At 71.8% G+C, this 454,825-nt stretch carries 413 protein-coding genes, 1 rRNA gene and 5 pseudogenes (1 of these 419 cut by a window edge); 180 read left to right on the top strand and 239 right to left on the bottom strand.

Annotated elements, in window-relative coordinates; translation table 11 throughout:
* The 9 genes from ABGB01_RS08485 to ABGB01_RS08445 form a co-directional block, all read right to left on the bottom strand.
* On the bottom strand, window positions 1-654 hold the beginning of the coding sequence (locus ABGB01_RS08485) for an extracellular solute-binding protein (RefSeq protein WP_347771989.1). Its footprint begins 981 nt before the window's first position; the window shows 654 of its 1,635 coding nt (coding positions 1-654); its start codon is at window positions 652-654; its stop codon lies beyond the left edge, outside the window.
* A 49-nt stretch (window positions 655-703) separates the two neighbouring features.
* A complete protein-coding gene (locus ABGB01_RS08480) occupies window positions 704-1,579 on the bottom strand; it encodes a carbohydrate ABC transporter permease (protein WP_347771987.1) in 876 nt (291 codons plus the stop codon).
* Window positions 1,576-2,568 carry an ABC transporter permease subunit gene (locus ABGB01_RS08475; protein WP_347771985.1) on the bottom strand — a complete coding sequence of 331 codons (993 nt, stop codon included), beginning with the start codon at window positions 2,566-2,568 and terminating at the stop codon, window positions 1,576-1,578. Before ABGB01_RS08475 ends, ABGB01_RS08480 begins: the two co-directional genes overlap by 4 nt.
* A complete protein-coding gene (locus ABGB01_RS08470; protein ID WP_347771983.1) occupies window positions 2,565-4,928 on the bottom strand; it encodes a glycoside hydrolase family 3 N-terminal domain-containing protein in 2,364 nt (787 codons plus the stop codon). Before ABGB01_RS08470 ends, ABGB01_RS08475 begins: the two co-directional genes overlap by 4 nt.
* 418 nt (window positions 4,929-5,346) lie before the next feature.
* Window positions 5,347-6,129 (bottom strand): SigB/SigF/SigG family RNA polymerase sigma factor, encoded by a 783-nt coding sequence (locus ABGB01_RS08465; protein WP_347771981.1) that lies wholly within the window; start codon window positions 6,127-6,129, stop codon window positions 5,347-5,349.
* Window positions 6,130-6,299: 170 nt separating this feature from the next.
* Complete coding sequence (locus tag ABGB01_RS08460; RefSeq protein WP_347771979.1) at window positions 6,300-7,934, bottom strand: heparinase II/III family protein; 1,635 nt, start codon at window positions 7,932-7,934, stop codon at window positions 6,300-6,302.
* Between the two features lie 49 nt (window positions 7,935-7,983).
* Entirely contained in the window at window positions 7,984-8,979 is a 996-nt protein-coding gene (locus ABGB01_RS08455; RefSeq protein ID WP_347771978.1) for a hydroxyacid dehydrogenase, read from the bottom strand.
* A complete protein-coding gene (locus ABGB01_RS08450; protein ID WP_347771976.1) occupies window positions 8,976-10,022 on the bottom strand; it encodes a LacI family DNA-binding transcriptional regulator in 1,047 nt (348 codons plus the stop codon). Before ABGB01_RS08450 ends, ABGB01_RS08455 begins: the two co-directional genes overlap by 4 nt.
* On the bottom strand, window positions 10,019-10,153 hold the full coding sequence (locus ABGB01_RS08445) for a hypothetical protein (protein ID WP_347771974.1): 135 nt from the start codon (window positions 10,151-10,153) through the stop codon (window positions 10,019-10,021). The genes ABGB01_RS08450 and ABGB01_RS08445 overlap by 4 nt, the downstream gene beginning before the upstream one ends.
* A 220-nt stretch (window positions 10,154-10,373) precedes the next feature.
* Here ABGB01_RS08445 and ABGB01_RS08440 point away from each other — a divergent pair, with 220 nt between their 5' ends.
* From ABGB01_RS08440 to ABGB01_RS08395, 10 genes are all read left to right on the top strand, one after another.
* A complete protein-coding gene (locus tag ABGB01_RS08440) occupies window positions 10,374-11,657 on the top strand; it encodes an extracellular solute-binding protein (protein ID WP_347771972.1) in 1,284 nt (427 codons plus the stop codon).
* The gene (locus ABGB01_RS08435; RefSeq protein ID WP_347771970.1) at window positions 11,654-12,634 is read left to right on the top strand and encodes a sugar ABC transporter permease; all 981 of its coding nucleotides are present in this window, start codon (window positions 11,654-11,656) and stop codon (window positions 12,632-12,634) included. The genes ABGB01_RS08440 and ABGB01_RS08435 overlap by 4 nt, the downstream gene beginning before the upstream one ends.
* Window positions 12,631-13,452 (top strand): carbohydrate ABC transporter permease, encoded by an 822-nt coding sequence (locus ABGB01_RS08430; protein ID WP_347771968.1) that lies wholly within the window; start codon window positions 12,631-12,633, stop codon window positions 13,450-13,452. The genes ABGB01_RS08435 and ABGB01_RS08430 overlap by 4 nt, the downstream gene beginning before the upstream one ends.
* 94 nt (window positions 13,453-13,546) lie before the next feature.
* Window positions 13,547-14,539 (top strand): hypothetical protein, encoded by a 993-nt coding sequence (locus ABGB01_RS08425; protein WP_347771966.1) that lies wholly within the window; start codon window positions 13,547-13,549, stop codon window positions 14,537-14,539.
* A 72-nt stretch (window positions 14,540-14,611) separates the two neighbouring features.
* Complete coding sequence (locus tag ABGB01_RS08420; protein WP_347771964.1) at window positions 14,612-15,538, top strand: hypothetical protein; 927 nt, start codon at window positions 14,612-14,614, stop codon at window positions 15,536-15,538.
* On the top strand, window positions 15,535-16,629 hold the full coding sequence (locus ABGB01_RS08415) for an FAD-dependent oxidoreductase (protein WP_347771962.1): 1,095 nt from the start codon (window positions 15,535-15,537) through the stop codon (window positions 16,627-16,629). The genes ABGB01_RS08420 and ABGB01_RS08415 overlap by 4 nt, the downstream gene beginning before the upstream one ends.
* Entirely contained in the window at window positions 16,626-17,852 is a 1,227-nt protein-coding gene (locus ABGB01_RS08410; RefSeq protein ID WP_347771960.1) for a cytochrome P450, read from the top strand. Before ABGB01_RS08415 ends, ABGB01_RS08410 begins: the two co-directional genes overlap by 4 nt.
* 678 nt (window positions 17,853-18,530) lie before the next feature.
* Window positions 18,531-18,923, top strand: coding sequence for a MerR family transcriptional regulator (locus ABGB01_RS08405; protein WP_347771958.1), 393 nt, complete (start codon window positions 18,531-18,533; stop codon window positions 18,921-18,923).
* 159 nt (window positions 18,924-19,082) lie between these two features.
* A complete protein-coding gene (gene manA / locus ABGB01_RS08400) occupies window positions 19,083-20,285 on the top strand; it encodes a mannose-6-phosphate isomerase, class I (RefSeq protein ID WP_347771956.1) in 1,203 nt (400 codons plus the stop codon).
* A 68-nt stretch (window positions 20,286-20,353) separates the two neighbouring features.
* Window positions 20,354-22,642, top strand: coding sequence for a LuxR C-terminal-related transcriptional regulator (locus ABGB01_RS08395; RefSeq protein ID WP_347771954.1), 2,289 nt, complete (start codon window positions 20,354-20,356; stop codon window positions 22,640-22,642).
* A gap of 387 nt (window positions 22,643-23,029) precedes the next feature.
* Here the strand turns inward: ABGB01_RS08395 and ABGB01_RS08390 are convergent, their stop codons facing one another.
* The gene (locus ABGB01_RS08390; RefSeq protein ID WP_347771952.1) at window positions 23,030-24,607 is read right to left on the bottom strand and encodes a methyltransferase domain-containing protein; all 1,578 of its coding nucleotides are present in this window, start codon (window positions 24,605-24,607) and stop codon (window positions 23,030-23,032) included.
* 90 nt (window positions 24,608-24,697) lie between these two features.
* Between ABGB01_RS08390 and ABGB01_RS08385 the strand changes: the two genes are divergently transcribed.
* Window positions 24,698-25,279, top strand: coding sequence for a helix-turn-helix transcriptional regulator (locus tag ABGB01_RS08385; protein ID WP_347771950.1), 582 nt, complete (start codon window positions 24,698-24,700; stop codon window positions 25,277-25,279).
* A gap of 46 nt (window positions 25,280-25,325) precedes the next feature.
* On the opposite strand, the gene ABGB01_RS08380 is transcribed toward ABGB01_RS08385, so the two are convergent.
* Together ABGB01_RS08380 and ABGB01_RS08375 are read right to left on the bottom strand one after the other, a co-directional pair.
* Window positions 25,326-26,810: a hypothetical protein gene (locus tag ABGB01_RS08380; RefSeq protein WP_347771949.1), complete on the bottom strand. Its 1,485-nt coding sequence runs from the start codon at window positions 26,808-26,810 to the stop codon at window positions 25,326-25,328.
* Between the two features lie 228 nt (window positions 26,811-27,038).
* Window positions 27,039-27,674, bottom strand: a complete 636-nt coding sequence (locus tag ABGB01_RS08375; protein WP_347771948.1) for a hypothetical protein — start codon at window positions 27,672-27,674, stop codon at window positions 27,039-27,041.
* A 279-nt stretch (window positions 27,675-27,953) separates the two neighbouring features.
* On the opposite strand from ABGB01_RS08375, the gene ABGB01_RS08370 reads away from it, so the two are divergent.
* On the top strand, window positions 27,954-29,018 hold the full coding sequence (locus ABGB01_RS08370) for a TIGR04222 domain-containing membrane protein (RefSeq protein WP_347771947.1): 1,065 nt from the start codon (window positions 27,954-27,956) through the stop codon (window positions 29,016-29,018).
* A 193-nt stretch (window positions 29,019-29,211) separates the two neighbouring features.
* Window positions 29,212-30,129, top strand: a complete 918-nt coding sequence (locus ABGB01_RS08365; protein ID WP_347771945.1) for an LLM class F420-dependent oxidoreductase — start codon at window positions 29,212-29,214, stop codon at window positions 30,127-30,129.
* Between the two features lie 65 nt (window positions 30,130-30,194).
* Here the strand turns inward: ABGB01_RS08365 and ABGB01_RS08360 are convergent, their stop codons facing one another.
* The 3 genes from ABGB01_RS08360 to ABGB01_RS08350 form a co-directional block, all read right to left on the bottom strand.
* Window positions 30,195-31,064, bottom strand: a complete 870-nt coding sequence (locus ABGB01_RS08360; protein ID WP_347771943.1) for an LLM class F420-dependent oxidoreductase — start codon at window positions 31,062-31,064, stop codon at window positions 30,195-30,197.
* Between the two features lie 111 nt (window positions 31,065-31,175).
* Complete coding sequence (locus ABGB01_RS08355) at window positions 31,176-35,009, bottom strand: S8 family serine peptidase (protein ID WP_347771941.1); 3,834 nt, start codon at window positions 35,007-35,009, stop codon at window positions 31,176-31,178.
* Between the two features lie 140 nt (window positions 35,010-35,149).
* Window positions 35,150-35,737, bottom strand: a complete 588-nt coding sequence (locus tag ABGB01_RS08350) for a TetR/AcrR family transcriptional regulator (protein WP_347771939.1) — start codon at window positions 35,735-35,737, stop codon at window positions 35,150-35,152.
* Between the two features lie 136 nt (window positions 35,738-35,873).
* On the opposite strand from ABGB01_RS08350, the gene ABGB01_RS08345 reads away from it, so the two are divergent.
* Entirely contained in the window at window positions 35,874-36,251 is a 378-nt protein-coding gene (locus ABGB01_RS08345) for a MerR family transcriptional regulator (RefSeq protein WP_347771937.1), read from the top strand.
* Window positions 36,252-36,335: 84 nt separating this feature from the next.
* Here the strand turns inward: ABGB01_RS08345 and ABGB01_RS08340 are convergent, their stop codons facing one another.
* Window positions 36,336-37,163, bottom strand: coding sequence for a hypothetical protein (locus ABGB01_RS08340; RefSeq protein ID WP_347771935.1), 828 nt, complete (start codon window positions 37,161-37,163; stop codon window positions 36,336-36,338).
* 169 nt (window positions 37,164-37,332) lie between these two features.
* Here ABGB01_RS08340 and ABGB01_RS08335 point away from each other — a divergent pair, with 169 nt between their 5' ends.
* A complete protein-coding gene (locus ABGB01_RS08335) occupies window positions 37,333-38,085 on the top strand; it encodes an HAD-IA family hydrolase (protein ID WP_347771933.1) in 753 nt (250 codons plus the stop codon).
* Entirely contained in the window at window positions 38,082-40,988 is a 2,907-nt protein-coding gene (locus ABGB01_RS08330; protein WP_347771931.1) for a pyridoxamine 5'-phosphate oxidase family protein, read from the top strand. Before ABGB01_RS08335 ends, ABGB01_RS08330 begins: the two co-directional genes overlap by 4 nt.
* Before the next feature lie 7 nt (window positions 40,989-40,995).
* Here the strand turns inward: ABGB01_RS08330 and ABGB01_RS08325 are convergent, their stop codons facing one another.
* From ABGB01_RS08325 to ABGB01_RS08310, 4 genes are all read right to left on the bottom strand, one after another.
* A complete protein-coding gene (locus ABGB01_RS08325; RefSeq protein ID WP_347771929.1) occupies window positions 40,996-41,835 on the bottom strand; it encodes a universal stress protein in 840 nt (279 codons plus the stop codon).
* Between the two features lie 60 nt (window positions 41,836-41,895).
* Window positions 41,896-43,020, bottom strand: coding sequence for an esterase-like activity of phytase family protein (locus tag ABGB01_RS08320; protein ID WP_347771926.1), 1,125 nt, complete (start codon window positions 43,018-43,020; stop codon window positions 41,896-41,898).
* A gap of 179 nt (window positions 43,021-43,199) precedes the next feature.
* Window positions 43,200-44,846 carry a hypothetical protein gene (locus ABGB01_RS08315; protein ID WP_347771924.1) on the bottom strand — a complete coding sequence of 549 codons (1,647 nt, stop codon included), beginning with the start codon at window positions 44,844-44,846 and terminating at the stop codon, window positions 43,200-43,202.
* A 117-nt stretch (window positions 44,847-44,963) separates the two neighbouring features.
* Window positions 44,964-45,770: a putative protein N(5)-glutamine methyltransferase gene (locus ABGB01_RS08310; protein ID WP_347771922.1), complete on the bottom strand. Its 807-nt coding sequence runs from the start codon at window positions 45,768-45,770 to the stop codon at window positions 44,964-44,966.
* Window positions 45,771-45,994: 224 nt separating this feature from the next.
* Between ABGB01_RS08310 and ABGB01_RS08305 the strand changes: the two genes are divergently transcribed.
* Window positions 45,995-46,765 carry an NAD(P)-dependent oxidoreductase gene (locus ABGB01_RS08305; protein ID WP_347771920.1) on the top strand — a complete coding sequence of 257 codons (771 nt, stop codon included), beginning with the start codon at window positions 45,995-45,997 and terminating at the stop codon, window positions 46,763-46,765.
* Window positions 46,766-46,807: 42 nt separating this feature from the next.
* Here ABGB01_RS08305 and ABGB01_RS08300 read toward each other — a convergent pair whose 3' ends face one another.
* The 7 genes from ABGB01_RS08300 to ABGB01_RS08270 all read right to left on the bottom strand — a co-directional run bounded on the left by ABGB01_RS08300 (window position 46,808) and on the right by ABGB01_RS08270 (window position 51,646).
* On the bottom strand, window positions 46,808-48,046 hold the full coding sequence (locus tag ABGB01_RS08300; RefSeq protein ID WP_347771918.1) for a cytochrome P450: 1,239 nt from the start codon (window positions 48,044-48,046) through the stop codon (window positions 46,808-46,810).
* A 289-nt stretch (window positions 48,047-48,335) separates the two neighbouring features.
* On the bottom strand, window positions 48,336-48,482 hold the full coding sequence (locus ABGB01_RS08295) for a hypothetical protein (protein ID WP_347771916.1): 147 nt from the start codon (window positions 48,480-48,482) through the stop codon (window positions 48,336-48,338).
* Window positions 48,483-48,508: 26 nt separating this feature from the next.
* Window positions 48,509-49,081, bottom strand: a complete 573-nt coding sequence (locus tag ABGB01_RS08290; RefSeq protein WP_347771914.1) for a WHG domain-containing protein — start codon at window positions 49,079-49,081, stop codon at window positions 48,509-48,511.
* Between the two features lie 74 nt (window positions 49,082-49,155).
* Window positions 49,156-50,019 (bottom strand): SMP-30/gluconolactonase/LRE family protein, encoded by an 864-nt coding sequence (locus tag ABGB01_RS08285; protein ID WP_347771912.1) that lies wholly within the window; start codon window positions 50,017-50,019, stop codon window positions 49,156-49,158.
* A gap of 72 nt (window positions 50,020-50,091) precedes the next feature.
* Window positions 50,092-50,403 (bottom strand): hypothetical protein, encoded by a 312-nt coding sequence (locus ABGB01_RS08280; protein WP_347771910.1) that lies wholly within the window; start codon window positions 50,401-50,403, stop codon window positions 50,092-50,094.
* Between the two features lie 2 nt (window positions 50,404-50,405).
* Window positions 50,406-50,744, bottom strand: a complete 339-nt coding sequence (locus tag ABGB01_RS08275) for an NAD(P)H-binding protein (protein WP_347771908.1) — start codon at window positions 50,742-50,744, stop codon at window positions 50,406-50,408.
* A gap of 5 nt (window positions 50,745-50,749) precedes the next feature.
* Window positions 50,750-51,646, bottom strand: a complete 897-nt coding sequence (locus ABGB01_RS08270; RefSeq protein WP_347771906.1) for an EamA family transporter — start codon at window positions 51,644-51,646, stop codon at window positions 50,750-50,752.
* Between the two features lie 77 nt (window positions 51,647-51,723).
* Here ABGB01_RS08270 and ABGB01_RS08265 point away from each other — a divergent pair, with 77 nt between their 5' ends.
* Complete coding sequence (locus tag ABGB01_RS08265) at window positions 51,724-52,227, top strand: MarR family transcriptional regulator (protein WP_347771904.1); 504 nt, start codon at window positions 51,724-51,726, stop codon at window positions 52,225-52,227.
* A gap of 59 nt (window positions 52,228-52,286) precedes the next feature.
* Here the strand turns inward: ABGB01_RS08265 and ABGB01_RS08260 are convergent, their stop codons facing one another.
* The 5 genes from ABGB01_RS08260 to ABGB01_RS08240 all read right to left on the bottom strand — a co-directional run bounded on the left by ABGB01_RS08260 (window position 52,287) and on the right by ABGB01_RS08240 (window position 56,207).
* Entirely contained in the window at window positions 52,287-53,171 is an 885-nt protein-coding gene (locus ABGB01_RS08260) for a pentapeptide repeat-containing protein (RefSeq protein ID WP_347771902.1), read from the bottom strand.
* A 46-nt stretch (window positions 53,172-53,217) separates the two neighbouring features.
* Window positions 53,218-54,000, bottom strand: coding sequence for a GNAT family N-acetyltransferase (locus ABGB01_RS08255; RefSeq protein ID WP_347771900.1), 783 nt, complete (start codon window positions 53,998-54,000; stop codon window positions 53,218-53,220).
* A gap of 41 nt (window positions 54,001-54,041) precedes the next feature.
* Window positions 54,042-54,761, bottom strand: a complete 720-nt coding sequence (gene uppS / locus ABGB01_RS08250; RefSeq protein WP_347623808.1) for a polyprenyl diphosphate synthase — start codon at window positions 54,759-54,761, stop codon at window positions 54,042-54,044.
* A gap of 43 nt (window positions 54,762-54,804) precedes the next feature.
* Window positions 54,805-55,761 (bottom strand): RNA polymerase sigma factor SigJ, encoded by a 957-nt coding sequence (gene sigJ, locus ABGB01_RS08245; RefSeq protein WP_347771898.1) that lies wholly within the window; start codon window positions 55,759-55,761, stop codon window positions 54,805-54,807.
* Between the two features lie 152 nt (window positions 55,762-55,913).
* Complete coding sequence (locus ABGB01_RS08240; RefSeq protein ID WP_347771896.1) at window positions 55,914-56,207, bottom strand: small ribosomal subunit Rsm22 family protein; 294 nt, start codon at window positions 56,205-56,207, stop codon at window positions 55,914-55,916.
* A 402-nt stretch (window positions 56,208-56,609) separates the two neighbouring features.
* Between ABGB01_RS08240 and ABGB01_RS08235 the strand changes: the two genes are divergently transcribed.
* Window positions 56,610-56,804: a hypothetical protein gene (locus tag ABGB01_RS08235; protein WP_347771894.1), complete on the top strand. Its 195-nt coding sequence runs from the start codon at window positions 56,610-56,612 to the stop codon at window positions 56,802-56,804.
* A 64-nt stretch (window positions 56,805-56,868) separates the two neighbouring features.
* On the opposite strand, the gene ABGB01_RS08230 is transcribed toward ABGB01_RS08235, so the two are convergent.
* The 4 genes from ABGB01_RS08230 to ABGB01_RS08215 are packed head-to-tail and all read right to left on the bottom strand — an operon-like array spanning window position 56,869 to window position 61,303.
* Window positions 56,869-57,489 (bottom strand): response regulator transcription factor, encoded by a 621-nt coding sequence (locus tag ABGB01_RS08230; protein ID WP_347771892.1) that lies wholly within the window; start codon window positions 57,487-57,489, stop codon window positions 56,869-56,871.
* Window positions 57,486-58,694, bottom strand: a complete 1,209-nt coding sequence (locus ABGB01_RS08225; protein WP_347771890.1) for a sensor histidine kinase — start codon at window positions 58,692-58,694, stop codon at window positions 57,486-57,488. Before ABGB01_RS08225 ends, ABGB01_RS08230 begins: the two co-directional genes overlap by 4 nt.
* Window positions 58,695-58,730: 36 nt before the next feature.
* A complete protein-coding gene (locus ABGB01_RS08220; RefSeq protein ID WP_347771888.1) occupies window positions 58,731-60,551 on the bottom strand; it encodes a hypothetical protein in 1,821 nt (606 codons plus the stop codon).
* Window positions 60,536-61,303 (bottom strand): ABC transporter ATP-binding protein, encoded by a 768-nt coding sequence (locus ABGB01_RS08215; protein ID WP_347771886.1) that lies wholly within the window; start codon window positions 61,301-61,303, stop codon window positions 60,536-60,538. The genes ABGB01_RS08220 and ABGB01_RS08215 overlap by 16 nt, the downstream gene beginning before the upstream one ends.
* A gap of 317 nt (window positions 61,304-61,620) precedes the next feature.
* Here ABGB01_RS08215 and ABGB01_RS08210 point away from each other — a divergent pair, with 317 nt between their 5' ends.
* A complete protein-coding gene (locus ABGB01_RS08210) occupies window positions 61,621-61,950 on the top strand; it encodes a hypothetical protein (protein WP_347771884.1) in 330 nt (109 codons plus the stop codon).
* Here the strand turns inward: ABGB01_RS08210 and ABGB01_RS08205 are convergent.
* Both ABGB01_RS08205 and ABGB01_RS08200 read right to left on the bottom strand, forming a co-directional pair.
* Window positions 61,865-63,097 carry an MFS transporter gene (locus ABGB01_RS08205; RefSeq protein ID WP_347771882.1) on the bottom strand — a complete coding sequence of 411 codons (1,233 nt, stop codon included), beginning with the start codon at window positions 63,095-63,097 and terminating at the stop codon, window positions 61,865-61,867. The genes ABGB01_RS08210 and ABGB01_RS08205 overlap by 86 nt on opposite strands.
* 236 nt (window positions 63,098-63,333) lie before the next feature.
* Window positions 63,334-63,834: a hypothetical protein gene (locus tag ABGB01_RS08200; protein ID WP_347771880.1), complete on the bottom strand. Its 501-nt coding sequence runs from the start codon at window positions 63,832-63,834 to the stop codon at window positions 63,334-63,336.
* Between the two features lie 163 nt (window positions 63,835-63,997).
* On the opposite strand from ABGB01_RS08200, the gene ABGB01_RS08195 reads away from it, so the two are divergent.
* A complete protein-coding gene (locus ABGB01_RS08195; RefSeq protein ID WP_347771878.1) occupies window positions 63,998-64,858 on the top strand; it encodes an alpha/beta fold hydrolase in 861 nt (286 codons plus the stop codon).
* Between the two features lie 57 nt (window positions 64,859-64,915).
* Here ABGB01_RS08195 and ABGB01_RS08190 read toward each other — a convergent pair whose 3' ends face one another.
* Complete coding sequence (locus ABGB01_RS08190; RefSeq protein ID WP_347771876.1) at window positions 64,916-66,160, bottom strand: MFS transporter; 1,245 nt, start codon at window positions 66,158-66,160, stop codon at window positions 64,916-64,918.
* A 61-nt stretch (window positions 66,161-66,221) separates the two neighbouring features.
* Between ABGB01_RS08190 and ABGB01_RS08185 the strand changes: the two genes are divergently transcribed.
* The 5 genes from ABGB01_RS08185 to ABGB01_RS08165 all read left to right on the top strand — a co-directional run bounded on the left by ABGB01_RS08185 (window position 66,222) and on the right by ABGB01_RS08165 (window position 69,590).
* Complete coding sequence (locus tag ABGB01_RS08185) at window positions 66,222-66,593, top strand: MerR family transcriptional regulator (RefSeq protein ID WP_347771874.1); 372 nt, start codon at window positions 66,222-66,224, stop codon at window positions 66,591-66,593.
* A gap of 159 nt (window positions 66,594-66,752) precedes the next feature.
* Window positions 66,753-67,448, top strand: coding sequence for a class I SAM-dependent methyltransferase (locus ABGB01_RS08180; protein ID WP_347771872.1), 696 nt, complete (start codon window positions 66,753-66,755; stop codon window positions 67,446-67,448).
* A gap of 87 nt (window positions 67,449-67,535) precedes the next feature.
* Window positions 67,536-67,820 (top strand): hypothetical protein, encoded by a 285-nt coding sequence (locus ABGB01_RS08175; RefSeq protein ID WP_347771870.1) that lies wholly within the window; start codon window positions 67,536-67,538, stop codon window positions 67,818-67,820.
* 101 nt (window positions 67,821-67,921) lie between these two features.
* The gene (locus ABGB01_RS08170) at window positions 67,922-68,764 is read left to right on the top strand and encodes an LLM class flavin-dependent oxidoreductase (protein ID WP_347771868.1); all 843 of its coding nucleotides are present in this window, start codon (window positions 67,922-67,924) and stop codon (window positions 68,762-68,764) included.
* Window positions 68,765-68,810: 46 nt separating this feature from the next.
* Window positions 68,811-69,590, top strand: a complete 780-nt coding sequence (locus tag ABGB01_RS08165) for a TetR/AcrR family transcriptional regulator C-terminal domain-containing protein (protein ID WP_347772115.1) — start codon at window positions 68,811-68,813, stop codon at window positions 69,588-69,590.
* Window positions 69,591-69,613: 23 nt separating this feature from the next.
* Here ABGB01_RS08165 and ABGB01_RS08160 read toward each other — a convergent pair whose 3' ends face one another.
* Together ABGB01_RS08160 and ABGB01_RS08155 are read right to left on the bottom strand one after the other, a co-directional pair.
* Window positions 69,614-69,976 carry a DUF4180 domain-containing protein gene (locus ABGB01_RS08160; protein WP_347771866.1) on the bottom strand — a complete coding sequence of 121 codons (363 nt, stop codon included), beginning with the start codon at window positions 69,974-69,976 and terminating at the stop codon, window positions 69,614-69,616.
* Window positions 69,977-70,012: 36 nt separating this feature from the next.
* Window positions 70,013-70,414 carry a helix-turn-helix domain-containing protein gene (locus tag ABGB01_RS08155; RefSeq protein WP_347771864.1) on the bottom strand — a complete coding sequence of 134 codons (402 nt, stop codon included), beginning with the start codon at window positions 70,412-70,414 and terminating at the stop codon, window positions 70,013-70,015.
* A 187-nt stretch (window positions 70,415-70,601) separates the two neighbouring features.
* Between ABGB01_RS08155 and ABGB01_RS08150 the strand changes: the two genes are divergently transcribed.
* Window positions 70,602-71,390 (top strand): hypothetical protein, encoded by a 789-nt coding sequence (locus ABGB01_RS08150; protein ID WP_347771862.1) that lies wholly within the window; start codon window positions 70,602-70,604, stop codon window positions 71,388-71,390.
* A 64-nt stretch (window positions 71,391-71,454) separates the two neighbouring features.
* Here the strand turns inward: ABGB01_RS08150 and ABGB01_RS08145 are convergent, their stop codons facing one another.
* Both ABGB01_RS08145 and ABGB01_RS08140 read right to left on the bottom strand, forming a co-directional pair.
* On the bottom strand, window positions 71,455-72,798 hold the full coding sequence (locus ABGB01_RS08145; protein WP_347771860.1) for a 6-phospho-beta-glucosidase: 1,344 nt from the start codon (window positions 72,796-72,798) through the stop codon (window positions 71,455-71,457).
* A 10-nt stretch (window positions 72,799-72,808) separates the two neighbouring features.
* Complete coding sequence (locus tag ABGB01_RS08140) at window positions 72,809-73,561, bottom strand: DeoR/GlpR family DNA-binding transcription regulator (protein WP_347771858.1); 753 nt, start codon at window positions 73,559-73,561, stop codon at window positions 72,809-72,811.
* Window positions 73,562-73,692: 131 nt separating this feature from the next.
* Here ABGB01_RS08140 and ABGB01_RS08135 point away from each other — a divergent pair, with 131 nt between their 5' ends.
* From ABGB01_RS08135 to ABGB01_RS08115, 5 genes are read left to right on the top strand one after another with little or no spacing between them, the layout of a single operon-like run.
* Window positions 73,693-74,919, top strand: a complete 1,227-nt coding sequence (locus ABGB01_RS08135) for a PfkB family carbohydrate kinase (RefSeq protein ID WP_347644425.1) — start codon at window positions 73,693-73,695, stop codon at window positions 74,917-74,919.
* Window positions 74,920-74,923: 4 nt separating this feature from the next.
* On the top strand, window positions 74,924-76,321 hold the full coding sequence (locus tag ABGB01_RS08130; protein WP_347771856.1) for an extracellular solute-binding protein: 1,398 nt from the start codon (window positions 74,924-74,926) through the stop codon (window positions 76,319-76,321).
* The gene (locus tag ABGB01_RS08125; protein WP_347771854.1) at window positions 76,318-77,214 is read left to right on the top strand and encodes a sugar ABC transporter permease; all 897 of its coding nucleotides are present in this window, start codon (window positions 76,318-76,320) and stop codon (window positions 77,212-77,214) included. The genes ABGB01_RS08130 and ABGB01_RS08125 overlap by 4 nt, the downstream gene beginning before the upstream one ends.
* Window positions 77,211-78,011, top strand: a complete 801-nt coding sequence (locus ABGB01_RS08120) for a carbohydrate ABC transporter permease (RefSeq protein ID WP_347771852.1) — start codon at window positions 77,211-77,213, stop codon at window positions 78,009-78,011. Before ABGB01_RS08125 ends, ABGB01_RS08120 begins: the two co-directional genes overlap by 4 nt.
* A gap of 15 nt (window positions 78,012-78,026) precedes the next feature.
* The gene (locus tag ABGB01_RS08115; protein ID WP_347771850.1) at window positions 78,027-80,783 is read left to right on the top strand and encodes a sugar-binding protein; all 2,757 of its coding nucleotides are present in this window, start codon (window positions 78,027-78,029) and stop codon (window positions 80,781-80,783) included.
* Between the two features lie 52 nt (window positions 80,784-80,835).
* On the opposite strand, the gene ABGB01_RS08110 is transcribed toward ABGB01_RS08115, so the two are convergent.
* The 3 genes from ABGB01_RS08110 to ABGB01_RS08100 form a co-directional block, all read right to left on the bottom strand.
* Window positions 80,836-81,642, bottom strand: a complete 807-nt coding sequence (locus tag ABGB01_RS08110; RefSeq protein ID WP_347771848.1) for a dihydrofolate reductase family protein — start codon at window positions 81,640-81,642, stop codon at window positions 80,836-80,838.
* 97 nt (window positions 81,643-81,739) lie between these two features.
* A complete protein-coding gene (locus tag ABGB01_RS08105) occupies window positions 81,740-82,468 on the bottom strand; it encodes a Clp protease N-terminal domain-containing protein (RefSeq protein ID WP_347771846.1) in 729 nt (242 codons plus the stop codon).
* A gap of 246 nt (window positions 82,469-82,714) precedes the next feature.
* Window positions 82,715-83,677 (bottom strand): pyridoxal-phosphate dependent enzyme, encoded by a 963-nt coding sequence (locus ABGB01_RS08100; RefSeq protein WP_347771844.1) that lies wholly within the window; start codon window positions 83,675-83,677, stop codon window positions 82,715-82,717.
* A 201-nt stretch (window positions 83,678-83,878) separates the two neighbouring features.
* Here ABGB01_RS08100 and ABGB01_RS08095 point away from each other — a divergent pair, with 201 nt between their 5' ends.
* Window positions 83,879-84,352: a carboxymuconolactone decarboxylase family protein gene (locus ABGB01_RS08095; protein WP_347771842.1), complete on the top strand. Its 474-nt coding sequence runs from the start codon at window positions 83,879-83,881 to the stop codon at window positions 84,350-84,352.
* Window positions 84,353-84,464: 112 nt separating this feature from the next.
* On the opposite strand, the gene ABGB01_RS08090 is transcribed toward ABGB01_RS08095, so the two are convergent.
* A complete protein-coding gene (locus tag ABGB01_RS08090; protein ID WP_347771840.1) occupies window positions 84,465-85,499 on the bottom strand; it encodes a helix-turn-helix domain-containing protein in 1,035 nt (344 codons plus the stop codon).
* Window positions 85,500-85,596: 97 nt separating this feature from the next.
* Here ABGB01_RS08090 and ABGB01_RS08085 point away from each other — a divergent pair, with 97 nt between their 5' ends.
* The 4 genes from ABGB01_RS08085 to ABGB01_RS08070 all read left to right on the top strand — a co-directional run bounded on the left by ABGB01_RS08085 (window position 85,597) and on the right by ABGB01_RS08070 (window position 91,425).
* Window positions 85,597-86,496 carry an alpha/beta hydrolase gene (locus ABGB01_RS08085; protein WP_347771838.1) on the top strand — a complete coding sequence of 300 codons (900 nt, stop codon included), beginning with the start codon at window positions 85,597-85,599 and terminating at the stop codon, window positions 86,494-86,496.
* 73 nt (window positions 86,497-86,569) lie between these two features.
* Window positions 86,570-88,408 (top strand): ABC transporter ATP-binding protein, encoded by a 1,839-nt coding sequence (locus ABGB01_RS08080; protein WP_347771836.1) that lies wholly within the window; start codon window positions 86,570-86,572, stop codon window positions 88,406-88,408.
* Window positions 88,405-90,114: an ABC transporter ATP-binding protein gene (locus ABGB01_RS08075; protein WP_347771834.1), complete on the top strand. Its 1,710-nt coding sequence runs from the start codon at window positions 88,405-88,407 to the stop codon at window positions 90,112-90,114. The genes ABGB01_RS08080 and ABGB01_RS08075 overlap by 4 nt, the downstream gene beginning before the upstream one ends.
* A 453-nt stretch (window positions 90,115-90,567) precedes the next feature.
* The gene (locus tag ABGB01_RS08070) at window positions 90,568-91,425 is read left to right on the top strand and encodes a hypothetical protein (RefSeq protein WP_347771832.1); all 858 of its coding nucleotides are present in this window, start codon (window positions 90,568-90,570) and stop codon (window positions 91,423-91,425) included.
* Between the two features lie 5 nt (window positions 91,426-91,430).
* On the opposite strand, the gene ABGB01_RS08065 is transcribed toward ABGB01_RS08070, so the two are convergent.
* From ABGB01_RS08065 to ABGB01_RS08050, 4 genes are all read right to left on the bottom strand, one after another.
* Window positions 91,431-91,940 (bottom strand): hypothetical protein, encoded by a 510-nt coding sequence (locus ABGB01_RS08065; RefSeq protein ID WP_347771830.1) that lies wholly within the window; start codon window positions 91,938-91,940, stop codon window positions 91,431-91,433.
* Window positions 91,937-92,518, bottom strand: a complete 582-nt coding sequence (locus ABGB01_RS08060; protein ID WP_347771828.1) for a TetR/AcrR family transcriptional regulator — start codon at window positions 92,516-92,518, stop codon at window positions 91,937-91,939. Before ABGB01_RS08060 ends, ABGB01_RS08065 begins: the two co-directional genes overlap by 4 nt.
* Before the next feature lie 21 nt (window positions 92,519-92,539).
* Window positions 92,540-94,327, bottom strand: a complete 1,788-nt coding sequence (locus ABGB01_RS08055) for an alpha/beta fold hydrolase (protein ID WP_347771826.1) — start codon at window positions 94,325-94,327, stop codon at window positions 92,540-92,542.
* Window positions 94,328-94,431: 104 nt separating this feature from the next.
* Window positions 94,432-95,004 carry a TetR/AcrR family transcriptional regulator gene (locus tag ABGB01_RS08050; RefSeq protein WP_347771824.1) on the bottom strand — a complete coding sequence of 191 codons (573 nt, stop codon included), beginning with the start codon at window positions 95,002-95,004 and terminating at the stop codon, window positions 94,432-94,434.
* Between the two features lie 169 nt (window positions 95,005-95,173).
* On the opposite strand from ABGB01_RS08050, the gene ABGB01_RS08045 reads away from it, so the two are divergent.
* From ABGB01_RS08045 to ABGB01_RS08035, 3 genes are all read left to right on the top strand, one after another.
* The gene (locus ABGB01_RS08045) at window positions 95,174-96,070 is read left to right on the top strand and encodes a diacylglycerol kinase family protein (RefSeq protein WP_347771822.1); all 897 of its coding nucleotides are present in this window, start codon (window positions 95,174-95,176) and stop codon (window positions 96,068-96,070) included.
* 150 nt (window positions 96,071-96,220) lie between these two features.
* Window positions 96,221-97,528, top strand: coding sequence for a family 43 glycosylhydrolase (locus tag ABGB01_RS08040; protein ID WP_347771820.1), 1,308 nt, complete (start codon window positions 96,221-96,223; stop codon window positions 97,526-97,528).
* A 231-nt stretch (window positions 97,529-97,759) separates the two neighbouring features.
* Window positions 97,760-98,908: a serine hydrolase domain-containing protein gene (locus tag ABGB01_RS08035; protein ID WP_347771818.1), complete on the top strand. Its 1,149-nt coding sequence runs from the start codon at window positions 97,760-97,762 to the stop codon at window positions 98,906-98,908.
* Here the strand turns inward: ABGB01_RS08035 and ABGB01_RS08030 are convergent.
* The 3 genes from ABGB01_RS08030 to ABGB01_RS08020 form a co-directional block, all read right to left on the bottom strand.
* Window positions 98,862-99,128, bottom strand: a complete 267-nt coding sequence (locus tag ABGB01_RS08030) for a hypothetical protein (protein WP_347771816.1) — start codon at window positions 99,126-99,128, stop codon at window positions 98,862-98,864. The genes ABGB01_RS08035 and ABGB01_RS08030 overlap by 47 nt on opposite strands.
* A gap of 487 nt (window positions 99,129-99,615) precedes the next feature.
* Complete coding sequence (locus ABGB01_RS08025; protein WP_347771814.1) at window positions 99,616-102,900, bottom strand: hypothetical protein; 3,285 nt, start codon at window positions 102,898-102,900, stop codon at window positions 99,616-99,618.
* An 18-nt stretch (window positions 102,901-102,918) separates the two neighbouring features.
* Window positions 102,919-103,743, bottom strand: coding sequence for a nucleotidyltransferase domain-containing protein (locus tag ABGB01_RS08020; RefSeq protein WP_347771812.1), 825 nt, complete (start codon window positions 103,741-103,743; stop codon window positions 102,919-102,921).
* 66 nt (window positions 103,744-103,809) lie between these two features.
* Here ABGB01_RS08020 and ABGB01_RS08015 point away from each other — a divergent pair, with 66 nt between their 5' ends.
* From ABGB01_RS08015 to ABGB01_RS08005, 3 genes are read left to right on the top strand one after another with little or no spacing between them, the layout of a single operon-like run.
* Window positions 103,810-104,394 carry a helix-turn-helix domain-containing protein gene (locus ABGB01_RS08015; RefSeq protein ID WP_347771810.1) on the top strand — a complete coding sequence of 195 codons (585 nt, stop codon included), beginning with the start codon at window positions 103,810-103,812 and terminating at the stop codon, window positions 104,392-104,394.
* A 1-nt stretch (window position 104,395) separates the two neighbouring features.
* On the top strand, window positions 104,396-105,118 hold the full coding sequence (locus ABGB01_RS08010) for an SRPBCC domain-containing protein (protein WP_347771808.1): 723 nt from the start codon (window positions 104,396-104,398) through the stop codon (window positions 105,116-105,118).
* Between the two features lie 31 nt (window positions 105,119-105,149).
* Window positions 105,150-105,632: a metallophosphoesterase family protein gene (locus ABGB01_RS08005; RefSeq protein ID WP_347771806.1), complete on the top strand. Its 483-nt coding sequence runs from the start codon at window positions 105,150-105,152 to the stop codon at window positions 105,630-105,632.
* On the opposite strand, the gene ABGB01_RS08000 is transcribed toward ABGB01_RS08005, so the two are convergent.
* A complete protein-coding gene (locus ABGB01_RS08000; protein WP_347771804.1) occupies window positions 105,625-106,257 on the bottom strand; it encodes an ABC transporter substrate-binding protein in 633 nt (210 codons plus the stop codon). The genes ABGB01_RS08005 and ABGB01_RS08000 overlap by 8 nt on opposite strands.
* Window positions 106,254-109,571, bottom strand: coding sequence for a BTAD domain-containing putative transcriptional regulator (locus tag ABGB01_RS07995; protein ID WP_347771802.1), 3,318 nt, complete (start codon window positions 109,569-109,571; stop codon window positions 106,254-106,256). Before ABGB01_RS07995 ends, ABGB01_RS08000 begins: the two co-directional genes overlap by 4 nt.
* Window positions 109,572-109,658: 87 nt before the next feature.
* Between ABGB01_RS07995 and ABGB01_RS07990 the strand changes: the two genes are divergently transcribed.
* Together ABGB01_RS07990 and ABGB01_RS07985 are read left to right on the top strand one after the other, a co-directional pair.
* Window positions 109,659-110,756, top strand: a complete 1,098-nt coding sequence (locus tag ABGB01_RS07990; protein WP_347771801.1) for a ThiF family adenylyltransferase — start codon at window positions 109,659-109,661, stop codon at window positions 110,754-110,756.
* A gap of 492 nt (window positions 110,757-111,248) precedes the next feature.
* A complete protein-coding gene (locus ABGB01_RS07985; protein WP_347771799.1) occupies window positions 111,249-112,445 on the top strand; it encodes a hypothetical protein in 1,197 nt (398 codons plus the stop codon).
* A gap of 178 nt (window positions 112,446-112,623) precedes the next feature.
* On the opposite strand, the gene ABGB01_RS07980 is transcribed toward ABGB01_RS07985, so the two are convergent.
* Window positions 112,624-112,884, bottom strand: coding sequence for a WGxxGxxG family protein (locus ABGB01_RS07980; protein WP_132636554.1), 261 nt, complete (start codon window positions 112,882-112,884; stop codon window positions 112,624-112,626).
* A gap of 606 nt (window positions 112,885-113,490) precedes the next feature.
* On the opposite strand from ABGB01_RS07980, the gene fusA reads away from it, so the two are divergent.
* Window positions 113,491-115,506 (top strand): elongation factor G, encoded by a 2,016-nt coding sequence (fusA, locus tag ABGB01_RS07975; RefSeq protein WP_347771797.1) that lies wholly within the window; start codon window positions 113,491-113,493, stop codon window positions 115,504-115,506.
* 81 nt (window positions 115,507-115,587) lie between these two features.
* On the opposite strand, the gene ABGB01_RS07970 is transcribed toward fusA, so the two are convergent.
* Window positions 115,588-116,388, bottom strand: a complete 801-nt coding sequence (locus ABGB01_RS07970; protein WP_347771795.1) for an IclR family transcriptional regulator C-terminal domain-containing protein — start codon at window positions 116,386-116,388, stop codon at window positions 115,588-115,590.
* Between the two features lie 75 nt (window positions 116,389-116,463).
* Window positions 116,464-117,897 carry an amidohydrolase family protein gene (locus ABGB01_RS07965; protein WP_347771793.1) on the bottom strand — a complete coding sequence of 478 codons (1,434 nt, stop codon included), beginning with the start codon at window positions 117,895-117,897 and terminating at the stop codon, window positions 116,464-116,466.
* Window positions 117,898-118,055: 158 nt separating this feature from the next.
* Here ABGB01_RS07965 and ABGB01_RS07960 point away from each other — a divergent pair, with 158 nt between their 5' ends.
* The 5 genes from ABGB01_RS07960 to ABGB01_RS07940 are packed head-to-tail and all read left to right on the top strand — an operon-like array spanning window position 118,056 to window position 122,213.
* Window positions 118,056-119,219: a CoA transferase gene (locus tag ABGB01_RS07960; protein WP_347771791.1), complete on the top strand. Its 1,164-nt coding sequence runs from the start codon at window positions 118,056-118,058 to the stop codon at window positions 119,217-119,219.
* Complete coding sequence (locus tag ABGB01_RS07955) at window positions 119,216-120,022, top strand: citryl-CoA lyase (protein WP_347771789.1); 807 nt, start codon at window positions 119,216-119,218, stop codon at window positions 120,020-120,022. Before ABGB01_RS07960 ends, ABGB01_RS07955 begins: the two co-directional genes overlap by 4 nt.
* Complete coding sequence (locus ABGB01_RS07950) at window positions 120,015-120,881, top strand: extradiol ring-cleavage dioxygenase (protein WP_347771787.1); 867 nt, start codon at window positions 120,015-120,017, stop codon at window positions 120,879-120,881. The genes ABGB01_RS07955 and ABGB01_RS07950 overlap by 8 nt, the downstream gene beginning before the upstream one ends.
* Entirely contained in the window at window positions 120,878-121,237 is a 360-nt protein-coding gene (locus tag ABGB01_RS07945; protein ID WP_132331584.1) for a hypothetical protein, read from the top strand. Before ABGB01_RS07950 ends, ABGB01_RS07945 begins: the two co-directional genes overlap by 4 nt.
* A 22-nt stretch (window positions 121,238-121,259) precedes the next feature.
* A complete protein-coding gene (locus ABGB01_RS07940) occupies window positions 121,260-122,213 on the top strand; it encodes a zinc-binding dehydrogenase (protein WP_347771785.1) in 954 nt (317 codons plus the stop codon).
* A 118-nt stretch (window positions 122,214-122,331) separates the two neighbouring features.
* Here the strand turns inward: ABGB01_RS07940 and ABGB01_RS07935 are convergent, their stop codons facing one another.
* Genes ABGB01_RS07935 through ABGB01_RS07925 form a run of 3 tightly spaced genes read right to left on the bottom strand, consistent with a single transcriptional unit; the run spans window position 122,332 to window position 125,425 of the window.
* Window positions 122,332-123,009, bottom strand: a complete 678-nt coding sequence (locus ABGB01_RS07935) for an aspartate/glutamate racemase family protein (protein ID WP_347771783.1) — start codon at window positions 123,007-123,009, stop codon at window positions 122,332-122,334.
* A complete protein-coding gene (locus ABGB01_RS07930) occupies window positions 123,006-123,905 on the bottom strand; it encodes a hypothetical protein (protein WP_347771781.1) in 900 nt (299 codons plus the stop codon). The genes ABGB01_RS07935 and ABGB01_RS07930 overlap by 4 nt, the downstream gene beginning before the upstream one ends.
* A gap of 29 nt (window positions 123,906-123,934) precedes the next feature.
* On the bottom strand, window positions 123,935-125,425 hold the full coding sequence (locus tag ABGB01_RS07925) for an FGGY family carbohydrate kinase (protein ID WP_347771779.1): 1,491 nt from the start codon (window positions 125,423-125,425) through the stop codon (window positions 123,935-123,937).
* A 61-nt stretch (window positions 125,426-125,486) separates the two neighbouring features.
* Between ABGB01_RS07925 and ABGB01_RS07920 the strand changes: the two genes are divergently transcribed.
* Both ABGB01_RS07920 and ABGB01_RS07915 read left to right on the top strand, forming a co-directional pair.
* Complete coding sequence (locus ABGB01_RS07920) at window positions 125,487-126,263, top strand: DeoR/GlpR family DNA-binding transcription regulator (protein WP_347771777.1); 777 nt, start codon at window positions 125,487-125,489, stop codon at window positions 126,261-126,263.
* Between the two features lie 104 nt (window positions 126,264-126,367).
* Window positions 126,368-126,558: pseudogene (locus ABGB01_RS07915) on the top strand (hypothetical protein); the annotation flags it as partial.
* A 227-nt stretch (window positions 126,559-126,785) separates the two neighbouring features.
* On the opposite strand, the gene ABGB01_RS07910 reads toward ABGB01_RS07915, so the two are convergent.
* The 3 genes from ABGB01_RS07910 to ABGB01_RS07900 all read right to left on the bottom strand — a co-directional run bounded on the left by ABGB01_RS07910 (window position 126,786) and on the right by ABGB01_RS07900 (window position 129,037).
* Window positions 126,786-127,349: a hypothetical protein gene (locus ABGB01_RS07910; protein ID WP_347771775.1), complete on the bottom strand. Its 564-nt coding sequence runs from the start codon at window positions 127,347-127,349 to the stop codon at window positions 126,786-126,788.
* 240 nt (window positions 127,350-127,589) lie between these two features.
* Window positions 127,590-128,327 (bottom strand): ABC transporter permease, encoded by a 738-nt coding sequence (locus ABGB01_RS07905; protein ID WP_347771773.1) that lies wholly within the window; start codon window positions 128,325-128,327, stop codon window positions 127,590-127,592.
* Complete coding sequence (locus ABGB01_RS07900; protein ID WP_347771771.1) at window positions 128,324-129,037, bottom strand: ATP-binding cassette domain-containing protein; 714 nt, start codon at window positions 129,035-129,037, stop codon at window positions 128,324-128,326. Before ABGB01_RS07900 ends, ABGB01_RS07905 begins: the two co-directional genes overlap by 4 nt.
* Before the next feature lie 161 nt (window positions 129,038-129,198).
* Between ABGB01_RS07900 and ABGB01_RS07895 the strand changes: the two genes are divergently transcribed.
* From ABGB01_RS07895 to ABGB01_RS07885, 3 genes are read left to right on the top strand one after another with little or no spacing between them, the layout of a single operon-like run.
* Entirely contained in the window at window positions 129,199-130,389 is a 1,191-nt protein-coding gene (locus tag ABGB01_RS07895) for a histidine kinase (RefSeq protein ID WP_347771769.1), read from the top strand.
* Window positions 130,390-130,393: 4 nt separating this feature from the next.
* The gene (locus ABGB01_RS07890) at window positions 130,394-131,047 is read left to right on the top strand and encodes a response regulator transcription factor (protein WP_347771767.1); all 654 of its coding nucleotides are present in this window, start codon (window positions 130,394-130,396) and stop codon (window positions 131,045-131,047) included.
* On the top strand, window positions 131,048-131,947 hold the full coding sequence (locus tag ABGB01_RS07885; protein WP_347771765.1) for a phosphotransferase: 900 nt from the start codon (window positions 131,048-131,050) through the stop codon (window positions 131,945-131,947).
* A gap of 9 nt (window positions 131,948-131,956) precedes the next feature.
* On the opposite strand, the gene ABGB01_RS07880 is transcribed toward ABGB01_RS07885, so the two are convergent.
* Window positions 131,957-132,922, bottom strand: coding sequence for a nucleoside hydrolase (locus tag ABGB01_RS07880; protein WP_347771763.1), 966 nt, complete (start codon window positions 132,920-132,922; stop codon window positions 131,957-131,959).
* Window positions 132,923-133,026: 104 nt separating this feature from the next.
* On the opposite strand from ABGB01_RS07880, the gene ABGB01_RS07875 reads away from it, so the two are divergent.
* The 3 genes from ABGB01_RS07875 to ABGB01_RS07865 are packed head-to-tail and all read left to right on the top strand — an operon-like array spanning window position 133,027 to window position 136,665.
* On the top strand, window positions 133,027-134,352 hold the full coding sequence (locus ABGB01_RS07875; RefSeq protein ID WP_347771761.1) for an MFS transporter: 1,326 nt from the start codon (window positions 133,027-133,029) through the stop codon (window positions 134,350-134,352).
* Complete coding sequence (locus ABGB01_RS07870; RefSeq protein ID WP_347771759.1) at window positions 134,349-135,881, top strand: sulfatase-like hydrolase/transferase; 1,533 nt, start codon at window positions 134,349-134,351, stop codon at window positions 135,879-135,881. The genes ABGB01_RS07875 and ABGB01_RS07870 overlap by 4 nt, the downstream gene beginning before the upstream one ends.
* 34 nt (window positions 135,882-135,915) lie before the next feature.
* Window positions 135,916-136,665 (top strand): GntR family transcriptional regulator, encoded by a 750-nt coding sequence (locus ABGB01_RS07865; protein WP_347772113.1) that lies wholly within the window; start codon window positions 135,916-135,918, stop codon window positions 136,663-136,665.
* Here ABGB01_RS07865 and ABGB01_RS07860 read toward each other — a convergent pair.
* Complete coding sequence (locus ABGB01_RS07860; RefSeq protein ID WP_347771757.1) at window positions 136,659-137,420, bottom strand: cupin domain-containing protein; 762 nt, start codon at window positions 137,418-137,420, stop codon at window positions 136,659-136,661. The two genes, ABGB01_RS07865 and ABGB01_RS07860, sit on opposite strands and share 7 nt — an antisense overlap.
* Window positions 137,420-138,448 carry a substrate-binding domain-containing protein gene (locus ABGB01_RS07855; protein ID WP_347771755.1) on the bottom strand — a complete coding sequence of 343 codons (1,029 nt, stop codon included), beginning with the start codon at window positions 138,446-138,448 and terminating at the stop codon, window positions 137,420-137,422. The genes ABGB01_RS07860 and ABGB01_RS07855 overlap by 1 nt, the downstream gene beginning before the upstream one ends.
* 314 nt (window positions 138,449-138,762) lie before the next feature.
* On the opposite strand from ABGB01_RS07855, the gene ABGB01_RS07850 reads away from it, so the two are divergent.
* The 5 genes from ABGB01_RS07850 (at window position 138,763) to ABGB01_RS07830 (ending at window position 145,917) form a co-directional block, all read left to right on the top strand.
* Window positions 138,763-141,072, top strand: coding sequence for a glycoside hydrolase family 3 N-terminal domain-containing protein (locus tag ABGB01_RS07850; RefSeq protein WP_347771753.1), 2,310 nt, complete (start codon window positions 138,763-138,765; stop codon window positions 141,070-141,072).
* Window positions 141,069-142,160, top strand: a complete 1,092-nt coding sequence (locus ABGB01_RS07845; RefSeq protein WP_347771751.1) for a Gfo/Idh/MocA family oxidoreductase — start codon at window positions 141,069-141,071, stop codon at window positions 142,158-142,160. The genes ABGB01_RS07850 and ABGB01_RS07845 overlap by 4 nt, the downstream gene beginning before the upstream one ends.
* Entirely contained in the window at window positions 142,157-143,164 is a 1,008-nt protein-coding gene (locus tag ABGB01_RS07840; protein ID WP_347771749.1) for a PmoA family protein, read from the top strand. The genes ABGB01_RS07845 and ABGB01_RS07840 overlap by 4 nt, the downstream gene beginning before the upstream one ends.
* 23 nt (window positions 143,165-143,187) lie before the next feature.
* Entirely contained in the window at window positions 143,188-145,200 is a 2,013-nt protein-coding gene (locus ABGB01_RS07835) for a beta-galactosidase (protein WP_347771748.1), read from the top strand.
* Window positions 145,201-145,461: 261 nt separating this feature from the next.
* Complete coding sequence (locus tag ABGB01_RS07830; RefSeq protein ID WP_347772111.1) at window positions 145,462-145,917, top strand: NUDIX hydrolase; 456 nt, start codon at window positions 145,462-145,464, stop codon at window positions 145,915-145,917.
* Window positions 145,918-145,927: 10 nt separating this feature from the next.
* On the opposite strand, the gene ABGB01_RS07825 is transcribed toward ABGB01_RS07830, so the two are convergent.
* The 5 genes and pseudogenes from ABGB01_RS07825 to ABGB01_RS07805 form a co-directional block, all read right to left on the bottom strand.
* Window positions 145,928-146,338 carry a VOC family protein gene (locus ABGB01_RS07825; protein WP_347771746.1) on the bottom strand — a complete coding sequence of 137 codons (411 nt, stop codon included), beginning with the start codon at window positions 146,336-146,338 and terminating at the stop codon, window positions 145,928-145,930.
* Between the two features lie 10 nt (window positions 146,339-146,348).
* On the bottom strand, window positions 146,349-146,609 hold the full coding sequence (locus ABGB01_RS07820; protein ID WP_347771744.1) for a hypothetical protein: 261 nt from the start codon (window positions 146,607-146,609) through the stop codon (window positions 146,349-146,351).
* 315 nt (window positions 146,610-146,924) lie between these two features.
* Window positions 146,925-147,872 (bottom strand): adenosine deaminase, encoded by a 948-nt coding sequence (add, locus tag ABGB01_RS07815; RefSeq protein WP_347771742.1) that lies wholly within the window; start codon window positions 147,870-147,872, stop codon window positions 146,925-146,927.
* A gap of 57 nt (window positions 147,873-147,929) precedes the next feature.
* On the bottom strand, window positions 147,930-148,700 hold the full coding sequence (locus tag ABGB01_RS07810; protein WP_347771740.1) for a class I SAM-dependent methyltransferase: 771 nt from the start codon (window positions 148,698-148,700) through the stop codon (window positions 147,930-147,932).
* Between the two features lie 109 nt (window positions 148,701-148,809).
* Window positions 148,810-149,745: pseudogene (locus ABGB01_RS07805) on the bottom strand (RNA polymerase sigma factor); the annotation flags it as partial.
* Window positions 149,746-149,911: 166 nt separating this feature from the next.
* Here ABGB01_RS07805 and ABGB01_RS07800 point away from each other — a divergent pair.
* Together ABGB01_RS07800 and ABGB01_RS07795 are read left to right on the top strand one after the other, a co-directional pair.
* Window positions 149,912-150,595 carry a TetR family transcriptional regulator gene (locus tag ABGB01_RS07800; protein WP_347771738.1) on the top strand — a complete coding sequence of 228 codons (684 nt, stop codon included), beginning with the start codon at window positions 149,912-149,914 and terminating at the stop codon, window positions 150,593-150,595.
* A 74-nt stretch (window positions 150,596-150,669) separates the two neighbouring features.
* The gene (locus tag ABGB01_RS07795) at window positions 150,670-151,170 is read left to right on the top strand and encodes a GNAT family N-acetyltransferase (RefSeq protein WP_347771736.1); all 501 of its coding nucleotides are present in this window, start codon (window positions 150,670-150,672) and stop codon (window positions 151,168-151,170) included.
* Between the two features lie 128 nt (window positions 151,171-151,298).
* Here ABGB01_RS07795 and ABGB01_RS07790 read toward each other — a convergent pair whose 3' ends face one another.
* On the bottom strand, window positions 151,299-152,729 hold the full coding sequence (locus ABGB01_RS07790) for a wax ester/triacylglycerol synthase family O-acyltransferase (protein ID WP_347771734.1): 1,431 nt from the start codon (window positions 152,727-152,729) through the stop codon (window positions 151,299-151,301).
* A gap of 218 nt (window positions 152,730-152,947) precedes the next feature.
* Here ABGB01_RS07790 and ABGB01_RS07785 point away from each other — a divergent pair, with 218 nt between their 5' ends.
* From ABGB01_RS07785 to ABGB01_RS07775, 3 genes are all read left to right on the top strand, one after another.
* A complete protein-coding gene (locus ABGB01_RS07785; RefSeq protein ID WP_347771732.1) occupies window positions 152,948-154,126 on the top strand; it encodes a cysteine desulfurase-like protein in 1,179 nt (392 codons plus the stop codon).
* Window positions 154,127-154,184: 58 nt separating this feature from the next.
* Complete coding sequence (locus ABGB01_RS07780; RefSeq protein ID WP_347771730.1) at window positions 154,185-155,840, top strand: acetolactate synthase large subunit; 1,656 nt, start codon at window positions 154,185-154,187, stop codon at window positions 155,838-155,840.
* Window positions 155,841-155,921: 81 nt separating this feature from the next.
* Window positions 155,922-156,893: a tyrosine-type recombinase/integrase gene (locus ABGB01_RS07775; protein ID WP_347771728.1), complete on the top strand. Its 972-nt coding sequence runs from the start codon at window positions 155,922-155,924 to the stop codon at window positions 156,891-156,893.
* A 25-nt stretch (window positions 156,894-156,918) separates the two neighbouring features.
* Here ABGB01_RS07775 and ABGB01_RS07770 read toward each other — a convergent pair whose 3' ends face one another.
* Entirely contained in the window at window positions 156,919-157,773 is an 855-nt protein-coding gene (locus tag ABGB01_RS07770; RefSeq protein ID WP_347771726.1) for an AraC family transcriptional regulator, read from the bottom strand.
* Between the two features lie 44 nt (window positions 157,774-157,817).
* Here ABGB01_RS07770 and ABGB01_RS07765 point away from each other — a divergent pair.
* A pseudogene (locus ABGB01_RS07765) lies at window positions 157,818-158,630 on the top strand (NAD(P)H-binding protein); the annotation flags it as partial.
* Complete coding sequence (locus tag ABGB01_RS07760) at window positions 158,627-159,049, top strand: nuclear transport factor 2 family protein (RefSeq protein WP_347771724.1); 423 nt, start codon at window positions 158,627-158,629, stop codon at window positions 159,047-159,049. The pseudogene ABGB01_RS07765 and the gene ABGB01_RS07760, both read left to right, overlap by 4 nt.
* A gap of 13 nt (window positions 159,050-159,062) precedes the next feature.
* On the opposite strand, the gene ABGB01_RS07755 is transcribed toward ABGB01_RS07760, so the two are convergent.
* Window positions 159,063-159,665 (bottom strand): TetR family transcriptional regulator, encoded by a 603-nt coding sequence (locus ABGB01_RS07755; RefSeq protein ID WP_347622059.1) that lies wholly within the window; start codon window positions 159,663-159,665, stop codon window positions 159,063-159,065.
* 64 nt (window positions 159,666-159,729) lie between these two features.
* On the opposite strand from ABGB01_RS07755, the gene ABGB01_RS07750 reads away from it, so the two are divergent.
* The 5 genes from ABGB01_RS07750 (at window position 159,730) to ABGB01_RS07730 (ending at window position 165,333) form a co-directional block, all read left to right on the top strand.
* Window positions 159,730-161,709 carry an ATP-binding domain-containing protein gene (locus ABGB01_RS07750; RefSeq protein ID WP_347771722.1) on the top strand — a complete coding sequence of 660 codons (1,980 nt, stop codon included), beginning with the start codon at window positions 159,730-159,732 and terminating at the stop codon, window positions 161,707-161,709.
* A 91-nt stretch (window positions 161,710-161,800) separates the two neighbouring features.
* Window positions 161,801-162,109 (top strand): hypothetical protein, encoded by a 309-nt coding sequence (locus ABGB01_RS07745; RefSeq protein WP_347771720.1) that lies wholly within the window; start codon window positions 161,801-161,803, stop codon window positions 162,107-162,109.
* 71 nt (window positions 162,110-162,180) lie between these two features.
* The gene (locus ABGB01_RS07740) at window positions 162,181-162,777 is read left to right on the top strand and encodes a CoA pyrophosphatase (protein ID WP_347771718.1); all 597 of its coding nucleotides are present in this window, start codon (window positions 162,181-162,183) and stop codon (window positions 162,775-162,777) included.
* A gap of 253 nt (window positions 162,778-163,030) precedes the next feature.
* Window positions 163,031-163,693 (top strand): lysophospholipid acyltransferase family protein, encoded by a 663-nt coding sequence (locus tag ABGB01_RS07735; protein WP_347771716.1) that lies wholly within the window; start codon window positions 163,031-163,033, stop codon window positions 163,691-163,693.
* Window positions 163,694-163,758: 65 nt separating this feature from the next.
* Window positions 163,759-165,333 (top strand): penicillin-binding transpeptidase domain-containing protein, encoded by a 1,575-nt coding sequence (locus ABGB01_RS07730; protein WP_347771714.1) that lies wholly within the window; start codon window positions 163,759-163,761, stop codon window positions 165,331-165,333.
* Between the two features lie 7 nt (window positions 165,334-165,340).
* Here the strand turns inward: ABGB01_RS07730 and ABGB01_RS07725 are convergent, their stop codons facing one another.
* The 4 genes from ABGB01_RS07725 to ABGB01_RS07710 all read right to left on the bottom strand — a co-directional run bounded on the left by ABGB01_RS07725 (window position 165,341) and on the right by ABGB01_RS07710 (window position 168,478).
* Window positions 165,341-166,207, bottom strand: a complete 867-nt coding sequence (locus ABGB01_RS07725) for an alpha/beta hydrolase (RefSeq protein ID WP_347771712.1) — start codon at window positions 166,205-166,207, stop codon at window positions 165,341-165,343.
* 289 nt (window positions 166,208-166,496) lie between these two features.
* Entirely contained in the window at window positions 166,497-167,141 is a 645-nt protein-coding gene (locus ABGB01_RS07720) for a PadR family transcriptional regulator (RefSeq protein WP_347771710.1), read from the bottom strand.
* A gap of 59 nt (window positions 167,142-167,200) precedes the next feature.
* On the bottom strand, window positions 167,201-167,926 hold the full coding sequence (locus ABGB01_RS07715) for a TetR/AcrR family transcriptional regulator (RefSeq protein ID WP_347771708.1): 726 nt from the start codon (window positions 167,924-167,926) through the stop codon (window positions 167,201-167,203).
* A 270-nt stretch (window positions 167,927-168,196) separates the two neighbouring features.
* Window positions 168,197-168,478 carry a DUF3040 domain-containing protein gene (locus ABGB01_RS07710; protein ID WP_347771706.1) on the bottom strand — a complete coding sequence of 94 codons (282 nt, stop codon included), beginning with the start codon at window positions 168,476-168,478 and terminating at the stop codon, window positions 168,197-168,199.
* Window positions 168,479-168,612: 134 nt separating this feature from the next.
* On the opposite strand from ABGB01_RS07710, the gene ABGB01_RS07705 reads away from it, so the two are divergent.
* From ABGB01_RS07705 to ABGB01_RS07695, 3 genes are all read left to right on the top strand, one after another.
* On the top strand, window positions 168,613-169,644 hold the full coding sequence (locus ABGB01_RS07705) for an Rv2578c family radical SAM protein (RefSeq protein ID WP_347771704.1): 1,032 nt from the start codon (window positions 168,613-168,615) through the stop codon (window positions 169,642-169,644).
* A 188-nt stretch (window positions 169,645-169,832) separates the two neighbouring features.
* Window positions 169,833-169,955, top strand: coding sequence for a hypothetical protein (locus ABGB01_RS07700; protein WP_347622073.1), 123 nt, complete (start codon window positions 169,833-169,835; stop codon window positions 169,953-169,955).
* Between the two features lie 357 nt (window positions 169,956-170,312).
* Window positions 170,313-171,629, top strand: a complete 1,317-nt coding sequence (locus ABGB01_RS07695; protein WP_347771702.1) for a glycosyltransferase family 4 protein — start codon at window positions 170,313-170,315, stop codon at window positions 171,627-171,629.
* On the opposite strand, the gene crcB is transcribed toward ABGB01_RS07695, so the two are convergent.
* A complete protein-coding gene (gene crcB, locus ABGB01_RS07690) occupies window positions 171,593-171,952 on the bottom strand; it encodes a fluoride efflux transporter CrcB (RefSeq protein WP_347771700.1) in 360 nt (119 codons plus the stop codon). The genes ABGB01_RS07695 and crcB overlap by 37 nt on opposite strands.
* Before the next feature lie 94 nt (window positions 171,953-172,046).
* Window positions 172,047-172,511, bottom strand: a complete 465-nt coding sequence (locus ABGB01_RS07685) for a CrcB family protein (RefSeq protein ID WP_347771698.1) — start codon at window positions 172,509-172,511, stop codon at window positions 172,047-172,049.
* A gap of 75 nt (window positions 172,512-172,586) precedes the next feature.
* Between ABGB01_RS07685 and ABGB01_RS07680 the strand changes: the two genes are divergently transcribed.
* Window positions 172,587-173,300 (top strand): HNH endonuclease family protein, encoded by a 714-nt coding sequence (locus ABGB01_RS07680; RefSeq protein ID WP_347771696.1) that lies wholly within the window; start codon window positions 172,587-172,589, stop codon window positions 173,298-173,300.
* Between the two features lie 3 nt (window positions 173,301-173,303).
* Here the strand turns inward: ABGB01_RS07680 and ABGB01_RS07675 are convergent, their stop codons facing one another.
* Entirely contained in the window at window positions 173,304-174,140 is an 837-nt protein-coding gene (locus ABGB01_RS07675; RefSeq protein WP_347771694.1) for an SGNH/GDSL hydrolase family protein, read from the bottom strand.
* Window positions 174,141-174,357: 217 nt separating this feature from the next.
* On the opposite strand from ABGB01_RS07675, the gene ABGB01_RS07670 reads away from it, so the two are divergent.
* Complete coding sequence (locus tag ABGB01_RS07670) at window positions 174,358-175,587, top strand: isochorismate synthase (RefSeq protein WP_347771692.1); 1,230 nt, start codon at window positions 174,358-174,360, stop codon at window positions 175,585-175,587.
* Here the strand turns inward: ABGB01_RS07670 and ABGB01_RS07665 are convergent, their stop codons facing one another.
* The 4 genes from ABGB01_RS07665 to ABGB01_RS07650 form a co-directional block, all read right to left on the bottom strand.
* On the bottom strand, window positions 175,588-176,208 hold the full coding sequence (locus ABGB01_RS07665) for a YigZ family protein (RefSeq protein ID WP_347771690.1): 621 nt from the start codon (window positions 176,206-176,208) through the stop codon (window positions 175,588-175,590).
* Between the two features lie 254 nt (window positions 176,209-176,462).
* Window positions 176,463-177,218 (bottom strand): ATP-binding cassette domain-containing protein, encoded by a 756-nt coding sequence (locus tag ABGB01_RS07660; RefSeq protein ID WP_347771688.1) that lies wholly within the window; start codon window positions 177,216-177,218, stop codon window positions 176,463-176,465.
* Window positions 177,215-178,222 carry an ABC transporter permease gene (locus tag ABGB01_RS07655; RefSeq protein WP_347772109.1) on the bottom strand — a complete coding sequence of 336 codons (1,008 nt, stop codon included), beginning with the start codon at window positions 178,220-178,222 and terminating at the stop codon, window positions 177,215-177,217. Before ABGB01_RS07655 ends, ABGB01_RS07660 begins: the two co-directional genes overlap by 4 nt.
* A gap of 55 nt (window positions 178,223-178,277) precedes the next feature.
* A complete protein-coding gene (locus ABGB01_RS07650) occupies window positions 178,278-179,258 on the bottom strand; it encodes a sugar ABC transporter substrate-binding protein (protein WP_347771686.1) in 981 nt (326 codons plus the stop codon).
* Between the two features lie 205 nt (window positions 179,259-179,463).
* Between ABGB01_RS07650 and ABGB01_RS07645 the strand changes: the two genes are divergently transcribed.
* Window positions 179,464-180,102, top strand: coding sequence for a TetR/AcrR family transcriptional regulator (locus ABGB01_RS07645; protein WP_347622087.1), 639 nt, complete (start codon window positions 179,464-179,466; stop codon window positions 180,100-180,102).
* On the opposite strand, the gene ABGB01_RS07640 is transcribed toward ABGB01_RS07645, so the two are convergent.
* The 4 genes from ABGB01_RS07640 to ABGB01_RS07625 all read right to left on the bottom strand — a co-directional run bounded on the left by ABGB01_RS07640 (window position 180,099) and on the right by ABGB01_RS07625 (window position 183,790).
* Entirely contained in the window at window positions 180,099-180,335 is a 237-nt protein-coding gene (locus ABGB01_RS07640) for a hypothetical protein (RefSeq protein ID WP_347771684.1), read from the bottom strand. The genes ABGB01_RS07645 and ABGB01_RS07640 overlap by 4 nt on opposite strands.
* 14 nt (window positions 180,336-180,349) lie before the next feature.
* Window positions 180,350-181,687, bottom strand: coding sequence for a TRAP transporter large permease subunit (locus tag ABGB01_RS07635; RefSeq protein WP_347771682.1), 1,338 nt, complete (start codon window positions 181,685-181,687; stop codon window positions 180,350-180,352).
* Between the two features lie 70 nt (window positions 181,688-181,757).
* Window positions 181,758-182,606 carry a CoA ester lyase gene (locus tag ABGB01_RS07630; RefSeq protein WP_347771680.1) on the bottom strand — a complete coding sequence of 283 codons (849 nt, stop codon included), beginning with the start codon at window positions 182,604-182,606 and terminating at the stop codon, window positions 181,758-181,760.
* A complete protein-coding gene (locus tag ABGB01_RS07625) occupies window positions 182,603-183,790 on the bottom strand; it encodes a CoA transferase (protein WP_347771678.1) in 1,188 nt (395 codons plus the stop codon). Before ABGB01_RS07625 ends, ABGB01_RS07630 begins: the two co-directional genes overlap by 4 nt.
* Window positions 183,791-183,869: 79 nt before the next feature.
* Here ABGB01_RS07625 and ABGB01_RS07620 point away from each other — a divergent pair, with 79 nt between their 5' ends.
* From ABGB01_RS07620 to ABGB01_RS07610, 3 genes are read left to right on the top strand one after another with little or no spacing between them, the layout of a single operon-like run.
* Window positions 183,870-184,544: a GntR family transcriptional regulator gene (locus ABGB01_RS07620; protein WP_347771676.1), complete on the top strand. Its 675-nt coding sequence runs from the start codon at window positions 183,870-183,872 to the stop codon at window positions 184,542-184,544.
* On the top strand, window positions 184,541-184,945 hold the full coding sequence (locus tag ABGB01_RS07615; protein WP_347771674.1) for a hypothetical protein: 405 nt from the start codon (window positions 184,541-184,543) through the stop codon (window positions 184,943-184,945). The genes ABGB01_RS07620 and ABGB01_RS07615 overlap by 4 nt, the downstream gene beginning before the upstream one ends.
* Entirely contained in the window at window positions 184,932-185,255 is a 324-nt protein-coding gene (locus tag ABGB01_RS07610) for an HAD family hydrolase (protein WP_347771672.1), read from the top strand. Before ABGB01_RS07615 ends, ABGB01_RS07610 begins: the two co-directional genes overlap by 14 nt.
* Here the strand turns inward: ABGB01_RS07610 and ABGB01_RS07605 are convergent.
* Entirely contained in the window at window positions 185,199-185,990 is a 792-nt protein-coding gene (locus ABGB01_RS07605; protein WP_347771670.1) for an inositol monophosphatase family protein, read from the bottom strand. The two genes, ABGB01_RS07610 and ABGB01_RS07605, sit on opposite strands and share 57 nt — an antisense overlap.
* A 121-nt stretch (window positions 185,991-186,111) precedes the next feature.
* Here ABGB01_RS07605 and ABGB01_RS07600 point away from each other — a divergent pair, with 121 nt between their 5' ends.
* The 8 genes from ABGB01_RS07600 to ABGB01_RS07565 all read left to right on the top strand — a co-directional run bounded on the left by ABGB01_RS07600 (window position 186,112) and on the right by ABGB01_RS07565 (window position 191,978).
* Window positions 186,112-186,852, top strand: coding sequence for a GntR family transcriptional regulator (locus ABGB01_RS07600; RefSeq protein WP_347771668.1), 741 nt, complete (start codon window positions 186,112-186,114; stop codon window positions 186,850-186,852).
* A gap of 147 nt (window positions 186,853-186,999) precedes the next feature.
* Window positions 187,000-187,287: a hypothetical protein gene (locus ABGB01_RS07595; protein WP_347771666.1), complete on the top strand. Its 288-nt coding sequence runs from the start codon at window positions 187,000-187,002 to the stop codon at window positions 187,285-187,287.
* A 66-nt stretch (window positions 187,288-187,353) separates the two neighbouring features.
* Window positions 187,354-187,656, top strand: a complete 303-nt coding sequence (locus tag ABGB01_RS07590; protein WP_347771664.1) for a hypothetical protein — start codon at window positions 187,354-187,356, stop codon at window positions 187,654-187,656.
* A 168-nt stretch (window positions 187,657-187,824) separates the two neighbouring features.
* Complete coding sequence (locus tag ABGB01_RS07585; RefSeq protein WP_347771662.1) at window positions 187,825-188,346, top strand: hypothetical protein; 522 nt, start codon at window positions 187,825-187,827, stop codon at window positions 188,344-188,346.
* A 238-nt stretch (window positions 188,347-188,584) separates the two neighbouring features.
* Window positions 188,585-189,034, top strand: a complete 450-nt coding sequence (locus tag ABGB01_RS07580) for a beta-L-arabinofuranosidase domain-containing protein (RefSeq protein ID WP_347771660.1) — start codon at window positions 188,585-188,587, stop codon at window positions 189,032-189,034.
* 243 nt (window positions 189,035-189,277) lie between these two features.
* A complete protein-coding gene (locus tag ABGB01_RS07575; RefSeq protein WP_347771658.1) occupies window positions 189,278-189,463 on the top strand; it encodes a hypothetical protein in 186 nt (61 codons plus the stop codon).
* Window positions 189,460-190,350: a dihydrodipicolinate synthase family protein gene (locus ABGB01_RS07570; protein ID WP_347771656.1), complete on the top strand. Its 891-nt coding sequence runs from the start codon at window positions 189,460-189,462 to the stop codon at window positions 190,348-190,350. The genes ABGB01_RS07575 and ABGB01_RS07570 overlap by 4 nt, the downstream gene beginning before the upstream one ends.
* 266 nt (window positions 190,351-190,616) lie before the next feature.
* Window positions 190,617-191,978, top strand: coding sequence for a DUF2254 domain-containing protein (locus ABGB01_RS07565; protein ID WP_347771654.1), 1,362 nt, complete (start codon window positions 190,617-190,619; stop codon window positions 191,976-191,978).
* A gap of 130 nt (window positions 191,979-192,108) precedes the next feature.
* On the opposite strand, the gene ABGB01_RS07560 is transcribed toward ABGB01_RS07565, so the two are convergent.
* The gene (locus ABGB01_RS07560) at window positions 192,109-194,181 is read right to left on the bottom strand and encodes an alpha-galactosidase (protein ID WP_347771652.1); all 2,073 of its coding nucleotides are present in this window, start codon (window positions 194,179-194,181) and stop codon (window positions 192,109-192,111) included.
* A 236-nt stretch (window positions 194,182-194,417) separates the two neighbouring features.
* Here ABGB01_RS07560 and ABGB01_RS07555 point away from each other — a divergent pair, with 236 nt between their 5' ends.
* Entirely contained in the window at window positions 194,418-195,320 is a 903-nt protein-coding gene (locus tag ABGB01_RS07555) for a siderophore-interacting protein (protein ID WP_347771650.1), read from the top strand.
* Window positions 195,321-195,428: 108 nt separating this feature from the next.
* On the opposite strand, the gene ABGB01_RS07550 is transcribed toward ABGB01_RS07555, so the two are convergent.
* On the bottom strand, window positions 195,429-196,397 hold the full coding sequence (locus tag ABGB01_RS07550; protein ID WP_347771648.1) for a hypothetical protein: 969 nt from the start codon (window positions 196,395-196,397) through the stop codon (window positions 195,429-195,431).
* A 598-nt stretch (window positions 196,398-196,995) separates the two neighbouring features.
* On the opposite strand from ABGB01_RS07550, the gene ABGB01_RS07545 reads away from it, so the two are divergent.
* A complete protein-coding gene (locus ABGB01_RS07545) occupies window positions 196,996-197,325 on the top strand; it encodes an STAS domain-containing protein (protein ID WP_347771646.1) in 330 nt (109 codons plus the stop codon).
* Window positions 197,326-197,344: 19 nt separating this feature from the next.
* Here the strand turns inward: ABGB01_RS07545 and ABGB01_RS07540 are convergent, their stop codons facing one another.
* Complete coding sequence (locus tag ABGB01_RS07540; RefSeq protein ID WP_347771644.1) at window positions 197,345-197,923, bottom strand: TetR/AcrR family transcriptional regulator; 579 nt, start codon at window positions 197,921-197,923, stop codon at window positions 197,345-197,347.
* A 327-nt stretch (window positions 197,924-198,250) separates the two neighbouring features.
* The gene (locus ABGB01_RS07535; protein WP_347771642.1) at window positions 198,251-199,918 is read right to left on the bottom strand and encodes an ABC transporter ATP-binding protein; all 1,668 of its coding nucleotides are present in this window, start codon (window positions 199,916-199,918) and stop codon (window positions 198,251-198,253) included.
* A gap of 514 nt (window positions 199,919-200,432) precedes the next feature.
* Between ABGB01_RS07535 and ABGB01_RS07530 the strand changes: the two genes are divergently transcribed.
* Window positions 200,433-200,618, top strand: coding sequence for a hypothetical protein (locus tag ABGB01_RS07530; protein WP_347771640.1), 186 nt, complete (start codon window positions 200,433-200,435; stop codon window positions 200,616-200,618).
* A 127-nt stretch (window positions 200,619-200,745) separates the two neighbouring features.
* Here ABGB01_RS07530 and ABGB01_RS07525 read toward each other — a convergent pair whose 3' ends face one another.
* The 7 genes from ABGB01_RS07525 to ABGB01_RS07495 all read right to left on the bottom strand — a co-directional run bounded on the left by ABGB01_RS07525 (window position 200,746) and on the right by ABGB01_RS07495 (window position 207,884).
* Window positions 200,746-203,481, bottom strand: coding sequence for a DEAD/DEAH box helicase (locus ABGB01_RS07525; protein ID WP_347771638.1), 2,736 nt, complete (start codon window positions 203,479-203,481; stop codon window positions 200,746-200,748).
* Window positions 203,482-203,576: 95 nt separating this feature from the next.
* The gene (locus tag ABGB01_RS07520) at window positions 203,577-204,464 is read right to left on the bottom strand and encodes a YegS/Rv2252/BmrU family lipid kinase (protein WP_347771636.1); all 888 of its coding nucleotides are present in this window, start codon (window positions 204,462-204,464) and stop codon (window positions 203,577-203,579) included.
* A gap of 16 nt (window positions 204,465-204,480) precedes the next feature.
* Window positions 204,481-205,380: a twin-arginine translocase subunit TatC gene (gene tatC, locus ABGB01_RS07515; protein WP_347771634.1), complete on the bottom strand. Its 900-nt coding sequence runs from the start codon at window positions 205,378-205,380 to the stop codon at window positions 204,481-204,483.
* 30 nt (window positions 205,381-205,410) lie between these two features.
* On the bottom strand, window positions 205,411-205,734 hold the full coding sequence (gene tatA, locus ABGB01_RS07510; protein ID WP_347771632.1) for a Sec-independent protein translocase subunit TatA: 324 nt from the start codon (window positions 205,732-205,734) through the stop codon (window positions 205,411-205,413).
* Window positions 205,735-205,801: 67 nt separating this feature from the next.
* On the bottom strand, window positions 205,802-205,957 hold the full coding sequence (locus tag ABGB01_RS07505; RefSeq protein WP_347622110.1) for a hypothetical protein: 156 nt from the start codon (window positions 205,955-205,957) through the stop codon (window positions 205,802-205,804).
* Window positions 205,954-206,925, bottom strand: a complete 972-nt coding sequence (locus ABGB01_RS07500; protein ID WP_347771630.1) for a WYL domain-containing protein — start codon at window positions 206,923-206,925, stop codon at window positions 205,954-205,956. The genes ABGB01_RS07505 and ABGB01_RS07500 overlap by 4 nt, the downstream gene beginning before the upstream one ends.
* On the bottom strand, window positions 206,922-207,884 hold the full coding sequence (locus ABGB01_RS07495) for a WYL domain-containing protein (protein WP_347771628.1): 963 nt from the start codon (window positions 207,882-207,884) through the stop codon (window positions 206,922-206,924). Before ABGB01_RS07495 ends, ABGB01_RS07500 begins: the two co-directional genes overlap by 4 nt.
* Before the next feature lie 39 nt (window positions 207,885-207,923).
* Here ABGB01_RS07495 and ABGB01_RS07490 point away from each other — a divergent pair, with 39 nt between their 5' ends.
* Window positions 207,924-208,997 (top strand): DUF3866 family protein, encoded by a 1,074-nt coding sequence (locus ABGB01_RS07490; RefSeq protein ID WP_347771626.1) that lies wholly within the window; start codon window positions 207,924-207,926, stop codon window positions 208,995-208,997.
* Here ABGB01_RS07490 and ABGB01_RS07485 read toward each other — a convergent pair.
* The 3 genes from ABGB01_RS07485 to ABGB01_RS07475 all read right to left on the bottom strand — a co-directional run bounded on the left by ABGB01_RS07485 (window position 208,943) and on the right by ABGB01_RS07475 (window position 211,087).
* Window positions 208,943-209,422: a DUF3291 domain-containing protein gene (locus ABGB01_RS07485; protein ID WP_347771624.1), complete on the bottom strand. Its 480-nt coding sequence runs from the start codon at window positions 209,420-209,422 to the stop codon at window positions 208,943-208,945. The genes ABGB01_RS07490 and ABGB01_RS07485 overlap by 55 nt on opposite strands.
* 33 nt (window positions 209,423-209,455) lie before the next feature.
* Window positions 209,456-210,106 carry a transcriptional regulator gene (locus tag ABGB01_RS07480; RefSeq protein ID WP_347771622.1) on the bottom strand — a complete coding sequence of 217 codons (651 nt, stop codon included), beginning with the start codon at window positions 210,104-210,106 and terminating at the stop codon, window positions 209,456-209,458.
* Between the two features lie 69 nt (window positions 210,107-210,175).
* Window positions 210,176-211,087, bottom strand: coding sequence for an FKBP-type peptidyl-prolyl cis-trans isomerase (locus tag ABGB01_RS07475; protein ID WP_347771620.1), 912 nt, complete (start codon window positions 211,085-211,087; stop codon window positions 210,176-210,178).
* A gap of 107 nt (window positions 211,088-211,194) precedes the next feature.
* Here ABGB01_RS07475 and ABGB01_RS07470 point away from each other — a divergent pair, with 107 nt between their 5' ends.
* The 3 genes from ABGB01_RS07470 (at window position 211,195) to ABGB01_RS07460 (ending at window position 213,418) form a co-directional block, all read left to right on the top strand.
* Entirely contained in the window at window positions 211,195-211,734 is a 540-nt protein-coding gene (locus ABGB01_RS07470; RefSeq protein WP_347771618.1) for a MarR family transcriptional regulator, read from the top strand.
* 134 nt (window positions 211,735-211,868) lie between these two features.
* Window positions 211,869-212,276 carry a YciI family protein gene (locus ABGB01_RS07465; protein WP_347771616.1) on the top strand — a complete coding sequence of 136 codons (408 nt, stop codon included), beginning with the start codon at window positions 211,869-211,871 and terminating at the stop codon, window positions 212,274-212,276.
* Window positions 212,273-213,418 (top strand): DUF6596 domain-containing protein, encoded by a 1,146-nt coding sequence (locus tag ABGB01_RS07460; RefSeq protein ID WP_347771614.1) that lies wholly within the window; start codon window positions 212,273-212,275, stop codon window positions 213,416-213,418. Before ABGB01_RS07465 ends, ABGB01_RS07460 begins: the two co-directional genes overlap by 4 nt.
* Before the next feature lie 51 nt (window positions 213,419-213,469).
* Here ABGB01_RS07460 and ABGB01_RS07455 read toward each other — a convergent pair whose 3' ends face one another.
* The 5 genes from ABGB01_RS07455 to ABGB01_RS07435 all read right to left on the bottom strand — a co-directional run bounded on the left by ABGB01_RS07455 (window position 213,470) and on the right by ABGB01_RS07435 (window position 222,185).
* Window positions 213,470-217,474 (bottom strand): glycoside hydrolase family 2 TIM barrel-domain containing protein, encoded by a 4,005-nt coding sequence (locus ABGB01_RS07455; protein WP_347771613.1) that lies wholly within the window; start codon window positions 217,472-217,474, stop codon window positions 213,470-213,472.
* A 73-nt stretch (window positions 217,475-217,547) separates the two neighbouring features.
* Complete coding sequence (locus ABGB01_RS07450) at window positions 217,548-219,374, bottom strand: sugar-binding domain-containing protein (protein ID WP_347771612.1); 1,827 nt, start codon at window positions 219,372-219,374, stop codon at window positions 217,548-217,550.
* Between the two features lie 32 nt (window positions 219,375-219,406).
* The gene (locus tag ABGB01_RS07445) at window positions 219,407-220,249 is read right to left on the bottom strand and encodes a carbohydrate ABC transporter permease (RefSeq protein WP_347771610.1); all 843 of its coding nucleotides are present in this window, start codon (window positions 220,247-220,249) and stop codon (window positions 219,407-219,409) included.
* On the bottom strand, window positions 220,246-221,181 hold the full coding sequence (locus ABGB01_RS07440) for a sugar ABC transporter permease (protein WP_347771608.1): 936 nt from the start codon (window positions 221,179-221,181) through the stop codon (window positions 220,246-220,248). Before ABGB01_RS07440 ends, ABGB01_RS07445 begins: the two co-directional genes overlap by 4 nt.
* Window positions 221,178-222,185, bottom strand: coding sequence for a LacI family DNA-binding transcriptional regulator (locus ABGB01_RS07435; RefSeq protein WP_347771606.1), 1,008 nt, complete (start codon window positions 222,183-222,185; stop codon window positions 221,178-221,180). The genes ABGB01_RS07440 and ABGB01_RS07435 overlap by 4 nt, the downstream gene beginning before the upstream one ends.
* A 140-nt stretch (window positions 222,186-222,325) precedes the next feature.
* Here ABGB01_RS07435 and ABGB01_RS07430 point away from each other — a divergent pair, with 140 nt between their 5' ends.
* Both ABGB01_RS07430 and ABGB01_RS07425 read left to right on the top strand, forming a co-directional pair.
* Window positions 222,326-223,777 (top strand): extracellular solute-binding protein, encoded by a 1,452-nt coding sequence (locus ABGB01_RS07430; RefSeq protein ID WP_347771604.1) that lies wholly within the window; start codon window positions 222,326-222,328, stop codon window positions 223,775-223,777.
* Between the two features lie 17 nt (window positions 223,778-223,794).
* Window positions 223,795-225,261, top strand: coding sequence for a sulfatase-like hydrolase/transferase (locus ABGB01_RS07425; RefSeq protein WP_347771602.1), 1,467 nt, complete (start codon window positions 223,795-223,797; stop codon window positions 225,259-225,261).
* 168 nt (window positions 225,262-225,429) lie between these two features.
* Here the strand turns inward: ABGB01_RS07425 and ABGB01_RS07420 are convergent, their stop codons facing one another.
* The 5 genes from ABGB01_RS07420 to prcB all read right to left on the bottom strand — a co-directional run bounded on the left by ABGB01_RS07420 (window position 225,430) and on the right by prcB (window position 230,419).
* The gene (locus tag ABGB01_RS07420) at window positions 225,430-226,359 is read right to left on the bottom strand and encodes an FKBP-type peptidyl-prolyl cis-trans isomerase (protein ID WP_347771600.1); all 930 of its coding nucleotides are present in this window, start codon (window positions 226,357-226,359) and stop codon (window positions 225,430-225,432) included.
* Window positions 226,360-226,481: 122 nt separating this feature from the next.
* Window positions 226,482-227,840 carry a Pup--protein ligase gene (gene pafA, locus ABGB01_RS07415; protein ID WP_103962987.1) on the bottom strand — a complete coding sequence of 453 codons (1,359 nt, stop codon included), beginning with the start codon at window positions 227,838-227,840 and terminating at the stop codon, window positions 226,482-226,484.
* A 149-nt stretch (window positions 227,841-227,989) separates the two neighbouring features.
* Complete coding sequence (locus ABGB01_RS07410) at window positions 227,990-228,511, bottom strand: hypothetical protein (RefSeq protein WP_347771598.1); 522 nt, start codon at window positions 228,509-228,511, stop codon at window positions 227,990-227,992.
* Between the two features lie 351 nt (window positions 228,512-228,862).
* Window positions 228,863-229,651, bottom strand: coding sequence for a proteasome subunit alpha (gene prcA / locus ABGB01_RS07405; RefSeq protein ID WP_347771596.1), 789 nt, complete (start codon window positions 229,649-229,651; stop codon window positions 228,863-228,865).
* A gap of 21 nt (window positions 229,652-229,672) precedes the next feature.
* Window positions 229,673-230,419 (bottom strand): proteasome subunit beta, encoded by a 747-nt coding sequence (prcB, locus tag ABGB01_RS07400; protein WP_347771594.1) that lies wholly within the window; start codon window positions 230,417-230,419, stop codon window positions 229,673-229,675.
* Window positions 230,420-230,727: 308 nt separating this feature from the next.
* Between prcB and ABGB01_RS07395 the strand changes: the two genes are divergently transcribed.
* Window positions 230,728-231,801: a DNA polymerase IV gene (locus tag ABGB01_RS07395; protein WP_347771592.1), complete on the top strand. Its 1,074-nt coding sequence runs from the start codon at window positions 230,728-230,730 to the stop codon at window positions 231,799-231,801.
* Between the two features lie 284 nt (window positions 231,802-232,085).
* Here the strand turns inward: ABGB01_RS07395 and ABGB01_RS07390 are convergent, their stop codons facing one another.
* Entirely contained in the window at window positions 232,086-232,295 is a 210-nt protein-coding gene (locus ABGB01_RS07390; protein ID WP_347622130.1) for a ubiquitin-like protein Pup, read from the bottom strand.
* Between the two features lie 147 nt (window positions 232,296-232,442).
* Between ABGB01_RS07390 and ABGB01_RS07385 the strand changes: the two genes are divergently transcribed.
* The gene (locus ABGB01_RS07385; RefSeq protein ID WP_347622131.1) at window positions 232,443-232,847 is read left to right on the top strand and encodes a hypothetical protein; all 405 of its coding nucleotides are present in this window, start codon (window positions 232,443-232,445) and stop codon (window positions 232,845-232,847) included.
* A gap of 95 nt (window positions 232,848-232,942) precedes the next feature.
* On the opposite strand, the gene dop is transcribed toward ABGB01_RS07385, so the two are convergent.
* The 5 genes from dop to ABGB01_RS07360 all read right to left on the bottom strand — a co-directional run bounded on the left by dop (window position 232,943) and on the right by ABGB01_RS07360 (window position 239,965).
* A complete protein-coding gene (dop, locus tag ABGB01_RS07380) occupies window positions 232,943-234,457 on the bottom strand; it encodes a depupylase/deamidase Dop (protein ID WP_347771589.1) in 1,515 nt (504 codons plus the stop codon).
* An 86-nt stretch (window positions 234,458-234,543) separates the two neighbouring features.
* Window positions 234,544-235,623 carry an acyltransferase gene (locus tag ABGB01_RS07375; protein WP_347771587.1) on the bottom strand — a complete coding sequence of 360 codons (1,080 nt, stop codon included), beginning with the start codon at window positions 235,621-235,623 and terminating at the stop codon, window positions 234,544-234,546.
* Window positions 235,624-235,690: 67 nt separating this feature from the next.
* Window positions 235,691-236,770: a pyridoxal-phosphate dependent enzyme gene (locus ABGB01_RS07370; protein ID WP_347771585.1), complete on the bottom strand. Its 1,080-nt coding sequence runs from the start codon at window positions 236,768-236,770 to the stop codon at window positions 235,691-235,693.
* A 375-nt stretch (window positions 236,771-237,145) separates the two neighbouring features.
* On the bottom strand, window positions 237,146-238,909 hold the full coding sequence (gene arc / locus ABGB01_RS07365) for a proteasome ATPase (protein WP_132628552.1): 1,764 nt from the start codon (window positions 238,907-238,909) through the stop codon (window positions 237,146-237,148).
* A 204-nt stretch (window positions 238,910-239,113) separates the two neighbouring features.
* A complete protein-coding gene (locus ABGB01_RS07360; RefSeq protein WP_347771583.1) occupies window positions 239,114-239,965 on the bottom strand; it encodes a tRNA (adenine-N1)-methyltransferase in 852 nt (283 codons plus the stop codon).
* A gap of 55 nt (window positions 239,966-240,020) precedes the next feature.
* On the opposite strand from ABGB01_RS07360, the gene ABGB01_RS07355 reads away from it, so the two are divergent.
* Both ABGB01_RS07355 and ABGB01_RS07350 read left to right on the top strand, forming a co-directional pair.
* Window positions 240,021-241,133 carry a GNAT family protein gene (locus ABGB01_RS07355; protein ID WP_347771581.1) on the top strand — a complete coding sequence of 371 codons (1,113 nt, stop codon included), beginning with the start codon at window positions 240,021-240,023 and terminating at the stop codon, window positions 241,131-241,133.
* 117 nt (window positions 241,134-241,250) lie between these two features.
* Entirely contained in the window at window positions 241,251-241,748 is a 498-nt protein-coding gene (locus ABGB01_RS07350; RefSeq protein WP_347771579.1) for a hypothetical protein, read from the top strand.
* 361 nt (window positions 241,749-242,109) lie between these two features.
* On the opposite strand, the gene ABGB01_RS07345 is transcribed toward ABGB01_RS07350, so the two are convergent.
* Together ABGB01_RS07345 and ABGB01_RS07340 are read right to left on the bottom strand one after the other, a co-directional pair.
* Window positions 242,110-243,624 carry an FHA domain-containing protein gene (locus ABGB01_RS07345; RefSeq protein WP_347771577.1) on the bottom strand — a complete coding sequence of 505 codons (1,515 nt, stop codon included), beginning with the start codon at window positions 243,622-243,624 and terminating at the stop codon, window positions 242,110-242,112.
* Between the two features lie 340 nt (window positions 243,625-243,964).
* Window positions 243,965-245,101 (bottom strand): site-2 protease family protein, encoded by a 1,137-nt coding sequence (locus tag ABGB01_RS07340; protein ID WP_347771575.1) that lies wholly within the window; start codon window positions 245,099-245,101, stop codon window positions 243,965-243,967.
* Between the two features lie 185 nt (window positions 245,102-245,286).
* Between ABGB01_RS07340 and ABGB01_RS07335 the strand changes: the two genes are divergently transcribed.
* The 3 genes from ABGB01_RS07335 to ABGB01_RS07325 all read left to right on the top strand — a co-directional run bounded on the left by ABGB01_RS07335 (window position 245,287) and on the right by ABGB01_RS07325 (window position 248,098).
* Window positions 245,287-246,147 (top strand): RecB family exonuclease, encoded by an 861-nt coding sequence (locus ABGB01_RS07335; RefSeq protein ID WP_347771573.1) that lies wholly within the window; start codon window positions 245,287-245,289, stop codon window positions 246,145-246,147.
* 95 nt (window positions 246,148-246,242) lie between these two features.
* Window positions 246,243-247,418 (top strand): sensor histidine kinase, encoded by a 1,176-nt coding sequence (locus tag ABGB01_RS07330; RefSeq protein ID WP_347771571.1) that lies wholly within the window; start codon window positions 246,243-246,245, stop codon window positions 247,416-247,418.
* Window positions 247,415-248,098: a response regulator transcription factor gene (locus ABGB01_RS07325; RefSeq protein WP_132340456.1), complete on the top strand. Its 684-nt coding sequence runs from the start codon at window positions 247,415-247,417 to the stop codon at window positions 248,096-248,098. Before ABGB01_RS07330 ends, ABGB01_RS07325 begins: the two co-directional genes overlap by 4 nt.
* A 73-nt stretch (window positions 248,099-248,171) precedes the next feature.
* Here the strand turns inward: ABGB01_RS07325 and ABGB01_RS07320 are convergent, their stop codons facing one another.
* The 10 genes from ABGB01_RS07320 to metH form a co-directional block, all read right to left on the bottom strand.
* Window positions 248,172-254,231, bottom strand: coding sequence for an RHS repeat-associated core domain-containing protein (locus tag ABGB01_RS07320; RefSeq protein WP_347771569.1), 6,060 nt, complete (start codon window positions 254,229-254,231; stop codon window positions 248,172-248,174).
* A complete protein-coding gene (locus ABGB01_RS07315) occupies window positions 254,228-258,358 on the bottom strand; it encodes a LamG-like jellyroll fold domain-containing protein (protein ID WP_347771567.1) in 4,131 nt (1,376 codons plus the stop codon). The genes ABGB01_RS07320 and ABGB01_RS07315 overlap by 4 nt, the downstream gene beginning before the upstream one ends.
* Before the next feature lie 890 nt (window positions 258,359-259,248).
* Complete coding sequence (locus ABGB01_RS07310) at window positions 259,249-260,286, bottom strand: dipeptide ABC transporter ATP-binding protein (RefSeq protein WP_347771565.1); 1,038 nt, start codon at window positions 260,284-260,286, stop codon at window positions 259,249-259,251.
* A 253-nt stretch (window positions 260,287-260,539) separates the two neighbouring features.
* Window positions 260,540-261,565, bottom strand: a complete 1,026-nt coding sequence (locus ABGB01_RS07305; protein ID WP_347771563.1) for an ABC transporter ATP-binding protein — start codon at window positions 261,563-261,565, stop codon at window positions 260,540-260,542.
* Window positions 261,562-262,575, bottom strand: a complete 1,014-nt coding sequence (locus ABGB01_RS07300) for an ABC transporter permease (protein ID WP_347771561.1) — start codon at window positions 262,573-262,575, stop codon at window positions 261,562-261,564. The genes ABGB01_RS07305 and ABGB01_RS07300 overlap by 4 nt, the downstream gene beginning before the upstream one ends.
* An 84-nt stretch (window positions 262,576-262,659) precedes the next feature.
* Window positions 262,660-264,420, bottom strand: a complete 1,761-nt coding sequence (locus ABGB01_RS07295; protein ID WP_347771559.1) for an ABC transporter substrate-binding protein — start codon at window positions 264,418-264,420, stop codon at window positions 262,660-262,662.
* Window positions 264,421-264,469: 49 nt separating this feature from the next.
* Window positions 264,470-265,462 carry an ABC transporter permease gene (locus tag ABGB01_RS07290; RefSeq protein WP_132604663.1) on the bottom strand — a complete coding sequence of 331 codons (993 nt, stop codon included), beginning with the start codon at window positions 265,460-265,462 and terminating at the stop codon, window positions 264,470-264,472.
* A gap of 228 nt (window positions 265,463-265,690) precedes the next feature.
* Window positions 265,691-266,182 carry a cellulose synthase gene (locus ABGB01_RS07285; protein WP_347771557.1) on the bottom strand — a complete coding sequence of 164 codons (492 nt, stop codon included), beginning with the start codon at window positions 266,180-266,182 and terminating at the stop codon, window positions 265,691-265,693.
* A gap of 105 nt (window positions 266,183-266,287) precedes the next feature.
* Window positions 266,288-266,974, bottom strand: a complete 687-nt coding sequence (locus tag ABGB01_RS07280; RefSeq protein ID WP_347771556.1) for an HAD family phosphatase — start codon at window positions 266,972-266,974, stop codon at window positions 266,288-266,290.
* 96 nt (window positions 266,975-267,070) lie between these two features.
* Window positions 267,071-270,535: a methionine synthase gene (gene metH / locus ABGB01_RS07275; RefSeq protein ID WP_347771554.1), complete on the bottom strand. Its 3,465-nt coding sequence runs from the start codon at window positions 270,533-270,535 to the stop codon at window positions 267,071-267,073.
* Between the two features lie 403 nt (window positions 270,536-270,938).
* Here metH and ABGB01_RS07270 point away from each other — a divergent pair, with 403 nt between their 5' ends.
* Window positions 270,939-271,793, top strand: a complete 855-nt coding sequence (locus ABGB01_RS07270) for a PAC2 family protein (protein ID WP_132604671.1) — start codon at window positions 270,939-270,941, stop codon at window positions 271,791-271,793.
* A gap of 157 nt (window positions 271,794-271,950) precedes the next feature.
* Window positions 271,951-272,505, top strand: a complete 555-nt coding sequence (locus ABGB01_RS07265) for a hypothetical protein (protein ID WP_347771552.1) — start codon at window positions 271,951-271,953, stop codon at window positions 272,503-272,505.
* A gap of 170 nt (window positions 272,506-272,675) precedes the next feature.
* Here the strand turns inward: ABGB01_RS07265 and ABGB01_RS07260 are convergent, their stop codons facing one another.
* Together ABGB01_RS07260 and ABGB01_RS07255 are read right to left on the bottom strand one after the other, a co-directional pair.
* The gene (locus ABGB01_RS07260) at window positions 272,676-273,413 is read right to left on the bottom strand and encodes a CbiX/SirB N-terminal domain-containing protein (RefSeq protein WP_347771550.1); all 738 of its coding nucleotides are present in this window, start codon (window positions 273,411-273,413) and stop codon (window positions 272,676-272,678) included.
* The gene (locus ABGB01_RS07255) at window positions 273,410-274,561 is read right to left on the bottom strand and encodes a uroporphyrinogen-III synthase (RefSeq protein WP_347771548.1); all 1,152 of its coding nucleotides are present in this window, start codon (window positions 274,559-274,561) and stop codon (window positions 273,410-273,412) included. Before ABGB01_RS07255 ends, ABGB01_RS07260 begins: the two co-directional genes overlap by 4 nt.
* 238 nt (window positions 274,562-274,799) lie before the next feature.
* On the opposite strand from ABGB01_RS07255, the gene def reads away from it, so the two are divergent.
* Window positions 274,800-275,285, top strand: a complete 486-nt coding sequence (def, locus tag ABGB01_RS07250; RefSeq protein WP_347771546.1) for a peptide deformylase — start codon at window positions 274,800-274,802, stop codon at window positions 275,283-275,285.
* On the opposite strand, the gene ABGB01_RS07245 is transcribed toward def, so the two are convergent.
* Genes ABGB01_RS07245 through ABGB01_RS07235 form a run of 3 tightly spaced genes read right to left on the bottom strand, consistent with a single transcriptional unit; the run spans window position 275,221 to window position 277,068 of the window.
* Window positions 275,221-275,523, bottom strand: coding sequence for a WhiB family transcriptional regulator (locus tag ABGB01_RS07245; RefSeq protein ID WP_347772107.1), 303 nt, complete (start codon window positions 275,521-275,523; stop codon window positions 275,221-275,223). The two genes, def and ABGB01_RS07245, sit on opposite strands and share 65 nt — an antisense overlap.
* Before the next feature lie 34 nt (window positions 275,524-275,557).
* Window positions 275,558-276,478, bottom strand: coding sequence for a glycosyltransferase (locus ABGB01_RS07240; RefSeq protein WP_347771544.1), 921 nt, complete (start codon window positions 276,476-276,478; stop codon window positions 275,558-275,560).
* Entirely contained in the window at window positions 276,475-277,068 is a 594-nt protein-coding gene (locus ABGB01_RS07235; protein ID WP_347771542.1) for an HAD-IIIA family hydrolase, read from the bottom strand. The genes ABGB01_RS07240 and ABGB01_RS07235 overlap by 4 nt, the downstream gene beginning before the upstream one ends.
* 170 nt (window positions 277,069-277,238) lie before the next feature.
* Between ABGB01_RS07235 and ABGB01_RS07230 the strand changes: the two genes are divergently transcribed.
* From ABGB01_RS07230 to ABGB01_RS07185, 10 genes are all read left to right on the top strand, one after another.
* Entirely contained in the window at window positions 277,239-278,882 is a 1,644-nt protein-coding gene (locus ABGB01_RS07230) for a carbamoyltransferase C-terminal domain-containing protein (protein ID WP_347771540.1), read from the top strand.
* The gene (locus ABGB01_RS07225; protein ID WP_347771538.1) at window positions 278,879-279,898 is read left to right on the top strand and encodes a glycosyltransferase; all 1,020 of its coding nucleotides are present in this window, start codon (window positions 278,879-278,881) and stop codon (window positions 279,896-279,898) included. Before ABGB01_RS07230 ends, ABGB01_RS07225 begins: the two co-directional genes overlap by 4 nt.
* A 233-nt stretch (window positions 279,899-280,131) precedes the next feature.
* The gene (locus tag ABGB01_RS07220; RefSeq protein ID WP_347772105.1) at window positions 280,132-281,154 is read left to right on the top strand and encodes a glycosyltransferase family 9 protein; all 1,023 of its coding nucleotides are present in this window, start codon (window positions 280,132-280,134) and stop codon (window positions 281,152-281,154) included.
* Complete coding sequence (locus ABGB01_RS07215) at window positions 281,151-282,338, top strand: glycosyltransferase (RefSeq protein WP_347771536.1); 1,188 nt, start codon at window positions 281,151-281,153, stop codon at window positions 282,336-282,338. The genes ABGB01_RS07220 and ABGB01_RS07215 overlap by 4 nt, the downstream gene beginning before the upstream one ends.
* A gap of 2 nt (window positions 282,339-282,340) precedes the next feature.
* Entirely contained in the window at window positions 282,341-282,889 is a 549-nt protein-coding gene (locus ABGB01_RS07210; protein WP_347622160.1) for an SIS domain-containing protein, read from the top strand.
* Entirely contained in the window at window positions 282,886-284,220 is a 1,335-nt protein-coding gene (locus ABGB01_RS07205) for a PfkB family carbohydrate kinase (protein WP_347771534.1), read from the top strand. The genes ABGB01_RS07210 and ABGB01_RS07205 overlap by 4 nt, the downstream gene beginning before the upstream one ends.
* On the top strand, window positions 284,217-284,891 hold the full coding sequence (locus ABGB01_RS07200) for an SDR family oxidoreductase (RefSeq protein WP_347771532.1): 675 nt from the start codon (window positions 284,217-284,219) through the stop codon (window positions 284,889-284,891). The genes ABGB01_RS07205 and ABGB01_RS07200 overlap by 4 nt, the downstream gene beginning before the upstream one ends.
* Window positions 284,882-285,769 carry a glycosyltransferase family 9 protein gene (locus ABGB01_RS07195; RefSeq protein ID WP_347771530.1) on the top strand — a complete coding sequence of 296 codons (888 nt, stop codon included), beginning with the start codon at window positions 284,882-284,884 and terminating at the stop codon, window positions 285,767-285,769. Before ABGB01_RS07200 ends, ABGB01_RS07195 begins: the two co-directional genes overlap by 10 nt.
* Window positions 285,766-286,728 carry a UDP-glucuronic acid decarboxylase family protein gene (locus tag ABGB01_RS07190; protein ID WP_347771528.1) on the top strand — a complete coding sequence of 321 codons (963 nt, stop codon included), beginning with the start codon at window positions 285,766-285,768 and terminating at the stop codon, window positions 286,726-286,728. The genes ABGB01_RS07195 and ABGB01_RS07190 overlap by 4 nt, the downstream gene beginning before the upstream one ends.
* Window positions 286,729-286,730: 2 nt before the next feature.
* Window positions 286,731-287,270 carry an isochorismatase family cysteine hydrolase gene (locus ABGB01_RS07185; protein WP_347771526.1) on the top strand — a complete coding sequence of 180 codons (540 nt, stop codon included), beginning with the start codon at window positions 286,731-286,733 and terminating at the stop codon, window positions 287,268-287,270.
* A gap of 29 nt (window positions 287,271-287,299) precedes the next feature.
* On the opposite strand, the gene mshC is transcribed toward ABGB01_RS07185, so the two are convergent.
* From mshC to ABGB01_RS07160, 5 genes are read right to left on the bottom strand one after another with little or no spacing between them, the layout of a single operon-like run.
* The gene (gene mshC / locus ABGB01_RS07180; RefSeq protein ID WP_347771524.1) at window positions 287,300-288,523 is read right to left on the bottom strand and encodes a cysteine--1-D-myo-inosityl 2-amino-2-deoxy-alpha-D-glucopyranoside ligase; all 1,224 of its coding nucleotides are present in this window, start codon (window positions 288,521-288,523) and stop codon (window positions 287,300-287,302) included.
* A gap of 10 nt (window positions 288,524-288,533) precedes the next feature.
* A complete protein-coding gene (locus tag ABGB01_RS07175) occupies window positions 288,534-289,184 on the bottom strand; it encodes an NRDE family protein (RefSeq protein WP_347771522.1) in 651 nt (216 codons plus the stop codon).
* Window positions 289,185-289,232: 48 nt separating this feature from the next.
* The gene (locus ABGB01_RS07170) at window positions 289,233-289,997 is read right to left on the bottom strand and encodes an SCO1664 family protein (RefSeq protein WP_347771520.1); all 765 of its coding nucleotides are present in this window, start codon (window positions 289,995-289,997) and stop codon (window positions 289,233-289,235) included.
* On the bottom strand, window positions 289,994-290,542 hold the full coding sequence (locus ABGB01_RS07165; RefSeq protein WP_347771518.1) for a DUF3090 domain-containing protein: 549 nt from the start codon (window positions 290,540-290,542) through the stop codon (window positions 289,994-289,996). The genes ABGB01_RS07170 and ABGB01_RS07165 overlap by 4 nt, the downstream gene beginning before the upstream one ends.
* 9 nt (window positions 290,543-290,551) lie before the next feature.
* Entirely contained in the window at window positions 290,552-291,238 is a 687-nt protein-coding gene (locus ABGB01_RS07160) for an MSMEG_4193 family putative phosphomutase (protein ID WP_347771516.1), read from the bottom strand.
* 250 nt (window positions 291,239-291,488) lie between these two features.
* Between ABGB01_RS07160 and ABGB01_RS07155 the strand changes: the two genes are divergently transcribed.
* Together ABGB01_RS07155 and ABGB01_RS07150 are read left to right on the top strand one after the other, a co-directional pair.
* Window positions 291,489-292,436 (top strand): aldo/keto reductase, encoded by a 948-nt coding sequence (locus ABGB01_RS07155; RefSeq protein WP_347771514.1) that lies wholly within the window; start codon window positions 291,489-291,491, stop codon window positions 292,434-292,436.
* 127 nt (window positions 292,437-292,563) lie between these two features.
* Window positions 292,564-293,388: a hypothetical protein gene (locus tag ABGB01_RS07150; RefSeq protein ID WP_347771512.1), complete on the top strand. Its 825-nt coding sequence runs from the start codon at window positions 292,564-292,566 to the stop codon at window positions 293,386-293,388.
* Window positions 293,389-293,704: 316 nt separating this feature from the next.
* Here the strand turns inward: ABGB01_RS07150 and fabI are convergent, their stop codons facing one another.
* The gene (fabI, locus tag ABGB01_RS07145) at window positions 293,705-294,469 is read right to left on the bottom strand and encodes an enoyl-ACP reductase FabI (RefSeq protein WP_347771510.1); all 765 of its coding nucleotides are present in this window, start codon (window positions 294,467-294,469) and stop codon (window positions 293,705-293,707) included.
* A gap of 1 nt (window position 294,470) precedes the next feature.
* Window positions 294,471-295,166 carry a beta-ketoacyl-ACP reductase gene (locus ABGB01_RS07140; protein WP_347622172.1) on the bottom strand — a complete coding sequence of 232 codons (696 nt, stop codon included), beginning with the start codon at window positions 295,164-295,166 and terminating at the stop codon, window positions 294,471-294,473.
* A gap of 77 nt (window positions 295,167-295,243) precedes the next feature.
* On the opposite strand from ABGB01_RS07140, the gene ABGB01_RS07135 reads away from it, so the two are divergent.
* Complete coding sequence (locus ABGB01_RS07135; RefSeq protein ID WP_347771508.1) at window positions 295,244-296,737, top strand: TldD/PmbA family protein; 1,494 nt, start codon at window positions 295,244-295,246, stop codon at window positions 296,735-296,737.
* Between the two features lie 62 nt (window positions 296,738-296,799).
* Window positions 296,800-298,155 carry a metallopeptidase TldD-related protein gene (locus ABGB01_RS07130; protein WP_347772103.1) on the top strand — a complete coding sequence of 452 codons (1,356 nt, stop codon included), beginning with the start codon at window positions 296,800-296,802 and terminating at the stop codon, window positions 298,153-298,155.
* 98 nt (window positions 298,156-298,253) lie between these two features.
* On the opposite strand, the gene ABGB01_RS07125 is transcribed toward ABGB01_RS07130, so the two are convergent.
* Window positions 298,254-298,811 carry a hypothetical protein gene (locus ABGB01_RS07125; RefSeq protein WP_347771506.1) on the bottom strand — a complete coding sequence of 186 codons (558 nt, stop codon included), beginning with the start codon at window positions 298,809-298,811 and terminating at the stop codon, window positions 298,254-298,256.
* A 31-nt stretch (window positions 298,812-298,842) separates the two neighbouring features.
* Window positions 298,843-299,055 carry a dodecin gene (locus ABGB01_RS07120; RefSeq protein ID WP_347771504.1) on the bottom strand — a complete coding sequence of 71 codons (213 nt, stop codon included), beginning with the start codon at window positions 299,053-299,055 and terminating at the stop codon, window positions 298,843-298,845.
* Window positions 299,056-299,154: 99 nt separating this feature from the next.
* On the opposite strand from ABGB01_RS07120, the gene ABGB01_RS07115 reads away from it, so the two are divergent.
* The gene (locus ABGB01_RS07115; protein ID WP_347771502.1) at window positions 299,155-299,469 is read left to right on the top strand and encodes a DUF3099 domain-containing protein; all 315 of its coding nucleotides are present in this window, start codon (window positions 299,155-299,157) and stop codon (window positions 299,467-299,469) included.
* Window positions 299,470-299,769: 300 nt separating this feature from the next.
* On the opposite strand, the gene ABGB01_RS07110 is transcribed toward ABGB01_RS07115, so the two are convergent.
* The 3 genes from ABGB01_RS07110 to ABGB01_RS07100 form a co-directional block, all read right to left on the bottom strand.
* Entirely contained in the window at window positions 299,770-300,561 is a 792-nt protein-coding gene (locus tag ABGB01_RS07110; RefSeq protein WP_347771500.1) for an NTP transferase domain-containing protein, read from the bottom strand.
* Between the two features lie 320 nt (window positions 300,562-300,881).
* Window positions 300,882-301,871 (bottom strand): GTP 3',8-cyclase MoaA, encoded by a 990-nt coding sequence (gene moaA, locus ABGB01_RS07105; protein WP_347771498.1) that lies wholly within the window; start codon window positions 301,869-301,871, stop codon window positions 300,882-300,884.
* Between the two features lie 213 nt (window positions 301,872-302,084).
* Complete coding sequence (locus tag ABGB01_RS07100; protein ID WP_347771496.1) at window positions 302,085-302,453, bottom strand: helix-turn-helix domain-containing protein; 369 nt, start codon at window positions 302,451-302,453, stop codon at window positions 302,085-302,087.
* A gap of 104 nt (window positions 302,454-302,557) precedes the next feature.
* On the opposite strand from ABGB01_RS07100, the gene ABGB01_RS07095 reads away from it, so the two are divergent.
* Entirely contained in the window at window positions 302,558-303,205 is a 648-nt protein-coding gene (locus ABGB01_RS07095; protein ID WP_347771494.1) for an NAD(P)H-binding protein, read from the top strand.
* 75 nt (window positions 303,206-303,280) lie between these two features.
* On the opposite strand, the gene ABGB01_RS07090 is transcribed toward ABGB01_RS07095, so the two are convergent.
* From ABGB01_RS07090 to ABGB01_RS07080, 3 genes are all read right to left on the bottom strand, one after another.
* Window positions 303,281-303,778: a hypothetical protein gene (locus ABGB01_RS07090; protein WP_347771492.1), complete on the bottom strand. Its 498-nt coding sequence runs from the start codon at window positions 303,776-303,778 to the stop codon at window positions 303,281-303,283.
* A 152-nt stretch (window positions 303,779-303,930) separates the two neighbouring features.
* Entirely contained in the window at window positions 303,931-304,788 is an 858-nt protein-coding gene (locus ABGB01_RS07085) for a hypothetical protein (protein WP_347771490.1), read from the bottom strand.
* 119 nt (window positions 304,789-304,907) lie between these two features.
* A complete protein-coding gene (locus ABGB01_RS07080) occupies window positions 304,908-306,749 on the bottom strand; it encodes an AMP-dependent synthetase/ligase (protein ID WP_347771488.1) in 1,842 nt (613 codons plus the stop codon).
* Window positions 306,750-306,900: 151 nt separating this feature from the next.
* Between ABGB01_RS07080 and ABGB01_RS07075 the strand changes: the two genes are divergently transcribed.
* Together ABGB01_RS07075 and ABGB01_RS07070 are read left to right on the top strand one after the other, a co-directional pair.
* A complete protein-coding gene (locus ABGB01_RS07075) occupies window positions 306,901-308,379 on the top strand; it encodes an oligopeptide:H+ symporter (RefSeq protein ID WP_347771486.1) in 1,479 nt (492 codons plus the stop codon).
* An 11-nt stretch (window positions 308,380-308,390) separates the two neighbouring features.
* Complete coding sequence (locus ABGB01_RS07070; RefSeq protein ID WP_347771484.1) at window positions 308,391-308,999, top strand: trimeric intracellular cation channel family protein; 609 nt, start codon at window positions 308,391-308,393, stop codon at window positions 308,997-308,999.
* Window positions 309,000-309,006: 7 nt separating this feature from the next.
* Here ABGB01_RS07070 and ABGB01_RS07065 read toward each other — a convergent pair whose 3' ends face one another.
* Window positions 309,007-310,437, bottom strand: a complete 1,431-nt coding sequence (locus ABGB01_RS07065) for a PLP-dependent aminotransferase family protein (RefSeq protein ID WP_347771482.1) — start codon at window positions 310,435-310,437, stop codon at window positions 309,007-309,009.
* 63 nt (window positions 310,438-310,500) lie between these two features.
* Between ABGB01_RS07065 and ABGB01_RS07060 the strand changes: the two genes are divergently transcribed.
* Both ABGB01_RS07060 and ABGB01_RS07055 read left to right on the top strand, forming a co-directional pair.
* Window positions 310,501-311,103 (top strand): hypothetical protein, encoded by a 603-nt coding sequence (locus ABGB01_RS07060; RefSeq protein WP_347771480.1) that lies wholly within the window; start codon window positions 310,501-310,503, stop codon window positions 311,101-311,103.
* Window positions 311,104-311,209: 106 nt separating this feature from the next.
* Window positions 311,210-312,964 carry a glycoside hydrolase family 15 protein gene (locus tag ABGB01_RS07055; RefSeq protein ID WP_347771478.1) on the top strand — a complete coding sequence of 585 codons (1,755 nt, stop codon included), beginning with the start codon at window positions 311,210-311,212 and terminating at the stop codon, window positions 312,962-312,964.
* Window positions 312,965-313,033: 69 nt separating this feature from the next.
* Here ABGB01_RS07055 and ABGB01_RS07050 read toward each other — a convergent pair whose 3' ends face one another.
* Complete coding sequence (locus tag ABGB01_RS07050; RefSeq protein WP_347771476.1) at window positions 313,034-313,963, bottom strand: lytic transglycosylase domain-containing protein; 930 nt, start codon at window positions 313,961-313,963, stop codon at window positions 313,034-313,036.
* Between the two features lie 207 nt (window positions 313,964-314,170).
* Here ABGB01_RS07050 and ABGB01_RS07045 point away from each other — a divergent pair, with 207 nt between their 5' ends.
* The 15 genes from ABGB01_RS07045 to ABGB01_RS06975 all read left to right on the top strand — a co-directional run bounded on the left by ABGB01_RS07045 (window position 314,171) and on the right by ABGB01_RS06975 (window position 334,167).
* Window positions 314,171-316,417: a protein kinase gene (locus tag ABGB01_RS07045; RefSeq protein WP_347771474.1), complete on the top strand. Its 2,247-nt coding sequence runs from the start codon at window positions 314,171-314,173 to the stop codon at window positions 316,415-316,417.
* Between the two features lie 180 nt (window positions 316,418-316,597).
* A complete protein-coding gene (locus tag ABGB01_RS07040) occupies window positions 316,598-318,385 on the top strand; it encodes an aldehyde ferredoxin oxidoreductase C-terminal domain-containing protein (protein WP_347771472.1) in 1,788 nt (595 codons plus the stop codon).
* A gap of 87 nt (window positions 318,386-318,472) precedes the next feature.
* The gene (locus ABGB01_RS07035) at window positions 318,473-319,231 is read left to right on the top strand and encodes an SDR family NAD(P)-dependent oxidoreductase (RefSeq protein WP_347622193.1); all 759 of its coding nucleotides are present in this window, start codon (window positions 318,473-318,475) and stop codon (window positions 319,229-319,231) included.
* Between the two features lie 2 nt (window positions 319,232-319,233).
* Window positions 319,234-320,589, top strand: coding sequence for an adenylosuccinate lyase family protein (locus ABGB01_RS07030; protein ID WP_347771470.1), 1,356 nt, complete (start codon window positions 319,234-319,236; stop codon window positions 320,587-320,589).
* Entirely contained in the window at window positions 320,582-321,529 is a 948-nt protein-coding gene (locus ABGB01_RS07025) for a thiamine pyrophosphate-dependent dehydrogenase E1 component subunit alpha (RefSeq protein WP_347771468.1), read from the top strand. The genes ABGB01_RS07030 and ABGB01_RS07025 overlap by 8 nt, the downstream gene beginning before the upstream one ends.
* Window positions 321,522-322,514: a transketolase C-terminal domain-containing protein gene (locus tag ABGB01_RS07020; RefSeq protein ID WP_347771466.1), complete on the top strand. Its 993-nt coding sequence runs from the start codon at window positions 321,522-321,524 to the stop codon at window positions 322,512-322,514. The genes ABGB01_RS07025 and ABGB01_RS07020 overlap by 8 nt, the downstream gene beginning before the upstream one ends.
* Window positions 322,511-323,011 carry a VOC family protein gene (locus tag ABGB01_RS07015; protein WP_347771464.1) on the top strand — a complete coding sequence of 167 codons (501 nt, stop codon included), beginning with the start codon at window positions 322,511-322,513 and terminating at the stop codon, window positions 323,009-323,011. Before ABGB01_RS07020 ends, ABGB01_RS07015 begins: the two co-directional genes overlap by 4 nt.
* Complete coding sequence (locus ABGB01_RS07010) at window positions 323,008-323,856, top strand: amidohydrolase family protein (RefSeq protein ID WP_347771462.1); 849 nt, start codon at window positions 323,008-323,010, stop codon at window positions 323,854-323,856. Before ABGB01_RS07015 ends, ABGB01_RS07010 begins: the two co-directional genes overlap by 4 nt.
* Window positions 323,853-324,941, top strand: coding sequence for a Gfo/Idh/MocA family oxidoreductase (locus tag ABGB01_RS07005; protein ID WP_347771460.1), 1,089 nt, complete (start codon window positions 323,853-323,855; stop codon window positions 324,939-324,941). The genes ABGB01_RS07010 and ABGB01_RS07005 overlap by 4 nt, the downstream gene beginning before the upstream one ends.
* Entirely contained in the window at window positions 324,938-325,942 is a 1,005-nt protein-coding gene (locus ABGB01_RS07000; RefSeq protein ID WP_347771458.1) for a LacI family DNA-binding transcriptional regulator, read from the top strand. The genes ABGB01_RS07005 and ABGB01_RS07000 overlap by 4 nt, the downstream gene beginning before the upstream one ends.
* A 267-nt stretch (window positions 325,943-326,209) precedes the next feature.
* Entirely contained in the window at window positions 326,210-327,172 is a 963-nt protein-coding gene (locus ABGB01_RS06995) for an arabinan endo-1,5-alpha-L-arabinosidase (protein ID WP_347771456.1), read from the top strand.
* Window positions 327,173-327,339: 167 nt separating this feature from the next.
* Window positions 327,340-328,380 (top strand): LacI family DNA-binding transcriptional regulator, encoded by a 1,041-nt coding sequence (locus tag ABGB01_RS06990; protein ID WP_347771454.1) that lies wholly within the window; start codon window positions 327,340-327,342, stop codon window positions 328,378-328,380.
* Window positions 328,377-330,386, top strand: coding sequence for a beta-galactosidase (locus tag ABGB01_RS06985; protein WP_347771452.1), 2,010 nt, complete (start codon window positions 328,377-328,379; stop codon window positions 330,384-330,386). The genes ABGB01_RS06990 and ABGB01_RS06985 overlap by 4 nt, the downstream gene beginning before the upstream one ends.
* Before the next feature lie 77 nt (window positions 330,387-330,463).
* On the top strand, window positions 330,464-332,779 hold the full coding sequence (gene yicI / locus ABGB01_RS06980; protein ID WP_347771450.1) for an alpha-xylosidase: 2,316 nt from the start codon (window positions 330,464-330,466) through the stop codon (window positions 332,777-332,779).
* Complete coding sequence (locus ABGB01_RS06975; RefSeq protein WP_347771448.1) at window positions 332,776-334,167, top strand: GH1 family beta-glucosidase; 1,392 nt, start codon at window positions 332,776-332,778, stop codon at window positions 334,165-334,167. Before yicI ends, ABGB01_RS06975 begins: the two co-directional genes overlap by 4 nt.
* On the opposite strand, the gene ABGB01_RS06970 is transcribed toward ABGB01_RS06975, so the two are convergent.
* From ABGB01_RS06970 to ABGB01_RS06945, 6 genes are all read right to left on the bottom strand, one after another.
* Window positions 334,164-334,994, bottom strand: a complete 831-nt coding sequence (locus ABGB01_RS06970) for an SAM-dependent methyltransferase (protein WP_347771446.1) — start codon at window positions 334,992-334,994, stop codon at window positions 334,164-334,166. The genes ABGB01_RS06975 and ABGB01_RS06970 overlap by 4 nt on opposite strands.
* 73 nt (window positions 334,995-335,067) lie before the next feature.
* Window positions 335,068-336,054: an acetylxylan esterase gene (locus tag ABGB01_RS06965; protein ID WP_347771444.1), complete on the bottom strand. Its 987-nt coding sequence runs from the start codon at window positions 336,052-336,054 to the stop codon at window positions 335,068-335,070.
* A gap of 43 nt (window positions 336,055-336,097) precedes the next feature.
* Window positions 336,098-337,138 carry a hypothetical protein gene (locus ABGB01_RS06960; protein ID WP_347771442.1) on the bottom strand — a complete coding sequence of 347 codons (1,041 nt, stop codon included), beginning with the start codon at window positions 337,136-337,138 and terminating at the stop codon, window positions 336,098-336,100.
* Between the two features lie 54 nt (window positions 337,139-337,192).
* The gene (locus ABGB01_RS06955) at window positions 337,193-337,840 is read right to left on the bottom strand and encodes a nitroreductase family protein (RefSeq protein ID WP_347771440.1); all 648 of its coding nucleotides are present in this window, start codon (window positions 337,838-337,840) and stop codon (window positions 337,193-337,195) included.
* 61 nt (window positions 337,841-337,901) lie between these two features.
* Window positions 337,902-339,020 carry an arabinogalactan endo-1,4-beta-galactosidase gene (locus ABGB01_RS06950; protein ID WP_347771438.1) on the bottom strand — a complete coding sequence of 373 codons (1,119 nt, stop codon included), beginning with the start codon at window positions 339,018-339,020 and terminating at the stop codon, window positions 337,902-337,904.
* A gap of 9 nt (window positions 339,021-339,029) precedes the next feature.
* Entirely contained in the window at window positions 339,030-341,021 is a 1,992-nt protein-coding gene (locus tag ABGB01_RS06945) for a beta-galactosidase (protein ID WP_347771436.1), read from the bottom strand.
* Between the two features lie 178 nt (window positions 341,022-341,199).
* Here ABGB01_RS06945 and ABGB01_RS06940 point away from each other — a divergent pair, with 178 nt between their 5' ends.
* The 5 genes from ABGB01_RS06940 to ABGB01_RS06920 all read left to right on the top strand — a co-directional run bounded on the left by ABGB01_RS06940 (window position 341,200) and on the right by ABGB01_RS06920 (window position 346,221).
* A complete protein-coding gene (locus ABGB01_RS06940) occupies window positions 341,200-342,513 on the top strand; it encodes an extracellular solute-binding protein (RefSeq protein WP_347771434.1) in 1,314 nt (437 codons plus the stop codon).
* Window positions 342,510-343,394 (top strand): sugar ABC transporter permease, encoded by an 885-nt coding sequence (locus ABGB01_RS06935; RefSeq protein ID WP_347771432.1) that lies wholly within the window; start codon window positions 342,510-342,512, stop codon window positions 343,392-343,394. The genes ABGB01_RS06940 and ABGB01_RS06935 overlap by 4 nt, the downstream gene beginning before the upstream one ends.
* On the top strand, window positions 343,394-344,278 hold the full coding sequence (locus ABGB01_RS06930; RefSeq protein WP_347622213.1) for a carbohydrate ABC transporter permease: 885 nt from the start codon (window positions 343,394-343,396) through the stop codon (window positions 344,276-344,278). Before ABGB01_RS06935 ends, ABGB01_RS06930 begins: the two co-directional genes overlap by 1 nt.
* Window positions 344,275-345,270 (top strand): LacI family DNA-binding transcriptional regulator, encoded by a 996-nt coding sequence (locus ABGB01_RS06925; protein ID WP_347771430.1) that lies wholly within the window; start codon window positions 344,275-344,277, stop codon window positions 345,268-345,270. The genes ABGB01_RS06930 and ABGB01_RS06925 overlap by 4 nt, the downstream gene beginning before the upstream one ends.
* 120 nt (window positions 345,271-345,390) lie before the next feature.
* A complete protein-coding gene (locus tag ABGB01_RS06920) occupies window positions 345,391-346,221 on the top strand; it encodes an SAM-dependent methyltransferase (protein WP_347771428.1) in 831 nt (276 codons plus the stop codon).
* A gap of 4 nt (window positions 346,222-346,225) precedes the next feature.
* On the opposite strand, the gene ABGB01_RS06915 is transcribed toward ABGB01_RS06920, so the two are convergent.
* The 3 genes from ABGB01_RS06915 to ABGB01_RS06905 form a co-directional block, all read right to left on the bottom strand.
* Window positions 346,226-346,687, bottom strand: a complete 462-nt coding sequence (locus ABGB01_RS06915) for an NUDIX domain-containing protein (protein WP_347771426.1) — start codon at window positions 346,685-346,687, stop codon at window positions 346,226-346,228.
* A 158-nt stretch (window positions 346,688-346,845) separates the two neighbouring features.
* The gene (locus ABGB01_RS06910; protein ID WP_347771424.1) at window positions 346,846-347,223 is read right to left on the bottom strand and encodes a YchJ family metal-binding protein; all 378 of its coding nucleotides are present in this window, start codon (window positions 347,221-347,223) and stop codon (window positions 346,846-346,848) included.
* A gap of 68 nt (window positions 347,224-347,291) precedes the next feature.
* Window positions 347,292-348,137 carry an NAD-dependent protein deacetylase gene (locus tag ABGB01_RS06905; protein WP_347771422.1) on the bottom strand — a complete coding sequence of 282 codons (846 nt, stop codon included), beginning with the start codon at window positions 348,135-348,137 and terminating at the stop codon, window positions 347,292-347,294.
* A 285-nt stretch (window positions 348,138-348,422) separates the two neighbouring features.
* Here ABGB01_RS06905 and ABGB01_RS06900 point away from each other — a divergent pair, with 285 nt between their 5' ends.
* The 3 genes from ABGB01_RS06900 (at window position 348,423) to ABGB01_RS06890 (ending at window position 352,624) form a co-directional block, all read left to right on the top strand.
* Window positions 348,423-349,532, top strand: coding sequence for a PP2C family protein-serine/threonine phosphatase (locus ABGB01_RS06900; RefSeq protein WP_347771420.1), 1,110 nt, complete (start codon window positions 348,423-348,425; stop codon window positions 349,530-349,532).
* Window positions 349,533-349,640: 108 nt separating this feature from the next.
* Window positions 349,641-351,944, top strand: a complete 2,304-nt coding sequence (locus ABGB01_RS06895; RefSeq protein ID WP_347771418.1) for an excinuclease ABC subunit UvrA — start codon at window positions 349,641-349,643, stop codon at window positions 351,942-351,944.
* 17 nt (window positions 351,945-351,961) lie between these two features.
* Window positions 351,962-352,624, top strand: coding sequence for a hypothetical protein (locus ABGB01_RS06890; protein ID WP_347771416.1), 663 nt, complete (start codon window positions 351,962-351,964; stop codon window positions 352,622-352,624).
* Window positions 352,625-352,668: 44 nt separating this feature from the next.
* Here ABGB01_RS06890 and ABGB01_RS06885 read toward each other — a convergent pair whose 3' ends face one another.
* Together ABGB01_RS06885 and ABGB01_RS06880 are read right to left on the bottom strand one after the other, a co-directional pair.
* Window positions 352,669-353,550 (bottom strand): hypothetical protein, encoded by an 882-nt coding sequence (locus ABGB01_RS06885; RefSeq protein WP_347771414.1) that lies wholly within the window; start codon window positions 353,548-353,550, stop codon window positions 352,669-352,671.
* 32 nt (window positions 353,551-353,582) lie between these two features.
* Window positions 353,583-354,491: an LD-carboxypeptidase gene (locus tag ABGB01_RS06880; RefSeq protein WP_347771412.1), complete on the bottom strand. Its 909-nt coding sequence runs from the start codon at window positions 354,489-354,491 to the stop codon at window positions 353,583-353,585.
* A gap of 88 nt (window positions 354,492-354,579) precedes the next feature.
* On the opposite strand from ABGB01_RS06880, the gene ABGB01_RS06875 reads away from it, so the two are divergent.
* On the top strand, window positions 354,580-355,467 hold the full coding sequence (locus tag ABGB01_RS06875; RefSeq protein WP_347771410.1) for a sulfotransferase: 888 nt from the start codon (window positions 354,580-354,582) through the stop codon (window positions 355,465-355,467).
* On the opposite strand, the gene ABGB01_RS06870 is transcribed toward ABGB01_RS06875, so the two are convergent.
* The 13 genes from ABGB01_RS06870 to ABGB01_RS06810 all read right to left on the bottom strand — a co-directional run bounded on the left by ABGB01_RS06870 (window position 355,436) and on the right by ABGB01_RS06810 (window position 370,766).
* Window positions 355,436-357,325, bottom strand: coding sequence for an ABC transporter ATP-binding protein (locus ABGB01_RS06870; protein ID WP_347771408.1), 1,890 nt, complete (start codon window positions 357,323-357,325; stop codon window positions 355,436-355,438). The genes ABGB01_RS06875 and ABGB01_RS06870 overlap by 32 nt on opposite strands.
* A 119-nt stretch (window positions 357,326-357,444) precedes the next feature.
* Complete coding sequence (locus ABGB01_RS06865) at window positions 357,445-358,266, bottom strand: enoyl-CoA hydratase/isomerase family protein (RefSeq protein WP_347771406.1); 822 nt, start codon at window positions 358,264-358,266, stop codon at window positions 357,445-357,447.
* 147 nt (window positions 358,267-358,413) lie between these two features.
* On the bottom strand, window positions 358,414-358,629 hold the full coding sequence (locus tag ABGB01_RS06860) for a helix-turn-helix domain-containing protein (protein WP_125642298.1): 216 nt from the start codon (window positions 358,627-358,629) through the stop codon (window positions 358,414-358,416).
* 113 nt (window positions 358,630-358,742) lie between these two features.
* Window positions 358,743-360,341, bottom strand: coding sequence for an ABC-F family ATP-binding cassette domain-containing protein (locus ABGB01_RS06855; RefSeq protein WP_347771403.1), 1,599 nt, complete (start codon window positions 360,339-360,341; stop codon window positions 358,743-358,745).
* Window positions 360,342-360,452: 111 nt separating this feature from the next.
* Complete coding sequence (locus ABGB01_RS06850) at window positions 360,453-363,032, bottom strand: Tat pathway signal sequence domain protein (RefSeq protein WP_347771401.1); 2,580 nt, start codon at window positions 363,030-363,032, stop codon at window positions 360,453-360,455.
* 35 nt (window positions 363,033-363,067) lie between these two features.
* Window positions 363,068-363,976, bottom strand: a complete 909-nt coding sequence (locus ABGB01_RS06845) for a carbohydrate ABC transporter permease (protein ID WP_347644702.1) — start codon at window positions 363,974-363,976, stop codon at window positions 363,068-363,070.
* A gap of 11 nt (window positions 363,977-363,987) precedes the next feature.
* Window positions 363,988-364,965, bottom strand: coding sequence for an ABC transporter permease subunit (locus ABGB01_RS06840; RefSeq protein WP_347771399.1), 978 nt, complete (start codon window positions 364,963-364,965; stop codon window positions 363,988-363,990).
* A 62-nt stretch (window positions 364,966-365,027) separates the two neighbouring features.
* Entirely contained in the window at window positions 365,028-366,545 is a 1,518-nt protein-coding gene (locus tag ABGB01_RS06835) for an extracellular solute-binding protein (RefSeq protein WP_347771397.1), read from the bottom strand.
* A gap of 32 nt (window positions 366,546-366,577) precedes the next feature.
* A complete protein-coding gene (locus ABGB01_RS06830; RefSeq protein ID WP_347771395.1) occupies window positions 366,578-367,204 on the bottom strand; it encodes a DUF624 domain-containing protein in 627 nt (208 codons plus the stop codon).
* A gap of 125 nt (window positions 367,205-367,329) precedes the next feature.
* Window positions 367,330-367,986 carry a DUF1961 family protein gene (locus ABGB01_RS06825; protein WP_347771393.1) on the bottom strand — a complete coding sequence of 219 codons (657 nt, stop codon included), beginning with the start codon at window positions 367,984-367,986 and terminating at the stop codon, window positions 367,330-367,332.
* Window positions 367,987-368,077: 91 nt separating this feature from the next.
* Window positions 368,078-369,100, bottom strand: a complete 1,023-nt coding sequence (locus ABGB01_RS06820) for a substrate-binding domain-containing protein (RefSeq protein ID WP_347771391.1) — start codon at window positions 369,098-369,100, stop codon at window positions 368,078-368,080.
* 273 nt (window positions 369,101-369,373) lie between these two features.
* Entirely contained in the window at window positions 369,374-369,985 is a 612-nt protein-coding gene (locus tag ABGB01_RS06815) for a Uma2 family endonuclease (protein WP_347771389.1), read from the bottom strand.
* Between the two features lie 85 nt (window positions 369,986-370,070).
* Window positions 370,071-370,766, bottom strand: a complete 696-nt coding sequence (locus ABGB01_RS06810; protein ID WP_347771387.1) for an acVLRF1 family peptidyl-tRNA hydrolase — start codon at window positions 370,764-370,766, stop codon at window positions 370,071-370,073.
* A 213-nt stretch (window positions 370,767-370,979) separates the two neighbouring features.
* Here ABGB01_RS06810 and ABGB01_RS06805 point away from each other — a divergent pair, with 213 nt between their 5' ends.
* Window positions 370,980-372,005 (top strand): EAL domain-containing protein, encoded by a 1,026-nt coding sequence (locus ABGB01_RS06805; protein ID WP_347771385.1) that lies wholly within the window; start codon window positions 370,980-370,982, stop codon window positions 372,003-372,005.
* An 86-nt stretch (window positions 372,006-372,091) separates the two neighbouring features.
* Here the strand turns inward: ABGB01_RS06805 and hisG are convergent, their stop codons facing one another.
* The 12 genes from hisG to ABGB01_RS06745 form a co-directional block, all read right to left on the bottom strand.
* Window positions 372,092-372,937, bottom strand: coding sequence for an ATP phosphoribosyltransferase (gene hisG / locus ABGB01_RS06800; protein ID WP_347622242.1), 846 nt, complete (start codon window positions 372,935-372,937; stop codon window positions 372,092-372,094).
* Between the two features lie 62 nt (window positions 372,938-372,999).
* The gene (locus ABGB01_RS06795; RefSeq protein ID WP_132593280.1) at window positions 373,000-373,263 is read right to left on the bottom strand and encodes a phosphoribosyl-ATP diphosphatase; all 264 of its coding nucleotides are present in this window, start codon (window positions 373,261-373,263) and stop codon (window positions 373,000-373,002) included.
* A 286-nt stretch (window positions 373,264-373,549) separates the two neighbouring features.
* Window positions 373,550-375,328, bottom strand: coding sequence for a DEAD/DEAH box helicase (locus ABGB01_RS06790; protein WP_347771382.1), 1,779 nt, complete (start codon window positions 375,326-375,328; stop codon window positions 373,550-373,552).
* Window positions 375,329-375,633: 305 nt separating this feature from the next.
* A complete protein-coding gene (locus ABGB01_RS06785) occupies window positions 375,634-375,993 on the bottom strand; it encodes a metal-sulfur cluster assembly factor (protein ID WP_347771380.1) in 360 nt (119 codons plus the stop codon).
* 61 nt (window positions 375,994-376,054) lie between these two features.
* Window positions 376,055-376,495, bottom strand: a complete 441-nt coding sequence (sufU, locus tag ABGB01_RS06780) for a Fe-S cluster assembly sulfur transfer protein SufU (protein WP_132333233.1) — start codon at window positions 376,493-376,495, stop codon at window positions 376,055-376,057.
* A 2-nt stretch (window positions 376,496-376,497) separates the two neighbouring features.
* Window positions 376,498-377,754, bottom strand: a complete 1,257-nt coding sequence (locus ABGB01_RS06775; protein WP_347771378.1) for a cysteine desulfurase — start codon at window positions 377,752-377,754, stop codon at window positions 376,498-376,500.
* Window positions 377,751-378,497: a Fe-S cluster assembly ATPase SufC gene (sufC, locus tag ABGB01_RS06770; protein ID WP_347771376.1), complete on the bottom strand. Its 747-nt coding sequence runs from the start codon at window positions 378,495-378,497 to the stop codon at window positions 377,751-377,753. Before sufC ends, ABGB01_RS06775 begins: the two co-directional genes overlap by 4 nt.
* 5 nt (window positions 378,498-378,502) lie before the next feature.
* The gene (locus ABGB01_RS06765; RefSeq protein ID WP_347622247.1) at window positions 378,503-378,823 is read right to left on the bottom strand and encodes a non-heme iron oxygenase ferredoxin subunit; all 321 of its coding nucleotides are present in this window, start codon (window positions 378,821-378,823) and stop codon (window positions 378,503-378,505) included.
* Window positions 378,820-379,944 (bottom strand): Fe-S cluster assembly protein SufD, encoded by a 1,125-nt coding sequence (gene sufD / locus ABGB01_RS06760; protein WP_347771373.1) that lies wholly within the window; start codon window positions 379,942-379,944, stop codon window positions 378,820-378,822. Before sufD ends, ABGB01_RS06765 begins: the two co-directional genes overlap by 4 nt.
* Window positions 379,944-381,356, bottom strand: coding sequence for a Fe-S cluster assembly protein SufB (gene sufB, locus ABGB01_RS06755; RefSeq protein WP_347644717.1), 1,413 nt, complete (start codon window positions 381,354-381,356; stop codon window positions 379,944-379,946). The genes sufD and sufB overlap by 1 nt, the downstream gene beginning before the upstream one ends.
* The gene (locus ABGB01_RS06750; RefSeq protein ID WP_347772101.1) at window positions 381,353-382,051 is read right to left on the bottom strand and encodes a metalloregulator ArsR/SmtB family transcription factor; all 699 of its coding nucleotides are present in this window, start codon (window positions 382,049-382,051) and stop codon (window positions 381,353-381,355) included. The genes sufB and ABGB01_RS06750 overlap by 4 nt, the downstream gene beginning before the upstream one ends.
* A 91-nt stretch (window positions 382,052-382,142) precedes the next feature.
* Entirely contained in the window at window positions 382,143-383,369 is a 1,227-nt protein-coding gene (locus ABGB01_RS06745; protein ID WP_347771370.1) for a multidrug effflux MFS transporter, read from the bottom strand.
* A 183-nt stretch (window positions 383,370-383,552) separates the two neighbouring features.
* Here ABGB01_RS06745 and ABGB01_RS06740 point away from each other — a divergent pair, with 183 nt between their 5' ends.
* Window positions 383,553-384,461 (top strand): ABC transporter ATP-binding protein, encoded by a 909-nt coding sequence (locus tag ABGB01_RS06740; RefSeq protein WP_347771368.1) that lies wholly within the window; start codon window positions 383,553-383,555, stop codon window positions 384,459-384,461.
* Window positions 384,458-385,255, top strand: a complete 798-nt coding sequence (locus tag ABGB01_RS06735; protein ID WP_347771366.1) for an ABC transporter permease — start codon at window positions 384,458-384,460, stop codon at window positions 385,253-385,255. The genes ABGB01_RS06740 and ABGB01_RS06735 overlap by 4 nt, the downstream gene beginning before the upstream one ends.
* A 52-nt stretch (window positions 385,256-385,307) precedes the next feature.
* Here the strand turns inward: ABGB01_RS06735 and ABGB01_RS06730 are convergent, their stop codons facing one another.
* Window positions 385,308-386,516, bottom strand: coding sequence for an MFS transporter (locus ABGB01_RS06730; RefSeq protein ID WP_347771364.1), 1,209 nt, complete (start codon window positions 386,514-386,516; stop codon window positions 385,308-385,310).
* 114 nt (window positions 386,517-386,630) lie between these two features.
* On the opposite strand from ABGB01_RS06730, the gene ABGB01_RS06725 reads away from it, so the two are divergent.
* Window positions 386,631-387,551 carry an EamA family transporter gene (locus ABGB01_RS06725; RefSeq protein WP_347771362.1) on the top strand — a complete coding sequence of 307 codons (921 nt, stop codon included), beginning with the start codon at window positions 386,631-386,633 and terminating at the stop codon, window positions 387,549-387,551.
* Between the two features lie 380 nt (window positions 387,552-387,931).
* Here ABGB01_RS06725 and ABGB01_RS06720 read toward each other — a convergent pair whose 3' ends face one another.
* From ABGB01_RS06720 to ABGB01_RS06690, 7 genes are read right to left on the bottom strand one after another with little or no spacing between them, the layout of a single operon-like run.
* Entirely contained in the window at window positions 387,932-388,600 is a 669-nt protein-coding gene (locus ABGB01_RS06720) for a GntR family transcriptional regulator (protein WP_347644723.1), read from the bottom strand.
* Between the two features lie 14 nt (window positions 388,601-388,614).
* Window positions 388,615-389,559: an ornithine cyclodeaminase family protein gene (locus tag ABGB01_RS06715; protein ID WP_347771360.1), complete on the bottom strand. Its 945-nt coding sequence runs from the start codon at window positions 389,557-389,559 to the stop codon at window positions 388,615-388,617.
* Window positions 389,556-390,533, bottom strand: coding sequence for a proline racemase family protein (locus ABGB01_RS06710; RefSeq protein WP_347771358.1), 978 nt, complete (start codon window positions 390,531-390,533; stop codon window positions 389,556-389,558). Before ABGB01_RS06710 ends, ABGB01_RS06715 begins: the two co-directional genes overlap by 4 nt.
* Entirely contained in the window at window positions 390,530-391,531 is a 1,002-nt protein-coding gene (locus tag ABGB01_RS06705) for a proline racemase family protein (RefSeq protein WP_347771356.1), read from the bottom strand. The genes ABGB01_RS06710 and ABGB01_RS06705 overlap by 4 nt, the downstream gene beginning before the upstream one ends.
* A 13-nt stretch (window positions 391,532-391,544) precedes the next feature.
* Window positions 391,545-392,978 carry an FAD-dependent oxidoreductase gene (locus ABGB01_RS06700; RefSeq protein WP_347771354.1) on the bottom strand — a complete coding sequence of 478 codons (1,434 nt, stop codon included), beginning with the start codon at window positions 392,976-392,978 and terminating at the stop codon, window positions 391,545-391,547.
* A complete protein-coding gene (locus ABGB01_RS06695; protein WP_165974426.1) occupies window positions 392,975-393,217 on the bottom strand; it encodes a (2Fe-2S)-binding protein in 243 nt (80 codons plus the stop codon). The genes ABGB01_RS06700 and ABGB01_RS06695 overlap by 4 nt, the downstream gene beginning before the upstream one ends.
* A complete protein-coding gene (locus ABGB01_RS06690) occupies window positions 393,214-394,371 on the bottom strand; it encodes an FAD-binding oxidoreductase (protein ID WP_347772099.1) in 1,158 nt (385 codons plus the stop codon). Before ABGB01_RS06690 ends, ABGB01_RS06695 begins: the two co-directional genes overlap by 4 nt.
* 104 nt (window positions 394,372-394,475) lie before the next feature.
* On the opposite strand from ABGB01_RS06690, the gene ABGB01_RS06685 reads away from it, so the two are divergent.
* Window positions 394,476-395,462: a COX15/CtaA family protein gene (locus ABGB01_RS06685; RefSeq protein ID WP_347771352.1), complete on the top strand. Its 987-nt coding sequence runs from the start codon at window positions 394,476-394,478 to the stop codon at window positions 395,460-395,462.
* Between the two features lie 190 nt (window positions 395,463-395,652).
* Here ABGB01_RS06685 and ABGB01_RS06680 read toward each other — a convergent pair whose 3' ends face one another.
* From ABGB01_RS06680 to ABGB01_RS06665, 4 genes are read right to left on the bottom strand one after another with little or no spacing between them, the layout of a single operon-like run.
* Window positions 395,653-396,846, bottom strand: a complete 1,194-nt coding sequence (locus tag ABGB01_RS06680; protein WP_347771350.1) for a PrsW family intramembrane metalloprotease — start codon at window positions 396,844-396,846, stop codon at window positions 395,653-395,655.
* A complete protein-coding gene (locus tag ABGB01_RS06675; RefSeq protein WP_347771348.1) occupies window positions 396,833-397,813 on the bottom strand; it encodes a cation diffusion facilitator family transporter in 981 nt (326 codons plus the stop codon). The genes ABGB01_RS06680 and ABGB01_RS06675 overlap by 14 nt, the downstream gene beginning before the upstream one ends.
* A complete protein-coding gene (locus ABGB01_RS06670) occupies window positions 397,810-398,193 on the bottom strand; it encodes a metalloregulator ArsR/SmtB family transcription factor (protein ID WP_132333267.1) in 384 nt (127 codons plus the stop codon). The genes ABGB01_RS06675 and ABGB01_RS06670 overlap by 4 nt, the downstream gene beginning before the upstream one ends.
* A 52-nt stretch (window positions 398,194-398,245) precedes the next feature.
* Window positions 398,246-399,190, bottom strand: a complete 945-nt coding sequence (locus ABGB01_RS06665) for a heme o synthase (protein WP_347771346.1) — start codon at window positions 399,188-399,190, stop codon at window positions 398,246-398,248.
* Between the two features lie 256 nt (window positions 399,191-399,446).
* Here ABGB01_RS06665 and tkt point away from each other — a divergent pair, with 256 nt between their 5' ends.
* The 6 genes from tkt to pgl all read left to right on the top strand — a co-directional run bounded on the left by tkt (window position 399,447) and on the right by pgl (window position 407,698).
* Complete coding sequence (gene tkt, locus ABGB01_RS06660) at window positions 399,447-401,555, top strand: transketolase (RefSeq protein WP_347771344.1); 2,109 nt, start codon at window positions 399,447-399,449, stop codon at window positions 401,553-401,555.
* Window positions 401,556-401,561: 6 nt separating this feature from the next.
* The gene (gene tal / locus ABGB01_RS06655) at window positions 401,562-402,653 is read left to right on the top strand and encodes a transaldolase (protein WP_347771342.1); all 1,092 of its coding nucleotides are present in this window, start codon (window positions 401,562-401,564) and stop codon (window positions 402,651-402,653) included.
* Window positions 402,653-404,278, top strand: a complete 1,626-nt coding sequence (locus ABGB01_RS06650; RefSeq protein ID WP_347772097.1) for a glucose-6-phosphate isomerase — start codon at window positions 402,653-402,655, stop codon at window positions 404,276-404,278. Before tal ends, ABGB01_RS06650 begins: the two co-directional genes overlap by 1 nt.
* Window positions 404,279-404,351: 73 nt before the next feature.
* Window positions 404,352-405,881, top strand: a complete 1,530-nt coding sequence (gene zwf, locus ABGB01_RS06645; RefSeq protein ID WP_347772095.1) for a glucose-6-phosphate dehydrogenase — start codon at window positions 404,352-404,354, stop codon at window positions 405,879-405,881.
* A gap of 61 nt (window positions 405,882-405,942) precedes the next feature.
* A complete protein-coding gene (locus ABGB01_RS06640; RefSeq protein WP_347771340.1) occupies window positions 405,943-406,857 on the top strand; it encodes a glucose-6-phosphate dehydrogenase assembly protein OpcA in 915 nt (304 codons plus the stop codon).
* 67 nt (window positions 406,858-406,924) lie between these two features.
* Window positions 406,925-407,698 (top strand): 6-phosphogluconolactonase, encoded by a 774-nt coding sequence (pgl, locus tag ABGB01_RS06635; RefSeq protein ID WP_347771338.1) that lies wholly within the window; start codon window positions 406,925-406,927, stop codon window positions 407,696-407,698.
* 104 nt (window positions 407,699-407,802) lie between these two features.
* Here the strand turns inward: pgl and add (ABGB01_RS06630) are convergent, their stop codons facing one another.
* The 3 genes from add (ABGB01_RS06630) to ABGB01_RS06620 all read right to left on the bottom strand — a co-directional run bounded on the left by add (ABGB01_RS06630) (window position 407,803) and on the right by ABGB01_RS06620 (window position 410,054).
* A complete protein-coding gene (gene add, locus ABGB01_RS06630) occupies window positions 407,803-408,822 on the bottom strand; it encodes an adenosine deaminase (RefSeq protein ID WP_347771336.1) in 1,020 nt (339 codons plus the stop codon).
* Window positions 408,823-408,987: 165 nt separating this feature from the next.
* Window positions 408,988-409,188, bottom strand: coding sequence for a hypothetical protein (locus ABGB01_RS06625; RefSeq protein WP_347771334.1), 201 nt, complete (start codon window positions 409,186-409,188; stop codon window positions 408,988-408,990).
* 101 nt (window positions 409,189-409,289) lie between these two features.
* Window positions 409,290-410,054 carry a hypothetical protein gene (locus ABGB01_RS06620; protein WP_347771332.1) on the bottom strand — a complete coding sequence of 255 codons (765 nt, stop codon included), beginning with the start codon at window positions 410,052-410,054 and terminating at the stop codon, window positions 409,290-409,292.
* 74 nt (window positions 410,055-410,128) lie between these two features.
* Between ABGB01_RS06620 and ABGB01_RS06615 the strand changes: the two are divergent.
* A pseudogene (locus tag ABGB01_RS06615) lies at window positions 410,129-410,545 on the top strand (Clp protease N-terminal domain-containing protein); the annotation flags it as partial.
* Between the two features lie 162 nt (window positions 410,546-410,707).
* Here the strand turns inward: ABGB01_RS06615 and ABGB01_RS06610 are convergent.
* Window positions 410,708-411,730: a GNAT family N-acetyltransferase gene (locus ABGB01_RS06610; protein ID WP_347771330.1), complete on the bottom strand. Its 1,023-nt coding sequence runs from the start codon at window positions 411,728-411,730 to the stop codon at window positions 410,708-410,710.
* 158 nt (window positions 411,731-411,888) lie between these two features.
* Here ABGB01_RS06610 and ABGB01_RS06605 point away from each other — a divergent pair, with 158 nt between their 5' ends.
* The gene (locus ABGB01_RS06605) at window positions 411,889-413,490 is read left to right on the top strand and encodes an amidohydrolase (RefSeq protein ID WP_347771328.1); all 1,602 of its coding nucleotides are present in this window, start codon (window positions 411,889-411,891) and stop codon (window positions 413,488-413,490) included.
* Between the two features lie 73 nt (window positions 413,491-413,563).
* Here the strand turns inward: ABGB01_RS06605 and ABGB01_RS06600 are convergent, their stop codons facing one another.
* From ABGB01_RS06600 to gap, 5 genes are all read right to left on the bottom strand, one after another.
* Window positions 413,564-413,908: an RNA polymerase-binding protein RbpA gene (locus tag ABGB01_RS06600; protein ID WP_132632554.1), complete on the bottom strand. Its 345-nt coding sequence runs from the start codon at window positions 413,906-413,908 to the stop codon at window positions 413,564-413,566.
* A gap of 74 nt (window positions 413,909-413,982) precedes the next feature.
* Window positions 413,983-414,213 (bottom strand): preprotein translocase subunit SecG, encoded by a 231-nt coding sequence (gene secG, locus ABGB01_RS06595; RefSeq protein ID WP_347622275.1) that lies wholly within the window; start codon window positions 414,211-414,213, stop codon window positions 413,983-413,985.
* A 99-nt stretch (window positions 414,214-414,312) separates the two neighbouring features.
* Window positions 414,313-415,095 (bottom strand): triose-phosphate isomerase, encoded by a 783-nt coding sequence (gene tpiA, locus ABGB01_RS06590; RefSeq protein WP_347771325.1) that lies wholly within the window; start codon window positions 415,093-415,095, stop codon window positions 414,313-414,315.
* Window position 415,096: 1 nt separating this feature from the next.
* Window positions 415,097-416,296 (bottom strand): phosphoglycerate kinase, encoded by a 1,200-nt coding sequence (locus ABGB01_RS06585; protein WP_347772093.1) that lies wholly within the window; start codon window positions 416,294-416,296, stop codon window positions 415,097-415,099.
* A gap of 112 nt (window positions 416,297-416,408) precedes the next feature.
* The gene (gap, locus tag ABGB01_RS06580; protein ID WP_347622277.1) at window positions 416,409-417,413 is read right to left on the bottom strand and encodes a type I glyceraldehyde-3-phosphate dehydrogenase; all 1,005 of its coding nucleotides are present in this window, start codon (window positions 417,411-417,413) and stop codon (window positions 416,409-416,411) included.
* A 186-nt stretch (window positions 417,414-417,599) separates the two neighbouring features.
* Between gap and ABGB01_RS06575 the strand changes: the two genes are divergently transcribed.
* Window positions 417,600-418,244 (top strand): hypothetical protein, encoded by a 645-nt coding sequence (locus tag ABGB01_RS06575; RefSeq protein ID WP_347771323.1) that lies wholly within the window; start codon window positions 417,600-417,602, stop codon window positions 418,242-418,244.
* 250 nt (window positions 418,245-418,494) lie between these two features.
* Here ABGB01_RS06575 and whiA read toward each other — a convergent pair whose 3' ends face one another.
* The 7 genes from whiA to ABGB01_RS06540 all read right to left on the bottom strand — a co-directional run bounded on the left by whiA (window position 418,495) and on the right by ABGB01_RS06540 (window position 425,394).
* Entirely contained in the window at window positions 418,495-419,475 is a 981-nt protein-coding gene (whiA, locus tag ABGB01_RS06570; protein WP_026214667.1) for a DNA-binding protein WhiA, read from the bottom strand.
* A gap of 71 nt (window positions 419,476-419,546) precedes the next feature.
* Window positions 419,547-420,464: a uridine diphosphate-N-acetylglucosamine-binding protein YvcK gene (yvcK, locus tag ABGB01_RS06565; RefSeq protein ID WP_347772091.1), complete on the bottom strand. Its 918-nt coding sequence runs from the start codon at window positions 420,462-420,464 to the stop codon at window positions 419,547-419,549.
* 338 nt (window positions 420,465-420,802) lie between these two features.
* Window positions 420,803-421,669, bottom strand: a complete 867-nt coding sequence (rapZ, locus tag ABGB01_RS06560) for an RNase adapter RapZ (protein WP_347622279.1) — start codon at window positions 421,667-421,669, stop codon at window positions 420,803-420,805.
* Between the two features lie 127 nt (window positions 421,670-421,796).
* Complete coding sequence (gene uvrC / locus ABGB01_RS06555) at window positions 421,797-423,701, bottom strand: excinuclease ABC subunit UvrC (protein WP_347772089.1); 1,905 nt, start codon at window positions 423,699-423,701, stop codon at window positions 421,797-421,799.
* Between the two features lie 111 nt (window positions 423,702-423,812).
* On the bottom strand, window positions 423,813-424,274 hold the full coding sequence (locus ABGB01_RS06550) for a Rieske (2Fe-2S) protein (RefSeq protein WP_347771320.1): 462 nt from the start codon (window positions 424,272-424,274) through the stop codon (window positions 423,813-423,815).
* A gap of 46 nt (window positions 424,275-424,320) precedes the next feature.
* The gene (locus ABGB01_RS06545) at window positions 424,321-424,794 is read right to left on the bottom strand and encodes a Rieske (2Fe-2S) protein (protein WP_347771318.1); all 474 of its coding nucleotides are present in this window, start codon (window positions 424,792-424,794) and stop codon (window positions 424,321-424,323) included.
* A 126-nt stretch (window positions 424,795-424,920) separates the two neighbouring features.
* Window positions 424,921-425,394 (bottom strand): Rieske (2Fe-2S) protein, encoded by a 474-nt coding sequence (locus ABGB01_RS06540; RefSeq protein ID WP_347771316.1) that lies wholly within the window; start codon window positions 425,392-425,394, stop codon window positions 424,921-424,923.
* A 164-nt stretch (window positions 425,395-425,558) separates the two neighbouring features.
* Between ABGB01_RS06540 and ABGB01_RS06535 the strand changes: the two genes are divergently transcribed.
* Window positions 425,559-426,320 (top strand): DUF2306 domain-containing protein, encoded by a 762-nt coding sequence (locus ABGB01_RS06535; RefSeq protein WP_347771314.1) that lies wholly within the window; start codon window positions 425,559-425,561, stop codon window positions 426,318-426,320.
* Window positions 426,321-426,555: 235 nt separating this feature from the next.
* Here ABGB01_RS06535 and uvrA read toward each other — a convergent pair whose 3' ends face one another.
* On the bottom strand, window positions 426,556-429,396 hold the full coding sequence (gene uvrA / locus ABGB01_RS06530; protein WP_347771312.1) for an excinuclease ABC subunit UvrA: 2,841 nt from the start codon (window positions 429,394-429,396) through the stop codon (window positions 426,556-426,558).
* A 229-nt stretch (window positions 429,397-429,625) separates the two neighbouring features.
* Between uvrA and ABGB01_RS06525 the strand changes: the two genes are divergently transcribed.
* Both ABGB01_RS06525 and ABGB01_RS06520 read left to right on the top strand, forming a co-directional pair.
* Entirely contained in the window at window positions 429,626-430,420 is a 795-nt protein-coding gene (locus ABGB01_RS06525) for a maleylpyruvate isomerase family mycothiol-dependent enzyme (RefSeq protein ID WP_347771310.1), read from the top strand.
* The gene (locus ABGB01_RS06520; protein ID WP_347771308.1) at window positions 430,417-431,073 is read left to right on the top strand and encodes an MBL fold metallo-hydrolase; all 657 of its coding nucleotides are present in this window, start codon (window positions 430,417-430,419) and stop codon (window positions 431,071-431,073) included. Before ABGB01_RS06525 ends, ABGB01_RS06520 begins: the two co-directional genes overlap by 4 nt.
* A 19-nt stretch (window positions 431,074-431,092) precedes the next feature.
* Here ABGB01_RS06520 and ABGB01_RS06515 read toward each other — a convergent pair whose 3' ends face one another.
* The 13 genes from ABGB01_RS06515 to ABGB01_RS06455 all read right to left on the bottom strand — a co-directional run bounded on the left by ABGB01_RS06515 (window position 431,093) and on the right by ABGB01_RS06455 (window position 444,128).
* Window positions 431,093-431,368 carry a hypothetical protein gene (locus ABGB01_RS06515; protein WP_347771306.1) on the bottom strand — a complete coding sequence of 92 codons (276 nt, stop codon included), beginning with the start codon at window positions 431,366-431,368 and terminating at the stop codon, window positions 431,093-431,095.
* 36 nt (window positions 431,369-431,404) lie between these two features.
* A complete protein-coding gene (gene pssA, locus ABGB01_RS06510; RefSeq protein WP_347622288.1) occupies window positions 431,405-432,229 on the bottom strand; it encodes a CDP-diacylglycerol--serine O-phosphatidyltransferase in 825 nt (274 codons plus the stop codon).
* Window positions 432,216-432,869 carry a phosphatidylserine decarboxylase gene (locus tag ABGB01_RS06505; protein WP_347771304.1) on the bottom strand — a complete coding sequence of 218 codons (654 nt, stop codon included), beginning with the start codon at window positions 432,867-432,869 and terminating at the stop codon, window positions 432,216-432,218. Before ABGB01_RS06505 ends, pssA begins: the two co-directional genes overlap by 14 nt.
* 102 nt (window positions 432,870-432,971) lie before the next feature.
* Window positions 432,972-433,955, bottom strand: a complete 984-nt coding sequence (locus tag ABGB01_RS06500) for a TerC family protein (protein ID WP_347771302.1) — start codon at window positions 433,953-433,955, stop codon at window positions 432,972-432,974.
* Between the two features lie 175 nt (window positions 433,956-434,130).
* Window positions 434,131-435,471, bottom strand: a complete 1,341-nt coding sequence (locus ABGB01_RS06495) for a glycosyltransferase family 4 protein (protein ID WP_347771300.1) — start codon at window positions 435,469-435,471, stop codon at window positions 434,131-434,133.
* Window positions 435,472-435,552: 81 nt separating this feature from the next.
* The gene (locus ABGB01_RS06490; RefSeq protein WP_347771298.1) at window positions 435,553-437,181 is read right to left on the bottom strand and encodes a lipid II flippase MurJ; all 1,629 of its coding nucleotides are present in this window, start codon (window positions 437,179-437,181) and stop codon (window positions 435,553-435,555) included.
* 66 nt (window positions 437,182-437,247) lie between these two features.
* Window positions 437,248-438,111, bottom strand: a complete 864-nt coding sequence (locus tag ABGB01_RS06485; protein ID WP_347771296.1) for a hypothetical protein — start codon at window positions 438,109-438,111, stop codon at window positions 437,248-437,250.
* A gap of 1 nt (window position 438,112) precedes the next feature.
* Window positions 438,113-439,093 (bottom strand): copper transporter, encoded by a 981-nt coding sequence (locus tag ABGB01_RS06480; protein ID WP_347771294.1) that lies wholly within the window; start codon window positions 439,091-439,093, stop codon window positions 438,113-438,115.
* On the bottom strand, window positions 439,090-440,286 hold the full coding sequence (gene steA, locus ABGB01_RS06475) for a putative cytokinetic ring protein SteA (RefSeq protein WP_347772087.1): 1,197 nt from the start codon (window positions 440,284-440,286) through the stop codon (window positions 439,090-439,092). The genes ABGB01_RS06480 and steA overlap by 4 nt, the downstream gene beginning before the upstream one ends.
* A gap of 73 nt (window positions 440,287-440,359) precedes the next feature.
* Window positions 440,360-442,069: a DNA repair protein RecN gene (gene recN, locus ABGB01_RS06470; protein WP_347771292.1), complete on the bottom strand. Its 1,710-nt coding sequence runs from the start codon at window positions 442,067-442,069 to the stop codon at window positions 440,360-440,362.
* A gap of 156 nt (window positions 442,070-442,225) precedes the next feature.
* Window positions 442,226-443,125 carry an NAD kinase gene (locus ABGB01_RS06465; RefSeq protein WP_347771290.1) on the bottom strand — a complete coding sequence of 300 codons (900 nt, stop codon included), beginning with the start codon at window positions 443,123-443,125 and terminating at the stop codon, window positions 442,226-442,228.
* Window positions 443,122-443,934 carry a TlyA family RNA methyltransferase gene (locus tag ABGB01_RS06460; protein ID WP_347771288.1) on the bottom strand — a complete coding sequence of 271 codons (813 nt, stop codon included), beginning with the start codon at window positions 443,932-443,934 and terminating at the stop codon, window positions 443,122-443,124. Before ABGB01_RS06460 ends, ABGB01_RS06465 begins: the two co-directional genes overlap by 4 nt.
* Window positions 443,931-444,128 carry a hypothetical protein gene (locus ABGB01_RS06455; protein ID WP_347771286.1) on the bottom strand — a complete coding sequence of 66 codons (198 nt, stop codon included), beginning with the start codon at window positions 444,126-444,128 and terminating at the stop codon, window positions 443,931-443,933. Before ABGB01_RS06455 ends, ABGB01_RS06460 begins: the two co-directional genes overlap by 4 nt.
* 125 nt (window positions 444,129-444,253) lie before the next feature.
* Between ABGB01_RS06455 and ABGB01_RS06450 the strand changes: the two genes are divergently transcribed.
* The 3 genes from ABGB01_RS06450 (at window position 444,254) to ABGB01_RS06440 (ending at window position 446,198) form a co-directional block, all read left to right on the top strand.
* Entirely contained in the window at window positions 444,254-444,601 is a 348-nt protein-coding gene (locus ABGB01_RS06450) for an SCP2 sterol-binding domain-containing protein (RefSeq protein ID WP_347771284.1), read from the top strand.
* Window positions 444,602-444,672: 71 nt separating this feature from the next.
* Window positions 444,673-445,425 (top strand): ATP-binding cassette domain-containing protein, encoded by a 753-nt coding sequence (locus tag ABGB01_RS06445; protein ID WP_347771282.1) that lies wholly within the window; start codon window positions 444,673-444,675, stop codon window positions 445,423-445,425.
* Window positions 445,422-446,198: an ABC transporter permease gene (locus ABGB01_RS06440; protein ID WP_347771280.1), complete on the top strand. Its 777-nt coding sequence runs from the start codon at window positions 445,422-445,424 to the stop codon at window positions 446,196-446,198. Before ABGB01_RS06445 ends, ABGB01_RS06440 begins: the two co-directional genes overlap by 4 nt.
* Before the next feature lie 13 nt (window positions 446,199-446,211).
* Here the strand turns inward: ABGB01_RS06440 and ABGB01_RS06435 are convergent, their stop codons facing one another.
* Window positions 446,212-447,183 carry an HAD-IIA family hydrolase gene (locus ABGB01_RS06435; RefSeq protein WP_347771278.1) on the bottom strand — a complete coding sequence of 324 codons (972 nt, stop codon included), beginning with the start codon at window positions 447,181-447,183 and terminating at the stop codon, window positions 446,212-446,214.
* Window positions 447,184-447,394: 211 nt separating this feature from the next.
* Window positions 447,395-447,817 carry a tetratricopeptide repeat protein gene (locus ABGB01_RS06430; RefSeq protein ID WP_347771276.1) on the bottom strand — a complete coding sequence of 141 codons (423 nt, stop codon included), beginning with the start codon at window positions 447,815-447,817 and terminating at the stop codon, window positions 447,395-447,397.
* 110 nt (window positions 447,818-447,927) lie between these two features.
* Here ABGB01_RS06430 and ABGB01_RS06425 point away from each other — a divergent pair.
* Window positions 447,928-448,113 (top strand): annotated as a pseudogene (locus tag ABGB01_RS06425) (DUF1015 family protein); the annotation flags it as partial.
* Between the two features lie 297 nt (window positions 448,114-448,410).
* The gene (locus ABGB01_RS06420) at window positions 448,411-449,847 is read left to right on the top strand and encodes a DUF1015 domain-containing protein (protein WP_347772085.1); all 1,437 of its coding nucleotides are present in this window, start codon (window positions 448,411-448,413) and stop codon (window positions 449,845-449,847) included.
* Between the two features lie 250 nt (window positions 449,848-450,097).
* Here ABGB01_RS06420 and ABGB01_RS06415 read toward each other — a convergent pair whose 3' ends face one another.
* The gene (locus ABGB01_RS06415; protein ID WP_347771274.1) at window positions 450,098-450,508 is read right to left on the bottom strand and encodes a single-stranded DNA-binding protein; all 411 of its coding nucleotides are present in this window, start codon (window positions 450,506-450,508) and stop codon (window positions 450,098-450,100) included.
* Window positions 450,509-450,620: 112 nt separating this feature from the next.
* On the opposite strand from ABGB01_RS06415, the gene ABGB01_RS06410 reads away from it, so the two are divergent.
* The gene (locus ABGB01_RS06410; protein ID WP_347771272.1) at window positions 450,621-451,547 is read left to right on the top strand and encodes an MBL fold metallo-hydrolase; all 927 of its coding nucleotides are present in this window, start codon (window positions 450,621-450,623) and stop codon (window positions 451,545-451,547) included.
* Between the two features lie 93 nt (window positions 451,548-451,640).
* Here the strand turns inward: ABGB01_RS06410 and ABGB01_RS06405 are convergent, their stop codons facing one another.
* Complete coding sequence (locus ABGB01_RS06405; protein ID WP_347771270.1) at window positions 451,641-452,885, bottom strand: hypothetical protein; 1,245 nt, start codon at window positions 452,883-452,885, stop codon at window positions 451,641-451,643.
* A 1,014-nt stretch (window positions 452,886-453,899) separates the two neighbouring features.
* Here ABGB01_RS06405 and ABGB01_RS06400 point away from each other — a divergent pair.
* Window positions 453,900-454,646, top strand: coding sequence for a methyltransferase domain-containing protein (locus ABGB01_RS06400; RefSeq protein WP_347771268.1), 747 nt, complete (start codon window positions 453,900-453,902; stop codon window positions 454,644-454,646).
* 59 nt (window positions 454,647-454,705) lie between these two features.
* On the opposite strand, the gene rrf is transcribed toward ABGB01_RS06400, so the two are convergent.
* A 5S ribosomal RNA gene (gene rrf, locus ABGB01_RS06395) occupies window positions 454,706-454,822 on the bottom strand.
* Window positions 454,823-454,825: the final 3 nt, after the last annotated feature.

Genomic DNA, 454,825 nt, shown 5'->3' with positions numbered 1-454,825 from the left:
GGGATATTTGGCCTTCATGGCCTTGAGCACGGTGTAGAGCTCTTCCCAGGTCTTCGGGACCTCCAGGTCGAGCTCCTCCATGACGTCCATGCGCACCGCGAGGGTGTAGTCGACCCAGACGTTCTCGTGCAGGCCGGGCAGCAGGTAGATGCGGCCGTCGGCCTGCCGGAGCGTGTCGAGCTCCGGCTCCATCTTCCACTTGGCGACCTTGTCCTTGAAGTTCGGCATCAGGTCGAAGTACTCGCTGACCGGCAGGACCGCGCCCGAGGCCACGAAGGCCTCCTCCTGCGGGTGGTACGTCTTCGGGATGATGAGCGGGGCGTCCCCTGCGCCGATCATCAGGCTGCGCTTCTTCTCGTAGTCGCTCAGCGGCACCGCGACCGGCTTGAGCGTCACGTTCGTGCGCTTGGTCAGCTCTTCCCAGAACAGCCAGTCGTTCTTCAGCGGGTAGAACGGGTGGTTGTTGTAGAGCACGTCGAACGACAGCGGCTCGGTGGCCTTGAACTGCTGGGCGACACCGTAGTTGGCCATCGCGCCCGCCTTGTTCGCGGACTGAGCGCTCTGCTTCGGGGCTTCGTCCTCGCCGCAGCCGGCGAGGACGAGGGTGAACGCACCCAAGCCGATGATCGCCTGACGCCGTGATAGTTCGCGCATTGGGGTTCCTTTGCCGGGTCCGGGGGGTTGTAGAGGCGTGAGGAGGAGGCTAACCCTTGACCGCGCCGAGCATGACTCCGGAGACGAAGTACCGCTGGACGAAGGGGTAGACCGCGAGGATGGGCAGCACCGTGAGCATGATCGTCACCGACTGGATGTTGGCCGCGACCTGCGTGAGGTCCGCCGCGCCCGCGCCGGCGTTCTCGGCGCCGGTGGCGCCCGCGATGATGTTGCGCAGATAGACGGTGACCGGGAACAACTCCGTCCTGTTGAGGTAGAGGAACGCCGAGAACCACGAGTTCCAGAACGAGACCGCGTAGAACAGCACCATCGTGGCGATGACCGCCTTCGACAGCGGCAGCACGATCCGCCCCAGGATGCCGTAGGTGTTGAGCCCGTCGATGGCGGCGGCCTCTTCCAGGTCGCCCGGCAGGTTCTCGAAGAACGCCTTCATGACCAGCAGGTTGAAGACGCTGATCGCGTTGGGCAACACGATGGCCCAGATGGAGTTCGTCAGCCCGAGGCTGTTGACCAGCACGTAGTTGGGGATGAGGCCGCCGTTGAAGAACATCGTGAAGACGGCGACCCAGATGAGGAACGTCCTGCCCTTGAGGTGCCGCTTGGACAGCACGTACGCGTAGCAGGTGGTCAGCACCATCGCGATGGCGGTGGCGACGACGGTGTAGACCACGGTGTTGCGGTAGTTCGTCCAGAACATCGGGTCCGCGACCACGATCTGGTAGGTCGTGAGGTTGAACCCGCGCGGAATGAGGTTGACCTCGCCCGACAGGATGTACCGTTCCTCGCTGAAGGAGCGGGCGACGATGTTGACGAACGGATAGAGGGTCACGATCACCACGCCGGTCAGGACGACGGCGTTGACCACCTGGAAGGCCCGGTAGCCCCGGCTTCTGTCGAGTGTCACCACAGGCTCGTCCCCACTGCTCGACGGGAGATCAGGTTCGCCGACAGGATCAGGGTCAGCCCGATGAGGGCCTCGAACAGGCCGATCGCGGCGGCGTAGCTGAAGTTGCTGGACTCGACACCCATCCGGTAGAGGTACGTGGAGATCACGTCGGCGGTCGGATAGGTCAGGGGATTGTAGAGCAGGAGCACCTTCTCGAAGCCGACGGCCATGAACGTGCCGATGTTGAGGATCAGCAGGGTGACCGCCGTCGGCCGGATGCCGGGCAGGGTGACGTGCCAGATCTGCCGCCACCGGCCGGCGCCGTCGATCCTGGCCGCCTCGTAGAGCTGTTCGTCGATGGTGGTGAGGGCGGCGAGGTAGAGGATCGTGCCCCAGCCGACGGTCTGCCAGATCTCCGACGAGATGTAGATCGTCCGGAACCACTCGGGTTTCTGCATGAACGTGATGGGATCGTCGCCGAACGCCCGCACCAGTTGGTTGACCGGCCCGTCGATGGCCAGCGTCTGCATGACGATGCCGGCCACGACCACGATCGACAGGAAGTGCGGCAGGTAGGACACCGACTGCAGGAACCTCTTCAGCCCGCGGTTGCGGACCTCGTTGAGCAGCAGCGCCAGCACGATGGGCAGCGGGAAGCAGAACAGCAGGGTCAGCCCGCCGAGGATCGCGGTGTTGGTGAAGACGTTCCAGAACGTGGGGTCGTTCAGGAACAGGTTCACGTAGCGCAGGCCCACCCATTCCTCGCCCAGCACGCTGCCGCCGGGCTCGTACTTCCGGAACGCGATCACGTTGCCGATCATGGGGGCGTACCGGAAGATCGCGAAGAACAGCAGCGGGAGGATGGCCAGCGAGTACAACTGCCAGTTGCGGCGGAACGCCCCGCTCCAGGAGGTGGAGGTGCCGGCGGGCCGCCTGCGGCGGCGGATGGGGGGCCGGGTCTCGCCGGTGTCCGGCGGCGGGTTCACGGTCGTGGGGGTGCTGCTCATCCTCTGTCCTCCGGTGCGATGCGCTCGATCCGCGCCCGTGGCCGCATCCGCCGCTCGTGGCCGACCTCGCGCACGTCGCCGGTCAGGCGCAGCGGCACGGCCGCGACCACGTCGGCGCTCGACCGCGCGAAGCGCAACTCGACCTCGCCCGGCTCGACGATGCGCCGCCCGCGCACGCCGGTGAACGAGGTGACGTCCGCCGGCACGTCGAACGTCACGCGGGCGGCCTCGCCCGGCTCCAGCGGCACGCGGGCGTGGCCGACCAGGCGGACCACGGGCCGCGTGGTCTGCGCGACCGGGTCGTGCAGGTAGAGCTGGACGACCTCGGTGCCGGGCCGCGGACCGGCGTTGCGGACGGTGACCGCGACGCTCACCTCGCCGTCGACCGGCCAGGCGGCCGGCTCGCCAGGCTCCGTCACGTCGCTCCACTCGAACGTGGTGTAGCCCAGCCCGTGGCCGAACGGGAAGGCCGGGGTGGGGTCGACGGACGACACCTGGGAGCGCCGGCCCAGCCACGGCGACAGGTAGGTGGCCGGCAGACCGCCCGCGTCGCGCGGCACGCTGACGGGCAGCCGCCCCGACGGGTTCACCGCGCCGGTGAGCACCTCGGCCAGCGCCTGGCCGCCGCGCTGGCCGGGGAAGAACGCGTACACGACGGCGGCGGCGCCGTCCACCTCCTCGCCCAGCGCGTACGGCCGACCGGCCAGCAGCACGAGGACCACGGGGGTGCCGGTGGCGAGCACGGCCCTGACGAGCTCGGACTGGACGCCCGGCAGGCGCAGGTCGGTGGCGTCGCAGCCCTCGCCGGAGGTGCCGCGGCCGAACAGCCCGGCCCGGTCGCCGACGGCCAGCACGCACACGTCGCTGGCGGCGGCGACCGTGGCGGCGGCCGCGATGCCGGAGGTGTCGTCGCCGGTGATGTCGCAGCCGGGCGCGTAGGCGAGGCGGGGCACCAGCGCGCCCAGGGCCTCGCGCAGGGAGGGGATCTCCAGCCCGAGCCCGTGCTCGGGGTGGGCGCCCACGTGCGCGGGGAAGGCGTAGCAGCCGAGCATCGCCATCGGGTCGTCGGCGACCGGCCCCACGAGGGCCACGCGCCGGCCGGGCGCCAGCGGCAGGATTGCCGCGGTGTTGCGCAGCAGCACGGCCGACTCGCGGGCCAGGCGCAGGGCGATGTCCTGGCTCTCGGGGTCGTCGAGGCGGAGCCGGTCGGCGCCGTCGGGCAGGCACTGCCAGCCCTCGTCGAGCAGGCCGAGCTCGGCCTTCTGCGTCAGCACCCTGCGCAGCGCGCGGTCGACGAGCTTCTCGTCGACCGCGCCCGCCTTCACCGCCTCGATCAGCGGCTCGCCGAACGTGTCGACGGTGGGCAGTTCGACGTCGATGCCGGCGTGCAGGGCGAGCCCGGCCGCCTCGGCGGCGTCGGCGGCCACGCCGTGCAGCTTCTGCAGGAACCGGATCGCGAAGTAGTCGGCGACGACCGTGCCGGTGAAGCCCCACTCGTCGCGCAGCAGCCCGGTCAGCAGGCCGTCGTCGGCCGCCACGGGAACGCCGTCGATCTCGGCGTAGGAGTTCATCACCGACCGGGCGCCGCCCAGGCGCAGCGCCATCTCGAACGGCGGCAGGACGACGTCGGCCAGTTCCCTGCGGCCCATCGGCACGGGGGCGAGGTTGCGCCCGCCGCGCGAGGCGGAGTAGCCGGCGAAGTGCTTGAGCGTGGCGACGACGCCGGCGCCCTCCACTCCGCGCACGTAGGCCGCGCCGATGGTGCCGACCAGGTAGGGGTCCTCGCTGATGGTCTCCTCGGTACGGCCCCAGCGGTAGTCGCGGGTCACGTCGAGCACCGGCGCCAGGCCCTGGTGCACGCCGGCCGCCCGCAGGGAGCGTCCGATCCGCCCCGCCATCTCCTCGATCAGCCCGGGGTCGAACGTCGCGCCCCAGCTCAGCGGCGCCGGGTAGACGGTCGCCCGCCAGGCGGCGAACCCGGTCAGGCACTCCTCGTGCACCTGGGCCGGGATGCCGAACCGGCTGGTCGCGACGATCTCGGCCTGGGAGGCGGCCAGCGACCGGGCGCCGGCGACGGGGTCGACGGGCGCGGTGCCGTACGGCCTGGTGAGCTGGCCGAGCCCGTGGCGGATGACGGTGCTCCACTCGGCGCCGCCCGCCATCTCGGTCTGGTGGGGGGCGACACCCTCCCCCGAGGCGTCGGCGCCGACCCACACCCCGACCAGCTGGGCGACCTTCTCCTCCAGCGTCATGAGCGGGACGAGGGCCTCGGCTCGCTCGCCGGGGGACAGCCCGGGGTCCCGCCATCGCGTGTCGTCGTCCGGCGTGGGGCTCGTGTCGATCGCTCCTTGGCCCGTCATGCCATCCCTTCGGGCTCCTCACGGCAACATGCCACGCGCATTGCGGTATGTGAAGCCGAAACTTTCAAGGAAAAGTGCTTAATATTGCGGCAACATAAGGGGCCTCGCGGAAAACTGTCAAGAGCGTCTCCAACTGCTCCGTTGCACATCTGACCGGCGTACGAGGCCCGAGCCCACCGGCTTTGCCGGTCGTCGTGCGGCAACAACTTTCCTGAAACTTTCGGAGCAACATGAGGGTGTCGTGGCAGTGACGGACGACTCGATCAGGAAGACCGTACTGCGAATGCCGCGATCATCGTCACCCTGGAAGGCGTTCCGCTGCCGGATCGGGATGTGGCCGCCGTTCTCGCGCGCGACATGACTCCGCCCACCGGCGCGGGCATGGGCACGGGCGGCCGGTGGGCGGAAGCAGGGGCGGTCAGTCCTGCAGGGCGGTGCGCAGCTTCGTGAGCACGGCGCGCAGGATGCGGGAGACGTGCATCTGCGAGATGCCGAACTCCGTGGCGATCTCGGACTGCGTCATGTTGCCGTAGAACCGCATCAGCAGGATGTTGCGCTCACGGTCGGGGAGCGCGTCGATGAGCGGCTTGATCGCGTGCTTGCCGAGCAGGTTGTCGAGCGAGTCGTCCTGCGCGGGCAGGAAGTCCCCCAGGTCGGCCGCGTCGTCCTCGCCGCCGACCGGCGCGTCCAGCGACAGGGTGCTGTACGCGGCGGACGCGTCGAGGGCCAGCAGCACGTCCTCCTCCGAGATGCCCATCTTGCCGGCCAGCTCGGCGACCGTGGGGGCGCGGCCGAAGGTCTGGGTGAGCTCGCTGGTCACCTTGTTCAGCTCCAGGCGGCGCTCCTGGTAGACCCGCGGCACCCGGATGGCCCAGGTGCGGTCGCGGAAGTGCCGCTTCACCTCGCCGACCATCGTGATCATCGCGTAGCCGCGGAAGTCGTGCCCCAGGGTGGGGTCGAATCCGTTGATGGCCTTCATCAGGCCCACGTACGCGGCCTGGCGCAGGTCCTCCATCGGCTCGCCGCGGTAGCGGTAGCGGCGGGTGACCTCGCCCACCAGAGCGTCGTACATGGCCACGACCCGCTCACGGATCCGTACCTTGCGCAGCTCCGGCGTCTCGGGCCGGTGCATCTCGGTGAGCAGCTGCTCGGCGGTCATCTCTTCGAGTGCGATCTCCAGGACGGCCATCTGATGCTCCAAAGGTCAGATCATGGCGGCCCCTGCAGACGCGAAAAAGCCCAGGCAGAGGCACGCCACATATAACGCGTGGGTCGAAGCCCTCTGCTGGACTTCTGGATCAGAGTATTCCCCATCCGGGGGCATTAATCAACATATGGAGTTACAGATTCGCTCCGTTGCCCCAGCGACCGTCAACGCACGGTGAAGACGAAGGTATGCGGGCCGGACGGGACGGCGGCGGTCAGGCGTACGCGGTGGACGGTCTCCGGCACGCCGTCGTGGCCGCGTACCTCCAGCTCCTCCGCCCGGGCCCGCCACGGGGGCGGGATCTCCAGCACGACCGGCCCCCAGCCGACGGAGCCGCGGCCCACCTCGGGGCGCAGGCGGGAGACGAACAGCTCCGCCACCGGGCAGTCGCCGCCCGCGAAGGCGAAGGTGTCGGTGAGCTCCAGCCGGGCCGGCCGCCAGGCGAAGGCGCGGGTGAAGCGGATGAGCCGGGGCGCGTCGTAGGCCGCCGTCAGGTCCAGCGTCCACTCCATGGTGTCGTGGCCGGCCGCGTACCGGACGGTCCCGGCGCGGCGGTCACGGCCTGGACGCTGCGCGGCGCCGTCGATCAGCGGGATCGAGTGCCACTCCGCCGAGGCCTGCGGCACCGCGTAGCGGCCCGCGCCGAAGTAGTCGCGCGTGTACTCGGGAGCGCCCAGGTCGTCCAGCACCGTCCTGCCGTGGGCGTGGAGGACGAAGTGGCCCAGATCGAGATGGTTGTGCGGCTCGTCGTTGTGGCCGCCCTTGGCGGCGAAGGCTGTGCCGCCCGCCCTGGCGACCACGATCGCGGCGTCCGGCAGTCGGTCGTACGGCGCCGGCGGGGTGCGCGGCGCCCGTGCTGTCCCCGCCGTCCACCACAGGGTGCGGCTCAGGTGGGCCCAGCGGTAGCAGTGGTCGTCGTGGAACGACGGCTCCCGCCCCTGCGGCACGGGCACGCCCAGGCGTTCGGCCAGGCGGGCCAGCAGGCCGGCCGGGTAGGCGGCCGTGCCGGAGGAGTCGGCGAAGGCCGGGCGCGCGCCGCCTCCGAGGTCGATCCTGGCGGGGTAGGCGGCCATCTCGCGTACGTGGGGGTCGTCCAGCAGGTCCCTGCCCGTGCGCTCGCGCAGCGCCTCGGCGAAATAGACGAAATAGCCGAAACCGTAGGACCAGTAGTCGGGCCCCTCCAGGCAGGCGCCGTCCGGGCCCGCGCCCGCCAGGAACGACTCCAGGGCCCGCTCCAGGCGGGGCAGGAGGGCCGGCAGGTGCCCGGAGTCCAGCGCCAGCGCCGCCATCCCGGCCGCGCCCGCGCAGACGGCCGCCCAGTTGTGGCCGGCCGACTCCCACCACAGGGGAGGCGCTCCCGCCTGGAGCGGGCGCAGGACCCTGCGCTCCACCTCCTCGCGCACCCGGGCCCGCACCCGGGGGTCGAGGTGCTCGCCGAGCAGGCCCACCACCTCCGCCAGGGCATGGCCGGTCTCGGCGGCGAACAGGTCGACGAACGCGTTGACCGGGCGGTCTCGCGGCTCGTGCGCCGGCAGCACCCAGGTGAACTCGTCGCACACCGACCACAGCAGGTCGTCGAGCGCCGGGTCGGGGCGATCGTCCAGGTGCGCGGCCAGCATGAGGGCGGCCAGGCGGCGACGGCGCTCGAAGTAGACACGCTCGTAGGCCTGGCGGTCGCCGGTGTCCGCGTAGCGGCGCCACAGGGCGAAGGTCAGCGCGGGCAGGGGCTCCGTACGCGCCCTGGCGGCCTCCTCCCGCGCCTGCCGTACCAGCAGATCCCGTCCTCCGCCCCGGCTCATCGGCCCCTCCCCTGCGTCCGCCGTACCAGCGAGTCCCGGCTCATCGGCCTCAGGCGATGCGGTGCAGGTCGGCAGGGCGCACGGCGCCCCGGAGCGGGCGGCCGCGGGTGAGGCGTTCCACCTCCGCCACCGCGAACTCCCCCAGCCGCCGCAGCTCCCGGCCCCTCGCCCCGCTGATGTGCGGGGTCACCAGGACGTTGGGCAGGGCGAGCAGCGGGTGGCCCGGGGGCAGCGGCTCGGGATCGGTCACGTCGAGGACGGCGCCGATGCGGCCGCCCACGCAGTGGCGTACCAGGGCGTCGGTGTCCACGAGGGCGCCGCGGGCGGTGTTGACGAGCACCGCCCCGTCGGGCATGAGCGACAGCCGCCGGTCGTCGAGCAGGCCGCGCGTCTGCGGCAGCTCGGGCGCGTGCACGGTGAGGAACTCGGCGCGCCGGCACAGCTCGTCGAGAGGGACGAGGCCCGCGCCCAGCGCGGCGGCCTCCTCAGGGCTCGCGTACGGGTCGCTGAGCAGGATGTCCGCGCCGTGGGCGCGCAGCCGTGCGATGACCAGCCGGCCCACCCGCGAGGCGCCGACGACCCCGACCACCGCGCCGGCCAGCCCGTCGCGCTCCCCCGGCGTGGCCACGCCCGGCAGCGCGTCGCCCGACCAGCCGCCGGCGGCGTACGCGCGGGCGCGGACGAACGCCTGCTTGGCCGCCAGCACCAGCATCGCCAGCGTGAAGTCGGCCACGGGCACCGCGTTGGCCTGCGCCGCCGAGGAGACGACGATGCCCCGGTCGAACACCTCCGCCGTCAGATGGCCCTTGACGCTGCCCGCCGCGTGGACGACCGCGCGCAGCCGGGGCGCGGCGGCCAGCACGCCGGCGTCGATGCGCGGGCAGCCCCAGCCGGTGATCAGGATGTCGGCGTCGAGGGGCCCGTCGAAACGGTCGATGACGCGGTCGTGCACCCGGGCCACCAGCGACAACCGGCGCCGCAGGTCCGGCGGGAACAGCTCGGGCAGCAGCGGGGGCCGCAGGGCGAAGGCCGCGAGCGGGCTCATCGGGAAGGTCGCCGCGGGCCGAGCGGCCGGACCGAGCCGCGTACCACGATGTGGGTGCCGAGGATCAGCGGGCCGGCGCTCACCCGGCCGAGCGCGAGCCGCACGGCGGCCCGGCCGAGCTCGTCGTGCGGCAGGTGCACGGTCGTCAGGCGCAGGTCCTGCGCCGGCGGGACGTCGTCGTAGCCGACGATCGAGATGTCCTCGGGGACGCGCAGCCCGTGCTCGTCCAGCGCCTGGATGGCCCCGGAGGCGATCAGGTCGTTGCCGGCGAAGACGGCGGTGAAGCCGGGCGGCCCCTCGGCCAGGCGGCGTCTCATCGCGTCGTACCCGGCCTCCCGCGAGAACTCCGCCTCGACCTCCAGCGCCGGGTCGGCGGGCACGCCGTGCTCGGCCAGCGCGCTGCGGTAGCCGGCCACCCTGCTGTCGGAGGTGGTGTGGCCGGGCCGCTGCCCCAGGTAGAGGATCCTGCGGTGACCGGCCGAGAGCAGGTGGGCGGTCACGGCGTGGGCGCCGCCGGTGTTGTCGTAGCCGACGACCAGGGCCGGCACCCCCTCCCCCAGCGGCGGGCGGCCGCACAACACCAGGCGCGAGCCCGCGGCCGCCAGCGCGTGCGCGTACTCCGTCATCCGCTTGCGGTAGTCGTCGTCCAGGATCACGCTGCCGACCAGGATGACGGCCTCGGCCCGCTGCTCGCGCAGGAGCCGCACGATCGACAGTTCGCGGCCGGGGTCGCCGCCGGTGGTGCAGATCAGCGACAGCCGGCCCTCGAGCGCCGCCTGCTCCTCCACGCCCTGGGCGATGTAGGCGTAGTAGGGCATGGCCACGCTGTCGACGACGATCGCGATGGCGCCGGGGCGGGCCGCCGACAGGGCCCTGGCGTGGGCGTTGGGGACGTAGTCGAGCTCGCGCACCGCACGGACGACCTTGTTGCGGGTGGCGGCCAGCACGGGGTAGTCGCCCGCGAGCACCCGGGAGACGGTGGCCACGGACACCCCGGCCCGCCTGGCCACGTCACGGATGGTGACCCGGCCGGACGGGGTCACGTGGCATCCCCGGTGACGACGGCCCCGGTGATGACGGCCCCGGTGACGACGGCCCCGGGCGCGCGCGGCGCCACCTGCTGCCGGGCCTGGCCGGTGCACGCGCGGGCGGCCCGATCGGGCGGCAGTCTCACGGCGGACCTCCAGGCAGGTAACCGGTTACTTGGCTGATGCCCGCGACGCTAAGAGATCTGTCACGGCCCGTCAAGGCCGATTCCAGCAGCTTTGTAACGAAAAGTTAACAGCGCATTGACGCCACCTATCGGACACGTCTAACGTCCGCCTCACGACGTCAGAAGTAACCGGTTACCTCGCATCGGCACCGATCTCACTCCCCCACGAGAGGTGGCCCCGATGGACAGACCACTCACCCGCCGCGGACTGCTCAAAGGATCCGTGCTCTTCGTCGCCGGCGCCGCCGTCTCCGCGTGCGGCGGCGACCCGCTGGCCAAGACCAAGACCCCGCCCGCCACCGGCAGCGCCAAGATCACCCTCAACCACTGGTACCACGAGTACGGCGAGGAGGGCACGCAGCAGGCGGCCATGCGCTACGCCGCCGACTTCACCAAGGCCAACCCGGACATCGCGGTCAAGGTGTCCTGGATCCCCGGTGACTACGGCACCAAATGGACGGCCGCCGTCCTGACCCCGGACGGCCCCGACGTCTACGAGGTGAACGACGTCGGCCCCAACATGGTCAAGGCCGAGCAGGTCACGCCGCTCGACGACGTGCTCGGCGCGGAGAAGGCCGACTTCGACCCCAAGGTGCTGGAACCGTACACGTGGGGCGGCAAGGTCTACGCCGTGCCCATGGTCGTGGACCCGATGCTGGTGTTCTACCGCAAGTCGCTGTTCCAGAAGGCCGGCGTGGCCGTGCCGGCGAGCTTCGCCGAGTTCGCCGCGGCGGCCAGGAAGCTGACCACGGGCAGGCAGAAGGGCCTGTTCGTGGGCAACGACGGCATCGGCGACCTGGGGATGCTGGTGCCCTGGTCGAACGGCAACCTGCTGGTCGACGACCGGAAGATCACCTACGACGACCCGAAGGTGGTCGAGGCGCTGACCGCGCTCAAGGGCCTGCACGACAGCAAGGTCACCCTGCAGGGCTACTCGACCGACTGGTGGGACCCCGGCGCGCTGATCACCGGCGCGGCGGCCATGCAGTGGGTCGGCATGTGGGCCGTCCCCGGCATGACCGCCGAACTGGGCGACGACTTCGCCGCCTTCCCGCTGCCGGCCTTCGGCCCCGGCGGCCGCCAGGTGGTCAACATGGGCGGCTGGGTGCAGGTCGTCAACGGCAAGAGCGCCAACCTGGAGGCGGCCACGAAGTACGTGCGCTGGTTGTGGGTGGAGAACACCGCCGCGCAGACCGACTGGAACCTGGGCTACGGCTTCCACATCCCGCCCCGCACCAGCGCCGCGAACGCGGCGGACAAGCTCAGGACCGGCCCGGCCCAGGAGGTGATGGAGGCCGCGAACGCGCACGGCGTCAAGCAGCCCGCGCTGTGGACCCCCGAGGTGCGCCAGCCCTACGACGACGCCGTCACCGCCATCGTCAAGAAGGGCGCCGACCCGGCCAAGACCCTGGCGGAGGCGGCCAAGCGGTCCCAGGACATCCTGGACAAGGTGCCCACGCTATGACGACGGCCGCGCCCGCCCGCCCCCGCGCCGGCGGGCCCCACCGCGCCCCCGCGCGGTGGGCCTCCAGGTGGCCGGCCTGGCGCGCGTTCGCGCTGCTCACGCTGCCGATGGTGGCCGGGCTCTTCCTGTTCAAGTACGTGGCGATCGGCTGGGGCCTGCTGCTCAGCTTCAACGACGCGCGCGGCACGATCAGCCTCGGCTCGTGGAACGGCCTGGACAACTACCAGCGGCTGCTCGGCGACCCCGCCTTCACCAGGTCGCTGGTCACCATCCTGGTGTTCACGCTGTTCATCGTCCCGGTGACGTTCGCGCTGGCGCTGGGCCTGGCGGTGCTGGTCAACCGGCTGCGCGGCGGCCGGGCGTTCTTCAGGACCACCTTCTTCATCCCGGCGGCCGTCTCTTACGTGGTCGGCGCGCTCGTGTGGAAGATGAGCCTGTTCAGCGGCACGCCGTCGGGCGTGGCCAACAGCCTGGCCTACCTGCTCGGCCACGAGGACTCGATCGGCTGGGTGGCGACCGTGGACCCGCCGCTGTACTGGATCGTGCTGGTCACGGTCCGGCTGTGGCTGCAGACGGGCTTCTACATGATCCTGTTCCTGGCCGGCATCCAGCAGATCCCCGCCCAGCTGTACGAAGCGGCGCGGGTGGACGGCGCGCACACCGAGGGGCAGCTGTTCCGGCACATCACCTGGCCGATGCTGCGCAACACTTCGGTCGCGGTGACGCTGCTGCTGATCATCAACGCGTTCCAGGCGTTCGACGAGTTCTACAACATCCTGGCCTCCAACCTGTCGGGGCTGGGCGGCGCCGACGGCAGGACACCGCTGATCTACCTGTTCCAGACGGCGCTCGGCGAGCAGAACTACGGCGCCGGATCCGCGGGGGCGTTCGTCGTCACCGCGCTGATCGTGGTGTTCACGCTGCTGCAGGGCCGCTTCGCCGGCTTCGGCAGGACCGAGGAGGAGGAAGGGCGATGAGGAGACGGCATCTGGGCTCCTACGCGGCGGCGATCGTCTTCGCGGTGCCGTTCCTGCTGCCGTTCTACCTGCTGATCCGCAACGCGCTCATGACCAGGCGGGAGCTGGGCTCGCTCGACTGGCGCTGGTGGCCTGAGGAGATCAGCTTCCAGGGCTTCGCCGACGCCTTCGGCAACGAGGCGGTGCCGCTGGCGCACGCCCTGTGGAACTCCACGCTCATCGCGACGATCTCCGCGCCGCTGTCGACGCTGCTGGCGTCGATGGCCGGATATGCGCTGGCCCGCATCCCCGTGGCGGCGTCCAGGCCGGTGTTCTTCTTCATCATCGCCACGATGATGGTGCCGGGCGCGGCCACGTTCATCCCGACGTTCGTCGTGGTCGGCTCGATGGGCGGGGTCAACACCATGTGGGGCCTGATCGTCCCCGGCCTGTTCAGCGCGTTCGCCGTGCTGCTGTTCCGCGGCTTCTACCTGCGTTTCCCGCGCGAGCTGGAGGACGCGGGCCGGGTGGACGGCCTGGGCTTCCTCGGCCTGTACGCCCGGCTGGCGCTGCCGAACTCCGGCGCCCTGTTCGCCTCGCTCGGCATCCTGTCCTTCATCGAACACTGGAACGCCTTCCTGTGGCCGCTGGTCATCGGCCAGGACCCGGAGTACTGGACCGTGCAGGTGGCGCTGTCCACCAACCTCAACCAGCAGGCGGTCAACCTGCCCGCGCTGTTCGCCGGCGCGCTCGTGGCCATCCTGCCCCTGGTCGCCCTCTTCCTCATCGCCCAGCGGTGGATCGTCAGGGGCGTCCTGCTCACCGGCATCAAGGGCTGAACCGGCGCTTCACCAGGACGCCCCTGGGGAGCGCGCCGCGGCCCCGCCCGAAATGGCCTCGCGGGCGGGGCGCGGCCTTGGTTACATTGCGTACGTGTCGGAACCTCTTGAAGTGGTGTGCGACGAGTCCGGCGCGGAGGGTGAGAAGCTCGTCGGCGGCAACACCGACGTGTTCGCCCACGCCGCCGTCCTGATGAGCCGGCGGGCGGCGGAAGAGTGCATCGGCGAGCTGCGCGAGAGGGCGCCCACCCCGGCCAGCCAGTACGCGGCCGCCCACGTCCTGCGCGACAAGCACCGGGCCACGCTCAGGTGGCTGCTCGGCCCGTCGGGGCCGCTGCTCGGCCGCGCGCACGTCTTCCTGGCCGACAAACCCTTCCTCGCCGTACGCAAGATCGTCGCCCTGCTCGACGCCGGCCACCAGCCGGGCATCGACCTCGACCTCGGCCCGCTCTCCGCGGCCAGGGCGGTCACGCTCTACCGCGAGGGGCCGCGCGCGTTCGGGCCCGCCCGGTGGACGTCCTTCCTCGACTCCTTCAACTACCTGCTGCGCGCCAAGAACGGGCAGGGCGTCACCATGTCCGTCGACGACGCCTTCCTCCTGGTGGACGAGCTGCGCGCCCCCGGGCCCGGGGGCGAGATCATGGAGCTGCTGTGGCAGGCGAGGCCGCGGGTGGCCGCCTTCAGGGAGCGGCTGCTGGAGGCCCCGCACGTCTTCCCCGCGCTCGACCCGCTGATCCCGGCCATCGTGCGGGCGGTGGAGTTCTGGCACCGCGGCGGCGAACCGGTCCGGGTGGTGCACGACCGGCAGACCACCCTCACCGACGAGCGCATCGCCCAGCTGCGAGAGATCCTCGACGGCCGGCTCGCCGGGCTGCGGCTGGCCGAGTCGTTCCTCGACGTCCGGGTCCAGGTCGCCGACGTCATCGTGGGCGTGGCCCGCAGGATCGCCGAAGACGAGCTGGCGGGGCGGGGCGATCCGGGGCTCACCGCGCTGCTGCGGCCGTACGTCGACGAGCGCTCGATCTGGAGCGACGCCCGGATCTGGGCGCCGCTGGGGCAGCACCCAGATGCGGTCATGTCCGGGTAAATACCCCGACCACGCCCTGTTTCGCCACAAAATGCGACGATACAGTGACGTACTGTGAACGAGACTAAGCGTGTGGAAATAACCTGGCCCAGCCTCGGCATCACCGTGGCGGCCCAACTCGACGAGCGCAACCCCGCCCTGGCCCAATGCCTGTGGGACGCGCTCCCCTACCGCAGCCTGCAAGGACACGCCCTGGTCGCGGGATACCACCTCTACCACGTGGCCCCGGTCCACTCGCTGCTGCACGCCCCCGCGGAATACCGCGTGGACCGCCGCACCGTGCCCGACGGCACCCTGTTCTGCTCGCGCCTGCAGCACCTGGGCATCAAGTACGGCGAGCTCACCGAGCCCATGGCCGCCACCCCCGTCGGCCAGGTCGCCGAAGAGGACCTCGACGCCCTCATCCAGGCCGGCCGCGAGGTCTGGAACGCCGTCTACACCACCAAGGAACCCGTCATCGCCGAAGTGCGCCGCGCCGGCGGGGACGGCGGCCACGTCCTGCCCCGCCTGCCCATCGGCGACCCGCAGCTCAACGAACTCGTCAAGGACGTCCACGCCGAGACCCAGCGCATCTGGCTCGACCCGCCCCGCGAGCTCGTCGACCTGCACGAGGGCCGCATCCCCTCCGGCGCCGGCAGCTACGAGACGGTCCTGACCACACTCCTGTTCGTCAACGGCGAGACCCGCCCGCTCGGCTACAGCTGCTACGGCGGCCTCGTCCGCGCCGCCCTCGACGGCATGCCCATGCCGTGGCTGCGCCAGATGACCCGCCAGCTCGCCGCCACACCCGCCGAGTTCCTCGGCTACTGCGGCCTCGACACCCTGTGGGACTTCACCCAGCGCCTCCTGTCGGGCCTGGAGCGCCTCGACAGCCACGAGGACTTCATCTCCGTCATGTCCCACATGGCGCTCTACTGCAACTGCCTGGGCGGCTGGAACCTGCACCTGTTCCCCTGGCAGGCCGGTGAGAGCCTGCGCGCCGTACGGGAGCTGGTGTGAACGGCGGCTCCCGGGTGGTGGTGGTCGGCGGCGGCGTCATCGGCCTGTCGATCGCCTACCACCTGGCCGAAACCGGCGTCGACGTCACCCTGCTCGAACGCGGCACGCTCGGCTCCGGCGCCTCCCGCGCCACCGCCGACGTGGTCCGCTCCTACTTCGCCGGCAACCCGGTCAGCTCCGCGCTGGCCGTACGGAGCCTGCAGGCCTACCACGCCTTCCCGGACCGGCCCGGCACCGACCTGCCCCTGCGCCAGGTCGGCTACCTGATCCTGTTCACCGGGCCCGAGCAGCTGTCCGCCTTCCAGGCCGACCTGCCCGCCCAGCACGCCGCCGGCGTCGACGTCCGCCTCATCACCGCCGAGGAGGCACGAGAGCTCAACCCCCTCGTCGGCGACGACACGCCGCTGCTGGCCGCCGCGTACTCGCCGCAGGCCTACATCTCCGACACCACGGCCATCGTCACCGCCTACGCGCAGGCGGCCGAGAAGGCCGGCGCCGTCCTGCGTACCGGCTGCCCGGTCACCGGCATCGACGCGCAGGCCGGCCGCATCCGCACGGCCAGCGGCGAGATCGGCGCCGACGCGATCATCTGTGCCGCCGGCGCCTGGTCGGCCTCGCTCGTCCGCTGCGCGGGCGTCGACCTGCCGCTCACCGAGCCCATCGAGCAGGAGCTGCTCACCACCGACCCGCTGCCGCCCGGCACGCCCGACGTCCCGGTCACCCTGCACGCCGCCACCGGCCTGCTCATCAGGGTCCGCGACGACCGCATGCTGATCGGCATGGGCTACCCGGGGCCCGACCGGGAGGCCTGGCGGCGCGAGGTCGCCGACCGGGTCGCCGACGTCTACCCGAGCCTCGCGGATCTCGCGCTGCACACCGCCGTCACCGGCCTGCGCGACGCCAGCCCCGACCGCACCGCCTTCATCGGCCACCAGCCGGGCCCTCCGGCGTTCCTGTACGCCACCGGCTTCTCCGGCCACGGCCTGTGCAACGCGCCCGCCGCCGGCGAGCTGGTCCGCGACCTCTACCTCGACCGGGACCCCGGCTTCGACGTGACCGCGCTGGCGATCAGCCCACGACGAACGGGATGACCATGACAGACGACCACCGCTTCATCCTCGACCCGGCCACCCCCGACCTGCACGGCGACGACGACCGGCTGCGCGCGGCCGGACCGCTCGTCCCGGTGACCGCGGAAGGCGTGCGCACCTGGGCCGCCACCCGCTACTCCACGCTGCTGGCCGTGCTGACCCACCCGGACCTGTCCAGGGAGCTGCGCTACTGGAAAGGCCGCGACAGCGCCCCGCCGGGCACGGCCATCACCCGCATCGTCACCGACACCTCGATGCTCAACGCCGAAGGCGACGAACACCGCAGGCTGCGAGCCCCGCTGACCGCCGCGTTCACGCCCCGCCGGCTGAAAGGTCTGCGCCCGAGAATCGAGGAACTCACCGCCGGACTCATCGACCGGCTCGCCGCGATGCCGCCCGACCAGCCGGTCGACATGCGCAAGGAGTTCGCCTACCCGCTGCCCCGCGACGTCATCTCCGACATGATCGGCATCCCGGCCGGGCACCAGGAGAGACTGCACGAGCTCACCGACGCCGTCGCGCAGGTCGGCGGCAGCCTCGACGACACACCCGACCTGCGCCAGGCCCTGCACGTGCTGCTCGGCCAGATCATCGACGAGCGCCGCGACAGCCCCGGCGAGGACCTCATCACCGACCTGATCACGCTGCGCGAGCAGGACGGCGGCCGGCTCTCCAACGAAGAGCTGTTCGCCACCATCGAGCTGCTGTTCATCGCCGGCCACGTCACCACGGTCAACCTCATCACCAACGCCATCGGCGCCCTGCTCCACGTGCCCGACCAGGTCGAGCTGCTGCGCGCGGGCAAATGCCCCTACAGCGCGGCCGTCGAGGAGACGCTGCGCTGGGACTCGCCGATCGCCTACTTCCCCATGCGCTACGCCCGGCGCGACGTCGAGATCGACGGCGTACGCGTGCGCGCCGGGGAGCCCGTGCTGGCCTGCTTCGCCTCCGCGGGACGCGACCCTGACCAGTACGGCGAGGACGCCCACCTGTTCGACCTCACCGACCCGCCGGCCACCCACCTGTCCTTCGGACACGGCCCGCACTTCTGCCTCGGCGCGCCACTGGCCCGCCTCGAGGCCGAGGTGGCGCTGTCCGCGCTCTTCGACGCGTTCCCGGAGATCGCGCCCGCCGTACCGGCCGAGGAGCTGCGCCCGCTGGACACCCTGCTCGGCAACAGCACCCGCACCATGCCCGTCCTGCTGGGCCCGCGCGCACAGTGACCAGCCGCGGGCCCGGCGCTCTTCGCAGTCTCGTGCTACTCCTGCTGACGCGCCACCCAGCGATCCGCGACGGCGTTCCTGGCGCCGCCCTCGGCCTGGGCTTCTGCCCCGTTCTGGCGTCGATCATGTCGGGGTGAGGTCCGGTTCCCCTCCTTCGCGAGCAGAAAATCTGTTGTCGTCACGGTAGACATTCGCGCCTGCAGGGGATAGTGTTTCTGACATCGCAAGGGACGGATCCACGAGGGCAGCGCAGAACGAGCACCATGACGAACTGCCCGGACGGACGTGGACAAGCAGTGCGGAAACATGAGGAAAGGCAGGAAGGCAGAAGGTCGGACTGCCGCGGCCAGTGCGGTTGGTAGAGGGCCGGGGCGGTGGACGCGCTGCCGTTGCACAACGTCGACGCAGGCTGTCGACACAGGAAAAACCGGAAAGGAGTGTTGAACGCCATCAGGATCGCCCGTTGCCGGCTGGATGTCATCGCCGCACGGGTACCGCAGCTCCACGAACAGGACGGTGGTCTACGGTCACGATTACGCGATCCCCGCACCCCGCCTCAGCTGGCGGGCATCTGCGGAAGAAGTGAACCGGCCGGATGGCCGGTCGATGGTGTTAAACCTCATTCGGGCCCCGGCGCATCCATGCGCCGGGGCCCCTGTTCGCATTCGGGAAGGTTAGATGGATCAAACACACCAGGTGTCACCCTCCGGGCGAAACCCGCACTACCGCGCACAAGACACGGCGGCCGGCAAGGCGGACGCCGCCTCCGGCGGTCCCGAGCAACGGCTCGATGACGACGACTACCCGGCCTACAGCATGGGCCGGGCCGCCGAGATCCTCGGCGTCAGCCCGGCGTTCCTGCGCAGTCTGGGAGCCGCCAAGCTGATCGAGCCGCTGCGCTCCGAAGGCGGCCACCGTCGTTTCTCCCGCTACCAGCTCCGCCTGGCCGCCCGTGCCCGCGAACTTGTCGATGCGGGCACTGCCTTGGAGGCGGCCTGCCGCATCATCATCTTGGAAGACCAGCTCGCCGAGGCGCTGCGCATCAACGAAGAACTGCGCCAACGTAACTGACCACCGCATTCGGGCCCCGGCGGAGCCGGGGTCACCGCGACCCACACCGAGAGACGGCTTGCCGGAGCCGTGGGAGTACCGGGCCGCAACACGGCACCTGAGTGCTCACGCCCGCCGACCGCGTTCTACGCTCCATGGACGACGATTGGAGCCGACGCCGTGCCACAGACCGACCTGCCACCGACCGGCGCCCCCATGCGCCTGGCCACCACCATCCGCCCCTACGACTGGGGCTCGGTCACCGCCCTGCCCGAGCTCTTCGGGACGGAACCCACCGGCCGGCCGCAGGCCGAACTCTGGATGGGCGCCCACCCCGGCGCCCCGTCGACCGTCGACGGCATCCCCCTCAACGACCTCATCGCCCGCGACCCCGCCGCCACCCTCGGCGAGCGCTCCACCGCCCGATTCGGGCCCGCGCTCCCCTACCTGCTGAAGGTCCTCGCCATCGAGCGGCCGCTCTCCCTCCAGGTCCACCCCACCACCGCGCAGGCCGAAGCCGGCTTCGCCGACGAGAACGCCCGCGGCATCCCCCTCGACGACGCCACCCGCACCTACAAGGACGCCTCGCACAAGCCCGAGATGGTCTGCGCCGTCACCCCCTTCCACGGCCTGTGCGGGTTCCGCGACCCCGCCGCCACCGCCGACCTGCTCGACCGCCTGCGCCTGCCGGACCTGCGGCCCTGGATCGACACGCTCCGCTCCGGCGAGCCGGAGACCGCCCTGCGCACGGTCTTCGCCCAGATGCTCGACGACGCGTCCCGGCCGCTGCGCGCCCAGGTCGAGCGCGCCCTGCTGAACATCGGGCCCGGCGCCGGCGGCGACGACCTCGCCCCCTACGCCGGCATCGCCCGCGCATGCCCCGGCGACCCCGGCATCGTGGCCGCCCTCCTCCTCCACCACGTCGACCTGCTCCCCGGCCAGGCGCTCTACCTCGGCGCCGGGGTGCCCCACGCCTACCTCGGCGGCATCGGCGTGGAGATCATGGCCAACTCCGACAACGTGCTGCGCTGCGGACTCACCACCAAGCACGTCGACGTCCCCGAACTCATGCGCGTCGTCGACTTCACGCCGGCCGCCCCGCACGTCGTCCCTCCCGGGCACGACACCGCCGGCGAGCACCGCTACCGGCCGCCCGCCCCCGAGTTCGCGCTCACCCGCTACGACCTGACCGGCCAGGCCGCCCACACCCTGCCCGGCGGCGTACCGCGGATCGTGCTCTGCATCGACGGCGAGAGCCACCTCGGCGACGGCCTCACGTTGTACCCCGGGCAGTCGGCCTTCGTGCCGGCCGCCGCGCCGCCGGTGCGGCTTTGCGGCAAGGGCACCGTGTACGGTGCCGAACCCGGCGCCTTTACAATGTAGATTTCTGTGCGCCGAGCTCGGGCTCCGGGCGGCCGAAGCCCGCTTGACCTGGCACGTTACTGTGAGACATGGTCACGAAACGGCCCGACGGCAACCTGCCGCTCGAACTGACCAGCTTTGTCGGACGCCGCCACGAGCTCGCCCGGGCCCGGCGGCTCATGACCCAGACCCGCATGCTGACGCTGACCGGCGCCGGCGGTGTGGGCAAGACGAGGCTCGCGCTTCGCATCGCGGCCGACGCGCGCCGGGCGTTCCGTGACGGTGTGTGGCTCGTCGACGTCGCCCCCCTGAACGACGGCGAGTCACTCGCGCCCGCCATCCTCGACACCCTGGGATTCCGCGACGAATCGCCGCGACGGCCCGACTCCGGCCTGGCGGAACTGCTGGAGTCCAGGAAACTGCTCCTGGTGCTGGACAACTGCGAGCACATGCCCCTGGCGGTGGCCGTACTGGCCGGCAAGCTGCTGGGCGCGGCCCCTGAGCTACGGATCCTCGCGACCAGCCGCGAGACCCTCGGCGTGGAGGGCGAGGCCGTGTTCACGGTGCCACCGCTCGCCCTGCCCGAGCGCGGAAGGTCCCCGGCCGCCAATGAGGCGGTGACCCTGTTCGCCGAGCGGGCGGCGGCCGTCCAGCCGGACTTCACCCTCGGGGACGACAGCGAGCAGGTGGCCGAGCTGTGCCGGCGGCTGGACGGCGTTCCGCTGGCCATCGAGCTCGCCGCGGCGCGGCTGCGGATGCTGCCCGTGGCCCAGATCCTCGATCGGATGGACGACCGGTTCCGGCTCCTGGCGGACCGCCGGCAGACCGCCGTCCCCCGGCACCGGACGCTGCGCGCGGCGATCGACTGGAGCTACGACCTGTGCGACCCCGCCGAGCGCATCCTGTGGGCCCGGTTGTCGGTGTTTCCCGGCGAGTTCGGCCTGGAAGCCGCCGAGCAGATCTGCTCCGGCGACGGGATCGCCGCGGACGAGGTGTTCGACCTGCTCGTCGGGCTGCTCGACAAGTCGATCCTGACGCGCGCCGAGCGCGCCGGCCGCGCCCGCTACCGCTTCCTCGACACCATCCGGGAGTACGGCCACGGCATCCTGGCGGACTCCGGCGAGGAGCCGGCGCTGCGCCGGAGGCACCGCGACCACTACCTGAGCCTGGCGCGACGGGCACGGCACGAGTGGTTCGGCCCCGACCAGGCGGAGTGGGTCACCAGGCTCCAGCACGAGAAGGACGGCATCAGGTCGGCGCTGGAGTTCAGCCTCGACGAGCCCGGCGAGGCGCACGCGGCGCTGGAGATCGTCAGCTCGCTGTGGCACTACTGGCTCTTCGCCGCGGGTTCGTTCGGCGAGGGCCGCCGCCTGCTGTCCCGGGCCCTGGAGTCGGCCCTCGAGGCCACCCCGGTCCGCGCCGACGCGCTGTGGGTGGCCGCCTGGTTCGCGCTCAGGCAGGGCGACCTGGACACGGCCATGCCCCTGCTCAGCGAGTGCCGCGACCTCGCGCTGCGACTGGACCATCCGGCCGCGCTGACGAGTGCCGCCCACTTCTCGGGGCTGGCCGCCCACCTGAGGGGCGAGCACCGCGAGGCGCTCGCGCTGCTGCTGGAGGCGCGCGAGCGCTACCTGGCCGACGGCGATCAGGCGGGCGTGTGGATGGCCCTGTTCCACCTGGTCATCGTTTACTCGGCGCTGGGCGACGGTGACCGGGCCGCGTCCTCGGCGGCCGAGTGCCTGGCGATGTGCGAGGGCCGCAGCGCCTACCTGTCCAGGTCCAACGCGCTGTGGGTGGCCGGCCTGGCGCACTGGTTCCAGGGGGCGCAGGACCAGGCGGCGGCGCTGGTCAAGAAGGGGCTCGACGTCATGCGCCGCCACGACGACCGGTGGGGCGTCGCCGAGAGCCTGGAGGTGCTGGCCTGGATCGGGGCGGCGAACGGCCAGGAGGAGCGGGCGGCCACCCTGTTCGGCGCCGCCGGCACGGCGTGGGCGTCGGTCGGCACGGCGACGCCCGGGCTGCGGCCTTTCACCGACTTCCACAACATCTGCCAGACGCGGGTGCGGAGCGCCCTGGGCGGCGGCGCGTACATGAGCGCCTTCCAGCGGGGCGCCGGCCTGTCCCCCGACCAGGCCGTCGACTACGCGCTCGACGTCGACCGCAGCTCCTCGGCCGAACGCCCGCAGCCCTCCGTCCTCACTCCCCGCGAGCAGGAGGTGGCCGAGCTGGTCGCCCAGGGGCTGAGCAACAAGGAGATCGCCGCCAGGCTGGTCATCGCGCAGCGCACCGCCGAAGGGCACGTCGAGCACATCATGACCAAGCTGTCCCTCTCCTCCCGGGTGCGGATCGCGACGTGGTTCACCACCCACGGCCGCTAGGACCACGGTGATCTCGTGGGCGAGCGGGGAGATCTCGGGGGTCCCGCCGGCCCGCTGGAAGATCGCCGTCGAGGTCATGGTGACGTCGCGCAGCTCGGACCCGTCGGGCTGAGGGCTGCGGTCCACGCGTACGCAGGTGATGCCGTGGCCGTCGGGGTGGCGCCGACGCTCCCGGCTCACGCGGGCGCCACGAGCGAGACGACCGTCAGGACCAGCCCGGCCATGACACGGGACAACCGTCGCATGGGACACCACCTCCGCACGGACGGGCCCCAGGGGACGGAGCCGGGGGGACGGAGCCGGGGGGACGGGGCCGGGGGGACGGAGCCGGGGGACGGGGCCGCGTGATCAGAAGACCAGGGATCAGCGGCCCCGTCAACGACGGCCCTAGGGCAGGCGGCGGATCTTCAGCACGTTGTCGGTGCGGGTGCCCGGCCGGCCTTCCGGGTCGTGCTGGCTGCGCTCGTACTCCTCGCTGCGCAGCACCTCCCACTCCCCCTCCGGCAGGTCGAGCGCGTCGAGCACGTCCTGCGTCGTCGGGAAGTGCACGTCGGGCATCGGGTCGTGCTCCCAGCTCGGCCAGCCGCCGTGCCCGAGGACGAGCAGCACCCCGCCGGGCGCGACGGCCGCCGCCGCGGAGCGCAGGATCTTCTCGCGCGGCAGCTCGCTCTTCGAGTGCAGGAACGAGGCCGAGACCAGGTCGTAGTGCCCGTCGGGGAACGTGCTGCCCAGGTCGTGCCGCTGCCAGTCGATGCGGTCGGCCACCTCCGCGGCCTTGGCGTGCTCGGCGGCCCGGTCGAGCGCGACGCGGGAGATGTCGGTGGCGGTCACCCGCCAGCCCCGCTCCGCGAGCCAGATCGCGTCGGCGCCCTCGCCGCATCCCAGGTCGAGCGCCCGGCCCGGCTCCAGGTCCGTGGCCTCGCGCACGAGCATGACGTTGGGCCTCCCGCTCCAGATCTGCGGGCGCTCGGTGTAGAAGGCGTCCCAGAACTCCTCCGGGGAGATCTGGCCGCCCGCGTGCGCCCGGCGGACCGCGACGGCCTGGCGGGTCTCCTCGGCGATCAGGTCGGCGTTGATGGCCGCGCCCGCGCGCACGCCCGCCGCCGCCGCGCCGATCACCTGCTCGACCAGGTTCGTCACGTTCCCTGCCACCCAGACGCCGGGCACGCCGGTCGCACCCGCCGGATCGGCGGGGACGTAGGTGCCGACCACGTGCCCGGCCATCTCCTGCTCGGCCGTCTCCAGCCCCAGCCCGGCGAGCAGGCCCGAACGCGCGGTCAGCCGGGTGGCGACGGCGAGGGCCCGTCGCGGCACGACCGTGCCGTTCACCCGCACGCCGCTGAGCCGGCCGCCGGTCAGCTGCAGCCCGGTGACACGTCCTTCCACCACCGTGACGTCCCTGGCGACGAGCTGCTCGATCTCCTCCTCGCCGAACTCCGGCGCGGTGTGGCGGAAGAGGGTCACGTCGTCGCTCCACTGCCGCCACAGCAGGGCCTGGTGCACGGCGAGCGGGCTGGTGGCGATGACGCCGATCGTCTGGTCGCGTACCTCCCAGCCGTGGCAGTACGGGCAGTGCAGCACGTCGCGGCCCCACCGCTCGGCCAGCCCCGGCACGTCAGGCAGCTCGTCGACCAGTCCGGTGGTCACCAGCAGCCGGGCGGCCTCGACCTGCGACCCGTCGGCGAGCACGAGCCGGAACCCCTTGCCGGTACGCTCGGCGGTCTCGACCGTGCCCGTGACGATCTCGCCTCCGTACCCGGTCACCTCCTCGCGGCCCGCCGCCAGCAGCTCGTGCGGCGGCACGCCCTCGCGCCCCAGGTAGACGTGCACGCCATCGGCGGGCGCGTTGCGCGGCTCCCCCGCGTCGATCACCAGCACCCTGCGCCGCGCCCTGGCCAGCGTGAGCGCCCCGCTCAGCCCGGCGGCGCCGCCACCGACGACGATCACGTCATATCTCGTGTCCATAGCCGCTCCTCTTGTCCGTGTGGTGCGGCCACTGTCCGCGACGAGGCGCAAGTTTGACAAATATCATTGCCGAAATGGCAAGCTGGATCCATGGAACTCGACGAAGTGCTGCAGGCGGTGGGGCCGCGGCTGCGGGCGTTGCGACAGGAGCGCGGCGTGACGCTGGCGCAGCTGTCCACGAGCACGGGCATCTCCGTCAGCACGCTGTCGCGCCTGGAGGCCGGGCAGCGCAAGCCGACACTGGAGCTGCTGCTCCTGCTGGCCACGGCCCACCAGGTGCAGCTCGACGAGCTGATCGACGCGCCCGTCACCGGCGACCCGCGGGTGCACATGCGGCCGGTCAAGCTCAAAGGAGGCAGGACGTACATCCCGCTGACCCGCCGGCCGGGCGGGTTACAGGCGTTCAAGCAGATCTACCCGCCGCACTGGCCGGGCTGCGAGCCGGAACAGCAGGTCCATGAGGGTTACGAGTGGCTGTACGTCCTGTCGGGGCGGCTGCGCCTGCTGCTCGGGCGGCACGACGTGATCCTCACCCCGGGCGAGGCGGCCGAGTTCGACACGCGCACACCGCACGGCTTCGCCAACCCCGACTCCGAGCCCGCCGAGGTGCTGGCTCTGTTCGGCCCGCAGGGTGAGCGCATGCACGTCAGAGCGAAGCCCGCCCCCAAATGAGGGCGGGCCGGTCTCTCAACCGCCAGGAGGCGGCGTTCACCTACGATCAGCGAACGACGTGGATCCTGAAGTACGCGACGGTGCCGCGCGGGTCCGGGTTGAGGTGGGTGCGCTCGACGGCCGCACGGAACCGGTACCTGCCGGGGGCGACGTCGTCGGCCGCGATCCGCAGGTTGAGCTCCACCGTCTGCCCCGGGTAGATGGCGTCGATCGTGCAGGTCACCTCACCGCTCGTCCCCTCACAGTCGGACTCGGAGTCGGGCACCAGGCGGAACCCGCGCGGCAGCCGGACGCTGACGGGCACGTCCGCCGCACCGCTCAGCCCGTTCATGGCGACCGTCAGCGTGGCTATGGTGCTCTCGCCCTGCTCGATCGTCCCGTCCGCCACGTCCGCGCTGATCGACAGCTGGTCGTAGACGCCCTCCGGGTCGGCCGCCTTGACGATGGCGCCGTACGAGTCGATGCCCAGCGCCGTGGCAGTGGTGCTGCCGTTGTCGCCGTTGTGCGACCGCCCGGTGGAGGTCACGCCGACGAGGCCGCTGCCCGGGGCGCGCAACATCCACGGGCCGCCGTTGTCGCCGTCGACCAACTGGCAGTTGTGGGTGGTCAGCCCGCCGAACCGCACGTCGTGGCGGCGCGGCTCGTAGGGGCGGGCCGGGCGGGTGCGACCCTCGCACCACATCTGGTCCTTGCCCTGGTAGGCGCGGTTCTTGTGCACGGCGGGGTAGCCGATCGTGTTGACCTTGAAGTAGCCTCCCTGGTTGCGCAGCACGGTGTAGCCGCCCACCCGGTCCTGCAACGTCTGGTCGGTGTAGATGTTCTCGACCTCCACCAGCGCGACGTCGTACGGGGAGTTGGCGTCCCCGCCCTCGTGGCCGGTGTAGGCGCTCGGCTTCCACGCGCGCACCGCCCCCCAGCGGCTGTACGGCTCCCGCTCCTTCCGCCCGTCGTAGGCGGGCACGAACAGCAGGTAGCGATGCCAGCCGTGGTGCCGTGGATCCTGGCGGTATCCCCCTTCGTGGTGGTCGCCGGGCTCGCCGTACACGCACTGCGCGGCGGTGACGATCAGCGACTCGTCGCGCGAGCGCACCACGGCCGCGGTGCAGGACCTGAGCTTGTCGTGGGCGTCGACGAAGAACAGCCTGCCCGCCGCGCTGGTGTGCGGGAGCTTGCTGTAGGGGCGCCGGACCTTGCCGTAGCCGTTGCTGTCACCGCCGGGCGTCAGCCGCTGGGACGACGGGACGCCGGTGACCCGCGCCGCGCCCTCACCGTGGTACGGCGCCAGCTCGGTCTCCGGCAGGGGCGCACCGAGCGCGGCCGCCATGCGGGCGGGCGTCCAGAAGTCGCTCGACTCATGTGCGTCCATCTCCGGCGACTTGTCCGCGCCGTGCGGCCACCGCGGGCGCGTGTCCGCCGGCCCCGCCGCGGGTGCAGCGGCCCGACCGGCCCCCGACGCGGCGGCCACCGGCACCATGAGGCCGGCCATGGCCAGGGCGGCGGCCGTCGTGATCGGGATGGTCCGTGATCTCATCTGTCCCCCTGAACAGGCGATGACTGAATGACGGGGAAACTGTAAGTCATCGACCTGGCACTCTCCGTGCATGTCGGCGGGCGTCGACCACACTCGCGCCGGTTACGGGGGTTGCGCGCTGCCGGGCGTGTCGGCACCCGACGGCCATATCAGGAAATATCATCATGCGCACCGACCGCGCGGAATTATCCGTTACGGGCGATGTCACCTTGGACGATGGGGATGCGCCTATGAGCGGCGGCGCCGCCGCTCGTCGACCAGGGACCAGGCCTCCTCCCAGGCGCGATACCGGCCGCGGTTCACCAGCCACCGGAAACCCGCCAGGGCCGTCAGCACCGCCGCCACCGCGGCCAGCATGACGAGCGTCCCCGTCACCACGCCGGTGACGCGGATCTCCACCGCGGTCGGCGGCGGGAGCGTCGGCCGGCCGGTCTCGTCGACCCAGATCCGCACCGTCGTACCCGCCTTGGCCAGGGCGGGCGCGCGTACCTGACCGGTGTGCTCCTGCCCGGAGGGCATCGTCCACCGCGCCTTGACCGGGCCGCCCCGGGGCACCGAGCCGAACGACGTCGGGCTGACGGGCACGTCCGCCAGCAGCGTCGCGTCCACCTGCAGCCGCCCGCCGGCGCCCGCGCTCGCCGCGCTCTGGTACGCCTGCCGCCCGGCCGTCACCGCGGGCCACACGCTGAGCAGCACCAGCAGCACGGCGACCAGCAGCGCGAGACTTTCCAGGCGGTCGGATCGGCGGCGCAGCGGGTTGCGGTCGAACCGGTATCTCCGCACTTGTCGCATCACCGAGTCGCGCATCACGAACACCCCCTGACGGCACTCTCCGGGTGGCGCCATCATGTCCGGCAGAGGCATGGATCCCTTATAGGTCCCTGCCCGCCTGAGCCCCGCCGTATCAGGATATTTCCTGGTTAAACCCCCCATGGGACGCGCGCTGCCCGCAAGCCCCGCGTTCCACGCCGAGACGGTCGCGGCCGGGGCGGCACCGCACGGTGATCACCGGATCGCGGCCCCGCTCGCGGCACTTCTGCTCGTTCTGCTCATCCGCCGGGGAACCGCCGGCCGGACGGGGAACGTCTTTCAAGCACAGGGGGCCGCCTGCGTTTCATCATTTCTCTGCTCAAGGGGAGACACATGGACGGGGTTTCCTACGCGATCGCCATCTCGCTGGTCGCACTCATCGCCCTCGCCGCGACACTTACACACCTGGCGTTGTCCGCCGCCCGATCCCGGACGGCGCCCGCCACAGGCTCTCCACTCGACCTCTACCAGGCGGCCTATCTCGCGGGCGGGCCGCGCCGGGTGATCAACACGGCGCTGGTGTCGCTGGTCGCCCAGGGCGGGGTGCGGGTGTCCAGCGAGGGGGTCGTCACGCCGGTGCAGGGGTTCCGGCCGAGCAAGCGGGTCCGGATCGAGCGAGCGGTCCACCGGCAGGTCAAGGGCGGCGTGGGCGGATCCACCGCGGCCGAGGTGCGCCACGGCGTCGGCGACGCGGAAGCGATGCGATGGTTGTCCACGCCCCTGCTGCGGCGGGGCTACCTGATGCCGCCGGCCGCCCGGGTGAGGGCCCGGCGGCGTACCAGCCTGCTGGTCGTCCTCGCCGCGCTGGCGGTGCTCGCGGCCGCGGTGGGGACGGCTCTGCACGGCCCCGTGGGCGCGGTCGCGATCGCGGTCGTGGCCGCCGTGGCCGGGCTCGGCTGCTCGTTCCTGCTCCGCCGCCGGCTGGCCGACCCGCTCACCAAGGCCGGGCGGGCGGCGCTGGAGCGGGCGGACGTCCGGGCCCTCGCGGACGGCACGTGGCAGAGTTCCGACGACATCAGCGAGGTGGCGTTGCACGGGTTGACGAAGCTGCCCGACCGGCGGCTCGCCGACACGCTGCGCCGCGACACCCGGGCCAGAGCCCGGTCGCGCGCCGCGTGCTGCGCTCCGGGGCACTGCGGGTCGTACGGCAGGACGAGCATCCCGGTCCACGACGCCGCCGTCGTCTCCGGCGGAGGGTCGTGCGGTGGCGGCTTCTTCGACTTCGGCAGCCTGTTCGGCTCCGACCGCTCGGGGTCGCACTCGGGCGGCGGCCATGGCGGCGGCGGGGACAGCGGCGGCTACGGCGGTGGCGACTTCAGCGGCGGCAGTAGCAGCGGCGGCGGAGACGGCGGCGGCGGGGGCTGCGGTGGGGGCGGCTGCGGCGGGGGCGGCATGTGACAGAAGCGGCGCGTGCCGAAGGCTGCGCGTCACGAAGGCTGCGCGTCACGAAGGCGGCGCGTCACGAAGGCGGCGCGTGCCGGGCGGGTGACAAAGACGACGGCAAGTCATGAAGCGGGCCTTGCGCTACGCCGACGTTACGCCACATATCGTGGTGGCCTGGGTGACACGTGACGACTAGGTGGTGACTGCGATGCCGGAGGCGAGCATCGACGTGGCGGCGCTGAAGCGGCGCATGGGGCGGGTGGGCGTCTGGAACGCCACGCTGACCGGCGAGTCCGCGGTAGTCGAGCGGGACGCGGCGGGCGAGATCGAGAGCCTGGGCTTCGGCACGCTGTGGTTCGGTGAGACCCCGGCGGGCAAGGAGTCGCTGGTCCATGCGGGGCTGCTGCTCGACGCGACGCAGAGCATGATGATCGCCACCGGGATCGCCAGCATCTGGGCCCGCGACGCCACCGCCGCCGCGAACGGCGCGAGCGCGCTCGCCGAGGCGTACGGCGGGCGGTTCGTGCTCGGCCTGGGCGTGAGCCACGCGCCCGCCGTGGAGATACGCGGCCATGACTACAGCAAGCCGGTGTCGGCGATGCGCGACTACCTCGACGCCATGGACGCGGCGAAATACGGCGGCCCGCTGCCCGCGCCGGCGCCGCGGCTGCTGGCCGCGCTCCGCCCCCGGATGCTGGAGCTGTCCGCCCAGCGCACGCAGGGGGCGCACCCGTATTTCGTCCCCGTGGAGCACACCACGCGCGCTCGTGCCGTCCTCGGCCCCGATCCCGTGCTGGCGCCGGAGCAGACGGTCGTGCTGGACACCGATCCGGTACGGGCGCGGCAGACCGCCCGCCGCTTCATGTCGCTCTACCTCGGCCTGCCGAACTACGTGAACAACCTGCTCGACCTGGGCTGGAGTGAGGACGACGTCACCGGTGGCGGCAGCGACGCGCTGGTCGACGCCATCGTGGCCTGGGGCGACCCGGAAGCGATCATCGAGAGGGTGCGCGACCACCTCGACGCGGGCGCCGACCACGTCTGCGTCCAGCCGCTCGCCGCCACGACCGAGGACCTGCTGGAGCACCTGCGCGTCCTGGTCGGCGCCGGCCTCGCCTCGATCTGACCCGGTCCGTTCGACCCGGCCCGTTCGACCGGTGGGGCTCCGGCCCCGCCTCGATCTGACCCGGCTCAGCTCTCGCGCAGTCCGAGTGTGACGGAGGCGGTCGACAGGGCGGCGATGTGCTCGTCGACGGAGCTGAGCCCCGCTTTCATCGTGTTGACGGCCAGGTGCGTGGCCCCGGCCTCCCGCCACCGGCCGGCCAGCGCGCCCAGTTCGCCGGCGTCGCCCGTCCAGCGGACGCGCCCCTCCATGCCGATGGCGGAGGGGTCACGTCCGGCCTGCGAGGCGGCCTCCTCGACGATGGCCTTCGCCTCGTCCAGCTTCGGTCCGGGAGACATCTGCGGGAACCACCCGTCGGCCAGCCGGCCGGCGCGGCGGTAGGCCGGAGGCGACTGCGCGCCGAACCAGACGGGGATCGGCCTGCGCACCGGCAGCGGCGCGAGGCCCGCCCCGGTCACCCGGTCGAAGGCGCCCTCGAACGTGACCGACTCCTCGCTCCACAACCGGCGCATCAACCCGACCTGCTCCTCGATGCGCCTGCCCCGGGTGGCGAAGTCCTGGCCCAGGGCTTCGTACTCGACCTGGTTCCAGCCGAGCCCCACGCCGAACCGGAAGCGGCCGCCGGTGAGCAGGTCGACCTCCGCCGCCTGCTTGGCCGCCAGGACCGTCTGCCGCTGGGGCAGGATGACGATGCCGGTGACCAGTTCCAGCCTGGTCAGCGCGGCGAGATAGCCGAACAGGACCAAGGGTTCATGGAACGTGCTCCGCACGTCGTAGGGCCCTTCCCAGCCCTGGTGGACCGCCGGGTCGGCGCCGACCACGTGGTCGAAGGCCATCACGTGCCGGAATCCGAGCTCCTCGGCCGCCTGCACGTAGGCGCGCACCGCGCCCGCGTCCGCGCCGATCTCGTTCTGCGGAAATACGACACCGATTCGCATCCATGGCTCCCGTTCGACATCAGACGTCTTCTGACCATCATCGCGTGGGCGGTGCCGCCGCCCGCGGCCGGCGCCTCCCGCGGGCGTTTCGGGAGGCGCCGGCCGCGTGGCTCACTTCAGCGCGTACGCCCGCTCGATGGTCTGCGTGACCGTGGCTCCCGCCTCGTTCGACGCGGTGACCCGCAGCGAGACGTACCCGCTGGTGGCGCGGAGCGGCGGATGCGCCACGAGCACCTGGTAGCGGTCCTGGCCCCGCTTCCCGGTGAGCGCCGGCAACCAGGTGGCGCCGTCGTCGACCGAGTACTCGGCCTTGAGCCGCTTGACCGCGTGCTGCTTCGGGACCGATCCGTGCGGGCCCGCCCCGATCTCGAACGTGAACGGCAGTCCGGCCCGCGCCCGGTTCAGCAGGTCGAGCGGGAGGTCGTAGCTGAGCAGGATCGCCGGCTGGACGGCGCACGACGGCCCGTACGAGCAGGTCTGCCCATCAGGCGTGCCGGACGGCGGTGAGGAGGCGAAGGACCACTCGGTGCTCACCTGCGGCGACAGTGTCCGCTTGGTGGTGTCGACGCTCTCCAGCCGGTACGCCGCGCTCCCCTCGGGGACGGTGAACGAGCGGGGCGCGCGCCCCTGCACCGGGATCTCCCGGTCGCCCGCGAACAACCGTGGCGCGGACTTGACCTCGGCCGTGCTCAGGTCGGTGAGGTGGCGCGGGTCGGAGTCCGACCACCGGTCGAGCGGCACGAACCGGTCGCCGTCGCGGCACATCACGCACGGCACGCCGGCCGGGTAACCCTTGGGCTGCTCTGCGGCGCCCGGCGCCAGGGGCGCCTTGAACCAGTGCTCGCTCTGCCGGCGGTCGTGCCGGGTGAAGCGGTCGCTGGAGTGCAGGCGCAGGCTCTGGTTGCTGATCTCGCGGCTCCAGGTGACCTTGTCGTCGACCGGGCCGAAGTACTCGGTGCGGGCCAGCGGCATGGTGAGGGGCTGCCCGTACGTGATCTCGCCAGGCTCCTCGCCCGTGGTGGACGACCCGAACTCCCTGCCGGCGGTGCCCGGCTGGTCGGCGTGGTACCGGGCGTCGATGCGCACGAGGTCCCGGGTGTCCACCTTGGGGGCCTTGCTGGGGATCCGGTCGCGCTCGTCGTAGCGCAGGCGGTACACCGGTCCCCCGTCGTCCGGCACCAGGCGCATGGAGACCGGCCGCGCGTCCACGGCGGCGCGCAGCGCGCGGCCCTGTTCGGCGCTCAGCCCCAGCCCCAGGAACGTCCCCGTGGAGTGGGGCGCCCTGGCCCTGCCTCCGTCGACGTCGAGGTAGCCGGCGAAGCCGGCGGCGCCGCGCGCGGCGGCGAGTTTGGCGGCCTGGTCCATCGCGCCGGCCGCGTCCCGGTACGAAGCGTCCCCGACCGGCACTCCGGCCAGGACCAGCTTGCCCGCCACGTCGACGCCCTGGAAGTCCGCCTCCCCGCCCTGTCCCACGGACACGACGGGAAGGGTGCGGTCCTCGGTCAGGGCGGCGTGCGTGTCGGCGACGTCGTAGACGGGGTCGAGCCGGAGCCGGCCCGCGGTCGCGGAGGTCAGCGCGGCGGGGTCGAGCCGCCACCCATGGGAGAGCCGCATCTCGCCGACCGGGACCCTGCCGACGGGCGTGACGTAGAGGTCCTGGCCGGGGCCGCTGCCCGCGTACACGGAGACGGGGTTGTTGCGGTCGGTGAACGTGCGGACGTACCAGACCTTTCCGTCGCCTTCCGTCTTCTCCCCGGTGACCGGCCTGATCGGCGCGGTGTCGCGGGCGTCCAGGGTGACGGTCCTGTCGCCGTCGAGCGTGACGGTTGCGATGACCATGCTGGTCCGGTTCGCGGTCGTCGCGTCGTGGATCACCGTGACGACCTCGTAGTCGCCCGCGGGCAGCGGCACCTGCCTGTCGCCCTGGGCGTCGGTGCGGGCGGTGTAGTAACCGGCCGGGTAGAACGGGTCCTCGGGACTGACCTTCCGTTTCGTCGGGATGTAGTAGACGAGCGGCTCGGTGCCCGCGCGCCCGCTGCCGAACTCCTTGACGCCGTAGGAGTTGATCAGCGAGACGGTCAGCTGGTGGGTGGGCAGGCCGGTGTAGTAGCTGAACGGCGTGACCAGTTCGGCGCCGCCGCCGCTCGCGGTGATCCAGCCGCCGTACGCGCCGATCTCCCCCTTGGCGGGATCGACGGTGACGTCGACGGTGGCGGAGCCGTTCGCGGGCACGGTGACGCTCCCGGCGCTGAGGCTCACCGCCCCTTCGGGCGCGGGCCTGCCGCTCCAGCCGCGGGTCGCGGGCGCGACGGCCAGGGTGACGTCCTCGCTCCCGGTGTTGCGGTACGTGACCTGCCGCGTGACCGGCTCGCCGGCGAGCACGCGGAAGTCGACGGCCCAGGTCGCGAACACCTGCTGGGTGACCGCGCGGGCCACGTCGACGCGGCCGCTGCCCTGCTCGAACCAGCTGTGGCCGCCGTCGCGCGCGGCCGTGGAGGTCAGCGCGTCGCGTAGCTCGCCGGCGTCCCAGCCGGGGTGCTGCTGGGCCAGGATCGCCGCGGCGCCGGCCACGTGCGGGGTGGCCATGGAGGTGCCCGAGCCGGCGGTGTAACGCTCGTTGCCCGGGTACGGCTTGCCGGACGAGGCGGAGGAGAGGGCGGCCACGACGCCGTCGCCGGGGGCGACGATGTTCGGCTTGACGGCCGCGTCGTACAACCGGGGTCCCCTGCTGGAGAAGCCGCTCAGCGAGGTGCCGGTGTCCTTGTCCACCGAGCCGACGGCGACGGCCTCGCCGGCGGCGGCGGGGGTGTCCACCGTGAGCGTGTCCCCGGCGTTGCCGGCGGCGGCGACGAACAGCGTGCCGTGCTTCCTGGTGAGCTCGTCGACGGCCTGGCTCATCGGGTCGGTGCCGTCGCCGCAGCAACTGCCCAGGCTCAGGTTGACCACGTCGGCGCCCTGCTCGGCGGCCCATTCCATGCCGGCGATGGCCCACGACCAGTCGCCTCTGCCGTCGTCGCCGAGCACCTTGCCGATCAGCAGGGAGGCGCCGGGCGCGACGCCCTTGTACGCCCCTCCCGACGCGCTGCCGGAGCCGGCGATGGTGGAGGCGACGTGGGTGCCGTGGCCCTTCCTGTCGGTGATGCTCGGGGACGTGGAGAAGTTCTCGCTGGCGGCGATCTTCCCGGCGAGGTCGGGGTGCTCGGCGTCGATGCCCGTGTCGAGCACGGCGACCTTGGTCCCGGTGCCGTCGAAGCCCTTCTCCCAGCCGGCGGGCGCGCCGATGAGCGGCACGCTCTTGTCGAGCGACGCGGTGACCTGCCGGTCCAGCCAGAGCTTGGCGATGCCACCCGCCGTCCTCTCGAGCGCGGGCCGCTCGCCGCGGAAGCCGTTCCAGAAGCGGCCCGCGTCGGCCGGCTTCACGGTGAGCGCGGCCCCGTCGATGCTGGGCAGCGGGCGCACGTCCGCGGCGCCGGCCAGGGCTCTCGCGGTCGCGGGCAGCGCGGACGCGGCGGGCTCGCCCCGGTAGGTGACCAGCAGCGGGATGCGGTCGGTACGCCCTTCGCGGGCCAGCGTGACGACGTCGAACAGCGTCTCGTCCAGGGTTCCTGACGAGACCAGCGGCGCGGCGTCGGACGGCAGGACCAGCCGGCCGCCGTTCCCGGCCGGGAGGGTCGCGAAGGTGACCGGCGTGCCGTCGGGGCGCGGGGCCTCCTGGATGGAGATCTTGGGTACGCCGTCCTTGACCGGCGTGTACGTGACGACGTCGCCGGTGATCAGCGTGATGGTCTGCGGCACGCCGGCTTCGGCGGCGACCTGGCCGGCCGCGGCGGGGACCGCGGTGGTGGACCGGCCGGGAGGGCCGGCGTGGCCGGGGCTCGCGCCGAGGGCGAGGACGAGTGCGGCGCCGGCTAAGAGCGCCGGGAGCCTGAGGTGCTGGTGGTGCACGAGGGTTCTCTCTTCAGCTACCGGTGGGAACGCTCCCACGCTGGAAGATCGGGTTCGCCTCCCTTGTACCAGCGCCACGAGGGCCCGCAGCCGGCGCGGGCCAATTTTCGGTATACCGAATCGGGCGCCCCGGCGAAGGGTCAGACGTTCCTGTAGGGGCGCAGCGTCTCGTCGAGGGCGTCGCGCATCGCGTCGGCGAGGGCGCCCTCGCCGGTCAGCGCCCAGAGGATGAGCACGCCGTTGTAGGTCACCTGCGCCGCGTGGGCCAGCCGCGCGACGTCCGTCTCGCCCGCGAGCTCCCCGGCCGCCACCGCCTCGGCCAGCAGCGCGGCCATCTCGTCGCGCGTACGCCGGGCGTGCTCGGCGGCGTGCGCGCGGAACCCGGGGTCAGTCAGGTCGAGTTGCAGGAAGCCGAGGCTGTTGGCCAGCCCTTCCGGGGTGGCCACGCCCGCCGACAGGTTCGCCACGGCGGCCCGCAGCGCCTCCAGCGGCGACCCGTGCTCCTGCCTGGCCCGCAGGAACGGCTGCGCCACGCTCTCCTTGGCCTGCTCGGCCACCGCGAGGAGCAGGCCGCGCTTGGAGCCGAACCGCTGCACCAGGGTGGCCGGGGACAGCCCGGCCTCCTGGGCGACCGCGGCCAGGGTGAGGCTCTGCGGCCCGTGCCGGCCGATCGCGCGGGCGGCGGCTTGGAGGATCGCCTCGTCGCTGGTCGTCCGGGGCCTGCCCATGATGCCTCCGCTGGTCAACGAACGGTCATTCATGTTATCCGCCGGGGCCGGGCGATCGCGGTACGGCGAGTAGGCTGAAAGCTCACATGAATGTCAGAGGAAAGCCTTGTGCCGGAGATCACACGGGGAGGACGATGTGCGCATCGGTGAGCTCGCGTCACGCACGGGAGTCAGTGTCCGGTCGTTGCGCTACTACGAGGAGCAGGGGTTGCTCGTCAGCACCCGCAGCGCGAGCGGGCAACGGCACTACACGGACGACGCGGTCGAACGGGTCACGCTCATCCAGCGCCTGTACGCCGCGGGCCTGTCCAGCCGCACCGTCGCCGAAGTGCTCCCGTGCGTCGATTCGCCCAGCGAGGACACCTCCGACGCCGCCCTGGAACGGATGGCGCAGGAGCGCGACCGGCTCTCCGCGCACATCGCCGACCTCGTCCGCACCCGCGACGCGCTCGACGAGCTGATGGCGGTGAACCGCGCACATCGTGAGAAGCTGCGGGCGTCGCCGGTCGGCTGAGCCAGGTTCGCGCCGCCGGCACCGCCGGCGGCAAGGCCCCGGGACGCTCTCACCGGCCTGCCGATGCCGCGTCCGCACGGGCCTTCAGGACGTGACGCTGACGCCCGTCACCGCGAAGCGCTCGACCGTCGCCACGTGACCGCCCGTGGAGACCACGACGGTGAGGGTCTTCCCCGGCTGGGCCGTGAAGTCGACCGCGGCCGACCAGGCTGCCTTCCGGCCGCCGGCGGGCACGCAGCACCGCTCGCCCAGCGGGGCGTCCGAACCCGGCCGGCGCACGTGGACGGTGATGCTCTCGTCCACGCCCGAGATGCGCCCTCCCACGGTGAGCGGCGAGCTCACGGCGGCGCCGTACGCCGGCTTCGTCAGCGTGAACGAGGTGTCGTCGGTGCCGACGACCTCCCACGGGGCGTCCTCGCCCGGCCCGTACCGCATGAGGTGCACCACGGCCGCGACCGCCGGCCGGTCGCCCTCCTGGCTGCGGTAGCCGACGTGCACGCGCGCGTGCGCGCCTTCCTCCTCGGTCCTGACGGCCCGGTCGATCTCGGTGAAGCCGAGGTAGTCGCGGGTGAAGGCGAGCGCGGTGCGGGCGGCGTCGAGGTGCCATGCCTGGTCGCCGTCCGCGCCCTGGGCGTCCCGCCAGCGCGCCGCCTCCTCCTGGGTGGAGAACGGCCACAGCGGCTGGTAGCGGCCGGCGATGAGCGACTCGCCCGGTGCGGGCGTGCCGGCGTCCGCGGTGGTCGAGGGCGAGCCGGACGGGCTGGGCGGGCCGGTGGGCGCGGCCGAGGAGGAAGGCGCGGTCGTGGGCGGCGCGGTGGCCGTCGCCTCCGGGTCCGTCCCGCCGCCGCAGCCGGCGACGGCGACCGCGAGCGCGAGCGCCGCCGGCAGGGGCAGCGCGCGGAACACCTTCATGCGGACCTCCTGCGACAGAGCTCACGGTGGCGAACCCAACGTACCCCCGATGGTCCAGGGCCGCGGGAAGCCCGCGCGCTCGCCGTCCCGGCTTCCCGTCCGGGAGCCGGGCGGGAAGCCGGGTCGTACGGTCAGGGCTGGCAGGCCCCTACGCGGGTAGCGTCCTGACATGTCCACCTTTGACCTGAGCAGGCTCCGCGCGGTGGTCTTCGACACCGACGGGGTGGTCACCGACACGGCCCGGGTGCACGCGGCCGCGTGGAAGCACGTGTTCGACGCCTTCCTGCGGGGCCGGGGGGCGGCGCCGTTCAACATCCGCGCCGACTACCTGGCGTACGTGGACGGCCGGCCGCGGCTCGACGGGGTGCGGACGTTCCTGGCCTCGCGCGGCGTCTCGCTGCCGGAAGGCGGCCCGCGCGACGAGCCGGGGGCGCCGACCGTTCACGGGCTCGGGCTGGCCAAGGACGCGTTGTTCCAGGAGCAGATCGACAAGCACGGTGTGGCCGCGTTCCCCTCGACCGTCGCGCTGCTGCACGAGTTGCGGCGCCGCGGTGCCCGTACGGCGGTGGTCTCGGCCAGCAGGCACTGCCGCGCGGTGGTGGCGTCCGCGGGCCTGCTGCACCTGTTCGACGCGGTGGTCGACGGCAACGACGCGGCCGGGCTGGGGCTGCCGGGCAAGCCGGATCCCGCGCTGTTCCTGGAGGCGGCCCGCCGCCTGCAGGTGTCCGCGGCCGAGGTGGCGGTCGTCGAGGACGCGTTGCCCGGTGTCGAGGCCGGCCGCAGGGGCGGGTTCGGGCTGATCGTCGCGGTGGACAGAAGCGGCTCGCAGGAGGCGGCGATGCGCGCGGCCGGAGCCGACGCGGTGGTGGCCGACCTGGCCGACGCGAGCGTGACCGGGCGGGTGCCCGTGGGGCGGCGATGAACGCCTGGACGCTCGTCTACGAGGGGTTCGATCCCGCCGGCGAGGGGCTGCGCGAGGCGCTGTGCACGCTCGGCAACGGCCGGTTCGCGACGCGGGGGGCCACCCCCGACGGGCGGGCGCGCACCCCGGGCACGTACCTGGCGGGCTGCTACGACCGGCTCGACTCGGTCGTGGCCGGCCGTACGGTGACGAACGAGGACATCGTCAACCTGCCCGACTGGCTGCCGCTGGCGTTCGCCACGCCGGAGTCCGGCTGGTTCCGGCCTGAGGAGGACGGCCTGCTGCGCTACCGGCACGAGCTGGACCTGCGGCACGGCGTGCTGACGCGGGAGCTGCGCTGGCGCGACGGCGCGGGCCGGGTAACGCACGTACGCCAGCGCCGCCTGGTGTCCATGGCCGACCCCGCGCTGGCCGCGCTGGAGACCACGTTCACCGCGGAGAACTGGTCGGGGCCGATGCGGGTGCGCTGCACGCTGGAGGGCCGGGTGGCGAACTGCGGCGTGGCCCGCTACCGCGACCTGCGCGGCGACCATCTCACCGGGCACGAGACGGGCGCGGACAACGGCATGGCCTGGCTGACGGTGACCACGCGCAACGCGCACGTCATGGTGGCGCTGGCCTCCAGGATCGACGGGGACACGCCGTCCGCGCGGCCCACGCTGGGCGGCGACCACATCACCTCCGACCACGTGCTCGACCTGGCCGAGGGCGAGCCGGCCCGGATCACGAAGACCGTGGCGCTGACGAGCTCGCGCGACCCCGCCGGCCACGACCCGCGCTCGTCGGCCCTGCGTCACGTACGCCGCGCGCCGCGCTTCGACGAGCTGCTGGCCCGCCACACGTCGGCGTGGGAGTGCCTGTGGCGGCGGGCCCGGCTCGACGTGGACGGCCCTGAGCTGTCGCAGCTCGTCCACCTGTACGTCTTCCACCTGCTCCAGACGCTCTCCCCGCACACCGCCGACCTCGACGCCGGGGTGCCCGCCAGAGGGCTGCACGGCGAGGCGTACCGGGGGCACGTGTTCTGGGACGAGCTGTTCGTGGAGCCGTGGCTGAACCTGCGTTTTCCCGAGATCTCGCTCGGCCTGCTGCGCTACCGCTGGCGGCGCCTGCCCGAGGCCAGGGACGCGGCCGCGGAGGCCGGGTACGAGGGCGCGATGTTCCCGTGGCAGAGCGGCAGCGACGGGCGCGAGGAGACGCAGAGGCTGCACCTCAATCCCCTCTCCGGCCGCTGGCTGCCGGACAACTCCCACCGCCAGCGCCACGTCGGCCTGGCCATCGCCTACAACGTGTGGCACCACTACCTGGCCACCGGCTCGATGCCGCCGTGGTGCGCGGAGCTGGTGCTCGACATCGCCAGGTTCTTCGCCTCGCTGGCCGAGCTGCGCGACGGCCGCTACGAGATCCGCGGCGTCATGGGCCCCGACGAGTATCACGACGCCTACCCGGGCTCCGACGAACCCGGCGTGGCGAACAACGCCTACACCAACGTCATGACCGTGTGGCTGATGACGCTCGCCCGCGAGACCGCCGTGCTGGCGCCGCAGCTGGCGCCACCGGCCGCCGAGCTGGCCCTCTGGGACGACGTCAGCCGCCGCATGCGGGTCGACTTCCACCACGGCGTCATCAGCCAGTTCACGGGGTACGGCGACCTGCTGGAGCTCGACTGGGAGCGTTATCGCGGCGTGCGCCGCCTGGACCGGGCGCTGGAGGCGGAGGGCGACGACGTCAACCGCTACCAGGCCTCCAAGCAGGCCGACACGCTCATGCTCTGTTACCTGCTGGGCGACGAGCAGCTGACCGCCATCCTGGAACGGCTCGGCTACGCGCCCGACCCCGGCCTGATCTCCAGGACGATCTCCTACTACCTGCGGCGCACCAGCCACGGCTCCACGCTCAGCGCCGTCGTGCACGCCTGGATCCTGGCCCGCCGCAACCGGGAGCGGTCCTGGGAGTTCTTCATCGAGGCCCTCACCGGCGACGTCAGGGACGTGCAGGGCGGCACGACAGCGGAGGGCATCCACCTGGGAGCCATGGGCGGCACGCTCGACCTGCTGCAGAGCTGTTACCTGGGCCTGGAGCTCGAACGGGGCGGGCGGCTGCGGCTGGACCCGCTGGTGCCCGACCGGCTCGGCCTGGTGTGCATGCCGCTGCGTTACCACGGGCGCCAGATCTTCGTCGACGCCGACCATCGCGAGGCGCGCATCAACGGCACCGTGCGCCGCACCTATACGCGAGGAGATGTGATCATGACTGGTACCGGCGATTTCGGACGCCGCATCATTCACCACCGCGAACGTCTCGGCTTGACCCGGGAGCAGGTCGCCGACAAAGCCGACATGTCGCCCGGTTACGTGAAATATCTGGAAGAGAACGCCGACACGCCCGACACCGGCGCCCTCTACCGCCTGGCGGACGCCCTGCAGACCACGGTCGAGGAGCTGCTCGGCGGCGGCCGGGACCGTCCGCCCGGACGCGGCCCCGCCATGGCCCATCCCACCCTGGAGGTGCTGGACCGGGAGGAGTGCCTGCGGCTGATCGAGTCCGGCGGGATCGGGCGGGTGGCCTTCAACGGCTCGCACGGGCCGACGGTGCTGCCCGTCAACTACAAGCTGCACAACGGCGACATCGTCTTCCGCACCGCGGCCGGCGGCGCCATGGACGACGACCTGCGCAGCGGGGTGAAGGGGGTCGACATCATGATCGCCTTCGAGATCGACCGGATCGACGAGGTCAACCGCGAGGGCTGGAGCGTCCTGGTGCAGGGTCCCGCCCACCACGTGCCGGCCGAGGAGGTGGCGGACGCGGCGGGCTCCGGCGTCACCCCGTGGGCGGGCGGCGAGCGGCTCCTCTACGTCCGCATCTCCCCGCGGCAGATCACGGGCCGCCGCATCCACGGCGTGTGACCGCAACTCACGGGGCGCGTACCACGGCGACCGGGCAGTGGGCCCGCTGGAGCACGCCGTGGCTCACCGTGCCGAGCACCGTCGCGGTGAGCCTGCTCAGCCCGCGCGACCCGACCACCGCCAGGTCGGCGTCGCTGGACGCGCGTACCAGCGCGGGAACCGGGTGCCGGTCGACGAAGGAGTCCTCGATCGGCACGTCCGGATACATCTCCCGCCACGGCTCCATCGCCGCCTCCAGTTCCTGGCCGAACCCGGCTCCCGGCAGCGGCCCGTACCCCACGGGGTGGGGCGCCAGCACGGACACCTGGCGGCCGTACACGACCCGGACCCGCGCTCTGCGCGCGTTCGCCTGCTCCAGCGCGTACGCCATGGCCGCGTCGGCGTCGGCGGACCCGTCGTACCCCACCACGACCTCGCCACGTTCCGGCCCGGGCGGCTCGTGCACGATGACCGCGGGGCAGCGTACGTGCCCGGCCAGCGCGAACCCGGTGGAGCCCAGCATCAGGCCGGCGATCGCGCCCCGTCCCCTGCTGCCCAGCACCAGGCTGTCGGCGTCGGCGCCCTCGGTCCGCAGCCGCTCGACCACCGCGCCGGTGATCAGCACGGCCGTCGTCTCCACCTCGGGCGCGATGGCGCGTACCCTCTCGACGGCGTCCGACAGCAGCGCCTCGCAGCGCTCGCTCAGTGTCAGGCGCGTGCCCGCCAGCGGCCGCTCCGGCTGCCACGGCTCGCGTACGTGCACGATCCGCAGCGGCCGCCCGCGCCGCGCGGCGTCGTCCACGGCCCACGTCAGCGCGGTCCAGGCCCGGTCCGTCCCGTCGATCCCGACCACGATCGGTCCGCTCATCGCCGCCCTCCCGTCCGGCCTGTCCCTGTCCCGCACAGCTACCCCGGAGCGGGGAGTCATTCAGCGGCAGCCTGTCGCGCCGAACACCAGGAAGTTGGTCGACTCGTGCTCGTCGAAGTTGTCATCGGAGCCGATCACGAGCGTGCACTCGCCGTCGGCCAGGCGCGGTCCCCAGGCGAGGCTCTCCCAGTTCTGTACCGGGGGCCGGAAGGTGCCCAGGTCGAAGACCAGGCGCTTGGTCACCGCGCGGTACGGCCCGCTCGCCAGTGCGGCCGTCTGCAGCACATTGGTGGCGTCTCGCAGGTTGATCTCGTAGAGCTTCGCGCGGTAGCCGGTGCCCTCGACCCAGGAACGCTCCAGCGCCAGGTAGCGGGACTCGTCGATGGCCAGCAACTCGGACACGCCGGTGTCCGATTGCCCCGTGGGCGGGACGGGCGCGGCGGGCAGCGGGTCGAGCGGGTAGGCGTACTGGCCTTTCAGGGTGCCCTGGCGGCTCCACACGGTCAGCCGCGCGGGCGCGCCGCGTTCGGCCGTCGGCGGCTGCCCGTCCTCGTAGCGCGGGCCCTCGGTCACGGCGGTGATCGTATTCCTGGACACGGCCAGGCCTTCGAACCCGAAATTGCGCCGCGGCCCGGTCTCGCCGGTCGTGAGCTGCAGGTTGTCCGGGAGGGGCAGAGCGCTCGTGTGCCGGCCGCGGTGGTCCATCGAGCGCACCGCCGGGGACGACACCGGAATATCCGGATTTCGGGTGTCCGGTCGATCCCCTTCGTCGCCCCAGAACAGCCGCCGGCTCCACCGGTCGTACCTGATGGACTCCGGATCGGCCGACCCCTGCTTGCCGTAGGCCGGGTACGGTGTCCCGTCGGCCCTGAGCATCGTCGTGACCCCCGTCAGGCGTATTCCGGAGAACGCCCCCGACCGGCGGTCGATGTCGAGCCGCCCGGTGTAGAAGCGGGCCGGGTTGTAGCGCCAGCGGTCGTCGGAGACGAAATACCACGTGTCGGTGCGGGGGTCGCGGTCGATGCCGGACAGACCGCCCACGGTGGTCCCCGCGAACTGCACCAGGTGCGGCACCCGCTGCTCGCCCAGGAAGCGTGTGATCCGGACGGACTCCGGCGGCGCGCTTTCGGCCGCCGCAGGCGGTGCGGCGCTCACCACCATCGTGAACGCGATGGTTATTTCCATTGTTTTCCGCGAACGACCCATATGATCCCCCGTAATTCCACCGGCCGTCGAGCGAAATCGACGGAGGACATGAAATCGCGGATCACCAGGGAAGTCCACGGACGCCAAACTCGCACGTCACCATAGAAATCAGGCAAATTCCCATTTTTCCGGCGCCCGTGCCGCATATCTTCCGGACATTAAGAAATGTCAGGAAGCGTGAGGAGGTGCAGGGTGCCGTCGCGGAGCACCACGGCCGAGACGTCCAGCACGCCGGCGTCGCCGTCGGCCTTCACCGCCGCGCCGGCCCAGGCCCCGGCCGCGCTGCGCGCCCGGTTCCACACCCCGGACCCGGGCACCACGGTCTGCACCTCCAGCCCGCCGTCCGGCAGAGCGGCGCTCGACAGGGCGGTCACCGACCCGTTGGCGTCGATCTTCACCGAGCTCGCCCACACCCCGCCCGTACCGCGCGAGCGGTTCCACACTCCCGCGCCCGGCACCGCGGTCTGCACCTGGAGCGTGCCGTCGGGCAGCCCGGCGGCCGAGAGCGCGTGCACGGCGCCGTTCTCGTCGATCTTGACGGAGCTCTCCCACTCACCGCCGGCGCTCCGCGTGCGGTCCCAGACCCCCGCCCCCGGCACCAGCGTCTGCACGTGCAGGCTGCCGTCCGGCAGGGCCGCCGCCGACACGTCGGAAACGGAACCGTTGCCGTCGATCCTGACCGAGCTCTCCCACTCACCGCGGGCACCCCGCGTGCGGTCCCAGACCCCCGCCATCGGCACCAGCGTCTGCACGTGCAGGGTCCCGTCCGGCAGGGCCGCCGCCGAGATGCGGGAGATCGAGCCGTTGTCGTCGATCCTGACGGCCCGCTCGTCCCACTTCCCGGACGGGCTGCGCCCGCGGTCCCAGACCCCGCTGCCCGGCACGAGGGTGAGCACGTGCAGGCTGCCGTCCGGCAACGCCGCCACGGCCACGTCGGAGATGCCGCCGTTCGCGTCGATCTCGGTCGCGCCGGAAGCCCAGGCGCCCGAGGGGCTGCGGGTGCGCTCCCACACCGTGCCGCGCAGGCTCTGGTCGGCGACGCCGTAGTACGGGCTCCACACGCGCGCCTTGTAGAAGGCCGCGCCCGTGCGCCTGCGCGTCATGGCGGGCGCGAAGAAGTCGACGGTGTCGGTGCACCAGGTGCTGTCGAGGACGGCCCTGCGCTGGATGTCCTCGCGCAGCGTCGGCCGGGCGGGGGTGCCCTCCACGGCGAGCGCCGTCAGGATGTGCTGTCCGGACGCGGGGTCCTGGCCGATGACCCACAGCCGCCTGATCGCCGGGTCCCACAGAGCGGCGTGCGCGTCGGTCAGCTCGAACTCGGCGTACGTGGCCGCGTTCGGCCCCTGCGAGGACGCGTACACCCTGACATAGCCTCCGGTGGAGGCGGCGACCGCGATGTTGCCGTCGGGCAGCAGCTCGGCGGCGTGCAGGTTGCCCGGCAGGATCCGTGCCCACTGGCGGACCCCCTCCGGATAGGACACGATGGCCGCGATGCCCCGGCTGCCTCCGGCCGCGACGACGACGCTCTGCGCGCCGGACGGCCTCGTGCGCAGCTTGAAGCCGGCGATGAGCCCGAACGCCGACACCTCGTCGCCGGAGAACCGGCCGGGCGTGATGCTCGGCTCCCACGACCACTTCACGGCCGCCGGACTGTTCCAGTCGGTGACGGCGGGATCGAAGGCCAGCAGTCTCCTGCCCCTCTGGTCTCCTCCGGCGACCCAGTAGTCGCCCGGCGCCGCGGGGGCGCCCCGGGCGGGGACGGCCAGGCCGGCCAGCATGACGGCGACCATCGATAACACCCGCACGCGCTTCCTCCTTCGACGACGACCCACCGATTATCCGTGGACCGGCCCCGGCGCCCAATGCCGTCGACGCTGCTTCCACGCCGCCTCCCGCACGCGTCGGCGGTCAGTCGTGCGGGGCTAGGGACGGGTGCCGATGACGGCGGTGGCGTCCAGTTTCTCCGAACGCTCGACACGGGCGCGCAGCCCGGCGCCCGCCACGGCCACGGCGGTGGCCTCCGCCTGGCGTTCGCTCGTCTCGACCAGCAGGTGGCCGCCCGGCGCCAGCCACCGCGGCGCCCCGGCGATCACCCGCCGGGCGACGTCGAGGCCGTCGCCTCCTCCGTCGAGCGCCGTCAGCGGCTCGTGCAGCCTGGCCTCGGACGGCAGCAGGCCGATCGACCCCGACGGCACGTACGGCGGGCTGGCGATGAGGAGGCCGACCCGGCCGCGCAACGACGAGGGCAGCGGCTCGAACAGGTCGCCCTCGTGGACGTGCGCGCCCGGGAGGTTGCGCCGGGCACAGCGCACGGCGGCCGGGTCGAGGTCGGCGGCGTGCACCTCGGCCCCGCCTCCCCCGGCGCCGGCGAGCTCGGCGATCACTGCGGCGCCCATCGCGCCCGTGCCGCAGCACAGGTCGAGGATCACGGGTGGGCCCGCGGTCGCGCGGGCCAGTGCGACGGCCCGGCGGACGAGGAACTCCGTGCGCGGCCGGGGCACGAACACCCCCGGCTCGACGACGACGCGCAGGCCGCAGAACTCCGCCCAGCCCAGCACGTGTTCGAGCGGCTCGCCGGCGACCCTCCTGGCGACCATGGCGGCCAGGACCTCGGGGGTCGGTGCGGTGGAGACGAGCAGTGCCGCCTCGTCCTCGGCGAACACGCAGCCTGCGGCGCGCAGCCTCGTGACGATCTCAGCGGTCTGGACGGGTGACGAGAAAACAGACATGGAAGCCTTCCGGGATGCCGATGGGCGCTCCCGCGGTCACCTGATCCCGGTGGTCCGCCTGGCCGGGAAGGGGAGCACCCAGCCTGTCACAGCGGTAATGGGTCTCACCTCCCTGGCCGGTCCGTTCGGGGATGGTCACGCTAGCAGATCCCTGTCGCAAAGGTCCTGTCCGTCCCCCGATCACCGGCCTACATTCATGGTGGAGAGCGGAACGGGGGCACGGCATGGGTCCTGTGGTGATCACTGGCGGTTTCGGGCGGGTGGGCAGCCTGGTGCGGCCCGCGCTGCTGGCGGAGCACCGGCTGCGCGTCGTCGACCGGGTGGCCGGGGCGACTCTGCCCGGCGAGGAGTCCATGGTGGCCGACCTGGCCGAACCAGGGGTGGCCGAGCGGGCGCTGGCCGGGGCGTCCGGGCTGGTCCACCTCGCGGGCGACCCCAGGCCGCACGCGACGTGGGAGGAGGTCTACCGCGCCAACGTGGCGCTCACCCGCCGCGTGCTCGACGCCGCCGCCGGACAGGGCGTGCCACGGGTGGTGCTGGCCAGCACGGTGCACGCCATGGGCGAGTACAACCGGCCGGAGCACCGTCCGGTGGACCCGGCGTGGGAACCCCGGCCCTGCTGCGCGTACGGGCTCAGCAAGGTCATCACGGAGAACCTCGGCCGGCTGCACGCGGAGCTGACCGGCGCTTCCGTGGTCTGCCTGCGGCTCGGCTCGACCGGCTACGCGCTGGACGAGGCGAGGTACCTGGGCATGTGGCTGTCCGGCCGGGACGCGGGCGCGCTGCTGCTGGCGGCGCTGACGGCCGGTCCTGGGTGGAGCGTGCACTTCGGCATGTCGGCCAACACCCGGCGGCACTGGGATCTCGCCTCGGCCGGGAAGCTCGGCTACGAGCCGCGCGACGACAGCGAGCCGTACGCCGGGACCGCCGGGCCGCCCACGGTGATGATCTGCCGCATCTTCGACGGTGCGGACAACCCACCCGCGCAGGCCTGAACGGGGGTCAGGCACCGTCGTGGTGACCGCGCGGCGCGGGGGTCAGGCGGACTTCCCGCGCCGTTCACCGTCGTGGCGGCCGCGCGGCACGAGGGTCGGGCGCAGCGTCACGGGCAGGGAGGCCAGGCGCAGCGTGCCCGGGTCGGGGGTGTACGCGGCGTCACCGGCGAGCGCCAGGCCGGGGAAGCGGCGCAGCAGCGCGCCGAGCGCGGCGCCCGTCTGCACCCGGGCCAGCGAGGCTCCGACGCAGAAGTGCGGGCCGTGCGCGAACCCGAGGTGACCGGACGCCTCCCGCCGGATGTCGAACGTGCCGGGATCGTCGAACACGCGGGGGTCCCGGTTGGCGGCGGCGATCGCGGCGGTGACGGGCTCTCCCTTGGGGATGAGCACGCCGCCGATCTCGACGTCCTCGGCGGGGAAGCGCGGGATCGTCAGCAGCTGGGGGCCGCACCAGCGCATCAGCTCCTCGACGGCGCGCGGCATGAGCTCCGGGCCGGCGCGCAGGGCGGCGAGCTGCTCGGGGTGGCCGAGCAGGGTGACCACGGCGTTGGCGATGAGGTTGACAGGCGTCTGGCCGGCCAGGACCAGCTGCCAGACCATGGTGACCAGCTCGGCCTCGCTGAGCCGGTCGCCGTCCTCCTCCATGACGCGGACGAGGTCGGAGACCAGGTCGTCGCCGGGCTCGGCGATGCCGCGGGCGACGGCCGCCGTGGCGCCCTCCATGATGGCCGGGATGGCCTCCCGCAGGCCCTGGCCGTGCCCGGCGGCGACGGCGGCGCCGTACTCACGCCAGCGGGGGCGGTCGGCGGCGGGGATGCCGACCAGCTCGCAGATCACCTCGATCGGCAGGGGCCGCGCGAAGTGGGCCAGCAGGTCGACGGCGCCGTCCCCGGCGGCGTGCCCGGGCAGCTCGTCGAGGAGGCGGTCGGCGATCCGCTCCATGCGCGGCCCGAACGCGGCGGCCTTGCGCGGCGTGAACGCGGGAGCGACCAGCCGGCGCAGCCGGGAGTGCTCGGAGCCGTTCAGCACGGACATGGTGCGCATGTATCGCCGACAGTGCTCGGGCACGTCGAACTGCAGGTAGCTGTCCACGCTGGTCTTCAGGCGCGGGTCGCTGAGCATCGCCCTGGCCTCCGCGTGCCGCGTCACGGCCCAGAAGGGGCCGAACCCGGGCGCGGCCAGCCGCACCACGGGCGACTGCTCGCGCACCTGGGAGAACGCGGTGAGCGGGTTCCCGAGAACCGCGGGGTCGCTCAGGTCGATCTGGGGCACCTCGGTCATCGCCGCTCCTCACCAATTCACATGATGATGACATCTGGATGGTGAGAGTATCTCGATATGAGGGCGTGCGGCAACCTGAGGACGATGCGGATGCGAACCCGGGAAAATCGTTCGCCGAGGGAACCGGAAGGCGCGGACGTGCGGTCCAAGCCATGGGCGACGTTCACGCCGGCACCCCATCGCGCACCGCCCGCTCAGGTGGCGACGGTGGCCGCGATGGGAAGCCGGCCGAGGCCGCGGGCGGCCCTTCCCGTCCGCCGGCGAGAGCTGGACGCCGCCCCCGCCAACGTCACGACACGCTGCCGTCCAGCACCTTGGCGAGGAAGGCGTCCAGGTTGGCGACGGCCCGCGCGATGCGCTCGTCCACCGTCAGCGACTCGAACCGGGAGCAGTTGACGAAGCAGGCGCGCAGGTCGGGCTCGGCAATCGGTTTCATGCTCTTTCCTTGCGTACGGGATGGCGCTAGGAGGACACGCGCCAGTGGGTGAGCGCGTTGTCGAGCGCGTCGAGGATCTTCTCCCACGAGGCCTGCAGGTCGCGCGGATGGCCGAACCCGCTGCTCGCCTCGATGGCGAAGAACCCCTGGTACGTGCTGCGCAACAGGCGGATGGCATCGGTCAGGTCGGGCTCGGGCAGCCCGTAGCCGCTCAGGTGGGCGTACGTGATGGCCATGATCCGCTGGTGGCCCGAGGAGCCGGCGACGACCTCGGGTTCCACGGGCATCTGGGTGGCCTGGTAGCGGCCGGGACAGTGGCGCGCGAAGTCGCGCCAGGCATTGGCGAACCCCGCCAGCGACTCCTTGCCCGCCCGGCCCGCCGTCGCCGTGGCGAGGCGGTCGGCGAGCTCGCCCGCGGCGCGCACCGCCACCCGGGTGCGCAGGTCGCGCATGTTCTTGACGTGGGAGTAGAGGCTCGCGTCGGCGACGCCGAAGCCGCGCGCCAGCGCGGACAGCGTGATGTTGTCGAACCCGACCACGTCGGCCAGGTCGGCCGCCGCCTCCGTCACCCGGTCAGCGGTCAGTCCGGCACGCGCCATGGGCCACCTCCACTCCGCAAACCTATGCCTCCTAGGTTTTAGCCTAGAGAGGGACGGTCACGCAAGCCGGAGGATCAGAGAGCGGCGGGCAGGACCGGGCGGCCGCGCACCCCCGGGTCGGCGGCGAAGAGGGCGCCGGCGGCGGGCTGCTCGCCCCTGTCGACGTCGAGCGCGGAGGTCGTGATGAACAGCCGGTCAAGGCCGTCGCCGCCGAACGCCACCGCCGTGACCTTGCGTACGGGCAGGGTGACGACCGCGTCGAGCCGGCCGCTCGCGTCGTACCTGTGCACGGCCCCGCCCTGCCAGAGCGCCACCCACACCCCGCCCTCGGCGTCCACGGTCAGCCCGTCGGGCGCCCCCTGGGCCGGGTCGACGACCGCGAACGGCCGCCGCCCGCTCAGCCCGCCGTCCGGGGTGTAGTCGAGCACGTCCACGCGGCCGGTCCCGGTGTCGGCGTAGTAGGCCAGGCTCCCGTCGGGGCTGAAGTCGAACCCGTTGGAGATCGTCACTCCTGGCAGCACCACGCGCAGCTCCCCGCCCGGCCCGGCCACGTAGAACGAGCCGCGCCCCGGGGTGGCGTCGTAGGCCATGCTGCCGATGTAGAAGCGGCCGTCGGGGTCGCAACCGCCCTCGTTCATCCGGATGGCGGGGTCGGTCCACGCCTCGCCCAGGGAACGCAGCGGGGCGTCGAGGTCGTCGGAGTCGGACAGGAGCAGCTCGCGCTCGGCAGCGACGACGTAGCCGCCGGAGACGCGGGGCCGTACGACGGCGGCGAGCGCCCCGGCGTGCCGGCGGCGTACCCCTCCGCCGGCGTCCAGCGCGAGCACGTCACCGGCGAGCATGTCGACCCAGCGCAGCCCGCCCCAGCGGCTCGACCACACGGGCCCCTCGCCGTGCTCGGCGATGGGGTCGGTCACGGTGTACGCGGCGATGGTCATGCGGCTCTCCTCGGCGGGATCACGGGGGCGTGGTCCACGACTCTAACGGCGGCCCGCCGCCAGGCCACGGCGTCAGTACGCCACCGTGAACCTGCACCGGCGATGCCGGGGTCGCTCGGCCTCGTCGAGAAGCGCCACGGCGAGGTCCTCCATGGAGATCACCGAGCGGCCGTCGGCGCCGACCAGCAGCTCGTCGGCGCCGAGCCGGTAGCGGCCGGTGCGCTCGCCCGGCTCCAGCAGCGCCGGCGGGCTCAGGTAGGTCCAGTCGGCGCGCGGGGCCGCGCGGCAGGCGGCGAGCTGGGCTTCGCAGGCCAGCGCGATGGGGCGCCAGGAGGGCGGGAAGTCCGGCGTGTCGACGACGGTGAGCCCGCCCGTGCCGGGCACGGTCAGCCGGGCACGGTCAGCCCGGCCGCGCCGCCGACGAGCAGCAGCCGCACGCCGGTGGCCGAGACCCCGGCCAGCAGGGACTCGGCGGTGCCCACCAGGTCGTGCTCGTGGCCGGGCGCGGGACGGGTGGCGCTGATGACCAGATCCTGCCCGGCGCTGAGCGCGGTGACGTCGCCGATGTCCGACGCGTCGCCGCGGCGGACCTTCGCGCCTGGGTGCGGCAGCGGACGGCGGGCGGGGTCGCGGACGACGGCGGTGACGTCGTGGCCGCGCGACAGCGCCTCGGCCAGCGTCCTGCTGCCGACGGCTCCGGCGGCGCCGAAGAGGGTGATGCGCATGACGGTCAGGATTCCTTTCCCGCGAGTACGGCCTGCGCCGGCCGCGGCCGGGCCGGGCGGAGCTGGGCGGCGACGAGCGCGGCCAGGACGACGACCGCGCCGAACGCCTGGGCGGCGGTGAGGCGCTGGCCGAGCACCAGCCAGCCGAGCGCGGTGGCGACCACGGGGCTGAGCAGGCCGAGGAACGTCACCTGGGTCGCCGACAGCCGTCCCAGTCCCCAGAACCACAGCGCGTAGGCGAAGGCGGAGCCGATGACGGCGAGATAGGCGTACCCGGCGAGGTTGGCGGTCGTGAGGACGGCGGGCGGCGGCCCTTCGACGAGCAGGGCCACGGGGAGCAGCAGCAGGCCGCCGGCGACGAGCTGCCAGCCGGTGGTGGCCAGCAGCGGCGCGGGCGAGCGCCACCGCTTGCTCAGCACGACCCCGGTGGCCATGACGGCGGCGCCGCCGAGGGCCGCGGCGACGCCGAGCGCGTCGAGGCGCGCGTCGGCGCGCAGCACGAGCAGGCCGACCCCCGCCACGCCCGCCACGGCCGCCAGCGCGGTGCGCAGGGACAGGCGCTCGGCGAGCAGCCCGGCCGACAGCAGCGCGACGAGCAGGGGCTGTACGGCCCCGACGGTCGCGGCCACCCCGCCGGGCAGCCGGTAGGCGCCCACGAACAGCAGCGCGAAGAACACCCCGATGTTCAGCGCCCCCAGCACCAGCGAGCGCCACCACCAGATCCCCTCCGGCAGGCGCCTGGTGATCGCCAGGAGGAGCAACCCGGCGGGCAGGGCGCGGATCAGCGCCGCGAGCAGGGGCCGGCCAGGCGGCAGCAACTCGGTGGTGACCAGGTAGGTCGTCCCCCAGATGGAGGGGGTCAACGCGGTCAGCAACACGATTCCCGTTCGATTTCTTAGCACTAAGACAAAGTAGCTCACTACTAAGATACTTGCCTACGTGATGTACCTCACCGCTAAGACATCGCTAGGCTGGAGGAGTGGCAGATCACGTCGACCTCGTGCTTGAACAGTGGGCCGCCCAGCGCCCTGACCTGGACGTCTCCCCGATGGCGGTCATCGGCCGGCTGTCGCGGCTGTCGCGGCTGATCACCGCGGAGCTGCGCCGCACCTTCGACGCCCACGGGCTCGACGCGGCCTCGTTCGACGTGCTGGCCACGCTGCGCCGCAGCGATCCCCCGCACCGGCTGACGCCCGCCGAGCTGATGCGCGCGTCCATGGTCACCTCGGGGGCCATCACGCAGCGGCTCGACCGCCTGGAGGCGCGCGGCCTGGTGACGCGCGCCCCGAGCGACCTGGACGGGCGCGGCGTCCACGTGACCCTCACGGACGAGGGACACACCTTGATCGACGAGGTGCTGCCGCACCACCTCGCGACGGAGCAGCGCGTGCTCGCCGCGCTGCCGGCGGAGCGGCGCGACGACCTCGCCGACACGCTGCGCGCCCTGCTGGAATCCCTCGGCGACACGACCGGCCCCGCCTGAGCCCCGGCGCACCCCGGCCATGCGCGGCGCCCGCTGGTGGACCGCCGCTGGTCGCGGGGTCAGCGGCGGCGGCCGGCGCCGCGCGCTCTTCCTCCGCCCCTGGCGCGGGGCCGGGACGGCCGGTCCTGCGGAGCGGACCAGTGCGCCGGGCGGGTGAGCGCGGCGGGCAGGCGCGTCGCCCGGTCGCCCTTGGCGGAGTCGAGCTGGGGCTGGGTGAGGAAGAGGGCGCCGTCGAGATCGGCTCCCGACAGGTCGGCCCCGCGCAGGTCGGCCCCGATGAGGTCGGCCTGGCGCAGGTCGGCTCCCCTCAGGTCGGCCCCGATCAAGTAAGCCCCGCGCAGGCTGGCCGCGCGCAGGTCGGCGCCGCTCAGGCGGGCGCCGATCAGATCGGCCCCCCGGTGATCCCTGCCGGCACGCCCCGCCCTCACGAGCTCGCTGACCCGCAGCAGCAGCGTGTTGACGCGCACCCGCTCCGCCTCCACGTCGACCTTCTCCAGCTCGCCGGCGCTGCGCAGGGTGAGGCGCTCGGTCGCGGCGAGGGCCTCGGCCAGCTCCGCGTGCACGGGCCGGGCGGCGTCGAGCGCCAGCGCCTCCGCCAGATACCACAGCAGCTCGTGCAACTGCCGCATGACCGGGAACACGGAGTACATCAGCCGGGCCGTGCCGGGCGCCTCCCGCCAGCTCGTGCCCTCGAACGTGACCTGCGAGACCTTCTGCCCCGCCCCGAAGCAGTCGAAGACCGTGCAGCCGCCGAAGCCGCTCTGCCTGAGCCGGTCGTGGATGGAGCAGCGGAAGTCGTCGCGCAGATTGCGGCAGGGCTGGCCGGCGTCCTTGTCGGCGGCGAAGTCGGCCGAGGCCGAGAACGGCAGCGCCACGCAGCACAGCCCGAAGCAGCTCTCACAGTCGGCCAGCAGGCCGAGCTCGCGCGGGTTCGTTCCGGGCAAGTGCAGGTCTCCTCACAGGTGACGGGGTGCGGCCCATCCACCCTAGTCAAGGATGCGTGTACGGCGTCGTGGTGGTGAGCGTGGCGAACCCCAGCCGCTCCAGGATGGGACGACTCTGGCTGGACGCGTCCACCTGCAGGTAGGGGTGGCCGAGCGCGACCGCCTCGCGGGCACGCCAGGCGACCAGCGCGCGGTAGACGCCCCGCCCGCGCCATCCGGGCACGGTGCCGCCGCCCCACAGCCCGGCGAAGCCGGTGCCGGGATACAGGTCCAGCCGGGCGGCGCTGACGGGCTCGTCGCCGGCCAGGGCGAGCACGGCGTTGAGCGTGCCGGCCGCGAGCTGGTCGAGGAGCTGCCTCCTGAGGTGGTCGCCGTGGCGCTCCCCGACGTGGCCGAACGCGCGGTCGTGCACGCCGGCCATCAGCTCCACGCCGTCCGCGCCGGTCACCGGGACCAGGCGTACGCCCTCCGGCTCGGCGGGCGGGCCCGCGGCAATCGCGGCGGACTCGGCCACCATGACCGTCTCCTGCGGCTCGGCGGTGAACCCGGCTGCCAGCAGCCGGTCGCCGAGGTCGGCGGGGCGGTCGTGGGCGTACAGCTTCCACTCGAACGTCAGCCCCAGCGACCCGAAGTGCCGCACCTGCCCGGCGATCGCCGCGTCCGCGTCCCGCTCGTCGAGGCCGGACCACAACACGCCGTTCCAGCCGTGCGCGGGGCCGGTCTGGCGCACCACGCCGTCCACCCGCTCGACCCGCATTCCCGGCCCGTCGGGGCGGGCCTCCCGCCGCAGTTGCCGGTCGAACAGGGCCAGCACGTCGTCATGGTTCACCCGGACACCTCAGCATCCCCTGGACGTGCCGGGCAACCGGTTTACCCGCCGTAACGCCGCTGCCGCGCCGCGAAGCTCCGCAGCGCGCGCAGGAAGTCGATCTCGCGGAAGGCGGGCCAGTACGCCTCGCAGAAGTACAGCTCGGAGTAGGCCGACTGCCAGAGCAGGAAGTTCGACATGCGCTGCTCGCCGCTGGTGCGGATCACCAGGTCGGGGTCGGGCTGCCCGGCGGTGTACAGGTGCGGGGCGATGTCGTCGACGGTCAGCGTCGAGGCCAGCTCCACCATGGACTGCCCCGACTCGGCCCGCTCGTACAGCAGCTCGCGCAGGGCGTCGACGACCTCCTGGCGGCCGCCGTACCCGATGGCCAGGGTGAGGTGGAAGCCGGTGGCGCACGTGCGGGTCGCCTCCACGGCGCTCTTGAGGGCGCGGGCCGTGGTGTCGGGCAACATGTCGAGCATTCCGGCGACGTGGACCTGCCACCGGGCGTCGGGCCGGTCGAGCTGCTCGGCGACCATGCGTTCGATGACACCCAGCAGGGAGGCGACCTCCTCGTCGCCGCGGCGCTGGAGGTTCTCCGTCGAGCAGAGGAACACGGTCAGATGGTTGATGCCCAGCCCTTCGCACCACGCCATGACGTCGGCGATGTGCTCGGCGCCGGCTTTGTGGCCGAGGCCCGGATGCGCCAGGCCCTTCTGCTTGGCCCAGCGCCGGTTGCCGTCGATGATCAGGCCGACGTGGCCCGGGAGCGGGCCCGCCATGACCTGCCGGCGCAGGCGCCGGGCGTAAAAGGCGTGAAGGAGGTCAGTCGTCTGCACCCTCACAGGATGGCGTGCCCGGACGGTCGGTATCGGATCTTTCCGGATTTCCGTCGCTGATCCGTACCAGCTTGTCGGGGTTGGTGACGGCGTAGATGCCGGCCACCTGCTCGCCGTCGGGGGTCAGGTCCAGCACCATCATGCCGAACGGCGCGTCGCCGTCGAACAGCACGGCCGACGGGTCGCCGTTGATCTCCCGGTAGCGCACGTCCAGCCCTTCCGGTACGCGCCCGGGGCCCGCGGCCAGGAGCCTGGCCACCTTGTCACGGCCGTGGACGGGACGCAGGCGGGCGGGCGCGGGGGCCTTGCCTCCGCCGTCCGACCACAACGTCACGTCGGGTGCCAGCAGCCGCAGCAGCGCCGCCAGGTCGCCGCCGAACACCGCCGCCAGGAACTTCTCCGTGGCCTTGCGCCGCACCCCGGGGTCGACGTCGTAGCGGGGGCGCCGGGCGTGGACGTGCTCGCGGGCGCGGTGGGCGAGCTGGCGTACGGCCGCCGGCGTACGGCCGAGGATCCCGGCGATCTCGGTGTGGGCGTAGCCGAACACCTCGTGCAGCAGGAACACGACGCGTTCGAGCGGGGTGAGCGACTGGAGGACCACGAACAGGCCCATCGACACCGACTCGGCCCGCACCGCGGGGTCGGCCGCGTCCTCGCCCTCGGTGACGAACGGCTCGGGCAGCCACGGGCCGACGTACTCCTCGCGCCGCCTGCTGATGCTCGCCTGGCGGGCCAGCGCCGCGTTGACCGCGATCCGCACCAGGTAGGCGCGCGGGCTGGCGACCTGCTCACCGGCGGACGGCGCGCTCCGCCTGGCCCAGGACAACCACGTCTCCTGCAGCACGTCCTCCGCGTCGGCGACGCTGCCGAGCATGTTGTAGACGATGGAGAACAGCAGCTCACGGTGGTCGATGAAGACCTGCGTGGCCTGCTCGTCGGACATCGCGGCGTTCCTCCCTGCGCGGCTTGCGGCTGTCACGGGACATAGAGCCCGTACGCCCCGCGAGTGTGACATCGGCGCGCGAATGTGACGGGGCTCTCCTCCGGCACGCGGGCGGGGAGCGGCGGTTCCAGCGCTCGCCACTCCCCCACCTCCTAACACGTTTCACCTCCATACTCACCGGTACGCGGCCAGGCGTCGCCCCAGCCGGTGTCCCTGGCCAGCCGGTAGAGCCCGCCGTGCCGTCTGGACACCGTCACGCCGCGGACCCCGTCCTCGTCCGTGCACACCCGCAGGGACACCAGGCCCTTGCGCCCGCGCGGATGGCGCAGGACCCTGCCGCCGGCCCGCGGCCACCTCGACGTCGCGGCGGCCACGTAGGAGAACCTCTCGTCCTCGAAGCCGAGGGTGCCCGCCTTGACCCCGCGGTGCAGCGCGCTCCTCGGCAACCGTACGGAGAAGTGGCACCAGTCCTCGCTCTGCCGGATCGGGGACCGTCGTGGGGGCAGGGGGCGACGATGGTCATGCCGCGTCCGGCCAGGATCTCCCGGGCGGTGGCGACGGTGGCGTACCCGGCCGGACGGACGCCCGCCTCCACGTGGTCCCGCTCAGCGCCGGCGAGGCGCGGGCCAGGCGGCGGCCCAGGCCGATGGCGTGCGGGTCGCGTTCGACGACGGTGACCTCCTCGATGGACGGCCAGGTCGTGGCCGCCGCCCAGATGGCCGCCCGGCGAGCGAGGGCGTCAGAGCACCGCTCAAGCTGGAAGGCGTCCGCTTCGAGAAGTCGCCGTGTCCCGGTCGCTGCGCCGCTCGAAAGGCCGCTAGAGGCGACGTTGAGCGCTTGTCCAGCTCATGTTCGTCACCGGCCCGCACGGAGCCCCGGATGGGACCCTGGAGGGGCGCGAACTGGAGGGGCCGTTCGTGCTGCCGCGGCGCGGGCTGGTGCGGGAGGCGGCCGACCGGTGGTTGCGGGCGCGGCTGCCGTGGCGGCCTGAGGTGGTGGCCGAGCCGGAGGGGCACGAGGCGCTGCCGTTCTTGATCATTTGACGCTAAGGGCGGGCGGTTACCGGCGTCGGGCGTGCTTGGCCATGGCGTCCCGGTCGTTGGTCGCCTAACTGAGCAAACCGCGTCGATACCCCTCGCCGACGGCGGCGGCGCGGTCGCGGACGCCGAGTTTGTCGTAGATGTGCAGCAGGTGGGTTTTGATGCTGGCCTCGCTGATGAAAAGTTTGGCGGCCGCCTGGCGATTGGAGGCGCCGTCAGCGACGAGGGCGAGGACCTGCAGTTCGCGGTCGGTGAGGGCCGCCTTGACGGGTCGGCGTACCTGGCCCATCAGGCGGCCGGCGACCGAGGGGGACAGGACCGGCTCGCCGGCGGCGGCGGCGCGGACAGCGCGCAGGAGTTCGTCGGTGGGGGCGTCTTTGAGGAGGTAGCCAGTGGCGCCGGCTTCGATGGCGGGCAGGACGTCGGAGTCGCCGTCGAAGGTGGTCAGGACGAGGACCTTGATGTGAGGGTGGAAGTGGCGCAGGGCGGTGATGGCGGCGACACCGTCCATTTCAGGCATGCGCAGGTCCATGAGGACGATGTCGACCTCGAGTGCGGCAGCGCGGTCGATGCCTTCGCGGCCGTTGGCGGCTTCGCCGGCGACGTAAATGCCGGGTTCGGCTTCGAAGGCGGCGCGCAGGCCGTCGCGGACGATGGGGTGGTCGTCGACGATGAGGAGGCGGATCACCGGGGGGTTCCTTGGAGCGCGGGGACGGTGGCGCTGACGGCGGTGCCTTCGCCGGGCGTGCTCTCAATTTCGAGGGAGCCGCCGACGCCGCGTAGGCGTTGTCTCATGCTGCTGAGGCCGAATCCTTTGCCGTTGGGGTTGTGGTTGCCGGTGCCGTTGTCGCGGATGTCGAGCAGGACGACGGTGCCGGTGTAGGAGAGGGTGAGGCCGGCGCGGGTGGCGCCCGCGTGTTTGGCGACGTTGGCGAGGGCTTCCTGGGCGACGCGGAAGAGGGTGACCTCGATGGCGGGGCTGAGGGGGACGCGGTCGCCGGTCACTTCGACGTGGAGGTTGACGCCGGTGCTCTGGCTCCAGTTGCGGGCCAGGGTGGTCATGGCTTCGGGGAGGTGGGCGTCTTCGAGCTGCTGGGGCTGGAGGGCGGCGACGGAGCGGCGGGCTTCGGTGAGGCTGTCCTGGGCGAGGGTGAGCGCGAGTTTGACGTGGGTGTCGGAGTCCTCGACGCGTTGGGCGGCACGTAGCTGGGTGATGATGCCGGTGAGGCCTTGGGCGAGGGTGTCGTGGATCTCGCGTGCCATGCGCTGGCGTTCGTCGAGGATGCCGGCCTCGTGGGCTTGGGTGAGGAGCTGGGCGTGGAGGTCGGCGTTCTCCTCCAGGGCGGTCTGGAGGTCGTTGACTGCTTTGCGGTATCTGCGCTGCCGGTCCTCGATCTTGATGCCTGCGATGGAGCCGCCGCCGATGGCGACGGTCTGCACAGCGATGATCGCCAGGTAGAAGACGATGAGCTGGATGGTGGCCTGGGTCCAGTCGAGCGATGAGCCGTACAGGACGAAGGAAGTGGCGGCGACGGCGGCGAAGGTCCACTTGGAGGGAGCGAAGTGGGCGGCGAGGAAGAAGCCGGAGATGCAGTAGATGATGAAGCTTGGGTGGTGGAGGGTCAGCAGTGCGGCGGTGGCCAGGACGCCGGCGAAGTGAACGGTGATGACGACCCGGCGCCGGCGCACGGAGGCGGGGATGAGGGTGTGGGCGCCGAGAATCCAGGCGAGGGCCAGGGCGGTGAGCGCGAGGGTACGGGGGATCCCGCCGTTGGCCTGCTCGCGTGAGACCAGGCTGATGACCAGGGAAACAGCGAGGGTGATGTAGGGGACGATCTCGGCGACACGCTCGAAGCGTCGTTCCCAGGCGGAGAGCGGGAAGGGATCGTTCATCCGGGGCGCGCCCTCCTTACGGCGTATGGATGGGTTTCACCTGGTGGTGGCAGGTGAGGGCGAGTTTAGGCGCATGGGGATGAGGATGGCGTAGCCGTACATGAGCAGCCCCAGAGCGATCATGAAGATGATGGTGGGCCATTGCCAGATCGGCGGGAGATGCAGGGCGAGGAACCAGGAACGGTCCCCGATGCCGAAGATCTTCATGACCATCGGCACGAGGCCCTGGGGGAACAGGGGAAGCCAGGCGATGGTGTAGCTGATCGTGACGCCGATGCGGTGCTGGACGGGGAGGTCGGCGGTGGTGGGCTTGTCGGCCTGGGGCGCCGGGCCGTGCTTCATGAGGTTGAGCAGATCGATTCCATGGTTCTCGAGTCTGCGGTACGCGATCCTGCCGAGACCCCAGGCGCTGAGGGCGCCGGTCAGCACACCGGTGGCGATGCCGGCCCAGGGGTGAAGGAGGATGGCGCCGGCCGTGGGCAGGGCGGTGGCTGGGACCGCGACAAGCACGAGGTAGGCGAGGCTGGTTTCGGCGGTTTCGTCGGCGCCGGTGCTGAGCGGGTTGCCGCCGCGCTTGTGGGGGTCGGTGCCGGGGACGAGCGAGGTGACGGCGAGCAGGACGATGAGTCCGGCGCCGCCGCCGAGGAGGGCGGGGAGCAGGCCGAGTACCCACGGCCAGGCCCAGGTCAGGCCGCTGATGGTGGTGCCGGCCAGGGAAAGGGTGACGGCGGCCGGGCCGACGATGAGGAGCCAGGCCAGTTGGCGGCCGCGGACGTCGGTGCGTTCCGCGGCGGGGGTCATGAGGGTGAGCCAGAGGGCGGTGCCGTCGGCGCCGTAGAGGTTGGCCGAGGACGCGGCGGCCATGACGATCGCGATGAGTCCCGCGAAGGGGACCATGATCCAGGCGTCGAGGGCGAGGAGCAGGAGGGGGGTGACGATGGCGTAGGAGAAGGCGGTGGCGAGCAGCTGGATGCGGACGAGGTCACGCCACCAGGCGCGCAGTTCCTTGGCGGCGGCGATGCGGGCGCCGCTGGTGCTGGGAAAGGGGCGGGGCGTGCCGCGGCGGGGCGGCACGCCGCCGCGTGCGGCCGAGACGACGCGTCGTGACAGCAGACTGGCCCAGGCGGCCAGGAGGAGGGCGATCACGCCGGCATTGGCGACGAGGATGGCGAGGGCGAGGGGCCATGAGGCTTCGATGGCGGCCACGCCCCATCCGGAGGGCAGGACGCGCAGGAGGATCTGGGACCAGGAGGCGGTGTCGGTGCCGCCCAGAGCTACGGCGGGTGCCCAGCCGTTGCTGCACAGGGCGATGGCGGTGCCGGTCACGATGCCGACGGCGGCCGCGGTGGCGCGGGATCTGACGAAAAGGCCGATGAGCGCCACGATGACGCGGGAGATCATCACCATCGTGATGAGCGTGGTGACGGCCGCTACCAGGCCGATGAGCACTCCGGCCGGGCCGAAGCGCCAGCCGTACACGGGCAGGGACAGCAGGGCGATGAGGTTGACGGCGGGTGCGGGGCCCGCGAAGGCTCCGGCGAGCAGGGCCGCCGCGATCCGGCCTGGCGTGGCCGGGAGCATGGAGAAGTATTCGGGGCGGAGGGCCTCGCTGCCGCCTCCGATGAAGATGGGGCCGAAGATCCAGCCGCAGAGCCAGCCGGCCAGAGTGAGGGGCAGGTAGGCGGGCCACAGGACGGCGACGGCGATCGTCGCGAAAGCCAGGATCAGCCCGGCCGAGACTCCGGTGTAGAGGTTGGTGGCGTTGTCGCCGCGCAGGGAGTTGCGCATGAGGGCCAGCCGCATGCGGATCATGTGCTGCGCCAGGGCGGCCGGGCTGAGGGTCAGGCCGTGAGCCATGCCAGTCCCTCCGTTCCTCCGGTGCGGGCGCCGACGAGGTGGACGAAGGCGTCCTCCAGGGTTACGGCGCCGCGTACGTCGGCCAGCGGCCCGGCGGCCACGACGCGGCCGTCGGAGATGACGCCCACGTGATCGCAGAGCTGCTCGACGAGGGCCATGACGTGGCTGGAGATGATTATGGAGCCGCCGTTGGCTGCGAACCTGCGCAGGATGGTCTTGATCGTGGCCGCCGAGACGGGGTCGACGGCCTCGAAAGGCTCGTCCAGGACGAGCAGGCGGGGCGCGTGCAGGAGGGCGATGGCCAGGCCGATCTTCTTGCGCATGCCGGTGGAGTACTCGATGACCAGGGTCCGCTCGGCGGAGTCGAGTTCGAGGATCTGGAGGAGTTCGTCGGTGCGCTCGGCGACGACGGCGGGCGGCAGGCCGCGCAGCAGGCCGAGGTAGGTGAGAACCTCGCGGCCGGTGAGCCGTTCCGGCATGGCGTTGCCGTCGGGCAGCACGCCGATCAGTCCCTTGGCCTGAACGGTGTCACGCCAGACGTCGACGCCGAAGATCTCGGCGCCGCCGGCGTCGGGGCGGAGCAGGCCGACGGCCATGGCCAGGGTGGTGGTCTTGCCGGCGCCGTTGGGGCCGACAAGACCGTAGAAGGATCCGGCGGGGACGGTCAGGTGGATGTCGTCGACGGCCAGATGGTCGCCGAAGGCTTTGCGGAGTCCGATGGTGCGCAGAGCGGGCTCCCGGTGTGTTGGCATGCCTTGAAGATCTCGCGGGGGACGGGGCTGGCGGATCGTCCGGCCGGAGAGCGGGATGGTGGATTCCGGCATCAACCGATCGGTTGATGCCGGAAGGAGGCGACCCGCCTACCGGAACCGAAGTGCCGACTTACCAATCGGTATCGGCACTTCGTGGGTTCTTGGGACACCGCACAGCATGTATGTCCAGGATGGGATGCGATTCGGGGAAGGAAAGTGCCGCCTCCGCATGTTCTCGACACTTTCCTTCTGTAGTACGCCCGCGGCGGCCGACCGGCCGCCATCGTCCTGAGCGTAGAAGAGGGGACCGGCACCCCGTGGCACGCACCCTGGACGTCGCCCAGTACGGCCGCTTCCCCGAGGGCCGCTCCGAACTGCCGGACGAGGCGGTCGCCTTCGTCGCCGGCCAGGTCAAGGTCCCCGCCGCCGAGCGCCACCGGGCGCAGATCCGCACGTTCCTGGACTTCGGCGAATGCATCGTGGCCGACGCCGAACGGCTGACGCACGGCGGCTGGCCACCCACGTGTGTGATCGGAAGCGCAGGGCCGAGCGGGTACGCGTTCACAGCGCCCTCGCCCCGGCGGCCGCGTGGCTGGACCTGGCTTCGGCGAGCGGCCGCCACGCGGCCGCGGCGATGGCGGTCGTGACGGCGGCGGCCAGCCAGTACGGCGCCGTGATCGTCGTGGTCCGGGCCAGCAGCCCGCCCAGGAGAGACCCGAGTGCCGCGCCTCCGACGTCGATCAGCGCGCCGGCCCCGCTCACCCGGCCCATCAGACGGGCGGGCACGACCTGCTGCCGCAACGTCGTCGCGACCACGCCCCACACCATGGTGTGGATCCCGAACACGACCAGCACCGCCGCCGCGACCAGCGGGACGGTCGTGGCGGCCAGCGCGGCGTGGGTGCCGGCCTCGATGATCAGCCCCGCCCGCAGCAGGGCCGCCGCCCCGAACCTGGCCCGCAGCCGCACCGCCAGCGCCGTGCCGGTCAGCCCGCCGACGCCGAACGTGGTGAGCAGGAGCCCGTAGCCCACCTCGTCCAGCCGCAGCCGGTGGCGCGCGTACAGGACGAAGACCGCGAACGCCGCGCAGAACACGATGTTGGCCAGTCCCATGCTGAGCGCGAGCGTGCGCATCAGGCGGTGGCGCCACAACCACCGCAGCCCGGCCGCGATCTCGGCGCGCAGCCCGCCGGTGCCGTCCCGCGGCTGCGCGGGCACCGGCCGTACGGTGGCCACCAGCGCGGCCGCGACCGCGAACGACACCGCGTCCACCCCGAACGGCAGGGCCGCCGCGGCGGCGAACAGCCCCGCGCCGATCGGCTTGGCCAGGAACTGGTTGGCGACGGTGAAGGTGGCCATCAGCCGCGCGTTGGCGGCGGCGAGCCGCTCGGGTGCCACGATGGCGGGCACCATCGCCGCGCTGGCCGTGTCGGCGAGCGTCTCACCCGTGCCGAGCAGGAAGAACGCCAGGTAGATGACGGGGATGCCGGTCGTGTCCGTGGCCACGGAGACGGTCAGCGCGCCGAGCACCAGGGCACGCAGCAGGTTGACGGCGACGATGAGCCTGCGCCGGTCGAGCCGGTCCGCGTACGCGCCGCTGATCAGCGCGAAGAGCAGCCACGGCAGTTGCTGGGCGAAGGCGGCGCCGGCGACGAGCGCCGGGTCGTTCGTGAGGGAGGCGACGAGCAGCGGCCCGGCGGCCATGGTGATGCCGTCGCCGAGGTTGGAGACCGCGGAGGCGGCCCAGAGTCGGGTGAAGTCCGCGCCGAGCCGCGCGGAGGTGAGGGCACGCAAAAGAGCTCCTCGGAAAGAAGGGAAACGGTCGTGTGCGCGTGCGACCGCTCCAGGCGAGGAGCCTCATGCGCCGGAGTGGGTCCGGCGGCCCTGTGCCCGCGGAAGATCTGCCGCATCGCACCGCCGTCGCGGCGGTCCGACGGGCAGATCCCCGTCAGTGAGGCGTCTCGGGCCCTCGCCTCGAAGCGGCGGCGTCGGCCATGCAGGTGCGCATACGGACCCCTCTCCATCCGGTGTCACCGTTCCTGGACGTCTCCGATCTTCTGATACCGGGCCGGGGCGCGGCCACCGCTTTTCGCCCGGTGCTCCCCGAGCGGCCGCCGCGCGTGGTGCCTGCGGCGTACGTCACGCGTGGCCAGGAACAGCAGCACCGCCCACACGGCGCAGTAGGCGCCGAAAACCGCGCCCCCGCGATCGGTCACCAGCGCGCCACCCGTCATCCCCACCGCGCCCACCGCGGCGACCGCCGTGCAGACCCAGTGCGCCCAGAGCACCACCAGGTACGGCAGGCGCCCCGTGAACCGGACCCGTCCCGCCAGCAGGATCGCCATGATCACCACCCCGGACGCCACGTTGCCCCACTGCGCCAGCGCCACCTCGCCGGGCCCGTAGGGGAGGTAGCTGTCCGGCGACACCTGTGGCCCGCCGGTGACGCCCAGCTTGCCCTCCAGGGCGTAGACGACCTTCGACGCCACGTACAGACCCGTCCATGCGACACCCGCCATCACGATTCTCATGGCACCGACTCTGCCGACGGGGCCGGTGACGGGGCTCCCCCGCGAGGGGGATGGGCCTCCCCCCGAAGAGCCGTTCCCGCGGCTGTGCCCAGGGCTGTGCCCGCGACTGTGCCCACGGCGAACGGCCGCGCTCGCTCGACCGTCCCGCGGTAGCGTCCCCGGCATGGTGACGATCGGCGGCGTTGAGATCGCCTGCGAAGAGGCCGGCCCCGAGGAGCCGGCGGGCACCGTGGTCCTGGCGCACGCGGGGGTGGCCGACATGCGCATGTGGGACCACCAGTTCGCGGCGCTGTCGCGACGCCACCGCGTGATCCGCTACGACTGGCGCGGCCACGGCCGGTCCGGCGACGCCGAGGGCGAGGTCTGCCATCACGAGGACCTGCTCGCCGTCATGGACGCCATGAAGATCGAGCGGGCGGCCCTGATCGGCTGCTCGATGGGCGGCGCGTACGCCGTGGAGGCCGCGCTCGCCGCCCCCGGGCGGGTCGTCGCGCTCGCCCTGATCAGCTCGGGCCTGGCCGGTCACCGGTGGCCGCGGGCGATGCTCGATCAGGCCCGCGACCGCGTGCACGCCTCGGTGCCGCCCGACCGGCTGACCCGCTACCGCGCCGGCGCCGCGGGCCACGTCGACCCGGCCGACGTGCGCGCGATGGCCGAGGCTCACACCTTGTGGCAGGTCGCCGGCCCTGACCGCGGTCGTGATGCCCTCTCCGGCGAGGTGTGGGCGGCGGCGGTGGAGATGTGCGGGCTGGTGTTCCAACGGTCGTGGTCCGGCCCCAGGTCAGCCGAACGCCACCTCGACCCGCCCGCGGCCACCCGGCTGTCCGAGATCGCCGTGCCTGCCCTGGTGGTCAACGGCCTGTCGGACGTGCCCGGCATCCAGGAGGTGTCCGGCCTGCTCGCGGAAGGCATCCCCGGGGCCCGCCGCCTCGACCTGCCGGACACGGGTCATCTGGCTCCGCTGGAACGGCCCGCGGAGGTGACCGCGGCCCTGACGACGTTCCTCTCCGAGGTCTTCACCTGACGCGCCCGTTCACCTGCGCCGGGCGGCCTCGGCAACCCGCGCGCCGCCGTGGACCGCTCACCGGCAACCTGCTGTCCCACCTGTCGTACGAGGCACGCGAACTCGTCGAGCCCCTGGCCAGGCACGGTCTCCAGCGGCCCGGCGGCCGGGGAATGCGTGCCGGCGCGCCGCGAGCACGATCGCCAGGGCGACCGCCACCAGCGGCAGGGCCGTCCACGGCAGCGCGCCCGCGCCGGCGCCCTCCAGCACCAGCCCGCCGGCCAGCGACCCGCCCGCGATGCCGGCGTTGTACACCGTGGTCTGCATGGAGGTGGCCACGTCGGCGTTCTCCGGCCCCGACGCGTTCACCAGCGCCGTCTGCAGCAACGTCGGCACGCCTCCGAAGGCCGCGCCCCACAGCGCCACCGCCACTAGGGAGACCGGCCCCCCGAGCGCGCCCAGCACGACCATCGCCCCCGCCACCACGGCCAGCACCACCACGAGCGTCACGCGCAGGGCCCGGTCGATGACCGCGCCCACCACCCAGATCCCCGCGACCGTCCCCACGCCGAACACCAGCAGCACCGCGCTCGTCCGCCCGGCCCCGGTCAGCGCGGCGAGCGGCGCCAGGTACGTGTACACCGCCTGGTGCGCCACCAGCACCAGCACCGTCACCCCCAGCACCGTCGCGACCCCGGGAACGGCGGCGACCCGCCGCAACGGCACGCGTCCGGCCGCCGTCTCGCCGGGGAAGCCGGGGACCGTGGCCAGCACCCACCCCACCAGGACGACCGCCGCGACGGCCAGCGCGCCGAACGCGGCCCGCCATCCGAACGTCCCGGCCAGCGCCGCACCCGCCGGGATGCCCGCGCACAACGCCACCGTGATCCCGGCGGAGACGATCGCGATCGCCCGCCCCCGCCGCTCGGGCGGCACCATCCGCGCCGCGTAACCGACCAGCATCGCCCACAGGATCCCGCCCATCGCCCCGGCCAGCACCCGGACCCCGAACGTCACCGCGTACGACGAGGACAGCGCGGTCGCCGCGTTGCAGGCGGCGAACCCCACCAGCGTCCCCACCAGCACCGGCCGCCGGGCGAAGCGCCGCAGCAGCGCCGTCAGCGGGATCGCCGCCAGGAACGACGCCACCGCGTACGCCGTCACCAGGAACCCGGCCCGCCCTTCCGGCACCTCCAGCGCCGCTCCGATCTGCGGCAGCAGCCCGGCGGGCAGCAACTCCGTCATCACCGCCGTGAACGCAGCCGCGAACAACGCCAGCAGTCCCGGCCACGGCATTCTCCGGTCGTGCACCCCATCAGCCATGGGACTAGGCTGAAACCTTCACATCAGTGTGAAGGCAAATCCCAGCGGACCGAGGCCTGCCATGAGAATCGGGGAGCTCTCCCGGCGCACCGGCGTCCACACGCGCATGCTGCGCTACTACGAGGAGCAGGACCTCCTCCACCCGGAACGCGCGGACAACGGCTACCGCGTCTACCCGCCCTCGGCCGTGCAGCGGGTCCAGCAGATCCGCGGCCTGCTCGACTCGGGGCTCACGACGGAGATCATCCGCCGCATCCTCCCGTTCCTCGACGGGCCGGGCGGGATCCACCTGCACCCGGAATGCCTCACGCCCGAGCTCGCAGGCCTCCTGGAGGCGGAGGCGGAGCGCATCCAGCAGCGTATCGACTGCCTCGCCCGCAACCGCGACGCCATCCGGGCCTACCTGGCCGCCGTACGCGATCTGCGGAAATGACCCCGCCGCCCCCCTTTACGATGTAGATCATAAATTCGCTGACGGAACTCCTCGCGGAGGTGCGGCGCGGCCGCCGTACGGGCGTTCCTCGCGGCGGGATACCGGCCCGTCGGGGCGGAGGTCCTGCTTGCCTGACCGCCGTCGGGGCAGGCTGATGAGGTGCCGACCGAACAGGAGGTGACCGGCATGGGCCGCGGAAAGCTCCTGCGCCACCACCGCGAGCATTCCGGCACCATCGACCATCCACGCGCCTACGAGCTGTTCTCCCGGCTGGGCTACGCGGGGCGCAGGCGGCTGGTGTTCACGCAGTTGGCCGCAGTGGCCGGCGCCGGACCCGGCGACCGGGTGCTGGACGTGGGCTGCGGCACCGGCTACCTCACCCGCCGCCTGGCGCCGCTGGTGGCACCCGGGGGCCAGGTCGTCGGGGTGGACCCGTCGCCGCGGATGATCGCCTACGCCCGCCACCGCGCCCCGGCGAACTGCGTCTACCTGGTGGGCGAGGGGCAGGCGCTGGACCTGCCCGGCGGGCCGTTCGACGTGGTGGTCTCCAGCCTGGCCGTGCACCACATCCCGGCCGGGGCGCGGGAGACCGCCGTCCGTGAGATGTTCCGCGTGCTGCGTCCGGGCGGCAGGCTGCTGATCGCGGAGTTCCGGCCGCCGCGCCGGCCGCTCGCGCGCCGGTTGACCGGCCTGGTGAGCGGGCACGCCCTGGGGCACGACCCCAGGGAGACCCCGGCCGCACTGGTGCCGGCTGCCGGCTGCCGGGTTCCGCGTGCAGGCCGAAGGCGACCTGTGGCCGCTGCTGCGCTATCTGCGGGCGGTCAGACCGTAGTCCTGGGCGGCCCGCCCCGTTGATCAAAAAAGCGCGTGGCGCTCCCTGCCCCCACAAGATCGCTACGTATAGTGATGACGGATGTCACTTCGTGATTACAGGGGGAGATCATGAGAAGTACCCTCATCGCCACCGGCGGTGCACTGGCCGCGGCGGTCGTGGTGTTCGGGGCCGGCACGGCCGCCGCCGACTCCGGCCGGCACCCGCACCACTGTGACCTCGCGCTGAACGAAGACTCGACCTACCACCACGTGACGCATCACGGAAGGTTCGCCGGCACCCGCGACATCGACGCCTGCGCCCCCGGCCACGGGCACGGACACGGGCACGGACACGGGCACGGCAAGCCGCACCGGGGCGACCGCAGCTGGGTGTTCGACTGGCTCAGCCGCTGACATCCCGCGGCCCGCCTGATCCCGGCCCCCACCGCAGGGGTGCCGGGATCACGGCTTCTCCGCCGCGTGTTCCGGTCGTCCGCATTCGGTAGCCTGACCCGGTGCGACTTGGCGTGAACGTTCCCAACTTCGGCCCCGGCACCGACCCCTGCATCCTGCGGCGGTGGGCGCAGACCGCCGAAGGGCTGGGGCTCGACCTGCTGATGGTGTCCGACCACGTGGTGATCACCCCCGACGTGGCGCAGAAATATCCGGCGCCCTTCTACGAGCCCTTCACCACCCTCGCCTGGCTCGCCGGGTGCACCAGCCGCATCGCCCTCGGCACGACCGTGCTGATCGTCCCCTACCGGCACCCGCTGCTCGTGGCCCGCATGGCGGCCAACCTCAACGACCTCAGCGGCGGTCGGCTGGTGCTGGGTGTCGGCGTCGGGTGGGCGCGGCAGGAGTTCGAGGCGCTCGGCGTGGCGCACGAGCGGCGCGGCCGGCTGACCGACGAGCATCTCGCGGCGATTCGCGCCGCCTGGGCCGCCGAGCACGACTACCGCTCCGGCGCCATACCGATCTGGGTGGGCGGCAACAGCGACGCGGCGCTGCGCAGGGCGGCACGCTTCGGCGAGGCCTGGCACCCGCTCAGGAACACCATGTCCTACCTGCGGGAGACGTGGCCGCGGCTGAAAGACCTCGCCGCCGAGCAGGGACGGCCGGCGCCCGACCTGGCGCCCAGGATTCTGCTGCGGGTCACCGCGTCGCCCGTCACGGGCCCCGAGCGGCTCGCGGGCGAGGGCACGATCGAGCAGATCGCCGACGACCTCGAGCAACTGCGCCTGCTCGGTGCGGAGACCGTCGTCCTCGACCCCTTCTCCGGCGACCCGGACGAGACGCTCCACCCGGAGGCGGCCTGGGAGATGATCGCCGCGGTGGCCGCCCGCAGAGGCGCCCGCTGATAGCCTTTATGGCGTAAAGAGTTTGTTCCGCGTGGGGAGTTCCGCGTTGGTCGTCTTCGCCGGGCAGGGTGACGCACGCCGTTCGATGGCGCTGCTGTGGCGCACGGGAGAGCCGGGAGAGGTGCGGCCCGGCCCCAAGCCGGGGCTGAGTGTCGACGCGATCGTCGACGCCGCCATCGCCGTGGCCGACAGCGAGGGCATGGCGGCGCTGTCCATGCGCAGGGTCGGCGAGCGGCTCGGCCGCACCGGGATGGCGCTCTACACCTACGTGCCGAGCAAGGGCGAGCTGGTCGACCTGATGTACGACCGGGCCCTGGCGGAGGTGCCCACCGGGCACGACCTGAGCGGCGGGTGGCGGGCGGCCGTCACGTCGTGGGCCGAGCACGTGCTGGCGTTCTATCTGCGGCATCCGTGGGTGCTGCAGGTGTCGCAGGCGCGGCCGGTGCTGGGGCCCAACGAGTTCGCGATGCTGGACGGCCTGGTCCGGATCCTGCGCGAGACCGGCCTGCGGCCGCGCCGCTTGCGGGGGGTCGTGGCGTTGCTGTCCGACTTCGTCCGAGGCGCGGCGAGGACGGTCTCGGAGTCGCGGCAGGCGCCATCGGCGACCGGGGTGTCCGACGAGGAGTGGTGGCAGGCCCGCTCGTCGCTGCTGGAGGAGGTGGCGCCCGGGTTCGCCGCCCGGTTCCCCATGGTGACGTGGGTGGAGTCGGAGGACGACGAGCCCGCGACGGACGAGCCCTACCTCGAACACCGGGTCGGCGAGACGTTCGCCGTCGGCCTGGCCGTGCTCCTCGACGGCATCGAGGCGGCCGTCAAGTCCGGCTGAGCCCGCCGCCCGGCCCGCTCGCCTCAGCGCTGGTCGGCGGCGTCGTCCCGGCCCGACCGCCGTTCCGCCAGCTCGTCGAGGTCGCGTACGAACCAGATGTGCTCGCCACGGTTCGACTCGGTCACCCACGCCGCCAGCGCGGAGCCGGGAGGGGCGTGGCGGGAGACGTCGCCGACCACCGCCAGGCCGATCCGGTAGTTGACGAACTTCTGCGCGAACTCTCCCGCGACACCGCTGCGCAGGACGAAGAAGTCGTCGTGCAGTCGCTCCATGGGGACGGCCACCCAGGTGGCCTGCCGCCCCCAGGCCTCGCCGATCAGGTCGAGCGCGTCGCGGGCCTCGCGCAGGAGCTCGCCGTGCGGGTCACAGACGTACAGGTCGGGCATGGTGGTCTCCAGACGGTGATCAGGGGCGCGGCGAGGTCATTCGCGCACGAGGGCGTCGACGATCCGCAGCACCTGGGCGGTCTCCTCGAGCCCGCCCAGAATGATGATCTTCAGGTGGGAGCGCTCCTCGTCGTGGACGAACTCCACGCGCAGCCCGCTCGGCTCGCCGGCCAGGGCGCCCAGGACCATCGTGCTGACACGATCCATGTCGGCCCTGGCGATGCCGTCGATCTGCACGATGCTCGACACCTCGGCGCGGCGCGCGGGAGCGGGCGCGGCGACCGGCAGGCCGGTGAACGCCGCCAGGTCCTCCTTGGCGATGCGGTACCGCTTGCCGATCCGGACGGCGGGCAGCCGTCCTTCACGCACGTAGTTGCGCACGGTCTTGACGTGCAGCCCCAGCTGGGCCGCGACCTGCTCCACGGTGTAATGCTCCATAACGCTCCCTATTATGGGGCATGTAAGGGAGTGATAGGGATGATCAGAAACTGTACGGCCCGTCGGACTCTCGCCTACACGCTGTCTCACGGATCGGTTCTCCCGCGGCACCCCTGACTAAAGTGAACATTCCTACATGCCGAACGGCAGATGTGGCGGCCTCCCCCCGCGCGCCAGGCTTCCTGGCATGCCACTGATCACCATCGCTCCCACGTCGGTTCACCACAATGCCTGGTTTCCCGGGCGCTTCCTCGGAGGCGGCGCCTTGGTGCTCGGGCCGCTCCTGTGGTTCGCCGGGTTGACGCTGCGCCACCTGGCGCAGAGCACGGCGGAGTTCACGCCGCAGCAGCGGGCGTACTTCGCCACGCAGCCGTTCGCCGCGCCCGAGCAACTGGCCGCCTACACCGTGAACCCGGGGCTGGCCACGGCCGGCTACGCCTGTTACACGGCGGGAGCCATCGTGTTGTGCCTGGCCATCGTCGTCCTGGCCCGGGTGGCTGCCGCCCGATCGCCCTGGCCGGCCCGCGTGGGCGGCGCGATGGTGGTCGTGGGGCTGTTCTCGCGCCTGTACTGGGCGGGTGTGGACGAGACGGCCCTGCAACTCATCGGGACGCTCGGGCTGGAGCGGACGACCGAGATCGTGATGGACCTGTACGCGGACATCTCCTACGGGCCCTGGCGCGTGCCGGTTTCCGCGGCCTTCGGCCTTTACATCGGAACACTGCTCCTCGGTCTGGCCGCCTTCCGCTCGGGCACGTTCGGCACCGGGCGGCTGGTGTTGTTCCTGTTCTCGGGCTGGCTGTGGACCGGTGTGCTGAAGAGGAGCGAGCTGATCGACGGGGTTCTGTCAGGCGCTGCCCTGTGCCTGGTGCTCGTGCCGCTCGGGATCAAGGTGCTGCGCGATGCCGTGCCGGAGCTGCGCACGCGAGCCGAGCCTGCCGGGGACAGGGCCCCGTTGCGGGTGCTCAGCTGGTGACAGGCCCCTCCTGGCATGCGGTGTCCTGGTGAGTGACTCGCCGCGCGTCGAAGACCCGCGCGGATCAGGGCCGGGAGAAGACCGCGTCCAGCTCTGGGATGCGGGCACGGTAGCCGTCGAGCAGTTCGCGGGCCACCCCCGCCGAGTCGACCAGCGGATGCAGCGCGAACGCCGCCGCCGCCAGCCGCGGCGACCCCGACAGCGCCGCCTCGATGGCCGTCTGCTCCACCGCCTTCACCTGCTGGACCAGGCCGAGGAAGCGGCCGGGGAGCGGGCCGGCGGCCAGCGGTCGCACTCCTCCGCCGCCCACCGCGCACGGGATCTCCACGACCGCCTCGGCGGGCAGCCCGGGCACCGCGCCGCCGTTGCGCACGTTGAGGATCATGGTGGACGGCTCCCCGCGCGCGATGGCGGCCATGAGCGCGAGCGCGATGCCTTCGTAGCCGCCCGCCTCCAGGTCGGCGGCGTCGCGCTCGCCGGCCGCGGTCACGTCGCGGGCCTCGGCCATGTACGACTCGTCGCGCTCCCTGCGGGCCCTCTCCCATGCGGCCAGGGCGTCGCCCGGCCGGGCCCGCACGGCAGCGTAGAAGTCGTCCTGCTGCCGCAGCAGGGTCTCGCCGCGGGTGCGGCCGGAGATCGCGGCGACCGACTCGCGGGTGAAGTAGTAGTAGTACAGGTATTCGTTGGGGATCGCGCCCAGCGTGCGCACCCAGTCGGCGCCGAAGACGCGGGCCTCCTCCACCTGCCGCAGCGCCGCGTCGTCGGCGAGCAGGCGGGGCAGGACGTCCTCGCCCTGGTGGGTCAGGCCGCACAACCAGCCGAGGTGGTTGAGCCCCACGTACGCGGGCGACACGCGTGCCGGGTCGACCCCGAGCGCGGCGGCGGCCCGGCGCACCAGCCCGATCGGCGAGTCGCAGATGCCGATCACGCGGTCGCCGAGCACCTGGCGCATGGCCTCGGTGATCATGCCGGCGGGGTTGGTGAAGTTGATGACCCAGGCCTGGGGGGCGAGGGCGGCCACCCGCTCGGCCACCCGCACCGCGACGGGGACGGTGCGCAGGCCGTAGGCGATGCCGCCCGGACCGGTCGTCTCCTGGCCGAGCAGGCCCAGCTCCAGAGCGACCCGCTCGTCGGCGACGCGGCCCGCCAGCCCGCCGACGCGGATGGCGGAGAAGACGAAGTCCGCGTCGCGCAGCGCGGTGTCCAGGTCGGTGGTGACGCGCACCTCGGGCGGGTCGTCGTGCCCGGCGGCCTGGGAGCGCAGCACGTGCCGCACGGCCTCGAGCCGCTCGGCGGACACGTCGTAGAGCACCACCTCCTCCACGCGCGGCTTGGCGGCGTCGCGCAGGAGCGCGCCGTGGACGAGCGGGACCCTGAAGCCTCCGCCACCGAGGACGGCCAGTCTCATCCGCATCCCTTCATGTGAGAAGCACCTGGGCGCCCGCCGCGACGCAGGCGCCCAGCGTCGTCTCGTCGGCGCCCCCATTGGTGACGATCACGTCGATGTCCTCGGGCCCGCACACCCGCAGGGCGCCGGTGCCGGGGAACTTGTGCCGGTCGACGAGCAGCACCACCTGCTCGGCCGCCGCGATCATGGCGCGCTTCAGCGGGACCTCGGCCAGCGTGGTGTCGACGAGCTGCCCGTCGGGCCGCACGCCGCTGGCTCCCAGGAACACCCGGTCGGCGACGACCTGGCTCAGCGCCGCCTCGGTGAGCACCCCGACCAGCGAGTGGTACGTCCTGCGCACCATGCCGCCGAGCAGCAGCAGCTCGACCGCCGAGTCGGAGCGGAGCGCGTCGAGCACGGCCAGGCTGGAAGTGACCACCGTGACCCGCCGGCCGCGCAGCCGCCGGGCCAGCCGCATCGTCGTGGTGCCGATGTCGAGCAGCAGCACCTCGCCGTCGGCGACGAGTTGCGCGGCCCGTGCGGCCACGGCCTCCTTGTCCTGCTCGTCGACCCCGGCCACCTCGGCGAAGGGCCGGTCGTCGTCGGCGTCGGCCAGGGCGCCGCCGCGGACCCGCCTGAGCGTGCCGTCGCGGTCGAGCACCTCGAGGTCCCTGCGGATGGTGGACGGGCTCACGCCCAGCTGGCTGGCGAGATCGCGGACGCTGGTCGCGCCGGAGAGCCGGACCCTTCGCATGATCTCGGCATGCCGGAGGCGCTGGAGCACGGCGCGAGTCTATCAGTCAAATCCGCGCAAGAGTGAGCATCACTGCGCAAAAACACCGGCAAAGCACTTGAAGTACGCGAGCAAACATGCAAGATTGCGCACAATCAGAGTGTCGAGGAGGCCCCATCCCCGTGTCTGCCCAGGCGTACGACCCTCTCGCCGAAGAGCGCACCCCGGAGGGTCCGCAGTTCGACGTGTTCCTGGCGGGCACCGTCTTCCTCGACATCATCTTCACCGGCCTGCCCGCCATGCCCGCCGCGGGCACCGAGATCTGGGCCGAGGGCATGGGCTCGTGCCCCGGCGGCATCGCCAACCTGGCCATCGCGACCAGCCGGCTGGGCCTGCGCACCGCGCTGGCCGCCGCGTTCGGCGACGACGACTACGGCGACTTCTGCTGGCGCACGCTAGAGGAGCAGGAGGCGGTCGACCTGTCCAGGTCGCGGCGCTTCGAGCACTGGCACTCGCCGGTGACGGTCTCGATGGCGGTCGACCGCGACCGCAGCATGGTGACGCACGGCCACCCCGCCCCCATGGCGAGCGCCGAGATGATCGGCTCCCCGCCCCGCTCCAGGGCGGTGATCGTGACGATCTCTCCCGACGAGCCGCTCGGCTCGCCCGGCGGCTCGAGCAACTGGGCCGAGCCGGCCCACCGGAACGGCGCCCTCATCTTCGCGGACGTCGGCTGGGATCCGTCGGGCTCCTGGCCGGCGTCGATGCTCGATCAGCTGTCCTTCTGCCACGCGTTCATGCCCAACGCGATCGAGGCGATGGCCTACACCGGCGCCGACACCCCGCGCGACGCGCTCTACGCGATCGCCGACAAGGTCCCCCTCGCGGTGGTGACCGACGGGGCCAACGGCGCCATGGCCATCGACTCCACGACGGGCGAGGAGGCGTTCGTCCCCGCGCCACGGGTGACGGCGCTCGACCCCACCGGCGCGGGCGACGTCTTCGGCGCCGGACTCGTGCTCGGCACGCTGTGCCGCTGGCCGCTCGCCGACCGGCTGGCCTTCGCGCAGGTCTGCGCGGGGCTCGCGGTGCAGCAGTTCGGCGGCTCGCTGGCCGCGCCCGGCTGGGGCGACATCGCCGACTGGTGGCACGAGGTGCGCGCGGCGGCCGACCACAGCGGCGCCTACGGCAGCTCGCTGGCCCGCCGCTACGCCTTCCTCGACCGGCTGGTGCCCACCGTCCCGGTGGGCGCGGTCCGCCGCGCCGCGGCCACCATCGCCCGCTACGCCGACGTGGGCATGCCGCCCGGAGCCACGGGTACGCAGCCGCACCAGACCCCCCACGAGGCGTCCGACGACCCCGGCGACGAGGGCCCGGCCACGTCTCGCGTGCCTGCGCAGAAGGAGTAACACCATGATCGCCCCGACGCGAGAAGGCCGGAGCACGAGATCGCCGGGTTCCAGGACGCTCGCCGCGCTCGCCGCGGCGGCCCTGGCCCTCACGGCGTGCGCGCCCGGCTCCTCGGCCCCGCCGGCGGCCACCCCCTCGCAGCCGAGCGCGTCGGCGGTCCGCACCGACGCCGCGACCCTCGGCGACGTCACTCTCACGGTCTGGGACCAGGAGGTGCGCGGCGGGCAGGCGGCCCAGATGAAACAGCTCAACGCCGCGTTCGAGGCGAAATACCCCAACATCAAGCTCAACCGGGTGTCCCGCTCCTTCGACGATCTCAACACCACCCTGCGCCTGGCGCTCAGCGGCAACGAGCCGCCCGACGTGGTGGAGGCCAACAACGGCCGTTCCTCGATGGGCGCGTTCGTCAAGGCCGGCCAGCTGCTGCCGCTGGACGCCTACGCCGAGGCGTACGGGTGGAAGGAGCGCTATCCGGAGTCGGTGCTGCGCTACTCGCGCTACAGCGCCGACGGCAAGCTGTTCGGCGAGGGCAACCTGTACGGCCTGCCGCAGGTCGGTGAGGTCGTCGGCATCTTCTACAACGCCGCCAAGCTCACCGAGCTGGGCCTGGAGCCGCCGAAGACCTGGGAGGAGTTCCAGGCGGCGCTGGCCAAGGCCAAGGCCGCCGGCGAGGTGCCGATGCAGCTGGGCAACCTCGACAAGTGGCCCGCCGTGCACGTGTTCGGCACCGTGCAGAGCCGCGAGGTGCCCGCCGACCAGATCCGCACGCTGGCCTTCGGCCGCAAGGGCGCCTCGTGGAACACGCCCGAGAACACCAGGGCCGCCCAGCAGCTCGTCGACTGGGTCGGCAAGGGCTACTTCAACAAGGGCTTCAACGGGCAGGGCTACGACCCGGCGTGGCAGGCGTTCGGCAAGGGCGAGGGCGTCTTCATGATCGCGGGCACGTGGCTCCTCGCCGACCTGCAGAAGAACCTGGGCGACGACGTCGGCTTCATCCTGCCGCCGGGCGCCACGGCCGGCGCCGCACCCGTCGCGACCGGGGGCACCGGCCTGCCGTTCGCGATCACGGCCAAGAGCCCGCACCCTGAGGCGGCGGCGGCGTACATCGACTTCATCACCAGCGCCGACGCCATGAAAGTGCTCACCGACACCGGCAACCTGCCCGTCGCCGACACGGCCTCGCAGAAGGTGCCCGAGGGCCCGCAGCAGGACGTCTTCACCGCGTTCGGCACGGTGACCGCGAAGAACGGGCTGGTCCCCTACCTCGACTACGCCACCCCGACGTTCGCCGACACGCTGGGCGCGGCGCTGCAGGACCTGCTGGCGGAGAAGGCGAGCCCGCAGGAGTTCCTGGCCACGCTGGAGAAGGACTACAAGACGTTCGCCGAGAGCAACGGGTGACCCAGCGGACGGGCGCGGCCCGGCCCCCGGGGGAGCCGCGCCGCGTCGCCTACCTCTACCTGCTCCCGGCGTTCCTGGTCTACGCGGCGTTCCTGCTCTATCCGATCGGCCGCGCGGTCCACCTGTCGTTCTTCGACTGGGACGGGTTGTCGCTCGGCCGCTGGGCCGGCCTGGACAACTACGTGGCGATCGTCGCCGACGAGGGGTTGCGGGCCGCGTTCGGGCACGCCCTGGTGCTCATCGTGTTCTACGCGGTCGTGCCGCTGGCCATCGGGCTGGCGCTGGCGGCGATCCTCCACCACGCCAAGGTCCGCGGGCTCGGGTTCTTCCGCACCGTGGTGTTCCTGCCGCAGGTGATCGCCATGGTCGTGGTGGCCGTCGCCTGGCGGCGCATCTACGCCCCCGACGGCACGCTCAACAGCCTGCTCGGCGCGCTCGGGCTCGACTCGCTGACGCGGGGCTGGCTGGGCGACCACACGTTCGCGCTGCCCGCGGTCGGGGTGGTCGGCACGTGGTTCGAGACGGGCCTGGTGACCGTGCTGCTGCTGGCCGGGATGAGCCGCATCCCCGGCGAGCTGTACGAAGCGGCGCGGCTCGACGGCGCCGGGGCCGTCAAGGAGTTCTTCGCCGTCACGCTGCCGTCGGTGCGCGGAGAGATCGCGGTGGCGCTGACGCTGACCGTGATCGCCGCGCTGCGCACGTTCGACCTGGTGTACGTCACGACGCGCGGCGGGCCCGGCGACTCCACGTCGGTGCCGTCGTACGAGGTCTACCACCGGGCCTTCGGGCTGAGCCAGGTCGGCTCCGCGGCGGCGATCGGCGTGACGCTCACCGTCGTGATCTTCGCCATCTCGTTCGGCATCAACCGGTTCGCGGACAGGAGCACCACGTGATCTCGCGCGCTGAGCGGGTGGCCAACTACGTCATCCTGTCGGCGTTCGCCGCGTTCGCGCTCTTTCCCATCGTGACGATCCTGGCGGCCGCGCTCGGCCCCGCCGACAGCGGCGACACGGCCGGGCTCGGCAACTTCGCCGCGGCCTGGGAGATCGGGCACTTCGGCACCTACCTGCGCAGCAGCCTGCTGGTGTCGGCGTTCGTCGTGGTCGTGAGCGTGGTTCTGTCGATCATGAGCGGGTACGCCTTCGGCACCATGCGCTTTCGCGGCCAGTCGGCGCTGTTCTACCTGTTCCTCGTCGGGATCATGATGCCGAGCGAGGCCATCGCGGTCCCGCTCTACTTCGACCTGCGCACGCTCGGCCTGATCGACACGTTCTGGTCGGTGACGCTGCCGCAGGTCGCGCTGTCGGTGGCGTTCGGCACGTTCTGGATGCGGGCGTACTTCCGGGCGTCCAACCGGGCGATCGTCGAGGCCGCGCGCATCGACGGAGCGTCGAGCTGGCGCATCCTGTGGCGGGTGCTGCTGCCGCCGGCCCGGCCCGCCGTCGTCACCCTGACCCTCCTGGTCTTCATGTGGACCTGGAACGAGTTCCTCATCCCGCTGATCATGGTGACCAGCGAGTCGTTGCGGACGGCGCCGCTGGGTCTGGCCTTCTTCCAGGGCCAGTACACCTCCGGGTTCACCCTTCTGGCGGCCGGCTCGGTGATCGTGGCGACGCCGGTCGTGATCTTCTATCTGTTCCTCCAGCGCCATTTCGTCCGCGGGCTGCTCCAAGGGGCGGTCCGCGAGTAGTCATCCGGAGGTTCCATGCGTCCAACAGCCGTGGGCCGGCTGGCCGTGGCGACGGCCGTCCTGCTCGCCGTCCTGCCGGCCGCACCGGCCGTCGCCGCCCCACCCGACTCCCCCGCCTCCCCCGTCGACCTCGGCGCGCTGTTCGTCGGCGCCCACCCCGACGACGAGGCCTTCAGCCTGTCGACGCTCGGGCAGTGGAACGAGGACCACGGCGTACGCACCGGCGTCGTCACCGTGACCAGGGGCGAGGGCGGCGGCAACGCGGTCGGGCCCGAGGAGGGCCCGGCGCTCGGTTTGCTACGCGAGGCGGAGGAGCGCTCGGCCGTGGGCAAGGCGGGCGTGCGCGAGGTCTTCAACCTCGACGACGTCGACTTCTTCTACACGGTGAGCGCCCCGCTGACGGACCAGGTGTGGGGGGGCGACACGCTGGAGAAGGTCGTCAGGATCGTCCGCACGACCAGGCCCGAGATCCTGCTGACCATGGATCCTGCCCCCACGCCCGGCAACCACGGCAACCACCAGCTGGCCGCGCGGCTGGCCGTCGAGGCGTTCTACGCGGCGGCCGACCCCAAGGCGTTCCCCGAGCAGATCAGCCGCGAGGGGCTGCGTCCGTTCGCGCCCGCCCGGCTGCTGACCGGCGGCGGGCGCGGCACCTCCAGGAACGGCCCTGACTGCGCCTCGACGTTCCGGCCGGACAATCCGGCGCAGAACGTGTACGGCGTGTGGAGCGGGCGCGCCTCCGCGGCGCAGGGCGCCACGTGGGCCGCCGTCGAGCGCGACGCCCAGCGTACGTACGCCTCCCAGGGCTGGGCCGGCTTCCCCGATGTCCCGGCCGACCCCGCCCAGCTCGGGTGCGACTTCTTCACCCAGGTGGACGCGCGGGTGCCGTTCCCCGAGCCGGGCACGGACGCGGCGGCTGCGTCCACGGCCATCCTCGACGGCGCGCTGACCAGGGCGAAGGGCGCCGTGCCGCTCGGCACGCTGTTCGCCATGCGGACCGGTACGTTCGACGTGCGCCCCGGGACCGCGTTCACCGTCGAGGTCACCGCGACCGCTCCCCCGCGCACGCCGCTGGGCCGCTCGTCGGTGGCGCTGCGCGTGCCGGACGGCTGGCGGGTCAGCGGGTCCGGCGACCTCGGCAGGCTCGGCCCCGGCCGCGCCGGCGAGGCGACGTTCACGGTGACGCCTCCCGAGGGCGGCGCGGGACAGCGGGCCGGAGAGCGGGCCCGACTCGCGGCCACGCTGACCACCGAGAGGGGCGGCGGCTACACCGACCGCCAGGTCGAGCTCAGCCCCGCCGTCCGCGGTGAGCAGCAGCCGCTCCCCCAGGTCGCCCAGTTCCGCACGTGGGTGGCCGAGGTGGGCGTGCCGCAGTTGCGCGGCCTGGTCACCCCGGTGCTCACGCTGCCGTCGGGCGGCTCCCGGCAGGTCGGCGTCGTGGTCACGAACCTGAGCGAGGACACCCGGTCCGGCACCGTACGCCTGGACCTGCCCGACGGCTTCACCGCCGATCGGGCCGAGGCCGCCTTCGACGACCTGGCGGCGGGCAGGTCGGCGACCGTGCCGTTCACCGTCACCAACTCCGACCCGTCGCTGAAGACCTCCAACGAGGGCGGCGACTACGCCTACACCATCACCACCGGCACCACCACCAGCACCGGCACCGGCACCGGCACCAGCACCGGCACCAGCGAGGACGGCTCCAGCACGAGCAGGCCGGCGCTCGAACTCGTGCCCGCGGCCACCGTCCCGCAGGCCGGTTCCGCGCCCGCCGTCGACGGCGCCGAGGGCGACGGCGAGTACTCCGGCAGCGCCCTCGACGTCTCCCGGCGCTGGGAGGGTGACGCCTGCTCGTCGGCGGCCGACTGCTCGGGCACGGCCCAGGTCGCCTGGCACGACGACACGCTGTACCTGCTGGTCCACGTGAAGGACGACGTGCTCGGCACGCGGCTGCCCGCCTCCGACTGCAAGCGGCACTGGCGCACCGACTCCGTGGAGGTCACGCTGGATCCGCGCGGCACGTCCGAGAACACCTCCACGACGTTCAAGGCCGCGGTGCTGCCGGTGACCACCGAGGGCCCGCCGTGTTTCCTGCGGGACGCCGACCACCACCAGGGGCCGGGCGAGGAGACCGCTCCGGGCATGCGGGTGGCCTCGGCGGTGTCCGAAGGGGAGTACACGGTGGAGATGTCCATCCCGATGGGGGTGCTGCCCGCCGCCGTCGATCCGAAGCACCTCGGGCTCAACGTCCTGGTGTACGACTCCGACACCCAGGACAAGACCGGCCAGACCCGGATCGGCTGGTCGACGTGGGGCGGGGTGCAGGGTGACCCGTACCGGTGGAGCGTCGCGACGCTGCCCGGATACGAGCCGCCGGCGGACCGGCCGACCACCCCGGCCGACCCGGTGATCCCCGACACGGCCCTGTCCAGCCTGGACTCGCCGCAGTCGCTGGAGCAGGCGGTCCGCGTGCACGTGCCGCCGGCCGGCGGCCCCGCGGCCAGGCCGTCGCAGAGCGGCGAGGCCGTCTCCGCGAAGCGCGGTGAGGATGCGGTGAAGGTGCGGCTCCGGGCCGGCGCGGCGGGCAAGGCGCACCTGTTCGTCCGCGACGGCCAGGGCACGGCGGGCAGCCGCGTCGTCACCGTGCCCCGCAAGGGGACGTCGACGGTGACGGTCACGCTGGACCGGGCCCTGGGCGCCGGCCCGAAGGTCGTGGCCGGGTGGGAGGCCACCGGCCGCGGGACGGCCGTCTCGCAGGTCCCCGTGCGCTGACGTCAAGCGGAAGATGAGCGCGTCCCGCTCGGGCGGGACGCGCGACTCGTGTTCAGGGGGTGGCGCCGGCCTCGCGGATGACTTCGTAGCGCAGCCAGAGCATCCCGTCGCCTCCGACATGGGCGAAGAGCAACCGCAGCCGGGTGGGAAGCTCTCCGTCCGCGAGCTGGGGGCCGTCGAAGAGCGCGGGTGTGCCGTGCCCGCCGATGGCGGCGGGGATGACGAGCAGCTGGATCTCGTCGATGAGACCGGCCCGGAGCAGCGCGCCGTTGAGCCCGCCCCCGGCCGTCGAGACGACGCACGTCACCGCCAGCTTGTCGCGCATGCGCCGCAGGGCGGCGGCGAGGTCGACACGTTCCCCGCCGGCGACGAGGTAGGGGATCCGCTCCCGGCGCAGATGGGCCAGATAGGCCGCGGACGTGGCGCGGGCCACCAGCACCAGCAGGTCGAACCCGCCGTTTCGCTTCATCGACCATCGCACCCGGCCCCGGCTGTCGACGACCGTGAACCACTTCTCGTGCCCTGGCCGCTCGACGACCTCCTCGGGCAGGAAGTCCGTGAACAGCGTGTCCACCGGCTCATCGAAGTCTTCGGGCAGTCCGGTCAGCGGCCCGGTGGAGCCGGTGACGAGCGATCCGCTCCCTTCCAGGACCGCCTGCGGCTGGTGCAGACCGGCCAGCAGCGCCGAACGTGCGTCCTCGGCAGCCTGCGCCCCCTCCGGCTGCATGGACCGCCAGATCCGGGCGGCATCGGCCTCCATCAGCAGGCGATCGCTGCGGAGCGTCACTCGCCCGTCGACCGACGTCGACACGGAGACCACGACGCGCGGCCGGGCGGCCGGCCCGGATTCCTGCTCCATGACTGGCCACTCCTCATGCCGGGGGATCTGACGATGGCCTCCTTTCTATCGATGGCCACCGACAGTTACGCGGGCCCCGTTCCGCCCCGGCGGGAGATCATTCCCTGGCCTGCCTGATCTCCTTGATCGCCCGCATGATCTCGCGCTCGGCCGGTTCCTTGGTCACGCCCAGGTCCGCCAGCGCCCGCACCACGGGCCCGTCCTCCAGCGACAGGATGCCGAGCAGGATGTGCTCGGTGCCCACATGGTCGTGGCCCAGCCGCAGCCCTTCACGCAACGTCAGGTCCAGGGCCTTCCTGCCCTGCGCGGAGAACGGGGTGATCATCTGCCGGGGACTCCCCTCGCCCGGCCCGAGCGCGGCCGTGACGGCGTCCTTGACCGAGCCGGGTGACGCGCCGAGCGCCACCATGGTCGCGGCCGCCAGCGCCTCCGGCTCGCGCAGCAGTCCGAGCACCAGGTGGCCGGGCTCGATGTGGTCGTGGCCCCCCGCACGCGCCTCCTCCTGCGCCTTCACGACGACGCTGCGGGCCCGATCGGTGAAGCGGGCGTAGGTGCGCATGTCGGCCGCCAGGTCGGGGCCGCCGTCCTTGGGCACGAAGCGCTTCTGTGCGGCCTGCTTGGTGACGCCCATGCTGCGCCCGATGTCGGTCCAGGAGGCGCCGGAGTGCCTGGCCTGGTCGACGAAGTGGCCGATCAGATGGTCGGCCACCTCGCCGATGTACTCGCCCAGGGCCACCGCGTCCGACAACTCGCCCAGGGGGTCGCCGTCGGGGTGGCGAGTCTTGATCGCGGTGATCAGGTCGTGGAGACGTACCGCACTGTCCATGTCGTCAACCATAGGTTGACGATTGCCGATCGTCAACCTATGGTTGACGATCGATGCTCCCGGTGCCGCTGCGCCCGTCCGCCGGGAAACTCGACACATGTCCAGATATGGGAGAACGGATCGCTAGGCCGCGACGATGGAACGCGCATCCGACCGGCCAGAGACGACCGCAACCCAGCCTGGGGATCCGACGGCCCGACTCCGGCATCGCAAGATTCGGTCGGTCACGAGGCGCCGCGCGGGGCCTTACGTGCGGACCCAGCGGTGATAGACGTCCAGGTCGACGTTGCTGCCGCAGACGATCGTGACCACGTGGCGTCCGGCGAACCGGTCACGGTCCTCCAGAACGGCGGCGACGCCGAGGGCCGCCGAAGGCTCGACGACGAGCCCCCCGTCCTCCAGGAGCATCCGCATGCCCGCGACGATCGACGCCTCCTGGACCAGGACGGCGTCGTCGGCCACCTCGAGGAGGTCGTCCAGGACCTCGGGGATGGGATAGCGGCCGGCGACGCCGTCGGCGATGGTGTCGGCCGACTCGGTGGTGACGACCCGGCGCTCGTGCCACGAGCGGGTCATCGCGGGTGCGCCGAGGGGCTGCACGCAGATCACCTCGACCGCCGGCAGCAGGGCCTTCATGACGTGGCCCACGCCGGTGGCCATCGCGCCGCCGCCCAAGGCGATCAGGACGGCGTCGAACGAGGGCGTCCCGCTCGCCAGCTCCAGGCCGATGGTCGCCGCGCCCTCGCAGGTCTCGATGTCCAGGCTGTCCTCGACCAATCGCACGTCGCGCTGTCGCGCGATGCTCGCCGCCCGCTCGCGGGCCGTTTCGAAGTCGCCCTCCACCAGCTCCAGCTCGGCACCCAGCGCGCGGATCCGATCGAGCTTGGCAGCCGGCGCCCAGCGTGACGCCACGACCGTCACGTCGAGGCCACGGCGGCGACCCGACCAGCCGAGCGCCTGGCCCAGGTTGCCGGCGCTGGCGCACACCGCGGCCGCCCGGCCCTGGCCGGTCAGCCGGCTCGCGACCAGTTCGGTGCCCCGCCCCTTGAAGCTGCGGACCGGGTTCGCCGTCTCCAGCTTGACGCTCACCGTGCAGCCGAGCCGGCGTCCCAGCGTGTCGCACTCGTACAGCGGCGTGTCCAGGAATCGCGGGTCGATCACCTGGCGGGCCGCTCTGATCCGGTCAAGGTCGAGACGCGTGTGGGGCACGACTGAGTCCATAGCTCCATATTTCATCACTCACCGCGCCCATCCAGCCGGACCTCCCTCCGCCGTGCAGGAGCAGCAGGGGCGGTCCGGTGCCGCCGCGCGCCCGGCTCGGCGGGTGGCCCATGTCACACCCGTTCCTGTCACACATCGCCGGGCAGGCCCGTCAATAGGGCGACCAGCAACAACGACAAGGAGCCCACCATGGATGCTCGTCTGAACGTCTTCGGCAACCAGCTCGCAGCCAAGGCGATGAAGCACTTCGTCGCGGTGAGCAAAGTGGTCGCGGACTCGAGCCTGCCGGCCACGACGCGGGAACTGGTGCAGCTGCGCGCCAGCCAGATCAACGGCTGCGCCTTCTGCATCGACATGCACACCAAGGACGCCGCGCACGCCGGGGAGAGCTCGGTGCGGCTCAACCTGGTCGCGGCCTGGCGGGAGGCGACGGTGTTCACCGAGGCCGAGCGCGCCGCCCTGGAGCTGGCGGAGGAGGGCACCCGCCTCGCGGACGCGGCCGTCGGTGTCTCCGACGAGGTCTGGGCGAATGCCGCCAAGCACTATGACGAGGAGCAGCTGACCGCCCTGGTGACGCTCATCGCCACCATCAACGCCTTCAACCGCCTGAACGTCATCACCCAGCAGCCGGCCGGCGACTACCAGCCCGGCCAGTTCGGGTAAGGGGAAGGCCCGGATCCGCCGGCGCCGGAAGGCACCGGCGGATCCGGGCGCGTTCGGCGGTACGTCCCAGGGTGCATGTCCGCCCGTGCGAGGGCCGCACGGCGAGCGCTCCTCACGCGTCGAGGAGCCGCCATGTGGTGAGGGCGATTCTGGCGCGGGTCAGCCCGGCCGGTTCCGTGAGGTCGATGGCCAGGGCCTTGCCGATCTGTTCGAGCCGGCGGGCGATGCTGCTGTGGTGCAGGTGGAGGAGGTCGGCGGCCTGGCGCAGGGAGCCGGTGGCGCAGTAGGCGTCCAGGGTCTCCAGATCCTCCGGGGTGCCGGCCATGCGGGCGATCGCGGCCACGTCGGCGTTGCCGCGCGCGACGTCCGGGGGGATCTCGGCCAGGAGGGCCAGCGCGCCCAGGTCGTCGTAGTGAATGACCGGCCGGCGCGGTGTGGTGTAGCGCAGCGCGGTGCGGGCCTGCTGCCAGGACGTGCAAGGGCTCGCCGCGACGCCGATGCCCGCCTGCACGTCCGCGGGGAACCGGCTCTGGTCGACGGTGGTGGCCAGGATGACGCCCACGCCGCCGAGCGGCGCCGCCTTGACCGGGCGGGACGGGCAGATCAGGCCGCCGACCTGGTCGAGCGGGAGCTGCGAGCGTACGGCGGCGACGCGGACGGGCAGGTCGGCGGCGAATCCCAGCAGCCGCAGCGCCCGGGCTCTGGCGGCCTCCTCACTGCCGGGGCTGATCGCGAGTTCGACGAGGGCGGGGTCGGCCATCGTGGTGCTGGCGGGGCCGTACCTCTCGACGACGGCCGCGGCGGCGATGGCGAGCCGGTCGAGCAGGAGTTCGTCGAGCAGGACGGGAGGGGCGGCGCGTTCGAGCCAGACCGTGCCGATCTCCTCGTCGTCGAGGGTGATCGGCGCCGTGGTGGACGCGGGGGACGGCGGGTCGGCGGCCTGCCTGCCGTCGGGTGAGTAGCGGATGACGCGTCCCGGGCCGTGGAGCCGTATCCCGGTCACGCACCCGGCCAGGTTGGCCGACGCCCGGGCGAGCGCGGGGAGATCCACCCGGCGGCGCATCAGCGTGTCGTAGAACATGACGACCCGGATCGCGCCACCGGCTTCCGTGTCGAGGTGCGACAACCGTACGGCCAGTGCCTCCATGCCCGGAAGGGTACGCGACGATCGGCGCGCGACCCAGCGGTGATCGGCGACGGTTGGCGGATGATGGCGCGGGGCGGCAGCGGCCAGGATGAGCTGCATGGATCCCGAACTGGAAGCCTTCATCCCGCTGTTCCCCCAGTCGGATCTTCGTGATCCGATCGCCGAGCGGCAGGATTTCGCCGCCCTGGCCGCCGCGGTGGCGCCGCCGGACACCTCGGACCTGGAGATCGAGGACCTCATGGTGCCCGCCGATCCTGACGTGCCGGTGCGCGTCTACCGCCCCCGGCAGGCGGCGCAGGGCGCCGTCGTGTGGCTGCACGGCGGCGGCTGGGTCATGGGCGACCTGGAGACCGAGCATCCCTGGGCCGCCCGGCTCGCCGGCGTCTCCGGCACGGTGGTGATCTCGGTCGGCTACCGCCTGGCCCCCGAACACCCCTTCCCCGCCGCCCTGGACGACGCCTACGCCGTGCTCCGCTGGACGGCCGAGCACGCCGCCGGCCTCGGCCTGGACCCTGCCCGCATCGCCGTCGGCGGCCACAGCGCCGGCGCCGGACTGGCCGCCGGCATGACCCTGCGGGCCCGCGACGAGCACGGCCCGTCCATCCGCTTCCAGCTGCTCAACCAGCCCGGCCTCGACGACCGCCAGGAAACCTGGTCCGCCCGCGCCTTCACCGACACCCCCTGGATGAACCGCGACAAGGTCACCGCCGCCTGGCGCCACTACCTCGGCGACGCCCCCGCCACCCCCTACGCCGCCCCCGCCCGCGCCGGCGACCTGACCGGCCTGCCCCCGGCCTACATCGCCACCGCCGAACTGTGTCCCAACCGCGACGAGGACATCGCCTACGCCGCCCGCCTGCTCCAGGCGGGCGTCTCGGTCGAACTCCACCAATGGCCCGGCACCTTCCACGGCTCACAGGCCATCCTGTCCGCCGAGGTCTCCCAGCGGCAGATCGCCGAGCTCGGCGCCGCGCTCCACCGCGGCCTGTCCGGGTGACGCCGCCCGGGGAACGCGGCCACGGCCTCGACACGGCCCTGGTCGCGACGAGATCCACGAAGACGGGAGACTCATGACCGCCACCGACCTCGCCCAGGCCGGGGAGCAGTCCGCCCCACCACCGGGCGCGGCTTCCGGGCCGGGACAGAGCATGGCACGGCTGCTGCGCCCCTACGGATGGGGTTTCGCCGCTGTCGTCCTGTCGCAGGTGATCGGCTCCGTCGCGGGCCTGGCGCCGCTGCTCGCGGTCGTCGAGCTGGGCCGTGTCCTGCTGTCGCCGGGCCCCGTCGACCACGGCCATGTCTGGTTCGTGGTGATCGCTGGCGCGGCCGGGCTGCTCGTCCGGCTGCTGTTCACGGCCGCCTCTTCGGGGATCGGGCACGTCATCGACGGCCAGGTGCAGCTGACGTTCCGCCGGCAGCTGGCGGAGCGGCTGGGGCGCGTACCGATCGGCTGGTTCTCCCGGCGCGGGACCGGAGAGCTGGCCAAGGTGGTGGGTGAGGACGTGAGCGCCGTGCACCCGTTCATCGCCCACTCCCCCGGCGAGCTGGTCTCCGCCTTCGTGGTGCCGCTGGTGTCGCTGGTCTACCTGGCCACCGTCGACTGGCGGCTGACGTTGATCACGCTGATCCCGGTGGCCATGGCGGTGTCGCTGGTCCCGCTCATGATGCGGCCCGCCCGGCTGCGCGAGCAGGAGGAGTTCGACGCGGCCATGGGGCGGATCGCGAGTTCCGCCGTCGAGTTCGTCCAGGGGATCGCGGTGGTCAAGACGTTCGGCGGGTCCGGGCGCGCCCACCGCAAGTTCCTCAAGGCCGCCGACGATTTCGTCAGCGTCTTCTTCCGGTGGGTGCGCAGCATGTCCCTGATCGCGGCGGGCATGCAGCTGGCGCTGTCGCCGCCGTTCGTGCTGCTGGTCGTGCTGGTCGGCGGGGCGGCCCTGATCACGTCCGGCGGCCTGGCCCCGGCCGGCCTGCTGCCCTTCCTGCTGCTCGGACTGGGCCTGACCGCGCCGGTGGCGGCCCTCGGCCACGGCTTCGACGACCTGCAGGCCGCCAGGCGGGCGGTCGGCCGGATCAAGGACGTGCTCGAGGTGCCGTCGTTGCCGGAGCCGGACGACCCGGTCGCGCCGCGGGGGCACCGGGTGGAGTTGCGTGACGTCCGGTTCGGTTACGACGACGGCCACGAGGTGCTGCGCGGGATCGACCTGGTGCTCGAACCGGGGACGGTGACCGCGGTCGTCGGACCGTCGGGAAGCGGGAAGTCCACGCTGGTCCAGCTGCTGCCGCGGTTCTTCGACCCGGCCCACGGCTCGGTCCTCCTCGGCGGCGTCGATCTGCGCGAGCTCGGCAGCCGGGAGCTCTACCGGAGGGTCTCCTTCGTCTTCCAGGACGTGCGCCTGCTGCGCGCCTCGGTCGCCGACAACATCACCCTCGCGGTGCCGCACGCCGACCGCGACGACGTGGTCCGCGTCGCCCGGCTGGCCGGTATCCACGATCGCATCCTTGAGCTGCCGCGGGGATACGACACCGTGCTCGGGGACGACGCGCGGCTGTCGGGCGGCGAGGCGCAGCGCATCTCGATCGCCCGCGCGCTGCTGGCCGACGCGCCCGTTCTGGTGCTCGACGAGGCGACCGCGTTCGCCGACCCGCGGACCGAACAGGCGGTACGCCGGGCCCTGGCGACGCTGGAGGGCGATCGGACGATCCTGGTCATCGCCCACCGCCTGGAGACGGTCGCCGACGCCGACACCGTCGTGATGCTGGAGAACGGGTCGATCGTCGAACGCGGCAGCCCCGCCGAACTCCTGGCACGGAACGGAAGGTTCGCCGCGTTCTGGCGATCCCACCGATCGGCGGTCGCGGGCACGAGCGGCACCACCGGTGACGTACGACAAGGAGATGAGCCCCGATGATCCGCATGCTGCTGCGCGTGCTCGGACACGAGTACGCCGGGACGATGCGCCGCACCATGGCCCTCATGACGATCACCGCGACGGCCGAGGGCCTGTCCTACGCGCTGCTGGTTCCCGTGCTGCGGGCGCTGCTCGGGGACACGCCCGGAGACGCCTGGCCGTGGCTGGCCGCGTTCGGGGCCGCGGTCGCCGTCTACGCCGTGCTGCGCTACACCAGCGACCTGTCCGGCATGCGCGTCGGGACCACGATGGTGCGCGGCCTGTACCACCGGCTCGGCGAGCATCTGGCCCGCCTGCCCATCGGCTGGTACACCGCCGGCCGGGTCGGCGAGGTGTCCCTCATGGCCGGTCGCGGGCTGCTGGCGGCGATGAGCGTGGCGGCGCATCTGCTGGCGCCGTTCATCTCCGCCGTGGTGACTCCCCTGGCCATCGTCGCCGTGATGCTCGTCTTCGACTGGCGCATGGGGCTGGCCGCGCTGGCCGCCGTGCCCGTCGTGGCCGCGATCCAGATCTGGACGGCCCGCTCGATGGCCGCCACCGATGACGAGCGCCACGAGCGCGACCACGAGGCGGCCGGGCGGGTCATCGAGTATCTCCAGGCCCAGCCGGTGCTGCGGGCCGGCGGCCGCACCGCGGAGCGCTTCGCGCTGCTCGACGACTCCCTGCGGGGAGTCCAGCGCGCGTCCCGGCGTAGCGTGCTGGCGACGCTGCCCGGCATGGTGGGGTTGACGCTCGTCGTGCAGGCGATCTTCACCGTGCTGCTGGTCCTGGGCGCCTACCTCGTGCTCGGCGGGTCCATCGGCGCGGCGGAGGTGCTGACGATCCTGGTGCTGGCCGCCCGCTGCGCCGACCCGCTGCTGTCGCTGTCGGACATCGGCGGCCGGCTGCGCGGCGCCCGGTCCGAGCTGGACAGGCTCGACAAGGTGTTGCGCGCCGAGCCGCTGCCGGAGCCCGCCGACCCGATCGAACCGGCGGGCCATGACCTGGAGCTCGCGTCCGTCACCTTCCGGCACGGCGACCGTACGGTGTTCGACGACGTGTCGTTGTCCGTGCCGCAGGGACAGCGGCTCGCCGTCGTCGGGCCGTCGGGCGCGGGCAAGAGCACCCTGCTGCAGTTGCTCGCGCGGTTCTACGACGTGGACGCGGGCGCGGTGCGCGTGGGAGGGGTGGACGTGCGCTCGATCGACACGGAGGTGCTGATGGCGCGGATCGCCGTCGTCTTCCAGGACCTCTACCTGTTCGACGGCACGATCGAGGAGAACGTACGTCTCGGCCGCCCCGACGCCGGCGAGGCGGAGGTGCGGGCGGCGGCGGCCGCGGCGGGGCTCGGCGAGGTGATCGAGCGGCTGCCCGGCGGATGGGCGACCAACGTCGGCGAGGGCGGCGCGTTGCTGTCGGGCGGCGAGCGCCAGCGGGTCTCGATCGCGCGGGCGCTGCTGAAGGACGCGCCCATCGTGCTGCTGGACGAGGTGACCTCAGCGCTGGACCCGGAGAACGAGGCGGCCGTCCACGAGGGGATCGAGCGCCTCATGGCGGGCCGGACGGTGGTGATGGTGGCGCACCGCATGCGGACCGTCCGGCGTGCCGATCGTGTCGTCTTCGTGGACGGCGGCCGGATCGTCGAGGACGGCGGTCACGACGAGTTGCTGCGCCGCGGCGGACGCTACGCGGGGTTCTGGGAGATCTCCATGACGCCGGTGCGCTGAACGCTTGCACGGTGAGCAACACGACGCGAGCGTCGGCGGCATGACCGCCTGGACGCTCGGCTCGTCCCTCGCGCTGATCGGTCCAGCATCCTGCTGGTGAGCAGGCACACCGGCGTTTTGAGGAAGAGACCGGCAGGTGCGAGCTGCCGGCCTCGGGTGTCCTGCTCGGCGCCGTCGCGGTGAGGGGTGGCGATCGGCACCCAGGTCAGCACTCCTGGTAGGTTTTCTGTCGGCCAGGACGGCGGCATGGTGGGAGACATCGCCGGACACTACGTGAGAACACCCGATGATCTCTGATCAGCGCGTCGGCATCGGAGTCGATCCGCCTCCTGGAGTCAGCCGGCGCCCCCGCCCTCCGCCGATCCCCGTCAGAGCCGACCCGCGGCATCGCTCTACCGGAAAGCATCCGCAACCGTGCGCACAACGTCCCTCATCGCCATTGCCCTCCTGGCAGTGACCGCTACGGGTTGCGGGCTGCCGTCTCTCACACCGCCCACCGAGCAGGCTCGGCCGACCGCCTCAGCCCGCGGGTCGTCCCCCGTCACGCCATCGACGTCACCGGTTTCCACCGGCCTCACGATCGCCGACGCCGAGCGGGGCGCCGCGAGCTGGCTGGCCGAACACAACCGGACGGTCAAGGACCGCGACTGGTGGGACGACTCATCCGCGATCGACAAACTGTTCTGGGACGGCACCAGGCACGAAGCGGTGCTCGACCAGTGGGCCGTGAAGAACGGCGACAGGAGGAAGGAACGCGAACCGATCCGCCTGACCAGGCAGGTCTTCTACGTCCCTCGCGAGCAGGCGTTGCCCGGCGGACAGTGGTTCCTCCTCCAGGCCACGTACGCGGGCCAGGACCGCCCGCACATCCTGGCGTTCTGGCGCCCCGAGGGCGGAGCGTTCAAGCTGGCGGCCAAGAGCCCGTTGCACCACGGCCAGCGGATGCCCGAGCCGCGGCGAGACGCCGAGGGTTACGTCACCGCCATGCCAGCCCTCGCCGGCAGGCAGGTCGCCCAGGAGTACCTGGTGTTCTGGGATTACGACAGGCACGATCAGGAGGGCAGGAAGGGCTACCGGCTGGCCAAGGACAACCACAGCAGGCGCGCCTATCGCACGGTCTCCAAGGGCGCGTACATGGCTTATCAGTCCTACAGCCGCCCGTACGGGTTCCGCACCGCGGACGGCGGTTCATTTCACGTCTTCAGCCTGCTCAACGACCCGCAGCACATCTCGGCCGTCCTCACCTTGGGCGTGTCCACCCGGGGGAAGGGCAAGGCGCTCCACGAGATCGCCGCCGACTGGTACGCCTGAGCCCTTCACGCGGGCTGCAGGTAGGAGAGCAGGAGCTTGATCAGGAACACCGGCGTGAACCAGGCGACGGCCTGCGGGACGGTGACGAGCGTGAGGCCCAGCACGGCGATCGCGAAGGCCGCCGGGTGGCGCGCGCCCGGCGGCGCGACCTGCAGGACGGCGGCCCCTCCCCACGCGATCAGGTAGATCGCCAGGGCGGCGCCCCAGGTGAACCCCGGGACGAGCCACGCCATGAGGAAGGGTTGGACATGGATGCCGACGAAGATCAGGTGATGCCTGGCCGTCCGGCCGGGGGCGTGGTATTTGCGCTTGGCCGCCGCCGTGGCGTTGACGACGGCTCCGCCGTACAGGTCGAGGGCGATGATCGTGACGACCACGACCGCCGGCCAGGGCCAGTGCGCGCCTGAGGCCCGGTGGAGCGCGAGCGCCGCGCCGGCCACGGCCGCGCCGTAGCAGAGGAGCCGGTCGACGCCGGTCGCGCCGGGCGCTATCAGGACGTCGTCGATCCGGCTCATCGCAGGCTCCGTACGCAGATCTGGACGATCGGCCCGGCCAGCTCGCCCAGGTCGAGCTCGGGGTCGGCGAGGCACTGCACCAGGCAGCCCTCGACCGCGCCGACGATGACGGCGGCGACGTGATCGGGGTCGAGACCGGGGCGGATCGCGGCCTCGCGCAGCAGCCGGGCGACAGTCGTGCGGTAGTCGCGGTAGAGGCCCGCCATGTCCAAGCCCGCCATGTCCGAGGGGGTGTTCCACACGTCGAGCTGGACGCGGGCGAGGTCGGCATCGGCGACCAGCATCGTCAGCGTGGCGCCGATCAGCCTCTCCAGCCGGTCGAGCGGGTCGAGCGGGTCGCCGTCGGAGCCGGCGGCGGTCAGCAGCGCGGCGACCCGGGCGGCGTGCGCTTCGAACGCGGCCTTCAGGAGCGCGTCGCGACTGTCGAAGTACAGGTAGACGCTGCCCTTCGCGATGCCCGCCTCAGCGGCCACGTCGTCGATGCGGGTGGCCGCGAAGCCCTTGCGGGCGAACATCCGGACGGCGGCGGCCAGGATCTGCTGCCGCCGCTCGGTCTTGTCGACTTTCCTCGGGGTCATACCACAATTATGACTGACCAGTCAGTCATAATCAAACCCCCCGTTGGCGGCGGCGGCAACGGGGGCGGGGTGGGTGAGCTGCGGGTGGTGCCCCGTCCCCTTGACGATGGTGACCGGAACGTCGAGGGCGTCGCCCACGAGCGGGTCGTGTTCGCCGGCGATGACGCGTACGGGCACCGGGCAAGTGGCCGCCAGCGCGCGCAGTTCGGCCCGCTCGGCCTGCCGCTGTGCCTGGGCCAGCCGGCGCGCGGTGCGCCGCGCGACGCCAGGACGCCGCACCTGCGCGGCCGCGCTTTCCAGCGCCGGCCCGGCGGCGGCGCCGGGGCCGAGCAGCGCCCTGGCGAGCCGCGCGGCTGAGGCCGTCCGCAGCAAGGGGCCGACGAGCAGCGCAGCGCGCAGGTGCCATGGCGGGCGGCGCTGGAGGAAGTAGGGCGAGACGAGCACGAGCCCGGCGAGCCGTTCGGGGTGGGCGTGCGCGTAGCGCAGCGCGGGCGCGGCGCCCGCCGAATGTGCCACGAGGACCGGGCGGGTCCGTACGGGAGCCAGGAGCGCGGTGAGCCAGGCGGCGGGATCGGCGGCGGAAGGGGCGGAGCGGCCGAGCCCGGGGAGGTCGGCCACCAGGGCGGCGCCGTCGAGCCCGGGCAGCACGCCCTGCCAGCTCTCCGCGTCGAGCGGCAGGCCGTGGAGCAGCACGTAGTCCGGGGACAGGCGATCCCCGGCGAGGTAGGTCGCGCTTCCCGCGACGAGCTCGAACCCGCCTTTCAGCGCGGGTCCCGCGCGGCCGAAGCGGTCGGCGACGAGCCGGCCGGCCCAGCGGCGCAGCGCCTCCCGCACCGGCGGGTGGGCGAGCCCGGCGGCCTCGGCCAGCGCGCCGGCCGACGAGGTGTCATAGCGGTCCTCCGACATGAAGGTCAGCGACTCGGGCTCGGCTCCGGTCAGCGCGCGGGGCAGGCGGCGGACGAGTCCGGCCGGCAGGAGCACGCGCGGGGCACGCAGGCCGAGGTGCCGTGCCAGCAGCGCCACCAGTTCGGGCAGCTCGGGGGTGTCGTCGTCGAGGACCCAGTGCGCGCGGAAGGGCCCCCGATCATGCTCTGGTACGGCGGCCAGGAAGCGGGCCAGGTGGTCGGCGGTGACCACGGGCACGTACGTGTGCCGGGAGCCGGGCAGCGCCGGGAGCCGTCCCGACCACAGGCGCTCCACCAGGCCGGCCAGGCCGAGGTACTGGCCGGACTCGCCGGTGGCCGAGTGGCCGATCACGGTGGCGGGATTGACCACCGTCAGGGGGACGCCCTGTTCGGCCGCCGCCCTCCGCACCGCGGCGTCGCCCTCGCGCTTCGAGGCCTCGTACGCGCCCAAGCGCCGGTAGAGCGCGGCCAGGTCGTGCTCGGAGTGCGGCTCGGCCGTCCCCACGCGGTATCCGGAGATGTGGACCAGGCGCCGCAGGCGCGGGCGGGCGGCGGCCCAGCGCAGGACGTTCACGGCGCCGTCGACGTTGACCCGCCGGGCCTCGTCACGGCCCAGGCGGAAGCGGTAGACGCCGGCGGTGTTGAAGACGTCCCGTACGGAGTCCAGCCGGGTCTCGTCCTGCGGCGCGAGCGCGAGGCCCGGCCGGGTGACGTCGGCCGCGACGACGGTGAGCCGCTGGTCGCTCACGTCGTGCGCACGCAACCAGGCCCGCAGATCGACGGCGCGGGCGGGGCCGCCGCGGACGGTCACGGCGACCGGCCGCCCCGCGGAGAGCAGCTCCGCCGCCAGCCACCGGCCCATGAAGCCCGTCGCCCCGGTGACCAGAGTGTCCGGTTGATCCATCTTGAAGCTCCCTCTAGACCGATCTACATATTCCAAGGATCTGCGAACGCCCTCCGGTGCGCGGTTCATCGGGAAGCCGTCGACCGGGACGATGAGCGCCGCGCTCAGGCGCCGAGCAGGACCGCCACAGACCGCCGCGCCCGCTCGACGGGCACCAGGCTGCGCCGGGCGCGGGCCAGGACGAGGGCCCCCTCGATCAGGGCGAGCAGGGAGCAGGCCAGGTCCTCGGCCTCCGAAGGAGGGCGTCCGTCGGCGATCAGGCGGTCGGCCAGCGCCCGCTCCCAGCCGTCGTAGGCGTCGGCGCAGACCTGCTGGAGCGCGTCGTGGGTGGCCGCCACCTCCAGGGCGACGGTGGCGATCGGGCATCCCTTCGCATAGCCGGCCGCCTCCATCCGGCCGGCCAGCGCGTCCAGCACGGCGTCGATGAGCGCACCGGTGCCGGCGGCCTCGTCCGCCAGGCTCCTGATGAGGGCGTCGACCTCCCGGCCGGACGCGGCGACGGCCTCGGCCGCCAGCTGCTCCTTGCCGCCGGGGAAGTGGTGGTAGAGCGAGCCCCTGGGCGCCCGGCCGGCGTCGATCACCTCGTTGAGGCCGGTGCCGTAGTAGCCCCGCTCCTCGACCAGCGTGCGCGCGGCGTCGATCAGCCGCGCCCGCGTCTGCTCCCCTTTGACAGCCATGCGGAGAGAATAGACCGATCTACATAATTTGTCATCCGCGGTCACGACGAGCTGCTGCGCCGCGGCGGACGCTACGCCGTTCCTGAGTCGGAGCACGCATGGCGCGCTGGGTTTCGCCGGGCCTGCCTGGGGAACCGGGGCGGACCAGGGCGACGGAGAGGCGGGCGAGATGGCGCGCAGGCTGGTGGCGATCGGCAATCCCGCGGCGGGCGGAGACGACGAGGAGACGCGGCAGGCGGTGCTGCGCACGTTGGAGAGCGAGGCCGACGTCGTGGCCCCCGTCGTGGCGGCGCCAGGGGACGCCGAGCGCGTCCTGGCCCAGCACCACGACCGCGACCCCGTGGTGCTGGGCGGCGACGGCACCCTGCACGCGGTGCTGGCGGCCCTCTTCGCCCGCGGCGAGCTCGCCGACCGGCCGGTGGGGCTGGTCCCGATGGGCACCGGCAACGACCTGGCGCGTTCCCTGGGCGTCCCGCTGGACCCGGAGAAGGCCGCGCTGCTGGTGCTGCGCGGCACCGAGCGGCCGCTCGACCTGCTGGTCGACGACGAGGGCCGGATCGTGATGAACGCCGTGCACGTCGGCGCGGGCGCGCTGGCCTCCCAGCAGGCGGCCCCGCTCAAGCCGGTGCTGCGCCGGGCCGCGTACGCCGCGGGCGCGCTGCTCGCGGGGATCCGCAGCCGGGGCTGGCGGCTGCGGGTGCGCGCCGACGGCGTCGTCGTCGCGTCCGGCCGCCGGCGCGTGCTCATGGTGGGCGTCGGCAACGGCGCCACGATCGGCGGCGGCACTCCGCTGGCGCCGGACGCGCGCCCGGACGACGGGCTGGCCGACGTCGTCGTCTCCTTCGCCGTCTCCCCCTGGGCACGGCTGGCGTACGGGCTGCGGATGCGGCGCGGCGAGCACCCCGAGCGCGGCGACGTCGTCACCGTGAAAGCGAGCACGGTCGTCATCGAGGGCGAGCCCGTGCCGGCCAACGCCGACGGGGAGCTGCTGCCGGCCGCGCCCGTCTGGTCCTGGACGGTACGCCCCGGAGCGTGGCGGCTCATCGCGCCGGACGGTGACGCCTGACCTGAGCAGTGGCCGGCCATTCACCCAGGGCCGGCACCCCGGACCGTGGCCCTTGACCCCTGTGAGAGCATCGGTCAGGAACGCGTGATGATCGCTCGCCGGCCGTCTCGACGCGGACGCCCGCCGGCGCGCGGTGGATGGGAGGCTCCCATGTCCTTGCCCGGCCGGCTCCTGCTGGTGTTACCCCTGATGGCGACGTTCGCGGCAGGCGGGGGTGAGGCCGGCGCGGCGACCGCCGCCGTCCCGCCGCCGGCGATCATCGAGGCCGACTTCCCCGACCCCGACGTCATCCAGGCCGGATCCACCTTCTACGCCTATTCCACCAGCAGCCGGGCCGGCCGCATCCAGGTGGCCAGCGCGCCGTCGCCGACCGGGCCGTGGACCGTGCGCGGTGACGCCCTGCCCGACAAGCCGTCCTGGGCGGGCGACGGCGGTTTCTGGGCGCCCGACGTGACCCGGCGCGCGGACGGGCAGTACCTGATGTACTTCACCGGCCCGAGCACCGCGGCCAAGCGCATGTGCATCGGCGCCGCGCTGTCACCCACCCCGCTCGGCCCGTTCCGGCCCCTCGGCGACGGCCCGCTCGTCTGCGACCCCGCCGAGGGCGGCGACATCGACCCGTCGAGCTTCGTCGACACCGACGGCACGCGTTATCTCCTGTACAAGAACGACGGCAACGCCGTGGGCAAGCCCGCCATCATCTGGCTGCAGCAGGTGGCGGCCGACGGCGTCACCTTCACCGGGCCCAGGAGGGAGCTCATCCGCAACGACCGCCCGGAGGAGGCCGGCGTCATCGAGGCGCCGGTGCTGGTCAAACGCCCGTCCCAGTACGTGCTGTTCTACTCGGGCGGCTCCTACACGGGCAACTCCTACTTCACGAGCTACGCCACGGCCCCCTCGCTCACCGGCCCCTACACCAAGGCGTACCGGCCGCTCATGACGACCGGCACCTTCGACGGCGCGGTGCAGGGCCCGGGCGGCACCGACGTGCTGGACGATCGTGTCTTCTTCCACGGCTGGGTCGGAAACGCGCGCTGGATGTACACCGCGGACCTGGGCTGGGCCGGCGACCTTCCCGTCGTGCGCGGCAGCCGGGTCCGCTACGAGGCCGAGCGCGGCACGGTCAACCACGCGGAGGTCCGCACCGGCGCGGCCGGCGCGTCGCAGGGCGCCGTGGTGGCGAAGCTGGACCACGCCGACAGCTGGGTCGACATCAGGGTGTTCGCGCCGGTGGGCGGCGACTACACCGCGAACGTGGCGTACGCCGCCGGATACGGCGACGCCCAGCACACCCTGACGGTGAACGGGTCGGCGCGGGCCACCGTGAACTATCCCGACCGCGGCTGGGACAACTGGACCCAGGTCAAGGCGACGGTCACCCTGGTCGCGGGGTGGAACACGCTGCGCCTGCAACATCTGACGCGGTGGGCCGAGCTCGATCACGTCGAACTCGCCTGACCGGAGCCGCCGCCGGCCGCGCGTTCCCGCGCTGCCCGTGCGCACGGCCCGCCGCCGCGGGCGGCCCCGCGCGACGCCGCCGCGATGCGGGGTCGCGCGCGTCAGCCCTGTGGTCGCAGCCGGGGTGCGACCACCGTGGCAGGCGAGGTTCGTCAGGAATGAGGACGAGGACGGCCGCGTGCCCTTCGAGGATGGAGATCGTTCACCGCCGTCCATCGAAGGAACCCCTTCATGTCCCTCCTGACCGGCCGCCGCGTGGCGGCCACCGTCCTCATCGCCGCGGGACTGCTGTCCCCTCTGCCGGCGAACGCGCAGGCGAAGGAGCATGCCGGCGTGCGCCAGGCCCTCGACGCGATGGTGGCCGCCGGCGCTCCCGGCGTCCTGGCGAGGATCGACGACGATCGCGGCACCTGGATCGCCACCAGCGGGGTCGCCGACCTGGAGACCCGCGCCCCGGTGCCGCGCGAGGCGCGGTTCCGGATCGCCAGCCTGACCAAGAGCATGGTGGCCGCGGTGGTCCTGCAGCTGGTGCGGGAGGGCAGGGTGAGCCTGGAGGAGAGGATCGCCACCCGGCTGCCCGGCCTGGTCGAGGGCGGCGACCGGATCACCGTACGGCAACTGCTCAACCACACGGGCGGCCTGGCCGACTACGCGCAAGCGCCCGAGTTCGCCGACCCCGCCCGCCTGACCAGGACCTACACCCCGCGGCAGCTCGTCGCCGAGGCCGAACGGCTGCCGCGACCGGAGCGGGGCCGCTTCTCCTACTCCAACACCGGCTACATCCTGCTCGGGCTGCTGGTGGAGAAGGTCACGGGCCACGACCTGGGCGCCGAGCTGAAGCGGCGGATCTTCCGCCCCGCGAGGATGACGCGCACGTACCTGCCGCTGACCCGGCCGGACATCCGCGGCCCGCACGCCACCGGCTACTACCTGCCCAAGGGTGCCGACCCCGACGTGCCGGGCTCGCTCAAGCCCATCACCCGGCTGAACCCGTCGTTCGCGTGGGCGGCGTACGGGGTGGTATCGGACGCCCGCGATGTGAACCGCTTCTACCAGGCACTGTTCGGTGGCCGGCTGGTCACGCGCGACCTTCTCTCCCAGATGCGTACCGGGGTCGGCACACCGCAGGCGCCGGTGTTCCCGCGGTACGGGCTCGGGCTCGAGTCGGCGGGGCTCACCTGCGGCGAGCTGTGGGGCGCGACCGGGGCCATCCCGGGCTACCAGACGTTCGCCTTCGCCGACGCGGCGGGCAGGCGCCGGATGACGCTCTCGGTCAACGTGCACCGCAGCGATCCGAAGGTCGTGCCGATGTTGCTTGCGGGCGTCGACGCGCTCAACCGCTACTTCTGCGGCGAGCCGTACAAGCCGCCGACGAAGTGACGCCGAGCCCGGCGATCGCGTAGGCGCCGGCCGCGATCACCACGTCCACCCAGCACAGCCCTCTCCCCCAGGCCATCGGCACGGCGGCCGCCAGCGCCGCGAACGGCGCCAGCACGGCTCCCCAGAGTGCGGCCGCCGCCGCGACCCGTCTGCGCTCCGGCGTGGGCGGGGCGACGCCCGCCCGGTTCTGATCGGCGATGCCTGTTGCGGTTGGAGCCATCCCAGATCCGCCTCCCGTCGAACGGCTGAAAGCGCTTCGGGAAGCCCACGCCTGCCCGATCGGAAACCGTCATACCGCCCATCGATCCGGATTTGGCATTGACCAGGGTGATTCTGGGCCGGACGTCGGCCCATGTTTGCCACCGGCCTGACCGGACGCTGAGCGGCGACCCAGGAGCGTACACATGCCAGAGCGTGCCGAAGCTCAGCCGCGCCGCCGGCCCCCGCGACGCCGCCGGCCCTCACCGGCTCGGTGTGCCCGGGGTCGCCGCCTCCCCGCGCCCGCCGAGCCCCGAGCGTTCCAGCCTCCTGGCGCTCACCTGCGGCCACGTCGGTTCGATCACTGTGTCCTCCTCAGTCGACGCGACCGACCGTAGAGGGCATCGCGGAAAGCTCCCTTCCGCAATGGGTTCGCGATGGCCGTGTGCCCCACGTGGCCGCCTCCGTCACTCAGCGGGCGTCACTCAGCGGGCGTCACTCAGCGGGCGTCACTCAGCGGCCGTTCTGACGCGGATCGCCTGGTGGGAGGCCTCGCGGAAGTCGCTCGCACGCACCTTCCTCAGCAGCTCCCGCCACGGCGCCGACCATCCCGACCGAGGGCCGCAGGACGCGGCCAGCGCCGTGGCCAGCAACGCGCCTGTCTCCCCCTCGCCGGCCAGCCATCGCGCGTGCGGCAGCACCCGTTCGACGGGGACGTGCTCGGCCGACGTGGCGAGGGCCTCACCCGTCTCGACGGCGGCCAGCACTCCCCCGGCCGTCCCCGCCAGCCGCGCCAGGACGTCACGGGGGTCGTCCCAGTCGACCGTCGCCGCCAGCAGCTCGGCCGCCAGGTCCGCGGGGAGGTCGGAGGTCACCTCCAGGACGACCGGGTCGCGGGTCGTGCGGTGCCACCGGCGCAGGTCCGACACGATGGCCGCGAGCCGCTGGGCGGCCGGGCGGTCGCGGTCGGCCCCCGCGTCGGGTTCGCCGGGCGCGGCGGCGAGGGTGCGCACCGCCCGCCGCAGGTCGTCCATCCCGAATCCGGAGCACGCCGCGCCCACCAGCCCGCGAGCGGCGACCCCCCAGTCCGCGGTCTCGCCGAGGTCGCAGGCGATCTCGGCCAGCCGTTCCACGGCTCCCGGCGCGTAGGCGGCCCAGCGGGGCAGCCTCTGGACGGCGGTCAGGCGGGTCTGCCGGTCGTCCGCGCGGGTGGCGGCGGCGACCAGCTCCGCGTACGCGGCCCGCCGGCGCTCCGGCACGGCCAGCGGACGCGCGCCCAGCACCGGGGCCGCCACGTCCCCGGCCAGCGCAACCGCCTCCTGGAGCAGCCCCCACGCGTCAGGCTCGGCGAGCAGGTCGCCGGCGGCCGACACGATGGCCGCCCGCACGTCCTTGTGCTGCCCCTCGGCGTCCCACAGGCTCCGCAACACCCGCATCGCGCCGGGCGCGCGGTTCCGGGCGAGCAGCCGGGCCGCTTCCTTGCGCGCGGTGACCTTGCCGCCGGCCAGCACGGGCTCCAGACGCGCCGCCAGCTCCTCGGGAGGCACGAACCGCGCCGCCCGGGCCGCGGCGTACACGGCCACGTGCGCGTCCTCCCCGCCCGCGTGCGCGAGCAGGCCTGCCAGCACCTCCTGCGGGCGCGCCGTCCACGGCAGAGCGGTCAGCGCCGCCCTCCGGAGCAGCGGCTCCCGCGGATTCAGGTAGCGGTCCAGCTGCGCGGCCTCCGTCCCGGGGATCGCGCCCATCTGCCGTACGGCGTGCGCGCGCTCGTGCGTGGGCAGCGAGGTGTTCCACGCGACCTGGTCGAGCAGCCGCAGGTACGCCGTACGCTGCTGGGCCGTCCACCGCAGCACGGCCGCGCGGGGGGCGTACCGCACCTGCCGCACGCCACTCGCGGCGAAGCGGCCCCTGGGATCCCGCGTGCCCAGCGCGGCCTCGAGCAGGTCCGTACGCCGCCACGCGAGGACGTGGAACACGCGGGCCAGCATCACCGTGGACGGATCCCTCTCCAGCAGCGCCTCCACCCGCTCGCCTCTGGTGCGCGGCGGCTCCAGCCAGTACTCGATCGCCCGGATCGCCTCCCGATCATCGGTGGCGGTGATCGCGCGTTCCAGCGCCCGCTGGAGCTCGGGCAGGTCGTGGCCGCGCCGGCCGAGGGCCGAGGCGAGCAGGAACGCCAGGTCGTGCCGGTCGTGGCGGGCCTCCGCCTCCAGATAGGGAGCCAGCCTGCGCACCAGCACCGTCTCCTGGCCGCGCCGGAGCACGCGCGACAGCCCGCCCAGCGAGGGCGTGCCCACGTGGCCGGTCAGCCGCTCGAAAGCCCGCAGGCCGCACTCCAGCAGCGCCACGTCGTCCCGCGTGGCCCCCTGTTCGAAGACCCGGGTGGCCAGGCGGGCCAGGGCGAGCCGCGTGGAGTATGACTGGTCGCGGGCGGCGAGCGCGTCCGAGAGGAGCCGGTCGAGGGCGGGCACGTGGGCGGCGCGGAAGAGCCGGTCGGGGATCTCGGCCAGCCCTGCCACGGCGGCCAGGCGCACCGGGTCCTGCTCGTTGCGCAACCGCCCCAGCGCGTCCGTCATCCGGGTGACGACCTCGGGGTCGCGGCTGCGTCCCGCGCAGGTGATCAGCTGGAGGTAGCCGTTGGCGCGGTCGACGCCGTCGGTCCGGCGGGTGGCGGCCCGCAGCGTCGGCTCGGCCTCGTCGTACGGCAGGAAGGCCGTGAACTCCAGGGTGCGGTAGGGGGCTTCGGCGACGGCCCGCAGGCCGAGCATGCGGCGGGCCTCCGCGACCCGGCGGCCCAGGGGTAGGACGTTCAGCAGATACTCGGAGTGAATCGTCTGGGAGAGGTCGACGCCCTCCGTCGCCGCGGTGAACACCGCGTCCCTGCGGCTGGGAGCCACCGACCGCAGCAGATTGATCAACGAGGGTTCGTCATCGCGTACGGCCCTGCCCATCTCGCCCAGCCGGTCGTCGCCGAGCGCGGCCAGCCGCTCCCGCACGGACCGCCGCCGCAACTGCGCGGCCAGCAGCCACCGCCGTCCCGGGGCCAGGTAGAGAGCCAGCGTACGACCGGGGTCGGCGTCCAGGAGCCGCCCCGCGCACTGCCAGTGCCGATCGGTCCAGTAGCGCTCCAGCAGCCCGAGCACCCGCTCGGGTGCGTGCCGGGCGGCGACCTCGACGCCCGGCCCGGTCATCAGCCACCACTCCTCGCGCAGGTGTCGCGGCAGCCCGGCCAGGGCCGACTCGGCGTGGTCGAGCACGGTGAGCGGGTGCCGCCTGGCCAGGGCGGACCAGTTCGGCACCGCGTGCGCGAGGCCGGGCAGCCGGGCGGCGACCACCTCCGGAGGGCACGCCACGAGCAGGCTCGCGGCCTCTCGGTCGCCCCACCGCTCCTGGACCTCACCGATCAGCCGCGCGGCCAGGTCACCCCGGCCGTGGCGCTTGACGGCCCGGTAGGCGGCCGCCCGATGGGCCGGGGGCGCGGTGCGGGCGATCTCCACGATCGTGTCGCCAGGAGCGCCGAGCCGGACCGCCTCGCCGATCGCGTACCGGCTGATGTCGTGATCGGGGTCGGTCATCGCGCGCGTGACGTACGCGACGTCGCGCGCCATCACGGCCAGCCGCACCCCGACGAGCCGTTCGTACGGGTCGCGCCGGGCCCGCAGTTCGTCCAGCACGACCCGCAGCTCGGGCCGTCCGTCCCGGGCGTGCGCGGCCAGGCGGCGGCACCGCTGCCCGTGGGACAACGGTTCCACCTCGGCGATCAGGGCGTTGGGTGTGAGAGCGTGAGACCGCATAACCGCCCCATTATGGCGCTACGGCGCGCCGCAGGCGGCCCGTACGTCCGTGACCAGCCGCGCCGCCGCGTCGATGGTGCGCTCGATCTCCTCCGGCGTGTGCCCCACCGACGCGAGCAACGCCTGGGCCCGCTCCCCGAACCCGCCGGGCGCGGACGGCAGCCGGTCCGCCGAGGCGATCATGGCCTTCTCGTTGACGAGCCAGGCGCCATCGTGGGCGTGCAGCGCGTGGCAGGCGACGCCGAGCGCGCGGAACAGGGCCGCCGCGGTGTACGCCGGGTCGCGGCCCGCTGCGCCGTACCGGGCGGTCGCCAGGGCGAAGTCGCACTCCCACAGCCCTCTGACCAGGGCATCACGCAGCGCCGGCGGGTAGGCGGCGGCGACCTCCTCGCGCAGGGCGGTGAGCTCGCCGCCCGCGTCGGCGAGGACCCGGCACAGGGCGACCTCGCCCGCGTACGCGTGGGAGTAGAAGCCCAGGGGGTGGCCGACCTGGAAGCCGATCTCGTAGCGGCCCGCGCGGCAGTCCCGCCAGACGCGGTGCACGCGGTCAAGGTCACGGTAGATCCAGTCGACCCGCCACCCGTCCATGGTGAGCCAGCCGCCGCCGTCCACCCACGGGCCCCAGCCGCCCGGCTCGGTCACCTCGGCGGGCGCGCCCGTCAGCTCCGTGGCGAGCGCCCGCAGGTCGTCCACGGCGAGCGGGCCGCGGTAGTAGAGGCCGAGGTCGATGTCGGAGTCGGGACGGTGGGTGCCGCGTGCGCGGCTGCCGCCGAGGACGACGGCCACGACCCCGGGCACCCCGGCCAGCCGGGCGGCGATCGGGTGGAGATCCGGTTGTTGCACGGGCCGATCCTAGCGGGCCGCCCCCGCCCGTTTGACACATTTTTTTGTCGGTGACATCGTTCACGCATGGACGAAGTGGCGGTGATCGAAGACCCCGCGGCGGCCGAGGCGTCCCTCGACCCCATGCGCTCGAAACTGCTGGCCGAGCTGGTCGAGCCCGGCTCTGCCACGTCGCTGGCCGCCAGGGTGGGCCTGGCCAGGCAGAAGGTCAACTACCATCTGCGGACGCTGGAGAAGCACGGCCTGGTGGAGCTCGTCGAGGAGCGGAGGAAGGGCAACGTCACCGAGCGCGTGATGCGGGCCACCGCCGCGTCGTTCGTCATCTCGCCGACCGCGCTGGCCTCCGTGCAGCCCGACCCCGGCCGGTCGCCGGACCGGCTCTCGGCGCGGTGGCTGCTGGCGCTGGCGGCGCGGCTCGTACGCGATGTGGGCGCTCTGGTCAACGGGGCGGCCAAGGCGCGGAAGCGGGTGGCGACGTTCGCCATCGACGGCCAGGTGCGTTTCGCGTCGGCAGCCGACCGGGCGGCGTTCGCGGAGGAGCTGACGCAGTGCGTGGCCTCGCTGGTCAGCAAATATCACGACGAGTCTGCTGAAGGCGGGCGTGATCACCGGCTGATCGTGGCCGTGCACCCTTCCGTGAAGGAGCAGTGACGTGGGGCACGCGTTCGAGCTCCCCCAGGAGGCCCTGGTCGAGGCGGCCCCGGAGGAGGTCTGGGAGGCCATCTCGACGGGGCCGGGCATCGATTCGTGGTTCATGGGCCGCAACGAGGTCGCCGGCGGGGTGGTCCGCACGGTCTTCGGCGACTTCGCGATGCCGGAGTCCACGGTGACGGCCGCCGAGCCCGGCAAGCGCTTCGCCCACAGCAGCGCCACGGGCGAGGACGGGCGCTTCGTCGCCTACGAGTTCCTCATCGAGGGGCGCGACCGGGGCAGCACGCTCGTCCGCCTGGTGACCAGCGGGTTCCTGCCCGGCGACGACTGGGAGGACGAGTTCGAGGCCATGTCCAGGGGCATGGAGATGTACTTCGCGACGCTGGTCGTACACCTCGGCCACTTCGCGGGACGGGTGGCGACGCCGGTCACGGAGTTCGGGCCGCCCGTCGGCGACTGGCCGCGCGCCTGGGAGCTCCTGTACGCCGCGCTCGGCGGCCCTCCGTCCCCCGGCGACCGCGTGCGGTTCGGCCCCGGGCCGGTCGAAGGAGTGGTGTACTTCCGCAACTCCCAGACCCTCGGCATCCGCGCCGATCACGCGATCTACCGCTTCCTCCAGGGCTTCCACGGCCCCATGATCGCCGCACACCTGCTCTTCGACGATGAGCGCGAGGGCGATCGCTGGCGGGCGTGGCTGGACGAGCTGTACGCGAACGGGACGTGACGGCCACCGCGACCGGGGCAGGAAGGCGGGCATGAGAGTCGTCGCGCTGTCCGACACGCACGCCCCCAGGCGCTGGCGCTCCTGCCCGCCCCGCGTCGCCGAGCACGTGCGCGGCGCGGACCTGATCCTGCACGCGGGCGACGTCTGCGTCCCCTCGGTGATCGAGGAACTGGCCGCCTACGCCCCCGTGCACGTGGTCAAGGGCAACAACGACGGCCCCGGCCTCGACGCGCCGGACACGCTGGAGCTCATCCTGGACGGGCTGCGGATCGGCATGATCCACGACAGCGGCCCGGCCAAGGGCCGCCTGGCCCGCATGCGGCGCCGCTTCCCGCGGGCGGACCTGATCGTGTTCGGCCACTCGCACATCCCGCTCGACGAGTCGGACGGCGGCCTGCGGATCTTCAACCCCGGCTCCCCCACCGACCGCCGCCGCCAGCCGCACGGCACGCTCGGCCTGCTCACCATCGAGCACGGGACGCTCACCCGGGCCGAGATCGTGCCCGTCACCTGACGACGACGTCGCGCGACTTGTCGAGGTCGGCCTTGAGCTCCTCCATGACCTTGGCGTACCCGAGGTAGCTGTAGCGTTCGGCCGCGTGCCACGGATAGAGCTGGCCGGCCTTGACCGCGGGCAGCTTGGCCCAGGTGGGCTTCCCGGCCATCTCGTCGATCTTCATCGACTGGGCACGGGCGTCCACCAGGATCACGTCGGCATCGTACTTGTCGGCGTTCTCCCAGCTCAGCACCTCCCAGAAGCCGCCCTCGCTCTCCGTGGGCCGGTCCGGCGAGACGATGTTCACGCCCAGCTCGCCCCAGTACTTGATGTCGGGGTGGTCCGGCAGGTAGGCGACATAGAGGTTGTCCGGGGTGCCCGTGACGATCATCACCTTCAGGTCCGGCCTGGCGGCGGCGAGCGTCCTGAGGGCGTCACCGGCCGCGTCGAAACGTCTCTTGGCATCGGCCACGGGCGCGGCGTCGAGGTCCGCGCCGAGCGCGGCGGCCAGCCGGCCGTACGTCTCGATGATCTCCACCAGGGGCTTGCCGCTGAGCTGCACGCCGACCGTGGGGGCGATCTGGTCGACCACCTTGACCAACTCCTCGGGGACGTACCAGAGGGTGTTCCCGCCGGCGTTCACCGCCGGTCGAGCAGCGCCGCGGTCTTCAGGCGCTCGGGGGCTCCGATGGCCGTGAACAGCTCGTGAGCACGGCGCCAGTGGCGCCGGGCCTGCTCCGGGGCGTGCGGTTCCCGGGCGTGGCCGAGCGTGAGCAGGGCGCGGGCGTGCTCCAGCCGCTGCCCCGACCGGTGGGCGAGCCTCAGCGCCTGCTCGCACGCGCGTACCGACTGTGCCGTGTCGCCGTCCGCCAGGTGCACGGCGGCGAGCAGCCCGTACAGCCGGGGCAGGTTCAGCGGGTTGGCGTCCTGCGCCAGCTTCAGCGCGCGTTCGGCCTCGTCGCGCGCGTCGGCGTGCCGGCCGCCGCGGTGGTGGGCCTCCGCCAGGCCCAGCAGCACCTGGTCCAGGTCCGTGCCCGTCCGCTCGGCCAGCCGCAGCGCGGCCTCGAGGCGGGCCAGCGCGGAGTCCATCCTGCCGAGCTCCAGCTCGGCCTCGGCCATGCCGCTCAGCGAGGCGATCTGGCAGCGCCTGTTCTCGACCTCCCTGGCGATGGCCAGGCTGTCGGCGAACGCGTCGACGGCCTGCTCGTGGCGGCCGGCGTCGCGGTGCACCCAGCCGTATGTCTCGTACGTGACCGCCACCGCGTACCGCAGTCCCGCGGAGCGGGCCACGGACAGGGCCTGGTCCAGACATGCGAGCGCCTCGCCGAACCGGGCCTGCTTCTGGCGGACGAGGGCGAGGTTGACGAGGGTGAGCGCCTGGAGCAGCCGGTCGCCCGTCGCCTCGGCCAGCGGAAGGTTGGCCACCAGGCATTCCTCGGCGCGGTCGAGCCGGGCGAGCATCAGGTAGGCGGAGGCGAGGTTGTTCTGCGCGCGTAATTCGCCGCGGTCGTTGCCGAGCGCACGGTGGATGGCCATGGCCCGGAGGTAGCGCGGAAGGGCTCGCCGCGGCTTTCCCAGCTGTTTGCTCGCCACGCCGCCGCCCTGCAGCGCCATGGCCTCGCCGTGCGCCCAGCCGACCCTGCGTGCCAGCGCCAGCGCGCGCTCGTACTCCCGCATCGCGCCTTCGAGGTCGGCCATGAGCCACCGGACGAGCCCGAGGGAGTTGCGCATCGCGGCCTGCCCGATGAGGTCCTCCTCCCGCTCGGCGGCGTCCAGCGCGATGCCCGCCAGGCGCAGCCACTCCGCGTGCGTGCGCCGGTGTTGCAGCAGGCCCGTCATGGCCTCGACCAGGAACCAGGCGTAGGGGCGCGGACCATGCTCGGCCGCATGGGACACGGCGGCGGCGAGGTTGTCCCATTCGGCGTCGAACCAGCCGACGGCCTCCGCCGCGCCGCCGAACTCGGTCGGCGTGACACCGGCCCCGGCCGGGGCGCCGGGCAGCCGAGGGACCTCGAAACCGGCCGCCGCGGCGGCCCGAACGACGCTGCGCAGGTAGTAGTCGAGGAGCCGGTGGGCCGCCGCGTGGCGCTCCTGCGGCGGATCTTCCGCGAGGCTGAGCCGCACCGCGTACTCGACCACCAGGTCGTGAGCGGCGAAGCGGCGCGGGCCCGTCTCCTTCAGCAGGTGGATGCGCACCGCCGCCCCCAGGAGGTCCTCCGCGTGCTGCCGGCCCGTGCCGGACAGGGCGGCGGCTGCGTCGGCGGAGATGGCGGCGCCCCGCGCCACGCCGAGGAGGCGGAACATCCGCCGCGCGGGAGCCGGCAGCGCCTGGTGCGACAGGTCGAGGGCCGCCTGCACGGCGACGCTCTCGTCGCCGTCCACGCGCAGGCGCGCCAGCCGTCCCCGGTCCGCCAGCTCGCGCACGTAGTGGCCGATCAACCGGTGCTCCTGGTCGCCGATCCAGGACATGGCGATGGAGAGCGCGAGCGGCAGCCGGCCGCAGAGCGCCACGAGCTCGGCCGCGGCCTCCTGCTCGCGGCGCAGGCGGTCCTCGCCGATGCCGTGCGCGATCAGCCTCAGCGCCTCCCGCTGGTCCAGCACGTCGAGCGTGAGGCGCTCGACCCCGTCCAGCGCGACCAGGCCGCCGAGGCGGTTCCTGCTGGTGATGACGGCACGGCAGCCGGGGTCGCCGGGCAGCAGCGCACGGACGTGCTCGGGTGCGGCGACGTCGTCCAGGACCACCAGGACGCGCCGACCCGCCAGGAGCGAGCGGTACAGGGCGATCTGGGCGTCGAGCTCGACGGGGATGTCCTTGGCGTCCTGGCCGAGCCCCTGCAACAGCAGGCGCAGCGCCTCCGGGAGCGTCATCGGCTCGCGCTGGTCGAAGCCGCGCATGTCGACGAACAGCTGCCCGTCGGGAAACGCGGCGGCCGCCCGGTGCGCCCAGTGGACGGCGAGCGCGGTCTTCCCGACGCCGGCCGGCCCCACGACCAGCGTCACCGGGCCGGCGTCCATGCGCCGCAGCTCCTCCGCGCGGCCGACGAAACCTCCGAGCAGGGGCGGCAGCTGGCGCGGCACCGGCGCCACGGGCGACTTTCCTGGCGGCCTTCCGGGCGGCCCACCAGGTGGCCCGGAAGGTGGCCCAGCGGACGGCCCCGCAGGTGGTCCGGCGGGCGGCTCTGTGGCGGGCTCGCCTGCCAGCAGGCGCTGGTGGAGGCGCTGCAGCTCGCCGCTGGGCTCCACGCCGAGCTCGCGGACGAGCCGGGCGCGGAAGTCGCGGTAGACCTCCAGCGCGTCGGGTAAGCGCCCGCCGCCGGCGAGCGCCCGCATGAGCAGGCCGTGCGGCCGCTCCCGCAGCGGCACCTCGGCCAGCAGCCGCGTCAGGCCGGCGACGGCCGCCTGTCCTCTGCCCATCTCCATGAGGGCCGCGGCGCGGCCCTCGGCCGCCTCGTGTTTGAGCTCCTCGAGCCGGTGCCGCTCGGCGTGGGCGACGGGGCCGGCCAGATCTTGGTACGGGTCGCCGCGCCACAGTGCCAGCGCCTCGTCGTGCCGGGCGACCGCCTCCGGGTGCCGGCCGTCCTCCGCCGCCCGGTGCCCCCGCGCCACCAGGGAGGCCAGCTCGGCGGTGTCCGTCGCGGCGGCGCGGACCAGGTATCCGGGGCTTCTGGTGACGATCACGTCCTGGCCGTGGTCGCCGAGCGCCCTGCGCAGCTCGGCGATCAGGGCGCGCACCCTGGCCGGGGCGGAGGGCGGGATCTCGTCGCCCCAGAGGCGGTCGGCCAGCCGTTCGACGGACACCACCTGACCCGCGTCGAGCAGCAGCGCCGCGAGCAGCGCACGCTGCCTGCCGGTCAGATGGACGGCCCGGCCGCCGACGGCGGCCTCAAGCGGGCCGAGGAGGAGGAAGCGGACCTCCGGCACACGGCGGACGCCGGCCGTGGCTCTCCCGAAGATCAATTGTCCTCCAGGCACGATCCATGCGGGATCCATGCGGCCGGATGCCACAGTCCTGCCACATCATCTCAGAGATTGGCTGATGCACCGATGAGGCCACAACTCAAGGACATCGCGTGGGAGCGGGTCGGGGATGAGCTGCGGCTGGTGTACGACCCCCGCGACCAGCTGGTCCTGTCCGATCCCGACGGCACGGTGGAGAAGCTCCTCGGGCTGCTCGGCGAGGGCGGCAGGACCGTCGCCGAGCTCGCGGACGAGCTGTCGCTGGACGTGGCGGACGTGGAGGGCGCCGTCGCGGCGTTCGACGACGTGAGCCTGCTGGAGGACGGCGACCGGCTCGGCCGCCTGGAACCCGCGGCCGCGGAGCGCTACTTCAGCAACCTGGCCTTCTTCGAGTCGTTCAGCACGCTCGGCCGCAGCCACGAGGACCTGCAGCGGCGCCTGCGCGAGTCGCACGTCCTGGTGCTCGGCACCGGCGGGCTCAACTCCAACACGATCCCGCACCTGGCCGGGCTCGGCGTGGGCAGGCTGACGCTGCTCGACCGTGACACGGTGGATCCGCGCAACTTCGCCCGCCAGTACCTCTACCGATGGGACGACGTCGGCGCCCGCAAGGTGGAGCGGGCCGCGGAGTGGGTCAGGGCCTTCGACCCGGGCGTCGAGGTCGAGGCGATCGACGCCGACGTCGAGGGTCCCGAGCAGCTGCACGAGCTCGTCACCCGTACCCGGCCCGACGTGGTGGCCTCCGGCATCGACCGGCCGAACCGCATCGACCTCTGGGTGAACGAGGCGTGCGTGCGCAACGGCGTGCCGTTCGTCCGCGGCGGCATCTCGGTCACCACGGGGACCGTCTGGTCGGTCCAGCCCGGCGTGAGCGCGTGCCGCGCGTGCGTGCCCGCGGACCCGTCGAACCCGGCCGACTTCGACGACCCCGAGGACCCGGCGATCGCGGGCGCCATCGCCGCCACCCGCCTCTTCGTCAGCAAACCCCAGCCCAACCGTGGGATCGGCCCGGTCGCCGGCCTGCTGGGGGCGTTCGGCGCCTTCGAGGTGCTGCGTTACCTGACCGATTTCGAGCCACCGGCGTACGCCGGCCGGCCGCTCAGCATCGACTTCGCGCACGGGTGTGCGACGAGTCAGGACGAGTGGCCACGCAACCCAGCCTGCCCGGCATGCGGAGGGAGGTGATCATTGTGAAGATCGAGATCAAGCGGGTCGAGAACACCCGTCTGACGCAGCTCATCCACCCGGACTCCTGATTCCGGGGCGCAGGGCCGCATCCCGGCCACACCGGGGTGCGGCCCTGCCCATGCCGTACCCGATCCTGGAGAGAGAGATTGACATCCTCCCGGCCCTGAACTGAAGGACCGGGATTCCAGCCGTCGCCGACTGGCCTTCCTGCTTCACCGCCGGTCGCCCGCCCGAGAGGGAACTCTCGTTGAGGTCTTACACCAGCTCCACAGGCGTTTCACCTCTCCGCAAGCCCTGCGGCGAGGGTGCTTCTGATCGTTCGTCCGGTGGCTTGGTCATCGTCACCGTCGAACACACTACCGAACCGTGCGGTGTCGTGCGGCGTTTTGACACCGGTTCGCCTGGCGGCGAACCGGCTACCCCTGTCCTGCTCCGCAGGGGTCCGATTCCTCCCCCGCCTGAAGGCGGGGGTCTCCTCGGAGCCATGTGATGACCACGTCCGTGGATGCGGGGCTGCGCGAGCGAGCCGCGCGGCTGACGGTCTCCTTCGACGGAGAGGCCTGGATTCTCGGGCGCCCCGAGCTGGGCGTCTTCGTCGCGGTGCCCGAGCCTGGCGCCGTGTTCGTGACCACGCTGCAGGAGACGGGCTCGCTGGCCGAGGCCACCGCGCGGGCCGGCGAGGTCGCGGGCGAGACAGTGGACGGCGCGGACTTCGTCGAAGGCCTCACCGCCGCAGGGCTGCTCGACCCGCCCGCGGAGACGGCGCCGGTCCGCGGGCACATCAGGTGGATCGAGGGGGTCAGCCCTCGGGCCGCGGCCCGGCTGTTCGGCCGCGCCGCCTGGTCGTTCTACGCGGCGGCGGCGCTGTTCGCGGCCGGCGTGCTGGTGTTCCAGCCCGGTCTTCGGCCCTCATGGGAGGACGCCGTGTTCCTGCCCAGCCCGGGGCTGTCGGCGTTCACGTGGCTGCTGCTGGGTGTGGTGTTCGGCGCCGTGCACGAGGCCTGGCACTGGCTCGCGGGGCGCGCGGTCGGCGTGCCGGCGATCTTCCGCGTCAGCTACCGCGGCGTGTACGTCGTCTTCGAGACCGACCTCACCCAGATCGTCACGGTGCCGCGCAACCGCCGCTACGGCGTCTATCTGGCCGGGATGGCCATCGACACCGTGGTCCTCGCCGTGACGCTCGCGCTGCGGCTGCTCGGCCCGCCGGCCGGCGTGGACGGCTTCCTCGCCGCCGTGGCACTCTTCCTGATCTTCGGCATCGTCTGGCAGTGGGCCGCCCTGCCGCTGCGCAGCGACTCGTACGCGCTGCTCGCGAACGCGTTGCGCTGCCACAACCTCTACCGGACGACGTGGCTCACCGCGAAGAGCCGGCTGTTCCGGCTCACCGAGGCCGAGAGCGCTGAGCTGGCCGAGGCCGGGGAGCGGGACCGGCAGATCGCCCGCTGGTTCGTGGTGCCGTACGTCGCCGGGATCGCCGTCATGGCCTGGATGCTCGTCACGGTGGTGCTACCGCTCATGATCTCGCTGGGCGGCTGGGGCGTGGCCCAGTTCGCCGGCGGCGCGATCGGCTCGGCGGGCTTCTGGGAGGCGCTGGCCGTGGCCGTCTACATCGCCGCGCAGCTGGGCCTGCCGCCGCTGCTCGCCCTCCGCGAGCGGCGCCTGCGCCGTGCGGGCGCCCTGCTCTGAACGTGCCGCGCCGGCACGAGGTTCCGAACTGCCGTGCCGCACGCTCCACGTGCCGGGTTGCACGGAGCTTTCACGTGCCGTGCCGTGCGGAGCTTTCAGGTGCCGCGTCGGCACGGCCGCGGTGCGGCGGCCGTGCCGCTGCGATCTCATCCCGGCCGCGTCGCCGGGCGGGGACGGCCTACGGGCGCATCCCGCGGTCGGAGACGTGTTCCGAGGTGCCGACGTGGCGCTGCTTACGCATGCCGGCCAGGCCCAGCAGGCCCAGCAGGCCGAGCAGGCCCCACAGGCCGGCATTACCGCCTCCGTCCGTCTGTTGCTGCGGTGCGGGTGTGACCTGGCTCTGCGCGACGGGCTCGACCGGTGTGTCGGCCGTCGCTGCGGCGGCCGGGACTAGCGTCAAGAAGAACGCCAGGCCCAGCCCGGTGAGCGTCTTACGCATTGGGTTTTCCCCCGATCCGGCGGTCTCACAACCGCGGAGACCGCCTATCACGCCTTCCCCCGGAAGGCTACCGATAGCGGGGCGATCTCCATTTCCCCTGCTAGGTGGCCTCTACCATCGTCACGCTCGCCTCAAACGCCTTCTCCCGTCAGATGGGGCCGCGGCGGGCCCGCCCGCGTGCGGAACCCGGCCGGCACCGGTTCGGCGCACGCGCCGAACCGGTGCCGGAACGATCGTCAGGGTCGCCGATCCGTCCGCGCGGTGGAGATTCTGGCGGACGTTCCGGAAAAATCGGTTCCCTCCGTCACTCCCGTGTCACTACACTCCCCACCGAACGCCGTACCGCATCGATGAGGGAGAGGAGTCGGCCGTGCGCCACAGCACCGCTGCCATCGTCCCTCCGTCGCGGCACGAGGTGATCCTGGTGTCTTCGTCGCCCCGATGCCGGCTGCGCGGCCGCCATCGGACGCCCTGACGAAGCGACCTTCCCGACCCCCGCGGGCCTGATCCCGCGCCGGGGTTCCCGTACGGCCTCGAGTTCCGGCCGTGCTTCGTCCGGGGAATCGCGCTGTCCTGTTCGACGACACCCGGAAAGGGTCATCGGCTGTGCGCGCTCATCTCTCCACCTCCCTGACGACCGTCCGCAATCTCGGCATCCTCGCCCACGTCGACGCCGGCAAGACCACCGTCACCGAACGGATGCTCTTCCTCGCCGGCGCGACGTACAAGCGGGGTGAGGTGCACGACGGCACGACCGTCACCGACTTCGACTCCCAGGAGCGCGACCGCGGCATCACGATCTTCGCCGCCGCGGTGAGCTGCGACTGGGACGGGCACCGGATCAACCTCATCGACACCCCCGGCCACGTCGACTTCTCCGACGAGGTCGAGCGCTCGCTGCGGGTGCTCGACGGCGCGATCGCGGTGTTCGACGGCGTCGCGGGTGTCGAACCGCAGAGCGAGTCCGTGTGGCGGCTTGCCGACCGGTACGGCGTGCCGCGCATCGCGTTCGTCAACAAGCTCGACCGGGCCGGCGCCGACCTGGACGCCGCGGTCGAGTCGATCCGCCGCCGGCTGCATTCCGCGCCGCTGGTCGTGCAACTGCCGATCGGGCGCGAGGACGGCTTCGCCGGCGTGGTCGACCTGGTGCGGATGCGGTCGCTGGTGTGGACCGGCGGCGCGTACGAGACCGGCGAGGTGCCGCAGGAAATGCGCGAGGAGGCGCTGCGGCGGCGCCGCGTGCTGGAGGAGGCGGTGGCCGAGTTGCACGCGGAGGCGCTGGAGGAGTTCTGCGCCGGCCCGTCGATCTCCGCGGGCACGCTGACCGCCGCGCTGCGCGACCTGACCCGCACCGGTGCGGGCTTGGTGGTGCTGTGCGGCTCGGCGTACCGGGACCGCGGGGTCGAGCCGCTGCTCGACGCGGTGGTGGCGTACCTGCCCTCGCCGCTGGACGTGCCGGCGGTGCGCGGCGAGGACGGCGTGCACCGCCCGGCGGACCCGGCCGCGCCGCTGGCCGCGCTGGCCTTCAAGGTGAACTCGACCGCCACCGGGCGGCTGACCTACGTACGGGTGTACTCGGGCACGATGCGGAAGGGGGACACGGTGCTGGACGCCGGCGCGGGCCGTACCGAGCGGATCAGCCGCATCCTGCGCGTGCAGGCCGACCGCCACACCGAGGTGGACCGGGCGGTGGCCGGGGACATCGTCGCCGTCGTCGGGCCGAAGGCGGCCCGGCCCGGGACGACCCTGTCGGCGTCGGGCTCGCCCCTCGTGCTGGAGCCTCCGGGGGCGGCCGACCCCGTGGTGTCGGTGGCGGTCGAGGCGCGCAGGAGCACCGACGCCGACCGGCTGGCCTCGGCGCTGGCGCGCCTGGCCGAGGAGGACCCGTCGCTGACGGTCCGCACCGACGCCGAGACCGGGCAGACGCTGCTGTCGGGGATGGGCGAGCTGCACCTGGAGGTGGCGGTGGAGAAGGTCCGCCGCGACCACGGGCTGGCCGTCGGCGTCGGCCGGCCTCAGGTGGCGTTCAGGGAGACCCTCGTCCGCGGCGTGCCGGGCCTGCTGTACCGGCACGTCAAGCAGGACGGCGGCGCCGGCCAGTACGCCCACGTCATGATCGACGTGGAGCCGCTGGCCGAGGGCGACTTCGCCTTCTCCTCGACCGTCACCGGCGGGCGGGTGCCGCGCGAGTACGTGCGCGCGGTCGAGGCCGGCTGCCGCGACGCCCTGGCCGACGGGCCGCTGGGCGGGCACCCGGTGACGGGCGTGCGGGTGACGCTGACCGACGGCGCCACCCACACGAAGGACTCCTCGGAGCTCGCCTTCCGCACGGCCGGCCGGCTGGCGCTGCGCGAGGCGTTGCGGGCGGGCACGATGGCGCTGCTGGAGCCGGTGGCCGAGGTGACGGTCACGGTGCCGGACGACGCGGCGGGCGGGGTGCTGGGCGACCTCGCGGCCCGGCGCGGCCGGATCTCCGGCTCCGCGACCCGGTCGGGCACGGTCGTGATCACCGCGATCGTGCCGCTGGCCGAGGTGTTCGGCTACGCGACCCGGCTGCGCAGCCGAACCCAGGGCCGCGGCACCTTCACCACCCGCCCGGCCGGCTACGCCCCGGCACCGTAGCAACCGGCGCGCGTACGGCCCCGTCGCGGGGGCGGGGCCGTACGCGATTCCCGGCGGCGGACCCGGGGGGGCCGGCCAGGCTCAGGAGGCCGTGACGTGCGGCACCTCCTGGTAGACGGCCCAGTCGGCGCTGATCGCGCCGGCCGTCTTCAGCAGCAGCGGCAGGTGCTCCTCTGTCAGCTGGTCGATGGAGGTCTCGGCGGCGTGGGCGTTGACGTTGACGGCCGCGATGACGTTGCCGAGCCCGTCTCTGAGCGGCGCGGCGACCGACCGGATGCCGAGGGCGAGCTGCTCGTCCGTCATCGCCCACCCCTTGGCCCGCACCTCGCGCAGCACCGCCTCGCGCTCGCCGGCGTCCGGCCGCCAGCGCGGCTCGATGCCGGAGCGGCTCGGCTCGGCCAGGACCCGCTCCACCTCGGCGGGGGAGAGCGCGGCCAGCAGAACCTTGCCCAGGGACGTCTGCAGCGCCGGGAAGCGCGTGCCGATCTGCACCGACAGGGCGACGATCTTCGGCACGGCGACCCTGGCGACGTAGACGATGTCGGAGCCGTCGAGCTGGGCGATGGAGGAGGACTCGTGCGTCTGCCTGACCAGTCGCTCCAGGTGCGGCCTGGCCACCTCCCAGAGCCCCGTGGAGCGGATGTAGGTGACGCCCAGCTCCAGCACGCGCGGCGTGAGGGCGAATCCGCCCGCCTCCTGCCGGGCGTAGCCGAGCTCCTGGAGGGTGAGCAGGATGCGGCGGGCCGTCGGCCTGGCCAGGCCGGCGGCCGTCGCCACCTCTGTCAGGGACATGACCGGGCGGCCGGGCTGGAAGGCCCTGATGACATCGAGGCCGCGGGCCAGCGCCTCGATGAAGTCAGGTCCTGTGTCACCGCGTGCCATCGATGCCCTCTCGTTCGGATCCGCCTGCTCCGACTTTAGACGGTCGGCACGGTCGCCCGTCCGCACAGCGGCCGGTCACAGGCGGTGCGTGGAGTCGCTGCGGTAGTCGGTGTACGTGTACGGGTTGTCGAGGATCTTTGTCGCGGGGATGTCCGGGTTCATGCCCTTCTCCCACGCCTCGTCCCCCATCTCGGAGCGGAGGTGCTCGACCGTCCGCTCGACCTGGCGGCGGGCCGCGGCCAGGTCGACACCGACGAGGCGGTGCTCGTGCTTGACCACGCGGCCGTCGACCAGGACGGTGTGCACGTCGCCACGCTGCGCCTGGAACGCCACGTGGCCGAACGGGTTGAGCAGGGGGAACGACACGGGCGACGCGTCGTTCTTGATCAGCACCAGGTCGGCCTTCTTGCCGGGCTCGACGCCGCCGAGGTCGTCGCGGCCGAGCGCGCGGGCGCCGCCCCGGGTGGCCCAGGTGACGACCTCGTCGGCGCGCAGGCCGCAGTGCGTGACGGTCTCCCCCCTGGCGTGGGCCTCCAGGTGCTCGCGGGAACGGTCGGCGCCGAGGGTCGTGCGCATGGCGGAGAACAGGTCGCCGCTCCACCAGACGCTCGTGTCCATGGACAGCGATACCGGGATGCCGTGGGCGCGGACGGCCCACGTGGGCGGGTAGCCCTGCCCGGCGCTCTGCTCGCTCTCGGTGGAGACCGAGATGGAGCCGCCGGTGGCCGCGATCCGGTGGTAGGAGTCGGCCGACAGCGAGGCGGCGTGCACGTACACGGTCTCGGGGGTCATGAAGCCGTGCTCGTACATGAGCTTGATGCCGTCGTCGCTGGTGGCGCCCCACACGCCGGCGTGCGTGGTGACGGGCACGCCGAGCTCGCGGGCGACCTCGAAGGCGGGCTTCTCCGGGAACGACGGGTCGCCGAGCACGTCGAAGGCGAGCTGGAAGCCGAGCAGGTCGTCGCCGGTGACGCGCCGGGCGACGAAGTCGCGGAACTCCGGCGTGGCCGTCCATTCGGCGGGTGGCGCCTGGATGTTGCCGTACGCGAGCACGTACCTGCCCGGCACGGACTGCAGCGCGTCGGCGGCGGCGTCGGCGTGGTCGACGGTCTGCAGGCCGTGGGACCAGTCGACGACGGTGGTGACGCCGGCGTCCAGGGCCTCGATCGCGGCCAGCGTGTTGCCCGCGTGCACGTCCTCGGGCCTGAAGAGGCTGCCGTGTTCCAGGTAGAACCAGACGAAGTACTGGGTGAGCGTCCAGTCGGCGCCGTAGCCGCGCATCGCGGTCTGCCACATGTGGCGGTGGGTGTCGATCATGCCGGGCATGACGATGCCGTCGGAGGCGTCGATCTCGACGGCGTCCTGCGGGGCCCGCAGGTCCCGGCCGACGGCGGCGATCCTGTCCCCGGTGACGAGGACGTCCGTGCGGGGCAGCACCCGGCGCCCGTCCATGGGCAGCACCGTGCCGCCGCGCAGCACCACGGGGCGCCCGGAGTCGAAGTCGTTCATGGCACGCTCCTCGTTGGCGAACAGTTGTCCGCTATACGGTCACCGCCACTGTGATGAGCGTTCGGCCGGCTGTCAAGGTGCTTGACGTGGTAGTCACTAGATGCTGGGATCGACTGGGCGGACATATGTCCGTTCAACGGACGCGAGGATGGGACTCGATGACTGACACCGAGCCGCGGGGGCCGCTGTCCGGCGTGCTGGTCGCCGACTTCTCCAGGGTCCTGGCCGGGCCCTACGCCACGATGTTGCTGGCGGACATGGGAGCCGACGTCGTCAAGGTGGAAGGGCCGGGCGGCGACGACACCCGGACGTGGACGCCGCCCGCCAGGGGCGAGGCGTCCACGTACTATCTCGGGGTCAACCGCGGCAAACGCTCGATCGCCCTCGACCTGCGCGACGAAGCCGACGCCGGGGCGGCCAGAGAGCTGGCCCGGCGCGCCGACGTGCTGGTGGAGAACTTCCGGCCCGGCGGGCTGGACAAGTACGGCCTCGGCCACGACGCCGTGCTGGCCGCCAACCCCGGCATCGTGTACGCGTCCATCAGCGGCTTCGGCTCTGGGGCCGGGGCGCGGGTGCCCGGCTACGACCTGATGGTGCAGGCCATGTCGGGGCTGATGAGCCTCACCGGCGATCCCGGCGGGCCGCCCTACCGGGCCGGGATCAGCGTGTTCGACGTGATGGCCGGCAACCACGCCGTCATCGGCATCCTGGCCGCGCTGCGCCACCGCGAGGCCACGGGGCGGGGCCAGCACGTCGAGGTCAACCTGATGTCGTCGGCGCTGACCGGGCTGGTCAACCAGAGCTCGGCGTACGTCGCCGGGGGCGTGGTCCCCTACCGGATGGGCAACGCGCATCCGAGCGTGTTCCCGTACGAACCGCTGCCCACGGCCGACCAGGACCTCATCGTCGCGGCCGCCAACGACGGCCAGTTCCGCAAGCTGTGCGAGGTGCTCGGCATCCCCGAGGTGGCCGACGATCCGCGCTTCGCCCGCAACGCGAGCCGTACCGCCAACCGCGAGGAGCTGCGGCCGATCCTGGTCGAGCGGCTCGCCCGGCGCCCCGCCGACGAGTGGTTCGACCTGCTCGTGGAGGCCGGGGTGCCGAGCGGGCCCATCAACACGATCGACGGCGGGTTCGCCGCGGCGGAGCGCTTCGGGCTCGACCCGGTCGTGGTGGTGGGCGAGGGCGAGCGGGCGGTGCCGACGACGCGGCACCCGATCCGGTTCTCCGAGACGCCCGCCGGCTACGCGCTGCCGCCGCCCGAGCTGAACGAGCACGGCGCCGAGCTGCGCAGGTGGCTGTCCGAGGGGCGGCCGTCGTGACGCCCAGGGACTACCCCACCGCGCTCGGGGCGTCGTCGCCCACGTCGATCACCCTGCTCGGCCACGACCTGGCCGCCGACGTGATGGGCGAGGTGGGCTTCGGCGAGCTGGCCTTCTGGCTGGCCACGCAGCGCCGCCCGTCGCGGGGCGAGGTACGCGTGTTCGAGGCGGTGCTGGCCGCGCTGGCCGACCACGGGTTCACGCCGACGGCGATCGTGACGCGGCTGACCTACCTGTCGGCGCCCGACTCCGTGCAGGGCGCGCTGGCCGCCGGGCTGCTCGGCGGCGGCTCCCGGTTCCTCGGCGTCACCGAGGACTGCGGGCGTTTCCTCGCCGGCGTGCTGAAGGAGCACGACCCCCTCCCCTCCGACGACGCCGGCTGGGACGCGCTCGCGCTGGACACCGTGACGGCGTGGCGCGAGTCGGGGCGGCGCGTGCCCGGGCTCGGCCACCACGTGCACAAGGACGGTGACCCGCGCACGCCGCGGCTGTTCGAGATCGCGGCCGAGGAGGGGCTGTTCGGACCGCACCTGTCGCTGTTCGCCGCGGTCGGCCGGGTGCACCCCCGCGTGCTCGGCAGGACGCTGCCGCTCAACGGCGCCGGCGTCTGCGGCGCGGCGCTGGCCGACCTGGGGCTGCCGCTGGAGCTGCTGCGCGGGTTCGCGCTCCTCGCCAGGACCGCCGGGCTGATCGGCCAGCTCGCCGAAGAACTGCGCCACCCCGTGGCCAACGAGATCTTCCTGTCCGTGGACCTGAACAACCGGTCCGTGCCCCCCGACCCCTACGGAGAGACGCATGGCTGAACTCGTCGCGGTCATCGCATCCACCCACCACCCCTTCTACCACCGCGCCAGCACCTCCACGGGCGAGGACCGCCCGCCGTTCGCCGACGAGTGGGTGCGCAAGGTGGAGGCGTTCCGGCAGACCTTGACCAGGGCCAGGCCCGACGTGCTGGTCATGGTCGGCTCCGACCACTTCCACCAGCTGTGGCTGGACAACATGCCGCAGTTCCTCGTCGGCAAGGCGCCCTTCTACGACGCGAACTTCTACAACGAGGAACGCGAGTTCGGGCTGCCCAGGATGGTGTTCACCGGACAGGAGGATCTGTCGGCGTACATCCTGCGCGAGGGCCTGGACGCCGGCTTCGACCTGGCCTTCTCCAACGAGTTGCGGATCGACCACTCGATCACGTGCCCGATCATCACCCTGCGCCCGCAGAACGACCTGCCGATCGTGCCCGTCTACACCAACATCTTCGCCCCTCCACTGCCGCGGCCGAAACGGTTCGTGCAGCTCGGGCAGACCATCAGGGACCTCGTCGAGTCGTGGCCCTCCGGCCAGCGGGTCGCGGTCATCGGCACCGGGCACCTGTCGCTCGAGCTCGGCGGTCCGCGCCAGTTCGGGCCGCACGGCCCCGACCCGGAGTTCGACCGCAGGGCCGTCGAGTGGATCTCCACCGGCGATATCGAGGGCTGCCTGTCGGAGGTCACCCTGGACAGCCTGTGGGAGCCCGGCAATGCCACGCACGGCTTCATGGACTTCATGCTCATGATGGGCGTGGCCGGCGAGGGGAAGAAAGCCGACTATGTCGACACCTACGACCTGTTCCACACCATGGAGGCGTACTTCACGTGGTACCCGAACGGAGGTGACGGGTCATGAGCAAATACCTGCTGAACAAGTTCCTCTTCACCGTCGACCGCGACCCCGAGCTGGTCGAGCGCTACCGGGAGGAGCCGCGGGCCACGGTCGAGATGTGGGAGGCCGAGTACGCCAACCGCATCCTCGGCTGCCACACCGGCGAGTCGTCGACGTGGCTGCGCTTCGACGACGTCGAACGCGAGGCCCTGGCCGCCCACGACTACCCGAAGTTGTTCGAGCTGGGGGCGCACCCGTTCCTCACGCTGACATTGTTCATCGCGATGTTCGAGCGCGACCATCCGCCGCTGGGCTTCCAGAAGGAGTACGCGCGGCGGCTGTCCCACATGAGCCTGCCGTACCCGGACATCGCCACATGACGGAACCGGACGTGAGCGCGTGATGCGGGCCGTCACGATCGAGACGTGCGGCCTGCCGCCCGTGGTCGCCGAGCGGCCCGCACCCGTGGCGTCCGGAGCGGAGACGGTCGGGGTCATCGCCGCCCCGATCACCCCGCTCGACCTGCTGTGCGCGGGCGGCGCCTCCTACTTCGGGACGCCGGCCGTCCCCTACGTGCCCGGCGTGCAGGGAATCGGGGCCGTCGGCGGGCGGCTCGTGTGGTTCCCCACGCCGGCGGGGATGGCGCCGGGCGACGGCAGCATGGCGGAGCTGGCGGCGGTGCCCGCCGTGGACCTCGTCGAGTTGCCCGGCGGCGCCGACCCGTTCGCCGTGGCCGCGCTCGGATTGTCGGCCGTGGCCGCGCACATGGCGCTGACCTGGCGGGGTGAGCTGGCAGCCGGCGAGCAGGTGCTGGTGCTCGGCGGCGGTGGCGTGGTGGGGCAGGCGGCCATCCAGCTCGCCCGTCTCGCGGGCGCCCGCCGGGTCGTCGCCGCCGCCCGCTCACCGCAGGCCCGCGAGCGGGCCCGGCAGGCGGGCGCCGACGCCGTCGTCACCCTGGACACCGTTGACGTGGCCGCGCTGGCCGCCCGCTTCACCGCCGCCTGCGAGGGGCCGCTGGACCTCGTGCTCGACCCGCTCTTCGGCGTCCCGGCCGCCGCGGCGGCCCGCACCCTGCGTCCCGGGGGCCGGCTCGTCAACCTCGGCGGCTCCGCGTCGGAGACGTCCCCGCTCGACTCCGCCACGCTGCGCAGCCGGTCGCTGCGGGTGCTCGGCTACACCAACAACGAGCTGACCAGGGAGCAGCGCGCCGCGGCGATCACCCTGATCGCCGAGCGGGTGACCGAAGGGCGGCTGTCGGTGGCGCACGAGGTCGTACCGCTGGAGCGGGCCGCCGAAGCCTGGCAACGCCAGGCGGCGGGCAAGGCCGCGGGCCGCATCGTCCTGAGCACCACCTGACCGGCCCGAGGCCTGACCGGTTCGGGTCTCTACCAGTCCGGGTCCTGACCCGGCCCCGGCCCTCTCACCGGACCGGGGCCCTGGCCGGCCCGGGGCGCGGAGGGTGGGCCGGGGTGGCTCAGGCCAGCTGGGCGACGCCGGAGCGCGGGGAGGAGAGCACCGGCACTCCCCCGTCCGCTTCCGCGACGATCCTCGCCATCGACGCCTGGGCGAGCACCACGACGTCCACCTGACCCGCGAGCCGGCCGAACCCGTCCAGGACCAGGGCGTCGTGGCGGGCCGGATCGCCGCCGCGCAGCGCGTCGAAGGCGCCGTCGCACAGGTGCGGGACGACCTCCCGCGCCACCCCCTCACGGGACGCCGCCCGCCGGACCAGCCGGGTGGTCGGGCCGAGCGTGGTGGCGAGCGTCGCCAGCACCCCGATCCGGTGCCCGGCCCGCACCGCCTCCTCGGCCATCGGCTCGTCGATGCGCAGGATCGGCAGCTCGGCGAACGGGCGCGCCTGTTCGGCGGCCTCACCGATGGAGGAGCAGGTGACGAGCAGCGTCCCGGCTCCCGACTCCTTGGCGTACATCGCGTACGAGACCAGCCTGCGCAGGACGTGCGGGGGCGGGCCGTCGCCGGCGATGGTGTCCTGGAGCAGGCTCTCGTCGGCGAAGTGCAGGATCCGCGCGCCGGGCCGCACCTCGGCGGCCAGTTCGGCCAGCGGCGCGGCGAGCGCGGGCACGGTGTGCAACATCGCGATCGTCGGGCCGGTCCGCGGGCCGGTCCGCGGGCCGGTCCGCGGGGCCGTCATCGGGCGTTCCACGGGCGGGCGAAGGAGTCGACGATGGACGCCAGCCGCGCGAGCCGGGGCACCGAGCGCGTACGCAGCTCCGCGGCCAGATCGGCGGACCCCACCACGTCGCTCCAGATGGCGCGGCCGGCCAGCATCCCCGACGCGCCCGCCCGGCAGGCGGCCCGGACGGCGGCGGGGAAGTCGTCCCGTTCGACGCCCTGGGAGAGCACGACCCACGGGACCGGGATCACCTCGTGGAGCCGGGCGCACTCCTCGGCCAGCCGTTCCTCGGGCGCGGCGCCGCCGAGCGGCACCTGGGCCTTGTACAGGCTGGGCCGCAGCCCGGCCAGCTCCCTGGCCGCCTCCCGGATCGCGGCGGGCCCGTCGAAGCCCGCCTCCTGGCCCTGGACGGGTTTGGCCACCCCTTCGAGCACGGAGAGCAGGCCCGCCTCGGCGCATACACGGACGAACGCGGCGGCGGTCTCCAGGCGGCGCTGCCGGTGCTCGTCGTCGCGCCAGATGAGCAGCAGCTTGGCCGCGACCGCACCGGCCCGCCGCGCGGCGGCCAGGTCGATCGTCTCGTCGATCGAGGTGTCCTCGACGGGGCCGTCGGGCGCCTGCTGGAGGCTGTCCACGGCGATGATCAGCCCGCCGGGGACCATGCCCTCGGCGGCCACCCGGTCGAAGCCGTAGTCCCGGTCGATCAGGAACCCGGAGGCGTGCGGCCCCACCTCCCGCGCCACCGCCAGCTTGAACCCGGCCAGCGTGCCATCGTCCACCCGCTCCCCCGTGGCGGCGGCGAACATCTGCCTGAGGCTCTCCCGCTGGTCCATCGCGACCATGGCGAACCCGCCGGACGGGCGGGCCAGCAGGTCGAGCGTGGGTGCGGGCGTGGTGGTCTCCTGGCTGGTCATAGGTGCTCCGATCTGATGGTGCTGCCTGGTCATCCGTGCCCCCGCCGGCGGGCGGAGGTCAGGAAGCGTTCGTACAGGGAGTGGTAGGCGGCGGAGAGGCCGGGGTCGTACGGTTGCGGCTCGCGGGGCAGCACGGGGACGTCGCCGAGCGAACCTCCCGCCTGGCCGGCGATGAGAGCGGCGCCCGCGCAGACCGCGTCGTCAGCCCGTACGACCTCCACCGGCACGGGCGAGACCGCCGCCTTCACGCGCATCCAGAGCGGGATCCGCACCTGCCCGCCGAAGACCACGAGCCGCTCGGGAGCGGCGCCGGTCACGGCGGCGAGTTCGGCCACGGTCCAGCGGGTGTGCAGGCAGGTGCCTTCCATGGCGGCGGCCAGCAGGTCGCCGAACGTGTGCTCGGGCCCGATCCCGGACATCGTCACCCGGCGTTCGCGGTCGGGCGCGGGCGCCACCCTGCCGCGCAGGTACGGCTCGGCGATGACTCCCGTCGGCAACCGCACCCCGTCCAGCAGTCCGGGCAGGGCGGCGTACCTGTCCCGTCCCGCTCCCCGCTCACCCGCGTGCTCCGCCGTGGCCCGCGCCCGGGGATCGTCAGAGGGAGGAGCCAGGCCGAGCAGCCAGTCGAGCATGCCGCCGCTCGTCGGCAGGCCTCCGACCAGGACGGTGCCGGTGCCGTCGAGCGAGGGGTCGGCCGTGACTCCCAGGGCCAGGCCGGTGCGCGGGTCGGGCCGGTGCGCCGCCGGCGCCAGGACCGCCTCCGCCGTGCCCATGGAGTCGGCCACGTGCCCTGGACGGCGTACACCCGACGCCCACGCTCCCACCGCGTGGTCGTGACCGGCGATCATCACGGGGATCCCGGCCGCCACCCCGCTCACCCTCACCGTCAGCCCGCCGACGGGCTCCACCGCCCCGGCCGTGGGCGCCAGTTGCTCGGGACTCAGGCCGGCCAGGGCGAGCAGGTCCTCGTCGTAGCGGCCGCGTACGACGTCGTAGGCGAGGGTGCGCGCGGCCAGCGTCTCATGGGTGCGCAGCACGCCGGTGAGCGCGTACGCCACCGCGTCGGGCACGCTCGCCCACCACCGCATCGCCGCCGGCACGCCAGGCTCGTGCGCCCGCAACCAGAGCCATTTCGCCAGCGGCGCCTTCCCGTCCACCCACCGCCCGGTCCGCGCGTAAACCGCCACCGCGTCCCCGCCCGCGCTGGGTGGGCTGGTGCCGCGGAGCGCAGCGGCTTCCTCGTGGCCGCGGGGGTCGTTCCACCACAGCAGCGGCGTGAGCGGGCGTCCCGAGGCGTCGAGGGGCACGCCGGTCTCGGCCATGCCCGCGATCCCGATCGCGTCGGGGCCGCGCCCCGCCCGGGCGGCGCACTCCGCCAGGGCCTCGACGACGGCGGCCACGAGGGCGGGCAGGTCGCGCGGGGTCGGGCGGCGTACGGAGGTGACGCAGCCACCCCCGTCGTCGAAGAAGCCTGCCTTGACGTGGGTGGTGCCCACGTCGATCCCGCACAACAACGCCATGTTGTCACTATAAGTCCATAAGTTGGCTGAAAAACGCCAATTTATGGGGCATCATGGTCATATGAGCGACATGGAGGCGAGCCTGCGCTACTCGTCGGCCCCGCACCGGCGCGAGGCGATCCTGCGCAGGATCGAGCTCGACGGGTACGTCGCCGCCGCCGACCTGGTCACCGAGCTGGGCGTCTCCCCCAACACCGTCAGGCGCGACCTGCGCAGGCTGGCCGGTGACGGCCTGGTCAGGGCGGTACGCGGAGGCGCCGCGGCAGCCGACATGGGTGCCACGCCGTTCACCGACCGCTCCGTTCAGGCGTCCGCCGCCAAGCGGGCGATCGCCGCCGCCGCCGTACGCCACGTGGAGCCGGGCACGGCCATCGCCCTCGACTCGGGCACCACCACGCTGGAGATCGCCAAACTGCTCCCTTCCGGGGCGAACCTCACCGTGATCACCCACTCTCTGCCCGCCATCGCCGTGCTCGCTCCGAGACCCGACATCACGCTCATCGGGGTCGGCGGCCAGTACGGCAGGGACACGCGCTCGTTCGGCGGGCCGGAGACCCTGGCGTGGCTGGAGCACATGAGCGTGCGCACCCTGTTCCTGGCCGCCACCGCGCTCGACGGGAACGGCGTCTACGGGGCCACACCGTACGAGGCCGAGACCAAGCGCCGGCTCATCGCCATCGCACGCAGGACGATCGTGGTCGGCGACGCGCGCAAGTTCGCGCTGAGCGCCCCGATCCGGGTGTGCGGCTGGAACGCGGCCGAACTCCTGGTGACCGACGGCGTGCCGCCCTGGTTCATGGATGTCGGCGTCGAGTTCGCGTCACAGGCCCCCGCCTGAGTGGCCCTCCTTTACCGGCGTCACGCGACCGCGTCGTCGACGGCGGTTCCGGGTGCGGTGGCGGAGTGGCGCGTGCCGGTGGCGCTGCCGAGGATCCGGTACCGTTCGGCGACCGGCGCGAGGAACTGCTGGTCCGTACGGCGGACAGCGAGGCGGTGCGGATCTGTCTGAGCACCGAGGTGACCGGCAGAAGATGTACGCGCTGATGCACGACCCCCGGTATCGCGCCGGCGTGGCCCGGCAGCAGACGGCCTACAACCAGCCGGCGTACCCCGGCTTCTCCTTCGGCTCCGACATAAGGCCGGCTCGCCGTCGCGCGCCTGCTGGTGTGGACGAGCCACCACGCGCGCTCCGCCCGGTTCCAGATGACGGTCGGGTCGGTGGCGCCGTCGTGGGTCGGGTCGCGGTAGAGCGGCCGGGGGACCATCTGGCGCCTTCCTGTAGGTGATCGCCGCCACGATACCGGCCGGACGCGCCGAGGGCGCCCCCTGGAGCGGGAGCGCCCTCGGCGTACGTGCCGGGTCAGGCGGGCAGCTTCACCAGCACCGGCGTGGTCGCGGGCCGGGTGTCCTTCTCGGCCCACGCGCCGGTCGAGAAGGCGACCGGGTGGTTCTTCCTGCCGACCCCGTCGCCCCACTTGGTGACGACGTAGTCGATCTTGATGTGGCCCTTGCCCCCGTTGTCCTCGACGCCGAGCGTCTCGGAGTCGAAGGTGCCGCCGGTCAGCTCGGCGAAGGTCTTGGCGTCCAGGTCGAGCATGACCCCGCGGCTGGAGGGGTCGCCGGGGCCGCGGTCGCCGACGAAGAACGGCACCTTCTTGCCCTGGTAGATGGCGTATCCCTCGGTCATGAGGGGCCAGCTGGGACTGGCGGCCATGCCCTTCTGCATGGGCTTGCCCGAGGCGGGCAGGCCGGTGTCGCCGGCCCGGCCGGAGGAGTCGTCCCAGAAGTAGGACGCGGTCGTCGAGCCCTTGAGCATGACCTGCTGCACGGTGCCGGAGTCGGCGTGCGCCGGAGCGGCGCCCATGGCCAGGGCGGTCGCGGCGGTCGTGGCCAGCATGGCAAAGGTACGCAGGCGAGCTGTCATGATGGTGTCAGGTCCTTTGTCAGGGGACGGTGGCAGTTCGCGCTCGCTTGGACGGACGTAGCCGGGCGGCACGCCATACGGGACGCTACGCGGAGCGCGGGGGAATCCAGCGGAGGGATCCGGGTTCCGGCGCCCCTCGCCGCGACTGCGCGGGCACGGGTCATCGCCGGACAGGCACCAATTTAGCCCCTAAACCGGACAAAGGCAAACATATCGCTATGAAACGGATATAGATCTACCTCAACCGATCTCTTTGCGTATCGTCCGCACCATGCCCGCGGCCATCGGCAGCACGATCCACGCCAGCGCCGACACGGCCAGCCGGGCGGCGTCGCCGCCGGTCATGTCACCGTTCACCAGCGGGACGGTGGCGGTGTTGAGGTCCAGCCACTCCATCGCGACCTCCCCCGCGGGGCCCAGCCGGCCCACGACACTCCAGACCACCGTGCTGGACAGGCAGATCACGATGGCCGCGGGCGCGTTCATCAGCACCGTCCCCAGGGCCAGCCCCTGGGCGGTGAGCAGGACCGTCGTCGCCGTCCATCCCGCCAGGGCCGGCAGCGCGACCCGCCAGTCGGCCGGCACGCCCTGCACCGCCGCGACGGCCGCCGTCACCGGCACCGCGACCAGCAGCGCGAACGCGCAGGCCACCACGGACGCGACCAGGGGCGGCAGGCACTTGGCGGCCATCACCCGCCCTCTGCGGGGTTCGAGCGTGAACGTGGTCAGCGCGGTGCGGTGACTCCACTCGCCGGTGACGGTGAGGATGGCGAGCACGGGAAGCAGGAGGCCGAACACGATGCCGGCCGTCCCCGCGACGGTGTGGAACTCGGGCCCCGAGACGACGCCGCGGCCGACGACGGCACCGACCGCCAGGACGACCAGCACCCCGGCGATGATCCTGCCGCCGCGGGTGTCGACGAGCTTGCGCGTCTCCACGCGCAGCAACGTCGGGAACGGGATGCGTCGGGTGTTCAAGACAGGCTCCTGTCGGCGGCGGCGGTCAGTTCGAGGAACGTCTGCTCCAGGCCACGGCCCTGGCCGAGCTCGGCCGGGGTGCCCTGGGCGAGCAGGCGGCCGCGTCCGATCATCACGATGCGATCGGCGACCTGCTCCACCTCGTGCAGCAGGTGCGAGCTGAGCAGCACAGCGCATCCCGAGTCGGCCAGGTCGCGCAGCAGCCCGCGCATCCAGTGGATGCCCTGGGGGTCGAGGCCGTTGCCTGGCTCGTCCAGGATGAGCGCCCGGGGGCGGCCTAGCAGGGCGTGCCCGATGCCGAGCCGCTGCCGCATGCCCAGCGAGTAGCCGCCGACGGCCCGCCGCCCCTCCTTGCCGGTCAGGCCGACCAGCTCCAGGACCTCGTCCACGCGCGACCGCGGCAGGCCCAGCATCATCGCGCCGAGCGTCAGGACCTCCCGGCCGCTGCGGCCGGGGTGCTGGGCGGAGGCGTCGAGCAGCGTGCCCACCTCGTAGCCGGGGCGCTCCAGCTCGGCGTACGGCCGCCCGAGCACGGTGGCGGAGCCGGAGGTGGGGCGGGACAGCCCCGCCAGGATGCGCATGGCCGTCGACTTCCCCGCCCCGTTGGGCCCGAGGAACCCGGTCACCGAGCCGGCCGGCACGGTGAAGGACACGTCGTCGAGCGCCTTCACATCGCTGTACCTCTTGCTGAGGCGTTGAAATTCGATCACCACCGCAGTCCATCGAACGTACGCCCGTCGTGCATCGGACCTGGGTCCACGACGGGTGGCGGCCCGGCCACCACCTGACGCCCGCGGTGTAGACCAGGGTCTGCGGCACGATGGACCCCGGTCGCTAACCGGCGCGGCGGCGGGTCCCTAGGCTGGTGGGCGTGCACGACGCCGACGAGCATCAGCCGCCCATCGACCGGCTGGGCACCACGCTGCGCTACCTGTTCGCGGCGCTGCCCCTGCTGCTCTACGTCGTCATGGTGGTGCTCATGTCGGGCCGCGTGCCGATGCCGTACGGCTCGCTCGGCTGGGTGCTGGCCGACATGGGGCTGGGCGCGGCCGGGCTGGTCCTCATGCGCTGGCGGCGCAGGTGGCCGTGGCGGATCGCCCTGGCCCTGGCCCTGATGACCGCCGTCTCCACCACGGCGGGCGGGCCCGGGTGCGTCACCTACATCTCGCTGGTCACGCACCGGCGCTGGCGCCAGATCGTGCCCGTGGCCGTGGTGACCTGCTTGAGCATGGTCGTGTCGAGCCTGCTGGTGGGCACCTCGTTCGCCACGTCCGCCATCGGCGCGGCGGCGACGGGCGTCGTCGTCATCGCCGTCGCCACCGTCCTCGGCCTGTACGTGCGCGGCCGCCGTGACCTGGCGGCCTCCGAGCGGGCGGCGGAGGCGGCGGCCCAGCGGCAGCGGGTCGAGCAGGCCCAGCTCGCGGAGCGGCTGCAGATCGCCCAGGAGATGCACGACGTGCTGGCCCACCGGATCTCGCTGCTGGCGATGCTGGCCGGCGGGCTGGCGTACCGGAAGGACCTCACCCCCGAGCAGACCAGGGAGGCGGCGCTGGCCATCCAGGAGAACGCCCACCAGTCGCTCAACGAGCTGCGTGCCGTGCTCGGCACGCTCAGGCGCGACGGCGGCCCCACCGGCGGCAGGGCCGGCGGCACGAATGGCGGTCCCGAGGGCCCGCAGCCGACGCTGGACCATCTGGACACCCTGTTCGAGGAGGTGCGGGCGGCCGGGCAGCGGGTCGAGGTGGACGACACCATCGACTGCCGCGAGCGGTTGCCCACCCAGACGGGGCGGCACGCGTACCGGATCGTGCAGGAGGCGCTCACCAACGCGCGCAAGCACGCGCCGGGCAGCCGGGTGACGGCCGAGCTGGGCGGCCGGCCGGGCGAAGGGCTGCGCATCAGGGTGAGCAACCCGGCGCCGCCCGGCCCGTCGGCGGGGCCCGGCAGCCGGTTGGGCCTGGTCGGCCTGGCCGAGCGCACCCGGATGGCCGGCGGCACCATCAGCCACACCGTCCGCCACGGACGGTTCATCCTCGACGCCCGGCTGCCGTGGGAGGCTTGAGCCCGTGACCCGCCTTCGCATAGTGATCGTGGACGACGACCCGATGGTGCGCACGGGGCTGCGCCTCATCCTGGGCGGCGAGCCCGACCTCGAGCTGGCCGGGGAGGCGGCCGACGGCAGGCAGGCCATGGCCGTGATCCGCGACCTGCGCCCCGACGTCGTGCTGATGGACATCCGCATGCCGCACCAGGACGGCCTCACCACCACAGAGCTGCTGCTCAAGAGCCCTTCCCCGCCCAAGATCCTGGTGCTGACCACGTTCGACGCCGACGACATGGTGCTGCGCGCCCTGCAGCTCGGGGCGCACGGCTTCCTGCTGAAGGACACGCCGCCGCCCAAGATGATCGAGGCCGTGCGCGCGTGCGCGCGGGGCGAGCCGGTGCTGTCTCCGAGCGTCGCCCAGCAGGTCATCGCGGCCGCCACCGGCAGGCACGACCCGCGGCGACCGCAGGCGCTGGAGGAGCTGTCCCGGCTGACCGAACGCGAGCGGGAGGTCGCCGTCGAGATCGCCAAGGGCGGCTCCAACACCGAGATCGCGGCCGGCCTCTGCGTGAGCGTGGCCACGGTCAAGGCCAACATCACCCGCATCTTCGCCAAGCTCGGCACCGACAACCGGGTGCACGTGGCCATGAAGGTGCGCGACGCGGGACTGGTCTGAATGCCGCTGGACACCGACCGGCTGCTCGCCGCGCTGACCGCGTGGAGCCTGCCGGTGGCCTCCGCCGAGCCGCTGCCCGGCGGCTGGAACTCCGTCACCTGGCTGGTCCGCACCACACCCGGCACGCGCTACGTCGCCAAACTGTCCGACGTGGGGTCCGCCACCGCCTTCCTCGGCGGTCTGCGGGTGGCGGCCCGCGCGGAGCGGGGCGGACTCGCCAGCGGCGCCCCCGTCCCTCTGCCCGGCGGCCGCCTGGCCGCCGACCTGGACGAAGGGCTGCTGGCCCTGCTGCGCTACGTCCCCGGCCGCCCGCCGGACGCCTCCTCGGCGGACGACCTGCACCGGATGGGGGCCGTGCTGGCCCGCGCGCACCACGCGCTCGGCAACGACATCGCCGACGTCGGCAGGCAACACCTGTGGCCGTGGCCGTGGGCGAGCGACTGCCTGCGGGAGCTGCCGATGGCGGCGCACGTCCGCACGGCGGCGGCGCGCGTGCTGGAAGAGGCGCGCGAGGCCGCACCGCACCTGCGCGCCGGCGTGGTCAACGGCGACCCCGGCCTCGACGGCTTCCGCCTCAGCGCGCGCTCGCCCGAGGAGGACGGCCTGGTCGACTGGGGCGCGGTCCTGCAGGCCCCCATCCTGTACGACCTCGCGTCCGCCGCCGTGCTGACCCGCGACACGCCCCACGCGATCCGGCACATCGTGGCCGGCTACCGGGCCGTCGACCCGGCCATCGACGACGAGCTGCCCCAGCTGGGCACGTTCGTGCGGCTGCGCTGGATGGCCCACGCGATCTACTTCTCCGACCGCATCGAGCGCGGCCTGCTCCGGGGCGTCACCAGCGCGGCGGGCAACGAGGAGGGGCTCGAGGAGGCGTACGCCGGCATGCGGGGCCGCTGACGCGCCGCCCTACGACGGAGGGCCGCTCAGCAGCGTGTCGAGGAAGAGCTTGCGGTAGCGGAGGGCGTCGACGCCGAGCGCCACGTCGACGCCGTGCGCCGTCCCGGCCAGCCCGTGGGCGGCGTCCTCGCCCGGCAGCGCCCGCCGGTCCACCAGCGTCTGGCCCCTGCTGTATCCGGGGGCGAGCTCCACGCTCACCGGCAGCCGCTCGGTGGTCAGGCCCTCGGGGTCGGCCACCGCGCACACCGCTCCGGCGTCGCCGAGCAGCCCGTCGCCGTTGACGCGGGGGTCGGCCCCGCACAGGGCGATCTGGTGCCGCAGCAGCAGGCCCGCCAGGCGCCTGCCCGGCTCCTCGTGCCCGATCAGTTCCGCGCACGTGGGCGCGTCCACGGAGACGTGGTAGAAGACGTCCAGCCCGTACATCGTCACCGGCACCCCGGCGTCCACCACGATCGCGGCCGCTTCCGGGTCGTGCCACACGTTGAACTCGGCGACGGGGGTGGCGTTGCCGGCCGAGGCGCTGCCTCCCATGAGGACCAGCCGCTCGATGTTGCCGGCGACCTCCGGGTAGGCCCGCAGCAGCAGCGCCAGGTTGGTGAGCGGGGCCAGGCCCACCACGACGACGGGCTCGGGGGCGCCGAGGATCGTGTCGCGCAGCAGGTCGACGGCGGGCACCCCCGCCGTTTCGCGGCCCGAGGCGGGCAGCCCGAGGTCGGCGAGGCCGTCGGCGCCGTGGATGTGGCCGGCGTCGCGGGCCGGCCCGATGAGCGGCCGTTCCGCGCCCGCGCTCACCGGCACCTCCGGCGCGCCGGCCGCGTCAAGGACCTTGAGCGTGTTGGCGACCACCTGGCCGAGGCCCGCGTTGCCGGCCACGCACGTCACCGCGCGCAACCGCAGCTCCGGATGGCGCACGGCGAAGAGGAGGGCCAGCGCGTCGTCGACGCCGGTGTCCACGTCGAGAATCAGGTCCTTCATCCCATTCCTTCCTCGATGCACCTTGACAGGCGCACGCACACCATCCCACCATGTCCTATCCGACCCATGAGGTCTAGACGTCTACCCTCCAACGGGAGCACGCCGTGACAGACGTCCCGTCCCCCAGCCCGCCAGCAACCTCCACCACCAGCACCCGCGCCGTGCCGTGGAAGCTCACCGCGGCCACGATCGTCGGCAACACCATCGAGTTCTACGACTTCACCATCTACGGCACCCTCACCGCGCTGGTCTTCGGCCGGCTCTTCTTCCCCACGTCCGACCCCCTCGCGGGGACGCTGCTCGCGTTCGGCACCTTCGCCGTCGGCTTCGTGTCACGCCCCCTCGGCGGCGTGCTCTTCGGGCACCTCGGCGACCGGCTGGGCCGCAAACCGACGCTCACGTGGAGCCTCGCCGTGATGGGCACGGCCACGTTCCTCATGGGATTGTTGCCGACGTACGCGGACATCGGCGTCTGGGCGCCCATCATGCTCACCTTCCTGCGATTCTGCCAAGGGCTGGGCATCGGCGGCGAATGGGGTGGCGCGGTCAGCCTCATGGTCGAGAGCGCACCCCCGTCCAGGCGCGGATGGTACGGCAGCCTCGTCCAGACCGGCAGCGGCTTCGGCATCATCCTGTCCAGCCTCACCCTCACCACGCTGCTGGCCACGCTCGGCACCGGCGAGCTGCTGGCCTGGGGCTGGCGCATCCCGTTCCTGGTCAGCGTGGTCCTGGTCGGCGTGGGCGTCGTGGTGCGCATGCAGATCCAGGAGTCGCCCGAGTTCCACGAGGTCAAGGCCGGGAAGCGGGTCGAGCGGGCGCCGGTGTGGCAGACCGTGCGGGAGCACCCGCGCACGATCGCGCTGGCGATCGGCATGTACGTCGCCATCGCCGCCTTCGGCTTCATCATCGGCGTGTTCGTGATCTCGTACACCGTCCAGGAGCTGGGCCTGTCGCGGGAGCTGGCGGTCACCGCCAACCTGGTCAACGGGGTCTTCTACGTGATCGGCATCCTGGCGGCGGGGGCGCTGTCCGACCGGATCGGCAAGCGCAGGACGTACCTGCTGTGCGGGCTGCTGCTGATCCCGGCCCCGTTCCTCTACTTCGCGCTGCTCGACACCCGGTCGATCCCGCTGATCCTCGCGGGCAGCGTGTTCGTCGGCCTGGTCAGCGGCCTGCCGTACGGCGTGCAGGCCTCGCTGTTCTGCGAGCTGTTCCCCGCCAGGCTCCGCTACAGCGGGATCTCGCTCGGCTTCCAGGTCGCGACCGTGCTGGGCGGGGCGCTCGCGCCGACCGTGGCCTCGCTGCTGTTCGCGGCGGCGGAGCACAGCTGGGCCATCTCGGCCTACATCGCGGGCCTCGCCGTGATCATGGTCCTCTGCACGCTGGCCGTACGGCCGTACACGGAGACGACGAAAGGCATCAACGGATGACGAACCGGCCGAACATCGTGCTGGTCATGGTCGACCAGCTGGCCGCGCGCTGGCTGGAGCAGGCCTGGCAGGGCGTGGTCGACCTGCCGAACCTGCGGGCGCTGGCCGAGGGTGGCGTGCGGTTCCCCAACGCGTTCACGCCCAACCCTGTCTGCGCCCCGGCCCGCGCCACCGTCGCCACCGGGCTGACCAGCCAGGGGCACGGCGTCACCGAGTGCGGCTACGACCTCGACCCGGCCCTGCCCACGTTCATGCGCACGCTCCAGCGGGGCGGGTGGCGTACGGGCGCGTTCGGCAAGCTGCACCTGCGCACGCAGATCGGCGGCGTGCGCCCCGACTACCGCCCCTACGGGTTCGACGTCACCCACATCACGGAGGACTCCCGCGCGGGCGAGTGGCTGGACTGGGTGCGCGAGCACCACCCCGAGCACTACCGGGCGGCGCTGTCCACCGTCTGGATGACGATGATCCCCGAGCTGCGCGCGTACGGGCCCGAGCGGCGCGACCTGGTGGCCGAGATCGAGGCCGCCCGGCGGGAGTTCCCCGCCTCCACCGGCGAGGCGTACACGCTGCCGTTCCCCGCCGAGATCTCCCAGACCAACTGGATCACCGAGCGCGCGTGTGACTTCATCCGCGGCACCGAGGCCGGGCGGCCGCTGTTCGCGCACGTCAGCTACGTGCAGCCGCACAACCCCTTCGCTCCGCCCGCCGAGTACCTGCCGCGCGTGCGGGCCGAGCGCGTCCCCGGCCCGCTGCCCGCGGAGTGGCGCTCGGGCGGGCCCGCCTACTTCGACCGGGAGCAGTACCGGCAGGCCTCCTACGACGTCGACGACTGGAAGAGCCACCGGCTGCACTACTTCGCCGACCTGGCGCACCTGGACGAGCAGCTCGGGCGGCTGGTGGACTGCCTGCGCGAGACGGGACGGCTGGCCGGCACGTACGTGATCTTCACCTCGGACCACGGCGAGCTGCTGCACGACCACGGGCTGGTCGGCAAGTGGGAGCGCCACTACGACACCTGCATCCGCGTGCCCCTCATCGTCTCAGGACCCGGCCTGAACCCGGGCGTGCGCTCCGAGCTCGCCGAGCTGACCGACCTCGCGCCCACCATCCTCGACCTGGCCGGCCTCGAGCCCGACCCGCTGGCCCGCCCCCAGCTCGGCAACCCGCACGTCCCCCGGCAGCTGCCCGCCCTGCCGGGCAGCTCGCTGCTGCCCCTGTGCCAGGGCCTGGACGTCGACTGGCGCACCGCGGTCTACGTGCAGAGCAACAACAACCACTGGGAGGCCTCGCCCCGGAGCTGGTCGCGTACGGTCCGCACCGCCCGCCACCGCTACACCCGGTATTTCGGCGGGGGCGGCGAGCAGCTCTTCGACCTGGAGGCGGACCCGGACGAGCAGCACGACCTCGCCGCCGACCCCGCCGCCGAGCCGATCCGCCGGCGGCTCCGCGACGAGCTGCTGGAGCTCGTCGTGCTCGACGGATATCCCAACAGCCCGCGCGGGCTTTACGGCATCGGGACGTGGTAGCGCGGCTCCCCGGCGGCTCTACAGTAGTGCCGTGATGAAACCGCCCAAGCGAGCCGCCATGGCCGCCCAGGCGATCCGTGAGCTCATCGCGGCGGAGTTCGAGCTGGGCGACCAGCTGCCCTCCGAGGCCGAGCTGGCCCGGCGGCTGGCCGTGAGCCGGGTCACCGTCCGCGAGGCCCTCGGACAGCTCTGGCTCGAAGGCCTCATCTCCCGCCGCTGGGGTGTGGGCACGTTCGTCCGGCAGCGTCCCGGGCCGGCCGCGGGACCGTTCACCAACGTCTTCGTCGACCTGCACGACATCGGCTCGCTGCCGCACCGGATCGCCGCCACGGGCCGCACGCCGTCGCTTCCGCACGCCAGGGTCGAGCAGGTTCCCGCTCCGCCCGAGGCCGCCACCGAGCTGGGCCTGGAGGCCGGCGAGCCGATCTGGCGGGTGGAGCGCTGCCTGGCGATCGACGGGACGCCCGCGATCGTGCTCTACGACCATGTCCCGCTCCGGGTCAACGGCGTCCCGTTCGACCCGGGGCCGGTGACGGGGATGGGAGGCGACTTCCCCACGCTCGTGCACGCCACCGGCACCCGCATCGTCAGGGACGAAGCCCGGCTGGAGGCGGCGCTGGCCGACGAGGGCGTGGCGAAGCTGCTCGGCGTCGACGTGGGGTCGCCGATCCTCGCCACGCGGCAGACCAGCCACGCCGACACCGGCACGGTGGTGCTGTCGACCCGCTGCTACTACCGGCAGGAGGTCTTCTCGATCATGCTGGTCCGCACGGTGCCCTACTGACCCTGGCTCTGCTGCCCCGTGCCGGCCGGGGGCTCGACGGGGTGGAGCACGTCGTGGGTGCGCAGCCGGCCGCACATGCCCCACCTGGTCTCCGGGCTCTGCGGCGACTCCAGGAGCGCCGACGCGCGCAGGTGCGCGCCGTCGCCGCGAGCCAGGGCGTCGAGCACGGCGGCGGTGTGGCGGGTCTCCTCGGCGACCGTGCGCTCCCAGGTCTCGCGCCAGGCCGCGACCTTGGGCCGCACCAGCGCCACCGCGTGGTCGTAGAACCGCTCCAGCGGGCCGGGGTCGCCGCCGGCGGCGCTGCGCGCCAGCGCGCGGAAGCCCCGCACGGCCAGCTCGCGCCGGCGCATCGCGGCCGCCTCCATCGTCTCCTCCTGCTCGCCTGCGGGCAGGGTGGCCGCGGCGCGGTAACGTTCGGGGTCGGCCATGATCTCGGGCGGGAAGGTCATGACCGCGTCGCCCGCCTCGGGCAGGCCCGCGTTCGCCATCACGACCACGACCTGCAGGCCCCCGCGGTTGACCGCCCGGTGGACGGTGCCGGGGGTGAACCACACGGTCGATCCCGCCGCGAGCTCCGTCTCCCTGAAGCCGCGCGTGTCGAGGGTCTGCAGCGCTCCACGCCCGCCGATCACGACGTAGCCCTCCGTGGAGGCGGTGTGCAGGTGCGGGGTGCCGCCCTCCAGGCCGTCGGCGCACGCGCCGGTGTAGACCGACAGCCGGGTGACGGACGTGCCGCCGGGGAACGCCGCGGGCATCATGCGCTCCGCTCGCCGAACGACGCGGTGCTGCCCCGGACGATGAGCGTGGTGGCGAGCTCGATGCGGGTGCCGGCGGGGCCCCGGGGGTGGGTCAGCTCCTCGGAGACGAGCCGCACCGCCTCGTTGGCCATGTCGTCGAGCGGCTGGCGGACGGTGGTGAGCGGCGGCGAGAGCATCTCGCACACCATCGAGTCGTCGAACCCGACGACGGACAGCTCGTCGGGCACGCGGACGCCGCGCTCTGTGGCCGCCTGGTAGACGCCCGCGGCCTGCAGGTCGTTGGCCGCGAAGACGGCGCTAGGCGGGTCGTCGCGGCCGAGCAGCCGCGCACCGTATTCCTTGCCGCCGGTGACCATGAAGTCGCCGTAGTGGGTGAGCCCGGGGTCGGGATCGATGCCGAACGTGCGGTGCGCGGCCAGGTAGCCCTCGTAGCGGTCGAGGGTGCACTGCGCGTCGAGCGGTCCGCCGATGAAGCCGATCCGGGTGTGCCCGAGCTCCAGGAGGTGGGTGGTGGCCATGACGCCGCCCAGCCAGTTGGTGGCGCCGACGGTGGAGATGCGCGGGTCGCGCTGGCCCGCGGGGTCGAGCAGCACCAGGGGCACGTGCAGCAGCTCCTCGATCGCCTCGATCTCCCGCTGGTCGGCCCGGGTGAGCACCAGCACGATGCCGTCGGTGCCGCGCTTGCGGACCGTGCCGATCCAGCGCCGCAGGTCGAAGTCGTGGCGCGCGGAGGAGGTCACGACGAGCGAGAACCCCCAGCGCGCCGCAGCCCGCTCCGCGCCCCTGATGAGCACCTCGGCCCACGGCGAGCCGAGCCCGTCGATGAGCAGGTCGACCAGGCCGACCCTGGGCGAGCTCGGCGGGCGCGGGGTTTCGTAGCCGAAGACCCTGACCGCTTCGAGGACCTTGTCCCTGGTGGCGGCGGAGACATGTTTCTTGCCGCTCAGGACTTTGGAGACCGTCGGTACCGACACTCCGGCGGCCGCCGCGACGTCGGCCAGCGTGGCTCGCGGCGCTCGGGGCACAGGACCTCCCGTTGCCGTGGGCGCCGGCGTCCCGCCGGCACCTGCGAGGTTGTTTTCGGAAAATGCCCACTCCCGGCATGCCGCCAGCTGACCTGGCGATATCAGGGAGCTGCGGTTGCCTCATGAGGCTGTTGACATGGATGCAGCTCGGAGCCTACCGTAACTGATCGGCAATGTCACCGTAATATTTCGGAAAGTCATCCGGAAACTTTCTGATGCGTGTCAGACACGTTCGGCGGAGCGTGCCGTGATCGAGCAGGCCGCCTGTTAGCGCTATCAACCGATGGAGATCTCCATGCCACGAACGAGGGTGTATGCCTGCACAAGGTGAGCAGCCGGAGACCGCGGCGCTCCGGGTCGACGACCTGCTCGCGGAGATGTCGCTCGACGAGAAACTCGCCCAGCTCGTCGGCCTGTGGTTGAACGTCAACCGGGAAGAAGGCGTCGTCGCGCCGCTGCAGGACGCGATGCAGGGCGACGAGGAGGAGTTCGAGGCGTTCGCCCGCCACGGGCTCGGCCACGTCACCCGCCACTTCGGCACCACGCCCGTCGACCCCGCGCAGGCGAGCGCCGAGCTGGCCGGCAGACAGCGCTGGCTGCGCGACCACACCCGGCTCGGCATCCCCGCCATCGCGCACGAGGAGTGCCTGACGGGCCTGGCGGCCTGGCGGGCCACGACCTATCCCGTGCCGCCCGCGTGGGGCGCGACGTTCGACCCCGCCCTCGTGGAGGAGATGGGCCGCAGGATCGGGGCCTCCATGCGGGCGCTCGGCGTGCACCAGGGCCTGGCCCCCGTGCTCGACGTGATCCGCGACCAGCGGTGGGGCCGGGTCGAGGAGTGCATCTCCGAAGACCCGTACGAGGTCGCGACCATCGGCGCGGCGTACGTGCGCGGCCTGCAGTGCGCGGGCGTGATCGCCACACTCAAGCACTTCGTCGGCTACTCCAACTCCCGCGCCGGCCGCAACCTCGCCCCCGTGCACGCGGGCCCCCGCGAGGTGGCCGACACGCTGCTGTTCCCCTTCGAGGTCGCCGTGCGAGACGCGCGGGCGGGCTCGGTCATGAACTCCTACGCCGAGATCGACGGCATCCCGATCGCCGCCGACGCCCACTACCTCACCCGGATCCTGCGCGACGAGTGGGGCTTCGACGGCACGGTGGTGGCCGACTACTTCGCGGTGGCCTTCCTGCACACCCTGCACGCCGTGGCCTCCGACGCCGAGGACGCGGCCGTACAGGCGCTCGGCGCGGGCATCGACGTCGAGCTGCCCACCGGGGTGGCCTACCTGGAGCCGCTGAAGCGGGCCGTGACGTCGGGGCGGATCCCGGAGTCGCTCGTCGACCGGGCGCTGCGCAGGGTGCTGACGCAGAAGGCCGCGCTCGGCCTGCTCGACGACGGGTACGAGCCGCGCGGGTCCGGCCCGATCGACCTCGACGACCCCGAGTCTCGGGCCCTGGCGCGGCGCCTGGCCGAGGAGTCGATCGTGCTGCTGGCCAACGACGGCGTGCTGCCGCTCGGCCAGGCCGCGGGCAGGCGCGTCGCGGTCGTCGGCCCGAACGCCGGCAGCGTCGCGGCGCTGTTCGGCTGCTACTCCTTCGTCAACCACGTGCTGCCGCACTCCCCCGGCGTGGAGACCGGGATCGCGGCGCCCACGGTGCTCGACGCGCTGCGGGAGGAACTGCCCGAGGCCGTGATCAGGACCGAGCGCGGCACGGGGGTGGACGACGGCGATCGCTCGGGGATCGCCGCCGCCGCCCGCCTGGCCGGCGAGTCCGACGTCGCGATCCTCGTGCTCGGGGACCGGTCGGGGCTGTTCGGCAGGGGCACCTCCGGCGAGGGCTGCGACGTGGAGACGCTCGACCTGCCCGGCGCGCAGCAGGAGCTCGCCGACGCGGTCATCGCCACGGGCACGCCGGTCGTGGTGGTGCTGATGACCGGCCGCGCGTACGCGGTCCCGGGGATCATCAGGAACGCCGCCGCCGTCGTGCAGGCGTACTTCCCCGGCGAGGAAGGGGCCGGCGCCATCGCCCGGGTGCTCAGCGGCGCCGTGAACCCCTCGGGCCGGCTGCCGATGAGCATGCCGCGCGCGGCCGCCGGCCAGCCCTACAGCTACCTGCACCCCAAGCTGGGCGCGGCCGGCTCGGTCAGCAACATCGATCCGGCCCCCGCGCTGGCCTTCGGCCACGGGCTGAGCTACACCCGCTTCGCCTACGAGGGCCTGACGGCCGGCGCGCAGGTGCGGGCCGGGGAACCGATCCGGTGCTCGGTCGTCGTGCGCAACGCGGGCGAACGGCCGGGCGCCGAGGTGGTCCAGCTGTACGCCTCCGACCGCATCGCCTCCGTCACCCGGCCGCTCGCCCAGCTCGTCGGCTACGCCAGGGTCGAGCTGGAGCCCGGCGAGAGCGCGACGGTGGGCTTCGACGTGCCCGCGCGGCTGCTGGCGTTCACCGGCAGGGACGGGCGGCGCGTCGTCGAGCCGGGCGAGGTGGGCGTGTCGGTGCGCCGCTCGGCCGCCGACGTGGTGGCCGAGGCGAGCGTGCTGCTGACCGGGCCCGTACACGAGGTCACCGGGGACGAGCGGCGGCTGACCGCCGTGTCGGTCGAGAAGGGGCAACCGTCATGAGGATCGCCATCGTCGGCACCGGCGGCATCGCCGGCGTCCACGCCGCCGCCGTGCCGGCGCTGGGCGAAGGGGCGCGGATCGTCGCCGCCGTGGACGTCGACGCCGGCCGGCTGGACGCGTTCGCCGCCACGTGGGACGTGCCCGAGCGCTACACGCGCGTCGAGGACCTGCTCGAACGCTCGGAGTGCGACGTCGTGCACCTGTGCTCCCCTCCCGGCCTGCACCGCGACCAGGCCGTGGCGGTGCTGGATCGGGGCTGGTCGGTGATGTGCGAGAAGCCGCCGGCGTTGTCGCTGCGGGAGTTCGACGAGATCGCCGCGGCCGAGGCGCGCAGCGCCGGCTCGTTCGGCACCGTCTCGCAGCACCGGTTCGGCGCCCGCGCGGTCGCGCTCCGCGAGGCGATCGCCCGGGACGACTTCGGGCCGCTGCACCTGGCGCTCTGCAACACGTTGTGGTTCCGTCCCGACTCCTACTTCGCGGCGCCGTGGCGCGGCACCTGGGAGTCGGAGGGCGGCGGGCCCACCATGGGCCACGGCATCCACCAGATGGACCTCATGTTGTCGCTGGCCGGCCCGTGGGAGTCGGTGCGCGCCACGGCGGGCCGCAAGGCGCGGCCGACTCAGACGGAGGACTTCTCGACCGCGGTGGTGACCCTCGCCTCGGGGGCCACCCTGGTGATCGTCAACAGCCTGCTGTCCGCCCGCGAGACCAGCTACCTGCGCTTCGACCTCGCCTGCGGCACGGTCGAGCTGGAGCACCTGTACGGCTACGGCGACGACTCCTGGCGCTTCACCCCGGCCCCCGGCGGCCCGGACGCCGAGTCCCGCTGGAACGCGCTGCCTCCCGGCGCGCCCTCCGGCCACTCGGCCCAGTTCGCGGCCGCCGCCGAGGCCCTGCGCTCGGGCGCCCCCATGCCGGTCACGACGGCGCAGGCCCGCCCGACCCTCGAGCTCATCGCCGCCGTCTACGCCTCCGCCTTCACCGGGCGGGAGGTGGCGCGCGGCGAGCTGACCGAGGGCTCCCCGTTCTACTCCTCCATGGGCGGCCACCGGGCCCCCTGGCTCGCGACCGAAGGGACCGCCCGATGACCGAACCCGTGGACGGGCTGCGGCTCACCGACGAGCGCGGGCGGGCGCTGACGCTCACCAGCGACGGCGTCGACCTGTTCCGCTACGTGTACGGCCCGTGGGACCGGCAGCTGGAGTCGCCCCGCCCCTACTTCCACCCGCTGCGCACCCGGTCCGGCCGGCTGGTGTCGCTCTACCGGCCCTGGGACCACGTCTGGCACAAGGGCATCGCCTGGTCGCTGCCGAACGTGGGCACGCAGAACTTCTGGGGCGGCGTCACGTACTACCGCGACCGCGGCTACGTGCAGGCGGACAACAACGGCGCCATCGTGCACGACGGCTTCGACTCGATCAGCAGCGGGGCGGACCGGATGGCCGTCAAGGAGTCGCTGACCTGGGTGGCGAGCACCGGCGAGCCCTGGTTCACCGAACGCCGTTCCTTCGGGGCGCTGCTCGGCGAGCACGGGTGGACGCTGGCGTACGCGACCGAGTTCACCAACGTCTCCGGCGCCACCGTGCCGATCGGCAGCCCCACCACCGAGGGACGGCCCAACGCCGGGTACGGCGGGCTGTTCTGGCGCGGGCCGCGCTCCTTCAGCAACGGGCGCGTCTACATGGACGGGCGCACCGGCGGCGACGAGATGATGGGCGAGCGGGGCACGTGGCTGGCCTACTCCGGCGACCACGACGAGGTGGACGCGAGCTCGACGCTGGTGTTCGTCGACGACGACCCCAGTAATGAGCCCAGTAATGAGCCCAGTAATGAGCCCAGTAATGAGCCCAGTAATGAGCCCAGTGACGGGCCCAGTGACGGGCCCGGCGCCGAGCCGGTCCAGTGGTTCGTGCGGACGGGGATCTTCGCGTGCGTCTGCCCCGCGCCGTTCTTCGACGTCGTGCGGCCGGTGGAGCCGGGCGCGTCGCTGGCCTTCCGCTACGCGGTCACCATCGCCGACGGCGACACCGGCGCGGACGGCGCGGCCCGCATCGCCGCGGACACGGCCGGCATCACCTCGCGCCTCCTCTGATCGGAGTTCCTGACATGACTCGCATGGACGCGTTCCGGGCCCGCGTCGGCGGGTTCGCCTACGGCGGCGACTACAACCCCGAGCAGTGGGAGCCCGCCGTGTGGCAGGAGGACGTCCGCCTCATGCGCGAGGCCGGCGTCAACACCGTCAGCCTGGGTGTCTTCGCGTGGGCGTCGCTGGAGCCCGAGCCGGGGACGTACGAGTTCGGCTGGCTGGACGACGTCATGGACCTGCTCCACGAGCACGGTATCAGCGTCAACCTCGCCACTCCGACGGCGGCGCCGCCCGTCTGGCTCACGCACCTGCACCCCGAGGTGTTCCCCATCATGGCCGACGGGGAGCCGTTCGGCTTCGGCAACCGCCTGCACTACGACCCGTCGTCGCCGATCTACCGCGAGTACGCCGCCCGCATCACGACCAGGCTCGCGGAGCGGTACTCGTTCCATCCCGCGCTGGCGATGTGGCACATCAGCAACGAGTACGGACCGACGGCGTACAACGAGGCCGCCTCGGCCGGCTTCCGCCGATGGCTGCGGCGCAGGTACGGCGACCTGGACACCCTGAACGAGGCGTGGACCACCCGCTTCTGGGGCCAGCTCTACACCGACTGGGAGCAGATCGAGGTGCCGAGCATCCCGCGCACCTGGATGAACCCGGCCCGCAAGCTCGACTTCAAACGCTTCACCTCCGACGCGCTGCTGGAGTGTTATCTGGCCGAGCGGGACATCGTGCGCTCGTTCCGCGATGACGTGCCGGTGATGACCAACTTCATGCGTTTCTTCCGGCACGCCGACTACTGGCGGTGGGCGCCGGAGGAGGACGCGGTCGCGCTCGACATCTACCCCAACCCGGCCGAGGCCGACTCGCACGTGTCGGCGGCCTTCAACTACGACCTGTTCCGCTCGCTCAAGGGCGGGCAACCGTGGATGCTGATGGAGCAGTCGAGCAGCGCCGTCTGCCAGTGGAAGCTCAACGTCGTCAAGGAGCCGGGGCGGATGCGGCTGGGCTCGCTGCAGGCGCTGTCGCGGGCGGCCGACTCGGTGATGTTCTTCCAGTGGCGGGCCGGCCGGGGCGGGCACGAGCGTTTCCACTCGGCGATGTTGCCGCACTCGGGCCCCGCCTCGCGCACCTTCAGGGAGATCGTCGAGCTCGGCCGGGAGATGAAGCTGCTGACGCCCGTGGCCGGGACGACCTCGAGCGCGGAGATCGCCGTGCTGTTCGACTGGGACGGCTGGTGGGGGCTGGAGGAGACGCACGGCCTGCCCCGCAGCGACTTCAGCTACACCGACACGGTCATGCGGCACTACGCGCCGCTGTGGGAGCGGCACCACGCGGTCGACGTGGTGTCGGCGGGGTCGTCGCTGGACGGGTACAAGGTGCTGGTGGTGCCCAACGCGTACCTGATCGGCGACGAGGGCGCGGAGCGCATCCGGGCCTTCACCCGCGACGGCGGCACGGTCGTCATGTCCTTCTTCTCGGGCGTGGTCGACGACTGCAACCGGGTACGGCCCGACGGGTATCCCGGCGCCTTCCGCGACCTCATCGGCGCGAAGATCGACGAGTACTGGCCGGCGCGCCCGCACGAGGTGTTCGCCGTGCGGTTCACCGACGGGCGGCACGCCACGTCGACCTGGTGGCGCGACGACCTCCACCTGGAGACGGGCACGGCGCTGGCCACCTACGCCGACGGGCTGCTCGAAGGGCGGGCCGCCGTGGTCGAGAACCGCTACGGCTCGGGGCGGGTCGTGTACGTCGCCACGCTGCTGGAGCAGGCCGCCCTCGACGCGGTGGTGCTGGAGGCCGTGGAGTCGGCGGGCGTGCGGTCACGGTTCGAGGGCGTGCCCGCGCACGTGGAGTGCTCGGTGCGGGGGAACGACACGTACGAGTACGTGTTCCTGCTCAACCACAGCGCGGAGCTGAGCGCGTCCGTGCCCCTCGAAGGGCCGGGGACGGACCTGCTCACGGGGTCGCCGGTGTCGGGGCAGGTGGAGCTGGGGCCGCTGGGCGCGGCGGTGATCCAGCGGGCCCTGCCGTAGCTTCCGGGCGAGCCGGCAGGGCCGGGGACGGACCTGCTCACGGGGTCGCCGGTGTCGGGGCAGGTGGAGCTGGGGCCGCTGGGCGCGGCGGTGATCCAGCGGGCCCTGCCGTAGCTTCCGGGCGAGCCGGCAGGGCCGGAGCCGGCCGTGTCACCGCCAGGGCCAGACCTTTCGCCCACAGCGTCACGAGTCCCCCGGTGTCCGCGTACCGGCGTAAAACCGTCGAGATCCCCGTACGTCACGTGATATCCCTGACCGGTGATGATCGCCAAGGAACTGCGCGTGTCCGCGTACGCCATCTGCGTGGAGGACGGACAGATCCTCCTGGCCCGCTGGGTCGCCCCCGCCGGCGAGCGGCTCTGGACGCTGCCCGGCGGCGGCCTCGACCACGGCGAGGACCCTGTCGACGCCGCGATCCGCGAGGTGGAGGAGGAGACCGGCTACACCGTCGCCATCGACGCCCTGCTCGGCATCAGCACCCTGCACCGCCCCCGCCCGCGGGCCGACCAGCGCCAGGCCGACTTCCACGCCCTGCGCGTCATGTACGAGGGCCACGTCACCGGCGGCACGCTGCGCCACGAGATCGGCGGCAGCACCGACCGGGCCGCGTGGATCGCCCTGGCCGACGTCACCGGCCTGGAGCGGTCCGAGGTCGTGGACGCCGGCCTCGCCCTCCACCGCATACGACCGCCCGACGGCCGGGTCAGCGGCCCCTGACCGCAGGCGCTCAGCGCAGCTCCTGGACGCGGATCATGTTGCCGGCGGGGTCGCGGAAGGCGCAGTCGCGGACCCCGAACGGCTGCTCGACCGGCTCCTGGATGACCTCCGCGCCACCGGCCTGCACCCGCGTGAAGAAGCCGTCGAGGTCGTCGGTGGCCAGCAGGATGCCGGTATAGGTGCCCTTGGCCATCATCTCGGCGATGGTGACGCGCTCGGCGTCGGTGATCCCCGGGTCGGCGGCCGGCGGCTGCAGGACGATCGACGTGCCGGGCTGGCCGGCGGGGCCGACCGTGATCCAGCGCATCCCGTCGTAGCCGACGTCATCGCGCACCTCGAAACCGAGGACGTCGCGGTAGAAGGCCAGGGACGCGTCCGGGTCGTCGTGCGGCAGGAAACTCGCGTGAATGCATACGTTCATGCACGTCAGGCTAGGCATGGTCGGCGAGCGCGCGCTTCTCGATTCCTGATCGTTTCGCCGTCCGCACCGTCGCCTTGCCGTCATGAAGCTCAACGAGCCGTCCCGTACCCCGAACAGCGCACGCACGACGTGCTCGGCAGGCGTCGAAGCGCCCGCGCGCCCCCGCCAGGTAGTCATCCAGCGGATCCACGAACGTGCTGAGCGCCAGCGCCGCCAGGTCGGCTCCGACCGGTCCGGCGCCCAGCGTGGCCCAGTCGAGCACCACGGTCACGCCCGCTGTTCACCCGGAATGCTTCGCCGGACGCGCCTGCCCCGGCATCATCCGGCCCGAGCAGAGCCGTTCCGGAGAGGCGGGTCACCGCGCCGGTCACCGCGCCGGTCACCGCGCCGGTGCCGCTGCCGATCGGCTCGGCGTGACAGCCGAGCACCCTGCCACCTGGCCGCCCCAGCACGGCCGCCAGCACCGTGTCGGGCAACCGGTCACCGGGGCACCCGCCCATCCAGACCGGCCGCGCCTCGGCTCCGTACGCGTCGAGAACCTCCTCAGGAGGGCCGTCCGGCGTCACCCCACCCGGGACGCAGCCGCTCACGGCGCCGTGGCCCAGGTGTGCACGGCGGCCTTGAGCTCGGCCTTCACCTCGTCGGGGGCGAAGGACGCGTCGATCGACGCGCGTGCCAGCCCGGCCAGATCCTCGTCGGTGCAGCCGAACACGTCGCGCAGCCGGGCGTACTCGTCCGCCAGCGCCGTCTCCCCGTCGGTGTTGATCGTGACGGTCAGCCCAGCCGCCCGCAGCCGCGGCAGCGGGTGCTCGGCCAGCGACGGGACGAGCCCGAGCAGGACGTTGGACGTGGGGCAGACCTCCAGCGGGATCCCGCGCTCGCGCACCTCCGCCACCAGGCTCTCGTCGTCGAGGATCCGGATGCCGTGCCCGAGTCGCTCGGCGTGCCCCAGGTCGAGGGCCTCGCGGATGCTGGCCGGGCCGGCCGCCTCGCCCGCGTGGTGGACCAGATGGAGCCCCGCGTCCCTGGCCGCGTCGAGCACCCCGGCGAACGGCGCCAGCGGATGGCTCTCGTCGCCCGCCAGCCCCATGCCGATCACGTCGTCGTAGCGGGTGGCCAGCTTGTACGTGTTCCACAGCCGCTCCACCGGCCGCCGCCTGGAGTGGTCGAGCAGCACCCGGCACTCGATGCCGTAGCGGGCCCTGCCCTCGTCCAGCCCGTCGAGCACCGCCTCCAGCGGCATCTCCGGGTCCCCTACCCGCTCCCCGTGGGAGGCGGCGGTGAAGGTCACCTCGGCGTAGCGGGTGCCCTGCGCGGCTTCGTCCGCGCAGAACTCCACCGCGACGCGCCGGAAGTGCTCGGCCGTGCGCAGCAGCGCGCGCACCCGCGCCCGCTGGTCGGCGAACTCCCTGAAGTCGCGGAACACGCCGCCGTGTCCGGGTGTGCCACCCAGGTCGCGCACGGTCTCAGGGCGTACGGTGCTCTCCAGGTGAACGTGCAGGTGGGCTTTGGGCAGCGACCGGACGTCTTTCACGCGCCACAGGCTAGGCCAGACCACCGCGCGCACGCAGGTCGTTTTTCCGCCGTGCGGCTAGGGGGCGTCGGCCCGCCGGGTGACGCGGATCTTCGACTGCTTGTGCGGCAGGCGTTCCCAGTCGTCCATGAACCTCGCCTGCAGCCCGTGCTTGGAGGCCAGCGCGATCAGGGTCTCGGTGCGGTAGTAGAAGTCCTCCCGCAGCACCTGGTGCTCCTTGCCCTCGGTGCGGTCGAAGGTGAAGTCGAACCATCCGCCGGGTTTCATGACGCGGCCGACGTGGGCGAAGCACTCCTCGATCACGTCGAGCGGCGAGTGGGAGAAGACGCTGTGCGCGTGGACGACGTCGAAGTGCTCGTCGGGCAGGAAGGCGAAGCGCAGGTCGCGTACGGGGGTGAGGTGCGGGAGCTTGTCGCCCAGCCCGTGTTCGGTGAGGGTGTCCTGGGCCGCCATGAGGATGTCGGGCGAGATGTCGATGCCGTAGTAGTTGCCGGTGTGCAGGTAGTCGATGAACAGGTGACCGGCCCGCAGGTTGCCGCAGCCGATCTCCAGCATCCGGCATTCCGGCTTCAGCCCGTGCTCGACGAGGTAGTCGAACTGCATACGGCCCATCGCCAGCCACCGGCGGTGCGTGTGGGAGCCGACCGCGCCCTCGGGGTCTCGCGCGGTGTCGGACTTCATGACGGCACGGTAGTAGGCGACGTGGTCGCGGGTACGCAGCCTGAACCAGATGTCGCGGGCGAGCCGCCTCAGATGGGGCAGGATCTTGCGCGGGTTCTTGAACGCGTACGTCACTTGGTGGACGAGGCTCGAACGGGAGCGTTTCACGCCTGGGAATCTAGGTCACTCACAGCAACATCCAAGGGGCTGTGGCGACAGTCTTGAGTTCCCTTTTGCGCAGCCTTTCTCTCCGGAACCCCGTGCGCCAGGTGAACGGTCAGCTCAGGTAGTCGCGCAGCGCCAGCGAGCGAGAGGGATGGCGGAGCTTGGACATCGTCTTGGCCTCGATCTGCCGGATCCGCTCCCTGGTGACGCCGTAGACGCGCCCGATCTCGTCGAGCGTGCGCGGCTTGCCGTCGGCCAGGCCGTAGCGCATGCTGATCACGCCGGCCTCGCGCTCGGAGAGCTGATCGAGCAGGGCGTGCAGCTGCTGCTGGAGCAGCGTGAACGACACCGCGTCGGCCGGGGAGACCGCCTCGGTGTCCTCGATGAGGTCGCCGAACTCGCTGTCGCCCTCCTCGCCGAGCGGCGTGTGCAGCGAGATGGGCTCGCGGCCGTAGCCCTGCACCTCGATGACGCGGCTCACCTCGAGTTCGCTCTCCTTGGCGATCTCCTCTGGCGTGGGCTCGCGGCCGAGGTCGCTCTGCAGGCGCCGCTGCACCCGTGCCACCTTGTTGATCAGCTCCACCATGTGGACGGGAATGCGGATCGTACGGGCCTGGTCGGCCATGGCGCGGGTGATCGCCTGCTTGATCCACCACGTGGCGTAGGTGGAGAACTTGTAGCCGAGCCGGTAGTCGAACTTCTCGATCGTCCGGATCAGGCCGAGGTTCCCCTCCTGGATCAGGTCGAGGAAGAGCATGCCGCGACCGGTGTAGCGCTTGGCGATGGAGACGACCAGCCGGAGGTTGGCCTCCAGCATGCGCTGCTTGGCCCGCGTGCCGTCGGCGGCGATCCACTCCAGGTCGGCGCGGAGCTCACTGGGGAGGTCGGGCTCGGTGTCGAGCCGCTCTCTGGCGAACAGCCCGGCCTCGATGCGTTTGGCCAGCTCGATCTCCTGCTCGGCGGTGAGCAGCGGCACCCGCCCGATCTCTTTCAGGTAGGTCTTGACCGAGTCGGCACCGATGGCGCTGCCACTGTCGGCGACGCTTTCGTCCAGCTCGAGAACCTCTGCTGCTTGGGACAAAACACTCTCCTCGCTCGCGTTGGGTAGGGTGGACGGGAACCCAAACTTAGGTCGCTCCTAACATTAGGTGCACACTTCTATTGAGTCAACCTAAATGTAGGTCGAACCTAAAAATCTGTGAGAGACTGCGGCTATGAGCATCGACACCTTGGGATTGAGGGAACAGAAGAAGCGCGAGACCAGGCAGGCCATCTCCGACCACGCTACCCAACTGTTCCTGCAACGTGGCTTCGACCGCACGACGATCGCCGACATCGCCGGCGCCGCCAGAGTGGCCAAGATGACCGTCACCAATTACTTCCCCCGTAAAGAGGATCTAGCCCTGGACCACCACGAGGCGTTCGTGGCGGGCCTGGCGGAGGCGGTCGCCCGGCGCCCACCTGGGGAGTCGGCGCTGGGCGCGGTACGTCGAGCATATGCGCAGGCGCTGGAGCAGCGTGACCCGGTCATCGGCTTCACCGGACGCGACTTCGCCCGGATGGTCGCCGACAGCCCGACCTTGGTCGCCCGGCTGCGCGACCTGCACGACCAGCGCGAAGAGGCCCTCGCCGACGCGCTCGTCGCGGAAACGTACGCGACGGCCCCCGGCGAATCCGGCACGGCCGGCACGCCGGAGGCCGCCGCCGAAGGGGCCGTGATCGAAGCACGCGCGGTGGCCGCGCAACTCGCCGCGGCCGACCGGCTGCTCTTCCGCGAGTTGCAGAGCCGCGTGCTGGCCGGACAGGAAGAGGACGGGATCGCCGCAGCGCTCACCCAGGCCGCGCGGCACGTCTTCGACCGCCTCGAACCCGCCATCGGCGGCTACCCCGCCCGCTGAGCCGGCGCCCCGTTCCGCGCATGCTAGTTTTTACCTTCCCGGCCGGAGGTTGCTCCCGGCCGGAAAGTGCTTGTATGACCACTTTTCAGGCAACCGTGCGGCCCGTGACCGCCGCGGACCACCCCACCGTCGAACGCCTCTGGCTCATGTTCCGCCACGACATGGCGGAGTTCCAGGGCGGGCTGCCCAGCCCCGACGCCACCTACCACAGCGAACGGCTGCGCTCGGCGCTCGAGGACGACGACTGGGCGGCCTACCTGTTCACCAGCGGCGACCGGCCGCTCGGGTTCTCCTTCGTGCGGGCGCTGTCCGGCCCCGCGCGCGTGCTGAACGCCTTCTTCGTGGTACGCGGCGCGCGCCGGTCCGGGATCGGGATGACCGTCGTACGGGAGGTGATCTCCCGGCACCCCGGCCCCTGGGAGATCGCCTTCCAGGACTCCAACGCGGCGGCCGTCGCGTTCTGGCGGCGCGTCGCCACCCGCATCGCCGGCGACGCGTGGACCGAGGAACGCCGGCCCGTCCCCAACCGGCCCGACGTTCGCCCCGACGTGTGGATCTCCTTCACCACCGCCTGACCGGCACAACGCACCCCCATGAAGCGACCGTCCACGTGAGTGCACTCACGTGGACGGTCCCCAGCCGGCGGTCGAGCGTGGTGCGGTTGAGCACCCGGCGGTTCAGGATCATGGACCGGCCGCAGGCGCTACTGCGGCACGTCGGCTTCCGCGTCGCGCAGGTCGGCGAGGGCGTCGCGCAGGTATCCCGCCAGTTCCCAGGCGTCGGGCACCATCGCGCGGTCGGTGATGACGCCGATGTCGAGGGAGCCGTCGTAGGAGAAGGCCGTGATGTTGACGCCGCCGCTCACGTCCGAGATCACGGAGACCGGATAGTGGTGCAGCAGCCGGGCCCCGCACACGTACAGGGGGAACTGGGGTCCGGGCACGTTCGAGACGATCAGGTTGATCGGCGGGGCGGCCTGCCCGAGCAGGGCGAACGCCGAGCGGGAGGCCAGGCCCATGAGGGCGGCGGGCATCGACTCGCTGAACTCGCGCAACCACCGCGCGGACGCCGGCGAGAACCGGTCCTTGAGCCGCCCCATGGCCTGGCGCACGTGCTGCAGCCGGTCGACGGGATCGGCGACGTGCACGGCCAGCGGGGCGGTCATGATCGTCACCTGGTTGCCGGGCCCCTCGGCCCCGGCGTCCCGCAGCGAGAACGGCACGCCCGCCACCAGCGGCTGGCTCGGGACGCCTCCGTGCGCGGCCAGCCATCCGCGCAGCGCTCCCGCGCACACGGCCATGACCACGTCGTTGACGGTGACGCCGAACGCCTTGCGCACCTGCTTGAGCTCGTCCAGCGGCAGCGACACGTACGCGAAGCGCCGGTGCTCCGACACGGGACCGCTGAAGGGCGTCCTGGGCGCGGGCAGCGTCGGCAGGTCGGGAACCTGCCCGGCGCCGGCCAGCCTGCGGGCCAGCCCGGAGACGAACCGGGCCCCGGGCAGTGAGGACACGACGGGGATCTCGTCCAGGTAGGGGACGGCCATGGACGCGAACCGCACGGCGTGCGCGGGGTTGCCGGCCAGCCTGGCCAGGCCGCGCGCCAGCATCTCCGCCTCCCCGGGAGGCGGGGCGTCGCGTTCGGGCTCGGCCTCGGGCGGTGGCGCGGGCCGGGGGCCGGTGTCGAGCAGCGCGGCCAGTACGTCGGCGCCGCCCACCCCGTCCACGGCCGCGTGATGGATCTTCGTGTAGAGGCCCATGCGGCCGCCGGACAGCCCGTGGATGAGGTAGATCTCCCACAGCGGCCGGCGCCGGTCGAGCCGGCGGGCGTGCAGCCGCGAGACCTGCTCGGCGAGTTGCCGCTCGTCGCCGGGCGGGGGCAGGCCGATCTCGCGCACGTGGTAGTCGAGGTCGAGATCGTCCTCCTGCATCCAGTACGGGTGGTCGAGCCCCAGCGGCACCGGGGCCAGCTTGCGGCGCAGCGCGGGCACGTACGGGAGCCGCTGTTCGAGGAGGGCCTGCAGGTCGGCGCGGTGGAGGTCGCCGTCGAGGACGGCCAGGCCCGCGATGTTGGCGATGTTCGTGGCCGTCTCGAAGTACAGGAACTGCGCGTCCAGGGCGGTCAGCTGGGGCATCCGTCCAGCCTCCGCCCGGACAGGCCGGCCATCCACGTCAAGGGCGCGTTCGGCACGTCGTCCAGCTCCCTTCCCGCGAGATCCGCAGACCTCTTCAGCTCACTGCCCGGCGGCGGCCAGGTCCGTGGGACACCGCGTTCTTCGCACGACAGCACAAGAAGGTGCTGACGCGTCGGCGTGGCACGATTGAGGTCTCCGAGGCTGAGCATCTACATACCATGCCTTTCCCTATCAAAACGGTACGCGCCACCTATCCCGCACTCTCCGACGGCTACGCCTATCTTGACGGAGCCGCCGGCACGCAGACGCCGCAATCGGTGATCGACGCCATCTCCACCGCATACCGGACCGGGATCGGCAACGTCGGCGGCGCCTTCCCCGCCAGCCACCGCTCCGACGCCATCGTCGCCGCCTGCCGCGCCGCCGTCGCCGACCTGGTCGGCGGCCATCCGGACGGCGTCATCCTCGGCCCGAACATGACCACGCTCACCTACCGCCTGGCCAGGGCCGTCGCAGGACCCGGCGACGAGGTCGTGGTCTCCAGGCTCGACCACGACGCCAACGTGCGCCCCTGGACCCAGACCGGCGCCACCGTACGCTGGGCCGAGGTGGACCCGGTCACCGGGGAACTGCCGGTCGAGCAGTACGAGAGCCTGATCGGCGAGCGCACCAGGGTCGTGGCGGTGACGGCGGCGAGCAACATCCTCGGCACCCGCCCCGACGTGCCCGCGATCGCCGAGCTGGCGCACCGGGCGGGCGCGCTGACGTACGTGGACGGCGTGCACGCCACCCCGCACGGCCCGGTGGACATGCGGGCGCTGGGCGCCGACTTCTACGCCACGAGCGCGTACAAGTGGTCGGGACCCCACATCGGCGCGGTGGTGGCGGACCCGGCACTGCTGGAGACCATCCGGCCGGACAAGCTGGCCTCCTCGGCCGACACCGTGCCGGAGCGGTTCGAGACGGGCACGGCCGCGTTCGCCGACCTGGACGGGGTCACGGCGGCCGTGGACCACCTGGCCTCCATGGTCCCCGGCGCGGGGAACCGCCGCGAGCGCCTGCTCGCCTCGATGGCCGCGGCGGAGGAGCACGAGCTGGCCCTGTTCCAGGTGCTGATCGAAGGGCTGGAGACGATGCCGCACGTCACCGTGTACGGCAAGCCCGCCAGGCGCACCGCCACCGCCTACTTCAACGTGGCCGGCCACACCCCCCGCCAGGTCGCCGAGCACCTGGCCAGGCTCGGCGTGAACGTGTGGAACGGCCACAACTACGCCTGGGAGCTGACCGGCGCGCTCGGCATCCGCGAGTCGGGCGGCGCGGTGCGCGCGGGCCTGGTGCACTACAACGACCGCTCCGACGTCGACCGGCTGCTCGAAGGGGTGGCCGGGCTGGAATGAACCGGGGTCTCCCGGTGCTGTTGAGGAACGCAGTCTTCCACGAAAAGAGGCGTTTCCCATGTCCCGGCAGGCCGTCGCCGCCCGGCTGATCGTGCAGGCACTGGAGGCGGAGGGCGTCGAATACGTCTTCGGCATCCCCGGTGAGGAGAACATCCACTTCGTCGACGCGCTCCACGACTCCTCCATCCGTTACGTCCTCGTACGTCACGAGCAGGGCGCGGCGTTCATGGCGGAGATCTACGGCAGGCTGACCGGCAAGCCCGGCGTGGCGTCGGCCACGCTCGGCCCCGGCGCGATCAACCTGCAGCTCGGCGTGGCCGACGCCACCACCAACAGCACGCCGGTGGTGGCGATCACCGCCCAGGTGGGGCTCGACCGCATCTACAAGGAGTCTCATCAGGTGGTCGACCTGGTCTCGCTGTTCAGGCCGATCACCAAGTGGGCGGAGCTGGTGCCGTCGCCGCAGGCGCTGCCCGAGATGATCCGCAAGGCGTTCAAGACCGCGCAGACCGAGCGGCCCGGCGCCGTCTACCTGGCGATCCCCGAGGACGTCGAGTCGGCGCCGATCCCCGACGGCCTCGCCCCGCTCCCGGTGAACGTCGTACGCCCGCAGGATCCCTCTGCCGCGCAGATCGCCCGCGCCGCCGAGGTGCTCGACGGCGCCCGCAGGCCCATCGTGCTGGCCGGCCACGGCGCGACCAGGGCGGGCGCCTCGCAGGCCCTGGTGCGCTTCTCCGAACGGCTCGGGCTGCCGGTGGCCACCACGTTCAACGGCAAGGGCGTCTTCCCCGACGACCACCGGCACGCGCTGGGGGCGGTGGGCTTCATGCGCCACGACTACGTGAACTTCGGCTTCGACGAGGCCGACGTGCTGATCAGCGTCGGATACGAGCTGCAGGAGTTCGACCCCGTCAAGATCAACCCGCTGCGCGACAAGAAGATCATCCACGTTCACCGGTTCCCCGCCGAGGTGGACGACCACTACCCGGTGGCGGTCGGGGTCCACGGCGACGTCTCTCGCTCGCTGGACGCGCTCGGCGACGCCGTGCACCGGCGGTTCGAGATGAACGGCACCGGCGAGAAGATCCGCCGCATGATCGGCGAGGAGCTGGCGCAGGGCCGGGCCGAGGGCGCGTTCCCGCTGTCGCCGCGCCGGATCGTCGCCGACATCCGTGAGGCCATGGGCCGCGACGACATCGTGCTGGCCGACACCGGCGCGGTGAAGATGTGGATGGCCCGCATGTACCCGACCTACGAGCCGAACACGATGCTGGTCTCCAACGGGCTGTCGTCCATGGGCTTCGCGGTGCCGGGCGCGCTGGCGGCCAAGCTGGCCCGTCCTGAGCGCAAGGTGCTGGCGGCGACCGGCGACGGGGCGTTCCTGATGAACAGCCAGGAGCTGGAGACCGCCGTGCGCGAGCGCATCCCCTTCGTGGTGCTGGTGTGGGTGGACGACGCCTACGGGCTGATCGAGTGGAAGATGGACCTGGAGCTGGGGCGCGGCTCCCACGTCGCGTTCGGCAACCCCGACTTCGTCACGTACGCCGAGAGCTTCGGAGCCCGCGGCCACCGCGTGACCAGCGCCGCCGAGCTGCTGCCCACGCTGCGCAAGGCACTGGCCGACGACGTCGTGTCCGTGATCGCGGTCCCGGTCGACTACGCGGCCAACCTGCAGCTGACCGACAAGCTGGGCGAGCTCACCGGCCCCTTCTGACAGGCCGCGGGCCGGCGGCCCACGCGTCGCGGGCCGCCGCCCGGATGGGCTCGAGGGCGGCGGGGCCGTAAGATCGGCCCGGTGAGCCTGCCTGCCGTGCCCGATGCCGCGGCGCTGCCGGTCGAGCCGGCGCGCGACCCCTACCACGTCTATCTCGACTCGCTCACCAGCCCCGAGTCGCGCCGCACCATGCGCGGCTGCCTCGACCGGCTGGCCCGGCTGCTCACCGGCGACGAGGGCGCCACGGGCGCGGGCCAGCCGTGGCACCTGCTGCGCTACGAGCACACCGTCCGGATCCGCACGATGCTCACCGACCAGGGCTGGTCGGCGGCGTACGTCAACAAGCACCTGGTGGCGCTGCGGCGGGTGCTGAAGGAGGCGTGGCGGCTCGGCCAGACCAGCGCCGAAGACTTCGCCCGCGCCTCGGACCTCGCCCCCGTACGCCAGAGCCGGCTGCCCACCGGGCACCACGTCCCGCCCGAGGTGGTCGGGGCGGCCCTGTCGGCCTGCGACGACTCCCCCTCCGGGGTGCGCGACGCGGCACTGATCGCCGTCCTCTACTCCACCGGCTGCCGCCGGGCCGAGCTCTCGGGTCTGGCGCTGGCCGACTACGACCCCGGCGCCCGGTCCCTGCGGGTGCGCGGCAAGCGCGACAAGGAGCGCCTGGTCTATCTGACGGCGGAGGCGATCGGGCTCGTCGAGCGGTGGCTGGCGATCCGCGGGACCGGCCCGGGGGCGTTGTTCAGCCCGATCAGCAAGTACGGCACCCTGCGGCGGCGCGACGGCCGGCCGGTGCGGCTGACCGGGCAGGGCATTGCCGACATCCTGGCCCGCCGGTTCGGGGAGGCGGGCGCGTCGCGGCGTACGGCGCACGATTTCCGCCGTACGTTCATCGGCGAGCTGCTGGACGCCGGGGTGGACCTGGCGACGGCCCAGGCCCTGGTGGGCCACTCCTCCCCCGCCACGACGGCCCGCTACGACCGCCGCCCGGAGAAGACCCGCCGCGACGCCGTCGACCGCCTCCGCCTGCCCGCCCCCCGCCCCCTCACCTGACCGGCCACCGCGCCCACCAAGCCGGTCACCCCTTCCCACCTGCGCGGGCGTCGGCGTTCTTGCGATATTCGCCGGGCGTCACACCATGCCATTGCCTGAAAGCCAGATGAAACCCAACCGCCGACCGGTAACCGACACGCCGCGCGATCCGGCTGTGCGGGAGGATGCTTTCGGCGAGGAGCCGTGCGGCCTCCTGCATCCTGCGGGCGGTCAGGTGCCGCATCGGCGCCTCGCCGACGAGCTCGCGGAAGGCCGCCGCGAACGCCGAGCGCGACAGTCCCGACTCCTCGGCCAGCGACTCCACCGTCCAGGGCTCGGCGAACCTGGTCTGCACGGCCAGCAGTGCCGCCCCGACGGCCGGATGCCGCAGGGCGCGCAGGATCGGCTCGCCCTCGGACAGGTTCGCGAGGGCCGCGCGCAGGGCCAGCACGAAGGCCAGCTCGAAGGCGCGCAACGCGACGATCTCCAGACCGGGCTCCCCGCCGTCCCAGCCGCCGGCCAGCCGGTCCAGCACGTCGCCGAGCAGCGGCTCGCCGGCGATCGCCGCCCGGTCCAGTACGAGCATCTGCGGCAGCGCCCGGTAGAGCGGGGCCGCCGCGGCGGCGTCGTAGTGCAGCCCGCCGCAGAGCACGCCGGTCGGCGGTCCCGGGCCGTCGATCGACACCCTGCGCGTCAGGCCCGGCTCCCGCCCGGGGAGCAGGCTGTCCAGCGGCACGGCGGGGCCGCCGGGCGCGTCGCCGAGCCGGTGGCCCGAGCCGTGCGGGAAGACGGCCAGCTCCCCGGCCCTCAGCAGCACCGGCTCGGCCCCCGGCAGCTCCACCGCGCACGTGCCTTCGCTGATGTAGTGCAGCAGGGCGCAGTCTTCCCGCTCGCCCGTCACAGCCCACGGCGCGCGGGCCGTCCAGCGGCTGCGCCTCGGGCGCCCAGGGCGGCGCCGTCGCCCGCCGGCTGATCGCGGAGGGGCACGAGGTCCGCGGCTTCTCCCGCACCGCGAACGTCCCTGAAGGGGTACGGCCCTTCCCCGGCGACCTCGGTGACGCCGGGCGGGTGAAGGAGGCGTTCGACGGGGTGACGCACGCGTCGGTGGTGCTGCCCCTGGCATTCGACCCCGCCACGGTCTCCGCCCACGTGCGCCACGTGATCGGCGGCGCCCGGGCCGGCGGAGTGCGGCGGCTGGTGTTCAACACGGGCAACCGGCTGCCCGGCCGCCAGACGGGCGTGGCCGCGTTCGACACGCGCGCGAGCGCGGCCGCGACCCTGCTGGGCAGCGGGCTGCCGGTGGTGGTGCTACGCCCGCCCCTGTACGCCGACAACCTGCTGGCGCCCTGGGTGTCCGGCCCGCTGGAGATCTCGGGCGTGCTGCGGTACCCCGTCCCCGCGCGGGTCGCCGTACCGTGGCTGACGCACGACGACCTGGGCGCGGCGACGGCCGCGGCGCTCACGCGCGACGGGCTGGACGGGCTCACGCTGGACGTGGGCGGGCCGCAGGCGCTGACGGGGCACGAGCTGGCGGCGGCGTTCGGGCCGCGGGTGCGCTACGAGGAGCAGGACGTGGACGCGTTCGAGGCGGACCTGGCGCGGATGGCGGGCGCGCCGACGGCCGCCGGCGTCGCCGGCACCTACCGGTGGATCCGCGACACGGACGGCTTCTTCGCCACCGTCCACGACGCCGGGGAGCGGCTGGGCATCTCCCTCACGCCGCTGCGCGACTGGATCGCCGCCAGGGGCCTGTCATGACGGACGCCGAGCACGAGGTGATCCGCCTGCACCAGGTGATCGAGGGGTGGCTGACCGGAGCGGCCGACCGGGCGGACTTCGGGCCCTTCGCCGGGGCGCTCGCACCGGACTTCACCCTGGTCGGCCCCGACGGGGTGGCGATGGCGCAGAAGGAGGTCCTGGCCTGGGTGGAGGGCTCCCACGGCAGCGCGCCGGATCTCAGGATCACCATCCGCGACGTCCGCGTGGTGGCCGACTCGGGCGATCTCGTGGTGGCGACCTACGAGGAATGGCACGGGACGGCTCCCGGCGCGCCCGCGCCGCCACCGGACGCGCGGGGGCGCCGGGCGACGGTCGTGTTCCGGCGCGGCGCGGGCCTGGACTGGCTGCACCTGCACGAGACGTGGGTGGCGGCCCCGCCATCGGCCGGGACCGGCTGAGCCCGCGCGCGGATCACAGCGCGGGAAGCAGCGAGAACGCCCGCTCGGCCGCGCGAACCGCCTCGGGTTCGACCTCACTGAGCGGGCGGCCGCCGGCCAGCTGCTCCCAGGTGCGCCTGGCCAGCACCCGCTGCGTGGCCAGCACCTGCCCCGCGAGCAGGCCCGCGGTGAGGTCGTCGGCCGTCTCGGCCAGCGCCTCGGCGAGTGCCCGCTCTTCCTGCGCCATGTGCTGCAACAACCGCGCCGCCAGGCCGGGAGTGAAGAACACCATCCGGTGGTAGGCCACCACCTCGGGGTCGTCGTTGAGCCCGGTGACGGGGTCGTGCCGGGCGAGCCCGTCGAGGAAGTGGCGGCGCAGCGCCCGCACCGCCCCCTCGCCCGGCGCGCGCCGCCGCACCACGCGCGCCGACTCCCCCCGGTGGTCGGCGATGCGGTGGAGGGCGAGGTCCTCCTTCGTCGGGAAGTATTTGAACAGCGTCGGCTTCGACACGCCGGCCGCCGCCGCGATCTCCGTCACGGGCACCTCGTCGAACCCGCGCTCCAGGAAGAGCGCGATGGCCGCCGTCGAGATGGCGTCGTGCACCCGCTGCCGCTGCAGCTCTCGAAGTCCCGTCATGAGCACACCCTACCAAAGTGTTAACCTGGTTAATCTTTTAACCGAGTTAACACTTGGGGGTGCGATGGGCACGCTCGACGACGAGAGACAGTACGTCGAAGAGTGCAGGGCCGGACTGCGCAGGATGGTGCAGGGCGCGCGTGACAACGTGATCGTCGGCGAGGCCGTGGCCGGCGACCGCTACAGCGCGGAACGCCTGGGGCGTCACCTCAAGAGCCTGGCCAAGGAGCTCGGCGAAGAGCCCGAAGGGCCGCCCTTCTTCGGCCGGCTCGACTTCGGGCCGGGCTCGGCCGAGCACCGCGGCCGCGCGTACCACATCGGCAGGCGCCACATCACCGGCGAGCACGGCGGCCCGCCCCTCGTGATCGACTGGCGCGCGCCCGTCGCCAGGGCCTTCTACCGGGCCGGTGCCCGCGACCCCCAGGGCGTCGCGGTGCGCCGCCGCTTCGGCTGGTCGGGCACCACCCTGACGGGCTTCGAGGACGAGCGGCTCGAACAGGGCGAGGAGGGTGGGAGCAAGATCCTCGCCGCCGAGATCGAACGCCCCCGCGTGGGCCCCATGCGCGACATCGTCGCCACCATCCAGCCCGAGCAGGACGACCTCGTACGCGCCGCCCTGGACACCTCGATCTGCGTCCAGGGCGCCCCCGGCACCGGCAAGACCGCGGTCGGGCTGCACCGGGCCGCCTTCCTGCTGTACGCGCACCGCCAGCGCCTCGAACGCTCGGGTGTGCTGGTGCTCGGCCCCAACCGGGCCTTCCTCGGCTACATCTCCGCCGTCCTGCCCGCGCTCGGCGAGGTGGACGTCGAGCAGACCACGCTGGGGCGGCTGCTCGGCGCGCTGCCCGTCACCGCGACCGACAGCGAGGAGGCCGCCGCCGTCAAGCATGACGCCCGGATGGCGAAGGTCCTGCGCAAGGCCCTGTACGCCCGGATCAGCAAGCCGGTCGAGCCGGTCGTGGTGCCCGACGGCTCCTACCGGTGGCGGGTGTACGAGGACGAACTGCGCCGCTTCGTCGACGACACCCGGCGCGAGTCGCTCCCGTACGCCGTGGGGCGGGAACGCGTACGCGCGAGGGTGGTCGAATCGATCCGGCGGCAGGCCGAGACCCGCGGACAGACGCCGAACGCGGCCTGGCTCCGCAAGATCGGCCGCGGCGTCACCTCGTCGCTCGACGCGCTCTGGCCCGCCGTCAGGCCCGTAGAGGTCCTGTACGAGCTGCTGCGCGGCCCAGGACCCGGCCCGGACCCGGCCGCCGGCGTGCTGTCGGACGCCGAGCGCGCCGCCATCACCTGGGACAGGCCGCCCCGCAGCGTCAGGAGCGCCACGTGGTCGGATGCCGACCTGGTGCTGCTCGACGAGCTCGCCGCGCTCATGGAGCGCCCGCGCGGCTACGGGCACGTCATCGTGGACGAGGCCCAGGACCTGTCGCCCATGGAGTGCCGGGCGGTGGCCAGGCGCAGCGAGCACGGCTCGCTCACCGTGCTCGGCGACCTCGCCCAGGGCACCACCCCGTGGGCCGCCACCTCGTGGCGGGAGCGCATGGAGCTGTTCGGCAAGCCGGACGCCCGGATCGTCGCCCTGACCACCGGCTTCAGAGTGCCCGCGGCGGTGGTCGACCTGGCCAACACGCTGCTGGCGGCGCTCGACGTGGAGGTGCCCGCGACACGCTCGTACCGCGCCGACGGCCGGCTGCGGGTGATCCAGGTGGCGACGCCGGCCAAGGGCGTGGTGGCGGCGGTGCGCGAGGCGCTGGCGTTCGAGGGCTCGATCGGGGTGATCGCGGCCGGCACGGACGTGGAGGAGGTCGCTTCGGCGCTGCGGGAGGAGGGCGTCGACGCGGGCGAGCGGCTGACGGTGCTGCCCGCCGCCATGGCCAAAGGGCTGGAGTACGACCACGTGATCGTGGCCGAGCCCGCCGCCATCGCCGAGGCGGAGCGGCGCGGGCTGAACCGCCTGTACGTCGCCCTCACCCGGGCCGTCTCCCGGCTCGACGTCGTGCACGCGCGTGCGCTGCCTCCCCAGCTCACCCGGCCCCGCTGAAGCCGCGGGAATGCCGATCCGGCTCACCGGCTCGACAGGGCCGCCGTGGCGAGGTGTGATGTGGTTCACGCCTCCGAGAGGAGCCAGCGCAGTGACGACGTCCTCCGAGCCGCCCCACGGCGACGAACCTCCGCCCCCATGGTCGCAGCCGCCGCCCTACCCGCAACCGCCCCATCAGCCGCGACCGGCCGGCCAGGTGCTGTCGATCATCGGGTTCGTCTGCGCCGCGGTGGCCGTGCTGTTCATCCCGATCCTGTTCGGCCTGGCCGGCATCGTGCTGGGCATCGTCGGCCACACGCGCGGCGAGCCGCTGGGCAAGTGGGCCGCCGTCGCCGCCGGGGTGGGGATGATCCTGGGCTTCGTGCTCGGCATCGTGGTCATGAGCAGCATGTACGCCTGACGCCGCGCGTCGCCGGCGCCCAGGTCGTCATGGTCCCGCGCGCGTCACACGCGCCGTGAGATCCTGGTGGCGTGCTGTCGCCCATCGACGTGCTGCGCGAGCAGATCATCGCCCACCTGGCCGCCTTCGACCGCAGGCAGGTGCCGCCGGTCGGCGGGGTGCGCAGGGCCGCCGTCACCGTGTGCGTGCTGGAGGACGCCGAGCGCCGCCCGTACACGATCCTGATCAGGCGGGCGCCGCACGGCCGCAACCCCGGGCAGTGGGCGCTGCCCGGCGGGCGGCTCGACGACGGCGAGCGGCCGGTGGACGCGGCGCTGCGCGAGCTGGCCGAGGAGACCGGCGTCACCGGGGTCGAGGTGGCCGGGCTGCTCGACGACTTCGTCACCGACTCCGGATTCGTGATCACGCCGGTGGTGGCGTTCGGCGGCCGGCAGGAGCCGGTGGCCGACCCGCGAGAGGTGGCCTCGGTGCACGCGGTGCCGCTGGAGCGGTTCCTGGCGCCGGGGGTGCCGCGCTGGAAGGGGAAGCTGCTGCAGATGCCGCTGGGCCCCTCGATCGTGATCCACGCGCCGACCGGGGCGATTTTGTGGCAGTTCGCGGAGGTGGCGCTGCGTGGCCGTGAGCAGCGGGTCTTCGACGTGGCGCAACCACATTGGACGAGAACGTGACCGATTCTTGGGGGCGTATGGAATTCGCGTCGCCGGATGTCCGTTAGCATCGAAAGGCCGATGTGGTCTGTGTCCCCCGGGCCGCAAATTACCGCCTTCACGGAATACCGTTCGGCTGGAGCCGTGTTGTGCATCTCGCCGAGGAGGCGACCGCCACATCGGCCTTAACAGCTTTTCCAGGCGTCCCGCCCACCGGCGGGACGCCTGCTTTATGGTGGGGTGGCCGACCGCCCGATGATCGCAGGAGTGCTCGTTGCTGTACGAAGTGGTCAAGTTCGCCGCCGCGCCACTGGCACACGCCATGTGCCGGCCGCATGTCACCGGTGCGGCCCACGTGCCGAGGAGCGGGCCCGCGATCCTGGCCGCCAACCACCTGTCGGTGCTCGACTCGTTCCTGCTGCCCGCGCTGCTGCCGCGGCACGTGACGTTCACCGCCAAGAACGAATACTTCGACGGCAATCCGATCTCCGGGTTCTTCATGCGGCTGGGCGGGAGCCTGCCGATCGACCGCGAGAGCGCGCACGCCGCCCAGGTCATGCTCGACGAGGCCGCCGCGCTGCTGGGGCGGGGCGAGCTGTTCGGCATCCATCCCGAGGGCACCCGCTCCCCCGACGGCCGCCTCTACCGCGGCAAGGTCGGCGTGGCCTGGCTGACGCTCAAGACGGGCGCCCCCGTGCTGCCCGTGGCGCTCAGCGGCACCGAGAAGGTGTTGCCGCCCGGGACGTCGGTGCCGAGGCCCGCGCGGATCGGCATCGCCATCGGGGCGCCCATGCGCTTCGACGGCGACCACACCAAGGCCCGTGACCGCCGCCGGGTGACCGACGAGATCATGGCGGCCATCCAGAAGCTGTCCGGGCAGGAATACGTGCCGGCCTACGCGTCGAGCCTCAAGGCCGCCGCCAACGGCACACCATGAGCCGGGCCGTCCGGCGTCGATGACGAGGGGGCTGATCAGTGGCGCGGGGTCGTACGATCGCGATCGTGTCCGTCGCCGCCGTGCTCGCGGTGGGGGCCGCGGGCGGCGGCGCCTACTATGTGCTGCACACCAGGGGCACGCCCGCCGAGACGGCGCAGCGCTTCGCCGCCGCGTGGCAGGCGGGCGACAAGGCCGCCATGGCGGCCGAGCTGGCCGCACCGCAGCAGTTCAGCGCCTACGACCAGCAACGCGAGGCGCTCGCGGTGGAGTCGACCGTGATCCGGCTGGGCCAGATCACCGAGGGCGACGACCGGGCCAGCGCCCCCTACACCGCGACCCTGACGCTGAAGGACATCGGCACCTGGATCTACGAGGGCGAGATCGACCTCAAGGTGGCCGACCGCACCTGGAAGGTCGACTGGAAGCCCACGACGCTGCACCCGTCGATGACCGAGGGGGCGTCGTTCGAGGTGAAGACCCGCTGGCCCGAGCGCGCCGAGATCACCGACGCCGAGGGCGGGCGCATCGACACCGGCACGGTCGGCGGTTCCGTGCAGCAGCTCGTCGGCTATCTCGACAAGGCCTCCAAGAAAGACGCCGCCAAGCTCGGCTCCGCCTACGAACCCGGGCAGACCATCGGGCACCACGGGCTGCAGCGGACGTTCCAGAAGCAGCTGGCCGGCGCACCGTCCACGGAGATCATGCTCGGTGGCAAGACCCTCGAGACCATCGAGGGCAAGGACGGCGAGCCCCTGCGCACGACGCTCGACCCGAAGGTGCAGGCCGCCGCGGTCGACGCGGTCAAGGACATCGAGAAGCCCGCGTCGATGGTGGCGATCAAGGCGTCGACCGGCGAGATCCTGTCCGTGGTCAACAACAAGGGCGGCTTCAACCGGGCGCTGGACGGCCGCTACCCGCCCGGCTCGACCTTCAAGGCGGTCACCGCGATCGGGCTGCTGGCGGCCGGGGTGTCGGAGGAGGACACGGTGACGTGCCCGCAGTACGCCACCGTCGGCGGGCTGAAGATCCGTAACTCCGACAAGGCGGAGTTCGGGTCGTTGTCGTTCCTCGACGCGTTCGCCCACTCGTGCAACACGACGTTCGCGCCGCTGGCCCAGCGGGAGCTGGGCGCCGACAAGCTGCTGGAGGCGGCCGAGTCCGTCGGCTTCAACCAGCCGCTCAACATCGGCGTGCCGGCCACCGAGGCCGGCTTCCCCAAGGCCGAGTCCGACGCCGAGCTGGCCGCGGAGTCGTTCGGGCAGGCCAGGATCACCGCGAGCCCGCTGTCGATGGCCTCGGTGGCCGCCGCCATCGCCGACGGCACATGGCGGCCGCCGACGCTGGTGCCCGAGCTCAAGCAGAAGGCCTCGGAGCAGAAGCTGCCCGAAGGGGTCAAGGACGGCCTGCACGCGATGATGTCGGCCGTGGTGACCAAGGGCACCGCCAAGGCGGCCGGGCTGCCCGCCGGCACCTACGGCAAGACCGGCACCGCCGAATACGGCACCGGGGAGAAGCTCGACAGCCACGCCTGGTTCATCGGGTTCAAGGACGACGTGGCGTTCGCGGTGGTCGTGGAGGGCGGTGGCGGCGGCGGGTCGGTGGCCGCCCCCGTGGCGGCCACCTTCCTCAAGGGCCTCTGAGCCGGGCTCAGGCGAGGAACTCGCGGATCTCGGCGGCCACCCGTTCCGGCCGCCCGCGCCGGGCGGCGTTGCAGGTGGCGCTGTGACCGAGCCCCGCCATCTCCACCCGGCGGGCGCGCGGCAGCACGCGCTCCAGCGCGTCGAGCGCCGTCCGCAGGTAGGCCGGGCTTCTGGAGCCGCCGAGCAGCAGCACGTCGGCGTCCACCGACCGGTAGGCCACCGGATCGCCGGCCGTGGCCGTCTCGGCCACCACCCGCACGTCGTAGTGCAGCGTCGGGGCGAGCTCGTCGAACGCCGGCTCCCCCTTCGCCGAGGCCTTCTCCTGCCCCTTCTGCGCCAGGACGGTGAGCCACTTCAGCAGGACGCGCGGCATCATCGTGAAGATCGGTGGGCCCATGCGGGTGGCCCGCATGCCGGTGACCAGCGCCGCCGTGGTGTCGCCCGCGGCGATCTCACGGTCGAAGCGGGGCAGCCAGTCCGTCGGGTTGGAGCCGGCGATGTCCAGCGGGGGTTCGAAGAGCACGATCTTGTCGAGGGCCGACCGGGTGAGGGCGGTGCGCAGCGCGATGATGGCGCCCGAGCTGATGCCGACGGCGTAGCGGGCGCCGGTCGCCGCGAGCAGGGCGTGGAGGTCCTCGGTCTCCCGCTCGACGCCGTAGGCGGGGCCGTGCGGGCCGCTCATGCCGCGGCCCCGGCGGTCGGGCAGGTAGCAGGTGAAGTCGTCCGACAGTGCCTGGGCCAGCTCGATCTGGCTACGGCCGACCTGCATGGTTCCGTGCAGGAAGACGAGGCCGGGGCCGTCGCCGAGCCGGTGGTAGCCGATCGTGGTGCCGTCCTTCGACGTCACGTCGCCCAAGGTGGTGGTGGTCGTCATGCTTGGCTCCCATGGTGGTTTCCGCCCGTGAAGGGAGCCCGGCTATTGTTGCGAGTGCCATCTCGTGGCCGGGGTCCGCTTCGCGCGGTCTGCGGTGCGAGGTCTCCCGGCGGCGGTGCTGCAACACCGCCGCCGGTTTTTCGTGGTACGGCCCGAGGTCCGCTCGCCGCGGCCCAGGGTTCCTTGGAGGGGCCCGGAATCGCCCGCCGCCCAGGGGTTTCCCATGGGCGGACCTGAGGGCGGCCCGGGGTCAGCTGGTGCGGCCGGGCCTTTCGGTGGCCTGGGCTGGTCAGTCGGTGCGGCCCCTCTCGGCGAGGTCCGCCACGTCAGGGGGCATCCGGCCCGTACGGTGATAGGCGCGCCACTCCTCCAGGCCGGGGAACGCGCCTCCACCGAACTCCGCCAGCAGCGAGCTCACCCAGCGGGCCTGGGCCTCCCGCATCGCCAGCGCGTACTCCGACTCCAGGAGGAAGAGCCGGGGCAACTCGCCACGTTGGTGTTCCAGAGCGCGGCGGTCGTCGCCGATCTGGCGTCGCAGCTCGTCGAGCCGCTGCCGCAGCAGCGGCGCGACCTCGTCGGGATCGAGACCGCCCATCACCGACAACCCGGCCTCGAACGCCGTCGGCTCCCGCTCGGGAACCGACAGCAGCTCGCGGGTCCAGTCGTCGGCCTCCTGGCGGCCGGCGTCGGTGACGCGGTAGACCGTGCGCTCCGGCCTGGCGCCCTGCCGCCCGCTCTCCACGACCTCCAGCAGGCCGTGTTTCTCCAGGTTGCGGACCACGGTGTAGAGGGATCCCCATTTGATCGGCATGTCCTGGTCCTTGCCGCGTGCCCGCAGGACCGAGGCCATTTCATAGGGGTGCATCGGCCGCTGGACGACCGCGGTCAGCACGGCGAGCGCCATCAGGTTTCCGACCCGTCGCCGCTTCGCCATCCCGCCCACCTCCTACTCGTCTACGAATATACGCGCACGAGTAGCGGGCGTAAAGACCGTCACCGGGACGAGGTCGCCTCGTCGTAGTCGAGGCCGAGCTTGGGGGCCATCTCCCGCAGGCATTCCTCGAAGACCGGTTCCAGGTCGGAGTAGGCGAAGCTCAGCTGGTTGAGCGCCTCCATGCAGAGCACGCCGTACAGCCTGATCCAGCACGTCAGGAAGACGTGTACGGCCTCCACCGGCATGTCCACCCCGGACGAGTCGGCGTACACGCGCAACTGCTCCGCGATGGACGGATGCAGCTCCCCCGGCGCGAGCACCGGGAACGGGCGCACCTTCCACATCTCGGCGACCTCCTCGAGGAAGACCTGCTCGAAGTCGCGCCCGGCCAGCTCGCGCGGCGAGTCGGGCCGCCTCTTGGCGGTGATCGGGCTCGCGAACACCCAGCCGAACTCCGCCCGATGCGTGATCGCCCAGCCACGCATCGCCCGGCACGCCGCCAGCAGCCGGCGGCCGTGCTCGTCCGGCGGGCAGGAGTCGCGCGCCGCCTCCACCACCGCCGTGAGCTCGCGGAAGAAGTCGGCGGTCACCGCGCCGACCAGCTCGTCGTGCCCGGTGAAGTAGTGGTAGAGCGCCGGCCCGCTCATCCCCATCTCCCTGGCCACGGCGTTGACCGTCACGGCGGCCGGACCCTGCTCGATCAGCAGCTTGCGCGCGACCGCGCGGATCTCCGCCAGCGTCGCCTGCCTGACCCTGTCACGCCTGCTCGCGCCCTGCGCGGCCATGGGCCCACCCTCCTCCGGGGATATGAACGGTGCCTTCCTAACAGGAGTAAGGAATCCTAGTGCCATCAAGGAGGAAGGGCTGGCGACCTACCGGTGGCGGCAGCACCACGCCCGGTGATCACCTGCGACGGGGCGGCGAGTTGTGCGGGGCCATGCGTGCGCGTGCCACATGTCCAGGCTGAGCCGTCCAGAGATCCGGCTTCGCGAGGTCGGGAGGCGAACGGAGGGCCGGGATCCAGGCCGGGATCCAGGCCGGGGTTCAGGCCGGGGTCAGAAGGCCGTGGTCAGAGCGAGAGCGGCGGCGGCGTCGAGGCGGAGCACCATGATCAGGAGAGTGGCGATGAGGGTCGCGATGAGCAGCCAGCTGATCAGGATGATCACGGTCGAGCGGCGTGGTCTGCGCGGGGCGCCCGGTGGCCGCCGGGTCTTCGCCTCGCTGCGACGGACCCGCTCGTTGAACGACTCGAGCCGAGCCACGAGTCGCGGGTCGTCGTCGACGAGGTGCTGCTCGATCTCCGCCAGCATCCGCTCCTCGTCCTGCGACCAGGCCATGGGTGCACCTCCCGAACGCAAGCTCTTCAGGCGTGTTTCTGCCCAACCATGAAGATCATTAGCCCCCGCCCGACCAGGTAATTGCCGCCTCTTTCCATTTGCGATCACGCTCGAATCCTTGTTCTAATCATGGGATGCGCTGGGACAACCTGCGCCTGGCCGCGCCCGGTCAGGACGATCCGGCCGTGCCGCTGTTCGCCCGCGGCGCGGTCACCCGCACGTTCGACACGCCCGAATTCAAGGGGATGACCTTCTACGAGATCCAGGCTCGGTCGATCATCAACAAGGTGCCGGGGGCCAGCCGGGTGCCGTTCGAGTACACGATCAACCCCTACCGCGGCTGCAGCCATCGCTGCGTCTACTGCTTCGCCCGAAAGACGCACGAATATCTGGAGATGGACGCCGGAGCGGATTTCGACTCGAGGATCGTGGTCAAGGTCAACTCCGCCGAGCTGGCCCGCAAGGAGCTGGCCGCGCCCCGCTGGGGCGGTCACCACATCGCGATGGGCACCAACGTCGACTGCTACCAGCGGGCCGAGGGCCGCTACCGGTTGATGCGCGGCATCCTGGCCGCGCTGCGCGACGCCGCCAACCCGTTCTCCATCCTCACCAAGGGCACGCTCATCCTGCGCGACCTCGACCTGCTGACCGAGGCCGCCGGCGTGACCGACGTGAGCGCCAACGTCTCGGTCGGCTTCGTCGACGCCGGGATGTGGCGGGCGGTCGAGGCGGGCACACCCCAGCCGCGGCGACGGCTGGAGACGTGCGCCACTCTCAACGACAACGGCATCGCCTGCGGCGTGCTGATGGCGCCGATCCTGCCCTACCTCACCGACTCCCCCGCCCAGCTGGAGCGCACGGTCAAGGAGATCGCCGAGTCGGGCGCCACCCACCTCGCGCCCATCGTGCTGCACCTGCGGCCGGGGGCGCGCGAGTGGTGGCTGGAGTGGCTCTCGCGCGAGCACCCGCGGCTGGTGCCGCGCTATCTGGAGCTCTACGGCAGAGGTGCGTACGCGCCCAAGACCTACCAGGCGCGGGTGACCGGGCTGGTCAAGGAGCTGGCCGAGCGCCACGGCGTCGGCCGCGCCACCCCTGCCATGGCCCGCCGCGTCCCGCCCCGCCGTCCACCGGCGCCGGCCGAGCCCGAGCAGCTCCGCCTCCTGTGACCGGCCGCGGTGCACGAGGCCGAGCAGCGGTTGCCCGGTCTGACGCATGGTGAGGGCGTGTGGTGGTCGGAGCCGTCGGGCGACCGTCCCACCCGATAGGCGGTATGTCGGATTTCTTCGTTAGTTGGGTACTAACGCACGTGGTGCACTAATAGGGGTGCACCACGTCCGTACACGGGGGGATTCCCATGGCTGACACGAAGAAGAAACCCGCGGCCAAGACCGGCAAGTCGAAGAAGCAGGCCATCAAGACGAGCAGGCAGACCAAGGAGACGAAGAAGGAGACCAGGAAGGCTCCGGACGAGGGGTGACCCTGACCGGACGGCGGGCGGTCTGGGGCACCCGCCCGCCGAGCCGGACGCCATGACCGGGCAGCCGAGGGAGCCGCGCCTCGGCTGTCCCGTCGATCGGAAGCCGCGGGCCCGCGACCGCGGGCGAACGCATCCCAAAGCGTGATCAGCGTTCTACCTGGGAGATCATCCGGCATAAGCCGCGCGTGCAACCTTAGCCATATATCTGGCGTCTAAAGATCATAGGTGGGGAAAGCGCACAGGGGATGAACAACGTGCACTCCGCCAAGGCGAAGAAAAGGCCGGTGGCAGGGCGGAAGCCCGCGCCACCGGCCATGTGTGTTCATAGTTCTTCCGGCCCAGAGGGGATTACGTCAGGTGCGCGCACTGGCTCGCAAGGGTAAGTCGGCCGTGGTCAGGCTGTATCGGGGGTACGACCGGCGCCGGGGCAGGAAGGCCCCGCCACCCACGACGCGGCAGGTCCGCATCCTGTTGCTGCACGCCAACGGGATGGGCGGCACCATCAGGACGGTGTTCAACCTGGCGAGCCACCTCGCCAAGGAGCACGACGTCGAGATCGTGAGCATCCTGAAGGAGGCCGAGCACCCGTTCTTTCCCATTGATCCGCGCGTGAAGTTCCGCTATCTGGACGACCGGCTCAAGCCCGGCGCCAACCCGTTGCGCGCGATGTTGTCCAGGCTGCCGAGCAAGCTCATCCCGAAGGGAGAGACGGCCTACCACCGGTTCTCCCTGTGGACCGACCTCGCGCTCACCCGTTACCTCCGCTCGGTCGACACCGGCGTGCTGATGGGCACCCGTCCAGGGCTCAACCTCGTGATGGCCCAGTTAGCCAGGCCCGCTGTCATCACCATCGGGCAGGAGCACGTGGCTCTGCGCACCCAGGCCGAGCCGATCCAGGAACTGATCAAGTGGCGGTACCGCCGCCTCGACGCTCTGGTCACCCTTACCAAGGCCGACCTGCGCGACTACCGGGAAATGTTGCCGAAGCAACCGCGCAAGCTGGTCCGCATCCCCAACGCCGTACCCCCGATGGCGGGTGACCCGGCCAAGCTCGACGCCAAGGTGGCCGTGGCGGTCGGCAGGATGACCCGCATCAAGGGCTTCCACCGGCTCATCACCGCCTGGCAGACCGTCTCGGAGGCCCACCCCGACTGGAAGCTGCGCATCTACGGTGCCGGGCCGCAGGAGGAGAGCCTGGCCCAGCAGGTCGTGGAGCTGGGTCTGCAGGAGACGGTGGAGCTGCCGGGGCCCACCTCCGACGTGGGGGCGGCGCTGGAGAAGGCGTCGATCTACGTGCTCAGCTCCCGCCACGAGGGCTTCCCGATGACCATCCTGGAGGCGATGGCCAAGGGGCTGTCCATCGTGAGCTTCAACAGCCCGCACGGCCCCAAGGAAATGATCACGCACGAGGTGGACGGGCTGCTGGTCAAGCCGCGTACCAACGCCAACCTGGCGTCCTCGATCATCCGCGTCATCGAGGACGAAGGGCTGCGCAGGGACCTGGCCGCGCGTGCGCTGGAGACGGCCCGCGGCTACGACCCCGACGTCGTCGGCCAGAAGTGGGACAAGCTGCTGGCCGACCTGCTGGCCCGCCGCGACGGCACGCACGCACGCCGGCGCAGAGCGGCCGCGAACGCTCAGGCCACGGCCTGTGCCAGCACCACGCCGCAGTAGGCCGCGCCCAGCCCGGCCAGCACACTGGCCACCGCGTTGGCCACCGCGTGGAAGCGGGCGCCCTCCTCCACCAGCCGGACCGTCTCGTACCCGAAGGTGGAGTACGTCGTCAGCGCCCCGCAGAACCCCGTGCCCGCCAGCGCCATCACCCCGTCGCCCGCGGGCAGCCCGGCCAGGAACCCGAGCAGCGCCGACCCGGCCACGTTGACCGTCAGCGTCCCCCACGGGAAGGCCGTGTCGTGGCGTGCCTGCACCGCCCGGTCCACCAGATACCGCAGCGGCGCCCCTACGGCCGCGCCCAGCACGATCAGCAGCACCGTCATGGCTCGCCGGCCCCTCGCCACGCGTGCACCGTCATCACTAACCGGCCCCTCGCCGCGCGTGCGCCGTCATCGGCCCGCCTGGGCAGCGCCGCCGTCATTTCGCCCTCGCCCGCGCGAGACCGGCGATCCGCCTGGTCAGCCACATGCCCGCGACCACCGCCGCGAGCGCCGCCAGCAGGGTGCCCACCAGGTAGGCCAGCCCCGTCACCTGCGCACCCGCCTCCACCGTCTGCCGCACACCGTCCGCGTACGTCGAGAACGTCGTGTAGCCGCCCAGCACCCCCACTCCCAGGAACGGCCGCACGAGCCGGTGGGCCCGCCGGACCTCGGCGATCACCACCATGAGCACCCCGATCAGCAGGCAGCCCGACACGTTGACCCAGAACGTCGCCCACGGGAAGTCCGCTGGACCGGCGGGCATGGCGGTCTGCAGGCCGTGCCGCGCCAGCGCTCCCAGCGCGCCGCCGGCCGCGATCACCGCGAGCACCTGGCCGCTCACCTCGGCGCGTTGCGTGGGTACGCGGAGATCGGCATCCGGATCGATCGGGCGATCAGTCACGAAACACTCCCCGTGTCGGCACACTGGATGCCGGGAACCTCTCTAGACAACCTGGGGAGCCGCACGGAGGACCGGTTGAGCACGAAGGACGCGATCGCCTTCCTGGCAGGAGCCGTCATCGTCGTTTCTCTCATCAACAACGCCAAGACCGGACCGGCCACCGCGGCCGGCCCTCTGGGCAACGTCAGCGGGACGCTGCCCGGCCTGGCACCTATCATCTCCGACGCGGAGAAGTCCGACGCGCGCGCCCTCATCCAACGGCTGCGGGTTGAACGGCTCGGCCCCAACACCGGATACCGGCGCACGCGGTACGGAGACAACTGGGCCGACGACGCCGTGGGGGTGCCGTACGCGCGCAACGGCTGCCGCACCCGTGACGACCTCCTGGCCCGCGACGGCCGCGACGTGACCTACCGGGCGGGCTCCAGCTGCGAGGTCGTCTCGATGAGGCTGACCGACCCCTACACCGGCCGGATCATCCACTGGCGCAAGTCCCGCGCCGACGAGGTGCAGGTCGACCACGTGGTGCCGCTCAACTACGGCTGGCGCATGGGCGCGCCGCGCTGGCCGATGACCAAACGGCTCGACTTCGCCAACGACCCGCTCAACCTGCTGCCCGTGGACGGCGACACCAACGAGGCCAAGGACGCCTCCGGCCCGTCACGCTGGCTGCCGCCGCGCCGGGTCATCCGCTGCGCCTACGTCACCCGCTTCGCGCAGGTCGCGCTCAAGTACGGCGTTCCGGTCACCCGCGCCGACAAGAAGGCCATGCTCGCCCAGTGCCGATGACGGCTATCGCGGGTCGAGCCAGTCGAAACCGCGCTCGAACGTCTGCTCCGCCAGCACCCGCTGCCCGGCCGTGCTCGGATGGAAGTAGTCCCACCTGCTGACGTGCTCGAGGGTGAAGGGGAAGGAGAACACCGCGCCGCCGTCGGTGCGGCAGGCCGGCCCGTACGCGGCGCACGCCCTGGCCGCCTCGCGGTTGTAGGCCATCACCCGCTCCCGCACCCTGGACCTGCGCTCCTTGTCGGCCCGCTTGGCCGACTTGGGCCGGGCCAGCATCGTCTGGCAGATGCGGCCCAGCGTCCAGAACGATCGGGCGAGCGCCTGGTCCTTGCCCACGCGCCACAACCGCCGCAGGTCGGGGATGCTGGCGATGAACACCCTGGCGCCGGGCATCCCTGCCCGCAGCTCGTGCAGCGCCCGGTCCAGCCGGGCCCGGTAGGTCGACACGGGGGTCATCGCCTGCTCGGTGCGCACGCAGGCGTCCTGGGCGCCGATGAGGATCGTCACGTAGTCGGCCTTGGCCGCGACCGCCTTCTTCACCTGGCCGAGCAGGTCGGCGCTGGTCGAGCCGGGCACGGCGAAGTTGAGGTTGTGCTTGTGGAGCGTTCCCGACAGCTGCGACAGGCGCAGGTAGTGGCTGGACACCTCGCCGTGGTCGCCCGACGACCAGGAGCGTGAGGGGCAGGAGACGTACCAGCCGCAGGCGTTGAACCCGGTGGAGATCGAGTCGCCGAGCGCGGCCATGATCTCGGGAACGGGCTGGACGACGGCGGCGCGCGCGACGCCGGAGCCGGAGAGGACGACCACGGCGGCGAGGGAGGCGGAGCCCAGACGAGCGATCATGGCCCTAAGGTAGGGAGCCGATCACCGGGGTCCTATGACGTCAGGGCAAGGTCTGTCATTTCAGGACCGACTTCATATCGCCGCTTGACAGGCCCGCAGGTGGTGAGGCGTGGCCGATACCCCTGCGCGTGCGGTCATAACCGGGTTCGATGTCCGCAACCTCACATTCACGGGGGTCCGAGTCGAACATGTTCAGTTCCCGCATAGAGTGTCTCGGGTGAGTGTCGCGCTCGGAACAACCCGCCCGCTACCGGTTCGCACCACCCCTGTCGGCGACCCCGGTGACCTGCTGGCTTCCCTGCCCAGGACGACACCTTACGCCTGGGTCAGAAACGGCGAGGGCCTGGTCGGCTGGGGCGAGGCCGCCCGGGTCGCCGTGCCCCCCGGCCCCGGCCGATTCGTCTGGGCCCGCCAGTGGCTGGCCACCGTCCTCGGCGACGCCCACGTCGACGACGCCGTGCGCGCCCCTGCCCCGGGCCCCGTCGCCTTCGGCAGCTTCACCTTCGACGAGGACGCCCGCGGCTCCGTCCTGGTCGTGCCCAGGGCCGTGCTCGCCCGGCGCGACGGGCACGCCTGGCTCACCACGATCGGCGAGGCGCCGCTGGAGACGTTCTCCCCCGTACGCACGCCGGGCCGCATCAGCTACGGCGACGGCAGCCTGAGCGCCCCCGAGTGGGAGCACGTCGTCGCCCGCGCCGCGCGGCGCATCCGCGACGGCGAGCTGGAGAAGGTGGTGCTGGCCCGCGACCTGCTCGCCACCGCCGAACGGCCCATCGACGTGCGCCTGCTGCTCACCCGGCTGGCGCGGCGCTACCCCGAGTGCTACACGTTCTCGGTGGCGGGGCTGGTGGGGGCCACGCCCGAGTTGCTGATCCGGCGCACGGGCCAGGAGATCGAATCGCTCGTGCTGGCCGGCACGACCCCGCGCGGCAGCGGCCCCGCCGACGACCTCGCCAGGGGCGCCGCGCTGTTCGCCTCGGCGAAGGACCGCCACGAGCACGAGTGCGCGATCGCCTCCGTACGCGACACGCTGGCGCCGCTGTGCTCCGCGCTGATGACGCCAGACGAGCCCGAGCTGCTGATGTTGCCCAACGTCCAGCACCTGGCCAGCCACGTCACCGGCCGGCTGGCCGATGGGGCGTCGGTGCTCGACGTGGTCGCCGCGATGCACCCTACGGCGGCCGTCGGCGGCACCCCCACCGGGACCGCCATCGAGGTCATCCGCGAGCTGGAGGGCATGGACCGCGCGGGCTACGCCGGCCCTGTCGGGTGGATCGACGCCAACGGCGACGGCGAGTGGGGCATCGCGCTGCGCTCGGGGCTGGTGCAGGGGCGGCGCGCACGGTTGTTCGCCGGCGGCGGCATCATGGGCGACTCCGACCCGGCCGCCGAGCTCGCCGAGGCCCAAGCGAAGTTCCGCGTCATGCAGTACGCCCTGGAGGGCTGATCACTGCGGGACGTGGAGGTTCTCGCCCAGTGAGACGCGGGCCCGGCCGGCCGTCAGCCCGGCCACCCAGTCGGTGAACGCCGCCACCTCGTCGGCGCCCACCGCCACGTCGAAGCAGACCTCGCCCGCGTACGTCACGTCCCGCACCGTGTGGCGGGAGGCGCGCAGGTCGTTCTCCACCCGGCCGGCCTGGTCGTGGGCGACCGCCACGCGCACCAGCCTGGCCGGCACCATCCGCACCGGCTCGACCCGATCCAGGGTCTCGGTCACCGCCGAACCGTAGGCCCGCACCAGCCCGCCCGCGCCCAGCAGGGTGCCGCCGAAATAGCGGGTCACCACCGCCACCACGTCGCTGAATCCCCTGCCCACCAGCGCCTGCACCATGGGCGTGCCCGCGGTGCCGCCCGGCTCGCCGTCGTCGTCGCCCTTCTGGATGCGCTCGCCGACGACGTAGGCCGTGCAGTTGTGGGTGGCGAACGGATGCCGCTGCCTGCGCTCGCCGATGAAGGCCGCAGCCTGCTCGACCGTGCGCGCCGGCGCCAGCGCGCAGATGAATCGCGAACGCCGCGCCTCGGTCTCGTGCTCGACGGTGGTGGTGATGGTCAGGTACGGCGCAGGCACATTCCACAGCGTATTGCCTCCCCGCCTCGACATGCTCGGGCACGGCATGCGACGGCCGCCCGGCCATTGAGGGCTCGGGCGGCCGTCGCGCTGGGTAATAAGGGGCCGTACAGGAGCGAGCGCCACCGTACGACGCCGGGCGCCTTTACGTTGTAGATCAAATGACCCTCCGGTAAGCACTAGGCGTACCTATGGGGTCTTTGCCCCGCGCATCCGCCCAGGTGCCGCCGGAATCGGTCAAATGTCGCCCAAATTCACTCCCGTTCCAGCTCGTGCGCCAGTTCCTCCAGTTCCGCCCCGCCGGACATGAGCGCGGTCAGCTCCTGTGTGGTGATCTCGCCCTTGCCGTACTCGCCGAGGCTCGTGCCCCGGTTGAGCAGCAGGAACCGGTCGCCCACCGGGTAGGCGTGGTGCGGGTTGTGGGTGATGAAGACCACGCCGAGCCCCCGGTCGCGGGCCCTGGCGATGTAGCGCAGCACCACGCCCGCCTGCTTGACCCCCAGCGCCGAGGTGGGCTCGTCGAGGATGAGGACGCGGGCGCCGAAGTAGACGGCCCTGGCGATGGCCACCGACTGCCGCTCGCCGCCGGACAGCGTGCCGACCGGCTGGTCCACGTCCCGGATATCGATGCCCATGGCTCGGAGCTCGTCGCGGGCCACGCGCCGGGCCTTGGCCACGTCGAAGGCCAGGCCCTTGCGCGGTTCGGAGCCGAGGAAGAAGTTCCGCCACACCGACATGAGGGGGATCATGGCCAGATCCTGGTAGACGGTGGCGATGCCGCGGTCGAGCGCCTCGCGCGGGCTGGCGAAGCTCACCTCCGCGCCGTCGACGAGCAGCGTGCCCGCGTCATGCCGGTGCACCCCGGCAAGGATCTTGATGAGTGTCGACTTGCCCGCGCCGTTGTCGCCGAGCACGCAGGTGACCTGGCCGGCCGTCACGCTCATCGACACGTCGCGCAGCGCCAGCACGGAGCCGAACGTCTTGCCGATGCCACGGGTCTCGAGAATCAATGCCGCACCTCCTCGGCGTACCGCCGGACCAGGCGGTTGGCCAGCGTCGCCAGCAGCAGCATCGCGCCGAGGAAGAACTTGAACCAGTCGGCGTCCCAGCCCAGGAACACGATGCCCTTGTCGGCCATGCCGAAGATGACCGCGCCGATGGCGGCCCCGACGGCCGAGCCGTAGCCGCCCGTGAGCAGGCAGCCGCCGATCACGGCCGCGATGATGTAGATGAACTCCTGACCGATGCCGATGTTGGCCTGCACGGACGTGTAGCGCAGCGCCATGATCGAGCCCACCAGCCAGGCCGCGAACGCCGTGGTCATGAACAACGCGATCTTCGTCCGCGCGGCCGGCACGCCCACGGCGCGGGCGGCCTGCTCGTTGCCCCCCACCGCGAAGATCCAGTTGCCGGCCCTGGAGCGCATGAGCACCCAGGTGGCCAGCGCGGTCACGAGGATCCACCACAGGATCGCCACCCGGAACGAGGTGCCGCCGATCTCGATCGTGCCCGCGAAGATCGCGTTCGCGCCCTCGAACCCCTCCGCCCGGCGCAGCCCGCTGACCTGGACGGTCCCGGTGATGGCCTTGGTGACGCCGAGGTTGATCCCCTGCAGCATGAGGAACGTGCCCAGGGTGACGATGAAGCTGGGCAGCCGCGTCCTGGTGACGATCAGGCCGTTGGCGTACCCGACGGCCAGCGCCACGACGAGGCCGACGAGCATGGCCGGCCACACGTTGAGGCCGAACCGGGTGGCCAGCGTGACCAGGATCAGCCCGCTGGTGCCGGTCAGCACGCCGGCCGACAGGTCGAACTCGCCACCGATCATCAGCAGCGCCACCGCGACCGCCATGATGCCGAGCGTGGCGGCCGGGTCGAGCCAGTTGGCGATGCCGGCCGGCGACCGGAACACCGGTGACTGGGTGGCGAAGAACACGAACACCACGACCAGGCCGACCACCGCGCCCAGCTCGGGCCTGATCAGCAGCCGCCGGACCAGCCCGACGTCGGCCATGCGGTCGTCGGCCCGGGTCTGCGCGCCCGTCACGCGGCCTCCCCGGCGGACGGCGTCATCGGGTGCCCGCCTCGGCCAGCTTGGACACCTGCTCGGCGTTGTCCTTGGTGACGAAGCCCGGCCCGGTGTTGACCGGCAGGCCGCCGCCGACGGTGTTGAGGTTGGTCCTGTACAGGTTCAGGAACGTGATCGGCAGGTAGCCCTGCAGGTACTGCTGCTGGTCCACGGCGAACAGGATCTCGTCCGCCTTGATCGCGTCGACCACGTCGGCCGACAGGTCGAACGTGGCCAGCTTGGCCTGCGAGCCCGAGTCGCTGATCGCGTCCCTCGTGGCGACCGCGATGGCCGGGTTGAGCGCCAGCACGCCGTTGACCTGCTGGTCCGACTGGAGTTTCGCGGTGACCTTGGACGTCACGTCGGCCAGGTTGCTGATGTCCACCTGCAGCCGCTCGACCGTGCCGCCCAGCGTCTCCTCCGCGCCCTTGCAGCGCTGGTCGAGGCCGACGTTGCCGGCCTCGTGGACGACGCAGACCAGCTTGGTGACGCCGGCCGCCTTGAGCTGCTCGCCCGCGCCGCGCCCGGCGACGTCCTCGGACTGGCCGACGTGCGTGAGGGCGCCGAACGCCTTGGACGACTCGGCGCCCGAGTTGATCGTCACCACCGGGATCTTCGCCGCGACCGCCTTGCCGATGGACTCCTTGAGCGCGTCGGGGTTGGCCATGGAGACCACGATGCCGTCCACCTTCCCGGAGACGGCCTGGTCGATGAGCTGCGACTGCTTGGCGGGGTCGCCGTCGCCCTGGTAGGTCACCTGCACGCCGTACTGCTCGCCCGCGGCCTCGGCGCCGTTCTTGACCACATCCCAGAAGGAGTCGCCGGGCGCTCCGTGGGTGATGACCGCGAAACTCGCGTCACCGCCCCCGGCCGCGCCGGTGGAGGAGGCGGGCGGGGCGCTCTGCGCGCTCTCCCCTCCCGAGGAACAACCTGTCATGGCCAGCACGCCCACCAGGGCCAGCACGATCGGGGTACGTCTCACAGGACACCTCCAAGACCAACGGGCTAGCCATGGTTCTACCTCAATGTCAACACCATGTATAGACATACGGACTAATGCGGCGATCTTCTTCCCTTGGAGGCGGGCGCGGAGTGCCGCCGCGGAAGCCGACGCCCCAGCACCCTCAGCCCCGGGATCAGGCGAGGAACGAATAGAACGGAACCGTACGTTCCCGTATGATGGCGGTATGACCAGCGCACCCATGAGCGGCCGCAAGGCCCAGGCCGCACGTAACGACGAGCTGATCCTCCAGGCGGCCAGGGCGGTGTTCACCGCCGACCCCGGCGCCCCCATAGCGGCCGTCGCCGAGAAGGCGGGGGTCGGGATCAGCGCACTCTACCGCCGTTATCCCAGCAAGGAGGCCCTGCTGCAGAAGCTCTGCGGCGACGGGCTGAAGCTCTACATCGAGGTGACCGAGCGGGCGCTGGCCGAGGAGGGCGACGCGTGGGAGGCGTTCGCCGGCTACCTGCGGGGCATCGTCGACGCCGACACCAACTCGCTGACGATCAGGCTGGCGGGCACCTTCCGCCCGACGGAGGAGCTCTATCGCGACGCGGTCAGGGCCGACGGCCTGGCCACGGAGATCCATCGCCGCACGGTCGAGGCGGGCGCGCTGCGACCCGACGTGACGGTCGCCGACATCGCGCTACTGCTGGAGCAGATCGCCTCGATCAAGCTGGGCGACGAGAAGCGCACCGCGCAGTTGCGCCACCGCTTCCTGGCGCTGGCGACGGACGCGCTGAGGGTGCCGCCCGGCCACCGCGAGCTGCCCGGCCCGCCGCCTGAGGACGACGAGCTCAAGGCCCGCTGGAGCCCGGCCGGCTAGTCCTCGCCGGGCTTCCAGCCGAACGCGTAGGCCATCACGAAGGCGAGCAGACCGGTAACGCCCGCCGCCACGGTCATCGCCAGGCCCAGCGCGGACACCACGCCGGAGACCAGGCCCGGGCTTCCGGCGACGAGGCCGACCGCCTGGGTGAGCACGACGACGACCCCGAGGGCGAGGAACAGCACCAGGCCGATCTTGAACAGGACCATGGTCACGGTCTTGACGGCGTTCACGATGTGACTTCCTCTCAGATCGGCAGCGCGCCGGTCGCCACCAGCACGCCGATGACCAGGGTCGGGATGACGAACCAGACGATCAGCCGGACGAACGTCCTGGCCGGGTCCACCTGGGCGATGCCGCAGGCGATGTAGATGGGGGCCGCGCCCGGCGGGGACGCCCCCTCCGTCGAGGCGAAGATCATGACGGCGGTGGCCGCGGCCGCGGGGTCCATCCCGGCCGCGGTCAGCGCGCTGAAGGCCACCCCGCCGACCGCGGCGATCGTCGCGGTGGAGGTCAGCGGCGCGGCGACGACCACGATCAGCAGGCCGACCACGGTCGCGATCACCACGGCGGGGGCGTCGAGCGCCTGCATGATCGCGGTCAGCTGCTCGACCAGGCCCAGTTCGCCCAGGGTGGCGGCGGCCGCGAAGGCGAAGAACAACGTCGCGCCGATGACCGCGTACCTGGGGCCCATGTCGGCGAGCAGCTCGCTCCAGGCGCGGCCGGTGCGCGGCAGCCGCTTCCACGCCACCGCGAGGGTGACCAGCACGGTCAGCACGGGGATCCACACGACGATGCTGACGTCGTCGGCCGCCTCCCCCACCCGCGACTCCATGAGCTTGACGCCGAAGTCCAGGGTCATCAGCACCGGGATGACGATGCCGGCGTACACCAGCAGCGACGTCCACCCGGCCCGCAGCGCGGCACGCAGGGGGACGATGTCGGCCGCGTCGGTGGCGGCGATCTTGTGCCGCCGCACCCAGAGGAACACCAGGACGAACCGGTACGCCACCGTCCACAACCCGCCCACCAGCGCGGGCACGAACAGCTGGTCGGCGGTCAGCACGGGCGCCACGGCGGCGGAACCGAGCAGCAGGAAGATCGACGAGCTCGGCGGGATCGAGATGCCGAGCCCGGCGTTGCCCGCCACCAGCGAGGCGGCCAGGTCGGGCCGCCAGCCCGACCTGGTCATCCACGGGATGGTCACCGACCCCACGGACGCGGCGATGCCGGACCCTGAGCCCGACGGCCCGCCGAGCAGGGCGGCCGCCGAGGTCGAAACGTATCCCGCGCCGCCGCGCAGCCGGCCGAAGACGGAGTTCAGCACGGTGACCTGCTCCTGGATGAGCCCCAGTTTGGTGAGCAGGTAACCCATGAACACGAACGCCAGCGCGGCGAAGACGACCTCCTCGGCCAGCGCTTCGGTGATGCCCGCCCAGGCCAGGCCGAAGAACTCGGTGCCGCCGAACAGGCAGATGGCGACGAACCCGAGGAGCATCGCCTCACCGATGCCGCGTTTCAGCACGCCGTTCCAGACGACGATGATGGCGATGTAGGCGACGAGCGCCCATACGGCGATTCCCATGGCGAGAATTCCTCCAGTGGGGGACGGTTCCACGCGCTCCGGACGGCGGGCGGCGGACGGGGGTCCGGGGTCAGCCGTCCGAGGACGGCGGGTCGGCGAGCCTGCGGGCCAGCTCCACGGTGCGGCGGGCCCTGGCGACGATGGGGGCGTCCACGAAACGGCCGTCGGGCAGCGCGAGCGCGCCCGTGTCGGTCCGCTCGGCCCGTTCGGCGGCCTCGACGATCTCGGCGGCTCTGGCCACCTCGTCGTCGTCCGGGCGGAAGGCCCGCCGGATCACGGGGATCTGCCGGGGATGGATCGCGGTTCTGCCGAACAGGCCGAGCGCGCGGCCGGCCCGGCAGGAGGCCAGCAGGCCGGCCTCGTCCTTGACGTCCGGGTAGACGGACATGGGCACCGGCGGCAGGCCCGCCGCGGCGGCGGCCAGCACGACCTGGAGCCTGAGGTGGTTCATGGCGTGCTCGTCGGTGACGGCCAGCTCGGCGGCCAGGTCCTGCTCGCCGAGCGCGACCCCGGCGATGCCGGGGTGGGCGGCGATCTCGCGGGCGGCGACGATCCCCGCCGCCGACTCCAGCAGCGCGTACGCGGGCGCCCCGGCGATCGTGTCCAGCGAGGCGGGCGATTCGACCTTGGGCAGCCGTACGCCGTCGGCGAGGTCGGCGACCGCCTCCAGATCCGCCCGGCCGCGCCCGGTCGCCAGGTCGTTGACCCGGACGTGCACCTGGACCGCCGCGTCGCCGGACGGGCCGTCCCCGCGGGAGCGCAGATAGGCGACGGCGTTGGCACGGGCCTCGTCCTTGCGGGCGGGGGCGACCGCGTCCTCGAGGTCGAGGATCACCACGTCGGCTCCGGACGCGACCGCCTTGCCGAACCGCTCGGGCCGGTCGCCGGGCACGTACAGCCAGGTCACGGGCGGGTTCACGCGATCACTCCGGCTTCGCGCAGTGCCGCGATCCGCTCGTCCGGGTAGTCCAGTTCGGCGAGCACCTCGTCGGTGTCCCTGCCCAGGGGCCGGCCCGGCCAGCGGATCTCGCCGGGCGTGTCCGACATGCGGAACAGCACGTTCTGCATGGTGACCGAGCCGAGCTCCTCGTCGGGCACGTCCACGAACGTGTTCAGCGCCGCGTACTGCGGGTCGCTCGAGACGTCGGATACGTCGTAGATGGGCGCGACCGCGGCCTGCACCTCCTCGAAGCGGGCGATGACCTCGTCGGCGTCCCGCTCGGCGATCCACGAGGCGACCGCCTCGTCCAGCTCGTCGACGTGCTGCACCCGACCGTGCCCGCTGGCGAACCACGGCTGCTCGACGAGGTCGGGCCGCCCCACGAGGGTCACCACCCGCTCGGCGATCGGCTGCGCGCTGGTGGAGATGGCCAGCCAGCGGCCGTCGCGGGTGCGGTAGGTGTTGCGGGGGGCGTTGCTGGTGGAGCGGTTGCCGGTGCGCTCGGGCACGATCCCGAGCGCCTTGTACGCGCTCATCTGCGGTCCGAGCAGGCCGAGAATGGGCTCGATGATGGCCAGGTCGATGACCTGCCCGCGCCCTGTGCTCTCGCGGGCGCGCAGCGCCACCATGATCGCGTACGACATGGCCAGGCCGGCGATGCCGTCGGCGAGGGCCAGCGGCGGGAGCGTCGGCGGGCCGTCGGGCTGGCCGGTCATGGCCGCGAACCCGCTCATGGCCTCGGCCAGCGTCCCGAACCCCGGCCGCGCGGACATCGGCCCGAACTGCCCGAAGCCGGTCATCCGCGCGACGATCAGCCGCGGGTTGATCCGCAGGAGGTCCTCGGGGGCCAGGTTCCAGCGCTCCAGGGTGCCGGGGCGGAAGTTCTCGATCAGCACGTCGGACCGCTCGGCCAGGCGGCGCAGGATCTCCTGCCCCTCGGCCTGCGACAGGTCGACGGCCGCGTTGCGCTTGTTGCGCGACAGCGTCTTCCACCACAGCCCTACACCGTCCACGGAGGCACCGTGCCCGCGTGAGGGGTCGCCGCGGCGGGGATGCTCGATCTTGATCACATCGGCGCCGAAGTCGCCCAGCATCATCGCGGCGGAGGGACCGGCGAACAGCGTCGCCGCGTCGATGACCCGCAGGTCAGCGAGGCTAGTCATGGGAATGTAACTTATAAGAAATATGTCATAGGTCAAGACGTTCGCCTGATCAGTCCGGAATCTGGGAGACACTTGACGCATGCCGACCCCACGACCTCCCATGAGCAAGGCCGAGTACGTCTACAGCGTGCTCCTCGACGAGATCCGCAGCGCGCGGATCCCCGGCGGCACGGCGTTGCGGGCCGGAGAGGTGGCCAAACGGCTCGGGGTGTCGGTCACGCCCGTACGCGAGGCCCTGCGCAGGCTGGAGAAGGACCGGCTGATCAGCTATGAGGCGCACCACGGCGCGACCGTGGTCGACCTGGGCGACGAGGCGCTCGCGGAATACTACGGCCTGCGCGCGGTCGTCGAGGGCCTGGGGGCGCGGCTGGCGGCGGCCAGGATCACCCCGGAGCAGCTGGCCTCGCTGCGCGAGCTGCACGCCGCGATGGCCGAGGACGCCGAACACGGCCGGTACGACCTGCTCGGCGAGCAGAGCAGGCGCTTCCACCTGAGCATCGTCGACATCGGCGGCCCCGCCTTCCTGGGCGCGCACGCCCGATCGGTGCGCAACAGCTTCCCCGTGCCCGCCGAAGCGTCGCTCTGGCTGGACGAGGACCAGGTCAAGGCCCAGATGGAGGCGCACGAGGGCATCCTCGCGGCGCTCGCGGCCGGCGACGGAGCGGCCGCGGAACGCATCATGGTCGACCACGTCAACCGCGCCGGCGAGTTCCGCCAGGAAACCCCCGGCCCGCTGACGGGCGGCCTGGCATGACCGGCGTCAAGGGCGTCCTGTTCGACCTGGACGGCACACTGCTCGACCACCGGGGCGCCGCCGACGGCGCCATCGTCTCCTGGGTGTCCGCCCGGGCGCCCGGCCATCCCCGGCTGGGCGAGGCGGCCACGCTCTGGGCGGAGCTGGAGGGGCCGTACCTCGCGATGTGGCAGCGCGGCGAGTGCTCGGTGCAGGAGCAGCGGCGGCTTCGGCTGCGCGCGCTCTGCGCGGAGCTGACCGTCCCCGAGCCCGGCGACCTCGACGCGGCCTACGACGACTTCACCGGCCGCTACCGTCGCGGCTGGTCGGCCTTCCCCGACGCGGCGCAGGCGGGTGAAGGAGCTGGGCGGGTTCGCGCTCGGCGTGCTGACGAACGGCGCGCAACCGGTGCAGGAGGATAAGGTCCGGGCGATCGGGCTCGGCGGGCTCGTCGGCCCGGTGCTGACGGGCGAGGTGCTGGGCGGGCACTTCAAGCCGTCGCCCGCGTCGTACACGGGCGCCGCCGCGGCGCTCGGCCTGGTGCCGGAGGAGGTCGTGCTGGTGGGCGACGACGTGGTGAACGACGTGACGGGGCCGGCGGCGGCCGGGATGCGCTCGGTCTGGCTCGACCGGCTCGGCGTGGAGCGGCCGCCCGCCGGGTTCCCCCGCATCACCTCACTGACCGGCCTGGCGCGGCTCCTCCGCGACCTCGGCCAGCACGGAGTCCTCTAAGGCGAAGCCGCCCACGTGCGCCAGGTAGTCGCCGGGGGCCAGGGGATCTCCCAGGTAGACGCCGCCCGCCCGGCGCACCAGCAGGGCTCCCGCCGCCACGTCCCACGGGTTGGACCGGGTGCCGTACGCGGCGTCGGACCATCCGGCGGCCACGTGCGCCAGGTTCAGCGCCGCGCTGCCCGGCCTGCGCACGGCGGCGAAGGACTCGAGGAATCGCCGGTAGCGCCGCAGCGCCTCGTCGCCCTCCGCGTCCAGGTCGTGGGGTGAGGGATAGCTCGTCAGCAACATCGCCTCGCGGTCGGTGGCGGCGCCGGCACTGCGCAGGGGGGTGCCGTTACACCAGGCGCCGTCGGCGGAGGCGGTGAACTCGTCCTCGCGCACCGGGTCGTACACCACCCCCGCCACCAGCTCGCCTCCGACGGCGGCGGCGATGGACACGCAGAAGAACGGCAGCCCGGTGGCGAAGTTGGCGGTGCCGTCGATGGGGTCGACGTACCAGACGAGGTCGCCGGAACCGGTCGTGCCGCCCTCCTCCCCCACGATCACGCTGCCGGGGAAACGGGCGCCGATGACCGCGCGAATGCTCTCCTCGGCCGCCCTGTCGTGTTCGGTCACGGGATCGTGGAAGTCCCGTTTGGTGGTCACACCGGGCCGGGATCTGAAGGCCTTGCGCAGCCTGGGGCCGACGGCCCTGGCCGCCTCGGTGGCGGTGTCGAGCAGATGGGTCACGTCCATGTGGGGCTCCAGCTTCAGCCGATCGAGGTCATCGCAACCGTCATGCCCAATCCCGAGCGCCGCGCACGCCCGTTCATGACCTGTTTGTCAGGACATTATGACCTCGGTTAAGCTGATCAGCATGACCCGCGATCTCGCCATCGACCTGGATCGATCCAGCCCCGTGCCGCTCTATTTCCAGGTGGCCGAGCAGATCGCCGAGGCGATCCGGCGGGGTGACCTGGCGCCGGGCTCGCGGCTGGACAACGAGATCCTGCTGGCCGACAAGCTCGGCCTGTCGCGGCCCACGATCCGCCAGGCGATCCAGTATCTCGTGGACAAAGGCCTGCTCGTCCGCAAGCGCGGCGTCGGCACGCAGGTGGTGCACGGCCAGGTCAAACGCTCGGTGGAGCTGACGAGCCTCTACGACGACCTGCGCCGGGCCGGCCAGGAGCCGGCCACGCAGGTGCTGGCCCTGGAGCCGCGCCCGGTCGACGAGGACATCGCCGCCATCCTGGGCGTGGAGGCCGGCACGGAGATCCTCTATCTCGAACGCCTGCGCTTCGCGGCCGGCGAGCCGCTGGCGGTGCTGCACAACTGGCTGCCGCTCGGGCTGGCCCCGCTCACCGCCGCCGACCTCGAGGGCCGCGGCCTGTACGAGCTGCTGCGCGGCGCGGGCGTGCGGATGCGGGTGGCCAACCAGCGCATCGGCGCGCGCGCCGCCAGCCAGTCCGAGGCGAAGCTGCTGGACGAGCGCCGCGGCGCCCCCCTGCTCACCATGATCCGCACGACGTACGACGACCAGGGCCGGGCCGTCGAGCACGGCTCGCACGTCTACCGGGCCTCGCACTACTCCCTGGAAGTCACCCTCATCGAGCGCTGAGGGCCGGCGGGCTCCCGTCAGCGGCACTCCGCGAGCGAGCGCGGCACCGCCCGGGTTGACGGAGACTCGACACATTCTCAACACGGTGCCGCCTACCGTCCTGTCATCGGCCCGGTCATGGGGTCCGACACCGACGGAAGAGGAAAAATGCGCACCAGAACGATCATCGCCGCGGGCGTCTTCGCGGCCGCCGCCATAGCCGTCTCCCCCTTCCCCGCGCAGGCGGCGGCGCCGTCCTGCCTCACCTACAAGCTCGACGACGACGGCGGCAAGGACGAACTGTGGGTCTGGAACACCTGCAAGGGGGCGCAGAGCTACAAGGTCAGGCTCGCCAACGGCCAGGACCTGCCCTGCAAGTACAAGAAGCCCGGCAGCGGCTACGACAAGTGGTGGTGGAACTGGCCGCGCCGCTTCGACGGGCTCGTGAGCTGCTGACCGTACCTCCTTCACCGACGAACCCTCACAGACGAACCCTCACCGACGAACAGGGAGCACCCCACCATGCGCGCAACCACCATCGCCATGCTCGCCCTGGCCGGGTTCGCGACCACGACGGTCGCCGCCCCCGCTCACGCCGCCGCCGCGGCCGCGGGGCGGGCGCCCTCCTGTCTGGCGTACACGCTGGACGACGACGGCGCCCAGGACGAGCTGTGGGTCTGGAACAACTGCTCCAAGGGCGTGGAGTTCCGGGTCAGGCTGGCCAACGGGCCGGACGGCGTCTGTACGTACAAGGAGCCCGGCAGCCGTTACAGCAAGTTCACCTGGGAGTGGCCGCAGCGTTTCGACGGGCTCAGGACCTGCTGAGACGCGTTGGCCGCGCGCCCCGGAGCCGGCCTGACGCCACGATTCACGACCCGTCCGGAAATTTCCGGACGGGTCATCTTCTTGTCACCAGTGCTCTCCCAGCCCTTGGCAACAGACCTTCCCGACATTTATGGTTCAGTGCAATGCCACACATTACTGGGATGGTTCATGACGTCTAAGCAGGTCAACCCCCCGGCGGGCGCCGTGCGTACGACCGCCGGAGCGGTACGGCCCGTCTCCGGGGTGCGCATGACCGGCGGTCTGCTCCACGACTGGCGGCGCCGGAACAGCACGGCCACGATCCCGCACACCATCGAGCAGCTCAGGGCGGCCGGCAACGTCGCCAACCCGAGCCGCCTCCTGGAGCCGGACCCCGCCCCCTACCCGTTCCTCGGCACCGATCTGTACAAGACCCTCGAAGGGCTCGCGTCCGACCTGGGCGACGGCGACGCCGCGGAGCCGTGCGGGAGTTCTACGAGGAGGTCGTCGGCCTCCTGGAACGTGTCCGGGCCCCCGACGGCTACCTCGACTCCTTCTTGGTCGAGTTGTCCAGGGAGACGGGCGAGCGGGGCTATCTCGCCCAGGCGGCGCGGTTCGTCGGCCGCCGTGGCAGGGGCGCGCTCAAGCACACCATCGTCCCCGGCGACTACTTCCAGGACCACCTGCCCTTCCGCGAGCTGCCGTCGGTGACCGGGCACGCGGTGCGCATGGGCTACCTGGCGGCCGGCGCGGCCGACGTCCTCCTGGAGACGGGCGACCCGTCGCTGGCCGGGGCGCTGGAACGGCTGTGGGACGACATGGTCGCGACCAAGCTGTACGTCACGGGCGGGTTGGGCAGCCGGCACTCCGACGAGGCGATCGGCGACCGCTACGAGCTGCCCTCGGAACGGGCCTACAGCGAGACCTGCGCGGCCATCGCCGTCATGCAGTGGGCCTGGCGATGTTCCTGGCCACGGGCGGCGCGAAGTACGTGGACGTGTTCGAGCGCGTGCTCCACAACGCCTACGCCGTGGGGCTGTCGGCGGAGGGCACGGCCTTCTTCTACGACAACCCGCTCCAGCACCGCCCCGACCACGAGCAGCGCAGCGGCGCGGAACCCGGCGGCGAGCCGCTGCGGCGGGCCTGGTTCGGCTGCCCCTGCTGCCCGCCCAACATCGTGCGGTGGATGGCCCAGCTGGCCGACTGCGTGGCGGCCGAGCGGGACGGCGCCGTGCTGGTCGCCGTCGACGCCGGCCTGCAACTGGGCACCGCCGCCCGGGTCGGCAACACCCAGGCGTGGGTCACCAACGAGTACGAGCACGACGGCATCGGCGACGACCGGGGCTTCGCCCGGCTGACCGGGCTCGTCCGCGACCTGGGAGGAGGAATCACCCCGTGACCGACGGCCGGTTGCCCAAGCTGACGGAGATCCCCGCCTTCGCCGCGTACATCGCCGAGGGCTGGGACTCCCCCGCCCGCACACCGCCGGTGGAGCCCGCCGCGGCCGAGGCCGCCGCGGCCCCCGGGCCAGGCTCGCCGCCGCGCTGCCCGGCACGCCCGCCGTCGTGGCGGCCGGCCGGGCGCCGGTGCGCTGCAACGCGCCGAGATCCCGGCCGCGGTCGCGGGCGGCGGCGAGCGCTGGTTGCAGGCCGTCGAGCCCGGACTGTACTTCCACGCCCACGACCGCACGCTCCCCCCGGAGCTGCGCGGGATCGGCGTGCGGATCGAGGACGACCTGCTGGTCACGGCGGGCGGCGCGGAGAACCTCTCCGCCGCCCTGCCCATCGACGCGAGCGGGCTGGAGAACTGGAGCAAGGAGAGAGCATGAACGCCCCCGTCTGGCACGGCGTGCACGTCGCGACCGCGCTGCCCTTCAACGACGACCTGTCCGTCGACTACGACGGTTACGCCGAGCACGTGCGGTTCCTGGCCGAGAACGGCTGCGACGGCGTCTGTCCCAACGGCTCGCTCGGCGAGTACCAGACGCTCACGGCCGAGGAGCGTGCCCGCGTGGTGCGCACCGCCGTCGAGGCCGCCCCCGACGGCTTCCACGTCATGCCCGGCGCGGCCGCCTACGGCGCGGCCGAGGCGCGGCGCTGGGCCGAGCAGGCGGCCGAGGCGGGCGCCGAGTCCGTGCTGCTGCTGCCGCCGAACGCCTACCGCGCCGACCGGCAGGCCGTGGTCGGCCACTACCGGGAGGTCGCCAAGGCAGGGCTGCCGGTCGTGGCCTACAACAACCCGCTGGACACGAAGGTGGACCTCACGCCCGACCTGCTGGCCGAGCTGCACCAGGAAGGGCTGATCGTCGCCGTCAAGGAGTTCACCGGCGACGTGCGCAGGGCGTACGAGCTGGCCGAGCTGGCGCCCGGGCTCGACCTGCTCATCGGGTCGGACGACGTGCTGCTGGAGCTGGGCATCGCCGGGGCGGTCGGCTGGATCGCCGGCTACCCCAACATGATCCCGCGCTCCACGGTCGAGCTCTATCGTCTGGCCACCTCCGGCGACCTGGACAAGGCGCTGCCCGTCTACCGCGACCTGCACCCGCTGCTGCGCTGGGACTCCAAGACGGAGTTCGTGCAGTCCATCAAGCTGTCGATGGACCTGGCGGGGCGCAAGGGCGGCCCCTGCCGCCCGCCGCGCACCGCGCTCCCCTCCGAGCTGGCGGCCCGGATCACCCATGACACGCGGGAGGTGCTGGCGAAGGGTTACCGTTGACGCGCTCCCCGGCGTGAACCGAAGGCCGGAGCACTGCCGACGATGCCGGTAGCGCTCTGATGTGTTCCCCGGGCCGAGGGGCCCGGGGACTGCCGTGCGTACCGCGCTGTTCAGGCGTTCGCCGGCTTCTGCGATGCTGAAATTGACGGGACGGCGCCGGGGAAGCCGGCGCCGGCCATCGGGCACGCGGCCTCCGCGGGGGCGGTTTCTCGGTCGTGTGTCCCATGCGATCGGAGGCTCCCGGTGAACGCGGTGAGAAGATTCCGGTGAACGCGGGCGGAAAACGCCGGCTCTGGAAGCTCCGGAGCGTTTTCGGTGACGTCTGGAGCGCCGAGCTGTGGCCGCTTCCCGCGGCGGGCGTGCTTGCGGCGATCGGCCTCGGGACAGTGCTGCCCCGTTTCGACGCCGACGTGGCGGACGAGCTTCCCGTTGACCTGACCGCCTACCTGTTCGGCGGCGGGCCGGAGGCCGCCCGTGCAGTGCTGTCGGCCATCGCGAGTTCGCTGATCACTGTCACGTCGTTGACCTTCTCGCTGACCGTGGTGACGCTACAGCTCGCCAGCAGCCAGTACTCCCCGCGGCTGCTGCGAACCTTCACGAGCGACCGGGTCGTTCACATCGCGCTCACGATACTGCTCTCGACGTTCGTCTACTCCGTGACCGTACTGCGTACGGTCCGCGCCTCGCTCGAGGAGCAGTCCGCCTTCGTCCCCCACCTGTCGGTGACTGTCGCGTACGCGCTCGTGGTGGTCAGCGTGATCACGCTCGTGGTCTTCCTCGCGCACCTGGCCAGGCAGATCAGGGTGGAGTCGCTGCTGCGCACGGTGCACTCGGAGACCCGGGTGACGATTCGGGAGAACACCGAATTCGGCAGGCCTGTCGACTCCGCGCAGGTCCCGTCGCTCCCAGCGGACGGGGTGGTGCCCTTGTGTGCCCGCTCGTCGGGCTTTCTCACCGCGCTGGACGACAGGGGACTGACGGCCGCCGCCGTCGACGCCGGCGCCGTGGTGTTCGTCCATCGTCTTCCCGGCGAGTCCCTGATCACCGGCATCCCGGTCGCGGCCGCCTGGGCCCTCGACGGTGAGCGGCGGCTCACCCCGGACACCGTCAGCGTCCTGGAGGAACGGCTCGCCGCCGCCGTGAGGACCGGGTACGAGCGCACCGCGACGCAGGACGTCGCGTTCGGCCTGCGTCAGATCGTCGACATCGCGCTCAGGGCGCTGTCGCCGGGCATCAACGACCCGACCACCGCCGTGCACGCCCTCAGCCACGCCTCCGCGTTGCTGTGCGAACTCGCCGGCCGCGCCCTGGGTCCTCGCCTGCTGCGGGACGGCTCCGGCCAGGTGCGCGTCGTGCTCAGGGGCCCGGACTTCCCCATGCTGCTGGAACTGGTGATGGCCCAGCCCCGCCACTACGCCGCCGGCGATCCCGACGTGCTGACCCGGTTGTTCATGGTGCTGCGCGAGGTGGCCTGGTCGGCACGCGGGCCCGAACAGCGTGCCGCCGTGGCTGAGCAGCTCGTACGGCTGAGAGCCGTGGTGAGCCCCACCGAGCGGGCGCGGGCCGACAGACTGGCCAGATCGGTGTGGAAGGCGATGGAGGGCCAGTGGGAGAGCGGCCCTCATTGACCTGACAAAGACGGGTTCTCGTACCCGTGGGCCGACAGCACCGGCGCCGGTCCCGCGCCCGCCGGCGTGCGGGCGAGGCCGGGCTCGGCTCCTGCGTAACAGGTTCGGCGGATTCGGGCTGGACCTCGGCTCAGACCCGTGCCACCTCGATGACCAGCGCTGACGCCGGCCGCAGCGTCGGCGCCGGCAGCCCGAGCTCGCCGAGCACCGAGCCCGGCAGCCGCACCTGGGCGGCGGTCCACCCGGGCAGCCCGGCCCCCTCGGGGAGCGGCCCGGCCACCCGCACGTCGTAGGCGGCCGCGGGGTCGAGGCCGGGCAGCCGCAGCGGGTCGGGCCCGATGGTGAGCCGGGTGGTGAGCTGAACGAACGCGAACACGCCGCGCTCGGGCGTCACCACGCCGTGCAGCAGCGCCGACGGGTCGGCATGGTCGGCCCGCACCACCCGGCCCGCGTGCAGCACCGGGCGCAGCCGCTTGTGCAGGGCGATCCACGTGGCCAGCTCCTGCAGCTCGGCCTCGCTCGCCGAGGTCAGGTCCCACTCGACGCCCATGTGCCCGAACAGCGCGGTGGCGGCCCGGAAGGCCAGCGGCAACCGGCGGCCTGAGCCGTGGTCCTTCGGCGCGCCGACGTGGCAGCCCAGCCGCTCCGGCGGCACCAGCAGCCCGGTCCAGCGCTGGATGGCCTGCCGGTCGAGCGCGTCGTTGCTGTCGGAGGTCCACACCCGGTCGGTGCGGGCCAGGATGCCGTAGTCGACGCGCGCGCCGCCGGACGAGCACGACTCGATCTCCAACCCCGGGTGGCGGCGGCGCAACTCGTCGATCAGCCGGTAGGCGGCCTCGGTCTGCGCGTGTACGCCCGGCGCTCCGTCGTGCACCGGCTCGGCGATGTCGCGGTTGTGGTCCCACTTGATGTAGTCGAGCGCGTACTCGCTGACCAGGGTGTCCAGCCGCTCCAGCAGGTACGCGTACGCCTGGGGCCTGGCCACGTCGAGGACCTGCTGGTTACGCTGCGGCGGCGGCAGGCGCTCGGCGTGGCCGAGGATCCAGTCGGGATGCTCGCGGGCCAGGTCGGAGTCGGGGTTGACCATCTCGGGCTCGAACCAGAGCCCGAACTGCATGCCGAGTTTGCGCACCCGGTCGGCCAGCGGGTGCAGGCCGTCCGGCCACACGCCCTCGTCGACGTACCAGTCGCCGAGCCCGGCCCGGTCGTCGCGGCGGTGGCGGAACCAGCCGTCGTCGAGCACGAACCGCTCGATCCCGGCCGCCGCGGCCAGCTCGGCCAGCTCGAGCAGCCGGTCGAGGCCGTGGTCGAAGTAGGTGGCCTCCCAGTTGTTGAGGGTGACGGGCCGCACCGGCAGCGGGCCGTGCGCGCGCAGGTGGTCGTGCAGCCGTCCGCTCGCCTCGTCGAGCCCGCCGCCCGACCAGGTGAAGAACACCCGCGGCGTGCGGTAGCTCTCTCCCCGCGCCAGCACGACCTCGCCGGGCTCGAGCAGCTCTCCGGCGGCGAGCAGCGCCGGGCCCTCCGGCAGGCGCTCGGCGTGGTGCAGGTGGTTGCCGCTCCAGCCCGCGTGCACCCCCCACACCTCACCGGAACGGAAGCCGAACCCTTCGGTCCCGGCCACCAGCAGCCCGGTGCCGTCGTGCCCGGTGCGGCCCCGCCGGCTCTCCCTCGACCACACGCCGAACCCGAACGCCCGGCGCTGCGGCGCCTTCTCCATCGCCCACCGGCCGGTGAAGTCGAGCAGTTCCCCCGCCCGCGGCGGCACCGGCAGCGAGCAGGTCAGCCCCTCCAGCCGGTAGGGGGAGGCGGCGGTGTTGGTCACCGTGTGCCGCATCGTCACCAGGCCGCGGGCGTCCATGGCCAGCTCGCTCTCCAGCGCGAGCCCCGCCCTGGCGTCGGAGGCCGCGACGGTCACCGTGCCGCCCGCTCCGGGGGTGGCCGTCACGTCGAGCCGGTCGAGGCTCCAGCGGACCGGCCAGTGCTCGCCGGCCCGGCCGCCCGACAGGCCCGGCCTGCCGTACCAGCCGTCTCCCTGGGCGGGCAGCAGCGGCGGCGCGGGAGTCAGGGACGCCAGCACCGGCTCCAGCGCCGATCCGGCGACCGGCCCCAGGCCGGCGCCGAAGTGGAGCACGCGCGGCAGACCTGGGCCGGAGCCGTCGAGCACCAGGGCGACGCCCGCGGCGGAAAGGATGTGGGGGGACACGTCGGCCTCCTCGGCTCGGGGGGCAGGCGCGGGCCGGCGCCTGGGGGGTTCAGCGGTACGACGTTACCGGACCGCCTTTCGCCGCACCGGGACCGAAGGGCCTGGCACGGGGGCTGCACGTCTGTCCAAATATTCGGAAATATCCGGCGACCTTGCGCCCACCTCCCCCGGCTGGCCATACCGCTTCTGATCGATTAGGTTAGGCTCACCTAATTAAGATCGGAGAGTGCACGGGGATGACCGAGCCGTATCGCATGTTCGACGTACGGGTGGACCGGCTGGAGCGGTTGAGCCCGTCGTTCCTGCGGGTCACCTTCAAGGGCGACGATCTGCGCGTGTTCGCCGACAACGGCTACGACCAGCGGCTCAAGCTGATCCTGCCGGTGCCGGAGCACGGATTGGCGTACCTGCCGACCGGCCCCGACTGGTACATGCGCTGGCGGGAGCTCGACGACGACAAGCGCAACCCGATGCGCACCTACACCGCCAGGCTGGTGCGCCCCGAGGCCGGCGAGCTCGACGTGGACGTGGTCATGCACCCCGACGGCGGCCCGGCCGCGCGGTGGGCGGAGAAGGTGTGCCCCGGCGACGTCGCGGCGCTCTTCGGCCCCGACGCGCGCTACGAGGGCACGCACGGAGGCCTGGAGTTCCGCCCGCCGCCCGGCACCGGCTGCGTGCTGCTGGCCGGGGACGAGACCGCGGTGCCGGCGATCTGCGGCGTGCTGGAGCGGCTGCCCGCCGAGCTGGCGGGCGAGGTGCTGATGGAGGTGCCGGAGGAGGACGACTTCCTCCCTGTCGAGACCGCCGCCTCCGTCAAGGTGACCTGGCTGGCCAGGAACGGAGGCGAGCGCGGCGCGGACCTCGTCCCCGCCGTACGGGCCGCCGCCGGGCGGCTGCTGCCCCCGCTGCCCGTGCCCGACACCTTCGACGACGTCGACGTGGACGCCGTGGAGCTGTGGGAGGTGCCGCAGGAGGCGCCGCCGCCGTACGGGCCGCCGTACGGGCCGCTGTACGCGTGGCTGGCCGGCGAGGCGTCCGTCATCAGGACCCTGCGGCGGCACCTGGTCGCCGAACGCGGCATGGACCGGCGCGCGGTGGCCTTCATGGGCTACTGGCGCCAGGGCCGCGCCGAGAACTGACGGCACGCCGTCCCACCTCGCGCGACGCACCCCCGACGCCGCGCCGCAAATGCCCGGCTCACGTCCGAGCCCTCCCTATCGCAGGCTCGCACGACGGGGGCACCGGTGTCAGCGCAGCCCGGGCGAGCCCGTACCGGCGAGCACGATGCGCAGGTCGTCCTGTGAGGGCGGCCGGGTCCAGGTGAGTCCGGGCCCGCCGGAGGCGATCAGGCGCGGCAGGACCTCGCGCAGCAGCGCCTCGGGGGTGGCGTCCGGCTGCGTGCCGCGAGCCTCCCGGTAGCGGTCGAGTACCCGGGCCAGATCCAGCATCATCGTGTTGACGCGCCCGCCCGGCGCACCGCCCGGCCCGGGCGAAGCGTCCGGCACGGGCGAAGCGTCCAGCACGGACGGAGTGTCCGGCACGGACGAAGCGTGCTGCCCGGGCCGAGCGTCCGGCACAGGCGGAGCGTGCTGCCCGGGCGGAGCGTCCGGGACGGGGGCTTCGTCCGCGCGGTCCTTGACCGCGGTCGTGGCCGGCCCGGCCGTCGCGGGCACCGGTCTCCCGTTGACGTGCGCCGGTTCCCCGGCCTGCGCGGCGGACGGCTCGCCGAGCACGGCCACCTGGAACGCCCCCGTCGTCTCATCGGCCGACCGGCTCACGACGCCCTCGGCCCGCGCGCCGCACACGAGCTCACGCACCGCCTCGGTGAAGCGCGCCCGGTCCATGCCGTCGATCTCGTCATTCAGCCAGCCGGGGCGCAGGTGCAGCACTCCCGGCCGCTCGGCCCCCGCCAGCCGGTCCATCAGCGCCGCCACCGTCTCCTGCGGGTCGTGCAGCGCGGCGTCCCCTCGGGCGGCGAACACGTCGGCGAGCAGGTGCAGCGAGATGAGCCGCGGCGGGTCGTACGTCGTGAGCACTCCCTGCTCGCCGGCGACGGCCAGGCGGTTGCCCGCGCCATTGTAGGCCCGCAGGCCTTCCATGAACGCCGCCTGGGCCTCCGGCGTGAGCCGGAGCTCCCAGCCCCACTTCCGCTCCATCTCGAACTGACCGGCGGCATCGCCACCGACCGGGTCCCTGCGGAGCCACCAGATCACCATGCCCACGACGATGGCGGCCGGCACTGCGATTGCGATCCACACTGTTCTGTACTTTCCCTCGTACCTTACCGGGTAGCAGCGTAGTGTGATCATGCCGGTCAAATCATACAATTTCCCTAAAATTCGGCGGGTCGTCTCCGGCGCGAGAACAGCACCGGGTGGTGGCGCCGTTCCACGACGACAGGCCCACGCGCGACACCGTTCGCCACACGCCCGCCCGTGGTCCACCGCCTCCGGCGAGCTCGCCCGCGTGGCCCCCGCCACGGCCCACACGGACGCCGGCGCGATGGCCCGCCTGCCATCGTCCCGGCGCCCTGAGCTGCCCGGCGACCCGCGAGACTGCGCCGGTCATCCTTCTCGGGACCAAACGACGCTGAAGGGCGGGGAATCTTGCATCTGGTAACCGGAATTGTTTTCCTCGGGATTTCTCTTTTCCCCCGAAACCCCGCAAGTCCCCTGAACACGCGGCGCCGGACCTGTACACTCCACCAGAAACGCGCACGAAACTACGTGTAACCCGAATACAGCATCCGGCGTGTACGGCAAGGGCGGGGTTCGCGCCACCTACGGGACGATTCCAGCCCTGGAAAGAACGCGGATGGACCCACTGCACCTGACCACCAGCCGCCACGACGGCACGGTGACCGTCAGCGTCTCCGGCGAGCTCGACATCGCCACCGCCGAGGTGCTTCGCGGGCGGCTGACCCGGCTGCTGCGGGAGGCCGGTCGTGTCCGCAACGGCACGTTCAGCCTGGTCGTCGAGGTGAGCGGCCTGTCCTTCATCGACGCCGCAGGGCTCGGCGCCCTCGTCTCCGCCCAGAATCAGGCCATGAGCCAGGACACCCCGCTGCGCGTCACGGGCGCGCCGCCCTCCATGAGACGGCTCCTGCGCATCACCGGCCTGGACGCGCACCTCACGTCACCTTGACGTGCCCCAGGCTGACAGGTCAGCCGGAGGGCCGCATGCCGTCGCAGACCACGTCCGCCATCCGCACCGTGCCGCGCCTGGACCGCGCCCTCCGTTCGGCGACCAGGCATCCTCTCAGCAGGTCGGCCACGTCCTGGCCGGTCAGGCCCGGGCGTACCGCGCCGACCCGCTGGGCCCTCGCCAGCAGGCGGTCGATCGCGGCGGCGAAGTCGTCCTCCAGCGTGGAGCCCGGCCGTAAGGCCGTCCGGGAGCCGCTCTCCAGCATGTCGCAGAGCGCCTGGTTGGCCGCGGCCTCATCGACGACCTTCGCGAACCAGCCGAAGAACGCCCTGCCCGGGTCTTCGGCGGTGGCCAGCCCGCGGGCGTCGGCCAGGAACCTCTCGATCCGCCCCAGCAGCACCGCCTCGAACAGCGCCTCCTCGGTGGGGAAGTGCCGGTAGACGGTGCCGACCCCGACCCCGGCCCGCCGGGCGATCTCGTCGAAGGAGATCGTCAGCCCGTCGCCGGCCAGGGCCTCCTGTGCGATCTGCAGCACCCGCTCCCGGCTGCGCCGGGCGTCGGCGCGCAGCGGCCGGGCCGAGCTGTGGTCGTCGCCCATCAGACCCGGCGTGAGGACTGCCGCGCGAGCCGGCGGAGACGCCGTCTCCCTGGCAGAGCTCCTGTGCTCGCTGCGGGCAGAGCCCGGGTGTCGCCGGTCTCGGCATGGGGACGCGAGAAGCCGCTCCCACCAGGCACTGGAGGAGTCACGAGGGGAACCTGCCTTCGACACGGGGGGTCTCTCCACGCGGTCGGGCGCAAGCGGAGAGAGCCTCGCGATTCTAGCGGGCGGCCGCTCCGGCGGTGAGCCGGGCCCGGAACCACGACACCCGCCCCGTAGGGCGGGTGTCGCGGGCCGGGGCAACCATCCGGCGGGTCAGGAAGGGGGTCAGCAGCGCACCGGGGAGCGGGTGCCGCGGACGCCGACGCGCTTGAGCCGGATACGCTCCGGCACTCGCACCGGCTCCAGTTCCACCCTGCGCGCGCCTTCCGGCACGTGCCGCGGGTCGTGCGTGATCATCAGCGTCGTACGCCCCGCCATGAGCCGGCGCAGCGGCTGCATGATCTGCGCGGCCGTGGCGGCGTCCAGCCCGGTCATCGGCTCGTCGAGCACCAGCACGGGCGCGTCGCGCAGGATGGCCCTGGCGATCGCGATCCGCTGCCGCTGCCCGCCGGACAGGAGCCGTCCCCGCTGCCCCACCGGCGTGTCGTAGCCCTGGGGCAGCACCTTGACGAAGTCGTGCACGCCCGCCGCCTCGGCGGCCCTGATGATTTCGTCGAGCGAGGCGCCGGGCCGCCCGTAGGCGATGTTGTCGCGGACCGACCCCGAGAACATCAGCGTCTCCTGGTGCAGGATCGTGACGTTCTCGCGCAGCGACCGGCGCGTCAGGCCCCGGATGTCGGCGCCGTCCAGCAGGATGCGTCCGGCGTCCGGGTCGTAGAAGCGCAGCAACAGCTTGGCCAGCGTGGACTTGCCCGATCCGCTGGGCCCGGCGATGACGACGACGTCGCCCGGCTCGGCGGTGAACGACACGTCCCGCAGGACCGGCCGCCCTCGTCCCGGGTAGGCGAAGCCCACCCGCTCGAACACGATCCGCCCGCTGCTCCTGCCCGCGGGCACGGCTTCGGGAGCGTCGGTGACGGTGGCCCCGGTCCGCAGGATCTCGATGACCCGGTCGGACCCGGCCGCCGCCTCGGACACCGTCAGGGCCAGCTCTCCCAGCCCCTGCACGGCCGGGTACAGCATGGCCAGATAGGCGGCGAAGGCGAGCAGGCCGCCAATGGTCAGCCGGCCGGCGGCGATCTCCCACGCGCCGAACCCGAGGATGACGATCAGGCACACGGTCTCGATGACCTGCACGGCGGGGCCGTACAGACCGGACAGCCAGGCCTGCGTCATGTTGGCGCGCAGCCAGTTGCGGCCCTCCCCGTGCAGGCGCCGCGACTCGGTGTCCTGCCGGTTGTACGCCTGCACGAGCGGCTGGTTGGCCAGCCCCTCCTCCAGGACGCTGTTCATGACGCCGTTGCTCTGGCGCTCACGCGCCGCGGCGATCCTGAACTTGGCGGCGAACATCTTGGAGACCACCAGGAACGCCGGGATCAGGGCCATCGTGATCAGCGCGAGGTCCCACCGGATGAAGAAGGCGGCTCCCGCGAAGAAGATCACACTGGCGACCGTGGTGATGGCTTTGACCACACCTGATCCGACGAGCTCCTCGATGGCCTCGACGTCGTCGGTCAGGCGCGCCATCAGGTCGCCCAGCCGCCGCTTCTCCGAGAACTCCGGCGCGAGCGTCTGCAGGTGGGCGTAGACCCGGTCGCGCAACATCAGCAGGAACCGTTCGGCGCCGAGCGCGGTGATGTACGTCCCGCCGAAGGACGCCGCCCCCGCGATCGCGGCGAGGCCGAGCCAGGTGAACGCCGGAGTCCAGAACGCACCGAGTTCCTTAGTGGTGAGCACTTCATCGGTGATGTGACCGAACAGGCGGATCGCGGCGACCTCGCAGAGCGCGGCGACGATGGCGAGGACGACACCGGCCGCGAATAGGCGGCGCAATCCGCGAGTGTCCGGCCAGAACTCGCGGAATGTGCGGCGAATGGAAATCGCCGGAGCGAGCTCTCGGCCGGAGACAGAGAATGAGAGCCGGCGGCTGAGCCGCCGGCTCTCAGCGGGGCGGTTTACCACCCCCAGCCCCACCAGCGGCGACGACGGCATCCGCCGCACCAGCGGCGACGACGCCGCCTACGGCATCCCCATCCGAGCTGGTGGCCGACCTGTGTGAACTGCGTGCTAGCCATGATTCCTCCCCCGTTGGCTAACTTGCACAAAACGGACACTAGCACCCGAATTGCGATATAGCACGGCATATTCGCCATTTAAAAGAGACTTGACCGGAGAATCCCGATGAGAACGGCACTTCGCATCGCCGTTAAATCTCATGTAAACGGGATAATGTCCTAGCAGAAGTCAGCCGAACGTCAAAGATGCTTCTGAGAACTGGTTCCAAGGAACAGGTGCGCCGATACTTTGGTTCGATGATCCGGCCGCCTCGGCCTGCGATCGTCGAGGCATGGCAATCCTCGGTGTGCTCCTCATGATCCAGGGCTTCGGCGGCCTCATCGCCGACGTCGTCTTCGACCGTCACTTCGGCCTGCTGCACCTGGTGCTCGACGGCGCCGCGCTGACGGCCGCCAGCGTCGTCGCCGGCCTGCTCGGCCTGGCACTGACCGTGTTCGGCGGCCGCGCCGGGAAGTAGCCCAAGCAAGCAGCCCAGGGAAGCAGCGCAGGGAAGCAGCCCAGGGAAGCAGCCCAGGGAAGCAGCGCTGCGGAGTACCCCGGAACGCCCGCGCGCCGGCCCGTACGGGGCTCGCGCGGGCGGGTGCTCAGGTGAGCGAGGAGTAGGCCACCACGCCGCGCCGCATGGCGTCCATGGCCTTGACCGACGTCTGCTTGATCTTGCTGCCCTGCGGCGCCGCGCTCCCCAGCTGGCCGAGCAGGTCCATCAGCTGCTTGACCCACCGTACGAAGTCGCCGGCCGCCAGCTCGTTGCCGTTGACACCCTCCAGGAGCACCGCGTCGAGGCTGTGCCCCTTGGCCCAGCGGAACGCCGCCCACGCGAAGCCCATGTCGGGCTCCCTGATCGTGGACAGCCCGTGGTCGGACTCGATGGCCTCCAGCTCGCCCCACAGCCGCGTCATCGAGGTCAGGGCGTCCTGGGCCCGTCCTGCCGGGATCTTGGGCCTGCGGGCGTCGTCGGCCGCCCGCGACTCGAACACGAGGGCCGACACGCACGCGGCCAGCTCGCTCGGGTCGAGCTCCTCCCACAACCCCATCCGCAGGCACTCGGCGGTGAGCAGGTCGAGCTCGGTGTAGATGCGGCCCAGCCGGCGGCCCTCGTCGGTGACGGCCTCGCCGTCGAGATAGCCCAGCTGCTCCAGCACCGTGCAGATGCGGTCGAACGTGCGGGAGATGACGTGGGAGCGGCCTTCGACCCGGCGGCGCAGCCCTTCGGTCTCGCGCAGCAGCTTGTGGTAGCGCTCGGCCCAGCGCGCGTGGTCTTCGCGCTCGTCGCAGCCGTGGCAGGGGTGTTGCCGGATGCGCCTGCGCAGCTCGTTGACCTCGTCGTCCTCCACCGCGTGGTCGCGGACCCTGGGCGGCTTGCCCAGGTCGCGGTCGCCGATCTTGGCCAGCAGCGTGGAGACCAGGTTGGCGCGCTCCTTGGGCGAGCGCCCGTTGAAGTTCTTCGGGATGCGCAGCTTCTCCAGCGGCTCGACCGGCACGGGGAAGTCGGCCGGGTCGAGTTTTTTGACCTGCTTGCCGATCGTCAGCACCAGCGGGCTGGGCCCGGCGCCGGCGGCGCGGCCGCGCGGGTTGCGGCCGGGGTCGAGCACGATCGCCAGGCCCGCCCTGCGCCCGCCGGGCACCCGGATCACGTCGCCCGGCTGTAGCGCCTCCAGCGACCGCACGGCGGCCGCGCGGCGGGCGGCGCCGCGCTGCCGGGACAGCTCGGCCTCACGGTCGGACAGGCGGCGGCGTAGCGCGGCGTATTCGGGGAAGTCACCCAGGTGGCACGTCATGGCTTCCTGGTAGCCCTCCAGCGCCTCCTCGTGCTTGCGCAGCTGCTTGGCCAGCCCCACGACCGCCCGGTCGGCCTGGAACTGCGCGAACGACTCCTCCAGCAGCGTGCGGGCACGCTCTCTGCCGAACTGGCCGACGAGGTTGACCGCCATGTTGTAGGAGGGCTGGAAGCTGGAGCGCAGGGGGTAGGTGCGGGTGCCGGCCAGGCCCGCCACCGACAGCGGGTCCATGCCGGGCTGCCACAACACCACGGCGTGGCCCTCGACGTCGATGCCGCGCCGACCCGCCCGCCCGGTGAGCTGGGTGTATTCGCCGGGGGTGAGGTCGGCGTGGGTCTCGCCGTTCCACTTGTCGAGCTTTTCGATCACCACGCTGCGGGCCGGCATGTTGATGCCCAGGGCCAGCGTCTCGGTGGCGAACACGGCCTTGACCAGCCCGCGCGTGAACAGCTCCTCCACGACCTCCTTGAAGGCCGGCAACATGCCCGCGTGGTGCGCGGCCAGGCCCCGCTCCAGGCAGTCGCGCCACTCGAGGTAGCCGAGCACCGCGAGATCCTCGTCGGGCAGGTGGGCGGTGCGCTCGTCGACGAGCTGCCTGATCTCGTGCCGCTCGCGCTCGGTGGTGAGCCGGATGCCGGCGTACAGGCACTGCTGCACGGCCGCGTCGCAGCCGGCGCGGGAGAAGATGAACGTGATCGCCGGCAGCAGCCCCTCGGCGTCGAGCTTCTCGATCACCTGCACCCGGTCGGGCGGGCGGGAGCGCTGCGGCCTGCCGTAGCCGCGCCTGCCCCGGCCCGCGGTCAGCCGCTCGGCGTCGCGCGTCACCCGCATCAGCGTGGGGTTGATGCGCGGCGTCAGGTCGTCGCTGACGAACATGTCGTAGACGCGGTTGCCGACCATCATGTGCTGCCACAGTGGCACCGGGCGGTGCTCGTCGACGATCACCGTGGTGTCGCCGCGCACCTCTCCCAGCCACTCGCCGAACTCCTCGGCGTTGCTGACGGTCGCCGACAGCGCCACCAGCCGGACCGACTCGGGCAGGTGGATGATGACCTCTTCCCACACCGCGCCGCGGAAGCGGTCGGCGAGGTAGTGGACCTCGTCCATCACGGCGAACCCGAGCCCGGCCAGCGTCGCCGAGCCGGCGTAGAGCATGTTGCGCAGCACCTCGGTGGTCATGACCACGATGGGGGCCTCGCCATTGACGCTGTTGTCGCCGGTCAGCAGGCCCACCTTGGCCGTGCCGTAGCGCTTGACCAGGTCGTTGTACTTCTGGTTGGACAGCGCCTTGATGGGGGTGGTGTAGAAGCACTTGAGGCCCTGCTCCAGCGCCAGATGGACGGCGAACTCGCCGACGACCGTCTTGCCCGACCCCGTCGGGGCGGCCACCAGGACGCCGTCACCGGCCTCCAGAGCCCGGCAGGCGTCCAGCTGGAAGTCGTCCAGCGCGAAGTCGTAGAGGCCTCGGAACGATCTGAGAGCGCCCCCGTCGTCTCCGTGCTTCTGACGGAAGGCCGCATAGCGTTCCGCTGGCGTTGTCATACCGGCCAGCCTACCGAAATCGCCATTCCGGTCCGTCCCGCCGGGCTCGCGGGCCGGGCGCGCGGGCGCCCATACCAGGGGCCTTTATGGAGATTTCATACGAGGACGCGTAACGCCCCAGGCTGGACCTCGCAGTGCACCGGCACCGGCCCCACCCGTTCGCCGTCGGCGTAGGCGACGACATCCGCCGCCTCCAGCCGCACGCTGCGCACCCGCCGGATCGACACGGCACGATGACCCACGTGTGTGCCCCGGTAGACGCTCGGGAAGACCCGCAGGAACTCGGCCTTCGACACGGCGCCCAGCATCACCACGTCCAGCAGCCCGTCGTCGGGGCGGGCGTCCGGCGACACCCGCATCCCGGCGCCGTACGAACGCGTGTTGGCGACGGCCACCAGCATGGCCTCCCGCTCGATCACCTCGTCCTCGTCGAGCGTGACGCGGAACGGGATGGGCCGGAAGGACCGCAACTCGTCCACCATCGCCACGACATAGCGCGCCATCCCCGGCGGCCAGGTGAGCCGGTTGGCACGCTCGTTGACCCGCGAGTCGAACCCGCAGCACATCACCCCGGCGAACAACTCGTCCGCCGGCCCCGCCACGACGCGGGCGGCGTCGACGCGCCGCGCTCTCATCCGCAGCACGGTCCTGGCGGCGGCGAGGGGGTCGCCGCACGGCACTCCGAGCGCCGCCGCGATGTCGTTGCCGGTGCCGGCGGGGATGATGCCGAGCGGCACGTCCGTGCCGGCCACGGCCTGCACGGCGAGGTGCACCAGGCCGTCGCCGCCGAAGGCCACGAGCGCGTCCGGGCGCTCGGCGACGGCGGTGCAGGCACGGTCGAGGGCGTCACCGGCGTCGTCGCCGACGATCACCGACAGCTCGGCCCCGCCGGCGCGCAGGCGGCGCGCAACCGGCTCCAGCAGGCGCAGGGTGCGGCCGCCGCGTGCGGCGGGGTTGACGAGCAGGGCGAGTTGAGGGGACACGCCCGGAACTTATCGCCTATCGCCCGGAACCGGAATCCTCTTGGGCGCGGGGGGTGTCGGAACCGTCGTCGAGCGGCGTGTCGTCCGCCGCCAGCGGTGAGGCCTCGTCGTCGGACAGGTGCCCGAACTCGCTCGCCGGGTTGCGCTTCTCCCGCAGGTACATGAACAACTCGGCCGCCGCGAACAGCACGATCATCGGCGCGGCCAGCGCCATCATGGTGACGGGATCGCCGCCGGGCGTCACGATGGCGCCGAACACGAACATCAGGAAGATGACCAGCCGCCGGTGCTTGGCCACCGCCGCGTGGGACAGCACCCCGATGATGTTGAGGAACACCAGCAGCAGCGGCAGCTCGAACGACACCCCGAAGATCAGCAACATGATCAGGACGTAGTCGAGGTATTCGTCGATCGAGATGGTGGCGACCGTGCCGTCGATGGAGAAGCCCAGCAGGAAGCCCAGCGCGGTGTCCATGATGAAGTAGGACAGCCCGGCGCCCAGCGCGAACAGCGGGATGGCCAGCGCCAGGAACAGCACCGTGTAACGCTTCTCGGTGCGGTAGAGGGCCGGGGTGACGAACGCCCAGATCTGGTAGAGCCAGGCCGGCGACGACAGCACCAGGCCGACCATCAGCGAGACCTTCAACGTGATGAAGAACGACGAGAAGATGCCGTTGTAGGTCAGGCTGCACTCGCCGGTGAGCTGACGCGACTGGTCGGTCGAGCAGAAGGGCTCCTTGAGCAGCGCCCACACCGGCTCGAAGACGAACCACCCGATGATCAGGCCCACCACGACGGCGGCGAGCGCGATGAGCAGCCGGTTGCGCAACTCGCGCAGGTGCTCCATGAGCGGCATCCGGCCTTCGGGATCGGGCTCAGGCTTGCGCTTGGGCCCCGACCGTTTCAGCAGCGCCATCACCAGTCCAGGGAGTGAGGAGGAGAGGGGTCAGGGGCGCTTGTCGGCCTGGGCGCTCGCACGCAGCTTGGCGGCCTGCTCCTCGAGCCGGCGGGCCTGCTCGTCGGCCGACGGCTCCGGCGCGGGGGCCGCGGCCTGGAGCTGCTGCGGCGCGGCCGGCTGCTGCTGGGCCTCGGGCTGTGCCTGCACGACGGTCGGCTTGTCGTCGTCCTCATCGTTCATCTTGCTGGTCTCAGCCTTGAAGATGCGCAGGGACCGTCCGACGCCACGGGCGAGGTCGGGCAGCTTCTTGGCGCCGAAGAGCAGGACCAAGGCCACCAAGATCAGGATGATCTCCGGAGCTCCCAAGTTCATGTGACGTCCTTCATGGTTAATGAGTGCTGTCCTTCACGACCGATCGTACGCTGCCGGGGCCGCTGCCTCATCCCTTGGCGTCCTGTTTATCCCTGAATTGCTCATGAACCTGAGCGATCTCCCTGTTCAGGTCACGTGCGGCGGCCACGACCCGGGCGCCCGCGACCCCGAGCACGGCCAGCCCGGCCAGGCACAGCCCGGCGGCCAGGAGTATCCACGTCATGACCGGTGAGCGTACAGCGCCAGGGCCCGCTCGGCCTCCTGGCGCACGGCCTCGGCCATCGCGGGCGGCGCGACGACCCTGCCGGTGTCACCGAGGCGCAGCGCCAGCTTGAGGATCCAGTCCTGGTCGCGGGCGCGCAGCGCCACCCGCAGCCGCCCTTCGCCCAGCTCGGTGACCTGCTCGCACGGGTAGTACTCGGCGATCCACCGGCCGGCGGCGCTGACCTCCAGCTCGACCAGCTCGTCGGTGGGCGAGGGCCGGAAGACCCCCTGGGCGAGGTCGATGGGCTCGGCCTCGGCGGGCGGGTCGGCGGGCATGTCGAGGACGTCGACGCCGAGCATCCGGTCGAGCCGGAACAGCCGCATCGCCTCGGCGCGGTAGCACCAGCCCTCCAGGTAGGCGCGGCCGTCGACGACCACGATGCGCATGGGGTCGACCTCGCGCGGCGTCACCTCGTCGCGGCCAGGCACGTAGTAGCGCAGCGACAACCTGCGCCCCTTGGTGAGGCCCTCGCGCACGCGTGGCAGGGCGTCGGGGGAGGCCTCGACGTCGACGGCGACCTGGCTGCTGACGGTGGCCGCGCCCTCACCGGCCGCCTGCTCCAGCTTGGCCATCACGCGGGGCAGCGCGTCGCCCGCGCCCTGCATGTCGGCCAGTTGCGGGGTGGCGGCCAGCATGCGCAGCGCGACCAGCAGCGCGCTGGCCTCGTCGATGCCCAGCCGCAGCGGCCTGGCGATGGTGTCGGCGTTGTCGATGAGGATCTCGCCGCCGTCCCAGGACACGTCGATGAGGTCGCCGGGGGTGTGGCCGGGCAGCCCGCACATCCACACGAGCTGCAGGTCGTCGATGAGCTGCTTCTCGCTCAGCCCGAACATCGCGGCCACCTCGCCGACCTGCGCCCCGGGGTGGGACATCAAGTACGGCACCAGCGACAGCAGTCGCGGCAGCCGGTCGGCGGACCCGCTCATGCGAGCGCCCCTTTCAGTCGGCGGATGACGGCCTCGCGGGCGTCGGGCGGGTCGACGACCTCGACGTCGGCGCCGAGGCTGGCCATCCAGCCGGCCAGCCGCTCGGGGTCGGAGAAGGTCAGCTCGGCGTCGTCCCACCCGTCCACGCCGGGGTGCACGGCCCTGGCCAGCTGGCGCAGCCCCTCGCACGTCCCCTGGCGCACGCGGATCACGGCGACCCGCTCGTCCATCGCCTCGTCGGGGTAGCCGACCATGGACCGCACGTCGACGCCTTCCGGCACCTCGACGGCGCCCGGCTTGCCGACCGTCGCGACCTGTCCGGTGATGCGGCTGAGGCGGAAGGCGCGCGGGGCGTCCCTGCCGCGGTCGAAGCCGGCGAGATACCAGCGGCCGCGCCTGCTGACCACGCCCCACGGCTCCACGGTGCGGGTGCGAACCTCCTCGCTGCCGGCGCCACGGTAGTCGAAGCGCACCACCCGCCGGTCGCGTACGGCGTTCCACAGTGCGGGGAACGCCGGGTCGCGGGTGTCGACGCGCAGCTCCAGCGCTCCCCCGCCCATCGCCGCGCCGACGGGCTGGTCGGTGGCCACGCCTCCGGCGCGCAGCTTCAGCAGCGCCCCCGAGGCGGCCTCGGCCAGGCTGGCGCGCTGCCACACCTGGGCGGCCAGCCCCAGCACGGCGGCCTCGTCGGGCTCCAGGGTGATCTCGGGCAGCTCGTACGACTGCCGCTCGATCCGGTAGCCGGGCTCGTCCTCCCACGGGTCGCGCACCACGTCGATGGGGATGCCGAGCTCGCGCAGCTCGTTCTTGTCGCGCTCGAACATGCGCTGGAACGCCTCGTCGCCGTCGCGGTCATAACCGGGGACGGCGTGGCGGATCTGCTCGGCCGACAGCGGGCGCCGGGTGGCGAGCAGGCAGATCACCAGATTGAGCAACCGTTCTGTCTTCCGGCGCGACATCTGCCTCACTCCTCCTTCAATCGACGCTACCCTGCCCCCGTGATCAGATGGCGCAAGGGCGAGGTTGTCCGGATCCGACGCGAGTGGCCGGGAGCGGTGGAGCTGGATGTCGCCGTCCCCGAGGGGGAGTGCCGGGCGCTGGCGTATCCGCCGTTGGTCGGGCGCCCGGAACCCGGCGACGAGGTGCTGCTCAACACGACCGCGCTCGCGATGGGTCTCGGTACGGGAGGTTACGCCATGGTGGTGGCCGTCCCGAACCGTTTGCCGCAAGATCCTGACGGTCCCGGGCACCTGGTGAAGGCCCGGTACACACCGTTGCAGGCCACGGTGCTGGGCGCCGACGAGCAGGACTCCCCCCATCATGAGCTGTTGCGCGAGGCCGACTCGCTGGACGGCATGCCGGTGATCGTGGCGGATCTGCATTCGGCGCTGCCGCCGATCCTGTGCGGCCTGTACGCCTCCGCCGCACGACCCGGGATCCGCGTCGCGTACGTCATGCTGGACGGCGGCGCGCTGCCCGCGTGGTTCTCGATGGCGGCGGCCCGGCTGCGCGAGGTCGGCTGGCTGGCGGGCGTGGTCACGGTCGGGCAGTCGTTCGGCGGTGACGTGGAGGCGGTCACCGTCCACACCGGGCTGCTGGCGGCCCGGCACGTGATGGAGGCCGACCTGGCGATCGTCACGCAGGGGCCGGGCAACCTGGGCACGGGCACCCGCTGGGGCTTCTCGGGGGTGTCGGCGGGTGAGGCGGTGAACGCGGCCGGCGTGCTGCTGGGGCGGCCGGTGGCCGCGCTGCGGGTCAGCGAGGGCGACAGGCGCGAGCGCCACTACGGCGTCTCGCACCACTCGCTGACCGCCTACGGCCGGGTCGCCCTGTCGCCCGCCGACGTGCCGGTGCCCGAGTTGCCGGGCGAGTTCGGCGAGCGGGTCAGGGACCAGGCGGAGCTGCTGGCGGTGCGCCACCGCCTCGTCTCGGTGCCGGTGGACGGCCTGCACGAGGCGCTGCGCGGGTCTCCGGTGCGGTTGTCGACGATGGGCAGGGGCCTCGAGGAGGACCTGCCCTATTTCCTGGCCTCGGCGGCGGCCGGCAGGCTGGCGGCCTCGCTGCTGGTGTAGGAGTCCTTGAAGGTGAACGCCTCGGGGCTCGGCCCCTCGGCCTTGAGGCGTTCCAGCCGCCGCATGCCCTCCGCCAGCGGCGGGATGTGCCCTTCCGGGATCCACCACATGACGGTGTACGGCTCCGCCACGCGCAGGAACCACTCCCTGCGCCGGCGCAGCACGTCCAGGTGGGCGCTGCGGTAGACGTAGTTCCACAGCGTGTCGAACGACTCCCACACCGAGAAGTTGATCAGCAGGTGGCCGCCGTAGTCGTGCACGACGGTGGCGGTGGGGTCGGTCTCGCTCTCCTTCAGCCGCCACACGAACCCCGGCGCCGCGTCGGCGATGGCGTTGATGGGTTCGAGCAGGGCGATGAACTCGGCGAGTTCGGGGCTGTCGACGGGCGCGCGCATGTGCGCGATGTTGAGCTGGGCCAGATGCATGCCGCTCAGCACATCACCCCTCCGCCTTCTATGTCAATCTTCATTTGTTTTAGAAGTGGCGAACGCCACGCAGCACTCCCCCGGCCGGGGGTCGAGCCGCGCCCTGCCCGGGTCGTCGCCCAGCCCTTCCAGCAGCCCCTGGCACAGGGCCAGGTTGACCGAGCACACCAGCAGCGGCTGCTCCTTCGCCAGCACGTGGAACGGGCAGTTGCGCAGCCGCAGCAGGCCGTCCTCCTCGTAGGGCTCGTAACCGCGCTCGCTCAGCACCCGCTCCACCGGCTCGCCCCGGTGCCGCCCCGCCATCCTCGCGCCCGCCTCGCGCGCCGCCAGCTCGGCCTGCTCCTCGGCGCCGAGCAGGTCGACCACGCCGGCCAGGACGGAGGCGAGGGTGGTGTAGTCGCGCGGCGGCAGGCTCACCGACCGCTCGCCTCCGGCCCTGCGGTAGACCTTGGCGGGCCGGCCGCTGCCCGGCCCCTTCTTCTCCGGCCGCCGCAGGCCGCTCTCCAGCAGCCCGGCCTCGACCAGCCGGTCGAGGTGGTGGCCGGCGAGGGTCCTGGACACGCCCGCGGCCTCGGCCGCCTCTCCCCTGCCGACGTCGCCGCCGCTGCCCGCCACCACGTCGTACAGGCTGCGGCGTACGGGGTCGTGCAGCAGGGCCAGCGCGTCGAGGTCGTCGCTACTCACAGCGGGAGTCTACGAAAGCCTCCGACCGGCACGAACGGGCCCCGGCGGGCCCTGGCGGGCCCGCCGGCGTCAGTAGGCCGCGATGACGTCCACGACGAAGACGAGCGTGTCGGAGCCCCTGACGCCGTACGCGGGGTTGCCGGAGCGGCCGTAGCCGTAGGAGGGCGGGACGACCATCACGACCCGGCTGCCGGTGGGTACGCCGACGAGCGCCCTGTCCCAGGCCTTGATCACGCTGCCGTCGCCGAGCTTGAACGCTTTGGGGGTGCCGGTCGTCCAGGTCGTGTCGAAGACGCGGCGCCGGCCCCAGATCGCGCCTTCGTAGTGGGTGACCACGAGCTGCCCCGCCCGGATCCTGCGCCCCTTGCCGCGGTGCAGCACCTTGGCCGCGAACCGGGCGGGCGGCGCGGTCGCCGGCACCGACAGCGCCGGTGGGCCGCTGTTCCGGGCGCCGCCGGAGACGCGCACGCCGGCCAGCGAGCCGCCGCGCGCCTCGACCGACACGCCCTTGGGGTGGGCGCCGAGGATGTCGACGACGTAGAGCAGCTCCTCGTCCGCGGCGATCCCCCGCGGCGGGTTGGCGCCGAAGCCGTCGCCCGGCGGGATGGCGGCGATCACCCTGCTGCCCACCCTGCGCCCCCGCAGAGCCCGCTCCAGCCCCGGCAGCAGGTGCCCCACCGGGAACGCGGCGGGGGTGCCCCGGGTGAAGCTGGAGTCGACCAGGCGGTTGTCCCTGCCGTTCCAGACGTGCGCGGTGTACTGGACGATCGCCACGTCGCCGGGGCGCAGCCGCTCGCCCTCGCCCGCGGCCGGCTCGTCGACCTGCAGCTCGTCCACCGGCTTGCCGGCGGGGAAGACGATCGTGGGCCGGGCGCCGAACGCGCCGCCCACTTTCAGGTCCATGCCGTCCGCGGCCTCGCCCGTGCAACCGGCCGGCGCGAGCAGCGCCGCGAGCAGCAGCGCGACGGTACGGCGGCGCATAGGGGACCTCCCGCGTGGCCCCGGCGGGGGGCTGCCGGGCCAGGCGATGCTACCGCGCCGCCACGCCACAGACCGGCAATCATGAGCAGTGCATGTTAAAATGAGGGATGCATGATTCCAACACGACGGCGAACCTGTTGGGCGCCACCGCGCTGGCCCTGACCGACGTGACGCTCGGCAACGTGACCCGCGCCGCCGGGGTGGCCGCCCGGGCGGCCACGGCGCTGGTCACGCTGTCCGCCAGTCCCGGCCTCAGCGTGTCGGAACTCGGCCGGCGAGTGGGACTGACGCAGTCGGCCGCCGCCCGGATGGTCGACACGCTCGAAGCCGACGGCCTGCTCAAACGCTCACCGCACCCCTTCAACAGTCACTGGGTCACCGTCTCGCTCACGGAGACGGGCTGGGCCACGACCCAGCACATCCTGGGAGCCCGGGCGACCCCGCTCAGCGGCGTGCTCGAATGCCTCGACGAAGGAGAGCAGCAGACCCTGTCATGCCTGCTCGTCAAGATCCTCACGCAGCTGTACAAGGACAACGGGAACGCACAGTACATCTGCCGGCTCTGCGACCGGGGCGCGTGTGCCACGGAGCATTCGACCTGCCCGGTCGGTGAAGCCGAGCGCCAGGACCGGCGACAGCCGGACTGACCGCACCACCCGAGGAGGTGCGCGGGACGACCGGCGCAGAAAAAGTGGCGGCGGGATGTCGAGAACCCGCGCGCGGCTCCGTCCCCGCAGTGAACACCGGCCACAATGGGCCGGACCGCACAGAGGAGAACATGATGGCCAAATACCTGCTGCTCAAGCACTACCGTGGCGCGCCGGCGGCGGTCAACGACGTGCCGATGGAGCAGTGGACGCCGGAGGAGCTCACGGCCCACCTGCAGTACATGCAGGACTTCGCCGCCCGGCTCGAGAGCACCGGCGAGTACGTCGACGGCCAGGCGCTCTCCCCGGAGGGCACGTTCGTCCGCTACGACGGCGAGGGCCGGCCGCCGGTCACCGACGGCCCGTTCGCGGAGACCAAGGACCTGATCGCCGGCTGGATGGTGATCGACGTCGAGACCTACGAGCGGGCGCTGGAGCTGGCCGGCGAGTTGTCCGCGGCTCCGGGTGCGGGTGGCAAGCCGATCCACGAGTGGCTGGAGGTGCGGCCCTTCATGCACGAGGCCCCCACGGTGACCGAGTGAACGAGTCGCTGCTGCGGGAGCTGGTGCCCGCGGTGATCGGTGTCCTCGTCCGTCGCGGAGCGGACTTCGCGGCGGCCGAGGACGCCGTGCAGGACGCCCTCGTCGAGGCCGTGCGCGTGTGGCCGGACGACCCGCCGCGCGACCCCAAGGGCTGGCTGGTCACCGCGGCCTGGCGCAAGTTCCTCGACGCCGCCCGCGCTGATTCCTCCCGGAGGAACCGCGAGGTGCGCGTCGAGGGCGAGCCCGTGCCCGGCCAGGCCGAGGCGGTGGACGACACGCTCCAGCTGTACTTCCTGTGCGCGCACCCGTCCCTGACGCCGGCTTCGGCCGTCGCGCTCACGCTGCGCGCGGTCGGCGGCCTGACCACGCGGCAGATCGCGCAGGCCTACCTCGTGCCCGAGGCGACCATGGCGCAGCGGATCAGCAGGGCCAAGCGCACCGTCTCGTCCGTCCGGTTCGACCAGCCCGGTGACGTCGCCACGGTGCTGCGCGTGCTCTACCTCGTCTTCAACGAGGGCTACTCCGGCGATGTCGACCTCGCCGCCGAGGCGATCCGGCTCACCCGCCTGCTGGCGGCCAGGACCCACCACGAGGAGGTCGCGGGCCTGCTCGCGCTCATGCTGCTCCACCACGCCCGGCGCCCGGCACGGACCGGCCCTGACGGCCGGCTCGTGCCCCTGGCCGAGCAGGACCGCGGCCTGTGGAACACCCGCCTGATCGCCGAGGGCGTCGACGTGCTCCAGGCGGCCCTCGCCCGCGACCGCCTGGGCGAGTTCCAGGCCCAGGCCGCCATCGCCGCGCTCCACGCCGACGCCAGGACGGCCGAGGAGACCGACTGGGTGCAGATCGTCGAGTGGTACGACGAACTGGTGCGCCTCACCGGCAGCCCGGTGGCCCGCCTCAACCGGGCCGTCGCGGTCGGCGAGGCCGACGGCTCGCGGGCCGGCCTGGCCGCCCTGGCGGAGCTCGACCCCGCCCTGCCCCGCCACGCCGCCGTCGCGGCGTACCTGCACGAGCGTGACGGTGACCCGGTGACCGCGGCACGGCTCTACGCCGAAGCCGCACGATCGGCGCCCAGCGTCCCCGAACGCGACCACCTCATGCGACAGGCCGCACGGCTCAACGCACGGCTGCGCGGTTGACGGCGAGCGCTCACGGGGCGCGCGGCTGACCGGCCGGGCGGCCCGGCGCGGTCAGCCGGGGGCGCTGCGTGCCTCCAGGCGGCCGATCGCCTGGGTGCCGGCGTTGCCGCGCAGGCCCGCGGCGTAGTGCCAGCCGTTCAGCGCGCCCGGCCGGGTGAAGTCGATCCGGCCCTGGGTCGTGGCCGTCATGATCTGGGACCAGCCCCAGCCCCGCCCCCGGTCGACCCAGGTGCTGATCGTGTTGCCGTCCAGGACGTACGCCCAGCGGTCGCCGGGTTCGAGCGGCGCAGTGGCGCAGCAGGCGCTGGTGAGCTTGCCGTCGATCCTGATGTCGACGCCGTGCCGGCCCTTGATCCCGGTCCAGGCCATGACGTAGTTGCGCTCGTCCTTGACCAGCCCGTTGAACAGGGCGTCCTGCCCCTTCCCCGTGCCCGCCCACTTGCCGTGGTCGACGATCACCACGGCCCGGGAGCTCTGCGGCCCTGAGCCATGGGCGACCAGCCCGTAGTAGGCGCCGGGACCCTGCGCCTGCAGGCTGCCCGCGCCGAAGGTCAACCGCGGCAGCGCCTCGCCCGCCGACGGCTGGTGAACCGTGTAGCCGGCGCTGGAGTCGGTGTCGAAGGTGTCGTCCACGCCGACCTCGGGGTAGGTCTCGGGGTCGAACGCCACCGTCGATCTGCTGATCGCCTGGATCGCGTGCTCACCCCAGCTCGCGGTGGCGGTGAAGTCCGCGGTCTGGCCGGTCAGCACGTCCGACTCCGCCCGTACGGCGTACGCGACGTGACGGGCCTGGCCGGGCTTCAGCGAGGCGATCGTGTCCGGCTCGGCGGCGGTCGCGGTCCAGCCCTCCGGGGCCGACATCCGCACCCGCACGTTCCGCGCCGTCTTGCCGGTGTCGTTGACCACGGAGACGATCGCCGTCCCGGTGCCGGATCCGGGCGCGATCGCGGCCGGAGCCTGGTACACCGAGAGCCGCGAGTCGACGGCCTTGAACCGCGGGCGTTCGTCGGGCACGGAGACCCGGCCGCCGGCCAGCGCAGGTGGCGTGCCGTGGCGGCCCGCACGCGCGCCGAAGATCGACAGCCCGCCGCCGTCGGAGGCGAAGCGCAGCGTGACGGTGCCCGCGTCGCCGAGTTGCCGCCCGGTGATCGGGACGGCGACGCGGTAGCCGTAGCGGTTGCCGAAGTCCCCCGCGAGGGAGCCACGCGAGCGACCGGCCAGCGCCGCCGGGCCGTGGGGATCGTCGGGCAGCTCGATCGGCGGCAGCGGGCTGCCGTTGACGGACACGGTGAGGCGGGTGGGGTGGCGGCGAGCGCCGGTCTTGTTGTTGGGGTCGTACCAGCCGCGTGCCTGGGCGGAGGCGACCTCCGCGACCAGGGTCGCGCCGCGCGCCCCGCGCGGCTTCTCGGGCACCTTGACCTCGTACTCGAAGTAGCCGCGGCCGTGACCGGTGACCCAGTCCGATCCGCCGGTGGTGTGGGCCTGGGCACCGCCGGTCCACTCCTGCGCCGTCACCTCGCCGGCGGGGAAGCCGGTCTCCCCGCCGGGGGCGTCAAAGGTGAGGTAGTTCTCGGCGAGGGCCCTGCCGCCGGCCTCGAGCCAGATCCACAGATGCCCGGCCCGCAGCCCGGCGGGTGCGGTGACCGACACGGTGCCGGCGTCGGTGACGGTGTACCGCGCGGGTGCGACCTCGCGCGAGCCGCCGCCGGCGTCGGCGATCCAGCGGCCCTCGTCGTCGTACCCGCCGATCTTCCAGCGCAGCCTCGCCCGGGAGAGGTCGTGGTCGCTGAAGTGGCTGACCTTGACCGGGACGTCGATCGTGCCGCCGCGTTCGACGGTCCGCGCCGACCTGCCCATCAAGGCGATCGCGTCGTCGCCCTGGAACATCTCGATGCCGCGGGCCCTGCCCTGGTGGTCGGTGAACTCCGGCTGGTACGGCTGCCGGTCGAAGGTGACCGGGCTGTGGACCTCCTGCTCGGTCTCGGCCAGTTGCACGCCGACGTAGCCGTTGAGCTTGGGGTAGGCGCGGAAGAGGCTCGCCGTGTGGGGGAACTGCCCGCCCCTGATGGCGAACTCGGAGTTGAGCCAGGGTTGCCCGCTCTGTGCTCCGTCGTTGAAGTTCCAGGTGGAACCCGGCTTGACCTGGGCGTCGAACCCGTCGAGGAGCTTCTTCCACTCGTCGTACGTGGCCAGGTAGTAGTGCCAGTCGTTGAGGTCGGTGTCGAGGTGGCCGTTCTGGCAGCAGGCGGAGTTGTCGACGACCAGCCGGGACGGGTCGAGGTCGTGCGCGATCCGCACCATTCTGCGGACATACGGGAACGCCTCCGCCGGGATCGGCTGCTGCCACGGCTCCTTGTTGATCCCCCACGACTCGTTGAAGATCGTCCAGATCACGATCGACGGATGGTTGTGATCGCGCTGGAACGTGGTGCGCAGCAGCCCTTCGAAGAGCCGTTCCGCCTCCTCACCCAGGGAGTGCCAGCCCGCGTTGGGCAGGTCGTACCAGATCATCAGCCCGAGCTTGTCCGCCCAGTGGTAGTAGGCCGGTTCGTTGACCTTGAGGTGGTTCCTGATGACGTTGAAGCCGAGCTTCTTGGCGTTCTTCAGGTCGAGCAGGATCGATCCGCGGCCCGGCTCTGCCTCGCTGCCGGTGCGCAGGTCGGGGCCGGCGCTCACCCCGGTGTAGGTGTACAGGCCCCACGGGTTGTAGCCCTGGTCGAGGACGCCGCGCACGTAGATCGGCCGGTTGTTGAGGTGGATGTACTGGTACTCGCCGGTGTGGCCGGGGGCCCATTCGCGCTCGATCGTACGCAGCCCGAAGGTCGTCCTGACGCCGTCGTCGTCTCCCAGCCGGACGTCGGCGGTGTACAGCGCCGGGTCGTCCGGCTCCCACAGGCGCGGGCGCTCGATCGGGATCCGCGCCGTGCCCCGGCCGTCGTCCAGCGGCACGGTGGCGGTGCCGACGACCTCGCCGCGGGGGTCCTTCACCCGTACGGTCGCGTTGTCCGCCGCGCCGTCGGCCGCGAGGTCGATCTTCGCGGCGGCCTCGGACGGCGTGCGTGACTCCGCCTCGAAGGTCAGCTCGGGGGTGATCCGGGTCCCGGTGAGCCGGGCGCCGTCGTAGGGTTCGATCCACACCGACTGCCAGATGCCGCCGACGTCGCTGAACCAGCCGGTGTTCTCGCCGTCGGGAACGCCCGTCTGCTTGCCCTGGGGGTACGGCGAACCGGGCGTCGTCGGGGGCGCGACCACCCGGATCGTCAGCGTGTGGGTCGAGCCGGGAGCCAGTTCGCCCAGCCCCGCGCTGATCTCGGTGTAGCCGTCGCCGGAGTAGGGCAGCACCGGCTCGCCGTCGAGCCAGACCGCCGCGCCCCAGTCGGCGGCCCCGATGCGGAGCCTGGTCTGCCTGCCGGAGAAGTCCTCGGGGACGGTGAAGGAGCGCCGGTACCACACCGTTCCGCGGTAGGAGGAGAAGGCGCTGCGGAAGATCTCCTTGGTCGCCAGCGTCTCCTCGCCCCAGGCCGCCATCGACTGGTAGCCGAACGGCACCCGGATCGCCCTGCCGAACGTGTGCCCGGGGTCGAACCAGCGCTCCCGCTCCCCGGCGTCTCCGGGATCGAAGTCGAACGACCAGGTGCCGTTCAGCGACATCCAGGCGCCGCCGGTGAACGGGCGCCGGTCGGCGTCGGGACGCGGATATTCCGCCCTGGCCGGCGCGGTGTCGCGCTCGAGCTTGAGGGTGACCGTACGGTCCGTGGTCGTGGAGGCGAAGGCGTACCCCTCCTTGGCCGCGACCACGAGGGCGCTGCCGTCCGGCACGCCGGTCAGGGTGAAGGTGCCGTCCTTCGCGGTCGTGGCGAACACCTCCGACCTGGAGGCGTGCACGGTGGCGCCTTCGACCGGCGCGCCGCCGTGATCCTCCACCACCCGGCCGCGTACTTCGATCGTCTTCCCCGCCGCGGCTTCGGCGACCGGGCCGCCCCCGCGGTCCGGCTCGGCGAGGGCCGGGATCCCCGGGCACAGCAGCGCCAGAACGCTGATCAGGGCGATGGTCAAGTTCCGGCGTGTCGTCGCGGCCGGGGCCGGCCCGCCCCGCCCGCCTGTGGCTCCAGACATCGAGGTCGCCGATCTACGTGGTGGGCGAAGCGGAGGACGTGGGGACCCGCTCGATGGCGGCCGGACGTTGTTGCGCCGCGCGGATCCGCGAGACGTCCAGCTTGCTCGTACGGTCGAAGCGGTAGACGCCGTTCTGTTCCTGGAAGACGTCCGTGAGCTGGGTGTAGCAGTAGCCGAACATCCGGGGGTCGTCCAGCAGGACCCCGACCAGCCCGGCGAAGCGCCGCTGGAGTTCCTCCTCGCTGGTGGGCCGTTCGCCGTACCCCCAGGAGCTCTCCCCGGGACGCACGTCCGGGTTCCACCAGATGCCCCCGAACTCGCTGCAGAAGTACGGCTGCCCGCGGTACGGCACCGACCAGGCCGTGCCGTCGCGGTCGGCGTTGACGTACGGCTCCCCCTCGGCCAGGCCGGCCATCAGCTTGCCGAACACCTCGGGATCCTGCTCGTAGCAGTGCGAGTCGTAGATGTCGGCGCCGGGAACCCGGTGCGCGTAGCCGGACGCGTCGAGCACCGGGCGGGTGGGGTCGGCCGCCTTGGTGGCGAGGTACATGCCCAGGGTGACGTCGTCGAGGACGGTGATCCGGTCGTGCAGCCGCTGCCAGGTCTCGTTGAGCGGGCACCAGCCGACGATGCTCGGGTGGGAGTAGTCGCGTTCGACCGCCTCCAGCCACTGGGTCACGAACGTCGCGGTGGGCTGCTGGTTGTCGCCGGCCGGCCCGCCGGTGTTCGCTCCCCAGTCGCCGAACTCGCCCCAGACCAGGAAGCCCGCCCGGTCGGCGTGGTACAGGTAGCGCTCCTCGAACACCTTCTGGTGCAGCCGGGCGCCGTTGAACCCGGCGGCCACGGCCAGCTCGATGTCGCGGCGCAGGGCCTCGTCCGTCGGCGCGGTCATGAGGCCGTCGGGATAGTAGCCCTGGTCGAGCACGAGCCGCTGGAAGCACGCCTCGCCGTTGAGCAGGACGGCGTGCCCGTCGATGGCGACCGAGCGGAGCCCGGCGTAACTCGCCGCGGTGTCGACCACGGCGCCGTCGCCGTCGAGCAGGTCGATGCGCAGGTCGTACAGGTGCGGGTCCTCGGGGCGCCACAGGCGTACCCGATCGTCCGGCAGCGGCAGCCACACCTCGGCGGACAGGTCGAGGTCGGCGCGCGCCCGCGCCTGCGCGAGCTCGCCGGCCTGGTCCGACACCGTCACCCGCACCTCGTGCCCGGCGCGGTTGTCCGACACCGGCACCGTGACGCGGAACGCGGACGCGGCGACGTTGGGCTTGATCCGCGGCCGGCCGAGGTGCGGGCCGGGCACGGGCTCGCACCACACCGTCTGCCAGATGCCGGTGGTGCGTCCGTAGCGCGCTCCGCGTCCCTCGTAGGTGGTCGCCTGCTTGCCGCGCGCCTGCGGCCCGCTGCGGGGATCGCGGGCACGCACGACCACGGTGTACGTGTGCGCCGGGTCGGCCGCGGCGGCCAGGTCGCAGGTGAACGGGGTGAACCCGCCCCGGTGCCGGCCGGCCTCGACGCCGTCGACCCACACCGTGGCGTCGTGATCCACCGCCTGGAAGTGCAGCAGCACCCGCTGCCCCGCCCACTCCTCCGGCACCTCGACGGTGCGGCGGTACCAGACGGCCGGGTGGAAGTCGGGGTCGCCGACGCCGGACAGCGGCGCCTCCGGGCAGAACGGCACGACGATCTCCCCGGCCAGGTCGCGGTCGAGCAGGCCGCGCTCCAGCCCGGAATCGCCGGGGTCCCTCTCGAACTGCCAGGTTCCGTTCAGGCACTGCCATGCGGCGCGGACGAACTGCGGGCGGGGATACTCCGGGCGGGGAACCACGGGGTTCTCGGGCACGATGCTCACTTTCTCGATGGGTGGGGATGTGCTCAGGACTTGACGGCGCCGGCGATGCCTTCGACGAAGTAGCGCTGCAGGGCGATGAACAGCGCGACGACCGGCAGCAGCGAGATCGTCGCCGCGGCGGCCATGCCCGACCAGTCGGTGGCGTTCTCGCCCACGAACGCGAGCATGCCGACGCTCACGGTGCGCAGGTCGGGCCGGGAGAAGGTGAAGACCAGCGGCAGGAAGAACGCGTTCCAGGTGTTCAGGAAGGTGAGCACGGTCACCGTGGCCGTCACCGGTTTGGCCAGCGGCAGCATGATGCGGAAGAAGACGGTCGCGAACCCGGCGCCGTCCATGAGCGCGGCCTCGGTGAGCTCCTTGGGGATGCCGCGGAAGTAGCCGATGTAGAGCAGGATCGCCGCCACGTGCGCGGCGCCCGACATCGCCAGGATCATGCCGGTCAGCGAGTTCAGCATGCCCAGCCGCTGGGCGAGGTCGACCAGCGGGATGATGGTGTAGCCGGCAGGCACGAACAGGGTGGCGATCAGGGTGCCCATGACGATCTTGCGTCCGCGGAACTCGTGGCGGGCGAGGACATAGCCCGCCATGGCGCACCTGACGACCACGACCACCACCGTGGCCACGGTGACGATCACGGTGTTGAGCAGGTATTTCCCGAACTGGGCGTCCCCCCACGCGCGCTCGTAGTTCTCCCACTGCGGGTTGCCCGGCAGCAGGTCGAGCCCCTGGGTGAACACCTCGGCCGACGTCTTCAGCGACGCGGCGACCATCCACAGGAACGGGTAGATCCAGATCAGGCAGCCGATGGCGAGCGCGGCGGCGGCCAGCCACCAGGGCAGCCGGCGCAGCGCCTTGGACAGGGTCATGCCGCCCCCCTGGCCTTGCGGGTGGCACGGACCGCGAGGAGCTGCAGCAGCCCGATGACGCAGACGAACAGGCCGAACAGGACGGCGGCCGCGCAGGCGTATCCGAGCCGGGGCACCGTCGCGGCGAAGGCCCACCGGTAGATGTAGACCTCGATCACCTCGGTCGAGTAGAACGGGCCTCCCCCGGTCATGGTCAGGACGAGGTCGAAGACCTGCAGCGAGGCCTCGATCGACAGCAGGGTGATGATGACCAGGAACGGTTTGAGCAGGGGCGTGGTGATGTGCCGCAAGGTGGCCAGCGCGCCGGCGCCGTCGAGGCGTGCCGCCTCGTACACCTCGTCGGGCACGGTCTGCAACGCGGCCAGCCAGTAGACCAGGGTGATCCCGAACCACTTCCACACGTAGACGGCGATCGTCGTGCCCAGCGCCGTGGACGACTGGCCGAGGAAGTCGACCCCGTCGGTCACCAGGCCGGCCTCGCGCAACGCGAGGTTCACCGGGCCGCTCGCCGGGTCGAAGACGAACTGCATGACCACGCCGACGATCGCCGTCGTGGTGACCACCGGCAGGAACAGCGCGGTGCGGAACACCTTGCGCAGCGGCATGCGGGGCGAGTTGAGGACGATCGCGACCAGCAGGGTGGTCAGCACCTGGAGCGGCACCGCGACGAGCATGAACGTCAAGGTCAGCCGGAACGAGCTCCAGAACATCGGGTCGGCGAGGACCTCGCGGTAGTTGGTCACGCCGATGAACGACGGGCTGGCGTCGAACCCGTTCCAGTCGGTGAGCGAGTAGACGTAGCTGCCGACGATCGGGTAGACGGTGAACGCGCCGTACAGCAGCACGGTCGGGGTCAGGAACAACCACACGTACGTGGTGGTGCGGGCGCGGCGCGGTTTCCGCGAACCGGCGGACGGGATGGCGAACGTCATGCGCCCGCTCCGGCGACGCCCGTGGTGCTCTGGTCGACCATCAGCCGCCAGGGCGCCTCCAGCTCGGCCGCCGGCTCCTGGTCACCCTCGACGCGCTGCAGCAGCCGGGTCACGGCGAGCTCGGCGATCTTCTTCTTGTCGGGCACGACGGTGGTCAGGGGCGGGGTGACGAACCGGCCCTCCTCGATGCCGTCGAACCCGACGACGGCGACGTCCTGCGGCACCCGCAGCCCTCGGGACAGCACGGCTCGCACCGCCCCGATCGCGAGCAGGTCGTTGTAGCAGAACACCGCGTCCGGCGGCTCGTCCATGTCGAGCAGGCGCTCCATCGCCTCCCGGCCATCCTGGCGCTGGTAGCGGCGGACCGTCGCGTGGATCTCGGGCAGCCCGGCCTCCTCCAGCGCCTGCACGTAACCGGCCGTCCGGTGCGCCGCCGTGTTGCCCATCGGACGTTCCACGTGCCCGATGGCGGCGATGCGGGTCCGGCCCAGCGAGACCAGATGCGCCGTGGCGGCCCGCGCCGCGGCTGTGTCGTCGATGGCGACGTGGTCGAAGCCCTCCACCCGTATCTCACCCAGCATCACCGCCGGGCAGTTGCCCGCCCAGCGCCGCAGCTCGTCCTCGGTCAGGCCGAGCGGGCTGAAGATGATCCCGTCGAACAGCGCCGACCGGTCCCGCCGCATCATGATCTGCCGCTCGCGTGCCGCCACGCCCTCGGTGCGGTCGAGAAGCACCGTGTATCCGCGCTCCTCGGCCTCATCCACCACGTGGGCGGCCAGCTCGGTGAAGTAGGGCACGTCCAGCGGCAGCACAAGGGCCAGCAGGTCGGAGCGCCCCCGGTTCAGGCTGCGCGCGGCGAGGTTGGGGCGGTAGTCGAGCTCCTCCAGGGCCCGCTGCACCTGGACGCGGGTCTCCTCGGACACGTAGGCGAAGTTGTTGACGACGTTGGAGACGGTCCGTACGGAGACTCCCGCCAGCCGCGCCACGTCACGTTGTGTCACCACAACCGTCCAACCTCCAGATCGGGAGCCGACTTTCAAGAGAGTCTTGCCGCGCGGCATGCCGCGTGGCAAGAATGACTTTGCCACGCGGCAACACTGCTTCACAAGACCTTTGAACCGCCGCGGGGTGGAAGGCAGGACCGATGAGCGCGATGACTCGGCGAGGGTTCCTCGCCGCGGCCGGCACCCTGGCCGCCGCGGCGGTGACCAGTGCGTGCGGCGGAGGCGGAGGCAGCGGCGGCGGCACCTCGCTGACCTGGTGGGACCACCAGAACCAGCTGCAGAAGGCGAAGGCGGACATCTTCGCCACCTATGCCAAGAGCCCCGGCGGCGTCCCCGTCCAGTACACGTACTACAACCCGTCGAAGATGGGCCAGGCACTGCAGCTGGCCAAGCAGAGCGACCAGCTGCCGGACATCCACTCCAACGCCGGGCTCAAGCTGCCCGCCGCCGCGCTCGTCGCCGCCGGATGGTCGCAGCCGCTGAACCTCAGCGAGGAGGCGACGGCCCGGGTCAAGGACTCGCTCGTCGAGGGCGTGCACGTCTTCGACGGCAAGATCTACGCCTTTCCGATCTTCAGCCACCAGGTCTACGTCGCCGTCAACTGGTTCAACACCGAGCTGGTCGGGCGCGCCGGGCTGGACCCGCAGGCGCCGCCGAAGACCTACGACGAGTTCCGCGCGGCGGCCCGAGCGGTGCAGCAGTCGGCCGGCGAGGGCACCTACGGCTGGGTGTGGAACATCGGCATGCCGGACCGGCTCGGCGAGCAGGTCCACGACCTGGCGCAGGCGGCCGGATTCGCCGGCGGGCAAGGAAGGTTGTACGAGAGCGGCGAGTACGCCTTCCACGCCGACGAATATCTCGACGTGATCGAGTTCCTGGTCTCGCTGCGCCAGGACAAGGTGCTGGTGCCGGGGTCCAACTCCTGGGTCGACGACGTGGCGCGGGCCCGGTGGACCGCGGGGCTGGCGGCGTACTATTTCGACGGCCCGTGGTGCCCCGGCGTGGCGCTGCAGGAGATGCCGGAGTTCGGGGAGAAGCTGGGCGTCGGGCCGATGCTCGTGCCCGACGCGGGCACCTCCGTGGCCACCTACCACGTGCCACAGCCGGGAGACTACTGGTTGTCACCGACGACCAAGCACGCCCAGGCGGCCAACACCCTGTTGAGCGACTACTTCGCCACCCCCGGCTACTCCCGCCGGGTCGCCGAGACCATGTCGCAGCCCCCGCGCGACATCGACGTCGTCGAGCAGTCCCAGGCGCACCCCGCCTACAAGAAGCTCATCGGCTGGTTCCGGGAGAGCGTCCACCTCGCCCCCGACCCGATCGCCGGCAACGCTGACATCCAGCAGGTGCAGATCGCGTCCAAGCCCGTGCGCCCCACCCTCGGCGACATCGTGCAGGGCGCGCTCACCGGCGACGTCACCGACGTCCGCGCGGCGCTGACCAGGTTGTCCAGCGACACCGCCAAGGACCGGGACCGCGCGATCGCGCAGGCCAAGAAGAAGGGCGCGAAGGTCAGCCTGGACGACTACGCCTTCCCCAACTGGAAACCGGGCAAGGACTACACCAGGCCGATGTACGACGAGCGCTGACGATGGAGAACGTTCCTGTGAAGCGACCGAACATCGTGCTGATCATGACCGACCAGCAGCGTGCCGGCTGGACGGCCGCGAGCGGATTCCCCCTGGACACCATGCCGTTCCTCGACGGGCTGATGGACACCGGCGTGCGGTTCAGGCGGGCGTACACCACCTCCCCGCTGTGCGTGCCCGCCCGGATCAGCCTGCTCACCGGGCGGTATCCGTCCGCGCACCGGGTCAGGCAGAACAGCGCCGCCCATCACGTGCTCCGCGGCGACGACCTGGTGGACGTGCTGCGTGAGTCCGGCTACGCGCTGCACCTGGCGGGCAAGACGCACTTCCACCGCAAGCCAGCCGATTTCGACACGTTCGCCGCCCCCTACTGGCACGAGCGCGGCCCGGCCGACGCGGCGACGCCCGAGCAGGAGGCGTTCGAGGAGTGGCTCGTCTCGCTCGACCACTCGGTCAGCCATGAGCCGGCGCCGTTCCCGCTGGAGTGCCAGTTCCCGCACCGGATCGTCACCGACGCGATCAGCGCGATCGACGAGACGCCCGCCGACCGGCCGTTCTTCACCTGGCTGTCGTTCCCGGAGCCGCACAACCCCTACCAGGTCCCCGAGCCGTACTTCAGCCTGTTCGCAGAGGACGAGGTGCCCGACCGGCAGTCCGGACCGGAAGGCGCCGAACGCAAGGGCGGCATGTACACGTGGCTGCGCCGGCTGACCGAGGAGAAACGGCCCGGCTACGACGCAGAATGGCGGCGCTACCGCGCCAACTACTGCGGCATGCTCCGGCTCATCGACGACCAGTTGCGCCGGTTCTTCACGCACCTGCGCGAGACCGGGCGGGACGCGGACACGCTGGTGTTCTTCGTCGCCGACCACGGCGACTACACCGGCGACTACGGCCTGCAGCGCAAGGGCGCGGGCATGCCGGAGTGCCTGATGCGCATCCCGTTCGCCGTGGCCGGGCCGGGCGTGCGGCCCATGGTGAACGGCACCGACTTCGTCTCGCTCGCCGACCTGTTCCCGACGGTCTGCGACGCCCTCGACGTCGAGATCCCACCCGGTGTCCAGGGCCGCAGCCTGTGGCCCATGCTCACCGGGGAGCCCTACCCGGCCGAGGAGTTCGCGAGCGGCTACGGGGAACGCGGGTTCGGCGGGCTGGCGTACACCGTCGACGAGCGCCCCCCGTTGCACTTCCCCTACGAAGGGCGCACCTTCGACGAGCTCAACACCGTCACCCAGTCCGGGACGACGGTGATGCTCCGGCGCGCGCGATGGAAGCTGCTGCTGGACGAGCGCGGGACCGGCGAGCTCTACGACCTGGACGCCGACCCCGCCGAGCTGGACAACCGCTACGACGACCCGGCGCTCGCCGAGGTCCGCGCCGACCTCACCACCGATCTCGCACGCTGGATGATCCGCGTCAGGGACGACCTGCCCCAGGCGGTCTACACGCTCAAACGCTCACCGCGCAACTGGAGTCAGGCATAGCCGGGCTCACGTCCGGGCGCGTCTGCCGGGGAGGACGTCGATCACCGCCGCGAACGTGAAACCCGCAACGCGCGCAGATGAGGCCGGGCGACATGCAGCCGGCCCTGGCCCACAGCGCCGGACGGACGCCTGCCGATCACGCGAGTCCGTCCGGCGCCGTGGTGCCGATCAGTAGGCGCCCAGGACGTCCACCACGAACACCAGGGTGCTCTTCGCGGGGATGCCCTGCTGCTCCTGGTCGCCGTAGCCGAGGTCCGGCGGGATGCTCATCACGACCCGGCTGCCGACCGGCACCCCGACCAGACCCTCCTGCCAGCCCTTGATCACCTGGCCGAGCGGGAACTCGGCCGGCTGGCCGCGATCCCAGCTGGAGTCGAACTTCTTGTCGGTGCCCCAGATCTTGCCCGTGTAGTGGACGGCGAGCGTCTGGTTGGCCTTCACCTTCTCGCCGGTGCCCTTGATGACCGTCTTGACCTCGAGCTTCGCCGGCGGCTTGGCGTCGGTCTTCGTGGTCAGCTCCGGAGCCTTCTCGCCGCCGGGATTGCCGACCTTGACGCCCTTGATGCTGTCGCCGACCTCCTTGCCCTTGGCCGCCTTGAGCGGTGGCGGCTGGGTGCCGACCACGTCGAACACGAACACCTTGGTCGGCTGGGCAGGCGCCGCCTGCTGCTGGGGAGCGGCGTCGTTGGCCAGCACGGCCAGCAGCCGGCCGCCCTTCTTCACCTTGGTGAAGCCCTCCTGCAGGACCTTCGGCAGCTGCTCGTTGACCGGGATGGCCTCGGGCGCCTTGGTGTCGTAGGAGGAGCCCTGCACGGCGTTGCCCTGGCCGTCCCAGTTGTAGACGGTCAGGTTGACGACCACCCGGTCGCCCGCCTTGATGGCGTCGCCGTCGCCGGGATGGATCACCTTGTACGACGACGTGGTGGCGGGCGAGCCGGACGGGAAGGTCACCGTGGGCTTGGCCCCCACGTTGCCCGCGACCCCCACCTTGGTTCCGTCGGCCGGCGCGGCGCCGGAGGTGGCGCCGGCGCTGGACGTGGCGCCGGAGTTCGCGCCGTCATCGGAGCCGCACGCGGCGGCGAACAAGAGCAAAGGCACGGCGGCCGAAACGGCCAGAGCGCGGCGCATGAATGTCCCTCGGAAAAGACGTCAGATTCGCGTCACACTACCCGACATTCAGGTAGGGCCGGGGTAAACGCGACACCACGCTCTGGCACGGGTCACATGCCGGCGATGAGCTTGTCGACCCGCTCGTCCACGCTGCGGAACGGGTCCTTGCACAACACCGTGCGCTGCGCCTGATCGTTGAGCTTGAGATGCACCCAGTCGACGGTGAAGTCGCGCCGCTTCTCCTGCGCCTTGCGGATGAACTCACCGCGCAACCGCGCCCGCGTCGTCTGCGGCGGCACCGACTTGGCCTCGAAGATCTTCAGGTCCGACGCCACCCGCTCCACCGACCCGCGCTTCTGCAGCAGGTAGAACAGGCCGCGCTTGCGGTGCACGTCGTGATAGGCCAGGTCGAGCTGCGCCACCCGCGGCGAGGACAGCGGCAGGTCGTACTTCTTCCTGTAGCGCTCGATCAGCTGGTATTTCGTCACCCAGTCGATCTCCCGCGAAACCAGGTCAAGGTTGCCGGTGTCGACCGCGTGCAGCGTGCGCTCCCACAGCTCCAGCACCCGGTGGGCGATGGCGTCGCCGCCGCGGCGGTCGACGAAGTCCTTCGCCTTCGAGAGGTATTCCTGCTGGATCTCCAGGCTGGAGGCCTCCCGGCCGTTGGCCAGACGCACCCTGCGCCTGCCCGTCATGTCGTGAGAGACCTCGCGGATCGCCCTGATCGGGTTTTCCAGCGACAGATCACGCATCACCGTGCCCGACTCGATCATGCGCAGCACCAGGTCGGTGGCGCCGACCTTGAGCAACATCGTGGTCTCGCTCATGTTGGAGTCGCCCACGATGACGTGCAGGCGGCGGAACCGCTCGGCGTCGGCATGCGGCTCGTCGCGGGTGTTGATGATGGGCCTCGACCGGGTGGTGGCGCTGGAGACGCCCTCCCAGATGTGCTCGGCCCGCTGCGAGACGCAGTAGACGGCGCCGCGTGGCGTCTGCAGCACCTTGCCGGCCCCGCACACGATCTGCCGCGTCACCAGGAACGGGATGAGCACGTCGGCCAGCCGCCCGAACTCCCCGTGCCTGCCCACGAGATAGTTCTCGTGGCAGCCGTAGGAGTTGCCGGCCGAGTCGGTGTTGTTCTTGAACAGATAGATGTCACCGGCGATGCCCTCTTCGCGCAGCCGTTTCTCGGCGTCCACGAGCAGGCCCTCGAGAATGCGCTCGCCCGCCTTGTCATGGGTGACGAGCTCGATGACGTTGTCACACTCAGGTGTTGCGTACTCAGGGTGGCTGCCCACGTCGAGGTAGAGACGTGCGCCGTTGCGGAGGAAGACGTTGCTCGATCGGCCCCAGGACACGACCCGCCGGAACAAGTAGCGCGCGACCTCGTCGGGCGACAACCTGCGCTGCCCCCTGAACGTGCAGGTCACGCCGTACTCGTTCTCCAGCCCGAAGATGCGACGATCCATCACCTCACACTATGCCCACGGATCGGCATGCGGGAGAGATCTTCGCAGGTGTTTTCGCGTACCCGCCCCATCGGGTGCCCTGTTGACCGGGCGTTTACGGGCGTTCGTCCCGCGCCCGCCCCCTCGGGGCGCGGGTCACACGGCGCGGGTCAAGGGGTGTAGATCTCCTGCACCTTGACGATGCGCCCCTTGTAGACGGTGATCAACGCGGGGTGCGGGCGAGCGCCGTGCCGCTTGACAAGTGTGGCCCTGGAGCAGCGCTTCGCGCCGAGCCCGGTCTTCCTGCTGACCGTCATGCCCGACATCGCGGACTTGCACCCGTACGCCGACAGGAACACCACGTTCTTCGCGATCGGCGAGGCGTACGCGCCGACGTTCCCCTCGCGCGGACCGACGAACAGCCCCTCGGTGTGGGTGCCCTTCTTCCACTTGATGGGCTCGTACTCGGCCACACCGCCGCGCACGTGGGTGATCCGGCCGCGCAGAATGCCGTTGTGGCGGGAGTGGATCCCCTTGGTGAAATCGTGCCCCGGGTCGGCCTGGAAGGTCGTGCCGAAGGTCTTGGGCGCTTTGTACTTCGGGTAGGCGGCCGCGTCGGCGGCGCCGCCGGTTACCAGCACCACAGCCCCGGCCGCCCCGGCCACGAGGATGCCGCGCAGGGAAGTGTTCATGGAACCTGAGATCTTCGACGACCCTCCGAAGTTCACCCGAACCATTGTGAAACAGATCACACTCCAAGGGGGCCACCCTGAGCCATGAACGCCACCCCGCACCACGAACGCCGAGCTGCCGCAGACATGGGCCCGCACCGCAAACTCCGACCGCACACGCGGCGGTGACTGCCGCGAGCCACCGGGCGGCGGCCGGGACCGCGACGGGGCGCGCGGCGCGGCCAGAGAAGCCGCCGGACGCCCGGCCCGGCCGCAGGACACCACCCGATACCCGGCCACAGGGAGCCACCGGGTGTCCGGAGGCTGCGGCGGCGGGGACCACCCGTGGCAGGTCCCCGCGGGAAACCGCGCCTACAGCGGCGAGGAGCCGTCGTCCACGTCGCCGTCCGGACCCGTGGGCGGCGGCGTGTCCTTGCCCTCGCCGGCGGGAGGCGTGGGCTTGGAGGCCGGTGGGGTGGTCGTCTGGGCGAGCAGCCGCTCCAGCCGCGCCCCCGTCAGCCGGAGGAACTTGCGGTGCTCGCGGTTGCGGTCGAGCACCGCCACCTCCAGCTGCGCCACCGGCGGCCGCTCGCCACCCGGCTCGGTGAGCGCCGTCAGTGCCACCTCCAGCGCGTCGGCCAGCGACATCGACTCGCGGTAGCGCTCCTTCAGCCGGGTCCCCACCGCCTCGGCCTGGCCACCCATCGCCGCGAAGCCGTGCTCGTCGAAGACGGACCCGTCGAACGTCAGCCGGTAGATCGCGTCGCCGTCTTTGGTCTCGCCCACCTCGGCGACGACGACCTCCACCTCGAGCGATTTGATCGACTCGGTGAAGATGCGGCCCAGGTTGGAGGCGTAGAGGTTGGCCAGGCCGCGTCCGGTCACGTCGGAGCGGTCGTAGGTGTAGCCGTTGATGTCGGCGTAGCGGATGCCGCCGAGCCGCAGCTCCTCGAACTCGTTGTAGCGCCCGACGGCGGCGAACCCGATGCGGTCGTAGATCTCGCTGATCTTGTGCAGCGCCCGCGACGGGTTGGGCGCCACGAACAGAATGCCGTCGACGTACTGGAGCACGACGACGGACCGGCCCCGCGCGATGCCCTTGCGCGCGTAGTCGGCCTTGTCCCGCATGATCTGCTCAGGGGACGCATATCCAAAAGGCATGGACACGTGCGGTGGTCCTTTCTAGCGCAGCGGGGCGATGGGGCCGTCGGGCGAGATCAGGCGGGCTTCGAGCATCTGCTCCACGTACGAGGAGACCTGCTCGTCGGTCAGCCGGCGGAAACCGTCGGCGTCGATGACCGCGACGACCGGCCAGATCTTCCTGCTCACGTCGGGCCCGCCGGTGGCCGAGTCGTCGTCGGCCGCGTCGTAGAGGGCCTGGATGAGGGTCATCACCATGTCGTCGGAGGAGGCGCCGTCGCGGTAGAGCTTCTTCAGCGACCCGCGAGCGAAGATCGAACCGGACCCGATCGCGTCGAACCGCTCGCGCTCGTAGGGGCCGCCCGCGACGTCGTAGCTGAAGATGCGGCCTTCGTCCTTGTCAGGGTCGTAGGCGGCGAACAGCGGCACCACCACCAGCCCCTGCATCGCCATGGCGAGGTTGCCCCTGATCATGGTCGCCAGCCGGTTGGCCTTGCCGGCCACCGACATCGTGCGGCCCTCGAGCTTCTCGTAGTGCTCCAGCTCGACGCGGTAGAGGCGGGCGAACTCGAGGCCCGTGCTGGCCGTGCCGGCGATGCCCATGCACGAGTAGTCGTCGGCGCGGAACACCTTCTCCACGTCGCGCTGGGAGATGATGTTGCCCGACGTCGCCCGCCGGTCGCCGGCCATGATCACGCCGTCGGCGAAGGTGGCGGCCACGATCGTGGTCGCGTGCGGGACCTGATCGCCGATCGGGGTGGCCAGAACCTCATCCCGCTGTGGCAGCAACTCGGGCGCATATGAACTGACAAACTCCGAGAACGACGAGTTTCCCGTGTTCCGGAAAAGATGGTTCACCAAGCCGACGGGCAGATCCCTGTGCGATGCCACGCGACTCCCTCCAAACGTCAGTGTTCCTAGGGCGACCCTACTCATGTTGGGTTGCTGTCTGCACTTCCCACGATCAGCTCACGGCGAACCATTGTGCGCGGGCCCCACCGCCGCCCCCGTGGAAACCCCCAAACCAGACACCACGCCGCGAACAGCACGCTCCCCGTCCGGGGCCCGTCACGAACCCACCGGCCATACTGGACACCATGGCCACCAGGTCCGCCCGGGACTGGATCCTGCACGTCGACCTCGATCAGTTCATCGCCGCGGTCGAGCTGCTCCGCCATCCCGAGCTCCGCGGCAGACCCGTCGTCGTGGGCGGCACCGGTGATCCCAGCCGCCCCCGCACCGTGGCCGCCACCGCGACCTACGAAGCCCGCGCTTACGGCATCCGTTCCGGCATGCCGCTGCGCACGGCGTACAAACGATGCCCGGAAGCGATCTTCCTGCCCAGCGACCCGCCCGCCTACGAGGCCGCCTCACAAGAGGTCATGGCCGTCCTCCGCGAGTTTCCCGTGCGCGTGGAGATCTGGGGTTGGGACGAGGCCTTCGTCGGCGCCACCACCGACGACCCCGAGGCACTCGCCGCCGGCCTCCAGGAGGCCGTACGCGCCCGCACCCGGCTGACCTGCTCCGTCGGCATCGGCGACAACAAACACCAGGCCAAGCTCGCCTCGGCCTTCGCCAAGCCGGCTGGCGTGCACCGGCTCACCGGCGACAACTGGGCCGAGACCATGAACCACCGCTCCACCGACGCGCTCTGGGGCATCGGTGCCAAGACCGCCAGAAAGCTCGCCGCCCACGGCCTGCACACCGTCGCCCAGCTCGCCGCCGCCGACCCCGCCGATCTCGCCCGCCATTTCGGACCCACCAACGGCCCGTGGTATCGCTATCTCGCCCTCGGCAAGGGCGAGGCCGAGGTCGTCACCACACCCTGGATCGCCCGCGGTCACAGCCGCGAAACGACTTTCGAGCACGATCTCACCGACAAGGACGGCATCGCCCACCACATCACGAACCTCGCCGGGCGCGTGGCGCGGGACACCATCGACGCCGGCCGCGAGGCGACCCGCGTCACCGTCAAGGTGCGCTACACGCCTTTCCTCACCCGCACCCGCCAGGCCAAGCTCCCCGCCGCCACGGCCGACCCGGCGGCCATCACCCGGGCGGCCCTCGCCGTCCTCGGCCGCTTCGATCTCGACCGCCCCGTCCGCCTACTCGGCGTCGCGGTCGACTATGCCATGCCCGACGACCAACCCACCCTCGACCACCTGGACTAGAGATCAGCCGGGAGCCCGGCCCTTCGCCGGCTCCCCATGCCCCGCGGAAAGAAACGGCGCTGAGCCCGCCCTCGTGGGCGAGCATGCGCGCGACGTCGTCCTGGTGATGCCGTAACGGCAGGCGAACGGATGGTTTCGGAGGAAGATCCCGCCGACGCGCGCTCGCCCATCGGGCCCGCGCTAGATGGGCCCGGACCAGGTGATGGCCGTGGCCTCACCGCGGTCCGGGCAGGTCAGTCGGTCCGGCGTTCCCACCCGAATCATCCCTTTAGTTGATATTTGCCCTACTCCCCGCCCTTTTGGACGTAGCTACGCACGAACTCCTCTGCGTTCTCTTCGAGAACTTCGTCTATCTCATCCAGAATCGAGTCGACATCGTCCGTGAGCTTCTCCTGCCGCTCCTGAACGTCCGGCGCCGCCGAGGCCTCGGTCTCCTCGACTTCGGACTCGCGCCGACCGGTCTGCTTCTGGCCGCCGGTGTCCTTGGTTGCCATGTCCTACCTCCGTCTGGGGGACTGCCTCTCCTGCATATCTTCCCCGAACCGGGCGACATTTCGCGCCGATCACCCAGCGATCTTGCGAGGTTGACCAGATAGTCGAGCTATCCAATAATGTAACCCCTGTACGCACAGGAGGTTGCGATGTCCCCTTCGTCCCTGAGCACTGCCGGTGTGCTCCTCATCACAGTTCCCCTGGTCGCCTTCGGCGGTGTCTCGTTGTTGTCGTTCCTGATGCGGAACGTTCCAGGCTACCTCGACAATCCGGTGCGCCGCGGCCTGTGGCGGGCGGGTCACGCTCACGCGGGCGTGCTGGTGCTCTTCGCCCTGGTGGCGATGGTGTACGTGGATCAGGCGAGCCTGCCGGAAGGTGCCAAGGCCGTGGTGCGCACGCTGATCGTGGCCGCGCCGATCCTGATGCCGCTGGGGTTCTTCCTGTCGGTGGTGCGTCCGAGCGACACCAAGCCGAGCAGGCTGATCTGGCTGACCGTGGCGGGCGGCGTGAGCCTGGCGGCGGGCACGCTGACGCTCGGCGTGAGCCTGCTGTGAGGCGGCGCCGCGCGCGGTGTGTGGTCGGTCGCCGCCGTACGTGCGGCCACCAGCGGGTGGTCGGTCGCCGCCGCGGACGCGCCACCAGCGGGTGGTCAGTCGCCGCCGGTGAGCGCGGCCACCAGGTCGGCGGCGGTGCGGCAGCGGTCGAAGAGCCCTCCGACGTGGGCCTTGGTGCCGCGCAGCGGCTCGAGGGTCGGCACGCGCTGCAGTGACTCCCTGCCGGGGATGTCGAAGATGACGGAGTCCCAGGAGGCCGCGGCGACGGCCTCGCTGTACTGGCTCAGGCACCGGCCGCGGAAGTAGGCGCGGGTGTCGGTGGGCGGGTGTTCGACGGCACGCTGGACCTCTTCCTCGCTGACGAGGCGCTGCATGCGTCCGCGGGCGACGAGGCGGTTGTAGAGGCCCCGGTCGGGGCGGATGTCGGAATATTGCAGGTCGACGAGCTGGAGCCGGGGGTGAGACCAGGCCAGGCCGTCACGGCTGCGATAGCCCTCGAGGAGTTCGAGCTTGGCGACCCAGTCGAGCTCGCGGGCGAGCTGCATCGGATCTTCCGCGAGGCGGGTGAGCACGGACTCCCAGCGGTCGAGGATGTCCTTGTTCATCTCGTCGTGGGCGGTGCCGCGTTCCTCGACGTATTTGCGGGCCTGCTCGAGATATTCCATCTGGAGCTGGATGGCGGTGAGCTTGCGCCCGTCGCGCATGGGGATCTCGTAGCGGCAGGCGGGGTCGTGGGAGACGGCCCGCAGGGCCTGCACGGGGTTGTCGACGGCGAGGTCGCGGGTGAGAAAGCCGTCCTCGATCATGGCGAGGACGAGCGCGGTGGACCCGAGCTTGAGATAGGTCGAGATCTCCGACATGTTGGCGTCGCCGATGATGACGTGCAGCCTGCGGTATTTCTCGGGGTCGGCGTGCGGTTCGTCACGGGTGTTAATGATGGGCCGCTTGAGCGTGGTCTCGAGCCCGACCTCGACCTCGAAGAAGTCGGCCCGCTGGCTGATCTGGAACCCTTCGCCGCGGGAGTCCTGGCCGATGCCGACCTTGCCGGCGCCGACGACGACCTGACGGGAGACGAAGAACGGGGTGAGGTGCCGGACGATGTCGGCGAAGGGGGTGGCGCGCCGCATCAGGTAGTTCTCGTGGCAACCGTAGGAGGCGCCTTTGGCGTCGGTGTTGTTCTTGTAGAGCTGGATGGGGGCGTTGGAGGGGATGGCGGAGGCTCGGGTTGCCGCGTCGTACATGACTCGCTCGCCCGCTTTGTCCCAGATGACGGCGGCCCGTGGGTTGGTGCACTCGGGCGCGCTGTACTCGGGGTGGGCGTGGTCGACGTAGAGCCGGGCGCCGTTGGTGAGGATGACGTTGGCCAGGCCGAGGTCCTCGTCGGTGAGCTGGGTGGGGTCGGCCACCTCCCGGGCAAGGTCGAACCCGCGCGCGTCGCGCAGCGGGTTTTCCTCCTCGAAGTCCCACCGTGCCCTGCGCGCGCGGGCCGCCGAGGCGGCCAGGTAGGCGTTCACGACCTGTGAGGAGGTCACCATCGCGTTGGCGCCTGGCTGACCAGGTACGGAGATGCCGTACTCGGTCTCAATGCCCATCACCCGACGCACCGTCATGCAACACCCTCTGTTCGTCCGGGTCTGTCTATCCGCCGTTTATATGCCCGAGCCTATGCCCTTCACAGTGCCCCAAGGCCAAAAGGTTATGGCACCGACGCCTTTTCAACCTGTACGGCGGGAGCTGACGTGCTTTGCGGTGTCTTACGCGGCTTGAGAAGTCGCTGGATAGGACGTTCGGCAAAGGCATGGACAAGGTAGGACAGCAGAATCGCGACCAGCGTCGCGGTGACGGCGACCGCCCAGGCGGGCAGGTCCTCGACGAGCACGGGGATGAGGGCCACCGCGACCACGCCATGGAAAAGGTAAAGCGGGTACGTGACCCCGCCGAGCGCGGTGAGCGTCTTCGACGGCCTGAGCCTGAGCAGGCCGAGGGCGACCAGGGCCATCACGGTGAAGATCAGCGTGATGGTGATGATGACGCTGACGTCGGTGACGGGCATGTTCTTGAAGCCCGCGGCCTCGACACGGCTGTGCACACGCCCGAGCGCGGCGTTGACCGACAGGCCGTACCCGCCGGCCACGTACAACCAGGGCAGCCAGGCGCTGCCGTGTTTGTGAATGAGGTACAGGGACATGCCGGCCACGAAATAGGGGGCGTACCGCGGCATGACGATCTCGTCGAGCAGGTCGTTGCCGAGCAGCTCCGCGCCGAGCGCGGCGACCAGCCAGACGCCCGCGAAGACCAGCACGCGCCGGTACGTCACGCCGATGATCAAGAGGACGGCCATCAGCAGGTAGAAGCGGAGCTCGGCCCAGAGCGACCAGTAGACGCCGCTGGCGTCGGTGACCTTGAACAGCCGCTGGAGCATGGTGGCGTTCACCAGGTATTCGCCTGGAGAAAGTTTTGGGTTGAGCGCCTTGGCGCCGGTGATCGCGTAGAGGGCGGCGACCGCGCCGAGACTGAGCCAGTACGCGGGATAGAGACGCACGAACCGGGACCGGGCGAAGCCGCCGAGCCCTCGGCCCCAGACGGTCATCAGGATGACGAACCCGCTGATGATGAAGAACAGCTCCACGCCGAGGATGCCTAACCCCGCGATGGGTGCCAGCGCCGGGAACAACTCGGCGGGCCTGTCCCCCCAGACGGAGGCGTACGCGACCAGATAGTGGAAGGCGACGACGGCGAGGGCGGCGATGAATCGCAGGAGGTCGAGCTCGGCCAACCGGCCGTCCCCCCGGACATGCTTCGGCCGGTTGGGTGAGTGCACGCCCCTTTGACGTAGATGTCGATCATTTTGGTTCCACAGGTCCCTCGGTTCCCACGAGCAACACGCGTGAGCGCTCGTCAACGCCGAGCGCACGCCGGGAGGCGTCGCTCAGTTCGAGCAGCCCGGCGGCTCCGGCGGCGCCGCACGGCGACAAGGCCACGCCGTGCCCGGACAGGAGCCGGACCGCGGCGTCCGCCTCCTCGTCGGTGATCGTCATGTAGAGGTCGGCGAGGTGGGACAGGAGGCGATGGGCGATGAGGGAGGGTTCGAGGCAGTCGAGCCGGCCGAGCGTGGTGTGTCCGCCGCTGATGCGGACGGGCTTGCCGGCGCGGGCGCTTTCGAGCAGGCAGGGCGCGCCCTCGGGCTCGACGACGATCATTTTGGGCTGCTCACCCCAGCGGTCCCGTACGTATCCGGCCGCGGCCGCGGCCAGCCCGCCCACCCCCGCCTGCACGAACACGTGCGTGGGCGCGCCGGGGCCCTCCTCCGGGCCGTCTCCAGCGGGCCCAGCCGCGGAAGAGGGCTCGCCGAGGCCGGAGAGTTCGTCGAACAGGACCGTGTAGCCGCGCATGACGTCGAGCGGGACCGCGGTGTAGCCCTCCCACGAACTGTCGGAGACCAGCCGCCACCCCTGCTCCTCGGCCGTGCGGAGCGCGGCGGCCATACTGTCGTCGTAGTGCCGGCCGCTGCGCCGCACCTCCGCGCCGAGGGCGCGCAGCCGCCGCTCGAACGCCTCAGGAACGTCCTCGCTCAGGTACACCACGCACGGCACGCCTGCCTCCGCGGCTCCCGCGGCGACGGAGATGCCGTGGTTGCCGGCGCTGGCGCACACGAAGGGCGGGCCTCCTGGCTCGCGTTCGGCCATCAGGCGCACGGCGTAGGCGCCGCCGAGCGCCTTGAAGCTGCCCAGCCCCATGCGCAGGCTCTCGTCCTTGATGTGCACGGCGTACACACCCGCCAACCCGCGGAGGGTGTGGACGGGCGTGGGCCGGTAGCCGCGGTGCCCGGCGAAGCGGGCGCGGGCCTGGCGGGCGTGCTCGACTCCGATGAGCGCGCGGTCCTGCGCGGTGTACGGGCCGCGGCCGGGGTTGAGGTACTCCATGATCGCCATGCTAGGCGCGGCCGGCGCCTTCCCCGGCGGGCGACCCGCCACGGACGCGGCCCCAGGCGTGCCGCAACCCCCGGCGGCGACCCCGTCGGCATCCCCGGCCTGGACGACGGCCCTCGACGACGGCCCTCGACGACGGCCCTGGAAGGCAGACCCGGGCAACGGTCCCGGAAGGCGGTCATGGAAGGGCGGAGGTGGTCGACGGCCGCCGCCGGGGCGGACGTGGACGGCTCGGTCGTGGGTGAGGAAGGCGCCGGCGATGCCGCCGGGCCCCGTGAGCGGTCGTCCGCCTTCGTCCGCGATGGGCTTCTGTCCGCAGGCGCGGGAGGGCCGCGCGGTCTCCCGCGCGGCCCTCCCGATCAAGGGGTGTTACAGGTACTGGCCGGTGTTGGCGACGGTGTCGATGGACCGGCCGGCTTCGGTGCCCTGCTTGCCGGAGACGAGCGTGCGGATGTAGACGATCCGCTCGCCCTTCTTGCCGGAGATGCGGGCCCAGTCGTCGGGGTTGGTGGTGTTGGGCAGGTCTTCGTTCTCGGAGAACTCGTCCACGCAGGCCGTGAGCAGGTGCTGCACCCGCAGGCCCTTCTGGCCGGATTCGAGGAACTGCTTGATGGCCATCTTCTTGCCCCGGTCGACGATGTTCTGGATCATCGCGCCGGAGTTGAAGTCCTTGAAGTAGAGGACCTCCTTGTCGCCGTTGGCGTAGGTCACCTCGAGGAAGCGGTTCTCCTCGCTCTCGGTGTACATGCGCTCGACGACGCTCTGGATCATGCCCTGGATGGTGGCCTCACGGGAGCCGGAGTGCTCCGTCAGGTCATCGGGATGCAGAGGCAGGTCAGAGATGAGGTATTTCGAGAAGATATCCTTGGCCGCCTCGGCGTCCGGCCGCTCGATCTTGATCTTGACGTCCAGGCGGCCGGGCCGCAGGATCGCCGGGTCGATCATGTCCTCGCGGTTGGAGGCGCCGATGACGATGACGTTCTCGAGCCCCTCGACGCCGTCGATCTCCGACAGCAGCTGAGGAACGATGGTGTTCTCGACGTCGGAGGACACGCCCGAGCCTCGGGTGCGGAAGATCGAGTCCATCTCGTCGAAGAACACGATCACCGGGGTGCCCTCTGAGGCCTTCTCGCGGGCTCGCTGGAAGACCAGGCGGATGTGCCGCTCGGTCTCACCGACGTACTTGTTGAGCAGCTCCGGGCCCTTGATGTTGAGGAAGAAGCTCTTGCCGGACTGGCCGGTCTTCTCCGCGACCTGCTTGGCCAGGGAGTTGGCGACGGCCTTGGCGATGAGCGTCTTGCCGCAACCGGGCGGGCCGTACAGCAGCACGCCCTTCGGGGGACGGAGTTTGTGCTCGCGGAACAGGTCGGCGTGCAGGTAGGGCAGCTCGATCGCGTCCCTGATCTGCTCGATCTGCCGCATGAGACCGCCGATCTCCTCGTAGGAGATGTCGGGGACCTCTTCGAGCACGAGCTCTTCGACTTCGGACTTGGGTATGCGCTCGTAGACGTAGCCGGAGCGAGGTTCGAGCAGGAGCGAGTCGCCCGCCCTGATGGGCTGGCCGACCAGCGACTCGGCCAGTCGCACGACGCGCTCTTCGTCGGCGTGCGAGATGACCAGGGCCCGCTGTCCCTCGTCGAGCAGTTCTTTGAGCATCACGATCTCGCCGACCTCTTCGTAGCCGAGGGCTTCGACCACGTTGAGCGCCTCGTTGAGCATGACCTCCTGGCCACGCCGCAGCGAAGCGACGTCGACGGCGGGGCTGACGTTCACCCGGAGCTTGCGACCTCCGGTGAACACCTCGATCGTGCCGTCTTCTCGGGCCTCCAGGAAGGTGCCGAAGCCGGATGGCGGCTGCGCCAGCCGGTCGACCTCCTCCTTGAGGGCGACGATCTGGTCCCTGGCCTCCTTGAGTGTGGCCACCAGGCGTTCGTTCTGGCCGGTCACGGCCGCCAGATTGGCCTGTGCCTCATGGAGACGCTCTTCGAGGACTCTGGCCTGACGGGGTGACTCGGCCAGCTTCCGCCTCAGCGCGGTGATCTCCTCCTGGAGGAAGGAGACCTGTGTTGAAAGATCAGCGACCTCCCGTTCGCGCTGCGCGGCTCGAGCCTCAGCATCATCGCGAGCTGCCACGCCCCGTCACCTCCTTCCCAGTCGAGGGCGACTACTAAGGACCTTACCTATCTCGGGCCCCTCCGTAACCTGGCCGGGCAGTGTTCGTCGTGTGACATTCAGTATTCGGTGATTAATCCCCAATAGTGCGTTTAATACTCCCAGCATATGAACACGGCCATCTGTTCCCGTGTCACGCACCAACGCACCCTCGTGGCCAAATTGTCATAGTTCTTCGGTCGTCCCCTTCGGTCGTCGACGGCGCGGCGGCGGAGTCACGCCGTCGGCCATGCGGCGGGCGGTGACGAGGAACCCGGTGTGGCCGATCATCCGATGATCCGGTCTCACCGCGAGTCCTTCGACGTGCCAGTCGCGAACCAGGGTCTCCCACGCATGCGGCTCGGTGAAACACCCATGATCGCGAATGACCTCGACCGTCTTGGACAGCTGGGTCGTCGTGGCCACGTAACAGCAGATCACACCCCCAGGCGTCAGCGCCTTGGCGACCGCGTCGACGCACTCCCAGGGGGCGAGCATGTCGAGGATGACGCGGTCGACGTCGATCTCGTCGATCGAGGACACCAGGTCGCCGGTGACCAGGCGCCAGTTGCCCTCCATGGGATCGCCGTAGAACTTCTCCACGTTCTTGCGCGCCACGTCGGCGAACTCCTGGCGCCGCTCGTAGGACGTGACGTGCCCCTCCGGGCCGACCGCGCGCAGCAGGAAGCAGGTCAGCGCGCCGGAGCCGACACCCGCCTCGATGACCCGGGCGCCGGGGAAGACGTCGGCCATGCCGACGATCATGGAGGCGTCTTTCGGGTAGATGACGGCCGCGCCGCGCGGCATGGCCAGCGTGTAGTCCTGCAGCAGGTGGCGGAAGGCGAGGTAGGCGGTGCCGCCCGAGGAACGCACGACGGAGCCTTCAGGCTGCCCGATCAGATCACTGTGCGGGATGGCGCCCTTGTGGGTGTGGAAGACGCCGTCCTCCTTGAGCGTGATCGTGTGGCGCTTGTTCTTGGGGTCGGTGAGCTGCACCTGATCCCCCGCCTGGAATGGCCCATGCCTGCGGAAACCCATGGCGGCAAGGTTATAGGGCTTTCGAGCGGGTCAGAACGCGCGATAAGTATGGGTGATGCTCCCGCACGACGTGATCTCCACCGGCTCCCTCATCCTGCGGCCACCCGTGGAGTCCGACGCCGAGGCGATCGTCACCACCTGCGACGACCCGGTGTCGGCCAGATTCCTGCCGCTCCTGCCGTCGCCGTACGAGGCCGGCGACGCGCTCGACTACCTCGGCAGGTCCGCGGCCAAGTGGCGGGACGGCGGGGCGGAGTTCGCGATCACCGAGAACGGCCGCTACGCCGGCTCCATCGGCGTCAGGCCGCCGGACCGCTGGGGCGTGACCGAGATCGGCTACCTGGTGGCGCCGTGGGCCCGGGGCAAGAGCGTCGCGGCCACGGCGGCCAGGGCGGTCACCGACTGGCTCTTCGACCACGGGGTGCGCCGGGTCGAGCTGCAGACCGAGGTGGAGAACGTCGCGAGCCTGCGGGTGGCGTACAAAGCGGGTTTCCGCGAGGAGGGGCGCAGGCGGGACGCCAAGCAGGTGCGCGACGGCCGGTACGCCGACTTCGTCACGTTCGGCCGGCTCGCGGGCGACGCCGTGGCGGTGGCGGAGCCGTACGTCCCGTTCTTCGAAGGCGGAGAGCTCACCGACGGAGTCGTGGCGCTGGAGCCGCTGGCCGCCGAGGACGCCATGGACTTCCACCGGATGATGGCCGAGCCGAGCGTGGCGGCCTACTCCGTGGGGCCGCCGGCCACGCTGGAGGACAACGAGCGGCGCTGCCGCTACACCGGCTACTGGTGGGCGTCGGGGCAGCGCGTCGAGCTGGCGATCCGGGGCGCGGCCTCCCGGGCGTTCGCGGGGCACGTGCAGTTCACGCAGGTGGTCCCGGCGCTGGGGCAGGCGATGATCGGATACTCGCTGGTGCCGTCGCACCGGGGTAAGGGGCTCATGACGCGGGCCGTACGGCTGCTGGTGGACTGGGCGTTCACAAGCACGCCCCTGCACCGGATCGTGGCGGGCACCGACGCGCGCAACACGGCCTCGCAGGCGGTGCTGGAACGGGCGGGGTTCAGCCGGGAGGGCGTGCACCGCGAGCTGTTCCCGCAGCCGGACGGCACCTGGGCCGACGACGTGGCCTGGGCGCGCCTGCGGCAGGACGAGCCCGCGGGCCGGAAATCCTGATTTCCTGTTGAGGTCTGGTCAAGGGCGCCGTCCACGACGATAGTCGGGACACCCGCACGTAAGGGTCGCGTGATCGGGGTACGCGATCTCACCCTCTCCCCCCTGAGGGGCGCCGCGATGCCAAACGACCGTGCCGACGTCGCCATGCGCGAGCTCATCGCCGTGTTCTCCTGCCTGGAGGCGGAGAACCTGATCGACCGGCTCGCGCGTACCGCCGCGGCCGTCGCCGGCACCGGGAACGCCGGATTCGTCCGGGTGGACGTCCTGCGCCGGCACGCGTGCTCGATCCACGTGCACACCCCGCCAGGCGATCCGCTGAGCGTGCGGCGGTGGCTGGCGGAGTCGGGAGTGATGAAGGAGCTCGTGGCGTCGCAGGCGACGGTACGGCTGGCGCGCGACATGTCGGTGGGCGAGCCGGGTTTCCTGTCCATGCCCGTGCCGATGGCGACGCGGGACTCCACGCACCTGTGGGTGGCGGGGCGCGGGTTCAGCGACGGTGACGAGCACCTGGTGAGCCGGTTCGCCGCGGCGGCGGGGCGGGCGCTGGAGGCCGCCGGGGGCCTGGAGGCCGCGGTGCGCATGTTGCGCGGAGTGCGGTCCTTCCGTCCCGTCTAGCGGAGGTTGGCCCGCTTTCGCGCGGGTGGAATCCGGGGTTGCGGACGACCGGTAGCGGGCCCGAATGAGGCGGGAAAGCGTGCCCCGGCGGCTTCTCCGGCCCGTCACTCATGAAGATCCTTCGCCTATTTCGCGGTTCTTATCCCGACTGACGATTTCTCGGGATATATCTCTATAAATTCTGCGCTCCATGGCCGGGATCCCCGGCGTGGCCGCCGATCCCGTCGTCCGCGCCCCCGGATCCACCCGTGCGAGGCAAACCACACGTGGTGTCGTTCCGAAAACGCCCCCTGAATGGCGTACGGCCTATGCGTGAACGCTCGCGCCCCCGGCGAGGGCGCGAGCGTCAGGCGGCGCGGCGTCAGCCCCTGTGAGCTTCGAAGCGGAGCGTGCGGGACACGCCCACCCGGACGGTCGTGCCCGGGGCGATGGTGACCGGCTCGTTGGGCGGGATGTCGTAGAAGTTGGGGTCGCCTGGCGGCTGGATCTGGGTGCCGTTGACCGAACCCAGATCCACCAGGTTGACGTCCCAGCCGTCCAGCGCCACGCGCAGGTGGCGGCGCGAGACCGAGCCGTCGGGGCTGGTCACCTTGGCCGGCCTCGCGCTGCCGCCGGCCACCTCGGGCGCACGCTCCGGGTCACGGCCGAGGAGGTAGTCGGCCTCCAGGGGCAGTGCCGTGCCGTCGTCGAGGACGAGGACCCCGAGCGGGGGACGCGGCCCTTTGTAGGGAACGAGGGTGCGCTGGACCAGGGCGATGCCGCAGACGGCGCAGTAGGGCACGCGGGGATCGTTGAAGTGGTCGTTCTTGCAGTCGACCCCGTAGACCAGCGGCCGGTCGCCGTGGTCGGCCTGCTGATCCTGCTGCTGGGGCGGGCCGGGCTGGTCGTAGTGCTCCTGCGGGCCGGGCCCGGGCGGACCGGGCTGGTCATAGTGGTCGGGCGGCCCCATGTGCTGCTGGGCCTGCTGCTCGCCGTTGCCCGAGTCCGCGGGCTCGTCGAAGGAGGGGAACTGCTGCTGCGGCTCGGGCAGGGGCGGCGGCTGCTCCTGCGGCGGGCCGTAGGGCGAGTGCTGCTCCTGGGGCGGGCCGTAGGGAGGCTGGTCCTGCGGCGGGCCGTAAGGCGACTGCTGCTCCTGGGGCGGGCCGTAAGGGGGCTGGTCCTGCGGCGGGCCGTAGGGCGACTGCTGGTCCGGCGGTGTCAGGTAGGACGGCTGCTCGACCGGCTGCGGACCCGAGTGGGGGCCCGGCTGCGGGGCGGAGGCGGCCGGCGGCTGGTCGGCCAGCGGGTAGGGAGGGCGCTCGACGGGCTGCTGCGGGGGCGGCTGGATGAGGTCGGGCTCGACGTGGAGGCCGGTGGCGGGCATCTCGCTGGTGAGCGGCCTGGACACGGCGGGCGCCGAGGGCTGCTCGGAGAAGTCGCCCACCAGACCGCCGCCGTGCACGACGCCGCCGTCGAACCGGACCGCGGGGTGCGGGCTGCCCGCGCCGGGCAGGCTCAGCTCGACACGCTCGACAGTGCCGGTGACGAGCCGGTCGGCCCAGGTCAGGGAGTCGCTCCCGGCCAGCCGCGTCTCGCCTGCCGGGGTGGCGATGGTGGCCGCCGCGGAGCCGCTGACCAGGACCGCCACGCCGTCGCCGACAGAGCCCGCCACCGCGCAGGTGGCCGGGTCGCCCGCCATGTTGGCCGCGAGCACCTGGGCGGCGCGCCGGGCCAGCGCCCGGCCGTCCCCGCCGGACGAGGCCGTCGCGCGCAGCGCCTCGAGCAGGTCGTCGGCCGCGGACTCGCCGGCGTCGCACACGAGCAGCAGCCCGCCCTCGTAGGCGACCAGCCCATTTCCAGGAAGCGGACGCACCACTCCGAAGCCTTGGCCGGTCATGCGTCCTCCCTCATGCCGACCGTGCTGCGCTCATTGGTGCCCTCGCTGCGCTCGGTCACTCAACTCTCCTCCCCGGAAGCCGGCGGTGTTACGGCACCCGCACTGCCGTGCTGGTCACCAGCCATACGTACCCCGACGACGAGGCCACGTCGCGGCCACCTCGTCTCGATCCGGTGAACCGGTCGACCGCGGCAAACCCCTCAACTGTGCAAGTCTGGCCAACCAGCACACTATCGGCCAGTCGTCACATCGCAGAAATCGCCAGAGTCGGCTCCGGCCCACCCCGAAACTGCTGGACACGACCCTAGCCGGGGGCTGCCGCTTAAACGAGTGGGACAAATCAGACGCCGGAGAAGACCCGGTTCACGTCGGCCGTGGCCAGGACGCCGTAGATCTCGCCGCCGTGCTCCACGAGCAGATATTCGCTGCCCGGGGCATCGCGCATGGCGTCGATGAGGGGCTCGCCCTCCAGGTCGGCGGCGAGCACCATGTCGGGCTCGAGCGACTTGGCGAGGGAGGCGACGTTCACCCAGGGGCGGCGGTGCTCGGGCGTGGCCTGGACGGCGGCCTCACTGACGATGGCGACGGGTTTGCCGTCGTGGTCGACCACGACGATGGCCCCGGCCCGGCGTTCGCCCGCCTGCCGCAGTGCCTCGGCCAGCGGCGTCTCGGCGACCACGGGAACGGCCCTGCGCGCGAGGGTGCGGGCGTTGACCTGCGGGATCTTGGCCCGGATCTTGGCCACGCGCAGCGATTGGCTGGCGCCGAGCCAGATGAACATGGCCAGCACGATCGGCCACAGCAGGTCGGTGAGATCGAGCTCGCGCCCGTCGGACAGCGCCGTCGCGACCGGCACGACGACGAGGAGCACGGCCAGCACACGGCCGCCCCAAGCGGCCACGATGGTGCCGGAGCCGGGGTTCTTGGTGAGCTTCCAGACGCCGGCGCGCAACATCCTGCCGCCGTCGAGCGGCAGCCCGGGCAGCAGGTTGAACACGCCGACGATGAGGTTGGCCACCCACAGCTGCCAGACGAGCGCCTCGGGGATGCCGCCGTCGTTGATCACGTAGATGTCGGCGGCCAGTCCGAGCCCGCCCAGGCCCAGCGAGAGGGCGGGGCCCGCGGCGGCCACCAGGAACTCCTTGCCCGGCGTCGGCGGCTCCTTCTCGATCTCCGAAACGCCGCCGAGGAAGTAGAGGGTGATCCGCCGGACCGGCAGGCCGTAGGCCTTGGCCAGCACGCTGTGCGCGAGCTCGTGCAGCAGCACCGAGACGTACAGCAGCACCGCGAACACGAACGCGACGGCGTACGCGGCCGTGCTGTCCAGGTCGGGCAGCATGATCTGCATTCTCGGCCCGACGAGCATGGTGATGAAGGCCGCCACGATGAACCATGTCCACGAGACGTAAACCGGAATGCCGAACGGCTTTCCCATCCGAAGGCCGGAGAACTCCTGTCGCGGGCTCTGCTCGCTCACCGCACTCCTTGACATCCTCGCCGAGGGGAACCCGTCGCCGCGCCCGGCCGGAGGGCCGGGCGACGGTCCGTGTGGCGGATCTCCCGTTGGCACGTGCTGTTGCTGCCTTGATGCTACGCGCCGGATCACGTGATCCTCGTTCCGCGGGCGTTATTCTGTCGGGCTCTTGACCTAGAGTGCGGTGCATGACCTTGACCGAGCCGGCGATCATCGGAGCTCTCTCCCCGTCCCGGGCGGGCGATTTCATGACATGTCCGCTGCTCTACCGTTTCCGGGTGATCGACCAGCTGCCCGAGAAACCGTCGCAGGCGGCGGTGCGGGGCACGGTGGTGCACGCCGTCCTGGAGCGCCTCTACGACCTGCCGGCGCCGCGGCGTTCGGTGGGCGCGGCGCTGGAGCTGCTGGAGCCGCAGTGGCGGCGGCTGCTCGACGACGACCCGCAATACGGCGAGATGTTCGCCGACGAGGCCGAGCAGGGCGAGTGGCTGGCGCAGGCGCGCGGCATGCTGGAGCGCTATTTCACGCTGGAGGATCCGACGCGGCTGGAGCCCGCCGAGCGGGAGCTCTACGTCGAGGCGGTGCTCGACGGCGGGCTGATGCTGCGGGGCTACGTCGACCGGCTCGACGTGGCGCCGACCGGCGAGGTCAGGGTGGTCGACTACAAGACGGGCAGCGCGCCGGGGCCCGACTTCGAGGCCAAGGCGTTATTTCAGATGAAGTTCTACGCCCTGGTGCTGTGGCGGCTGCGCGGGCAGGTGCCGCGCCTGCTGCAGCTGGTCTACCTGGGGGGCAAGGGCGAGGTGCTGCGCTACGCGCCCGACGAGGCCGACCTGCTGGCCACCGAGCGCAAGGTCATGGCGTTGTGGGCGGCGATCGAGCGGTCCCTGCAGTCGGGCGAGTGGCGAGCGCGCAGGAGCCGGTTGTGCGACTGGTGCGACCACCAGGCGCTGTGCCCGGAGTTCGGCGGCACCCCGCCGCCGGTTCCCGAGCGCAAGCCCGGCGACACGGTCCGCAGCAGCCGCCGCTCGGCCACCGACGAGCTCTGAGCGCGCGTCCTACGGGCGCGGGGTGGCGGGGGCGTGCGCGCTAATCCTCCCGAGGGAGGAGGTTGCGTCCTCTGGCCTGGGCCTACAGTGAAGCGGTGCGGATAGACCGAACCAGGTTCCACGACACGGTGCTCGCCGGGGTGGTGGCCGCGACCTCGGTGGCGCTGTTCGTTCTCTACGACCCCGGACGGCTGCCGTCCGGGGGCCTGGCGGTCGATGGCATGCGCGAGCCCGATCCGTTCGGTGTGCTGCTGGTGCTGCTGGCGTGCGCCCCCGTGACCGTGCGCAGGCGGTGGCCGCTGGCGGCGTTGTGCGGAGGGCTGGTGCCGGAGACGCTGCTGACCGCGTTCGGCTACAGCACCGGGGTGCCGGGCCTGTCCGGGCTGGTGCTGCTCTATTCCGTGGCCTCCAACCGGGGCCTGGCGATGGCGCTGGGCGGGCTGCTCATCTCGGCGCTGGGTTACACCCTGGGCGCCGCGGCGGGCCCGCCCATGGCCACGAGCCTGAGCGACCACGTGGTGGTGGCCATGGTGCTGGTCTCGGTGTGGGGCGCGGGCCGGAGCCTGCGGTTGCGCCGGGCCTACAGGGAGGAGCTGAGAGGCCGTGCGGCGCGGCTGGAGCGGGCGCGCGCGGCCGACACGCGGGCCGCACGGGCCGAAGAGCGGTCGAGGATCGCCCGCGAGCTCCACGACGTCGTCGCCCACCACGTCAGCGTGATGACCGTGCAGGCGGCCGCGGCGCGCAAGGTGCTGTCCTCCGATCCCGCCCTGGCCCGCGAGGCGCTGACGGCGATCGAGCACACCGGCCGGATGGCCATGTCCGAGATGCGCAACATCGTCGGCGTGCTGCGCACCGACGCCCGCGCCGAGCTGGGCCCGCAGCCGGGCATGGACGACCTGCCCGCGCTGGTCGAGCAGATGCGTGAGGCCGGGCTGCCCACGCGGCTGATCGTCGAGGGCGAGCCGCCGCCGCTGCCCGCGGGGGTCGATCTGGCCGCCTACCGGCTGGTCCAGGAAGGGCTGACGAACAGCATGCGGCACGCGGGCGCCGGGACGAAGGCGGTGGTGACGGTCCGCCACGCGCCGCATGAGCTGGACGTACGCGTGGCCGACGACGGCCAGGGCGCGGCCGGGGCGCCGGCTCGGCCCGGTCATGGTTTGGTGGGCATTCGTGAAAGGGTTGCCCTCTATGGTGGAATCCTCAGCGTCGGTCCGCTACCCGGGGGCGGTTTCGAAGTGCGGGCGAGATTCCCGTTGAAGGACGGCCAATGACGATCAGAGTGCTGCTGGTGGACGACCAGCCGCTGCTGCGTACGGGATTCCGCCTGATTCTCGAGGCCGAGCCCGACATCACGGTAGTGGGCCAGGCCGGCGACGGCAAGGGCGCCCAGGAGCAGACGCGGGCGCTGCTGCCCGACGTGGTGCTCATGGACATCCGGATGCCGGGGGTCGACGGCATCGAGGCCACCCGCAGGATCGTGCGGGAGGCGGCGCCGTCGGCGCACGTGCCGAAAGTGCTGGTGCTGACGACGTTCGACCTGGACGAGTACATCGTGGAGGCGCTGCGCTCGGGCGCCTCCGGGTTCCTGCTGAAGGACGTGCCGCCCGACGAACTGGTGCAGGCGATCCGGGTGGTGGCGGCCGGCGACGCGATCGTGGCGCCCAGCGTGACGCGTCGGCTGCTCGACCGGTTCGCCACGCGGCTGCCGCCCGCTCACGAGCAGGCCACCCCCGCACGGCTCGACCGGCTGACCGAGCGGGAGCTGGAGGTGCTGCGGCTGATCGCGAAGGGCATGTCCAACGCGGAGATCGCGGCCAAGCTCGTGGTGAGCGAGACCACGGTGAAGACGCACGTCGGCAACGTGCTGACCAAGCTGGGGCTGCGCGACCGGGTGCAGGCCGTGGTGCTCGCGTACGAGACGGGGTTGATCACACCGGGCGCCATGCCCTGACACCCGTCGGGGCGTCAGGGCATCGGCTCACGCCCGGCCCGACGAGGCCCCTGGGCGGGGACGTCGCCGGGCCTCACCCCCAGGGCAGGAGCTCTTTGGCTCTGCCGAGGACGGACTTCGTGGTGGAGCCCACGTCCGCGATCCAGCCCACGACGGGAGTGTTGTCCATCATCCATTGGGCCAACTGGCCACCGGTGTAGCTCCCTACCTGGCCGGCGACCATGCCGCACAGCGTGCCGCACACCGCGGTGCCGCCGAAGGTCCACGAGGCGCCCAGCACCGTGGCCGCGTAGCCGCGCATTCCCGCCCGGATGTTCTTCTCGGTCCGGCTCAGGTCGTCCCGATCGCGATCCCGCCACTGCTGCCATAGGAAGTGGGTGATGCCCGAGGAGATCCCGGTCTGCTTCCCGGCCTTCCAGCCGATCAGCAAGCGGTTCAGCCATGGCTTGTTCTGCCGCAGCTGAACCAGCTTGCCCGGGGGGCGCTTCGGTTCGATCGCGGGCCAGCGGTCCATCATGGCGGCGGTGTTCACCAGGTGAGCCCCGACTCCCACCGTGAGCCACGCGAGCGCGGTGAACTTGCGCGGGTCCACGGTTTCGTTCCTGCTCACCCAGGAGCGTCCGATGGAGCCGCCGATCCCGGGGACCTTCCCACCGGCCGACGCTCCCTTCGAGCCGCCTGAGATCACCCTGCCGATGCCGCCTCCGGCGCCGCCGCCCACCCGGCCGCCGGCGCCCCTGCCGGACCCGCCTCCGACCTTGCCGCCGACGCCCCGGCCGCCGCCGGTCAGCCAGCTCCCGATGAGCCGGCCGTCGGGGTCGGCGAAGGTGATCGGGCTGTTGTCGGCGTAGGCGTAGCCGTTCATCTGCTCCGGGTCCTGGAAGTCGATGATCGGGTCCACGCTGATGAAGCCGCCGAGCGCCGGATCGTACTCGCGCGCCCCGAGCCGGACCATGCCGATCGAGGAGTCGCCGGTGCCGCCGACGAATCCCCGCTCGCCGGGCCAGCTCCCAGCGGGCTGCCCGCGCAACGCGCCGAAGGGGGTGTAACGGCGCTGGGTGACCTGGGCGGTGGCCGCGTCGATGGCGATCTCGCCGGTGCCGTTGTGGTCGGTGGCCAGGAAGTGTACCCCGGTCGTCTGGCGTACCGCGACGGTGGCCCCGCCGTGGGTGTAGTACCGCGTGGCCTCGACTCCGTCCGGGTGCGCCCGCACCTCCATGCCGGGCAGGTAGAGCGTGCTCGCGCCCGGCTCGCGGCGGATCAGCCGGTCGCCGTCGGCGTCGTACACGAAGGAGGTGACCTGATCGCCCGTGGCGACCTTGGCCAGCAGGCCCTCGGCGGTCCATTCCAGGCGCCGGCCCGGCCCGGCGACGTCGCGGGCGGTGCTGTTGCCCGTGGCGTCATAGGCGTAGGTCTCCTCGCGGTCCCCCGCCGCGCCGGTCTGGGTGACGGACGTGACGGCGTGCGGACGCGGCTGCCCGGCCTCCGGGTGGGCGTAGGTGCGCACCGTGTCGGCGGCTCCGCCGACCCCGTGCTGGACCTCCTTCGCACGGTTGCCGCTGACGTCGTAGGAAAACGACTGCCAGTACGGCGCCACCCCGCCCAGCACCGCCGTGCCCGGCCCGTCCGCGCAGGTCTCCGCCCCCTGCGCCCAGGCCTCGGTCAGGCGGCGCAGGTGGTCGTAGGCGAAGCACTGGGTGTCGGCGCCGCCGTCGGAGATCCGCAGCACGTTGCCCGCGTCGTCGTAGGAGTAACGCGCGTTCCTGTCGGCCTGCCCGGCGCCCTCCCGGTCCGTCCTGGAGCTCTCCAGGCGCCGCGTCCCGTACTCGTAGGCGTAGGACGACCAGGTCTTCTTGCCGCCCGTGGACAGCTCGTACTGCTCGGGTCCGCCGGTCAGGGTGTATGCCGAGCGGGTCACGTACGTGGTCAGGCCTGAGGTGGTGGTGGGCCGCCGCAGCTCGTCGTAGGAGTGCACCACCGTCTCGGCCGGCAGCCCGCCCGCCGCGGGGAAGGCCGTCGACTGCAGAGTGCCGTCGCGCTTGTAACGGGTGTCGAACGTGTACGACCCGGCCAACCCCGTCTCCCCCGCCGGGATGGTGACGGTCTCGCGGATCGCGCGGCCCATGGCGTCGTAGGCGTTGACCGCCCTCGTGTACGCCCGGCCGTCCACGATCCGGGTCGAGCCGGTCGGCAGCCCTTTGCGTACGGTGTCGTAGGTCCAGGACGCGACGACCGGCCCCTCCGGGGAGCCCACGCGGGTCGAGACCTTGCGGCCGAGCACGTCATAGGCGTGGAAGAGCTTCTCACCGCGCGCGTCCGTGACGGAGGTGAGGCGGCCGAGGTCGTCGTAGGTGTTCCTGGTGGTGCCCCGGTCCGGGTCGTCGCTGCGGATCTGCCGCCCACGCAGGTCGTAGTGGTAGGACCAGGTGTTGCCCGCCGGATCGGTGACCGTGGCCCGGTCGCCGCGCGGTGTGTAGGTGTAGACCGTCTTGTCATAGGAGCCTGACGGCGTATCGCCGTGATGCCGGCGCAGCTCGACGACCTGGTCGCGGGCGTCGGTCAGGGTGGTGACGGGTGTCTCGCCGGCGGGCGGGTCCACACTCACGCGTCCGCCGGAGTAGGTGGTGACAGTGCGCCACTTCTCCCGGACATCGCCGTTGCCGACCAGGAGCCGTTCGACGGTCACCCGGTTGCGGCCGTCGTGCTCGTAGGCCACCTGCGTCTCGACGTTGCCCTCGTCGGGGTCGAACAACCTCTCTCCTGGCGCCCCGGTCGAGTAGTACGGCTGGTGCTCGCGGGTCACGTTGCCGCGCGCGTCGTAGAGCTTGTCGCTGATCAGCCGCCCGCCGTCCGGGCCGGGCTCCTGGGCCTGCCGGGTGCGCAGGAGTCCGTCGAGCAGTTCGTAGCTCGGCGCGCTCAGCCCGCCCCCGGCGGTGACCCGCCTGGTGCCGACGGCGACGATCTCACCTTCCGCGATCCGGTAGCTGAACCGCTGACTGGGGCTCGTGCCCGCGTCGCGGGGGTTGTCCGGCAGCCAGATCTCCGCCGTGCGCCCAAGTGCGTCGTACACCACGTCGGTGCGCCCGCCGCCCGGATCGATCTCCGCGGTCGGCAGGCCGAACGCCGGGCTCAGGTGCCGCACGGTGGTCTGCGCGGTGGTGGCGTCGCCGGGTTCGGCCGGCGGGCCGGTGACGCGCACCTGGGTGGTGAGTCCTGCGGTGTCGGTGTAGGAGGTGGTGGTGAGGTTGCCCAGCGCGTCGGCCGACGTCAGCTCGCGCCCGTAGGAGTCGTACGTCGAAACTTCCTTGGGCGTGTAGGAGGCGGTGGTGCCGTCGTGGGCGGTGATCTCCTCGACCCGGGTGAGCAGCCCCTTGGTCGGCGCGGCCCCGTGCCCGCCGCCATCGTAGGACGACCGGCTGTCCTCGACGACGTGCCTGCCGCGGTCCGGCGTGGCCGAGCAGTCCACGGAGACCGTCTCCACCCGGGACGGGAAGTCGAGCAGCCAGGCCGCCTTGTTTTGCGCGTACGTGGTGCGCACGCACCGGTCGTCGGCCTTGGTCGACATGTCGCCCTTGTCGTCGAGCCGGGTGACCAGGCCCGCCGTGGTCTCGTACGTGGTCGCGGTCTCGGTCTGCCGCCACCCGCCGCCGTCCACGGCCGTCCAGGTACGGCTGTGCGCCACGCCGGTCAGATTCGCCGTGGTCGTGCCCCAGCTCCTGGTCCGAGAGGCGGTCTGGTGCCGCCAGGGGGTGTTGACGGTCTTCACCTCCGCAGTGCCGTCCGGCCGGTCGAACTCGGTCGCCGCCAGCTCGAAGCCGGCCAGCGCCTCGTGGTCCACGTGCGTGCCGCCCTCTCCGTCGGGCACGCTCACCTGTTTCTTCCCGCCGGAGGCGGTCAGCCGGTCCCCGTTCATGCCGCGCAGGTAGCGGTGCTCGGTCTGCGAGCGCATGCCGTCGCGGCCGCCTGTCGTCACCCGCAGGCGCCCGTAGCCGCGCCACTGGGACCAGGTCTTGTTCTTCTCCTTGGTCAGGCCGTCGTCGTCGTCGAAGTGCCAGGCCGCGCCGTCGAGGTATTCGTAGGAGGTGAGCATGTCCGGCGCGCCGCCGGTCCGGTCGATCTGGGCGACCTGCGTGACGACGTACTTGTGGAACCAGTCGGTGATCGGGTCGGCATACCCGGGCGGGGTCCACTTCACCGGGAAGCACCTGCGGGTGTTGGTCTCAGGTCTGGGCAGGTCGTCGCGGGCGCAGTCGGTGTCGGAGTAGGCGATCTCAAGCTGACCACCGGACTCGTCGTAGATCGCGCCGACCCGGTACTTGACGAACGGCGCGATGTCGTCGCCCTGTTCGTCCAGCCGGTTGGGGAGTTGCACGTGGTTGAACGTCACCGGCGGCATCGTGACCGCCGGGGACGCGGCGTGGCCGGTGTGGGTGATCGACTGCACCAGCAGGGCCCGGTCGATGTCCGCCTCACCCCAGCGGTGGCCGATCGTCCAGGAGTCGACGTCCTGGTGACCGCCGGCGGTGAGCACCTGGGTGGTGACCGTGGTGAGCCTCTTCCGCGACCAGAACGTCGGTGCCGACGTGCCGTGCGTGCCCTCGCATTCGGCGCCGGAGGCGCAGTTCAGGTCCCACGGCACGTCCGCCCACCGGTCCGGGCCGGTCTCGATCGCGGCTTCCGCGCAGTCGGACCCGTCGCCCGGCAGGCACCGCTCGGAGACGCCGAACACCACCCGGGCCGGTGCCGGGGCCGTGTACAAGGTGCCGGAACGGCGGCCGTACTCGATGCGCTCCAGCCAGCCGCCCCGCACGTACGAGGTTCCGTCGGCCGGCTTGAGGTTGCGGGCGTAGCGGTTGGACTCCTGCGCGTAGTGGTACGTGATGGCGTTGCCCCGCGGGTCCACCACGTAGTCAAGGTTCCACTGATAGGCCTGCCGGCACCAGGAGGCCGCGAAGGACGAGCCGTGGCAGGGCTCGCCGTCGTCGTCGCCGAAGACCGGGACCGTCCACGCCGACCTGGTCTCGGGCTTGCCGCTGCTCCAGCCGGGCAGCCGGTTGCGGCCAAAGTAGTACTGGACGCCGTCGGTGTCGGTGACCTTCCAGAACTCCCCGTCGTTGTCACCGTTGCCGGTGCCGGTGTCCTTCAGGCGTTCGATCCGGGTGCCGTCGTCGTCCTTCAGCCGCCAGGTGCCGTCCGCGGCCGGGATCAGCTCGCCGGCCCGGCCGTTCCAGGCGATGGTGGCGTTGTCGTGTCCCCAGCACTGGTCTCCGGGCGGTGTGCCCCACTCGTCCTTCGGCGCGCCGTCGTCCGCGCATGATTTGTAGCCGCGCTGGATGTGGCCGGGCCACAGGTCGAAGCCCTCCCCCACCCACGACGACTGGTTATTGGTCCCGGACGTCCGCCCGTCCAGGGAGCCGGAGGAGTACGAGATCGCCACCTCCGGGGCCAGCGAGCCCGGCACGGGCGGCACCCGCATCGGGTAGGACCAGGTGAAGTCCCCGGACTGTGCCGAGGCCGCCCAGGTGGCTGACGGCGCGAGCCTGGCCGCGCCGTAGTCGCCCGCCTCGCCCGAGGCGCCCGCCACGGCCGCGATCACGGCCTGCCCGGCCGCGTCCGCAGGGGCGGCCGTCAGGGAGACATCGGCGGAGATCACCTGTCTCTTGGTGTCGTTGCGCGCCTCCAGCTCCATCCCGGTACGGCAGGCCGCGTCGTCCGGAGTGGTCAGCGCGCAGGCCGGCAGCCGCACCAGCCGTAATCGGCTGCCGAACGAGCCGCCGTAGGCGGAAGTGAGCCGGGAGTAGTCCAGCTCGACCTCGGTCGCCTTCTTCCCGCTCACCCCGAACAGCAGCCCGTCGATCCCCCCGCCCTGCTTGTCGATGGCCTTGACCTCGGCCTCTCCTGACGCCTTCAGCGTGGCCGCGCCCGGCCGGGCCCAGGAAACCCTGGGCGCCGGGTCCGCCTTGCGCGGTTCGACCTTCACCGGCCGGCCGGTGACCACCCGTCCGGCGCTCTCCACCTGGGGCGGCGCCACCGGTGCGCCCTCGGCCCGCGCCGGGGGCGCGGCTGTGAGCGTCGCCGCCACCATGATGGCGGCGGCGCACACCGCCAGGCTCCTGGCCGTCATCGTCGTCATGCCCACTGGCCGACCTCCTGACCCGTCCACGTGTCCAGCTCGGCGCCGCCGGCCAGCGACTGGATCTGTTCCTCGGTCGCGATGCCCTGGAAGGCCCAGACGTCGTCGATCACTCCCGGCCAGTACTCGCCCCAGGCCCCGTCGGCCTTGGACCTGCCGAGTTGCAACCCCTTGCCGGCGGCGAACCCCCGGACGTTGAATCGCCAGGACACGTCCTGCTCGGTCTGCTCCGGTTCGCCGTTCACGTACAGCCGCATCTCGTCCTGGAAGGCGTCGTAGACCAGGGCCACGTGATCCCAGGAGAAACCGGCTTGGAAGGCCGAATGCCCGGCGGTGGGCCGTTCGGCTCCGGCCAGGTCGGCGGCCGGCATTTCGATCTGGTACGAACCCGCGCCCGGATCGGCCTCGTCAGGGCGGTAGCGCAGCGTGAACCCACTGTTGATCGCTCCCTCCTGGCTGAACACCGCCGCCGCCCGGTCCGGCCGGCCCGCCGTGGTCACCCATCCGGCCACCGTGAAGCTCTCGTCGGTCCGGACCACCGGGACCGCGCTGGCCGCGTAGTCTCCGTCGCCGTCCAGCACGAGAGCGCCCGGCGGCGTGCCGACCCAGCCCGCCCCCTGGTCGATGAGCGCGTTGCCATGCAGGGTCACGTGCCGTCCCGAGGGGCCGTCGTCCGCCGCGATCGTCAGCGGCGAGCCACTGGCCAGGGTGGCGATCTCCGAGTCGGGGACGACCTCGCCGAAGATCCGGACGTCGTCGATCTCGCCGGGGAAGAAGTTCTTGGCCACGCCGTACCAGCCGGCGCCGATCATGACCGGGCCGGTCGCGTTCCAGGGGGTGGCGATCGCGGCCTCGGAGTTCAGCCGGCCGTTGACGTACAGCTTGATGCGCTTGGCGGTGGCGTCGTAGACGCCGGTCAGGTGGGTCCACACGCCGGGCTGGGGCACTGCCGTGGACTGCGCGCGCACGATGGTGTTCGTCTCGTCGTCGCCGGCGTACCTGTTGAAGATCCACCGGTCGAAGGAGGAGGAATAGTACAGCTCGAATCCGCTGCGCCGCGTGCCCGCCTGGGTGGCGATGATCGAGGAGTGTCCCGGTTTGACGGCCGGCAGCCTGGCCCACGCCGACACCGTGAAGCTCTTCGTGGTGTCCACCGCCGGGCCCGTGGTCCGCAGATGCCCGTCCGTCCCGTCTGTCCGCCCAGCCGTCCCGACCTTTCCTGGGACGCCGAACGTCACGCCGCCGACCTTGCCCGCCGGGAGGCGTCCGGCCGTGTCCTCCGCCCGGGATGCGCCCGCCGCCTCGTCCAGTTTCCAGTGGGCTGTGCCGGGCCGCACCGCCGAGGCCGAGTCGTTCAGCTTCCACCTCGCCCGAACCACCGGGTGACGGGTGAACAGCTCCTCGACCTCCTCCTCCGTCACGATCCGGTCGAACACCCGCACGTCGTCGATCTCGCCGGAGAAGAACGAGCGGATCCTGGCGTCATGGTCCCCGGCGCCGATCAACATCGGGCCGGTGGCGTTCCAGGGCGTGGCGAACGGGGTGGTGCCCTGGAGGACGCCGTTGACGTACAACTTGATCTCCTGGGCCACGGAGTCGTACACGCCGGTCAGGTGCGCCCACTCCCCGCCCTGCGGGGCCGCCTTGCCGGTCGCCCTGACGATCTGCGCGCCGGTGGTGTTGCCGGTGAACCGGTTGAAGATCCAGCGGTCGTACGAGGAGGAGTAGTAGAGCTCGAAGGCGGGGGCCACCGTGTCGGTCTGGGTGGCGATGATGCCCGTGCTGTCCTGTTTCGCCTCGGGCATCCGTACCCACGCCGACACCGCGAAGCTCTTCGTGGTGTCCACCACGGGACCGGCTGTGGCGACGTACGCGGTGCTCCCGTTGACCTGCATCGCCGTGCCCGCCACACCGTCCACGCCGAGCGTCACGTCGCCGCGTGCGGTCGCGGGGTGCCCGCCCCTGGCGTCCGCCACCTGGGCCGAGCCCTGTGGATCGTCCAGCGGCCACTCCGCCTTCGCCGGAGTGCCGGCGTTTACCTTGAACAGGTAGCTGCGTACCGCGCTGTTGTTGTTGGCCGCGTCGAACGCCTGCACCTCGACCGAGTTCAGCCCAGAGTGCCTGGGCGCCAGGTCCAGCGTCACCGGGCCGCCCGGCGTGCCCGGCCGTCGCTCGATCCGCTCGTCGCCGACCTCGAACACGTACCGGGTCACGTCGTCCGCCTCGGAGTCGGCGGTGAAGCGGCCGTACCGGCCCACCCCGTCGTGCCACGGGTCGGGGTCCACACCCGTGGACTCCGGGTAGTCCGCCGAGGTCACGACCGGTGCGGCGGGGACGCCCTTGTCATAGGAGAAATAGCAGCCGGTGGCGTCGCCCGCGAAACTCCACGGGCTGTACTGGTAGCCGTCCCAGGTCCGCACCGCCCAGGCGATCGAGGTCTTCTCGGGCAGGTTCGACGGCATCTTCGCCCTGAACACCGACCCCGTGGTCAGCGGCCCGACCCGGCCGGAGGTCCAGCCGATCGCGCCATTCCAGGTCACCCGGAACTCGGCGTAGATCTTCTTCGCGCTCTCCGAGTCGGGGTCGTGCAGCACCGCCCTCAGCTCCGGCGGGACGTTCACCGTCGGTGGCGAGGAGAACACGCACTGGCCGCCGGGGTTCATCGTCAGGTCGACCATCCGCGGCTGCGGGGGCGGCTGGTTGTAGCTCACTCTCAGCCAGGCGTCGTCCTTGAACCGCTTCCAGCCGACCCGGGCGTCCTCTGACTCGGCCCTCAATCCGAACGTGGTGGTGGACCACTTGCCGGCGGCGGCCTGACGCACCGCCGTCAGCGCGTTGAACTCCACGTTGCCGGGCGGGCAGTCGGACGACCAGCCCTTCGCCGCGTCCCGCTGGTCGAGTTGGTCCACCCAGTTGTCCTTGGTGGAGTTCCACGTCGATCCCGTCCCAATGGCCTTGGTGCGCCACAGCTCGACCCGGCTGGCGGTGCACGAATACGACCACGTCTCCGCGGCCGTGAACGTCGCGGAGATGATGTGCTTGCCCGCGTACGCGCTGGTCGGCATGCGGTAGAAGATGCGCTTGACGTCGCTCGGCTCGCACTTGCTGTCCGCCTCGCACAGGCCCATGCCGGCGGTGGCCTGGCCGCCGAACTTGTAGAAGGAGGTCCCCGGGTGCGCCCGGGACACGTACGCCCAGGCCGAGGCCTTGACCGTGCGCCACACCGGGTCGATGTAGACGGGGAACGTGGTGCCGGGATCCTCGATCAGCTTCAGGTCGGGCGTGAGGGTGAGGCTGTCCCCGTCCACCGCCGTGTCCATCTCGGCCACCTTCGACACCGGTGAGGGGCCCTTGGCCAGGTCGTTCCCGCCGCCGGTCGGCGGCACGGCGGAATCCCACATGATCGCTCCGGGCGCCTCGAACACCTCGCCGCCACCCGCCTGGTCGCTCGCCGTCAGCCGTCCGTCGTCCTGCCGGCGGACGTTCAGCCGCTCCCCGCGCACCCCGAACGTCAGGCGGGCCAGGGCAGGGTTGGCCGCCGCCGTCCGGTCCTTGACCACCAGCGTGTGCGCGAACCCCTCCACGTCCGCCCGCACCACCAGGTCGACGCCGGGCATGATCTCCCGGTAGAGAGCCGAGTCTGCCCGCAGCTCCGGCTCAGGTAGCCGGCCGGGCCAGCTCAGCGCCATGGCGCGGCCCGCGTGCGAGACGCGCGCGAGCGGCGCGTCCTGCCCGCCTCCGGAGACGGTCAGCCCGACCGCCGACGCCCGCGGCCCGACCGAGCCGTCTGGCCGCCTGACCATCGTCAGGTCCGGCCTTACCCAGCCGTCGCCCTGCCGGACCCGGACCGGACGCAGGTGCTCCACGGCGGTGAAACTGCCGTCGGGGTTGGCGAAGACCTCCCTGCTCTCCCCTCTCCGGGACAGCACCTCGACCTCTTCACCCGACCGGCGGGCCATAGCCGTGGCCTCCGCCTCCAACAGGCTCCCTGGCGGCGCCTGTGGCGCGTCCCGCACGGTCTCCGCGGGCTTCCCCCGCGCCTGCGCCGGGACCGGCAGACCGGTCGAGAGTCCCGCTGAGAGCACCAGCACCGCGAGTGACGCGGCCAGCCTTCCTAACACAGCCACCGGCCTTACCAGAGCAGGGCAGGACGAATGTCCAGCCGACCAGTACGGGTTTCACACACATCGGCGTCGAAGCGGAAGGCGGCAGCGCACACCTTCCCCGAACGTCGAGCAGACCCTACGTGAGCCGTAAAGAAATGAAGATCCCCTGACCGGACAGGTGCCCCGCTTATCCGGCCAACCCGGAGGCACCGGTTCGCCGTAACCAGCATGGGTCGGTGCACTCAGCACGCACCGTCACGAGGCCAGGCGAAATTCACTCAAGGAACCGGCCCAGCCCGGCGTTGCGAGCGGACGATGGTTTCGGCGCGGTCGGCGACCTGGAGTTCGGTGAAGATGCTTGAGAGGTGGTTGGCCACGGTCTTGGGGAGATGCCCAGGCGGCGGCCTGCCTCACCGTTGGGACGGCCGGCGATCAGGCCGGGCACGTCCCGCTCCCGATCGGTCAGCTGGGGAAAAGGGATATCGGCCGCGGGCGGGGCGGAGAAGAAGCCGAGCACCCGTTGCGCGATGCCGGGCCCGAAGATCGCCTCACCGGCGGCCACGGCCCCGGTGGCGCGTACGGTCTCGTCTTGTTCGGCGCCTTCGAGCAGGCCATATCGAGGGACAGCGCCCCACCGCCCACATCGGCTTCGCGTATCGACCGTGACGTTCGGCCAGAGGACCCGCGCTGTGCGACCTTCCAGCCCGGCGACGGGGCGGCCTTCGTGAACGTCGCTGAGATGGCCGACGGTCCCGGACCGGCCAGAGCGGAGCCGACGAGGCCGGAGCGGGACTCAGCCCGGACACCGTGCACACCGACAGATCGAAGGCGGCCATCATCGTCGGCAGTACCTGCCCGGACCCGGCGTGCGCCGCTGTCCCTGCGTCGCCGCGTTCGGGGCGGCGCGGGGCTCAGGCGTCCTTGGCCGCAGCGGGGACCTCCTCGGGGACCTCGGGGGCGTTCTCCGGGAAGTGGCAGGCGACCTGGTGGCCGCCGGCCAGCTCCTCCAGCGGCGGCTCGACCTGCTTGCAGATGTCCTGTGCCTTCCAGCAGCGGGTGTGGAAGCGGCAGGCGGGCGGCGGGTTGAGCGGGCTCGGCACGTCGCCGGTCAGCCGGATGCGCTCGCGACCGGCCCGCCCTCTCGGGTCGGGCACCGGCACCGCCGACAGCAGGGCGTTGGTGTACGGGTGCATGGGCGAGCTGTACAGGCGCTTGCGGTCGGCGATCTCGACGATCTTGCCCAGGTACATGACGGCGACCCGGTCGCTGATGTGGCGCACCACCGACAGGTCGTGGGCGATCACGACGTAGGTCAGGTCGAGCTCGTTCTGCAGGTCTTCGAGCAGGTTGACGACCTGGGCCTGGATGGACACGTCGAGCGCGGAGACAGGCTCGTCGGCGATGATCAGCTTGGGTCTGAGCGCGAGCGTACGGGCGATGCCGATGCGCTGCCGCTGGCCGCCGGAGAACTCGTGGGGGTAGCGGTTGTAGTGCTCAGGGTTGAGCCCGACGAGCTCCAGGATGTCCTGGACGGCCTTCTTGACGCCGTTCTCGGTCTTCACGCCCTGGATGCGGAAAGGGGCGCCGACGATGGCGCCGACGGTGTGCCGGGGGTTGAGTGACGAGTAAGGGTCCTGGAAGATCATCTGCATGTCGCGGCGGAGCGGCCTGAGCCGGCCCTGCGACATGTGCGAGATGTCCTCCCCCTCGAAGATGATCTTACCGGCTGTGGGTTCGAGCAGCCGGGTGATCAGCCTCCCGGTCGTGGACTTGCCGCAGCCCGACTCGCCCACCAGGCCGAGCGTCTCGCCCTTGACCACGTCGAAGCTGATCCCGTCGACCGCCTTGACGGCGCCGACCTGCCTTTTGAGCAGGCCCTTCGTCACGGGAAAGTGCTTTTCGACGTTCTGGATGGAAAGCAGCAGCTCGTTGTCGCTCGCCTCGGTCATCGCGCACCTCCCGCGTGACGACCGCGTCCCCTGGCGCGGTGAACGAATAGAGGGCTCCAGGGCATGACGTTCTCCTGATCGTGTCGGCGCGGCGGCCCGGAGTGACCGGCGTCGGTGGTGACGCCGGCGAGCGCGACCGCCTCGGGGTGTGTGGCGGCGCGGGAAGCCTTCCAGGCGCGGGCCGGGGTGGCGACCCGCGCGCCACCCGGCTTCGTCGGGGATGCTTCGGCCTCGCGGGCCGGAGCGGAGGAGGTCACGAGGTCTCCAGCGCGGGCTTGATCTCGTCCTCCCACAGCGTGCGCCGCTCGTCCCGGCTCATGTGGCAGCGCACCAGGTGGCCGCCCTCGGTCTCGGCGAGCGCCGGCGCCTCGGTCTGGGCCCTGCCCCCCGTGCGCTCGGCGAACGGGCAGCGGGGGTGGAAGGCGCAGCCGTCCGGCACGTTGATCAGCGACGGCGGGGAGCCCTTGATCGGCAGCAGCCGTTCGGTGGGTTCACGGTCGAGGCGGGGCATGGAGCCCAGCAGCCCCCAGGTGTAGGGGTGTTCGGGACGGTAGAAGATGTCGTCGGTGGAGCCGTATTCGACGCATCTGCCCGCGTACATGACGAGGATGTCGTTGGACAGCTCCGCCACCACGCCGAGGTCGTGCGTGATGATGATGAGCGCGGAGTTGAACTCGCGCTGCAGGTCGCGCATCAGATCGAGGATCTGCGCCTGCACGGTCACGTCGAGCGCGGTGGTCGGTTCGTCGGCGATGAGCAGCTCGGGGTCGCACGAGAGCGCCATGGCGATCATGGCGCGCTGGCGCATGCCGCCGGAGAACTCGTGCGGGTAGCTGTCGACGCGCCTTCCCGGCTCGGGGATGCCGACCCGGCCGAGCATGTCGACGGCGTGCTTGCGGGCCACCTGCTTGGAGACGTCGTTGTGGATGCGGTAGGCCTCGATGATCTGGTGGCCGACTGTGTAGTAGGGGTGCATGGACGACAGCGGATCCTGGAAGATCATCGCCATCTTCTTGCCGCGCAGCCCGCGTACGTGCTCGGCCGAGGCGCCGTTGAGCTCCTCGCCGTCGAGCCAGATCTCGCCGGAGATCCGCGCCCGCCCGCCCTTGTGCAGGCCGAGGACGCCGAGGCTGGTCACGCTCTTGCCCGAGCCCGACTCCCCCACGATGCCCAGGGTCTTGCCGCGATCGACGCTGAACGACAACCCGTCGACGGACTTGACCAGGCCGTCGTCGGTCGGGAAATGGATCTTCAGGTCCTTCACGTCAAGGAAGCTCACGACAACCTCACCCTCGGGTCGACCACGGCGTAGAGCAGGTCGACGATCAGGCTGGCCACGACCACGAACATCGCGGCGACCAGCACCACGCCCATGACCTGCGGCATGTCCTGATTTCTGATCGCCAGGATGGCGAACTGGCCGAGCCCGGGCAGAGTATAGGTGGTCTCGGTGAGGATGGCGCCGCCGATGAGCAGACCGAAGTCGATGCCGAAGAGGGTCAGGATGGGCGTCAGCGCGGCCCGCAATCCGTGTTTGACCACGACCTCGCGCTCGTGCAGGCCCTTGGCCCTGGCGGTGCGGATGTAGTCCTCGCCCATCGTCTCCAGCATGCCGGCGCGGGTGAGCCGGGCGTAGGTCGCGGCGAACAGGAACGCCAGCGTGATCCACGGCAGCAGCAGGTTGTAGGCCCATTGGGCTGGATTGACGGAGATGTCCGTCCAGGCGCCGCCGGGCGGGGTCCAGCCCAGGCCGTAGCTGAAGACGACCAGGGAGAGCATGCCGGTGAAGAAGATCGGCAGCGACACGCCGGCCAGCGCGGTGCCCATGGAGAGGCGGTCGAAGAAGCTGCCCCGGCGCAGCGCGGAGATCACGCCCACGCAGACTCCGCCCACCACCCAGAGGACGGCGGCGCCGATGGCCAGCGAGAACGTCACCGGCATGCGGTCCAGCAGGTCGGGCCAGACGGGCTGCCCGCTGATGAAGGAGTAGCCGAAGCAGGGCGCGGGGCACTGCTCGACGCCGGCGCCGTAGTCGTACTCGGCTCCGGCGACCAGGCCCTTGACGAACCCGCCGTACTGCACGACCACCGGGTCGTAGAAGCCCAGCCGCTCGGCCACCAGGTGCACCGTCTCCGGCGTCGCGGCGCGCCCGACGTAGCGCGACGCCATGGCCTCCGGCGAGGCGCCGGCCCACTGGGGGACGACGTAGAAGATGCCGAAGGTGACCATGCTGATGACGATGAGCATGGCGAACGCGCCGATGACACGTTTGATGATGTATGTGAACACCGCTACGGCCGAGTGGCCTGCCCGTCGCCGAGCAGGCCACTTCTGCCTTCACCTGCCTTCGCTAGATCCCCGTACCTCGCACGGTCACTCGACGCCGAGCAAGATGTAGTCGTACATGCTCTGGCCCTCGTTGTAGGCGACGTTCGTCAGGCCCTTGCCGCGCATGAGCAACGACTTGGCCCAGACCACCGGAAGGATGGAGGCGTCTTCCATGACCTTCTTGTCGACCTCGACCCAGAGCTTGGCGCGGGCCGCGTCGTCGAGCTCGGCGGAGGCCTGGTCGATCAGCTTGTCGACCTCGTCGCTCTTGACGCTGAGGTTGTAGTTGCCGGCGTCGCGGATCGTACGGCTGTCGACGATGGCCTGCAGGAAGCCGTAACCGTCAGGCCAGTCGGAACCCCAGCCGTGGGCGGCCAGGCCGATGCCGTTCTTCTTCACGTAGTTGACGTTGCCGGCGTAGTCGGAGAAGTAGCTGGAGCCGGGGAAGCCCTTGAGCGTCAGCTTGATGCCCACCTTGGCCAGCGCCTGCTCCATGGCCTCGGCCAGCGCCTTCTCGCGAGGACGGTCGGAGCGGTAGGTCATGGTGGTGGAGAAGCCGTTCGGCTGGCCGCAGGCGGTGAGGGCCTGCTTGGCCTTGTTGACGTCGCCATTGTTGCCCGGGGTCGCGTACAGGTCGAACTTCTCCTGGCCGACGATGGGCGGCGGCAGGACGTTCGTGGCGATCTCGCCGCCGGCCAGCTCGCCTCCGTAGGCGGTCTGGTTGGCGACGCGGTCGGCGGCCCACATGACCGCCTTGCGGCACTCGATGTTGTCCAGCGGCGGCGTGTCGGGGATAACCGAGATGTACCACAGCCTGGGGATGGTGGGGTTGTCCGTACGCGCCTTCAGCGCGGGGTCGGGCAGCACCTTGCCCAGCGCGGCCGGCTGCATGCCGGTGCCGGGGATGTCAAGGTGGACGTCACCGGCGATGAGCTGGTTGTCCAGGTCGTCGGCGTTGACGTTGAGCTGGACCTCGATCCGGTCGGGCAGCGCGGGACGGATGGGGTCGGTCGCCGGGTCCCACTGGTCGTTGCGCACCAGCGTGAAGCCCTTGCCGATCTCGTTGGTCTCGAACTTGTACGGGCCCGAGGAGACGACCTTCTCCTTGTATTTCGCGCCGGTGTCCTTGTCCTTGGGAACCGGGGCGCTCATCGGCATCTGCACGACGTAGTCCATGGACGCGAACGGCTCCTTCAGGTGGAAGACCACCGTAGAGTCGTCGGTCGCCTCGACGGCCGAGGAGTAGTCGGCGTCGGGATCCTCGTAGACGCCCTTGAAGTCCTTCGGCCAGTCGAGCAGCTCGTTAAGGTAGGAGGGGCCGTGCGGGAAGGTCTTCTTGTCCCAGGAGCGCGCCACGGCGTACGCCACGTCCTTGGCCGTGATCGGGGTGCCGTCCTCGAACTTCAGCCCGCTCTTGAGCTTGTACGTCCAGGTCTTGCCGCCGTCGCTCGCCTCGCCCAGCGCTTCGGCGAGGTCGGGGACGACGGTGTTGCCCTCGGGGCCGGGACCCGGCTTGTACGTCGTCAGCGTCCGCCAGTAGAGGCGGCCGAAGTTGAACGAGTAGCCGTAGTAGGTGTCACCCGGGTCGAGGCTGTCCCAGTCGGCGGAGTGGGCGGCCTTGAGCGTGCCGCCCTTCTTCGTCGAGGGGTTGTACACCTCGTTGAGGCCGGCGTTGAACGCGGGTTGCGCGGCGCCGCCGGAGGACGAATCGGCGGGCTGTTGTGTGCCGCCGCCTCCGCCGCATGCGGAGAGCACCAGGGCGAGCGCCGCTGTCGCGGCCCCTGCCAGTGCGGTTTTCCTTCTCATTGACGTAACCCCTTGATGAGTGAGATGGGGGATGGAGCGTTGGCGAAGATCAGTGCGCCCGGGGGTCGAAGGCGTCCCGCAGCCCGTCGCCGAACAGGTTGAACGCGAGGACGGTAACGAAGATCGCCAGCCCCGGGAAGAGCACGAAGTGCGGCAGCGTGTAGAACCGGACCGCCTCCGAGAGCATGCCTCCCCAGGTCGGCGTGGGCGGGTTGACGCCGACACCCAGGAAGGAGAGCGCCGCCTCGAACAGGATGTTGGTCGGAATGAGCAGGGTCGCGTAGACCAGGATCGGCGCCATCAGGTTGGGCAGGATTTCGCGGAACAGGATGTAGCCGTTGCGCGCCCCGAGGCTTCGCGAAGCGTCGACGAACTCCCGCTCGCGCAGCGAGAGCGTCTGCCCCCGGACGATGCGGCCGATGCTGGGCCAGCTGAAGAAGCCGATGATGAAGATCATCATGGCGATCCGCAGGCCGTTGCCCTCGAGGCCGAACCCCTTGTCGGGCACGACGCCCGCCAGCGCGATCGCGAAGACCAGCAGCGGGAAGGCCAGGAAGACGTCCATCAGCCGGCCGATCACCAGGTCGACCCAGCCGCCGAAGTAGCCGGCGATGACGCCCAGCGTGGTGCCGATGAGCACCGACAACATCGTGGCGAGGAAACCGATCAGCAGCGAGATCCACGCGCCGGCGACGATGCGGCTGAAGATGTCGCGGCCGTTGATCGGCTCGACGCCGAGCAGGTATTCGCCGCTCATGCCGCCGAACGCGCCCTTGGGCAGGAGCGTGCTCTGGTCGATCTGATCCTGGTGGAACTCCAGGGGCGGGTGGCCGAAAACGGCGATGATGGGCGAGGCGAAGACCGCGACGAGAATCAGCAGCACGACGACGATGCCGCCGGTAAGCGCGATCTTGTCGCGCCTGAGCCGCATCCAGGCGATCCGGGTGAGGGATCTGCCCTGGATGGCCTTGCCCGCTCCCGCGAGCACCGACTCCGGCTGCGCTTCTGCGGCGGAACCGGAAACGTCTAGCGGTGCGGTCATGCCGGATTGCCCCCTGATAGCAGACGACGCGTCTATGGAGTATTGACTTCAGACCGCGAGTCGCGCGACCTCAGGAGGCAGAATCTATGGCCTGAGCTGCACTGACCAGTCCCTCAGGCCGCTATGTGGCTAATCTGTGATTGATGCGAAACTCATTCGTATTGATCTTTACGACAATGTCTAGCCTGCGTCCCGGTTGAGTCTCGGAACTGTGACAGAGCGACCGAATCAGCTGATGCCCCGACGCTTCAGCAGCTCTTCGATGTCGGAGAAGTCGTCGTCGCCCTTGCCCGCCTTGGGGGCGGCCGCTGCGGGCTGCGGTTTGCTCGAAACGGCCGGTTTTTTCGCTGCGGGCTGAACCGGTTGTTCCTGCTGACCGTCCGCGGACGGCTTCTTCCGCCGCCCCACGATCCTCAGCTTCCTGCCCCGCATCACTCCGGACACGACGAAGAGCACCCCCGACAGCCCCGCGACGGCCACTCCCGCCCACACGAGCGGGTTGAACACCAGACCGGTCACGAAGCCCACGATGGTGACGCCGATGGTCCACAGCGACCGTAGCGCGTCGGTCAGATAGGCCGCCACCGGCAGCAGCGCCCACGCCGCCACCCGCAGCCCGGAGGCGGCCCCCCTGCGCCGGAATGCCAGGAAACTCAACACCAGCCCGGCGATGGTCGCCCCGGCGCACAGCGGCAGCCAAGCGATCTGATCAAACGACATCCTGCCCGCTCCCTCGTTGTGGCTCTGCCTCCATCCTGGCACGCGAACGCGGGACGGCATCCTCCGCGAGAACCACATTTCCCCTAGGGGACGGGCCCTGACCCCTCAGGCGCCGGGCAGGAGGGCCCTCAGCCGGCCGACCGTGACCTCCTCCAGGGAGGAGACCACCAGGCGGCCGGCCGCCGCCTCGACCGGCAGCAGGCTGGGCACCGCCACCACCGCGCAGCCGGCGGCGGTGGCCGCCGCCACGCCGTTCGGTGAGTCCTCCAGGACGACGCAGCGGACCGGCGGCATGCCGAGCATCCCCGCGGCCGTCAGGTAGGGCTCGGGGTCGGGTTTGGTCCGCTCGACGTCGTCGGCGGTCACCACGATGTCGAACCGGTCGCGGCCGACGCCCTTGAGCACCGCGTCGGCGATCTCCCCCAACGAGGAGGTGACCAGCCCGACCGGGACGCCCTCGTCGCGTAGCGCGTCGAGGAGCTCGGACGCGCCCGGCATCACGCGAACCCCTCCGGAAAGGCGCTCCACCATGCCGGAGACCATCCACTGCTCCACCGTCGCGGCGCTCTCGCCGGAGCCGGACACGGACAACATGTAGCCGACCGCGCGCTCCATGGACCCGCCCAGGAGGTGCATCTGGTGGTCGGGCGTCCATGTGCCGCCGAGCCTGCGCATCACCTCGGACTCGATCTCGAGCCAGACCTTCTCGGTGTCGACCAGCAGGCCGTCCATGTCGAAGAAGACCGCCTGCATGTCCATCGTCTCACTCCGTTCGGCGCGCTCGGTCGCCATGTGCCGTCGTCCTCCCCCTCTTCTGTCTCCGGGCACGCCTCGCGGGCGCCCGGGCCCCTCGGTGGGTCCGCTCCCACCGGTGGGTGCCGGGCCGGGTCAGACGTTGAAGTATTTCGCCTCGGGATGGTGGGCGACCAGCGCGGAGGTGGCCTGCTCGGGGTGGAGCTGGAACTCCTCCGACAGCGTCACCCCGATGCGCTCGGGATCGAGCAGCTGGAACAGCTGCTGCTGGTCCTCCAGGTTGGGGCAGGCGGGGTAGCCGAACGAGTAGCGGCACCCCTGGACGTTGACCTTGAGCATGTCGTCGAGCGACTCGTCTCCGCCGATCCCCCACTCCTGGCGCACCCTGGCGTGCCAGTATTCGGCCAGCGCCTCGGTGAGCTGCACCGACAGGCCGTGCAGCTCGAGGTAGTCGCGGTAGGCGTCTTTCGCGAACAGCTCGGCCGTGGCCTCGGCGATCTTCGGCCCCATGGTGACCACCTGGAAGCCGACCACGTCGACCTCGCCGGAGCTCTTGCCGCGGAAGAAGTCGGACAGGCACAGGTGGCGGTCGCGGCGCTGGCGCGGGAACGTGAAGCGCGTGCGCTCGCCGCCGTCGTCATCCAGGATGATCAGCGAGTCGCCGTCGGAGACGCACGGGAAATAGCCGTAGACGACGGCCGCCTCCAGCAGGCCCTCGGTCTGGATGCGATCGAGCCACATGCGCAGCCGCGGCCGCCCCTCGGTCTCCACCAGCTCGTCGTAGCCGGGCCCCTGGCCGCCCCTGGCGGGCTTGAGCCCCCACTGGCCGAGGAACAGCGCCCGCTCGTCGAGGAAGGCGCTGTAGTCGGCCAGCGAGATGCCCTTGACGACGCGGTCACCGTGGAACGGCGGCGACGGCACGGGGTTGTCCTCCGCCACGTCGGAGCGGGCCGGCAACTCCTCGACGGGCGTGCGCGTGAGCACGGCGCCCGTCTTGACGCGCCGCTCGCGCAGCGGCGGCAGCGTGGCGCCGGCGACGCCGCGCTTGACGGCCATGAACGAGTCCATGAGCCGCAGCCCCTCGAACGCGTCGCGGGCGTAGCGCACCTCGCCCGCGAACAGCTCGGCCAGATCCTGCTCGACGTAGGCGCGCGTGAGCGCGGCCCCGCCGAGCAGCACGGGATAGCGCTCCGCCAGACCCCTGGAGTTCATCTCCTCCAGGTTTTCCTTCATGATGACCGTCGACTTGACCAGCAGGCCCGACATGCCCACGACGTCGGCCTTGTGCTCGTCCGCGGCCTCCAGGATGGCCGAGACCGGCTGCTTGATGCCGAGGTTGACCACCTGGTAGCCGTTGTTGGACAGGATGATGTCGACGAGGTTCTTTCCGATGTCGTGCACGTCGCCCTTGACGGTGGCCAGCACGATGCGGCCCTTCGTCTCACCGTCGACCCGCTCCATGTGGGGCTCGAGGTAGGCGACGGCCGCCTTCATCACCTCGGCCGACTGCAACACGAACGGCAGCTGCATCTGCCCCGACCCGAACAGCTCGCCCACGGTCTTCATGCCGTCGAGCAGCACGTCATTGATGATCTCCAGGGCGGGGCGCTGCTCCAGCGCGGTGTCGAGGTCGGCCTCGAGGCCCTTCTTCTCGCCGTCGATGATGCGCCGCTTGAGCCGCTCCCACAGCGGGAGCGCGGCCAGCTCCTCGGCCTTGCCCGCGCGCATGGCGGCGGCGTCGACGCCCTCGAACAGGTCCATGAAGCGCTGCAGCGGGTCGTAGCCTTCGCGCCGGCGGTCATAGACCATGTCGAGCGCGACCTGGCGCTGCTCGTCGGGGATGCGGGCCATCGGCAGGATCTTGGAGGCGTGCACGATGGCGGAGTCGAGCCCGGCGTTGACGCACTCGTTGAGGAACACCGAGTTGAGCACCATGCGGGCCGCGGGGTTGAGGCCGAAGCTGATGTTGGACAGCCCCAGCGTGGTCTGCACGCCCGGGTGGCGGCGCTTGAGCTCGCGGATGGCCTCGATGGTCTCCAGGCCGTCGCGCCTGGTCTCCTCCTGGCCGGTGGCGATGGGGAAGGTCAGGCAGTCGACGATGATGTCCTCGACCCGCATGCCCCAGTTGGCGGTCAGGTCGTCGATGAGGCGGCTGGCGACGCCCACCTTCCGGTCGGCGGTGCGGGCCTGGCCCTCCTCGTCGATGGTCAGCGCCACCACGGCCGAGCCGTGCTCGCGCACCAGGCGCATGATCTTCTGGAAGCGGGAGTCGGGGCCCGCGCCGTCCTCGTAGTTGACGGAGTTGACGGCGGCGCGCCCGCCGAGCATCTCCAGACCGGCCTGCAGCACCGCGGGCTCGGTCGAGTCGAGCATGATCGGCAGCGTGGAGGCGGTGGCGAAGCGGAAGGCCAGCTCCTTCATGTCGGCCGCGCCGTCGCGCCCGACGTAGTCGACGCACAGGTCGAGCATGTGGGCGCCGTCGCGGGCCTGGTTGCGGGCCATCTCGACGCAGTCGTCCCAGCGGCCCTCCAGCATGGCCTCACGGAAGACCTTGGAGCCGTTGGTGTTGCACCGCTCGCCGATGGCGAGGTAGGAGGTGTCCTGCCGGAACGGCACGGTCTGGTAGAGGGAGGACGCGCCGGGCTCGGGGTGGGGGCGGCGCTGGACGGGCTGCTTGCCCCTGACCCGCTCGACGACCTGGCGAAGGTGCTCGGGCGTGGTGCCGCAGCAGCCGCCGACCAGGGACAGGCCGTAGTCGCTGGTGAAGGTGTCGTGCGCGCCGGCCAGCTCCTCCGCGCTGAGCGGGTAGTAGGCGCCGTCGGAGGTGAGCACCGGCAGGCCGGCGTTGGGCATGCAGGAGAGCTTGAGCCGCGAGTGGCGGGCGAGGTAGCGCAGGTGCTCGCTCATCTCCGCGGGGCCGGTCGCACAGTTGAGCCCGACGACGTCGACGCCGAGCGGCTCGATCGCGGTCAGCGCGGCGCCGATCTCGGAGCCGAGCAGCATCGCGCCGTTGGTCTCGATCGTCACCTGGGCGATGATCGGCACGTCGCGGCCGGAGTCTTCGACGGCTCGCCTCGCACCGATGACGGCGGCCTTCACCTGCAGCAGGTCCTGGCAGGTCTCGACGATCAGGGCGTCTGCGCCGCCGGCGATCAGGCCCGCGGCGTTGTCGCGGTAGGCGTCGCGCAGGCTGGCATAGGGCAGATGGCCCAGCGTCGGCAGCTTGGTGCCGGGGCCCATCGAGCCGAGCACGAACCTCGGCTGGTCAGGGGTGGACCAGTGGTCGGCGGACTCACGCGCGATGCGGGCGCCGGCCTCGGAGTATTCGAAGACCCGCTCAGGGATGTCGTATTCGCCGAGCGCGGCCAGGTTGGCACCGAAGGTGTTGGTCTCCACGCAGTCGACGCCGACCGCGAAATAGGCGTCGTGCACGCCACGGACGATGTCGGGCCGGGTGACATTGAGCACCTCGTTGCAGCCCTCGTGGCCGTGGAAATCGTCGAGCGTCGGGTCCTGGGCCTGCAGCATCGTGCCCATCGCCCCGTCGGCGACGACGACGCGCTGGGACAACACTTCTCGGAAGGACGGGGAGATGCTCATGAGGTGAAGCTTATCGGCTGCGCCTGAGCCATCGTTCGAGGCCGCCTCGAGCGCCGGTAGGCGCGCCCGTCAGAGCGTGGCGTCAGGCGTCCCAGGCCCGGGCGACCGGCGCCACGCCCGTGCCCGCGTGCGTGTGCGTGTGCGTGTGCGTGCCCATGAGGGAGAGCGAGCGGCCGCGCCCCGTGCGGCATACGACCCGGCGGGGAAGCACTGGGCGAGAGCTGGATGACGTCCGGCGGAGCGCGTACGGGTGCCGGCGGTCATCAGGCGGGTCCGGCGGCCCGGGCACGGGGACCGCGAGCGCCGTGGTGAGGCGTTCGCGGGCGTTGCGGAGGGAGATCGGTGACGCCGACGGCCCCGAACCGCATAGGCTTAGCGGGATGATGGAGAGAGGAGGCGACACGTGATAGACCTCGAAGGGCTCCCCGAGCTCGTCGACCCGGTGCTCATAGCCGCGTTCGAAGGGTGGAACGACGCGGGCGAGGCCTCCAGCGGTGTGGTCGCCCATCTCGAGTCCGCCTGGAAGGCCGAGACGCTGGTCGCGCTCGACCCCGACGACTACTACGACTTCCAGGTGACCCGGCCCGTGGTCGAGATGAACGACGGGCTGGCCCAGTCGATCGTGTGGCCGACGACGCGGCTGCTGCGCGCCCGCCCGCCGGGCGTCGAGCGCGACGTCGTGCTGTTGCGCGGCATCGAGCCCAACATGCGCTGGCGCTCGTTCTGCGCCGACATCATCGAGGTCTGCCGCGAGCTCGGCGTCGAGCTGGCCGTGATGCTGGGGGCGCTGCTCAACGACTCGCCGCACACCCGGCCCGTGCCCATTCTCGGCGGCGCCACGGACGAGACGCTGGCGCGTTCGACCAACCTGGAGCTGAGCCGCTACGAGGGCCCGACGGGCATCGTGGGGGTGCTGCAGCACGAGTTCGGCAGGGCCGGCATGGACGCGGTGTCGCTGTGGGCGTCGGTCCCCCACTACGTGGCGCAGCCGCCCAACCCCAAGGCCACGGTCGCGCTGCTGCGCCGTCTCGAAGACGTGCTGGAGATCCCCATGCCGCTGGGCGATCTCGACGAGGAGGCCCGCGCGTGGGAGCGTGGCGTCGACGAGCTGGCCTCGCAGGACAGCGAGGTCGCCGAGTACGTCAAGGAGCTCGAGGAGCGTAAGGACGCCGCCGAGTTGCCCGAGGCCAGCGGTGACGCGATCGCCGCGGAGTTCGAACGTTACCTGCGGCGCAGGGACCGCGACACCGACAGCTGACCTTCAGAGGGCAAATCTCCGCATTTTTCGCGGTTTCGGGTGATAATCGGTGTCTCGCACGATTGCACCAAGCTGGACCCCAGCTGTCGCCCCTTCCATCAGCATCGACGACGCACCGTAATGCCTGATCAACCGACCGCGCACCGTTAGGCATGCCATGGCGACTTCCCATGTGGACCCGCACCAAAGAAGTCAGGACACCAGGCGGCGCATCCTTGAGATGGCCGTCTCCGTCAGGGAGGACCGCAGCGGCGGCAACGTCGACTATTTCCTCGCGCTGCTGCAGGATCGGCTCCCGCTCTGGCTCAGCATCCTCCACGATCTAACCCATCGCGTGGGGAAGGGGTGCATCTCCGACAATCTTCTGTCGGTGGCGCGAGCGGGCATCGACTACTACATGGAGGTGCAGAGCGCGGCGCTGCCCGCCTTCACCTCGCCTGACGTGACGGTTCGTTTCCGCGAGGCCCTGCGCGACGCCGGGCTCGGGCCGCGCACGGAGACGACGCCACTCGCCGCGTACCTGGCCGCCGAGCAGCGGCTGGGCCGGGTGCGGCCGGACGCCGACCCCGAGGCCAGCGCACGGCTGCTGGTCGCGGGCTGCTTCCACCGGGCCTACATCGAGATGTTCGTCGGACGGGACGCCGGGCCGAGCCTCGACGACAGCGCCAGGGAGATCGTCCGCGAGCTGCGCCTCGAACCCGTCCACGCCTGACGCCCGTACCCCCGCCGACCCCGCTGACGCGCCGCCGCACGCGCCTGACGCGTCCCCCAGTGGCGGGGTCAGCGGGCCGCGCGACGGAGCCAGCGGGCCGCGCGAAAGGGTTTGCAGGCCGCCGCGGAGTCAGCGGGTCGCGGGGACGGGTTCTCGGGTCGCGGCTGTTGTCAGGGGGTCGCGGGGCGGAGGGTCGGCGGGGCGTGCCAGTGACGGGGGTGCCGTGCCGGCGCGCGGCGGTCGCGGAGCGCCTCCTCGTAGCGGTGCCAGATCAGCGCCGCCACGTCCGGGTCGGCCCCCAGCGGCTCGCTCACCGGTCCCGCCCCCGCCGCGGTCAGCCGGTCATGGAAGAAGCCGGGCGCGAGGACGTACGACGCGATCACCACCCGGGCGGCGGAGCCGAGCCGTTCCACCGCCTCCTCCAGCGAGGGAGCACCGGCGGAGGCGAAGGCGGCGGTGACCGGGCGCGCCAGGCGCACGCCGAGCCGGTGGGCGGCGGCGCGCACGTCGGCGAGGGCGGCCGGGTCGGAGGAGCCCGCCGCGCCGAGCACGACGGCGTCGTCCGCGCGCAGCCCGGCCCGCGCCAGCTTGCGGACGAGCGCCGACGTGAGCAGCCGGTGCGGCCCCAGCCGGCCGGCCACCACCGCGTCCGGGCGGCTCCGCGCGACCACCGCGGGCAGGTCGATGTGGACGTGGTAGCCGCCGGCCAGCAGGAGCGGCACGACGACGACGGGGCCCGCGGCGGCGGGGAGCACCTCGGCCAGCAGCGGCGCGCTGATCTCGAGATGGCTCAGCTCGACCCGCCGGCCGGGACGCGCTCTTCTGACCGTCTCCGCCAGGGCCGAGAGGGTTCGCTGTCCCGCCGGGCTGCGCGTGCCGTGCGCGGCCAGCACGAGCGCGGGGGTCACGATCCCGCCTCGTACCGGCAGGCGAGCCGGTAGCCGCGCTTGACCACCGTCTCCACGATCCCGCTCGGCCCGAGGGCGCGGCGCAGCCGGGTGATGGCCATCTCCACCGCGTGCTCGGCCGATTCGCGCGCGACGCCGCCCGGCAGCACGGTACGCAGGTCGGCGCGCGACACCACGTGCCCCGGCTTGTCGGCCAGTCGCTTGAGCACCGCCATCGGGGCCGGCGGCAGCGGCCGCAGTTCCCCGTCGACGACCACGGCGTGGCCGCGGATCTCCAGCCGGTGATCGCCGGCCACGAGCTTGGTGACGCCGTGCTCCGGCAGGTGCCTGGCCAGGGCGCGGGCCAGCGCGCCGAGCCGTGAACGATCCGGCTGCAGCGTGGGCACGCCGCGCGAGTCCAGCGGGCCCGCGGTCACGGGCCCCACGCAGGCGGCCACGACGGGCCCGCTGAAGGCGGACAGCAGCGCGTCCTCCAGCCCCTGGGAGCGGGCCATGCCGAGCATGGCGTGCACGGCGGGGGCGCTGGTGAAGGCGACGGCGTCCACCGAGCCGGAGACCGTCTGGCTGATGAGCCGGCGCAGCGGCGAGGCGTCGCGGTACGGCAGCCACCGGTAGACCGGGATCTCGATCACCTCGGCCCCCGCCGCGCGCAGGCCGGCCACGAACTCGGTGAGCGGCTCGCCGTGCTGCTGCACCGCGATGCGCCGCCCTCTCAGGTCCTGGGCCAGCAGGTACCGCTTGATCTCGTCACACGATTCGGTGGCGGGTGTCCAGTGGTCGTTGAGCCCGGCCGCCCGCACCGCTCCCCTGGCCTTGGGCCCGCGCGTCAGCAGGCGCGCCTTGGACAGGTGCTCGCCCAGGTCGGTGGAGAGCCCCCAGCCTTCCGCGGCGGCCATCCAGCCGCGGAAGCCGACGCCGGTGGTGACCACCACGTCGTCGAGCGGCCCCAGCAGGCTGTGCCGGGTCGCGGCGAGCAGGTCGGCGTCCTCGGCCAGCGGGACCAGCCTGATGGCGGGGGCGCTGACCACGCGCGCGCCGCGCCGCTCCAGCAGCGCCCCGAACTCCTCCCGCCGCCTGGTCGCGGTCACGCCGATGGTGAAGCCGGCCAGCGCGTCCGGCTCCGTCTCCGGGGACGAGCGCTCGCTCATGCGGACCACTCCGGGCGGACAGGGCTTTCTGCCCCTGTGCCTGGCCGGGCCCCGAGCACCCGGCCTGGCATCACAGGCGTGTACGACGCAAGTGAGATCACGCTCCGATCCTGCTTTCGGGTGGTTTCGCCACTGGGTCTCCTCTGTTACCGCTGTGCTACAAGGCAGGAACCTCCGCGGTTGGGGCGGCGCCGCGGAGGGAAACGTCCGTCATGACGACGGCTATCGGGGAGTGCTGGTGACGGTCCGGCCTATTCGCATGTTCGACGATCCGCTGCTTCGCGCGGTGGCGGCGCCGGTGCAGGACTTCGACCGGGAGCTCAGGCGGCTGGTGAAGACGCTGACGGCCACGATGCGGGCGCAAGCCGGCCGGGCCGGCCTGGCGGCACCGCAGGTGGGCGAGGCGGTGCGGGTGGTGGTCTACGCGTACGACGGCAAGGCGGGCCATCTGGTCAACCCGCGCCTGGAGCTGTCAGAGCGGCGCGTCACCGCGGACGAGGCGTGCCTGTCGGCGCCCGGCGTGTGGTGGCCACTGGAACGTTCCTACATGGTCACCGCGCGTGGCCGTGACATGTTCGGCAAGCCGGTGACGGTGCGGGCGCTGGGCATCCTGGCGAGGGTGTTGCAGCACGAGGTCGACCATCTCGACGGCGTGTTGTTCAGCGACCATCTCGAAGAGAGCGAGCGGGCACGGTTTCTCGCCGAGGCGCTGCCTGCGGGCTGAGGCGGGCGGCGGCGTCCGCTCTGAGCTCGCGCCGTTGTTCCGGATCGGTGCCGCCCCAGACGCCGTAGGCCTGCCTGGTGCTGAGCGCGTAGTCGAGGCACGCCTCCTGTACGGGGCAGCCGCCGCAGACGTGCTTGGCCCGCTGGACCTGTGACTGGCTGGGACCTTCCTGCGAGATCGGGAAGAACAGCTCCGGGTCCATGTCGAGGCAGGCTGCCCTGCGTGTCCAGTCGAGCATCATCATGGGGCGCGCCTACCCAGACCTCTGGCCGTCATACCTCGTCGAGCAGCCGATCCCAGTCGGCGAGGAACCGGTCGAGCCCGTACCGCGCCAGAGCCGCGGCCCTGGCGGCCTTTCCCGCCTGGCTCGCGCGCTCTGGATCGGCGACGAAATCGTGCAGCGCGCCGGCGAGCACGTGCACCTTCGTCGACAGGACGCCGGCCTCCTGGGGCACGGCCTCGATCGCCTCGGTGGCGGCCAGCGCGACCACGGGCATGCCCAGCGTCATGGCCTCGACGAGGGCGAGCCCCAGCGAGGTCCACCGGTAGGGGTGCAGGTAGACGCGCCGCCTGGCCAGCTCGGCGTGCATGACGTGCTGCGGCAGGTCCTCGTGGGTGTCGTACGGCAGCCCGTCCACCTTCATGCCGAACACGTCGAGGGGCACCCGCTCGGCGAAGCGGGGCAGCAGGTCGGTGCCGGCGACCCTGGTGCGGCGTACCGGTTCGTTGACCACGACGCCCGCTCGGGAGAGCTCGCCCGTGTACAGGTGGCCGGGATCGGGGACTCCGTGCTCGATGACGCGCGTGCGCGCCCGGCCGTTGTCCCAGTACAGCTCGTTGAAGTGGGTGACGTGCACGAGCGTGACGTCGTTCTGGCCGGCGAGGTGGTGGCGGGTGCGGGGCACGTCGCCGGCGGGGGTGTTGTGCTCGACGTAGACGCCGGGCACGTCGCGGCCGAGCCATTCGCGGGCCAGGCCGATCTCGTGCGGGCGCTGGTAGACGACCACGTCCACGGGCTCGTGGCGCAGCCGGTCGTACGGCACCTCGCGGGCCGCGGCCGGCCAGTCGAAGGTGGCGGCGCGGCCCCGGCCGTCGGGACCGCGGCCGGGGACGAGCGGGAGGAGGTAGTCGTGGGCGCCCCTGATGAAGGCGCTGGTCCACGAGCCGTGCACGTGCCAGATGAGGATCCTCACCAGCGGCTCCAGCCCATCGCCCTGGCCCAGGGCGCGGCGGCGGCCGGCACGGGTGCCTCGCCGACGTCGTTGAGCACGCGCTCCACGACGTCGGTCAGATCGTCGGCGACCTCGGGGGCCTCCTCGATCTCCTCCGGCAGCGTGTCCATGGTGGGGACGAGGATTCCCCTGGCCCCGGCGGCTCTGGCCGCCTCCATGTCCCTGCCGATGTCGCCCACCACCACGCAGTCGCGCGGGCTGACGTCGAGCACGGCGGCGGCCCTGATCACGAGTCCGGGCGCGGGCTTGCGGCAGGTGCAGCCGTCGGTGTCGTCGTGCACGCAGATGGCCCAGGCGTCGAACGGGCCGAGCAGCTCCTCCACCCTGGCGTTCACCTGGTCCATCTCGTCGGGCGTGACCAGCCCCTTGGCCACCCCGGACTGGTTGGTGACCACGGCCACCGGGACGTCGGCGCGCCGCAACCGGCACAGCGCCTCCGTCGCACCTGGCATGGGCTCGACGAGGCGGGGATCGCCGTTGTACGGAACGTCCCTGATCAAGGTCCCGTCCCGGTCGAACAGCACGGCGCCGGGACGTCGCTTTTCGAACACCATTCACCTCCGTCGCGTGCCCCGCAGCTACCCGGGCCCTCAACCGACAAACAACTACTTAGCGTGACAATCTCCCGGCGCAGAAGCCCGTTTCCGCACGTCCTGAGGTCGCCGAATGTTTGAGAGCCGCTCCTGTCGGTAGCGGTTCTCGACATCTGTGGGGAGGGGACATGAAGTTTCTCGGCATCAACGCGATCTTCCACGACCCGGCCGCCGCGCTCGTGGTCGACGGCAAGATCGTCGCCGCCGCGGAGGAGGAGCGCTTCAGCCGCCGCAAGCACGGCAAGCGGCCGCTGGCGTTCTCGGCCTGGGAACTGCCCGAGCTGGCCGCCGCGTGGTGCCTGCGGGAGGCGGGACTCTCCCCCGAGGACATCGACGCCGTCGCCTACTCCTACGACCCCTCCCTGGTGGTCCAGAAGCCGGAGGGCGACTGGGAGGACCTGCGCACGAGGTACGCCGTGCGCGCGCCCGCGTTCCTGTCCACCGCGCTGCCGGGCCTGGACCCCGGCCAGGTCAGCTATGTGCCGCACCACGTGGCGCACGCCGCGTCCGCCGGGCTGGCCTCCCAGTGGTCGACGCCGGGGCGGGACTGCGCGGTGCTGGTGTGCGACGGGCGCGGCGAGAACGTCTCCCACCTGGCCGGCCGCTACCGCGACGGCGAGCTGGAGGTGCTGGCCGCGCAGGAGCTGCCGCACTCGCTCGGCCTCATGTACGAGGACGTCACGGAACACCTCGGCTTCCTGCGCTCCAGCGACGAGTACAAGGTCATGGCGATGGCCTCCTACGGCCGGCCCCGCCACCTGGCCGCGCTGCGCGAGGTGATCTACACGACCGGGGACGGCGGCTTCCGCGTCGAGCCGGTCGACTGGGGCGGATACGCCAAGGCGCTGCGCGGGGGCGCGGCCTGGACCTCCGACCACGCCGACCTGGCCGCCAGCGTGCAGGCCCGGCTGGAGGAGGTGCTGCTGGAGCTGGTGCGCTGGCTGCACGAGCGGACCGGCGAGCGGCGGCTGGCGCTGGCCGGCGGGGTGGCGCTGAACTGCGTGGCCAACACGCGGCTGCTGGACGAGGGGCCGTTCGAGGAAATCTGGGTCCAGCCGGCGGCGGGCGACTCCGGCACCGCGCTGGGCGGCGCGCTGCACCTGGCGCACGCGTACGGCGAGCCGGCCGCGCCCATGCCCGGCACGGCGCTCGGGCGCGGCTTCACCGACGAGGAACTGGGCGCCTGGCTGGACGTGGCGCGCGTGCCCTGCACCCGGCCCGCCGACCTGGCCGCCGCGGTGGCGGCCGAGCTGGCCGCCGACCGGATCGTGGCCTGGTTCCAGGGGCGGTCGGAGTACGGCCCGCGCGCGCTCGGCCACCGGTCGCTGCTGGCCCACCCGGGTCACGCGCGCAACACCGAGCGGCTGAACGACGTCAAGGGGCGCGAGCAGTTCCGGCCGGTCGCGCCGATGGTGCTGGAGTCGCGGGCGGCGCAGATCTTCGGGCGGGGGCCGGTGCCCTCGCCGTACATGTTGTTCGTGCACGACGTGGACCCCGGCTGGGCGCCGCGCATCCCCGCGGTCGTGCACGTGGACGGGACCGCGCGCATCCAGACGGTCTCGCCGGGGGCCGACCCGCTGATGGCGCGGGTGCTGAGCGAGTTCGAGGCGCGGACGGGACTGCCCGTGGTGGTCAACACGAGCCTGAACACCGCGGGGCGGCCCATGGTCGACGATCCCAGGGACGCGCTGGAGTGCTTCGGGTCGTCGCCGGTGGACGTGCTCGTGCTCGGGCCGTACCTGGTGCGGCGCGGGGAGGTGTTCGCCTCGTGATCACCGTGGTGGTCCCCACCATCGGGCGCGCCACGCTCCTGGACACGCTGGCCGCCGTGGGCTCCGGCATGCCGGTGATCGTGGTCGACGACAGGACGGCGCCGGGCGGCGCCGCCGGGGTCGTGGAGTCGCTTCCCGGCCGGGTGCGGGTCGTCCGCTCCTTCGGGAGGGGGCCCGCCGCGGCACGCAACGCGGGGTGGCGGGCCGCGGAGACGCCGTGGGTGGTGTTCCTCGACGACGACGTGATCCCTGGACCCGGGTGGGCGGAGGCGGTCTGGAAGGACCTCGTGGACCTGCCGGACGACGTGGCCGGCAGCCAGGGGCGGATCGTGGTGCCGCTGCCTGGCGGGCGGCGGCCCGCCGACGGCGAGCGGCACACCGCCGGGCTCTCCGGCGCGCTGTGGGTGACCGCCGACATGGCCTACCGGCGCCCGGTGCTGGAGTCCGCCGGGGGGTTCGACGAACGCTTCTCCCGGGCGTACCGGGAGGACGCCGACCTCGCGCTGCGGGTGACGCGGGCGGGGCACCGGCTGGTGCGCGGACGGCGGGTGACGACCCATCCGGTGCGCGACGACGGGTTCTGGGCGAGCGTGCGCTTCCAGCGGGGCAACGCCGACGACGCGCTCATGCGGCGCCTGCACGGGCCGGGGTGGCGGGCCGCCATCGGCGGCGGTCCCGGCCGCCTGCGCCTGCACGCCGCCACCACCGCGGCCGCGCTCGCGGCGACGGCCCTGGGGGCGGCCGCCCTGCGCGGCAGGGGGACGGCCGGCCGCGGGGGCCTGCGCGGCGGGCAGGCGGCCCGCTCGGGGCCGGCCCTGGACCGTTCCGGACGGTGGCGGGCGGCGGGGGTGGCGGCGCTCGCCTGGGGAGCGCTGACCGCGGAGTTCGCGTGGCGCCGGATCGCGCCGGGGCCGCGTACCCCGGCCGAGGTGGTGCGGATGGTCGTCACCAGCCTGGTGATCCCGCCGGTCGCCTGCGCGCACCGGTTGCGAGGGGAATGGAGGGCGCGGCGATGAGCGCTCGCTGGGCGGAAACCGTGTCGTGCGGCTCGAACCCGTGCCAGGCCGAGGGCGCGCCGGCGCGGGCGCCCGCCTACACCGGCAGGCCTGGTGGCGGCCGGCGCGGAGGCACCGGGCGACGCGCGGGCACGGGCCGGCGCGCGGAGCGCGGCGGGATCGGGCGGAACCGGGCCGTCCACGACAGATCCGGGCAGGTGCCGGCCGAGCAGGGTGAGCCGGTGCAAAGCGGCGTGGGCCGGGGGCGGGTGCTCGTGGCACGCCTGGACGACGCGGGTGACGTGCTGCTCACGGGACCCGCCGTCAGGGCCGTGCGGACGCTGGCCGCCGAGGTGGTCTTCCTGGCGGGCCCGAACGGCAGGGCGGCCGCCGAGCTCCTGCCGGGCGTGGACCAGGTGATCGAGTGGCACGCCCCGTGGATCGACCACACCCCGCCGCCGGTCAGCAGGAACGACGTCGCCGGCCTCGTCGGCCGGTTGCGCGGCGTGGACGAGGCGGTGGTGCTGACGTCGTTCCATCAGTCGGCGCTGCCGCTGGCGCTGCTGCTGAGATTGGCGGGCGTGCGCAGGATCACCGCCATCAGCAACGACTATCCCGGCTCGCTGCTGGACGTCAGGCACGTCGTGGACGAGAGCGTCGACGTGCCGGAGGCGGAGCGGATGCTGACCGTGGCCGCGGCGGCCGGGTTCCTGCTGCCGCCGGACGATGACGGAAAACTCGCTGTTCAGCGGCCATTGCCGGATATTTCGGGACTTCTGGGGAACGCGTCCGGCGCTGACAAGCGCACGTACGTCGTGGTCCACCCCGGCACCTCGGCCCCCGCCCGCACCTGGCCCGCCGGCCTGCACCGGCAGGCGGTGCGGGAGCTGGCCGAGGACGGGCACCAGGTCGTCGTGACCGGAACAGAACGTGATCTCACCGCCCACGTGGCCGGAGACGTCGCCGTCGACCTGGGCGGGATGACCACGCTCGCCGAACTGGCCGCCGTGATCGAGCACGCGGGCGTGCTGGTGGCCGGCAACACCGGCCCCGCCCACCTGGCCGCGGCCGTCGGCACTCCGGTCGTGAGCCTGTTCGCCCCCGTCGTCCCCGCGGCCCGGTGGGCCCCGTACGGCGTGCCCACGGTGTTGCTCGGCGACCAGCAGGCGCCCTGCCGGGACAGCAGGGCGCGCACCTGCCCGGTGCCCGGGCACCCATGCCTGTCCCAGGTGACCGGCGAGCAGGTGGTCAAGGCAGTGAGGGAGCTGACGCAGTGAAGGTGGATCTCATCTCCGAGCACGCGGACCCGCTGGCCGCGGTGGGCGGCGTGGATTCCGGCGGCCAGAACGTGCACGTCGCCGCGCTGGCCCTGGCGCTGGCGGAGCGCGGGCACACGGTGGTCGTCCACACCCGGCGCACCCGCGGCTCGCAGCCCGCCTCGGTGACCATGGCGCCGGGCGTCACGGTCGAGTACGTCCCCGCCGGCCCCGCGGCCCAGGTCCCCAAGGACGAGCTTCCCCCGTACATGCCGGAGTTCACCGAGCGGCTGGCCGGCCGGTGGGCCGCGCGCCCGCCGGACATCGTGCACGCCCACTTCTGGATGAGCGGGCAGGCGGCCCTTCAGGCGGCCCCCGGCGTGCCGGTGGTGCAGACGTTCCACGCGCTCGGCACCGTCAAGCGGCGCTGGCAGGGCGAGGCGGACACCAGCCCCGCGCACCGGATCGCCACCGAGCGCGAGATCGCCAAGCGGGCCGACGCCGTGCTCGCGACCTGCACCGACGAGGTGCACGAGCTGCGCGCGATGGGCGTGCCCGAGCAGCGGGTCGCGGTCGTGCCGTGCGGGGTGGACCTGACCGCGTTCTGCGCGGAAGGCCCCGTCGCACCGCGCACCGAGGGCAGCCTGGTGCTGAGCATCGGCAGGATGGTGCCGCGCAAGGGTGTCGACACCATCGTCAGAGCGATGCGCGGGGTGCCCGGCGCCGACTTGGTGATCGCCGGCGGTGGCCGGGACGACGCGGAGGCGCGCCGGCTGCGCGAGCTGGCCGGGGCGTACGGGCTGGAGCACCGCGTGCACGTGATCGGCAGCGTGCCGCGCTCGCACGTGCCGGCGCTGATGCGCTCGGCCGACGTCGTGGTCACGGTGCCGTGGTACGAGCCGTTCGGCATGGTGCCGGTGGAGGCGATGGCGTGCGGCGTTCCCGTCGTGGCCTCGGCGGTCGGCGGCCATCTGGACACGGTCGCGGGCGCGGGCGTGCTGGTGCCGCCGCGCCGCCCGCGCGCCCTGGCCAGGGTGCTGCGCGAGGTGCTCGGCGACCCGGGCAGGCGGGCGGAGCTGGGCGCGGCGGGGGCGCGCCGGGCCCGCGAGAGGTACGGCTGGGCCCGCGTGGCCGAGCGCACGGAGGCCGTGTACGCGCAGGTCATCGACGGGAAGGTCGGCCATCTGGCGGCCCTGGGGGGTTGATCATGGATGCTCATCTGGAGAAGCTCTGGAACACGCTGGAGAAGGTCGACGACCACGCGGTCGCCGTCCGGGCCTGGGGTGGGAAGCTCGCCGGGGTGCTGTCCGCCGGAGGCAGGCTGCTGGCCTGTGGCAACGGCGGCTCGGCCGCGGAGGCCCAGCATCTGACGGCCGAGCTGGTCGGCAGGTTCCGGCACGACAGGCGTCCTTACGCGGCGATCCCGCTGCACGCCGACGGCTCGGCGCTGACGGCGATCGCCAATGACTTCGGCCACGAGGAGGTCTACGCCCGCCAGGTGCTGGCGCACGGCCGCGCGGGCGACGTGCTGATCTGCCTGTCCACCAGCGGCCGCAGCCCCAACGTGCTGGCCGCGGCCGCGGCGGCGCAGGAGAGCGGGATCGTCGCCTGGGCCATGACGGGCCCCGCGCCGAACCCGCTGGCCATCCTGTGCGACGAGGCGGTCGCGGTGCCGGCGGAGGAGACGGCGACCGTACAGGAGGTGCACCTCGCGCTGATCCACCTGTTGTGCGACGCGGTGGAGGAGGCGCTGTGAGGGGGCCGCTCGTCGTCATCGGCGACTCGCTGCTGGACGTGGACGTCGAGGGCGACGCGGAGCGGCTCTGCCCTGACGCGCCGGTCCCCGTGGTCGACGTGGCCGCCGAGCAGGCCCGCCCGGGCGGGGCGGGCCTGGCGGCGCTGCTGGCCGCCCGCGACGGCGCCGACGTCGTGCTGATCACCGCGATGGGCGACGACGCCGACGGCCACCGCCTGTGCGGGCTGCTGTCCGAGGAACTCGATCTGGTACGCCTCCCGCTGCGCGGCGGCACCGTGCGCAAGACCAGGATCAGGTCGAAGGGCCAGACGCTGGTCAGGCTGGACACCGGCGACGGCGCCGCCAGGTACGCCCCCAGCGAGGAGGCGGCGCAGGCGATCCTCCAGGCGGGCGCGGTGCTGGTGTCCGACTACGGCAGGGGTGTGGCCAGGATGGCCCGCGGGCTGCTGCGCGACGTCGCCGTTCCGGTGGTGTGGGACCCGCATCCCCGCGGTGAACGTCCCATGCCCGGCTGCGCGCTGGTCACGCCGAGCGAGGCGGAGGCGCGGCTGCTGTGCCCCGACGGCTATCACGGACCGGACCAGGCGGCCCGCTGCCTGGTGAGGGCCCTGCAGGCCAGGGCGGTGGCCGTCACGACCGGCGAGCGGGGCGCCGCGCTGGCCGTGGAGGGCGGCCCGCTGACGTCGGTGCCGCCGCCGGTGCGCGCCGCCGGTCAGGACGCGTGCGGGGCGGGCGACCGGTTCGCCGCCACCGCGGCGCTCGCGCTGCGTGACGGCACCGACGTGCAGGACGCGGCGACGATCGGCGTCGGCGAGGCCTCGCGGTTCGTCGAGCGCGGCGGCGCGGCCACCGTCAGGGTCCGCGAGCAGCGGCTCGGCGACCGGCCACGCACGGCGCTGGAGGTGGCCGAGCTCACCCGCGCCCAGGGCGGACGGCTGATCGCGACGGGCGGCTGCTTCGACCTGCTGCACGCCGGGCACGTGAGCCTGCTGCGGCGGGCCAGGGCCCTCGGCGACGCGCTCGTCGTCTGCGTCAACTCCGACGACTCGGTACGCCGGCTGAAGGGCCCGCCGAGGCCCATCGTGGACGCGCGCGACCGGGTCGAGGTGCTCAGGGCGCTCAGCTGCGTGGACGCCGTGCTGGTGTTCGACGAGGACACCCCGGCGGCCGCCATCGAGCGGCTGCGGCCCGACGTGTGGGTCAAGGGCGGCGACTACACGGGGGAGGTCCTGCCCGAATCCGAGGTCCTCGGCAGGCTCGGCGCGGAGACCGTCGTGCTGAGCACGCTGCCGGGACGTTCGACCACCAATCTGATCAAGGAGATCCAGTGAACATTCTCATCACCGGGGGAGCTTCCGGGCTCGGACTGGCCACCGCCGAGGCAGTGGAGAAGGAGGGCTGGCGGGCGCTGGTCGTCGACGTCCGGGCGCCCGACCAGCGTTTCGAGCACGTCACGGCCGATCTGGCCGACCGGGGGGAGGCCGAGCGGGCCGTACGCGAGCTGGCCGAGCGGGCCGGCGGCCTGGACGGCGTGGTGACGGCCGCGGGCATCGACGCGTGCGGGCGCCTGGAGGACGTCCCCGCCGACGACTGGGAGCGGGTCGTCCGGGTGAACCTGCTCGGCACGGCCTCCGTCGTACGCGCGGCGCTGCCGTATCTCAAGCACACCCGCGGCACGGTCGTCACCTGCGCGTCGACGCTGGGCCTTCGGCCGCTGAGCGACGCGTCGGCGTACTCGGCGTCGAAGTTCGGCGTGGTCGGCTTCACCAGGGCGCTGGCGACCGAGCTGCGCGGGGAGGTCGGGGTGACCCTGCTGATCCCCGGCGGCATGCGTACGAGCTTCTTCGACGGCCGTCCCGAGCAGTACAAGCCGGGGCCCGAGGCCGGGCTGAACGATCCGGCCCACGTCGCCCAGTCCATCGTCTTCGCGCTGCGGCAGCCGGCCGGATGCGAGGTGAGAGAGCTCGTCGTCTGCCCGTCCACGGAGACGTCATGGCCCTAGATCTCCTGGTGCTCCGCGGGCTCGGCCTGGGCGACCTGCTCACGGCCGTGCCCGCGCTGCGGGCGCTGCGGCAGGCCTTTCCCCGGCACCGGATCACGCTGGCGGCGCCGCGAGGGCTGGACGCCCTGCCGCCGCTGACCGGGGCGGTGGACGAGCAGGTGGACGTGTCGGGGCCGGGGCCGATCCCCATGGACGGGGTGCCGTTCGAGCGCCCCGACATCGCGGTGAACCTGCACGGCAAGGGCCCGCAGAGCATCGAGGCGCTGCGGGCGACCGGTCCCGGCCGGCTGATCAGCTTCGGCACGGGCCCTGCGTACCCGGAGGGTGTGCACGAGGTGCGGCGCTGGTGCGGGCTGCTGGAATGGCACGGCATCGGCACCGACCCCGCCGACCTGACGCTCGGCGTCTCCGACCGTACGGGGCCCGCGATCGTGCATCCGGGCGCCGCCTATCCCGCCAGGCGCTGGCCGCCGGAACGTTTCGCGGAGGTCGCCGCCGCGCTGGACGACGTGGTCGTCACGGGGAACGCCGAGGAGGCGCCGCTGGCCAGGCGGGTCGCCGAGCTGGCGGGGCTGCCGCCCGAGCGGGTGCCGGCCGGGCGTACCACCATGGCCGACCTGGTCGACCTGGTCAGCCGGTCGCGGCTGGTGGTGTGCGGCGACACCGGGGTCGCACACCTGGCGACGGCGTTCTGCGTCCCGTCGGTGGTACTGTTCGGGCCGGTCTCCCCCGCCCTGTGGGGGCCGCCGCCCGGGTGGCGTCACGTGGCTCTGTGGGCCGGGCGGAACGGGGATCCGCACGGCGAGCGGCCGGATCCCGGCCTGTTGAAGATCGAAGTTTCCGAAGTCGTCGACGCTGCCTTGGAGGTCACGTCATGAGGGCTCTGGTCACCGGGGGCGCCGGCTTCCTCGGTTCCTACCTGTGCGAGCGGCTGCTGGACGAGGGTGCGGAGGTGGTCTGCATGGACAGCTTCCTGACCGGCGGGCCGCGCAATGTCGAGCATCTGATGGACCGGCCGGAGTTCCGGCTGATCGAGTGCGACCTGACCGGGTACGTGCACGTGCCCGACCGGCTGGACCTCGTGCTGCACTTCGCCTCGGCCGCCTCGCCCGCCGACTACCTGCGCTACCCGATCGAGACCCTGCGGGTGGGCAGCGCCGGCACGCTGCACGCGCTGGGGCTGGCCAGGGAGAAGGGCGCCAGGTTCGTGCTGGCCTCCACCAGCGAGGTGTACGGCGACCCGCTGGAGCATCCGCAGCGCGAGACGTACTGGGGCAACGTGAACCCGGTCGGCCCGCGCAGCGTCTACGACGAGGCCAAGCGCTTCGCCGAGTCGCTGACCACCGCCTACCGCCACTCGCGCGGCACCGACACCGGGATCGTGCGCATCTTCAACACCTACGGGCCCCGCATGCGCCCGTTCGACGGCCGGGCGATCCCCACGTTCATCAGGCAGGCGCTGAAGCGCGAGCCGATCACGATCACCGGGGACGGCTCCCAGACGCGCTCGGTCTGCTACGTGGACGACACCGTGGCGGGCATCCTCGCGATGGCCCGCAGCCACTTCGGCGGCCCGGTCAACATCGGCAACCCGGACGAGCTGACCATGCTGGAGCTGGCCACGATGATCAAGGAGCTGGCCGGGTCGTCGTCGGAGATCGTCTTCATCGACCGTCCCGCCGACGATCCCAAGGTCAGGCGGCCCGACACGTCGCTGGCGGCCGAGCAGCTGGGCTGGCGGGCGCAGGTGCCGGCGGCCGAAGGGCTCAGGCGCACGATCGAGTGGTTCACCGCCGAGCTGGCCTCGATGGATCAGCTCGAACAGCTGCAGGTCTGATCATGGCCAGGACCGCGATGGTCGTCGTCGACATGCTCAACCCGTACGAGCACGCGGACGCCGAGCTGCTGGAGCGCGCCGTCCAGCCGATCCTGCCGCCGCTGGTCGAGCTCATCGGCCGGGCACGATCGCGCGACGACGTGGACCTGATCTACGTCAACGACAACTACGGCGACTTCACCGCGACCAGGGAGGACCTGGTGGCGCGGGCGCTCGGCGGCCACCGGCCGGACCTGGTCGAGCCGATCGTGCCCCCGGCGGACTGCTCGTTCCTGCCGAAGGTGCGGCACAGCGCGTTCTTCGGGACGCCGCTGGAGTACCTGCTCGGGCAGCTGGGGACGGACACGGTCCTGCTGGCGGGCCAGGTGACCGAGCAGTGCATCCTGTACAGCGCGCTGGACGCGTACATCCGGCACTATTCGATCATGGTGCCGCCGGACTGCGTGGCGGCGATCCACCGCGACCTCGGGCTGGCGGCGCTGCGCATGATGGAGCGCAACATGTCGGCCGAGGTCACCCCGGCCAGGGGCTGCCTCACCTAGCGCGGGCTCCCGTCCCCTGCCGGAGCCTGCTAGAGCTCAACGCCGAGCAGGGCGTCCACCACGTCCCTGACCAGGCCGGGAGCGCCGGTGTCCGGGCCCTCGCCGGCCAGCGCCCCGGCGGCCCAGGCGTCGACCGCGGCCAGCGCGCCCGGCGCGTCGAGGTCGTCGGCCAGGCGCTCGCGCACCGTGGCCAGAAGCTCGCCGGCGCGCGGTCCCGACGGCAGCGCCGTGGCCCGGCGCCACAGCTCCAGCCTGCGCTCGGCCTCGGCCATCAGCTCGGGCACGTATTCCCAGTCGGCGCGGTAGTGGTGGGCGAGCAGCACGAGCCGGACCGCCATCGGGTCGTGCTGCTCGCGCAGCTTGGAGACGAAGACCAGGTTGCCCTTCGACTTCGACATCTTCTCACCGTCGAGCGCCACCATGCCGGCGTGCGTGTAGAACTTGGCGAAGGGCCACTCCCCCGTGGCCGCGTGGCCCTCGGAGGCGCCGCACTCGTGGTGCGGGAAGATCAGGTCGGAGCCGCCGCCGGCCACGTCGTAGCCCGCCCCCAGGTTGTCGAGGGCGATCGCGGTGCACTCGATGTGCCAGCCGGGCCGGCCCCTGCCGAGAGGCGAGTCCCAGGCGGGCTCGCCGGGCCGCTCGGCGCGCCACAGCAGCCAGTCGAGCGGGTGCCGCTTGCCCCGCCGGTCGGGGTCGCCGCCGCGCTCGGCGAACAGCGCCAGCATCTCGTCCTCGTCGTAGCCGGAGACCTGCCCGAACTTGGGCGCGTCGGCCACGCTGAAGTAGACGTCGCCGTCGAGGTCGTAGGTGACGCCCTTGGTGGAGAGCCTGGCGATCAGGTCGGCGACCTGGCCGACGACCTCGGTCACGCCGACGTACTCGCGGGGCGGCACGATCCGCAGCGCCTCCATGTCGCTACGGAACAGCTCGATCTCCCGCTCCGCCAGCTCGCGCCAGGCGACGCCGGTCTGCGTGGCCCGTTCCAGCAGCGGATCGTCCACGTCGGTCGCGTTCTGGGTGTAGTGCACCTCGTGGCCCGCGTCGCGCCACAACCGGCCGACGAGGTCGAAGGCGAGGTAGGTGTTGGCGTGGCCGAGATGGGTGGCGTCGTAGGGGGTGATGCCGCAGACGTACATCCTGGCGCTCGGCCCCGGATCGGTCTGCCGGACCTGCTTCGCGGAGGTGTCGTGGAGACGCAGCGGGATGCTCTCACCAGGGAGCTTGGGTATGTTGGGGGCAGACCACGATCGCATGTCTTCGAGCCTATCCGTCCCGATCTGCGGTCAGGTCGGTGAAGTCGTACGTCACGCCGCCGGCCTCGATCTCGACCTCCATCACCGAAAGGGAGGCGAAGACGCGGCCGTCGGGCATCTCGTGCCGGACGATGAGCGCGCCCGGGTCGGAGGACGGCTCCGCCGCGGCCAGCTCGTGCCAGGCACTCGTCTCCGCGAATCTGGGGAGGTAGGCCAGCACCCGCTCGTCTCCCGGATCAAGGCCCGAGTTGACCACCATGCTGGTGCCCTCGGGCAGCTCGGCTTCGGTGCGCCGCTCACCGTCCCAGCTGAACAACCGCACCCGCGACAGGTCGGCCAGCACCAGATGGAAGGGGTCGTAGCGGGTCAGGTCGGCATCGGGGAAGTCTCCGCCGTACGCGGCCCGAAGCGCCAGGTCGCCACGGGAGATCTTCGTGGTCTCCCGCGCGGCCCGGCCGCGGCCGTTGAGGAGGGCGGCGGCGCGGCGGGCCGCCGGGTTGACGGCCAGCCAGGTGCCGCCGGCCTTGAGGTCGCGCCCGCCGATCACGCCGGGGTATTCGGGCCAGTGCTCACCCGGGCCTTCCCACGGGCGGTCGGTGAGCTCGTCTCTCACACCCATGAGCGTCAGCGGCCGCCCGGTTCTCACGATCAGCGTGCACATGGGCAAAGGGTAATCAACGGCCCAAGTCGCGTGGCTTCCGGGGTCGGGTCAGATCGGCGGCCAGGGGATGGCGGGCCAGCCCTCCGGCGGGTAGGGGTGCACGCCGGTGTCGAGCAGTCGCCTGACGCGCTGCCAGGTGGCCTCCACCTCCGCCGGCGTGAGCAGCTCGCGCAGCCTGCGCCCGAGCGAGCCCGACTCGAGGTCGCGCTCCAGCTTGGCCAGCACCGCCACCGCCTCGCGGGCCAGCGGCTTGCCGCGCCACTGCCACAGCACCGTGCGCAGTTTGTCCTCGACGGAGAAGCAGACCCCGTGGTCGACGCCGTAGACATGGCCGGTGGGCAGCGGCAGCAGGTGACCGCCCTTGCGGTCGGCGTTGTTGACCACGGCGTCGAACACCGCCATCCGGCGCACGACCGGGTTGCGGCTCTTGACCAGCCGCATGAGATCGATCTCACGCTCGGTGTCGATCCAGAGCTGGCACATGCCAGGCCCGAAAGGGCCGTCGCGGTAGACCGTGGGCGGCACGATGCGCCAGCCGGTCGCCTGGGACACCTCGTAGGCGGCCACCTCGCGGGCGGCCAGGGTGCCGTCGGGGAAATCCCACAGCGGGCGCTCACCGCGTACGGGCTTGTAGACGCAGGCCGCCGTGCGGGAGCCCAGCTTGACCGAGCAGTAGAGCGTCATGTTGGTCGCCTCGACCAGGCGGCCGGCCACCTCCAGGCGGCCGTCACGCAGGAGCGTGTGCGCCTCGTCCTCGTGCAGGGGCGGCGATGGGGACGACTTGACGGCCGGTTCGCTCTCAGGAGCGGTCATGAAGCCGCCTCACCCCCGCGGTAGCCGTTGAGACGGACGCACACGTGACCGGCCGCGTCGAGCGGCTGGCTGCACAGGGGACACGGCGGGCGGCCCGCCGCGACGATCTGCAGCGCTCGCTGGGTGAAGGCGCGGGCGGCCCCGGCGCTGATGCGTACGCGCAGCACCGCGGGGTCGGGGCCGTCGAGGTCGTCCTCGTCGACGGCCTCCTGCGCCTCGATCACCACCTGCGATCTGTCCGAGTCCCAGGCGAGCGCCATGGTCCCCACCCGGAAGTCCTCCGCGACCGGCACGTCCAGGGGCGCGTCGTCGGACAGGTCGGCGGGCGCCAGCGCGGGCACGTGCGCGGTGCCCCCGCTGAGGCGCAACACCTCGTCGAGCAGCTCGTCGAGCCTGCCCGCCAGCGCAGCGACCTGCAACTTCTCCAGCGCCACCGTGGTCAGTCTGCCCTCGGCCCTGGCCTGCAGAAAAAAGACCCGCGCGCCCGGCTGCCCCAAGGCACCGGCGACGAACCTCTCTGGTGGGTCGTAGTCGAAGACCGGCATAGCCTGACCTTACGTGGTTCCGGGTCCGCCGCCGACGGCAGCATCGCTCCCGGTGAAGTTTTCTCCCCCGTCTTTCTCCTCCGAATCCTCGGGAAGCCTCAATTCCCCCATATCGTTAAGCCTGAGCACAAAGGGACGCAGCGGCGCATAGCGAATGACGGTGAGCGCTCCAGGATCGGCTGTTATCCGCTGAAAGTGATCGAGGTGGAGGCCCAGAGCGTCCGCGACGATCGCCTTGATCACGTCGCCGTGGCTGCAGACCAGGTAGACACCCTTCTCCCCGACCCGCTCGTTCCACTCCCTGACCGCCGCGACCGCCCGATGTTGCATCGCCGTCAGCGCCTCGCCGCCGGGGAAGGCCACCGCGCTCGGATGCGCCTGGACGACCTGCCACAGCGGCTCGCGGGCGAGCTCTTTCAGCGGCCGCCCGGTCCACTCGCCGTAGCCGCACTCGATGAACCGTTCGTCGATCACCACCTCCGCCGCGCGCCCGTCGGCGACCGCCTGGGCCGTCTCCCGGCATCGTTCGAGCGGGCTGGAGACGATGGCGTCGAGACCGACGCCCGCGATGCGCCCGGCGAGCGCCGCGGCCTGCGCTCTGCCCGCCTCGCTCAGGTGCACTCCCGGGGTACGGCCGGCCAGCACCGGCCCTGTGAGATCCGTCAGCCCGTGCCGGGCGAGAAGCAACGTGGTCACCCTGCCAGTGTCGCAGGCGCCGATCACAGCCGATCACCGCGGCCGGGCCTCCCGCACTGGCCCGGCGCCGTCGCCCGATCGCACGAGAGGCCATCCCTCCCCCGTGGACCGCGAACCACCACCCGCTGAGCAGATCTCCGGCCGGCCGATGAGAAAACGGCATGGCGGGTCGCCGCTACAGCCCTGACCACCGACAACAGCGGAGCGGCAGCCTGCTGGGCAGGTTTCTTGTTGGTAACCTGGCGGGATCATGGAGCAGCGCTATGTCGGCCACAGCGGACTGTCGGTGTCCAGGCTGGGGCTCGGCACGATGACCTGGGGGCGTGACACCGACACGGACGAGGCGGCCGCCCAGCTCCGCACGTTCCTCGACGCGGGCGGCAACCTCGTCGACACGGCCGACGTCTACACCGGCGGCGACTCCGAGCGGTTGCTGGGGCGCATGTTGCGCGACTCGGTGCCGCGCTCCGAGCTGGTGATCTCCACCAAGGCCGTGGTCACCCCCACGGGCCGGCGGCCCCGCGACGCCTCACGGCGCCACCTGATCGCCGCCGTCGACGACTCGCTCAACCGGCTCGGGCTCGACTACGTCGACCTCTGGCAGCTGCACACCTACGACTCCGAGGTGCCCCTGGAGGAGACGCTGGCCGCGCTCGACGCGATCGTCTCCTCCGGCCGCGCCGTCTACGCCGGCGTCTGCGACTACGCCGGCTGGCAACTGGCCGCCGCCGCGGTCACCCAGAAGATGATCCCCGGCCGCATCCCGATCACCTCGGCGCAGGCCGAATACTCGCTGCTGGCCCGCGAGCCCGAGCGGGAGTTGCTGCCCGCCGCCAACCACCTCGGCGTGGGCATGCTGGCCTGGTCACCGCTGGGCCGGGGGGTGCTGACGGGCAAATACCGCGCCGGCGTCCCCGGCGACTCTCGCGCCGCCACCCCGCACTTCGCCGACTTCGTCCGCCCCTATCTCGACGAGCGCAGCCGGCGCGTGGTCGAATCGGTCATGACCGCCGCCGACGGGCTCGGCGTCTCGCCCCTGGCGGTGGCGCTGTCGTGGGTGCGCGACCAGCCCGGCGTCGCCTCCGCCATCGTCGGAGCGCGTACACACGCGCAGCTCAAGGGCATCCTGCCCGCCGAAGACGTGGTGCTGCCCATAGAGATCCGAGAGGCCCTCGATGACGTGTCGTCACTCGACTGACCGGGAACGAGAGACTCTCTCGTGTATCACTAGTCGATACCGAATCGCAACTTTACCCGGCAAACGCCTGCGTCCGACCGGGGATGTCCATCAGGATTTCCCCCTGAGGCAACGCAGGAGGGGACGGATGGGGAGCAGGACCGCGATCTCGGCTGGAGTTCTCGCGGTGGCGTTGGGGGCCGTTCCGGTGGCGGCACCGGCCGCGGCGGCGACCACCCAGGACTGCACGCGGGGCGGCGGCCTGCTCTCAGGGGTGACCAACACGTTGTGCGACGTCGTGGGTGCGGTGACGGGCACGGTCGACACCCTGACAGGCGGAGCCACCGGCAAGGTGACCGACGGCCTCGACAAGACCACCGACGAGGTGCTCGGCAGGGTGGGCAGGGTCGTGCCGACCACCAGGCCGAAGGCCACCAGGACGATCGAGCCGCAACCCTCGCCGTCGCCCAGGGCGACGGAGCAGGAGCGGGAGCCCTCCGACGACGGCTGCCGACCGGAGCCGGCCTGCGCGGACGGCGAGGTCTACAGCACGCTGTCGCCGCCGCCCACGTCCTCGGCCAGGCGCCCGGCGCGGCCGCGCGCGGGCCAGAAGGACTCCTCGCCCGAGCCCGGCACGTCGAGGACGCGCAGGCCCGAGAGCCGGCCGCAGCTCATGGACACGCGCCGGCCGCTGGCCGACAAGAAGCGGGCCGACCCGGAGGAGCCGCGGGTCGACCTGCTGTGGCCCAACCCGTTCGCGCACGAGCTGACCGTGCCGATGCAGCAGCAGCGGGTCGTGCGGCCCAGCCCGCCCGCCTCCGACGTGCTGGGCACGGCGCTGACCATCGCGCTGCTGGGGTCGGCGGTGCTCGCCGCCCGCATCGTCCAGCAGCGCCGCAGCCGCAACGAACCCGCAGAGTCGATCCCCTTCGAGCCGGCCCGCGCCGGCAACGGCCGCCACCGCACGGCCTGAGCACCACCGCCGGACCCCACCGCCGGCGTCGGTCAGTCCGGAAAGCCGGGCATCCGAAGCGACCGCACGGCTTGATGCCCACCGCCAGGCCTGAACACCGGGCCGCCGTTGCGACCACCTGGCCTGAACGATGCCGCCAATCTGAACACCAGGCACCCGGCGCAACCCCCAGGCCTGAACGCCGGGCGGCCGTTGCGGCCGCTTGGCCTTGCCGCCCGCCAGGGCGAACGCCTGCGCCGGCCATGACCGCCTCGGCGGCGACGGCGGCCGGCTCTTTGAGCGCCGCCGCCGTCTCGCCTGAGCACCGGTGGGTGTTTCAGCCGCCGATGGCGTGGACGCCGCCGTCCACGTGGACGATCTCGCCCGTCGTCGCCGGGAACCAGTCGGACATGAGCGCCACGCACGCCCTGGCTGCCGGGACCGTGTCGGACAGGTCCCAGCCCAGCGGGGCCTTCTCCGGCCAGCTGTCCTCGAACTCCTTGAAGCCCGGGATCGACCTGGCGGCCATCGTGCGCAGCGGACCGGCCGCCACCAGGTTGACGCGGATGTTGTGCTTGCCCAGGTCGCGGGCGAGGTAGCGGTTGCAGGACTCCAGGCCCGCCTTGGCCACGCCCATCCAGTCGTAGACCGGCCAAGCCTTGGAGGCGTCGAAGTCGAGGCCGACGACGGCCCCGCCTTCCTTCATGAGCGGCAGGCAGGCGACAGCCAGCGACTTGAACGAGTAGGTCGACACCTGCAGAGCGGTCGCGACGTCGTCCCACGAGGTGTTGAGGAAGTTGCCGCCCATCGCGCTCTGCGGGGCGAAGCCGATCGAGTGGACCACGCCGTCGAGGCCGTCGACGTGCTCTCCCACCCGGGCCGCGAGCGTGTCGAGGTGCTCGGTGTTCTGGACGTCGAGCTCGAGCACCGGCGCCGGGGACGGCAGCCGCTTGGCGATGCGCTCGACCAGGCTCAGCCGGCCGAACCCGGTGAGCACCACCGTGGCGCCCTCCTCCTGGGCCAGCTTGGCCACGGAGAAGGCGATCGAGGCATCGGTGAGCACGCCCGTCACGAGGATCCGCTTGCCTTCGAGAATGCCCATGTCAGTGCCCCATTCCGAGTCCGCCGTCGACGGGGATCACTGCCCCGGTGATGTAGGAGGCGTCGTCGCTCGCCACGAAGCGCACGACGCGCGCGACCTCCTCGGGGGTGGCCTGGCGCCCGAGCGGGATGCGCGCCAGGATCTGCTCCTGGTCGAGGTCGGCCGTCATGTCGGTGGCGACGAAGCCGGGCGAAACGACGTTGACCGTGATGTTGCGCGAGCCGTATTCGCGGGCCATGGAGCGGGCGAAGCCGATGAGGCCGGCCTTGGAGGCGGCGTAGTTGGCCTGCCCGGCCTGGCCGCTCATGCCGATGACCGAGGAGATGAGGACGATCCGGCCGCGCTTGAGCCGCATCATGGGCCTGATGGCCCGCTTGGCGACGCGGTAGGCGCCGGTGAGGTTGGCGTCGATGACGTCGGTGAAGGTCTCCTCCTGCATCATCGCCAGCAAGGTGTCCTTGGTGATGCCGGCGTTGGAGACGACGACCTCGACCGGGCCGTGCTCGGCCTCCACCTTGTCGAATGCGGCCTCGACGTCGGCCATGCTGGTGACGTCGCAGCGCACGCCGAACAGGCCCTCGGGCGGCTCCCCTGAGCGGTAGGTGACCGCGACGGCGTCGCCTGCCGCGGAGAGTTCACGGGCGATCGCGAGGCCTATGCCGCGATTGCCTCCGGTGACGAGTACAGAGCGTGCCATGACACCTGACGCTATCTCCTACCGGCGGGTATGCGCTTGTCCGGGTGACACAAGATCGCAGGGTTAGGATCGTGGACATGCGCCAGATCGATCCCGACTTCCTGGAGCTGCCGCTGCGGCAGCTCGCGGACGCCGCCCTGCAACGTGCCCGCGACCTCGGCGCCGAGCACGCCGACTTCCGGCTCGAACGCGTCAGGGCCGAGACGCTGAGTCTCTATGACGCCCGGCTCGAAGGCTCCATGGACGCCGACGACCTGGGCTACGCCGTGCGCGTCGTCAAGGGCGGCACGTGGGGGTTCGCCGCCGGCATCCACCTGGCCCCTGAGGCCGCCGCGGCGGTGGCCGAGCAGGCGGTGCGGGTGGCGGAGGTGAGCGCCCCGATCAACAGGGAGCCCATCGAGCTGGCCCCGGAGCCGGTGCACGCCGACGCCGTGTGGGTGTCGGCGTACGACGTCGACCCGTTCGAGGTGGCGCCGGCCGACAAGGTGGGCCTGCTGGCCGACTGGTCGGCCGGGCTGCTGAAGAGGGCCGACCACGTCTCGGCGCGGCTGCTGCAGGTCAAGGAGCAGAAGTTCTACGCCGACACGGCCGGCACGGTCACCACGCAGCAGCGGGTGCGGGTGCACCCCAGGCTCAACGCGATGAAGGCGGCCGAGGCCGGGTTCGACGACATGTCGACCCTCGCGCCGCCGGTCGGGAGGGGCTACGAGTATCTGACGGGCACGGGCTGGGACTGGCAGGGCGAGCTGGCCAGGCTGCCCGAGCTGCTGGCGGAGAAGCTGGCCGCGCCCTCGGTCGAGGCCGAGGACTACGACCTGGTGATCGACCCGTCCAACCTGTGGCTGACGATCCACGAGTCGATCGGCCACGCGACCGAGCTCGACCGGGCGCTCGGCTACGAGGCGGCCTACGCCGGCACCAGCTTCGCCACGTTCGACCAGCTGGGCGAGCTGGTCTACGGTTCACCACTGATGAACGTGACCGGCGACCGCACGGTCACGCACGGCCTGGCCACGATCGGCTACGACGACGAGGGCGTGCAGGGGCACAGTTTCGACATCGTCAGGGACGGCATCCTGGTCGGCTACCAGCTCGACCGGCGGATGGCGCTGATGAAGGGGTTCGGGCGGTCCAACGGCTGCGCGTTCGCCGACTCCCCCGGCCACATGCCGATCCAGCGCATGGCCAACGTGTCGCTGGTGCCGGCGCCCGGCGGGCCCTGCACCGACGAGCTCATCGCGGGCGTCGAGCGGGGCCTCTACATCGTCGGCGACAAGAGCTGGTCGATCGACATGCAGCGCTACAACTTCCAGTTCACGGGGCAGCGGGCGTACAAGATCTCGCACGGGAAGCTGGCCGGTCAGGTCAGAGACTTCGCCTACCAGGCGACGACGACCGACTTCTGGCAGTCGATGGAGGCCGTGGGCGGGCCGCAGACCTACGTGCTAGGCGGTGCGTTCAACTGCGGCAAGGGCCAGCCGGGGCAGATCGCGCCGGTCAGCCACGGCTGTCCGGCGGCGCTCTTCAGGGGCGTGCGGATCCTCAACACGGTGCAGGAGGGCGGCAAGTGAACGAGCGCGGCGAGCTGACCGGCGGGCACGGGTCGGTGGAGAGCCCCGTCTCCCCTCAGGAGATGGTGGAGAGGGCGCTGGAGCTCTCCCGTAATGACGGCTGCGTGGTGCTGGTGAACGAGGGGTCCACGGCCAACCTGCGCTTCGCGGGCAACACGCTGACCACGAACGGCGTCGCCCGCTCGTCGCGGCTGACCGTGATCTCGATCGCGGGGCAGGGCGTGGGAGTGGTGTCACGGTCCGCCGTACGCGAGGACCAGCTCGCCGGTGTGGTGGCGGCGGCCGACGCGGCGGCTCGCGAGGCCCAGCCCGCCGAGGACGCCCGTGACCTCGTGGCGGGCGTCCCCGCCTCGCCTGACTGGAGCGAGCCGGTACGACCGACCGACATCGGGGTGTTCGCAGGGTTCGCCCCCGCGCTCGGCGACGCGTTCGCCGCCGCGGAGGCGGCCGGAGGCAAGCTGTACGGGTTCGCCCAGCACAAGGTGACCACGACCTTCCTCGGCTCGTCCACGGGCCTGCGGCTGCGCCATGACCAGCCGGCCGGCAAGGTCGAGCTCAACGCCAAGTCCGCCGACATGAAGCGTTCTGCGTGGACCGGCGTGTCCACACCCGACTTCACCGACGTCGACGTGGCGGCGCTCGGGTCCACGCTGGCGCAGCGGCTGGAGTGGGCCAAGACGCGGATCGACCTGCCCGCGGGCCGCTACGAGACGCTGCTGCCGCCGAGCGCGGTGGCCGACCTGATGATCTACATGTACTGGTCGTCGGGCGCCCGCGACGCGCTCGACGGACGTTCGGTGTTCGCCAGGCGCGGCGGGGGCACCCGGGTGGGCGAGCAGCTGGCCACGCTGCCCGTCTCGCTGTCGAGCGACCCGGGGGCGCCGGGCATCGGGTGCGCGCCGTTCGTGGCGGCCCACGCCTCCGACAGGGACAGCTCGGTCTTCGACAACGGGCTGCCGCTGGGGCCGACCGGCTGGATCACCGACGGCCGCCTCGACGCGCTGCTGCAGACCCGCTACTCGGCGGGGCTGAGCGGGCTCCCGGTGACACCGGGGATCGACAACCTGATCTTGTCGGGTCCCGGTGACGGCCGGTCGCTGGACGAGATGATCGCCTCCACCAGGCGCGGGCTCCTGGTCACGTGCCTGTGGTACATCCGCGAGGTCGACCCCCAGACGCTCCTGCTGACCGGGCTCACCCGTGACGGTGTCTACCTGGTCGAGCACGGCGAGATCGTGGGCGAGGTGAACAACTTCCGCTTCAACGAGAGCCCGGTCGACCTGCTGGGGCGGCTGGCTGAGGTGGGCGCGAGCGAGCGCACGCTGCCGAGGGAGTGGGGCGACTACTTCCAGAACACGGTCATGCCGCCGGTGCGGGTGCCCGACTTCAACATGTCCACGGTGAGCCAGGCGAGCTGACCCGCGCCGCCCGCTCGTCGCAGCCGTCCGCCGCAGCCTCCCGCCCGTCACAGCCGCCCCGCAGCCGCCCGCCCGCCGCCTGCCGGGGGCGGGCGGACTCAGCGAGGGCCCAGCAGGGCGCCCAGGGTGTGGCTGAGCGACTCGCCGAGCGCCTTCGCGCACGTGTCGTAGCCCTCGGGCGGGCCTCCGTAGGGGTCGCGCACGTCGGGCGCGGGCCGCCGGCGGCGCCGCCCGGCGGCCGACTCGACGATCGCCCGCGCGCGCTGCGCGGTGTCGGATCGGTGGTGGTGCTGCTCCGTGCCCGCCGCGAGCGCGGCGAACTCGGGCAGCGTGAACGTCTTCCGCGCGGCGGCCGGGTCGAGCCCGACCGCGACGGCGGCGTGCCTGGCCTCCATCGTCAGCAGCAGGTCGGCCGACCCGACGAGGCCGGGGTCGAGTTGCCAGGCCCGGTGGGCCCGGCCGTCGAGGCCCAGCCGGGCGAGCGTGGCGAGCGCGTGCGGCGCCATCGGATGGCCGGTCAGGGCGTGCACCCCCGCGCTCCCCGTGGCGGCGGACAGGCCCGTGCCGGCGAGCATCGCCCTGACGATCACCTCCGCCATGGCGGAACGGCAGATGTTCGCCGTGCACACGAGCAGGATGCGGAACTCACCGTTCACGTGGGCCAATCTAGCCGGTGGCGCCCGGCGCTCAGGCGTCTTCCAGGCGGAAGCCCACCTTCAGGCCGACCTGGAAGTGTGCGACCTCGCCGGCGTCGAGGTGGCCGCGGATCTCCGTCACCTCGAACCAGTCGAGGTGACGCAGCGTCTGTGCGGCCCTCCTGAGGCCGTTGCGGATCGCCTCGTCGACGCTCTCCCCCGATGTGCCGACGATCTCGGTGACCCGGTACGTACGGTCCGTCATCTCCCCATCCTCCTTACTCGAAGGCCATGGTCGCATGACCTGCGTCCACGCCCGGGGGCGCCGTCGCGCCCTGCTCATCCGAGGTCTACCGTGGAAGGTATGAAGGGGTGGCGCAAGAAGCCGGACGTCCACGCCGTCACCGACGCCAGGCCGTCGCTGACCGCGGACATCCGCAAACGTGAGATCAGCTACCTCATCAAGATGGGCATCCGGACGATCTGCCTGATCCTGGCGGTCGTGGTGCCGCTTCCGTGGCCGTACCGGCTGCTGTTCATCGCCGGCGCGGTCTTTTTGCCATACATAGCCGTAATCGGGGCCAATGAGAGGGGCCAGGTCGTCCCGCCTCCTACCTTTCAGTCGCCGGAGGCTAACCAAACCGAGATACCGCTGCATCGACGCGAGATCGGGTCGTGACTAAGTCTTGACGCATCCCATGGGTTGTAGGTGTACGCTTTAGCCAAGCGCTCCGGTCCCCCGTCGGAGTGCTGGTGCCGGCGTTCCGGGCCCCCGTCGGAACGCCGATGAAGCGACGCCGGGTGGTTTGCCCCCGTAACCACCCGGCGTCGCCCCTTTCCGGAAGTTTTGATCAGTGCGACGCCGTCGGGCGAGTCGGATAGGACTGCTTTCCCGAAATCGTTTACACCCCTCCTGCCCCACAATTCACAGGGAACTTTCAGGGGCCAGAGGGCTTGACTTCAACAGTTCGTTCGAGTGTCAGTCGTCCGTCAACGTCTCGGTGGTCGCCTGCGACCAGTTTTTCGCCAATGTGATCAGTTTGGCCACCGCGTCCTCGGGTGCGGTGCCGGCGCCCTGGGCGAGCCCGAGCAGATAGGCGGTCAGGGGCGCGGCCGGCCTGGCGACCCCGTGGGCGACCTCCTTGGTCAGGTCGAGAATCAGGTCACGGTCCACCGTGGCCGGGTCGATGCCGAGTTCCTTGCAGGCCAGGGCGGTCCATTCGTTGAGCACGTGCATACGAGCCTCCTCCAGATCGTCCATTGTGTCGCAGTCGAACCACGGCCGCCCGCGCAGCGCCAGGCGCACCGTCACGAGCGGGCCCAGCAGGCCCTTGAGCGAGCGTCCCTGATAGTCCGCGAGAGCCGCCTTCAGTTCGGCGGCCGGCCACGCGCCGGCCAGCCACTGCTCGCGCCCTCCCGCGTCCACCAGCACGACCCCGCCCGACGGCTCGGCGGCCCGGAGCATGGCCGCCACGTGGGCCGCCGTCATGAAGGGCAGGTCACCGGCGAGCAGCACCACCCACGGCGCGGTGACCTCGTTCAGGCCGGCGGCGAGCGCGGGCACGGGGCCGCCGCGCGGGGGATCCTCCCTGACGAACACGACGCCCGGGATCGCACGTCCGGGGCCGGCCACGATCGCCTTCCTGGCGCCCGCGACGGCCGCGACCACGTGCTCGACCAGGGTGCGTCCGCCCACGGTCAAGCCGGGTTTGTCCGCTCCGCCCAGCCTGCGTGCCGCTCCCCCGGCCAGGATCACCGCGTCGAAGTCCACGCCCTCACCCCCAGATCGAAACCGTCCCGCACCTCACCACATCCTCCGCCCACACCCCACCGAAGGTACGGGCACCCCCGAAGGGCGGCCCCAGGAGCCGGACACATCTTCCTCACGCACCGGTGCCACGGCCCGGACGGGCGGACGCCGTGTCGCGGCGGCTCGCGTTCCAGGGGCCCAGAGGTCGAGTCGCGGGGAGATGCGTTCGGGCCGGATGCCGAGCCGCGGCGGCTCGCGTCGCGGGGGCCTCCGGGGCCCCGGCGCGGCGGCTCGCGTTCTGGCGTCCATGGAGAACCGCCACCGGTCGCGGCGCCGGAGGGCTAGCCGCCGATGGCGGACATGGGGCGGGCGGGCTGGAGGAAGGACGGGTCGTCGATGCCGTGCCCGGCACGCTTGCGCGCGACCGCCGCCACCCACCTCTCGGCCAGTTCGTCGTCGGACGCGCCCGCGCGCATGGAGGTCTTGAGGTCGGACTCCTCTGTGGCGAACAGGCAGTTGCGCACCTGGCCGTCGGCGGTGAGCCGGACCCGGTCGCAGGAGCCGCAGAACGGGCGCGTCACCGAGCCGATCACCCCCACCCGCGCCGGCCCGCCGTCCACGAGGAACCGTTCGGCGGGCGCGCTGCCGCGTTCCTCCAGGTCGTCGGCCTTCAGGTCGAACGACGCGGACAGCAGATCCAGGATCTCGTCGGCGGTGACCATGCCCTCGCGGCTCCAGCCGTGCTGGGCGTCGAGCGGCATCTGCTCGATGAAGCGCAGTTCGTAGCCCTGGTCGAGGCACCAGCGCAGCAGCGGCACCGCCTCGTGGTCGTTGACGCCGCGCATGAGGACCGCGTTGACCTTCACGGGCCGCAGGCCCGCCTCGTCGGCCGCGGCCAGCCCGGCGATCACGTCGGCGTGCCTGTCACGGTGCGCGAGCCGCTTGAACGTGCCCGGGTCGAGCGTGTCGAGCGAGACGTTGACCCGGTCGAGCCCGGCGTCGGCCAGCGCGCCGGCCAGGCGGGCCAGGCCGATGCCGTTGGTGGTGAGCGACACCTGCGGCCTGGGGGTGAGCGCGGTGGTGCGGGCGACGACGTCGGCCAGCTCGCGCCTGAGAAGAGGCTCGCCGCCGGTGTAGCGCACCTCGGTGATGCCCAGCCGCTCGACGCCGATCGTCACCAGGCGGACGATCTCGTCAGCGGTGAGCAGCTGCGGGTTGGGGAGCCAGTCGAGCCCTTCCGGCGGCATGCAGTAGGTGCAGCGCAGATTGCACTTGTCCGTGAGGGACACCCGCAGATCAGTCGCCACCCGTCCGAACGAGTCTCGCAACATGGGGCGTCACCTCCTGTTCGTTCGCCAGGGGACCAGACTATGACGCATGCCGGGAGGCGCTTCCCGTCGCCCCTCCTTGCCACGACAACACATCCCCATCTTGATCGATTCCTCCTTGGTACGCGAACCGGGCCCCTTCTCAGCCGGCGAGGGCGGCGTCGTCCGTTGCGGTGTCCTCATCCGTCCAGGCGTCCTCCGGCCCGTTCGGACGGGCTAGGGCGTGCCCGCGTGCCAGGTCTCGCGGGCGTGCATCAGCTCGGCCAGGTGTTTCCTGGACCACTCGCAGCCGGCGTTCATCGGTTCGAGGAGGCTGCGGCCGAGGGCGGTCAGCTCGTATTCGACGCGCGGCGGGATCTCGTCGTAGGCGGTCCTGGTGAGCAGGCCGTCGCGTTCCATCGCGCGCAGGGACTCGGTGAGCACCTTGGGGGTGATGCCGCGCAGCGGCCGCTGGAGCTCGGTGAAGCGCCGCGGGCCCAGTTCGAGGCAGCGGATGATCTTGGCGGTCCACTTGTCGCCGACGCGGATGGGGGCGGCGGTAGGAGGGCATCCGTAGAACATGTCCGGATCGAGAGGCTCGGCCATGCCCGTCATCGTAGGTAACTATCGTTGCGGAAAGCGAGGTCCTGCCCTCTACCGTTCTCCCGGCGGCCGGGGAGTCCGGTCGCCGGGAGAACGGAGCGTGGACGATGAGCAGGTTCGTGCTGTTCGGCGCCGGTGGACGGGCCGGGACGCGGGTGGCGGCGGAGGCGGCCGGACGCGGGCATGAAGTAACGGCCGTAGTGCGGGATCCCGCCAAGTATCCGAATCTGCCGGGTGAGAACGTACGGGTGGTCGCCGGGGACGTCACCGACGCCGACCGGGTGGCGGCGCTGGCGGCGGGTCACGACGTGGCGATCCAGGTCACGGCCAGGCTGGACATGCCGTCGGAGGAGTTCTACACGGCGGCCTCGCACGCCCTGGTGGACGGGCTGGCGCGGGCCGGGGTGTCGCGCCTGGTCGCGCTGGGCATCGGCAGCCTGCTGGAGGTCTCACCCGGGGTCCGGCTCGTGGACACGCCCGGCTTCCCCGCCGACGCCCGCGCGTTCTCACTGGGGCACGCGGCGGAGCTGGCGGTGTTCGAGAAGTCGGCGCTGGACTGGGTGGTGCTGGCGCCGCCGCCGGTCTTCCTGGACGAGCGGGCGGCGAGGACGGGCCGTTACCGGATCGGGGGCGGGCAGGTGCCGGCGTCCGCCGAGGGCGAGCCCGCGTTCGCGTACGCCGACCTCGCGGCCGCCCTGGTGGACGAGGCCGAGACGCCCCGGCACCACCGCGCCCAGGTGGCCGTGTCGTACTGAGCCCGCCCGGGGCGGCGATCGCCGGGCGCACATGCCGGACGCCCGGCCTGATGAGGCCGGGCGTCCGAGGTGTGACTAGTGGCGGTGGCGGTGGCCGATGACCCGGACCCAGTCCGTGCCCTCGGCGCCGTCCAGCCACCTGGCGCCCTTGAAGACCGCGCGCCAGGTGCCCGACGTGCGAGCCGGCACCTTCGTGTGGAAGTAGCCGCTGCGGCTCGTCCTGACCGTCTCGACGTATTCCCACTTGCCGCTGCCCGCGGGCTGGAAGAGGATCGTGATCCGCTTCCAGGCCAGGCGGTGCCAGCGCTCGGAGCTCTTGCAGTGGTCGGCGTGGTGCACCGAGACGAGACCGCTGATGTAGTCCTTGTCGCACTCGACGGAGAGCTTGCCCTCAAGGGTGATGGGGCGGCCCCGCCAGGCGGGCTCCGGGTTCGCGTCGAACTTCAGGCTCGTGTGCCCGCCCGCGACCGGGTCGATGCCCGGGTCGGCGAGCGCGGGCGAGGCGGCGGTGGCCACCATCGTCGCGCCCAGGGCGGCCGCCGCCAGGCCGGCGGCGAGACGTCGCATCTTCACAATCGGAATTCCTTCCCCGTCTGAAACGCACCCCGGGACGGGGTACGTCATTGGCCAATGACGCGTAAGGGTAAAGAAAAGTTGCGACGCAGTTGATCACGATTCTGCAACAGCGGTTTAGGCCCTGCGCGGATTTATTTATGTTTGCAGCACTATTGCGTGATTTGTTGGGCTTTGGAGATGTCTGCTGCGTAGTGTCCTGTTCCGGGATAGCGGACGCGCCAGAATCCCCCGGTACGGCCCGAGACCGTCGTGGCGAACGAACCGGCGGCGTCCGTACGCACCTCCCCGATGCGCTCCCAGTCCGAGGATTCGTCGGCGCGCCAGAGGATTTCCAGCGTCTGCCTGGCGAACGGCCCGTAATCGGTGAGACCGCGCGGATCGACCCTGGTCAGCGAGCCCCGCAGCCGTACCTTTCCGCCCGCCGTCCCGTCCACCCGCACGGAGGCGAGCTTCGTGTCACGCCTGAACTGGAACGACTCGTACTCGGTGACCGTCGTGCCGCCCCGGCCCGTCGCGGTGGCGGCGATCGTCCAGGTGCCCGTGGGGTAGTAGCGGTTCAGCCTCTTGTCGGGCAGGAAACGCCAGGTCTCCCAGCCCTCGGCCGCCGAGGCCGATGTGGCGGGCGAGCCCACCCGCCACGCCATCATCGGCGGGAGATCCGCGGCGGGCTCGTCGCCGGAGGCGAGCCGCGGGGCCGCGGAGACCTTCGGCGACGGCGTGGCCACCTGCGTGTCCTGGGCCGGGGTCTTCGAGCTGAGCGCCGGGGCCGGCGGGGAGCCGGGTTCCACCTTGACGGAGACGCCGTGCTTGCCCCGTGTCCCCCGGGCGATCACGTCGATCACCAGGCGGACGGAGCCCTTCGGCCCGACCACGGGCTCCGCTGGACGTACGGTGATGGATCGGATGGCGAGCTCGGTCGCGGCGGAGGTCGCGGGCGCGGGCGCCATGAGCGACCCCGCTGTGAGCGATCCCGCCGCGAGCGAGACGAGAAGAAGGCTTCTGGTCATGAGCGAGACGGTAGGAACCCGACAGTCATGACCAGGACCACAACACACGCCCCGATTGGCAAAACCGCTCCGAGCGGCCGTCCGCCGGGCGCGCCCGGCGGGCGCGTGCCCCCGCCCGCTCAGCGGGGACCGGTGTAGAGCCCTTCGATGACATCGGCGTACTTCTGGTGCACGACGCGCCGCTTGAGCTTGAGGCTCGGGGTGAGCTCCTCGGTCTCGGCGGTCCACTCGACCCCGAGCAGGGCCCACTTCTTCACCTGCTGCACCTGCGCGAGCTTGGTGTTGGCGGCCTCGACCGCGGCCTCCACCTCCTTGAGCACCTCGGGATGCCCGGCCAGCTCGGCGAGCGAGGAGAACGTGATGCCGCGCGCCCGCGCCCATCCCGGCGCGACCTCGCCGTCGAGGGTCAGCACCGCCACCGGGTGCGGGCGGTTGTCGCCGTAGGCGAGGGCCTGGCCGATGAGCGCGTGCTCCTTGAGATGGCTCTCGATCGCCGCCGGGGAGATGTTCTCGCCGCCCGCGGTGATGATCAGCTCCTTCTTGCGGTCGACGACCCGGTAGAAGCCGTCGTCGTCGACCGTGCCGATGTCGCCGGTGTACAGCCAGCCGCCGTCGTCGACGAGCTCGGCGGTGGCCTCCAGGCGGTTGAGGTAGCCGCCGGTGTTGAGCGGGCTGCGGGTGAGGATCTCGCCGTCCTCGGCGATGCGGATCTCGACGCCGGGCTCGGCCCTGCCGACGCTGCCCAGGCGGTAGCAGTCGGGGCTGTTGCCGGTGAACGCGCCGGTCGTCTCCGTCATGCCGTACACGTCGATGACCTTGAGGCCGAGCCCGGCGTAGAAGCGCTGCACCTCGGCGGGCAGGGGCGCGGCGCCGGTGGCGGTCCACACGGCGCGGTCGAACCCGATCATGCCGCGGATGACCGACAGGAGGGAGGCGTCGGCCTGGTCGTAGGCGGACTGGATCTCGGGGGTGACGGTGTGGCCGTACTGGCCGGCCTCGATGTAGGCGACGCCGGCCTTCATGGCCGCGCGCACGGCCGCCTGCTGCTCCTCCGGCTGGGTGGCGAGCACGGCTGACAGGCGGGCCATCATCTTCTCCCACACCCGGGGCACCCCGAAGAACATCATCGGCCTGACCTGCCCCAGCGTGCCGCCCAGGTTGGCCAGGTCGGTGCAGAAGTAGACGTGGGAGGCCTTGACCAGCGGCAGGTAGAGGCTGAGCACCCGCTCGGCGATGTGCGCGTAGGTCAGATAGGAGATCTGGGTGCCCTCGGTGGGCAGCGAGGCCATCCGGTCGGTGGAGGCGACCTCGTAGAAGATGTTCGTGTGCGTCAGGGGCACGCCCTTGGGCATGCCGGTGGTGCCGGAGGTGTACAGCACGGTGGCCACGTCGTCGGGGGTGACCGCGCGCCAGCGCGTCCCGATGTGGCCGGGGTCGGCGGCCAGGCGTTCGCGGCCGAGCCGGAGGAAGTCCGTCCACGCCAGGAAACGCTCGCCGTCGGGCGCCCCTTCCAGCATGATGATCGTGCGCAGGCCGTCGAGCCGGTCGAGCACGGGCTGCCAGCGGGCCAGTTCGGCCGGTCCGCCGAGCACCGCGTATTTCGCCCCGACGTCGCCGGCCACGAAGGCGATCTGGTCGGGCGCGAACGTCGAGTAGACCGTGCAGCCGGCGCCGCCCGCGTGCACCACGCCCAGGTCGGCGAGCACGTGCTCGCTGCGGTTGACCATCATGAGCGCCACGGTGTCGCCGGGCTGGAGCCCGAGCGCGGCGAATCCGGCGGCGATCTCCAGGACCCGCTCCCTGGCCTGCGCGTAGGTCAGCGTGCGCCAGCCGTCGCCGTCGGGATCGGAGTAGGCGGGTGCGTCGGGGTGCTGCTCGGCGGCCTGAGCGAGCTGCCGGCAGACGGTCATGCCGGCGATCTGCCGCTGGATCTCCGCCCGCACGTCGAGGACTTCGGCCATGGCGCGCGCCTCCCGTCAGTATTCACTTGCATGAATGGCATGCATCGCACCACACCACCGGGGTAGCGGCAAGAGCTCGCGGGGAAACACCCGCGTCCCTCACCTGGAGCGATGCTTCGGTTACGTTCGGTGCTGTGGGAGGGGGCTGCGCATGACCGGCGGCGGCAGGACGTTCTTCGGGCATCCGTGGGGCCTGGCCACGCTGTTCGGCACCGAGATGTGGGAGCGGTTCAGCTGGTACGGCCTGCGTGCGATCCTGGCCACGTTCCTGGCCGCATCGCCCGCTCACCAGGGCCTCGGCATGTCTCCCGTGACCGCCCAGGCGGTCGTGGGCGTCTACGGGGCGCTCATCTACCTGGTGGCCCTGCCCGGCGGGTGGATCGCCGACCGCATCCTTGGGGCGCGCAGGTCGGTGTTCTGGGGCGGGTTCGTCATCATGCTGGGGCACATCAGCATGGCGATCCCGGTGACGTCGGCGTTCTTCGTCTGGCTCGGCCTGCTGCTCATCATCTCCGGCACCGGCCTGCTCAAGCCGAACATCTCCGTCATGGTCGGCCGCCTCTACGCCGACAGCGACGACGCGCGCCGCGACGCGGCGTTCTCGTTGTTCTACTTCGGCATCAACCTGGGCGCCTTCTTCGCGCCCCTCGTCGTCGGCTGGCTGGCCGCGGGCGACCGCTGGCACCTCGGTTTCAGCGCCGCCGCGGTCGGCATGGCGTTCGGCCTCATCCAGTACGTCTGGGGCGGCAAGGCCCTCAGAGGCGTGGGCGAGCAGCCGGGCCTTCGCCTGTCGCCGGGGGAACGCCGGAGGTTCGGCCGCCTGCTCGCCCTGGCGGTGGGCGCGACGGCGGCCCTGCTGGCCGGGTGGGCGGCGACCGGCACGTTCACGGTCGACCGCTTCACCGTGGTGGTCACGGTGATCATCCTGCTCGTGCCCGTCGCGTACTTCGGCTACATCCTGCTGGGCAGCCACAATCTCACGCAGGACGAGCGGATCCGGATGAAGGCGTACATCTGGCTGTTCGTGGCCGCGGCCATCTTCTGGATGATCTTCGATCTGGCGCCCAGCAAGCTGCTCTTCTTCGCCCAGGACCACACCGAGCTGTCGCTGTTCGGGATCCCGATCCAGCCGGCCACGACGCAGTCGTTCAACCCCCTCTTCATCATGATCTTCGCGCCGCTGTTCGCGGCGTTGTGGCTGCGGCTGGGCACGCGGGTGAGCACCCCGCAGAAGTTCGGCTTCGCGCTGGTCATGGTGGGGGCGAGCTTCGTCGTCATGGCGGTCGCGGCGGCGGTGGCCGGGGCGGGCAGGGTGTCGGTGTGGTGGCTGGTGCTGGTCTACCTGATCCAGGTGTTCGGCGAGCTGTCGCTGAGCCCGGTCGGGCTGTCGGTGACGGCGAAGCTGGCCCCGGAGGCGTTCAAGGGGCAGATGCTCGGCGTCTGGTTCATCGCGGTGTCGGTGGGCGACGCGGTCGGCGGGCAGACGGGGCGGCTCACCGCGGTGCTGTCCGACCCGATGTACTACCTGGTGCTGGCGCTGGCGGCGATCGTGGCGGGACTCGCGCTGTTCATGTTCACCCGGCGGCTGCGGGTGATGATGGCCGAGCATCATGAGCCCGCCATGCGGTAGACACTTGCAACGTGTCCGAGATTCTCGACCTGGCAGGCATCTTCGTCTTCGCGTTGACGGGGGCGTTGATGGGGGTGCGCAAACGGCTCGACGTGGTCGGGATGGCGATGCTCGCGGAGATCACCGCCCTGGGCGGGGGCGTCGTACGCGACCTGATCCTCAATGTCCGGCCCGCCGCCTTCCAGAGCGTCGGCTACGTGCTGGTGCCGCTGGTGGCGACGGCGATCGTCTTCTACTGGCATCCGCACGTCACGAAGGTGATGCCGGTCATCCTGGTGCTGGACGCGGCGGGGCTCGGCCTGTTCTGCTCGGTCGGCACGGCCAAGGCCATGGAGTACGGCCTCAGCCCTCTGCACGCCACCGTGCTGGGGATCACCACGGCCGTGGGCGGCGGCATGCTGCGCGACGTGCTGGCCGGGCAGATCCCGACGCTGCTCTACGACCGGCAGCTCTACGCCGTGCCCGCCCTGGTGGGGTCGGCGACGATGGCCGCGCTGTCCTCCTACGGCCTGCACGGCTGGCCTGTGACGCTGGCGGCGGCCGTGCTGGCGTTCGGCCTGCGCATCGTGGCGATGCGCCGCAAGTGGCAGGCGCCGCTGGCCCGTGGGGCCGGCGAGTGAGCGCCTTCTACACCATCGCGATGAGGGACTCGGGCGGGCGGGAGCCGCCGGCGGCGCCGTGGTCGCGGGCGGCGCGGATCCGGACGAGCGCGTCCTCCAAGATCGGGGGCGACTGGGTGTACGGCAGCCGCAGGTAACCCTCGAGCGTCCCTTCCAGGCCGAACCAGGGGCCGGGCGCGAGGCGTACGCCGTGGCAGGCCGCCGCCTCCGCGAGCGGGGTGGAGCCGCCCCGGTCGAGGCGCACCCAGAGCGTGCCCCCGCCGCACGGCACGGTGAACGTCCACTCCGGCAGGTGCTCGCGCAGCCCGGACACCAGCGCGTCGCGGGAGGCGCGCAGCGTGCGGCGGCGCTCGGCCCGCGTCTCCTCCAGCCGGTCGAACAGGCGCGCCACCGCGAGCTGCTCCATCACGGGGCTGGCGATGTCCACGGCGGAGCGGGACGTGGCCAGCCGCCGGGCCAGCGCGGCCGTGGCGCGGATCCAGCCGATGCGCAGCCCGCCCCACCACAGCTTCGACGCGGAGCCGATGCTGATCACGCGGTTGTCGGTGTCGAACGAGCCCATCGGCGACGTGCGCGGCACCTCGTCCAGCGCCAGTTCCGACCAGGTCTCGTCCACCAGCAGCAGCGTGTCCACGCGCCGGGCGGCGCCCACGACGGCGGCGCGGGTGGCGTCGTCCATGAGGGCGCCCGTCGGGTTCTGGAAGTCGGGCATGAGGTAGGCGAGGCGACCGGCCGACTGGCGCATGGCGCAGGTCAGCAGGTCCTCCTGCCAGCCTTCGTGAGTGATCCCGACAGGGACGATCCTGGCGCCTGCGCGGCGGGCCGCGTCGATGGCGTGCGGGTACGTGGGCGACTCCACGATCACGGCGTCACCGCGGCCGACGAGCAGCCCGGTCACGAGCTGGATGGCGTGCTGGGAGCCGGTGGTGACGACGATCTGCTCGGGCCTGGTCGCCAGGCCTCTCGCGGTGTAGGCGGCGGCGATGCGCTCCCTGAGCACCGGCAGACCCATGGGGTCGTAGCCGATGCCCATACCGTACCTCGGCAGGTCTTCCAGCGCCTCCGCCATGGCCTCGCGCAGCGCCGTGGGCGCGGGCGGGGCGGCGGTCTGGAGCTGGATCAGGCCGTCGCCGTCGGTGCCGAGCCACGGGTTGTCCGCGGTGGTGGCCGGATCGGGCAGGGCCGTCCAGCTGCCCGAGCCCTGGCGGCTCTCCAGGTAGCCTTGTTCGCGCAGCAGGTCGTAGGCGGCGGTCACGGTGGTGCGGCTGACCTTGAGGGTCTCGGCGAGGTGGCGCTCGGCGGGCATGCGGACCCGCACGGCGAGCCGGCCGTCCATGATCAGGGCCCGCACGCCGGCGGCCAGCGCACGGTAATACGGCCGCGCGGCCGGATCGATCGTGAGGAGCCTGGCGGCCTGCGGGGCGGACACATATCGCATAAGGCCACTTTTCGTTATTGGTTCTGTTTTGGCAAGCGGGTGCCCTGCCATTCTGGGTCCACTATGAGCGATACGACCGCCCCCCGAGTGGCGTCCCTGCCCGCCCGCCTGCTCCGCCTCTACGGCGGGCTCGCCCTCTACGGGACCGGCATCGGGCTCCAGGTGGAGTCCGGCCTGGGCAACGGCCCCTGGGACGTCTTCCACCAGGGCCTGGCCTTCAAGACCGGGATGACCATCGGCACCGTCATCATCATCGTCGGCGCCCTGGTCATGCTGCTGTGGATCCCGCTGAAGCAGAAGCCGGGCCTCGGGACCATCAGCAACGTGGTGTTCGTGGGATTGTTCGCCGACGCGTCGATCCACCTGCTGCCCACCCCGGGGCACCTCGCGGTGCAGGCGTCGTACATCGTGCTCGCGGTGGTCTCCATCGCCCTGGCCACGGGGCTGTACATCGGAGCGGGGATGGGGGCGGGTCCGCGCGACGGCGTCATGACCGGGCTGATGCGGCTCGGCCTGTCCGTACGGCTCGGCCGTTTCCTCATCGAGGTCACCGTGCTGGCCGCCGGGTGGCTGCTCGGCGGCACCGTGGGCGTGGGAACGCTGGTGTTCGCGCTGGCCATCGGGCCGATGACGCAGCTGTTCACCCGCTGGTTCCCGCTGACGTGATCCCGTGGCCGGCCCGGGCATGACGCGACATGACCCGGCCCGGTCACGCAATCACCCGGACGGCATGAAGCCGGTCCACCGCGGACGGTTCCGGTAGCGTCTAGGCATGCGGATCGAGGATTATGCCCTGATCGGAGACATGCAGTCGGCCGCGCTGGTGGCCAGGGACGGCTCCATCGACTGGTTGTGCCTGCCCAGATTCGACTCGCCGGCGTCTTTCGCGGCGCTGCTGGGCAGCGAGCGCAACGGCCACTGGTGGCTCGGCCCCACCGGCAGGAAACCGGCCACCAGACGCCGTTACCGTCCCGACACGCTCATCCTGGAGAGCGAGTGGGACACCCCGACGGGCACCGTCCGCGTGATCGACTTCATGCCTCCCCGCGACAAGAACCCCGACGTCGTACGCATCGTCGAGGGCGTGTCCGGCACCGTGGAGATGTCCACGGTGGTCAGGGTGCGTTTCGACTACGGCAGGATCGTCCCGTGGGTGCGCAGGACCGACGGTCACCTGCAGGCCGTCGGCGGTCCTGACTCCGTGTGGCTGCACGCCCCCGTGCCGCTGAAGGGCGGCGACTACGCCCACCGGGCGACGTTCACCGTCGAGGAGGGCCAGCGGTTGCCGTTCGTGTTCACCTGGCACCCCTCACACGAGCCGATGCCGCCGCAGATCGCGTGCGAGGAACAACTCGCCGAGAGTGAGACGTTCTGGGCGGAATGGGTGACGCGGTGCGCCTACGACGGCCCCTACCGCGAGGCCGTGACGCGGTCGCTGATCACGTTGAAGGCGCTCACCTACGCGCCGACGGGCGGCATCGTCGCCGCGCCCACCACGTCGCTGCCCGAGGACCTCGGCGGGGTACGCAACTGGGACTACCGCTTCTGCTGGCTGCGCGACGCGACGCTGACCCTCGACGCGCTCATCTCGTCCGGCTACCTGGAAGAGGCCGCCGACTGGCGTGCCTGGCTGCTGCGCGCCATCGCCGGGCGACCGCAGGACCTGCAGATCATGTACGGCGTCGCGGGCGAGCGGCGGCTGCCCGAGCTGCGCCTCGACTGGCTCGACGGCTACGAGGACTCCCGCCCCGTGCGCATCGGCAACGAGGCGGTCAAGCAGCTGCAGCTCGACGTGTACGGCGAGGTGATGAACTCCCTGTTCGTCGCGCGCGAGCGCGGCCTGTCCCCCGACGACCGGGCGTGGGCCATCCAGCGGCAGCTGCTCGACTACGTGACCGAGCACTGGGACGAGCCCGACGAGGGGTTGTGGGAGGTGCGCGGGCCGCGCCGGCACTTCGTGCACTCCAAGGTGATGTGCTGGGTGGCGCTCGACCGGGCCGTCAAGTACGTCGAGCGGTTCGGCCGTACGGGTCCCGTGGAGAAGTGGCGGGCCCTGCGCGACGACATTCACGCCGAGATCTGCGAGAAGGGCTTCGACGAGACGCGCAACACCTTCACCCAGTCGTACGGGTCGGTGGAGCTCGACGCGGCCCTGCTGATGCTGCCGATGGTCGGGTTCCTGCCGATCGACGACCCGCGCATGGCGGGCACGGTGGCGGCGATCGAGAAGGAGCTCATGTCCGAGGGCTTCGTGCTGCGTTACCCGCTGGCCGACGACAACGACGTCGACGGTCTGCCCGGCGGCGAGGGCGCTTTCCTGGCCTGCAGTTTCTGGCTGGTGGAGGTGATGGCGATGCAGGGCAGGAAAGACGAGGCGAAGAACCTGTTCGAGCGCCTGCTGACGCTCCGCAACGACGTGGGCCTGCTCGCGGAGGAGTACGACCCCCGCTACCACCGCCTGGTGGGCAACTTCCCTCAGGCGTTCAGCCACGTGCCTCTGGTCCACGCCGCCCGCGCCCTGGCATAGGCGCCCGGGGCCCGCCCCGTGCTGCGCCGGCCGCACGGAGGCGCGCCGCCCGACCGGCCTTCGCGACGGTTAAGGGCCGGTCAGGCGGCGCTCGCCGGCGGTGGTGATGACGTACACCTGCCAGTTGTAGTACACGTAGTAGTTCCGCGGATCGCGCTTGATCTGGCGGGCGTGCAGGAGGATGGCGTTCACGTACGCCTGCGACGGGTTGTAGGCGTGCAGCGCCCGCTGATAGTCGCGCGGCGCGCCGCTGGCCTTGAGGTAGTTGGCCGCGGCCATCACGGCGTCGCGCGGGTCGTGCACGTCGCCGCCCATCCCGTAGGCCTTCCAGGTCGCCGGCATGAACTGCATCGGCCCCTGGGCGCCCACGTGGCTGGCCGACTTCACCCGGCCGAACTTCGTCTCCGAGAGCATCACCGCCGCCAGCACCTCCCACTCCACCCCGAACCGGCGCTCGGCCTTCTTGAAGTACGTGAGCAGTTCGGCGGCCGGGCGGGCCGGCTGGACCTTGAACGGCGTCGACGGCTTGATCGGGTGGGCCAGGGCCAGGAGCTCGCGGATGGCGCGCGTGTTGTCCTTGGCCTGGGCGGCAAGGCCCTTCGGCAGGCGGGCGAACGCCTGGGAGGCGAGCTTGGGATGGCGGGCGGCGTAGCGGTACATGCGCTGGTGGTGGAGGGCCAGGAGCTCGACGTCCTCCGGCGGCTCGCCCTTCTTGCCCTTCCAGGCGTCGATGGCGTCGTTGAGCGCGGAGGTGGTCTCCTTCAGGGCTGAGGCGAGCTTCGCGGCGTTCGCGGGGATCTTCTCGTCGGGCTCGGGGAGCGTCCGGCTCGGCGTGGGTGTCGCGGAGCTGGTCGGGGCCGCCAGCGGCTGGCGCGCGGGGGCGTTCGCCACGGGCGCCGGGTTTCCGCAGGCCGCCGTCCCGGCGAGGGCCACGGCCGCCAGCGCGGCGAGCGCGCGACCCCGGCCGGTGAGTCGTGGGTGCTTCTGGCGTTCCTCCATGGGCCGCCAACCTACCCGGTTCCGGCCCGGGCGCACCGGCCGCGCGAGCGATCCGGCATACGAGGTGTCGCCGGCGAACAGCACCCCGTGCTCCGGCAGGTGGAGGGCGATGCTGCCGTCAGTCGTTTTCGAGCGCCGATTCTTCGTTCGATGGCCTTTATGGCCATATCGTGTGGATCGTTCAAACAGATCGAGCGAAGGGGCGGGATGCCAGAGATACGCCCGCTCCGGCCGGACGATCCGCAGCACATCGGCGGCTACCGGCTGCTCGGCGTGCTCGGCACCGGCGGGCAGGGAGTGGTCTACCGGGGCGCCGGCGACCCGGGGCCTGACGTCGCCATCAAGGTACTGCACAGCCACCTGAGCCACGACGGCGGCGCCACCGCCGACTTCATGCGGGAGGTGGAGGCGGCGCGGCGGGTGGCCGCGTTCTGCACGGCAGCGGTGCTGGACGTCGGCATGCTGGGCGATCGGCCGTACATCGTGAGCGAGTACGTCCCCGGCGACACGCTGCAGGCGGTCGTCCGCTCCCACGGGCCGCGCGCCGGCGGGGCGCTCGACCGGCTCGCGATCTCCACGCTGACCGCGCTGACGGCCATCCACCAGGCCGGGATCGTACACCGGGACTTCAAGCCGGGCAACGTCCTGATGGGCCCCGACGGGCCGATCGTCATCGACTTCGGGATCGCCAAGGCACTCGACGCCTCGACGCACACGTCCGGGCTGGTCGGGACTCCTGCGTACATGTCGCCCGAGCAGTTCGGGACCGAGCGGGTGGGGCCGGCGTCGGACGTGTTCAGCTGGGCGGGCACGATCGTGTTCGCGGCCACGGGACGCACGCCCTTCGCGGGCACGACGGTGGCCGCCGTCGTGAACAGCGTGATCAACGGCGTGCCGGATCTTTCTGGAGTGCCGGGGCACCTGCTGCCGCTGATCGAGACGTGCCTGTCCAAGGACCCCGCCTCCCGGCCCACCCCCACCGACCTGCTGCAGGACATCATCCGGCGGACGAACCCCGGGGGCGGGCCGCACCTCACGACGCCAGGCCCACGAGAAGGACGGTCGCCGATCAAGGCGGCGCCCCCCTCCCCGGGCGACAGTGTGCCGCCCCCGCCGCGCTACGGGCCGGCGGGCGTGCCGGGCCATGGGGTGGCGGACGGGCGTGGGCGCCCGCCCGAGGTGGACACCGCGCCGCACCGGACCAGGCCGCTCAGCCGCCGGGTCGTGATCGGCGGGGTGGCCGCTGCGGCCGCGGCAGGGGTGTCCGCGTTCGCCGTGTTACGGCCCGACCGCGCCTTCCTCGATCCCGGCCGCACACCGCTCCCGCCAGGCAGCGAGCACACGAGCCGTCCCGGCCAGGAGGTCTCCTCGTCCGCCTCCCCGCGAGCGACCGGCACCGGCGCCGGCACCCCGGCACCCACACCGGCCGCCTCGGCCGAGCCGTTCGGCACGCCGGTGAGGGGCCCCGTGCCGCTGCCCTCGAAGTCCGGCGATCCGGTTTCCATGGCCGCCTCGGAGACGACGATCGTGTGCGCCACCACAACGGGCCGCGTACTCGCCTGGGACGTGCACGCGGCGGGCGACGGCGCGGCGGCGGTCACCGCGCTCGGTAACGGCGGAGGCACGGCCACCTCGGTGGCCGCCGGCCGGGTGGGCGACCGGCCGGTGGTGGCCTCCGGGCACGCCGACGGCAGGATGCGGCTGTGGACCCTGACGGGCGAGAGCCTGGCCGACCACCGGGCCGGCGACCCGGTCATCGCGGTCACGATCACACGCGGGGGCGCAAGCGGGGGCACGGACGGGGGCAGAGCGATCGCCGTGTCGCAGAAGTACGACCTCGTCAAAGACCTGTACAGCGTCGTACGGCTGTGGGACATCGCCACCGGCAAGCAGATCGGCCCGGCGATCAGCGACCACTTCCAGGGCGTCCACGGCCTGGCTTTCGGCCGGCTCGGCACCGACGACGTGCTCGTCACGGGGGACGGCCGCGGGCGCGTCCGGGTGTGGCGCCTGTCGACGGGAAAGCCGCGGCACTCGTTCGGCATGGGCAGGTACAGCGGGATCCAGTTGCTGGCCTGCGGCGAGATCGAGGGCCGGCCGGTGGTCGTCTCGACGCACGACAACGCCACCCTCCGCGTGCACGACCTGATGACGGGCAAGCGCAGGAAGATGTGGAACTTCAGCGGCAGAAGCCCCGATGACCGGGGCACCACCGCGCTCGTGGCCGGGCGGCTCGGCGGCCTCCCCATCGCGGCCGTGACCCACGCTCCCGTGGGCGGTGAGGTCATCGTCCGGATCTGGGACCTCGACGAGGCCCGGGTCATCGGCGCGCTGCGTCCCGCGGACGGCGGCGCCGTCCACGCCCTCACCCTGGCCGAGCTCGACGGCAGGCCGGTGATCGCGGGTGCGGGCGAGTACGGGAAGGCGCAGGTCTGGAGTCTCGGCCCGGCCTGACTCGCCCCGGTCACGACCGACATGACGGCCGGGGTGGACCGCCGTCCGCGCGGTTCTCGCACCTCAAGGACGGGGTTGCGCCGTATGCGTGATATGTGATGGTGTGCCGCTCCTGAGGCCTGGCGGACGGCGACGGGCCTGCCCGGGGCCGGCCGCCTCCTTCGACTCAAGGAGGCTTTGTTGCCGTTCATTGTCGATCTGACCAGCGGGAGCGTCGAACGCGAAGACCGCTCGGCCGAGAGGGGACACTACGGCGGGTCCATCCTCGGGCTGCGGCTGCTGGCCGAGCGCACGCCCGCCGGACTGGATCCGCACGACCCCCGCGCCCTGCTGTACGTGGCCGCGGGCATGCTGGGCGGGACCGCGGCGCCCGGCCTGGCCAAGGCCGTGTTCCTGGCGAAGTCGCCGCTGACCGGGGTGGCCGGGGAGGCGCACGCGCTGGGGCCGTTCGCGGCCGGGATGCGCGGGGCGGGGGCGAAGGCGCTGGCCGTGCTGGGGCGGGCGGAGCGGCCGTCGTACCTGCTGGTCGAGGGCGGCGAGGTCGTGTGCCGCGACGCCGGCGACCTGTGGGGGCTCGGCGTCGCCGCGACGACGGACACGCTGCGTGCCAGGCACGGCGCGACGGCCCAGGTGGCGGCCATCGGGCCCGCCGGGGAGAACCTCGTCAGGTACGCGAGCGTGGTCACCGGTCACGCCCACCCCGCCGGGCGGTACGGCCTGGGCGCGGTCTTCGGCGCCAAGAACCTCAAGGCGATCGTGTGCGCGGGCGACGCTCCCGCGCCGGTCGCCGACCCCGGCACGATAGCCGCACTGGCGGCCTTCTACCGGGAGTCGCTGGCCACGAACCCGCTGGCGGCGCTGCAGGCGGGTGAGCCGGGGTTCGCCGGGTGGGCGGGCGACCCTCTCGATCCCGGCTACGCCTCCGTGCGGAACTTCTCGGTGCCGGGGGCGGGCGGGCTGCGCGTTCCGGCCGTCCGCGACTACGACGGGCGAGCGGTGGCGACCACGGGCGCGTGCCCCGGGTGCCCGAACGACTGCCTCAAGGTGTACGCCCCGCCCGGGCTGACCGAGCGGCGCTCCGGCGGGCTCGGGCAGGAGGCGTTCCTGTCGCTCGGGTGGAACCTGGGGATCGACGACCTCGACGCCGTGCTCGCCGCGAACGCCCTCTGCAACGACCTCGGCCTCGATCCCGTCTCGCTCGGCGGGACGCTCGCGTTCGCGATGGAGTGCGCGGCGCGCGGCCTGCTGCCCGGCGGGCCGGCGTTCGGCGACGTGGCGGCGCTGCCGGGGCTGATCAGGGACGTGGCCGCCCGTGCCGGCGCGCTGGGCGACCTGCTGGCGGAGGGGTCGGCCAGGGCGGCGGCGCGGGTGGGGCCGGGGGCGGCGGCGTACGCGATGACCTCCGGGGGCGCGGAGCTGCCGTGTTTCGATCCACGGATCCAGCCCGGTGTCGGGCTCGGGTACGCGCTCGCGCCGGGCGGCCCGCGCTACGACGCCCTGGAGCACGACCTCGACTTCGATCCCGTCGCAGGGCTGGGCTACAGCTTCCCCGAGGCGCGGCGGATCGGCGCCGAGCCCGCCCCGGCCGGGGTGCTGGACGAGGAGCGCGGGCGGCGCACCGCCCGGCTGCTGCGGCTCTGGAGCGGGCTCGACGCGCTCAACCTGTGCGTCTTCGCCTCCTCCCCCACGCGCCCGCTGACCGTCGACCGCCTGACGGCGCTGGTCACCGCCGTGCTCGGCGATGCGTTCACGCTGGAGGACCTGCTGGCGGCCGGGCAGCTCCGGCTCGACGAGATGCGCGCGTACGCGGCCAGGGAGGGCGGCGGCCCGGGCGGGCTGCCCGCGCGGATGCACGACGAGCCGATCACGGAGGGCCGCCACAAGGGCGCGGTGCTCGACCGCGCGGCGTTCGCGCGGGCGCGCGCGGCGTTCTGCGCGGAACTCGGCTGGCAGGACATTTCCCGATAGAACAATTGATCTCCCTCTTGTTCGGTTCGCGAGGCCGCTGTTAAGGTCAGGTCAATCGTTTGACTGACGAGAGGGAGACCATCGGGGATGGCTGTCACGATCGACCTGAGCGGGCGTACGGCGCTCGTCACGGGCGGTGCGGGCGGCCTCGGGCCGGCGTGCGCCCGCGCGCTGGCCGAGGCAGGAGCGGACGTCGTGCTCTCCGACCTGGAGGGCCCGAGGCTCGCCGAGGCGGCGGCCACGCTGGGCGTCACCGCGCGGCCGGCCGACCTCACCGACCGGTCCCAGGCCCAGGCCCTCGCCGCCCATCCCGGCCGGATCGACGTGCTGGTGAACTGCGCCGGGGTCATGCGCACCACGCCGCTGCTGGACATCGAGCCGGACGAATGGCTGCGGATCGTGGACACCAACCTCAACGCCGCCTTCTGGCTCACCCAGGCCGTCGGCCGGCGGATGGCCGAGCAGGGCGGCGGCTCGATCATCACCCTCGCCTCCGTCGCCGCCCGCTCGGGCCGCCCGAACGCGGCCCACTACTCGGCCACCAAGACGGCGCTGCTCTCCCTGACGAAGTCGGCGGCCGAGGCGCTCGCCCCCGTGCGGGTCAACGCGGTCTGCCCCGGCGTCTTCCTCACCCCCATGTGGGACGAGATCATCGCCGACCGCGACCGGCGCTTCGGCCCCGGCGCGGGCGCCGCCCACCTCAAGGAGGTCGGCGAGCGTACGCCGCTGGGCCGCCCCGGCCGGCCCGAGGAGGTCGCCTCGGCGGTGTTGTTCCTGGCCAGCGATCTGGCCTCGTTCGTCACGGGCCAGGCGCTGAACGTCGACGGCGGACTGGAGATGAACTGACCGTGGCCGCCTCCTCCGCGCAGACGTTCAAGCTGCTGCCCGAGCTGTTCGGCGACCGCGCGATGGCCGGGATCTTCTCCGCCGAGCGCACCGTGCTCGCCTGGCTGCGCACCGAGGCCGCGCTCTCTCTGGCCCAGGCGGAGGCGGGGATCATCACCGAGGCCGATGCGCAGGCCATCGCCGCGGCCTGCGTCCCGCACGCCATCGACCTCGACCGCCTCTGGGACGAGGCGGCGAACGTGGGCTATCCGATCCTCCCCCTCGTCCGGATGATCGCGGCGGCCCTCCCGGACGGGCCCGACGGCCGGGTCCACTACGGCGCCACCACGCAGGACATCATGGACACCGGCCTCGCCCTGCAGATGGGCGAGGCCCTCGACCACCTGGCCACGCTGCTCGGCTCCTTCGGCGAGGCGCTCGCCCGTCTCGTGGCCGGGCACGCGGGCACCGTCATCGCCGCGCGCACGCACGCCCAGCAGGCGGTGCCCACGACGTTCGGCGCGAAGATGGCGGTGCTGCTGGCGGAGGCGGCGCGGCAGCGCGAGCGGGTCGCCGCCGCCTCCCGCCAGGTGCGGGTCGTGTCGCTGTTCGGCGCCGGCGGCACGTCCGCGGCGATGGGCGAGCGCGCCCGCGAGGTGCGCGAGGGCGTGGCCGGGCGGCTCGGCCTGCGCACCACGGACGTGCCGTGGCACGTGGCCAGGGACGGCGTCGCCGAGTTCGGCGTGACCTGCGCGAGCCTGGCGGCCACGGCCGCCCGCTTCGCCCGCGAGGTCGTGGACCTGTCCAGGACCGAGGTCGGCGAGGTGCGCGAGGCCGGCGGCCACCACCGGGGGGCGTCCTCCACGATGCCGCAGAAGGCCAACCCCATCGGCTGCGAAGCCGTCATCGGCATGTCCGGCACGGCGGGGGCGCTCAGCTCCGGTCTGTTCCGCGCGATGGAGGCCGGCCACGAACGGGCGGCCGGCGAGTGGCAGGTCGAGTGGTACGTCGTGCCGCTGCTGGCCGAGCTGGCCGCGGGCGCGCTGGCCACGGCCGCCGACGTCGCCGCCGGGCTGCGCGTCTTTCCTGCCGCCATGCGGGCCAACCTGGGCGCGGAGGGCGGCCTGATCATGGCGGAGGCGTACATGATGCGCCTGGCGCCCGTGCTGGGCCGGGAGAAGGCGCACGACCTGGTCTACCGGGCGGCCCACGAGGCGCGCGAGCGCGGGCGCGCGCTGGCCGACGCCCTGCGCGACGTCGCCGGCCCCGACGACCTGGCGAGCCTGGGCTCGCTGCCCATCCCGCCCGAGTCCTACATCGGCGACGCCGGGGCGATCTGCGCCGCGGCCCTGGACGCCTGGAGAAAGAGCGATGAGTGAGAGACGGCTCGCGGACCTGCTGGCCATGTGGCGGATCCGCGCGTTCGAGGAGAAGGTGCGCGACCTGCGCGCTGAGGGCCCGATCGTGGGGTCTGTGCACCTGTGCGTCGGCCAGGAGGCCATCCCGGCCGGCGCGTGCGACGTGCTGGAGCCGCGGGACGCGCTGTTCGCCACCTACCGCGGTCACGGCTGGGCGCTGGCCAGGGGCGTGCCGGCGGAGCCGCTGTTCGCCGAGCTGATGGGCCGGGCCGCGGGGGTCAACGGCGGCCGGGGCGGCTCGGCGTACTTCACGGCCGCCGAGCACGGCTTCCACGGCGAGAACTCGATCGTGGGCGCCGGCGCGCCGATCGCGTGCGGGGCCGCGCTGGCGGGCAGGTTCGACGGCTCGGGCCGGGCCGCCGTGAGCGTCTTCGGCGACGGCGCGATGAACCAGGGCGCGGTGCACGAGGCGATGAACTTCGCCGCCGCCTTCTCCCTGCCGGTCGTCTTCGTCTGCGAGAACAACCGTTACTCGGAGCTGACGCCGATCGCCGACATGGTGCGCGCGCCGCGCCTGGCCGACCGGGCGGCCGCGTACGGGATGCCCGGGCACCGGATCGACGGCAACGACGCCGAGGCCGTGCGCTTCCACATGCGCGACGCCCTGGAGGTCGCCCGCGAGGGTGGCGGGCCAACGTTGCTGGAGTGCATGACCGAACGGCTGGTGGGCCACTACATCGGCGACGCCGAGGCGTACCGTCAGCCCGGCGAGCTGGAGCGGATCAGGCGCAGGGAGCCGATCGCCCGGCTGCGCGAGGGCCTGCTCGCCGACGGGGTGCCCGCCGACGACGTCGACGCGGTGGAGCGCCGGGCGCGGGCGGAGATGGAGTCCGCCGCCGCGGCGGCGCTCGGCGCGCCGTTCGCCGACCCCGCGACCGCGAGGGAGCACCTGTATGCCTGAGCACGATCTCACCTACGGCGAGGCCGTGAACGCGGCCCTGCACCGGCTCATGGAGGAGCTGCCGGAGACACTCGTCTACGGCGAGGACGTCGCCGTGCCGGGCGGTGTGTTCGGCGTCACCAGGGGCCTGCGCAAGCAGTACGGCGACCGGGTGTTCGACACGCCGATCAGCGAGTCGGCCATCCTCGGCAGCGCGGTGGGCGCGGCGATGATGGGCCGCCGCCCGATCGTCGAGATCATGTGGGCCGACTTCTCCCTGGTGGCGCTCGACCAGATCGTCAACCAGGCGGCCAACGTGCGCTACGTCTCGGGCGGGCGGCTGAGCGCCCCGCTGACGATCCGCACCCAGCAGGGCAACGCGCCCGGCGCGTGCGCCCAGCACTCCCAGTGCCTGGAGGCGCTGTTCCTGCACGTGCCGGGGCTGCGGGTGTGCATGCCGAGCACGCCGCAGGACGCCTACGACCTGCTGGTGACGGCCGTGCACTGCGACGACCCGGTGCTGGTGGTCGAGAACCGCACGCTGTACTTCGGTGCGAAGGAGCAGGTCCAGGTCGGCGGCCCGGTCGAGCCGATGGGCGGGGCGCGCACCCGCCGTCCCGGCTCCGACGTCACGGTCGTCACCTGGGGCGCCATGACGCACCGGGTGCTGGAGGCGGCCGAGGCGCTGGCCGGCGAGGGGATCGACGCCGAGGTGCTGGAGACGCCGTGGCTCAACCCGTTCGACACCGGGGCGGTGCTGGAGAGCACCCGCCGCACCCGCAGGCTGGCGGTCGTGCACGAGGCGAACGTCACCGGCGGCTTCGGCGCGGAGGTCGTCGCCCGTGTGGCCGGCGCCGGGGTGCCGCTGCTCGCGCCGCCCGTCAGGATCGGGACGCCCGACGTGCGGATGCCGGCCGCGCAGACGCTGGCGCAGGCCCTGGTGCCCGGCGCCGATCGTGTCGCGGACGAGCTCCGCGCCCTGGCCGGGCGGGAGGCGCCGCGATGAGAGGCGTCTGGCACTTCTCGTTCACGGTCGCCGACCTCGACAGGTCCGTGGCGTTCTACCGCGACCTGCTCGGATTCGCCCTCGTGCACCGGCAGGAGCAGGACAACGCCTACACCCGCAGGCTCGTCGGCTACCCCGACGCGGTGCTGCGCGTCGCCCAGCTCGCCGTGCCCGGCCAGCCCCGCGGCGTCTCCACCCACGACCTGGAACTGGTCGAGTACGTACGGCCCCGCGGCCGGCCCCGCGAACGGCCGCGCGCCCCTGCCCGCCACCTGCCCGGCGCCGCCCACCTGGCGCTCACGGTCGAGGACGCCCGCGCGGAGCACGCCCGGCTGTCGGCGGCCGGCGTGAGCTTCGTCAACCCGCCCGCAGAGATCACCGCGGGCGTCAACAAGGGCGGCTACGCCTGCTACTTCCTCGACCCCGACGCGATCACACTGGAGCTGGTCCAACCCCCCGCGAACCCGCCCGCACGATCTGGTGAGGAGGCCGGATGACCGTCGTGGACGCCCACCAGCACTTCTGGAACCTCGAGACCGGCTCCTACCCGTGGCTGACCCCGGAGTCGGGGCCGATCTTCCGCACGTTCGAGCCGGACGAGCTGCTCCCCCAGCTCGCCGCCGCCGGAGTCGAGCGCACGGTCCTGGTGCAGGCGATGGACTCCTACGCCGACACCGACGCCATGCTCGCGCAGGCCGACGCCCACGACGTGATCGGCGCGGTGGTGGGCTGGGTGCCGCTGCGGCGGCCGGACGAGGCGGCCGGGGCGCTGGAGCGCTACCGGCGCCATCCGAAGTTCGCCGGGGTGCGCCACCTCATCCACGACGAGCCCGACCCCGACTGGGTGCTGCAGGACTCCGTGATCGAGGGGCTGCGGCTGCTGGCGGCGGCCGGGCTGCCCTTCGACGTGGTGGCCGTGCTGCCCCGGCACCTGGAGCACGTGCCGGTGCTCGCCGAGCGGGTGCCGGGCCTGCGGATGGTCATCGACCACCTCGCCAAGCCGCCGATCAGGGAGAAGGGCTGGGAGCCGTGGGCGTCGCTGCTCGCCCGCGCGGCCGCGTGCCCGCAGGTGTACGCCAAGGTGTCCGGGCTGAACACCGCGGCCGACGCCGCGACCTGGACGGCCGCCGAACTGCGGCCGTACGTGGAGCACGCGCTGGAGTCGTTCGGGCCCGAGCGGCTCATGTTCGGCAGCGACTGGCCGGTGGCTCTGCTGGCCGGCGACTACGCGAAGGTGTGGCGGGAGACGGGCGCGGCGCTGTCCGGGCTGTCGCCGGCCGACCGCGCGGCCGTGCTGGGCGGCACCGCGACCCGCTTCTACGGCATGGAGGAGCCCGCATGATCGACGTTTTCGCGCCCATCGCCGCCGCGGCCGGCCTGGCCGTCCCCGCCGGACACCGGTTGCCGATCGCGGTGGTCGGCGCGGGCGCGATCGTCGACGTCGCCCACCTGCCCGCCTACCGGCGGGCCGGGCTGGAGGTGACCGGGCTGTTCGACCTCGACGCCGGGCGGGCCGCCGAGGTGGCCGGCCGCCACGGGGTGCCCAGGTCGTACGGGTCGCTGGAGGAGCTGCTGGCCGACGAGCGGGCCGCCGTGGTCGACATCGCGGTCGCGCCGGGGGCGCAGCCCGCCATCGCGCGGGCGGCGCTGGCGGCCGGCAAGCACCTGCTGTGCCAGAAGCCGTTCGCGCCCGACGTCGCGACCGGGCAGGAGATCGTCGAGCTGGCGGCGGCCCGTGGGCTGAAGGTCGCGGTCAACCAGCAGCTCCGCTTCGACGAGGGCGTCGCCGCCGCCCGCGCCATGGTCCGCGCGGGCTGGATCGGCGAGCCGACGGCCATGACGTTCACGGTGAACATCCACACCGACTGGAGCGCCTGGGACTGGCTCGTCAGCTCCGAGCGGCTGGAGATCGTCTACCACTCCATCCACTATCTCGACGCGATCCGCTCGGTCCTCGGCGACCCCGAGCTCGTCTTCTGCACCGGCAGCCGCACGCCAGGCCAGGTCGCCACGGGCGAGACCAGGACGATGAGCACGCTGGTCTACCCGGGCGACGTGCGGGCGCTGGTCCACGCCACGCACGAGAACCGCACCGGCGACCAGGAGGCGTCGTTCCGCATCGACGGGACGGAAGGCGCGATCAAGGGCACGCTCGGCCTGCTCTACGACTATCCGCACGGCCGCCCCGACACCCTGGCCGTCAACAGCCGCTCGTTGCCGACCGACGGCTGGCTGCCGTACCCGGTGACCACGCGGTGGTTGCCCGACGCGGTGGCCGGGCCGATGGGCTCGCTGCTGCGGGCGATCGCCGAGGGCGGCGAGCCGGAGACGTCCGGGGCCGACAACCTCGGCACGCTACGCCTGATCCACGCCCTCTACCGCTCGATGGACAAGGGCGAGAGCGTGCGTCCAGGATCGTCGGCATGAAGCGTTCACGGGTCACGCTCGCCGACGTCGCCACGATGGCGAGGGTCGACAGGGCCGTCGTCTCCCGCGTCATCAACAAGGACCCCACGCTCAACATCCGCCAGGAGACGCGGGAGCGGGTGCTGACCGCGATCGACAGGCTCGGCTACCGGCCCAACGTGGCCGCGCGGAGCCTGCGCACCGCGCGTGCGCACATGTTCGGGCTGTTCATCCCCGACTTCGCCAACCCCGTCTACGCGGAGATCATCAAGGGCGCGGAGTCGGAGGCGGCCTCCCAGGGGTACGTCCTGGTCACCGGCAGCGCCGTCGGCGCCGGGCTCGGCGAGTACATGGACCGGATCGGGCAGGGCCGCATCGACGGCCTGCTGCTGGCCGGGGCGGGCGACGAGGCCGGGCTCGTCGAGCACCTCGACCGGGCCGCCATCCCGTGGATCATGCTCAACAACCGCAGCAGGAGCGTCGAGCGGTACGTCATCCTCGACGACGAGCGGGCCGCCGCGCTCGCGGTGGAGCACCTCGTACGCCTTGGTCACCGCCGCATCGCCCACCTGGCGGGACCGGCCGCCGCCGACACGGCCGGCCGTAGGTCGGCGGGCTACTCGGCGGCGATGCGCGAGGCGCGGCTGCCGGAGGGCCCGATCGTGGCGGCGGGCTACACGCCGGCCGGCGGCGCGGCGGCGATGGCCCGCCTGCTCGACGGCCCCGAGCGGCCGACGGCGGTGTTCGTGGCGAACGTGGCCTCGGCGATCGGCGCGATGGAGGGCGCGCGCTCGGCCGGCTTCGAGATCCCGCGGGACGTGTCGATCGTGGCCGTGCACGACCTGGAGCTGGCCAGTTACCTGTTCCCCGCCCTGACCACGGTGCGGATGCCGCTGGCGGAGCTGGGCCGCCGCGGCGTCACCCTGCTCGCCGGGCTCAAGCCCGACGACAAGGTGGCCGAGGTGCTGGCCGGGCCCATAGAGCTCATCCAGCGCCGGTCCACCGCGCCGCCGCCCGGGTGACGCGCCGGTGCCGGGTGGTCGCTGTGGCGCAGCGCGGCAGGCACTGTTAGCGTTAACATCGAGCGCGAAAGCGGCTCGAACGTAGACACGGCCGGCGCCCCCTGTCAAGACCAGGGGCCGGTCCCCGCGGAGCGCGCCCGGACGGCCGTGAAAGTTTCACGCGGCGATTGACGTCCGTCAGAGGCCGGGTTTACATGTCGTCGGGCGCAGCGTCAGGCAGGCGAACCACGAACGGCGGCATCCGCCGCCCCCCGAAGGAGGACCCCTGTGCGTCGCCTGTCACGTCTGATCGGCACCTCGTCGGCCGCGCTCGCGCTCCTCGCGAGCACGGCCTTCGCCTACCCCGACCCCGGCCACGTCACCGGGGACGTCGTCGTCCACGACCCCACGATGATCCGCACCTCGACCGGATATGTGCTCTATTCCACCCACGGCTATCTGGAGGCGCGCACCTCCGCCGACCGCATCGCCTTCTCCCGGGCCGGATCCGCCTTCCGCACGCCGCCGTCGTGGTGGCGTGCCTACTCCTCCGGCAACGATCCGTGGGCGCCCGACATCTCCCAGCACGGCGGGCGCTATCTGCTCTATTACGCGGTCTCCAGCTTCGGCTCCAACCACTCCGCGATCGGCCTGGCCACCAGCTCGACCGGGCAGCCCGGCTCGTGGACCGACCAGGGCGTCGTCTATGCCACCACGACGAGCTCCGACCACAACGCCATCGACCCGAACCTGCTCGTGGACGCCTCCGGCCGGTGGTGGCTGAGCTTCGGCTCCCACTGGAGCGGCATCCGGATGATCCGGCTGGACCCCTCGACGGGCAAGCGACTGCCTGGCGACGGCACGCTCCACCACCTCGCCACCCGCCCCGACGCGCCCCGCGCCGTCGAGGCGCCCCACATCGTCAGGCACGGCGACCACTACTACCTGTTCGCCTCCTACGACCGGTGCTGCGCCGGCACGAGCAGCACGTACAAGGTCAAGGTCGGCCGCTCCACCAGCCCGACCGGCCCGTACGCCGACCGCTCGGGGCGGCCCATGCTGAGCGGCGGCGGCACGCCGGTCCTGGAGACGCACGGCCGGTTCGTCGGCCCCGGCGGGCAGAGCATCATGCGGGACGTCGACGGCGACCTGCTCGTCTACCACTATTACGACGGCGCGGACAACGGCACGCCCAAGCTCGGGATCAACCTCCTCGGCTGGGATTCCGGCGGCTGGCCGTACGTGCACTAGGGACCCGCCGAGCGCGCCCCGGTCACACCGGTGCGGCCGGGGCCGCCTTTCTGGACATCCGTATCAAGACCATTGACATCCGCACAAAACGGACCCTACGTTGTGCGAAACGTTTCGACAACCGTATCGGCCCTCTCCGGCCGAGCGTGCCCAGGGTCGGGAGCAGGATGTCCTCATTACGAGACGTGGCCGAGCGCGCACAGGTCGCGATCAGCACCGTGTCGGCCGCGCTCAACGGCACCCGGCCGGTCGCGGCCGACACCAAGCGGCGCATCGAGCAGGCCGCGGCCGAGCTCGGCTACCGCCCCAACCTGCTGGCCAGGGGTCTGCAGAGCAAGCGGACCCGCATCCTCGCGCTGCTCTACCCCGCCCCGCGCAGCGGCTTCGGCCTGACGGAGATGCAGTTCGCCACCGGCGCCGCCGAGGCGGCCCGCGAGCTGGGCCACCACCTGCTGCTCTCCCCCGAGCACGCCGACCCGATCGAGGAGCTGCGCCACCTCACCGGCCTCGGGCTGGTCGACGGGGTGCTGCTCATGGAGGTCGGCCTCGACGACGAGCGCGCGGCCTTCCTGACGGCGGCGGGCGTGCCGTTCAGCATGATAGGGCGCACCCGCGACCCCGGCTCTATCGACTACGCCGACATCGACTTCGCGGCCACGGCCAGGTCCGCCGTGGCGCACGTGGCCGCGCTCGGCCATCGCGAGCTCGCCTTCTTCAACCTCTCCGCCGACGCGTACGCCGGCGGCTACGGCCCCGCGGTCCGCGCCGGCGAGGAGTTCGCCGCCGCCGCGCGGGCGGCCGGGATCGGCTACGCGGACGGCTACCGCCCGGGGTCGGCGGAGGAGGGCCGCGAGGCGTTCGAGCGGCTCATGGACGCGCATCCCGGCGTGACCGCGCTGGCCGTGATGGACGACCACGCGGCGGTCGGGGTGATCGCGGCCGTGGCGGCGCGCGGATGGCGGATCCCCGACGACCTGACCCTGATGCTGGTGTTGTCGTCGGCCCGGGTCGCGGAGATGTTCCATCCCAGGCTGACGGCGCTGGAGCCGCCCGGCACGGAGCTCGGCAGGCTCGGCGCGCGCATGCTCATCGACCGGCTGCGCGGCGACGGGCCGCCCCAGCAGCGGCTGGTGCCCTGCCGGCTGGTGGCCGGCGACAGCTCCGCGCCCCCACGTACGACCGGGCGGGAAGGGAGGAGGCGGGCATGACCGCACGGCTGGGGATGCACACGCTCACCGCGGGCCGCGGGCTGCTGTTCGGCGGCGACTACAACCCCGAGCAGTGGCCGGAGGAGGTGTGGGCGCAGGACGCCGAGCTGATGCGCGAGGCCGGGGTCAACCTGGTCACCGTCGGCGTGTTCAGCTGGGCCCGGCTCGAACCCGAACCGGACGTGCGGGACTTCGGCTGGCTGGACCGGGTGCTCGACCTCATGGACGAGAACGGCGTCGCGGTCGACCTGGCCACCCCCACCGCCTCGCCGCCACCGTGGCTGGGGCACCGCTGGCCGCAGACGCTGCCGGTCGACGAGTCGGGCCACCGGCTCTGGTACGGCGCGCGCAACCAGTTCTGCCCCTCCTCGCCCGTCTACCGCGAGCGCGCCCTGTCGATCGTCTCCGCCCTGGCCTCCCGGTACGCCGGCCACCCGGCGCTGGCCCTGTGGCACGTCGGCAACGAGTACGGCCAGGTCTGCCACTGCGACGAGTCGGCGGCCGCGTTCCGCGCCTGGCTGCGCGAGCGCTACGGCGACCTGGAGACGCTCAACGAGGCGTGGGGCACCACGTTCTGGAGCCAGCGCTACGGCGACTGGGCCGAGATCGTCCCTCCGCGGCTGGCCCCGTACATCATCAACCCGTCGCAGCGCCTCGACTGGCGGAGGTTCTGCTCCGACGCGCTGCTGGAGCACTACCGGGCCGAGCGCGACATCCTGCGGGAGCACACCCCCGGAACGCCGGTCACCACGAACTTCATGGGGCTGTTCAAGCCGGTCGACTACTGGTCGTGGGCGGCCGAGGAGGACGTCGTCTCCAACGACTGGTATCCCGAGCCGGGCGACCCGCTGGCCCCGGCGCGCACGGCGCTCACCCACGACCTGATGCGCGGGCTCGCGGAGGGCCGGCCGTGGCTGCTGATGGAGCAGGCCACGAGCGCCGTCAACTGGCGCCCGCACAACCTGCCCAAACCGCCCGGGCAGTTCCGGCTGGAGTCGCTGCAGGCGCTGGCCCGCGGCGCGGACGGGCTCTGCTACTTCCAGTGGCGGGCCTCCAGGTTCGGCGCCGAGCGTTTCCACGCCGCGATGGTGCCGCACGCCGGGCCGGACACGCGGCTGCACGCCGCGGTCCGCGCCCACGGCCGGGAGCTGCGCGGGCTCGCCTCCGTGGCGGGCACGCCGGTTCCCGCGCGGGTGGCGATGGTGTTCGACTGGGCGAGCTGGTGGGCGCTGGAGGAGCGCGGCCGGCCCAGCGACCGGCTCAACGCGACCGACCAGTTGCTCGGCTACTACCTGCCGCTGTGGGAGCGCGGCGTGAGCGTGGACGTGGTGCCGCCCTCGGCCGACCTGTCCGGCTACGCGCTGGTGGTGGTCCCGAACCTGTTCCTCGTCGGCGACCGTGACGCGGCGGCGCTGACCGCGTACGCGCGCGGCGGCGGCGTGCTGCTGGTCGGGCCGTTCTCCGGGGTGGTGGACGAACGCTCGCACGTGCGTACCGGAAGGTTCCCCGCGCCCCTGCGCGAGGTGCTGGGCGCGTCCGGCGAGGAGTGGCTGCCGGCGCCCGATGACGTGCCGGTGCGCTGCCGGTGGGCCGGCGGCGCCGCCTTCACCGCGCACACCTGGACGGAGCTGGTGGCGGCCGAGGGCGCGCAGGCGGTGGCGGAGTTCACCGGCGGCGACCTCGCGGGCAGCCCCGCCGTGCTGCGGCATCGCGCCGGCGACGGCGTCGCCTGGTACGTGGCGACCATGCCCGAGGCCGCCGCGCTCGGCGAGATCGTCGAGCGGGCGCTGGCCGACGCCGGCGTGGCCGGCGCGCTGCCACGGCTGCCGCCGGGCGTCGAGGCGGTACGCCGCGGCGACGTGCTGTTCCTGCTCAACCACGGCGCCGAGACGGCCGTCGTGCCCGTCCCCGGGCAGGCGGAGGACCTGCTGACCGGAGCCGTCGCGGGCGGCGAGGTCACGCTGGCCCCCCGCGACGTCGTCGCGCTGCGCCCCCGCACGGAATAACTCCCCCTCACTGTTGCGAAAGGAGGGGCGGCGCCTCCCGCCGATCCTGACGGCGGGGACGCCGCGCCACGATCCCGATGAAGTTCAAAGACGGCTACTGGCGGATGCGCCCCGGGGTGCGCGGCGACTACGCCGCCTCGGCCCACGACGTGACCGAGGACGCCGGCTCGCTGCGGGTGCTCGCCCCGACGAGGGAGATCACCCGCCGCGGCCACACCCTCGACGGCCCGGTGCTGCGGCTCGACCTCTCGTCCCCCATGCCGGACGTGATCAGGGTCCGTACGGTGCACTTCGCCGGATCGGTGCCGGACGCGCCGGCCTTCGAGGTGCGCGACGAGCGGCCGGACGTGCGGGTCGCCGTGGACGGCGAGAGCGCGAGCCTGGCCAGCGGCGCCCTCACCGTGCGGGTGAGCAGAAAAGCGCCGTGGGAGATGGCGTTCAGCGCCGGTGGCCGCGAGCTGACCCGCAGCGCCGGCAAGAGCCTCGGCGTGATGCACGACGCCGAGGAGCGGCACTTCATGGTCGAGCAGCTGCGCCTGAGCGCCGGGGAGCTCGTGTACGGGCTCGGCGAGCGCTTCGGCCCTCTGGTGCGCAACGGGCAGTCCGTGGACGTCTGGAACGACGACGGCGGCACCAGCAGCGAGATGGCCTACAAGAACGTGCCCTTCTACCTCACCAACCGCGGCTACGGCGTGTTCGTCAACCATCCCGGCCGGGTGTCGTTCGAGGTGGGCTCGGAGTCGGTGTCGCGGGTGCAGTTCAGCACCGAGGGCCACGACCTGGAATACCTGGTCATCCACGGGCCGACGCCGGTCGACGTCCTGCGCCGCTACACGGCGCTGACCGGCCGCCCCGCGCTGCCGCCCGCGTGGTCGTTCGGGCTCTGGTTGTCGACGTCGTTCACCACCGACTACGACGAGGCCACGGTGACGTCGTTCGTGGACGGGATGGCCGGGCGGGACCTGCCGCTGAGCGTCTTCCACTTCGACTGTTTCTGGATGCGGCGCTACCGGTGGTGCGACTTCGAGTGGGACCCGGAGGTGTTCCCCGACCCGGAGGGCATGCTGCGCCGGCTCAAGGAGCGCGGGCTGCGCGTGTGCGTGTGGATCAACCCGTACATCGGGCAGGCGTCGGCGTTGTTCGACGAGGGCGCCGCCGCCGGGCACCTGCTGCGCCGCCCCGACGGGACCGTCTGGCAGGATGACCACTGGCAGGCTGGCCGGGCGCTGGTGGACTTCACCTCCCCCGCCGCCAGGGAGTGGTATGCGGGCAGGCTGCGCGGGCTGCTCGACATGGGGGTGGACGCGTTCAAGACCGACTTCGGCGAGCGCGTCCCGACCGACGTCGTCTACGCCGACGGCTCCGACCCCGAGCGGATGCACAACTACTACAGCCTCGTCTACAACGAGACCGTGCACCGGGTGCTGGCCGAGCGGGGCTCGCCCGTGGTGTTCGCCAGGTCGGCCACCGTGGGCGGGCAGCGGATGCCGGTGCACTGGGGCGGCGACTGCGAGTCGACGTTCGAGGCGATGGCCGAGTCGCTGCGGGGCGGCCTGTCGCTCGGCCTGGCCGGGTTCGGGTTCTGGAGCCACGACATCGGCGGTTTCGAGGGGCGGCCCGATCCGGCCGTGTTCAAGCGGTGGGTGGCCTTCGGGCTGCTGTCGTCGCACAGCCGGCTGCACGGCAGCGGGTCCTACCGGGTGCCGTGGTTGTTCGACGAGGAGTCGGTCGACGTGCTGCGCGCGTTCACCCGGCTCAAGGCGCGGCTGATGCCCTACCTGTACGGCGCCGCCGTCCAGGCCGCTCGCGAGGGCCTGCCGGTGATGCGGGCGATGCAGCTGGAGTTCCCCGGTGACCGGGCCTGCGACCACCTGGACGCCCAGTACATGCTGGGCCCGGACCTGCTGGTGGCGCCGGTGATGTCCGCCGATGGCGACATTTCGTATTACGTCCCTGACGGGGTGTGGACCCGCCTGCTCGACGGCGAGACCGTCACCGGGCCCGGCTGGCGTACCGAGCGGCACGGGTTCGACAGCCTGCCGCTGCTGGTGCGGCCCGGCGCGGTGCTGCCGATCGGGGCCCACGACGACCGGCCCGACTACGACTACGCCGACGGCGTCACCCTGCGGGTCCACCAGCTCGCCGACGGCTGGAGCCGCACGGTCACCGTGCCCGCGGCCGACGGCGGCGACGCCGCGGTGTTCGAGGTCGCGCGCGTGGGCGAGCGGGTCCGCGCCCGCCGCGTCCTGGGCGCGCCCGCGCCCTGGAACCTGCTGCTCGCCGGGGTGCGCGAGGCCCGGCACCCCGACCTTGAGACCACCCCCGGCGGCGTGCGGGTGGCCGCCGGGCCGGACACCGACGACATCGAGATCATCCTCCGAGGAGCAGCATGACCACCTTTCCCGAGAACTTCCTGTGGGGCACCGCCACCGCCGCCTACCAGGTGGAGGGGGCCTGGAACGAGGACGGCAGAGGCCCGTCGATCTGGGACACCTTCTCCCACACGCCCGGGCTCGTCGCGAACGGCGACACCGGCGACGTGGCCTGCGACCACTACCACCGCCTTGAGGAGGACCTCGACCACCTAGCCGCGCTCGGCGTCGGAGCGTACCGGTTCTCCATCTCCTGGCCGCGCGTGCAGCCCGGCGGCACCGGCCCGGTCAACACGCCCGGCGTGGACTTCTACTCCCGGCTGGTGGACGGCCTGCTCACCAGGAACATCGCGCCCGTGGCCACGCTCTACCACTGGGACCTGCCGCAGGAGCTGGAGGACGCCGGCGGCTGGCCGCACCGCGACACCGCGCTGCGCTTCGGCGAGTACGCCCGGCTCATGGGCGACGCGCTCGGCGACCGTGTGCGCACCTGGATCACGCTGAACGAGCCGTGGTGCTCGGCCTACCTCGGCTACGCCTCCGGCGTGCACGCCCCGGCCAGGACCGAGCCCGCCGCCGCGCTGGCCGCCCTGCACCACCTGAACCTCGGCCACGGCCTGGCCGTCCAGGCGCTGCGCACGACGGCCGCCGCCGCGGCGCAGATGTCGGTCACGCTCAACCTGCACCACGTGCGCGGCGTGTCCGAGCGCGACGCCGACGCCGTGCGGCGCGCGGACGCGCTGGCCAACCGGGCGTTCCTCGGCCCCATGCTGGAGGGCGCCTACCCGCGCGACCTCATCGCCGACACCGCCTCGGTGACCGACTGGTCGTTCGTGCGCGACGGCGACGAGGCGGCCGCGTGCCAGCCGCTGGACGTGCTCGGGGTCAACTACTACAACCCCACCCTGGTACGCCAGTGGGACGGCTCCGCGCAGCGGGAGACCGCCGACGGGCACCAGGACGGAGCGGCCTCGCCGTGGATCGCGTGCGAGGACGTCGAGTTCGTCCGCCAGCCGGGGCCGTACACCGAGATGGGCTGGAACATCGACGAGACCGGCCTGACCGAGCTGCTGCTGCGGCTGCACCGCGACCACCCCGGCCTGCCACTGATGATCACCGAGAACGGGGCCGCGTTCGCCGACGTCGTGGACGCCGACGGGCGCATCCGTGACGAGCGCCGCGTCGACTACCTGCGCCGCCACCTGACGGCCGTGACCGAGGCGATCGCGGCCGGTGCGGACGTGCGCGGCTACTTCGTATGGTCGCTGATGGACAACTTCGAGTGGGCGCACGGGTACGCCAAGCGGTTCGGCATCGTGCGGGTGGACCACGACACCATGGAGCGCACCTGGAAGGACAGCGCCCACTGGTACCGCGAGGTGGTCGCCACCGGCAAGCTGCCGTCCTAGGGTTTGCGGGCCACGCCTCCGACGAAGGTGTGGTACGTGATGCCCGGCGTCGCGTGGTCGTCGGCGCCGGGCCGCCACTCGGGCAGCGGCACCAGGCCGGGCTCCAGCAGCTCCAGCCCGTCGAAGAAGGCGAGGATCTCCTCGCGGGCGCGCCAGCGCCCGGTGCCGAGGTGCTCGTTGAAGATCTTCTCCGCCGCGTACGCCTGCCGCGACACCTCGGGCATGGCCTCCCCCGGGTTGCAGAAGTGCGAGATCACCACGTGGCTGCCCGGGGCGAGCGGCCGGACGAGCCGGGTCACGATGCCGGCCGGGTCCTCGTCGTCGCCGAGGTGGTGCAGGATCCCGAACATGAGCAGCCCGACCGGCTCGGAGAAGTCGATGAGGCCGCGCGTCTTCCTGTCGGCGAGGATGGCCTCGGGGTCGCGGGCGTCGGCCTCGATGATCGTGGTGGTCTGGTCGACGGCGAGCAGCGCGCGGCCGTGCACGAGCACGATCGGGTCGTGGTCGACGTAGACGACCCGGGAACGCGGGGCGACGGACTGGGCGATCTCGTGCACGTTGCCCTGCGTCGGCAGCCCCGAGCCGATGTCGAGGAACTGGCGGATGCCGGCCTGCGCGGTCAGATGGCGTACGGTGCGGCGGAGGAACTCCCTGTTGGCCCTGGCCGCCTCGGGCGCGTCGGGCGCGACCTCGAGCGCCATGGCGGCCACCTGGCGGTCGACCTCGTAGTTGTCCTTGCCGCCGAGCATGTGGTCGTAGACGCGGGAGACGCTGGGCTTGCTGGTGTCGATGCCGGGCGGGGCGCTTTCCTGCTCGCTCTCGGACACTGCCGGCTCCTCGGATGGTCATGGGGGGTTAGGCCCATGATCCTAAGTCTGCACCCCGCTATATGCGGACATTTCATGAACAAAGGAACGCCCGCTGGGACGCCGCCAGCCTCCTCTCCGCCGCCGGCACCCCGGGGTGGTCGTGGTGGCCGGTCTCTAACACGTGCAGCTCCTTGGACCCGGCCAGCGCGTTGTGCACGGCGAACTGTCCGGGCGGCGGCACGGCCGGGTCGAAGAGCGCGGCGGCCACGTGCACCGGGATCGTGATCCGGGCCGCCGCCGTGGCCGCGTCGAAGTACCTCAGCACCTCGGCCGTCTCCGGGTGGCGCGCGTGCCTGGCGCGCACGGCCTCGCCACTGCCGGTGCAGGGCAGGGTGAGACGCACAGGATGCGCGCCGAAGCTGGGGACGACGAGGGCGGCGGCGGTGAAGCGGTCGTCCCAGGGCAGCGCCAGCGCGCCGATGCCGCCCCCGAAACTGGCGCCGATGTAGTCGAGCCTGCCCCCGGCCTCGGGCACGAGATCCAGCAGGGCGGTCGCCGCGCACCACAGGTCGGCCGCGCAACCGCCGTGCACGTACGTGTCCCTGGACTCGATGCCGTGCAGCACGTGCCGCGCGGCGTCAGAGGGGATGCCCGGCTGCGTGCCGCGGTCGCCCAGGCCGCGCGCGCACGGCCAGATCGCCGCCGTTCCCCGGGTGAGCGGCAGCGGGCCGACGCCGTCGCGTCCGCCGTAGCCGTGGCCCACCACGCAGCCCCGCGTGACCCGGCCGTCCGCGGGCACGGTGAGCCAGCCGCCGAGGCGGACCCCGCCGAGCGAGGTGTAGCGCACGGGACGCACGACCACGCCGTCCGCCTCTCCCTCCGGAGGCCCCGCCCAGGCGTCCACGTCCACCGCCGCCGCACGGGCGCGCAGTCCCCGCCAGAACGCGGCGAAGCCGTCCGGCTCCTCGGGAGCCGGAACGGCGAGCAGGGCGTCCAGGTCGTAGCCGTGGGTCGGATCGAAGGGGTGGGCGTGGGTCACCCGGGCGCCCTGGTGGCTCAAGTGAGCGGCGTGGTTCATACGATCATGGTGAAGGAGTGGCGCCGCCGCGCGCCAGCGGCGGTCATGAACAGCCGAGCTCGCCACGCAGCAGGCGGGCCGCGCCGGCCATGGCGCGCATCTTGCCCTCCGCCGACTGCCTGGGCAGATATTTCATCCCGCAGTCCGTGGCGATGACGACGCGCTCGGGCGGCACCCGGTCGAACGCCCGGCGCACCCGGCCGGCCACCAGCTCGACCGGCTCGACGTCCGGCGTGGACAGGTCGATCACTCCAAGGATGACCGTCTTGTCCTTCAGATCGGACAACACCCCCAGGTCGAGGCCCGACTGGGCGGTCTCGATCGACACCTGCTCGACCGGGCAGCCGGCCAGCTCGGGCAGGAACGAGTACGCCTCGGGCCGCTCGTGGATGATGGCCGCGTACCCGAAGCAGATGTGCACCGCCGTCGTGCCGGTGACGCCGTCGAGGGCGGCGTTCAGCGCGGCCAGCCCGTAGGCACGCGCCTGCTCGGGCCTGGCCTGCATGTACGGCTCGTCGATCTGGACGATGTCCGCGCCCGCCGCGAACAGGTCGCGGATCTCGGCGTTGACCGCCACCGCGTAGTCCATCGCCGCCGCCTCGGCGTCGGGATAGTGGTCGTTCTGGGCCTGCTGGCTCATCGTGAACGGCCCCGGCACCGTCATCTTGATCGTGCGGCCGGTGTGGGCGCGCAGGAAACGCAGGTCGTCCACCTCGATCGGGCGGGCCCGGCGGATCGGGCCGACGATGCGCGGCACCGGGTTGGGGTGGCCGCTGCGGTCGAGCGCCGTGCCGGGGTTGTCGAGGTCGATGCCGTCGAGAGCGGTGGCGAAGTGGTTGGAGTAGCTCTCGCGCCGGATCTCGCCGTCGGTGAGGATGTCCAGCCCGGCGCGCTCCTGGGCCCTGATCGCCAGCTCGGTCGCGTCGTCCTGGGCCTGGGCGAGCAGCTCGGGCGGGACGCGCCACAACTCCTTGGCCCGCACCCGCGGCGGGAACCGCTCGGCCAGCCTGGCGCGGTCGATCAGCCAGTCGGGCTGGGCGTAGCTTCCGACCAGCGACGTCGGCAGCATGGGCAGGGGGGTCACGGGCTCTCCTTCACGTAGGTGGTGCCTTCCACTGTGCTCCTACCGGCTGTGCTCCTACCAGCGATCGAGGTGAAGCACCTCGTCCAGCGGCTGCCGCTGCGCGGGCCTGAACGTCTCGCCCGTGTAGTAGGCGGTGGGGATGAGCACGCCCTGGCGTACGTCGGCGGGGATGCCGAGCAGTTCGGCGATCTCGCTCTCGTACGCCAGGTGCAGGGAGGTCCAGGCGGTGCCGAGGCCGCGGGCGCGGGCGGCCAGCATGTAGCTCCACGCCGCGGGCAGCAGCGAACCCCACAACCCCGCCTGGTTGCCCTCGGGCAGCCCGCCGGGCGTGTGAATGCACCCGAGCACCAGCGCCGGCACGTCGCCCATGCGCTCGCTCAGGTAGTCGGCGCTCTCGGAGACCCGCCGCTGGGTGGCGGCCCGCGCCGGGTCGTCCTTGAACAACGACCCGGCCGAGCCGCCCGAGGTCCGGTACGCGCCGAACGAGCGCCGGTAGTAGCCGCCGATCGCCCCGCGCAGCTCCGGATCCGTCACCACGAGCCAGTGCCAGCCCTGCCGGTTGCTGCCGCTGGGCGCCTGGAGCGCGATCTCCAGGCACTCGCGCACCAGGTCCATCGGCACGGGACGGGTCAGGTCGAGGCGCTTGCGTACGCTGCGGGTGGTGGTGAGCAGCGCGTCCGGGCTCAGCGGTGTGATCGTCATGCGGCCATCATGTCAACCTGACCGCGTGATCCGGAGGACCTCTTCGGCCCGAATCCGCCCGTCACAGGCGGCCGAGCGTCTCCATCGCGGGCAGCGCCCGGTCGTCGTAGCCGAACAGGGCCTGGTTCTCCCAGGCGTTGCCCGACGACGGGTCGGCCGGGTCCCAGCCGTTGCCGCGCACACCGGTCCAGGTGGCCTCCCAGGTGAACAGCCCGAGACCCAGGCCGCCCGGCACCTGGCGGACGATGTCGGCCACGGCGGCCAGCATCGCCGCCTGCCCCTCCGGGGTCGCCCGGTAGCCCGGGTAGGGCTCGCCGGCGGTGATGATGTTGGCCCAGCCGTCGTCGTCGGCCGTCGTGAACGGGTAGGCGGTCTCGACCACGACGACCGGCCTGCCGTACCTGCCGGCCACGTCGTTGATGTTGGCCCTGAACGTCTCCAGCGTGCCGTGCCAGTAGGCGTAGTACGACATGCCGATCACGTCGTAACGGACGCCGTTCGCGTTCGCGTTGTCGAACCACCACCGGTAGAGGCCGTTGTCGCCGCCGTCGGCCAGGTGGAGCACGACCTTGGTCGAGCCCGACACCCGCTTGACCGCGTCGTACCCGGCGTTCAGCAGCGCCGCCGTGTTGGGCCACGTCGAGTTCGAGCCGTCGGGCCAGAGCAGGCCGCCGTTGATCTCGTTGCCGACCTGCACCATGTCCGCCGTGGTGCCCTGGCGGCGCAGCGCGTCGAGCACGTCGTACGTGTGGTCGTACACGGCCTGCCTGAGCCGGTCGAACGGCAGCGACTCCCAGGCGGCGGGCTTGAACTGCTTGCCCGGGTCGGCCCACGTGTCGGAGTAGTGGAAGTCGACCAGGAGTTTCATGCCCTGGGCCTTGACCCGCCTGGCGAGGTCGAGCACCTGGGTCTTGGTGTTGTAGCCGTCGGCCGGGTTCACCCAGACCTTGAGCCTGATGTAGTTGAGGCCGGCCCGCGACAGGATGCTCAGCGCGTCGCCCCTGCGGCCGCGGGCGTCGCGGTAGACGCCGCCGAGGGCCTCCGACTTGGCCAGGCTGGAGACGTCGGCGCCCCTGATCTGCAGCGCCGCCCTGGATGTGCCGGCATGCGCGGGCTGGACGACGGCGAGCTGGAAGAGGAGGGCGGCCAGTAACAGCAGTGCGGCGAGTAACCGTTTCATCGGGTCTCCCTAGGGGTGGGGGGTTTCCACGACGACGGTGACCGCGCCGGGCGCGACGGTGACCGCGCCGTCGTGCCGCACGCCGTCGAACACGCTGACGCCGCTCACCCCCTCGACCGTCACGGGCCCGTCGCCGTGGTTGATCAGGAAGACGTGGCCGCCCCTGCGCACCAGCTCCAGGGTGTCGGGGAGGCCGCGTGGCCGGGACACGTCCGCGTGGTCGAGCACCTGCGCGAGCAGCTCGCGCAGGCCGGTGACGGGAGCGGTGGCGAGGTACCAGGCCGTTCCGCCGCCGAGGTCGTGGCGGGTGAAGGCGGGGTGTCCCGCGTCGGGCCCGCCGGCGAAGGCGCGTACGGTGAGCGCTCCGGCCGGGCGGACCCGCTCCGACCAGACGCGGGCGGTGATGCCTTCCTGGCCGGCCAGGTCGACGGTCTCGTCCGCGCGCAGCGGGTGGAACTCCTCGATCGACAGGCCGAGCAGCTCGCGCAGCGCGCCCGGGTAGGCGCCCGGGTGGAGGGTGTCGTGCTCGTCGACGATGCCGGAGAAGTACGACACGAGCAGGTTGCCGCCCGCTTCGACGTACCGGTGCAGGTTCTTGGCGGAGGCCTCGGCGAGGAGGTACGAACTCGGCGCGACCACCACCCGATATCCCGAAATATCAGCGGAAGGGTGGACGAAGTCCACCGTGACATGCTCCCGCCACAGCGCCTCGTAGAAGGCGTCCATCCGCTCCCGGAACGTCAGATCCACCGACGGCCGCCAGTCCAGCTCCAGCGCCCAGTACGACTCCCAGTCCCAGACGATCGCCGCCTCGGCCCGCACCCGGCCGCCCCTGACGCCGGCGAGCGCGCGCAGGTCGGCGCCCAGCCGCACCACGTCTCGCCACTGCGCGGAGTCGGTCCCGGCGTGCGGGACCAGGCCGGAGTGGAACTTCTCCGCCCCGAACCGCGAGGCCCTCCACTGGAAGAACAGCACGCTGTCCGAGCCCCGGGCGACGTGCGCGAGGCTGTTGCGGCGCAGCTCCCCAGGCCGCTTGGCGAGGTTGCGCGGCTGCCAGTTGACCGCGCCCGCCGAGTGCTCCATGAGCATCCACGGCTCGCCGCCGGCCACCGAGCGGGCCAGGTCGGCGGACATCGCCAGGTCGATGTGGTTGTCGGGCAGCTCGGCCTTCAGGTAGTGGTCGTTGGCGATCACGTCGACCTCGCGGGCCCACCGCCACAGGTCGGTGGACTTGCAGTTGACGGTGCCGGCGAAGTTCGTGGTCACCGGGATGCCCGGGGTGAGCTCGCGCAGGATGTCGCGCTGGAGCGCGTAGTGCTCGCGGTGCTGGCCGTCGCTGAAGCGGGCGTAGTCGAGCCGCTGGGCCGGGTTGAGCACCGTGTGGTTGGCGCGCGGGGCGTCGACCTCGGACCAGTCGGTGTAGGTCTGCCCCCAGAACGTGGCGCCCCAGGCATCGTTCAGTGCTGATATTTCGCGGTACGTCTGGCGGAGCCAGCCGCGCCAGGCCGCCACGCTGTGCTCGCAGTAACACTCGCCGAGCGGCGCCCCGTACTCGTTGTGCACGTGCCACATCACCACGGCGGGATGGCCGCGGTAGTGCTCCCCCAGCGCGCGCACCAGGCGCGCGGTCGCCGCGCGGAAGGCCGGGGCGCTGGAGCAGGCGCTCTGCCTGCCGCCGAACCCGATCCGCGTCCCCTGCCTGGTCACCGGCAGCACGTCGGGATGGCGGGCGACGAACCAGGCGGGCGGTGCGGCGGTCGGCGTGGCCAGGTCGACCGCGACGCCGGCCTCGTGCAGCCGGTCGACGACCTCATCCAGCCAGCCGAACGTGTAGCGCCCCTCCTCGGGTTCCATCAACGCCCACGAGAACATGCCCAGGCTGACCAGGTTGACCCCGGCCTCGCGCATCAGGGCCACGTCCTCGTCGAGAGTCTCGCGCGGCCACTGCTCTGGGTTGTAGTCCCCGCCAAAGGCGATACCGGCAGGACGCTCCGGATACATCCATCCCCCTCGAAAAGTCTCTGTGAACGTGCACAGTAAGGCAGATCCCGGAAGAGGGAAACCGGCCCCCTGCAAATCCTGCAAACGCGGAAGATTAACGAGAGCGTAACAACCCCTTGACGGCGATTTCCGCCCTCCTCCACTCTGTGCACGTTCACAGACATTCTGGAGGTACCGCATGCGCGCCAACCGCCTTGGAGCAGCCCTGGCCGTCGCCCTCACGGCTGCCCTCGCGAGCTGCGGGTCCGGCGAGCCCGCCGAGAGCCCCGAGGCGGCGCCGGCCACGGCCGCTCCCCAGGGTCCCGTCAAGCTCACGTACTGGACCTGGGCCCCCAACATGGACAAGATCGTCAAGGTCTGGAACGACGCCAACCCCGACATCCAGGTGACGGTCAGCAAGCAGGCCGGCGGCGACGACGCGGCCGCGAAATACCTCACGGCCGCCAAGGCCGGCAACCCGCCCGACCTGGTGCAGGCCGAATACCAGCACCTGCCGTCGTTCATCGCCGCCGACGCCGTGGCCGACCTCAAGGCCGCGACCGCCCCCATCGAGGGCGAGTTCTCCGACGGCCTGTGGAACCTCGTCACCCTCGGCACCGACGCGGTCTACGGCATCCCGCAGGACAGCGGCCCGATGATGCTCTTCTACCGCAAGGACCTCTTCGACGAGTACGGCATCGAGGTCCCGAAGACCTGGCAGGAGTACGCCGAGGCGGCCCGCACGGTGCGCAAGAAGGACCCCAAGGCGTACCTCGGCACGTTCTCCAGCAAGGATCCGGGAGCGTTCACAGGGCTCGCCCAGCAGGCCGGCGCGCAGTGGTGGTCGATCAGCGGCGAGTCGTGGAAGGTCGACGTCGCCGACGAGCCCACCAGGAAGGTCGCCGACTACTGGGGTGGTCTGGTCAAGGAGGGCGCCATCGACGACATGCCGTACTTCACCCCCGAATGGAACAAGGCGCTCAACGACGGCAAGCTGCTGACCTGGCCGTCGGCCGTGTGGGCGCCGGGCGTGTTGTCGAGCAACGCGCCCAAGGCCAAGGGCAAGTGGGCCGTCGCGCCGCTCCCCCAGTGGAACGCCGGCGAGAGCTTCAGCGGCTTCTGGGGTGGCTCGTCCACCGCCGTGTCGGCCAAGACGCCGCACCAGGCCGCCGCCGCGAAGTTCGCCACGTGGCTCAACACCGACCAGAAGGCCATCGACCTGCTCGTCAAGGAGGCCGCGATCTACCCGGCGGCGACCAAGGCGCAGTCGGCCCTCGGTGAGGCGCCCGGCTACTTCTCCAACCAGCCCGACTTCTGGCAGCAGGCCGCCGCCGTGTCCGCGGGGGCGCGCGGCTTCACCTTCGGGCCGAACGTCGGCGTGACGTACAACGCCTTCAAGGACGGCTTCGACAAGGCGCTGCAGGACGGCACGCCGTTCTCCGCCGCCGTGCGGGCCATGCAGGACGCCACGGTCGCCGACATGCGCAAGTCCGGCTTCCAGATCGCGTCATGAAGCGGCCGGGAAGCGGGGCGTGGCCGTACCTGTTCCTGGCGCCCGCGATCGTGTTGTTCACGCTCTTCCTCGCGGTGCCCATCGCCTACACCGTCCACCTGGCGATGCGCCGGACCAAGGTGTCGGGGCTGGGGCTCGGCAAGGGCGCGCGGCGCGAGGTGTTCGTCGGGTTCGACAACTTCGCCGCCGCCCTGGCCGACGCCGAGTTGTGGCACGGCTGGCTGCGGGTGCTCGGCTACGGCGCGCTGGTGCTGGTCGTGATGCTCGGCCTGGCGCTGCTGTTCGCCCTGCTGCTGGACTCGGCGCGGGTGCGGCTGGCCCGCTTCTCCCGGATTGCGATCTTCCTGCCGTACGCGGTGCCGGGGGTGGCGGCTACCCTGCTGTGGGGCTTCCTCTACCTGCCCTCGCTCAGCCCGCTCAGGGCCGTCCTCGACGTCGACTACCTGGGCGCGACCACGGTGACGTACTCCATGGCGAACGTGGCGGTGTGGGGCGGGACCGGCTTCAACATGCTCGTCCTCTACACCGCGCTCCGGGCGATTCCCCGCGACCTGTACGAGGCCGCGCGGCTCGACGGCGCCTCCGAGGTGCAGATCGCGCTCCGGATCAAGGTCCCGATGCTGACCCCCGCGATCGTCCTGACCACGGTGTTCTCCATCATCGCGACCATCCAGGTGTTCACCGAGCCCACCGCGCTCCGGCCGCTGACCAACACGATCAGCTCCACGTGGAGCCCGCTCATGAAGGTCTACCGCGACGCCTTCGTCACCGGCGACCTGTACTCGGCCGCCGCCACCTCGATCGTCATCGCGGCGATCTCTCTCGTCCTGTCGTTCGGGTTCCTGCGCGTGGTCCGCGACCGCGCCTTCAGGGAGGGCTGATGGCCGGGGTCACCGCCGCCACCGCACACCGCCGCCGCGCGCGCGGCGCGTCCGCGCGCGGGCCGTGGGGGGTGGCGCCCACGGCGCTGCTCCTCCTCGGCGCGATCTACTGCCTGTTCCCCGTGTTCTGGGTGCTGATCGCGGCCACCAAGTCGCCCGGCGAGCTGTTCAGCACCTCGACGCTCTCCTTCGGCACCGGCTTCTTCGGCAACGTCGCGGAGTTGTTCGCCTACCGCGACGGGGTGTTCTGGCTCTGGGCGGCCAACACCCTGATCTACGCGGGCGGCGGCGCGCTGCTGTCGACCGCCGTCTCGGCCGTCTCGGGGTACGCGCTGGCGAAATACCGCTTCCCCGGCCGCAACGCGATCTTCAACCTGCTCATCGGCGGCATCCTCGTGCCCGCCGTGGTGCTGGCCATCCCGCAGTACCTGCTGTTCTCCGAGATCGGCCTGGCCGACAGCCACTGGGCCGTGCTGCTGCCGCAGATCCTGCACCCGTACGGCATCTATCTGGCCCGCGTCTACGCGGCCGCGGCGATCCCCGACTCGCTGCTGGAGGCCGGGCGGATCGACGGGGCCGGCGAGGGACACCTGATGACGCGGGTGGCGCTGCCGCTCATGGTGCCGGGCATGGTGACGATCTTCCTGTTCCAGTTCGTGGCCATATGGAACAACTTCCTGCTGCCGTTCATCATGCTCGGCGACGACCAGAAGTTCCCGCTCACGGTCGGCCTCTTCACGCTGCTGCAGGCAGGGGCGAACCAGCCGGCTCTCTACAACCTGATCCTCACGGGCGCGCTGCTGTCGATCGTGCCCTTGATCGCGCTCTTCCTCACGATGCAGCGATACTGGAAGACCGACCTGTCCTCCGGAGCCGTCAAGTGAAACGCCCTACGATCCACGATGTCGCCGCCGCCGCGGGCGTGTCCCGCGGCACGGTGTCCCGCCTGCTCAACGGCGACAGATACGTGAGCCCGGCGGCACGCGTGGCCATCGAGAGGGCGATCTCCGAGACGGGTTACGTCGTCAACCGGGCCGCCCGCAGCCTGGTCACCCAGCGCACCGGATCCGTCGTGATGGTGCTCTCGGAGCCGTACGAGAAGTTGTTCGAGGACCCCAACTACAGCACGCTCATCCGGGTCGCGATCAAGATGCTGGCCGAGCGCGACCTGTCGCTGGTCATGATGCTGGCCGGCGACGCGGCCGAGCGCGAGCGGGTGGTGCGCTTCGTGCGCGGCGGCCACGCCGACGGCGTGCTGCTGGTCTCGACGCACGCGGGCGACCCCCTCGTCGAGGCGCTCGGCTCCGGGCCGCCCGCCGTCTCCTGCGGCGCCGTCATCGGCCACGAGAACGTCATCCCGTACGCCGCCGCCGACGAGCGGCTCGGCGCCCGGCAGATGACCGAATACTTCGTCGCCCAGGGCCGCAGGCGCATCGCCATGATCACCGGGCCGATGGACACTCCGGGCGGCATCCAGCGGCTGGAGGGGTTCGCCGAGGTGCTGGGCCGCAAGGCCACCTCGAAGCTGATCGCCCACGGCGACTGGACCCAGGCCAGCGGCGAGCGGGCGATGGCCGAGCTGCTGGAGCGCACCCCCGACATCGACGCCGTGTTCGTCGCCTCCGACCTGATGGCGGCGGGCGCGCTGGCGGCGTTGCGGGCGGCCGGGCGCGGCGTGCCGGACGACGTGGCGGTGGGCGGGTTCGACGACTCCTCGGTGGCCGTCTCCACGCATCCGCCGCTGACCACGATCCGCCAGCCGCTGACCGAAATGGCGCAGGAGACCATCCGCCTGCTGCTGGCGCTCATCGACGGGGCCGGGCAGCTCGAGCCGGTGATCCTGCCCACCGAACTCGTCATCCGCGAGTCCGCCTGACTCCTCCTGACACCATTGCTGACAAACCTTTACCCGAATCCGCGAAAAACCGTAAATTCCGCCAATCCGGCAGTATGATCGCGCCAGTCGTCTTCGCGACGTTTCCGAAGGAGCCGACGATTGGCCGAAAGCGAGCCGGAGCGCCCGCCGCGAGAGGTGGACACCACGAGACCCAGCGTCTCCCGCGTCTACGACGTCATGCTCGGCGGCAAGGACAACTACGCGTCCGACCGCGAGCTCGCCCGGCTGGCCCTCGAGGTCGCCCCCGACGCGCCCGAGGCGGCGCGGGCCAACAGGGAGTTCATCAAGCGCGTCGTCCGCTACCTGGCCGCCGAGACCGGCATCCGCCAGTTCCTGGACCTCGGCTCCGGCCTGCCCGCCCCGGGCAACGTGCACGAGATCGCCCAGGCCCGCGCCCCCGGCACGCGCGTGGTGTACGTCGACCACGACCCGATCGTCCTCGTGCACGGCCGCGCGCTGCTCGCCGTGGACGACACCACCACGGTCGTCGAGGCCGACCTCCGCGACCCCGAGGAGATCCTCGGCCACCCCGAGGTCGGCAAGCTCATCGACTTCGGCGAGCCGGTGGGGCTGCTGATGTTCGCGATCCTCCACCATCTGCCGGACGCGGCGGACCCGGCCGGAATCGTCTCGACGTTCGTCTCCCGCCTGGCGCCCGGCAGCCACCTGGCCGTCTCCCACTTCTGCAACCCCGGCCAGGCGCACCCCGAGGTGTCCAGGCAGGCGTACACCGCGGAGAAGCTCTTCAACGAGCACCTGGGCACCGGCCGGTGGCGCACCCGGGAGGAGATCCTCGCCTTCTTCGACGGGCTGGACCTCCTGGCGCCCGGCCTCGTGCCCGTGCCGGAATGGCGGCCGGACCCCGGCGACCAGGCGGAGCCCGGCATCACGTACCACACCTTCGTCGGAGCGGTGGCCCGCAAACCCTGACGGCTCACCCGATCACGGGAAGGCGCAGGCCGGCGGCCAGCGCGTCCTGGAGCACCGGCACGTCAGGGGCGAACAGGGGCTCGGGCAGGGCGCCGGGCGCGCACCAGCGCAGCTCGGCGGCTTCCCCGTCGCCGCTTCCCGTCCGGGCCAGGGCCGTGCCCAGGAAGACGGCTCCGACGAAGTGCCGCAGCGAACCGCCGGGATAGCGGTGGACCTGCGTCGCCGGATCGCTGTAGATGCCGAGCAGGCCGTCGATACGGGCCTCCCACCCGGTCTCCTCCCTGCACTCGCGGAGCGCGGCCTCGCTCCACGACTCCCCCGGCTCCAGGCCGCCGCCAGGGATGCCCCACGTGGCGTCCTCCGCGCGCCGCATGAGCAGGATGCGTCCACCGGCATCGCGCAGCACGACGCCGGCGGTGACTCTGACGGTGAGTCCGGTCATGTCACCGAGCTCAGTGGTCTCCATGCGGGAGGATCCTTCGCGTTGACGTGCGTGAGGCGTACCCGGGCACCCGAGCCCAGGACGAGATCGACTTTACCGGCGCGAGCGCTGCCCACCCCCACGCTCAAAGGCCGCTCATCCCGCAGAAAAGGACACCCGGCGGCAGCCGCCCGGCCCTCTGCTCAGAGCGCGCCCGCGTAGACCCAGCGGCCGTCCAGGCGGACGAACCTGCTGTGCTCCTCCTGCTCCCCCGCCCGCCCGCGCTCGACGTAGTGGGCGCGGAACCGTACGGTGCCCTCGGTGTGCACGACGCTGCCGCCGGTGCTCTCCAGCACTTCCAGCCGCACCCAGCGCATCTTCCTGTCGAGCCCGAGGTGGGCCGGGCGGGTGGAGGGATGCCAGGTGCGCAGCAGGTATGCCTCGCCGCCCGTCGCGAACGCGCTGAACCTCGACCGCATGAGCTGCTCGGCGGTGGCGGCGACCGCCTCGCCCCGGTGAAACCTGCCGCAGCAGTCCTGGTAGGGGGTGGGCAGGCCGCAGGGGCAGGAACGAGAAGCCATGCGCTCCATTGTGCCGCCCGAGTGCCCTCGCCGAGCCGCACCGCCGCCTCCTCGCCCCCGTCGCGCCGCTAACCCGCCCGAGTGACCTTCCCGAGTTGTGCGGTGAGGCCGGACAGCGTCGGGCCCAGCGGGGCGTCCACGGTGAGGGTGGCGTCGGCGTCGCCGCCGGTCGGGCCCTGGTTGACGATGGCGATCGGGATGCCGAGCTCGGCGGCCCTGGTGACGAACCGCAGCCCCGACCTGACCTTGAGCGAGGAGCCGAGCACGAGCAGCGCCCGCGCCCCCGCCACCATGGCGAAGCATTCGTCGACGCGGGGCCGGGGCACGTTCTCGCCGAAGAACACGACGTCGGGCTTGAGCAGCCCGCCGCACCCCGTGCAGTCGACCACCTGGAACCCGGCCACCTGCGCGTCGGTGAGCACGGCGTCGCCGTCGGGGTTGATCGTGCCGGAGGCTGCCCACCCGGCGTTGGCCTCGCGCAGCCGGCGTTCGAGCTCGGCGCGGGGGGTGCGCTCCCGGCACGACAGGCAGACGACCCGGTCGAGCCCGCCGTGCAGCTCGATCACCCGCCGCGCGCCCGCCGCCTGGTGCAGGCCGTCGACGTTCTGGGTGACGATGCCGGCCAGCAGGCCGCGCCGCTCCAGGTCGGCCACGGCCCGGTGCCCGGCGTTGGGCCGCGCGTCGCCGATCTGCCGCCAGCCGACGTGGCTGCGCGCCCAGTAGCGCCGCCGCGCCTGCGCGCTGCCGACGAACGTCTGGTACGTCATCGGCTCGGCGCGGCGGGAGCGGCCCGTCGGCCCCCGGTAGTCGGGGATGCCCGACTCCGTGGACAGGCCGGCGCCGCTGAGCACCGCCACCCCGCCCCGGGCGACCAGCCCGGCCAGCTCCGCGAGCTTCGCGGTCGTCGTCGTCACACCATCCATGGTGCCCGACCCCGCACCGTGCCTCACCTTCCGGTGCGGCCGGCCGCACCGCTCGGCGGACCCGCCTGCCCTGGCTTCCAGCGGGCACGCTGTTCCGCCTGATGGGTTCGGCCCACCCGCGCTCGTGCCCCAACCGGCGACGATTTCAGACGGTAACGTTAGATGCACGGTATGCTACCGATCGCCATCGACGACATCGGGAGACGACAGTGCCTGGCCGTTCCGTGTTCCCTCCCCGTCCCGGACCACGCCGCAGGCACCGGACGAGGGACGGTCGTGGCGCGTGAACGGCGGCGGCCCGGCCGGCCCAGGCTCCCGACGCCGGCGTTCGTGGCGGGCGTGCTGCTCGTCACGGCCGTGGTCGTCGCTCTGGACGTCGTCACCGGCACGGCGGTCCGGCTGTTCCCGCTGCTGATCTTCCTGCCGGCGATCGCTTCGGGTCTCGGTACGGTGCGGCAGACGGCCGCCGCCTCGGCGTGGGTGGTGCTGGTGGTGGCGGGCAGCACCTACTTCCTGGGCGCGGAGCTGGACGACAAGCTGATGGCGGCCGGGTTCACGGCGGTGTTCGGGGTGCTGAGCGTGGCCGGGTGCCGCTACCGGGTGCGGCGCGAGGAGGAGGTCGACCGGCTGCGTTCGTCGGCCTCCGCCCTGCAGCGCCTGATCGTGCGCCCGCTGCCGCTGCGCACCGCCGACGTGGAGGTCGACGGCCTCTACCAGCCGGCGACGGAGGACACGCTGGTCGGCGGCGACATGTACGAAGTGGCCGCGACCCGTCACGGCATGCGGGTGCTGATCGCCGACGTGCAGGGCAAGGGCCTGCCGGCGATCGGGACGGCGCTGGTCGTGCTCGGCTCGTTCAGGGAGGCCGCCTACCGCGAGGCCACGCTCGCCGGCGTGGTGGACGCGCTGGAGAAGTCGGTGGTCAGGCAGAACACGTTCGCCGCCCAGACGGGGGAACGCGAGCGGTTCGTCACGGCGCTGGTGCTCGACATCGGCCGCGACGCGGAGGTCGAGGCGATCAACTGCGGGCATCTGGCCCCGTACGTCATCCGCGACGGCGACGCCGGCCAGGTGCCTCTCGGCGAGCCGGCCGTGCCTCTCGGCCTGGCCGCGCTGACGGCCGAGCCGCGTACGGTGGCGCGCTTCGCGTTCCCGCCGGGCGCGACCCTGCTGCTGTGCACGGACGGCGTCACCGAGGCGCGCGACCCCGGCGGCACGTTCTACCCGCTCGGGCGGCGCCTGCGCGCGTGGGCCGCCGACCCGCCCGCCAGGCTCGCCCAGGCGGTGGGCGCGGACCTGCGGGAGTTCACCGGCGGCGCGCCGCGCGACGACGTCGCCCTGCTCACCCTGCGCAGAAGGGCACGGAGAACGGCGTCCGCCGGCTGACCGGGAGCGCCCGCCTCCTACGGCGGGCGCGAACGGCCGGCCGCCGTTGTAAGCTGTCCCCGCTATCGCCTTACAGCATAAACAGTCGGCCGACGACGGAAGGGTTCCGTGCTCTCCAGCCAGCAGGCAAGCGCCGTCCAGCCTCACGATCACACCGCCGCCGACAGCCACGACCACATCCAGGTCCGTGGCGCCAGGGAGAACAACCTCAAGGGCGTCTCCCTCGACATCCCCAAGCGGCGTCTCACCGTCTTCACCGGAGTGTCGGGCTCCGGCAAGTCCTCGCTCGTCTTCGACACGATCGCCGCCGAGTCCCGGCGGATGATCGACGAGACGTACACCGCGTTCATCCAGGCCTTCATGCCGAGCCTGGCCCGCCCCGACGTCGACGCGCTGCACAACCTGAGCGCGGCGATCATCGTCGACCAGGAGCGCATGGGCGCCAACGCCCGCTCGACCGTGGGCACGGCCACCGACGCGCACACCATGCTGCGCATCCTCTTCAGCCGGCTCGGCGAGCCGCACGCCGGCTCGGCCGGCGCCTTCAGCTTCAACACGGCCGAGGGCATGTGCCCCGAGTGCGAAGGGCTGGGCAAGGCCTCCGACATCGACGTGGACGAGCTGGTCGACAGGGAGCTGTCGCTCAACGACGGCGCCATCAAGGTCCCCGGCTACGCCGTCGACAGCTGGCAGTGGCAGGTCGTGGCCGGATCCGGCCTGTTCGACCCCGCCGTCAAGCTGGGAGACTTCACCCCCGAGCAGTGGGAGGACCTCCTCCACAAGCCGCCCGCCAAGCTCAAGTACGGCTCCAGCAGCTTCACCTACGAAGGTCTCGTACCCCGGGTCAGGCGCGCCTACCTCGCCAAGGACCGCGAGTCGATGCAGCCGTCGGCGCGGGCGTTCGCCGACCGGGCGGTCAAGCTGACCCGCTGCCCGTCCTGCGCGGGCTCCCGGCTCAACGAGGCCGCGCTCGCCTGCCGGATCGACGGCAGGAACATCGCCGAGTGCTCGGCCATGCAGGTCAACGACCTGGCCGCCTTCGTCCGCGGCATCGGCAGCCAGGCCGTCGGCCCGGTGCTGGACGGCCTGCTCTCCACCCTCGACTCGCTGGTGGAGATCGGTCTCGGCTATCTCAGCCTCGACCGCGAGTCGTCCACGCTGTCCGGCGGCGAGGCGCAGCGGGTCAAGATGGTGCGCCACCTCAACTCAAGCCTCACCGACGTCACCTACGTCTTCGACGAGCCGACGGCCGGCCTGCACCCGCACGACATCCAGCGGATGAACAACCTGCTGCTGCAGCTGCGCGACAAGGGCAACACGGTGCTCGTCGTCGAGCACAAGCCGGAGACCATCGCCATCGCCGACCACGTCGTCGACCTCGGCCCCGGCGCCGGCGCGGCCGGCGGGCAGCTCTGCTACGACGGCGACCTCGACGGGCTGCGCGCCTCCGGCACGCTGACCGGCCGCTACCTCGACCACCGGGTACGCCTGCGCGAGGAGCACCGCAGCCCGTCCGGGCAGCTGCCGATCAGGAACGCCACCCTGCACAACCTGCGCGACGTGAGCGTCGACATCCCGCTGGGCGTGCTGACCGTGGTCACCGGCGTGGCCGGGTCGGGCAAGAGCTCGCTGATCCACGGCTACGTCGCGGGCCACGACGGCGTCGTGGTGGCCGACCAGTCGCCGATCCGCGGCTCGCGCAGGAGCAACCCGGCCACCTACACCGGGGTGCTCGACCCGATCCGCGCGGCCTTCGCCAAGGCCAACGGCGTCAAGCCGGGCCTGTTCAGCGCCAACTCGGCGGGCGCCTGCCCGAAGTGCAAGGGCATCGGGCTCATCTACACCGACCTCGCGATGATGGCCGAGGTGGCGTCGGTGTGCGAGGAGTGCGAGGGCAAGCGGTTCACGCCGGAGGTGCTGACGTACACGCTGCGGGGCAAGAACATCAGTGAGGTGCTCGCCATGCCGGTGGCCGAGGCCCGCGACTTCTTCACCACCGGCCAGGCCCGCACGATCCTCGACCGGCTGGCCTCGGTCGGCCTCGGCTACATCGGGCTCGGGCAGCCGCTGACCACGCTGTCGGGCGGCGAGCGGCAGCGGCTCAAGCTGGCCATCAACATGGCGAAGAACGGCACCACGTACGTGCTGGACGAGCCCACCACGGGGCTGCACCTGGCGGACGTCGACCAGCTCCTCGCCCTGCTCGACCGCCTGGTGGACGACGGCAACACGGTCGTCGTGATCGAGCACCACCAGGCCGTCATGGCCCACGCCGACTGGATCGTCGACCTGGGCCCGGGAGCCGGTCACGACGGCGGCCAGGTCGTGTTCTCCGGCACCCCTGACGAGCTGGTCGCCACCGGATCCTCGCTCACCGCGCTGCACCTGCGCGACTACGTGAGCCGTCCATAGCGCCCGTAGGGGGAAGTATGCGGCCTGACCGGCCGGGCGAAGCCCGCACGGCGGACCTGCGTGCCCGGCTCCGGCACGTCTACTGGATCGGCGGCGGCAGCGGCGCGGGCAAGTCGACCGTAGCCCGCCGCCTCGCGGACCGGCACGGCCTGCGCCTGTACGCCACCGACGATGTGATGCCGGATCACGCCGCCAGGAGCACGCCCGGCGAGTGCCCGCACCTGCACGCATTCATGGGCATGGACATGGACGAGCGGTGGGTGAACCGGTCCCCCGAGACCATGCTGGAGACGTTCCACTGGTTCCGGGGTGAGGGCTTCGACCTGATCGTCGAGGACCTCTTGCGGCTTCCCGCCGGGCCTCCCGTGGTCGCCGAGGGCTTCCGGCTGCTGCCGCACCTGGTGAAGCCCTTGCTGGCCACGGCGGACCGGGCCGTCTGGCTGATTCCGTCGCCCGGGTTCCGCCGGGACGCCTTCCGCAGCCGGGGTTCGCTCTGGCAGATCGCCGGGAGGACGGGCGATCCTGACAGGGCGCTGCGCAACCTGCTCGAACGCGACCTGATGTTCACCGAACGCCTCGCCGGGGAGGCGCGCGGGCTCGGGCTGCCCGTCATCGAGGTCGGCGGCACGATGACCGAGGAGGACCTGACCGATCGGGTGACGGCGGCGTTCGGGCTCTGAACGGCGGGCGGCCACTCCGATCGCAACGGCGGCCGGGAGGGGTGTCAGACGGCCAGGCGGGCCAGGACCTCGGCGAACTCCGGCGGCGGCGCCACGACGAGGCGGGCGTGGCCGCTCTGCAGCACGATGTCGGCCTTGATGAGCGTCAGCACTCCCCGGTGCCACCAGTAGACCTGCGCGCTGAGCCCGTCGGTGCGGGCCGCGTGCACCCGCAGCCGCTCGATGGCCCGCACCACCCCGATCCCGTCGACCGGATGGACGAGCAGGGTGTACGGGTCGGGCAGCACCACGAGCGCCCCGTCGGCGGGCACGGGCAGGTAGGAGCCCAGCCACCGCAGATGCGTGGCCGCGGCGGGGGTGGCCGCGGTCAGGCGGCTCACCGGCGTGCCCGAGAGCTCGATCCTCTCGACCAGCAGCCGCTCTTCGCGCCGCACGTTGGCAACGGCCAGGTCGAGGGCCCGCGCCGGCGGGACGGGCCAGCAGCCCGCCTCCTCGGGGCGCACGGCCCGCGTGCCGATGGTGAGCAGCTCCACGAGGTCGGCGTTGAGGTGGCGGCCCACCACGCGGGTCAGGTCGCTCACCTCGTCGACGGACTCCACCCGGGTGCGCATCAGCGGCTTGGCCTGCTCCAGGTCGCAGACGTCGAGCCGGTCACCGGCGGTGGCGACGGCGTGCGCGAGGTGCTCGGAGACCAGCATCGGCCAGTCTTCCCTCGCTCTGCGCGCGGCCTCGCGCCGCAGCCCGGTGAGCCGGACGACCAGCGGCTCGCCCGCCTCCGTGGCGCTCGTCAACCTCACGGAGCCTCCGTCGCGGGCGAACGCGAAGGTGTATCCGAGGGACTCCGCGACGAGCGCGAGCAGGGAATCGAGGTCGATGTCCTCGACCGGCCGGCGTGAGGGTTCGCGGTCGCGCCCGAACAAATTCACGCGCCGTGTCCCTTCTGTCGGTTTCGTCCCTCCTACCTTGCCTGCTCCTCATCGCCGATCCGACCAGCCAGGGAGCACGATTCGGTATCGATAACACCAAGCGCTCCCAGCCACACGGTCATCTGTGGCGACCCGTGACCCACCGGCAACCCCGCCACCACGGGCACCCCCAGCGGCGCCAGGCGGTCGCGCAGCACCGGATAGGGATCGCCGCAGTCGACCCACGAGCCGAGCGCGATGCCCCGCACGCCCTCGAACACCCCCGCCTGCAGCAGTTGCGTCAGCATGCGGTCGATCCGGTAGGGCTCCTCGGTCACGTCTTCCAGAAAGGCGATCTTGCCCTGGAACGACGGCTGCCACCGGGTGCCGCACATGGAGGCCAGCAGCGACAGGTTACCGCCGGACAGCACACCCTCGGCCCGCCCCGGCACCAGCACCCGGTCACCGTGCACCCGGTAGTCGTGTGCGGGGCCGTCCGCGCCGAACAGCACCGCCTGCAGGCTCTCCCAGCTCTGCGGCTCCGGCCGCTTCTCGTCGGCAATGATCAGGGAGGCGGGCATCGGCCCGTGCAGGGTCGGCACGCCCAGCTCGACGGCGAACGCGTTGTGCAGCGCCGTGATGTCGCTGGACCCGACGAGGACCTTGCGGCCCGCCGCCCGCATGGCGTTCCAGTCGAGCCGGTCGAGCAGCCGCGCGGCGCCGTAGCCGCCCCTGCAGCAGAACACCGCGGAGACGGCCGGGTCGCACCAGGCCGCCTGCAGGTCGGCGGCCCTGGCCGCGTCGCTGCCCGCGAGGTAGCCGAGCTCCTGGCGGTCGAGCGCGTGCGCGCCGATCACCACCTTCAGCCCGAGGCTCTCCAGACGCTCGACGCCGCGCCTGAGCATCACGGCGTCGGGCGGGCCCGACGGCGAGACGATCGCGACGGTGTCACCTGGCTGCATCGACCAACTCCTTACAGGCCTGCTCCGGTGAACACCGATGCGGCACTGGCTTTTCCACGTGCCAAACGGTGCCACACTTACCTGTCGTATGCGACTTCCGCCCCACATCCTCGTGGTCAACGGCATCAAGGTCCGCCGGCCGGTCTTCCTGCTCGGAGCCCCGCATTCCGGTACGGATCTGCTCGCCCGCGCCCTGAAACGATCCCCTGGCTTCCACGTGACGATGGGCCGCGCGAGCGTGGCGCACGTGGTGTACGCCTTCGCCCGCAAACCGTCGCTCGCCGCCACGTCCGGCGCCGTGCGCGTCATGCGTGACGCCCTCTCCGAGTCGTGGCAGGTGCTGCCCCGGTCGTGCGGCGAGTGCGCCGAGCCGTGCAGGGAGGCGGGCGGTGTCATCGGCACCGGCCCCTGCGTGAGCACCGGCGACGTCACCCGGTTCGGCGACGGCAGCCCCGACCTGCTCTACAGCGTTCCCGTGCTGCTCCAGGCGTTCCCCGACGCCCGGTTCGTGCAGCTCATCCGCGACGGCAGGGACGCCGTGGCCGGCATGCTGGCCGATCCGGCGTGCCTGGCCTGGTTCAAGCCGGCGATGCTGACGGGCCAGACCGAGTTCCCCAACGCGTTCTTCGGCGTCAGCAAGGACGAGCACCTCGACCGGTGGCGTGACATGCCGGACGCGGGCAAGAGCGCGCTGCGCTGGCGCAGCGCCGTGCGGGTCAGCGCCGAGCTGCGCAGGACACTGCCCGAGGAGCAGCTGCTGACGCTGCGCTACGAGGACCTCGTGCTCAGGCCGCAGCAGACGGTGGCCACGCTCACGGAGTTCTTGGAGACGCGGGTGTCCAAGGTCGTCCTGTACGACCCCGGAGTCCCCAAGCCGGGCGCCTACACGTCCCGGCTCGGGCGCGACGACGTCAAGCTGGTGGAGAAGGTCGCCCGCGAGGAGCTCAAGCGGCTGGGCTACCTGAAGAAGAGGTGAACTGGGTGCGGTAGAGCTCGGCGTAGAGCCCGTCGCGCGCCAGCAGCTCGTCGTGCCGGCCGCGCTCGGCGATGCGGCCGTCGTGGACGACGAGGATGTCGTCGGCCTCCCTGATCGTCGACAACCGGTGCGCGATGACCAGCGACGTGCGGCCCGCCAGCGCGGTCTTCAGCGCCACCTGCACCGCCGCCTCCGACTCGGAGTCGAGGTGGGCGGTGGCCTCGTCGAGCACCACCACCCGCGGCGCCTTGAGCAGCAGCCTGGCCAGCGCGAGGCGCTGCTTCTCGCCGCCGGACAGCCGGTAGCCGCGATCGCCGACGACCGTCTCCAGCCCGTCGGGCAGGCCCTCCACAAGGTCACCTATCTGCGCGGCTCTGAGAGCGTCCCAGATCTCCTCGTCGCTCGCCCCTGGCCTGGCATAGCGGAGGTTGGCCGCGATCGTGTCATGGAAGAGATGAGCGTCCTGCATGACCACCCCCACGGTGTCGCGCAGGGAGTCGAGCGTGGCTTCGCGCACGTCGAGCCCGTTGATCCTGACCGCGCCCTCGTTGACGTCGTAGAGGCGGGAGACCAGCGAGGTCATCGTCGTCTTGCCGGCGCCCGAGTGGCCGACGAGGGCGATCAGCTGCCCCGGCTCGGCCCGGAACGAGACGCCCTTCAGCACCGGATGGGACGGGCCGGTGTCCTGCCGGGCCACCGACTCCAGCGAGGCCAGCGAGACCTCCTCGGCGGCTGGGTAGCGGAAGCGCACGTCGTCGAACTCGATCGTCACCGGCCCCTCGGGCACCGGAACGGCGCCGGGGCGCTGCGCCACCATGGGCTCGAGGTCGAGGATCTCGAAGACCCGGTCGAAGCTCACGAGGGCCGTCATCACGTCCACGTGCACGTTGGACAGCGACGTGAGCGGGCCGTACAGGCGCATCAGCAGGGCTGCCAGGGCCACCAGCGTGCCCAGCTCGAAGACGTCGGAGACGGACAGCACGCCGCCGATGCCGTACACGAGGGCGGTGGCCAGCGCGGCCACGAGCCCGAGTGCGACCCTGAACACGGTGCCGTACATGCCGACGGTCACGCCCACGTCGCGGACCCTGGCGGCCCGGCTGCCGAAAATCTCGGCGTCGTCCTCCGGCCGGCCGTAGAGCTTGGCGACCGTCGCGCCCGCCACGTTGAACCGCTCGGTGGTGACCGAGCTCATCTCGGCGTCGAGTTGCATCTGCTCCCGGGTCAGCGCGGACATGCGGCGGCCCACGAACTTGGCGGGGACGATGAAGATCGGCAGCAGCACCAGCGCGACCAGGGTGACCTGCCACGACAGGGCCAGCATCGCGCCCAGCACCAGGACCAGGCTGACCACGTTGGAGACCACGGACGACAGCGTGCTCGTCAGCGCCCGCTGGGCGCCGATCACGTCGGTGTTGAGCCTGCTGACCAGCGCGCCGGTCTGGGCCCGCATGAAGAACGCCACCGGCATGCGCTGCACGTGGTCGAACACCTCGGTGCGAAGGTCGAAGATCAGGCCCTCGCCGATGCGCGCCGAGAACCACCGCTGCACCAGCGTCAGACCGGCGTCGACCACCGCCAGCACGGCGATCGCCACGGCCAGCCCGACCACGACGCCGGTCCGCTTGGGCAGGATGCCGTCGTCGATGATCGCCTTCATCAGCAGCGGGTTGGCGACCACGATCACCGCGCCCAGCACGACGAGCACGAGGAACGCCACGATCTGCCTGGTGTAAGGCCTGGCGTAGCGCGCGATGCGGCGCACGATGCCGGGCCGCAGCCGCTGCCTGGTCACCGAGTCGTCGCGCCGCAGGGACGCCATCACACCGGGGCCGAAGCCCCCGCCCATCATCGCCATTCGGGGTCCTCCTCCCGGCACAGCGCCACCATGGCGTACGAGGATTCCCGAGTCAGCTCACCGCGTAATCCCGGGGGCTTCCAGTATCCGCCCGGCACCCCTGCCCTGGTGCCCCCGCCTCAGCCGAAGAGGGCCTTGAGCCGGGCGGCCTGCTCGGCCCCCTCGGCTGCGCACTGCTCCTCCAGGGAACGGCCCTGCGCCCCCTGGAGGAGTCGCTTGGTCGCGGCGGCCGCGTCCCGGTTGACGGCGAGCAACTCCGCGATCTTGTCGTGTACGGCCTGGTCGAGGTCGCTCCCTGCGACCACGTTCTCCGCCAGGCCGATCCGCACGGCCTCGTCCGCGTGCACCATCCTGGCCGTCAGGCACAGGTCTTTCGCCCTGGCCAGGCCCACCAGCTCGACCAGGGGCTTGGTGCCGGTCAGGTCGGGCACGAGGCCCAGCGCGGCCTCCTTCATGCAGAACGCGACGTCGTCGGCGACGATCCGCAGATCGCAGGCGAGCGCCAGTTGAAATCCAGCGCCGATCGCGTGCCCCCGCACGGCGGCGATGGAAACGATCTCCGGGCGGCGCAGCCACAGATATCCCGCCTGAGCCTGCTGCAGGCGCTGCTCGAAGGTGGCGGCGTCAGCAGCGGCCGCCGAGCTGAACGAGCCCTGTCCGGGCACCCCCTCTGGTGTGAACATTCGCAGGTCGATTCCTGCCGAGAAGGACGGTCCCTCACCTTTCACGACGACGACGCGCACCTGCTCGGGCAGGTTCTCGCCGATGCGAGCCAGTGCCGACCATGTCGCGAACGTCATGGCGTTGCGCTTTTCCGGCCGGTCCAGCGTGATCGTCGCTATCTCACCGTCCACCTCGAATCGGAGCCCGCCGTCCGCCGGATTCCCGGCCGAGGCGTCCTCCGCATACCCCCCGCGCTGTTGCGCCCGCGCTTCCGCCATCGCCCGCTCCTCGTGTCCCGGCCGCGCACAGGGTGCGCCGCGGAGTGCTGACCGTCGCGCCCGAGCCTACAGAATGTCGTTCTGGCCCGGGCGCGACGTCGGCTGTCAAGGGACGAGCGGCTGCGGTCGCACGTTCCGAGGCGGCCGTCAGCGCTTGGACTTGCCCCGGGTCGCCCCGCCGCGCCCGCGCAGAGTCACTCCGGACTCGCTAAGGATGCGGTGGATGAACCCGTAGGACCGGCCGGTAGAAGCGGCCAGGGCGCGGATGCTCTCGCCCTGCGCGTAGCGCTTCTTGAGATCGCCGGCCAGTTTTTCCCGGTCGGCCCCGGTGACCCGGGTGCCCTTCTTCAGTGTCTCGGCCACGAGTACCTCCTGTAGTGCCGGACTTCCGCAGCGTTACTCCGCCATGATCAGTCATTTCAGCGGGATCGGCTACCTACTCCACGGGAAAAGATCCGTACCCACTCAAATTAAGATCAGGCAAGTGCCACAAGATCGGAAAATTCGTCGCTCCATGCGTCTTCAGTTCCGTCAGGTAGCAAGATCACCCTATCCGGTGACAGGGCGTCAACGGCACCCTCGTCATGTGTGACTAGGACGATTGCCCCTGAATAGGACCGTAGAGCATTGAGGACCTGCTCGCGGCTGACGGGGTCGAGGTTGTTCGTCGGCTCGTCGAGAAGGAGCACATTGGCGCTCGAAAGCACCAGGATGGCCAGGGCGAGCCGGGTCTTCTCCCCGCCGGAGAGCACGCCGGCCGGCTTGTCGGCGTCCTCCCCCGTGAACAGGAATGAGCCGAGCACCTTGCGCAGCTCGGTGTCGGTGAACTGGCCACCGGCCGAGCGCATGTTCTCCAGGAGCGTGCGGTCGTTGTCGAGCGTCTCGTGCTCCTGGGCGTAATAACCGATCTTGAGGCCGTGACCGGGCCTGATCTCGCCGGTGTCGGGCTTTTCTATGCCGCCGAGCAGGCGGAGCAGCGTGGTCTTGCCGGCGCCGTTGAGGCCCAGGATGACGACCCTGTGGCCGCGGTCGATGGCCACGTTGACGTCGGTGAAGACCTCGAGCGAGCCGTACGACTTCGACAGCCCTTCCGCGGTGAGCGGGGTGCGCCCGCACGGCTGGGGCTCGGGAAAGCGCAGCCTGGCCACCTTGTCGCTCTGGCGCTCCTCCTCCGTGCCCGCCAGCAGCCGGTGGGCGCGCCGCATCATGTCCTGGGCGGCCTTGGCCTTGGTGGCCTTGGCGCGCATCTTGTCGGCCTGCGCCAGCAGTGCGCCCGCCTGCTTCTCCGCGTTGGCCCGCTCCCGCTTCCTGCGCTTCTCGTCGGTCTCGCGCTGGGCGAGGTAGGCCTTCCAGCCCACGTTGTAGTGGTCGATCACCGAGCGGTTGGCGTCGAGGTGCAGGACCTTGTTGACCGTTGCTTCAAGAAGGCCGACGTCGTGGCTGATGATCACCAAGCCGCCTTGATGGGATCGCAAAAAATCACGAAGCCACCCGATTGAGTCAGCATCTAGGTGGTTTGTCGGCTCGTCGAGAAGGAGAGTTTCCGCTCCGCTGAAAAGAATTCTCGCCAATTCAACGCGCCTGCGCTGACCCCCGGAAAGCGTTTGCAGCGGCTGCGTGAGCACTCTGTCGGGCAGGCCGAGACTGGAGGCGATGGAGGCGGCCTCCGACTCGGCCGCGTAGCCGCCGAGCACGTGCATCTGGTCTTCGAGGCGGCCGTACTGCTTCACCGCCCGCTCGCGCGTGCGGTCGTCGGCGGAGGACATGCCGAGCTCGGCCTCACGCAGCTTGCGGAGCACCTCGTCGAGCCCGCGCGCCGACAGGATGCGGTCGCGGGCCAGCACCTGCAGGTCGCCGGTGCGCGGGTCCTGAGGGAGGTAGCCCACGCTGCCGGACCTGGTGACGGCGCCGGAGGCGGGCAACCCCTCGCCCGCCAGCACCTTGGTCAGGGTCGTCTTGCCCGCGCCGTTGCGGCCGACGAGCCCGATCTTGTCGCCGGGATTGACCCGGAACGTGGCTTTCTCGATGAGCAGGCGCGCGCCCGCGCGCAGCTCGATATCACTGGCGATGATCATGATGGCGGAACACTCCCGAGCTAGGAAACGAGGGTTGGGGCGTGCGACGCCGATCAATCGGGAGTATGCATACGGATCAGTGTAGGGCCCCCGGTGGGGCCCCACCCCTGGTTAATCCTCCTCCAGGTGCTCCGCGATCAGGGCCAGGTTGCCGATCGCGGCCAGGCCGTACTGCGCCGCGCTGTTGGTGGACACGAACGGCGCCTCGCGCACCGGCGACGGCACCTCGGGGCCGTCGACCAGCGTCAGCTCCCACTTCTCCTGGTGCTGCAGCGGGTTGCGGTTGAGCTGGTCGCCCTCGCCGAGGCGGAACTTGCGCCACGCCCACGCGGCCAGCCCGGCGTCGCCGGTGCGCGCCGCCGCGTACGCTGTGAGCCTGCTGTGCGCCTGGATCAGCGAGATCCCGCTCAGCCGCCGGCCCACCTCCGCCTCCTGCTGCTCGGGGGTGGCGAGATAGAGGCGGCAGTACTCCAGCCACGCCTCCTCGAAGCCCGGCACGCCGAGGTCGAGCGCGATGAGCTCCGCGCACATCTCCGGCAACCCGAACAACGACGACAGGTGCGAGACGGAGATCTGGTCCCGCGAGGTGTCGAAACGGCCCGTCTCCAGGTTCAGCCGGCCCTCACCCGTCAGGAACCGGCGCGGCATCGCCCCGATGTCGGCCATCGTGCCCAGCAGCCGGTCCCTGGCCCGCTCGTCGCCGTGCCGCTCCCACCGGGTCAGCCACGCCGCCGCCAGCGCCCCCCAGTCCGTGCCCAGGCCGACCGACAACCCGGCCGGGTCTGGGGTGTAGACGTCCTCGCGCACCTTGCGCGTGGGGTCGATCGCCAGGAACGTCTCCTCCGGCGTGCTCAGCTCGTCCATGAGGTCGCCGGTGCGCTCGTCGGCGGTCAGGTAGTGGTGGAAGCGGCGGTAGGCGGCGTTGGAGATGCGCAGCTGCTTGCAGCTGCAGCCCCAGTGCTGCACGTTGTGCCGGCTGCCCAGGCCCTTCCACCTGCCGAGATGGTAGACGTCGACCTCGCCCGTGTGGCGGGTCATGGCCTCGGCGAAGCGGAAGACGTCGGCGCGTCCCGTGCGCAGATACTGCAGCCACAACCACAGGTCGGGCGACAGCTCCGAGTTGTCCCAGGCGTAGCCGCCCACGTCGTAACGCCAGGTGTGCCGGTCGGGGTCGTAGGTGTGCATGACGTCGCCGTAGTCCCAGAAGCCGTACCACCTGCGCTGCTCGCGCTCGCGCACGTACAGGTCGAACAGGAAGTCCAGACGGTCCTCGATCAGGGCGCGCGCGGGCGCGGAGCGGTCGGGCAGTCCCCACACGCCGAACACGCCGGCCTGCTTGATCCGCTCCGGGGAGACGCGCAGCAGGCCGGGCTCGTTCATGGCGGCGGCGTGCGCGGACAGGTCCGCGGCCGAGGGCGTGGCGTCGCAGGCGCGCAGGGTCAGCTCGTGCGTACGCGCCACTCCGTGGGCGTCGCCGAAGCCCGGCTCGTAGTCCTCGTACGTGATCTCCAGGCCCTCGAGCTGCTCGGCGAACGTGTCCTGGCCCATCCCGTCGTGGTAGAAACGCAGATCCATGGCCGGCGCGGACGGCGACCACAACCAGACGGTGGCGGTGGCCAGGCCGGTGGCGGCGTTCCTGACGTCGAGGCGGGTGGGGTGCAGGCGCCAGAAGTCGCGCAGCCCGAACCCGAGGCCGCCGCTGACGCCGCCGACGTAGCCGTAGCCCCCCGAGCGCGTCCCCGAGGGGATCGTCACCCACGCGTGGCCCTCCGCGGTGCGCTTGCGCAGCGTGTAGCCGTCGGCCGAGCCCTGGTCGAGGGTGTAGTCGTTCCAGGCGGGGATGAGGTGCAACCGGCTCGCCACGTCGGGGGCGATCTCCCCGGCGGGCCTGCCCTCGACCTGCGCTCTGCGTACGTGCTCGCCGGGGTCGCGGCGCAGGCCGGTCAGGCCGCGTACCGCCTCGGTGAGGAAGCCTTCCGCACCGGCCAGCCGTACGTGCCTGTCGTGGAGCTGATCGTGCATGACCACGTCGGCGCGCAGGCCGAGCCCGGCCAGGAAGTCGCGCTCCGGGTCGCCGTCGTAGACGAACGTGTGCATGATCCGCACCTGCTCGGCGCCGGCGTGGAAGTAGAGGCGCACGGTGAACGGCAGCCAGTCGCCGTGCCGGCCCTCCAGCCGCACGACGGCGCGCAGGGGGCCGTCCTGCTCGACGGTGACGCTCTCGACCATGCCCTCGCCCTGCTCGCGGGCCACGGCGCCGCCCTCGTCGGGAGTCGGCTCACCCTGCCGGAGGCTGACCAGACGGACGTTCCTGGCGATCTCGCGGCTCCCGCGCGAGATCGAACGGGCGACCGTCCCGCCGCCGAGCTCCCAGGTGACCACGCCCGTGCTCACGACCAGCCCGCCGCGCTCGCGGGCGACCGTGACGGCCGTTCGTGGCACGGCGGGCTCACGGCCCGGTTCGAGCCGGTACGCCCGCGCGACGTCCCGCTGCGCCCCGATGGCGTGGGCCGACCACTTGACCGAACCGTCCGGCCAGGTTGCGGTCACCCAGCTCTGCACGGGCACCTCGCGGCCCGCGTCGTCGGCCAGGGCGAACGGCGCGTCCCGCGCCACCGTGCCGCGCGGCCACGGGACCCCCCAGGTCGTCCCCTCCTCACCCGGTCGGTCCAGCCAGCGAAGCTCGGTCATGTGATCTCCTTCAGTCGGGGACTGCGGGCCCTGCCTCATTCCTTGACCGATCCGATCAGCACGCCCTTGGCGAAGTGTTTCTGCAGGAACGGGTAGAAGAACAGGATCGGCAGGGTCGCGATGACGACCACGGCGAACTTCAGGCCCTGCTCCGGCGGCACCCAGGTCCGGTCCATCTGCGACAGGGCGGTGGCGGCGTCGGTGCTGGTCAGCTGCCGCACCAGGACCTGCAGCGTCCACTTGTCAGGGTCGCTGATGTACAGCAGCGGCGACATGTAGTCGTTCCAGATGGCCACCGCGTAGAACAGCGAGAAGGTCGCGATGACCGGCTTGGACAGCGGCAGGACGATCTTGAAGAACACGCCCATCTCGTTGCAGCCGTCGATGCGCGCGGCCTCCTCCAGCGCCTGGGGCAGCTCCTGGAAGAAGCTCTTGACGATGATCAGGTAGAACGGGTTGATCGCCAGCGGCAGGATCAGCGCCCAGTAGCTGTCGAGCAAACCCAGGTCGCGCACCACCAGGTAGGTGGGGATCATCCCGCCGGAGAAGACCATCGTGAAGATGACCAGGTTCAGGACCAGCGTCCTGCCCGGGAGGTACCGCTTGGCCAGCGGGTAGGCCATGGTGAAGGTCAGCAGCAGCTGGACCACCGTGCCGACCGCCGTCACGACGACGGTCGTGAGCAGGGCGCGGACGAACGTGTCGGTGGCGAAGATGTAGGCGTAGGACTCGGTGACGAACTTCTCCGGCCACAGGAAGAACGGGCGCGAGGAGATCTCCGCCTCGCCCGCGAACGATCCGGCCAGCACGTAAAGCAGCGGCAGCACCGTGATGAGCGCCAGCCCGACGAGCACGACGACGTTGAGGGTGTCGAACGTGCGGCTGGCGAGCGAGCCGTGGTTGTCGACCGGCTGCGTGGCCTTGGTCTCGGTCATGGTCGGCATGCCGGGGCTCCTTAGAACAGTCCACGCTGGCCGAGGCGCTTGGCCAGCCAGTTCGAGCCGAAGATCAGGATGACGCCTGCCACGCCCTTGAACAGGCCGACGGCGGTGGAGTAGCTGATGGCACCCTGCTGGATGCCGGCGTAGTAGACGTAGGTGTCGAACACGTCGGCCACCGAGCGGTTCAGTGAGGTGGTCATGAGCCAGATCTGCTCGAAACCGGAGTCGAGCAGGTTGCCGGACGCGAGGATCGCCATCACGACGACCGTCGGGCGGATCGCGGGCAGGGTGACGTGCCAGAGCTGCCGGAAACGTCCAGCGCCGTCCATGCGGGCGGCTTCGTACAGGTTGGGGTCCACGCCCGCCAGGGCGGCGAGGTAGATGATCGTGCCCCAGCCGGTCTGCTTCCACAACTGCTGCAGGATGATCAGCGGCCGGAACCACTCCTCCTGCGCCATGTAGTCGACCTTCGCGGTGTCGCCCAGCAGGTCGCGGATCCATCCGGAGATCACGCCGAAGTCCGCCGCGAACAGCAGGTACGTCAGCGACGCGACGATCGTCCAGGACAGGAAGTGCGGGATGTAGATCAGCGACTGGACCGACCGCTTGACGAGGCTGACCCGCAGCTCGTTGAGCATCAGCGCGACGATGATCGGCGCGGGGAAGACGATGACGATGTGCAGCAACGCCAGGAACAGCGTGTTGAACATCAGCCGGCCGAAGTCGGGGCCGGAGAAGAGATCCTCGAAGTGCTTGAAGCCGACCCAGGGGCTGCCCGAGTAGCCGAGGAAGGGCAGGAAGTCCTGGAACGCGATCGTCACGCCGTACATCGGCAGATACTTGAAGATCACGAAGTAGGCGACGCCCGGGATGAGCATCAGGTAGAGCCAGCGATAGCGCGCCAGCGCCGCACGGAGCGGCACCTTGCCGGCCCTCCGCTTCTTCGCCTTGGTGGCCGCCTTCGGGGGAGGCGGCGCCAGGTCGGTGGCCACAGCGGCCTCCTTTCATGTGAGAGGCCCGGGACGCGCGGGCCCCGGGCCTCTCGACGCGACGGCTACTGCCCGAGCTTGGACACCAGGTCGTTGATCTCGGCGGCCACCTGCGTGCCGCCGCTGTCGTACCAGCGCTTGATCTCGGCCTTGAGCTGCTCCTCGGTGAAGGTGCCCGACAGGTACTTGATCCGGGCGTCCGAGACGATCGTGTCGATCTGCGCGCCCTTAGCGACCGCGGTGGGCGAGATCACGGGCAGTGCCACGTTGTGCACGGCCGTCTTGAGGTCCTCCTCCACCAGTTCCTGCTGGAGCTTGAGCATCTCCTGGTACGGCTCCCCTGACGGCACACGCTGGTAGGCGATCCCGCCGATGGACACGTCACCCTTGGTGCTGAGCTGGATGAAGGCGTCGTCCACGTTGTTCTGGACGGTCTTGACCGCGGGGTCGTCCTCGTTGATCAGCGCGGCGGTGTCGCCGTTCTCGACCTTGAAGTTGCGGCCCTCGATGCCGTTGGTGAGCAGGACCTGGCCCTCCTTGGTCGCCAGCTTGTCGAGGGTCTTCAGCACGTTGTCGAGCTCCGCCTCGGTCCGCACGCTCTGCTTGGAGATGGCCAGGGTGTCGAGGTAGCCGGTGAACGGGTAGGAGAATTTCTTCCCGTCCGAGCGCTTGAGGTTGCCGACCATGGTGACCTTGTCGCCATAGGTCTCCTTGTCCTGCTCGTAGAACAGGTCGAGCCACTGCCTGGAGCGGATGTTGACGTCGATGATGATGCCGCCCCTGTTCTGCTGGACGGGGTCGTTCCACTTGGCGGCGTCGAGGGTGGCGAAGTCGGGGTTGACCATGCCGCCGTCGACCATCTTCTTCAGCCACCGGTTGGCCTCGAGGAACTCGGGGGTGTCGAAGCCCGGCACGATCTTGCCATTGCGCTCGCCCCAGCCGTTCGGAGCGCCGAACCACGTCTCGATCACGTCGTACGGGCTGGAGCTGGCGTAGTTGCCCGGCCATTTCGGGATGACGAGGCCGTAGGTGTCCTTCTTGCCGTTGCCGTCCGGATCCTTCTCCGTGAACGCCTTGGCGATCTCGTAGAGGTCGTCGACCGTCTCGGGCTCGTCGAGGCCGACCTTCTCCAGCCAGTCCTTGCGGATGATGACCGCCGAGCGCAGCAGCGGCCGCATCCGGTAGAGGCCGTAGGTCTTGCCGTTGATGGAGGCGTTGAGCGCCGTCTGCGCGTCGGCGGGCTTGAGGTTCGGGTACTTGTCCAGCTTGTCGGTCAGATCCCAGAACGCTCCGGCCTGGGCGGCCTTGACGAACGCCGGCAGGTGCGGGTCCACGACCATGACCTGCGGGATGTCGTCCGAGGCGAGCGTGACGTTCAGCTTCTCGGTGTACTCGGCGTTGGGCACCCAGGTGATCTGGAGCTTCTTGCCGAGGAACTTCTCGACCGCCTGGTGCATCTCGCCCTTGGGATCCGGCGCCGTGCCGAACAGCTTCGACATGAAGGTGATCGTGCCGGGATCCGCCTGGGGCGCGTCACCGCCGGAGCAGGCGGAGGCGGTGAGGGCGACCGTTAGCGTTAACACACCGGCAAGGAGCCGCCGGCGACGGGATGCGCTCATGAGTTCCCTTTCGAATGCAGCCGCGCCTCGTTCTCCTCGAAGAAGCGCTGGCAGAGCCACGTGTTGAGGTAGATCCACGCGCCGACGCCGACCACCGGCGCCAGGACGGGCAGCACCGCGGTCGCGTAGGCGATGGACGAGAGCACTAGCAGCAACAGCACGGACGAAGCCGGACGCATGAGCGCTAGCTGTGTCGCTTTGGGCCAGTAGGCCCACAGCGGAAGGTCGTAGTGCACGTAGAGCGGCCCGACGTAGGCCCCCACACCGGCCAGTGCGATGAGCGCCACGAAGGTCGCGATCCGCAACGTCCCCATGCTCGGCCCGGCGGCGGACAGGTACAGGTAGTTGCCGATCAGCACGGTGGCGAGCACCGCGACGGGAAGGATCAGCAACGAGGCGCGGACGAACTCCCGCCGGTAGACGCCCCAGAAGTCCCCCCAATGAATCGATTCACCGCGAGCGTGGCGACGTGCGACGGTGTACGCGGCCACAGTGGCGGGCCCGATTCCGAAGACCACGCCGCCGAGCACGGTGAAGGCGATCCACATCAGGTTCAGCCTGGCCGCCCAGAAGATCTCTGAGCAGACCGCTTGAACCTTCATTGACATGGCTGGATGGCTCATCCCGCAGCACCTTCTGACGGCGTGTGCGCGGACACGGGGGCGGAGTGTTGCGCCGTGGTTCCCCCGCCGTTACAGGAGGGTGAACCCCGGTGGTGTTGCGAAATTAGTGTTGAATCGACTCAAAGTCAATGACACGAAATCCGGAGATTTCCGTACTCGCCGATGAGCGGGGCCATCTGCCGGAACCCGATCTTGCCTCCTGCCAGGGCAGGCCCGCCCACGGAGCCGTCGTCCGTCCAGCGGAACGAGACCAAATCGTTGACCGAGAACGTGACCTCACCACCGCGTACGTCAATGCGCATCGCGTACGGGCCGTCGGCGTCGAGCACCGAGGGCAGCGGGTCGGCCCCCTGCGCGACCAGGTGAAATCCGTGGCTCTTGCGCAGGTTGCAGGTGTGCAGGGCGCGCTCCGACGCCCACATGCGGCGGAAGTAGGAGACGTGATAGGCGTCGATGTCGCCGTGGTGATACTGCTCGTAGGGGCCGGTGCGGGCGGCCAGGCCGGGGTCGAAGAGGTCGGCGCCGTTCCTGCCCCTGGCGTGGAAGAACATGATGGCCAGGCCCGGCTCCCTGATCGGCAGGAAGTCCCACTCGATCCGCACGTCGGCGGGAAGCTCCGCGGGACACCACAGCACGACGTTGGCCGCCTGGCCGTCGGACGGCGGCCTGCGGCTCTCCAGGCGCATCCGGCCCTGGGGGAAGGAGGTGACCCCGTCACCTTCCATGCGGAAACCCGCCAGGTCTTCCGGGCAGGCCAGGGCGTTGCGGTAGAGCTCGGTCAAAGGGGGCTCCTTCCGGGGTCGCGGTGCCCCGGGCGCGCCGGGACGCTCTCGTACGGGGCCCTCGGCGGCGGGGCCCGCCGGATGAAACGGTTCAGGACTGAGGGCGATAGGGCGCGCTGGACTCGCGGATCACCAGGTCGGGCTGGAAGATGACCTGCCGGTGCCGGTGCTGCTCGGGCTCGGCCACCTCTTCGAGCAGTAAGTCGATGGCCGTGCGCCCCAGCAACTCGCGCGGCTGCCGCACCGAGGACAGCGGCACCGCGGCCGCCGCGGCGAAGTCGATGTCGTCATAGCCGATGATGGCCAGGTCGTCGGGCACGCGCAGGCCGTGCGTGGCCATCGCCTGGAGCAGGCCGAGCGCCATCATGTCGTTGGCGCAGAAGGCCGCCGTGGGCCGCTCGGCGGCCGGCAGCTCCGCCATGCGCTCGCCGATCGCCCGGCCCTCGGCGACGGTCAGCGTGGGGGCGGTGGCGGTGAGCAGCTCGACGTCGCCCCCGGCGGCGGCCACCGCCCCGGCCACGCCCGCGTGCCGGTCGGCCACCTGTTTGACCGACATCGGCCCGCCGACGAACATGATGCGCCGGTGCCCGCGCTCGATGAGGTGCGCGCCGGCGATCTGCCCGCCCAGCCGGTCGTCGACCGCCACCGAACACTGCAGCCCGGTGGCCGGGCTGTCGACCAGCACCACGGGAGTGCCCCGGGCGGCCAGCTCCTCCAGCCAGGGCGTCTCCGCCTCGACGGGGGTGATCAGGATGCCCATCACCCGCTGCTGTTCGAGCTGGTCGAGGTGGCGGCGCTCGCGACCGGCGTCACCGGCGCTGTTGCACAGCACCACCATCGTGTCGTGGTCGTCGGCCACCGACTCGGCGCCCTGGGCCACGTCCACGAAGAACGGGTTGGCCACGTCGAGCACGACGAGCCCGACCGTGCGGCTGCGGCCCACCCGCAGGTGGCGGGCCACCTCGTTGCGGACGAACCCCAGCTTCTTGATCGCTTCGAAGACGCGTTCGCGGGTGGCGGGCGACACGATCTCCGGACGGTTGAGCACATTGCTCACCGTGCCCACCGAGACGCGCGCCAGCTGCGCGACCTCCTTGATGTTCCTGGTCGCCATCGATCCTCACGAGGCCGTGCCGCTGTAAGTGCATGAGCCGCTACTCGGACGTGGTCCGCGGACGCGGCCACCGTGCAGAAACCACCTGCCTGCCGGCGGGGACGGCCGGACGCCGCCCACCGTGAACCCGGCCATCATAGCGGCAATCAAGATTTAATTGAATCGTCTCAACCCGACCGAACATGTGGTGGCCCGCCCGCCTGCGCCCTGCGTGGTCCCGGATCGGTACGTTCCCCGTCTACAGGGTGCGAGGGTCTGTGGCTTCGAAGGGCTCTAAGGCTCGGTGAAGACAGCGGTGTCGAGGTCGAAGCCGATCGGGTGGGGGATGTGCACGGTGGATCCCATAGCGACCCGGGTGATGGTTTGGTATTCGCCTTCTTTGGCATCGCTGAGCACAGTGACGGTGGGTGGTACGGCGATCGGGTCCACCAGCAGCATGACGGGAACGCCGCCCGCGGCGTACATGAGAGGCTTTTTCACCCGATCGTCTTCAACGCTGCTCGGCGAGACCACCTCGGCCACCATCAGCAGACCCGAAGACATCAACTCCCGCTCGCCCCAGCGACGGCAGTCAGGCGGGGCGAGCACGAAATCGGGCTCGACCGGGGTCCGAGGTCCATCGACGCAGACATCCACATTGCCCGCGAAGCCGTCCCAGCCGCGTTGAACGAGCAGAGGAAGCAACGCACGGTAGATCAGCATCGCGATTCTTGCATGCTCGGGGGTGCCGACGGGGCTCACGATCAATCTTCCATCGATGACTTCGGCGCGTAGGCCGGGAAGGGACGGCAGCGCGTCGAACAGCTCGCGGGCTGTGGCAGGAAGACGTGCGGTGTCGGTCTCGGGCGTGAGCCTGCAGGGGCGCCTGCGTGATGCCATTACCATGTCGGGCTCCCTACGTGTTCGTACAGTTACGAAGGGTATCGCATTGTCGAGGTGTCACACAGCCGACCGGTAGGGCTGCTCAATGTCACAACGGGCCTTTGTCGCCGCCTCTCGCCAGGCTGACATCTGGAGGATCCACCACGCGGACGCGGACCGCGCGAAACATGGCCGGAGTGTCCTTCAGCACCGCCAGTTTCGGGTCGGGCACCACCAGGAACGGCTCGGTCTCCAGGGCCAGCAGGGGCGCGAGCCGCCGGTCGTGCCGCAGGGCGCCGACCGCCCGCCGGTCCCCGCCGAGCACCACCGCGTCCAGCTCCGCCAGGTGCGGCGAGAGCACCCGCACCGCCGTCGCCACCGCGTCGCCGAACGCCTCGGCCGCCTGCTTACTCCGCCGCCGGGCGTAGCGCTGCTGGGACCATCCGCCGGCCGCCGTGCGCCCCTGCACCAGCCGTGACCCCACCTTCGACGCGACCAGGTCGGAGCCGTGGAAGACACCGGCGGCGTAGCCGCCGAGCCGCACCAGGAACACCCCCACCCGCCGCTCCGCCGACGCGTGGGCGAGCAGCCGGGTGACGTGCGGCGGCCCTGGAGGCGACATGGGCGGGAAGGGCACGTGCAACTCGGCCAGCGCGCCGTCGTCGGCGAGCAGCCGGACCACCCGGTCGTCCCCCGAGGGGGAGAAGGGTCCGTGGCGGCCGGCGAACCCGTCGATCCACGGGTGCAGGCGCTCCGGCGGCACGGTCACCCACCGGCCGCCGCCGCTGGCCGGACGCGGGCTCATGATCCGAAGGCTAGCCGACACCATCATGGCCGGACGGGGCGCCCACGGCGGAAGGCCATCCGACACCGTCCCCACCAGACGTGCGGTCACGGGCGGAAGGCTGATCGACACCATCCCGGTCAGGGCGGGGAAGAACAGAACCCAAGCGGAAATGTCGGTTAACTTTGGTTCGCGGGACTTCTGCGGCGAATGTGGCTCCAGCACCATCTGTACGTGTCCTCCCTGCTCACCAGCCCCATGGTGGATCTCGACACCGGGGCCGTCATCGCGCACCCGGCCGTCGTCGACTCCGCCGGCGTCCTCAGGGCGGCCCCGCTGCCCATGGTGCTCGAACTGCCCATCCAAGTGGTGCTGTCAGGCGCGGGCGCGCTGGCTCCCCTGCACGAGGCGCTCAGAAGGGCGGGCAGACACCCGCGCGAGGCGATCCTGCTGCTCACCGGAACGTGCCACGAGCAGGACCGGCCGCTGCTCAGGGTCGGGCTGGACGGCCTGCGCACGATCGGCTACCTGCTCGGCTTCGCGGACGTCGGCACCGGCGGCGCGGCGCTCGACCTGGTCGCGGAGTCGTCTCCCTACGTGCTGGCCCTCGGCCCCGAACTGGTGGCGCGCATCCCCTCCGACCACCGGGCGACCGCGGTGGCGCGGGCGGTGGCGTCGCTGTCCCGCGGCATCGGCGCGCACGTCCTCGCCCCGGGCGTCGAGCGCGAGCCGCAGGTGGCGGTGGTACGCGGCCTCGGCGTACGCCTCGCGCACGGGCCCCTGCTCGCCCCAGGCCCCGACGGCGAGGTACGGGTGCCGCTGCCCGTCACCGACGAGTCGCCCGCCACCGTGATGCTCGGCCCGCGCGTGCAGGAGCTGCTGATCCCGGCCGTGACGCTGCCGGAGGCGGCGCGGGCGGAGGAGGCGGTGGCGGCGTTCGGGCACGAGCCGACGATCACCAGCGTGATCCTGGTGGACGAGTTCCAGCGGCCCAAGGGCAGCCTGGATCGCAGCCGTTTCCTGTTGTCGTTCGCCGCCCGCTACGGGCACGCCCTGCACGGCGCGAAGCCGGCGCGGCGGCTGGCCGACCCGCCGCGCACGGTCCCGCGGACGACCCCTGCGGTCGCGGCCATGCAGGCGGCGGGCCGGGATGCGGCCCGCGTCTACGACGACCTGGTGGTGACCGACGAGCTGAATCGTTGCCTGGGCATCGTCCGCGTCTCCGACCTGATCAGGCAGGTCACGTCGATCAGAAGCTGACGACCTGCCTGATCAGGTCGGACCCCTCGCTGGGGAGCCGGGCGGGCGTGCCAGGGTCTCCCTCGGCACGGCCATGCCGGGGAGTGTCAGAGGCGGCAGGCGTAGATGTCGGTGACCAGGATGGCCCGCGCGCCGATGTCCCAGAGCTGGTCCATCACCTGCTGGTGGCCCTTGCGCCGGACCATCGCGCGCACGGCCACCCAGCCCTCGCGGTGCAGCGGGGAGACCGTCGGCCCCTCCATGCCGGGGGTGAGGGCGATGGCCTCCTCGATGCGCTCGGCACGGATGTCGTAGTCCATCATGACGAAGTCGCGGGCGTGCACGACGCCCTGGAGGCGGCGTACGAGCTGGTCGAGGCCCTGCGTCTCCGGCGCGCTCTGCTGCTTGATCAGCACGCCCTCCGAGCGCATGATCGGCTCGCCGAACACCTCGAGGCCGACGTTGCGCAGCGTGGTGCCGGTCTCCACGACGTCGGCGACGGCGTCGGCCACGCCCAGGCGGATCGCGGTCTCGACGGCGCCGTCGAGTTTGATCACACGTGCGTCGACGCCCTGGTCGGAGAGGTATTTGTCGAGCAGCCCCGCATAGGAGGTGGCGATGCGCCGGCCGTCGAGGTCTTTGACCGACGCCATCGTGCCCGCCATGGCGGCCAGCCGGAAGGTGGATCCGCCGAAACCGAGCGGCATGATCTCCTCGACCGGGGCGCCCGAGTCGATCAGCATGTCGCGGCCGGTGATGCCGGCGTCGAGGGTGCCCTCGCCGACGTAGACGGCGATGTCACGGGGGCGCAGGAAGAACAGCTCGCAGCCGCTGGCCTCGTCGACCACGACGAGCTCCTTGTTGTCCCTGCGCGGCCGGTAGCCGGCCTCTTTGAGCATGGCTTGGGCGGCCTCGCTGAGGGCGCCCTTGTTGGGTACTGCCAGACGCAGCATGTCAGGTCCTTCGTTGTCTCTGTCGCTTCTCCAGGGCTTGCCGGTGACGGGCGCGTCGCGCCCTAGAGATGCTTGTAGACCTGGTCGAGCCCGATGCCCTTGGCGATCATGAGCACCTGCACGTGGTAGAGCAGTTGTGAGATCTCCTCGGCGGCTCTGTCGTCCGACTCGTGCTCGGCGGCCATCCAGCTCTCGGCGGCCTCCTCGACGACCTTCTTGCCGATGGCATGGACGCCGGCGTCGAGCGCGGCCACGGTGCCCGAGCCCGCGGGCCGGGTGGCGGCTTTCTCTGACAGCTCGGCGAACAGCTCTTCGAAGGTCTTCATGGTCTCTCTCGTCGATTGGCTGACGTGCCTGTCAAGCCTAGTCTGCGCCAGGCACTGGCGCTGCCCGGTGTCCGCCACGCGGGACGCCTGCCCAGACGAGAGGGGACACATCGGACATTCACTGCACTGTATCCAACCTGGTGATCGGTCTGCGAAGCCCTGAGACCAGCCGCGGGCAGAAGAGCGGCACTTCACCCGCGGCATCGCGCTCAGCGGCCCGAAGGGCTGAAAAGGCGCTGCCCGCCGCACCTGGTGGGGCACGGCGGGCAGCACATGGTCGAAGGCGTCAGCGCTCGTAGCGACCGGAGTTGCGGCGGTAGCCGCTCTTGCCACGCTCGCCCGAGCGGTAGCCGTCACGCGGTCCGCGCTCGTCCGAGCGCCCGCCGCCGGAGCGGTAGCCGTCGCGCGGCCCGCGCTCGTCGGTGCGGTAGCCGCGCTCGCGGTCGGCCGAGAACGGGCGGCCGCGGTCGGAGGCGTAACGCGGGCCTGTGGCAGCGCGCTCGTCGGAGCGGAACCCGCCCCGCTGGCCGCGGTCGTCCTGGCGGTAGGGGCGGTCGTCGGAGCGGTAGCCGCCGCGCGGCCTGCCGTCACGAGGCTCCTGCCCGCGGCTGAAGGGACGCTCGCCCTCGGCGTGCCGGCGCGGACGCCGGTCACCGTCGAACTCCCTGCGCGGGCGGCGGTCGTCACCCGACGCGAGCGGCCGCTCGCCGCCGTCGTCGTGGCGGCGCGGACGCCGGTCGCCGTCGAAGTCGCGGCGCGGGCGGCGGCCGCGGCGCTCGGAGCCGTTGTGACCGCCGTCGCGGCGGGGCCGCAGCGGCTTGCGCACGTCGGGCTCCCAGACGGGGACGGCCTCACCGCTCGGCGTGCGGGCCCCGGCGACCTCGGCGAGCCTGGGGTGGCCCGGCGTGACCTTCAGGCGGAAGGGGTGGATGCCGGCGCGCCGGGTGAGCGCGTCGGTCGAGCGCCGCTCGTTGGGCAGCACCAGCGTGACCACGGTGCCCTTCTCGCCGGCGCGGGCCGTACGGCCGCCCCGGTGCAGGTAGCTCTTGTGGTCCTGCGGCGGGTCGACGTGCAGCACGAGGCTGATGTTGTCGACGTGGATGCCGCGCGCCGCGACGTCGGTGCAGACGAGCACGCCGATGGAGCCCTCGCGGAACTCGGCGAGGATGCGGGTGCGCTGGTTCTGGCGCTTGCCGCCGTGCAGGCCGCCCGCCTTGACGCCGACCCTGGCCAGCTGCTTGCAGAGCCGGTCGACGCCGTGCTGGGTGCGGACGAAGATGATCGTACGGCCCTCGCGGTTGGCGATCGCGGCCGTGACGTCGAACTTGTCGTCGCGCGTGACCTGCATCACGTGGTGCTCCATGGTGTCGACCGGAGAGGTCGCGGGGGCCACGGAGTGGGTGATCGGGTCCTTCAGGAAGCGCCGTACGAGCTTGTCGACGTCGCCGTCGAGCGTGGCGGAGAACAGCAGCCGCTGTCCGTCGGCCGGCGTCTGCGCGAGCAGCTCGGTGACGACGGGGAAGAAGCCGAGGTCGCACATGTGGTCGGCCTCGTCGAGGACGCTGACCTCGACGTCGGACAGGGAGCACTCGCCCTGCCTGATCAGGTCGCCCAGGCGGCCGGGGGTGGCGATGACGACGTCGACGCCCCGCCGCAGCGCCTCGATCTGCTTGCCCATGGACATGCCGCCGACGACGACCTTCATGCGCAGCCCGAGGCCGCGGCCGAGAGGCTCGAGGGCGTCGTGCACCTGGAGCGCGAGCTCGCGGGTCGGCACGAGGATCATGGCCTTGGGCCGGCCGGGGGCGGGCCGCACACCCGCGATGCGGGCCATGGTGGGCAGGCCGAAGGCGAGCGTCTTGCCGGAGCCGGTCTGGCCCCGGCCGAGCACGTCGTGGCCGGCGAGCACGTCGGGGATCGTCGCGCTCTGGATGGGGAAGGGGCTGTCGAAGCCCAGCTTGGCCAGCCCGTTGACGAGCGGCTTCGGCAGGCCGAGCAGCTCGAACTCGGAGGGGCCAGGCTCGGGAGTGGTCTCGCCGAGCTCGGGCATGACAGCGTCAAGCATGGTCACGAAAGTCGTGCCTTTCCGTCGAAGTGGCGCGTCACTTCTGCGAAAGGACGAGCCGGGACGTACGGCGCTGGCCGTACATGTTCAAGGGCACCCGCCGTCGGGGCGGGTCGAGAATGAGGGGGACACACCGGGGCACCGGCCGCAGGCGGCGCAAGACGCGCAATGAGACGTCAGGTGCGTTTGGTGCCAACGCCGGGATGTTATCGGATATTCCCCGGATGGGTCCGGACCTTCCAGAACCCGCTCTGGCACACACTGAAACGGCCGACGCTTTACGCCAGCCGTGACAGCAGCAAAGATCAGACGTTAAAGCCTAGCATACGCAGTTGCTCACGGCCCTCGTCGGTGATCTTGTCAGGCCCCCATGGTGGCAACCAGACCCAGTTGATCTTGACGTCGGAGACCATGCCTTCCAGCGCGGAGTGGGCCTGGTCCTCGATGACGTCGGTCAGGGGGCAGGCCGCGCTGGTCAGCGTCATGTCGATGGTCGCCACCGGCTGCCCGCCGTCGGACGGGTCGAGGTTGAGCCCGTAGATGAGGCCCAGATCGACCACGTTGATGCCGAGCTCGGGGTCGACGACGTCCTTGAGGGCCTCCATGACCTCGTCGACGCTCGTGTCACCGTCGAAGCCGGTCGGGGTCTCCACTGGCTTGCTCATGACATCTCCTTCGCCGTCGTGAGTGAACCGCCGGGTCGCATCATGCCTTCGTTGCGCTCGCTCACGTGGCAGCGCTCCTCACTACAGCGTCTTTGTAGGCCATCCAGGAAAGCAACGCACATTTCACCCGCGCTGGGAACTTGGCGACGCCCGCGAACGCGACCGCGTCGCCGAGCACCTCCTCGTCGGCCTCCACCTTGCCCCTGCCTTGCATGAGCCGGGTGAACTCGTCGACCACGGAGAGCGTCTCCTCGACCGTCGAGCCGGTGGCCAGCTCGTGCAGCACGGACGCGGCCGCCTGGCTGATCGAACACCCCTGGCCGTCGTAGGAGACATCGAGGATCTTGCCGGCGTCGCCCACCTTGACCCTGAGCGTGATCTCGTCGCCGCACGTCGGGTTCACGTGGTGAACCTCGGCGTCGTACGGCTCGCGCAGCCCCCGCCCCTGCGGGTGCTTGTAGTGTTCCAGGATCAGCTCCTGGTACATCGACTCGCCGATCATGGCTATGCGAACACCTTCTGAACGTGATGGAGGCCACGCACCAGGGCGTCGATCTCGCCCGTGGTGTTGTACAGATAGAACGACGCCCGCGTGGTCGCCGGTATTCCGAAGCGTAGATGCAGGGGGCGCGCGCAGTGGTGCCCCACGCGCACGGCGACGCCGAACTGGTCGTCGAGAATCTGCCCCACGTCGTGCGGGTGGATGCCCTCCAGCGTGAACGACAGCGTGCCACCGCGCTCCTCGATCGTGTCAGGACCGATGAGACGCAGGCCGGGCACCTCGCGCAGGGCGTCGAGCGCGTAGGCCGTCAGCGTGCGCTCGTGGGCCTCCACGGCCTCCATGCCGACGCCGGTGAGGTAGTCGACGGCCGCGCCGAGCCCGATGGCCTCGACGATCGGCGGCGTGCCCGCCTCGAACTTGTGCGGGATGGGCGCGTACGTCGAGCGGTCCATCCAGACCGCCTCGATCATCTCGCCGCCGCCCAGGAACGGCGGCATCGCGTCGAGCACCTCGGTCCTGCCCCACAACACGCCGATGCCCGAGGGGCCGACCATCTTGTGACCGGTGAAGGCCACGAGGTCGGCGCCGAGCCGGGCCACGTCGACCGGGTGGTGCGGCACGGACTGGGAGGCGTCGAGCAGGACGAGCGCGCCCACCTCGTGGGCCCGCGCGGCCACCTCGGCGACCGGGTTGACGGTGCCGAGCACGTTGGACTGGTGGGCGATCGAGACGATCTTCGTCCGCTCGGTGATGAGGCCGGGGTCGTAGTCGAGCCGCCCGTCGCCGGTGACCCCGAACCACTTCAGCGTCGCGCCGGTGCGCTGCACGAGCAGCTGCCACGGCACGATGTTGGAGTGGTGTTCCATCTCGGAGATGACGATCTCGTCGCCGGGGCCGAGCGTGAACCGCGGATCGGTGGAGGCGGGGTTGCCGAAGGAGTAGGCGACCAGGTTGAGCGCCTCGGAGGCGTTCTTGGTGAAGACGACCTCGTCGCGCGAGGGCGCCCCGATGAAGCCCGCGACCTTGTCACGGGCGCTCTCGTAGGCGTCGGTCGACTCCGCGCCCAGCACGTGCATCGCCCGGCCGACGTTGCTGTAGTGGAGCGCGAGGTGGTCGCGCATGGTCTCGATGACCTGATTGGGCTTCTGCGAGGAGTTGCCCGAGTCGAGGTAGACGAGCGGTCGCCCGTCGGGCAGCTCGCGGGAGAAGACCGGGAAGTCCTTCCTGATCTTCTCCACGTCCAAGCCGTCGTATGTCATGCAGACGCCTTCGTGTACTGCTCGTAGCCCTCCGACTCGAGCTTGTCGGCCAGCTCCGGGCCGCCCTCCTCGACGATCCTGCCGCCCGCGAAGACGTGCACGAAGTCGGGCTTCACGTACCGCAGGATGCGCGTGTAGTGGGTGATCAGCAGCACGCCGGTCTCGCCGGTGGCGCGGAAGCGGTTGATGCCCTCCGACACCACGCGCAGCGCGTCGACGTCGAGACCGGAGTCGGTCTCGTCGAGCACCGCGATCTTCGGCTTGAGCAGCTCGAGCTGGAGGATCTCGTGGCGCTTCTTCTCGCCGCCGGAGAAGCCCTCGTTGAGGTTGCGCTGGGCGAAGGCGGCGTCGATGGCCAGCGCGTCCATGCCGTTCTTCAGGTCCTTGGCGAACTGGCGCAGCTTGGGCGCCTCGCCCTGGACGGCGGTGACCGCCGAGCGCAGGAAGTTGGAGACCGACACGCCGGGGACCTCGACGGGGTACTGCATGGCCAGGAACAGGCCGGCGCGGGCCCGCTCGTCGACCGACAGCTCCAGCAGGTCGACGCCGTCGAGCAGCACCTCGCCGCCGGTGATGGTGTATTTCGGGTGACCGGCGATCGCGTAGGCGAGCGTCGACTTGCCCGAGCCGTTGGGGCCCATGATGGCGTGGGTCTCGCCGGACTTCACGGTCAGGTTGACGCCGCGCAGGATTTCCTTGTCCTCGACGGCGACCTTCAGGTCACGGATCTCTAGGGTGGACATGTCTTCTACGACTCCTTCGAGAGCGAGACGAGGACGTCATCGCCGTCGATCTTGACTGTGTATACGTTCACCGGCCGGGTCGCGGGCGGCCCCGTGGGCTTGCCCGTACGGACGTCGAAGCACGAGCCGTGCAGCCAGCACTCCAGCGTGCCGTCGTAGACCTCGCCCTCGCTGAGCTTCACCTCGGCGTGGGAGCAGACGTCGCGCAGGGCGAAGACCTCGCCGCCCTTGCGCACGAGCGCGACGGGAGTCTCCTCCACCTCGACGCCGATCACTCCCCCGTCGGGGATGTCGTCGAGCGCGCACACCTTCTCGAATGCGGTCATCGGGACAGCTCCGCCTCCACCGCGCTGAGCACGCGCTCGCGGATCTCCTCGACCTGGATCTTCTCGATGAGCTGGCCGAGGAAGCCCCTGATGACCAGGCGGCGGGCCTCGTCGTAGGGGATGCCGCGGGCCTGGAGGTAGAAGATGTGCTCGTCGTCGAGGCGGCCGGACGCGGAGGCGTGCCCCGCTCCCGCGACCTCGCCGGTGAGGATCTCCAGGTTGGGCACCGAGTCGGCGCGGGCGCCGTCGGTGAGGATGAGGTTGCGGTTGAGCTCGTAGGTGTCGGTGCCCTCGGCCTCCACCCTGATGATCACATCGCCGATCCAGACGGCGTGCGCCTCCTCGCCCTGCAGGGCGCCGCGGTAGTCGACGTTGCTCTTGCAGTTGGGCTGCGAGTGGTCGACGAGCAGGCGGTGCTCAAGGTGCTGGCCGGCGTCGACGAAGTAGACGCCCGACAGGTCGGCGTCGCCGCCGGGGGCGGTGTAGGACACGCTGGGCGACAGGCGTACGAGGTCGCCGCCGAGCGTCACCACGAAGCTGCGGAAGGTCGCGTCCTTGGCGAGCTGGGCGTGGTGGTGGGAGACGTGGACGGCGTCGTCCTCCCAGTCCTGCAGGCTGACGACCTTGAGCGTGGCGCCGTCACCGACGACGAACTCGACGTTGTCGGCGTAGACCGCGTGCCCCTGGTGCTCGATGATCACCACGGCCTCGGCGAGCGGCTCGACCTTGACCACGATGTGGCCGAAGGTGGCGCCGTCGAGGCCGCCGCCGCGCACCTCGACGCGGACCGGCTCGTCCGGCGTGGCCTCCTTGGGCACGGTCACGACCAGCGCCTTCTCGAAGGCGGAGTAGGCCTGCGCGCTGATCCGGTCGGCCGGCACGTAGGCCTGGCCGATGCGGGGGTCGCCGCGCCCCACCCACTCGGCCGTGACGCCGGCCGGTGTGGTCACCTGGGTGAGCGCCTGGCCGGTGATCTCGGCCTTGCCGTTGTGCAGCCCCTTCAGGCGCGAGAGCGGCGTGAACCGCCACGCCTCCTCGCGCCCGGTCGGGACGGCGAAGTCGGCCAGGTCGTAGGACGCCTTCTCGTGCAGGGTCGACAGGGGCTTCTCGTTCAGGCCCATCAGCCGACGGCTCCTTCCATCTGCAGCTCGATCAGCCGGTTGAGCTCGAGGGCGTATTCCATGGGCAGCTCGCGCGCGATCGGCTCCACGAAGCCGCGCACGATCATGGCCATCGCCTCGTCCTCGTCGAGCCCGCGGCTCATGAGGTAGAAGAGCTGGTCCTCGCTGACCTTGGAGACCGTGGCCTCGTGCCCCATCGACACGTCGTCCTCGCGGACGTCGACGTACGGGTAGGTGTCGGAGCGGCTGATCTGGTCGACCAGCAGCGCGTCGCACTTGACGGTGCTGGCGCTGCCGTGGGCGCCCTCCTCGATCTGCACGAGACCGCGGTAGGAGGTGCGGCCGCCGCCGCGCGCCACCGACTTGGAGATGACGCTGGAGCTCGTGTGGGGCGCCAGGTGCACCATCTTGGAGCCGGCGTCCTGGTGCTGGCCCTCACCGGCGAACGCGACGCTCAGCGTCTCGCCCTTGGCGTGCTCGCCCATGAGGTAGACGGCCGGGTATTTCATCGTGACCTTGGAGCCGATGTTGCCGTCGATCCACTCCATGGTCGCGCCTTCGTACGCCACGGCGCGCTTGGTGACCAGGTTGTAGACGTTGTTGGACCAGTTCTGGATGGTCGTGTAACGGCAGCGGGCGTTCTTCTTGACGATGATCTCGACGACCGCGCTGTGCAGCGAGTCGGAGGAGTAGATCGGCGCGGTGCAGCCCTCCACGTAGTGGACGTAGCTGTTCTCGTCGACGATGATCAGGGTCCGCTCGAACTGGCCCATGTTCTCGGTGTTGATCCGGAAATAGGCCTGCAGCGGGATCTCGACCTCGACGTTCGGCGGCACGTAGATGAACGAGCCGCCCGACCACACGGCCGTGTTGAGCGCGGCGAACTTGTTGTCGCCCACCGGGATGACCGAGCCGAAGTATTCCTTGAAGAGCTCTTCGTGCTCCTTCAGGCCCGTGTCGGTGTCGACGAAGACGACGCCCTTCTCCTCGAGGTCCTCACGGATCTTGTGGTAGACGACCTCGGACTCGTACTGGGCGGCGACTCCGGCGATGAGGCGCTGCTTCTCCGCCTCGGGGATGCCGAGCTTGTCGTAGGTGTTCTTGATGTCGGCGGGCAGCTCGTCCCAGGACGTGGCCTGCTTCTCGGTCGAGCGTACGAAGTATTTGATGTTGTCGAAGTCGATGTCCGTGAGGTCGGAGCCCCAGGTCGGCAGCGGCTTCTTGTCGAACAGGCGGAGGCCCTTCAGGCGAAGGTCGAGCATCCACTCCGGCTCGTTCTTGAGCGCGGAGATGTTGCGGACGACCTCCTCGGACAGGCCACGCCTGGCCGTCGAACCGGCGGCATCCGAGTCGGACCAGCCGAACTTGTAATTCCCGAGGCCTTCCAGCTCCGGGCGGTCGGTGACAGTCACCTTCCGGTCTCCTTGCTCTTGTCTCTATGTGCGGATTCGCCCAGCGTCTGCGGGCTCACGTGTGTCGTGCAGACCCCGTCGCCGTGGGCGATCGTGGCCAGGCGCTGCACCGGGACGCCGAGCAGCTGCGCGAACGCCTCCGTCTCGGCCTCACACAGCTGCGGGAACTCCGCCGCCGCGTGTGCCACCGGGCAGTGATGCTGGCAGAGCTGGTCGCCCCCCGACTTGGCCTTGCTGGCCGAGGCGGCGTACCCCTCCGCCGACAGCGCCTGCGCCAGCACCTGCACGCGCTGGTCCGCCGGCACCGTCCGCATGGCCGGCTCCAGCCGCCTCAGCAGGCTCGAGACCTGCGAGCGGGCGAAGTCGGCCACCGCTTCCTCTCCCATGCGCTCGGCCAGGAAACGCAGCGCGCTCCCGGCCAGGTCGTCATAGGCGTGCTCGAAAGCACTGCGCCCCGCGTCGGTGATGGCGAACAGCTTGGCCGGCCGCCCGCGACCGCGCTGTCCGCGCGGGCGCGCCATGCGTGGCTCGATCATCCCGTCGGCCAGCAGCGCGTCCAGGTGCCTGCGGACGGCGGCGGGCGTGAGCCCGAGCCGCTCGCCGAGCGCTCCGGCCGTGACGGGACCATGCTCCAGAATCAGCCTGGCCACACGGGCGCGGGTGCCGCGCTCGTTGCCGGGCTCGTTCAGGTGCATGTTTTTCACAACATCAGTGTGCCGTAATTCCTTCCCGCTTCACAAACGGATCCGGAAACGGGGCGAATGCAATTTCTCACGCAGGGTAGGCTTACCTAACTTGCGGGCGGCCCAGGACGGCGAAGGTCAGGGCCGAGCCGAGGATGAGCGCCAGCATGACACAGGCCATGGGCACGGCACTGGCGGATCCGACCAGCCCGACCAGCGGGGCCGCGACCGCGCCGAGCGCGAACTGCAGGACGCCGAGCAGCGCGGAGGCGCTGCCCGCCACCTGGGCGGGCTGCGAGGCCAGCGCCAGCGCGCCGGTGCCCGGCAACACCAGGCCCTGGCCGAGCATGATGACGAACAACCCGCCGACGATGTACCACAGGCCGAGCCCGGCGAGCGCGGCCGACAACAGCAGCGCGGCTCCGGTCAGGCCGATGGCCAGCCCGATGAGCACCAGCCGGGCCGGCGGCACCCGCCCCGACAGCCGGCCGCCCAGCTGGGCCGTGGCGGTGAGGGCGAGCGCGTTGAGCCCGAAGATGAGGGAGTACTGCTGGGGCGTGGCGCCGTACACCTCCTGCAGCACGAACGGCGAGCCGGAGATGTAGCTGAACATCGCCCCGAACGCGAGCCCGGCCGTCAGGGCGGAGCCCATGAACGGGCGGTCACGCAGCAGCCGCCAGAACGTGCGCACGGTGTGCTTGAGGCCGCCGCTCTCGCGCTCGGCCGCGGGAAGCGTCTCGCGCACGCCCGCCAGCATGGCCAGCAGCAGCACCAGGCCGATGAGGCTGAGCACCACGAACACGCCCCGCCACGACGTGAACGCCAGCAGCTGGGCGCCCGCGATCGGCGCCAGGATGGGGGCCAGACCGCTCACCAGCATGAGCGTGGCGAAGATGCGGGCGATGGCGGCGCCGTCGTACAGGTCGCGCACGACAGCCCGCACGATGACCAGTGCCGCGCCGCCCAGCATGCCCTGCAGCAGCCGGAACGCGATGAGCATGGGCACCGACTGCGCGAACGCGCACAACAGCGAGGCCGCCATGAATCCGGCCACGCCCACCATCAGCGGCACCCTCCTGCCGCGCACGTCGCTGACCGGCCCGGCGATCACCTGGCCGACGGAGACGCCGATGAGGCAGGCGGTGAGGGTGAGCTGCACCTGCGCGGGGGCGCTCAGCATCTCGGAGGTGATGGCGGGCAGCGCGGGAAGATACATGTCGATGGAGAGCGGCCCGATCGCCGACAGCGCCCCGAGGATCAGCAGCAGCAGCCCGCGGCGGCTCCTTCGCTCATGAACGACGACGGCGGACGTGGCCTCTGCCACGGACATGGATGCCCCTCTCCCTCGCGGACCGGTGGCCCACGAGGGCCGAAGGATCAAACCAGTACCGGCTTCTCCTAATTCCCGGTCATCAGATATTTCTTGGGAATTCCATGACCCGGACGAGGAACACCGATCCGGCCGGGCTCACCTGGGGCAGGGACCGCCCGCCGCAGTCCCTAAACTCATGGCATGGACTCCCCAGCCGTCGAGATCATCGACCTGGTCAAACGTTACGGCGGCACCACCGCCGTCGACGGCCTCACGCTCCGCGCCGAACGCGGGGCGGTCACCGCGGTCCTCGGCCCCAACGGCGCGGGCAAGACGTCCACGGTGGAGATCTGCGAGGGCTTCCGCGAGGCCGACGCGGGCACCGTCAGAGTGCTCGGCCTGGCGCCCGCGCTGCCCGAGCTGCGGCCGCGCGTGGGAGTCATGCTGCAGGCGGGCGGTGTGCCGCCGGCGATGCGCTGCGCCGAGTGGCTGCGCCTGGTCTCCCGCTTCTACGCCCGTCCCCTCGACACGGACGCGCTGCTCGCCCGGCTGGGGCTGACGGAGCACGTACGCACCCCCTACCGGCGGCTGTCGGGCGGGCAGCAGCAGCGCCTGTCGCTGGCCGCGGCCGTCGTCGGGCGGCCGGAGCTGGTCTTCCTCGACGAGCCGACGGCCGGGCTCGACCCGCAGGCCAGGCACGCCTGCTGGGAGCTGGTGGGCGAGCTGCGCGGCGCCGGCGTGTCCGTGGTGCTGACCACCCACCACATGGACGAGGCCGAGCGGCTGGCCGACCACGTGGCGATCATCGACAGGGGGCGGGTGGTGGCCGAGGGCAGCCCCGCCTCGCTCACGGGAGCCGAGCGCCAGCTGCGGTTCAGGGCGCGGCCGGGGCTGGCGCTGGAAGAGCTGCTCAACGCGCTGCCCACGGGCAGCGCGGCCAAGGAGTCACCCGCCGGGCACTACATCATCGAGGGCCTGGTCGGGCCCGAGCTGCTGGGCACGGTGACGGCCTGGTGCGCCTCCGAGGGCGTCACGGCCGACGACCTGCGCATCGAGCGCCGCACCCTCGAAGACGTGTTCCTGGAGCTGACCGGCAGGGAGCTGCGATGACCGCTCGGCCCGCACCCGCTGGAGGCGCGATGACCACGCTGGACCTCACCCCCGCGCCCGGCGCGGCGCCGTTCCCGCGCATGGTGTTCGCGCAGGCGTGCGCCGAGGTCCGCGCGACCCTGCGCAACGGCGAGCAGCTGGCGCTCACCCTGGTTCTCCCGGTGTTGCTGCTGGCGGGGTTCTCGATGATGCCGCTGATCGACGTCGGCGGCAGCCGGGTCGACTTCCTGACGCCCGGCGTGCTGGCCCTGGCCGTCATGTCCACGGCGTTCACCGGCCAGGCCATCGCGACCGGGTTCGAGCGCCGCTACGGCGTGCTGAAGCGGCTGGGCGCGACCCCGCTGTCCAGAGCCGGTCTCATGCTCGCCAAGACGGCCGCCGTCGTGGCCGTGGAGGTCATCCAGGCCGTCGTGATCGTGGCCGTGGGGCTGGCGCTGGGGTGGCGGCCGCACGGGTCGTTCCTCAGCGCCGCGCTGCTCATCGTCGTCGGCACGGCGGCGTTCAGCGGCCTGGGGCTGCTCATGGCGGGCACGCTGCGCGCCGAGGCGACGCTGGCCGCCGCCAACCTCGTCTACCTGGTGCTGCTGGGCGCCGGCGGGGTGGTCTTCCCGCTGTCGAAGTTCCCCGAGGGGATGCGGCCGGTGCTGGAGATCCTGCCGATCTCGGCGCTGACCGGCGGGCTGCGATCGGTGCTCGCGCAGGGCGCGGCGCTGCCGCTCGTCCCGCTGGCCGTGCTGGCGGCGTGGGCGGTGTTGTCGCTGGGGCTGGTCTCGCGCACCTTCCGCTGGGAGTGAGGGAGAACCCCGGGAGGCGGTGACCGCGAGGCGTGACGGGACCTGCCGGGCCTCATTCGGGTTGCGGCTGGGGCGCTTCGGCGCCGAGGGCTCCGTAGCGGCGCCTGGCGAGCGCGGCCACCACGGTCAGCGGGACCGCCGCGCCCGCGGCCAGGCCGAACAGCAGCGCGTACCTCCCCTGGTCGGCCAGCGGCCCGGCCGCCCAGGAAGCGGCCGCGCTGCCCACGAACAGCGCCGAGGCGAAGAACGCGATCGTCGTCCCCCTGGCCTCCGGCACCACCGAGGTGGCCCACGTCTGCAGCGACGAGTGCAGGAACGACCAGCCGCCGCCGAGCAGCAGCGCCGTCACGGTCACGGTCGGCAGGCTCACGTGCACGGTCACGATCGCGAAGCCGGCGCACAACTGCGCGCCGCCCACCGTCATCAGCACCGGCGCGGGCCAGCGTCCCACCAGCCGCTTGACGAGCTTGGACAACGCCCACAGACCCAGCCCGTACGCGGTGATGGCGAGCCCGGCCACGGCGGCGGCGAACCCGGCGTGCTCCAGCGCGGTGGCCAGGAAGGGCATGACGCCGAGCAGGATCGCCCCTTCGACGAACGCCAGCCCGAACACCAGCAGCGCCCAACCGTGCCCGAGCACCGCCCCCAGGTAGCGGCCCACGCCCCGCGCGGCGCCCGCGGGCCCGGCTCGGGGCGGCTCGGGCAGCGAGCGGAGCGCGTACGCGCAGGCCAGCGCGCAGGCGGCGGGCACCACGAAGGCCACCCGCCAGTTCAGCAGGCCGGCGAGCACTCCGCTGAGGCCGGTGGCCAGCGCGGTGCCGAGGGAGGCGGCGGCCATCAGATCCGTGAGCGCGCGCTGCCGGACCGACGCCCGGACCGTGTCGCCCACGTACGTCAGGCCGGTGGGGATCACCGCGCCGAAGCAGGCCCCTGCGACGATCCTGGCCGCCACCAGCGCACCGAGCACGGGCATGAGGGCGGAGACCAGCCCTGCCAGCGCCGCGCCGAGCAACGCTCCGCGCATCACCCGCACCCTGCCGAACCGGTCGGACAGCAGCCCCCACAGCGGCTGGGACAACCCGTAGGCCAGGTAGTAGCCGCTGGCGGCGGTGACGGACGCCGACAGGGACACGTCCAGGTCCTTGGCGATCAGCACGAGCATGGGGGTGACGGCGAAGCGGTCGAAGCTGCTGACGAACGACGACACGGACAGGGCCGCCGGCGGCCGCTCGATGCTCACAGGGGGGTCAGAGGCTCTCATACGTCCATAGTTCGTTTGTGCCTAACTAAACGATCGGGACCACTCTAAGTGGGCAAATGTCCAAGGGCGTCAGTAGGCTCTTGGGGTTGCCCTTCTTCACAGGTGAGGAATCCCGTGTCCGCCTTCGCCCTCGACGAACCGTTCGATCGCCGCCCCTGCCTGTCGCGGGCGGGCAGCGTGCTGCGCGCCGCCGCCGACTCGATACCGCCCTCCAGCCTCGTCCTGCTGGGGATCTTCAGCGTGCAGCTCGGCGCCGGATTCGCCAAGGAGCTGTTCGCGGCGCTGCCGCCGAGCGCGGTGGTGTTCCTTCGCATCGCGGCGGGGGCGCTCATCCTGGGCGCGTTCGTCAGGCCGCGGCTCAAAGGGCTGGCCGGACGTGACTGGGCGCTGGGCATCGGCTTCGGCGTGACGCTCGCGGTGATGAACCTGACCTTCTACGAGGCCCTGTCGCGGCTGCCGATGGGGATCGCCGTGGCCGTCGAGTTCCTCGGGCCGCTGGGCGTGGCGGTGGCGGCCTCCCGGCGCAGGATCGACCTGCTGTGGGTGGGCCTGGCCGGCGCGGGCGTGGTGCTGCTCGCGCCGTGGGGAGAGTCGGCGTCGGTGAGCTGGGCGGGGATCGCCTTCGCGATGCTGGCGGGGGCCTGCTGGGCCGGATACATCCTGCTGTCGGCGGCGGCCGGGCAACGTTTTCCCGGCACGAGCGGGCTGTCGTTCGCGATGATCGTGTCGGCCGTGGTGATCGCGCCCGTCGGGATCACGACCGGCGGGGCGGACCTGCTCCAGCCCGAGCTGCTGCTGATCGGGCTCGGCGTGGGGCTGCTGTCGTCGGTGATCCCCTACTCGCTGGAGCTGCGGGCGCTGCGGCGCATGCCCAAGCAGGTGTTCGGCATCCTGATGAGCATGGAGCCGGCCGCGGCGGCGCTGATCGGGGTGCTGCTGCTGAGCGAGTTCCTGCACGTGCAGCAGTGGGCGGCGATCATCTGCATCGTGGCCGCGAGCCTCGGCTCGACGCGGATGGCCGGCCGCGCCAAATAGCGGGCCAAATAGCGGGCCAAATAGCGGGCCAAACAGCGGCGGCTCCACAAGACGGGCCCGCAGGATGGGCCGCCGCGCGCCCGTGGGATGGGGTCTCGGGCGCGCGGCGGGGGGCTCGGCCTCGGTGGGCGGGTGTGCCGAGCCCGGTGAAGGTCAGCGGAGTGCGGGAGTCCGCGTGACCAGGCTGACGCCACCGCCCGGCGGCGGGGATGGCGTGGTCCGGTGGTCCGATGGATCGGGACGACAGGGCCGCCGGGCGCCCGCGCGAGGCGAGGCGCCGCTCAGCCGGCCCGCATCGAGGTTACCTCGATCGGGGAGCGCACGATCCCTAAATGTCGGAACTTACCGCTCGGATCACGGGTTAGCCCGGATTGTCGGGCTCAGTGCTCGGCCCAGATGCCGCGTACGTGACCGATGTGCTCTTCCATGATCTGGGTGACGGCGGCGGCGTCGCCGCTCTTGAGCGCGTCGAGCAGCGCCAGGTGCTCCCTGGCCGAATCGGCCAGGGAGCCCCGCTCGGAGAGCTGGGACAGCCCGTAGAGCCTGGCCCTGGTGCGCAGGTCGCGCACCACGGAGACCAGGTGGGCGTTGCCGCACAGGGCCAGCAGTTCGACGTGGAAGCGCAGGTCGGCGTCGACGTACGCCAGCAGGTCGCCCCGCTCGCTGGCCGAGACGATCTCCTCGGCGGTGGGCCTGAGCCGCTCGAACTCCTCGGCCCGCGCGCTGTCGGCCAGCCTGGCCACCGTGGGCACCTCGATGAGCTGGCGGATCTCGGTGAGCTCGTCGAGATCGCGGTCGGACAGCTCGGTCACCCGGAAACCCTTGTTGCGCACCGCCTCGACCAGGCCCTCCTTGGCCAGGTCGAGCATGGCCTCGCGGACGGGCGTGGCCGAGACGCCGAACTGGGCGGCCAGCACCGGCGCGGAGTAGACCACTCCCGGCCGCATCTCACCGGTGATCAGCGCGGCGCGCAGCGCATGAGCGACCTGCTCCCGCAGGCTCTGCCGCTCCCCCACCATCGGCAGGTCGAGCCGGTCGTCGGCGACCATCCCGCCACCCCCTCCTACGTCCAGGCCTCGTAAGCGGCAGCCGCTACCACGAGGTCCTCCCACGCCATGCCCGTGCCTTTGAACACGCGCGGCCCCGGCCCTGTGAGCACTCTTCCGGCGATCAGGTCCGCGAGGTTGCCGGCGAGATGACCAGTGGTGATCGTACCTTGGCGGATCGGGACGATCAGGTCACCCGCCTCTTCCAGGGCGGCCGCCCTGGCCTCGACGACCACGGTGGCACGCGCGACGAGATCGCCGTCGAGCTCGCGGGCGCCGGGCTCGTGCGAGCCTACGGCGACGACGGTGGCGCCGTCGCGGGCGAGCTTACCGGGGAACAGGGGTTCCCTGGCGGTGGTGCAGCAGGCCACGAGGTCGGCCCCGGCCACGGCCTCATGGCTCTCGCCGGCCTCGGCCGAGGTCAGCGCCCGCGCGTCCAGCCCGAGCGTGCGGCAGTGCCCGGCGAGCGCCTCCGCGCGTCCGGGATCGCGCCCGACGACCGTCACCTCCGCGACGGGCGCCACCTCGCGCAACGCCGCCACGTGCCCCCACGCCTGCGGCCCGCTGCCGTACACCACCAGCCGCCGCGCTCCCGGCTCGGCCAGGTGGCGGACGGCCAGCGCCGAGACGGCGGGCGTGCGCAACGAGGTGAGCGCGATCCCGTCCATGGCCGCGAGCGGGGCGAGCGTCTCGCCGTCCAGCAGCAGATACGTCCCCTGGATCCGGGGCAGCCCCCGCCCGGGGTTGGCCGGCGCGACGGTGGCGGCCTTCACCCCCGCGTACCGACCGGCCGCGGCGGGCATCAGCAACAGGTGCCCGGCGGGCACGTCCACGACCGACCGTTGCGGCGTGTCCTCCGGGTCGAGCCCGGCCCTGAGTGCGTCCTCGAGAACCTGCACGGCCCGCCCGGGCGGCACCAGCCGCTCCAGCGTGGCGGCGTCGAGATACGGCAGTGTGCTCATCGCAGGGTGAACCCCGTTCCCATCGGATCGTCGGGATCGAGCTCGAAGGAGTGCCGCCCGGTCCGGTACGCCATGCCCTCGATCTCCGGGACGACCGCGCCCTCGGCGACGCCGGCCACCCGGGCGCGGAAGGTGCTGCCGACGACGCTGGTGTGGATCAGCGGGCCACGCAGCCCCGAGTCGTGCAGCAGCGCCAGCCGGGCCGCGGTGCCCGACCCGCAGGGCGAGCGGTCCACCTCCCCGTCGGCGAACACCGCCACGTTGCGCTGGTGCGCCACGCCGTCCACGTCGGGCAGCTCGTCGTAGAAGATCACGCCGTACACGCCGGAGAGCCGCTCGTCGGAGGGATGCCGGGAGGCGGGATGGCCGGCCAGGCCGGCCTTGACGCGCCGGGCGTGCTCGATGAGCGCGGGCAGGTGCCGCGGCTCCACCGACAGCCCCACCGCCGCGGCGGGCACGGAGGCGTAGACGGCGCCGCCGTAGGACACGTCGACCGTCACGCCTCCGGACGGCACGCCGCGGGCGATCACGAACGACGGCACGCTGACGAACGTCACCGCCCGCACCCGGCCCCCGGAGCAGCGCACCCGCGCCGTGACCCGCCCCGACGGCACGTCGATGACCACGTCCGTCTCGCCGTCGGGAGCCGCGTCGGCCAGGCCCTCGCGCACCGCGTGCACGCCCAGCGCGATCGTGCCGTGGCCGCAGGCGGTGGAGAAGCCGTCCTTGTGCCAGAACAGCGCGCCGAACCGCGCACCGGGGTCGTCGGGCGGGACCAGGAAGCACCCGTACATGTCGGCGTGGCCCCGCGGCTCGTGGCACAGCAGCCGCCGCACGTGGTCGAAGTCCGCCATCGCCGTGGAGCGGCGGTCGAGCACGCTGGAGCCGGGGATCTCGGGCACGCCGCCGGTCACGATCCTGAACGGCTCGCCACCCGTGTGGTAGTCGACCGTCGTGACCATCTCACCGCTCACAGCTCGAATCCGGCGGGGAAGGGGTCGCGGGGGTCGAGGAAGTATTGAGCGGTGCCGGTGATCCAGGCGCGGCCGGTGATCGACGGCACCACCGCGGGGCCGCCGCCCACGGTGGTCTCCTCCAGCAGCCGGCCGATGAACCGGGTGCCGATGAACGACTCGTTCACGAAGTCCCGCCCGAGCGGCAGCTCGCCGCGGGCGTGCAGTTGGGCCATGCGGGCGCTGGTGCCGGTGCCGCACGGCGAGCGGTCGAACCAGCCGGGGTGGATGGCCATGGCGTGCCGGGAGTGATGGGCGTCGGAGCCGGGCGCGGCGAAATAGACGTGGTGGCAGCCGCGGATGCGGTCGTCCTCGCGGTGCACGGGCTCGTCGGCGGCGTTGATGGCCTCCATGGTGGCCAGACCGGCCGCGATGAGCTCGTTCTTGGCCTCGCGGTCGAACGGCAGGCCGTAGGAGCCGAGGTCGACGATCGCGTAGAAGTTGCCGCCGTAGGCCAGGTCGTACGGGATCGTCCCGAACCCCGGCACGGTCACGGCGGCGTCCAGCCGGTCGCAGTAGGAGGGCACGTTGCGCAGCGTCACCGACATGGCCATGCCGTCCTCGACGGCCACGTCCACCGCCACCAGCCCGGCGGGCACCTCCAGGCGCACGGTGGTGACCGGCTCGGTGACCTCCACCATGCCGGTCTCGACGAGCACGGTGGCCACGCCGATGGTGCCGTGCCCGCACATCGGCAACAGCCCTGACACCTCGATGAACAGCACGCCCCAGTCGGCGTCCGGCCGGGTGGGCGGCTGCAGGATGGCGCCGCTCATCGCCGAGTGGCCGCGCGGCTCGGTCATCAGCAGCGTGCGGACGTGGTCGAGGTGGTCGCGGAAGTAGACGCGCCGCTCGGCCATACTCGCGCCGGGGATCACGCCCACGCCGCCGGTGATCACGCGCGTGGGCATGCCCTCGGTGTGGGAGTCGACGGCGTGGAAAACACGCTTGGTCCTCATCGCAGCCCTTCCGTCACGAGGTCCTCCAGGGGTTCGGGTGAGGGGGTGGATCGTCCGCGAGGGCCGGACCGGTCGCCTCGCCGCTCTCGCTGAGCGCGCCGAGGGTGACCGGCTGGGCGATGGGGCGGCGGGGCGGCTGCGGCGGCTCCCCTGCCAGGCACGAGACGGCGTATCCGCAGATGCGGCCCTGGCACCACCCCATGCCCGGCCTGGCCAGCAACTTGATGGAGCGCGCGTCGGTCGCGCCGAGGTCCTGCGCCTCGCGTACGCGGGCCAGCGGCACCTCCTCGCACCGGCACACCAGCGTGTCGTCGCGCAGCCACCCCTGCCAGCCCGGCTTGACGGGATAGGCCCGCTGCAGCGCCTCCCCGAACGCCCGCCACCGCGCCCGCCGCCGCACGAGCGCCCCCGGCGCCCCCGGCACCCCGGCCGCCTCAGGCGCCGTCCGGGAGCCGGCCACGATGGCCAGGCCGGCGATGCGGCCCTCCAGTTCGGACAGCCGCCACCCGCCGACCCCCGTGGGCTCGCCCGCCGCCCAGACGCCCGGGACCGTGGTGCGCTGGGCGGCGTCCACGGTGAGCACCGGGCTGCCGTCCACGTCGTGCCGGGTCTGGCAGCCGAGTTGCGTGCCCAGCTCGATCTGCGGCACGAAACCGTATCCGGCGGCCACGGTGTCGCACGCGACGACGCGGGTGGCGAGGATGTTCCACCCCTCGTCGAGGCGGGCCACGGTGACGGCCTCCACCTCGCGCTCGCCGTGCGCCGCGACCACCGCCTGGCGCGTGCGGTACGGCACCCGGTGCCGGGCCAGGCCGACCGCGTACCGTGCCGCTTCGCCCGCCTTGTCCAGGGCGAGGAGCGGCCGCCTGGCCAGCCCGAGCCCACTCCCGGCCTCGAACACGCCGAGCACGCGCGCCCCCGCCCCGGCCAGCCCGCCGGCCACGGGGAGCAGGAACGGCCCGGTGCCGGAGACGACGATCCGCCGGCCCGCCACGACGCCGCTGCCCTTGAGCAGCGCCTGCGCGCCGCCCGCGGTGAGCACGCCGGGCAGGTCCCATCCGGGAAAGGGCAGCGGCCGGTCGTGCGCGCCGGTGGCGATGAGCAGCCGCCGTGCCCGGAGAGCGACCGGCAGCTCACCCGCCCTTCCGTCCTGAGCCGGGGATGACCGTTTCACGCAGTGCACGACCAGGGTCCCGTCCGGTTCGCGGGCGGCGCTCCACGCCTGGTGCCGCAGCAGCACGTCGGCACGCTCGCCGAGGGCCCGGCCCTGGCGCAGGAACCGGCCGAGCCCGGGCTCCGCGCCCGGGACGACGGCGTGGCGGAAGTACTGGCCGCCGAGCCGCGCCCCTGAGTCCACGAGCGCCACCCGCAGGCCCGCCCGCGCCGCCGTGAGCGCGCCCGCGACCCCCGCGGGCCCGCCCCCGATCACCACGAGGTCGTACGTCACGACGTCGTCACCTCGTCCCCCGGCGCGGCCTCCAGGAGGCAGGCCCGCTCGGGCGCCCGCCCGTTGACGGAGATCAGGCAGTCGAAGCAGACGCCGATCCCGCAGAACAGCCCTCTCGGCCGCCCGCCGAAGCGGGTGCTGCGCCATGACCGCACGCCGGCCGCGTGCAGGGCCGCGCCGATCGTCTGCCCGGGGACGACCGGCACGGACCGGCCGTCGACCGTGATGTGGAACGTCACTGGTCCTCCTCGGAGAAACGTCCGGGCCGGAAGGGGCTCAGGTCGAGGTCGGGCTTCTGACCGGCGATGATCTGGGCGAGCAGGTGCCCGGTCGCGGGGGCGAGCCCGATCCCCGCGCCTTCGTGCCCGCACGCGTGGTACAGCCCGGCCAGGCGCGGGTCGGCGCCGATGACGGGCAGGTGGTCGGGGCAGTACGGCCGGAACCCGCAGTAGGACCTGATGGCCCGCACCTCGCGCAGCGCGGGGAAGAGCGCGACCGCCTGCCCGGCCAGCCGCGCGAGCACCGGCACCGACGTCGTACGGTCGAAGCCGACCCGTTCCCTGCTGGCCCCGATGAGCACGGTCCCCGCCGGGGTGCCCTCGACGACGGCGGACGTCTCCAGCCCCGCCGAGTCGCTCGCGACGTTCGTGACGTAGGCGGCGGTGTAGACCTTGTGCCTGATCAGCGGCTCGCTCAGGGGTTCGGTGACGAGGACGAAGCCGCGCCTGGGCAGGATCGGCAGGTCGACGCCCGCCAGCGCGGCCACCTCGCCGCCCCAGGTGCCCGCCGCGTTGATCACAGCGCCGCCGCGGACGTCGCCCCGCGAGGTGCGGACGCCCGTCACCCGGCCGCCGGAACGCCTGACCCCGGTCACCGCGGCGCCCAGCCGCAGGCGCAACGTGCCGCGGCCGAAGCTGCGCGCCCCGTGCCTGAGCAGGGCGGCCGCGGCCAGCATGGGCTGCACCTGGGCGTCCTGCGGGTAGTGCACGCCGCCGGCCAGGTCGCCGGCGAGGTGCGGCTCGTAGTCGCGCAGCGATCCGGCGGGCACCAGGGTGTGCTCGACGTCATGCTTGGCGGCCTGTCCGGCGGCGAGGTCGGCGAGCCGCTCCTGGACCTCGGGGGTCTCGGCGACGACGAGCCCGCCCTTGGCCTCGAACTCGAACCCGCCGTTCCCGCCGTGCCGCTCCGCCAGCGAGCGCCACAGCCGGTTCGACAGGACGGCCAGCTCGAGTTCGGGCCCTGGTTCCTTGTCGGACACCAGGACGTTGCCCTCGCCCGAGCCGGTCGTGCCGCCCGCCACGGGCCCGCGGTCGATCACGGTCACGTCGAGTCCCGCCCGTGCGGCGTAGTAGGCGCAGGCCGCTCCCACCACGCCGGCGCCGACGACGATCACGTCGGACAAGCGCCACCACCTCCCAGCGGTAATATGTCACATACCCAATGACCTTGAGAAGCCCCGTTCCAGGGACCGGCCCGCCCGGCCCTTACCATCGATACGTGAAGCTACCCACGGACCATCCCCACCCCCTTGTGCGCCGCCTGTTCTCCTTCTGGGCGCCCACCGAGAGGTCGATGCGCGGCTGGGCCATGGCGTCCGTGGTGGTCAACGCGGGCATCACGGTGACGGGCGCGGGAGTGCGGGTCACCGGCTCCGGGCTGGGCTGCCCGACCTGGCCGAGGTGCACGCCCGACAGCTTCATCCCGGTCGCGCACCCCGAGGTCTCACCGCTCAACATGGCCGTCGAGTTCGGCAACCGGCTGCTCACCTTCCTGGTGCTGGCCGTGGGGGTCGCGTGCGTGCTCTCCGCGTTGCGGATGAGGCCGCGCAGGCGCTCGCTGGTGCTGCTGGCCTGGCTCCAGCCGGTCGGCATCGTGGCCCAGGCGCTGTGGGGCGGGCTGGTGGTCAACACCATGCTCAACCCGTTCACGGTCGGCATGCACTTCCTGATCTCCAGCGGCCTGATCGCCGCCTGCTGGGTGTTGTACGCCCGCGCGGGCGAGGGCGACGCCCCCGCGCGCCGGGTGACGCACCGCGACATCAGGCGGCTCGGGCACGTGCTGCTCGCGGCGGTGTTCGTGCTGCTGGTGGCCGGTGTGGTGGTGAGCGGCACGGGGCCGCACTCGGGCGACGCCATGGCCTCCCGCTTCGACCTGGACATCGAGACCGTGGCGCGCATCCACGCCGACATCGCCTACGTCGTGGTGGGGCTGACGTTCGCACTGGCGTTCGCGCTGCACGTGAACAACGCCCCGCGCCCCGCGCGCCGGGCGGCGCTCGCGCTCTTCGCGGTGGAGCTGGCCCAGGGCGTGATCGGCTACACCCAGTACTTCCTGGCCGTGCCCGCCATGCTGGTCCTGCTGCACGTCCTCGGCTCGACCCTGGTCTGGATCGCCGCGCTGAGGGTGGTCACCTCACTGCGCACCCGTTCCCCTGAGGCCGCCCCCGCTGGCCACTCCCCCACCGCGGCGCACGCCGCCGTCTGAGGGGATAAGCCCGGGTTTGGGGCGTTAGGTCCGCCACTCCCCCGCCCTGACGCACGCGTGATTTGCACGGAAACGTCCGCCGCGCTCCGCACACCACCGCGCCGGACAGCGCCCGGCGTCAATCTGGACGAGCGCCGCGAGCCCGGCCGCCCCACCGGGAACATCAGAGACGCATCCCGGCGGCCTCGCCTCAGCCGGGAGCGCCGGGGGCGTAGCCCGGCGGCGGTGAGCCCCTGGCGACCGAGCCGGCGTGCATCGACCGCGCGGGGAAGTCCGCCCTGGCGGTGCTCATGCACTCCAGCAGCGCCCGCTGCTCCTCGTGGAAGGTCTGCTCGTCGACCACGTGGCGGGCCGCCCGCTCGTGCAGCAGGCCCAGCTCGGTGGCGGCCAGCTGGTAGTCGCGCATCGCGCGCAGCCCCCGCTTGCCGCCGTGGGCCTTGGCCCACTGCCTGGCCTGCCGCCGCCTGGTGAACGCCGACAACATGTAGATGTCGGCCTGGGTGACCAGCTTGGTCGGCTCGTAGGGCGGGAGATAGCGCTGGATGAGGGCGACGATGCGCCGCCGGTCCCTGAACACCACGCCGATGAGCACGACCAGCACGACCAGCAGCGTCAGGTAGGCCACCACGAGCCCGGGGAAGCCGCCGTAGGAGGCCAGGCCGTTCCACAGGCCGTGCAGGATCATCGCGGCCGACCAGCCGGCCAGGACGGGGAAGATCCGGTCGCCGCCGCCGCGCTGGGCCGCGTAGGCGACCGCGACGCCGATCATGGAGCTGAACAGCGGGTGCGCGAGCGGCGACAGGATGCCGCGCAGCACCACCGTGACCGCCAGCCCTTTGACGCCCGAGCCGGACAGCGCGGCGATGTAGTAGCTGACGTTCTCGCTCATGGCGAAGCCGAGCCCGACCATGCTGGCGTAGATGACGCCGTCGGTCGGCCCGTCGAGCTCGGCCCTGCGGAACCTGAGCAGGCCCAGCAGCACCAGGCCCTTCATCGTCTCCTCCACCACGGGCGCGCCGAACGTGGCCGCGATGTTGCGGGCACTGGCCTCCGACAGGCGGGCGGTGTCGATGATGTAGTGCAGGTTGAGCGAGTTGACCACGCCGGCGACCAGCACCGCGATGCCCGCGCCCCACGCGAACGCGAAGATCAGGTTGCTGCGCGGCTCCGGCTCCATCCGGTCGAGCGCCAGCACCGCGGCCAGCAGCAGCGGCACCGGTGCCAGCGCGAGCATGAGGGCGATGAAGAACTGCACCGGCGCGCCGTTGAACACCACGTCGAACGAGAACGAGACGAGGGCGCAGATGCCGGTGAGCACCAGCCCGATGATCAACGCGAACGATGGGCGGTCCTTGAACACCCAGCGTGGATCACGGGTCGCCATAGGGTGACCTTAACGGATCAGAGTGCCGGGGTCCGTGCGGGTCGGAGCAGTGCGGGTCCAGGCCGGGCATGCCGTGATCGACCTGGAGCGTGGTGTGGCCGATCTCGAAGCGCTCGTGCAGCAGGCGGGCCAGGCGTGTGCGTACGTCGTGGCAGTCGGAGCCCTCCGCCACGATCACGTGGGCCGACAGCGTGGGATAGCCGCTCGTCACGGCCCAGACATGCAGGTCGTGCACCTCCTCGACGTCGGGGTCGGCGGCCAGCACACCGCCGATCTCGTCGGGGTCGAGCCCGCTCGGCGCCGCCTGCAGCAGCACCCGGCCGGAGTCGCGCAGCAGCCCCCAGCCGGCCTTGAGCATGAGGGCGGCCACCACCAGGGCGGCGATCGTGTCGGCCTGGCGGAAGCCGGTCAGCCAGACCACGACACCCGCCACCGCCGTGGCGATGAAGGCGTACATGTCGTTGAGCACGTGCTGGAAGGCGCCCTCGACGTTGAGGCTGCGCCGGTCGGCCCTGGACAGCAGCCAGACGGCCAGCGCGTTGACGGCGATGCCCGCCAGCGCGGTGAACACGACGACGGGCCCCGACACCTCGGGCGGCTCCATGAGCCGGCGCACGCCCTCGTAGACGAAGTAGGCCACGAGCAGAAGCAGCGTCACGCCGTTGACCTGCGCGGAGAGGATCTCGGCCCGCTTCCAGCCGAACGTGTAGGCGCCCCTGGCCGGCCTGGCGGCGATGCGCATGGCGAGCAGGGCCAGCGCGATGGCGGTCGCGTCGGTCAGCATGTGGGCGGCGTCGGAGATCAGCGCGATCGAGTTGGCGATCACACCGGCGATCACCTCGACGACCATGTAGCCGACGATGAGCGCGAGCGCCCCGGCCAGATGACGCCGGTCGGCGTTCGCGCTCAACGCGTGGCCGTGCCCGTGCCCATGACCGGGCCCCCGGCCGTGGTGACCTCCGCTCATCCGGTCTCCTTCAGATGCTCCCGGCTCAGGTCGAGCAGCATGCGGACATGGGCGTCGGCCAGCCGGTAGTAGATCATCCGCCCGGCCCTGCGGCTGGCCACGATCCCCGCCGTACGCAGCAGGCGCAGCGCGTGGGAGACGGCCGTGTCGGTCACCTCGACGGCGTCGGCCAGGTCGCACACGCACAACTCCCCCGCCTCCAGCAGGGCGTAGAGCAGCCGGGCCCGGGTCGGGTCCCCGAGCAGGCGGAACAGCTCGGCCAGCCGGGTGGCCTCTTCCGGCGTCACGAGCCGGTCACGGGTGGCCGCGACCCTGGCGGCGTCCGGCTCCTGCACCGCACAACCGTCCAGACCCGTGATAACACCTGAAGAGCTGTTCATATGTGCACTATAAGGATCGAGAAGAGCCCGGCGCAACGGCCGGGCGGAGGGTTCAGGCGAGCAGCGGGTCGATCGCGACCGCGAGGAAGAGCAGCGCCAGGTAGGCGTTGGACCAGTGGAAGAACCGCATCGGGCGCAGGTCGACACCGCTCTTGCCGGCGTTGAGCCGGCCCAGCAGGCGGTGCACCTCCCACAGGCACACGGCGCCGAGCACGGCCGCGACGACAGGGTAGAACAGCGTGGTGCCGGCCACCGGCCACAGCGCCAGCGAGCACAGCACGGTCGCCCACGTGTAGGCGATGGACTCCAGGACGACCCGCCGCTCAGTGGCCACCACCGGCAACATCGGCACCTTGGCCGCCGCGTAGTCCTCCTTGTAACGCATGGCCAGCGTCCAGGTGTGCGGCGGCGTCCAGAAGAACACCACCCCGAACAGCACCAGCGGCGCCCAGGCGAGCCGGTCGGTGATGCCCGCCCAGCCGATCATCACCGGCATGCAGCCCGCGATGCCGCCCCACACGATGTTCTGGGCGGTGCGCCGCTTGAGGATCATCGAGTAGACCAGCACGTAGAACAGGATCGCGCCGGTGGACAGCAGGGCGGCCAGGGCGTTGGTGGTGAGCCACAGGCCCACGGTGGAGATCACGCCGAGCACGACGCCGAAGACGAGCGCCGCGCGCGGCGACACCTGGTGCCTGGCCAGCGGCCTGCGGCGGGTGCGGCGCATCTTCTGGTCGATGTCACGGTCGACGTAGCAGTTGAGCGCGTTGGCGCTGCCTGCCGACAGGGTGCCGAACACCATGACGGCGACGGACGTCCACAGCGGCGGCAACCCGCCCGCGGCGAGGAACATCACGGGCAGCGTCGTGATCAGCAGCAGCTCGATGATCCGCGGCTTGGTGAGCGCGATGTAGGCCTTGACGATCATGCCGATCGAACGCGGCTCGCCCACCTTCGGGGACGGGGCCGTCGCCTGCCTGTTGGTGAGCACCGTCAAGGTGCTTCCAGCCTGTGCGGGGTCAACGCGTAACCTCTGATTAGAGCGGATCCATGGGTGGGCGCCGTGACGCCTCTGCGAACAACCAAACTGTAGTCGCAGGGTCGGCCGGTCCGGCCAATGGGGGGCTTGCGCCCCACGTGGGACGCCGGGGTGGAACGGGAATTGATCGTCACCTCCACTCGGTTAGGGTCCCTGTGGGCGGGATAGCCAAACCGGCGTGACCAATGACAACTAGATTCCGGAGATCGAGCACTTGAGCACCGAACTCGTGCCAGCCCTCGAATGGACCGACCTCGACAAGAAGGCGGTCGACGTCGTTCGAGCCCTGGCGATGGACGCAGTGGAGAAGGCGGGCTCGGGTCATCCCGGCACCGCCATGAGCCTGGCCCCCGCCGCATACCTGCTTTTCCAGCGCGTGATGCGCCACGACCCGACCGATCCCGGATGGATCGGGCGCGACCGCTTCGTGCTGTCGTGCGGCCACACCAGCCTGACGCTCTACATCCAGCTCTTCCTTTCCGGCTACGGCCTGTCACTCGACGACCTCAGGCGGCTGCGCCAGTGGGACAGCCTCACGCCCGGTCACCCCGAGCACGGCCACACGGCCGGCGTCGAGACCACGACGGGTCCGCTCGGCCAGGGTCTGGGCAACGCGGTCGGCATGGCGATGGCGGCCCGCCGCGAGCGCGGCCTGTTCGACCCCGGCGCCGAGCCGGGCGCCTCGCCGTTCGACCACCACATCTGGTGCCTCGTCAGCGACGGCGACATCGAGGAGGGCATCAGCCACGAGGCCAGCTCGCTCGCCGGCCACCAGAAGCTGGGCAACCTCATCGTCATCTGGGACGACAACCAGATCTCCATCGAGGACGACACGCTCATCGCCAAGTCGGAGGACGTCGTCGCCCGCTACGACGCCTACGGCTGGCACACCCAGAGCGTCGACTGGACCGAGAACGGCGACTACGCCGAGGACGTCCAGGCGCTCTACGACGCGCTGCAGGCGGCCAGGTCCGAGACCGGCCGGCCGTCGTTCATCCGGCTGCGCACCATCATCGGCTGGCCCGCGCCCAACAAGCGGAACACCGGCAAGATCCACGGCTCGGCCCTGGGTGAGGCGGAGGTCGCCGCCACCAAGGAAGTCCTCGGCATGGACCCCGCCAAGAGCTTCGACGTGCCGGACGAGGTGCTCAAGCACGCCCGCGCCGTCGCCCAGCGCGGCCGCGCCGAGCACGCCGAGTGGGAGAAGGGCTACGCGGAGTGGCGCTCGGCCAACGCCGAGCGGGCCGAGGAGCTCGACCGCATCTCCCAGCGCCAGCTGCCCAACGGCTGGGCCAGGGCGCTGCCGTCGTTCGAGCCGGGCGCCTCGATGGCCACCCGCAAGGCCTCCGGCGAGGTGCTGAGCGCGCTGGCGCCGGTGCTGCCCGAGCTGTGGGGCGGCTCGGCCGACCTGGCCGAGTCGAACAACACCACCATGAAGGGCGAGCCGTCCTTCATCCCCGAGGAATACCAGACCAAGGAGTTCCCCGGAAACCGCTACGGCCGCACGCTGCACTTCGGCATCCGCGAGCACGCCATGGGCGCGATTCTCAACGGCATCGCCCTGCACGGCGGCACCCGCCCCTACGGCGGCACGTTCCTGGTCTTCTCCGACTACATGCGGCCGGCGGTGCGCCTGGCCGCGCTGATGAAGCTGCCGGTCACCTACGTGTGGACGCACGACTCCATCGGCCTGGGCGAGGACGGCCCCACGCACCAGCCGATCGAGCACCTGTGGGCGCTGCGCGCGATCCCCGGCCTCGACGTCGTCCGCCCGGCCGACGCCAACGAGACCGCGTACGCGTGGAAGGCGGTGCTCCAGCACACCGACAGGCCCGCGGCCCTGGCCCTGACCAGGCAGAACCTGCCCGTCTTCGAGGGCACCAGCGCCGAGGGCGTGGCCAGGGGCGGCTACGTCCTGCGCGAGGCCTCCGACGGCCAGCCCCAGGTCCTGCTCATCGCCACGGGCAGCGAGGTGGAGATCGCGGTGAACGCCCGCGAGCTGCTGGAGTCGCAGGGCATCCCGACGCGCGTGGTGTCGATGCCGTGTGTCGAATGGTTCAACGGGCAGGACACCGCATACAGGCAGACGGTCCTGCCTGCGTCGATCCGGGCTCGGGTCGCGGTCGAGGCGGGCGTCGCTCTCGGCTGGCACCAGTTCGTCGGCGAGTGCGGCGAGGTGGTCGGCCTCGAACACTTCGGCGCGTCGGCCCCGTACAAGACCGTGTACGAGCAGTTCGGGCTGACGGCGGAGCGCGTGGCCGCGGCGGCACATGCGAGCCTGGCCAAGCTTGGCCGGGAAAAGGGCGAGACGACGGGAAACTGAACGAACATGAGTGAGATCCTGAACAAGCTGTCCGGCCAGGGCGTCGCCATCTGGCTCGACGACATCAGCCGTGAGCGCCTGCGCACCGGCAACCTCGATCAGCTGATCCGCGAGAAGAACGTCGTCGGGGTGACCTCCAACCCGACGATCTTCGCCAACGCGCTCAGCAAGGGCGACGCGTACAACGCCCAGCTGCACGACCTCGCCGTACGCGGCGTCGACGTGGGCGAGGCCGTACGCGCCATCACCACCTACGACATCCGCTGGGCCGCGGACGTGCTGCGCCCCGTCTACGACGCCACCGGCGGCGTGGACGGCCGGGTGTCCCTCGAAGTCGACCCGCGCCTGGCCCGCGACAGCGAGAAGACCGTGGCCGAGGCGCGGGCGCTGTGGTGGCTGGTCGACCGGCCCAACCTGTTCATCAAGATCCCGTCGACGGTGGAGGGGCTGCCCGCGATCACGCAGGCGCTGTCGGAGGGCATCAGCGTCAACGTCACGCTGATCTTCTCCCTCGAGCGTTACCGCGCGGTCATGGACGCCTGGCTGGCCGGCCTTGAGGCGGCGCAGGCCAAGGGCCTCGACCTCAGCAAGATCGATTCGGTGGCGTCGTTCTTCGTCAGCCGGGTCGACACCGAGATCGACAAGCGGCTCGACAAGCTCGGCAAGCCCGAGCTGAAGGGCAAGGCGGGCGTGGCCAACGCGCGCCTGGCGTACGCGGCGTTCGAGGACGTGATGAACTCCGAGCGCTGGCAGCGGCTGCGCGCCGCGGGCGCCCGCCCGCAGCGGCCGCTGTGGGCCTCGACCGGCGTGAAGAACCCCGAATACTCCGACACCCTCTACGTCGACCAGCTCGTCGTCCCCGGCACCGTCAACACGATGCCGGAGAAGACGCTCGACGCGACGGCCGACCACGCCAACGTCTCGGGCGACACCGTGCGTCCCTTCTACGAGCAGGCCTGGAACACCATGGCCGCGCTCAAGGAGGCCGGCGTCGACTACGACGACGTGGTGAAGGTCCTGGAGGACGAGGGCGTCGACAAGTTCGAGGCGTCCTGGAACGAGCTGCTCGAGAGCGTCACCAAGAACCTGGTCCCGTGATGAAGGTCTCCTGCCGCGATGAGGGGGTGGCGTCCGCCGCCGCCTCCTTCGCGGGGCGCCTCGTCGCCGGCGGCGTGCCCGCGCGGCTCGCCGCCGGCGACCCCACGCTGTGGGGTGAGGACGCCGATGCGGGCGCGCCGGCCGGCCCCGACCGGCCGGCGCGCCCGCGAACGCCGTCCCGCACCTCGCGCGAGCTGCTGCCAGAGCTGGGCAGGCTCGCCGAGCGAGCACGCGCGCAGGGACTGACGCACGTGGTGCTGGCGGGGGCGGGCGGCTCGCCCGCCGCCGCCGAGGTGATCTGCGACACCGACGACGTGCCGCTCACCGTTCTCGACACGACCGACCCCGGGCAGGTGCTCCGCGCGCTCGCCGAGCCGCCGGACGCCACGATCGTGGTCGTGGCCGACCCTGGCGGCTCGGCCCTGGAGACCGACTGCCTGCTGAGAATCTACGAACGTTACTTCGCCGACGCGGGCATCGCGCCGGCCGAGCGCATCGTGGTCGTCACCGGCCCCGGCTCGCCGCTGGAGCGGCGCGCGCGTGAGAGCGGCCACCAGGTGGTGCCGGCCGCCCCCGTCGCGGGCGGCCGTGCTCCGGCGCTGTCGGCGTACACGCTGGTGGCCTGCGCGTTGGCGGGCGCCCGCGTGGAGCGGCTGCTCGACGACGCCGAGCAGGCGCTGCCGCTGCTGTCCCGCGACACCGGCAACCCCGGGCTCGACCTGGGGGCGGCGCTCGGCGGGGCGGCGCTGGGCGGGCGCGACAAGCTGCTGCTCGAAGACCAGCTCTCGGCCATCGCCGGGCTGCCCGGCTGGATCGAGGAGCTCGTCGCGGGCTCCACCGGCAAGCGGGGCAGGGGCATCCTCCCCGTCGTGGGCGCCGACCCCCGTCGCAGCGGCGACGAACTGGTCGTCGCGATCGAGTCCGACGTCGGCGACGTGCGCGTCGACGGGCCCCTCGGCGCGCAGTTCCCGGTGTGGGAATATGCCGCCGCCGTCGCCGGTCTGGCGCTGGACGTCGACCCCTTCGACCGGCCCGACGAGGCCGGGGCGCGCGACAACACCGTCGCGCTGCTGGCGCTGCCCGACCTGCCGACCGGCGCTCCCGCGTTCACCGACGGCCCCGTCGAGGTGTACGGCGGGGTCACGGCCAAGGATCTGCCCGGGCTGTTCGCCGAGCTGCTGCACACCGTTCCGGCCGGCGGATATCTGTCGATCATGGCCTACCTCGACCGGCTGGCCGCGTTCGACGCCCCGGTGCCCGACGGGGCCGACTTCGAGCAGATGACCGACGCCTGGATGATGGCCGACGCGGCGACGCTGCGGGCGCTGCTCGCGCTGCGTACCGACCGGCCGGTGACCTTCGGCTGGGGCCCGCGCTGTCTGCACGCGACCGGCCAATATCACAAGGGCGGCCCCCCGAACGGCGTGTTCCTGATGATCACCGGCGCGGTGGCCGAGGACGTCGCGGTCCCGGGGCGGCCGTACACCCTGGGCCGGCTCCAGCTGGCGCAGGCTCTCGGCGATCTCGGCGCCGTGGAGACCCGCGGGCGTCCCGCCGTACGCCTGCATCTGACCGACCGCGCGGCGGGAGTCGCGCACCTGCTCGCAGCCGCACAGGAGGCTTGAGATGACAGACCCGGCAGCACCCGCGGAGGAGGCCGCCACGGTGGCCACCTCGGCCGCGGGCACCTCCACCACCATGGAAGTCCTGGCGGCCAACCCGCTGCGCGACCCGCGTGACAAGCGGCTGCCCCGGGTGGCCGGACCGTGTGTGATGGTGTTGTTCGGCGTGACAGGTGACCTGGCCAAGCGCAAGCTGTTGCCGGCGATCTACGACCTGGGGAACCGGGGGCTGCTGCCGCCCGGCTTCTCGCTGGTCGGGGTCGCCAGGCGCGACTGGAAGGACCAGGATTTCGCCCAGCTGACGCACGACGCCGTCAAGGCACACGCCAGAACGCCCTTCCGCGAGGAGGTATGGAAGCAGCTGCGTGAGGGCATCCACTTCGTGCCCGGCGAGTTCAACGACGACGGGGCGTTCGACGCGCTGGCCATGGCCTTGAACGAGATCGACGAGACACGGGGCACCGGGGGAAACTACGCCTTCTACCTGTCGGTGCCGCCGAAGTTCTTTCCCGTTGTGGTCGAGCAGCTCAAGCGGACGAAGTTGTCCGACGCGCCCGAGGGCTCGTGGCGGCGGGTGGTCATCGAGAAGCCGTTCGGTCACGACCTGCGCTCGGCGCACGAGCTGAACGAGATCACCACCTCCGCCTTCCCGGAGAGCTCGATCTTCAGGATCGACCACTATCTGGGCAAGGAGACCGTTCAGAACATCATGGCGCTGCGGTTCGCCAACAACCTCTATGAGCCGATCTGGAACCGCAGCTTCGTCGACCACGTGCAGATCACGATGGCCGAGGACATCGGCATCGGGGGGCGGGCCGGCTACTACGACGGCATCGGCGCCGCCCGCGACGTGATCCAGAACCACCTGCTCCAGCTGCTCGCGCTGGTCGCGATGGAGGACCCGACCTCGTTCGACGCCTCCGCGCTGCGCCGGGAGAAGGAGAAGGTGCTCAAGGCCGTGCGGCTGCCGGCCAACCTCGGGCTCAACACCGCGCGCGGGCAGTACAAAGCGGGCTGGCAGGGCGGCGAGAAGGTCGTCGGCTACCTTCAGGAGGACGGCATCTCGTCCGCGTCCACCACGGAGACGTACGCCGCCATCAAGCTGGAGATCGCCAACCGGCGGTGGGCGGGCGTGCCGTTCTACCTGCGCACCGGCAAGCGCCTGGGCCGCCGGGTCACGGAGGTCGCCGTGGTGTTCCAGCGGGCGCCGCACCTGCCCTTCAGTGCCGACGACACCGAGATCCTCGGCCACAACGCGCTCGTCATCAGGGTCCAGCCGGACGAGGGCATCACCGTCAGGTTCGGCAGCAAGGTGCCGGGCACGGCCATGGAGGTGCGCGACGTCTCCATGGACTTCGCCTACGGCGAGTCGTTCCTCGAGTCGTCCCCCGAGGCGTACGAGCGGCTGCTGCTCGACGTGATGATCGGCGACCCGCCGCTCTTCCCCCACCAGCGGGAGGTCGAGCTGTCGTGGAAGATCCTCGACCCGATCGAGGAGTTCTGGGCCACGCAGGGCCAGCCGGAAGGCTACGAGTCGGGTTCGTGGGGGCCCGAGTCGGCCGATGCGATGATGGCCCGCGACGGCCGCGTCTGGAGGAGGCTCTAGTGAGCGGACGCCTTGACACATCCCGTACGGCTGTCGCCGCGAGACCGACGGAGGAGCGCCCGTGACGACCTTCATGTTGTCCGACACCACGGCGGGCAAGATCTCGGCGCAGTTCATGCACCTGCGCCACCAGATGGGCGCGCCCGCCATCGGCATGGTGCTGACGCTCGTGGTCGTCTGCGAGGAGCGCCACCAGTACGACGCCCTGCGCGCCGCCACCGAGGCGGCCCGCGAACACCCCTCCCGCATCATCGTCGTGATCAAGCGTGAGGAGGACGAGCCGATCAGGCTCGACGCCGAGCTGCGCATCGGCGAGTCCACGCCCGGCGAGGTCGTGGTGCTGCGCCTGTACGGCGAGCTCACCGAGCACGCCGACTCCGTGGTCAGCCCGCTGCTGCTGCCCGACACCCCGGTCGTGGTGTGGTGGCCGGGCGCGGCGCCCGAGGTGCCGTCGAAGGACTCCATCGGGGCTCTGGCGCAGCGGCGCATCACCGACGCCAAGGGCCTGGACGAGGGCGGCATCCAGTCACTGGTGACCAGGGCCAAGGGGTACGCCCGCGGCGACACCGACCTGTCGTGGGCCAGGGTGACGCCGTGGCGAAGCCTGCTGGCCGCCGCGTTCGACCAGCCCGTGGGCCGGGTGCGCGAGGGGGTCGTGGAGAGCGCGAAGGGTCACCCGAGCGCGCCGCTGCTGGCCTCCTGGCTGTCGGAGCGCCTCGGCGCGCCGATCGAGGTGGCCGACTCGGCGGGCCCCGGCCTGACGTCCGTGCGGCTGCGTCTGGACGACGGCGAGTTGTCCATCTGCCGGAGCGACGCTCGCCTGGCCACGCTGTCGCGCCCGGGGCAGCCCGACAGGAACGTGGCGCTGGCCCGGCGCCACACCTCCGAACTGCTGGCCGAGGAGCTGCGCAGGCTCGACAGCGACGAGATCTACGAGGCCGCGGTCAAGCACTTCGCCCGCACGTACAAGGGATGACCCTCCCTCCCCGGGCGGCTCCGGCCGTCCGGGGCTTCCTGCTGATCCTGGTGAGAGAGTAGTGCTCGTGAGCGTGCCCAATGTTGTCGTACACCGCAACGCCGATGTCCTGGCCAAGGCCGTGGCGGCGCGGATCATCACCCGGCTGGTCGACGTGCAGTCGGCCAAGGGGGCGGCGTCCATCGTGCTGACCGGCGGCACGGTCGGCATCGCCACGCTGGCCGCCATCGCCGCGACGCCCGCGCGCGACGCGGTCGACTGGCGGCGCCTGGACGTCTGGTGGGGCGACGAGCGGTTCGTGCCCGCGGGCGACAAGGAACGCAACGAGACCGGCGCCCGGGAGGCGCTGCTCGACCACGTCGACGTCGACCCGGAGCGGGTGCACGTCATGCGCGGCCCCGACGCGGGCATGACGGCCGAGGAGTCCGCCGAGTCCTACGCCGCCGAGCTGCGTAAGGCCGCCAGGCCGGAGGATCACGGACCGGTGCCGAGCTTCGACGTGATGCTGCTCGGCATGGGCCCCGACTCCCACGTGGCCTCCCTGTTCCCCGGCATGCCCGCGCTCTACGACACGCGCCCGGTGGTGGCCGTGCACGGCTCGCCGAAACCGCCGCCCACGCGTATCTCCCTGACGTTGCCCGCCATCCAGGCCGCGCGCGAGGTGTGGGTGGTGGCCGCCGGGGAGGAGAAGTCGGGGGCGGTACGCCTGGCCCTGTCCGACTCGGGCCCCGTGCAGGTGCCGGCGGCGGGCGCCAGGGGCCGGGGGCGCACCCTGTTCCTCCTGGACCGGGCGGCGGCCGGCAAGATCCCGCCGGGGCTCGGCCGCATGGCCTCGCCGTAGCCCGGCCGTTCCGCCGGCGACCGCGCCGTGAGCCGCGGTCCTGTCACCGGCCTCTCCCGTGAGCCGGCGCCGCTCGCCGTGGGCCGGGCGGTCGCCCCGTCCGGTCAGCCGGCCGCGACGAGCGCGTCGATCTCCGCCACCAGGGCCTGCTTGCGCTCCTCGGCCAGGTAGGAGGCCCGGACGCCGTTGCGGGCGAGGTGGGCCAGTTCGGGCGCGCCGAGTCCGAAGACGTTCGCGGCGAGCCGGTACTCCTCGGCCAGCGTGGTGGCGAACATGGGCGGGTCGTCGCTGTTGAGCGTGACGTACAGGCCTTCCTCCAGCATCCGTGGCAGCGGGTGGTCCTCGATGCGGGCGACCTGCCCGGTGCGGAGGTTGGAGGTGGGGCAGACGTCCAAGGGGATCTGTGTCTCGCGCAGATGGGCGACCAGGCGGTCGTCGGCCAGGCAGGTGATGCCGTGGCCGATGCGCTCGGCGCCGTAGCCCTCGATGACCTCCCAGATCGTCTCTGGCCCGCTCATCTCGCCGCCGTGCGGGACGCTGTGCAGGCCGGCCGCGCGCGCCGCTGAGAAGGCCGAACGGTAGGCGTCGCGATATTTCGGGCGCTCCTGCTCGATCCCGCCGATGCCGAAACCTACCAGCGCGGCGGGAGGTTCTTGCAGGGCGTGCTCGACGGTGACCCTGGCGGCCTCCTCTCCGTACTCGCCGGGGATGTCGAAGATGTAGGCCATCTCCACGCCGTACTCGGCCAGCGACCGGCGGGCGGCCAGGTCCAGGGCCTCGGTCACCTCGCGCCTGGGCATGCCGACGACGTGGTGGGCGTAGGGCGTGACCTGCAGCTCGACGTAGCGGGCCCCCTGAGGTGCGAGGTCACGGGCCAGGCCGAGCACGAGCGTGGCCACGTCCTCCGGCTCCCGTACGAGCGAGTTGACGGCGCCGTACACCTGGGCGAAGTGGGGGAAGTCGCGGAAGGCGTAGAAGCGGCGCAGTTCGTCCTCCGTCACGGGGACCTCGCTGCCGGGGTGGCGGCGCGAGAGCTCCAGCACGGTCGTGACGGAGGCCGAGCCGATCAGGTGCACGTGCAGTTCGACCTTGGGCAGGGCGTCGATGAAGGCGTCGATGGTCATGACGACGACGATACGAGCGGCTTCACATGGGAAAACAGGCTTTGGCACGAAATTTCACATCAGAATGTTAGTTTTCCAGTTTAGGCTGAGATTCGTGACCAACGCCGAAGCGTACGAGCGCGGCTTCGCCCGCCTCCGCGCGCATACCGTCGCGCCCCTGCTCGCTCAGGCCCGCGAGGCCAGGGCGCCGCGGCTGCTGGACGTCGGCTGCGGCACCGGCGTGGTGACGGTGGCGGCGCTCGCGCTGGGCATCGAGGTCACCGCCGTCGACCCCGATCCCGGCATGCTGGAGCTGGTCGCCCGCCGCCACCCGCACGCGACGGTACGGGCGGCCGCGCCGCCCGACAAGGCGGGAGTCCAGCTCATCGCCGCTCCTGGGTGGTGCGCAGCGTTTCCTCCACGCTACAAGCCGGCCCAGGAACGTCCGCCCCGCAGGTCGGAGCTCCGCTCGGGGCGTTCCCCTCAGGTCAGCGCTCCAGCCGCTGGCGTGCGTGCCGTTCCTCGCGCTGGGCGACCTCGAGCCGCTGCCGGCTGTCGGCCAGCCTTCCGCGTGCCTTGGCCAGCTTGCGCTCCAGCGACGCGACCTTCTCCGCGCGCTCGTCGTGCTCCTTCGTGGCCGCTTCGAGCGCCTCGCGCCACTCGCGGTGCGCGGTCTCGGCCTCCTGGCGTTCCCTGGTCTTCCTCGCCTCGGCCTCCTCGCGCTCCCTCGCCCGGGCGGCCTCCTCGTCGGGCGACGGCTTCCTGCGGCCCGCCGGCCGCTCGCGCGGGACCGGAGCGGGGGCGAAGCCGCTGTAGCTGAGCGGCTTCGCCAGGGTGCCGCGCCGCACCTGCCCGGCCGCGCCGGCGTCGACCATGGCGGCGTCCAGGGTCTGGTCCACCTCGGCGGACGCCGCGGCCGACAGGTCCCCGGCCTGCCTGACGAGCCTGCCCACCGTACGCGTCACCTCGCCGCGGCGGCGAGTGAGCTCGGCCAGCGCGGCGGCGTCCTGCTGCTCCCAGGCCGCCCGCAGCCGCTCCCCCACCTCCAGCAGCTCGCCCAGCTCACCGGGGTGTTCGCGGGCGACCCTGTTCACCGCCCAGGCGGACACGGTCGGCTTGCGCAGCTTCGCGATCTCGCGCGACAGGCGTACATCACCCGCGTCCTTGGCCGCGCGGGCCTCGGCCGCGCGGGCGGCGGTGAACTCGGACGGCGGCAGGGCGTAGAGCCGGTCGGCCACCTCGTCAAGATCCACACAGGACAAATACCCCACATCCGCGGGTTTCTAGCGCATAGTGGAAACAGCCCCGAGTCGAACGGAGACATCCGGTGTTCGAGCGCTTCACCGACCGTGCGCGCAGGGTCATCGTCCTCGCCCAGGAGGAGGCGCGGAGGCTGGACCACGACCGCATCGGCACCGAGCACATCCTGCTCGGCCTCATCCACGAGGGCGAAGGGCTGGCCGCCCTGGTGCTCGACGGCTGCGGCGTGGAGCTGGACCCCGTACGCGCCTTCGTCGAGCGTGTGGAGGGCCGCGGCGTGAAGTCGCCGGGCGGGCACATCCCGTTCACGCCGCGCGCCAAGAAGGTGCTGGAGTTGTCGCTGCGCGAGGCGCTGCAGCTGCGCCACAACTACATCGGCACCGAGCACATCCTGCTCGGGCTGGTCAGGGAGGGCGAAGGGCTGGCCGCACAGGCGCTCGTGGACGCCGGCGCGGACCTGGCCGACGTACGCCAGCGCCTGCTGGACCGGGTGGGCCGCGGCTCCAGGGAACGCCCCGGCGAGACGTTCCACTCCGGCGGCGCCGCCCTCAACGAACGGCTCGCGCAGATCCAGGAGAGCCTGGAGCGCATCGAACGCCACCTGGGCATCCAGCCGCCGGCCAGGAGGCCGCAGGACGAGGAGGGCCTAGGCTGAGGCCATCGCGCCCACGGGCAGCCGGGCCGCCACCACCCCCGGGTCCTCGGTGTAGCCGAGCGTGGCGCCCAGAGAGATCAGGAGCCTGCGCATCCTGGCGTTGTCGGACAACATGGTGGCCCTGACCTCGGCGTATCCGAGGTCACGGGCCGCGTGCACCAGCATCCTGGCCATCACCGCGCCCAGACCGCGCCCCTGCCAGCGGTCTTCGACCAGGATGGCCATCTCGGCGCTGCCGGGATCGGCGGTGAACATGAGGTTCGCCAGCCCCACGACCTGCCCGTCGTGCCCGGCGACCAGCGAATGCCCCCGATTCCTGTCGCACATCCGGTCGAACACGCGCTCGGGCAGCACCGGCAGCGCGGTGAAGTAGCGGAACCTGCGCGACTCCGGCGAGCACCGGTCATGCAGGTCGCGTACGGCCTCGCGGTAGATCGAGGTGAGCGGGCGGACCGTGACCTCCACCCCGTCGGCGAGTTTGATCCCGCGCTCGGCGCCGTCCCGCTCGGCCGCGGGCTGGGCGAGCCGGGCGAAGGCGGCCGCCCTCGCCGCCTCGGTCGAGGTGAAGGGCAGGTCGCCGCGGCGCAACCGGACCGCGCGCCGGGCGGCCACGGGCACGACGAGCAGGGTGGGGTCGGGAAGATCAGGCACGGGTTCACCATAGATCCACCGGGCATCGTCCGCGCGCAGCAGCTCGGCCAGCAGCTCGGGCAGCCGCCACGGCATCGAGCGTAGCCGGGAGGCCAGCAGGAGGGCCCTGGTGGGCTCGTCGGTGAGCTCGTGGGCCGTGGCGGGGACCACCTGGATGCGGCGGCCACCGGCTGCTTCCAGAGCCTGGCGCACGGTCTCGGGGTGGGCGGGGATGTCGGCGACGAACTCGTCGACGGTGCCGTCGGTGTCGGGCTGGACGCTCAGCCCGAGGATGTTGCCGCCCCTGTCGGCCAGGGCCGCCGCCAGTGACGCCAGCCGTCCGGGTCGTTCGTCCACCGTGGTCCGGATGCGCAAGAATCCCATGCGACGAGCATGCCTGGTGGCTGTTACACCACCGCTAACGAAGTGTTTCATCGGTATATGTGCCGGTTTATCACGTTATCTGGCGACACCTGCCCTCATCGGGTACGCCGCACGGCGGCACGATGGACGCCGGACGACCCGCCGAGAGAGGGAGACCCATGAACATCCTCTTCCGAGGAGGCCGCGTCTTCACGCCCGACGGCGTCGTGGCGGAGGCGGTGCTCGTACGCGACGGCGTGATCGCCGCGGTGGGCCCCGAGCGAGATCTGGCGCGTCTCCCCCACGAGACCGTGGACCTGGACGGCGGGCTGCTGACGCCGGGGTTCATCGACGCGCACATGCACCCGGTGCAGGCGGGCCTCGAACGCGCTAAGTGCGATTTGTCAGAGGTATTCGGCCTTGATGCATATGTCGAGGCGATCGCCACGTATGCTGCGAAAAATCCGGATAAAGCGTGGGTTGATGGCGGCGGCTGGGATATGTCGGCATTCCCGAACGGGCTCCCCCACCGCGACCAGCTCGGCTTCCTCGACCGGCCCGCGTACCTCATCCAGCGCGACCACCACGCCGCCTGGGTCAACGGCCGGGCACTCGAACTGGCCGGCATCACCGCCGCCACCCCCGATCCGCCCGACGGGCGGATCGAGCGCGACGCCGGGGGCGCGCCCACCGGGGTCCTGCACGAGGGCGCGATGGAGCTCGTCGGCCTGCTCACCCCGCGCCCGTCCGCCCAGGATCTGCTCGACGCGCTGGCACGGGCCCAGGAACATCTGTTCTCGCTGGGCATCACCGGCTGGCAGGACGCCATCGTGGGCTCCTACGCGGGCTCCGACGACCAGCTGCCCACCTATGTGGCGGCGGCCGGCTCCGGCCTGCTGCGGGCCCGCGTGGTGGGCGCCCTGTGGTGGGACAGGACGCGCGGCCTGGACCAGATCCCCGGCCTGCTCGAGCGGCGGGCCGCAGCCGACGGACTCGACCGGTTCCGCGCCACCTCCGTCAAGATCATGCAGGACGGGATCACAGAGAACTTCACCGCTGCCACGCTGGAGCCGTACTGCCTGTGCGGCGGCACGGGCCTGTCGTACGTCGACCCGGTCGAGCTCAAGCGCTATGTGGCCGAGCTGGACAGGCACGGCTTCCAGGTGCACGTCCACGCCATCGGGGAGCGGGCGGTACGCGAGGCTCTGGACGGCTTCGAGGGCACCAACCCCGCCAACCGCCACCACATCGCCCACCTGCAGATCATCGAGCCCTCCGACGTGCCGCGCTTCGCCGCCCTGGGCGTCACGGCCAACCTGCAGCCGCTCTGGGCCACCCACCACGCGCAGATGGACGAGCTGACGCTGCCGTTCCTGGGCGAGCCGCGCGCGTCGTGGCAGTATCCCTTCGCCGACCTGGTCGCGCACGGCGCCCGGTGCTGCGCCGGCAGCGACTGGCCGGTCTCGGACGCCGACCCGCTCCAGGGCATGCACGTCGCGGTGAACCGTACGGAGCCGGGCGGTTCGGTGCACGCCCGCTACCCCACCGCGCAGACCCCGTTCCTGCCCGGCCAGCGCCTCGACCTGGCGACGGCCATGACCGCCTACACGGCGGGCTCGGCCTGGATCAACCGCTCCCCGGCGGGCGTCGTCGAACCGGGGCGCCCCGCCGACCTGGTGGTCCTGGACCGCGACCCGTTCGAACTGCCGCCCGGCGACCTCTGGACGACGCGGGTGCGCATGACGTTCGTGGACGGCGAGCCGGTCCACGAACGGGGCTGACGAGCCCGGCCCTCCTGGGCCGGGAACGGCGAAAGGGCCCCAGCACGACGCCGGGACCCTTCCGTTGACACGCCTACCAGGGGGACTTGTTGCTGCGCAGGCGCTCCAGTGCCTCCTCGAGGATCGCCTTGCCGTCCTTGTCGCTCCTGCGCTCCTTCACATAAGCCAGGTGCGTTTTGTACGGCTCGTTCTTGGGCGGGGCAGGCGGGGCCTCCTCGTCCTGTCCGGCTGGGAGGCCGCACCGCGGGCAGTCCCATAGCTCGGGGACCGCCGCGTCACTGGCGAAACTGGGGCGCGTCTCGTGCATGTTGGCGCACCAGAACGAGACCCGCACTCTCGGAGCTGCCTCGCCGCGCTCGGCCTCCCCCATAGGGCCGGCGCCGACTCGGCTGCCACGGATCGCGTTGCCACTACCCACGGATGAACTCCTCGCTCGATCGCCCCGCGCGCAGACACGGGGGGAGAATCACTGTCACGCGTTGACTTGCTTGCTCAGGGCCGCACGAGCAGGCCGAGAGCGATGATGCAGACCAACCAGATGATGCCGGTGATGACGGTCAGCCGGTCGAGGTTGCGCTCCACCACCGAGGAACCACCGAAGTTCGACGAGAACCCGCCGCCGAACATGTCGGACAGACCGCCGCCCTTGCCCTTGTGCATCAGGACGAGCAGGATCATGAGAAGGCTCGCCAGGATGAGGGCGATAGAGATTCCGAGTTCCACGGTATGCCTGTTCCTTCAATGCTCTGTTACGCGTGACGATTCAGACTTGCTTCTTGAGGGTACGGCCTGATGTCAAGTCGCACCCCCAGAACGGCTCAGTTAGCCGGGCATATCGGAGAAACGGCAGATCTTCGTGTACTCCCCAGCGTCGATGCTCGCACCACCAACGAGCGCGCCATCGACATCGGGCTGAGCCATGATCCCTGCGATATTGCCTGACTTGACCGAGCCACCGTAAAGGATACGGACCGCGGAGGCCACTTCGGAGTCGTAGAGCTCAGCGAGTCTGACTCGCAAAGCTCCGCAGACCTCCTGAGCGTCCTGCGGGGTGGCCACCTCGCCGGTGCCGATCGCCCACACCGGTTCGTAGGCCACCACTATCGATTTTGCCTGCTCGGCCGTGATTTTGCGCAGCGCGCCGTCGAGTTGGCCAAGACTGTGCGCGATATGGCGGCCCTCTTGACGCACCTCCAGCCCTTCGCCCACGCACAGGATGGGCGTGAGCGAGTGCCGGTAGGCGGCCTGCACCTTGGCGTTGACGAGGTCGTCGTCCTCGTCGTGGTATTGCCGCCGCTCGGAGTGCCCGATCGTGACATACGTGCAGCCCAGCTTGGCCAGCATGGCGCCCGACACCTCGCCGGTGTAGGCACCGCCGTCATGCTCGGAGAGATCTTGGGCGCCGTAGACGATGCGCAGTTTGTCGCCGTCGACCAGGGTCTGGACGCTGCGCAGGTCGGTGAACGGCGGCAGCACCGCGACCTCGACCTTGTCGAAGTCTTTGTCGCTGAGCCCGAAGGCCAGCTTCTGGACCAGCGCGATGGCCTCGAGGTGGTTGAGGTTCATCTTCCAGTTGCCGGCGATGAGCGGCTTGCGAGTGGTCATGTCACGCCTCCAGAGCCGCGAGTCCGGGAAGGGTCTTGCCCTCGAGATATTCGAGACTGGCCCCGCCACCTGTGGAGATGTGCGAGAACCCGTCTTCCGGCAGCCCCAGCCTGCGCACGGCCGCCGCCGAGTCACCGCCACCCACCACGGTGAAGGCGCCCTCGCCGCCGGTCCGGGCGATCAGCGCCTCGGCCACCGCCCTCGTGCCACCCGCGAACGCGTCGAACTCGAACACGCCCATCGGGCCGTTCCAGAACACGGTCCTGGCGTCGGCCAGCTTGCTCGCGAACAGTTCGCGCGTTCTGGGCCCGATGTCGAGACCCTCCCGGTCGGCCGGGATCGCCGTGGCGTCGACCACCTCGTGCTCCGCGTCGGCGGCGAAGGTGACGGCGGCCAGGACGTCGACCGGCAGGACGAGCTCGACGCCCCGCTCGGCGGCCTCGTCGAGGAAGCCGCGGACCTGGTCGAGCTGGTCTTCCTGGAGCAGTGACCTGCCGACCTCGTGGCCCTGCGCCTTGAGGAAGGTGTAGGCCATGCCGCCGCCGACGAGCAGCCGGTCGACCTTGGTCAGCAGGTTGGCGATGACGCCCAGCTTGTCGGAGACCTTGGCGCCGCCCAGCACGACCGCGTAGGGCCGCTCGGGCTCCTGCGTCAGCTTCTTGAGCACCTCGACCTCGGCCACGACCAGCCCGCCCGCCGCGTGCGGCAGCAACTGGGGGACGTCGTAGACACTGGCGTGCTTGCGGTGCACCGCGCCGAAGCCGTCGCCGACGTAGAGCTCGGCCAGCCCGGCCAGCCGCTCTGCGAAGGCGCGCCGCGTGGCGTCGTCCTTCGACTCCTCGCCGGGCTCGAAGCGCAGGTTCTCCAGCAGGACGACCTGGCCGTCCTCGAGCGACTCGACACAACCGCGGGCGCTGTCGCCGACCACGTCGGAGGCGAAGGCCACGTCCTGGCCGAGCAGCTCGCCGAGCCGCCCGGCCACCGGCCGGAGCGAGTATTTCGGCGTGACCTGGCCCTTGGGCCGGCCCAGGTGGGCGCAGACCACGACCTTGGCGCCCGCGCCGGTCAGGGCGCTGATCGTCGGCACGGACGCCCTGATGCGGCCGTCGTCGGTGATCTTCTCCCCGTCGAGGGGGACGTTGAGGTCGGCGCGCACGAGCACGCGCCGGCCCTTCACGTCGAGATCGTCGAGCGTGCGCATGCTCATGGCCTCACTCCGTGAGACAGGCCCGGTCGCCATATGCCGCCGCCTTCCACCGCCGTGATCGCTTCACTGCCGCCGCTCCTCCAGGCGGCGGCACTCCCTCGCAGGATCACAGGCCGCGGCCGACCAGCTCGATCAGGTCGGCGAGGCGGTTGGAGTAGCCCCACTCGTTGTCGTACCAGCCGACGACCTTGACCTGGTTGCCGATGACCTTGGTGAGGCCGGCGTCGAAGATGCAGGAGGCCGGGTCGGTGACGATGTCGGAGGAGACGATCGCGTCCTCGGTGTAGCTGATGATGCCCTTGAGGGGGCCCTCGGCGGCGGCCTTGACGGCGGCGTTGACCTCGTCGACGCTGACCTCGCGGCTGACGTCGACGGTGAGGTCGGTGGCCGAGCCGGTGGGGATCGGCACGCGCATGGCGAAGCCGTCGAGCTTGCCCTTGAGCTCGGGCAGGACCAGGCCGATGGCCTTGGCGGCGCCGGTCGAGGTGGGCACCACGTTGAGCGCGGCGGCGCGGGCGCGGCGCAGGTCCTTGTGCGGGCCGTCCTGCAGGTTCTGGTCCTGCGTGTAGGCGTGGATGGTGGTCATCAGACCCTTCTCGATGGTGAAGGTGTCGTGCAGGACCTTGGCCATCGGCGCCAGGCAGTTGGTGGTGCAGGAGGCGTTGGAGATGATGGTGTGCTTGGCCGGGTCGTAGGCGCCGTCGTTGACGCCCAGGACGATCGTGACGTCCTCGTTCTTCGCGGGCGCGGAGATGATGACCTTCTTCGCGCCGTTGTCGGCGTGCACCTTGGCCTTCGTGGCGTCGGTGAACAGGCCCGTGGACTCGAGCACCACGTCGACGCCGAGGTCGCCCCAGGGCAGCTTGGCCGGGTCACGCTCCTCGAAGACCTTGATCGCCTTGCCGTCGACGGTGATCTCGTCGCTGGTGGCCTTCACCTCGTAGGGCAGCCGGCCGAGGATGCTGTCGTACTTCAGCAGGTGAGCGAGCGTCGCGTTGTCGGTCAGGTCGTTGACCGCGACGATCTCGATGTCCTTGCCGCTGGCGGCGACAGCGCGCCAGAAGTTGCGACCGATGCGGCCGAAGCCGTTGACGCCTACTCGGATGCTCACGGGAACCGATCTCCTCGAACAAATGATGGCGGGCTGGTACCTCAACCACGCACCTTATCGGACTCAAATTGGTTTAGACCACTTCAGGTGCCCCGCTGTGAATCGTCGTTCTGTGGGCGCGTTTTGCGAGGTTCGAGTAAAGTGCCCGACTCGTCGGAGTAAATTCGTGATTCTCTGGGGGCTGAGATGTCACACAAGCGGTCCGGCCTGCTATCCGGACTGATCGTCGGCCTGCTGGCGGGGCTGCTCTGCGCGGCGGGGCTGGGGGCGGCCGTGCTCTTGCAGGAGAGCCTGCCCGGCGACATCACGACGTTCGGCAACGGGCTTCCTCTCCCCTTGGCCCTGTCTCTCGTCATCGCTCTGGTGGTCTCCTTCGCCATGGGCTCGGTGCGCCCGCGCACCTTCGTCCTGGTGCCCATCGCCACGCTGTACGCGGGCGGCGCCGTGGCCACGGGACAGATCACGGGACTGGCCATCATGATCGGCTCCGCCCAGCGCGCACCCGGCAAGCAGACCCCGGCCGGTCTGTCCGACATCACCCTGCCCTCCCTCACCGAAGGCCTGCCCGAGGCGCTGGCCCTCTATCGTGACCCGCTGACGGAGACCTGGCCCGCCTGGCTCTACATCGCCGTCGCCGCTCTGGCCGCCCTCGTCCTGGTCGCCCTCCGGGTCACCCGCGTACGCCGCTCCCAGCGGGTCCAGGAAGCCCAGGTGGAGGAGGCCGAGGAGCCGCGCGAGCCGGAGTACCGGGCGCCGTTCGAGCCCGCCCAGGCCCCGGCGCCCAAGCCCACCACGGACCTGTTCACCCCCCGTAAACCGGCCCGCGACTGACCATCACCGCCCCTCACCAGTGCCCGCACCGAACGCGCCGATCCCGCCAGGCGCATCTGCCGGGCGAACCCCGCCGACGCTCCGAACCACGGAACCCGGCCGACAGCGCGCTCGTCACGGCGAGCACTCCGTGAGCCTTCACGACCGGCCAGGACGGACGGCAACGCACGTCGGCGCGTGCGGTGCACTGTGCTGTGCCGTAAAAGATGGGAAAAAGGTCGGTGCGGGGGGGGAGACACCGTAACGACGATCAGGGGGCGAGCATGTCGACGGTGAGATTGGCCTCGGTGTTGGGGATGCCCAGGTCGGAGGCGCGCTTGTCGGCCATGGCGAGCAGCCGCCTGATGCGGCCGGCGATCGCGTCCTTCGTCAGCGGCGGGTCGGCGATCTGCCCCAGCTCCTCCAGGGACGCCTGCTTGTGCTCCACCCGCAACCGTCCGGCCACGACCAGGTGTTCGGGCGCCTCGTCGCCGAGGATCTCGAGCGCCCGCTGCACCCGCGCTCCGGCCGCCACCGCGGCCCGTGCCGAACGCCGCAGGTTGGCGTCGTCGAAGTTGGCCAGCCGGTTGGCGGTGGCCCGCACCTCGCGGCGCATGCGCCGCTCCTCCCAGGCGAGCACGCTGTCGTGCGCCCCGAGCCGGGTGAGCAGCGCGCTGATCGCGTCGCCGTCGCGCACCACGACGCGGTCGACGCCGCGCACCTCGCGGGCCTTGGCGTGGATCTTCAGCCGCCGTGCCGAGCCCACCAGCGCGAGGGCGGCCTCCGGCCCCGGGCAGGTGACCTCGAGCGACATCGAGCGGCCCGGCTCGGTCAGCGAGCCGTGGGCGAGGAAGGCCCCGCGCCAGGCGGCCTCGGCGTCGCAGGCCGCCCCCGCGACCACCTGGCGGGGCAGCCCGCGAACCGGCCTGCCGTGGTTGTCGATGAGGCCCGTCTGCCGGGCGAGCGCCTCGCCGTCGCGGTAGACGCGGACCACGTAGCGCGAGCCCTTGCGCAGCCCGGCGGGCGCGAGCACGAGGACTTCCGCCTTGTGCCCGAACACCTCACCGATGTCCTTGATCAGCCGCCGCGCCGTGGCGTTGGTGTCGAGCTCGGCCTCGATCACGATCCGCCCGCCCACCAGGTGCAGGCCGCTGGCGAACCGCAGCAGCGTCGAAACCTCCGCCTTGCGGCAGCACGGCTTCAGCACCGGCAGGCGGCTCAGCTCGTCTTTCACCACACCTGTCATCGCCATAAGCGTTAGTCCTCCCCCATTCAGACCGGCTCCCGTCAGTCTCTCGCACCTTGGCGCCACGCCGACCAGGATCAACGCTTCTGGAGGAAAATCTCGTCCAGGACGGAGGCAAGACGTCGTGGGTCATGCCGGGGAGAGCCGTCAGCGGCCGCCACGCCGGCCATCACCAGCCGGGCGTCGAGGCCGGCGGCGGCTTTCTCCAGCGCGCCCAGATCGTCGACGATCCCGGTGTCGGCGAGCACGACGTCAATCGACAAGTCGGGAGCGTGCTGTCTGAGCACCTCCAGATGTTGCTGGGGGGAGAAGTCGTCGGTCTCGCCCGGCTGGGGCGCCAGGTTGAGCGTGACGAGCCGCCTGGCGCTGGTCGCGTGCAGGGCCCTGGCCAGCTCGGGCACCTTGAGGTGCGGCAACACGCTGGTGAACCACGACCCCGGCCCGAACACCACCCAGTCGGCGTCGAGCACGGCCGCGACGGCCTCGGGCCGCGCCGGCGGGTTGTCGGGCACCAGCGAGATCGCCTGCACCCTGCCGGGCGTCAGCGCGCACGCCACCTGCCCGCGTACGGTCGAGATGACGCCGTCCAGCTCCACCTCGGCAACGATGTCGAGTGGCACCGACGCCATCGGCAACACCCGGCCGTGCGCGCCGAGCAGCCGTCCGACCCAGTCGAGCCCGGCCACGGAGTCGCCGAGCAGTTCCCACAGCGCGACGATCAGCAGGTTGCCCACGGCGTGCCCGTGCAGTTCGCCCTCACTGCGGAAGCGGTGCTGCACGACCTCGCTCCACGTGCTGCCCCACTCGTCGTCGCCGCACAGAGCGGCCAGCGCCATCCGCAGGTCGCCGGGCGGCAGCACGCCGAGCTCGCGTCGCAACCGGCCGCTCGATCCGCCGTCGTCGGCGACGGTCACCACGGCGGTCAACTGGTCGGTGACCATCCGTAAGGCCGACAGGGAGGCGTAGAGCCCGTGCCCGCCTCCGAGCGCCACCACCTTCGGCCCGATCCCGCCGACCCGGGCCCCGCGCCCATCCGGGCCGGCAGTCAGCGACCTGGCGTCACCGCCCGAGGGCTCCTCACCATCGACAGCGTCCGCATTGAGGGACCGCACACCCTCATCCGCGACGTCGCCCAGCGCTCGCGCGCCATTACCCGGGCCACTCGCCGACGAACCCGTAACGACTCCGCCCGAGCCATTCCCCGACGAATCCCCGGCACCTTCACCCGGGCCACTCTCCGCCGGGCCTTCGGCGACTTCCCCCGCACCGCTGCGCGGAGCTCGCGCCCCGCCGGCTACCGGATGCGGCGAGGCGGCTTGGACGCCCTCATCGGTCACTCCCGCCCCACATCCCGATGGCTCACCTGGACCTCCATCCCGCGGTCGCGCAGGCGGGCGGCGACCTGCTCGGCCATGGCGACGCTGCGGTGCTTGCCGCCCGTGCAACCCACCGCGAGCGTGGCGTAGCTCTTGCCCTCGCGCGCGTAGCCGGCGGCGACCACCTGCAGGACCTCCTCGTAGGCGTCGAGGAACTCCTTGGCCCCTGGCTGCCCGAGCACGTAGTCGCGGACCGGGGTGTCGAGCCCGTTCATCGGCCGCAGGTCGGGCACCCAGTGCGGGTTGGGCAGGAAGCGGCAGTCGACCACGAGGTCGGCGTCGACCGGGAGCCCGTACTTGAACCCGAACGACACGACGTTGACCCGCAGTCCCGGCCGATCCTCCCCGCCGAAGAAGGAGACGATCTTGTGACGCAGCTCGTGCACATTGTGCGACGACGTGTCGATCACGAGGTCGGCGTTGGCCCTGACCTCACGCAGGATGCCCCGCTCCCTGGCGATGCCGTCGACCAGGCGCCCCTCGCCCTGCAGCGGATGCGGCCTGCGGACGTTTTCGAACCGGCGCACCAGCTCTTCGTCGCTGGCTTCCAGGAACACCACCCGCACGCGTACGCCGCGTCCTTCGAGCTCCTCGATGGCGGCGTTGAGGTCGGTGGTGAAGGCCAGGCTGCGCACGTCGACGACGGCCGCCACCTTGTCGGCGGCCAGCTTGACCTTGCCCGCCTCCTCGGCCATCGCGAACAACAGCCCGGGTGGCAGGTTGTCGATGACGAACCAGCCCAGGTCTTCAAGCGCTTTGGCCGCCGTGCTGCGCCCCGCGCCCGACATGCCGGTGACGATGACGAACGCCGGCTCGGTGCTCATTGTCTCACTCCGTCCGCCGGCTCGGCCTCACGAATGTCCATGTCAGCGGCCCTCCCGGCCTCATCACCATAGCGGAGGCGGGCAAACGGGCGGCCGGCGACGTGGACGTCCTGACATCCTGGCGAGATCAAGGCGAATCTCCCTTCAGCGTCGACACGATCACCTCGGCGATGGACGGGCCGATGCCGGGAACCTCGCAGATCTCGGCGGCCGTGGCCGCGCGGAGCTTCTTCACGGAGCCGAAGTGCTTGAGAAGCGCTTGCCTGCGCGCCGGCCCGAGACCTGGAACGCCGTCGAGCGCGCTCTCCTTCACCGTCTTGGACCTCTTGGAACGATGGTAGGTGATGGCGAACCGATGTGCCTCGTCACGCACGCGCTGCAACAGATAAAGGCCCTCGCTTGAACGAGGCATGATCACGGGCTGGTCGTCGCCGGGCAGCCAGACCTCCTCCAGCCGCTTGGCCAGGCCGCACACGGCCACGTCGTCGATGCCGAGCTCGTCGAGCGCCCGCTGCGCGGCGGCCGCCTGGGGCCCCGCGCCGTCGACCACCACCAGGTTGGGTGGATAGGCGAACTTGCGGGGCTTGCCCGTCTCGGGATCGATCGGGCCGTGGCCGTCCTCGGTGTCGGGGGCCAGCTCACCGGTGGCGGAGCGTTCTTCGAGGTAGCGGCGGAAGCGTCGCATGATCACCTCGTGGATCGAGGCGACGTCGCCCTCCTTGGTCTTGACGGCGAAGCGGCGATATTCGCTCTTGCGCGCCAGGCCGTCCTCGAACACCACCATCGACGCCACGACGTTCTCCCCCTGAAGGTGGGAGACGTCGTAGCACTCGATCCGCAGCGGTGCCTGGTCGAGGTCGAGCGCGTCGGCGATCTCCTGCAGGGCCTTGCTGCGCGTGGTCAGATCGCCGGCCCGGCGGACCTTGTGCTGGGCGAGCGACTCCTTGGCGTTGCGCTCGACCGTCTCCATCAGCGACCTCTTGTCGCCGCGCTGGGGCACGCGCACCTCGACGCGGGCGCGCCGCTGCTCGGTCAGCAACTCGGCGACCGCCTCGTGGTCGGGTGGCAGCGCGGGCACGAGCACTTCGCGGGGCATCGCGTCGGGGCTCGCCTCGGCGTACATCTGCAGCAGGAACTGCTCGACCAGCTCGCCCGCAGTGATCTCCTCGACCTTGTCGATCACCCAGCCGCGCTGGCCGCGGATGCGGCCGCCGCGCACGTAGAAGACCTGCACGGCGGCTTCGAGCGGGTCCTCCGCGAGCGCGATCACGTCGGCGTCGGTGCCCTCGCCGAGCACGACCGCCTGCTTCTCGAGGGCGCGCTGGAGCGCCTGGACGTCATCGCGCAGCCGCGCCGCACGCTCGTATTCCTGCTCGGCGGCCGCCTCGCGCATCTCCTTCTCCAGCCGCTTGATGAAGCGGCTGGTGTTGCCCGCCATGAAGTCGCAGAAGTCTTCGGCGAGCTCGCGGTGCTCCTCCGGGGTGACCCGGCCGACGCACGGCGCCGAGCACTTGTCGATGTAGCCGAGCAGACACGGCCGGCCGATCTGCCCGGCCCGCTTGAACACGCCGGCGCTGCACGTGCGCACAGGGAAGACCCGCAGCAGCAGGTCGACCGTCTCGCGAATGGCCCACGCGTGGGAGTAAGGGCCGAAGTAACGTGTGCCCTTGCGCTTGGCCCCGCGCATGACCTGCACGCGCGGAAAGTCGTCGGCCATGGTGACCGCGAGATAGGGGTAGGACTTGTCGTCGCGGTATTTCACGTTGAAGCGCGGGTCGAACTCCTTGATCCAGGAGTATTCGAGCTGCAGCGCCTCGACCTCGGTGCCCACCACCGTCCAGTCGACGTCGGCCGCCGTGGTCAGCATCGACTGGGTGCGCGGGTGGAGCGCGGAGAAGTCGGCGAAGTAGGAGTTGAGCCGCTGGCGCAGGCTCTTGGCCTTGCCGACGTAGATCACCCGGCCGTGCGCGTCCCTGAACCGGTAGACCCCCGGGGAATCGGGGATCGCGCCTGGTTTGGGCCGGAAACTCAAGGGGCTGCCCGCTGATCTCGCCACGGTTCAAAGACTAGTAGCCCCTACCGACAAGGTTGCCCGGCCCGCCCCGCCCGCGCCACGGCGCAACCGGCCGGCCGGCCGCGCCCGCTACGCCAGGGTGATCTGGTCGCCGTCGACCTTGATCTCCTGCGCCGCCAGCGGTTTGTCGGCAGGGCCGTCGGTCACCGCGCCGTCGGCGATCGCGAACTTGCTGCCGTGGCACGGGCAGACGATCGAACCGCCCTCGACGCTGGCGACCGGGCAGCCCTTGTGCGTGCACAGCGCGCTGAACGCCTTGAAGTCGCCCTCGGTGGGCTGGGTGATCACGATCTTCTGGTCTTTGAAGATCGTGCCGCCTCCGACGGGGATGTCAGCGGTCTTGGCCAGCGCACCGCCGACCTGCGGCGCGCCGGACTCAGGTGCGCTCGGCTGAGGTGCGCTCGACTCTGCGGCAGTGCCGGCGTCCTGTGCGGTGTCCGTGCCGCCGCCACACGCGGTGACCGCCAGCGCGAGGCCACCGGCCCCGACACCCGCGATCACCGCCCGACGGCTCTGAAGGTCGTTTCCCATGCGCCTCACCCAAACGCACCTAGGTGAGAAAATCATGAGACGAGGTTTAGGCGAGTCTGATCTTATCGCCGTCCACGCTGATCTTCTTCTCCTCGAGCGGCCCGCCGGCCGGCCCGTCCGCCACCGAGCCGTCCTCGATGCTGAACTTGCTGCCGTGGCACGGGCAGTTGATCGTGTTGTTCGAGACCGTGGCGACGGTGCAACCCGCGTGGGTGCACACCGCGCTGAACGCCTTGAAATCGCCCGCTGTCGGCTGCGTGACGACGACCTTCTCGTTCTCGAAGACCTTTCCGCCGCCCTCGGGGATGTCGCTGGTGTCGGCCAGGGCCTTTCCTCCGCCGGCCGCCGCCTTCTTTTTCTCCGGCTTCTTCTCCGGCGCCTCAGACGACGGCTCCTCCGCCGGTGGTTCCGCGACCGCGTCCGTCGTCGGCGAACCGTAGCTCGCGCAGGCCGTCAGAATCGCCGCGAGCCCGGCGCCTCCAGCGCCGAGCACCACATTCCGGCGTGTCGTTTCCGTCATGGTGCGTCCTCCCAGATCGGTTCCACTTCAGGTACGCCAGCGCTCCCGCGCCGGTTCAGCGTGCCTGAGCCCAATCCCGGTGACCACGCACATTTACCTGTTCAGCCCACCGCTTCGCGCGCCACGTCAGGCGACCACGATGCCGTCGCCCTCGACCTTGACCTGGTACGAGGCCAGCGCGCCGGTGGCGGGGCCCTTGGTGGCTCTCCCGCTGTCGGCGGCGAACTCGCTGCCGTGGCAGGCGCACGCGATGACGTTGTCCTCGGGCGTGCTGACGACGCAGCCCTTGTGGGTGCAGAGCGCGCTGAACGCCTTGTAGACGCCCTGCGTCGGCTGCGTGACCACGATCTTCAGGTCTTCGACCAGCGTGCCGCCGCCCACGGGCACGTCGGCCGTCTTGGCCAGAACCTTGCCCTGGAGGCTGGGCTTGACCTCGGGGCCGCCCGCCCCGCATCCGGCGAGCGCCAGCCCGCACGCCGCCACCCCGGCCGCTCCCAGCACCGCACGCCGCCCGGGCCCGCCGGCCCCCGGCGCGCACCCCCGCCCCGCCGCCGGCTCGTGTCCGCGCCCGCCCGCCGGAGCGTCCCCGTTTCCGGGCATGGCTCCGCCCGGCTCCGTAACCGTCATTGTTCTGCCGACCCTTCGCGTCGCCACTGACCCCCTGCAGGTCAGGCCGCTGTCAATGTCAACTTTATGGGCCTGCCCCCTCGGTCCGGTCAGCGGGTGGTAGGCGCGCGGTCAGCGGCGGCGCCGAACCTGCGGTCGTGACTCTTTCCTCGACACAGTCGCCCGCCGCGCCCGCCAGGCCCCGATGGTGGCGGCGTCCCTGGGTGGCGCCGCTGATGGTGGTGGCGACGGCGTTCCTGGCGTTCTCGCTTCCGCCGTACCTGTCCCTGGACCCGAGCCAGTCGCGCGTTCCCGCACCGGACTTCTTCCCGCCGCACTTCGTGGTCCTCTCGGCGCACGTCGTGTTCGGCTCAGTGGCGATGATCACGTGCTGCCTGCAGATCTGGCCGTGGTTCCGCGCGCGTCATCCGCGAGCGCACCGCTGGATCGGCCGCGTGTACGTCTTCGGCGGCTGCCTTCCCAGCGGGGTCATGGGCCTGGTGGTCGGGGTGGCCACCCCGTGGGGCCCGGTGACCATGGCCAGCAACGTGCTGCTGGCGCTGCTCTGGCTGGGCTGCACGTTCGCCGGGTGGCGGATGGCCAGGCAGCGCAGGTTCGTCGATCACCGCAGGTGGATGGTGCGCAGTTTCGCCCTGACCATGTCCATCATCACGAACCGTCTCTATGGCGTGGCGCTGGCCATCCTGTTCATACCGCAGCTCGAAACGACGTTCGGCGGCGACGAGGCCGCCATGATGAACACGGTGGCGGCGCTGAGCGCCTGGCTGGGCTGGGTGCTGCCGCTGCTGCTGGCCGAGTGGTGGCTGAAGCGCGGCGACGCCGCCAAGCGCCGCCGCCTCGCCCGCAGGCACGCGGCAACGACGCCGGTGGCAGCGGACCTCCGTACGCCGCAGAGCTGAACCACCCCGAGCCCTGCGAGCGAAACCCGGCGCTGCACCGCACACCCGATCGGGCACGACGGCCCACCACCGATTCGTCAGCCACGGCGTGACAACCGTCACGCCGTGAACCGCCACCGACCCGTGAACCGCAGTGGGGCGACCACCACGAACCCGGGCCGTCGCCGCCCTGCGGACCACGCCCCGCCCGGCCGCGCCCCTGTCGCCGCCCGGCGATGCGCCGCTCGTACGGAGGTCAGTGCGCCAGGATCTTGCGCAGGAACCGCCCCGTGTGACTCTCGTCCACGAGGGCGACCTCCTCCGGCGTGCCGCTGGCAACGAGCGTGCCGCCGCGCGACCCGCCCTCGGGCCCCATGTCGATGATCCAGTCGGCGGTCTTGATGACGTCGAGGTTGTGCTCGATGACGATCACCGTGTTACCGCCGTCGACCAGCCGCCCGAGCACGCCGAGCAGCCGCCGGATGTCCTCGAAGTGCAGGCCGGTGGTCGGCTCGTCGAGCACGTAGATCGTCCGGCCGGTCTGCCGTCGCTGCAGCTCGGAGGCGAGCTTGACGCGCTGCGCCTCGCCGCCGGACAGGGTCGTGGCCGGCTGTCCGAGACGCACGTAGCCCAGGCCCACGTCGTTGAGTGTCTGCAGGTGGCGCTTGATCGCGGGGATCGCGTCGAAGAAGCCGAGGGCCTCCTCGATCGGCATGTCGAGCACCTCGGCGATCGTCTTGCCCTTGTAGTGGACCTCCAGCGTCTCCCGGTTGTAGCGGGCGCCGTGGCAGACCTCGCAGGGGACGTAGACGTCGGGCAGGAAGTTCATCTCGATCTTGATGGTGCCGTCGCCCGCGCACGCCTCGCAGCGGCCGCCCTTGACGTTGAAGCTGAAGCGCCCCGGCTGGTAGCCGCGCACCTTGGCCTCGGACGTGGCCGCGAACAGTTTCCGCACGTGGTCGAACACGCCGGTGTAGGTGGCCGGGTTGGAGCGTGGCGTGCGCCCGATGGGCGACTGGTCGACGTGAACGACCTTGTCGACCTGGTCCATGCCGTTGATCCGCGAGTGCCGCCCCGGCACCGTGCGGGCGCCGTTGAGCTCCTTGGCCAGCGCGTTGTAGAGGATGTCGTTGACCAGCGTCGACTTGCCGGAGCCCGACACGCCGGTCACCGCCGTGAACACGCCCAGCGGGAATTCGATGTCGACGCCCTGGAGGTTGTGCTCGCGCGCACCCTTGACGGTGATCTGCCGCTTCTTGTCGCGCTTTCGGCGGTTGGCGGGAATCGGGATGCTTCTGCGCCCCGACAGGTATTGCCCGGTGAGCGACCCCTCACTGGTGAGCAGGTCCTGGACCGTGCCGGAGACGACCACCTGGCCGCCGTGCTCGCCGGCGCCCGGCCCGATGTCGACGACCCAGTCGGCCGCCGCGATCGTGTCCTCGTCGTGCTCGACGACGATCAGCGTGTTGCCCATGTCGCGCAGCCTGACCAGCGTGTCGAGCAGGCGCATGTTGTCACGCTGGTGCAGGCCGATGGACGGCTCGTCGAGCACGTAAAGGACACCGACCAGGCCGGAGCCGATCTGGGTGGCCAGCCTGATGCGCTGGGCCTCGCCGCCCGCGAGGGTCGCGGCCGCGCGGTCCATGGTGAGATAGTCCAGGCCGACGTCGAGCAGGAAGCCCATGCGGGCGTTGATCTCCTTGACCACCCGCTCGGCGATCTGCATGTCGCGGTCGGACAACTTGAGCGCGGCCAGGAACTTCGCGCACTCGCCGATCGACATCGCCGCCACCTCGGCGATCGACTTCCCTGCCACCGTCACGGCGAGGGTGACCGGCTTGAGCCTGGCCCCCTTGCAGGTGGGGCACGGGATCTCCCGCATGTAGCCCTCGAACCGCTCGCGGGCCGTGTCGCTCTCCGCCTCCGCGTGCCTGCGCTGCACCCATGGGATGACGCCGTCGTAGGTCGTGTAGTAGGAGCGCTGCCTGCCGTAACGGTTGCTGTAGCGGACGTGCACCTGCTCGTCGTGGCCGTACAGCAGTGACTTCTGCGCCTTCTTCGGCAGCTTCTCCCACGACGTGTCGAGGGTGAATCCGACCGTGTGGCCGAGCGCCTCGACCAGCCTGCCGAAGTATTCGCTGGTGTGGCCGCCTGACCACGGGTGCAACGCGCCGTCGCGCAGTGTGCGCTCGGGGTCGGGCACCACCAGGTCGGGGTCGACCTCCATCTTGGTGCCCAGGCCCGTGCACTCGGGGCAGGCGCCGAACGGCGAGTTGAACGAGAACGAGCGCGGCTCCAGCTCCTCGAACGACAGGTCGTCATAGGGGCAGTAGAGGTGCTCGGAGTAGAAGCGCTCGCGGTTGGGGTCGTCTTCGGGGAGATCGACGAACTCGAGCGTGATGGTGCCGCCGGACAACTGCAACGCCGTCTCGACCGAGTCGGTCAGCCTGCGCCTGGCCGACTCCTTGACCGACAGGCGGTCGACGATGACCTCGATGTCATGCTTCTCGTACTTCTTCAGGGTGGGCGGCTCCTCCAGGCGGACGACGGTGCCGTCGACCCTGGCCCGGGCGAAGCCCTTCGTCTGCAACTCGCGGAACAACTCGGCGTATTCGCCCTTGCGGCCCCTGATGACCGGGGCGAGCACCTGAAAACGGGTGCCCTCATCGAGGTCCATCACGCGGTCGACGATCTGCTGCGGGGTCTGCCTGGCGATCGGGCGGGTGCACACCGGGCAGTGGGGCTTGCCGATGCGCGCCCACAGCAGCCTGAGGTAGTCGTAGACCTCGGTGATCGTGCCGACCGTCGAGCGGGGGTTCTTACTGGTCGCCTTCTGGTCGATCGACACCGCGGGAGACAGGCCCTCGATGAAGTCGACGTCGGGCTTGTCCATCTGACCGAGGAACTGGCGGGCATAGGCCGACAACGACTCGACATAGCGCCGCTGGCCTTCGGCGAAGATCGTGTCGAAGGCCAGGCTCGACTTCCCGGAACCGGACAGGCCGGTGAAGACGATCAGCGAGTCTCGCGGCAGGTCGAGCGAGACGTCTTTGAGGTTGTGTTCTCGTGCACCACGCACGATCAGGCGGTCTGCCACGGCGATCCCGGAGGTCGAAAGGCGGATAGGTCCACGGCGGATGGTAGACGGGGGCTCCGACAATTTCGGCGGCGCGGACTCACGTGCGAGTGACCGGCCCCCGAAACGCGTCCATCACAGGTTACGGCCATCTCCCACCTCGCAGGAGCCCTTCACCGCTCAACCTCCTGACCTGCCGCTTTCATCCCCGATCCAGTGGGGACACCTAGAAATGATGAAAAATCCTGACATGGTGGTCCTACCCGCGCTCCAAGCCGAACTCTCCGCCGCGACCAACCGGCTGCTGGCCACGGCCGCGTCGCTCAGTGACGCCGACCTGGCCGCCCCTTCCCTCCTGCCGGGCTGGACCAGGGGCCACGTGCTCGCCCACGTCGCCCAGAACGCCGGCTCCCACCTCAACCTCCTGGCCTGGGCCAGGACCGGCGTACGAACCCCGCAGTACGCCTCACTCCAGGCCAGGGCCACGGCGATCGAGGCCGCGGCCACCCGCCCGGTCGCCCGTCACCTGGCCGACCTCGAGGAGGGCGCCGCCCGCGTGGCCGCCGCGATCCGCGACATGCCGGACGAGTGCTGGTCCGCGCAGGTGGAGGGCATGCGCCCGCCGCCGCACCCCGCCTGGTACCTCCTCGTACGCCGCCTGCGCGAGATCGGCTTCCACCACGTTGACCTCGACGCCGGGTACGGCCCGGCGGACTGGCCGGAGCCGTTCGTCACCCGCGAACTCCACGACTGCCGGGCGTGCTGGCCCCGCGACGGCGGCACGGTGAGCGAAATCGTCCTCAGGAGCCAGTCGGGCGGGACCGTCGCCAGGTGGTCGCGGCTCGGCTCCGGCCCCGCCGTCGAAGGAGCCCCCGCGGCCATGCTGGCCTGGCTCACCGGCAGGTCGGGCGGCGAGGGCGTTACGCTGGTGCCCATGGGGCGGTTGTCGACACCAGACCCGGCGGCGCTTCCGGCGCCTCCGCCGTGGCTGACGGCTACGGCCCCCGCTGATCTGCCCGCGACGCCCCCGGAGGACTACCCATGACCTATACAGGTGACGTCCAGGTCGGTGGCCCCGCCGACGTGCGAGAGCTGCCCGCGCTCACGATCTCCAAGCTCGCCGTCGGCCCTTACGACAACAACGCCTATCTGCTGCGCTGCACGGAGACGGGCGAGGGCCTGCTCATCGACGCGGCCGCCGACTCCGACCGTCTGCTGGCGCTGATCGCCGACCAGCCGATCCGCGCGGTCGTCACCACGCACCAGCACCCCGACCACTGGCAGGCGCTGGAGCAGGTGATCCGGGTGACCGGGGCTCAGGCGATCGCCCATCCGCTCGACGCACCCGAGTTGCCCGTTCCGGTCGACCGCACGGTCGAGCACGGCGACACGATCACCGCCGGCGCGGTCAGCCTTGAGGTCATCCACCTGCGGGGGCACACGCCGGGGTCGATCGCGCTGCTCTACGACGGCGGCGAAGCGGGCCATCACCTTTTCACGGGAGATTCCCTGTTCCCCGGCGGCGTCGGCAACACGTGGAAGGATCCCGAGCGTTTCACCCAGCTCTACAACGACGTGGTGGAGCGCGTCTTCGACCGCCTCCCCGACGAGACCTGGGTCTATCCGGGCCACGGCAAGGACACCACGCTCAGGACCGAGCGCCCCGCGCTGCCCGAGTGGAAAGCCCGCGGCTGGTAGTCGCGCCCGCCGGGCAGGGTCAGTGCCGGGCGGCGAGCACGTGCACGATCCGCTCGGCCGCGAGGGCGGGGTCGTCGGCCAGGCCGACGAGCTCGCCCCACGACCACCGGTAGAACCACCCCTCCGAGAGGGGTACGCAGTCGACTGTCTCGGCCAGCAGGATCGTGTCGGGATCGCTGATCCGCAACGCCGGCGGATAGGACCGCAGGGTGGCGGTCAGCCCGCGTTGCTCCAGTTCCTCGGCCAGCTTGGCGAGGAAGTAGGTGCGCGTGTGCTCGCGTGGCTTGGCCGGCATGGTTCCATCACATCCGACGGAGGGCGGAAAATCCCATCAGTTGCCGATGCGCTCGGCTTCTTTGCGGAGTTCGCGCTTGTAGAAGAGCATCCGGAGCGGGATCGCCGCCACGAGCGCGATCTGCATGCTCGCACCGATCTTGATCGGCAGGTCGCCCCCTTCCGGCCAGGCGACCCAGAACGTGAGGAACGCCACGTTCACCATGATCCAACCGAGCACGACCGCCGCGAGCTGGCCCTTCGGCTTGGGATATTCGATCCGGCTGACCATCAGCCACGCCACGCCGAGCACGCCCAGCAACGCATAGATGCTCGGCTGGAACAGCAGCACGATCGAGATCACCGTCATGGCGCCCATCGGGATCGGCAGGCCCATGAAGTCGCCGCTCTTGGTCTTGACGCAGGCGAACCTGGCCAACCGCACGACCCCGGCGACCAGCACGGACGCCGCCGCGACCAGCACCGCGGTGAACGGCACCTGATCGGTGAACCCGCCCCAGATCACGACCATGAACGCGGGCGCGAACCCGAAGCTGATCACGTCGGCCAGGTTGTCGAGCTCGGCGCCCATCGCCGACGCGCGGAAGCGCCGCGCGACGAGGCCGTCGAACAGGTCGCACGTCGCCCCGATGAGCAGCAGCACGATGGCGGTGGCGAAATAGCTCGGATTGGGTACGAACGGGCCGCCGGCCATCTGGAGCTGCATGATCGCGGAGTAGGCCAGGACGCACACCGCCATGAACCCGCAGACCGCGTTGCCCAGCGAGAGGGAGTCGGCGGCGGACAGGCGGAACGCCTTGCCGACGGGGCCACGAGGCTCTTCCTCATCCGCCTGCCAGCTACCGGCGTCAGCCGCGGTCAATTCTGGTCACCCCCGCAACTGTCTTCTCTCCCACGGACACCGCAGGAGTGATCCCTTCGGGAAGGTAGATGTCGACCCGCGAACCGAACCGGATGAGCCCGATTCGCTCGCCCGGCGTGACCTTCGCGCCCGCGCTCAAGTACGGCACGATCCTGCGCGCCACCGCGCCCGCGATCTGCACCATCTCGATGTCGCCCAGCGCGGTCTCGAAATGCCACACCACGCGCTCGTTCTGGTCGCTGTCCTTGTTGAACGCCGGCAAGAACCCACCTGGCACATGCTGCACGGATGTGACATTTCCCGCAAGGGGGGCTCGATTGACGTGAACGTTCAGCGGGCTCATGAAGACCGCGATCCGGGTGCGGCCGTCCGGCCACGGGTCGATGCTCTGCACCACGCCGTCGGCGGGCGACAGGATGCGTCCCTGACCTGGCGTGCGCTCAGGGTCGCGGAAGAACCAGAGCATGCCCCCGGTGAGCGCGCCCAGCGGCACCGCCGCGAGCGCCCATCGCCGGTCTCTGCGCGTCAACAACGCGGCGGCGGCCGCCGCGGCCGCTGTGGGGAAGAGCCACGGGGAGACCCCGCGTGCGAGCCTGACAGATTTTGCGCGGCTCGACTTGGCAGAATCGGACACGTACAACCTTTGGTGGTGGACTGGACTGGGCGCTTTGCTGTGACGTTACAAAGCTAGCAACTATGACACAGCGCAACTACACAAGCAAAGCGCCACGAAGCCCAACAGCTAGACCTGCTCTGAATGAGCCGCCTCGCCCTTGCGCGTGTCCATACGGGCCTTGACCAGGCTCGCCACGGTGGTGATGACCATGGTTGCACCGATGACCGAGAGCGACACCCAGATAGGAATTTCGGGCGCCCAGGAGACATGGCTGGCGTGCAAGGCCTCCATAACCAGCTTAACCCCGATGAACCCGAGGATGAACGCCAAACCATAGCTGATGTAGACGAGCCGCTGCAGAAGCCCACCGAGGAGGAAGTACAGCTGACGCAGCCCCATCAGGGCGAACGCGTTGGCCGTGAAGACGATGAACGGATCCTTGGTGAGCCCGAAGATGGCGGGGATCGAGTCGAGCGCGAACAACAGGTCGGTGCTCCCGATCGCGACCATCACGATGAGCATCGGCGTCACCATGCGCCTGCCGTCGATCTTGACGGTGACCTTCGACCCGACATACCCCTCGGTCGTGGGGAACGCCCCGCGAACCCACCGGAGCAGGATGTTCTCCTTGACCTCTTCCTCTTTGCCCCTGAGGTGGTCACGGACGATGTTGAGCGCGGTGTAGATGAGGAAGGCGCCGAACACGTAGAAGAGCCAGCTGAACCGCTGGAGCGCGGCGGCGCCGAGCGCGATGAAGATGCCGCGCATGACGAGCGCGAGGACGATGCCGACGAGCAGAACCTTGTGCTGGTAGGCCCGCGGCACGGCGAACCTGCCCATGATGATGAAAAAGACGAAAAGATTGTCGACGCTGAGGCTGTATTCGGTGATGTAGCCGGCGAAGAACTCACCCGCCTTGTCGCCGCCGTACGTGGTCCACAACAGGACACCGAACGCCGCGGCCAGAGCGACGTAGAACGTCACCCAGTAGCCGGCCTGCCGCATGGAGAACTCACGGGCTTCGCCGCGGTCGACGATCCACAGATCAACGGCCAGCACAACAAGAAGACCGCCGATCACGGCGATCCAGGCCCACGCGGGTACGCTCACTCAAAGCCTCCGGCATACACGAATCATTGCCGGAGGTCTCTCCCGCCCGCATCAACCTGCGGACCGGCAGCCCCGGGGGCCCCGTGGAGCGGGGCTGCACCGTGATGACGAGGCTGTCGCGAAGGGATACTCCCCTCCCTAACCCAGGCAGTATACGAGAACGCCCTGAGCCCGCCTAATCATCCTTGGGATCCTCCCCTCCATAGACGGTCAGCACGCTCCGCACGGCGTCGTCCTCGCCGGGCATCTCCCGCCCCCGCCGCCCGGCCTCCGCGGCGAGCGCCTGCGCGGTTCCCGGTTCTGCGAGCAGCTTCCGTACGGCCCTCCGCAACCCCTCCACGTCCCCATAGGGGACCAGAATTCCAGCGTTGCCCAGGATCTCTGGAATGCCACCGACATCGGACGCGATCGCCGGCGTGCCCGTCATCAGCGACTCCCGCAGGGTCAGCGGCTGCCCTTCCCAGCGGCTCGGCATCACCAGGGCGTCGGCGGCATGCAACAGGTCGGGCACATCCTCCCGGTGCCCCAGCAACCTCACGGGAAGGCGTTCCGCGTCGATCCTCCGCCGCAGTTCCACGCGCAGGGGCCCGTCACCCGCCACCACGAACAGGGGCACCCTCGCGCCACCGCGTACGCCACCCGCTGCCGACGGCCCCGCTGCATGGCCCTCCTCCCACGGCCCGGCTGCGACGTCGAGCAGCGTCTCGAGTCCCTTCTGCTGGGCGAGCCTGGCGACGGTCAGCAGGATCGGCCGTTCGCCGGCGTCCAGTTCGTTCCTGACCTCCTGGGGTGTGCGCCTGGCCGGCCCCGGCACGGGCGCGGGCACCACCGCGGCCCGCACGTCCCTGGCACCGAGCCGCGCCATCCGCGTGCCCAAGTCGGGCGACACCACGACGACCTGCCCGGCGCCCCTGGCCACGAGCCGCTCCAGCACCCCGTAGACGGCCCCGACGAAGCCTGCGGTGGTCAGCGCGTTGTGCAGCGTGACCACCAGCCTGGGCGCGCTTCTCCCCCGCCCACCGGCCTTCCCCGGGTGTCCCGCTCCCCGCGAGCCCGGACGGTCCGCCCCGCCCGGCTCCACCACCGTTTCAGAGCTCCCGCCTGGACCTGCGGCCGCATCCGGCGCCGCCACCGTTCCGGAGCTCCCGCCGAAACCGGTGGTCGCACCCGGCGCCGCCACCGCATCCGGGCCTGCCGCAGTGCCTCGCCTGGCCAAGGTGCCCGGCCTGGCCAGGGCGGCGAGTGCCCCGGCCCGCAACCCGTGGGCGTGCACCACGTCCGCGTCGCGCGTCAGCCGCCTGATCGCCAGCACCGCGCGCAGGTCGTTGACCGGATGCGGCCGATCGGCGACGGCGACCTCCACGAAACGCGCACCGGCCCCGGCGTACGAGAACTGCTCCTCCACGCTGCGTGGGCCGAGCACGAGCACCCGGTGCCCCCGCCGCACCAACCCCTCAACCAACATCAGGACATGCCGCCCGGTGCCTCCGGACGTGGTGCCCAGTACGAAAGTCACCCGCACGACCCTCTCCTTCCTCGCCCGACCCGCACAACACCGCGCCTCGCGCAACCGGCGCACCGCCACCATGCCCGCCGGTCACGTCCGCCTGCGCCGCAGCAGCTCGGCGACTGCCGCGGCGTCGGGCCGGTCCGCCAGGGCCACGACCGCGACGCCCACGGCCAGCGCCACGGCCGCCGCCACCGCCGCGGCCCCCAGGCTCGCCCAGCCGCCGACCCAGTCCAGCCATCCAGCCACGGATGCCCCCGCCAGGTAACCCAACACCCCACCGGCAGCGGCGGCGCCGACGGCCCTGGCGAGCCCCGCCACGGCGCCGCGCCCCCGCGCCTGCACGACCGAAACGAGCAGCAGCGCCCCGCCCACGCTCATGCCCACGCTCATGCCGAGCGCCATCCCGCCGATCTTCCACCCTTCGGGCAGCAGCAGCACGAAGACGACCTGCGCGGCCATCACCACCATCCACCCCGCCACGGTGCCGGTGGCGGCCGCCCGGCCACGGCCGGCCGCGTACAGCACCCGGCTCGCGTGCGCGATGAGCCCGTATCCCACCAGACCGGGCGCGAACAGCGCGATCGCCGCGGCCAGCTGAGGCGCGGGCACCTCGCTCCTGGCTCCGAGGAACACCACGGCCCCCGGTCCTGAGGCGGCGGCCAGCACCCCGGCGGCCAGCCCTGACACCAGCACCACGGCCCGCGTCGTGCGCGCGGCGAGCGCCGAGAACGCCTCCGGGTCGCCGGCCTGCGCGGACAGCCGGGGGAACGCGCTGGTGGCGATGGGCACGGCCAGCACGGCGTACGGCATCAGGTAGATCGCCCACGCGTAGTTGTAGATGGTGATGGCGCCGTTGCCGATCGCGTTGTTCGACAGCAGCAGCACCACGATCATGGCAGCCTGCTGGGCGAGGAGGGCCGCGATCCCGGCCAGGGCGAGCCTGCGCACCTGCACGGCCACGCCGCTGGGGAAACGTAAGGTGGGCCGCCACCGCAAGCCCAGCCGGGCCACGGGGCCGGCCACGGCCAGCACCAGGGACAGCACGCCGAGGCTCGTGCCGATCGACAGCGCCAGCTCGGCCGCCCGCGGCACCTCAGCGGGATCGCGGACCCCGGTGCTGAGCGGCACGAACAGCAGGTAGGCCACGATGACCACGATGCTGGACACCAGGGGCGCGACCGCGGGCCCGGCGAAGCGCTTGTGCGACTGCAGCACGCCGTAGAGCACGACGGCGACGCCGTACAGGGGGATCTGGGGGGCGAAGACGACCAGCATCCGGGTGGCGACGGCCGTCACAGCGCCGGCGTCGCAGTCGTTGTCGATGACGTCGCCGAAGAACAGCCCGGTGATCGGCTCGGCGAGCAGCGCGGTGAGCACGCCCAGCGGGACGAGCACGACGACCACCCACGTCAGCAGCGCCGAGCTGATCCACCCGGCCCGCTCGCCGGGCCCGCCGTCGTCAGCCGCGTCCGCGCCGCGCCCGGACGCCCCCGCGAGGACGGGAACGACCATCCCCGCCAGGGCGCCGCCGACGACCACCTCGAACACGATGTTGGGGATCTGGTTGGCCGTCATGTAGGCGGTGGACAGGCAGTTGGTGCCGACCGTCTGTGCGAAGGCATATTGCTTGGCGAAGCCGGCGATGCGTGCCAGCACCGTGAGCGCCCCGATGAGCAGGGCCCCGCCGGCAACGCCCCGCGCCGTCACCACCCGCACGCCGCCTCCCCGCGCACGATCATGCTTACGCAGACATCCTGGCAGGTCGTACCGACAGAAGGCGGGTCACGCGGGGCCGACGGGACGGCGGCCCATCATGTCGAGACGATTGAGCACCGGGTTTCCGGCGATGACCTTGGTAAAGCTGATCTTCTCCGCGGCCGCGGTCAGGGCCACGACGGTGCCGAGCAGGACGTAGCGGCCTGGCCTGCCGAGCTTAGTCACCGCTGCGAGCCCGAGCAGCGCGCCCAGGGAGTTGGCGCCGGCGTCGCCGAGCATGGCGCGCTCGCCGAGGTCGTCGGGCAGCAGCGCGGCCGCGGCCCCGAGCGGGACGGCGGCGAGCGCCGCGGCGGCGGGCGAGTCACGCAGGACCGAGGCGGCGAGCAGCGGCCCGCCGGCGAGCAGGCCGACCTTGATGGCGCGGCCCGGGCGCAGGTCGAAGAGGTTGGCGAGGTTGGCTGCGCCGGCGATGGCCGCACCGTTGACCAGGGTGTCGGCGGGGCCGTCGGAGACGAGGGCGGCGGCGCCGAGGCCGGTGGCGCCGATGCCGAGGATCTTGACGGCTCCGCTGGTGACCTCGCCGCGGGCCAGCGCGGTCAGGTGCCCCTTGAAGCCCTTGGAGGCCGTGGTGCCGTAGAGGTCGTCGTAGGCGCCGAGCGCGCCGCTGCCGGCGCCCGCGAGCAGCGCGGCGGCGCGTACGCGACCGGGGATGCCGGGCGTGAGCGCGGCGGCGGCGCCCGCGCCGGCGACGAACGCGGGGCCTTCCAGCAGGGTGATGGGCTCGCCGCGGTGGTTCTTGCGCGTCCACCGGCCGCTCAGCTCGGCCGGCCGGTTGCGGGTGAACGCGGTGTAGGCGGCGCGGGCGGCGACGGCGCCGATCGCGGCTCCTGCTAGGGCGTAGAGCAGGCCACGGGCCCGGCTCGCAGGCATGTCAGCTCCCTGACTCGCTGGTGGGGGATGGAGTGGCGGACGGCACCGCCGGCATGGGGGCCGACGCCCCGATGCCCACGCCATAGTGACCGGAGCGCCCGGCCAGCTGCTCCTGGAGAGACTGGACGATCACGACGCGCCCCAGCGGCATGTCGCCCGCGTCGACGGTGGTGACGCGCTTGGCGATGTCGCTGTCGTCGCGGGCGTGGCCGATCGGGTCGCCGGGGACGGCGGTGGCGGCGGCCGGGCCTCCGGCGAGCACCGTGCCCTTGCCGCCCACGTCGAGCGCGTCGGCCATCGAGGCGATCGCCCCCGCCTGGGCCTCCGCGTTCTCCCCTTCGAACGGCTTCTCCGGCGCGAGCACCACGACGAGCGTGGCCCGCTTGCCGGGGTCGCCGTCGACGCTGAGCAGCCCTCCCGTCTCGAAGGCGCTCAGCACCTCGGTGGTGGCGGCATTGGGGGTGCCGACCTGGGCGGGATCGGAAGTGACCAGGGCGGCGGAGAGCAATGTGGCAGCGCGGTTCCAGGCGGTGGCGGTCTCGGGGAACATCATGTTGGCCGGTTTGAGCTGGTTGACCAGGCCGTCGAGGACGCCGGTGCCCTTGGGATCGAGGAACTTCTCCGTCAGCGTGACGCGCCCGGAGATCTCCGCGCCCGCCTGGCCGAGCACCTGCTGCGCCGCCTCGCGGATCGTGGTGCTGGAGCCGGGCGTCTCGATGAGGAGCACGCTCTGCCCGGCCAGGTCGCCCGCCACGATGTCGGGCGTCATGGAGGTGATGAGCGCGTCGTTGGCGGCCGCACGGCCCTGGAGCGTGTCGATCTGCGTCCTCAGCTCCTTATTGCCCTCAGTGAGCTGCGCCGTCCACTCCTGCGCCGACTTGACCGCGGGCTCCTGCAACAGCGTGGTGCCCAGCACGATCCCCACCGCCAGCGCCAGGAAGACCGCGACGATGGAGACGAGGTGGTAACGAAAATCGATCACGAGAAGAGTCCGACCAGCCAGAAGATGAATGCGTTCCAGACGTCTTGCAGGCCGTTCAGCCAGGTCTGGCCGATCGGCGAGAGGAAGAGCGCGACCCCCATGGTGATCAGCGCGGTGATCGCCAGCAGGAGGAGCTGCGGGGTGGTGATGCGGCTGCGGTAGAGCCTGCTCACGCCTTTGGCGTCGATGAGCTTGCTGCCGATGATCAAGCGGGTGAGGAAGGTGCTGGCCATGCCGGGACGGCCCTTGTCGAGGAACTCCTCCAGCGTGCCGTGGGTGCCGACCGCGACGATCAGCTCGGCGCCCTTGTCGTCGGCCAGGAGCATCGCGATGTCCTCGCTGGTGCCGGTGGCGGGGAAGATCACGGCTTCGCGGCCCAGCTGGTGGACACGCTCGAGCCCGGGGGCCCGGCCGTCGCGGTAGGCGTGCACGACGAGCTCGGCACCGCAGGTCAGGGCCTTGGTGGAGACCGAGTCGAAGTCGCCGACGATCACGTCGGGCTGGTAGCCGGCGTCCAGCAGCGCGTCGGCGCCGCCGTCGACGCCGACGAGCACCGGACGGTATTCGCGGATGTAGGGCCGCAGCGTGGCGATGTCTTCTCTGTAGTGGTAGCCCCGCACCACGATGAGGACGTGCCTGCCCTCCATGGAGGTGCGGATCTCGGGCACGCCGACGCCTTCGATGAGGAGCCTGCCCTCACCGCGTACGTATTCCATGGTGTTGACGGCGAACGCCTCGATCTGGACGGCCAGCCCCGCGCGTGCCTCGGCCATGGCGGCCTCGACCGTCTCGACGCTCTGCTCGTCGCCCTTGCCGACGATGTCGTCGTCGAGGTAGACGACGCCGTCGCAGACCCGGACGACGTCGCCGTCCTTGACCCGCTCGAACAACTCCTGGTTGGCGTTGTCGATGAACGGAACGCCAGCTTCCAGCAGAATCTGCGGCCCCAGGTTGGGATAGCGGCCACTGATGCCGGCGGCGGTGTTGACCACGGCCGCAGCCTCGCATGCGACAAGAGCCTCCGCGCTGACCCGGTCTACGTCGACATGGTCGATGATCGCAATTTCCCCCGGCTGGAGGCGTTTGGTGAGCCTCTTGGTCCGCCGGTCGATTCTCGCCACTGCCGTCACACCGGGAAGGCTCTCGGCCTTCCAACCGCGGAGGCCCGGCATCCTGCTCCCCGGAACCTTCATCATGACCATCCTGCCAGAGAGAAACCGTGCAGGGGCCACGCATGACGCGGCGTGTCCACTATGTCACCCAGGATCACCTGTCGGCCGCGGCGAGCCCCAGCAGTTCCTCGGCGTGCGCGCGGCCCAGTTCGGAGTCCTCCAGACCCGCCAGCATGCGGGAGAGCTCACGCACCCGCCCCTCGTGGTCGAGCGCCACGACCCCGCTGCGCACGACGCTGCCGTCGCTCGCCTTCTCGACCACCAGATGCTGGTCGGCGAAGGCCGCCACCTGCGGCAGGTGGGTGACCACGATCACCTGCGCGGTGCGGGCCAGCCGGGCGAGGCGGCGCCCGATCTCGACCGCGGCCTTGCCGCCGACGCCCGCGTCGACCTCGTCGAACACGAACGTCGGCACCGGATCCGCGCCGGCGAACACCACTTCGATCGCGAGCATCACCCGGCTCAGCTCGCCGCCGGACGCTCCCTTGTTGAGCGGCAGCGGCGGCGCGGCCGGATGGGCGGCCATCCGCAGCTCCACCTCGTCGCGGCCCTCGGGGCCGAACTCCTCGCTCTGGCCGAGCTGGACGACGACCTTGGCGTGCGGCATGGCCAGCGCCGTCAGCTCCTCGGTCACGGCCTGGCCGAACCGCTCGGCGGCGGCCTGGCGCACCTCGGTGAGCTCGGCCGCCAGTTCGGTGAGCCGGTCGGTCAGCTCGTCGCACTCGCGGGTCAGCTCGTCGATGCGCTCGTCGTCGCCTTCGAGCTCGGACAGGCGGGCGGCGGCCCGCTGGGCCCAGGCCAGCACCCCGGCGCTGTCCTCGCCGTACTTGCGGATCAGGCCGGACAGCACCGACCTGCGTTCCTGCACCGCCGCCAGCCGCGCGGGGTCCGCCTCGATCGACTCCGCGTACGCCGCCAGGTCGGTGGCCACGTCGGAGATCAGGTAGCCGGCCTCGGCCAGCCGGTCGGCCACACCGGCGAGCTGGGCGTCGAAGTCGCGCACCGCCTCCACCGCCGACTTCGCCTCGCCGAGCAGCGAGACCACGTCGTGCGGGCCGCCCGCGGCCTCCATCGGGTCGCCGAGCAGCGCCGTGTGCGCCGTGGTGGCGGCGCTGCGCAGCGCGTCGGCGTGCGAGAGCCGCTCCTCCTCGCCGCGCAGCTCGGCGTCCTCGCCCGGTTTGGGGTCGACCTTCTCGATCTCCTCCAGCCCGAAGCGGAGCATGTCGGCCTCCTGCGCCCGCTCCCTGGCCCTGGTGGTCAGCTCCTCGAGCAGCGCGGTGACGTTCTTGTGCCGTTTGTACGCCTGCGTGTAGGCCCGCAGCGGCTTGACCAGCTCGTCGCCGGCGTAACGGTCGAGCGCCGCGCGCTGCCGGGTCGCCTGGAGCAGCCGCTGCTGGTCCATCTGCCCGTGCACCGCCACCAGGTCGTCGGCGAGGTAGGTCAGGGTGCCGACGGGCACCGTGCGCCCGCCGAGCCAGGCCCTTGACCTGCCTTCCGCGGAGACGACGCGCGAGATGATCAGCGTGCCGTCCTCGACCTCGCCACCGATGTCCTCCACCTGCTGAGCGACGTGACCGCCCGGCTGGACGACGAGCGTGCCCTCGACGGTCGCCTTGTCGGCCCCCGGCCGGATGCGCGAAGGATCGGCCCGGCCGCCGAACAGCAGGCCGAGCCCGGTGACGACCATCGTCTTGCCCGCGCCGGTCTCGCCGGTGACCACGTTGAAGCCCGGCGAGAGCTCGAGAACGGCCTCATCGATGACGCCGAGCCCCTGGATGCGGACCTCCTCGACCCTTGGTCGCACTGCCCACTCCCGTTCACTGCCCTGTCTGATGGTCACCCGGATCGCCTCCGGAAGCCCGCAGCCGCAGTCGCCGCTGCCGGCGCTGGACCGCTAGGGGCGGCCCACCATGCCCACGTGTACGCCCACGTGATCCTACGCGCTCTGCCCTCCATTCATTCAGGGTCGCACCCTTCCGCGCCATCCCTGCACGGGCAGCTCGAACTTGGCCACCAGCCTGTCGGTGAAGGGCGCGCCGGTGCTCTCCACACCGTGCAGGCGCGCCAGGCGTACGGGCTCGGAGCCTCTGCGGACCTCCACGCGCGTGCCGGGCGGCAGCTCGAACCTGCGGCGCCCGTCGCACCACAGGACCCCGCACGGCGTGTCGGGCAGGATCTCGACGGCCAGCGTGGAGCGCGGCGAGATGACCAGTGGTTTGGCGAACAGCGCGTGGGCGCTGATGGGCACCATGAGCAGCGCCTCGACCTCCGGCCACACGACGGGGCCGCCGGCGGAGAAGGCGTAGGCGGTCGAGCCCGTCGGGGTGGCGCAGATCACGCCGTCGCAGCCCCACCTGGACAGCGGCCGGCCGTCGATCTCCGCGACGACCTCGAGCAGGCGCTCCTGCTTTTCGACGGTGACCTCGTTGAGCGCCCAGGTGTCGGCCAGCACCTGCCCGTTCAGCCTGGCGACCACGTCGACCGTCATGCGCTCCTCGACGTCGTAGCGCCCCGCCACGACGCTGTCGACGGCCGTGGCCAAATCGGCGACCTCCGCCTCCGCCAGGAAGCCGACGTGCCCGAGGTTGACCCCCAGCAGCGGTGTGCCGGCCGGCCTGGCCAGTTCGGCCGCGCGCAGCAACGTCCCGTCGCCGCCGAGCACGATCATGACCTCGGCGTCCTTGACCGCGCCCGGATCGCCCGGCACGGCCTCGACCCGGTCGCTGCCGATCTCGCCGGCCTCGGAATCGAGCACCCTGACGGTGATGCCGGCGTCGATCAGCCGGTCGACGACGAGGCGCGCGCTCTCGACCGCGGCGTCACGCCCGGTGTGTACGGCGACCAGCACGGTACGGTTCATTGCGGCCCTTCCTCGACGGCCCGCTGGATCTCTGCGTCGAGGTCGGCGACCGGTGGCTCGCCTTCCCCTTTGCCCAGCCAGAGGAGATATTCCACGTTTCCCGACGGCCCCGGCAGCGGGCTCGCGGTCACGCCGCGTACGGTCAGCCCCAGGTCCTGAGCCTTGGCGGCGGCGTCGCGCACGGAACTCGCCCGCAGCCCGGGATCGCGCACCACGCCACCCGCCCCGACACGGTCCTTACCCACTTCGAACTGCGGTTTGACCAGCATCAGGAAATCGGCTCGCGACGCCGCCACCTCGGCCAGGGCGGGCAGCACGAGCCGGAGCGAGATGAACGACAGGTCGCCCACGACCAGCGTGGGAGGCTCGCCGACCATGCCGGGGGTGAGGTCGCGCACGTTGACGCGCTCCATCACCGTCACCCGCTCGTCGGTGCGCAGGGACCAGGCCAGCTGGCCGTATCCGACGTCGACGGCCAGCACGTGTGCGGCCCCGCGGCGCAGCAGCACGTCGGTGAATCCGCCGGTGGAGGCGCCCGCGTCGAGGCAGCGGCGGCCCTCGACCGCCAGGCTCGCGAACGCTTCCAGCGCGCCGAGCAGCTTGTGCGCTCCGCGCGAGACGTAGTCGGGCCCGTCCTGCGAGTCGGCGACGACGATGGCGGAGGCGGTGTCGACCTGGGTGGCCGGTTTGCCGGCCCGCCGGCCTCCGACGCTGACCCGGCCGGCCTCGATGAGCTGGGTGGCCTGTTCGCGCGACCTGGCCAGCCCTCGGCGCACCAGTTCGCTGTCGAGGCGGATCCTGCGGCTCACCGCTCTCCCGCGGGCCGCTCGCCCGTGGCCTGCCCGCCCGGCTCGTCCACGACCGCCAGCGCGCTCTCCAGCCCGGCAAACGCCTCGTCGAAGATCGCCACGTGCTCGCTCACCGGCTGCTCGCCCAGGCGGCCGAGGCCGGTCACGATGGCGTCGACCCGCTCGTCGCCGGTCCCTTCCGGCAGCTCACTCATGTCTTGACGTTAACGCCTCCCGCGAGCGTCCGGGACCTTGGCAGGCCCGTCAGTCGTTGTAGCTCGTACGGGGTGCTACTGATGTGGAACGCTACCGTCCGCGAAAGAAAGTAGGGATGCGCATCATGGCAAGCGTCGAGGAGTGCCGGGCGGCACTGGCCAGGCTCGTCGACCAGTTCGACGAGATCGACGAGGCAGATCGTGCCAAGCACGTCGTCGAGCGCACGGTCAGCTGCCGGGTCTCCGACCTCGACGTGACCTTTTACGGCCGCCTGACCCACGGAGGGCTCGACCCGTTCACCGAGACGCCGCCGGGTGACGGCAAGCCCGCCGACGTCAAGCTCACGATCGTGAGCGGCGACCTGATCGCGCTGGTCGACGGGGAGCTCGATCTGGCGCGCGCGCTGCTCGGGGGGCGGGTGAAGGTCGACGCCAGCTTCGGCGACCTGCTGCGGCTGCGCAGGCTGATCTGAAGGGCCTTTGACCCGCGCCATCGCCTAATTAATTAATGGACAGGTTAATTGTTAGGCGATACAGTTAAGCAATGCATGGGATCATCGAGACCGAGGGCCTCTGCCGCGCCTTCGGCGACCACCACGCCGTCGAGGAGCTGAGCCTGGCGGTCGCGCCCGGCGAGATCTTCGGCCTGCTCGGCCCCAACGGCGCGGGCAAGACCACCACGATCAGGATGTTGTCCACGCTGCTCCCGCCGAGCGCGGGCGCGGCGCGGGTGTGCGGGTTCGACGTGGTGACGGAGGCGGGAGCCGTACGCCGCCGCATCGGCTACGTGATGCAGCAGGTCTCACCCATGGGCCACTACCTGCTGACCGGCAGGGAGAAGACCGAGATCGAGGCGTCCCTCTACCACGTGCCGCGGCGGCAGGTGAAGGCCAGGGCCCGCGAGGTCCTGGAGCTGGTGGGGCTGTCGGACAGTGCCGACCGCCTCGTGGCGGGATATTCGGGGGGCATGCAGAAACGCCTCGACCTGGCCTGCGGCCTGCTGCACCGGCCCGAGCTGCTGATCCTCGACGAGCCGACGCTCGGTCTCGACGTGCAGTCGCGCCATCACATCTGGGAGCACATCCGCTCGCTCTGCGACGAGGGCATGAGCGTCCTGCTGGCCACCAACTACATGGACGAGGCGGACCGGCTCTGCGACCGGCTGTCGATCATCGATCGCGGGCGGCAGGTGGCCGGTGGCACGCCGGCCGAGCTCAAGGCGGCCATCGGAGCACCGTCACTCGACGAGGTCTTCCTCCGGCACACCGGGCACGCGCTGCGGGAGGAGGTCGCATGATGGTGGCGCAGGAGGTGCTGGCGCTGTCCAGGCGATGGTTGCTCGTGGCGCTGCGCGAACGGCTCAGCCTGCTGTTCAGCGTGCTGCAGCCGGCCGTGTGGCTGGTCTTCTTCGCCGGTGCGCTCGGGGGCGCGGTCGATCCCCGGGTGGTGGGGACGGGCGACTACATCGCGTTCGCGGTGCCGGGCGTCATCGCCTTCACCGTGGTGGGCAACGGGGTGACGGCGGCGATGCCGCTGCTGTTCGACAAGGAGACGGGATATCTGGACAAGTTGCTCAGCATGCCGATCAGGCGCAGCTCGCTGATCCTTTCGCGGTTCCTGTTCCAGACGGGCATGAACGCGGCTCAGACGCTGGTGATCCTGGTCGTCGCGCTGGTCCTGGGCGTTCGTCTGGAGTCCGGGCCGCTGGGGGTGCCGGCGATCCTGGTGGCGACGGCCCTGCTGACACTGGCACTCACGTCCGCGGCGATGGCCCTGGCCTGCGCGGTGCCCTCGCACGGCACGTTCTTCGCGATCACGGGGTTCGTCTCGCTGCCGCTGCTGTTCATGAGCAACGCGTTCGTGCCCCTGTCGGCCATGCCGGCGTGGATGGAGGCCGTGGCCAGGGTCAACCCGCTCACCTACGCCATCGAGGCCATCCGGCTGCTGGTGTTGCGGGGCTGGGGCGGCGGCGTACCGCTGTCCCTCGCGGTGCTGGTCGTGGCCTGCGTCCTGCTCCTCGCCGTGGGCGCCTGGCAGTTCGCCCGCCAGACCAGCGAACGGATCGCGTGACCGTGGTCCGCCGCTACCCGACGCGATCCAGCACCGGCTTGACGGCGCCCTCGTCGATCTGCCCGTCGCCGGCCGCGGACCAGGCGGCGTCGCAGGCGGCCCGCAGCCCGTCGATCCGCCTGCCGTCACCGTCGAGGCACAACTCGCCGTCGCGCCACCGGGCCCGCCAGCCGCCGCACGAGCCGTCGCGTACCTCGGGATAGGGCCGCAGCAACGTCCCGAGATCCTCCCCGACATAGGTGGGCCGGTGCCGGGGCGCCGCCGTCAGCACCTCGACCGGCGTGGCCACCCCCGTCAGGACCAGCAGGCTCTCGACCCCGGCGTTGGAGGCCCCCTCGATGTCGGTGTCGAGCCGGTCGCCCACCACCAGCGGCCGCCGGGCCCCCGTACGCAGCATCGACTCCCGGTGCAGCGGCGGATCGGGCTTGCCCGCGTACACCGGCTCGACCCCCGTGGCAGAGGCGATCACCCGGACCATCGACCCGTTGCCCGGCAACTCGCCCCGGCGCGTGGGCATCGTGCTGTCGCCGTTGGAGGCCACGAAAAGCGCCCCCTGCCGCACCGCGAGCGTCCCCTCCGCCAGCAGCTCGTACGACAGGCCGGGCGCGATCCCCTGCACCACGGCGGCAGGAGACTCGGCGGCGGCCGAAACGGGCCGCAACCCTCGATCCCGTACGGCCAGCCGCAGCCCGGACCCGCCGACCACCAGCACGTTCGACCCCGGCGGAACCCGCTCCGCGACCAGCCGGGCGGCGGCCTGAGCCGACGTGACCACGTCGGAGGCCGTGGCGGGCGCCCCGAGCTCGCGCAGGTGCGCCGCGATGGCCGCCGGCGTCCGGGAGGCGTTGTTGGTCACATACGCCAGCCGCACCCCCTTCCGCCGCGCCTCCTCCAGCGCCGCCGGAGCCCCGGGCACCGCGTAACCGCCGAGGTAGACCACGCCATCGAGGTCGAGCAGCAGGGTGTCATAGCCGTCGATCAGCACAGCGCCTCTTCCTCTTCGGCTCTCACGTCGCGTGAGACTTTAGCGTCGCCCTCGTACGCAACCGCAGAAGGGATGACCATGTACGCGGAACTGAACCTCATTACCGAGGAACGCACCGAACTGTTCGGCGATTTCCATCCGGACGAGCACGCGGCGGAGGCCGTGCCGGCCGGCGCGTACGTCCCGCGACAGCCTGGGGCAGGCCAGACGCCTACGTCTCCCGGCGTGCACGCAGGGTCGCGCGGACGCTTTTCAACGCGGACACGTAATGCCGCTCGTCCGGCCGCATCGCGACCGCGATGGCCAGCGGTTCCTGCGCGCCCTTCACATCCCCGGTCCGCCACAACGACAATCCGAGCCCGAAATAGGCGTAATCCTCTGCCGGATTGGCGTCCACGATCTGGCGGAAACTGGCCGCCGCCTCGGCGTACTGCCGGGAGTTGAACTGCGCCCTGGCCAGCGCTTCCAAGATGCTGCGTGATTCCGGCTCAGCAGCGGCGGCCCTCTCCAGCAGAGCCGCGGCCGCCGCCGGACTGCCGTCTTTCAACAATCGCACCCCACGCTGGTACCAGTCGTAAACACCGCCCTCAGGAGCTCCCGAGCTCTCATCGTGAACGTTGCCACTCTGATCCATACGTGAGGACTCCTTCATCTCTGAATGATGATCCCCGTTCGCCCTGTTGCGGAACGGGACCGACTGCAACCCCGGGGCGACTTCCGGACGGCGTAGACATTTATGGGAGCATGCCCGGTATGGGGACTCCTGAACTGCCGGTGCCTGATGGACTGGTGCTACGGCCCTTCCGTGGCGTGCGTTTCGCTGTCGAAGATCCAGCCAAGGTGACCTCCCCGCCGTACGACCTGATCTCCGACGCCGACGTGGAAGCCCTCCTCGACTCCCACCCCAACAACGTCGTCCGGCTCATCCTTCCCTGCTCGCCCGCTGGCGATTCGTCCTCCGCTTCCATCCCAGGGCGAGACACCGAGCCCCAGCCCGCCGGCAACACTCCTTCCTCTCCGGACGCAGGACCCGGGAACACCCACCCAGGCACAGGACCCGAAAGCCCCCACCCAGGCACAGGACCCGGGGCTTCGCACACGGGCACGGCGCCCGAGAAGCGCCCCGGCGCCGGGTCGTCCCCGCAACGCCAGGCGCCGCCCAGAAGACAACCCGACACCGCAACTCCCCCACCGACTCAGGCGCCGTTCGGAAGACAGCCCGCCACCGTGACTCCCCCACTGGCCCAGGCGCCGCTCGAATCGCGGTACACCGGGGCGAGGGACACGCTGAGGGCGTGGCTGGACTCCGGCGTGCTGGTGGCCGACGACGTGCCGGCGCTCTACGTCTACGAGCAGAGCGGGGCAGGCGTGCTGCAGCGCGGCCTCATCGGCGACGTGGGCCTGACGGACCCCGAGCAGCGCATCATCCTTCCGCACGAGGACGTCATGCCGGGCCCCGTCGCCGACCGGCTCGCTCTGATGAGCACCACTCAGGCCAACCTCGAGCCCATCTTCCTCCTCTATGACGGCGCCAACGGCACCACCACCCGCCTGGTCGACGCAGTGGCCTCGGATCGGGCGCCCCAGGTGTCGGCCCGCACGGAGGACGGCCTCACACACCGCCTTTGGGCCATCACGGACCCGGAAGAGATCGCCGCCATCAACGCCGACCTCCATGACCGGCAGGCGCTGATCGCCGACGGACACCACAGGTATGCGACATACCGCGTCCTCCAGCGCCAGGAGCACGAAACACACCTTCAGGCCGACCCGGCCGGCGCGACGACCGCCAACGGTGACCAGCCCACGCCGCCACCGGCCGGCCCGACGGCGAAACCGACCGGGCCGACAGCCCGACCAGCCCGACCAGCCGACCAGGCGCCGAAACAAACCGGGCCCGCAGCCGACACGCCCCGTCCGACGCCGAAACAGAGCGGGCCGGCGGCCGAACCGGCCCTTCCGGCACCGGAGCCGATCGATCCGGCGTCGCGACAGGTCGACAGCGCCAGGGCTGGGCAGCACGACTCTTCTCACCAGGTCGATGGAGCCCAGGCCGGTAAGGACCGCCCTGCGGCGGACGCGGGCCGCTCGGCGGCCGGGCCGTGGGACTTCGGGCTGGCCCTGCTCGTCGACACGTCCGCGTACCCACCCGACCTGAAGGCGATCCACCGCGTGATCCCCGGGCTTCCTCTGGACGAGGCGGCCGCCAGGGCGAAGGGGTCGTGGCGCGTGCACGACTATGACGACCTGGCGCTGGGGCTGGCGGCGCTCGAGGAGGCTGCGGAGCCGGCGTTCCTGCTCGCCGGGGAGAGCGGCGCGCACCTGCTCACCGATCCCGACCCGGTGCAGCTCGCCCACGCGATGCCGCCCGACCGCTCCGGCCGCTGGAACTCCCTCAACACTTCCGTCCTTTCCGAGTTCGTCATGCCCAAGGTGTGGGGAATGCGCGACGACGAGCGAACCGTGCGCATCGTGCATCACGACGCGTGGGCAGCGGTGCGGCTGGCTGCCCGCTCTGGCGGCACCGCCGTGATTCTCAGACCCCTCAAGGCCGAGGAGGTGCTTGCCGTCGCCGCCGGCGGCGAACGCGTGCCCCGCAAGAGCACCTCCTTCGGCCCGAAACCCAGGACCGGTCTGGTCCTGCGCACGTTCGCGATCGACTGAGGCCTCCTTTTTTCCTCGATGCCCGGCCCGATGCGGTGAGGCACTGCTTCGGGGCAGCCGGACACCGCCGCCCGACCGTGTCCTCCGTAGCCGCGACCACGAGCGCCCACTCTCGAAGCCCCGTACTCCGGGAGCTCCGACCGCGCAAGATTGACTCCGACTCGTCGGATCGCCCATCCACGACCGTCCAAGGCTGCGACGACCAAGCGAACCGTGCCGCGGCCGTGCGGACCCGGACGAGCGGCCGAGATCAGCTGGCTCGCGCCAGGTAGGCCACCTGCCTGGGGATCAGAGCGGTGACGCTCCCCTCAAAGTCGGAGGGCGGATCGGTGGCCGGGTCGGTGAGCTCGGCCTCGAACGGTTTGGCGGAGCTCACCTCCACCTCATACCTCCAGATCTTGGCCGCCGACGGACCGAAGACCCGGCAGCGGAATGCCCCTGCCACCTCGATGTAGTCGCGAGGTTTGAGAGCGCGGACTATGGCGGCGACCTCCGGGTTGAAGGTGACACACGGAATGCTGTCCGTCAGGGCGGCGCCACGCCTGTGCCGTCGGCGGCGCACGATGACGCGCCACTTCGCCACGGTGTCGCCACTCGGCAGCGCGTGCTCCTCGGCCGCCGCTGACAGCCTCCCCACCAGCAAGACCTCGTTGCGGTCCACTTGTCATCCTCCCTGTCGGTGCTCTGGTGGAGATCACTCTCTACGATGAGGAGGAAGCCGGACCGGCTGGAACGCCGTTCTGGGGATAACGGCTGAACGCGCGGGAGTGCCTGTGGACAACATCACCGCTCTGGGCGGCGACGTCTATGAGATCGACACCAAAATGGCAGGATACTCGGGCATCACGGCCGGCTATCTGATTCTGGGCGATCGACCGTGCCTGGTGGAGACGGGCACCTCGACCTCCGCTCCTGTGGTGCGTGACGCGCTCGCGTCACTCGGCGTCGGGCCGGAGGACCTGGCCACCGTCGTGGTGACCCACATTCATCTGGATCACGCCGGAGGCGTGGGGGACATCGCCAGATTCTTCCCTTCTGCCCAGGTCGTCGTCCACGAGAAAGGGGCCCGGCACCTCGCGGATCCGGCCCGGTTGATGGCCAGTGCGCGCATGGTCTGGGGTGACCGTCTCGACACGCTTTTCGGCGAACTGTCCCCCACCGAGTCCGAGCGCATCGTCGCCCTCGGCGACACCGGCGCCATCGACCTGGGCAACGGGCGCACGCTGAGCAGCCACTACTCGCCCGGGCACGCCAAACACCACGTGGGGCTGGTCGACTCCGCCACCGGCGATCTGTACGTCGGCGACGCCGCAGGCGTCTACTTGCCCGAGACGGGCGATCTGCGCCCCGCGACGCCTCCGCCGGACTTCGACCTGCAGACGGCGCTCAACTCGATCGCGCTGTTCGAGGCGCTTGGGCCACAACGTCTGCTGTTCAGCCACTACGGGCCGGTCGACGCCGTACAGGAGACTCTTGAGCGGTCCGCGGAGGAGCTGCGCGTCTGGGTTGATCTCACCCGGCAGGCCCATTCCGAGGGCATGGACCTGGACCACGCCGTCGCCATGGTCAGAGACCGCACCAAGGAGCGCTACACCGCGCTCAAGGCCGACGACCCGACAGCCGAGCACTTCGAGTTGCTGAGCGGAGCACCCTCAAACGTGGCGGGGATTCTCCACTGGCTCGACCGCGTCTCACCATGACGGGTGATCATTGCGCGTGACGCAGGACTGATGGCAGCCCTGGGGACGCGACACCCCGCCGCCCCAGATCGGGTAGCGGCGGGGTGGCCGGCGTCAGTCGTCCGACTTGGGCCGGTCTGAGGTGGGCTCGTCGAGTACGTCGCCGAAGTCAGGCTCGATGAACGCCGGTGTGATAGCCGGGGTTTCGCCATCCTCATCCTTGGCCGCAGGAGCATCCTGCCGGTCAGCAGCGCGATCCGGTGACTTCTCGCCCTGCTCCGGCCCTTCGCCCTCAGCTGCCGGCTTCGCGTCCCGAACGTCTCGGTCCGCGTCCCGGCCCGGCGCGTCCGCTACATCAGCTTCCTGGACCTCGACGTCACGAACCTCTGGGTCCGCGGCCTCGTCCCTCCGGACCTCACCTTCACCAACGCCGGCGTCACGAGCCTCAGGAGCTTCGACCTCCGCCTTCCGGACCTCGACGCCCTGAACGCCTGCCGAAGCTCGCTCCGGCCCGGGTGCCTCCTCAGCGGCCGCGCCCATCTCATCAGGTACGTCCGCCTGCTCCGCGTCCGGCACCTCGACGGCCCTGACCTGCTCCGCCTCCAGGAGGCTCCCCGTAGCGAGGTCACCGGCCTCGCTCTCGCCGTCGCCGGGGACTTCTTCGTCGAAGTCTTCCTCAAGGTCCTCGATAACGGACCCGGTCAGCTCCGCGTACCGTTCCGCCGCGTCCGTCTCCCCGTCCTCGTCGAACGCCATCGCCCTCCCGAACCAGTCGGTGGCCGCCTCCTGATGGCCGGCATCGGCCAGCGCGTCCGCGTAGGCGAACGCCAGCCGGGCCGACCACGGCTTGGGCTGCGGGTCGCGCAGCTCGGGCAGGCGCTGCAGGGTGATCACGGCGGCGTCGTGCTGGCCCAGGTCACGCCGGGCCCCGGATTCGACGATGGTCAGCTCGATGCGCCCGGCTCTGTCGAGACGTTCGGCTTCCGGCGAGCGTACGAGATCGATGGCCCTTTCCGGACGGCCGAGGCCGCGCTCGCAGTCGGCCATGACCGCGAGGTACACATCCGAGCCCGTCATCCGCCTGGCCGCCCGCAGATCGCTCAGCGCCTCGGAGAAATGGCCCGCGCGATAGGCGACGATGCCTGCGGCCTCGCGTACGACACCGATGCGTGCCGCGAACCTGCGCGCGACCTTCGTGTGCTCATGCGCCCGGTCGGGGTCGTCGTCCTCGAGCGCGCGTTCGGCGGCCACCAGGTGCCGGCCGACCAGGTCGGCGAGGTCACCAGGCAGCGAACGGAGTTCTTCCAGGACTTCCTTGTCGAGTTCGTCCGCGGTGATGTCGGGCGCGACCTCGGGCAACCGCTCGCGCTGTGGCGCCTCGGCCTCGCGGTCGGACCTGCCGTATCTGGCTCGCGATCCGGTGCGCTCCTCGCGGTCGTCCCGGGAGAACGGCCGGTCACCGCGAGAGCTGCTGTCGCCGCGAGGGCCGTAACCGCCCTCACGCCGCTCCCCATAACCGCCGCGTCGGGGGCCGCGATCGTCCCGGTCCCGGAACGGCCGACGACCATCATCCTCACGACGGGGACCACGATCGTATCCACCCTCACGCCGCGGACCACGATCACTGTCACGACGAGGACCGTAACCGCCCTCACGACGGGGACCACGGTCGTCCCGATCTCGGAACGGCCGACGACCATCATCCTCACGACGGGGACCACGATCGTATCCACCCTCACGCCGCGGACCACGATCACTGTCACGACGAGGACCGTAACCGCCCTCACGCCGCTCCCCATAGCCACCCTCACGACGGGGACCACGGTCGAACCCACCCTCACGCCGCGGACCACGCTCGCCCTCACGACGCGAACCGTAACCACCTTCGCGACGCGGACCACGATCATCGCGATCCCGGAACGAACGACGATCGTCATCCTCACGCCGCGGACCGCGCGGCTCGCGGTGACCCTCGTCCCGTCGCGGTCCTCTGTCTCCTCGGTTGCCCCAGCGCGACCTGTCGTCGGAACGGAACGGACGGTCGCCGCCAGAGTCGCGCCCGCGCGAACCGTAGCCGCCGCTTCGGCCGCCTCCGCCGGAGTGCCGGTCCTCGTTGTCTCCGCGGCCGCGCTGTCCGCCGTCCGATCCGTTATCTCTGTTCACTTCTGGTCCATTTCGTTGGCTCACCCGGCGGACTCACAACAACGGTCTGCCGGGGCTGGTCGCCGCCCGCCCTCGGGCCTAACGCGACGAAGGCCACCTGTGGGGTGGCCCGGTCCTTCCAGGGTAGCAAGCCCTGACACGTCCATGAGCCTGTCGGCAACCGGTCTAACCGTTGGACCGGAAACCGGCCAATCGGCAAGACTGGTCCGCATGTCACTGCGCTTCCATGAAATAGCCGAGTCCAACCACCGCACGCTCAATCCTCTGACCGATGAAAAGCTCGATCTCCTGGGCCGGATCTGCCACATCGCTCCCGGCTCCCGCCAACTCGACCTCGCCTGCGGAAAAGGCGAGCTGCTTTCTCGGTGGGCGGCCGATTATGGAATTCAGGGCGTCGGCGTTGACATCAGCAAGGTCTTTCTGGAAGCGGCCAGAGCTCGCGCCGACGAACTCGGCGTCGCCGATCAGCTCAATCTGGTGGAGGCCGACGCAGCCACGTACGAAGACACCCCGGAGTCGTTCGACATCGTGTCCTGTATCGGTGCGACCTGGATCGGCGATGGTCTTGAGGGCACGCTGTCATTGATGAGCAGGCATCTCCGTCCGAACGGTCTCGCCCTGGTCGGTGAGTGTTATTGGATAACGCCGCCGCCGCAGGAGGCATACGAGGCCCTCGGCATAGCGGATGGTCTGTTCACGTCGCTGGCCGGCACGGCGGACCGCTTCGAAGATGCAGGTTTCGAACTCCTGGAAATGGTGCTCGCCGACCAGGACGGCTGGGACAGGTATGTGGCCAGCCAATGGTGGACGATCAGCGACTGGCTACGCGAGAACCCCGACGATGTCGACGCTCCCGCCATGCGTGACTTCCTCACTCACGCGCGCCGCTCGCATCTCGAATACGGACGCCAGTATTTGGGCTGGGGCGTTTTCGTAGCCCGCCCGCAACTGCGCTGAGCCGCCACATACAGAAAGGGCCCCGACGCGCTTGGCGTCGGGGCCCTTCTTGAAAGATTGTCCGGCGGTGACCTACTCTCCCACACCCTCCCGAGTGCAGTACCATCGGCGCAGAGAAGCTTAACTTCCGGGTTCGGAATGTAACCGGGTGTTTCCTTCCCGCCATAACCGCCGTAACC

The sequence above is a fragment of the Nonomuraea sp. B5E05 genome (assembly GCF_039880665.1).
Classification (GTDB): domain Bacteria; phylum Actinomycetota; class Actinomycetes; order Streptosporangiales; family Streptosporangiaceae; genus Nonomuraea.
The sequence above is the reverse complement of the archived record's forward strand: the minus strand, read 5'-3'. Positions and strand labels throughout refer to the sequence as shown.

Bases quoted from the DNA above. Each gene is read 5' to 3' on its own strand.
- ABGB01_RS08475 (WP_347771985.1), bottom strand. From the start codon at position 2,568: ATGAGCAGCACCCCCACGACCGTGAACCCGCCGCCGGACACCGGCGAG.
- ABGB01_RS08470 (WP_347771983.1), bottom strand. From the start codon at position 4,928: ATGACGGGCCAAGGAGCGATCGACACGAGCCCCACGCCGGACGACGAC.
- ABGB01_RS08460 (WP_347771979.1), bottom strand. From the start codon at position 7,934: ATGAGCCGGGGCGGAGGACGGGATCTGCTGGTACGGCAGGCGCGGGAG.
- ABGB01_RS08455 (WP_347771978.1), bottom strand. From the start codon at position 8,979: ATGAGCCCGCTCGCGGCCTTCGCCCTGCGGCCCCCGCTGCTGCCCGAG.
- ABGB01_RS08440 (WP_347771972.1), top strand. From the start codon at position 10,374: ATGGACAGACCACTCACCCGCCGCGGACTGCTCAAAGGATCCGTGCTC.
- ABGB01_RS08435 (WP_347771970.1), top strand. From the start codon at position 11,654: ATGACGACGGCCGCGCCCGCCCGCCCCCGCGCCGGCGGGCCCCACCGC.
- ABGB01_RS08430 (WP_347771968.1), top strand. From the start codon at position 12,631: ATGAGGAGACGGCATCTGGGCTCCTACGCGGCGGCGATCGTCTTCGCG.
- ABGB01_RS08410 (WP_347771960.1), top strand. From the start codon at position 16,626: ATGACCATGACAGACGACCACCGCTTCATCCTCGACCCGGCCACCCCC.
- ABGB01_RS08405 (WP_347771958.1), top strand. From the start codon at position 18,531: ATGGATCAAACACACCAGGTGTCACCCTCCGGGCGAAACCCGCACTAC.
- ABGB01_RS08395 (WP_347771954.1), top strand. From the start codon at position 20,354: ATGGTCACGAAACGGCCCGACGGCAACCTGCCGCTCGAACTGACCAGC.
- ABGB01_RS08390 (WP_347771952.1), bottom strand. From the start codon at position 24,607: ATGGACACGAGATATGACGTGATCGTCGTCGGTGGCGGCGCCGCCGGG.
- ABGB01_RS08385 (WP_347771950.1), top strand. From the start codon at position 24,698: ATGGAACTCGACGAAGTGCTGCAGGCGGTGGGGCCGCGGCTGCGGGCG.
- ABGB01_RS08380 (WP_347771949.1), bottom strand. From the start codon at position 26,810: ATGAGATCACGGACCATCCCGATCACGACGGCCGCCGCCCTGGCCATG.
- ABGB01_RS08375 (WP_347771948.1), bottom strand. From the start codon at position 27,674: ATGCCTCTGCCGGACATGATGGCGCCACCCGGAGAGTGCCGTCAGGGG.
- ABGB01_RS08370 (WP_347771947.1), top strand. From the start codon at position 27,954: ATGGACGGGGTTTCCTACGCGATCGCCATCTCGCTGGTCGCACTCATC.
- ABGB01_RS08365 (WP_347771945.1), top strand. From the start codon at position 29,212: ATGCCGGAGGCGAGCATCGACGTGGCGGCGCTGAAGCGGCGCATGGGG.
- ABGB01_RS08360 (WP_347771943.1), bottom strand. From the start codon at position 31,064: ATGCGAATCGGTGTCGTATTTCCGCAGAACGAGATCGGCGCGGACGCG.
- ABGB01_RS08350 (WP_347771939.1), bottom strand. From the start codon at position 35,737: ATGGGCAGGCCCCGGACGACCAGCGACGAGGCGATCCTCCAAGCCGCC.
- ABGB01_RS08340 (WP_347771935.1), bottom strand. From the start codon at position 37,163: ATGAAGGTGTTCCGCGCGCTGCCCCTGCCGGCGGCGCTCGCGCTCGCG.
- ABGB01_RS08335 (WP_347771933.1), top strand. From the start codon at position 37,333: ATGTCCACCTTTGACCTGAGCAGGCTCCGCGCGGTGGTCTTCGACACC.
- ABGB01_RS08330 (WP_347771931.1), top strand. From the start codon at position 38,082: ATGAACGCCTGGACGCTCGTCTACGAGGGGTTCGATCCCGCCGGCGAG.
- ABGB01_RS08325 (WP_347771929.1), bottom strand. From the start codon at position 41,835: ATGAGCGGACCGATCGTGGTCGGGATCGACGGGACGGACCGGGCCTGG.
- ABGB01_RS08320 (WP_347771926.1), bottom strand. From the start codon at position 43,020: ATGGAAATAACCATCGCGTTCACGATGGTGGTGAGCGCCGCACCGCCT.
- ABGB01_RS08310 (WP_347771922.1), bottom strand. From the start codon at position 45,770: ATGTCTGTTTTCTCGTCACCCGTCCAGACCGCTGAGATCGTCACGAGG.
- ABGB01_RS08305 (WP_347771920.1), top strand. From the start codon at position 45,995: ATGGGTCCTGTGGTGATCACTGGCGGTTTCGGGCGGGTGGGCAGCCTG.
- ABGB01_RS08300 (WP_347771918.1), bottom strand. From the start codon at position 48,046: ATGACCGAGGTGCCCCAGATCGACCTGAGCGACCCCGCGGTTCTCGGG.
- ABGB01_RS08295 (WP_347771916.1), bottom strand. From the start codon at position 48,482: ATGAAACCGATTGCCGAGCCCGACCTGCGCGCCTGCTTCGTCAACTGC.
- ABGB01_RS08290 (WP_347771914.1), bottom strand. From the start codon at position 49,081: ATGGCGCGTGCCGGACTGACCGCTGACCGGGTGACGGAGGCGGCGGCC.
- ABGB01_RS08285 (WP_347771912.1), bottom strand. From the start codon at position 50,019: ATGACCATCGCCGCGTACACCGTGACCGACCCCATCGCCGAGCACGGC.
- ABGB01_RS08275 (WP_347771908.1), bottom strand. From the start codon at position 50,744: ATGCGCATCACCCTCTTCGGCGCCGCCGGAGCCGTCGGCAGCAGGACG.
- uppS (WP_347623808.1), bottom strand. From the start codon at position 54,761: ATGGCGGGCCCGCTCCCGGGCCACGTCGGCCTGATCATCGACGGCAAC.
- sigJ (WP_347771898.1), bottom strand. From the start codon at position 55,761: ATGTCCGACGAGCAGGCCACGCAGGTCTTCATCGACCACCGTGAGCTG.
- ABGB01_RS08235 (WP_347771894.1), top strand. From the start codon at position 56,610: ATGTTCGTCACCGGCCCGCACGGAGCCCCGGATGGGACCCTGGAGGGG.
- ABGB01_RS08225 (WP_347771890.1), bottom strand. From the start codon at position 58,694: ATGAACGATCCCTTCCCGCTCTCCGCCTGGGAACGACGCTTCGAGCGT.
- ABGB01_RS08220 (WP_347771888.1), bottom strand. From the start codon at position 60,551: ATGGCTCACGGCCTGACCCTCAGCCCGGCCGCCCTGGCGCAGCACATG.
- ABGB01_RS08215 (WP_347771886.1), bottom strand. From the start codon at position 61,303: ATGCCAACACACCGGGAGCCCGCTCTGCGCACCATCGGACTCCGCAAA.
- ABGB01_RS08200 (WP_347771880.1), bottom strand. From the start codon at position 63,834: ATGAGAATCGTGATGGCGGGTGTCGCATGGACGGGTCTGTACGTGGCG.
- ABGB01_RS08195 (WP_347771878.1), top strand. From the start codon at position 63,998: ATGGTGACGATCGGCGGCGTTGAGATCGCCTGCGAAGAGGCCGGCCCC.
- ABGB01_RS08190 (WP_347771876.1), bottom strand. From the start codon at position 66,160: ATGGCTGATGGGGTGCACGACCGGAGAATGCCGTGGCCGGGACTGCTG.
- ABGB01_RS08185 (WP_347771874.1), top strand. From the start codon at position 66,222: ATGAGAATCGGGGAGCTCTCCCGGCGCACCGGCGTCCACACGCGCATG.
- ABGB01_RS08175 (WP_347771870.1), top strand. From the start codon at position 67,536: ATGAGAAGTACCCTCATCGCCACCGGCGGTGCACTGGCCGCGGCGGTC.
- ABGB01_RS08160 (WP_347771866.1), bottom strand. From the start codon at position 69,976: ATGCCCGACCTGTACGTCTGTGACCCGCACGGCGAGCTCCTGCGCGAG.
- ABGB01_RS08155 (WP_347771864.1), bottom strand. From the start codon at position 70,414: ATGGAGCATTACACCGTGGAGCAGGTCGCGGCCCAGCTGGGGCTGCAC.
- ABGB01_RS08150 (WP_347771862.1), top strand. From the start codon at position 70,602: ATGCCACTGATCACCATCGCTCCCACGTCGGTTCACCACAATGCCTGG.
- ABGB01_RS08145 (WP_347771860.1), bottom strand. From the start codon at position 72,798: ATGAGACTGGCCGTCCTCGGTGGCGGAGGCTTCAGGGTCCCGCTCGTC.
- ABGB01_RS08130 (WP_347771856.1), top strand. From the start codon at position 74,924: ATGATCGCCCCGACGCGAGAAGGCCGGAGCACGAGATCGCCGGGTTCC.
- ABGB01_RS08115 (WP_347771850.1), top strand. From the start codon at position 78,027: ATGCGTCCAACAGCCGTGGGCCGGCTGGCCGTGGCGACGGCCGTCCTG.
- ABGB01_RS08110 (WP_347771848.1), bottom strand. From the start codon at position 81,642: ATGGAGCAGGAATCCGGGCCGGCCGCCCGGCCGCGCGTCGTGGTCTCC.
- ABGB01_RS08105 (WP_347771846.1), bottom strand. From the start codon at position 82,468: ATGGACAGTGCGGTACGTCTCCACGACCTGATCACCGCGATCAAGACT.
- ABGB01_RS08095 (WP_347771842.1), top strand. From the start codon at position 83,879: ATGGATGCTCGTCTGAACGTCTTCGGCAACCAGCTCGCAGCCAAGGCG.
- ABGB01_RS08090 (WP_347771840.1), bottom strand. From the start codon at position 85,499: ATGGAGGCACTGGCCGTACGGTTGTCGCACCTCGACACGGAAGCCGGT.
- ABGB01_RS08085 (WP_347771838.1), top strand. From the start codon at position 85,597: ATGGATCCCGAACTGGAAGCCTTCATCCCGCTGTTCCCCCAGTCGGAT.
- ABGB01_RS08080 (WP_347771836.1), top strand. From the start codon at position 86,570: ATGACCGCCACCGACCTCGCCCAGGCCGGGGAGCAGTCCGCCCCACCA.
- ABGB01_RS08075 (WP_347771834.1), top strand. From the start codon at position 88,405: ATGATCCGCATGCTGCTGCGCGTGCTCGGACACGAGTACGCCGGGACG.
- ABGB01_RS08065 (WP_347771830.1), bottom strand. From the start codon at position 91,940: ATGAGCCGGATCGACGACGTCCTGATAGCGCCCGGCGCGACCGGCGTC.
- ABGB01_RS08060 (WP_347771828.1), bottom strand. From the start codon at position 92,518: ATGACCCCGAGGAAAGTCGACAAGACCGAGCGGCGGCAGCAGATCCTG.
- ABGB01_RS08055 (WP_347771826.1), bottom strand. From the start codon at position 94,327: ATGGATCAACCGGACACTCTGGTCACCGGGGCGACGGGCTTCATGGGC.
- ABGB01_RS08050 (WP_347771824.1), bottom strand. From the start codon at position 95,004: ATGGCTGTCAAAGGGGAGCAGACGCGGGCGCGGCTGATCGACGCCGCG.
- ABGB01_RS08045 (WP_347771822.1), top strand. From the start codon at position 95,174: ATGGCGCGCAGGCTGGTGGCGATCGGCAATCCCGCGGCGGGCGGAGAC.
- ABGB01_RS08040 (WP_347771820.1), top strand. From the start codon at position 96,221: ATGTCCTTGCCCGGCCGGCTCCTGCTGGTGTTACCCCTGATGGCGACG.
- ABGB01_RS08035 (WP_347771818.1), top strand. From the start codon at position 97,760: ATGTCCCTCCTGACCGGCCGCCGCGTGGCGGCCACCGTCCTCATCGCC.
- ABGB01_RS08030 (WP_347771816.1), bottom strand. From the start codon at position 99,128: ATGGCTCCAACCGCAACAGGCATCGCCGATCAGAACCGGGCGGGCGTC.
- ABGB01_RS08025 (WP_347771814.1), bottom strand. From the start codon at position 102,900: ATGCGGTCTCACGCTCTCACACCCAACGCCCTGATCGCCGAGGTGGAA.
- ABGB01_RS08015 (WP_347771810.1), top strand. From the start codon at position 103,810: ATGGACGAAGTGGCGGTGATCGAAGACCCCGCGGCGGCCGAGGCGTCC.
- ABGB01_RS08005 (WP_347771806.1), top strand. From the start codon at position 105,150: ATGAGAGTCGTCGCGCTGTCCGACACGCACGCCCCCAGGCGCTGGCGC.
- ABGB01_RS07990 (WP_347771801.1), top strand. From the start codon at position 109,659: ATGAGGCCACAACTCAAGGACATCGCGTGGGAGCGGGTCGGGGATGAG.
- ABGB01_RS07985 (WP_347771799.1), top strand. From the start codon at position 111,249: ATGACCACGTCCGTGGATGCGGGGCTGCGCGAGCGAGCCGCGCGGCTG.
- ABGB01_RS07980 (WP_132636554.1), bottom strand. From the start codon at position 112,884: ATGCGTAAGACGCTCACCGGGCTGGGCCTGGCGTTCTTCTTGACGCTA.
- ABGB01_RS07970 (WP_347771795.1), bottom strand. From the start codon at position 116,388: ATGGCACGCGGTGACACAGGACCTGACTTCATCGAGGCGCTGGCCCGC.
- ABGB01_RS07965 (WP_347771793.1), bottom strand. From the start codon at position 117,897: ATGAACGACTTCGACTCCGGGCGCCCCGTGGTGCTGCGCGGCGGCACG.
- ABGB01_RS07960 (WP_347771791.1), top strand. From the start codon at position 118,056: ATGACTGACACCGAGCCGCGGGGGCCGCTGTCCGGCGTGCTGGTCGCC.
- ABGB01_RS07950 (WP_347771787.1), top strand. From the start codon at position 120,015: ATGGCTGAACTCGTCGCGGTCATCGCATCCACCCACCACCCCTTCTAC.
- ABGB01_RS07945 (WP_132331584.1), top strand. From the start codon at position 120,878: ATGAGCAAATACCTGCTGAACAAGTTCCTCTTCACCGTCGACCGCGAC.
- ABGB01_RS07940 (WP_347771785.1), top strand. From the start codon at position 121,260: ATGCGGGCCGTCACGATCGAGACGTGCGGCCTGCCGCCCGTGGTCGCC.
- ABGB01_RS07935 (WP_347771783.1), bottom strand. From the start codon at position 123,009: ATGACGGCCCCGCGGACCGGCCCGCGGACCGGCCCGCGGACCGGCCCG.
- ABGB01_RS07930 (WP_347771781.1), bottom strand. From the start codon at position 123,905: ATGACCAGCCAGGAGACCACCACGCCCGCACCCACGCTCGACCTGCTG.
- ABGB01_RS07925 (WP_347771779.1), bottom strand. From the start codon at position 125,425: ATGGCGTTGTTGTGCGGGATCGACGTGGGCACCACCCACGTCAAGGCA.
- ABGB01_RS07920 (WP_347771777.1), top strand. From the start codon at position 125,487: ATGAGCGACATGGAGGCGAGCCTGCGCTACTCGTCGGCCCCGCACCGG.
- ABGB01_RS07910 (WP_347771775.1), bottom strand. From the start codon at position 127,349: ATGACAGCTCGCCTGCGTACCTTTGCCATGCTGGCCACGACCGCCGCG.
- ABGB01_RS07885 (WP_347771765.1), top strand. From the start codon at position 131,048: ATGCCGCTGGACACCGACCGGCTGCTCGCCGCGCTGACCGCGTGGAGC.
- ABGB01_RS07880 (WP_347771763.1), bottom strand. From the start codon at position 132,922: ATGAAGGACCTGATTCTCGACGTGGACACCGGCGTCGACGACGCGCTG.
- ABGB01_RS07870 (WP_347771759.1), top strand. From the start codon at position 134,349: ATGACGAACCGGCCGAACATCGTGCTGGTCATGGTCGACCAGCTGGCC.
- ABGB01_RS07865 (WP_347772113.1), top strand. From the start codon at position 135,916: ATGAAACCGCCCAAGCGAGCCGCCATGGCCGCCCAGGCGATCCGTGAG.
- ABGB01_RS07860 (WP_347771757.1), bottom strand. From the start codon at position 137,420: ATGCCCGCGGCGTTCCCCGGCGGCACGTCCGTCACCCGGCTGTCGGTC.
- ABGB01_RS07850 (WP_347771753.1), top strand. From the start codon at position 138,763: ATGCCTGCACAAGGTGAGCAGCCGGAGACCGCGGCGCTCCGGGTCGAC.
- ABGB01_RS07845 (WP_347771751.1), top strand. From the start codon at position 141,069: ATGAGGATCGCCATCGTCGGCACCGGCGGCATCGCCGGCGTCCACGCC.
- ABGB01_RS07840 (WP_347771749.1), top strand. From the start codon at position 142,157: ATGACCGAACCCGTGGACGGGCTGCGGCTCACCGACGAGCGCGGGCGG.
- ABGB01_RS07835 (WP_347771748.1), top strand. From the start codon at position 143,188: ATGGACGCGTTCCGGGCCCGCGTCGGCGGGTTCGCCTACGGCGGCGAC.
- ABGB01_RS07830 (WP_347772111.1), top strand. From the start codon at position 145,462: ATGATCGCCAAGGAACTGCGCGTGTCCGCGTACGCCATCTGCGTGGAG.
- ABGB01_RS07825 (WP_347771746.1), bottom strand. From the start codon at position 146,338: ATGAACGTATGCATTCACGCGAGTTTCCTGCCGCACGACGACCCGGAC.
- ABGB01_RS07800 (WP_347771738.1), top strand. From the start codon at position 149,912: ATGAGCATCGACACCTTGGGATTGAGGGAACAGAAGAAGCGCGAGACC.
- ABGB01_RS07795 (WP_347771736.1), top strand. From the start codon at position 150,670: ATGACCACTTTTCAGGCAACCGTGCGGCCCGTGACCGCCGCGGACCAC.
- ABGB01_RS07790 (WP_347771734.1), bottom strand. From the start codon at position 152,729: ATGCCCCAGCTGACCGCCCTGGACGCGCAGTTCCTGTACTTCGAGACG.
- ABGB01_RS07785 (WP_347771732.1), top strand. From the start codon at position 152,948: ATGCCTTTCCCTATCAAAACGGTACGCGCCACCTATCCCGCACTCTCC.
- ABGB01_RS07780 (WP_347771730.1), top strand. From the start codon at position 154,185: ATGTCCCGGCAGGCCGTCGCCGCCCGGCTGATCGTGCAGGCACTGGAG.
- ABGB01_RS07760 (WP_347771724.1), top strand. From the start codon at position 158,627: ATGACGGACGCCGAGCACGAGGTGATCCGCCTGCACCAGGTGATCGAG.
- ABGB01_RS07755 (WP_347622059.1), bottom strand. From the start codon at position 159,665: ATGACGGGACTTCGAGAGCTGCAGCGGCAGCGGGTGCACGACGCCATC.
- ABGB01_RS07750 (WP_347771722.1), top strand. From the start codon at position 159,730: ATGGGCACGCTCGACGACGAGAGACAGTACGTCGAAGAGTGCAGGGCC.
- ABGB01_RS07725 (WP_347771712.1), bottom strand. From the start codon at position 166,207: ATGACGACCACCACCACCTTGGGCGACGTGACGTCGAAGGACGGCACC.
- ABGB01_RS07720 (WP_347771710.1), bottom strand. From the start codon at position 167,141: ATGGCGAAGCGGCGACGGGTCGGAAACCTGATGGCGCTCGCCGTGCTG.
- ABGB01_RS07715 (WP_347771708.1), bottom strand. From the start codon at position 167,926: ATGGCCGCGCAGGGCGCGAGCAGGCGTGACAGGGTCAGGCAGGCGACG.
- ABGB01_RS07710 (WP_347771706.1), bottom strand. From the start codon at position 168,478: ATGGCCTGGTCGCAGGACGAGGAGCGGATGCTGGCGGAGATCGAGCAG.
- ABGB01_RS07705 (WP_347771704.1), top strand. From the start codon at position 168,613: ATGCGCTGGGACAACCTGCGCCTGGCCGCGCCCGGTCAGGACGATCCG.
- ABGB01_RS07700 (WP_347622073.1), top strand. From the start codon at position 169,833: ATGGCTGACACGAAGAAGAAACCCGCGGCCAAGACCGGCAAGTCGAAG.
- crcB (WP_347771700.1), bottom strand. From the start codon at position 171,952: ATGACGGTGCTGCTGATCGTGCTGGGCGCGGCCGTAGGGGCGCCGCTG.
- ABGB01_RS07675 (WP_347771694.1), bottom strand. From the start codon at position 174,140: ATGATCGCTCGTCTGGGCTCCGCCTCCCTCGCCGCCGTGGTCGTCCTC.
- ABGB01_RS07655 (WP_347772109.1), bottom strand. From the start codon at position 178,222: ATGGCCGACGTCGGGCTGGTCCGGCGGCTGCTGATCAGGCCCGAGCTG.
- ABGB01_RS07645 (WP_347622087.1), top strand. From the start codon at position 179,464: ATGACCAGCGCACCCATGAGCGGCCGCAAGGCCCAGGCCGCACGTAAC.
- ABGB01_RS07635 (WP_347771682.1), bottom strand. From the start codon at position 181,687: ATGGGAATCGCCGTATGGGCGCTCGTCGCCTACATCGCCATCATCGTC.
- ABGB01_RS07625 (WP_347771678.1), bottom strand. From the start codon at position 183,790: ATGACTAGCCTCGCTGACCTGCGGGTCATCGACGCGGCGACGCTGTTC.
- ABGB01_RS07620 (WP_347771676.1), top strand. From the start codon at position 183,870: ATGCCGACCCCACGACCTCCCATGAGCAAGGCCGAGTACGTCTACAGC.
- ABGB01_RS07615 (WP_347771674.1), top strand. From the start codon at position 184,541: ATGACCGGCGTCAAGGGCGTCCTGTTCGACCTGGACGGCACACTGCTC.
- ABGB01_RS07605 (WP_347771670.1), bottom strand. From the start codon at position 185,990: ATGGACGTGACCCATCTGCTCGACACCGCCACCGAGGCGGCCAGGGCC.
- ABGB01_RS07600 (WP_347771668.1), top strand. From the start codon at position 186,112: ATGACCCGCGATCTCGCCATCGACCTGGATCGATCCAGCCCCGTGCCG.
- ABGB01_RS07595 (WP_347771666.1), top strand. From the start codon at position 187,000: ATGCGCACCAGAACGATCATCGCCGCGGGCGTCTTCGCGGCCGCCGCC.
- ABGB01_RS07590 (WP_347771664.1), top strand. From the start codon at position 187,354: ATGCGCGCAACCACCATCGCCATGCTCGCCCTGGCCGGGTTCGCGACC.
- ABGB01_RS07585 (WP_347771662.1), top strand. From the start codon at position 187,825: ATGACGTCTAAGCAGGTCAACCCCCCGGCGGGCGCCGTGCGTACGACC.
- ABGB01_RS07570 (WP_347771656.1), top strand. From the start codon at position 189,460: ATGAACGCCCCCGTCTGGCACGGCGTGCACGTCGCGACCGCGCTGCCC.
- ABGB01_RS07555 (WP_347771650.1), top strand. From the start codon at position 194,418: ATGACCGAGCCGTATCGCATGTTCGACGTACGGGTGGACCGGCTGGAG.
- ABGB01_RS07550 (WP_347771648.1), bottom strand. From the start codon at position 196,397: ATGGTGATCTGGTGGCTCCGCAGGGACCCGGTCGGTGGCGATGCCGCC.
- ABGB01_RS07545 (WP_347771646.1), top strand. From the start codon at position 196,996: ATGGACCCACTGCACCTGACCACCAGCCGCCACGACGGCACGGTGACC.
- ABGB01_RS07540 (WP_347771644.1), bottom strand. From the start codon at position 197,923: ATGGGCGACGACCACAGCTCGGCCCGGCCGCTGCGCGCCGACGCCCGG.
- ABGB01_RS07530 (WP_347771640.1), top strand. From the start codon at position 200,433: ATGGCAATCCTCGGTGTGCTCCTCATGATCCAGGGCTTCGGCGGCCTC.
- ABGB01_RS07525 (WP_347771638.1), bottom strand. From the start codon at position 203,481: ATGACAACGCCAGCGGAACGCTATGCGGCCTTCCGTCAGAAGCACGGA.
- tatC (WP_347771634.1), bottom strand. From the start codon at position 205,380: ATGGCGCTGCTGAAACGGTCGGGGCCCAAGCGCAAGCCTGAGCCCGAT.
- tatA (WP_347771632.1), bottom strand. From the start codon at position 205,734: ATGAACTTGGGAGCTCCGGAGATCATCCTGATCTTGGTGGCCTTGGTC.
- ABGB01_RS07505 (WP_347622110.1), bottom strand. From the start codon at position 205,957: ATGACGTGGATACTCCTGGCCGCCGGGCTGTGCCTGGCCGGGCTGGCC.
- ABGB01_RS07500 (WP_347771630.1), bottom strand. From the start codon at position 206,925: ATGAGCGGGTCCGCCGACCGGCTGCCGCGACTGCTGTCGCTGGTGCCG.
- ABGB01_RS07495 (WP_347771628.1), bottom strand. From the start codon at position 207,884: ATGTCGCGCCGGAAGACAGAACGGTTGCTCAATCTGGTGATCTGCCTG.
- ABGB01_RS07485 (WP_347771624.1), bottom strand. From the start codon at position 209,422: ATGCATCTGGCCCAGCTCAACATCGCGCACATGCGCGCGCCCGTCGAC.
- ABGB01_RS07475 (WP_347771620.1), bottom strand. From the start codon at position 211,087: ATGCGCCGCCGTACCGTCGCGCTGCTGCTCGCGGCGCTGCTCGCGCCG.
- ABGB01_RS07470 (WP_347771618.1), top strand. From the start codon at position 211,195: ATGCATGATTCCAACACGACGGCGAACCTGTTGGGCGCCACCGCGCTG.
- ABGB01_RS07465 (WP_347771616.1), top strand. From the start codon at position 211,869: ATGGCCAAATACCTGCTGCTCAAGCACTACCGTGGCGCGCCGGCGGCG.
- ABGB01_RS07445 (WP_347771610.1), bottom strand. From the start codon at position 220,249: ATGACCCTGTCCAAGGCGCTGCGCCGGCTGCCCTGGTGGCTGGCCGCC.
- ABGB01_RS07440 (WP_347771608.1), bottom strand. From the start codon at position 221,181: ATGACGTTCGCCATCCCGTCCGCCGGTTCGCGGAAACCGCGCCGCGCC.
- ABGB01_RS07430 (WP_347771604.1), top strand. From the start codon at position 222,326: ATGAGCGCGATGACTCGGCGAGGGTTCCTCGCCGCGGCCGGCACCCTG.
- pafA (WP_103962987.1), bottom strand. From the start codon at position 227,840: ATGGATCGTCGCATCTTCGGGCTGGAGAACGAGTACGGCGTGACCTGC.
- ABGB01_RS07410 (WP_347771598.1), bottom strand. From the start codon at position 228,511: ATGAACACTTCCCTGCGCGGCATCCTCGTGGCCGGGGCGGCCGGGGCT.
- prcA (WP_347771596.1), bottom strand. From the start codon at position 229,651: ATGCCTTTTGGATATGCGTCCCCTGAGCAGATCATGCGGGACAAGGCC.
- ABGB01_RS07395 (WP_347771592.1), top strand. From the start codon at position 230,728: ATGGCCACCAGGTCCGCCCGGGACTGGATCCTGCACGTCGACCTCGAT.
- ABGB01_RS07390 (WP_347622130.1), bottom strand. From the start codon at position 232,295: ATGGCAACCAAGGACACCGGCGGCCAGAAGCAGACCGGTCGGCGCGAG.
- ABGB01_RS07385 (WP_347622131.1), top strand. From the start codon at position 232,443: ATGTCCCCTTCGTCCCTGAGCACTGCCGGTGTGCTCCTCATCACAGTT.
- dop (WP_347771589.1), bottom strand. From the start codon at position 234,457: ATGACGGTGCGTCGGGTGATGGGCATTGAGACCGAGTACGGCATCTCC.
- ABGB01_RS07370 (WP_347771585.1), bottom strand. From the start codon at position 236,770: ATGGAGTACCTCAACCCCGGCCGCGGCCCGTACACCGCGCAGGACCGC.
- ABGB01_RS07360 (WP_347771583.1), bottom strand. From the start codon at position 239,965: ATGGGTTTCCGCAGGCATGGGCCATTCCAGGCGGGGGATCAGGTGCAG.
- ABGB01_RS07355 (WP_347771581.1), top strand. From the start codon at position 240,021: ATGCTCCCGCACGACGTGATCTCCACCGGCTCCCTCATCCTGCGGCCA.
- ABGB01_RS07350 (WP_347771579.1), top strand. From the start codon at position 241,251: ATGCCAAACGACCGTGCCGACGTCGCCATGCGCGAGCTCATCGCCGTG.
- ABGB01_RS07345 (WP_347771577.1), bottom strand. From the start codon at position 243,624: ATGACCGGCCAAGGCTTCGGAGTGGTGCGTCCGCTTCCTGGAAATGGG.
- ABGB01_RS07335 (WP_347771573.1), top strand. From the start codon at position 245,287: ATGACCTTGACCGAGCCGGCGATCATCGGAGCTCTCTCCCCGTCCCGG.
- ABGB01_RS07325 (WP_132340456.1), top strand. From the start codon at position 247,415: ATGACGATCAGAGTGCTGCTGGTGGACGACCAGCCGCTGCTGCGTACG.
- ABGB01_RS07320 (WP_347771569.1), bottom strand. From the start codon at position 254,231: ATGACGACGATGACGGCCAGGAGCCTGGCGGTGTGCGCCGCCGCCATC.
- ABGB01_RS07310 (WP_347771565.1), bottom strand. From the start codon at position 260,286: ATGACCGAGGCGAGCGACAACGAGCTGCTGCTTTCCATCCAGAACGTC.
- ABGB01_RS07295 (WP_347771559.1), bottom strand. From the start codon at position 264,420: ATGAGAAGGAAAACCGCACTGGCAGGGGCCGCGACAGCGGCGCTCGCC.
- ABGB01_RS07290 (WP_132604663.1), bottom strand. From the start codon at position 265,462: ATGACCGCACCGCTAGACGTTTCCGGTTCCGCCGCAGAAGCGCAGCCG.
- ABGB01_RS07285 (WP_347771557.1), bottom strand. From the start codon at position 266,182: ATGTCGTTTGATCAGATCGCTTGGCTGCCGCTGTGCGCCGGGGCGACC.
- ABGB01_RS07280 (WP_347771556.1), bottom strand. From the start codon at position 266,974: ATGGCGACCGAGCGCGCCGAACGGAGTGAGACGATGGACATGCAGGCG.
- metH (WP_347771554.1), bottom strand. From the start codon at position 270,535: ATGAGCATCTCCCCGTCCTTCCGAGAAGTGTTGTCCCAGCGCGTCGTC.
- ABGB01_RS07265 (WP_347771552.1), top strand. From the start codon at position 271,951: ATGGCGACTTCCCATGTGGACCCGCACCAAAGAAGTCAGGACACCAGG.
- ABGB01_RS07255 (WP_347771548.1), bottom strand. From the start codon at position 274,561: ATGAGCGAGCGCTCGTCCCCGGAGACGGAGCCGGACGCGCTGGCCGGC.
- ABGB01_RS07245 (WP_347772107.1), bottom strand. From the start codon at position 275,523: ATGCTCGACTGGACACGCAGGGCAGCCTGCCTCGACATGGACCCGGAG.
- ABGB01_RS07230 (WP_347771540.1), top strand. From the start codon at position 277,239: ATGAAGTTTCTCGGCATCAACGCGATCTTCCACGACCCGGCCGCCGCG.
- ABGB01_RS07210 (WP_347622160.1), top strand. From the start codon at position 282,341: ATGGATGCTCATCTGGAGAAGCTCTGGAACACGCTGGAGAAGGTCGAC.
- ABGB01_RS07195 (WP_347771530.1), top strand. From the start codon at position 284,882: ATGGCCCTAGATCTCCTGGTGCTCCGCGGGCTCGGCCTGGGCGACCTG.
- ABGB01_RS07190 (WP_347771528.1), top strand. From the start codon at position 285,766: ATGAGGGCTCTGGTCACCGGGGGCGCCGGCTTCCTCGGTTCCTACCTG.
- ABGB01_RS07185 (WP_347771526.1), top strand. From the start codon at position 286,731: ATGGCCAGGACCGCGATGGTCGTCGTCGACATGCTCAACCCGTACGAG.
- mshC (WP_347771524.1), bottom strand. From the start codon at position 288,523: ATGCGATCGTGGTCTGCCCCCAACATACCCAAGCTCCCTGGTGAGAGC.
- ABGB01_RS07175 (WP_347771522.1), bottom strand. From the start codon at position 289,184: ATGTGCACGCTGATCGTGAGAACCGGGCGGCCGCTGACGCTCATGGGT.
- ABGB01_RS07170 (WP_347771520.1), bottom strand. From the start codon at position 289,997: ATGACCGCTCCTGAGAGCGAACCGGCCGTCAAGTCGTCCCCATCGCCG.
- ABGB01_RS07165 (WP_347771518.1), bottom strand. From the start codon at position 290,542: ATGCCGGTCTTCGACTACGACCCACCAGAGAGGTTCGTCGCCGGTGCC.
- ABGB01_RS07155 (WP_347771514.1), top strand. From the start codon at position 291,489: ATGGAGCAGCGCTATGTCGGCCACAGCGGACTGTCGGTGTCCAGGCTG.
- ABGB01_RS07150 (WP_347771512.1), top strand. From the start codon at position 292,564: ATGGGGAGCAGGACCGCGATCTCGGCTGGAGTTCTCGCGGTGGCGTTG.
- fabI (WP_347771510.1), bottom strand. From the start codon at position 294,469: ATGGGCATTCTCGAAGGCAAGCGGATCCTCGTGACGGGCGTGCTCACC.
- ABGB01_RS07140 (WP_347622172.1), bottom strand. From the start codon at position 295,166: ATGGCACGCTCTGTACTCGTCACCGGAGGCAATCGCGGCATAGGCCTC.
- ABGB01_RS07135 (WP_347771508.1), top strand. From the start codon at position 295,244: ATGCGCCAGATCGATCCCGACTTCCTGGAGCTGCCGCTGCGGCAGCTC.
- ABGB01_RS07130 (WP_347772103.1), top strand. From the start codon at position 296,800: ATGGTGGAGAGGGCGCTGGAGCTCTCCCGTAATGACGGCTGCGTGGTG.
- ABGB01_RS07120 (WP_347771504.1), bottom strand. From the start codon at position 299,055: ATGACGGACCGTACGTACCGGGTCACCGAGATCGTCGGCACATCGGGG.
- ABGB01_RS07115 (WP_347771502.1), top strand. From the start codon at position 299,155: ATGAAGGGGTGGCGCAAGAAGCCGGACGTCCACGCCGTCACCGACGCC.
- moaA (WP_347771498.1), bottom strand. From the start codon at position 301,871: ATGTTGCGAGACTCGTTCGGACGGGTGGCGACTGATCTGCGGGTGTCC.
- ABGB01_RS07100 (WP_347771496.1), bottom strand. From the start codon at position 302,453: ATGGCCGAGCCTCTCGATCCGGACATGTTCTACGGATGCCCTCCTACC.
- ABGB01_RS07095 (WP_347771494.1), top strand. From the start codon at position 302,558: ATGAGCAGGTTCGTGCTGTTCGGCGCCGGTGGACGGGCCGGGACGCGG.
- ABGB01_RS07085 (WP_347771490.1), bottom strand. From the start codon at position 304,788: ATGACCAGAAGCCTTCTTCTCGTCTCGCTCGCGGCGGGATCGCTCACA.
- ABGB01_RS07080 (WP_347771488.1), bottom strand. From the start codon at position 306,749: ATGGCCGAAGTCCTCGACGTGCGGGCGGAGATCCAGCGGCAGATCGCC.
- ABGB01_RS07075 (WP_347771486.1), top strand. From the start codon at position 306,901: ATGACCGGCGGCGGCAGGACGTTCTTCGGGCATCCGTGGGGCCTGGCC.
- ABGB01_RS07065 (WP_347771482.1), bottom strand. From the start codon at position 310,437: ATGCGATATGTGTCCGCCCCGCAGGCCGCCAGGCTCCTCACGATCGAT.
- ABGB01_RS07060 (WP_347771480.1), top strand. From the start codon at position 310,501: ATGAGCGATACGACCGCCCCCCGAGTGGCGTCCCTGCCCGCCCGCCTG.
- ABGB01_RS07055 (WP_347771478.1), top strand. From the start codon at position 311,210: ATGCGGATCGAGGATTATGCCCTGATCGGAGACATGCAGTCGGCCGCG.
- ABGB01_RS07050 (WP_347771476.1), bottom strand. From the start codon at position 313,963: ATGGAGGAACGCCAGAAGCACCCACGACTCACCGGCCGGGGTCGCGCG.
- ABGB01_RS07045 (WP_347771474.1), top strand. From the start codon at position 314,171: ATGCCAGAGATACGCCCGCTCCGGCCGGACGATCCGCAGCACATCGGC.
- ABGB01_RS07035 (WP_347622193.1), top strand. From the start codon at position 318,473: ATGGCTGTCACGATCGACCTGAGCGGGCGTACGGCGCTCGTCACGGGC.
- ABGB01_RS07025 (WP_347771468.1), top strand. From the start codon at position 320,582: ATGAGTGAGAGACGGCTCGCGGACCTGCTGGCCATGTGGCGGATCCGC.
- ABGB01_RS07020 (WP_347771466.1), top strand. From the start codon at position 321,522: ATGCCTGAGCACGATCTCACCTACGGCGAGGCCGTGAACGCGGCCCTG.
- ABGB01_RS07015 (WP_347771464.1), top strand. From the start codon at position 322,511: ATGAGAGGCGTCTGGCACTTCTCGTTCACGGTCGCCGACCTCGACAGG.
- ABGB01_RS07010 (WP_347771462.1), top strand. From the start codon at position 323,008: ATGACCGTCGTGGACGCCCACCAGCACTTCTGGAACCTCGAGACCGGC.
- ABGB01_RS07005 (WP_347771460.1), top strand. From the start codon at position 323,853: ATGATCGACGTTTTCGCGCCCATCGCCGCCGCGGCCGGCCTGGCCGTC.
- ABGB01_RS07000 (WP_347771458.1), top strand. From the start codon at position 324,938: ATGAAGCGTTCACGGGTCACGCTCGCCGACGTCGCCACGATGGCGAGG.
- ABGB01_RS06990 (WP_347771454.1), top strand. From the start codon at position 327,340: ATGTCCTCATTACGAGACGTGGCCGAGCGCGCACAGGTCGCGATCAGC.
- ABGB01_RS06985 (WP_347771452.1), top strand. From the start codon at position 328,377: ATGACCGCACGGCTGGGGATGCACACGCTCACCGCGGGCCGCGGGCTG.
- yicI (WP_347771450.1), top strand. From the start codon at position 330,464: ATGAAGTTCAAAGACGGCTACTGGCGGATGCGCCCCGGGGTGCGCGGC.
- ABGB01_RS06975 (WP_347771448.1), top strand. From the start codon at position 332,776: ATGACCACCTTTCCCGAGAACTTCCTGTGGGGCACCGCCACCGCCGCC.
- ABGB01_RS06965 (WP_347771444.1), bottom strand. From the start codon at position 336,054: ATGAACCACGCCGCTCACTTGAGCCACCAGGGCGCCCGGGTGACCCAC.
- ABGB01_RS06955 (WP_347771440.1), bottom strand. From the start codon at position 337,840: ATGACGATCACACCGCTGAGCCCGGACGCGCTGCTCACCACCACCCGC.
- ABGB01_RS06950 (WP_347771438.1), bottom strand. From the start codon at position 339,020: ATGAAACGGTTACTCGCCGCACTGCTGTTACTGGCCGCCCTCCTCTTC.
- ABGB01_RS06945 (WP_347771436.1), bottom strand. From the start codon at position 341,021: ATGTATCCGGAGCGTCCTGCCGGTATCGCCTTTGGCGGGGACTACAAC.
- ABGB01_RS06940 (WP_347771434.1), top strand. From the start codon at position 341,200: ATGCGCGCCAACCGCCTTGGAGCAGCCCTGGCCGTCGCCCTCACGGCT.
- ABGB01_RS06935 (WP_347771432.1), top strand. From the start codon at position 342,510: ATGAAGCGGCCGGGAAGCGGGGCGTGGCCGTACCTGTTCCTGGCGCCC.
- ABGB01_RS06930 (WP_347622213.1), top strand. From the start codon at position 343,394: ATGGCCGGGGTCACCGCCGCCACCGCACACCGCCGCCGCGCGCGCGGC.
- ABGB01_RS06915 (WP_347771426.1), bottom strand. From the start codon at position 346,687: ATGGAGACCACTGAGCTCGGTGACATGACCGGACTCACCGTCAGAGTC.
- ABGB01_RS06910 (WP_347771424.1), bottom strand. From the start codon at position 347,223: ATGGCTTCTCGTTCCTGCCCCTGCGGCCTGCCCACCCCCTACCAGGAC.
- ABGB01_RS06890 (WP_347771416.1), top strand. From the start codon at position 351,962: ATGCGGCCTGACCGGCCGGGCGAAGCCCGCACGGCGGACCTGCGTGCC.
- ABGB01_RS06880 (WP_347771412.1), bottom strand. From the start codon at position 354,491: ATGCAGCCAGGTGACACCGTCGCGATCGTCTCGCCGTCGGGCCCGCCC.
- ABGB01_RS06875 (WP_347771410.1), top strand. From the start codon at position 354,580: ATGCGACTTCCGCCCCACATCCTCGTGGTCAACGGCATCAAGGTCCGC.
- ABGB01_RS06870 (WP_347771408.1), bottom strand. From the start codon at position 357,325: ATGGCGATGATGGGCGGGGGCTTCGGCCCCGGTGTGATGGCGTCCCTG.
- ABGB01_RS06865 (WP_347771406.1), bottom strand. From the start codon at position 358,266: ATGGCGGAAGCGCGGGCGCAACAGCGCGGGGGGTATGCGGAGGACGCC.
- ABGB01_RS06855 (WP_347771403.1), bottom strand. From the start codon at position 360,341: ATGATCATCGCCAGTGATATCGAGCTGCGCGCGGGCGCGCGCCTGCTC.
- ABGB01_RS06850 (WP_347771401.1), bottom strand. From the start codon at position 363,032: ATGACCGAGCTTCGCTGGCTGGACCGACCGGGTGAGGAGGGGACGACC.
- ABGB01_RS06845 (WP_347644702.1), bottom strand. From the start codon at position 363,976: ATGCCGACCATGACCGAGACCAAGGCCACGCAGCCGGTCGACAACCAC.
- ABGB01_RS06830 (WP_347771395.1), bottom strand. From the start codon at position 367,204: ATGAGCCATCCAGCCATGTCAATGAAGGTTCAAGCGGTCTGCTCAGAG.
- ABGB01_RS06820 (WP_347771391.1), bottom strand. From the start codon at position 369,100: ATGGCGACCAGGAACATCAAGGAGGTCGCGCAGCTGGCGCGCGTCTCG.
- ABGB01_RS06815 (WP_347771389.1), bottom strand. From the start codon at position 369,985: ATGGTAATGGCATCACGCAGGCGCCCCTGCAGGCTCACGCCCGAGACC.
- ABGB01_RS06810 (WP_347771387.1), bottom strand. From the start codon at position 370,766: ATGAGCCCGCGTCCGGCCAGCGGCGGCGGCCGGTGGGTGACCGTGCCG.
- hisG (WP_347622242.1), bottom strand. From the start codon at position 372,937: ATGCTGCGTCTGGCAGTACCCAACAAGGGCGCCCTCAGCGAGGCCGCC.
- ABGB01_RS06795 (WP_132593280.1), bottom strand. From the start codon at position 373,263: ATGAAGACCTTCGAAGAGCTGTTCGCCGAGCTGTCAGAGAAAGCCGCC.
- ABGB01_RS06790 (WP_347771382.1), bottom strand. From the start codon at position 375,328: ATGCTTGACGCTGTCATGCCCGAGCTCGGCGAGACCACTCCCGAGCCT.
- ABGB01_RS06785 (WP_347771380.1), bottom strand. From the start codon at position 375,993: ATGAGCAAGCCAGTGGAGACCCCGACCGGCTTCGACGGTGACACGAGC.
- sufU (WP_132333233.1), bottom strand. From the start codon at position 376,495: ATGATCGGCGAGTCGATGTACCAGGAGCTGATCCTGGAACACTACAAG.
- ABGB01_RS06775 (WP_347771378.1), bottom strand. From the start codon at position 377,754: ATGACATACGACGGCTTGGACGTGGAGAAGATCAGGAAGGACTTCCCG.
- sufC (WP_347771376.1), bottom strand. From the start codon at position 378,497: ATGTCCACCCTAGAGATCCGTGACCTGAAGGTCGCCGTCGAGGACAAG.
- ABGB01_RS06765 (WP_347622247.1), bottom strand. From the start codon at position 378,823: ATGACCGCATTCGAGAAGGTGTGCGCGCTCGACGACATCCCCGACGGG.
- sufD (WP_347771373.1), bottom strand. From the start codon at position 379,944: ATGGGCCTGAACGAGAAGCCCCTGTCGACCCTGCACGAGAAGGCGTCC.
- ABGB01_RS06750 (WP_347772101.1), bottom strand. From the start codon at position 382,051: ATGCACCTGAACGAGCCCGGCAACGAGCGCGGCACCCGCGCCCGTGTG.
- ABGB01_RS06745 (WP_347771370.1), bottom strand. From the start codon at position 383,369: ATGTCCGTGGCAGAGGCCACGTCCGCCGTCGTCGTTCATGAGCGAAGG.
- ABGB01_RS06740 (WP_347771368.1), top strand. From the start codon at position 383,553: ATGGACTCCCCAGCCGTCGAGATCATCGACCTGGTCAAACGTTACGGC.
- ABGB01_RS06735 (WP_347771366.1), top strand. From the start codon at position 384,458: ATGACCGCTCGGCCCGCACCCGCTGGAGGCGCGATGACCACGCTGGAC.
- ABGB01_RS06730 (WP_347771364.1), bottom strand. From the start codon at position 386,516: ATGAGAGCCTCTGACCCCCCTGTGAGCATCGAGCGGCCGCCGGCGGCC.
- ABGB01_RS06720 (WP_347644723.1), bottom strand. From the start codon at position 388,600: ATGGTCGCCGACGACCGGCTCGACCTGCCGATGGTGGGGGAGCGGCAG.
- ABGB01_RS06715 (WP_347771360.1), bottom strand. From the start codon at position 389,559: ATGAGCACACTGCCGTATCTCGACGCCGCCACGCTGGAGCGGCTGGTG.
- ABGB01_RS06705 (WP_347771356.1), bottom strand. From the start codon at position 391,531: ATGAGGACCAAGCGTGTTTTCCACGCCGTCGACTCCCACACCGAGGGC.
- ABGB01_RS06680 (WP_347771350.1), bottom strand. From the start codon at position 396,846: ATGGCGACCCGTGATCCACGCTGGGTGTTCAAGGACCGCCCATCGTTC.
- ABGB01_RS06675 (WP_347771348.1), bottom strand. From the start codon at position 397,813: ATGAGCGGAGGTCACCACGGCCGGGGGCCCGGTCATGGGCACGGGCAC.
- ABGB01_RS06670 (WP_132333267.1), bottom strand. From the start codon at position 398,193: ATGAACAGCTCTTCAGGTGTTATCACGGGTCTGGACGGTTGTGCGGTG.
- tal (WP_347771342.1), top strand. From the start codon at position 401,562: ATGAGTGAGATCCTGAACAAGCTGTCCGGCCAGGGCGTCGCCATCTGG.
- ABGB01_RS06650 (WP_347772097.1), top strand. From the start codon at position 402,653: ATGAAGGTCTCCTGCCGCGATGAGGGGGTGGCGTCCGCCGCCGCCTCC.
- zwf (WP_347772095.1), top strand. From the start codon at position 404,352: ATGGAAGTCCTGGCGGCCAACCCGCTGCGCGACCCGCGTGACAAGCGG.
- add (WP_347771336.1), bottom strand. From the start codon at position 408,822: ATGACCATCGACGCCTTCATCGACGCCCTGCCCAAGGTCGAACTGCAC.
- ABGB01_RS06625 (WP_347771334.1), bottom strand. From the start codon at position 409,188: ATGAGCTGGACTCCCGCCTTGTCGGGCGGCGCGGCCGCCCGTACCGTC.
- ABGB01_RS06610 (WP_347771330.1), bottom strand. From the start codon at position 411,730: ATGGGATTCTTGCGCATCCGGACCACGGTGGACGAACGACCCGGACGG.
- ABGB01_RS06605 (WP_347771328.1), top strand. From the start codon at position 411,889: ATGAACATCCTCTTCCGAGGAGGCCGCGTCTTCACGCCCGACGGCGTC.
- tpiA (WP_347771325.1), bottom strand. From the start codon at position 415,095: ATGACCACTCGCAAGCCGCTCATCGCCGGCAACTGGAAGATGAACCTC.
- ABGB01_RS06585 (WP_347772093.1), bottom strand. From the start codon at position 416,296: ATGCGCACGCTCGACGATCTCGACGTGAAGGGCCGGCGCGTGCTCGTG.
- ABGB01_RS06575 (WP_347771323.1), top strand. From the start codon at position 417,600: ATGTCACACAAGCGGTCCGGCCTGCTATCCGGACTGATCGTCGGCCTG.
- whiA (WP_026214667.1), bottom strand. From the start codon at position 419,475: ATGGCGATGACAGGTGTGGTGAAAGACGAGCTGAGCCGCCTGCCGGTG.
- rapZ (WP_347622279.1), bottom strand. From the start codon at position 421,669: ATGAGCACCGAGCCGGCGTTCGTCATCGTCACCGGCATGTCGGGCGCG.
- ABGB01_RS06550 (WP_347771320.1), bottom strand. From the start codon at position 424,274: ATGGGAAACGACCTTCAGAGCCGTCGGGCGGTGATCGCGGGTGTCGGG.
- ABGB01_RS06545 (WP_347771318.1), bottom strand. From the start codon at position 424,794: ATGACGGAAACGACACGCCGGAATGTGGTGCTCGGCGCTGGAGGCGCC.
- ABGB01_RS06540 (WP_347771316.1), bottom strand. From the start codon at position 425,394: ATGCCCGGAAACGGGGACGCTCCGGCGGGCGGGCGCGGACACGAGCCG.
- ABGB01_RS06525 (WP_347771310.1), top strand. From the start codon at position 429,626: ATGGTGGTCCTACCCGCGCTCCAAGCCGAACTCTCCGCCGCGACCAAC.
- ABGB01_RS06520 (WP_347771308.1), top strand. From the start codon at position 430,417: ATGACCTATACAGGTGACGTCCAGGTCGGTGGCCCCGCCGACGTGCGA.
- ABGB01_RS06515 (WP_347771306.1), bottom strand. From the start codon at position 431,368: ATGCCGGCCAAGCCACGCGAGCACACGCGCACCTACTTCCTCGCCAAG.
- ABGB01_RS06485 (WP_347771296.1), bottom strand. From the start codon at position 438,111: ATGCCTGCGAGCCGGGCCCGTGGCCTGCTCTACGCCCTAGCAGGAGCC.
- steA (WP_347772087.1), bottom strand. From the start codon at position 440,286: ATGAAGGTTCCGGGGAGCAGGATGCCGGGCCTCCGCGGTTGGAAGGCC.
- ABGB01_RS06465 (WP_347771290.1), bottom strand. From the start codon at position 443,125: ATGAACCGTACCGTGCTGGTCGCCGTACACACCGGGCGTGACGCCGCG.
- ABGB01_RS06455 (WP_347771286.1), bottom strand. From the start codon at position 444,128: ATGAGTGAGCTGCCGGAAGGGACCGGCGACGAGCGGGTCGACGCCATC.
- ABGB01_RS06450 (WP_347771284.1), top strand. From the start codon at position 444,254: ATGGCAAGCGTCGAGGAGTGCCGGGCGGCACTGGCCAGGCTCGTCGAC.
- ABGB01_RS06445 (WP_347771282.1), top strand. From the start codon at position 444,673: ATGCATGGGATCATCGAGACCGAGGGCCTCTGCCGCGCCTTCGGCGAC.
- ABGB01_RS06440 (WP_347771280.1), top strand. From the start codon at position 445,422: ATGATGGTGGCGCAGGAGGTGCTGGCGCTGTCCAGGCGATGGTTGCTC.
- ABGB01_RS06430 (WP_347771276.1), bottom strand. From the start codon at position 447,817: ATGGATCAGAGTGGCAACGTTCACGATGAGAGCTCGGGAGCTCCTGAG.
- ABGB01_RS06400 (WP_347771268.1), top strand. From the start codon at position 453,900: ATGTCACTGCGCTTCCATGAAATAGCCGAGTCCAACCACCGCACGCTC.